Source organism: Actinobacillus seminis, assembly GCF_002263215.1.
Lineage (GTDB): Bacteria > Pseudomonadota > Gammaproteobacteria > Enterobacterales > Pasteurellaceae > Actinobacillus_B > Actinobacillus_B seminis.
The window spans coordinates 53,283-455,093 of the sequence record NZ_NLFK01000001.1 but is presented as its reverse complement, the minus strand read 5'-3'; the positions used below and the strand labels follow the sequence as shown (position 1 = coordinate 455,093).

The window sequence follows — 401,811 nt, the reverse complement described above, 5'->3', positions numbered from 1 at the left end:
GCGACAAAAGTGGATGGGGTTTATGATTCTGATCCGGCGAAAAATTCAGAGGCAAAATTGTATCATCAATTGACTTATGCGGAAGTCATTGACCGAGAATTGCAAGTAATGGATTTGGCAGCATTTACTCTCGCGCGAGATCACCATATGCCGATCCGCGTATTTAATATGGGCAAACCGGGGGCATTGCGTAATGTCATTTTAGGTAAGCAAGAAGGCACATTGATTTGTGAATAATTTTTTACTCAATCTGTAATTTTATCTAATTTAAAAGGAATATCTGTGATTAACGAAATTAAAAAAGATACGCAAGTGCGTATGGAAAAAAGTTTAGAAACCTTTAAAAGTCATATTTCAAAAGTTCGTACTGGACGTGCGCAACCAAGTTTACTTGATGGTATTCAAGTTGATTATTATGGTGCGGCAACGCCACTTCGTCAATTAGCCAATGTTGTGGCAGAAGATGCGCGTACGTTGGCAGTAACTGTTTTTGATCGCAGTTTAATTAGTGCGGTGGAAAAAGCAATCTTAACTTCTGATTTAGGATTAAATCCTTCTTCTGCCGGTACGACTATTCGTGTTCCATTACCTCCACTGACTGAAGAACGTCGTCGCGATTTGATTAAAATCGTAAAAAATGAAGCGGAACAAGGAAAAGTAGCGGTTCGCAATGTGCGTCGTGATGCCAATGATCAAATTAAAGTGTTGTTGAAAGACAAAGAAATTAGTGAAGATGCAGAACGTAAAGCTCAGGATGAAATCCAAAAAATTACTGATCTTTATGTGAAAAAAGTGGATGAAGCTTTAGCGGAAAAAGAAAAAGAATTATTGGATTTCTAATAATTTCAATCGATTACTAATACGCTTGTATGTAGGACGCTATGCTGGCGTCCTTTTTTATGTGATTACGATAAGACAACAGTGCGGTGAAAAATTATGCAAAAAAACAAAAAATAGTGATTTTAGGATCCACCGGTTCGATTGGCAAAAGTACCCTATCAGTGATTGAACACAACTCGGAATCCTACCGGGTATTTGCATTGGTGGGGGGGCGTAATGTCGAATTAATGTTTGAACAATGCGTAAAATTTCAACCGCACTTTGTCGCGTTGGAAAATGAGCAAGCGGCAAAATTGTTGGCAGCAAAGTTATCGGCAGCAGGCAGTCAAACTCAAGTGCTTAGTGGTCAACAAGCGATTTGTGAGCTAGCCGCACATGATGAAGCAGATCAGGTGATGGCTGCAATCGTGGGCGCGGCAGGAGTGTTGCCGACGCTTTCGGCAGTGAAAGCTGGCAAACGCGTGTTGTTGGCAAATAAAGAAGCATTGGTGACTTGTGGGCAAATTTTTATTGATGCGGTTCGGCAATATGGTGCACAATTATTGCCGGTGGATAGTGAACATAATGCGATTTTTCAATCTTTGCCACCGCAAGCTCAAGAAAAAATTGGTTTTTGTCCATTAGCGGAATTAGGTATTAGCAAAATTGTATTGACCGGATCCGGCGGTCCGTTTCGTTATACCGATTTAGCCGACTTTGCACAGATTACGCCGGAACAGGCGGTAGCTCATCCAAATTGGTCAATGGGGAAAAAGATTTCTGTTGATTCGGCGACCATGATGAATAAAGGCTTGGAATACATTGAAGCTCGTTGGTTGTTTAATGCGTCGGCGGATGAAATGGAAGTGATTATTCATCCACAATCAATTATTCATTCAATGGTACGTTATATTGACGGAAGCGTGATTGCACAAATGGGTAATCCGGATATGCGCACGCCGATTGCCGAAACCATGGCGTATCCAAAGCGGATTGTTGCCGGTGTGGCACCGCTTGACTTTTATCAGTTGAGCGGATTGACCTTTATGCAACCGGATTACCAACGTTATCCTTGCTTAAAATTGGCGATTGAAGCGTTTGCTGCCGGACAATATGCGACAACGTCGATGAATGCGGCAAATGAAGTGGCGGTAGAGGCATTTTTAAATAGACAAATTGGTTTTATGGATATTGCGAAAGTGAATCAGGTGACGGTGGAAAAAATGACGCCACAAGTCATTTCTGGGATTGACGATGTATTGTCAGTCGATCGCATAGCACGCGAATTTGCAAAACAAGCGATTTTACGTTTTTAACATGATTAAGCCTATGATATAGTGGCAAGAATAAAAGTGCGGTTAAAAATCCGAGTCAATTGAGCATATGAAAGAAGTAGATCCAGAGAATATTCCACAACACGTTGCGATTATTATGGACGGTAATGGACGTTGGGCGAAACGACAAGGGAAAATGCGTATTTTTGGACATAAAAATGGCGTTTTTGCTGTTCGTCAAGCGGTTGCTTATGCGCGTAAAGTTGGTATAAAGGTGCTGACATTATATGCTTTTAGCAGCGAAAATTGGAATCGTCCGCAACAAGAAGTTAGTGCATTGATGACCTTGTTTATGCAGGCACTTGAGCGTGAAGTAAAAAATTTACATAAAAATAATATTCGGTTAAAAATTATTGGTGATGTGACAGGTTTTAGTACCGGTTTGCAAGAAAAAATCAATGATGCGGAAAAATTAACTGAAAATAACACCGCACTTACCTTGAATATTGCTGCCAATTATGGCGGTTGTTGGGACATTGTGCAGGCGGCAAAAACATTGGCTGGGCAAGTTAAAGAGAATAGGCTGGCAGTTTCAGAGATTACGGAAGTACTGTTTCAGCGTTATTTGGTAACCCAAGATCAACCGCCGGTGGATTTATTGATCCGAACAAGCGGCGAGCAGCGGATAAGTAATTTTTTGTTATGGCAGATTGCCTATGCTGAATTGTATTTTTCCGATGTATTATGGCCGGATTTTAATGAACAAGAATTTCATCAGGCGATCATGGTGTATCAGCAACGCCATCGTCGTTTTGGTAGTGCGGAATAGTGAGGAGATTAAATGCTTAAAGAACGGGTTTTGTCAGCCATTGTGCTTATTGGGATTGTTTTCGCTGCCTTATTTTTATTTTCACCTTTCTATTTTGCCTTGGCATTAGGCGTCGTGGTAACACTTGGTGTGTGGGAATGGACGCAGTTTGCGAAAATTAATGTCGGTTTTTGGCGTATTTTAATTGCCGGCTTATGTGGTGCATTTTTGTTTCTGTGGATTTTTGGCGAAGGCGATTATATCAATGCCGGTCGGGTATTTGAAAATTACGCTCAACCCTTATTGTTGCTTTCCGTGATTTGGTGGTTTGTCGCCTTGGGATTTGTTGTGTACTATCCAATTTCAGCGAAACTTTGGGGAAAATCGGGATTTTTGCAACTTATTTTTGCTTTTTGTACCTTGATTCCTTTCTTAGTCGGCGTTTTAAAATTACGTTTGGACGAGTATGGCGCCAATCCATATCATGGCTTAATGTTGTTGCTGTATGTGTTTATTTTGGTGTGGAGTGCTGATTCCGGTGCTTATTTTGTAGGACGTAAATTTGGCAAACATAAATTAGCGCCAAGCGTATCGCCGGGAAAAACTTGGCAAGGGGTTTTTGGTGGATTAGTGACAGCCGGTGTGCTGGCGACGATTTTTGTTCAAGTGGCGCCGGATAATTTATTTACGGTGGTGATAGTGCCTTTTGTGGTTTTATCGGTAGCCACGGTGGCAATTTCGATCTTAGGAGATTTAACGGAAAGTATGTTTAAACGTGAAAGTGGCATAAAAGACAGTAGCCAATTAATTCCGGGACATGGCGGGATTTTAGATCGAATTGATAGTCTAACCGCCGCAGTACCGTTTTTTGCCTATTTTTATTTTTATGTGTTATAGGAAAGTGCTATGTCATTTTTATGGTCATTAGTTTCATTTTTGATTGTGATCGGTGTCCTTGTTTCTGTACACGAATACGGTCATTTTTGGGCAGCCAGAAAGTGCGGTATAAAAATTCACCGTTTTTCTATTGGGTTTGGCAAAGTATTGTGGTCAAAAATTGATAAACAAGGTACTGAGTTTGCTATTTCGTCAATTCCTTTAGGTGGTTATGTAAAGATGTTGGATGAGCGTAATGAAGCAGTTCCGGCAAACTTAAAACATCAATCCTTTAACAGTAAAACCGTTGCACAACGGGCATTTGTGATTGCTGCCGGACCGATAGCTAACTTTTTATTTGCGATTTTTGCTTATTGGGTGATTTATACGGTTGGCATTCCAAGTGTCAAGCCAGTGATTGAGGAAGTGACGCAAGGTTCAATTGCACAGCAAGCGAAAATCCAGCCTAATTCACAAATTATGGCGATTGATGGAACTGCGACGCCGGATTGGGAAACGATCAATATGCTGTTGGCAACGAAGATGGGGGATCCACAAGTGGAATTGACGCTATCGCTTTTCGGTTCCACGACTTCACAAACCAAAATTCTTGACTTATCGCATTGGACATTTGATCCGGAAAAAGAATCTGCTTTTAGTGCATTAGGCATGATACCGGTTCGAACCAAAGTCGAGATGACCTTGTCTAAAGTGCTGGAAAATTCGCCGGCGGAGCAAGCGGGATTGCAAGTCGGAGATAAAATTTATGCGGATAATGCGCAGTTAATGGCATGGCAGGATTTTGTTAAACTGGCGCAGGCGGGTATCCCTTTTAGTGTAAAAATTGAACGTCAGGGTGAGTTTTTAACGAAAATGATCATCCCGGCATTAAATGAGAAAGGGCAATGGCAAGTGGGGGTGTCGCCGACCTTTCAACCGCTTGCATATGAGTATCGCACAGAATTAAAATATGGTATTCTACAATCTTTGCAAAAAGGGATTGAAAAGACACTTCAGTTATCTTGGCTAACGATTAAAGTTATCGGTAAATTATTTACCGGCGATTTATCTGTAAGTAACTTGAGTGGACCAATTTCTATCGCGAAAGGTGCGGGGGCATCATCCGAAATTGGATTGATTTATTACCTTAGCTTTATGGCACTGATTAGCGTAAACTTAGGGATTATGAATTTACTCCCATTGCCGGTATTAGATGGCGGTCATTTAGTGTTTTTGGCTGCTGAAGCGGTAAAAGGAAAACCCGTTTCCGAGGCTGTACAGAATGTTGCGTACAGAATTGGAGCGATTTTGTTGCTGGTGCTGACTGCATTCGCATTATTTAATGATTTTTTACGTTTATAGTCATTTTTTATAACAGGATAAAAGTAACGATGAAAAAACTTCTAATTGCAAGCCTCTTATTTGGTTCAACAACAGTTGTTGCAGCACCATTTGTGGTGAAAGATATTCGTGTGGACGGTGTACAAGCCGGATCTGAAAGTACGGTGTTAAGCGGTTTGCCTATTCGTGTTGGTCAACGTGCGACGGATAACGATATTGCGAATATTGTAAGAACGTTGTTTTTACGTGGACAATATGATGATGTCAAAGCCTCTAGAGAAGGCGATACCTTAGTTGTTTCTGTGGTGCCTAAACCGATTATTGTCGAGGTAACTTTAGATGGGAATAGTTCAATACCTAATGAGGCACTGAAGGAGAATTTGAATTCTAATGGATTTGCAGTCGGGGATGTTCTTAATCGTGAAAAGCTGGAAGCCTTTCGTCAAAGTTTAGTGGAGTATTATGCGAGTGTAGGTCGCTATAATGCAACCGTAGATACGGTTATTAATACATTACCTAATAACCAAGCGGAAGTGAAGCTAAAAATCAAAGAAAATGATGTAGCAAAATTTAAATCAATTGATTTTATCGGTAATGAAACGGTGAGTAGCAGTAAATTGCAAGAGCAAATGGAGTTACAACCGGATGCATGGTGGAAGCTTTTTGGGAATAAATTCAGCCCGATAGAATTTAATAATGATTTAGACGCAATTCGGGCTTATTACCTAGATAATGGTTATGCAAAATTCCAAATTATAGATACAAATATTCGGCTTAATGAAGATAAAACGGAAGCAAATGTCATTATTAAAGTCAATGAAGGTGAACAATATACGGTAAAAAATGCGCGTATTGTCGGTGATGTAGGTGGTATGTCGGAAGCGTTAACGCCATTATTGAAACAAATTTATATTGACGATACATTCCGTCGTAGTGATGTCGTTAGCGTTGAAGAAAGTATTAAATCAACATTGGGTGAGCAAGGTTATGCGAACGCACAGGTAAATGTTAACTCGGAATTCGATGATGAAAATAAAACTATTGCTTTAACTTTTGTGGTGGATGCTGGTCGTCGTTATTCTGTACGTCAAATTCGTTTTGAGGGCAACACGGTAAGTGCCGATAGCACATTGCGTCAAGAAATGCGTCAACAAGAAGGCGCTTGGTTATCTTCTCAATTAGTGGAATTAGGTAAAGTGCGGTTAGATCGTACCGGATTTTTTGATTCGGTGGAAACTCGTACTGAAAACGTACCGGGGGTAGATGATAAACTGGACGTTATCTATAAAGTAAAAGAACGTAATACCGGCAGTATCAACTTCGGTATCGGTTACGGTACAGAAAGCGGTTTAAGTTATCAAGCCAGTGTTAAACAAGACAACTTCTTAGGAATGGGATCATCTATCAGTTTGGGCGGTTCCCGTAACGATTACGGTACCAGTATTAACTTAGGTTATACCGAACCGTATTTCACCAAAGATGGTGTAAGTTTAGGGGGTAACGTTTTCTATGAAAGTTATGATAACTCTCGCAATGATACCTCTGCGTCTTATTCACGTACCAGTTATGGTATCAATGGAACCTTAGGTTTTCCGGTAAATGAAAATAACTCATATTATTTAGGGTTAGGTTATATACATAACGAATTGAAAAATATTGCTCCGGAATACACTCGTGATCTTTATCGTCAATCTATGGGATATAATAACAATGATTGGCAGTTTAAATCGGATGATTTTGAACTGTCAATGGGATGGAACTATAATAGTTTGAACCGAGGCTTTTTCCCTACTTCCGGGGTGAAAGCCTCTATTAGCGGTAAGGTGACTGTTCCGGTTTCAGATAATAAATATTATAAACTAAGCACCAATGTACAAGGATATTATCCGTTAGATCGTGATCATACATGGGTTATTTCCGGTTCATTGGGGGCAGCCTATGCAAATGGATTTGGAGGTAAAAATTTACCGTTTTATCAATTTTATACAGCCGGCGGTATAGGTTCATTGCGTGGATTTGCTTATGGTGCGGTAGGTCCTCAAGCGATTTATCAGGAGCGCAATGGACAATGGGGTTATGTGAATAATGATATTATCGGCGGTAATGCGATGATGAGCAGTAGTGCCGAGCTTATTGTACCGACACCGTTTGTTGCCGATAAAAACCAACGTAGTGTCAGAACGTCATTATTTATTGATGCAGCGAGTGTTTGGAATACCAAGTGGAGCGCAAAAGATAAACAACTTTTTCCAAAATTACCCGATTATAGTGATCCATCACGTGTTCGTGTTTCTGCCGGTATTGGTTTTCAATGGCAATCTCCAATCGGACCTTTGGTCTTCTCATATGCCAAACCGTTGAAAAAATATGATGGGGATGAGATTGAGCAGTTCCAATTTAGTATTGGAGGAACTTTCTAGATATGGAACTTTTATTAACATATATAGTCTAATGTCTTGTTCTTGTCCTATAGATTCGTTTATAGTACAGGAGGTAAATAGTAATTAATTAAAGGAAAAGTTAAAAATGAAAAAAGCTGTAAAATTAACCGCACTTTCTTTAGGTTTAGCATTGGCATCTTCATTTGCTATGGCAGAGGAAAATATTGCTTTCTTAAATGTGGATTATGCATTTGTCAATAATCCAACCCGTCAAGCTGAATTGAAAAAAATGGACAAGGAGTTCAAAGCACCGGCAGATAAACTTAAAGCTGATGAAAAAGTGTTACAAGATAAAAAAGCAAGTTTTGAAAAAGAAATTGATGATAAAGCTAAAGCAATTGATAAAGAAATTGAATCCAAGGTTAAGTCTTTAGAGAAAGATGCACCGAAATTACGTCAAGCGGATATAAAAAAACGCCAAGATGGAATTTCGGCTTTAGCTAAAAAACGTCAAGGTGAGATACAAGAGCTGATTTCTCAACGTAATGCTGATTTTAATAAATTAGTTGAAGAACACCAGAAAAATGTTGCTAAGTTCCAAGCTGATGTGCAACAACGTGAGAGAGAAATTAATCAAAAAGCATTGGTTGAAATCCAAAAAACAGCAACTGATATCGCAAAAGCTAAAAATTTCTCTATTGTTTTAGATGAAAAAACGGTTGTTTATACAGTAGAAGGTAAAGATATTACCGAAGATGTGCTAAAAGCACTGCCACAACCGGCAACTTCTACGACAAAACAGGCTAAATAATGCGAGATTATTCTCTTCAAGAATTATCGACTCAAATCGGCGCTATCCTTCGCGGTAACGCCGATGTTGTTGTTGAAAGTATTGCATCACTAGATAACGCGAATGCACGACAATTGACGTTTATTTCTAATGTAAAATTTCGTGAAAAATTAGCACAGTCTCAAGCCGGAGCAATTATTGTTTCTGATGCGGATGTGGATTTTTGTGCGCCTGAAAGCAATTTATTAATTGTGAAAGATCCTTATGTGGCATATGCGATTTTAGCGCAATATATGGATAATACACCGAAAGCGGCAAACCATATTGCCGAAAGTGCAGTCGTTTCTTGTTCTGCTATTTTAGGTAATAATGTGGCAGTGGGCGCCAATGCTGTGATTGAAGATGGTGTGGTGTTAGGTGATGATGTGGTGGTTGGTGCCGGTTGTTTTATCGGTAAAAATGTTAAAATCGGTGCCGGAACACAATTATGGGCGAACGTTTCCGTTTATCATGAAGTGAAAATCGGTGAACACTGTTTAATTCAATCCGGAGCGGTAATTGGTAGTGATGGTTTTGGTTATGCTAATGATCGTGGTCGTTGGATTAAAATTCCGCAAACGGGAACGGTGTTAATCGGTAATCATGTCGAAATCGGCGCCTGTACTTGTATTGATCGTGGTGCATTGGATGCAACGGTAATCGAAGATAATGTGATCATTGATAACCTTTGTCAAATTGCGCATAACGTCCATATCGGTACGGGAACTGCAGTTGCCGGTGGCGTGATTATGGCGGGAAGCTTGAAAGTCGGACGTTATTGTTTGATTGGTGGTGCAAGTGTTATTAATGGACATATGGAAATTTGTGATAAAGTCACGGTGACAGGAATGGGAATGGTAATGCGACCGATTACCGAACCGGGCATTTATTCTTCAGGGATTCCATTACAAACCAATAAGGAATGGCGTAAAACCGCTGCGCTCACCTTAGACATTGATAAGATGAATAAGCGTTTAAGAACTTTAGAAAAAAAACTTTCGTAAAAAACGTGCCACAATTTGTGGTACGTTTTGTATTGAACGGTTAAATATCGTATAATTTCACCTAGTGATATTTTATTCTTTAAATTAAAGGTACTATTGTGACGACTACAACAACTGCAAGAACAATTGAAGCAAAAGAAATTATGACGCTACTTCCTCATCGCTATCCGTTTTTATTGGTGGATCGAGTTACGGATTTTGAAGAGGGTCGTTGGCTTAAAGCAGTGAAAAATGTCAGTGTGAATGAGCCTTGTTTTACAGGGCATTTCCCCGGAGAGCCGATTTTACCCGGTGTCTTAATTCTTGAAGCCTTGGCGCAAGCCATGGGGATTTTGGCGTTTAAAACCCATGAACTTCAAGGTGGCGAATTATTTTACTTTGCGGGTATTGATGAAGCTCGTTTTAAATGTCCTGTGTTGCCGGGCGATCAAATGGAATTAAGCGTTACCGTAATTAAAGAACGTCGCGGAGTGACCGCATTTACCGGCATTGCGACGGTAAATGGTAAAGTGGCTTGTGAAGCAAAATTAATGTGCGCTCGTCGCTAAGAGGTGAATATGATTCATGCTAGTGCAAAAATCCATCCGTCGTCTATCATTGAGGAAGGGGCAAAGATCGGTGAAAACGTAGTTATCGGTCCATTTTGTATTGTGGAACGAGGTGTTGAAATTGGCAAAGGCACCGTGTTAAATTCCCATGTAGTTGTTAAAGGTGAGACGAAAATTGGCGAAGATAACCGGATTTTCCAATTTGCCAGCATTGGTGAAATAAATCAAGATCTGAAATATCATGGTGAGCCGACCAAGACGGTGATTGGTGATCGTAACCGTATTCGTGAAAGCGTAACCATTCATCGTGGTACGGTGCAAGGTGGGGGAGTAACGCGTATTGGTGATGATAATTTATTTATGATCAATGCACACATTGCCCATGATTGCCAAATTAAAAATCGTTGTATTCTGGCAAATAATGCCACCTTAGCCGGTCATGTTGAGTTGGATGATTTTGTCATTGTTGGCGGAATGTCGGCAATCCACCAATTTGTGATCATCGGCGCACACGTGATGCTCGGTGGTGGATCAATGGTTAGTCAAGATGTACCGCCTTATGTAATGGCGCAAGGAAACCATGCGCAGCCTTTTGGAGTCAATATTGAAGGATTAAAACGTCGTGGCTTTGATAAACCGACCTTACACGCGATTCGTAATGTATATAAATTGATTTATCGTAGCAGCAGAACCCTAGAAGATGTGATGCCGGAAATCGAAAATTATGCGGAACGCGAAAGTGCGATTAGTTTTTTCCTGGATTTCTTCAAACGCTCAACTCGTGGTATTATTCGTTAGATAATTCATAAAAAATCCCGTTATTTTTAACCGCACTTTTGTTATATTAAGTGCGGTTATTTTTTATTTCGTTTTTATCATTTTAAATGGCACATAAGGTAAATCAAAAATGCAAAAGAATAGTCCGACTATTGCCATTGTCGCCGGCGAAGTGTCCGGCGATATTTTAGGTGCAGGCTTAATTCGTAGCCTAAAAATACGCTATCCCCATGCGCGTTTTATCGGTATTGGTGGGGAAAAAATGAGTGCTGAAGGATTTGAATCCCTCGTTGATATGGAAGAGATTGCGGTGATGGGGTTGGCGGAAGTGGTGAAGCATTTGCCGCGTTTGTTAAAAATTCGGCGCTTAGTGATTGATACCATGCTGAAGAAAAAGCCGGATATTTTTATCGGCATTGATGCACCGGATTTTAATCTGGATATTGAGTTGAAATTAAAAGAAAATAGGATAAAAACCATTCATTACGTCAGCCCGTCCGTTTGGGCATGGCGACAAAATCGGATTCATAAAATCGCTAAAGCTACCCATTTGGTGTTAGCATTTTTGCCTTTTGAAAAAGCTTTTTACGATCGTTTTAACGTGCCTTGTCGATTTATTGGGCATACGATGGCGGATGCGATCGCCTTAAAACCGTCACGTACTGAAGCTTGTCGATTATTAAATATTGAAGAAAATCAACGTTATGTCGCGATCTTGGTAGGCAGTCGCGGTTCGGAAGTGGAGTTTTTAAGCGTACCTTTTTTACAAGCTGCAAAATTGCTCAAACAACAATTTCCGGATATTCAATTTTTGGTTCCTTTGGTCAATGAGAAACGTCGCGCGCAGTTTGAGCAAATTAAAGCAGAAATTGCACCGGAGCTGGAGATGTATTTATTGGATGGACAATCGCGCCAATCTATGATCGCGGCAGAGGCAACCTTGTTGGCGTCAGGTACTGCCGCGTTGGAATGTATGTTGTGTAAATCACCAATGGTGGTGGGTTATCGCATGAAAGCGACCACTTACTTTTTAGCCAAGCGCTTAGTTAAAACAGAGTATATTTCTTTGCCGAATTTGTTGGCGAATGAAATGCTGGTACCGGAGATGATCCAAGAGGAATGCGAAGCAGAAAAATTAGCGCAGAAAATGGCAGTTTATTTAAGCCAAGAGGAAGAAGCGGTGCAACAGCGACATCATTTAATTCAGCGTTTTGTCGATTTACATCAATTAATTCAATGTGATGCAGATAAACAAGCGGCTCAATCGGTGATTGATTTATTGGAAAATATATAAGATGCGGCAATTTGATTATCCGGATTATCAATTTATCGCCGGTGTGGATGAAGTGGGACGTGGTCCCTTAGTGGGTGCCGTGGTGACCGCTGCAGTGATTTTAGATCCCAATCAGCCGATTGAAGGATTGAATGACAGTAAAAAATTATCTGAGAAAAAGCGGGTGTTACTTGCCGAGGAAATTAAGCAAAAGGCATTAGCTTGGAGCTTGGGGCGTGCAGAAGCGGCAGAAATTGATCGATTAAATATCTTGCACGCTACCATGTTGGCAATGCAAAGAGCGGTGAAAAATTTAAAAATTCAACCGCACTTTGTGTTAATTGATGGAAACCGTGCTCCTGATTTACCCATGCCGGTACAGGCGGTGGTGAAAGGGGATAGTTTGGTGGCAGAAATTAGCGCAGCGTCGATTTTGGCGAAAGTGGCAAGAGATCAGGAGATGTTAGTACTCGACCGTCGCTACCCGGATTATGCCTTTGCGCAACACAAAGGTTATCCAACCAAATTGCATTTGGAAAAATTGGCACAGCTTGGCGTGTTGCCTGAATATCGTCGTAGCTTTGCACCGGTAAAAAAATATTTAGTAAGTACAAAAAAATAAAACCCATGCGTTAGAGAGGAGTAGAAAATATTTATGTCTTTTTGGGAGCAACAAATCGGTTTATTGACTTCCCCGTTATTGTGGGTGGTGATTTTTTTGCTGGTGGCGATTTTTTTGTTCGTACGCAATAAAATTCGTATGGATGTCGTGGCGTTGTTGGTCATGTTGGTCTTTAGTTTAAGTGGTATTCTGACTACAGAAGAAGTACTGGCCGGCTTTAGTGATCCTAACATTATTTTGATAGCTTTACTTTTTATTGTAGGTGAGGGATTGGTGAGAACCGGAATCGCTTATCAAGTGAGTGAGTGGTTAATTAAGGTGTCGAAAAACAGCGAAACTAAAGTGTTGGTATTGCTAATGTTAGCGGTAGCTGGATTGGGGGCTTTTATGAGTTCTACCGGCATTGTGGCGATTTTTATTCCTGTGGTGTTGGTGATTTGTCGGCAGATGAATATTTCGCCGAAGCGTTTGATGATGCCACTGAGTATTGCCGGTTTAATTAGCGGGATGATGACATTAATTGCCACAGCGCCTAACTTGGTGGTGAACTCCGAATTGGTGCGTGCTAGTGGCGAACGTTTTAGCTTTTTCTCTTTTACTCCTATTGGTGTGGTGATTTTGCTGATTGGTATTTTATATATGTTAATCGCTCGGCGCTGGTTGGATAATGCAGATGAAACTTACGCAGAGAATAATGAGCGTTATTCGCTGAAAGAATTAATTGAAGAATACGAACTTTCCAGTCGCACCAAACGATTTGTCGTGCGTAGCGGTTCGGATTTTATCGGTCAGCCAATAGAAGAATTACATTTACGTTCAAAATATGGATTAAATGTATTGGCAATTCAACGCTGGAAACGTTTTAGACCAGTTTTTTTATCTGTTTCATTGGGAAAAGTTGATATAAAAGAGAAAGATATTTTATTGATAGATATTAGTAATCCGGAATTTGATCAGGGGAATTTCTGTCAACTTCATCAATTAGAGCCGGCGGAAATTCGCAGATACGATTTTAATCAACAGGTAAAATCCATTGGTATGGTCGAGGTGACGCCTATTCCCGATAGTGATTATTTAGGCAGAAGTATTGCGGAAATTCGTTTTCGTTCGCGTTATGGCGTAAATATCATTGGAATAAAGCGTAATAATGAAATTTTGCGTGGTAATTTGGTGGAAGAACCGCTCAAAGCCGGCGACCTGTTATTGGTTATTGGGGCATGGAAATTGATCCAAGAAATGAACTTAAAAACCAAAAGTTTTTTAGTCTTGGATTATCCGACGGAGATCGAACGCGCTGCGCCGGCACAAACTCAAGCATTACATGCTTTGTTTTCCGTATTGATCATGGTTGTATTAATGGTTACGGGGATCGTACCGAATGTAGTGGCGGCATTGATTGCTTGTCTATTGTTAGCGAAGTTTCGCTGCGTGGATGCTAAAAGCGCGTATGCCTCTATCCATTGGTCAAGTTTGATTTTGATTATCGGTATGATGCCATTTTCGATTGCGTTGCAAAAAACCGGCGGGGTTAATTTAATCGTTGATTTTATGATCGAAACTGTCGGCGGCATGGGTAAACATTGGATATTAATTTTCTTATTTATGATAAGCGCGGTAATCGGGTTGTTTATTTCAAATACCGCAACTGCAATTTTAATGGCACCTATCGCGATCACCTTAGCGCAGCATTTAAATGTGTCGCCGACGCCTTTTGCCATGACTGTGGCTATTGCGGCTTCCTCGGCATTTATGACGCCGATTTCTTCGCCGGTCAATACCATGGTTCTTGGTCCCGGGAATTATCGCTTTGGCGATTTTGTTAAAGTCGGTGTCCCATTTACCATTTTAGTGATGTTGGTGACCGTATTTTTGGTACCAATATTATTCCCTTTTTAATAACAAAATAATGAGTGAAATTATGCAAAATATGACCGCACTTTTAAAAATTGGCTTAGTTTCTGTTTCTGATCGTGCTTCGCAAGGTGTTTATCAAGATCAAGGCATTCCGGAATTGCAGGCTTGGTTGCAGCAAGCGCTCGTTGGTCCCTTTGTGATAGAGAGTCGTTTAATTCCGGACGAGCAGGTGATGATTGAGAAAACCTTGCGTGAATTAGTGGATGAACAGCATTGCCATTTAGTGTTAACCACCGGTGGGACGGGACCGGCAAAACGGGATGTGACCCCGGATGCAACCTTAGCGGTGGCAGATCGTGAAATGCCGGGCTTTGGTGAGCAAATGCGACAAGTCAGTCTGCATTTTGTGCCGACCGCGATTTTATCTCGCCAAGTGGGGGTTATTCGTAAAAAGAGTTTGATTTTAAATTTACCGGGTCAGCCGAAAGCGATTAAAGAAACCTTGGAGGGTGTGAAAGATGAAAATGGCAAGGTTATCGTGCGCGGGATTTTTGCGGCGGTACCTTATTGTTTGCAACTTATCGATGGGATTTATATTGATACCCATCCATCTGTCATTGAAAGTTTTAGACCAAAATCCGCCGGACGTTAAAAGTGCGGTCAAAAAAACAGGAGTTTTAGATGAAAAAAATTGAAGCGATTATTAAGCCGTTTAAATTGGATGATGTGCGCGAAAGCCTTTCCAATATTGGGATTACCGGTATGACCGTAAGCGAAGTTCGCGGTTTTGGGCGGCAAAAAGGGCATACTGAGTTATATCGCGGGGCGGAGTATATGGTGGATTTTTTGCCTAAAGTGAAACTGGAAATTGTGGTAGCAGACGATATTGTGGATCAGTGTGTAGAGACTATTATTGATGCTGCACAGACAGGAAAAATCGGTGATGGAAAAATTTTTGTCACAAATGTTGAACGAGTAATCCGCATTCGTACCGGCGAAGAAAACGAGGAGGCGATTTAATGATGACAAAATCTTCTTCTGTGACCGGAACGCTGGTTGCCATTGCTGCAATGGTTGTTATTCTTGCTGGGGTGAAATTGGCGGGCGAGGTTGTCGTTCCGTTTTTATTGTCGTTATTTATTGCGATTATTTGTTCGCCGACAATTAAATTTATGACCGATCGCAAGGTGCCGCATTGGTTGGCGATAACCTTATTATTGGTGTTTATTTTGATTATCTTTTTCTTTTTGCTCGGTTTAATTAACAGCACAGTACGCGAATTTACGCAATCCATTCCGCAATATCGTATATTGTTAAACGAGCGGATTTCCGATATTTTGGCGTTGGCGCAGCGGTTTCATTTGCCGATAAATATTTCGCGCGAAAGCGTGATGGAATATTTCGATCCGAGTGTATTGATGGAGTTTGTCAGTCGTGTTTTGTTAGGTTTTTCCGGCGTAGTAACGAATGTTTTTGTGCTGCTGTTGGTGGTGATTTTTATGTTATTGGAGGCGCCGACTATCAAGTACAAATTGGCATTAGCGTTGAGTCAAAATAATCAAGATGTAGTGCGTGAAGAACGCTATCTCAATCGCATTTTACAAGGTGTCATTAGCTATTTGGGAGTGAAAACCGTGACCAGTTTAATGACGGGGATCGCGATTTGGATTTTGCTTAAAATCGCCGGGGTACAATATGCGATTTTGTGGGCAACGCTTAGCTTTTTGTTGAATTATATACCCAATATTGGCTCAATCATTGCCGCGGTACCGATTATTGTGCAAGCGCTATTGTTAAACGGGTTTGGTGCAGGACTTGTGACAGCCGCCGGCGTGTTGGTGATTAATATGGTGTTCGGCAATATTTTGGAGCCGCGTATGATGGGGCGTACTTTGGGGTTATCTACGCTGATTGTATTTTTATCCTTGCTATTTTGGGGGTGGTTGTTGGGGACGGTGGGGATGTTGTTATCGGTTCCTTTGACCATGGTATTTAAAATCGCGCTTGAAGCGGATGAATCTACTATAAAATACGCCGCGTTGTTAGGTGATGTTAGCGAGGTGCATTTTGCGGACAGTACTAACGCTGATATTCCGTTAGAAAAAACGAAAACCCGTAGACAAAAATGAGCAATAAAATGTGCTTAAAATTGACCGCACTTTTTTCGGATTTAGCGATCCGGATCGCAAAAAAGTGCGGTGATTTTTTCTTTTGTTTTGCTAAACTGAAGAAAACATCTAGATTAATCGGAGTGAAACCAGTACAATCGCAGCCTATTTTTATCTGATTTATCATCCATGCCACAAGGTGTAATAACGAGGCTGAAGTATGTCGACGAAAACTAATTTAATGAATTTAACTCGCCAACAAATGCGCGAGTTTTTTAAAGAACTTGGGGAAAAACCATTTCGCGCCGATCAATTAGTCAAATGGATTTACCATTTCGGTGAAGATAATTTTGACAATATGACCAATATTAACAAAGTATTGCGTGAAAAACTGAAAGCGGTTGCGGAAATTAAAGCGCCGGAAGTGGCGGTCGAGCAACGTTCGGCGGACGGAACGATCAAATGGGCGATGCAAGTAGGGGATCAACAGGTGGAAACTGTGTATATTCCGGAAGAGGATCGTGCGACGTTATGTGTTTCTTCGCAAGTGGGATGCGCTTTGGCTTGTACTTTTTGCTCCACCGCGCAGCAAGGGTTTAACCGTAATCTTACGGTTTCGGAAATTATCGGGCAAGTATGGCGTGCGTCAAAAATTATTGGTAATTTTGGCGTGACCGGAGTGCGTCCGATTACCAATGTGGTGATGATGGGTATGGGGGAGCCCTTACTGAATGTGGCAAATGTGGTACCGGCAATGGAGATTATGTTAGATGATTTTGCATATGGATTATCCAAACGTCGTGTGACCCTTTCTACTTCCGGCGTGGTACCGGCATTGGATAAATTAAGCGAAATGATTGATGTCGCCTTGGCGATTTCTTTGCACGCGCCGAATGATGAATTGCGTAATGAAATTGTACCGATCAATAAAAAATATAATATTAAAATGTTGATTGATTCGGTTAATCGTTATTTAAGTGTTTCCAATGCGAATCATGGTAAAGTGACTATTGAATATGTGATGTTGGATCACGTAAATGAGAGCGTTGAACACGCACACCAATTAGCGGAAGTGTTGAAAAATACGCCGTGCAAAATCAATTTAATTCCGTGGAACCCGTTCCCGCAAGCACCTTATGCGAAAAGTTCCAATACGCGTATTGATCGCTTCCAGAAAACCTTGATGGAATATGGATTTACCGTGATTGTGCGTAAAACGCGCGGCGACGATATTGATGCCGCTTGTGGGCAATTGGCAGGTGAGGTGATTGATCGTACCAAACGCACTGCACAGAAAAAACAATTTGGACAGGCGATTACGGTTAACGTGCAATAATAAATCGAAAATGAAGGAGGCAAAATGCAACGACGTTATTTCAAATGGTTCAATTTTGGTTTTTTCCTTTTTTATTAGCGGCTTGTGTGTCACAAGCACCACAGCAAGATTTTGATAAACAAGAAGCAGCGAAAGCACGCGTTGAGTTGGGGCTGGGCTATTTGGCACAGCAGCAAGTTAGCCACGCCAAATTAAATTTGGATAGAGCCTTAAGCTATGCGCCGGAGTATTATTTAGTGCATTCAGCATTGGCATATTATCACCAAATGCAAGGTGAAGTTGAACAAGCCGAACAATCCTATCAAGCTGCAATTCAATTAGATAAAAAGCAAGGGGATACCTTTAATAATTACGGTACGTTTTTGTGTTCTCATGGGCGTTTTGACGAGGCGTATCAGCAATTTCAATCTGCCTTAGATACACCGAATTATTATCATCAAGCGGAAACCTACGAAAATATTGCACTTTGTGCATTATCGGCACAAGATATGCCCCGTTTTCAGCAATATCTTGCTTTATTAGAGAAAGTTTCTCCACAGCGTGTGGCAAGTTTGCGTCAAATGCAATAAAAGTGCGGTAATGATTTCGCGTATTTTGTTTTTGGGGTAGTTTTATTTTCTATATTCACAGCAATAACTGTTGCAAAACCGAGCTTACGACTTTAAACTCTACTTTCCAATAAAAGCAATCTAACCCGTAGAAATTATGACGAATTTAAAAACCAATCAGGAACAAATCGAAATAACCGGCGAACTTAATTTAGGCGAGCGTTTTCGTCAGGCACGCGAAGCATTGCAACTGTCTTTTGATGATGTAGCAAAAGAAATTAATTTACGCCCGACAATTTTAGCTCATCTTGAAAATAATGAATTTTCTCATAAATCCATTCCGGCAACCTTTATGAAAGGCTATATTCGTTGTTATGCTAAATTTTTACATTTGCCAGCTGCGGAATGGGAATCTGTGGTCGCGGGGTTAAGCGATACCGTGCATAACGATTTGGCAAAAAACAGTCTAGCGACGAAATCAGTTAATCAATACTCTTTTCATAGTCATCGTTGGGTAGGCTATATTACTATTTTGGTAATTTTAGTGGTGGCGGGGATGACCGCGCTTTGGTGGTGGGAAAACTACCAACAATCCAATCAAGAACGGGAAAATTTTGTACAAACCTATACACAATCTAATGAACCTGCTTCTGTGTCTGTTGATGTGCCGGCAGCTGCTCCGGTAGCAGAAGCGATATTAGATAAACCGACAGAACAAAATATAACTAATGTGGTAGGTGATATGACGACAAATGCCACGAACGAAAATGCAAATGCTGATATGACGAATTTACCGGCAGCAAGTGACAATATGAGCATAGCGAAAGCGACAGATACAAGCACGAATAATGCTGTGGGTGAGTTTATTATGCCGGCAACCTCTACCCGAGCGTTACAATCCGAAATGGAGAAAATGACGGGGAATAATGCGATTAAAACGGTGCAAGCAACACCGGTGATCAGTGGCGATTTAGTGATTGAAGTGACGGGCGCGAGCTGTTGGATTAGTGTACATGATACAAACCGCAAAGTATTAGCACAAAAAGAATATAAACAAGGTGAAATTTTAACCTTTAACAAAGGGGCGCCATATTCTTTAATTATTGGTGCGCCGGGTAATGTTAAAATTACTTACAAAGGTGAGGCTTATCCGTTAAAAGTGGATGGGCGTGTAGCGAGATTTAAATTGCAATAAAGATTATGTCATCATTTAAACCAACTATTCAACGTCGTCAATCGACAAAAATTTATGTGGGTAACGTCCCTGTCGGCGGAGATGCGCCGATTGCGGTACAATCCATGACCAATACGAGAACCACAGATGTGGAAGCGACCGTGGTGCAAATTAAGGCATTAGAGCGTGTAGGTGCAGATATTGTTCGTGTTTCTGTTCCAACCATGGATGCCGCGGAAGCCTTCAAATTGATTAAACAACAAGTGAAAGTGCCTTTAGTAGCGGATATTCATTTTGATTATCGTATTGCGCTAAAAGTTGCGGAATATGGTGTGGATTGTTTGCGTATTAACCCCGGCAATATTGGGCGCGAAGATCGTATTCGTGCGGTGGTGGATTGCGCGAAAGATAAAAATATTCCGATTCGAATTGGGGTGAATGCAGGTTCGTTAGAAAAAGATTTACAAGAGAAATATGGCGAGCCGACACCGGAAGCTTTGTTGGAAAGTGCATTACGTCATGTGGAAATTTTAGATCGCTTGAACTTTGATCAATTTAAAGTGAGCGTGAAAGCTTCGGATGTATTTTTGGCTGTAGAAAGTTATCGTTTGCTGGCGAAAGCCATTAAGCAACCGTTGCATTTGGGAATTACGGAAGCAGGCGGTGCGCGCGCGGGCGCGGTGAAAAGTGCGGTCGGTTTGGGGATGCTTTTAGCCGAAGGTATCGGCGATACGTTGCGCGTATCGTTGGCAGCAGATCCCGTGGAGGAAATTAAAGTTGGCTTTGATATTTTAAAATCGCTGCGTATTCGTTCGCGCGGGATTAATTTTATCGCTTGCCCAACCTGTTCTCGTCAAGAGTTTGATGTTATTGGTACGGTTAATACGCTTGAACAACGCTTAGATGATATTATTACGCCAATGGATGTATCGATTATCGGTTGTGTGGTCAACGGGCCGGGCGAGGCATTGGTCTCTGATTTGGGGGTGACCGGTGGAAATAAAAAAAGTGGTTTTTATTTAAATGGCGAACGCCAACGGGAACGCTTTGATAATGATGATTTGATTAATCAATTAGAAGCGAAAATTCGTGCTAAAGTAGCACAACAAGATCCGAAAAATCGGATTATTTAATGTATTATTAACAGCCGGTAGAAATAGGAAAAAAAGCGTGGCAAAAACAATTCAAGCAATTCGAGGAATGAATGACTGTTCTCCGACCGAAAGTCCGTTGTGGCAATGGGTGGAAGGAAAAGTGCGGTCGGTTTTACAAAATTATGGCTATTCGGAAGTACGTATGCCGATTGTGGAGAGTACGCCATTATTTGCGCGAGCCATCGGTGAAGTGACCGATGTAGTGTCAAAAGAGATGTATACTTTCTGGGATAATGATGAGCAATTGACCTTACGTCCGGAAGGGACTGCCGGTTGTGTACGCGCCGCGATTGAACACGGTTGGATTTATAATAACGAACAACGTTTTTGGTATTTAGGCCCTATGTTCCGCCATGAACGTCCACAAAAAGGGCGTTACCGCCAATTTCACCAAGTTGGTGTGGAGATTTTCGGTATTGCCAACCCTGAAATTGATGTGGAGTTAATATTGTTAACCGCACGGTTGTGGAAGGAATTGGGCATTTTTGAGCATGTGACTTTACAACTTAACTCTATTGGTTCTTTACAAGCACGTCAAAATTATCGTACAGCATTAGTGGCATTTTTAGCACAACACCTTGATTTACTTAGCGAAGAGGAAAAAGAACGATTAATAAAAAATCCGCTGCGGATTTTAGACAGTAAAAATGAAGTGTTGCAAAAGGTCTTAAATGATGCGCCAAAACTGTTGGATTATTTGGATAACGACAGTCGTGAGCATTTTTCCCGAGTGTGTGCATTATTGGATGCTATGGGTATTCAGTATGAAGTCAACCCCAAATTGGTGCGTGGTTTAGATTACTATAATGATACGGTATTTGAATGGGTAACTTCCGCACTTGGTGCGCAAGGAACAGTTTGTGGAGGCGGGCGTTATGACAGCTTAGTGGAACAACTTGGAGGGCATGCAACTAACGGGGTTGGTTTTGCAATGGGGCTGGAACGTTTGGTTTTGCTCGTGCAGGAAGTCAATCACCAAATTGAGTTGCCGAGATCGGTAGATATTTATGTAATTTATGCAGGTGAAAATACGACATTGCCGGCATTTCAGTTAGCAGAAAGAGTGCGGACAGCATTGCCACATTTACGTACTATGGTTCATTGTAGCGGGGGTAATTTTAAAAAACAGTTTAAGCGTGCAGATAAAAATGCAGCAAAAATTGCGTTAGTAATTGGCGAAAGTGAAGTAGCGCAAGGGCAAGTGATTGTCAAAGATTTATTAGCCGGCGTCGAACAGCAATTCGTAGCGCTGGATGATATTGTGGCACATCTTAGTCAAGTTTTTAATTAAAAGGGGAACAATATGGCTTATACCATTGAAGAAGAACAGGAAATTAATGACATAAAGGCGTGGTGGAATGAGAATTATAAATCCATCATTGCGATTGTGGTGCTGGTGTTTGCAGGTGTGTTTGGTTGGAAATATTGGCAGAATTATCAAGCCGGACAAATTCAGCTGCTTTCTGCACAATATGATCAATTAATTTATGGCACGGAAAAAGGTGAGGCGAAAAATGCGCAGTTGGAACAATTTGCGAAAGATAACAGTAAAACTGCTTATGCGGTGTTAGCGCTTTTTGAGCGTGCGAAAAGTGCGGTGGAAAATAACGATTTTTCTGCGGCGGAAAGTGCGTTGAAACAAGCCATGAGCGAATCTTCTGATGAGGTTTTAACTTCGCTTGCGGCGTTGCGTTTGGCGACGGTGCAATTCCAATTGCAATCTTTTGATGCGGCATTGGAAACCTTGAAATCAGTGAAAGGCAGCAGTTGGGATAGTCGCAAAAATTTATTGACCGGTGATATTTTTGCGGCAAAAGGCGATAAAACCGGAGCGAAAGCCAGTTTTGAAGCGGCACTTACTAAGGCTGATCAATTGGAACGGCAATTAATTCAAGTGCGGTTAAATAATTTATAGTTTTCGTGCTAAAGAAAAGAGCTGATTATCATCAGCTCTTTTTTATATTTTCATTTAATCGGTTAACCTCTGATCGGTTTATGTAATAGGGTAAAAGCAATAAACCCGAAGCCGAGGAAGCAGGATGCGATTAATGCATAAAAACCGCCGTCCCATCCGTATAAGTCAACTAATTTACCCATGACCCAACCGGCACTGGCAGAACCGAGAAGATAGCCGAATAAGCCGGTTAATCCCGTTGCGGTTCCGGTTGCTACGCGAGGAATTAAATCCGCAGCTTGTAAACCAATCATCATCACCGGTCCGTAGATTAAAAAACCGATTGCCACTAGACAAATATTATCCACTAACGGATTACCCGCTGGGTTTTTCCAGTAAATAATAATGGCAATTAATACACCAACCAGGAAGAATAACATTGGTGGGGCGCGGTGACCTTTAAATACTTTATCACTTAAATAACCGCTGGCGAGCATTCCGAAGATACCGGCGTATTCATATAAGAAATAAGCCCAGCTTTGTTTATCCACAGTAAAATGCTTCACTTCTTTTAAGTAAGTTGGTGCCCAGTCGATAATTCCATAGCGAATGAAGTAAACAAAGACGTTTGCAATGGCGATTGCCCATAGAAATTTGTTATGAATAATATATTTGAAGAAAATATCTTTTGAGGATAACGTGTGTGCGGATTCCACTTTCTCAATCACTTTTTCCCCTTTCCATTCATCTACCGGTGGCAAGCCTTGTGATTCCGGTGTATCTCTCATTAGCCAGAACATGATTAAGGCTAGTACAATGGCGATAAGTGCTGGTAAGTAGAATAAAGATTGCCATACGCCAAAAACGGATAAACCAAGGATAGCTAATGGTCCGATTAATCCGCCACGATATTGTGTGACACATTCCACCAACTCCACCAAACCCCACGCTCGGAGACGGAGAACCAGTTCGTCATGGTTTTCGCACCCGGTGGATAGCCCATACCTTGAAACCAACCATTTAAGGCAGCTAAAATTATCATGAACGGAATAGACGCAAGAACACCGGGAACTAAACCGAAAATTAAGCTGACAAGGGCAGATCCCAGCAAACCGATAGTAATAAAATATTTGGGGTTACTTCTGTCGGAAACGTTTCCCATGATGAATTTACTGAAACCGTAAGCAAGCGATAACGCCACACCGACCATCCCCAGATCCGCTTTAGTAAATCCATACTCGTCAATTAAATAAGGGATGGCGAGTGAGAAGTTTTTACGTATTAAGTAATAAGCTGCGTATCCAATGAATACCCCGGCAAATACTTTTCAGCGTAATTTTTTATATTCTACATCAACTAATGCATCATCCATCCTCTTTGTAGGAGGGGAGGCTTTTAAAAATGAAAACATAATGTTCTCCTAAATTATTCTTGTTTAGTCTTAATTTTATGATGAAGTCATTATCAAAAAATGCGATAAGACAAGGTGAGTATATAATCAGGAAGAACGCTGAACAATGTTATTTTCTTGATTAAAATCAATATATTAGCATTCATTTAAAATATAATACAAAATTAAAAATAGTCCTAAATAGTGATAAAGTTTATTCTTAATAGGGTGTAAGAATTATTCCTAGAAAAAAGAAAGTCACTGTATCTTTTGAGCGGATTGTAGTATGTTAAAAAAGGAAATAGGTTCTGAATAAATTGATTGAATAGTATTTGAGGTAAACAAAGTATGGTAGATTTCACATTATTACGTACACAAGCCTACATTAATGGCGCATTTATTTCGGCAAAAAATAACCGCACTTTTACAGTATTTAATCCGGCAAACCGGCAAGTTATTGCGCAAGTTGCCAGTTGTGGTGTGGAAGAAACCCAAGCAGCCATTCAAGCGGCGAAAGTGGCGCAGCAAGATTGGAAAGCCTTGACAGCAAAAGCGCGGTCAAAAATTTTGCAAAAATGGTTTGCTTTGATCATGCAACATCAAGAAGAATTGGCGTATTTATTAAGTTTGGAGCAAGGAAAACCGCTGGCAGAGGCACGCGGCGAAATTGCTTATGGTGCCAGTTTTATTGAGTGGTTCGCAGAAGAAGCCAAGCGCGCTTATGGCGAGATTATTCCGCAAGATCGTGATGGGCGCCGATTATTGGCGGTGAGACAGCCAATTGGTGTAGTGGCAGCGATTACGCCTTGGAATTTCCCGAATGCAATGATTACGCGCAAAGCTGCCCCAGCATTGGCGGTAGGTTGTAGTGTTGTCATTAAACCTGCGCCGGAAACTCCGTTATCAGCATTAGCATTAGCCGAATTGGGGCATCAAGCCGGCATTCCGCAAGGCGTGTTTAACGTGCTGCCGACAGATCAGGCGCAAGAGGTTGGTGCAGTGTTGACTTCGCATCCGGATGTGCGCGCCTTGACGTTTACCGGCTCGACGAAGGTAGGAAGATTGCTGATGGCACAATGTGCGGGCAGCGTGAAAAAAGTGAGTTTGGAATTAGGCGGTAATGCGCCATCATTGGTGTTTGATGATGCAGATTTAGAGAAAGCGGTTGATGGTGTAGTTGCTTCTAAATTCAGAAATTCCGGTCAAACATGCATTTGTACTAATCGAATTTATGTGCAACGTGGTATTTATCGCGCTTTTGCTGATCGATTGGCGCAAAAAGTGCGGTCATTTTCTGTGGGCGATTTTACTTTGCCGGAAAGCAATATCGGTCCGTTGATCACGGAAAATGCAGTATTGAAAATTGAGCAACATATTGCAGATGCGGTCAGTCGCGGTGCGGTAGTGACGCAAGGCGGAAAACGTCATGCTTTAGGCGGTACTTTTTTTGAACCAACGGTATTGGAAAATGTAACACAAGATATGTTGGTTTGCCATGAAGAAACCTTTGCACCGCTGGCGCCATTGATTCCGTTTGATCATGAAGCAGAGGCAATTGCTATGGCAAATGATAGCGAGTTTGGTCTGGCGGCGTATTTATATACGGAAAATCATCAACGTATTTGGCGGGTGAGCGAAGCGTTGGAAGCAGGAATTGTGGGCATTAATGAAGGTTTAGTTTCCTCCGAAGTGGCACCTTTTGGCGGCGTAAAACAATCCGGATTGGGACGTGAGGGCGGACGCCAGGGCTTGGATGAATTTCTCGAAATGAAATATCTGTGTATAAATGTGGCGTAAAAGATGAACTTGCAGAAATCTGATTTGTCTACGGTGAAAAAACAGCAAAAAATTCCACCGCCCTTGCTATTTTTAGCCGGGGTAGTGGCGTTGAAACAGATGCCAATATGGGGCACATTTCAACTTCATTGGCTTTGGATTATTCCGCCATTATTACTGGCGGGGATATTTGCATTGGGCAGTTTATGGCGATTTTGGCAAGTGCACACCACAGTCAGCCCGATGACGCCGGAGAAAACAAGCTCGCTGGTCACCGATAGTGTTTATGCTTGGAGTCGTAATCCGATGTATTTAAGTTTATTATTGGTACTATTTGCTTATTTTCTTTGGTTAGGAAATGGGCTGGGAATTGTTGTCTTGGCAACGTTTGTTTGGGCATTGACACATTGGCAAATTAAGGCGGAAGAACGCGCGTTGCTTGCATTATTCGGCGAGGAATATGCGCAATATTGTACTCGTGTGCGTCGGTGGTTATAGCCTTATTCTTCCGTTATGGTGGATAAGTATTCTTCTAATAAATCAATAGCCTCCTGGCAGTGATCATGTCGTTGTCGGGTGATTTGAGTTTTTTTTGACCAATATTGTTTTTCTTGATCTGAACGAGCTTGATAAAATGCCAGTTGGTTATTTTCTATTATTTCATTTAATTGCAATAAGAATTCATAATATTTGGCTAAACGCTCTCTTGGCGGTAATTGATAGAGAGCGTTTTGCATTTGTTGGCGTTCAGAAGCGTGGCGTTTTTGAGAGTTTTGCGTGGAGGAGGAGGGTTGGAGCGTGGAATCCGTATCTTGGCGTTGTAGAGCGTCGATAAGTGCATGACATTGCGCCAATAATTTTTGGCTGTAAAAATCGGTTTGGGGTTGTGTGTTGTCGGATAACTTTGCCAATTGAGCTAGAGTTTGTTCAATTTCGCCGAGGTAATCTTTCAGTTGCGCAAAATCGTCACGAAATAAAGTGCGGTCAAATTTAGCTAAGATTTGTTGATCCCGCTGGGTTTGATAGGAGGAAAAAAGACTTCGCACTGTTTGGCGCAGTTGTTGATGTAGGCTTGAGGTTGGCATAAGTTTTGGTCAAAATGTTTATCGGAAAGGGACGCTTGCGGCGTCCCTGTGTTTTTTAAAGATACATTGCAGCGATCCAACCGAACACTAATAACGGAATATTATAGTGAATAAAGGTTGGCACCACGGAATCCCAAATATGATCATGTTTACCATCCATATTTAAGCCGGATGTCGGTCCTAATGTGGAGTCGGATGCCGGGGAACCCGCATCACCTAACGCTGCCGCAACTCCAACAATAGATACTGTGGCAAGAGGCGAAAAACCAACGCTTAAACAAAGCGGCACGTAAATAGAGGTGATGATTGGTACGGTTGAAAAAGATGAACCGATTCCCATGGTAATAAATAATCCAACCAATAACATCAAGAACGCGGCAAGCCCTTTATTGTCTGCGCCTAAGCCTTGGCTAAAGGTTTCCACTAATTGCGTTACGCTGCCGGTACTATTGATCACGTTAGCAAAGCCGGATGCGGCAATCATCACGAAACCGATCATCGCCATCAAACGTAACCCTTGTTGGAAAATATCGTTACTTTCTTTTAACTTGAAAATTCCACAAGCAGCAAAGATGATTAATCCTGCGAGACCGCCGATAATAGTTGAACTGGTGAATAATTGTAGCGCGAAGGTAATAATAATCGCTGTAATACTGGCGATAGCATGGAATGGTTTGATTTTAGCAATGTGCGCTTCGATCTCGGCGGTGGTTAATTCTGTGGGGCTGGTGGCATATTCTCTTGGTTTACGATAGGTAATAAAAATTGCAGTTAATAACCCCAAAACCATGCCGATAACCGGAATTGCCATGGCTAAAGAGACTTCTCCGACACTGGTTTGTAAACCAAGACCGGCGCCGACTTGGTTGATATTTTTCACCAATACGCTTTCAATAAAGATTTTACCGAAGCCGACCGGCAACAGCATATAGGTGGCGGTCAACCCGAAGGTTAAGACACAAGCCACTGCGCGGCGGTCTAATTTTAGTTTATTGAAAATCGCAAGTAGCGGCGGAATTACGATAGGAATAAAGGCGATATGTACCGGTAATAAGTTTTGCGAGGAAATGGCAAATAATACCAAAATCGCGAGAATAAAATATTTAAATCCAGCCATAGAACGCCCGCTTGGTGCGCTTCCTAAACGTTTAATCACTTTGTATGCGAGTAAATCCGTAATGCCTGATTTAGAAATAGCAATAGCAAAGGCACCTAAAATAGCGTAGTTCATTGCTACTTCTGCGCCACCGCCCAGACCTCCGGTAAAAGTTTCGATCGTTTTGCTCATTCCAAGTCCGCCGGTTAAGCCCGCCGTCAACGCAGAAATTACCAAGGCAATAACCACATTAATGCGTAATAAACTTAATGCGAGCAAGACAATAATGGAAATCACAACAGGGTTGGTTAGTAACATTGTGTGTTGTCCTTATAGATTGTTATAAAAATGAAAACGAACACTGGCTAAATGCGCTTATAACAAATGCTTTATCCAGTATTGCCTGATTTAATTTACCCAAAATAAATTTTTTGTCTATAAAATTTTAAAAAAACGACCGCACTTTGATTAAGTGAGATTAAAGTGCGGTTGTTTTTTATACATTTTTGTTCAATTGGGCAAGTTGATATAATCTCGCTACGTTTTGTGCGCTGGAGATGAGATTTTCTCGTCCGTTTTTCAAGGTGCTTTCAAGGCTATCTAGCTGGCGAATAATTGGAAAAACCGCGTCAATTCCTTTATCGTAAACCACTTCATAATCCTCACGTAGGCAACCGACAATGGCAATCACCGGTTTATTTGCCGCTTTAGCTGCTAATGCTACCCCAACAGGCGTTTTGCCTTGAGTGGTTTGTCCGTCCATTCTTCCTTCGCCGGTAATGACCAAATCGGCATCTTGAATTTTATCGCCTAATTGCACTGTATTAAGTACAATATTGACGCCGGATTTTAACCGCACTTTTGGCAATAATAATACGCCGCCACCCATTCCGCCCGCGGCACCGGCACCGGCTTGGGCACTAATGTTTAAGCCTAATTGTGCGTTTACTTGCTGTGCAAAATGCGCTAAGGCTTGATCCAATTGATTGACCATTTCGGCATTGGCGCCTTTTTGCGGTCCAAAGATTGCGGATGCACCATTGTCACCACAAAGTGGGTTAGTGACATCACAGGCTACTTCAATTTCTACTTGTTGTAAACGTGGATCGAGTGCGGAAAGATCAATTTGTTGAATATTGGCCAGGTTTTTTCCACCAAAGCCAATTTCTTGCCCTTGATGATCAAGACAGCGAATGCCTAAGGCTTGCAACATTCCGACGCCACCGTCATTGGTCGCACTTCCGCCGATACCTAAAATGATTTTATTTACCCCTAAATCCAGCGCGGCTCGGATAAGTTCCCCAGTACCGAAACTGGTTGTTAAAAGAGGATTACGCCGGTTTAATGGAACCAAATGTAAACCGGAAGCAGCCGCCATTTCGATAATGGCAGTTTGTTTATCGCCGGATAATCCCCATGTTGCCCTCACTTTATTTCCAAGTGGTGCTGTGACTTCCGTTTGGATGAGTTTTCCTTGAGTTGCATCAACAAGAGATTGTACGGTACCTTCGCCACCATCAGCCATTGGTATTTTTACGTATTCGGCGTGTGGAAAAATCCGTTTAAATCCGGTCTCAATTGCTTCCGCTACTTCTAACGCAGTGAGGCTTTCTTTAAAAGAGTCCGGTGCAATAATGATTTTCATTCTGTCTCCTTGTTATAACAGCAGCAAAGAAAGTACATAAACCGTTAAGATTCCAACGATACCCATAATAAATGTCAAGGTTGTTTGAGTACGATAGCCTTGTTGTGGGGTCATTTTGGTAAAATTCGTGACAACCCAGTAATAACTATCATTTGCATGAGATACACACATTGAACCTGCGGCAATTGCCATAACGGTAAGCGCTGCGGCAATTTCAGATGTTAAACCGAGCGCGTTCATTAGAGAGTCCGACGCACTAAACATTCCCATAATAGAGGCGGTAGTAATGATGGCAACGGTTGAGCTTCCTTGTGCGGTTTTTAAAATTGCTGAAATTAGGAATGGGAAGAAAATACCGGCGGTACTGATCACATGTGCATTTTGTTTAATATATTCGATAAAACCAGCTTCCGTAATGACTTTACTTAATACGCCGCCGGCCGCGGTAATAAACAAAATTGGACCGACGAGTTTCAAGGTATCATTGGTTAATACATCAAATTCACTTAATTTTTTTGTATTCGCCAAAAGGAAGATAGAAAAGATTACCCCAATTGCTAAAGCAATGATCGGATTACCCAAGAAATTCATCACATTACCAAGCACACCTTCTAATCCGATGATTTTACTAATAGAACCTAATGCCATAAGGACAATGGGAACAAAAATTGGTGCAAGGCTAAGTGAGCCACTTGGTAGCGTTCCGTATTTTTTGAGCAGTTCCTCATAACTTTGATTAATGACAGTATCTGCTTCTTCATCTGATATAGTCACTTGTTTGCCAATATATTTGGCGAATAAATAGCTGGCGAATAAGACTGGAATTGAAACGACAACCCCCATGCCGATCACTAACAAAAGATTGTGGCTAAGACCAACTGCGCCGGCGGCGGCAATTGGACCTGGTGTTGGTGGGATAAATACGTGAGAGGCGTATAACCCTGCACTTAATGCTACCGCCATGCCGACTGGATTGGCAGCAATTTTTTTACGGATAGCTTCTCGAATTGGATTGAGTACCACAAATCCGCTATCGCAGAATACCGGAATACCCACGACCCACCCCATAATTAGCATCGCTAATTCAGGACGTTTTTGCCCAACGAGTTTTACCACCATATCTGCTAATTTGAGTGCAGCACCTGTTTTTTCCAATATGGTACCAATAATGGCGCCGAAAATAATGACAAGACCGATACTTTTAAAGGTTCCGCTAAATCCATCCCCAATAATCGTTGGAATTTTATTTAGCTCAATGCCGGCTAAAAAGGCAAGAGCCAAGGATATTGTCATTAAGGCAAGAAATGGATGAACTTTTAGTTTGGCAATCATCCAAATCATTATTATAATAGCGACAATAAAACTGATAATCAGTGCAATACCTGTCATAATAACCTCCGTATCGTTGAGCTATAAAGAAATCACCTTATTTCTATATAATTTACTTAATTTAAACAGAAAAAACTGTGAACTTAGTTGCATTTTTTGCTTTTCGTTATTAGAATTAGCATTCCCTGTCGTCGCTGAGTTAGAGATCGGCGAACGATGTATTATCAACCACTCATTTATGAGGATTTAATTATGTCTCTAAGTACAGAAAAAAAGCAGCTATCGTTGCTGAATTTGGTCGTGATGCGAAAGATACCGGTTCTTCAGAAGTGCAAATTGCGTTATTAACTGCGCAAATCAACCACTTACAAGCCCACTTCTCCGTTCACAAAAAAGACCACCACGGTCGTCGCGGTTTATTACGTATGGTTTCTCGTCGTCGTAAACTTTTAGATTACTTAAAACGCACTAATCTTGAGCTTTATAATACTACTATCGCTCGTTTAGGTTTACGTCGCTAATTCAAAGTAATAGCAAAAAACGCCCTCTTTATGAGGGCGTTTTTTCGCTAAATAAATATAGATGTTATCTTTTTGTTAAAAATATTTTGCTTTTGCTTCATTTTTGTGCATAATCGGATTGAACACTCATCATACAACAGGAGAACGCTATGTATAAAAAAGCAAAAAAATATTTTTTAATTAGCAGTATTGTCGCTGCGCTGGCGCTTCCGGTCTCCCTTGATTTGTTGGCAAATACGCAGCCGACGGCGACCCAATTGGCAGCGCAGCGATATGACAGCAGTAAGGATATTTTTCATCCGGTATTTGGCAAGCAGGGGATGGTTGCCTCTGAACAAGAGCTGGCAACGCAAGTCGGGATTGAGATTTTGCAGCAAGGCGGTAACGCGGTTGATGCGGCTGTGGCGGTTGGTTTTGCTTTAGCGGTGGTGTTACCGAATGCGGGAAATATTGGTGGCGGTGGCTTTATGGTGTTGCATGATGGGAGAAGCGGAGAGAGCTTTTCCGTTGATTTTCGCGAAATGGCACCGAGCAAAGCTAGCCGAGATATGTATTTAGATGAACAAGGCAATGTGGTGGATGGTAAATCCCTTTATACGCATTTTGCTGTTGGCGTACCGGGAACTGTAGCAGGGATGGAATATGCCTTGAAAAAATGGGGAACTTTGCCCTTAGAAAAAGTGATGGCGCCGGCGATTAAGTTGGCGGAAGAAGGCTTTATCGTGAGCAATACTTTGGCTGCAACCTTGCAAGCAGAAACGGAAACCTTAGGGAAATGGGAAAGCAGTAAAAAAATCTTCTTTAAAAATGACCGCCCTTTAGTGGCAGGGGAGCGTTTAGTGCAAGCCGATTTAGCGAATTCATTGCGCCAAATTGCGCAGCAAGGATCGAAAGCCTTTTATGAGGGCGAAATTGCCAAAAAAATTGTCGCCGAGATGGAAAAACATAATGGATTGATTTCGTTAGAAGATATGAAAGCTTATCAATCCGTGGAGCGCAAACCGATCGTCGGCGAATATCGCGGTTATAAAATTGTAACCATGCCGCCACCAAGCTCCGGCGGGATCCATTTAGTACAAATTTTGAATATGTTGGAAAATTATGCTCTGGCGGATTCCGGTTCTAATAGCGCCGAAACGATTCATTATTTAGCTGAAACTATGAAGTTGGCATATGCTGATCGTGCGGAATATTTGGGTGATCCGGATTTTGTGAAAATTCCGGTAACGGGGCTAATTTCGAAAGATTATGCGAAAGAATTAATTAAAACTATTGATCCGGATAAAGCTCGTCCCGCGGTAGAGATTAAACCGGGTAAACCGCAATCTTATGAAAGCGATCAAACTACTCATTATTCTGTGATGGATAAATATGGTAATGCGGTTGCGGTGACTTATACCTTAAATATGAATTTTGGTAGTGGGATTGTAGCGGAGGGAACAGGTATTTTGTTGAATAATGAAATGGATGATTTTTCGGTAAAACCAGGGGTGGCGAATGCGTTTGGTTTAATTGGCGGTGATGCGAATGCGGTGGAAGGGAAAAAACGTCCGCTTTCTTCAATGACGCCGACCTTGGTGTTGAAAAATGATAAACCTTGGTTGGTCACCGGTAGCCCGGGTGGCGCGCGGATTATTACTACGGTATTGCAAAGTATTTTAAATACAATTGATCACGGAATGAATCCGGCGGAAGCGATTGTGACACCGCGTGTTCATCACCAATGGTTACCTGATGAATTGCGTGTTGAAGAAGGCTTAAGCCTAGATACGTTGAAATTATTGGTGGAAAGAGGGCATAAAATCAGCGAAAAAGCGCCAATGGGACGTATCCAAATTATCCAAGCCTTAGGAGATGGATTTTATGGTTATTCCGATCCGCGTAATCCGGATGGTAAAACCCAAGGGTTTTAATTGATTTGTCAATAACAAGCGCGGTCAAAAAATGTAAAATTTTGACCGCACTTTCTGTTTAAAGCAAAAGAATTATCGGCTTTTATTCAAACAAGGATTTATGCAACGCTCCGACCACTTCATCAGCTTGTTGGCTGTGAACGAGCATACAGATATTATTTGTGCTGGCACCGTAGCTGATCATGCGGATATTGTATGTTTCTAACGTGTCAAAAATACGTCTGGCAACGCCGGCGCTAATGTGCAAATCATTGCCGACCAATGCTACAAGAGAAAGCCCGGTATCGACTTTTACGCTGGACACTTCGCTTAATTCCGTCAATAAATCGCTGGAAAGCAGATCCGCACCGGATGAAGCGGAACCGGTTTTGTCGAGTGTTAAGGCGACACTCACTTCTGATGTCGTGATGGTATCGACGGAGATTTTGTGTTTAGCTAAGATGGCAAACACGTTTGCTAAAAATCCTTGCGCGTGCAGCATACTTAAGCTGGAAAGAGTAAGCAAGGTTTGGTCTCGACGTAAGGCAATGGCGCGGAAAGTTGGGCGAGGTTGCGGATCGCGGGTAACCCAAGTTCCGCCATCTTGTGGTGCTTTGCTTGAGCCGACGAATACCGGAATATTGCTGCGAACTGCCGGAAGCAAGGTTGCCGGATGCAATACTTTCGCGCCGAAAGTTGCCATTTCGGCGGCTTCAGCAAAGCTCATGGTATCAATGCGTTTGGCAGCAGGCACGATGCGGGGATCGGTAGTGTAAATACCGGCAACGTCTGTCCAAATCAATACATCTTTGGCGTTTAATACTTCGGCTAAAAGTGCGGCGGAATAGTCGCTGCCGCCGCGACCTAAGGTTGTAGTTTTGCCACTTGGTTCACGTCCGATAAAGCCTTGAGTGATCACTAATTCACCACGATCGATTAACGGTTTTAATACTAAATCGCTATTTTTTTGCGTTTGTTTGTCATTGGGTGCCGCTTTACCGAAATTGCTGTTGGTTGCCACCACAGTACGTACATCTACCCATGTTGCATTGGTATTTAATTCACGCAATACTTGCACAAAAATTAAGGTGGACATCATTTCGCCCTGGCTGATTAATTCGTCAGTAAGTGCGGTTGAGTTTGCCAAGCTTGCTGCTTCAGCTAAAGATTCAATGTGTTTTAGAATTTGCTCTATTTTGTTTCGAACTTGAGAGGCATCTTTAAGTTCATTTAAAATATTTTCTTGAATTTGCCGAACCTCTTCGATTAATTTGCTCCGCTCCGTTGCCTCACAACCTTTTGCCAATTTCACTAATAAATTAGTGACACCGGCAGAGGCGGATAGGACGACTATGCGCGTATTGGGATCCGCGATAACGATATTGGCACAAGCGGTCATTGCGGCATGATTGGAGACACTGGTGCCACCGAATTTAGCAACTGAAAGATGAGACATGATAAATTTTCCTTATTGGTTAATAAAATATTGTGTTCACTATATAACATAACGTTAGTAGAATTGACGATTTTTAAATAAATTTCAGCAAAAATCAAGTATTGATCTCAGGGGCATTTTCGTACCAAAGTCAACTCGGCGTCTTATTCCGGCTAATTGATAATCCAAAATACGATTCTAATGATGTAATGATTGCAAACGGTGCAGTTTATTGGATAAAATTGGTTGAAACGTATTTAGATTAATTGTGATAATCCCCTGCCCCTAGGCTGGGGTCAAGGGAAAGGGGTGTTATGTCATCTTTATTTAGTTTCATTGATCTTCTCGGTACATTTGTTTTTGCTTTGAGCGGTGCTATCGCAGGGGTGAAAAAAGGATTTGATCTATTTGGTATTTTTGTTGTTTCGACGGTAACTGCTGTTGGTGGTGGCGTAATAAGGGACTTATGTCTGTCTGCTACGCCTCCTGTCGGATTGGAGAATATTGAATATTTAGGCGCCGTCATTTTAGCAATTATATGCGTGTCTTATTTTCAGAAAAAAATACTGTCACTTTCTGGGATTAGTAATTTTTTAGATGCCATTGGGTTAGGCTTTTTTGCCGCTTTCGGAGCAAATAAAACTTGGCACATGACGGGAAGTATTCAGTTGGCGATTATTTTGGGATGTATTACAGCTGTAGGTGGCGGTTGTATCAGAGACGTATTGACTGGGAGACCGCCGTTGATTTTTCAGGCTGAAATTTACGCCAGTGCAGCTATTGTCGGGGCATCGATAGAGCTGCTGGGTTCTATGGGGGTGATCTCCCCCTTACTTAGCCCGTGGCTCGCTATCATTGCCTGTATCGTCATCCGAATGTTAGCAATAAAATACAATCTAAAATTGCCATTTATTAATAATAAATGTTTTTAGTTTCTGATGGTATAATCACCACAACATACCCATTTATAAGTTGTCAGTGCTTCCAATCCTATAGGTCCACGCGCGTGTAATTTTTGGGTACTGACAGCGACTTCTGCACCTAATCCAAATTGTCCTCCATCAGTAAAACGTGTACTGGCGTTGACATAAACCGCTGCCGCATCTACTTGAGTGATAAATTGATGGGCTAATTTTTGTGACGACGTCAAAATAGCTTCCGAATGCTGACTACCATATGATCTAATATGTTCAATTGCTTGAGCAATGTCTTTGACTATCACCACATTTAAATCAAAGGATAGCCATTCGTTACGCAATTCTTGATCTTGCACCGGATAAACTTCAGCGGAAGCCTGTTGTAAGAGGGAAAGTGCGGTTGGATCAGCATGAAATTTAACTTTTTTCGCGGTAAGATGACGGGCAAGTTTTGGTAGAAAATCGGCAGCAATGCTTTTTTGTACTAATAAAGTCTCCAACGTATTACATGTACTTGGGCGCTGAGTTTTCGCATTTTCAATGACATTCAGCGCTTTTTCCTGATCTGCACTTTCTTCTACGAATAAATGGCATACGCCAATTCCTCCCACGATAACAGGAATGGTGGAATGTTTTTTGCAAAATTCATGTAAACCGGCGCCACCACGCGGAATAATCATATCCACATAGCGATCGAGTTTGAGCAATTCCATCACTAAAGCTCGATCTGGCGAGTTAATTGCTTGAACCGCGTATTTCGGTAAATGTGCTTGTTCAAGGGCATATTGGATCACCTCAATTAACGCTTGGTTGGAGTATTGGGTTTCTTTTCCACCGCGTAAAATCACTGCATTGCCGGTTTTTAAACATAAACCGGCAACATCAATGGTGACGTTTGGACGGGATTCATAAATTGTACCGATAACGCCGAGCGGTGTGCGTACGCGTTCAATTTTCAGTCCACTATCTAAAATGCCGCCATCAATAATTTTTCCGACCGGGTCAGCAAGCGAAATAATATGGCGCACATCATTGGCAATGTTACAAAGCCGCGCTTTGGTGAGCAGCAGGCGATCAATAATCGCCTCACTTAACCCATTTTTTTTTGCCAAGGCAATATCTTTGGCATTTTCATTGAGGATTTTTTCACTTTGCGCTTCTAATTGATTAGCAATAATCGCCAACGCATGATTTTTTTCTTGATTCGACAATTGGGACAGAGAGAATGCTGCCTGTTTGGCTTGCTTGCCTATTTCCACTAAATTGATGCTCATTTTTTATCCTTATCTGTTTTTTTCGGTAATTTATTACCTTGGCTACTTTTTTTGTATCATCTTCCTGATAATCAAATATCGGTAGTCCCCATTCGAAATGAATTGCCAGTAAACGAATAGTGAATCCGCAAGCTAATGTAGTAATAATAACAATATCTTGGTTGATTTGTAAGCGTTGTAATTCAACATAGATAGCAGTTGCAATGAGTGCAACGCTGGCATAAAGCTCTTTCTGGAATACTAACGGGATATGGTTACAGAAGGTATCACGTAAAACGCCGCCGAACGCTCCGGTGACAATTGCAGCGATGCTGGTAACGATGAAACCGTGTCCCATATCCAGTGCAATTTGTGCACCGATGATAGAAAATACAATTAATCCAAGGGCATCTAATATAAGAAAAGCCTTATGAAAATAACGAATAGGTCGTTTTATTAATGGAGTGATAAATATGGTTAATATAGCCGTTGTAGCAACGATTAAAAAATACTGTGGATTTTTTACCCAGCTTAAAGGATAATGCCCTAATAAGATATCCCGTATCGTTCCTCCGCCGATCGCCGTCATTGAGGCGATAATAACCACGCCAAAAATATCCATTTTTTCTTTTCCGGCTGCAAGAGCTCCGGTAATTGCTTCAGCAGTAATGCCAATAATATACAGTATGCTTAGTAACATAATTTATTTCCAAAAGAGATGCTTTAGGTCGATATTTTAGTGGGGAACGAAATAAAATGCCATAAACAATATTCATTTTGACCGCACTTTTAAATTTTTGCATAATGATAAACAATTTTGTTTCACTTTTGTATGATGACTATGCCACAGATACAATCCAACACAAAAAATATTTTTATCTCTTTATTTTTTATCGTTATTTTATTGAGCATCGATTTCTTTACCTTATTCCTGCAACCGCAAGCCAGAGCCATTTCTCATTTAAGCGTTGGGGTGCTATTTGCGCAACTGGTGATGTTTTTGGTGTTTAGTCGGGGGCAAATTTGCCATGGACAACGTTCACGCTTAATTAAGGTAAATTTATATTTGTTGCCATATTGGGGCATTTGGTTGTTTATTAGCCTTTTTTCTAATTACCATTATGTGATCACCGATTTGGTCAGCTTATGTGGGATTGCAGGGTGTTTAGCCGCTTGGTTTCAGCCACAAGATCCGCAAATGCGCAAGTCAATTTTAATTTTAGGCACATTGTTATCGGGGCTTGGAATCATTTGCTATTTCTTGATGTTTACAAATTTATCGTGGCATTTTTTCCCGCAATATAATCTCTTTGCTCAATTATTAATGGGCGTGATTTTGGCAAATATTTTATTGGTAATTTCGCGTAACCGGCTGCAAGGATTTATCGCCTTGTTGCCATTGGTGATGCTGATTTTCTTATTGCTAAATGCGATTGCGGTATTCGGTTTTATGGCATATGCGTATTCAAGCGCGGTCACTTTTGCCAATGAATTTGCCCTTGGGCTATACTTTTTGTTGCATTTAGTGATTGTGGCGATTATTGCGCTACATATTTTCCGCAAATGGATACTATCCTATTATACCTTGGTGATTTTACTCTTATTAACCGCTGGCCTGCCGCTGTGGGTAAGTTTTGCTTATATTGCGTAAGGCAGTAATCGTATAACTTCAGTCGTGGGAGGCAAGGGCACACAGGGGTTTTTTTTTTTTTTTTTTACTTCCGCTTTTTTGTTATTCATTGAAATAGTCTTATAGTTTACCATCAATGCAAGGTTGAATTTTAGCTAAAATTTCTTTGACGATACGAGCCGGTGCGGCAACAATATGACCCTCGGTGAGGTAGTTGTGGCCGGCGTGGTAATCGCAAACCAATCCGCCCGCTTCACGTACGATTAAATCACCGGCAGCAACGTCCCAAGCTTTCACACCAAATTCGAAGTACCCATCCACACGACCGGCAGCAACATAACATAAATCCAATGCGGCAGAGCCGGTACGACGGAAATCAGCGACTTCGGAAAGCAAATTACTCATCATGGCAAGTTGCATTGGTATTAATGATGTTTTCTTAAATGGAAAACCGGTGGCAATTACGGTGCCGGCTAATTCGCGTTTGCTGTCAACGCGCAAGCGGATTTCATTAAGTTTAGCGCCTTCGCCACGTACTGCGGTAAATAGTTCATTGCGGATCGGATCGTAAACCACACCCACCTCGGTACGACCTTTGACACGAATAGCAATAGACACAGAGAAATGTGGTAAACCTTTAACAAAGTTGGTGGTACCATCTAGCGGATCAATGACCCATTGTACATCATTGTCTTTCCCTTCCAGCGCACCGCTTTCTTCGGTAATAATTGTGTGATCCGGATATGACTTTTGGATAATTTCGATAATTGCCGCTTCAGAGGCTTTATCAATATTTGTCACATAGTCATTCGGACTTTTTGTAAATGTTTGCACTGTATCGCGACGTTCATACCCTTGAGCAATTACATTACCCGCTTTTCGCGCCGCACGAATAGCGATATTTAACATTGGATTCATATTTCCACCGGATTTTAAAGAACGGATTAAAAGTCGTGATTATAGGAAATTTTGTCTCAGATTGCAAAGAGGAAATCGTGCTTTTTCCTTTTTCTGACAGGGAGGTGGGAGAAAATGATTACGCATGCCGGATAGATAAAAAAGTAGGAAAGTGCGCGTTATTGCGCTACTTTCCCGATTTGTTATGAGTAAAAATCACACAATTTGTTGTTGCAATTGCCCAATAATTTGTGGGTTTTCTAAGGTGGAAATATCTTGTGTAATTAATTCGTTTTTCGCAATGGAACGTAATAAACGACGCATGATTTTACCCGAGCGAGTTTTTGGCAAGTTTTCTGCAAAGCGAATATCTTCCGGACGGGCGATTTTGCCGATTTGATTGGAAACCCAAATTTTTAATTCTTCAGCAAGGGCTTTGGCTTCTTCACCTTCCGGTCGATAGCCTTTCACCACCACAAACGCCATCACGGATTCACCTTTCACTTCATCCGGTTTACCAACTACTGCTGCTTCAACAACTTGTTCGTGTGAAACTAATGACGATTCAATTTCGGCAGTACCGAGGCGGTGACCGGAGACGTTTAATACGTCATCTAAACGACCTAAAATCCAGAAATAACCGTCTTTATCACGTAATGCCGAGTCTCCGGCGACATAGTATTTACCATTGTATTCTTCCGGAAAATAGGTTTTTTTATAGCGTTCCGGATCGCCCCAAATTGTTCGCAACATAGATGGGTAAGGACGTTTGATAACCAACGTGCCGGCTTCTTCTTCCTCGCATTTTTTACCTTGCTCATTCACCACATCCGCCATAATACCCGGTAATGGCAGGGTGCAGGAGCCGGGTTTGGTTGCAATAACGCCCGGAATTGGCGCCAGCATAATTGATCCGGTTTCTGTTTGCCACCAAGTATCCACAATTGGACATTTTCCTTTACCGACTACTTCATGGAACCACATCCATGCTGACGGGTTAATAGGTTCTCCAACACTCCCCAGTAAACGTAGGGAAGACAGATCGTATTTATTAGGCACTTGTTCGCCCACGCGGGTTAAGGAGCGGATTAAGGTAGGTGAGGTATAAAAAACGGTGACTTTGTGACGTTGAATCATGCGCCAAATTCGTCCGACGTCAGGATAACTTGGGACACCTTCATAGATCAATTGTGTGGCACCATTGGCAAGCGGTCCGTAGCAAATATAAGAGTGTCCGGTTACCCAGCCCACATCAGCAGTACACCAGTAAATATCGCTATTTTTATGATCAAATACCGTACGGAAAGAATTCATGGCGCCTAATAAATAACCGGCAGTACTGTGAACCACACCTTTGGGTTTGCCGGTAGAACCGGAGGTATACAAAATAAAGAGGGGATCTTCGGCATTCATCCATTCCGGTTCACAAAAGGCGGGTTGGTTTTTAGATAGTTCATTCCACCATAAATCACGACCTTTTTTCCAAGGAGTATCGATATTAACGCGATGATAGACCACCACATTTTCTACGGATTTACAGCCAATCTCCAAGGCTTCGTCAACGGTTTCTTTTAATGGAATAATTTTTCCGCCACGTAATCCAGCATTAGCGGTTATGACAATTTTAGCTTCCGCATCTTCAATACGATCGCGTAATGCACCGGCAGAAAAACCGCCGAAAACAACGGAATGGATTGCTCCAATTCGCGCGCAGGCTTGCATTGCCACAATCGCTTCGGCAATCATAGGTAAATAAATAATAACTCGATCGCCTTTTTTTACGCCAAGTTCGCGCAAGGCGTTACCAAAGCGACAAACACGGTTATGGAGCTGTGCATAGGTGAATTGTGAGACCTGACCGAAATCGGATTCAAAAATCAGTGCTAGTTTATCGCTTTTATCTGGCAAGTGACGATCTAAGCAATTGTAGGAGGCGTTTAATGTGCCATCGGTAAACCATTTATAAAATGGTGGATTGCTATCATCAAAAATTTGCATAAAGGGTTTTTTCCACGTGATCAATTCGCGGGCTAAATCACTCCAATATTGCAAATAATCTTTATCGGCAAATTCCCAAAGCGCTTGGTAATTTTCCAGTCCTGATATGTTGGCTTGGCGACGAAATTCATCATTTGGTTTAAAAATAATAGATGTTGTGTTTTGCATAGCATACTCCTATAAACAGAGAAAATAGGGAATATAAAAGAAGTGTCTCTGAGATAATTTAAATGAGATTATAAAATAGATCAATTTTGTTAATAAAATATTGTGATCTTGTTCGCATAATTTTTCTGATTTGTAACAAAATTATGTGATTTCGTATCGGAAATCTTGATGCATGCGTTGTCAGTGTCTATTTTATCGTAATAAATAATGAAAATTGTTGACTAAAAATAGCGGATATTATGATAGAATAACTCCCACTAATTTAGTGGGAGTTAAGTCGGATCATTTCGTTTGCTCGCCTCTCTCCCCAAGAATAATGTTATCTGTTTGATTATGTTAGAAAATATTCGAATTATCCTAGTGGAAACTTCGCATGGCGGTAATATTGGTTCCGCTGCTCGCGCCATGAAAACCATGGGCTTAAGCCAACTTTATTTGGTTTCGCCTAAATCCGTAGATGAACAAACATTTGCTTTGGCGGCCGGGGCGGAGGATATTGTGCGTGATATCAAAATTGTAGCTAATTTTGAGCAAGCCATTGCAGATTGCTCGTTAGTTATCGGAACCAGCGCCAGATTACGTCATTTACAAAGTAGTCTTATTGAACCGCGTGAATGCGGTGTTAAAACCTTGCAACATTCAGTGGTGGGGACAGTGGCGATAGTTTTCGGACGGGAACGTGTTGGGTTAACTAATGATGAATTATTAAAATGTCATTATCATCTGGCTATTCCGGCAAACCCTGAATATCCTTCTTTAAATTTGGCGATGGCGGTACAGCTGGTTTGTTATGAAGTGCGGATGGCATGGCTGGCAGCGCAACAGTCCTCAGCGGAATTTACTCTTACCCGGACAGACAATCCTTTTCCCAGTGCTTCGGAAATGGAGTACTTTTTTTCTCATACTGAAAAATTGTATCGACAATTAGGGTTTATCCAAAATCAAGCGGTGATGCAAAAACTAAGACGCCTTTATCAACGTGCCGCGCCGGAAAAAAATGAGCTGAATATTTTACTTGGAATGTTAAGTGCGGTGGAAAAATCCCTAAAATCTTAGCGGGATAATAGTTGACTATTTTGGTATGATCTGTAAAGATCAGCCAATCGTTATTAGAGGAAGGAACAGAAAATGAAATTAACGTCAAAAGGTCGTTATGCAGTAACTGCAATCTTAGATATTGCCTTGCATTCGGATGATGGTCCGGTAAGTTTATCGGATATTTCCGAACGCCAACATATTTCCCTTTCCTATTTAGAACAATTATTTGCAAAATTGCGCCGTCACGGATTGGTAAAAAGTGTGCGTGGACCGGGTGGCGGTTATCAATTGGGACTTGAGCAAAAAGAAATCTCAATTGGGATGATTATTGCCGCCGTCAATGAAAATATTACGGTGACCCGCTGTCAGGGACAGGCTGGTTGTCGAGGTGGAAAAGAATGTTTAACCCATTCGCTGTGGGAACAGCTTAGTTTGCGTATTGAAGGTTTTTTAAATGAAATTACGGTATCGGAGTTGGTGACACAACAGCAAAATCGACGCAAAAGCAAACAAATTCATCAATATCAAGATTTTGAAAATTTAGTCGTTGTAAATCAATAAGTCAGCATAAAGTGCGCTATAGAATAAAGCTATTTAGGAGTGAATTAAATGAAATTACCCATTTATTTGGATTACGCTGCCACATGTCCTGTGGATCATCGTGTTGCAAAAAAAATGATGGAATATTTAACAGTTGATGGTGATTTTGGTAATCCGGCCTCGCGTTCTCACAAATTCGGTTGGCAAGCGGAAGAGGCGGTAGATGTTGCACGTAATCAGATTGCAGATTTAATTGGTGCGGATTCGCGTGAAATTGTGTTTACCTCAGGTGCAACAGAAGCAGATAACTTGGCGATCAAAGGGGCAGCCCATTTCTATCAAACCAAAGGTAAGCATATTATTACTTGCAAAACAGAGCATAAAGCGGTGTTGGATACTTGTCGTCAATTAGAACGTGAAGGTTTTGATGTGACCTATTTAAGTCCGCAATCAGACGGTTTGATTAATTTGGATGAATTAAAAGCGGCAATGCGTGCGGATACGATTTTAGTTTCCATTATGCATGTTAATAATGAAATCGGTGTGATACAAGATATTAAAGCTATTGGTGAGTTGTGCCGTGAACGCAAAATTATTTTCCATGTGGATGCGACCCAAAGTGTTGGTAAATTGCCGATTAATCTGAGCGAATTAAAAATTGACTTAATGTCAATGTCAAGCCACAAGCTATATGGACCGAAAGGGATCGGCGCATTATATGTTTGTCGTAAACCGCGCGTACGTTTGGAAGCGATCATTCATGGTGGCGGACACGAACGTGGTATGCGTTCTGGAACCTTGCCGGTACACCAAATTGTTGGTATGGGCGAAGCGTATCGTATTTGTAAAGAAGAAATGGCAACAGAAATGCCGCGCTTAAAAGCCTTGCGTGATCGTTTATACAATGGGTTAAAAGAAATTGAAGAAACTTATGTGAATGGTTCAATGGAATATCGTGTAGATAATAACCTGAACATCAGTTTTAACTATGTAGAGGGGGAGAGCTTGATGATGGCGTTGCGTGATATTGCGGTTTCTTCAGGCTCCGCTTGTACTTCTGCCAGCCTTGAACCTTCTTATGTGTTACGCGCTTTAGGATTAAATGACGAATTGGCACACAGCTCAATCCGTTTCACCCTAGGTCGTTACACCACGGAAGAAGAAATTGATTACACAATTAATTTGGTTAAAAGTGCGGTCGAAAAATTAAGAGAATTATCCCCCCTTTGGGATATGTACAAAGAAGGGATTGATCTAAGTTCTATTGAATGGACACATCATTAATTAATATCAGTATTGATTGGTCGGACTGTTTTATCCGCCCAACGCGAAAGGAAACAGAAAATGGCATATAGTGAAAAAGTAATTGAACATTATGAAAACCCGCGTAACGTGGGATCATTTGATAAAAAATCTGCTGATGTAGGAACCGGTATGGTTGGTGCGCCGGCTTGTGGTGACGTAATGCAGTTGCAGATCAAAGTCAACGAGCAAGGCATTATCGAAGATGCGAAATTTAAAACCTATGGTTGCGGTTCAGCGATCGCATCCAGCTCATTGATCACTGAATGGGTAAAAGGTAAATCCTTAGATGAAGCGCAAGCAATCAAAAATAGCCAAATTGCCGAAGAATTAGAACTTCCGCCGGTCAAAGTGCACTGTTCTATTCTTGCCGAAGATGCCATCAAAGCAGCAATCGCAGATTATAAAGCGAAAAAAGGTGAATAATTTTATCGGGTTAGGTGGGTGGATAACACCCACTGTTTTTTGTATGGTTTTGGAGTCCGTATTATGGCAATTACATTAACTGAAACAGCAGCAAATCGCGTCCTGACTTTTTTGGCAAATAGAGGAAGAGGGATTGGTTTACGCCTAGGGATAAAAACCTCAGGTTGTTCTGGTTTAGCGTACGTATTGGAATTTGTCGATCATATCAATGAAGATGATCAGATTTTTGAAAGTAATGGAGTTAAAGTCATTGTCGATACGAAAAGTTTGGTTTATCTGGACGGTACACAACTTGATTTTGTCAAAGAAGGCTTAAACGAAGGATTTAAATTTACCAATCCAAACGTTAAAGATCAATGCGGTTGCGGTGAAAGTTTTAACGTATAGTTAGAGGGGGATTATAATGATAAATCCATTTCTTTTCTTTGATTTACCCGTGGATTTTACGGTGGATCTAACTTTACTCTCGCAACGTTATTTAGCGCTGCAAAAATCGTTACACCCGGATAATTTTGTGCAACATTCTCCACAAGAACAACGACTTGCCATGCAAAAATCGGCGGAAGTAAATGATGCGCTGAAAATTCTCAAAGATCCCGTATTGCGGGCGGACTGTATCGTGGCGTTACATACTGGCGAGAGCTTGAACCTTGAGCCGCAAAGCTCAAAAGATATGGCATTTTTGATGCAACAAATGCAATGGCGCGAGCAATTGGAAGTCTTAGAGGCGCAACAAGATGCGCAGCAGTTGATTGAATTTAGCCAACAAATTGAACAATATCAACAGTCTGTTTTAGCTGAAATTTCTACCGCACTTTCTGCACAAAATTGGCAACAAGCGAAAATGTTGACGGATCGATTACGTTTTATCAAAAAATTACAGCAAGAAATCGAACGAATCGAAGATGTTTTATACAATTTAATCTCGCAAGCCAACTAAATGAGTTAAACTGAGCGTTAAATTTGCGCTTATCATGATTATAGAGAATAACAATGGCATTACTTCAAATTGCAGAACCCGGTCAAAGCGCCGCACCACACCAACAAAAACGCGCGGTTGGTATTGACTTAGGGACAACAAATTCTTTAGTTGCGACCGTGCGTAACGGTTCTACAGATATTTTACTCGACGCAAAAGAGCGTCCGCTGGTACCTTCCATTGTCCATTTTGGTCAAGCGCAAGAAGTGCTTGTTGGTTACGAAGCCGGCGAATTAGCCAGTCAAGATCCGCAAAATACGATCATTTCCGTCAAACGTTTAATCGGACGTTCTTTAGCTGATGTAAAAACGCGTTACCCAAATTTACCCTATCATTTCAGCCAAAGCGAAAATGGATTGCCATTAATCAATACGTCGCAAGGAACCTTTAGTCCGGTTGAAATTTCCGCTGAAATTTTGAAAAAATTGACCGCACTTGGAGAACAACGACTTGGTGGCGAATTGGATGGCGCGGTGATTACCGTGCCGGCATATTTTGATGATGCGCAGCGCCAAAGTACTAAAGATGCAGCGAAACTTGCCGGCTTAAATGTGTTGCGTTTACTCAATGAGCCGACGGCGGCTGCGATTGCCTATGGATTGGATAGCGGGCAAGAGGGCGTCATTGCAGTTTATGATTTAGGCGGTGGTACCTTTGATATTTCTATTTTGCGTTTATCCAAAGGGGTTTTTGAGGTTTTAGCTACCGGCGGTGATACGGCGTTGGGTGGTGATGATTTTGACCATTTGCTTGCTGATTGGATTGTGGCGCAGTCGGGCATTACGCCGCATGATGATCGTCAAAATCGTCAATTGCTAGAACTTGTCAAAGGCGTGAAAACCCAATTAAGTGAAGTGCAACATTGTGCGTTAAATTATCAAACTTGGCAAGGAGAAATTAGCCGCGCGCAATTTAATCAATTAATTCAACCCTTAGTAAAACGTTCGTTATTGGCGTGTCACCGTGCGTTAAAAGATGCCAAAGTGGCTGTGGATGAAGTGTGCGAAGTGGTGATGGTTGGCGGTTCTACACGAGTACCTTATGTGCGCGAGCAAGTGGGCGAATTTTTCCGTAAAACACCGTTGACTTCAATCGATCCGGATAAAGTAGTGGCGCTGGGGGCGGCAATTCAGGCAGATATTTTAATCGGTAATAAACCGGATTCGGAAATGCTGTTATTGGATGTGATCCCTCTGTCTTTGGGGATTGAAACCATGGGAGGCTTAGTAGAGAAAATTATTCCACGTAACACCACGATTCCGGTAGCGCGCGCGCAAGAATTTACCACCTTTAAAGAGGGACAAACGGCAATGTCAGTGCATATTGTACAAGGAGAACGCGAAATGGTGGATGATTGTCGGTCGTTGGCGCGTTTTACCTTGCGTGGTATTCCGCCGATGGCAGCGGGCGTGGCGCACGTGCGCGTGACTTATCAAGTGGATGCCGACGGATTATTAAGCGTAACCGCCATGGAAAAATCAACCGGTGTGCTATCATCCATTCAAGTTAAACCTTCTTATGGCTTGACGGATGACGAAATTGCCACTATGTTAAAATCCTCCATGGAAAATGCCAAACAGGATATTCAAACTCGCTTGTTGGCAGAGCAACGCGTTGAAGCGACGCGCGTGTTGGAAAGCGTGTATGCGGCGTTGCAACAAGATAAAGATTTATTAAACGATGAGGAACTAAGTGCGGTCAAAAATGCGCTTGTTTCTCTACAGGCGTTGTGTAAGCAAGATGATAGTTTAGCGATTAAACAAGGTATTAAGATCTTGGATCAGGAGACGCAAGAATTTGCCGCGCGTCGCATGGATCAATCCATTCGTAAAGCACTTACCGGTCAATCAGTGCAAAAATTAAGTGCCAAGTAATTGTAAAATTTAGTCAATGTAGGAATAATGATGACAAAAGTAATTTTTTTACCGCATGAAATGTTATGTCCGGAAGGCATGGTAGTAGACGCTGCCGAAGGGGATAATTTGTTAGATGTTGCCTTGGAGGCGGGGATTGAAATTGAACATGCTTGCGATAAATCTTGCGCTTGTACCACTTGTCATGTGATTGTGCGCGAGGGGTTTGATAGCTTAAATGAAACCACGGATGATGAAGATGATATGTTGGATAAAGCCTGGGGTCTGGAAGTCGATAGTCGTTTAAGTTGCCAATGTCAAATTGGCACGGAAGATTTGGTGGTGGAAATTCCGAAATACAGTTTAAATCACGCCAGAGAAGAACACTAAACAAGCTAAAATTAAGCCAAAAGTTACCGCACTTTTCAAGATTGATGAAAGCGGAGCTTGGGTTAAATTTCTGCGTTGTACAAAGGAAAACAGAATGAATATACAGCAAGTGATAAAAAAACATGGTTTGGGGCTGCTTTTTCAACAAGCGTCATTTGGCTTGGAAAAAGAAAGTCAGCGCGTTTATCAGGATGGATCTGTAGTAACGACGCCACATCCGAAGTGCTTTGGTAATCGTTCTTATCATCCTTATATTCAAACTGATTTTGCTGAAAGCCAGCTGGAATTAATCACGCCGCCAAATAAAAAATTGGAAGATACGCTGCGTTGGTTATCTGCGATTCATGAAGTGGTGCTACGTTCCATGGCGGAAGATGAATATATTTTTCCAATGAGTATGCCTGCCGGATTGCCGCCGGAAGATCAAATTAAAGTGGCGCAATTGGATAATCCGGAGGATGTGGCCTACCGCGAACATTTGGTGCAATCTTACGGCAAAAGTAAGCAGATGGTTAGTGGCATTCATTATAATTTTCAACTGGATGGCGATTTAATTCATACCCTATTTCGCTTACAGAATGAGTACCGAAGTGCGGTCGAATTTCAGAACGATTTATATCTTAAAATGGCGAAAAATTTCCTTCGTTATCAATGGGTTTTATTATATTTTTTATCCGCAACGCCAACGGTTGACAGCAACTATTTTAGAGATGACTCGCCATTAAAAGCGGGACAATATGTGCGCAGTTTGCGTTCCAGCCAATATGGTTATGTGAATGCACCGGATATTATCGTTTCTTTTGACAGCGTGCAGCAATATATTGACTCCTTGGAACATTGGGTAGCATCCGGACGTTTGATTGCTGAAAAAGAATTTTATTCCAATGTGCGCTTGCGTGGCGCGAAAAAAGCACGGGACTTATTGACCAGCGGGATTCAATATTTGGAATTTAGATTGTTTGATCTTAATCCATTTGAACCTTGCGGCATCAATCTTAAGGATGCAAAATTTATTTATTATTTTATTTTGTTGATGATTTGGTTGGATGAAACTGCCGATCAAGACGAGGTGAATTCGGGTAAACAACGTTTGGCAGATGTGGCGTTTGAACATCCATTAAGCCAGACTCAATATCGTCAAGAGGGCGAAGCGTTGTTGCAACAATTAATGGTTATGTTGCAAGAGATCGGGGCGGAGCAAAGTGCGGTGGAAATAGTGCAAGAAAAATTCGCGCAATTTGCCGAACCAAGCCGGACGCTGTGTGGGCGTTTAGTGCAAGCCATTGAACGCGCCGGCGGTTATCAAAAATTGGGGGCAACCTTGGCACAACAATATAAAGCGGATGCTTTTAAACGTTTTTATGCCTTATCTGCCTTTGATAATATGGAGCTTTCCACTCAAGCCTTGATGTTCGATCTAATTCAAAAGGGCATCAAAACTGAAATTTTAGACGAAAATGATCAATTCTTACGTTTACAATTCGGCGATCATATTGAATATGTGAAAAATGGTAATATGACTTCCCATGACAGCTATATTTCTTCGCTGATTATGGAAAATAAGGTGGTCACCAAAAAAGTGCTACAAAAAGCGGGTTTTAATGTACCGCAGAGTGTGGAATTTACTTCGGCGGAACAAGCTGTGGCAAGTTATGCTTTATTTGCCAGGCGAGCGGTGGTGATCAAGCCGAAATCCACAAATTATGGGCTGGGCATTACCATTTTCCAACAAGGGGTACAAGATCGCGATGATTTTGCTAAGGCAGTCGAAATTGCTTTCCGTGAAGATAAAGAAATCATGGTGGAAGATTATTTGGTCGGAACGGAATATCGTTTCTTTGTGTTGGGTGAAGATACGTTGGCAGTGTTGTTGCGCGTACCGGCGAATGTGGTCGGAGATGGTGAACATACGGTGGCGGAATTGGTTGCTGCGAAAAATGATCATCCGCTACGTGGTGACGGTAGCCGCACGCCACTGAAAAAAATTGCTTTAGGCGATATTGAACAATTGCAACTCAAAGAACAGAGCTTAACCGTAGAAAGTATCCCGGCGCAAGGTCAGCCGGTTCAATTACGCGCAAATTCCAATATCAGCACCGGCGGCGACAGCATTGATATGACCGACGAAATGCATCCTAGTTACAAGCAATTGGCGGTGGAGATCACCAAAGCCATGGGGGTGGCGATATGTGGCGTGGATTTAATTATTCCGGATTTAAAACAACCGGCGCAACCAAGTTTATCTTCTTGGGGCGTGATTGAAGCCAATTTCAATCCAATGATGATGATGCATATTTTCCCTTACGTCGGTAAATCCCGTCGCGTGACGCAAAATGTGATTAAAATGCTATTTCCTGAACTAAAATAGTAAAGCGATTAAAGATAAAAGTGCGGTGAAAAATAACAAAATTTTCACCGCACTTTTGTTTTTTGGGGGAATTACAATTTTACCTCTAATTTATCATAAGCACGCTTCACTTTCGCCAACGCCTCTTCGATAGAATTATCGCGCGCCAGCAATACGCCCATGCGGCGGTGTCCATCTACTTCGCCTTTACCGAATAAATGAATATTAGTATTCGGTTCCGCTAAGACTTCGGCGAGGTTGCCAAATTGCACTTGATTGGATTTTCCTTCTATGACAATGGATTTGGAGGCTGACGGGCTAATCAGACCAATGTGCGGAATCGGTAAGCCTAAAATAGCTCGGGCGTGTAGTGCAAATTCGGAGAGTTCTTGTGAAATGAGGGTGACCATGCCGGTATCATGTGGGCGTGGTGAAACTTCATTGAAAATAACCTCGTCACCGCATACAAACATTTCTACGCCGAAAATACCGCGACCGCCAAGTGCGGTGGTAATTTTCTCTGCAATATGTTGCGCTTTTTGTAATGCCGCTTTCGACATGGCTTGTGGTTGCCAGGATTCTCGATAATCCCCATCTTCTTGGTGATGTCCAATTGGCGCTAAAAATGAGGTTCCATGAATATGGCGCACGGTTAGGAGAGTAATTTCGTAGTCAAATGTCACGAAGCCCTCGACGATAACGCGACCGCTGCCGGCACGTCCGCCTTGTTGGGCATAATCCCAAGCTTTTTTCAGATCTTGGCGTGATTTTAAGATGCTTTGTCCGTGTCCGGAGGAGGACATAATGGGTTTGACCACGCAAGGAATGCCGATTTTTTCGACCGCACTTTCAAATTGAGCAAAGTTATCTACGAATTGATAAGGGGAAGTCGGCAACTCCAATTCTTCCGCAGCTAAACGACGAATACCTTCGCGGTTCATTGTCAGGCGCGTGGCTTTCGCAGTTGGGATAACGTTAAAGCCGGCTTGTTCTAATTCTACTAAGGCATCTGTGGCGATCGCTTCTACTTCCGGTACAATATAATCCGGTTGTTCTTTTTCTACTAAGGCTTTTAATGTTGCGCCATCCAACATGGAAATGGTATAAGCACGGTGTGCCACTTGTTGTGCCGGTGCGTTTTCGTAGCGATCTACCGCGATTACCTCTACGCCTAAACGCTGTAATTCAATAACGACTTCTTTGCCTAATTCTCCGGCGCCGAGCAACATCACTTTGGTGGCGTTGGCGGTAAGGGCGGTTCCGATAGTTGTCATATATACTCCTTTGCTTATGGATTGAGTAATGCTTCGTCGAGGGTTAAATCTTCGTTTTTATTAATTGCAATACCACGATTTAACACGTTTTGTGCTATTTGATGGGCGTCGGATAAGGAATGTTCGGTGTAGGTGCCGCATTGATATTCATTCAACTCCGGAATATGGCGTTGATCTTGCACATTTAATACATCTTTCATTGAGGTAAGCCATGCTTGAGCGACTTGTTGTTCACTCGGCATGCCGATCAAGGACATATAAAAGCCGGTACGACATCCCATTGGCGAAATATCAATAATTTCTACGCTATCGCTATTGAGGTGGTCGCGCATAAATCCGGAGAATAAATGTTCTAATGTATGAATGCCTTTCGAGGAAAGAATTTCTTTATTCGGAATGCAAAAACGCAGATCAAACACTGTAATATCATCACCTTTCGGGGTTCTCATTGTTTTGGCAACACGCACCGCCGGCGCATTCATACGAGTGTGATCCACTTTAAAACTGTCGAGTAAAGGCATAGTTTTTCCTTAATTATAAACTTATGTAAAAATATCTGAACTTTAAAAAGAATATACTGTCTTATACAGTAGCAACTTGCAGTTGTTTTTATAAAATTGGTTCCTTAGATTACTTTTTACCACTTAAATTATTTTAAGTGGTTTTTTTGTGCTACAAAAAGAGAATTGTAAATTTTTTTGAGCGAATAAACAATCGTGTAAACTTTAACTTTTTGAATCATAAATGAATTTTAAAAGTAGCGAAAGTTTTTTGTAAAATAATGTAATTTTATGTAAATTTTTTTAAAGCTTGTGTTATAATCTTGCCGAGACTGCAGTTCGCAGTTGTCTATAAAAAATTGGTTCCTTAGGTTATTCGCCACCTTTTAGGTGGCGTTTTTTTTACTTGTTGGCATACACTGGATTGCAACTTAAAATAAAGTTGCCCAACCAAAAAACATAAGAAAAATATACCGCACTAATTTTCCAAGCGTAATAAAAAGCATTGTGAGAGCCCCATTGAGGCGTAACCAACCGGCAATGGCACAAAATAAATCACCAACAATCGGTACCCAACTAAAAAATAAGATGATAACGCCATAACGTTGCATTTTTTCTATCGCCCAGCAGGTGCGAGGATGTGCACATTGGCGCAGATTGGCTTCGGGAAACCGGCACCCCAGCCAATAGGTCGTTAAACTGCCAAGGCTATTGCCAATCACTGCGCCGGTGAGTAACGCTAACATATCGCTAGAAAAAGAAAAATGATCCTTTAATGCCGGTGGTGATATCAAGGTGAGAAATACCACTTCCGAATTGCCGGGTAGCGCGGTTGCGCTTAAAAAAGCGCTGAGGAACATCAGCCATAAACCGTGAGGTTGCCAAAAATCCCAAGTAAAATAATCAAGCATAGCACAATATTATTGCCAAGGCGCGCAACCGTTAAGCGCGGATAATTTGATTAATGCGTACGTCAAAAACTTGCATTCCGGCGGCAAGTCCGGCTTGTATACCCAAATCCGCATCTTCAAATACTAAGCAATCTTTGGCTTCTACGTCAATTAATTCGGCACAACGTAAAAACGTATCTGGTTCAGGTTTGTGTTTATGCACGTCTTCGGCGGTGACCACTGCGTTAAAATATTGATGGAAATTAAATTTATCCAGCAATAGCTCGGTCATCCCGCGATGGGAACCCGTGCCTAACGCCAGGGGTTTTTTCTGATAAAACTGTTTGACTACTTGTGCAGCGGGCAATAAGGTTGATTCTTGTAATAGTAATTTTTTCCCCCATTCCCGTTTTAAGTGAATGACTTCTTCAATGCGATCCAATGGCATATTGGCTTCTTGCATCATGGTTTGTGCAATGACACGAACCGGCGCACCGCCTAAATGGTATATGGTGGTGCCATCAAAGGTATAACCCATTTCTTTACCGACAATTTCCCAAGCTTTTGCATGGCTTGGCATGGTGTTGATGACAGTGCCATCCATGTCAAAAATTAATCCTTTGTATTGGTGAAATAAATCAAAATCTAGCATTGTATTCCCTAAAATGTGGCGGTTTTTTTGTGAGGAGTTAGCATAGCATAAAGCCGTTTTTTGATCTTAGGTTTTTATCGTGATTTTTGCTTAAAAGACGGAAAATTTTGACCGCACTTAACGCGCCGGTAAATACAGAAAAAAAACGGTCAGTTCCGCGAGAGAATCTGACCGCAAGGGGAAAATAAATTAGCCCTCGATACCATCAAATAAGGCGGTGCTTAAATAACGTTCTGATGCTGAAGGTAGAATTACCACGATAAGTTTATCGGCGAACTCCGGCAATTTTGCCAGACGATCGGCGGCGGCTAATGCTGCACCGGAAGAAATTCCGGAAAGAATCCCTTCTTCTGCCATTAAACGACGTGCAGTGGCAATTGCCAAATCGCTACTTACGCGCTCAACACGGTCGATCAACGAAAGATCTAAATTTTTCGGAATAAAGCCGGCGCCGATACCTTGAATTTTGTGTGAACCCGGTTTGACTTCTTGACCTGCAAGGGTTTGAGTGATTACCGGGGATTCTTCCGGTTCAACCGCCACAGAAATCACTTTTTTACCTTGATCTTGTTTAAGATAGCGACTGATACCGGTAATCGTACCGCCGGTACCTACGCCTGCAACGATCACATCCACTTTACCTTCTGTATCGTTCCAAATTTCAGGACCGGTAGTTTGTTGGTGAATTGCTGGGTTTGCTGGGTTTTCAAATTGTTTTAATATCACATAACGGTTTGGATCTGACGCTACAATTTCTTCCGCTTTGGCAATCGCACCTTTCATCCCTTTTGCGCCTTCAGTTAACACTAAGTTTACGCCTAAACCGCGCAATAAACGTTTACGCTCTAAACTCATGGTTTCCGGCATGGTTAAGGTAATTTTATAGCCACGCGCGGCGGCAACATAAGCTAACGCAATACCGGTATTACCACTGGTTGCATCAACAATTTCTTTCTCTTTGGTTAATGTACCGTCTTTTTCTGCTTGCCATACCATGTTCGCACCAATACGACATTTGACGCTAAAACTCGGGTTGCGCCCTTCTACTTTGACTACGATATTATTGTTGCCGAAATGTTTTAAACGAACTAATGGCGTGTTGCCGATAGAATATGAGTTATCTGCATAAATTGTCATAAAAAAATCCCCTTTGGTTTATGATTTAACATGATGTGTTCAGTTGCGTTTATTTTTAGCACAGGCTTTTAGAATAAAAAAATAGTTATTAGCTATATTTTATAACCAAATGCTATTTAATCAGACATTGCCACTCGCTTTGTTTTGTAACTCGGTGCGATAAGAATGTACTACTACATCTGTACCGGTTTTGCTTAGATTAATATTAAACGCCAGATTATCCCGATAAGTACCGACCCACATTGCAGTGGCGCCGCAAACCGCGACCGGAATAATCACCAAGTTTAACAACGGCACAAAGGTAAAGCAGGTGACTAACGTACCAAATGTTAAAGTCATAGAACGTTTTTCCGCCAACTCGGTTTTCATAATGCCGAAAGGAATTTTATGGTTATCAAAAGGGTAGTCGCAATATTGAATTGCCATCATCCAAACAGTAAATATAAAGGTTAAAATCGGTACGATACTTTGCCCTAAAACCGGAATAAAACCTAATAAAAACAAGATAATAAGTTTAGGCAGGCTATAAACTAATTTTTGCCATTCGCGCGCCAACATTCTTGGTACGTCTTTGACAAAATCCATGGCACCTCCGTCTAATAAGTTCTCACCCGTCAGCATTTTTTCCACTTTTTCCGCCAACAAACTGTTAAAGGGTGCCGCAATAAAGCCCGACAGCGTGGTGAAAATAAAATAGAATAAAATTAGGATCATCAAAATGGATAATATCAGCAAAATACCACTTAGCCAGCTTAACCAATCCGGAATATAGTCAATCAGATTATTAATCAAATAGTTAATTTGCGATAACAAAACCCAAAATAACCCGCTAAGTAATAAAATATTCAACAAGATAGGCAGGATCACAAAACGTCTTAATCCGGGTTTCATGATTAAGTGCCAGCCCATGATAAAATAGTGAAAACCTAACTTTAGTTCAGATTGTTGCATAATAATTCTCTTTAAAGTCAAATGAGCGATAAGAATACAAAGTGCGGTGAAAAAAATCAATTTTTGCATATCACCGCAAGAATAAAATGTGATAAGCTAAATAAAAATTTGTCCTGTGAAGTAACGATAACGAGGGATCTCATAATGGATTTAAACACGATTTTAATTATTTTAGGAGTGATAGCCTTAATTATTTTGGTTGCCCATGGATTATGGGCAAATCGACGTGAAAAATCACAGTATTTTCAAAATGCGAATACCTTTACTAAAGATTCGCGCGTTCAAGTACAAGACAACCAAATTTACTCGCAAGAGCAGACGCTTAATTCCTCGCAAACTGCTAATAATTCTTTTACCGCGTCGGTACCGTCTGCCCCTCCAATCGCGTCGCAAGCAACGCAACAATCACTAAACTTTGATGAAATGCGAGAAGATCCTCAAACCTATCAGCATGATATCCAAAATGTTGAACAAGCGGTCAGCCAAATTAAGATTAGCTTGCCGAACTCGCCGACTGCTTCGCAAGCCACCACCGTTCAAGAAGAATTTTATCCAACCGGTAACCGCAATGTGTCGCAGCGTTCTATTGCCGAGCGTTCCATTGCTGAGCTTGAGTCGCAAGATAATGTGGTGGATTTGTCTTCCGAACAATTGCGTCAACAACTGGCGGATGCCGCATTGCAACCGGCGGCTAAATTATCTCGTGCGGCACCTTCTGTACAATCCGCTGCTTTGGAGCCAAGCGCCAAAATTGAGATAGAGGAAATGGTGCAACCACAAGCGCAACAACATGAAGTTAATAACAATCAAGCGGAACAAGATAATGCGTTTATGTTGCTTTATATTGTGGCACCGGAAAACTGTTTCTTCGGTGGCGAATTATTGGTGCAAGCCTTGGATAATTTAGGCTTTATTTATGGTGCGCAGCAAATTTATCATCGCCATTTAGATTTGAGTATTTCCAGCCCGATTTTATTCAGCGTGGCGAATATTCAAGATCCGGGAATCTTTGATCCTTATAATATGGCGGATTTCCATACTGTAGGTGTGGTGTTATTTATGCAGTTACCGTCACAACATGGTGATGATCTTACCAATTTACGCATGATGATCCGCACGGCTAAAAACTTGGCGGAAGAGTTGGGCGGTTTTGTGTTAACGGATCAACAGCAAATTTTTACTGCGCAAGATGAACAGGATTACTTAAATCGCGTGAAAAAATCGTAAAAGATAAAAAACGGTAAAAAGAGACCGTCCTTTTAAAGGGCGGTCATTTTTTGTTTATTTTTCCAAAATCTTATTTAGTTTTTAATAATTCAGCGTGTGCTTTTTTTTGCTCTTTCATTTTTGTACTGATTTCGCGACGCTGTTTGGATAATTCCGCATTACGAATGGTGTAATCATCAACGCGTGTTTCATAATCGTCACGCATATTTTCAATAATCACGCGCACATCTTCAATGCTCATATCATCACGAATATATTGGTTAAGATTGTCTAACAACAACACCCTTTTTTGGTTATCACGGATTTTGCGGTTATTATCATTCATATCACGTAATAACTTGTTTTTTAAACGATACATACGCACATACTCCAATACTTCTTGGAAGGATTGTTTATTGACATTTTCCATAAATTCACTCTCTTGCTTAAAATTAAATTAACTGCCTCATAATGTAGTATTTTTTGCCGAATTCGTCAAAGTATTCAATACGTTTTTCTCAAATATCCGGAAAATTTTCGCATAATGGAATAAAGTCATTGCCTATCATCTCATGTGGTGATAAAACTACAAAATCGTTTTTATTTATTTTGATTTATAGGAAACACGACATGACACAAGTTTATAATTTTAGTGCAGGTCCTGCGATGATTCCAACACCCGTTTTGGAAAAAGCGAAAAGTGAATTGTTAAATTGGCAAGATCAACATACTTCCGTAATGGAAGTGAGCCACCGTGGGAAATTGTTTATGGATATGATCAACGAGTCGATTGTTGATTTTCGCAAGCTTTACCATATTCCGGAAAATTACAAAATCCTGTTTTTGCAAGGTGGCGCAAGAGGGCAATTTGCCGCAATCCCAATGAATTTAATTGGTGAAAAAGGCAAAGCGTTATATTTAACCGGAGGACATTGGTCAGCCATCGCAGCAAAGGAAGCGCGCAATTTTTGTGACATTGACGAAGTGAATATTTTAGCGCCGGGCGACGAATTAAAAGTGAGTAATTTGGATTTTTCCGATATCGCGGAACAATATGATTATGTACATTATTGCCCAAATGAAACCATCAGTGGAGTAGAGATTTTTGAGGTACCGAAAGTGGGCAACGCGGTGTTGGTCGCGGATATGTCGTCTAATATTCTTTCCCGCAAAATCGACATCAGCCAATTTGGCTTAATTTATGCCGGAGCGCAAAAAAACTTAGGTCCGGCAGGGATTACGATTGTGATTGTGCGTGAAGATCTGATCGGCAAAGCACGCAAAACGACACCGTCTATTTGGAATTACGAAACCCAAGCTAACAGCGATTCCATGATCAATACACCGCCGACGTTTGCGTGGTATCTTTGTTCCTTGGTATTTAAGCATTTGCTTAATATCGGCGGATTAGCCGAAGTTGAAAAACGCAACCAAGCCAAAGCCGAATTACTCTACAACTTCCTCGACCAAAGCTGTTTTTACCGCAATATAGTGGCGAAAAACAACCGCTCTTTAATGAATGTCACCTTCACCACAGGCAACGACGAACTGAACGCTAAATTTGTCGCCAAAGCCGCTGCCAACGGTTTACAAGCTTTAAAAGGTCACAAAGTATTAGGCGGAATGCGTGCTTCTATTTATAATGCCATGCCAATTGAAGGCGTACAAGCGTTGATTTCGTTTATGCAGAAGTTTGAACAAGAAAATCAGTAAGTTAAAGAATGTAATGTTTTACGGACGCCAGCGTGGCGTCCCTACAATGACTTCGGATTAAGGGTTTACGAATTAATAAAATATAAATGGTTTAACGATATTTTAAATATCCAAAAATATATTAACGTAGTGAATATGGGGACGCCATGCTGGTGTCCGAAAAAAATATCAACCAACATAAAATGTTTATTTGTAAAAACAATCTTGCAACCAGTTTATAACATTGTTTTGCACATAATCCTAAATATAGGAAAACGCACGTTCATTTTTAATGATATGTTCGTGAAATCTCGATTGCCATTGAAATGAAATGTTATTTTGAATGGCAAAACTGGTTAATTTGGATTTAATCCCACGCACAATGGACGATAAATTTTTGCGTTGTGCACCGAAATAATGTTGATGTCGATCCGTTTCGTAATTGATGGTGATAATAAAAAGGAAATGATTTGGCATTACGGTATAAATCGGGATTTCAATATATTGATCGTTACGTACAAGCGGTGTGTTTTCGATAATTTTTTGCAATTCCAATCCCAATGGTGTGAATTGCATTTCGTTATTAATAATTTCACCAAAATAATGCATTTTGTTTTTAGTGCAAACGGTAATGAAATAACAGCCGTTTTGGTATGTATTCCATTTTACACGGACGGATTGACGATTTGGATAATTCATAATAAACCTTAAATGAAAATTTATTGCGACAATGTCGCAATTGAACGGTAAACCGTTCACGGACACCGGCGTGTCTTAAAACGGACGCCAGCGTGGCGTCCCTACGATGACTTCGAATTAAAATTTTACGAAAAACAAAACGCAAAGGGTTTAACGGAATTTTAAATATCCCAAATACATTCACAACGTGAATGTAGGGACGCCACGCTGGCGTCCGTAAATGCAAAATTAATAAAACGAATAATTTAAAAACACAAACAATCATTTCCATTTTGGAATCAACATCACAAAAAACAAAATTAAACAAGGAAAAACCTATGCTCATCAATGAAAACACGATTGAACAAGCCTGTTTGCAGGGTTTTATTCGTTTGGGTTGGCAATATACGCACGGTTCGACCATCAATGTTGATGGGGAAAATTCTTGGCGGTTGCGCACCGACGAGGTGATTTTTCGTGAGCGGTTGCGTGAGACGGTTATGCGGTTAAATCCGCAATTGCCGTCTGCAACGGTTGATGAGGTGTGGCGTTGGTGTGCAAGACGGATATTATGGATTTGGCGGAGCGTAATCAGCAGGCGTATCGCTATTTGCGTGAGGGCGTGCGGGTGGAGTATCGTGCCAATGATGAGCAAAAGGTGGAATTTGCACGTTTGATTGATTTCCAAACGCTTGAAAATAACTGTTTTGATGTGGTGAACCAGCTGACGATTTTGGGCAAAAAGGGCAATCGCCGTCCTGATGTGATTGGTTATATCAATGGTTTGCCTGTGGTGGTGGAGCTGAAAAATCCGCTCACGGAAAATGCGGATTTGCCGCAGGCGTTTAACCAGTTGCAGACTTATAAACAGGAAATTGGCGATCTGTTTGTTTACAATCAGGTGTTGGTGATTAGCGATGGCGTGCAGGCGAAAGTCGGTTCGCTTACGGCGGATTTGGAGCGTTTTACCTCTTGGCGTGTGGTGGACGAGAAGTTAAAGCAACGAGTGTTATTTGAAAATGAGTTGCAAGGCTTGGTGAATGGCTTGTTTACGCCTGAAAATTTGCTGAATTATATCCAAAATTTTGTGCTGTTTGAGCGTGTGACAAGCGGTCGTTTAATCAAGAAAATTGCGGCTTATCATCAGTTTTATGGTGTGAATGAGGCGGTGGAATGTACGCTTCTTGCAGCAGGTGAGCAGGGGAATGGCAAGATTGGTGTGATGTGGCACACGCAAGGTTCTGGCAAGTCGATTTCGATGTTGTTTTATGCGGCGAAGTTGTTGTCGCAGCCTGAATTGCGTAATCCGAGCATTGTTGTCGTTACCGACCGCAATGATTTGGACGGTCAGCTTTTTGCTACCTTTTCGGGCGGGCAGGATTTAATTCGTCAGTTGCCTGTGCAAGCCGACGGCAGGGAGGCGTTGCGTGAGGAGTTGGCGAAACGTGAAACAGGCGGTGTGATTTTTACCACTATTCAAAAATTTGGCTTGCAAGATGGTGAAAATACACACCCGATTTTAAATGAACGCCATAACATTATTGTGATCAGCGATGAGGCACACCGTTCACAATATGGTTTTAACCAAAGTTTGAAAGTAAACCAAAGTACGCAAACAGGGGCGTATCGTGTGGGTTATGCGAAGCATTTGCGTGATGCTTTGCCCAATGCCTCTTTTATTGGTTTTACTGGCACGCCGATTAGCCTTGATGATAAAGATACACAGGCGGTATTTGGTCAATATGTGTCGATTTATGACTTTGATGATGCGGTGGATGATGGGGCAACGGTACCGTTATTTTATGAAGCACGTCAAATTAAGATTGATGCAAGTAGCGAGTTTGAAAGTGCGGTGCAAGAAGCGCAAGATTTGTTTGGCGAAGATGAAAACACTTATAACTTCCGCTTGCGTGAGAAGTTGATGGGTGCAGATGAGCGTTTGCAACGACTTGCGGAAGATTTTGTGCAACATTTTGAGCAACGTAATGCGCTGCTGGAAAGTAAGGCGATGTTGGTGGCGATGAGTCGTCAAATTTGCGTAAAATTGTACGAAAAAATCACCGCACTTCGCCCTGATTGGCACAGCGATGATGTGAATAAGGGCGCGATTAAAATTGTGATGACAGGCTCAGCAAGCGATCCTGATGAACTCCAAAAGCATATTTATTCTCCGCAAGATAAAAAGCTACTTGAACGCCGTTTTAAAGATCCTGACGATCCGCTCAAAATCGTGATCGTGCGCGATATGTGGCTGACAGGGTTTGACGCGCCTTGCTGTAATACGATTTATATTGATAAGCCAATGCGTGGGCATAATTTGATGCAGGCGATTGCGCGTGTGAACCGTGTGTTCCGCAATAAAAGCAGTGAAAATGGCGGGTTGATTGTGGATTATGTGGGCATTGCGGAAGAACTGAAAGAAGCGAAATTGGAATATTCGCGCGCAAGAGGCAAGGGCGAAATTACCGTAGATATTGCGAAAGTGAAAGCCAAGATGTTGGAGCATATCGATATTATTCGTGGGCAATTTGCCACTCCCGTGAAAGGCGAAAGTTTTAAACTGTTTGATGCGTTGCAATTAGAAGATGAAACGGTGTTGTTCCATCAAATTATGGTGGGGCAAACCATATTCTTGCATTAGATCATCAAGAAAATAAAGCTCAAAATGACCGCACTTTAACAGAAAATTCTCGCCGAAAAGCCTTTTTGAATGCGGTGCGCAGTGCGAAAAAAGGCTATTGCTTGTGCGGTAATTCGCTTGATGTGAAGCCTTATCAGAAAGAATTGGCATTTTATGATGCAGTGCGAGCGATTATTGCGAAGCGTTCGCCAAGCAGTGAAACCAATATGGCAGATCGTCAGTTGGAATTGGTGAAGCTCATCAATCGCGCGGTGCAAGCAAATGGCGCGGTGAATTTACTGGATATGTTACATCGCGATCAGCCGAATATCAGTTTGTTGTCTGAAAAATTTTTAGACAAAATTGGGAAAAGTAACACGAAAAACCTGTGGTTGCTGGCGGTAGAGCGTTACCTTCGTGCTGAAATTCAGAACAAAGGCGGCGTGAATATTGCGGTACAAAAGGATTTCGAGCAACGCTTAGCGGAAGCAATGCGTAAATATAATAATCACACCATTAGCATTTTAGAAGTGCTGAATGAGTTGATTACGATGGCAAAAGATTTCACGGAACGTTTAGAACGTGGCGAGAAGTTAGGCTTATCGCCTGCGGAAATTGCTTTTTATAATGCGCTGGCGTGCAATGAAAGTGCGGTGCGTGAACTGGGCGATGAAACCCTGAAAAATCTGGCGAAAGCAATTACTGATAAGCTGCGCAAATCCGCGACTATTGATTGGCAATACAAAGAAGCTGTTCGCGCGAAAATGCGTAACTTGGTGCGAATTACCTTGCGTTTATTCAAATATCCGCCTGACAAATGCGATGAGGCGATTCAGTTTGTGTTGGATCAGGCGGAAGTGATTACAGATGAGCTAACGAGCGGATAAACTACAAGTCCTATTCATAATAAGGACATTCGTATGCAATCTACCAACATTATCAACCAATATGCTATTTCTTTGGAGCAAACGAAACTTCTTTGCCGCGTAAGAACAGTGACCCTGTTTTGTCGCTCAATGCGGATTAACAAAGCCGGGCGGAGGCGTTAAAACTTGCTAAACAAGAGTTTGATTTGTTGGTGCCTGCTATTCCATTTATCCCTTATTTCCCCGCGGGTTATCACGGCAGTGATGTGCCAAATAGTTTTGTCATTGGATTTGAAACACCGGATTTGTTGGTGGAAGTCCTGAAAAGGTACCAAAAACCGACCATAACCAATTCTTTAGCGATTGCTACGAAACTATGTCGCAACCCTTAATATCATGTGGCATTGGGTTAGATACTGTACCCATTCATTGTAATGCCACGGTTGAATAAATTTCTGCCTTAATGCGAGATATTGGTACCATGGCATTTCGTTTGAATAAACCGCTTACTGTAAGGCTTTTCCCTGTACCAAATCGTGAAGCTGGAGAGATGACCTATTTTGAAGTGATGATTTGAGTAATAGTCGCATTCTAGCAGTATTTTAGTGGATTTTTTCCGTTGTCTTGTCATTTTGAGAGCGATTAGCAAGATTGATAAGAAGTGATTTTTAATCTTAGGCAAAATCGGTTAAGATAAATGCTTCGTGAAAATAAAAAAGACAAGGCGGAACTTCCGCATTTGTTGATGTGATGAAAATATAAAATAGCGATAAAAAAGGAAGAATTATGCAATTTATCAATATCGCCAATGAGGGTGTGAAAACGTTAGCGCCTTATCAAGCCGGTAAACCGATTGCAGAGCTTGAGCGTGAATTAGGTATTTCAAATATTATTAAACTGGCGTCCAACGAAAATCCGCTTGGTTTTCCGGAAAGCGCAAAACAGGCGATTATCCGACAACTAAATGATCTGACCCGTTATCCTGATGCTAATGGCTTTGAGCTGAAAACCACGATCGCGAAAAAATTTGGGTTACAAGCGAATCAGATTACATTAGGGAATGGTTCCAACGATTTGATCGAGTTGTTTGCTCATACTTTTGCCGGCGAGAAAGACGAAATTATTTATTCACAATATGCGTTTATCGTGTACCCGTTAGTGACCCGTGCCATCAATGCGATTGCACGCGAAGTGCCGGCAAAAGATTGGGGACATGATTTAGCGGCGTTTGCACAAGCGATTAACGAAAAAACTAAATTAATTTATATTGCTAACCCAAATAACCCGACGGGTAATTTTTTATCTCAAGAAGAAGTGGAAGTCTTTTTAGATAAAGTCCCGGCGAATGTGATTGTGGTGTTAGACGAGGCTTATACGGAATTTACGGATGAAAAAGAGCGGTTAAATTCTTTTGAGTTAGCGAAAAAATTCCCAAATTTAATTGTTTGTCGCACCTTATCTAAAGCCTATGGATTGGCAGGCTTGCGTATCGGTTATGCGGTATCGCATCCTGAAATTGCTGATTTGCTTAATCGTGTGCGCCAACCGTTTAACTGCAACAGCCTTGCATTGGTAGCGGCGATAGCGGTGATGCAAGATGATGATTTTATTGAAAAAGTTGCTGAAAATAATCGTCAAGAAATGAAACGTTATGAAGCTTTTTTTGATGCACATCAGTTGAAGTATATTCCATCTAAAGGCAATTTCATCACCGTTGATTTAAAACAACCGGCGCAGCCAATTTATCAAGCCTTATTGCATGAAGGGGTGATCGTACGTCCGATTGCCGGTTATGGAATGCCAAATCATTTGCGCGTCAGTATTGGTTTACCGCACGAAAATGATCAATTTTTTACCGCACTTTGCAAGGTATTAGGTAAATAATTCGGTAGAAATTTTCTGATATAAAAAGCGATAAACATTATATTTATCGCTTTTTTGTTGGTTGAGCTTAAATATTAGCCGACGACTTTTGGTAATAATCCGTTTTCGATTAAGAATGGAACATTCATAATCAATAAACCTAACACTAATGCCAAGAGCAGTGCCAAATTGCCGCCCATTACGCGATAAGGTAAATCCGGATATTTTCTGCGCAATACCCACACAATCCCTACCGGAAGTACTAATCCGTAGAAAGTGAACATTTGACCAGCGTAAGTGAGTACAGCCAAGAAGTCACGATAAAATAGCGCGAATAATAATACCGGTACGAAAGTCAGTAAACTTAATACGATACGATTGGTATTGACCTTGGCGCGTTTTAACAAATCGTCTATACAGTCCAGTAAGGATAAGGAGACGCCTAAAAACGAGGTGACCAACGCCAAGGCAGAGAATAAACGGACTGCGCCGCTGATAAAATTGCTGCCGGTGGCTTGATAAGTGGCTTCTACTAAACCGTTTAAGGTTGGATCTTTACGGATAATTTCCACAAATTGCATTTGACTGAATACACCATGGGTCGCCATTTGCCATAAAATATAGGTAACCAACGGAATGGCAGTACCGATGATAATGGCAATGCGTAAGCGGCGCACATCACCATCAAGATAATTATTAATACTCGGAATGACTACATGGAAACCGAAAGAGGTGAAAAATACGGGGCTGGCAGAAATAATCAGTAAATATTGCAGTGGCATTGCACCTAAATTTTCCATGGTCACTTTTGGCAACATCATAAATAGTACGAATAAAAAAGCGAATATTTTGATGGTGAACAGAATACGAGTAAATGCATCAACCGCATGGGTTCCAATGGTTACCGCAATTGCAAAAATGACAACGAACGCAATAATCGCCAGCGTTCCGGCATTTTCTCCGGCGAAGCTGAGAAATGGTTCCAGCAAATTACCGCCACCAAGGGCATACACGGTTAAAATCGCGTACATAAAAATAATGAGGGATAATGTGGCTAAAATTCGCCCGATAACACCAAAATGTTGTTCGGCAAGGGTAGCAATCCCTGCATCTTTGCGAGCTGCTTTTTGATAGGCTTCCACGAATAATAATGCACTATAAGAAAGTAAAATCCATAATGCGAATAATAAAAGTAGTGTATAACCAAAGCCCATTTCGGCTGAAGTGAGCGGCATAGCAAGCATTCCCGCACCAATTGTTGTGCCTGCAACAATTAAGGCACTTCCAAGAGTTTTGTTTTTCATATTAGACCTTAGATAAAATGAGAAGAATGCTATTCTATCAGAGAGAAAATAAAATTGTACTATAATTTTTACTATTGTAATTATTTATTTACAAATAATGACATGGATCACATTAAAATTGATTGTAATTTTATGCTGAACCGTTAAACTGGCAAAACAACGGAAAAAACAACCTATTGATTATTATCGGAACAGGACATGGAAAAATTAACTTTATTGCCTATTAAACAAATTGAAGGCGAGATTAACTTACCCGGCTCAAAAAGTTTATCCAATCGTGCATTATTGTTGGCAGCCTTAGCACAAGGTACAACACAAGTGACCAATTTATTAGACAGCGACGATATTCGTCATATGTTAAATGCGTTGAAGGCATTAGGTGTCAATTATCAACTTTCGGAAGATAAACGCATTTGTACCATTGAGGGTGTTGGTGGCGCTTTTCAGTGGCAAGACGGATTATCGTTGTTTTTAGGTAATGCGGGAACAGCAATGCGACCGTTGACAGCGGCATTATGTTTAAAAGGAAAGGCGCCGGCGGAGGCGGTATTAACCGGTGAGCCGCGGATGAAAGAACGTCCGATTAAGCACTTGGTGGATGCGTTGCAGCAAGCGGGCGCGGATGTTCAATATTTGGGAAATGAGGGGTATCCGCCGATCGCTATCCGTAATTCCGGTATTCGCGGTGGCAAAATTAAAGTTGACGGCTCTATTTCTTCTCAATTTTTGACTGCACTTTTAATGTCAGCCCCCTTGGCAGAGGGAGATATGGAAATTGAAATTATCGGTGAATTGGTTTCCAAGCCTTATATTGATATTACTCTTGCTATGATGAAAGATTTTGGTGTGAATGTAGTCAATCAAGACTATCAAACCTTTTTAGTCAAAGGAAATCAATCCTATATTGCGCCGGCAAAATATTTGGTGGAGGGAGATGCCTCTTCCGCCTCTTATTTCTTGGCTGCTGCGGCGATTAAAGGAAAAGTGAAAGTGACGGGAATTGGTAAACATTCTATTCAAGGCGACCGCTTGTTTGCTGATATGCTGGAAAAAATGGGAGCGAAAATTACATGGGGAGAGGATTTTATTCAAGCAGAACGCGACGAATTGAATGGCATTGATATGGATATGAACCACATTCCTGATGCGGCAATGACCATTGTCACTACCGCGTTATTTGCGCGTGGTGAAACGGTTATCCGCAATATTTATAACTGGCGAGTAAAAGAAACCGATCGTTTAAGTGCAATGGCGACAGAACTGCGGAAAATTGGTGCAGAAGTGGAGGAGGGTGAGGATTTTATTCGTATTCAACCGTTGGCATTAGATAAATTTCAGGCGGCAGAAATTGAAACGTACAATGATCATCGGATGGCAATGTGTTTTTCATTAGTTGCTTTATCGGATACGCCGGTGACTATTTTAGATCCGAAATGTACTACTAAAACGTTCCCATCCTATTTTAGCGAGTTTGAAAAAATTAGTCTTCGTTAAGATGTAGGATGGTTAATCCTCTTGCAGATAAGAGTTGGCATGATATGCCAACTCTTTTTTACAATGGTTTTTCTATTATATTTTTTCCCTTGTCCGTCCTGCCGTTTTTCACTATAGACTTTGTTCATACCATGTTTTTACCCATTATGGCGTTACCTATATTATGACACCAAGTCCAACATTTCTTGTGCGTTTGCCAAGGCACTTTCCGTAATTTTGCTGCCACCGAGCAATTTTGCCAGCGCTTTTACGCGTTGTTGCGCAGAAAGAGTGGTCATTTTTGTTTCAGTTTTATGATTTACCACCGATTTTTCTACGATAAAATGATGATTTCCTTGGCAAGCGACTTGCGGTAAATGGGTAACGCAAATGACTTGGCATTTTCTCCCTAATTGACGCAACAGTTTTCCGACGACACTCGCGGTAGCGCCACTAATACCAACATCTATTTCATCAAAAATTAAGGTTGGAATATTTGATTTATCGGAACTTAATACTTGCAATGCGAGAGCAATGCGCGATAATTCCCCGCCGGATGCGACTTTTGCTAACGGTTGTGGTGATTGCCCTAAATTGGCGCGCAACATAAAGGTTATCTCATCCATTCCGTTTGCAGAGACTGACGTTTTTTCTGATTGCAAATTAATAGAAAATTCGGCGTTTTCCATGGCGAGTTTTTTAATCGTTTTAGTAACTTGCGCTGCAAGTTTTTCCGCGCCTAAGCGACGACTTTGGCTTAACGTCGCAGCAGCATTGAGCATGGCTTCATAAGCTGCTTTTTCTTGTGCGATTAATTCGCTTTCACTTTCGGAAAAATCCGTTAGTTGTTGCAGTTCTTGCTTTAAAGTGCGGTGTAATTCTGCTAAGTTTTCCGCTTTTACATTGTGCTTGCGCGCTAATTGTAACGCTTGGGTCATACGCTGTTCGATCTCTTGCAGCAATGCCGGATCTTGATCAATACGAGAAGATAAATGCTGAATTTCAGAGGCCGCTTCTTGTACTTGAATTAAGGCTTCTTGTAGCATTTTTTGGATATCGGTATAACTCGGATCGAGATCGCACAATTCATCAATATATTGGTTGGCTTTATGCAACAAATTATCGATACTAAAGTCGTCATTTTCGCAGAGTAATTGCAAGGCAGCTTGTGAAGCTGAAAGCAATTCTTCGCTGGCGGATAATCGCTTATGATCTTCTTCCAATACAGTATATTCATCCGGTTTGAGGTTAAATTCATCCAATTCTTCCACTTGGTATTGTAGCAATTGCTTTTTCGCCTGATTTTCAGCGCATTGTTGCTGAAAGTTTTTTACTTGTTGGTGCAGTAGTTTCCATGTGCGATAGGATTGTTGCATCTGAGCTAATAAGGAGGTGTGTGCACATACGCTATCTAACAATTGTAGTTGGTAGTCGTTTTTGAGCAAAAATTGTGAGCTATGTTGCCCATTGACTTGAACTAAATATTGACCAAGGTCTTTTAATTGCGTTGCCGATACAGGGATGCTGTTAATAAAGGCTTTAGAACGCCCATCATGATTGATAATGCGGCGTAAAATACAATTTTCGGGAAAATCAGGATCTTGTAGTTCATGTTGTGCTAACCATTGGTACGCCGGATTGGTTGGTTCAATATGAAAAGTGGCACAAATATCGGCTCGTTCTTCTCCCTCTCTTAACATACCAATATCGGTACGTTGCCCCAAACAAAGCCCGAGTGCGTCAATTGCAATGGATTTTCCTGCGCCGGTTTCGCCGGTAATGACGGACATTCCTTGGGCAAATTCAATATCAAGATGATGAACGATAGCAAATTGGTTAATGGTGAGTTGAGCTAACATAATGAAATCCTCCACTGTATAAATATTAGTTTATACATGTTTTTATATACAGTAAAGGATTTTTTTAGAAAATTTTAGGCAACGTTTTTTAACCAACCTAATTTTGAGCTTAACACATTGTAATAATTATAATTTTTTAAATGTAGTAAATGGAGCTTATCGGCACTTTTCGCAATATGTACAACAGCATCCGGTGTGAACGGTAGGGCGATTTGGCTGTCGCAGCTGACTTCCAATTGCGCGGTATTGTAGCCGGCAAAGCGAATGGAAATTTTGCTTTCTCCATCAATAACTAACGGACGAGAGGTGAGCGTGTGAGGGAACATAGGTACCAAGGCAATGGCATTAAGTTGCGGGGTTAAAATAGGTCCGCCGGCAGATAAGGAATAGGCGGTGGAACCGGTTGGTGTTGAGACAATTAACCCGTCTGAACGTTGTGAAAAGGCAAATTTATCATCAATATATACATGAAAATCAATCATGTGGGCAATTTTTGTCGGATGGATAACGACCTCATTGACAGCATTTCCTGATTGAATAATTTCAGCATTTCGTTCAATTTTGGCTTCCAATAAAAAACGTTCTTCAACAAAAAATTCGCCACGATCCAAACAGGCTTCCAGTTGCGTATAAGCGTTTTTCGGATCAATATCCGTTAAAAAACCTAAATTACCGCGATTGATGCCGATTAAAGCGATATCGTATTTCGCTAAAATTCGCGCTCTGCCCAACATATTGCCATCACCGCCGATCACGATCGCCAGTTGTGCTTGGCTGCCGATTTCATCCAAGGTAGCGTAAGTTTCTTTGGGTAAAGCTAAATATTCGCCGATTTGCTGTTCGATTAATACCTGATAACCTTTTTCACTTAGCCAATGAAACAGGTTTTTGTGCATTTGCAAATTCACATCATTGCGCGGCTTGCCTACTAACGCAATAGTTTGGAAAGATGCATGTAATGTGTTATTTTCAACAAAATTTCGTGCCGGCATAAAGATCTCTGCTTGTCTAATCAATCACATCTTGAATTCAACGGTTTTATCCTTATATTACACAGAAAGTACATCAGTTGCTAGTAAGTCGCAGTTGAAGTATTCATTTTTATTGTTACAATAGCTGAAATTTTTAATCAATGGAGTAGAGTATGTCAGAGCAAGAACAGAAAATTGAAAATAATGAAGCGGAAGTGGTAGAAATGCAACCAAACAATGTCGAGTTGCAAGCGGAAGAAAGCCAACAAGAAACGGATGCTTTAGAAGAAGCGATTGCTCGAGTTCAGGAATTGGAAGAAAAATTGGCGGAAACAGCCAAAAAAGAACAAGATATTTTGCTACGTACTCGTGCGGAAATAGATAATATCCGTCGTCGCGCGGAACAGGATGTGGAAAAAGCGCATAAATTTGCGTTAGAAAAATTTTCCAAAGATTTATTGGAAACCATTGATAATTTAGAACGCGCTTTAACAACCCCGGCAAATGTCGAAGATGAAAGCGTCAAAGCCTTGGTTGATGGTGTTGATTTAACCTTGAAAGGGTTATTGGCAACCGTTGCACGTTTTGGCGTTGAGCCGGTAGGGGCGGTGGGTGAAACCTTTAATCCGGAGTTGCATCAGGCCATTTCCATGCAACCAACAGAAGGGTTTGAAACCAACCAAATTACGGTGGTGCTACAAAAAGGCTATCTCTTAAATGGGCGCATCATCCGTCCGGCAATGGTGATGGTTGCGGCGTAATTTTAATTTAATCCGTTTTTTATAGCGCAAAGTGCGGTGATTTTTTGTTTGTTTTTTATTAAAAAAGACGAAAAAATCACCGCGCTTTTGTTTCATTCTTCTACCTCTTTATGCGGAAAGCCGCCGAGTTGTTTGAGATGATTAACCATATAGCAAAACAGTTCGGCGGTGCGTTCAGTATCGTAGAGGGCGCAGTGAGCTTGTTTTCCGTCAAAGGGAATGTTTGCCGCTTGACAGGCTTTTACCAAGACGGTTTGACCGAACATAAAACCACTTAAGGTTGCTGTGTCAAATAAACCAAAAGGATGAAACGGATTGCGTTTGATAGCGGTACGTTCTGCCGCCGCCATCACAAAACTTTGATCAAATGCCGCATTATGTGCCACGATTATCGAACGCTGGCAATCCGCCTCTTTTTGTGCACGGCGCACCATTTTAAATAACTCACTAATAGCGATATTTTCCGACACCGCACCGCGCAGCGGATTATGAATATCAATTCCGTTAAATTGTAAGGATTCCGGATTAATATTGGCACCTTCAAATGGCTCAATATGAAAATGGCATTTTTGATCGATTTCCAATAAACCTTGTTCATTCATTTTTAACGTTATCGCCGCTAACTCTAATAAGGCATCAGTTTTTGCATTAAAACCGGCGGTTTCCACGTCGATAATCACGGGAAAATAGCCGCGGAAACGATTTTTTAGTAAGTTGTAATTAGTTTCTTCATTGGTTTGTTGCACATTATCTCCTTGAAAAATAAAGCGTGGCAGAAACCACGCTAAAAAAGCCTATAAAAACGACCACACTTTGGGTACAAGGATTAATTATGTCCTAATCCGTCTTGCGCTTGTTTATTTTCGATAAATTCGATTTTGTAACCGTCCGGATCTTGTACGAAAGCGATAACCGTAGTGCCGCCTTTTACCGGACCCGGTTCACGGATGATGTTACCGCCGGCTTGGCGAACTGCTTCGCAAGTAGCGTAAATATCGTCCACACCAATGGCAAGGTGACCAAATGCGGAGCCTAATTCGTATTCGCTGACGCCCCAGTTGTAAGTTAATTCAATCACGGAAGATTTATCTTCGTCGTCGTAACCTAAAAATGCTAAGGAATATTTGTATTCCGGGTTTTCGCTGGTACGTAATAAACGCATTCCCAATACATCTTGGTAAAATTTAACTGAACGATCTAAATTGCCAACCCGTAACATGGTGTGTAAAATTCGCATAGTATTATCCTTGTTGAATGAGTTTCGGGCATTATATCCTATTTTATCGCAATCATTGAACCAAAATTAACACATTGAAACCACAGTTCAATATGGGAAAATCCGACGGATTTTAACCGTGCTTTGTGTGTTTCTACGGTATCGGTGCGCATCACATTTTCCAATGCGGTACGTTTTTGGCTAACTTCCAATTCACTGTACCCGTTGGCGCGTTTGAATTGATGGTGCAAATCGATTAACAGATCGTTGACTTTTTCTTCATCAAAACGGAATTTTTCCGACAGCACCAATAGCCCATTGGGCGTTAAACCGGCATAAATTTTCTCTAACAGTGCAAGGCGGTCTTCCGGCGGCAGAAATTGCAACGTGAAGTTTAAAATCACCATGGAGGTATTTTTTATTTCTACTTGGCGAATATCATCACATAAAATTTCCACTGGGATATCGCTATGATAAGCATTGACGTGCCGGCGGCAGCGTTCGACCATGGGTTGTGAATTATCAATGCCGATAATTTTCACATTCGGTTGACGAATATGGCGACGCGCGGATAAGGTTGCCGCTCCGTGGGAACAACCTAAATCATAGACGTTGGTATTTTCAGTAACAAAACGTTCGGCAAGCATTCCTATGGCAGTAATAATATTGGAATAGCCCGGTACGGAACGTTGGATCATATCGGGAAATACTTCGGCGACGCTTTCGTCAAAGGTAAAATCACCCAATTTTTCGATAGGTGCGGAAAAAATGGTATCTTTATTCATAAGTGCGGTCATTTTTGCAAAATTTTTAATATTTTAGAAGAAGTTTGCGTTCTACTCAAATAAATTTAGGTATTTAACTTGAGTTTCGGTATAATTTGAACGTTATTTTGTCGAATAAAACGTAATTTAAGTGGTATTAAAAAGGAATACATTATGATGCGAACTCATTACTGCGGTGCTTTAAATCGTAGCCATATCGGGCAAAACGTGACCTTAAGCGGCTGGGTGCATAAACGTCGTGATTTAGGGGGATTGATTTTTATTGATATGCGTGATCGTGAAGGGGTTATACAGGTTTGTTTTGATCCGAAATATCAAGAGGCGCTTACCGCGGCGGCAGCGTTGCGTAATGAATTTTGTATTCAAATTCAAGGCGAAGTGATTGCACGTCCGGAAAATCAAATTAATAAAAACATGGCAACCGGTGAAGTAGAAGTGTTGGCAAAATCCTTGTCGGTTTACAATGCCGCAGAGCCGCTACCGTTGGATTTTAATCAAAATAATACGGAAGAACAGCGTTTAAAATTCCGTTATTTGGATTTACGTCGCCCGGAAATGGCACAACGTTTGAAAACCCGTGCGAAAATTACCAGCTTTGTGCGTCGTTTTATGGATGATCATGGCTTTTTGGATATTGAAACCCCAATGTTGACTAAAGCAACGCCGGAAGGGGCGCGCGATTATTTGGTTCCAAGTCGCGTGCATAAAGGTAAATTCTATGCCTTGCCACAATCGCCGCAATTGTTTAAACAATTGTTGATGATGTCTGGGTTTGATCGTTATTATCAAATCGTAAAATGTTTCCGTGACGAAGATTTGCGCGCAGATCGCCAACCGGAATTTACCCAAATTGATGTGGAAACTTCGTTTTTAACTGCGCCGGAAGTCCGCGCTATTATGGAAAAAATGGTGCATGGATTATGGTTGAACACCATTGGTGTGGATCTCGGTCAGTTTCCAACAATGACTTGGCAAGAGGCAATGCAACGTTTTGGTTCGGACAAACCGGATTTGCGTAACCCGTTGGAGATGGTGGATGTGGCAGATATTGTTAAAGATGTGGATTTCAAAGTCTTTAGCGGTCCGGCAAATGAAGCGAATGGGCGTGTGACCGTGATTCGTGTACCAAATGGTGCCGCGATTACGCGTAAACAAATTGATGAATATACCCAATTCGTCGGTATTTATGGTGCAAAAGGCTTGGCGTGGTTAAAAGTTAACGAACGCGCTAAAGGTTTGGATGGGGTGCAAAGTCCGATTGCTAAATTCTTAACGGAAGAAAAATTGACCGCACTTTTGGATCGCGTGCAAGCGCAAGATAACGATATTTTGTTCTTCGGTGCCGATAAATGGCAAGTGGCAACGGATGCAATGGGGGCGTTGCGTTTGAAATTAGGGCGTGATCTTGGATTGACCGAATTGGATCAATGGGCGCCACTTTGGGTGATTGATTTCCCAATGTTTGAGCTGGATGATGAGGGTAATTTAGCAGCAATGCACCATCCATTTACTTCACCAAGAGATTTTACGCCGGAGCAATTAGAAGCGCGGCCGACAGCGGCGGTTGCCAATGCGTATGATATGGTTATTAATGGTTATGAAGTTGGCGGCGGTTCGGTGCGGATTTTCGATCCGAAAATGCAACAAACCGTGTTCCGCATTTTGGGTATTAACGAACGAGAACAACGGGAAAAATTTGGCTTTTTGCTTGACGCCTTAAAATTTGGGACACCGCCACACGCCGGGTTAGCCTTTGGTTTAGACCGTTTAACCATGTTGTTGACCGGTACAGAAAATATTCGTGATGTGATTGCGTTCCCGAAAACGACCGCTGCGGCGTGTTTGATGACGGATGCGCCAAGTATCGCCAATGCGCAAGCGTTAACCGAGTTGGCGATTGAAACCACGGTAAGCGAATAATGTCAATTGGTGGGGATTGCCCACCATATCTATTTTTTCGAAAGAAGATTGTTGCCGAAAAGTAGCATGTTATTTGGCAGGTTGTTACCCTCAAAAAAGACGATAAAAACCGCACGTTAAATGTGCGGTCAAAATAAATGTTATTTTACCGTGATACGCGCAAATTTACGTTTACCCACCTGATAAACTGCCGTACCTGATGTGATGGCCAATTTGCTGTCTTCAACTTTTTCACCGTCGATTTTGACCCCTCCTTGTTTTACCATGCGCATGGCTTCGGAAGTGGAGTCAACTAATCCCGCGTCTTTTAACAAGTTTGCTAAGCCGGTTTCACCTTCAAATGTAAATTCCGGCATTTCATCCGGCAACGCGCCTTTTTGGAAGCGATTGATAAATTCTTGTTCCGCTGCTTGCGCTTCTGCATCGGAATGGAAACGTGCAATAATTTCTTTGGCTAACAATACTTTAACATCACGTGGGTTGCGACCGGCTTGAACTTCTTGTTTCAGTTGTGCAATTTCGCTTAATGGACGGAAGGATAATAAATCATACCAATTCCACATTAATTCATCAGAAATTGACATGATTTTACCAAACATTTCATTTGGTGTTTCGGTCACGCCAATATAGTTACCGAGGGATTTAGACATTTTTTTCTCACCGTCCAAACCAACTAATAATGGTAATGTGATCGCCACTTGTGGTTTTTGACCGGCGGATTTTTGTAATTCACGCCCCACTAATAAGTTAAATTTTTGGTCGGTTCCGCCTAACTCGATGTCCGCTTTCAACGCCACGGAATCATGACCTTGCAATAATGGATAAATAAATTCATGAATAGCAATAGGTTGATTATTGGTAAAACGTTTTTTGAAATCGTCACGTTCCAACATACGCGCCACGGTATAATTTGATGCAAGGCGGATCATACCTTCAGTACCTAATTGTCCCAGCCAGTCGGAGTTAAATACGATACGAGTTTTTTGCGGATCAAGAATTTTAAAAATTTGTTGTTTATAGGTTTCCGCATTGCGTAAAACATCTTCGTGAGAAAGTGGTGGGCGCGTTGTATTTTTGCCGGAAGGATCGCCAACCATACCCGTGAAATCCCCGATTAAGAAAATGACTTCATGCCCAAATTGTTGGAATTGACGCAATTTGTTTAACACGACGGTATGTCCAAGGTGAATATCCGGTGCAGTCGGATCCGCCCCCAGTTTTACTTTTAATGGACGATTTTCTTTTAGTTTTTCAATCAAATCTGCTTCAGAAAGCACTTCATCTACACCGCGCTTTAGTTCCGCGAGAACGGTATTAATATCAGCCATTGCGAATTCCTACTTATTATTTAAAGACTAAATTTCGTATTATAGAGATTATTCCTGAAATGAAAAGGGTCGTTACGGGATTTATCCTGAATTTCCGCGATTTGTTTGATGGTAACTTAAATGTCGGCAAGGCGGGCGAAATATCCGGTATTACATTAGTGAAAAAAAAGCGTTTCTTTCTGTGGGAAAAGAAACGCCGAAGATTGGAGTGATTATCTATTTTTATGGGATAGATAATAATCATTCTCAAATATAAAGTCAATGGTAAAATGAAAATAATTCTCAATTATTAAAAGTCCACGTAACGTGGGAAAAATGTTTCTCAAGTTTCGTGGACACGTTTCTTATTTTGAGTGGATGGCTTTAATGGTTTTGTAAAAAGTAAGGGCGATGAGATGAAGAACGCTGAATATCGCCTAAAAGTGCGGTATTAACACCGGCTTTTTTCAACAATTGCCACAATAAAAAATGTGCTAAACGGCAACAATGATAATGTTGCCGTAAAGGTTCCACTGTTGATACACCTATTGATTAGAGATGATGTGCAGTCCCATTTTGTCGAGGAGGTCGATACATTTTTGTAATCGGGTTAATTATTCAACCACTCAATGGTTATTTCTACATAGGGGGGCTATAAAGATCGGATTTTTCATTAATTGGCTTCGGTCATTTGTGCTTGTGTGTTTAAAATTAAATCAAGGGTAATCACTGTACCTTGTAAATTTTTAGTAATCATTCGGCTTACGCGGTCTTTACGGCGTGGGGCATCGTTCTAAAGCTAATCCATACAAAATCGAGCTTAATGTGGATCGTGCGGGACTGGCGGTAATCATCCGCACATTTCGATTTTTTTTAGGCGGTTGCCGCTTTGGTTTTACCACACCACTTGCCCGGTAAATTGTGACCATTATGGATAATAATTTCGCCATATCTAACGCCCTAAACACTCTGCGGGAAGTCGGTATTTCGATAGGGTGTGCTGCCTCTACTACGACTTTTTGTTTTCTGTCTTGGGTATTGAGCCAATTAGTTAAGGCGGTTTTGGAATTTCTCACTTTAAGCGGTTAAACCGGCTCTAATCAGCTAATTTTTCTCATTCTCTCATTTTATGTGGTTGGTGACAGTTATTTTTATCTAAGCAAGGAACACTGTTTTTAAGTAAAAGTGCGGTCGGAATTTTATTCGAAAATTGAAATTGTGCCGAATATGCGTACACTTCCACGCCTTCTTGAATGGCTTGGCGCAATAATTTTGCGTAATCGGGATCAATATATTCTGCTACTTTAAATTGATTGAAACCATCATGCAATCCGGCGAAAAAAATGACCGCTCTTTTGCCGAGTTTTTTCATCGCCATTAATTCTCGCAAATGTTTTTGTCCGCGCGTGGTCACAGCATCAGGAAACATCCCTAAATTATGCTTAACCAAGGTAATGGATTTTACTTCCACATAGCAATCCGGCAAGTTTTCACCTTTTAATAAAAAGTCAATTCGACTGTTTTCTTCGCCATATTTGACTTCCGGTAAAATGTTCGAATATATGGCTAATTCCTTGATTTGTTTATGCTGTAATGCTTCAAATACCAATTGATTGGAACGATGGGTATTAATGCAAACTAATTGTCCGTTTGGTAATGCGGTTAATTCCCAAGAATGGGGGTATTTACGTGTGGTACTGTCGGAGGTGGAATACCAAATCCGATCGCCGGGCGCCCCGCAACCGGTCATTGTCCCAGTATTAGCGCAATGGATAGTCAGGACGTCGCCATTTTCTAATTGCACATCAGCAAGAAAACGTTTATAGCGACGCAGTAAAATAGCAGATTGTAAGGTTGGAAATTGCATAGGATTTATCTGAAAAAGTAAAAATGGCACGCCCTATTGGATTCGAACCAATGACCTACGGCTTAGAAGGCCGTTGCTCTATCCAGCTGAGCTAAGGGCGCCTTTCAAATGGATATAAAGAAGTGGTCGGCGAGATAGGATTTGAACCTACGACCCACTGGTCCCAAACCAGTTGCGCTACCAAGCTGCGCTACTCGCCGACGAATGTGTAGCATTATAATTTTCTTTTGCCGACAGTCAATGAATTTTTTAGATTTTTTGCTCAATCGCTCAAATTTATTCCAATTAGGGTTACATAAAATGCTTTTTTCTGACAAAATAGCAAACGTTTACTTTCAGATTGTAAAAGGATCAAAGAATGGTAGCTCAAGTGATTTCCGGTACGGAACTTTCCAAAAAAATTAAACAAGAGGTGGCGCAGAAAATTCAGCAGTATGTGGCGCAAGGTTATCGCCCTGCCGGATTAGCGGTGATTTTAGTCGGTGCCGACCCGGCGTCGCAGGTTTATGTGCAAAGTAAACGCAAAAGTTGTGAGGAAATTGGCTTTTATTCCCAATCTTATGATTTGCCGGAATCCACTTCGCAACAAGAATTGTTGGAATTGATTGATAAACTTAATCAAGACAACGCTATTGACGGGATTTTGGTGCAATTGCCATTACCGGCACATATTAACTCCACGTTGGTGATTGAAGCCATTTCGCCGGAAAAAGATGTGGATGGCTTTCATCCTTATAACGTCGGTCGTTTGTGTCAACGTATTCCAACATTACGCGCTTGTACGCCTTACGGGGTGATGAAATTATTGGAAACCACCGGTGTAGATTTATATGGGCAGCACGCGGTGATTGTTGGTGCGTCAAATATTGTAGGACGCCCAATGGCGTTGGAATTATTGTTAGCCGGTTGTACCGTAACAGTGACCCATCGTTTTACCAAGGATTTGCAACATCATGTGCGCCAAGCGGATATTTTAGTGGTAGCGGTTGGAAAACCGGCATTAATTCCGGGCGAATGGGTGAAAGAAGGTGCGATAGTGATTGATGTTGGGATTAACCGCGTGGATGGCAAACTTAAAGGTGATGTGGAATATGATGTGGCAAGTCGAAAAGCGGCATTTATTACGCCGGTTCCCGGGGGAGTCGGTCCGATGACGGTGGCAATGTTGATGCATAATACCTTGACCTCCTATCAAAATCGGCTCAAATAAGGTTCATATTAAGCGAACGCCTAGGCTGAATTCTCTCATAAAAAACAGGCGAACGCTTAACTTCTTTTGGAATGTTTTTCTAAGTCTGTGATATATTTCCGTACAGAAATATGGTACGCTGAATATCCGTATCAAGATTGACATCATATTGAGATGAGTTATGTGCAGCCTGTGGATGTGGATATCCTAACTAAGTAAAAATTAAGGGGCTGTAGTAGATTAATCCTAAATCTCACAGTAGTCATTTCAAACATTTAAGGAGTGAATTTGAAATTAGATGAACTCGCCAAACTGGCCGGCGTTTCACGCACTACCGTCAGTTATGTAGTCAATGGAAAAGCGAAACAATATCGTGTTAGTCAAAAAACAATTGATAAAATCCAAGCCCTAATTGAACTATATAATTTTAAACCCAATGCCATGGCGGCAGGGTTGCGGGTTGGGCGCAGTTATACTATCGGTTTGATTGTGCCGGATTTTGAAAATATCAGTTATGCCAAAATTACCAATCAACTGGAAAATAAATTTCGTGAGCGAGGCTACCAGCTGTTAATTACTTGTAGCAACGATAATGCAGAACGCGAAATTGATTGCGCCAAACATTTATTCCAGCGTCAAATTGATGCGTTAATTGTCTCTAGCGCCTTGCCAATAGCAACAGATTTTTACACGCAATATAAAAAAACGCCGATCTTTTGTTTTGACCGTCGGTTAGCCTCGGAATGGGTCACGAATTTAATCACGAATGATGAACAAGATGCCTATCGTTTGGCGAGTCAATTGTTGCAGCAAGGTGATTATCAGCAGATATTATTTTTGGGAGCTTTGCCGGAATTACCAATTAGCCGCGAGCGGGAACAAGGCTTTCGTCGAGCAATTGCAAACCATCCGCAGATTGCTACCGATTTTCTCTATGCAAAAAAATTCCATAAAAAGGAGGCGGCAGAAGCGTTTGCCACTTGGTTATCTGATCATGGATTACCACAAGTGATTTTTACCACTTCGTTAACTTTGCTACAAGGGGTTTTTTCGTATTTATTACAACAGCGCGGCAGCATTGATCCCGCGCTTGTGATTGCTACGTTTGGTACGCACGAGATATTGGATGTGTTGCCGAACAAGGCTATTTGTAGTATACAAAATCATGAAAATATCAGTCGTAATTTGGTGGAGTTGGTGATTGGGCAGTTAAATAACTGCAAAACGGAACCAAATCAGACCGCACTTTTACGTGATATTACGAGTCATCATTTCTAATGATACGGAACCGTTGCCGGTAACGGTAGCGGTTCCGGTTTACCTAAAAAGTGCGGTTCTTTTTCGATTAATAAATCCCATATTGTTTGCAAACGGGCAAAAAATTCTCTAAAGCGAACAAAGGTGTATCCTGTTGGATATTCCGCCGCAAAACAGATAGCGTCAATATTGTGATATTTGGCAATAAATAATGCTCTTTCACAATGGAATTTTTGTGTGATAATCGTCATGGAATGTGCTTTAAATATCCGATCAGCACGAATCACTGAATCTAATGTACGAAAGCCGGCATAATCCATATACATAAATTCCGGCGGAACATCCATTTTTTTCAAATCCTTATACATTGTTACCGGTTCGTTGTAATAAATGGTTCGATTATCGCCGCTGAGCAATAAATAATCAATTTTTTTTGCTTTAAATAATTCGTGTGTGGCGAGTAAACGATTGTAATAAAAAAGATTAAGCGTATTTTTAGCAAAATATTTTGAGGTGCCCAGAACTAAGCCATAAGGGCGATAGGGGAGTTTTTGAATATCGGTGTAAATAGCTTGTCGGACATAAAATCCGATAGATTGATCGACTAGGATCAAAAGACCTAAACATAGCAACAAAAATACGACAGTATAATGTAAAGCTTTTTTTGAATATTTTTTACTGCTTTCTTTTAACATGAATGAATATATTTTTGTTAATACCGACATGGGGTTTTATAACTGAAAAAAACACTACCAACACCAACATAATGAAAAATGAATAGGAATTCAAGTGTTATTGTGCGTTTTCTTGGTGGGAGAGGTATTTTTCTTTAGTTGTCACTTTTCTTTGTTTTGCCATAAAATCTTTAGATTTTGAACGTCGGCTTTGCCGACAGCACGCAGTGCGAGCGCAGCGAGTAATGAAAAGAAACCGAAAGAAAGGCAACCCAATTTTACCTTTTTCCTGCAATTGGTTACCATTTCTTTCACGGAAAATTTGAAACTTGCTTGCGTCGGTAGTTCAGTGGGAAAAGTGCGATCGTTTTTTTAATCGTTTTATTATCATTGGTATTGTTTGCTTATAAGAAAAAACCCTTTCATTTGAAAGGGTTTTAGGTTATCTCATTTATCCATTAAAGCGCGATAACGGCAAATAATACGATAACGCTATACAGTACAGATAATCCGTAGAAAATCCAACCGCCGGCAGGAACATGAACTTTAAAATCATGTAATCCTAAGTGTACACGGTGCATACCGCACCACATTGGGAAAATAAGCAAGGCAATAATGGCTAATTTTCCAATCCAAGTATGCGAAAATGCAATGATATTATCCGAGGTCACTAAGCCGAAAGGGAGTAAAAACCCTAAGATTAGGACTAATACAGGGAAAAATACCGCACTAATCGCACCGCCGGCGCCAAATAGCAACCATACGGAAGGTTCATTTGAACGTTTTGGATTTGTTTTTTCCATGTCTTTTCTCCCTATACCAAAATTAAGGCGATAATACTGATTACAGCGGTGATTCCCCAAAATACGCGGTTCACTAATTTGGTGTCGATACGTTCGTTTTTCACGATAATATTCAGCATTTGTGGCGCCATTCTGAAGAATGTGAAGCTGTTAAGTAACACTGCACCTAAGGTAATAATATTTAAAATTACTACGAGCGGATGTTGTAAGAAATTTACAAAGTTAGTTGCAAAGGTATCATTTCCTAAGCAAATTAAACCGTAAAGCAGTTCAAGACAGAACCAAATTGTCGGTAAGGATGTACTTTCACGCAATACATAGAATTTGTAAAAATCTAACTTTTTCCACCATGTCGGTTTTACTTCGCGCACATAACGATTGCGTTTACTTGTTGTCGTTGTCATTCTACACTCCTTACTTTTGCGGTTTTAACATCGCAATGACGTAATCTTTCGCACTTTCGATTTTACCTTGGTTTACTGCGGAAGCCGGTCCTACGTGTTTTGGACAAACTTCGGAACAATAACCGACGAAAGTACAGCTCCACACCCCGTTTTTACCGTTAAGGATTTTCATCCGTTCAGCTTTACCGTGGTCGCGGTTATCAAGGTTGTAACGATGCCCCAAGGTAATAACAGCCGGACCGATAAATTCAGGGTTTAAACCGAATTGCGGACAAGCAGCGTAGCACAAACCGCAGTTGATACACATGGAGAATGTACGATATTTCTCTAATTGTGCAGGCGTTTGTTTTGTACGACTTTTCGCCAATTCAGCCGAAGGATGCGGTTTTCCGTCTAATTCCGGCGCTTGGTTGCCGATAATATACGGTTTGATGCTTTCCAAACTTTCGATAAAATGGCTTAAATCCACGACTAAATCGCGTTCAATCGGGAAGTTAGCCAAGGCTTCAATGCGCATATGGCCACTGTAGTCGCGCAAGAAAGTTTTACACGCCAATTTTGGTTTACCGTTAACCATCATACCGCAAGAACCACAAATCGCCATACGACAAGACCAACGATAAGAAAGTTCAGGCTCAAGTTTATCTTTAATATAACCTAAGGCATCAAGTAATGAAGTTTGGCTATCGTAAGGGACTTGATAAGTTCTTAAGTATGGCTCTTTATCCACTTCCGGATTGTAACGCAATACTTCAACATTCATTATTGCTTGATTAGCCATTTGTATTCTCCTTAGCTTTCACAGCGGCTTCTTGAGCTTCCGCTTCCGCACCATATACACGTTTTGCAGGTTGAGATTTCGTGATTTTCACATCACTGTATTCAATGCGAGGCGCACCTTCAGGATTATAGAAGGCAAGGGTATGTTTCAAATAATTGACATCATCACGCTCAACATAGTCTAAACGTTGATGCGCACCACGAGATTCTTTACGTTCAATTGCCGAGTTGGCGATTGATTGTGCAACGTCTAAGATATATCCCAATTCTACGGTGTAAAGTACATTGGTATTAAACACGCTGGAACGATCAGCGATACGGATACGTTTATAACGTTCTTTTAATTCGGCAATTTTATCTACGGTTTTTTGCATACTTTCCTGAGTACGGTAGATACCGCAGCCTTCTTCCATAGAATCGCCCATTTCATCGCGGATTTGTGACCAAGACTCAGTACCTTCTTGGTTATATAAATCTTCTAAACGACGAATAACATCTTGCGCTTGGGCATCAACCGCGGTTTGATTAACGGAAGTTGCTTCAACCGCACGTTGCGCCGCATATTCACCCGCAACGCGACCAAGCACCACTAACTCAGCCAATGAGTTGGAGCCTAAGCGGTTTGCACCATGCAATCCGGAAGAGGCACATTCACCCACTGCAAATAAACCTTTGATACGGGTTTCGCTATTGAAGTCCACTTCGATACCACCCATGGTATAGTGAACTACCGGACGTACCGGAATTGGCGCTTTTGCCGGATCTACGCCTTCATAGGCTTGCGCTAATTCACAGATAAACGGTAAACGTTCATGTAAATATTTTTCACCCAAATGACGTAGATCCAAATGCACTACATCAACGCCTTTAGCAGTTTTCAAGGTATTACCTTTACGCCATTCTTGCCAGAACGCTTGAGATACTTTATCGCGCGGACCCAATTCCATATATTTGTTTTCCGGTTTACCGATTGGCGTTTCCGGTCCCAAACCATAATCTTGTAAGTAACGATAACCGTCTTTATTGACTAAGATACCGCCTTCACCCCGACAACCTTCGGTCATCAAAATACCGGTATTTGGCAAGCCGGTTGGGTGATATTGTACGAATTCCATATCACGTAACGGCACACCGTGACGATATGCCATAGAAAGTCCGTCACCGGTTACGATACCACCGTTCGTATTGAAGCGGAATGCACGACAGCCGCCGCCGGTCGCGATAACAACCGCATTGGCATTGATTTGTACTAAAGTACCTTCCATCATATTCATGGCAACCATACCGCGTGCATGACCGTTATCGACTAAGATATCTAAGACAAAGTGTTCATCAAAACGTTGAATTTGCGGGTATTGAATGGAAGTTTGGAAAAGCGTATGAAGCAGGTGGAAACCGGTTTTATCGGCAGCGAACCAAGTACGTTCAATTTTCATCCCGCCAAAACGACGCACGTTGACATCACCATCCGCTTTACGACTCCAAGGACAGCCCCAACGTTCAAGTTGAGTCATCTCCACCGGAGAATGTTGAACGAAATATTCAACCACATCTTGCTCACACAACCAGTCACCGCCGGCAACCGTATCATGGAAATGTTTCTCGTAAGAGTCTTCCTCTTTGATGACCGCCGCGGCTCCGCCTTCTGCAGCAACAGTGTGGCTACGCATTGGATACACTTTTGAAACTAATGCAATTTTTAAGTTAGGGTTTGCTTCCGCTGCTGCAATTGCGGCACGCAAGCCACCGCCACCAGCACCAACAATTGCAATATCGACATTAACAGTTTGCACGATATTCCTCCAATAATAGATATGAAAGTAAAAATTAAGGTCTCGTTAGGACACCATATAGGGACGCTCTTATTTTGCCATTATTTTTGAAGAGAAATAACCCTTTTTTATTAAATTCTTGTAAGAATAATTCAGTTTCGTGATCTAGTTCAAAAAAGTTAAACCGAAATTAAAAATTCGGCTATAATTGACCGCACTTTATTTTTGAAGGAAATTTTATCATGTCAACCGATATCGAAATGCAGTGGCAACCGAGTGCGCCAATCAAAAATCTTTTAGCGCGCGCCAAAATCATCAGCGATATTCGACGCTTTTTTACCGATCGCGGATTGCTTGAAGTGGAAACGCCGGTATTAAGCGAGTTTGGCGTTACCGACGTCCATCTTTCTACTTTTAGTACGGATTTTATTGCGCCGCATAATGTGCAATCCAAACGGCTTTGGTTATCAACCAGCCCGGAATATCACATGAAACGCTTGCTCGCGGCAGGCAGTGGCGCAATTTTTCAGTTGTGCCACGTATTTCGCAATGAAGAAGCGGGACGCAAGCATAATCCGGAATTCACCATGCTGGAATGGTATCGACCGCACTTTGATATGTATCGCCTAATTAATGAAGTAGACGATTTGCTCCAACAAATTCTCGATTGCGAACCGGCGGAAAGTTTAAGTTACCAATTTGCTTTCCAAGAATATGTCGGGTTAGATCCGCTTTCGGCAAGCAAAGCGGAACTTGCCGGCAAAGCCAAAGAACACCGTCTTATGGATGCCGATCAACAGGATCGCGATACGTTATTACAATTTTTATTTAGTAGCGTTGTCGAGACTCAAATCGGCAAAGAACGTCCGGTTGCCATTTATCATTTCCCCGCAACACAAGCCGCATTAGCGCAACTTAGCTCCGAAGATCACCGCGTTGCCGAACGTTTCGAGTTCTACTATAAAGGAATCGAATTGGCGAATGGTTTCCATGAATTAACCGACAGTAATGAACAACGGATTCGTTTTGAGCAAGATAATCGATTAAGAGAAAAAATGGGCTTGCCACAGCGCGCCATTGACTATCGGTTCCTTGCCGCGCTTCACGCCGGCGTCCCAAATTGCTCCGGCGTTGCCCTCGGTGTTGATCGCCTTATTATGCTCGCGCTTAGCGAAGAGAGTATCGACCGCGTGATTTCTTTTGCGATAAATAATGCCTAAGGAATTATCTCTTTGCTAAAGATAAAGAAAGTGCGGTCGATTTTTATGCAATTTTAATGAATAACAAAGCGCGAGAGCTATTTTAAAAAGCGCTTTGATTTAATCGAGCCGAATAAAAAAACAACAAAAAGTGCATTAGTATGAAAAGAGAATGAAAATAAAACATAGAAATGTGATCATGATCACCAAATTAATTGAACTTTGTTGTTTTTTTATTGACAGGCGTATATTTCTTTGCCAATATTAGCTCGCCTCGGATTAAGCAAGTTTTGACAGTTCAATTCTTGAAGAGTTCGGCACTAATCTTATAACAAACTTAATTCTGGAAAGGAATTTATTATGAAAAAGACATTAGTAGCATTAGCAGTAGCAGCAATGGCGGCTACTTCCGCAAACGCATTCGTTATCTATGAACAAGATGGAAGTAAAGTTGAGTTAGGCGGTTCTTTCCGTACGTTTTTAGGTAAAGTGGGTGACAAACGTGGTGATTTGATCAACGATAGTTCCCGTATCGGGATCAAGGCAGCCCAAGATTTAGGTAATGGTTTGTCAGCGGTTGCCGGTTATGAAATTCGCTTTGAAGATGGTGAACAACATTTCAAACAAAAGGGGGCGAAAAGCAATTTTGGTAACCCAACGACTCGTAAATTATTCGGCGGTTTCAAATATGATGATGTCGGTACTTTGACTTTCGGTCGTCAAGCAACAAACTCAGATGATGTTGTTCAAGATGCCGCGTACTATCGCTCCGGTGAATATAATCCGCTAACCGGTAGTGCGGATAAATCTGTAAAATTCCGTTCTGCAGAATGGAATGGCTTCAGCTTCGGTGTTGATTACTTATTCGGTCACTCAGATAAAGCTTCAGCTAATGATCAATATAAAAATGGTTATGGTGTAGCAGCATTTTATAACTATGATATCGCAGATGATCAAAAAGTAGAATTTGCTGCGGCGTTTAACCAAAACCAATACGATTTACTGGTAACTTCTGAAACAACGAAAAAAGATCGTAAATGGGTTGTTCACGGTAGTTATACCTACGGTCCGGTTTACTTCGCGCTTAACTATGGACAAACCAAAACTTCAAACGAGTCCCCTATTTCTTCAGATGAGGATAAGAAAGGTCGCTATGCAATGGCAGACTTCCGTTATCAATTCTCTGAGCCTTCTGCATTCTTTGCGCAATGGGAACGTGCGGATGAGCGTACTAGAGTTAAGAATGAGGATGATGTAATCAAAAACCGTTATCAAGTTGGTTTAGACTATAAATTCCACAAAAACGTTGTGGCTTATGCAATTTATGAGCAAGAACGTAAAAAAGGTATCAGTGGTAATACTGAAAAAGACCATATCTATGGTACAGGTTTACGCGTATTCTTCTAATTTGAAGCAATCCTAACGATAAAAAACCATCCTTTTCGGATGGTTTTTTATTGGTATTATATGAAAAACAAGGATATTAAGGCGTTGATATATTAAGAATTGCTATTTTCTAATCCGCTACGGATTTTCGCGTCGAAAAAGTCATAATCTACTAAAAAAGCATCATGACCGTAATCGGAGGGAAATTCGTAATATTGTAAATCCACCTTGCTTTGCTCCAACAAGGCTTTGCTTTTATGCAGATCAATGATTTTAAACAATTGATCATTGCTGACCGCAACAAGGGTATAGCGCGCTTGAATGCGCGAAAGTGCGGTCTTAATATCGACATATTTTAGCGCCGGATCATATAAATCCAAGGCGCGTAATAAATGCAAATAACTGTTGGCGTCAAAACGATCAAGAAATTTTTGTCCTTGATAGCTAAGATAGGATTCTACTTGAAAATAATCACCCCAAAATTCGCCTTCCGCTTTTGTTGCCCGCCCAAAGGCTTTGGCTAATTGTACATCCGTGCGATAGGTTAACATCCCCAACATTCTGGCAATCGCCAATCCTTGTGTCGGCGGCGTTTTGTCATAATAATCCCCACCGTGAAAATTCGGATCATTGATAATTGCTTGGCGCATTACATGATTAAACCCGATAGCTTCCGCACTCAAGTATAGAGATGAACACAAATTGATGACGTTATCCACGTAATCCGGATAATCAATTGCCCATTGAGTCGCCTGCATGCCGCCAAAAGAGCCGCCGATCACGGCATGTAAATGGGGAATTTGTAAATAAGTCAATAATTCGTGTTGCACTTGAATTAAATCTTGCACCACAATATTTGGAAACAAGCTGCCATAAGGCTTTTGCGTTTGCGGGTTAATCGAAGATGGGCCTGTAGTACCTTTACAGCCGCCCAATACATTGGAGCAAATAAAAAAGTATTTGGACGTATCTAAGGCAAGTCCGTCACCCATAAAACTTTGCCACCATCCGCTTCTTTCTTTGGGAGCGGCATGATAAGGTTCTGCATCACCGGTCAACGCATGGCAAATCAGCACTGCATTACTTTTATCCGAGTTTAACTGCCCGTAAGTTTGGTAAGCCACCTCGATATTTTCCAGTTCACCGCCTAAAGCTAAAGAGAGCGACTTATTGGTAAAGAGTAATGCTTTTTGTACTGCCATTGATTATTCCGTCAAAATAATAAATTATTTCCTGACCTCATAAACTACAGCGACAAAGATCTAATGTCAAGAAATTTTAGACGTCTAAACTTCCGGATGTTTAGACTACTTATTATGTGGAGAGCTTTTTGTTGCTAAAGGTGCGTCATTTTATTTCCGGCGAGTACTTATCGTGTGCGTAATAAAAACTCATCTGATTTCTGCGTTTCCTTAAATGCGTAAATCGCGGAAGCGGTAAAAGTGGGATGAGCGAAGTAGGCAAAAAGTGCGGTAAATTTTTTTAATTTTATTGGTTTTCAACCTTCGTCGCGCCAGGAGTCCTCGGTCAGTAGTCGTCCGAAATGGCCTTCTACTAAGCGTTTGGTGATGTCGGTGTGGGGTTGCGTGAATAAGCGTCGAGTTGATCCGTATTCGATCACTTGTCCGTTGTCCATTACCAACACATGATCTGCAATATGTTTGATCATGCCAAGATGTTGCCCGACATAAATATAAGCAATGCCGAGTTTTTCTTGAATTTCCAACATCAGGTTTATGAGTTGGGTTTTTACCGTGGTATCTAATAAGCCGAGAGCGTCGTCTGTGATCACGATTTCCGGTTCTAAAATTAAGGCGCGCGCTAAGGCAATGCGTTGTTTTTGGCTGGCGGACATGGTGTTAATTTTGATATTGGCATGATCCGGATGTAAGCCGACCAAACGCAGGGTGGAAAAGATTTTTTCATTGCGCTGTCTTTCGTCTAAGTTTGTAGTTAAACGCAGAGGTACATCTAAAATTTGTCCAATATTCAATTTTGGATCAAATGCCGAGTTGCTATCTTGGAAAACCATGCGAATATGTTGGGCGCGATATTGATAATCGCCGAAAGTGAGCGGTTTTCCGTCGAAGATAATTTTTCCGGAGGTGGGTTCAATAATGCCGACGATCATCTTTGCTAAGGTCGATTTGCCGGAACCGTTTTTACCAATGATTGCTAAGGTTTTTTTAGGTTCCAAGACAAAGCTGACATTTTCAATGGCGGCGAAGCTATTTACGCCCCAGATTCCGACGGTATCAAAGAAATATTTGGATAAATCTTGCACTTCTAATAAGGCTCTCATTCTTTCACCTCTGTTTTATTAACCGTAAGCGGCATCATTGGCGCTTCTTTTTCTTTGCGCTGATTTTCGCGTAAATTTAACGGATAGTGGCATGAATATTCATGCTGTTTAATGCGGCGAGACGGTGGTTTTACCACACATTTTTTTTGTGCAAAGGGACAACGTGGACCTAAGCGACAACCGATTGGCATTTGTTCCAATAGCGGCACGGTACCTTTTAAGGTACTTAGCCGGCTTTTTAACGGTAGAGGTTGTGAAAAATCAGGAATCGAATGCAGTAAGGCTTTGGTATAAGGATGGTGCGGCATGTCTAAAATGCTTTCTGTAGGGCCGGATTCGGCGTTTTGCCCACAATAGAGGATCACAAAACTGTCGCACCATTCGCTAATACTTTTAATATCATTACTGGCGAGTAAGATAGAGGTGCCTTGGTTTTGATTCATGCTGGAAAGCAGGCGAAAAATTTGACTGCGCGTAATCGACTCAAGGGAGTTGGTCGGTTCATCAGCAATCAGCAGGCGCGGTTGATTGGCGACCGCCATGGCAATCATGACTTTTTGACCTTCACCTTCGGTTATTTCGTGAGGATAGCTGTTCATAATTTCTTTATGATCTTTTATCCCGACACGATGCAGCAATTCAATGGCGCGCCGTTTTTTCCAGCCGAACCATTGCCACCAACGTCCTTTAAAGGTCCAAGCCGGAATATTTTGGATAATTTGTTTGCCGATTTTTTTACTGGAGTCTAAACAACTTAGCGGCTCTTGGAAAATCATGGAAATTTCTTTGCCGATTAATTTTCGACGTTTATTCGGGCTGAGTTTCAATAATTCAATATCGTTAAAACGGAAACGATCGGCACTTACAATCCAGGATTCTTTCACTGCATTGCAAATCACTTTGGCAATTAAACTTTTCCCCGAACCGGATTCACCCACTAAACCGCAAATTTCTCCCTTGTTTAGGGTTAAACTGACGTTATCTACAATTCTGAATTTACCTGTGTTGGTTTGAATATCAATGCACAGGTTACGAATATCAAGTAAAGCCATTGTTCGTCCTATTGATAATATTTTTCCATGGCTTTACAAAGTCCATTGGTAAAAATTAAGCTGATTAGTACGCTGGTGATAATTGCCACTCCAGGTAAAATTGCTGCCCAAGGCGCCAAGTAAATCAGTTCGATAGAATCTTTAATCATCGCGCCCCATTCCGGCGTTGGGCGCTGGGCGCCGAGTGAAATAAAGCCGAGCGCGCTAATATCCAGAATGGCAATGGTAAATGCGCGGGAGATTTCCCGAATATATTGTGCGCTGATATTAGGCAAAATGGTTTCTTTTAACAGCAACCAGTTTGACGCCCCTTCCAGTCGTAACATCAGTACGTATTCCTTTTTTAATTCTATTTGAATGGCTTTGTAAATTTCATGAATAAAATAGGGGAGCAGCGCCAAGGTAATGGCGAGCATGGCGTTAAACAAGCCGGCTTGCATTAGGGTGGCAATAATAATGGCAATCAGCAAAATTGGGATGGTGAGAAAGCTGTCGAAAATATGATTGAGAATTCGAGATTTGATGCCTTGCGACATGCCGGCCCATATGCCGAGAATGCTACCTAAAATGGCAGTAAACATGACCACAATAAGTGACGCGCCAAAAGTGTAGCTGGTGCCGATAATGAGACGGCTGAATACATCACGACCAATATCGTCAGTGCCGAAGAAGTAGGCAATTTGCCCACCTTGTACCCAAGAGGGCGGCAGCAGTTCCAAGCCGATAAATTGCTGATCGCTGTGATAAGGCGCAATAAAACGACTAAAAAGTGCGGTCAAAATTAGCAATAAAAAGAGATAAAAACTTGTCAGGGCAATTTTATCTTGACTAAAAAGTTGCCAAATATCGCGCAATGCGGTGGTTTGTCTAAAGTCTTCCGGTTCTCTATCTTGCATACCAGCCTTTCTTATTTAACGGATCAACGATAAAAGTGAGGATCAATACGATCAGGTTGACGCTAATAATACATAATCCAATCACGATAATGCCGGTAGAAATGCTGTTGTAATCCTGTTGGCTTACCGCATCAATCAACCAGCGCCCGATTCCCGACCAGCCAAATGTCGCCTCTGTAAGCATACATTGTGCCATGACCAAGGTAAATAAACGGGTCATGGAGGGAAGAAGTAAGGGGAGGGTATTGCGTATAATGTGGGTACGCAATATTTTCCATTTTGACCAACCTCGGGTTGCCGCTATTTTGACATAATTTTGTTCAATTAAAAATTCTGCCCGTTGTTGGACTATGCGGGTAATTTCCATTGTTGGCAGAATGGTTAATACCAAGGTCGGCAATACTAAATGTTGTAGTGCATTTTGGATAGCTTTAAGGCGATAGGGTTGCTCGATAAACCATACGTCGATTAGATGAAAACCGGTGACCGGTTTGATTTCATATAACAGATTATACTGTCCGATAGCAGAAATTTCCCATGAGTAAATTGCTGCCATATAAAGGATAATAGGCGCAACCCAAAATACCGGTAAAGATAAGCCGAGGGATGAGAAAGCACGAATGAGTTTTCCCGGTAGGTACTTGCTATTAACTGCACCTAATATCCCTAATGGGATACCAAAGAGAATAGCGAGCAAAATTGCACTAAAACAAAGTTCCAATGTGGATGGGAGTAGGGTAAATATGACGTCTTTTAGCGATTCTCCGCTGACATAACTTATTCCCAAATCACCTTGTAATAAATTACTTATATAAAAACGATAACCGGAAAATAAACTTGGCGTAGCAAACACTTCATTGAGCGGATCGCGTAGAAAAATACTGTAACTTATCAGGGATAAAATTAACAGGGTAATTGCCAGTAATAATAGATGGCGAAAGAAAGAGGAAATCATGGTGTTTCTCCCGCTTGAATTGAGAGCGCAGAAAAATCAATTATGCCAAAAGGTGTCATTTCGATACCTTGTACTTTCGCATTAACGACCAGTACTCGTTTTACGTTCGCTAACGGAATAAGGGGCAATTCTCTTAAAATAATCGCTTGTGCTTGATTATAAAATTGCTCCCGTTCATGTAAGTCGGTTGCTGTTAATGCACTGTCCATTTGTTCTTCAAAATCGCGATAACACCAGTTTGATAGATTTGTTAGGTTATTGGCGGCGTCACATCCTAAAACAGGGCGTATAAAACTGTCCGGATCTAAATTTCCGCCAAGCCATCCGGCTAAAATCATATCGTAATTTTCATTTTGATTTTTTAATTGTTTCATGAGGTAAGTGCGCGTTACCAAACGGATATTAACCATCACGCCAACCTTTGCTAAATCAGCTTTGATTAATTCTGCGGTTTTTATTGGCGAAGGATTATAAACCTGTTCCTCGTTTAATACCCATAAATTTAAATTTATTTTACGATTTTTAAAATAGGCTTGCGCTTTGAGTGGGTCATAATCATAGTCAAAGTCAGGCGTATTAATATTTGCCGCCCATGAAATTGACGGAATAATGTTATTTGCGACAGTCGCGGTTTGGTGATAAATCGTTTGAACTATCCTTTTTCGATTAATTGCATGTGAAATGGCACGACGAAGTTCTACATTTTGCATTGAGGGGCGCGCAAGATTAAAAGCGATATAAGCGAGGTTCATTCCTTCTGTCGATTTGATGTTGTATTTTTTATTATTCTTTTGTAGTAATCCTAATTGCGTCACTTCAGGATAATAGACAATTTGACATTCATTATTAAAGAATTTTACCAAGCGACCGCTTCGCTCGGTAGATAAATCAACCACAATGTTTTCAATATTCGCCTTTTTTTTCCAATAATCATTGTTGCGAATTAAACGGACATATTGATTATGGAAATAATCTTTCACTTGGTAAGGACCTGTTCCCACCGGCAACAAATCCAGTTGCACTAAATTATCGTCAGAATTTAATTGCACTGCATATTCTTGTGAAAAAATAATCGCATACTGGCTGGCTAAATGGGATAAAATGGATGAATCGGGCGCAAACAGGGTAATTTGCACTTGATAAGGATTAATCGCTTTAACCGATTCGATTTTTTCATTTAAACGAATACTTTCAAAATAAGGAAAGCGGACTTTTTTCGCCCGTTCATGGAAAATTTTGTATTGTGGGTTACTGTAATTTTTTACATTTTGATCCAATTCGGGCAATCCCATATTTTGCCCCAACACTCGATTTAAGGAAAAAACCACATCATCCGCATTAAAATCTCGCGTTGGTGTAAACCATGGGGTTTTATGAAATTTCACCCCGCGGCGTAAATGAATTGTAATAGTTTTACCATCTGCAGAAACCGAGTAAGACGTTGCCAACACGGGGACGAGGACTTCACTATTATTTTTTATTTCAAATAATTTGTTATAGATTTGTTCGGTAATGACGTTCATGCCTGTTCCGGAATCCGCTGTTTGCGGGTTAAAAGAAAATCCGCCGGGATAGGTGCAATAAACCAAACCGTTTTGTGTCAGCGTTTCCGGCACTTTCGGCGCCGCAAGGACATTTTCGCAAAGCGTAAATAAACCGAGAAATGTGCAAAGGGCGATAATATTTCTAGTCAACATAAAATCTATATTTGTGATAAATTATAGCCAGATTGTAAGATATTTAATTTAAGTTAGAAACTAAGAATGTTTAATTATATACAAAAAGAATTGGATAGCCTAATTAATCGTAGTTTTGACCGCACTTTGCGTTTGGCGGTTACCGGATTAAGTCGTAGCGGGAAAACCGCGTTTATTACCAGTTTGATTAGCCAATTATTACATATCAATCGCGTGAGTAATCATCATATTCCGCTCTTTGAACCTGCGCGTAATTTATCGATTACCGGCGTAAAACGTATTGGACAATTGGATTTGAAAATTCCACGCTTTGATTATGAGGGTAATTTACGAGATCTCATGGCGGAGCCGCCGCAATGGTGCCGGTCGACACGCGGTGTCAGCGAAACTCGCCTGGCAATTCGTTATCAACGCCGGCAAGGTTTAATGCGTCATCTTAAAGAGCAAGGCACATTATACTTGGATATTTTTGATTATCCGGGCGAATGGTTATTAGATTTGCCGCTATTGGATTTGAGCTATCAGCAATGGTCTTTGGCGCAACAACAGTTATTTAAAGGCATGCGTGCAGACATTGGCGCTGATTGGCTGGCGCAATTAAAACGGCTGGATTTAAGCGCGCCTGCCGACGAAGATGTGCTGGCTAAAATTGCTAAAGCCTATACCGCTTATTTATGGCAATGCAAACAACAAGGCTTGCATTTTATTCAACCGGGGCGTTTTGTTTTGCCCGGCGAATTGGAAGGCGCGCCGACGTTACAATTTTTCCCCTTATCGCATTTAAGTATCAAGCAATGGCAGCCAATTAAACAAGACGCCAAGGGCAGCTACTTTTCCGTATTGCAGCAACGCTATGATTACTACCGCCGCCATATTGTCAAAGGATTTTATCAGGATTATTTTTCTACCTTTGACCGCCAAGTGATTTTAGCCGATTGTTTAACGCCGCTTAACCACAGCCGCCAAGCGTTTTTGGATATGCAAGAGGGCTTACAGCAATTATTTAAGAATTTCCATTATGGTAAACGCACCTTGCTTAATCGATTATTTTCGCCGCGTATTGATAAGCTGATGTTTATTGCGACCAAAGCCGATCACATCACCAGCGATCAACTGCCAAATTTGGTCAGCTTAATGCGTCAACTGGTGCAAGAGGGTGGGCGTTATGTAGAATATGAGGGAATTCAAACGGAATATACCGCCATTGCCGCTATTCGCGCCACGCAACAGTTGAACATCACGCAAAATGGCCAACAATTTAAGGCAATTCAAGGCATTCGTTCCAGCGATAAACAAAAAGTGACCCTCTATCCCGGATCCGTGCCAAGCCGCTTGCCTACAGCGGATTTTTGGGCGCAACAGAAATATGAATTTGATCAATTTGAACCGCAACGCTTAGAGCCGGGCGAAAACCTACCGCACTTACGCATGGATGCGGTATTGCAATTTTTATTAGCGGATAAATTAGATTGACGGACAATCGAGGAAAACCGAAAAAATTATGCAAAAACAGATTTTTGAACAAAATGATGCTCATGTTGAAACGCTTGATGACGAGTTTGTGCCCAAAAAAGAATTTGATTTGAGCAATGCTAACGTTGAAGTAGACAATACAGAGGAACCGGAAGCGGAATGGATAACGGAAAATTTGGGGCAAATTATCCGCCCTAAACCGCGTTGGTGGAAAAAATGCTTAGGATTGACCGCACTTTTATTCGGCGGTGCGACCATTGCACAATCGGTGCAATGGTTAATTGACACTTGGCAACAACATCAATGGATTTATTTCGCCTTTGCTTTGGTGGGATTTGTGGTGGTGATGTCGGGTGTTGTCGCGATTGTGAAAGAATGGCGCCAATTGGCAAAACTTAAACGACGGATGCAATTGCAACAACAAAGTGGGCGTTTGATGTTAGAAAGTGCGGTTGATTTTTCATCAGGTTTGCAAACGGCGGAACAAGGAGAAAAACTTTGTTTGGAAATCGCGCAAAATATGAAACTGGATGTGCAATCGCCCACAATGCAGCAGTGGAAAAAGCAATTAAACGACAGTTATTCCGCACAAGAAGTGGCGCATTTATTTAGCCAAACTGTGTTAAAACCGTTGGATATACAAGCGAAAAAATTAATTAGTAAAAGTGTATTGGAGTCGGCTGTGATCGTTTCCGTAAGTCCGCTGGCGGTGGTGGATATATTTTTTATGGCATGGCGAAATATTCGTTTAATCAATCGGTTAGCCGGATTATATGGTATTGATCCGGGTTATGTCAGTCGACTTCGTTTATTGCGTATGGTGTTTTTAAACATGGCGTTTGCCGGCGCGACTGAAGTCGTGCAGGATATTGGTATGGATTGGTTATCGCAAGATATGACCGCCAAATTATCTGCTCGTATCGCGCAAGGGATCGGCGTGGGATTATTAACTGCGCGTTTAGGCATTAAGACGATAGAATTTTGTCGTCCGTTGGTATTGAGCAAAGAGGAAAAATTGCGCTTAGGTACCGTTCAAAAAGACCTATTAAGTCAATTGAAAACCACGGTGTTGGGCGGCGAAAAAATCAAAGAGAAAACAAAAGTGTAAATTTTTCTTATCGTTTGTTTTAAAAAAGGTGCTATTTTATCGGAACTTGCGATAAAAACTACGTTCTTTAGGGCATATGGATATAAGGTATAAAAATTGGTACAATGATTTTTTCACAGAGATGTCTTCCATGTTTCTCCTAACGTTAAGGCATAGCGACAGGGCTTAAACGGGTATTTCTTAGCCCTCACAAGCTTTCTGCCAAGAGTAGACTCCGTTTTGTATTCTAAGTCGGTAAGCCTTTTTTCTTGATTTAGGAGAGATACTCAATTTAATCTTAATTATGGAGTTGTTATAGTGCCTCAACAAGAACACAATAATCGTACAGATATTTATAACCATGCCCGTTCTGAAAAAAATGTCCGTGCTGCGGCATTGGCTGGCGGTGTGGGGACTATGCTGGAACAATTTGATTTTGCGATCTATGGTTTAGCAGCAGCATTAGTTTTTCCTCAAGTCTTTTTCCCGCAATCCGATCCGCTTGCCGGTGCATTGATGGCATTTGCCGGGTTTGCAGTAGGATTTTTAGCCCGCCCTATTGGCGGCATTATTTTTGCCCATTTTGGTGAGGTTTACGGTAGAAAATGGGTACTGGTCATGACATTAGCATTAATGGGCGTTGCTACCTTTCTCATCGGCTGTATTCCAAGTTATGAATCCATTGGAATTGCAGCACCGATTTTATTATTTCTATTACGTTTATTACAAGGTTTGGGGGCTGGTGCGGAGCAATCCGGTAGTGCGACATTATTAGCAGAAACTGCTCGGATTGGTCAGCGTGGACGTTTAAGTTCCTCGGTAATGGTGGGTGCTGCGGCGGGAACGGTATGTGGCACCTTCATGTTTTCCGTTATCCAATGGTTAATTCCTGAGCAGGATTTCATTAATTGGGGATGGCGGATTGTATTTTTATTTTCTGTTATTGTGACCATTGCTGCTTGGTTAATTCGCCGCCATTTGGCGGAGTCGCCGGTATTTGAGCAACTAAAAAGATCGACATCAGAAAATCACAAAACAGAGGCTCCGTTAGTTCAATCGGTAAAATATGGTTGGAAACGCATTGTACAGGTTGCCATAATGAATTGGGGACCAAATACGAATTCTTACACCGTGCAAACTTTTTTTGTAACCTATGTCACAGCACATGTTTTTTTAACCGGTACAACCGATTTTTTTCCACGTTCTACGATTACCGATATCCAACTTATCGGAGCCTTTATCGGCATGATCTCCGCTTTTATGTGGGGTGCATTATCCGATCGGTTTGGACGAAAACCCATATATTTGTTGATCGCCGGATTGGCAACGATTATGCCATTTATTTATTTCAACTTATTGGATAGCGGATCCGTCTTTTTAGTCAGTGTTGCGGTTATATTGGGTTATATTTTCGCGGCTTATGGGAATGTTGGCGTACAAATGGCTTATTTCCCGGAGCTATTCGGTACAAGGTATCGCTACGCCGGAGTTACTGTAGCTCGTGAAATTTCGTCCTTAATCGGTGGTGGTATTGCTCCTATGATTTGTTCATTTCTACTGCTTGCTTACGGTACGTGGTTACCTATTGCTATTTACATTGGCTTTACTATGCTGTGTTCTTTCTTGGCGACATTATTTGTGCCGGAAACCTTGGATCGCGATATGACTATTGTTACCGATGCAGTAAAAGGCGAAGATCGAACAGGTTTTTAAAATAAATAAAAGAATACCGCACTTTTAGTCACTGCGGTATTTTTTATGCGTAAAGTGTAATTAATCCATTACGGTTTGATAATAATCTGTTACTGAACAACGTGTTATGGAACAAAGATATTGCCGGAGAATAATTTATGCAAAGCAAAACCGTCTCTTTTGATGATCTTATCGCTGAAAGTAATAATATGCATTCTGTAGTGGAAAATGCGAAGAAATTTGCTGTCTTGAATGCCCCGCTGCTTATTCAGGGCGAAACCGGAACCGGAAAAGATTTACTTGCGCGTGCTTGCCATAACGCCGGTGCAAGGTGCGATAAAAAATTTATTGCGGTAAATTGTGCGGGTTTGCCAAGTGATGATGCGGAAAGCGAAATGTTCGGACGGGTAGATAAAGGTTATGAGAGTATAGGTTTTTTCGAATATGCCAACGGTGGCACGGTGCTGCTTGACAGTGTTGCAGAATTACCTTTGTTATTACAAGCCAAGTTATTGCGTTTTCTCAATGATGGCACCTTTCGTCGTGTTGGTGAAGAAAAAGAACATTTCGCTGATGTGCGGGTGATTTGTACTTCGCAAGTGCCACTACAACGTTATGTTGAAGATGGCAAAATGCGTGGTGATTTATTTCACCGTTTGAATGTTCTCAGTTTGACTATCCCTCCTTTGCGTGAACGTCCGGAAGATATTGTGGCATTCACTACACTTTTTATCCGGCAAATTTGTGAAAGTTTAGCGATTTCTATTCCTCGTCTTGAAGATAATATATTGCCTTTTTTAAAAAGCTATGCTTGGAAGGGAAATGTGCGCGAGTTGCATAATGCCCTTGTTCGTGCCTGTACGCTTGCGCAGAATAATCGGATTAGGTTAGCGGATTTAGCGTTGACGAGAAAAGACAGTATACCACTTAAAATTGAAGAATTTGGCAATAAAACTTTAGATGAAATTATGAGCAATTTCGAAGCCATGGTATTACGTAAATTTTATGAGCAATACCCGAGCACTCGTAAACTTGCTGCTCGCTTGGGGGTATCGCATACTGCTATTGCCAATAAATTAAAAAACTATGGGATAGGGAAATCATAAATTCTGATATTTTCTTGGCGTAACAAGTAAAAAAGACCCGATTTTTTAAATTCAGCTCATAATCCGGCGAGAAAGTGCCGTTCAAACGTGAACTTAATGCTTGATTTACATGGAAAAGTGATTTATCTCGGCTCTTTTTCTAAATTAATTATGCAGGGATTGCGTATCAGTTTTATGGTACTCCCTAAATCGTTGCTTGGTGTCTATCATCAATATTGTGATTTTTTCATTCTTCCGTTTCCCGCTTTGAGCGGCAACGTTTAACCAATTTTATACAGCAAGGTGAATTTGCCAAGCATATTCAACGGATGCGCAAAATTTATCGTAAAAAGAAGGAGTTATTTTGTCAATTATTGGCAAATTGCAAATCCAAAGTGCGTTATTATAGGGAGCATTCCGGGTTTTATTTGCTGATTGAAATTCTTGAGCAAGAAAAAACGCAGGGAAAATTGACCGCACTTGCATTGCAAAAGGGAATTGTGGTTTATCCGGTGGATTATGAGCAACGCCTCTTATTTTCTTTGGGCTTTAGCGATTTGTCGGAAAACCAATTGCAACAAGAGGCAATTTATTATTGGATATTTGGCAGCTTAAATAAGTTAATCCACTATGCTTCCTTTTAGCCATTTACGCACCCAATTTCGGTTAGGCGAGAGTTGTTGCAGAATATCTTCCCGCAGCGGTAAGGGTTCGGCATAGATAAGTGAGGCGAGAATTTCGCCCAACAAAGGTGCGGAGGTTAATCCACGTGATCCCAGTGCAGCGACGAGATAAAGATTAGGAAAATAAGCGGCATTTTCAATCGGTTGTTTTCGGCGCCGCAGGTTAAATAGGTTATGATATTGTTGGCGCTGCTGCGCAAAATCGGACACATTGCCCAGCATTGGAATGCGATCGCGGGTTGCGCAACGCACGCCGATACGCGCTTGATTGCCGGAGGTATCCACGTCATTAACCCAATCTACTGATGCCAAATTGTGTTGAATTTTTTGTTGGTTTTCCTGTTGTTCCTGCACGCTAAATGTACGTTCGGCATTATCACGCACATGGCTTGCACCGATACAATGGGATTGTTTGGCTTGGTCAACGGGCGTTAAATACCCGTCGTAACACAGGACGGATTTCAATTTCAATAGATGTGGAGAAGTAAGAATTTGGCTCACTTGACCGCGCACCGGATACAGCGCCAATTTTTCCGTTTGAGCAAAATCGGTAATTTGATGCCCATTGGCTAGCACGACGACCTCATGCACCATTTTTTCACCTTGGGCATTGGTTAATACCCATTGAGATTGGCGCTCCAGTGCGGTGATTTTTTGTAAAGTTTTGATTTTTACACCGCACTTTTGCAAATAGGCAAAGGTATTTTGCACCAATTGACGCGGTGCAAGCCATGCGCCTTGTTTGATAAAGCCGCCGCCACAAGGCAAGGGTAAACCAACTTTTTCGCTTAATTGGGCGGCATTGAGCGGCTGATACAATTGCGCAGACCAAGAATAATCAGCAATTTTGGCTAATTTTTTAGCGCTTTTTTCGTCATAAGCACATAACCCAACGCCACAAAATTCATGTTCAAATTCAATTTGTTGCGCAATCAGCCAATGTAATTGTTGCAATCCGTAAGCAAAGGCGTGGATATAAAAACGGATATTGCGATGATCGTCGTCGCTAAGTTGCGGATAAAATGCCCCTTGTTTATTGCCTGATGCATTGAGCGCCAGTGCCTCATCTTCGCAATAAAGGGTCACATTGGCACCACGTTGTAACAAGGAAAGTGCGGTGAATAATGAGGCAATTCCGCCGCCGACAATGGCAATATCGGCGTTCTCCTGCGCCAATTTTGCCGGCTGTGGTAAATACCATGGCGTATTGGCGGGCGTTTCGTCGGCTTGCGGTTTCATTCCGTGTAAACATTCTCGTTTTTTCGCGAAGCCTGCCCGTTTGTGAACTTTAAATCCGGCAAATTCCAGGTTTTTTCTGACCGCACTTGCCGCGGTAAAGGTGGCAAAGGTGCCTTGTGGCTTAGTATAGCGAAAGATAAGATTGAGCAAGTTAGGCTGCCACATTTGTGGATTTTTACTCGGCGCAAACCCATCTAAAAACCAAGCGTCAATTTTATTTTGCATATAATCGCCCAGCTGTGGCAGGTTGTCGGCAATGTCGCCCAGCCATAAATCCAAGCGGGTTTCAGCAAAATGAAATGGGTAGCAACCAACGATAAAAGCTTGCCAATGGGTTTGTAATTGTTGACTTAATTCGCCAAATTGCGGGTAAGTTTGATGTGCTTGGCGCAAAATTTCCACCGGCAACGGGTACTTTTCAAAGGAAATAAAAAATAAGCGTTTTAACGGTGATTGAGGAAATTGCGCTCGAAATTGGCGAAAAAGGGTTGTAACCGATAAAAAATTTAGTCCAGTCCCAAAACCGGTTTCAGCAATGGTGAAATGCGTATGAGGAAAATGGCACCAACGTTCCCATAATTGATTTCCTTGTTGAAAAACATAGGTGCTTTCGGCTAAACCGTCTTGGTTGGAAAAATAGACGTCCTCGAATTGTGCAGAGACAGGCGTGTTGTTGTGATTAAAATATATCTCTGCTTGACTTACGTTGAACATGATGTCGTTTATCTCTTTGTTGAGTAAATGATTTTTGTTATAATAGCGAAAATTTTTGTATTGGTCTAACCTTCAAAGAAATACTTGCAATATTTTCAATTCATAGTAAGTTAGCCAGCAGTTGTATTGACATTTAACGCAAAGGAATAATTTATGAAAAGAGCTGTGATCACCGGTTTCGGTGTTATCTCCAGTATTGGTAATAACAAAGAAGAAGTATTAGCTTCATTAAAAGCGGGAAAATCAGGTATTGAAGCGGTTCCCGCGTTTGTCGAAGTCGGTATGCGTAGCCATATCGCCGGTACCATCAAATTAACGCCGAGCGAATTAATTGATCGCAAAGTATATCGTTTTATGGGGGATGCGGCGGCGTATGCGTATCTTTCAATGAAAGAAGCAATCGAAGATGCAGGTTTAACAGAGGATCAAGTTTCCAACGATCGTACTGGATTAGTGATTGGTGCCGGAACGGGGTCAGCGCATAATCAGTTGGTAGCTTGTGATGCAGTGCGCGGTCCACGCGGTGTGAAAGCGGTTGGACCTTACGCGGTAACGAAAACCATGGCATCCAGTGTTTCTGCCTGTTTGGCAACACCTTACAAAATTCGTGGTGTTAATTACAGTATGAGCTCCGCTTGTGCAACTTCTGCACACTGTATCGGACATGCCCTTGAATTAATTCAATTAGGCAAACAAGATATTGTGTTTGCCGGCGGTGCGGAAGAGCTATCTTGGGAATGTGCCGCTGAATTTGATGCTATGGGCGCGGTTTCCACTAAATATAACGATACGCCAACTAAAGCTTCTCGGGCTTATGATGCTCACCGAGATGGATTCGTGATCGCCGGTGGCGGTGCTGTTGTAGTGGTGGAGGAATTGGAACACGCCCTTGCGCGCGGTGCGAAAATTTATGCGGAAATCGTCGGTTATGGAGCCACTTCTGATGGTTACGATATGGTGGCACCAAGTGGCGAGGGGGCGGAGCGCTGCATGAAACAAGCCTTGTCAACAGTAGATACACCAATTGATTATATCAACGTACATGGAACTTCTACGCCGGTGGGCGATGTGAAAGAATTAGGGGCCATCAAAAATGTCTTTGGCGACAACGTACCGGCAATTTCTTCTACGAAATCTATGACCGGTCACTCATTAGGTGCCGCCGGCGCCCATGAGGCGATTTATACGTTATTAATGTTACAAAACGATTTTATCGCCCCAAGCATTAATATTGAAACCTTGGATGAAGCTGCGGTTGGTATGAACATTGTCACCGAAACCAAAGAAAACGCCGGTTTACAAACCGTTATGTCAAACAGCTTCGGCTTTGGCGGTACCAACGCCGCGTTGGTTTTCAGACGTTATAAATAAATCGGTAACCTCGTCTTTTAAGTATAGAAAGTGCGGTCATTTTGAGCTGCTCCTAAAAAGTTAGACTGCTTTAATTTAAATCGAGCCCTGTATTGTACAGGGCTTAGTCCTTTCAATTTAACTTGAATACGCTCATTGTTGTAATAATGAATATTTCGACATACTATTGCCTAATAGTGTTAATCGTCACTTTGAATATATTTTTACTTATGAGAAATGTTCAGAAGTGAGCATAGAAAAGACAACAAATCGAATTGAAGGTTTATTTAAAGAACTCAAAGATAAATTACGCTCGCATATTGGTTTAACTGGAGGGCATAATATTTTGTTTATAAGGATTTTTTAAATAAAAAAGCAACCAAAAGTCAAAAGTAATAAATATCAATTATTTTTCCTATATAGTGGAAAATGTATCATTTTCGATGGGATTCAACACCGATACCAATATTACTGATGGAAAACATATTTCAGTGGAAAAGGATTTAAGCATAAATTAATCTGACAGGCACTGTGGTTTTAAACGGAGTCTGTCAGATTGAGCTTGTTCTTCTACAGGTTTACGCTTCTTATATATTATTTTGGGGGCTGTCCTAGATAACGACTAAAACCCCCATTTAGGTTAAGATAACCCAATGAAAAAAAGTCGTCTAAGTCAGTACAAACAACATAAACTCATAGAACTGTTTGTGGCAGGTGTAACTGCTCGAACAGCCGCCGAGTTAGTAAATGTAAACAAAAGCACCGCAGCCTATTACTTTCACCGTTTGCGATTGCTCATCTATCAACATAGCCCTCATCTGGAAATGTTTGAGGGCGAAATTGAAGCGGACGAAAGCTATTTCGGCGGAACCCGCAAAGGTAAACGAGGTCGTGGTGCAGCCGGTAAAACTGCTGTATTCGGGCTTTTAAAGCGTGACGGCAAGGTTTATACCGTTGTCATTCCGAACACGCAATCTGCCACACTTTTGCCGATTATTCGGGAAAAGGTGAAACCGGACAGCATTGTTTACACCGATTTTTATCGAAGCTATGATGTGCTTGATGTGAGTGAATTTAATCATTTTCGCATCAACCACAGTACTTACTTCGCCGAAAATCAAAATCACATTAACGGGATAGAGAATTTTTGGAGCCAAGCAAAAACGCCATTTGCGTAAATTTAACGGCATTCCTAAAGCCCATTTTGAGCTGTATTTGAAAGAATGCGAATGGCGTTTTAATTACAGTGACTTAAAATCTCAAGTTTTCTTTTTAAAACAATTGGTTAAGGGGAGCTTAAGCTAGTTATCTAGGACAGCCCCTTATTTTTTATGTTCATCGCAGTTTTTGAGATCACTGCATTTCCCGTATAAATATAGGCTATGGGTTTTGAGTTTAATCCCATGTTCGGCGCTGATTTCGCGTTGGCGTTTTTCGATAATTTCATCATTAAATTCAAACACTTTTCCACAATCAATGCAGATAATATGATCATGGTGTTCTGCCGGAGCAAGTTCAAAGACGGATTTGTTGCCTTCAAAGTTATGTCGAATTAATATATTGGCTTCATCAAATTGATTAAGCACACGATATACCGTTGCCAAACCGATATCTTCGCCACGTTCAAGCAACATCTTATAAATATCTTCTGCAGAAAAATGCTGAACTTGATTTTCTTGCATCAACGCCAAAATAGTTAAGCGAGGTTCTGTAATTTTGAGTCCTGCTTTTTTCAGTAATTTGATATTTTCTTCAGACATAATTGCCCCTTATATTTGAATTTAAGCTAACTCTGCCAAGCACATTTCATCGTAAACTTGTTTTACCCATTTTTCTACGCGTTCGGCAGTCAACTCCGGCTGGCGGTCTTCGTCGATACATAAACCAACAAAAGTATCATCATCAATTAATGCTTGCGAAGATTCAAAATGGTAGCCTTCTGTTGACCAATGTCCTACGATAATTGCGCCATGCGGTTCGATAATGTTGCGTACCGTTCCCATTGCATCACAGAAGTATTCAGCGTAATCTTCTTGATCCCCACAACCAAAAATCGCCACTAATTTATCAGTAAAATCAATTTGTTCCAAGGTTGGGAAAAAATCGTCCCAGTCACATTGGGCTTCACCGTAATACCAAGTTGGAATGCCGATCATTAAAAAATCATAGGCTTCGATATCTTCTTTGGTGCTTTTCGCAATATCACGAATATCAGCAAGGTCGGAACCTAATTGTTTTTGAATCATTTTGGCAATGTTTTCTGTATTGCCTGTGTCACTCCCGTAAAATATACCAACAATAGCCATGTGTTATTTCCTATTTTCTTGTACCGAAAAATAATGTTGTAAGATATTTTCAATTAATTCTGCGCGGCTGGTACCTTGTTTTGACGCTTGCGCCTCTAATTTTTGCACCAATTCCAAATGCAGTTTTAATTCAATTCGTTTCAACCCGCTTGATTTATCTCGGCGCAGTTGATTTCGCTTGTTAACTCGAATTTGTTGCTCTCGGGTCAGTGGGCTGGTTTTGGGACGCCCCACCTTAGGAGTATTTGCAAACAGATCCAACGTTATGCAATCTGCATCCTGTTTTGCCATTTTCAACTCACTTGAGTTTATTTTAACGTTGAGCTAATTGAGAATGATAAGCCACAACTTCTTTTTGTGGCGAACTATAGCATAATTCCGACACAATTTAAACCCTATTAATCAAGTAAGAATTAGGACAGAAAACGCGTAATGGCTTTGATCACTAATTCAGGTTTATCAGCGTGGATCCAATGTCCGCTGCCATTGATGGTAAATGAGGTTGCTTTGGGAAATTGTGCCAAAATGGTTTGCGTATATTCCGGCAAAATATAATCAGACAAGCCACCCTTGATAAACAGCGTTGGTTTGTCAAAAAAACAAGGCGACCAATCCATCAGGTGCATATAATTGGCTTTAAGTGCGGTCAAATTAAAACGAAATCGTTGCGGCGTCTCGGCGGCAAAGGATTTGAGCATAAATTGTCGCACACTTTCTTCGCGAATATGTTGCGCTAAAATCGGTTTCGCCTCTTGGCGAGTATTCACTTGCGCTTCTTTTACCGCAAACAAGCCGTTAAACACGCTATCATGCCCGTGATTGCCGTAATTCACCGGCGCAATGTCAATCACCACCAATTTCTCTACCAAATCCGGGCGCAATGAGGCGGCACGCATCGCAGTTTTTCCGCCCATAGAATGCCCAATTAAAATGACTTTTACTAATTGCAAATGCGTAATTACTTGCAATACATCCCGAGCCATCAGATCATAATTTATTTCATCACTATGGAAACTATGACCGTGATTACGTAAATCAAGGCGCAGAATTGAATATTGCTCTGAAAATGCCCGCGCAATAATACCCAGATTGTTCATATCGCCAAATAAACCATGGATAAAAACCAATGTTGGCTTCATATTGTCTTGTTTTAATTGGTGAAATTGGAAGTTAAGTAAATTTTGTTGTAACATCATTTTTGCATAGAGAATTTGTGCATAAATCGTTATAATGTTGCAAAATTCCAAAGAGATCAAGTAAGTGGAGAGAAAAAATGAAAATTATTGAAGTGGATGAAGAACTTTATCAATATATTGCCAGCCAAACGCAATCTATTGGCGAAAGTGCCTCTGATATTTTAAGACGTTTGCTCCATTTTTCGTCCAAAAGTGCGGTCAAAATTGACGACAAATTGGTGGCAGCGAAAACGCCGGTGGAATTAACGCCAATTGAGCCTGCGATAATTCCTTATTCCGTCAGCAATGAAAAAGCTGCCACACCGGAAATTGCGTCGGTGACGATTAAACCGGTGAAAAAACAATCTGATGAATCGATTCGGAAAATTGTTGATCGTGTGCGCCAAGTGCTTCGTTCTGAAGATTTTCAGCAGGAAACAAAAGCGGTTGTGCGTTTTTTATCCATTTTGACTGCATTGTATCGCACCAATCCGGAAAGTTTTGCGCAAGCGACAGAATCGCTCCAAGGGCGGACGCGGGTTTATTTTGCACGTGATGAAGGGACATTATTAATGGCAGGTAATCACACCAAACCAAAACAAATTCCGGATACGCCATATTGGGTGATCACCAACACCAATAGTGCGCGCAAAATGTTGATGTTGGAGGGCGCGATGCAATCCATGCATTTGCCGGATGAGTTAATTGAAGAGATTCGAAGCTATTTTATTGCAAATTAGATCTAACTATGTTTCTTTGGCAACAATACGCAAGTTCTCCAACCTTGCAGCATAAAATTGCCTTGCGTGATGAGCAAGGCAACGCTGTTACTTGGCAACAACTCGCCGCTCATATCAATCAACTTGCTTTTTCACTCCAACAACAAGGTGTTTCTTCGCAATCAGGCGTTGCGTTGTACTGTAAAAATAGCTTACCTGCCTTGTTACTGTATTTAGCCGCCATTCAACTGGGCGCGCGAGTGATGGGCGTAAATCCTGCGTTTCCTGTGGAGAAAATGCAGCGGTTATGCCAACTTTATCAAATTCAATTTTATTATGCGTCGCAACTTGACAATCAACGAGATAAAACTTCACAAAGTTTGACCGCACTTTCCGTGGATTTAGGTGATAAATCCGTTTCGGCAGATCTTTTTGCCGCTTGGGATCAAACGCGACCGGCAACCATGACGCTTACCTCCGGTTCTACGGGTACGCCAAAAGCGGTGGTGCATTCGGTTCAGGCACATTTGGATAATGCGCGTGGGGTGTGTCAATTAATGCAATTTTCAGCGGAAAATTCTTGGTTACTTTCTCTCCCGTTGTATCATGTTTCCGGTCAAGGTATTGTATGGCGCTGGTTAACCGCAGGCGCACAGTTGCATTTACCGCAAAGCGATTTTTATTATTCAGTTACGCAAGCCTCGCATATTTCTTTAGTGCCGACCCAGTTGCAGCGTTTTTTACATTATTTGCAAGCACAGCAAATTAACCGGTTTAAAACTCAACATATTTTGTTAGGCGGAACTAACATTCCCCTTAAATTGACGCAAGCCTTAATTCCATTGAAGATTAAAAGTTATTCCGGTTATGGGATGACGGAAATGGCGTCCACTGTTTTTGCCAAAGCCGGTGATTTACGCCAAGGCGTCGGGCAACCGTTATTAGGACGGGAGTGGAAAATCGTTAATGATGAAATTTGGTTGCGTGGCGCGGGATTAGCGCTAGGCTATTGGCAGCAAGGTAATGTGGTTTCTTTGCTAAATGAGCAAGGCTGGTTTGCCACCAAAGATAAAGGCTGTTGGCAAGACAATGAATTGCTGGTATTGGGGCGGATGGATAATATGTTTATTTCCGGCGGCGAAAATATCCAGCCGGAAGAAGTTGAACAAGTGATTTTAGCTCATGAGAATATTGAACAGGTTTTTGTTTTGCCGATAGATGATGCAGAATTTGGGCAACGTCCGGCGGCAATGATAAAATTTAAGGAGAGTTTCTCGCAAAGTGCGGTTAAAAATTTAACAGATTGGTTATCTGGTCGATTAGAGCGGTTTAAACAGCCGGTGAAATATTTTCCATTAAATGTTGAAAATAGTCAGCAAGGAATTAAAATTTCCCGTCATTTATTAAAAAATGAATTACACAAATTATTAGGAAAGTAAGATGCGAAGAATTTCTGTGCTAACTCGATTGCTTTTGATTATCGGTTTGGTTGTTGCCTTTAGCCAGGCGGGCTGGGCGAAATTGCCGACGGAAAAAGATTTACAAACGCAATTGGATGCGGCAAAAGCGGATGAAAGCAAAAAAGCCGATATACAAAATTTAGAAGATACTTTGGTGTTGTTATCTAAAATTGCAACCCAAAAAGAAAGTAATAACGCGTTAGAAGCGGAAATCGGCAATGCGGCTAAAGGGATTGTGAAAGAACAGCAGGCGTTGGATAAGTTGAAAGATACAGGAGAACAGACGACGCTAAACTTCGGGCATTTATCCTTATCGGAACTACAATCGCAATTAGCACAGACACAGCAAAGTTTGCAACAGGTTCAGACGGAATTGACTTTTATCAATGCACAATTAGTCAATCTTCGTTCATCGCCGGAACGGGCAAAAAATGCATTAAGTACTAATTTGGCGCGCGGACAGGAAATCGATAAATTATTGTTTGATACGACCATCAGTGCAACGACTAAAACCAAATTGGAAACCGAGTTGGCGTTGCTGGAGTTGCAAAATAGTTATAATCAAACCTTATTAAAAGGAAATAACGATTTAATTTCGTTGTATTCGTTGCAAACGGAAGATAAAACCTTGCGTCAGCAACAATTACAAAAAAAATTGACTGCACTTCAAGAGACAATCAATGAAAAAAACTTGCAAGAAACGCAACAGCAAGTAGAAAAATTGAGCCAATCGCAATCGAACAGCGAAGCAGATAATCCAATTTTGAGCGAGCAATCGCACATTAATTTAATGATTAGCCAAGATTTGGTGAAGCAAACGACGCAACTTAATGCACTTTCACAAGATAATTTGCGTGTTAAAAACGTATTAGATAATTTGCAACAAACCGAGCGCAATATTAATGAGCAAATTAGTGCGCTGCAAGGTACCTTGGTATTATCCAAAATAATCAATAAACAGAAGCAATTATTACCGCAAGATCAATTTATTAGTGGACTTTCCAAGCAAATTACCGATTTGCGCGTACGTATTTTTGATCTGACGGAATTGCGTGATCAACTTTACGATACTTCCGCTTATATTAGTGATTTAGAGAAAAAAAATGCCATCAGTTTTTCGGCAAATGAAAAAATGCAGTTAGGTACGATCTTGCAAGATCGCCGCAAACTCGTATCCGATACTATTACTTCGCTAAATAATCAATTAAATTTAGCGATCAATATTGAGCTTAACCAGCAACAGGTCACCGCGATCAGTGACAGTTTGCAAAGCAAATTGCAACAACAAAGTTTTTGGGTAAAAAGTAATGTGCCGATTGATATGGATTGGGTAAAAAACTTTTTGACCAATGTGAGTTTTGAGCTTAAAGAAATTAGCGCACAAATTAATTTTACCAATTGGCGGGAGAATTTAGTACCGGCAACAGCCTTGATCACGATATTGTTGCTGGTTGCGGGATTGATTGTTTGGCGTAAACCTAATATCAAACGACGTTTAAGTGAAATTAACGGTAAAGTCGGCACGTTGACTTCAGATAGCCAATGGTACACGCCGGAGGCGGTATTTTGGACAATTATTCTTTGTTTACCAAGTACCTTGGTATTTTTATCTGCTTTGATTTTTATCACCTTTATCTGCTTTGAAACGCCGGCGAAATATTGGTGGTGGAGCTTGGAGATGGCGGGGTATTGGTTGTTTTTCGCCTTCATGTTGGCAATGCTCCGACCGAATGGATTATCTCATCGTCACTTTAATATGCCGCAACAGAACGTGGAAATTTTCCGTAGCGTGTTAAAACGCTCGGTCTGGATTTCAGCATTGTGGCTGAATGCAGGGATGTTTACTTATTTAGATTCAGGGATTACCAATGATGTGATTGGACAAGTGATGACCATTTCCGTATTGATTGTGTCCTTATTTATCGTTGGTCCTCGTTTGCGCTATGCTGTACAAGCCTACCAAGATAATCAACAAAAAGTCGGGTGGTTGTATAAATTTACTCATATATCATTAGTGCTGGCACCAATGGCGTTAATTAGCTTAATTCTGATGGGATATTATTATACTGCGCTTAATTTGATGGATCATTTGATGTCATCTTACTTTGTCTTTGTCGTGTGGTTGGTATTTAGAGATATCATTTATCGTGGATTTAGCGTATCTTCCAGACGTCTAGCCTATCGACGTTTAAAAGAAAAACGTGAGCAAATGAAAAATAATAGCAACCAAGATACGGACAATGAGATTACAATTGATTTACAACAAGATGAATTAACCATTGCCTCGGTTAAAAGCCAAGTCTTGCGCATGGTCGATCTCTTTTTATGGTGCTTGTTGATTGGACTATTTTCTTGGGTTTGGGCAGATTTGATCACGGTTGCCTTTTATTTACAAGGTGTAACTTTATGGCAACAAACCGTGACTACCGACGCCGGCGTGGTGATGGAGTCGATCACGTTATTGAACTTGTTACTGGCAATCGTGATTTTATTGGGCACCTATGCCATAGTGCGTAATATTGCTGGTTTATTGGAAGTTTTAATCTTCTCACGTGTTAACTTCTCGCAAGGTACGCCTTATACCATCACAACCTTATTGACCTATTTTATTATCGCCATTGGCGCGGCGGTTGCGTTTTCAACACTTGGAATGTCGTGGTCAAAATTACAATGGTTATTCGCCGCCTTGTCTGTCGGTTTAGGTTTCGGTTTACAAGAAATTTTTGCGAACTTCGTTTCCGGTATTATTATTTTATTTGAAAGACCGGTACGTATTGGCGATATGGTAACTATCGGCAACTATTCCGGAACCGTATCGAAAATTCGTATTCGTTCTACTACGCTGATTGACTCTGATAACAAAGAAGTGATTGTGCCGAATAAAGCATTTGTAACAGAACGTCTGGTGAATTGGGCATTAGCCGATTCAATGACAAGGGTTGTTATCTCTATCGGTGTAGCTTACGGCTCTGATGTAGATTTAGTTAAATATTTACTATTACAGGCAGCAAATGAAAGTGAGCGGGTTCTTAAGGATCCTGAACCGACGGCATATTTTTTATCATTCGGTGCCAGCACATTGGATCATGAATTGCGAGTTTATGTGGGCAAATTAGGTGATCGTACGGTAACAATTGATTTCTTAAATAGACGAATTAATCAATTATTCGCTGAACATAATATTGAAATTGCGTTTAACCAGCTTGATGTGTTTATTAAAAATCAAGCCACTAATGAAGAAATTAAAGTGAATTCTGAAAAATTAAATTAAGGAAGTGAAATAAATGGCAGGAAATAGTATTGGTCAACTTTTTCGTGTGACCACCTTTGGCGAGTCGCACGGGATTGCATTAGGTTGTATTGTTGATGGTATACCGCCGGGGTTAGCGTTAAGCGAACAGGACATTCAACCGGATCTTGATCGTCGTAAACCGGGAAGCTCGCGTTATACCACACCGCGTCGTGAAGATGATGAAGTACAGATTTTATCCGGTATTTTTGAGGGCAAAACGACGGGAACCGGTATTGGTATGATCATCAAAAATGCCGATCAGCGTTCGCAAGATTATAGTGAAATCAAAGATCGTTTTCGCCCGGGACATGCAGATTATACCTATCAGCAGAAATATGGATTGCGTGATTATCGTGGCGGCGGTCGTTCTTCCGCGCGTGAAACGGCAATGCGTGTAGCGGCGGGAGCGATTGCCAAAAAATACCTGCGTGAACATTTCGGTATTAAAGTGCGTGGCTATTTGTCACAAATCGGGCAAGTACAAATAGATCCGGCAACAGTGGCGGATGTTGCTCAAATTGATTGGCAGCAAGTGAACAGTAACCCGTTTTTTAGTCCGGATCAAAGTGCGGTGGAAAAATTTGATGAATTGATTCGCGAGTTGAAAAAAGAGGGCAATTCTATCGGCGCGAAACTCACCGTAGTGGCAGAGAATGTGCCGGTTGGGTTGGGAGAACCGGTATTTGATCGTTTGGATGCGGATTTGGCGCACGCGCTGATGAGCATTAATGCGGTGAAAGCGGTGGAGATTGGCGACGGGTTTGCTGTGGTGACACAAAAAGGGACTGAACATCGTGATGAAATGACGCCGGAAGGATTTTGTTCCAATCATGCAGGCGGTATTTTAGGCGGAATAAGTTCCGGTCAACCGATTATTGCCACCATTGCGTTAAAACCGACCTCCAGCATTACTATTCCGGGGCAATCGGTGAATTTGGATAATCAACCGGTGGAAGTGGTGACTAAAGGTCGCCACGATCCTTGCGTAGGTATTCGTGCGGTGCCGATTGCAGAAGCAATGGTAGCCATTGTATTGCTGGATCATTTGTTACGTTTTAAAGCACAGTGCAAATAGTGGAATTTATGTTTAATTATTTTAGAATTGCTTTAAGTGCGGTTATTTTTTTATTGTTTTGAGCTCAGTATCTTTTGCAAACTCGGAGTATTGGCAACGTGTTAAACGTCCTATTCCGGGTGACCCAATGCCGATCGGTTCTTATAGCAATGGTTGTATTATTGGCGCACAGGCCTTGCCGTTTGAAGGCGAGGGTTATCAAGCTATTCGTACCGGTAAAAATCGATATTACGGTCACCCGGATATGATCCATTATTTACAGCGTTTAGGCAAAAAAGTCAGTCAAGCCGGATTGCCGACCATGTTGATTGGCGATATCGCGATGCCGGGTGGTGGACGTTTTCTTACGGGACATGCGAGCCATCAAATGGGATTAGACGCGGATATTTGGCTACGTATGGGACGTTTGTCGGCAAAAGAGGCGCAAGATCCGTCAGGTATGGGATTATTGGTCGTCAATCGTAAAGCGCAGCGAGTAGATGATCGCCTTTGGTCGACCAATCATGTAGAACTTATTCGTTTGGCGGCGGAAGATCCGCAAGTAAACAGGATTTTTGTTAATCCGGCGATTAAACTTAAATTATGTCAAACCGTAAAAGGCGATCGCAGTTGGTTGCATAAAATCCGTCCTTGGTTTGGGCATGACTCCCATTTTCATGTGCGTTTAACTTGCCCACAAGGAGCGGCGTATTGTGAAAACCAAGCGCCAATTCCGGCTGGAGAAGGCTGTGGTGCAGAGTTGTATTCTTGGTTTGAACCGGCAAAACCGACGCCCTCGGTTTCTAAGCCAAAAGTTGTTCCGCCGGAGCCGGCTTTATGTCAACAAGTGATGGATGCACCCAATCGTAGCGAGTGGTTAGAATAGGAGAGAAATAATGGAACTCGGCCTGCAAATTTTGGCGATTTTATTTGTGGTAGCGTTGGTTGCCGGATTTATTGATGCGATAGCCGGTGGCGGTGGTTTAATTACTATTCCGGCATTATTAATGACAGGGTTACCGCCGGCAATGGCATTGGGAACCAACAAATTGCAGGCTTGCGGCGGATCATTTTCAGCCAGTATTTATTTTTTGCGCCAAAAAGCGGTCAACTTAAAGGAGGTTTGGCTGCTGATTTTGATGACCTTTATTGGCGCGGTACTGGGGACGATTTTAATTCAATTGGTTGATAGCTCGTTGATTAAACGCGCCATTCCATTTTTGGTTTTAGCTATCGGTTTATATTTTTTACTCACGCCATCATTAGGGGAAGAAGATCGACAAAAACGCGTTTCTTACGGTGTTTTTGCGTTTACTGCCGGCTTTGGTATTGGGTTTTATGACGGTTTTTTCGGTCCCGGAACGGGGTCAATGTTTAGTTTGGCGTTTGTGACCTTATTAGGCTTTAATTTAGCAAAAGCCACAGCTCATGCCAAAGTCCTAAATTTTACCTCTAACATTGCCTCGCTGATGTTCTTTTTAATCGGCGGCAAAGTGATTTGGTCGGTGGGCTTGGTGATGATGGTTGGACAATTTATTGGCGGAAATTTAGGGGCAAAAATGGTCTTAACCAAAGGAAAAACATTGATTAGACCGACGGTAGTGATGATGTCCTTTATGATGACCGCGAAAATGGCGTATGAACAAGGTTGGTTTAGTTAACAGTAGGTAATAATGAGTAAACAAAATGAAAATCTACGTTTAACCGCGCGCGTAGGATACGACGCGCATTGGTCTTGGTCGTATTTGTTACCGAAATATTGGGGCGTTTGGTGCGGTATTTTTTTACTGGGGATATTGGCGTTTGTGCCTTTCCGTTGGCGCGATAAATTGGCGGAAAAATTAGGCGTGATTATCGGGCGTAAAGCAAAAAGACAGCGCTATCGAGCGAATGTCAATTTGCGCTATTGTTTTCCCTATTTATCTGATGCGGAGCGGGAAAAGATTATTGATAAAATGTTCGTCACGGTCACCCAAGTGATGTTGGGCATTGGCGAAATTGCCTTGCGTTCCAAGCAACATTTACAAGCGCGCAGTCGCTTTATCGGGATTGAACATATTCAACAAGCGAAGGCGGCGGGATATAATATTATTTTAATGGTACCGCACGGTTGGGCGATTGATGCATCAGGCATTATCTTGCATTCCTACGGAATGCCGATGACCTCAATGTATAATCCGCATCGCAATCCACTCGTGGATTGGTTGTGGACAATCACTCGTCAACGTTTTGGCGGTAAAATGCACGCGCGCCAAAATGGTATCAAACCTTTTTTAAGCGCAGTACGTCAGGGCGAAATAGGCTATTATTTGCCGGATGAAGATTATGGTTCGGAATTAAGTGTTTATAGTGATTTTTTTGCCACGTACAAAGCTACTTTGCCGGGATTAAATAAAATGGCAAAGTTATCTAAATCGGTAGTGATCCCTATGTTTCCGCGCTATCATGCCGGGCGTGGTCGATACGAAATGGAAATTCATCCAATAATGGAATTAAGCGAGGATTCTGAGCAATCGGCACGTGCGATGAATGCTGAAATTGAACATTTTGTAACACCTTATCCGGAGCAATATGTATGGATTTTGCGTTTGCTGAAAACGCGTAAAGACGGTGAGGATATTTATCGTTAATTTCTGCGATTTGTGATAAGATGCATAGCGTTTGATTTTGGTCAAAATATTAAAATTTTGACCGCACTTTTTAGGTAGAAAAATGAATAATCCATTAGATCTTATTAAATCTTCTATTAAATCTATTCCAAATCACCCTAAAGAGGGGATTATTTTTCGCGATATTACCGGTTTAACGGAAGTGCCGATCGCTTTTAAAACAACTGTTGATCTGATTGTGGCGCAATTTCAAGATAAACGGATTAGTAAAGTAATCGGTACCGAAAGTCGCGGATTTATTTTTGGTGCGCCGGTTGCCTTGGCTCTAGGGGTGCCTTTTGTATTGGTGCGTAAACCGGGTAAATTACCACGCGAAACCATTGCACAATCTTACCAATTAGAATACGGACAAGATACCTTGGAAATCCATGTGGATTCTATTCAAGCCGGCGATAACGTATTGATTATTGACGATTTATTAGCAACTGGCGGAACGGTGGAAGCAACAGTTAAATTAGTTGAACGCTTGCAAGGGCACGTCAAACACGCCGCATTTGTGATTAATTTACCGGATCTTGGCGGCGAAGCGCGTTTACATCAATTAGGCGTAGAACCCTTTACGTTGGTAGATTTTGCCGGTCATTAATTAATTTTTTATTCAAAGGGAAAACATGAGTTATCAAGTATTAGCAAGAAAATGGCGGCCAAAAACCTTTGCGGAAGTTGTCGGACAAGCTCCCGTGCTGACCGCGCTTGCTAATAGCTTGCGTGAAAATCGCTTGCACCATGCTTATTTGTTTTCCGGTACTCGTGGCGTGGGCAAAACCTCTATTGCTCGCCTTTTTGCTAAAGGATTGAATTGTGAGCAAGGCGTCAGTGCTGAACCTTGTGGCGTTTGTGTACATTGTAAAGCCATTGAAGAAGGAAGATTTATTGATCTGATCGAGATTGACGCGGCGTCTCGTACCAAAGTGGAAGATACGCGGGAATTGCTGGATAATGTGCAATATAAACCGGCGCAGGGGCGATATAAAGTCTACTTGATCGACGAAGTGCATATGCTGTCGCGGCATTCTTTCAATGCCTTGTTGAAAACCTTGGAAGAACCGCCGGAATATGTCAAATTTTTGCTGGCGACTACTGATCCGCAAAAATTGCCAGTAACCATTTTATCCCGCTGTATGCAATTTCATCTAAAAGCGCTGGAACAGACGCAAATTGCTCAACATTTAGCGCATATTTTAACGCAAGAAAATATTGCTTTTGACGAGTTGGCAGTGGAGAAATTAGCCAAAGCGGCAGAGGGAAGTTTGCGCGACAGCCTTAGTTTAACCGATCAAGCCATTGCCATGGGAAATGGTCGAGTGAGCAAAGAGGTTGTCAATCAGATGTTGGGATTATTGGATGATAATCAACCGATTGAGATTTTATATGCGTTGCAGGCGGGCAATGGCGAAGCCTTGATGAAAGCGGTACGACAAGCGGGTGAGCGTGGTGCGGATTGGGATAGATTATTGGCGGCGGTTGCCGAAAATTTATATCACATTGCCATGCTGCAATTATTGCCGAGTAATATTGACGAACAGCAGCCTTTAGGTTTTCTTGCCAAACATATTGCGCCGCAAGATTTGCAATTTTATTATCAAATTATCCTCAACGGACGCCAAGAAGTAGCGTTGGCACCCAATCGTCAAATGGGCGTGGAAATGGTGTTATTGCGGGCGTTGGCGTTTCATCCCAAATTGCTTGCCGAAACCGCGCCGGCTGTAACGGATACAAGCCATGTGGCGACACAAAGTACACTCAAAAATTCGCAAATTTTTGAAGTGCCGGTTGTTTCTCAAACCATAAAAGCTACATATCAGCCGAAATTGACGCCGACACCGGCTAGTACTCCGGCGAAAAAACCGTCGGCACCGCCTCATTCAAGCGCGGCACTATCCGCGACTACTCTTGATGTGTTAGAGGCGTTAAACCGGCTGGAAAAACCGACGATATTGACCTCGGATGAGTTAGAAAAAAAAACTCTAGCGGGTTAAATACACCGCAAAATAGCCAAGAGCAAAAAACTGAAAATTTGACCGCACTTTCTGTAGTAGATATGCCGCCGACAAAAGCGGAAAAAACCTTATCCGCATCATCTTCTGTTGCCAATGCTAAGATATCGCCTGATGAGGCGGAAAATGAAGATCCTATTGATAACGCCGATAATTCGGATACTGAAGAAATGCTATCGGCGGAAACCTACCGTTGGGAATGGATAAATCCGGAAATGGCGGAAGAGGCACAAGCTATTCGCCCGTCAGAAATTAAGCAGGCGATTTTGCAAAATATGACCGCAGCGTTGCAACAACGCATTATTGATACTGCTTGTCAGCTGGATGAATGGACAAATTTGATTGAAAAAATCGGAATTTCGGGCTTGTTGAAAGAAATGGCGTTGCATAGTTTTATTTTGCGACAAACAGAAGATACACTGGTTCTTGGATTGGTTGAAAAAAAATCCCATTTGTCCAAAGAAAAAAATACGCAGCAATTACAAGAAATTATCAGCGAATTTTATCAAAAACCGCTTCGGCTGGAGATTCAGTTGGTCAGCGATAGGCAAGAGGACAAAATGACACCGGCAGCTTATCGTCATAAAGTGTATCAACAATTTTATGAACAAGCGAAGCAAGAGCTGCAAATAGATCCGCAAATTTTGCTATTACAACGTGAGTTTGACGGAGCTCTGGATTTAGAGAGTATTCGTCCGGTTTAACATGAAAAAATAGCAAAAAAGTATTTGCGTTTTTCTATTTTTTAAGGTAGTTTAAAAACACTTGAGTTTTTGGAGAAGTTTATGTTTTTTGTTCGTGTGCACCATCATCACCATATTTCCTGAATATCTTTCGGGCATTTCGGTGTGGTCGGAAGATGAAACTTCCGAGAACAAATGAAATAACATCCAATATTCACAACCCCTCGGAAGCACGTTCTGAGGGGTTTTTTATGCTTTTAATTTCAATAAACAGGAAAACATTATGTCAAACAACAGCAGATTACGTATTGCCATGCAAAAATCAGGTCGCTTGAGTAAAGAGTCCCAGGAATTATTAAAACAATGCGGGGTAAAAATTAATTGGAATGAACAGCGCCTCATTGCTTATTCCGAAAATATGCCCATTGATATTCTTCGCGTACGTGATGATGATATTCCGGGGTTGGTTTTTGATGGCGTGGTGGATCTTGGGATTATCGGCGAAAACATTTTGGAGGAAGAAGAACTTGGACGTTTGTCCGGCGGGGAAAATGTGCAATATAAAATGTTGAAACGTCTGGAGTTTGGTGGTTGTCGCCTTTCCATTGCAGTTCCTCGCGATATGCAATACAACGGGGTTCAAGATTTAGCCGACGCCCGCATTGCTACCTCTTATCCTCACCTACTTAAACGCTATATGCAAGAAGAGGGCGTTCCTTTCAAAAATTGTTTGCTCACGGGTTCCGTTGAAGTTGCGCCGACGGCGGGACTTGCCGGTGCCATTTGCGATTTAGTGTCATCCGGCGCTACATTAGAAGCTAACGGATTGAAAGAAGTGGAAGTGATTTATCAATCTAAAGCTTGTTTAATTCAACGTGCAGCTGCCCTTTCTGATGAAAAACAGGCGCTTATCGATAAATTATTGACGCGTATCCAAGGTGTGCAACAAGCTGCCGAATCAAAATATATTATGTTGCACGCACCAAAAGAAAAATTAGAAGAAATCACCGCACTTTTACCGGGCGTAGAAAATCCAACCATTTTACCGTTGGCACATGATGGCAGCAAAGTCGCAATGCATGTGGTGAGCCAAGAAAATCTGTTCTGGGAAACCATGGAAAAATTGAAAGAAGCCGGCGCCAGCTCGATTTTAGTGTTGCCAATTGAGAAAATGATGGAATAAAGGAAAGGAAAAAATATGCAAACCTTAATTTGGAATACATTAACCGAAAAGGAAAAACAGCAAGCTTTGACACGTCCGGCGATTTCCGCATCTGATGAAATTAAAAGTGCGGTGGAAAATATTGAGAATTTAGTAGTAAGCCGTGGGGATGCGGCATTATTTGAATTAGCGGAAAAATTTGACAAAACAACGCTGGAAAGTTTAGTGGTTTCCGCAACGCAAATTGAGCAAGCCGGTAAGCGCATTCCGGCAGAATTGAAACAAGCTATTCAAAATGCCAAAGCAAATATCGAAATTTTTCACCGTGCGCAGCAAGCGTCAGGCGTAGATATTGAAACACAAAAAGGCGTGCGTTGCCAAGTGGTGACACGCCCGATTTCCCGTGTCGGTTTATATATTCCGGGCGGTTCGGCGCCACTTTTTTCGACCGTATTGATGCTTGCTGTTCCGGCAAAAATTGCTGGCTGTAAAAAAATTGTACTTTGTTCACCGCCGCCGATTGCTGATGAAATTCTTTATACCGCCAATCTTTGCGGTGTCGAAACAATTTATCCCGTTGGTGGGGCGCAGGCGATTTTTGCCATGGCAAAAGGCACGGAAACCGTAGTAAAAGTGGATAAAATCTTTGGACCGGGCAATGCGTTTGTGACAGAAGCGAAGCGTCAAGTGGTGCAAAAAGGAACAGCCATTGATATGCCGGCAGGTCCGTCGGAAGTGTTGGTGATTGCGGATGAATTTGCTGATCCGGATTTTGTGGCAAGTGATTTGCTTTCCCAAGCAGAACATGGCGCTGATAGCCAAGTGATTTTGGTTACACCAAGCCAGTCCTTGGCGGAGGCGGTGAATGTGGCATTGGAACAACAATTAGCCTCTTTGCCTCGTGTGGAAACTGCTCGTAAAGCCTTATCGCACAGCCGTACGTTTATTGCGCAAGATTTGGTACAAGCGGTGGATATCAGTAATCAGTATGCACCGGAACATTTGATTGTACAAACCGAAAATCCGCGTGCTTTATTGGACAGTTTGGATAATGCCGGCTCAATTTTCTTAGGTGCATACAGTCCGGAAAGTATGGGTGATTATGCTAGCGGAACTAACCATGTTTTGCCAACTTACGGTTACACCAAAACTTATTCCAGCCTTGGTTTAGCGGATTTCAGTAAGCGCATGACCGTACAAGAACTCTCGTCGCAAGGGTTTAAAGATCTGGCGAAAACGGTGGAGTTAATGGCAGCTGCCGAACAGTTGGATGCGCATAAACAGGCGGTGAGTATTCGTTTAGCGAAACTCGCTTAAGGGAATATAATAGAACAGGAAAAGAAGATGACAATCTCACAACTCTCAAGAAAAAATGTCCAAGCCCTTACCCCATACCAATCAGCACGACGTTTGGGCGGGTCTGGAGATGTATGGCTAAATGCCAATGAATATGCGCTTTCGCCAAACTTTGATTTAATTAACCGCACTTTTAATCGTTATCCTGAACCGCAACCGCAAGCAGTGATTGAAGGCTATGCGGCTTATGCCGGCGTTGCGCCGGAAAACGTATTGGTTTCTCGTGGAGGTGATGAAAGTATCGAACTGATTATTCGCGCCTTTTGTGAGCAAAACGATAGCGTCCTTTATTGCCCACCGACCTATGGCATGTATGGCGTTTCTGCGGAAACTTGTGGTATTGCACTCAAAAGGGTTCCATTAACCGCGGATTTTCAACTGAATTTGCCTGAAATTGAAAAAAATCTTGATGGTGTCAAAGTGATCTTTGTGTGTAGCCCGAATAACCCGACGGGTACGCTGGTTAATCGTGCGGATTTACTTGAATTATTAGCCATGACTGCCGGTAAAGCGATTGTGGTGATGGATGAAGCCTATATTGATTTTTGCCCGCAAGCGACGATGGTAGCAGAATTAAAAAATTATCCACATTTAGCCATTATCCGCACACTTTCTAAAGCCTTTGCTCTTGCCGGACTTCGCTGCGGTTTTACTCTTGCCGATGCGGAGTTGATCGGTGTATTGCAGAAAGTGATCGCGCCTTATCCATTGCCGGTTCCTGTCGCGGACATTGCTGCTCAAGCGCTGCAACCACAAGGAATTGCAAATGTAACACAACGGGTGGAAGAAGTCTTGCAACTGCGTGCGTCATTGCAGCAACAATTGGAAACGCTGCCGATAGTGGAAAAAGTGTTTGCCGGTGAGGGGAATTATGTATTGGTGAAATTTCAAGACGGATCGAAAGTATTTAAAGCATTGTGGGATCAGGGGATTATCTTGCGTGATCAACACAAAGCGTTGGGATTGCAAAATTGTATTCGGATTACGGTGGGAACAAAAGCGGAATTGGAGAGAACTATCGAAGCGATTAAACAAGTGTGATTGTAAAATGGCTTTGTTAACCTTCCAAAAAAATTCAAAAATTAACCGCACTTTATGTATATTGATGGTGGGCGAGTAAGTCTATCCTACGAGGAAACAAAATGACACAACAATCTATTTTATTTATCGACCGTGATGGTACGTTAATTGATGAACCGAAAACGGATTTTCAAATTGATAGCCTTGAGAAGCTGAATTTTGAGCCGAATGTGATTCCGGCATTGCTTAAATTAAAACAGAAATACCGTTTTGTGATGGTGAGTAATCAAGACGGTTTAGGGACGGATTCTTTTCCACAGGAAGATTTTGATAAACCGCATAATGCAATGATAGCGCTGTTTCGCTCGCAAGGCATTGAATTTGATGAGGTGTTGATTTGTCCGCACAAGCCGGAAGATAATTGTGATTGCCGCAAACCGAAAACCAAATTATTGCAACGATATATTGATGGCAAATTGTTTGAGCCGGCAACCAGTTTTGTGATTGGCGATCGTGCGACAGATGTGCAATTGGCGGAAAACTTAGGTATTCGTGCGCTTCAGTATCATCCCGAAAAATTAAATTGGGATTTGATTAGTGAAAAATTGCTGGGGGAGGCGGTGACCAATATTGGTGAGCGTACGCCGCGCTATGCGGAAGTGGTCCGTAAAACTAAAGAAACCGATATCAAAGTACAAGTTTGGCTGGATGAAACCGGTATTAACCAAATCAATACCGGTGTTGGTTTTTTTGATCACATGCTTGATCAAATTGCCACTCATGGCGGTTTTAGAATGAATGTGCAATGCAAAGGTGATCTCTGGATTGATGAACATCATACCGTTGAAGATACTGCGCTAGCGTTGGGTTGCGCGTTAAAACAAGCTATCGGCGATAAACGCGGCATTGCGCGTTTTGGTTTTGTTCTCCCTATGGATGAATGCCGAGCGCAATGTGCTATGGATCTTTCCGGTCGTCCATTTATCAAATTTAAAGCCGTATTTAAACGGGATAAAGTGGGTGATTTCAGTACGGAATTAACCGAGCATTTCTTCCAATCTATTGCATTTACTATGCTTGCTACCTTGCATCTGAAAGTCAAAGGTGATAATGATCACCATAAAATTGAAAGTTTATTTAAAGTATTTGGACGTACATTAAGACAAGCGATTCGTATCGAAGGAAACGAGATGCCAAGTTCGAAAGGGGTACTATGATTTCTGTACTGGAAATAAAGAGAACAGTAGGTTTTAATGGGGTTAATATTTTTGCTTAGCAAGCGTTATGAAAAATTAAATATATTTCATTTTGCCATTTTTCTGTTTCAAGCATAGAATATGGCTATTTTTAGTTTTCATAGAAGAGAGTTATGCAAAAACGTGTCATTATTACAGTAGATGGTCCGAGCGGTGCGGGAAAAGGGACGCTTTGTTATGCGTTAGCGGAAAAATTGGGCTTTGAATTATTAGACAGTGGCGCGATTTATCGAGTAACCGCTTTGGCGGCGCTAAAAAGTGCGGTCGATTTAAATGATGAAATAGCATTAGAACAATTAGCTAAAAATTTGGCTATTCAATTTGTTCCGCAAAATGGGGAAGTGCAAATTGTGTTGAACGGGGAGAATGTCAGCCAACAAATTCGTACTCAAGATGTGGCAGAAGCGGCGTCAAAAGTGGCGGTGTTTTCACGGGTGAGAACCGCGTTATTACAAGTGCAACAAGACTTCGCTGAGAAAGGGAAGGGATTGATTGCTGACGGGCGAGATATGGGAACGGTTGTATTTCCTGAGGCGCAAGTCAAACTGTTTTTAGATGCCGGCGCGGAAGAAAGAGCGAAAAGACGTTATAAACAGTTGCAAAATAATGGGATTAGTGGTAACTTTGCACAGATTTTGTCCGAGATTAAAGCGCGTGATTTTCGCGATAGAAATCGCGAGGTGGCGCCGCTGAAACCGGCAGAAGATGCGTTACTTCTTGACAGTACCGAATTAAGTATTGATGAGATGATTGCTCAAGCTTTCGCTTATATCAGACAACGTCTTGATATTATAGCTTAAATTATATAGTTCCGTTTATTCATGGAATGAATAAACTTTTATTATCAGCCCCACTTTTTGATGGATAAGAAGTGGACGTTATTAACTTAAATTTAGAAGATTAATTATGTCAGAATCTTTTGCTCAACTATTTGAAGAATCATTAAAAGACCTTGAAACCCGTTTAGGTTCTATCGTTAACGGTACCGTTGTTGCTATTGAAAAAGGCTTCGTGTATGTAGATGCCGGCTTGAAATCTGAAGCGCGTATTCCGGCTGAAGAATTTCAAAATGCACAAGGCGAATTAGATGTTAAAGTAGGCGACGTTATCAATGTTGCCTTAGACGCAGTAGAAGACGGTTACGGTGAAACTAAACTTTCTCGTGAAAAAGCAGTTCGTCACGAATCTTGGATCGAGTTAGAAAAAGCATACGAAGAACAAGCTACAGTAGTAGGTTTAATCAACGGTAAAGTGAAAGGCGGTTTCACAGTTGAGTTAAACGGTGTTCGTGCATTCTTACCGAGTTCATTAGTCGATACTCGTCCTGTACGCGATACCTTACACCTTGAAGGTAAAGAATTAGAATTTAAAGTGATCAAACTTGATCAAAAACGTAGCAATGTGGTTGTTTCACGTCGTGCGGTAATTGAATCTGAGAGCAGCCAAGATCGTGAAGAGCTTTTAGCCAATCTTGCCGAGGGTTCTGAAGTAAAAGGTACCGTCAAAAACTTAACAGACTACGGTGCATTTGTCGATTTGGGTGGTGTTGATGGTTTATTACATATCACTGATATGGCGTGGAAACGTGTTAAACATCCGAGCGAAATCGTGAATGTAGGTGATGAAATTACTGTTAAGGTATTGAAATTCGACAAAGATCGTACTCGCGTATCTTTAGGCTTAAAACAATTAGGTCAAGACCCTTGGGTTGCAATTGCTGAAAATCATCCGGTTAACAGCAAATTAACCGGTAAAGTGACTAACTTAACTGATTATGGTTGTTTCGTTGAAATTTTAGATGGCGTTGAAGGTTTAGTACATGTTTCCGAAATGGATTGGACCAACAAAAATATTCATCCGTCTAAAGTAGTAAGTTTAGGTGATATTGTTGATGTAATAGTATTGGAAATTGACGAAGAACGTCGTCGTATTTCTTTAGGATTAAAACAATGTAAACCTAACCCATGGTTACAATTTGCTGAAACTCACAATAAAGGTGACAAAGTTTCCGGTAAAATCAAATCTATTACTGATTTTGGTATTTTCATTGGTCTTGAAGGTGGAATCGACGGGTTAGTTCATTTATCCGATATTTCTTGGAGTATGCCGGGCGAAGAAGCTGTTCGTACCTACAAAAAAGGTGATGAAGTTTCTGCAGTAGTTTTACAAGTGGATTCAGCAAAAGAACGTATTTCTTTAGGCATCAAACAACTTGAAGAAGATCCGTTTAACAACTTTGTTGCAGTAAACAAAAAAGGTGCGGTATTAAGTGCTAAAGTTGTTGAAGCTGATAGCAAAGGAGTGAAAGTTGAATTAGACCACGGTGTAGAAGGTTATATCCGTGCATCTGATTTAACAGAAGAAGTGGCTGTAGGTGATGTGGTTGAAGCGAAATATACTGGAGTAGATCGTAAAGCACGTATCGTTCACTTATCTGTAAAAGCGAAAGATCAGGCAGAAGAAGCTGCAGCAGTTGCAAGTGTGAATAAAGAAGAAGTTGCTATTCCAAATGCAATGGCTGAAGCTTTTAAAGCGGCTAAAGGTGAATAATTAATTCCCTTGTGGTGCGGAATTTTCCGCACCAACCTATATGGCGCAAAGTTAGGAGAAAGAGAATATGACTAAGTCAGAGCTGATTGAAAATTTGATTAAAAAAAATCCAACAATATCAGTAAAAGATGTGGAAGTTGCGGTAAAGAATATTTTAGAGCAAATGTCATATACTTTAGAGAAAGGAGATCGTATTGAAGTACGCGGATTTGGCAGTTTTTCCCTACATTTTCGTCAACCTCGAGTCGGGCGTAACCCGAAAACAGGCGATCAGGTTAGATTAGAAGCCAAAAGTGTACCACACTTTAAGGCGGGTAAAGAACTTAGAGAACGTGTTGACGTTCAATCATAATTTGCTTTTTACTAACAATAACGACACTTTAAGTGTCGTTTTTTATAGTAAAATTTGGCATAATGAGACCTGTTTGTATTCTAAGAAGGATAGAAGAATAGTATGATCAGATACATTTTAGGATTTATCGTATTATTGGCGGTGGTGCTGGTGGCGATCACGATTGGAGCAAATAACGATCAAGTGATCAGTTTCAATTATATCGTTGCACAAAGTGAATTTCAGCTTTCTACATTGGTTGCCATTTTATTTGGTTTAGGATTGATTTTAGGGTGGTTGATTACTGGATTATTTTACCTAAAATTAAAATTAAAAAATCTTTCTTTAACTCGTCAAATTAAGCGTCAAACTTTACAAATTAACGAATTAACGACAAGTCGAGATAAGGCAGTGCAGTAATGCTTGAATTGCTCTTTTTACTTTTGCCTATTGCTGCTGCTTACGGTTGGTATATGGGGCATCGTAGTGCAAAAAGAGACCAAGATGATGTTAGTAATAAACTTTCTCGTGACTATGTGACAGGGGTTAATCTTCTTTTGTCAAATCAACCTGATAAAGCGGTTGATTTATTTTTGAATATGTTGCAAAAACAAGAAGAAGAAAACGAAATCGAAAGCCATTCGCAATTTGAAGCGGAATTGACGTTGGGAAATTTGTACCGTTCACGCGGTGAAGTGGATAAAGCCTTGCGTATTCACCAAGCTTTAGAACGTAGTCCAAATTATTCTTTTGAGCAAAAACTATTGGCAAAACAACAGCTTGCCAAAGATTTTATGGCAGTTGGTTTTTTTGATCGTGCCGAAAACTTTTATATTGCTTTAGTGGATGAGCCGGAGTTTGCTGAAAATGCATTGCAGCAATTAGCGGTGGTTTATCAAAAAACGAAAGAGTGGAAAAAAGCGATTAATGTGGCAGAGAAATTAGCCAAAATCTCACACATCGCTAATAATGTGGAATTGGCACATTATTACTGCGAATATTCCTTAAACATTTCACATACCGATAAAGAAAAAGCAAAAGCTCTATTACAAAAAGCCTTGGAGGTGTCACCAACTTGTGTTCGCGCCTCGATTTTATTAGCCGAGTGTTTTATTGCCGAGCAAGATTATCAAAGTGCGATCAGAAACTTAGAGAATGTTTTAACGCATAATGCAAATTATGTTAGTGAGATTTTGCCTTCGTTGAAATATTGCTATGAACAATTGGCGCAATTAGATAATTTTGAATTATTTTTAATTAAAGCGAGCAGTTGTAACGATAGTGATGTGGATTTAGCTTTAGTGGATTTGATTGCGAAAAAAGACGGGATCTCTGCCGCACAAGGCAAGCTTTATCATCGGTTGACACAAAATCCGAGTACCTTTTTGTTCCATCGCTTTATTAAGTACCAAATTGATACTGCCGAACAAGGGCGGGCAAAAGAGAGTTTGATTTTATTACATAAAATGGTAGGGGAGCGTATCAAACAAGGGTTTGATTATCGTTGTACCAATTGCGGTTATCAAACCCATAAATTAGTTTGGTGTTGTCCGTCTTGTCGTCAATGGGAAAGTATCAAACCGATTCGTGGAATTGAGCATAATTAATGAGAGGAAAATAATATGAGCAGCAAAATTATCGTTGCACTGGATTATGAAAAAGAAGAGCATGCCTTGGCATTAGTGGATCAAATTGATCCGCAATTATGTCGCTTGAAAGTGGGTAAAGAAATGTTTACAACATTGGGAACCCAGTTTGTTAAACAACTTCATCAACGTAATTTTGATGTATTTTTAGATTTGAAATTTCACGATATTCCGAATACGGTCGCAAGAGCGGTCAGATCTGCCGCTGATTTGGGAGTATGGATGGTGGATTTACACGCCAGCGGTGGTTTCCACATGATGGAAGAGGCGAAAAAAATTCTTGAACCTTATGGTAAAGATGCACCGATTTTAATTAGTGTTACTGTACTTACCAGTATGGAAGATTTAGATTTATTACAAATCGGTATTAATGCATCGCCAATGGAACAAGTCATTCGTTTGGCGAGATTAAGCCAGCGTGCCGGTTTAGATGGGGTGGTTTGTTCGCCACAAGAAGTGGAAATTTTACGTGCGGAATGCGGAAAAGATTTCAAATTAGTGACGCCGGGCATTCGCCCAATTGGTAGCGATTTTGGTGATCAACGCCGCGTGATGACGCCAAATGCGGCAATTCAATCGGGGTCCGATTATTTAGTTATTGGCCGCCCGATTACGCAAGCAGATAATCCGGTGGAAGTATTACGCGCAATCAATGCTTCTATTGCTGACTAATTGAATTGAGGAAGCCATGTCAGAAAGTGTATTGGTTTATTCTACCGAAAGCGGCAAAATAAAAGCGGCACCGCAACCGGTAGCACGCCCAAAGGGCGACGGTATTGTGCGCATTCAGCGCCAGACTAGCGGTCGTAAAGGCAGCGGTGTTTGTGTGATCAACGGATTGGATTTACCGGAAGCAGAGTTGAAACAGTTGGCTGCTGAACTGAAAAAACGTTGCGGATGTGGCGGTGCGGTGAAAGAAGGTGGAATTGAAATTCAAGGCGATAAAAGGGAATTGTTGAAACAGTTGTTGGAACAGAAAGGCTTTAAAGTGAAATTGGCTGGCGGCTAAGCAAGACTACCACAAGTTATATGGCGAAGCTGAAATAAAAAATGTTTGTAGGGTAACCTACAAACATTTTTGTCTTTTAGGGAAAATTTTAGTGGAAAAATCCAACTAAACCCGCCAAGGCGAAGCTGACAAGCGCGAGTATAAAATGAGTTGATTTAGGTTGTATGCTGTTTTTGCCGAAAAATTTAGCTGCGAAAATAATATATAATATCAATAAGGCAATTTTAATGAGCCCCCACGGCGGTACATGAAAACCAAACATGGCGATAATGCCCATGCCACTTAAAATTAATAAGGTATCACTTAAGTGCGGTAGAATTTTCAGCAGTTTTATCGCCCGCCAATTTTTGTCGGACAATTGCATTACGCCACGGATAAGCAGTAACAATAAACTGATAATAGCGCAAATAAGATGCACATAAACAAGTAAGAAAATTGACATATTTAACCCAAGTCATTAAAGAGAAAAACGGTTAGCACAATGCTAACCGTAGGTAAAAAGTGATTATTCTTCCGAATTTTCAACCGCATTTTCGTCACATTCGTCTTCGTCCACTTCACAGATTCGTTCCAAACTGACTAATTGTTCGTTTTCAGCAGTACGAATTAAGCGAACCCCTTGAGTATTGCGTCCGACGATACTGACTTCGTTGACACGCGTTCTGACCAAGGTACCGGCATCGGTAATCAGCATGATTTGATCATTCTCTTCAACTTGCGTTGCGGCGACCACTTTTCCGTTACGCTCGCTGACTTTAATCGAAATCACTCCTTTGGTGTTCCGCGATTTTGTCGGGTATTCGTCTAAGGCGGTACGTTTACCATAACCATGTTGTGTGGCAGTGAGAATTTCGCCTTGATTTTTCGGTACGACTAAAGAGACGACTTTATCGATATTTAAATCTAAGGTGCCGTCATGTTCTTCCGAAACGTCTTCATTTTCGACCGCACTTTCATCATCTGAAATCTCATTGGTTAATGCCAATTTAATTCCGCGTACCCCGGTGGCGGCACGTCCCATGGCGCGCACCGCATTTTCGTTGAAACGAACCACGCGACCTTGTGATGAAAACAACATAATTTCGTTGTTACCATCTGTAATATCTACGCCGATTAATTCGTCTTCATCACGCAAATTCAGGGCAATAATGCCGCTGGAACGAGGACGACTGAACTCTGTTAAGGCGATTTTTTTCACCATACCGCCAGCGGTTGCCATAATGACAAATTTATTTTCTTCATAAGTTGTAATCGGTAAGATCGCAGTAATACGCTCATTTTCGTTCAACGGTAAAATATTGACGATTGGACGCCCGCGCGAACCGCGGCTGGCTTGCGGCAACTGATATACTTTTAACCAATATAAGCGTCCGCGGCTGGAGAAACACAAGATCGTATCGTGCGTATTGGCGACCAATAAGCGCTCAATAAAATCTTCTTCTTTCATTTTCGTTGCCGATTTTCCTTTACCGCCACGGCGTTGTGCTTCGTAGACGGTTAGCGGTTGATATTTGACATAGCCTTCGTGAGAAAGGGTAACCACAACGTCTTCTTGAGCGATTAAGTCTTCTAAATTAATATCGCTGGATGCTGTAGTGATTTCCGTGCGACGTTTATCGGCAAAATCTGCTTTTACTTTTTCCAATTCTTCGCATAACACTTCTTTTAAGCGTTCAGCGCTGTTGAGAATATATAAATATTCATTGATGATATCGATAATTTCATTGTATTCATCAAAGATTTTCTCTTTTTCCAAACTGGTTAAACGGTGTAATTGCAATTCTAAAATTGCTTTAGTTTGTACCTCTGACAAACAATAAACATTGCCTTCTTTTCCTAATTTAGTTGGCAGTCCTTGTGGATATTTGATCCGTTCAGCAAATGCTAACATTTGGGCAGAATCGCCTGCACTCCATTTTGTATCCAACAGTTTTTGTTCCGCTTCAGCACGTGTTTTGGAGTTACGGATTAAATCAATGATTTTATCAATATTTGCTTGTGCAACCGCTAACCCCTCTAAAATATGCGCCCGATCGCAGGCTTTGCGCAAATCAAACACGGTGCGGCGCGTGATAACTTCGCGACGGTGTTTAATAAAGGCGGCGATAATTTGTTTTAAATTCAATAATTTTGGTTGACCATGATCCAACGCGACCATGTTGATCCCAAAGGTAACTTGCATTTGGGTTAATGAGTAAAGGTGGTTGAGTACCACTTCGGCAACCGCATCACGTTTAATTTCAATGATTACGCGAATATCTTCTTTGGAAAGATCGCGGATTTCGCTAATGCCTTCCAGTTTGCGATCTTTGACCAAATCAGCAATTTTTTCGATTAAGGTTTTTTTATTGACTTGATAAGGTAATTCCGTAATCACAATTTGTTCGTGGTCACGATCATTTTTTTCAATTTCCGCTTTCGCCCTCACATAAACTTTTCCGCGCCCTGTTTTATAAGCCTCTTCAATCCCTTTGCGTCCGTTGATGAGCGCAGCAGTTGGAAAATCCGGACCCGGAATATATTGCATTAATTCGTCAATGGTAATTTCTTCGTTATCCACATATGCTAAACATCCGTCCAATATTTCTGCTAAATTGTGTGGCGGAATATTGGTTGCCATGCCGACGGCAATCCCGGAAGAACCATTGACTAAAAGGGTTGGAATTTTAGTTGGCAATACATCAGGGATCATTTCTTTGCCATCATAATTTGGCGAGAAATCCACGGTTTCTTTGTCTAGATCGGTCAATAATTCTTGGGTGATTTTTTGCATCCGTACTTCGGTATAACGCATTGCCGCCGGCGAGTCACCGTCCACCGAACCGAAGTTACCTTGCCCATCAACCAACATATAACGTAGAGAAAATGGTTGCGCCATCCGTACAATAGTATCATATACCGCGCTGTCGCCATGAGGATGGTATTTACCGATAACATCCCCAACCACACGCGCAGATTTAATATGAGCTTTATTATAGGTATTGCCATTTTGATCCATTGAATATAATACGCGGCGGTGAACCGGTTTTAAACCGTCACGCACATCAGGCAACGCCCGTCCGACAATCACGGACATGGCATAATCAAGATAGGAAGATTTTAATTCTTCCTCAATACTTACAGGAGTGACATTTGGGACTAAACTCGCCATTTAGAATTTCCTAATAACATACAAAAAATTAGCGAAATTATAGCATAAATTATGCTGTTCCTCTAATTTTATAGTGAATTTTTACCGCACTTAGGGAATAATAGAGGGAATGTAAACGGCGAAAAACAAAAGGATAATCATGCAAAATCTTGATCCTCAAGAACTTGAAAAATTTGAGAAAATGGCGAAAAGTTGGTGGGATCCGCAAGGCGATTTTAAACCTATTCACCAACTTAATCCGCTGCGTTTAGCTTATATTCAACAGCAAGCCAAGGAGTTACAAGGCAAAATGGTACTGGACGTGGGCTGTGGTGGCGGAATTTTGTCGGAAGCGATGGCAAAGTGCGGTGCAAATGTGAGCGGAATTGATATGAGTGTTGCGCCATTGGACGTGGCGAAATTACATGCGCAAGAACAAGGTTTACAAATTGATTACCAATTAACCACGGTCGAAGATTTTTTACAAAAACGAACCGCACTTCAAGCGGAAAAATTTGATGTAATCACCTGCCTGGAAATGCTGGAACATGTTCCGCATCCGGATTCCGTTATCAATGCTTGCAAAGCCTTGTTAAAACCTAATGGAACCCTGTTTTTATCCACTATCAATCGTACCTTCAAAGCGTGGATGCTGGTGGTGTTGGGGGCGGAATATGTGCTTAAAATGCTACCGAAAGGTACGCATGATTATGACAAATTTATCAAACCTGCGGAATTATTGCATTGGACGGATCGTGCTAATTTAGAATGTCGAAATATGGTGGGGTATCACTACAATCCGCTGACCGGAAATTTCCGGCTGAACAATGATGTTAGCGCCAATTATATGGCGAGTTTTGGGCTGAAATTGTAAAAAAGTGCGGTCAAAATTAAGTATGTGTCGCCTTACATAAAGATTTAACTCGGCTTTTTGCTACATTTTTGTTATCTATTGTAATATAAGGATAGTCGTCATATAAAATAGGGACATTTGATTTTACTGACCGAGGCATTTTTTCCATTAATTTAGCGTGCATTACACAATAGATTGAGCTATTTCTTATATAAAAATCGCCTGGAAAGATCTGCCCCCAAAAAGTTAGACTGCTTTAACTTAAGGACTGAATTCCGTATTCTACAGGACTTAGTCCTTTTAATTTCACTTGAATACGCTCATTGTTGTAGTAATGAATGTACTCATCAAAGTTTGGGCTTTCTGCCAAGTCATAGGCGATGATTTCCCCATTAAATAAATCCTTAATCGGTGATAAATAGAGCTTACCTTCCGCACATTTGAATTCCGTGATGTCTGTCGCCCATTTCTCGTTCGGGGCGGTAGCCGAAAAATCTCTTTTCAATAAATTATCTGCAATTTTGCCCACCTTACCTTGATACGAACTATATTTTCGACGTTTGCATTTCCCTTTCAAGCCCAATTTTTGCATTATCGCTTGGACTTTTTTATGGTTGATTGTCCGGATTTTTCTCAATATCAGCGTGATACGACGATAGCCATAGGTTGAATTCTTGCAACTTTTTTAGAATCGCATTCTCCGCTTCAAGCTCTAAAATACGGTAACGCAAGCGTTCTTCCTCAGTTTTTGGTGGGTGGCATTTTCGGGTATTTCGGTTTCATTGACGGACGCCCTTTTGGTTTGGGTAATAAACCTTTTATACCGTGTTTATCGAAGGCTTGTAACCATTGACTGCCAATACCTGAATTGGCAATCCCAAAATGAAAGCAAGCGTTTCTTGCAGAAAATTGCCCATTTTTAACCGCTTGTATCACAGATAATTTAAATTCGGGCGAATAGGTTTGCTTCTTACCTAAAACAGCTAACCCATTGAAACCATAGTGATGATATTGGTTAATCCAATGACGTAATGTGCTTTTCTCCAGCTGAAAATGCTGACGAGTGAGTGAGCCATTTTTCCCGTTTTGAAAATAAAATTCGAGCACTTGTTGTTTGAAAGATTGGTTGTATTTAGTCATAAAAAATCTGCACCTTAATCTGTTGGCTGTTTAGTCCAACTTTGGGGGGCAGATCAGAAAGGCGATTTATCTTAAGTGTTGGTTGCTTTATTGGCATTCTTTCCATTGACCATTTACCGCTGTTCCAATTATTTTGTAATCTGGTGTAAATGCAGTCAAATTAGCCACTTTACCTATTTCAACAGAACCAAGTTTATTTTCTACATTAATCGCTTCGGCAGGGTATAGATTACACATTTTTAACGCTTCATCTAATGGAATACCTACATGTTCTACCACATTTTTAACAGACTCAATCATTGTGATTGAGGAGCCGCTCAATGCGCCATGAGCATCATAACAGCGTCCGTTTTTCACAAAAATTTGTTTGCCAACAAACGTAAAGGATTCAATATTAGAACCTGCAGCGGCAAGCGCATCAGTAACAATACAAAGTTTGCTTCCTTTGAGCGTTTTGGCAATGCGTATATTACCGAAGGAAACGTGAACACCGTCGACAATAACGCTGGTATAAACATTAGAAGAGTCTAATACTGCACCAACTACGCCCATGTCTCGACCTGAGCTGATGGGGGACATTGCGTTATGTAAGTGTGTTGCGAATGTTGCGCCACGGCGAAACGCTTTTTTTGCAACGTCATAATTGGTGTTTGAATGACCTATAGATACAATAATGCCATTTTCCACAAACTCCGGGATAAATTCTGCTGTTGGATTTTCTGCAGCAAGTGTGATTTTAGTAATCACAGCTGCATTATCAAGCAAAAATTGTTTCATTTCCGGGGTGATGGTACGAATATATTGTGGTTGGTGCGTCCCTTTCTTTTCAACGCTAATATAAGGACCTTCCAAATGTAAACCGAGAGCTTGGTTTTTGTATTTGGCAAGATATTCTCTCATAATTTTGACCGCACTTTTCATGTCTTCATCAGGAGAAGTAATGAACGTCGGTAGGAAACTTGTTGTACCTGACTTCAAGTTGGTTTCTTGCATAATTTCCAAGGTTTGTAGCGAAGTTTGGTCATTGAACATCACTCCGCCACATCCATTAAGTTGCAAATCAATAAAACCGGCAGTGAGATTATTGCCTTTTAAATCAATTGCTTCAATATCTTTGTCCAAATCTTGTTGGGGAATAATAGCTTTAATTTTATCTTGCTCAACGACAACAGCGTAATCTCGTAGCACTTCTCTCCCGGTGTAAGTTACGCTATTAATTAATGCATAAGTCATAATTATTTTCTCTCTGTTTAACTTAATACACTATGAATTGCCCGTTGCTCTAATTCAGTGAAATATTTCACTGTTTTTACTTTCAATTCTTGTTGTGCCGGTTCATCACATACTAATAGGAAATGACGATGCAGTTGCAATGCGCTAATCGTCCAAAGGTGATTGATTGCTCCCTCTACACCGGCTTGTACTGCTAACGCCTTATTATAACCGGTGGCTAAAATCATTACTTCTTCGGCATCCAATAGCGTTGCTACACCGATAGTGAGGGCATATTTAGGCACTTGATTAATGTCATTATTAAAGAAACGAGAGTTGGCGATAAGCGTATCAGTGTTCAGAGTTTTAATGCGAGTACGAGAGCCTAAAGATGAAGCCGGTTCATTAAATGCAATATGCCCGTCTTGTCCGACGCCCCCCATAAATAGATGGATTTTACCGTAAGATTTTATTTTTCTTCATAACGGCGACATTCTTCATCATGATCATCTGTATTACCATTGAGGATATGGATATTTTTTTCTTGAATATTGATGTGGTTAAAGAAATTTTTATACATAAATGAATGATAACTTTCGGGATGTGCTTTCGGCAGTCCTACATATTCGTCCATATTGAAAGTAACTACGTGCTCAAAACTCACTTTGCCGGCTTGATAAAGTGCAATCAATTCCTTATAAGTTTTGAGGGGAGTGCCGCCTGTAGGTAAGCCAAGCACAAAGGGACGATCTTTTGTCGGTTTGAAATGATTAATTCTATTTACAATATGACGAGCAGCCCAAAGGCTCACTTGTTGTTCGGTTTGTAAGGGGATTAGACGCATAGCAATACTCCTTTAATATTTCTATAGGGCGAGCCCAAAACCAGTCCTTATAGAAAGTGCGGTTAACTTTATAAATATTTCTCTTTCAACGCTTTTGCGATAGCAAGCTGTTGTTCCGTTGCCGCTTTGGTCATTGGTTCACGACAATAGCCGGCATCAACACCTTGTAATTTCAAAATTTCTTTAATCGTTAAATATAAACCATTGGCAAGAATTCCTTCAATTAAATCGTTAGTGATGTGCTGAAGAGAACGGGCTTCTTCAAGTTTACCTGATTGAGTAAGTTCAAAAATTTGACGAGCTCGAATGCCATTAATATTGAATGTACTACCGATAGCACCATCTACACCTAATGCAGCAGCAGGTAACATCATTTCATCAAAGCCGGCCCAAATAAGATGGTTTGGATAGGCATTTTTTAGGCGTTCTAACAAATAGAAGTCGCCGGCAGTGAATTTAACGCCGAGTACTTTCGGATTTTTATAAAGTTCACCAAATTGTTCAATACCCATATTCACGCCGGTTAAGAACGGAATAGAGTATACAATCATATTATTACCTGTTTCTGCGATGATGGTATCGTAATAATGTTGGATTTCAGCAAAACTGAATTTGTAGTAGAATGGCGTCACGGCAGATAAGCTATCATAACCTAATTGCGTGGCATATTTACCTAATTCAATCGCTTCATGTAAATTTACACTACCTACTTGTGCAATTAATGCAATATCGTCTTTTGCTTCATCTTTTGCAATACGGAAAATTTCTTTTTCTCTGATATAGAAAGCATAAAGTTTTCACCGGTAGAGCCGCCAACATATAGTCCATCTACTTTCATTTTATCAATATTATGACGGATAATTTGGCGCAGCCCTTTTTCATTAATGGAACCATCTTCATTAAATGAAACTAATAAAGCACTAAAAATGCCTTTTAAGTTTTTCATAACGTTCTCCTATTTTTGACGTTGTTCTAAAATAACACTAAGGGTTTTTTGTTTTGCAATCAGTGCTTTTTCTTCTTCTGCTTGAACGAGCAATGTGTAAATTAAGTCTAATACAAAAGATTGTGCGGTTTGTGTTCCCATAGAATCGCCCTGTAACAAATATTGTCGATTTCCATTATGCAAAACATAATCAGCCTCTTTGGTGATTGGTGAGCGAGAATTATGAGTAATTGCAATAGTGGTTGCGCCGGCTTTACGAGATATAGCGAGTGCGTGTGTTGTTTCGGCAGATTGCCCGGAGTGACTTAATCCAATAACTACATCACCTTTACGCATTAAGGATGCTTGCATATACATAAAATGATTATCGCTAGCGGCATCAACTTGTATGCCAATCCGCATTAATTTATTTTTTGCCCATTCTGCAACCAAGCCTGAGGATCCTACACCATATAAAAAAATTCGTTTGGCAAGACGCACTTCCTTAACGACTTGTTCAAGTACGTTGAAATCCAATAGATTAATGGTTTCACTGATGACTTTATTTAACGCTATTTGAATTTTATTTGCGACCAGCTCGGGTTCATCATCATTTGAAATATCGGTATCTAACAAGGTTGTTATAGATTGCTCTTGCGTAGCGAGCTCAATGACAAAATCCATTTTAAAATCACTAAATCCTTTGAAACCAAGGGTGCGGCAAAAACGGATTACTGTGGCTTCACCCACTTTTATATTTTTCGCAATCTCTGCTAATGAACAGTTATTCAGCAGTTCCGGATCTTGTAATATGTGTTCGGCGATACGTTTTTCCGTTTTGGTTAAACTTGCCTGCAAAGCGGCAATACGCTCTAAAATATGATTATTTGCCATAAAAACTCCTACTTTAGTCAGCAAGTGTACTTTTATAGTAATGAAACCGGCACTTTAACGACAAGTTTTTTCAGTTTCGCTACTTTATTATCTATATTGCAGCAAGGCTTATGTGGTTCATAAGGATAGAAGACAACAAATTGTTGTGGATGAACCTTAATCCAGTTTTTATTGGCGATTTCTGCATTGGTGAGTTGATAATCCTCCTCTTCGTGATAATCTTCATATTGGCTTAAATCCGGCTGTTCAAGACCATATTCCATACCATCAACACCATCAATAATAACTTGAATATCAATATAGCGACGGTGTAATTCCGCTTTTTTATGATCAGCTGCATCAGTGGTTGGGGTCATTACATTCATGAAAATCTCACTCGTAATATTGTGGCGACCATTTTCTAAAGCCGTTAAATCTACTGTTTTTAAATAATCACAAACATCAGCTAATACTTTTGGTAAATCGCGTTTATAATCTTGACGTGTTAAAGTTCCGATATACATATTTTATCCTTCTATTTCATGTTATGTGTTGAGATACAAAGATTAGTATCCAGTATCTTGAGATTGTTTTTGTAACAGTTGCGCATTGCCCCAGGCAGCGGCGCCGATTAATCCGGCATCATTGCCAAATTTTGCCGGTCGTACTGAACAATGATAAAAGTGCGGTTGGTTTTGCATAAATTTTTTAACTAATGATAAATAGCCATCAGCTAACCCTACACTACCGCCAATGACGACTTTTTGTGTATCTAAACTAATTCGTAAATTAGCGATTAAGTTCGCAATAGCCTTAGCAGAACGTTCTACAAGTGCGGTCGCTTTTTCATCATTTTTACGGAATAATTCAAAAACTTGTTTCGGAGAACAAGGATTCTCCCATTGACTGGAAATGGCTTCAATCGCTCTCCCGGACGCAACAGCTTCTACACAACCACGGCGACCACAACCACACATCACTTCATTTGGATCGGCAAGAGTGTGTCCAATATGGCCTGCTACACCATTTGGTTCGGTCAGTAAATGACCGTTTTGTACAATACCGCCGCCAACACCGGTAGAAACAGTAATAAAAACGAAATTTTGTACCGTATTTGGGTCTTCCTGTTGATATTCTGCAAAAGCAGCCGCTTGTACGTCATTAAGTAAAAAAATAGGTTTATCAGACACTGATGCCAAACCTTTGTATAAAGGAAACTCAGCTAAGCCACCAAGGTTTTTAGGGTTTAATGCAGTCAACCTTCCTTGATTAATTATGCCGGTAGAAGCGACAGCAATATAATCAAATTGCCCTTGATATTGTTGCACCAAGCAAGCTAGCGTATTGCACATTGCTATACCTGTATTTTCTTGTGGGGAGGTAATTTGGTGGCGTTGTGATATTTGGTTATTCTCAACAAGGGCGGTAGCAATTTTAGTCCCTCCAATATCAATGGCTAAACAGCGCATAATTTCTTCCTTTTGTTTATTTTTTATAGTAGCGGCATAAGCTTATACTTGCTTAACAGCGGTAACGAACCAATTTACAATATGTTCCAAGCGTGTTAGGGCGGAACCTACGGTTATACAGTCAGCACCTATTTCAATTGCAGAGCGTGCAAGTTCCGGTGTGTTATAGCGTCCTTCAGCCATAACAAAACAACCCGCAGCCTTTAAGTCTTTGACTAATTGGTAATCCGGTTTATCAGGCACTTCGTTGCCCGTATAACCGGACATAGTGCTGCCGATAATATCAAAACCTAATTTTTGGCAATACAATCCTTCTGCCAAATTTGAACAGTCTGCCATGGCAAGACAACCTAATTCATGAATTTTTGCGACAGCTTGTTTAAGGTCTATAGGACGTGGGCGATCTGTACCATCTACCGCAATAATATCTGCACCGGCAGCAGCTAAATCTTCAATATCTTGCAAAAAAGGAGTGATACGTACAGGACTATCGGGCAAATCTCGTTTTATGATACCAATAATGGGGGCGGAAATTGTTGGGCGTGTTGCTTTTAAATTTTCAATCCCCTCAATTCGTAATCCTACAGCACCGCCAACGATTGATGCTTGCGCCATCGCTGAAACAATTTCGGGTTTATCCATCGGACCATTATCAACAGGTTGACAAGATGCAATTAATCCATAACGGATTTTGTTTAGCACTTCTTTATCTTTATGACTCAATTTTGACATATTTACTCCAAATTTGACTTGGTTATTTATCGTTTCTAAGCGATTATGAATATATTCTTTTAACTATAAATGACCAAGATACACAGAAATTAAATTTCATGTTGAGCAAGACAGCGTATGGTTGTAACACGTTCTTCTTTTAAGCATGACATGTAAGCACTATCTTGAAGCATTCAATTAAGGTAAAGGAATTATACGCCTCTTACTTCTAAAAATAAAAATAATTTTGGAGAATTATTTCAAAAGATCTCCAAGTTGTGATATTGCTCACATTTTTGAAATAAAGCTCCATTTTTATTTGAAAAAATGATTTATTTGCTTTATAACGATAGCCCAGATAAGCAAATATGAATTGTAACAAATTTTTATACCGTACTTTCTAAAAGCCACTTAATAAATTATGCTCAATGCTGACAAGGAGATTCCTTATGAAATTAACAAAATTAGCCCTTTCTACCTTAGCTCTTGCTATATCTACTTCTGTTTTTGCTGCGGATTATGATTTAAAATTCGGTATGGTGGCAGGAACCGGTACGAATGAATATAAAGCGGTAGAGTATTTTGCGAAAGAAGTGAAAGAAAAATCTGCAGGCAAAATTGAAATTTCCATTTATCCCTCTGCGCAATTAGGCGATGACCGTGTCATGTTGAAACAATTGAAAGATGGGGCATTAGATTTTACTTTTGCCGAGTCTGCACGTTTCCAACTTTTCTATCCTGAAGCTGAGGTATTTGCATTACCTTATATGATCAAAAATTTTGATATAGCGAAAAAAGCGTTATTAGATACCAAATTTGGTCAAGATTTATTATCAAAAATTGACAAGGATTTGAATATGCAAGTAATTGGTATTGCTTATAACGGTACTCGCCAAACTACATCCAATCGTCCAATTAATAGTATTGCAGACATGAAAGGGCTGAAATTACGTGTACCAAACGCCGCCACGAATCTCGCATTTGCTAAATATGTAGGTGCTGCACCAACGCCAATGGCCTTCTCAGAGGTGTATTTAGCATTACAAACTCACTCTGTTGACGGTCAAGAAAATCCATTATCTGCTATTCAAGCACAAAAATTCTATGAAGTACAAAAATACTTGGCATTAACCAATCATATTTTAAATGACCAACTTTATTTAGTCAGTAACGATACCTTAAATGATTTGCCTGAAGATTTGCAAAAAGTCGTGAAAGATGCTGCAGCGAAAGCGGCAGAATACCACACTAAATTATTTAAAGAGAGTGAAAGCGAGTTAATTACATTTTTCAAAGATCATGGCGTTACCGTCACTGAGCCTGATCTCAAACCTTTCAAAGAAGCGTTACAAGCGTACTATGATGACTATATAAAACGTACGGGAGAGACCGGTAAAAAAGCAATTGAAGAGTTCTCTAAATTGGATTAATAGACGATTAAGTTAGAACGTAGGGTGTGGTGAGTCACGCCCTAAATATCATCCCCAATATTGATTAATCAGTCCAATTTCGGAGGTATTATGAAATTTATCAACAAAGTAGAAGAATGGCTTGGTGGTGGGTTACTTCTTATCATTTTTGCCATTCTCGTAGCGCAAATTGTTGCTCGTCAGATTTTTGATTCTCCTATTATTTGGAGTGAAGAGTTGGCGCGTTTGTTGTTTATCTATGCGGGTTTGTTCGGCATAAGTATGGCGATCCGAAGTCAACAGCATGTTTATATTGATTTTATCACGAACTTAATGTCTGAAAGAATTCGCCGAGCAGCAAACTCTTTTGTGCAAACTTTGATATTTATTTCTGTTGTGCTATTTGTACATCTTGGTTTTAAAACTTGGGCAGATGCGAGTTTTGAAATGGTTTCTTTAGGTATTTCCGAAAAATGGTTGTATGCCGGTTTACCTTTCATCTCTATTTTGATGTTTTATCGTTTTTTACAGGCACAAACTGAAAACTATAATAATAAATTCACCTACTTGCCTGCGATATTTTATGTCATAAGTGCGGTCATTATTTTTGCGATTTTGTTCTTTCAACCGGAGTGGTTCAAGATGCTTCGTATTTCCAATTATATAAAATTGGGAAGTTCAGCTGTTTATGTTGTTTTAGCGGTTTGGTTGATTATTATGTTCCTTGGTACCCCTGTGGGTTGGTCGTTATTTATTGCTACCTTGCTTTATTTCGCCATGACTCGTTGGAATGTGGTTAATTCTGCATCTAATAAATTAGTCGATAGTCTTAACAGTTTCCCATTATTAAGTGTACCGTTCTTTATTCTTACAGGGATTTTGATGAATACAGGGGGGATTACCACAAAAATATTTACCTTTGCGAAAGCGTTATTAGGACATTACACAGGAGGTATGGGGCACGTGAATATCGGGGCGAGCTTGATTTTCTCAGGGATGTCAGGATCTGCGCTTGCTGATGCCGGTGGTTTGGGGCAATTAGAGATTAAAGCCATGCGAGATGCCGGTTATGATGATGACATTTGTGGCGGCATCACAGCAGCATCTTGTATCATTGGTCCATTAGTGCCGCCAAGTATTGCAATGATTATCTATGGTGTTATTGCTAATGAAAGTATTGCGAAACTTTTTGTCGCGGGGTTTGTACCCGGCGTGCTGGTGACGATAGCTTTAATGATAATGAATTATTTCGTATCCAAAAAACGAGGTTATCCAAAAACACGTAAAGCAACGAGAGAGGAACTCTGCAAGGCGTTTAAAGAAAGTGTTTGGGCAATTTTAACTCCAATTCTTATTATTGTTGGTATCTTTTCAGGTTTATTTACCCCGACTGAGGCGGCAGTTTTTGCTGCAGCGTACTCCATTATTGTGGGGAAATTTGTTTATAAAGAGTTGAACTTGCAAAGTTTATTTAAAAGCTGTGTGGAAACCATTTCTATTACAGGCGTCACTGCGTTAATGGTAATGACCGTAACATTCTTCGGTGATATGATTGCCCGTGAACAAGTTGCCATGAGAATTGGGGAAGCCTTTGTTGCGATTGCAGACAGTCCGACAATGGTATTGGTGATGATCAATCTATTACTCTTATTTTTAGGAATGTTTATTGATGCGCTTGCATTGCAATTCCTTGTGTTACCAATGCTTATTCCAATTGCTCAACAATTTGGTATAGATCTTGTGTTTTTTGGCGTGATGACTACGTTGAATATGATGATTGGTATTCTTACACCACCAATGGGAATGGCGTTGTTTGTAGTGGCACGTGTAGGTAATATGACCGTTTCCACTGTAACTAAAGGTGTATTACCTTTTTTAGTGCCGATTTTTGTCACATTAGTGTTAATTACCCTGTTTCCACAGATTATTACATTTATACCTGACTTATTAATGCCTTAAAGTGTGTTTATAACAATGAAACTTTTCTAAAACAATAAGGTGTATTTCTATGAAAATGACAAAATCTTTTTTAGCAACATTCATTTTAGGCTTAACCGCATTTTCTGCACAAGCCGTCTATCCTGATTTGCCCATAGGGATCAAAGGAGGTGCCGGAGCATTAATTGGTGATACTATTTATGTAGGCTTAGGCTCCGGTGGTGATAAATTTTACGCATTGAATTTAAAAGAAAAAGATGCACAATGGAAAGAAATTGCCGCATTCCCGGGAGGGGTGCGTAATCAAGCCGGTGCAGCGGGTGTGAACGGTAAGCTCTATGTATTTGGTGGTTTTCAAGATACTGTAAATAATAAAAGCGAAAGTATTAATGATGCTTATGTTTATGATCCGGCTAACAATACTTGGACAAAATTACAAACTCGTTCACCAAAAGGGGCAACGGCGGGAACAAGTGCGGTTGCAGATAGCAAAAAAATCTATTTTGTTGGAGGAGTAAATCAAGAAATCTGGAATGTTCTATTTCAAGATGTTGGTTCCGCAGGTGGTGATAAAGAGAAAGAAAAAGCGATATTTGATTCTTATTTCAATCTGCGCGCACAAGATTTCTTCTTTTCGCCGGAAATCGCAAGCTATGAACCTGCGACCAATGTATGGCGTAATGAGGGTATATTCCCATTCTTACCGCGTGCCGGTGCAGTGGTTGGCTTGAAAGATGGTACATTGTTAGTCGTGAATGGTGAAATAAAAGCCGGCTTACGTACTCCAACCACAGAATTAGGAACAATTGGCAAAGATAACATTACTTGGAAAAAACGGTACTTGGAAAATTGTCGGTAAATTGCCGGAAAATATCGCATCGGGTATCTCTTTTAGTTACAAAAATAAAGTATTTCTTGTAGGAGGAGAAACTGATGGCGGTAAAGCATTAACGAAAGTTCAAACCCTGTCTTATAATGGTAAAAAATTAGTTATAGAATAATTAACATTCATTGTCCGGGGGCTAATTTGTACACTCAAACCAATCTGATAGCCCCTATTAGATGGAATTCGGGCTTAAATTCTTTTCTTTCCAATAGCCAATCCATTCTTTTAGCGCTTGCATATTTGCCGGCATGGCAGCGGCTTGCGGGATAAAATGCATCAAGCCAAGTTCATAGGATTCTGGCGTAATCCCGTTGCCGACGCTGGCAGGTAGTACTTCAAACCCTTGTTTTTCAAATAATAATTTTGCACGCTGCATATGCCATTGGTTGGTCACCAAGATAATGCGATTGATGTTTTCTTTTTCCAATAATTTTTTCACCAGTGTGGCGTTTTCACTGGTGGTTAAAGAATGTTCTTCCAGCCAGCGCGTTGGGGTGTGGAAAAATTCCTGTAATTCTTTTTCCATTACTTTGGCTTCAGAATTGCCATTTGGACTGGAACCGCTTAATAAAATCGGCAAATGAGTTTTTTTATATAAGAAGGCAGCGTAGCGCAATCTTTCCAACGGAATTTGTGGTACTGCGAGCGTGCCGAATAATTCTTTGCTGTCGCGTAGCCCGCCGCCGAGGACGACGATAGCTTGTGCTGTTTGGTAATCTTCTAGCGTGAGATTATCTTCAATTACAAGGCTATCATTTAATTTTTGTGCAGTATAAGGGATGCTGAACACATAAAGGATTAAAATGCCTAAAAGTGCGGTGAATTTACTTAAGATTTTGTAATCAAACGCGCCGAGAATTAAAGATAAAATAAAAAGCAAGATCACATTAAACGGGGGAAGAATAATGGTGGTAATTAATTTGACTAACATAAACATAAGGCCACCTATTGGATATTTGAAATGGGTACGCTCAAATAGGCAAGAATAAAGAGATTGTAAGATTTTGTAAAGATTTATTGTTTTATTGAATGTCGTTGCGGTTCGCTTTACAATGACAGGTTTATGATAATAAGCCAAATAGGCGGATAAAGTTGGCGGTCGTCGAAGATGAATAGCAATCAACGAAATTTAGTCAGTTTAATTTTAGTGACCTTGTTCAGTACGGGATTGACCATGGTCAGTTCATTTTTGTTGGCGCGATTGCTGGCAGTTGAGGAACGCGGCTTATTCCAGCTTTTTGTTACCTCGGTTAGTTATGCGGCGGCGATTGGTTCCGGCGGTGTAGGATTTGCTTTTGCTTTAAGTATGCGCCATCAACAATATCAAGGATGGCGCTATTATTTTCTTGGCTTTTTAGCGTTTGCCTGCTTAGTAGCGGCAATTGCTTTGTATTTTTTTGAGGTGACGCAATTTTCTTATTTATTCATGTTAAATGTGGTTTTAACCGCAATTTTAACTATTACAGTAGAAAAAAGTAAAATTGATGCGAATTTAAAAATTTATCGGGTGATTTCCTTACAACAACCGATTTTAGCAGTGATTTTATATGCGGCTTGTTATTTTATTGGGGGAGAACAGCCAATTGCAATCGCGTTATATTTATTAACCGCATTAACGATTGTGCAGGCGTTATTTTGTTTATTTTATCTTACGCGTATTGAACGCCAATTTATCCGAGAACATGATGTGAAAAAAATGGATGGGCGTTTTTTTGCTAAAAATTGGATTAAACAAAATTTATTACAAACTTTTGGTGCAACGACAGTCAATTTAGATAAATTTTTAATTGTTTCTTTAATGGGAAATTATACTTTAGGGCTATATACGGTTTGCATTGCTTTTGATGCATTATTAACAAAATTTATTAATATGCTTGCGGATTATTATTATTCCGGCTTGCTTAACCGAATGAATCGCATTCAATCCGTTTTATTGTTAATTGGATTAATGGCAATAAGTGCAGTTATTATTGTTCCATTTTTAGCAAAGCCCGTCGTGGTTTTCTTTTTTAGTGAAAAATATGCAGAAGTTGCGCCAATTTTAGTTTGGTTTATTGTGAATTCCATTATCGCAGGATTATCTTGGGTGTTATCCCAAAATATGTTGATTTTAGGAAAACAAATTTTGTTATTTACCCGTCAATTAATTTCTATTGCGGTGTTGGTTGTGTTATTTTATTGTTTTAGAGAACAAGGTTTATATGGTGTTGCTTATGCGTTAATTGGCGCTGGTTTAACTCGTTTGTTAATTTCGATTGTGTATTATTATAAATTCCCCATGAACGAATTAAACATCAGCGCACAATTGCATTAAAGAAAATAAAGGAATGTTATGTCAGCAATATTTACGCTTTTTTATCTTTATGATCCTTGGTTATTCCATTTTTTTCGGATGGCATTTTTTGTCGGCATTATCGCTTTTTTGTGGTTAGGGTATCGGGTTTACCGACGAAAAATCACGCAAGGCATTATGCTTCCTGTGGATAGTCTTGTGGTTATTATTGCCTTAATTTTATTAAGTTTTATTCCCTTATTAGTGCATCAGACGCGAGATTTCTCCGTGGTGATTCAATATAGTAAGACATTGATTTTATTTGTTTTTGCAATTGGTCTGTATAATCTGTTTTATGCTCCCGATCATGAACAATATTCATTGGGACAACAACAATTCGTACGCGATTTAAAATGGGGAATTTCTGTGCAGGCGGCACTAGGTTTTTTTGCCTTATGCGGAATTTCTTGGGTGATTGATTTTGCCCTTTCGACCAATGCTTTGTTGCCGCGTTTTTATGGTTCCGAACAGGAATATCGCTTATATACCTTAACATCAGCTGCTTTTTTTCAGTTAAGTATTTTTTATGTTATGTTGCTGCATTTTTTATTAGCATATAATCAGCGTTATAACTCCATGAGTTCATTGTTTGTCTTTTTATTATTATTTGTCGGGTTAATTTCCGGTAGAACCTTTTTATTCATGTCAGTAGTGAGTATTCTATTTTATTTTAAATGGCGTTATCTTCCTGCATTATTTTTATTTGCGGCAATTTGTGTTTTTCTTGCAATGAATTATGCTGATAATAAATATGTCCGGCACGCATTGGAACCTTTGATTAATTTATTGGGGAATAAAGAATTAACCAGTTCTTCGACGGATACGTTGATGCAAAAACATTTATATATGCCGCAATTAAAACAAATTTTATTTGGTGACGGATGTTATATCACCGCTGATGGACATTATTATGGCGCAACAGATAGTGGGTTTATTCGTCAAGCATTATATGGCGGTATCTTAAACGTTATCATGGTTTTTTTATTTACCGCTTATTTTGTGCGTAAAATTGCACTAAATTGGTTTGCAGGCAGTTGGTATTTTACCTTATCTAGTTTATTTATTTTATCCGTCTTAAATATTAAAGCCGATACCTATGCTTTTCCGGGAATTATGTTGGTGTTATTGATGTTACTTTCCTTATTCGGTGCGTCGGGAAAACATCTTATTTTATTTAAAAAAGAGGCGTAAAGATGCTGAGTATTATTATTCCATCATTTAACCGCAAACAAGAAATACCAGTGTTATTAGACAGCTTAGTGGCGCAAACGCAATATAATTTTGAAGTGGTGATTGTGGATGATTGTTCGCAAGATCCGGTAGAAATTGATAAAACCTACCCGTTTTCGGTACAATTGCTTCGTAATCAACAAAATCAAGGTGCTGCCGGCAGTCGCAATATCGGTGCGCAACAGGCAAAATATGACTGGTTATTATTTTTAGATGATGATGATCGCTTTGCTGTGCCAAAATGTGAAGTGGTAGCGCAAACCATTGTGCAACACCCAAATTGTAATGTGATTTATCATCCTGCGGAATGTGTGATGGTAAATGAAAACTTCACCTATTTTACACATCCATACCAAGATCCGGCGCAATTAACGCTGGAGAATATTTTAGTTGCCAATAAAATGGGCGGTATGCCGATGATTGGGGTGAAAAAAAGCTTCTTTTTTGCCCTCGGTGGATTATCGACAGAATTAAAATCCTTGGAAGATTATGAATTTGTGTTGAAGTTGGTTTCTTCGCCCGCCTTTGCACCGGTGTATGTGGATCAACCGTTAACCAAATGTACATTCCATACTAAACGCTCCAGCGTATCAACCAATACTGCCAATACGGAAGCGGCAATTGCGGTGATTGCACGACAGTATGTGCATAGTGCACAACAGCGCAAAAACTTTGCTATCAACGCTCAATATATGCTGGCTTATCCGAATATTATGAATTTATCCCGCCGCGCGGCGTATTATTATTTTGCAATGTTTAAGTTGAATAAGCGGATTAAAACACTGCTGATCGCAGTGATTACCTTTATTTCTCCAACATTGGCGATTTATTTAAAAAGGTTTATGTAATGAAATTTTCTGTTTTAATGTCTCTTTATGTCAAAGAGCAACCGCAATTTTTACTTGAATGTTTAGAAAGTTTGCGCCAGCAAACGCGACCGACGGACGAAATCGTGTTGATTTTTGATGGTTCGGTAACGGAAGCGTTGGAAAGTGCGGTAGAAAAATACCAAGATTTATTGCCATTAAAAGTGGTGAAATTGGCGCAAAATCATGGTTTAGGTAAAGCGCTAAACGAAGGATTGCGACATTGTTCTCACGAATGGGTTTTTCGTATGGATACGGATGATATTTGTGATCCGCAACGCTTTGAAAAGCAAGTAGCTTTTATTGAACAGCATCCGAGTACGGTAATTTTTGGTGGTCAAATTGCAGAATTTGGTCAACATATTGACGATATTGTCAGCTACCGGCACGTCCCGCTGGATTCGCAAGCGATTGTTGATTTTACGCGCAAACGTTGCCCATTTAATCATATGACGGTGGCATACCGAAAAACAGCAGTATTAGCTGCCGGCGGTTATCAGGATTTACAGGAAGATTATTATCTTTGGATTAATTTAGTGGCGAGATTTCCTCAACAGGTGGCGAATTTGCCGGATATTTTAGTTTATGCTCGTGTTGGCAATGGTATGGTTGGGCGTCGTCGCGGCATAGCGCAAGCGAAATGCGAATGGAATCTGTTTAAATTAAAACAGCGTCTAAAATTACAAGGTACATTGTCAGGCTTGGTAATTTTCGCATTGCGCGTAATTCCACGCTTGTTACCGTTATCGTTGTTAAAAATCGTGTATGGATTTTTACGTAAATAATTAGGTTGATCAGTTATTTTTTACCCTTATTTTCAGGAAAGTAATATGCTGAAAAATGAAATCAAGTTATCTTTATTAGCATTGATCGCAATATTGACCGGTTGTGCAGGCAATCCGTCTCTTCAGTCAGTAGAAAAAGAGAGGCGGTATAATAAACTTCGTATTGTAGAAAATTTTAATGATTATGTGCAGTTTTTAAAAGCTAAAGCAGTGCGGCAGGGAGTATCAGCGTCGGTGTTGAATGAACAAAACAACATTCGTTTTATTCAAAAAGCACTGGATTTAGACAGACAGCAAGCCGGTAAAATGACAAAACGCGATCCAAATCAACCGCCGGTATCTAATCCAAAAGGAATTACTAATTACTTAAACTGTATTTTAACTGCGGATAAAGTTAATGTCGCGGAACGTCGTTATTGGGAACAATTGCCGCAATTGGAAAAAGCGAGCAAACGGTTTGGTGTACAAAAAGAATATTTGATGGCGTTGTGGGGCATGGAAAGCAGTTTCGGTTATTATCAAGGTAATTATGACGTCTTATCGGTTTTGGCGACTTTAGCCTTTGACGGACGTCGAGAAGCCTTATTTAGCAAAGAATTTATTGCGGCAATGAAAATGTTGGAGCAAAACCGAATTCAACGCAACAAAATGCTGGGATCATGGGCCGGTGCTATGGGACAAACGCAATTTATGCCGAGTTCATATTTGCGTTATGCGGCGGATGGCGACAGCGACGGTGAAAAAGATATTTGGAAAAATCACTACGACGTCTTTGCCTCTATCGCCAACTATTTGCATACCGTCGATTGGAATGATCAATTGCCTTGGGGCGTGGAAGTTAATTTGACGCAATATATAAGCTTGGATCTCGCCGGTATTGAAAAAGGTAAAGCGCGCTCATGGCGCGAATGGCAAAATAAAGGCGTAGTCTTAAAATCGCCAACTTCACAAGAATTGGAAAAATTGACCGCACTTTCTTCGGCTGATTTATGGTTAGTGCGTCCGGATCGTGAAGCGGGTCGCGCGTTTTTGGTTTCAAACAATTTCCGTACCATTTTAGATTGGAATAAATCCAACTATTTTGCGGTGAGTATCGGGATGTTTGCGGATCGGATCAAAGCCCGCGTGAACGGGAATTAATTCTAGCTAAAATACGAAAAAGTGCGGTCAATTCCGCACTTATTTTTTACCAATTATCTAAAATAGCTAAGGCGTCGGCGAGTTTTTTAACCGTAAAAACTTGCATATTTTCCACCGCACTTTTTGGTTTGTTGGCAAAGGGGACAATCGCGCGTTTAAATCCGTGTTTTGCCGCTTCGCTAATGCGTTCCTGACCGCTTGGCACCGGGCGAATTTCTCCCGCCAAGCCCACTTCGCCGAAAACCACCAAATCGCGTGGCAACGGGCGATTACGAAAACTGGAAATTAATGCCAATAATAACGCTAAATCTGCCCCGGTTTCGCCGACTTTAACGCCGCCTACCACGTTGACAAATACATCTTGATCCGCCATTTGTAAGCCGCCATGGCGATGTAATACTGCCAACAATAACGCCAAGCGGTTTTGTTCCAACCCGACTGCTACCCGTCTTGGATTGGCGAGCATGGAATGATCAACCAAGGCTTGAATTTCGACTAATAGCGGGCGCGTGCCTTCCCATAATACCATTACTGAACTGCCGGAGGTTTCTTCTTCACCGCGGCTTAAAAAAATCGCCGACGGATTTTTTACTTCGCGTAAACCTTGTTCGGTCATAGCGAAAACACCGAGTTCGTTGACCGCCCCAAAACGGTTTTTATGGCTGCGTAAGGTGCGATAACGGGAGTCTGCTTCGCCTTCCAATAATAGGGAGGCATCAATGGCATGTTCCAACACTTTCGGTCCGGCAAGGGTTCCGTCTTTGGTCACATGACCAACCATCACGATCGCCACATGGCGAGTTTTTGCATAACGGGTTAAAAATGCAGCACATTCGCGCACTTGTGCCACGCTGCCGGGGGAGGATTGAATATCTGCAAGGTGCATCACTTGGATGGAGTCAATCACGATAATTTGCGGTTTTAATTGATCAGCTAAAGCGCAAATTTGTTCAACAGAGGTTTCGGATAACACGTGTAATCGATCCGTTGGCAAATTTAAGCGATTAGCACGCATGGCAACTTGTTGCAATGATTCTTCGCCGGTGACATAAAGTGCGGTCGAATGTTGCGCTAATCCGCACATTACTTGCAACAACAAGGTACTTTTCCCGGCGCCGGGATGACCGCCGATTAAAATGGCGCTGCCGGGTACGATCCCGCCGCCGAGAACGCGATCCAATTCGTTAAATCCGCTGCTGAAACGTGGCAATTCTTGCAGGCTGATTTCTGATAAGCACTGAATTTTGGCGTGAGTTTCGCCGGCGTACCCGCTAAATCTGTCATTTTTACCTTTCGTCGCAGAAACTAACCGCACTTCGCTGATAGTGTTCCAGGCTTTGCAGGCGGAACATTGTCCTTGCCAACGCGCAAATTCTGCGCCGCAGTCGCTACATACATAAGCGGTTTTCGGAGATTTTGCCATTTTATTTTACCGTTAATAATAAAAAGTTAAGCATCCGTTTTACATATCGTCCGCTTTGGATCAAGGAAATCAGGCGGTTCATGGCACGTAAATTATCTTTGTTTTCGCTGTGTAGGCGGATAATTTCTTTGATTTCATTGAGCAAGCGGACATTGCTTTCCAATAATTCGGTTAAACGTTGTTCATCAAATCGGATTGGCGCTTGTTCTGCTTGTTCAGCGGCACTTTGTTCTAACAGTTTGGCATTTTCGCTGTAAAAATAATACAAATTAAAAAAAGCACCGATCCGTTCTACGCTACGGGTAAAATCTTGAGCAAAATAGTTCGCGCCGAGATCGACGGTTTCTTCGAGCATCTCTTGTTCCAACTTGATAAGTGCAGTTAATTTTTGCGTAGAATTGACCGCACTTTGGGCAAAATCCAAAAATTCGCGCCATTTGGTTAACCAATTTTGCGGAGCGATAGATTGATTTCGTGCCAGTTGATAGCCTCGTTTTGCTTTACTGTGCAGGCTTAAATGAGCATCACAGGCAAAGCTAAGTTCATGAACAAAATACAATAAATCGGCAATATTTCCTTGTTTTAATTCAAATTCGACTTCGCAAATCGGCGCGGTTTTGTCCTGCGCGATAATCTCCCCTTGATCTAATGCCACTTCAATTTGCGTACCATTGCCACATTCGATAAGCCAAGATTGGCGTTGAAAATCCGTGGAAAATAGGGGGGTAAGTGATAATGATTGCGCATTTTCCAGCGGATAAACTTGGGCTAATTGATTTAAATCGGGATGAGCGTCGTTAAGCGGAATATTATATTCCGGGCGAATGTGTAACCCGCTTTGTACTGTTCCATCGGTTTTTAGGGTTAAAGTAAAGGTGTCATCTTGCTGACGCACCCGCAGTCCCATTTTATTTTGGGCGAAAAATTGCTCCGGGGTGTCGTAGTAACAATTGCGTAAAAAGACGTTTTTTTGCGCTAAAATTGTAAAATTGCTAATTTCTTGGCTTAAAAATTGGGCAAATTGAGGCGAGGCGATTAATTTCAGTTCAATTTCGTTTTCCATATAAATTCCTTTTATATTAATTACTTACTCTATAAATAAGCACTTAATATGCAAATGACTTGTGGTATTATCTAATAAATATGGAGATTTTTCGATTAAAATCGTGAATTTTTACCTTATATCATGTAATATACGCCTGAAAATTTAATCAACTTGTTAAGGAGTAAATTTATGGCAGTGAATAATATTCTTGGATTATTTGCCCATTCCCCTTTTAAGCCCTTACAACGACATTCAGATAAGGTAACGGAATGCTGTAGCTTACTTGTTCCTTTTTTTGAAAGTACGTTTAACGGAGATTGGGAGGCGTCTTTAGAAATTCGTCGACAAATCTCTGAGGTGGAGCGTCAAGCTGATACTTTAAAACGTGAAATTCGTTTAAAACTTCCTCGTGGTTTATTTATGCCGATTGATCGTACAGATCTATTAGAATTGGTGACTCAACAAGATAAACTGGCTAATTGTGCTAAAGATATTGCAGGTCGAATGCTGGGACGTCAATTTGCTTTCCCAAGCGGTATGCAGGAGGAATTTATGAAGTTTCTTTACCGCAGCCTGGATGCGACTGTACAGGCACACCGTGTAATTGATGAACTGGACGAGTTACTTGAAACCGGTTTTAGAGGACGGGAATTAACCTTTGTTAATACCATGATAAATGAATTGGATTCGATTGAAGATGACACGGATCAAATGCAAATTAAATTGCGCATGATGTTGCGCAGTGTCGAAGAACGCTATAACCCGATTGATATTATGTTTTTGTATAAAATTCTTGAATGGATTGGCGGGCTGGCTGATCAAGCGCAACGCGTGGGCGCTCGTATTGAATTGATGTTGGCTCGTTCTTAACGGCAAGGTTATGATTTTAGATAGGTAGTCATTATGGAATTAATAAATGAATACGGCACGTTATTTGTTGTTCTTACGGCAATTTTTGGGTTGTTAATGGCATTTGGCATTGGTGCTAATGATGTATCCAATGCCATGGGAACTTCTGTGGGGTCAGGCACAATTACGGCTAGACAGGCTATTTTTGTCGCTATGATTTTTGAATTTGCCGGGGCTTATTTAGCCGGCGGAGAAGTAACGGAAACCATCAAAAGTGGGATTATTAATCCGATGGAGTTTGTGGATAATCCGGATTTACTTGTTTTGGGAATGATGAGCGCATTATTGTCTGCCGGAGTTTGGTTGTTGTTGGCATCCTTTATGGGGTGGCCGGTATCAACAACGCATTCTATTATTGGAGCGATTGTCGGGTTTGCTTGCGTGACTATTGGTCCGCATTCTGTGGAATGGGGAAATATTAAGGGGATTGTTGGCAGTTGGTTTGTAACACCGCTGGTATCTGGGGTCGTCGCTTATGTCATTTTTACTAGTACACAGAAATTTATTTTTGATACTGAAACGCCATTGGAAAACGCCAAAAAGTTCGGACCATACTATATGGGACTAACCACGTTTATTTTAACGCTTGTAACGATTACGAAAGGATTAAAACATGTCGGATTACACCTTTCAATGAATGAAACCCTGCTTACTTCATTAATAATCAGTATCGCGAGTATTGTATTTTGTTATTTTTATTTTCGTAGTGAGTCTTTTAAAAACAGAGTGCAGGGCGGAACCTTTGGCGGTGTTGAAAAAGTCTTCAGTATTTTGATGCTGCTCACTGCTTGTTCAATGGCATTTGCGCATGGTTCAAATGATGTTGCGAATGCGATTGGACCGTTGTCTGCAGTGGTCTCAATTGTAGAAAATGGCGGACAAATTACAGCCAACACTCACTTAGCGTGGTGGATTCTACCCTTAGGTGCCACAGGGATTGTGATTGGTTTAGCTGTGATGGGATATAAGGTTATGGGAACTATCGGCACTGGAATTACCGATTTAACCCCAAGCCGCGGTTTTTCGGCGGAATTTGCTACTGCGATTACGGTAGTGATTGCATCCGGTACCGGCTTGCCAATTTCGACGACGCAAACCTTAGTGGGAGCAGTTCTCGGCGTTGGTTTTGCGCGCGGTATTGCGGCATTAAATCTTAACGTTATTCGCAATATTTTTGCCTCTTGGATTGTTACGTTACCGGCAGGCGCCTTTTTTGCTATCATTATTTTCTATATTTTAGAGTATATCTTTTATTAGAGCTTAACTTAACTTAATTTTATTTATCTAAAAAGTGCGGTACAATTCACCGCACTTTTTTATTTTTATTTAGGATAGGTTGTATGCAAAAAACCACTAAGATTCTGCTTTCTTCCCTGATTTTTGGGCTGTCTGTTCATATGGCGCAAGCGGAGACCAAATATGTTTCGGAAAATTTAAATACTTTTTTGCGTAAAGGTGCCGGTGATCAATTTAAAATCACTGGTGCTATTCAAGCCGGTGAGCCGGTGACTGTCTTGGATCGTAAAGATAAATACACGCTTATTCGCGACAGCCGCAATCGGGAAGCATGGATTTTAACCAATGAGTTAAGCAATACACCAAGTAGTAAACAAGAAAATCCTAAACTTAAAGCACAAATTGAAGAATTAAGCCTTAAACTTAGTCGTTTGGACAATGATTGGCAACAACGCACCAATGAAATGCAGCGTCGCACTAAACAAGCAGAAGAACAAAGCAGCCAATTGTTGGAGCAAAATTCGCAGTTAAAACGCGAATTGGATATTACCAAAAATAAAAATCGTGATTTGGAAGCCATGCTGGATGCGGGAAAACGCGAAATTGCGATTCAATGGTTTATTTATGGCGGTTCCGTACTGGGTGTCGGGTTATTACTCGGCTTAATTATTCCGTTGATTTTACCGAAACGTCGCAAACGCGACGGTTGGGCATAAGTTTTATGAAAATCTACCTTGTCGGCGGTGCGGTGCGCGATCAATTATTACAGAGCACAGTACAAGATCGGGATTGGGTAGTTGTTGGGGCGACGCCTGAAATGTTGATCGCACAAGGTTATCAGCAAGTCGGCAAGGATTTTCCGGTTTTTTTGCACCCACAAAGCAAAGAAGAATATGCCTTAGCGCGTACAGAGCGCAAATCGGGTGTGGGTTATGGCGGTTTTATCTGTGATTTTTCGCCGGATATTTCTTTGCAGCAAGATTTAATTCGACGCGATTTGACAATTAACGCCCTCGCACAAGATGAAGAGGGAAAAATTTATGATTTTTTCCATGGTGTAGAAGATTTAAAGCAGGGAATTTTGCGCCATATTTCGCCGGCGTTTGCCGAAGATCCGCTGCGCGTGTTGCGTGTTGCGCGTTTTGCCGCGCGTTACCATACTTTAGGTTTTTCCGTTGCTGAAGAAACGTTGCAGCTTATGCAGCAAATCACTGATGCCGGCGAATTAGTGCATCTGACTGCCGAGCGGGTGTGGTTGGAAACCGAAAAAGCCTTATTAGAACCCAATCCGGAAATTTATTTTGAGTTGTTGCGTAAAATTGGCGCATTAGCGGTACTTTTCCCTGAACTGGATGCCTTATATAACGTTCCTAATCCGATTCAACATCATCCCGAAGAGGATAGTTTTGTGCATACCATGCTGGTTTTGCAACAAGCAACATTATTAAGCCATACTTTTTCTGCGGATCAACAAAGTGCGGTACGTTTTGCGGCGATTTGTCATGATCTTGGCAAGGCATTGAGTCCGAAAGACAATTTACCTCATCATTATGGGCATGAAAAAGCTGGTCTCAAACCAATACGCACACTTTGCCAACGTCTAAAAGTGCCACAGGTGATACAAGATTTGGCTTTACTTTGCTGCGAATTTCATACGCATGTGCATAAAGCCTTTGAATTACAAGCAAAAACCGTCGTGAACTTGTTTAATCAACTGGATGTATGGCGCAAACCGCAACGTTTTGAGCTGCTGTTGTTGGTTTGTGTGGCGGATTCGCGCGGACGGACGGGGTTTGAACAAGCGGCTTATCCGCAGCGAGCATTTTTATGGCAATTGTATCAATGTGCCTTGCAAGTTGATGTTCAACAAGTGATCGCTGATGGTTTTAGCAAGCAGGGAATTCGTGATGAACTGAACCGGCGTCGAATTTTAGCGGTGATGCAAAAACGTGAAGAAATCTTACCGCACTTTACTAATGATGTTTAACCACGTAAAATACGCACAATTTTTTTGATTAAGTGAGCTTATGAAATCCTTAAAATTCTTTTTCATTTTGATGGCGGCGCTGTTTTTAGCCGGATGTCAAACGCTGGATATTGCTGACAATCGTCCGACAAATGTGGCTCATATTGAGAAAACGGATGCACAATGGCAACAACATTTGCAACAACTAAAGCAAATTAAATTCTATAGTAGCACCGGTCAACTAGGCTATATTTCTAGCAAAGAACGCTTTTCCGCCCGCTTTGATTGGCAATATCGCAACGCGCAATCTTATACCTTGTTGCTATCTTCTACGATCACATCTTTAACCTTAACATTCGATATGAGTCCTTATGGATTAACGATTTCCGACAATAAGGGCAACCAACGTTCGGCGTCGGATGCGAAGTTATTACTGCAAGAAATTATCGGGATGGATATTCCATTGGAACATTTTTCCACTTGGCTAAAAGGTCAACCCAATGAACAAGCCGATTACAACGTTGGTAGCAACCATCTGTTAGCCGGCTTTTCCTATCCGGCGGAGGGGGAGAATTGGACTGCCGATTATTTAAATTATCAATCTGTTGGAAATCGCATGATGCCACGGGATATTTTGTTGAAAAATAGCGAGCAGACCTTAAAAATTCGCATTGATCATTGGGCACTTTAATGAAAACTTACCACTTTTCGACCGCACTTTCCCAATCCCTCGGCAGCAGGCGCTATCCTAGCCCGGCAAAATTGAATTTATTTTTATATATTAATGGAAAACGGGCGGATGGTTATCACGAATTACAAACCTTATTTCAATTTCTCGATTTTGGCGATTGGCTGGAAATTGACGTGCGAGATAGCATTGAAATTAGCTTGACACCGGAAATTCCCGGTATGCCTTTGACGCAAAATTTAATTTACCGTGCGGCGCGTTTATTGCAACAAGTAACCGGTTGTCGTCAAGGTGCGAAAATCCATTTAGATAAAATATTACCAATAGGCGCCGGATTAGGTGGCGGTTCATCCAATGCCGCAACCACGTTGGTGGTACTCAATGCCTTATGGCAAACGGGACTTTCCGTGCAGCAATTGGCTGATTTGGGCGTCCAGCTTGGGGCGGATGTACCGATTTTTGTACATGGCAAAGCGGCGTTTGCAGAGGGTGTTGGCGAAAAACTGACTTATTGCCAACCGCCGGAAAAATGGTATTTGGTATTAAAACCGGATGTTTCCATTTCTACCGCAGTGATTTTCCAAGATCCCGACTTGTCGCGTAATACACCAAAACGATCATTACAGCAACTTTTAGCGGAAAAATACGAAAACGATTGCCAAAAAGTTGTGCTGGATCATTATTCAGAGGTTGAAGAAACCTTACGCTGGTTGTTAAAATATGCACCGGCGAGATTAACAGGAACAGGCTCTTGTGTATTTGCTGAGTTTGAAGATGAGCAATCAGCACAAGCAGCATTTAGCAATAAACCGGACGCCTATTTCGGTTTTGTTGCCAAAGGGTTGAATATTTCTCCTTTGTCTTCGTATTTGGAGAAAGTTTTTCGATAAATCAATTAGCTATATGAAATTTCTTACTACTTAAACTCCTTGAGGTTACATTAACAATGCCTGACATAAAACTTTTCGCGGGGAATGCCACACCTGAACTCGCAAAACGAATTTCCGAACGCTTATATATTTCACTTGGTGACGCAACAGTTGGTCGCTTTAGTGATGGTGAGGTTCAAGTTCAAATTAATGAAAATGTACGAGGTAGTGATGTTTTTATTATTCAATCTACCTGTGCACCGACAAATGACAATTTAATGGAATTGATTGTGATGGTGGATGCCTTACGTCGTGCTTCAGCCGGTCGTATTACGGCAGTTATTCCTTATTTTGGGTATGCTCGTCAGGATCGTCGGGTTCGCTCGGCTCGTGTACCTATCACTGCAAAAGTCGTTGCCGATTTCTTATCCAGTGTAGGTGTAGATCGCGTACTCACCTGTGATTTGCATGCCGAACAAATTCAGGGTTTTTTTGATGTCCCGGTAGATAACGTGTTTGGTTCTCCGGTATTAATTCATGATATTTTGAAGAAAACTGATTTGATCAATCCAATTGTTGTCTCTCCTGATATCGGCGGGGTAGTGCGCGCGCGCGCGGTCGCTAAATTGTTAAATGATACTGACATGGCGATTATTGATAAGCGTCGCCCGAAAGCTAATGTTGCACAAGTAATGCATATTATCGGGGATGTTGCAGATCGTGACTGCATCTTGATTGATGATATGATTGATACTGGCGGTACCTTGTGTAAAGCAGCGGAAGCCTTGAAAGAACGTGGAGCAAGACGTGTATTTGCTTATGCAACCCATGCGGTATTCTCCGGATCGGCGGCAAAAAATCTGGCCAATGATGTATTGGATGAGGTTGTTGTGACTGATACTATTCCACTTTCTCCAGAAATTAAAGCATTAGGTAAAGTGCGAGTATTAACACTTTCCGGTATGTTGGCTGAAGCAATTCGTCGTATTAGTAACGAAGAATCTATTTCAGCAATGTTTAGTTAATTTTACCAATTCGGGATAGAGGCGCTTTTTTTGTCCTTTTAACGCCGAATTAGACGTAATATAGAAAAAGTGCGGTTAAAAATCTTCGGATTTTGACCGCACTTTTTATTTAACTGATTATTTGCCTAAATTATCGAAGAATTTTTTAACGCCATCAATAAAGCTGGAGGATTTTGGACGGTGTTGCGTTTTGCCTTCCAAACTTGCTTCCAATTTTCTCAACAATTCTTTTTGTTCTTCATTGAGTTTGATTGGGGTTTCAACAATAATTTTACAAATTAAATCACCTACATAGCCACTTCTGCTAGAGGATACACCTTTGCCGCGTAAGCGCAATAATTTACCGGTTTGTGTTTCTTCCGGAATTTTCACTTTCAAGCGACCATCTAAGGTTGGCACTTCAATTTCGCCACCTAATGCCGCCATGGTGAAGCTGATTGGCACTTCGCAGTAAAGATTGTTCCCGTCACGTTGGAAAATATCATGTTCTTTAACATGGATGACCACGTACAGATCGCCTGCCGGCGCGCCGTTTTCCCCTGCGGCACCTTCACCGGATAAGCGTAATTGATTGCCGGTATCAACGCTCGCTGGAATTGTAACAGAAAGGTTTTTCTTTTTATGTACACGTCCGTCGCCATGGCAGTTACGACATGGTTTTTCAATTTTTTTCCCGAACCCGTGACAGGTTGGACAAACTTGTTCGGTTACAAAGAAGCCTTGTTGACGACGAACACGACCCGCTCCGTGGCAAGTTGGACAGGTTTCTACTTTAGAACCCGCTTCCGCACCGGAACCATGGCAGCTTTCACATTCAACTAAAGTATTGATTTGAATATCTTTTTTAGTACCTTTTACTGCTTCTTCTAAGGTAATTTCAATATCATAACGTAAATCTTCGCCACGCACGACACGTTGACGACCGCGACTTCCGCCAAAAATATCGCCGAACATATCACCAAAAATATCGCCGAAATCGGCACTGCCGAAGCCACTAAATCCGCCAGCGCCACCAAATCCGCCTTGTTCAAATGCAGCATGACCATATTGATCGTAAGCGGCTTTTTTCTCTTTATCGCTTAAGATTTCATAGGCTTCATTGATTTCTTTAAATTTTTCTTCACTTTCTTTATCCCCTTTCGTACGGTCAGGGTGATATTTCATTGCAAGGCGTTTATAGGCACGTTTAATTTCTTTTTCATCCGCCCCTTTTTGAATACCTAGTACTTCGTAATAATCTCGTTTTGCCATAATTTTGTATCATTCTGTAGGGTGGGTGTAACCCACCATTTCGCTAAATTTTGATATTTTGGTGGGTTATCACCCACCCTACGTAATAGACCAAAGGGCGTATTGCTACGCCCTTTGTAGGAACACGGCTGTGTCCGTGGACACACAGAGTGCCCCTACCCGTGAATTATTTATTATCTTTCACTTCCTCAAACTCGGCATCAACTACGCCATCATCTTTTGGATTTTGTTGCGCTTGTTGTTGACCTTGTTGGGCTTGCGCTTGACCCACTTGAATAAGTTTTTCAGACACTTGAACTAAAGCTTGGAGCTTTTCTTCAATCGCCGCTTTGTCTTCACCTTTCGCTGCCGCTTCAAGTTCGTTGACGGCTTTTTCAATCGGAGCTTTGTCGTCTGCTGATAATTTATCGCCCACTTCGCTTAATTGTTTGCGAGTAGAGTGAACTAAATGATCCGCTTGGTTACGCGCTTGCACTAATTCTTCAAATTTACGATCAGCTTCTGCGTTTGCTTCCGCGTCACGTACCATTTGTTGAATTTCATCATCACTCAAACCGGAAGAAGCTTTGATGGTAATTTGTTGTTCTTTACCGGTGCCTTTATCTTTCGCGGAAACGTGGATAATACCGTCCGCGTCAATATCGAAAGTTACTTCAATTTGTGGCATACCGCGTGGTGCAGGGTTAATACCTTCCAGGTTAAATTGCCCTAAAGATTTATTCGCACTTGCTTGTTTACGTTCACCTTGAAGTACGTGAATTGTCACTGCACTTTGATTATCTTCCGCGGTTGAGAACACTTGCGATTTTTTGGTTGGAATTGTGGTGTTTTTCTCAATCAAGGTTGTCATCACACCGCCCATGGTTTCGATACCTAATGAAAGCGGAGTAACGTCTAACAACAATACGTCAGTTACATTACCAGATAACACACCACCTTGTACCGCAGCACCTACAGCAACCGCTTCATCAGGGTTCACGTCTTTACGTGGTTCTTTGCCAAAGAATTCAGCCACTTTTTGTTGAACTAATGGCATACGGGTTTGACCGCCCACCAAAATCACATCATTGATGTCGGAGACGCTCAATCCGGCATCAGCCAACGCAACTTTTACCGGCTCCATAGAGCGCGCCACTAAATCTTCCACTAAGGATTCTAGTTTGGCACGAGTTAATTTAATATTTAAGTGTTTTGGACCGGTTGCATCTGCGGTGATGTACGGAAGATTAACGTCAGTTTGTTGCGCAGAAGAAAGTTCGATTTTCGCTTTCTCACCTGCTTCTTTCAAACGTTGCATTGCAAGCGGATCGTTACGTAAATCTACGCCCTGTTCTTTTTTGAACTCGTCCACTAAGTAGTTGATTACGCGGTTATCAAAGTCTTCACCACCTAAGTGAGTATCTCCGTTAGTTGCTAATACTTCGAACGTTTTTTCGCCGCCAACTTCATCGATTTCGATAATGGATAAGTCGAAAGTACCACCCCCTAAGTCATAAACTGCGATCGTTTGGTTGCCTTTACCTTTATCCAAACCATAAGCCAATGCCGCCGCTGTCGGTTCATTGATAATACGTTTAACCTCAAGACCGGCGATACGACCTGCATCTTTGGTTGCTTGACGTTGTGCGTCGTTGAAATATGCCGGTACAGTAATTACTGCTTCGGTTACCGTTTCACCCAAGAAATCTTCCGCCGTTTTTTTCATTTTTTTCAACACTTCGGCAGAAATTTGCGGCGGTGCCATTTTTTCACCTTTTACTGAAACCCAAGCGTCACCATTGTCTGCTTTTACAATTTCAAATGGCATAATACTCACATCACGCTGAACTTCTTGATCTTCAAAACGACGACCGATTAAACGTTTGATTGCAAATAACGTATTTTTCGGATTGGTTACTGCTTGACGTTTTGCCGGTTGACCAACCAAGGTTTCGTTATCGTTGGTATAAGCGATAATTGACGGTGTCGTACGATCCCCTTCGGCATTTTCAATAACACGCGGTTTATCGCCATCCATTACCGCTACACAAGAGTTTGTTGTGCCTAAGTCAATACCAATAATTTTTCCCATAATCTGTTTTCTCCTAATAAAATTCTGTTGTCTCTTAGATAAGGATTGAATTTCGCATTTCAAGGTTAAATTCCAATATTTTTCAACATTTTTTCTTGAAAAGTGCGGTCAAATCCGTTCACGTTTTTGTAAATGTGAGCGGAAAAATAAAATTCAAGGGGAGGGTGGAAAATTTTTTGACTTTATAGCAGGTTATGTTAGTTTATTGTTGAAAATTTGATAATGACTTAAGGAACTACAATGAAAAAATCAACATTAGCGATCGGAATGCTTGTTGCCCTCGGTGCGCTGTGGAGCGGTGGTGCGTGGTACACTGGAAAAGTGGCCGAAGAAAATTATGTATTTTATCTGCAACAAATTAACCGAAGTGCTACGTCAGTTTCTATTGAACATGGCTTGAGCAAAGTTGAAAATGTGAAATTTGAGCGCGGTTTTTTTAGCTCAACTTTGTCCTACGATTTGCTCCTCACTTCGCCGAAAGATAATATCACTTATCGTTTGCCGATGGCGGGAAAAATTTATCATGGACCTATTACATTGAATAATTTTTCAGTCGCGATGTTTTCTGCCGATCTTGCCTTACAGAAAAATGAACAAACAGCACTTTGGTTTACAGATGACAAAAGTAATCCGCTAGCGCTGACGCTTGCCATGGCCTATAACCAACAAGTTAAAGGTGAGCTTAATTCTAGCGCGAAAGTGAATTTGGATGCGGAACAGTTGCAATGGACAGGGAATGTGCAATTTGATTTGGACAAAAAAGGATTTGGCAAAACCGTCGGTAATTTTCCAAGTGTAACGATCCGCAAAGAAACCGAAGATCCGGCAAGACCCAATACTATTTTGTTGAAAAATGTTAAAGTGAATGTGGAACGCCCAAGTGCTGATTTATTTAATGGTCAATATCAGGTAAGCATTGCGGATTTTGCGCTTAATGGCATAGATAAAAAAGGGCAGGATTATCGTTTACAACTTGATGACATCTCGCTTTCTCTTAACTTAAAACAAGAACAAAATTGGGTAAATTCTGATTTTGTTTATCAGATGGCGGATGTGAAAGAAAACAATCGTTCGGTGGCGGGATTGCAATGGAACATGAAATTAAACCATCTTGATGCAAATGCTTTACGCTTGTTTTTACAAGGGGCGGATAAACTTAATCGACAAAATAACTTAAGTGTCGAAGGGATAAATGCACTGGAAAAATTGTTAAATAATCAACCGCACTTGCAATTATCGCCATTAGGGCTAACCAACAGCAAGGGCAACGCCACGCTAAATTTGGATGTCGGTGTGGTGCAAAATGTGCTTAACGCGGGACAACAAGGCAAAATCTTAGATTTATTTAACACCTTAACAGGCGAACTCAACTTAGATAAAGCCTTTTTGAAAGAATTTATTGCTACCTCATTGATGGCATCAGATAACAGCCTCAGCCAAGCCGATGCGGAACAAAACGCGCAAAATATCTTGGATAAAAAACTAAAATCACTAGTAAGCCAAGGGTTATTCAAAGAAACCGATGATAAATATACGCTGACATTCAACCTCGACAACGACAAATTAAATGTTACCGGCAAAGATTATAGCGAACAAGATATTCAGGCTTGGCTCTTCATCCTCGCCATGATGATTTACGCCGGCGGGGTTTAATCCGGTTTTTTAAAATAAAAATCATCTTCAATTTATAGCGTAGCTAAAATAACTTGTTCGGGATCGATACTAAACCATAGGAGTTGGTCAAGTGCGATTTGTTCGTCGTTGAGGACGATGGCGCAGAGTTCGGTTTCCTTGCTTAAGGATAATATCACTTCTTTGAAATCATTTTTATCAATGATGGATTTAACCGCTGCTGGATAGTTGTTTGGTTGAGACGTTGCTTGATGAGAGATTTTTACCCAAGGCGCTTTGATCATCAACAATACTTCTTTTTCCAAAACTAATTGTAAACGCACCGCACTTTGCGCGGTGATGGAAACTCGCAGTGGATAGGGAAAATCGGTAATATGCACATCTATATAACAATGAATATCCTCATGAATCAGCCTTTTAATATTGCCGAAAAACTGATTTCTTGCGCTACTTTGTAGCGAGAAACGGGTGGTGGCAAATAGCAGGCTGTTTAACGGGACGCTTTCATCCTGTAAAATCGAGAATGCTTTTTGTTGAGTTTGTTCTAATAAATCATAAAGTTGCAGCAGTCGCAGGGCATAAGTCGTTAATTGGGTACCACCGCCATTTTTTCCGCCCGTATTGCGTTCAAGCAAGGGTTTTGGGCTAATTTTATTCATTATTTCTAAATGATCCCAAGCGCTTTTGTAGCTGACTTGTGCATTTTTTGCCGCTTGGTTAATGGAGCCGCACTGCTGAATTTCTTTGAGCAAACGAATACGTTTGGGATCCACAAAGAGTTGTTGCTGCAATTTGATGGTTAATAGAATTTCGCTGTTTAATTCGGTCGTTAACATAGCATTTCAATGAGTTGTTTTTTATAGTGTAATCGAAACGGATTTTTGTGTAGCATTTATTTAAATTTCATTATATAATTAAATTTATAATGAATTAATTTGCGGGAAATTGAGGGGAAAAATGGTGCGTAAACTAAATGGCGAGATAAAACAATGGGCAATGTTGTTAATGATAGTGCTAAGTTCAATGTCATTTTTGGCACAGGCAAAAACCACGGTGTTTGCTGCGGCGTCAATGACTAATGCATTGGAGCAAATTGCGGCAGAATATCATAAACAATATCCAACGCAAGAAATTGTATTTTCATTTGCCTCATCATCCACTTTAGCGAGACAAATTACCGAAAATGCACCTGCCGATATTTTTATTTCCGCTGATCAGCAATGGGTGGATTTTTTGGCAGAAAAAGGCGCAATTGAGGAAGATAGCCGTCAAAATGTTGCGGGTAATGCACTCGTTATGATTGCACCGAAAGACAGCAAAATTGAAACGGTGGATTTAACGAATGCACAATGGCAATCGGCTTTAGACGGTTCTTTTTTAGCCGTTGCTGATCCTAGCCATGTTCCTGCCGGTATTTATGCTAAAACGGCATTTACCTATTTAAATCAATGGGATGGGTTACAGAAAAGACTTGCACGAGCAGATAATGTGCGTAAAGCATTACTATTTGTAGAAAAAGGTGAAGCTCCGTTGGGTGTCGTATATCAAACTGATGCGATGATTAGCGCAGATAATGTGAAAATTGTTGCGGTTTTCCCGGAAAACTCCCATATGCCGATAGAATATCCCGCCGCAATCGTTAAAGGACATGGGCGTGCCGAGACGAGGGATTTTTTTGATTATTTACACTCCGCACCGGCAAAAGCGATTTTTCGCCAAAATGGGTTTACTATCAAATGATCTTGCTTTTTGTGCAGAGCAAATGTTGAGAAACAGGGAAAATTTAACTTTAATATCATGTGATTATAATGATTGATGAATTAATTGGGTATTTTCATTTATCGCCGGCGGAGCTAAGTGCGGTCTATTTAAGCATTAAAGTGGGCATCGCTTCTGTTTTAGCCGGTTTGCCTTTTGCGCTACTGGCGGCATGGGTTTTAGCGAAAAAAGATTTTTTCGGTAAAGCTTTCGTTAACGGAATTATCCATTTGCCTTTGGTGTTACCGCCGGTGGTGATCGGATATTTATTATTAATCGCTATGGGGCGGAACGGGATTATCGGTAAATATCTGTTGCAATGGTTTGATTTTAGTTTTGGATTTAGTTGGTACGGTGCGGCGCTGGCTTCGGCAATTGTCGCGTTTCCGTTAGTGGTACGCGCGATTCGCTTGGCGTTAGAAAGTGTGGATGTAAAGTTGGAGCAAGCGGCAGCAACCTTGGGGGCATCTCCATGGCGAATATTTTTCACCGTTGTGTTGCCGCTTTCTTTTCCCGGCATTTTAGCCGGGGTGATTTTAGGTTTTGCCCGCTCTTTAGGTGAATTCGGATCGACGATTACCTTTGTTTCCAATATTCCTGAAGTGACACAAACCATTCCTCTTGCCATGTATTCCTTTATCGAAACGCCTGGCGCGGAAAGTGCCGTAGCACGACTTTGCTTTATTGCCATTATGATCTCATTGATTTCTTTATTATTTTCAGAATGGTTGGCAAAACGAACACGACAAAAATTAGGGCGCGTTGTTAATGTTAGAAATTAAAGTTAAAAAACAACTGGGAAAAATGGCGTTGATGGCGGATTTGCACATCCCCAATCAAGGTATTACTGCAATTTTTGGGCTTTCAGGTTCGGGTAAATCGTCGCTGCTCAATTTAGTCAGCGGTTTAATTGCGCCGGATGAAGGATTTATTCGATTAAATGACCGCACTTTAGTAGATGTGGTGCAGAACATAAGCGTACCAACCTATGGGCGCCGAGTGGGGTATGTGTTTCAAGAGGCGCGCTTGTTTCCCCATTACAATGTCAAAGGCAATTTGCGTTACGGAATGCGTAATGTCAGTACGCAAGAGTTTGATTATATAGTAGATTTATTAGGCATTGGATCTTTATTAAAACGTTACCCGATCACCTTATCCGGCGGCGAAAAACAGCGTGTGGCGATTGGGCGGGCATTATTGACGGATCCGGATATTTTATTGATGGATGAACCGTTATCCGCGTTAGATTTACCGCGTAAACGCGAGTTGTTGCGGTATTTGGAAACCTTATCTCAACAAATTGAGATTCCGATTCTTTACGTGACACATAGTTTGGACGAGTTGTTGCGCTTGGCGGAGCGTGTGGTGTTGCTGGATGATGGAAAAGTCAAAGCCTATGATGTGTTGGAGAAAATTTGGCAAAATCCGTTATTTTCTCCGTGGAAAACGGAACATGAACAAAGCGCGGTGCTGTTTTTGCCGGTGCATTTGCATCATCCGGTGTACAATATGACCGCACTTTTTCTCGGTGAACAATTATTATGGGTCAATGCAGTGGCGCAGCCGATTGGTGACAAGGTACGGGTGTGCGTGCATAGTTCCGATGTTTCTTTAGCTTTGATCATGCCGGAGAAAAGTAGCATTCGCAATATTTTACGCGGAAAAATCACAGCACTTTTTGCTTTTGATGATCGTGTGGACGTGCAATTGGAGGTATCGTCTCAACAAATTTGGGCAAGTCTAAGCAAATGGTCATGCAACGAGTTGCATTTAACCGTAGGGCAAGCGGTTTATGTGCAAATTAATGCGGTATCGGTGGTGAAATAAAAAAATTGCACTTTGGCTTTACCTCCACGAGATTTTTTTGCTATCGTCGTGACAAATTTCATTTTAATACGCTTGCCGTTTTTATCGGTTTTATGTAAAACGTAACAAGGTTGTCAGCCCTACAGAATAAATAATTTTGGAATATATTTGTTTTTTTGTGGAACGCGTTTTTATTTTCAACATCTAACTTATTGATTTATTTTGATTAAAATAATTAATCCTTTAAATTCTCAATTTCTTTGGTAAATTCATTAATGTTATCAAAGCTTAAATACACGGAAGCAAAACGAATATACGCCACTTTATCCAATTGTTTTAACTCATTCATCGCTAAACGTCCCACTAATTGGCTGGAAACTTCACGCTCACCGGTTGCCCTTAATTGATAAATAATATGGCTAATTGCTCGTTCCACATCATCAAGACTTACAGGACGTTTTTCTAAGGCGTGCTGAATGCCTTGGCGCAATTTATCTTCATCAAAAGGCTCGCGACTACCATCATTTTTAATAATTTTGGGTACGACTAATTCCGCTGTTTCAAAAGTGGTAAAACGCTCGCGGCATTTTTCACATTCACGACGACGACGCACTTGATAACCGTCAGAAACCAAACGACTGTCGATAACTTTCGTTTCTTCGGCGACACAAAACGGGCAACGCATAAGCTAAATCCTAAATAAAATGATAACCCAATAAAACTCATCGAAGTTTAGCAAAATTTACATAAATTTACGATAGTTTTATCATGCACAAAAGCATTATTTAAATCTGAGTGTTTTAGTAGGGGAAAGATTGAATATTGTTGCAGCATTTCCTGCTATAGAAGTAGGAAATTAATTTGTTTTGACATCCTCACGATTTATGATTGATTTTGGTGATTGTCTAAACGATCACCATTAAGTTGAAATGGGGGGGACACAGAATTTGGGATAGGCTCATGAATTTGCTAATTCATCAACCTTTATCATTGCTCCTCCATTTCAATCCGTTTCATAACATTTTCATTCAATTAGATAGCTATTTTACAAAATAATACTGAACAAAGTCACTGTTTTATAATCTTGTATATAAGATTATCTACTCTTTCGACTGCTATTATTTCATCTTTCATCATCTGTTTAATTTTACATCCCCAAACCACTATCACTTTAATGCCCACACTTTCAAGTTGAGTATAGTTTTTCTTATCTCTTTCAACATTTCCTTCAAGCTTATTTTTCCAAAATTCATGATTATTCTTTGGAATAGATGAGTATTTGCAGTTTTCGTGCATATGCCAGAAACATCCGTTTACGAAAATAGCCGTTTTATACTTAGGCAAATAGATATCGGGGCTTCCTGGTAAATTCTTATAATTCACCCTATATCTGAACCCCTTATGCCATAAAAGTTTTCTTAAAAAAATTTCAGGCTTTGTGTTTTTGCTTTTAACTCTTGCCATGTTTTCACTTCTGGTTATAAGCTTATTTTTCTTCATTATCTGAATCTCACCTGCAAATTAAGTTTTATAAAATCTTCTCCGTTTTCACTATATACTTCCCCGAAATCATGCCTTGATGTGGATGCTGTCTTATATTTTGTATTCTTCAGCAAATATTCTTCAAAGTATTTTCTGTTATTGGAAATCCCACGGTCGGACTGTATCCGGTATTTACGTCAATTATTTTTACTGTAATATCACTTTTATCCGTTGCAGGTGCAGAAAGCTTATAACACAAAATTTTATCCATAAAATTCTGTGTGGTTTCTACTGAAAATGCGCCTTTTTAAGCTTTACTGTTAATTTCGTTCAATAGATATTCAGATTCTGTTTCAGGCAATTCTTTAACTTTTGAGCTGTTAATATATTGATATTATTTCTTCGGCGACTTATTCTTTAATTTCACCTTTGTTTTCTTCTCTAATTATCTTAATAGGGAAGTGCACAATAGCTTCGCTTTCTAAAAAAATCTTCAATTTGATAAAAACATGGATAATGCATTCTATGCCCGCTTAAATATGATCTCATTATGATATTCTAAAAACTCTAAAGAAGGTTTAAATTTTAAAGGGCATTATAATTTTTTCACCTTCATATTTTTAAATACATCATCAATAAAATTGTTTGTATAAAAATCTTTTAACCTGCTTGAAATCATTATTTTATAATCTGTATCTATTGTGATTAATCCTCTATCAAATGCTCTATCATGAATGGAATTGAGACATATTCCGTTATGTGGATTTAATCTATTTTTTTGATCCTTAGTCCACGGCTTTATATGACTTGCTACCAAAAATTCATTAACACTGATTCCCGTTATAGCACAAGCATTATTATATGCTGATAAAACTGATGAACGAAAAAAGTTTTGATTAATTCTTGTTTTAACCAGTCTCACTTTATCTTGACTTGAATAGTCTTTTTCTTCTGGCTGAAGATAGATGTTTTCAATTGACTTATTTGAAATTTTTCAATAATTCTTTCCGCTTCATAAACAAGACTTTCCTTATCTTTATTAAATTCTTTCCATATAAATTCTTCCATTTTTGCACCATGCATTAATCCTGAAATGTTCTTCTTTTTTAATTCGGGATCAAGCCTCCCAATATTCCCGATTTTCATATTAAGTGCAGAGGGACTCCTGTCAATCATATTTGCGTATTTAATGATAATTGGATTTGTTTTACTACTGCTTGCAAAAGGGATAATACAGTATACATAAAAAGCAACAATAGTTTCTTCTCTAGTCCAAATATTATTCTTGGGGTTTTTTTTTTTTTTTTGAAACTAACTGCGTTGCGAGTTATGGAGGCGTGTCCCGGAGTCGAACCGAGCTACATGGATTTGCAATCCAGTGCATAACCGCTTTGCTAACACGCCGTTAGTTTGGAGCGGGAAACGAGGCTCGAACTCGCGACCCCGACCTTGGCAAGGTCGTGCTCTACCAACTGAGCTATTCCCGCATTCGCTGTTAGTGGCGTGCATTTTACTGACTTCTGAAAATCTGTCAACGGTTGTTTGTAAAAAATATGGTTAATTGCTGAAAAAAAATGCAGATTGTTGAAAATAGAATAAAAATTTTACTATATTTTGCACGATTACTTAAATTTTCCGCACCGGTCAAAGGAGTATTGCTTGTGATTTAGAAAATTAAACCTTGTTGACATAGGTATTACATTTCTCATCTGAGGTAAAATTCGCTATAATGGCGCACATTTTTAAATATTGGAGAAAATTCGCTCCAACTCCAATTTGACGAATAGAGGTTTTTTATGACAACGCCAGTAGTTGCTCTTGTCGGTCGCCCGAATGTGGGAAAGTCGACGTTATTCAATCGATTAACTCGCACGCGTGATGCGTTGGTGGCGGATTTTCCGGGATTGACTCGGGATCGCAAGTATGGTCAAGCCAATGTTGCCGGTTATGATTTTATTGTGATTGATACCGGTGGGATTGATGGTACGGAAGAAGGTGTTGAGGAGAAAATGGCGGAACAGTCGCTGTTAGCGATTGAGGAAGCAGATATTGTATTATTTTTGGTTGATGCGCGCGCTGGCCTCACGTCGGCAGATATTGGCATTGCCAATTATTTACGTCAACGTCAACATAAAACAACGGTGGTAGTGGCAAATAAAACCGATGGCATTGATGCTGATTCCCATTGTGCGGAATTTTACCAATTAGGATTGGGTGAGATTGCTCAAATTGCTGCGGCGCAAGGGCGTGGTGTAACCGTGTTAATGGAGCAGGTATTAGCACCATTGGCGGAAAAAATGACCCAAAGTGCGGTGGAATTTGAGGATGAACCGAAAGATGAATGGGATCAGGATTTTGATTGTGATAATGAAGAAGATACACAATTGTTAGATGAAGCCTTGGCGGAAGAACAGTTGGAAGAGGATGATAAAAATATTAAAATTGCCATTGTCGGACGTCCGAATGTGGGCAAATCGACCTTAACCAATCGTATTTTAGGCGAAGAACGCGTGGTGGTATATGACTTGCCGGGAACGACGCGCGATAGTATTTATATTCCGATGGAACGTGATGGGCAGGCTTATACAATTATTGATACCGCCGGCGTGCGTAAGCGCGGAAAAGTGCATTTAACGGTAGAAAAATTCTCTGTAATCAAAACATTACAAGCTATTCAAGATTCCAACGTGGTATTACTGACTATTGATGCGCGAGAGGGTGTGTCGGATCAAGATTTGTCGCTACTTGGATTTATTCTGAATGCGGGACGTTCTTTGGTCATTGTGGTCAATAAATGGGACGGATTGGATCAAGAGGTGAAAGCTCGGGTGAAATCCGAATTGGATCGTCGTTTGGACTTTATTGATTTTGCACGCGTGCATTTTATTTCCGCCTTGCATGGTAGCGGTGTGGGAAATTTATTTGAATCCATCCAAGAGGCTTATGCATGTGCGACGCAAAAAATGACCACCTCAATGCTCACGCGTATTTTGCAAATGGCGACTGATGAGCATCAACCACCAATGGTGAGTGGACGTCGCATTAAATTAAAATATGCCCATCCGGGCGGTTATAATCCACCGATTATCGTGATTCACGGTAATCAGATGGAACGTCTGCCGGATAGTTATAAACGCTATTTGTCTAATTATTATCGTCGCAGTTTAAAAATTATCGGTTCGCCAATTCGGATTTTATTCCAAGAGGGCAATAACCCGTTTGCCGGACGTCGCAATAAATTGACGCCAAATCAATTGCGTAAGCGTAAACGTTTAATGAAATTTATTAAAAAATCAAAAAAATAGATACAAAAGTGCGGTCTCAAAAAGAGAAATTTTTGGTCGCACTTTTTACAATTGGAGAATTTCTTTAACGAAAGGGATGGTCAATTTGCGTTGTGCTTGCAAAGAGGCTTGATCCAATTTTTGCAACGCGCTAAAAAGGGTAGTCATATCGCGATCTAGGCGTTTTAGCAAAAACATTGCGCTTTCGTCAGGAAGTTCAATGCCACGCGCGTAGGCGTTTTGTTTTAATACGGTAACCATTTGCGCTTCGCTTAACGGCGCCATTTGATAAATTTCACCCCAAGATAAACGTGAGGCAAGATCTGGCAGGCGAATCGGCAGCGAATTTGGCGATTGATCCGCACTTATCAGCAACAGGGCATTTCCCGTTTCCCGCAGGCGGTTGATTAAATCAAAAATAGCCAACTCCCATTCATCATCTCCGATGACTGCCTGTAGATCATCCAAACAAATCAGATCTTGATATTCTAAATTATCCAGAACCGCCGGTGAAAAATAGCGAGATTTGCTAAGTGGCACATATAGCGCAGGGCGTTGGCGTTGCAAAAAATAATTGATGGAACCTTTTAAAATATGACTTTTGCCACAGCCTTTTTCACCCCATAAATAAAAGATAGGTTGTTGTAATTGCTCAAAATTTTTATGTAATGAATTAAGCAATAACTGATTGTTATCCGCATAAAAATTATCAAGGGTTTCATCATCAAGTTGATGAATTGGCAATGTGAGCTGTGAATTTAACAACGAAAATATCCTGCGGTGAACAAAGTTGTGATTAGCATATACGAAAAAAACGGAGATAAGCAAGCCTATCTCTGTTTTTTGTTTAAAAATTAATCTTCTATTTGATTTTTTGCAGGGGGTAAAATTAAGTTTAGGATAATGGCGACGACGGCGCATAAACTAATGCCTTTTAAGGAAACTTCGCCAAAGTTGACGAACATTCCGCCGATCCCAAAACTCATGACCACAGAAATAATGCACAGGTTACGCGCTTCGGTGACATCAACTTTGCCGCGAATCAGTGTACTCATGCCGACTACCGCAATGGAACCGAAAACCAACATCATGATACCGCCCATCACGATCGTCGGGATGGTGGATAAGAACGCGCCGACTTTTCCGCAGAAGGAAATGGCAATCGCCCAAACCGCTGCCCAAGTCATAATGTTCGGATTAAAGTTGCGGGTTAACATTACCGCGCCGGTTACTTCTGCGTAAGTGGTATTTGGTGGACCGCCAAGTAAGGAGGCGGCTGAAGTAGCAATACCGTCACCCAATAAAGTGCGATGTAAGCCCGGTTTTTTGAGGAAATCTTTTCCGGTGACGGAGCTGATTGCCATAATACCTCCCACGTGTTCTACCGCCGGTGCGATAGCGATAGGAAGTAAATATAAAATAGCTTCCGTCTTAAATTCCGGCGTCGTGATTTTCGGTAGGCTGAACCAAGGGGCATCCAAAACCGGTTGGAAATTAATCAGTCCAAGGAATAGACATAACACATAGCCCACCACAATACCGAGCATAATCGGGATAAGTTTCATCATGCCTTTAGAGAAAACCGCTACGCATAATGTGGTCAATAGAGTAACCATCGAAACCAATACCGCATCGTTGTATTCGTAATTGCTATTTTTGCCTAACGCCATATCGACCGCGACGGGTGCAAGTCCCATCCCGATAATAATAATGACCGGACCGATTACGACCGGTGGGAAGATTTTTTGCAACACGCCGGCGCCTTTGAGTTTCACTAAGGTGCTTAACGCAAGATAGACAAACCCGGTACAAACCAAGCCACCCATAGTGACTGCAACTCCCCAAGTAGCAACGCCATACTGAATTGGCGCGATAAAAGCAAAGGAGGAAGCTAGGAAAATCGGTACTTGTTTGCCGGTACAAAGTTGGAAAAGCAATGTCCCGATACCGGCGGTGAGTAATGCGGTATTAGTATCTAAACCGGTAATTAATGGTACTAAAACGAGGGCGCCGAAGGCGACGAATAACATTTGCAAACCGACAAACGCCTGTTTTACTTTGCTTTGCACCTCAATTGGTGCAGGGATTTCAATTTTTTCTGTCATTTAAGTTTCAACTCGCTGTCTGAATTAACTTGAAAGTGCGGTCTGTTTTTGAACGAAATCGCACGGAAAAAAAGCAGCAACATTGCCGCTTTATTTTTTGGATTACTTTGTTCCAAAAATCTTGTCACCCGCATCACCTAAACCCGGGATAATGTAACCTTGATCATTTAGGTGTTGATCAATGGAGGCGGTATATAATTCGACGTCAGGATGCGCTTTTTCAAGAGCGGCAATTCCTTCCGGCGCGGCAACCAAAACTAAAATTTTAAAGTGTTGGCACCCGCGTTGTTTTAATAAATCAATGGTAGCAATCATAGAACCGCCGGTCGCCAACATTGGGTCAACCACGATAGCCAAACGTTCATCTAAATCGCTGGCTAATTTTTGGAAATAAGGTACCGGCTCCAAGGTTTCTTCGTCACGATACATCCCAACCACGCTGATGCGCGCGCTTGGAATATGTTCCAAAACACCGTCCATCATGCCAAGACCCGCACGTAAAATCGGCACAACCGTGACTTTTTTTCCTTTGATGCGATCGATCTCCACCGGTCCGCACCAACCGTCAATGATCACTTTTTCTATTTCTAAATCGGCAGTCGCTTCATAGGTCAATAAACTACCTACTTCAGTGGCTAATTCACGAAAGTGTTTGGTGCTGATGTCGGCGGCGCGCATCAAGCCCAATTTATGTTTAACTAACGGATGATTAACTTCAACAATTTTCATTTTCTGCCTCTTTATTTTTTTATTGTGTGGAAAATTTAAAAATTGCGAAATTTTAAATCACTTCCTTAAAAATTAATAGCCCTTGCGTAAAAAATTTATCTCATTACCGCTAAATTTAGGATGAATGACGTTTAAGGAAAGGCAAAGTGCGGTAAAAATAACTCTTGGATTTCTAAAGGATATTGTTGCAATAATAAGGATGAACTACGCGCAAAAAGCCCGCTTTGCGGATCTTGGCTCCATGTTAAATCCTGCCTTTTTGGCTTTTGCGGGAAAAGCCACAAGCCAATGGAGTCATTGCCAAGCGTTAACACATCGGATGCTACTTGCTCCATGGTCGATTTCGGCAATCGGGTTTGGGCAAAAATCCAAGGTTTACCATCGCCTTTAATCAACACTTCGCGTAGCCAATAGGGTTCGTTAAGTGCGGTGATTTTTGAAGAAGTTTTGGGATTATTTGGTGATGAATTTATCCAACCTTGCTGGATGACTTCCACCTCCAAGTGGCGACAAATTTGCTGTAATTTTTGCGTTAAGGAACCGTTCTCCATTAACCAAGGAAGTACCGATGCGGGAATATCCTGCTTTTGATTGTGCCAATTGGCGCAAGCAAGTGTGCGACGATAAAGGGCAATATTTTGCATAAAAAATATCCGTTATACTTAAAATCAATAAGTAAATCATTAAATTATATGTTAACTAAAAAGTAATTTTACCAAATTTATTGCCCTTAAGACTTGATTTATTATGATATGGGCATTATTCTCTGATTCCTTTTAAGGAATCCACGTTATTTTATGCAGTTTTCTACTTTCCGGAAAAAATAATCGTATGATGAAAGTAGAAGTAAAGAAAAATTATTCAGAGGTAAAACGTTTGATGGTGAGTTTTATGTTGCCTATTCGCATTATTTTATTTGCGTTACTCGGTTTTTTTGTTTGTCGTTTGGGTTTCTATATTGTCCATTATGACACGTTTCAGGCGTTAACGCTTAATGACATTCTGATGAGCTTTATCAAAGGTGTACAGTTTGATAGTGCAACAGTTATGTTGGCGTGTGTTCCCATGTTAGCGGTATTGAGTTTCCCATTTAAAATTATTCATCATACGTGGATTCGTCCGGTAGCAACTTGGTTAAGCGGCATTATTTTATTTGTCCTTTTTGCCTACTATATCGCTGATATTAGTTATTTTGGCGAGGTTCAACACCATATTGGCGCTGAAATTTTAAATTTAAGCGCAGACCAAGGCGCCATGTGGGAAATTGCTTTTAGTTCAAGATTAACCACAACCGTGATCGGGATGACATTTTTAGTGCTGGGCGCTGTCATTTGGTATCACTTTGTGCTTGTGCCGACACAGCGCGGTATTCGCCTAAGTCAGTCTGTCGCGCTGAAATGGCTCTATTGGGTTGCTTTGGTATTGCTGTATGTGATTTTATTTCGTGGCATTATTTTCAGTGGGCGCCCGATCAATATGAGTGATGCTTTTAGCGGCGGAAAATTGCAACAGGCAAATTTGGCGCTTAACCCAGCCTATGTGACCTATCGGGAAAGTCGAAATCGTTTAAATCAAGATATGCTTGAATATGTTTCAGTGCAGGAGTTAAACGAGTTTGTACAACAAAATCCAAATATTTTTCGTTGGCAAAGCCAAGTTCAGCAACCGACCGGTAAAAATATCGTGTTAATTTTACTGGAAAGTTGGAGCTATAAATATATTGACGGATTAAGCGGCGGGCATTATGGCGTGACGCCATTTATGGATAGCCTTATTTCGCGTTCTCAAGTGTGGGATAATTATTATGCGGCGGGGCAGCGTAGTATCATTGGGATTCAAGCGATTTTATCTTCTGTACCAGCGTTACAAAATCAACCCACCTTGGGTTTTGGGCTGGAATTGATAGATATGAGTCGTATTGCTGATATTGCTGATCAACACCATTATCGTACGATAATGATGCAATCTTCCGAGCGGCGTTCATTTCACATGAATGGAATTGCTCATGCGTTGGGCTTTAAAGAATACTACGGAAAAGAAGATGTACCATTATTGAAAAACTATCCGCAAGAACAACCGCGCTTCGGTTGGGATTATGATGCATTACAATTTTTTGTGCGCAAATTAAGTGAAGGACAGTCGGATAAACCGTTCTTTTCCTTTATGTTTACCGGTACAACCCACGAACCTTTTCCGAAAATCGGCGAAGAATTTGAGGTTTATCCACACGACAGCCAAGGCGAAAACGGTTTTTTGAACACCTTAAAATACAGCGATTGGGCGTTGCAACAATTTATGCAAGAAGCGGAAAAACAAGATTGGTATCGCAATACGATTTTTATTTTTTCAGCGGATCATACCTTAAATGCCAAGCCGGATGATGATTTATTGAAACGTTTCCACATTCCATTAATTATTTTTACGCCGGACGGTTCTTTAGCGCCGGGGCATAACAAAGAACTGGCGTCGCAATATGATTTATTTCCGTCCATTATGGATTTGTTAGGTTTTCAGCAACCGATTTCCACTTTCGGACGCTCTTTATTTGCCGGCGAAGCCAATCCGTTTGTAATGGTCAATCATGGCGACACCGTTGGATTAATTACCCCAACCGCTTGGATTGAATTTAATGAAAGTGGGATTTTGTTAAACTCCAAGAAACGAACAACACAGGATTTAGAGGCACTTAAACAAGCCAAACTCAAAATTCAATATGCTGATAAGCTGATAAAGTCAAACCAATGGGTTTTACATAAGTAATCATTAAAATAAGTTTTTTTTGATAAAAAAAAGATAGCCTTTTAACTTAAAAAGGAGTACGCTATTGGTTCTTGGTAATTATTCTCAATATTAAGGTTATATTATGACTGATTTAAGCAAGCTTTTTAAAAAAGCAGCACTTGCCGGTGTTGTAATTTCATTTTCCGGTATGGCTGGCGCCACAATATTGACTTCCATAAAACCACTAGGTTTTATTGCTTCTTCAATTGCTGATGGCGTAACAGATACGCAAGTATTAGTACCTGCCGGAGCTTCTCCGCATGATTACAGCTTAAAGCCTTCAGATATTCAAAAAGTGAAATCGGCTGATTTGATTTTATGGATTGGAGAAGATGTAGACGCTTTTTTGGAAAAAAATATTTCTCAAGATGTTGATTCGGCAAAAGTACTCACTATTGCTAAATTTTCTGATGTGACCGAAGATATGTTATTGAAAGGAGAACATCACCACCATCATCATGGTGACCATGACCATGACCATGACCATGACCATGACCATGACCATGACCATGACCATGACCATGACCATGACCATGACCATGACCATGACCATGACCATGACCATGACCATGACCATGACCATGACCATGACCATGACCATGACCATGGTCACGCGGGTAAACATGCTCACAATCATGAACACGAGAGCCATGACCACCATGATGCACATGGTGCATTAGAAACTAATTGGCATGTTTGGTATTCACCAAAAATTAGTCAAATTGCCGCTCATCATTTAGCGGATAAATTGACTCAACTTTATCCAAATAAAAAAGATGTGATTGCAAAAAATTTAGCGGAATTTAACCGCACTTTAGCTGAGCAAAACGAAAAAATTAATCAGCAATTAGCGCCGGTACGTGATAAAGGTTTTTATGTATTCCATGATGGTTATACTTATTTTAATTCTGCTTATAAGCTCAATCAAAAAGGTGCTTTTACTATTAATCCATTAGTAGCGCCGGGAGTAAAAACCCTAACTAAAATTAAGCAAGAAATAGATGAACATCAAGTACAATGTTTGTTTGCCGAACCGCAATTTACACCTAAAGTGGTAGAACGCTTAAGTAAGGGCACCGGAGTTAAGGTGGGGATGTTGGATCCGATGGGTGGACCGGTAGATTTAGGTAAAAACTCATATGCTAAATTTTTGCAATTTACTGCGGATAGTTACTATAACTGCTTGAAATAATCGTTTAAAGGAGCGTTATTTCTTTATATTTCGGTGAGAAATTTAAGCAAACAGCAAAAATTGTATTTTACATATTTTGTGGCTAATGAAAAAATACGGTGAACATCACCGTATTTTTGTTTTCCGAGTAAAAATATTCTTGTCGTTACATACAAATTTTTCATATTTGTTATAATTCCGCTAAATTTTATTTATTAATTAACGAAATATGATGAAAGTATTTTTTGCTACCACTGCACGTGGATTTGAAGAGTTATTAAAATCGGAATTAATCGAATTGGGTGCAGCTGACTGTAAAGTGGCGCAAGGCGGTGTTCATTTTGTTGCAAATGATGAAATTATGTACCGCACGCTATTGTGGTCACGATTAAGTTCGCGCATTTTATTGCCTCTTATTCATTGCAAAATTTACAGCGATTTGGATTTGTATTCGGCTGTAGTAGGGCATAGTTGGTTAAATGAATTTGATGAAAAAGTGACATTTTTAGTGGATTTCAACGGAACAAATCGCGAAATTCGCCATACTCAATTTGGCGCCATGCGTGTAAAAGACGGGATTGTGGATTATTTTGAACGTCAAGGCAAGACACGCCCGAATGTGGATAAAGACTATCCGGATGTGCGTATTCATGCCTATCTTAATCGTGAAGATTTGGTCATTTCTTTGGATTTAAGCGGTGAAGCGCTGCATTTGCGCGGTTATCGCGAGGATACCGGCAGTGCTCCTTTACGCGAAACTTTGGCGGCGGCAATTGTGTTGCGTTCCGGTTGGGAAAAAGGCACGCCATTGGTTGATCCGATGTGTGGCTCGGGAACATTATTAATTGAGGCGGCACAAATGGAAGCCAATATTGCGCCGCAATTGAATCGTTTGCATTGGGGGTTTGATTTTTGGAACGGGCATAACCAAGCTGCGTGGGAGGCGGTGAAAAGCGAGGCGATTGCCTTAGCAGAGGTACAGTTTCAACAGGAACCACAGGCGCATTTTTATGGTTCCGATTTGGATTATCGAGTGTTACAAAAAGCGCAAAAAAATGCCAAACATGCTGGCGTGGCGCATTTGATTAAATGGAAACAAGGTGATGTGGCGGCGTTAACTAACCCTTTCTCGGAACACAAAGGCACGGTGATTTGTAACCCGCCTTATGGTGAACGTTTAGGTACAACACCGGCGCTGATTGCCTTGTATTCCGTGTTTGGTCAGCGTTTGAAATCGCAATTTGGTGGGTGGAATGCATCTATTTTTAGTAGTGAAGAGGGCTTGCTTGATTGTTTGCGGATGCGTTCGTTCCGTCAATTTAAAGCCAAAAATGGTCCGTTAGATTGTATTCAAAAAAATTATCAAATTTCTGACCGCACTTTAAGGCAAAATGACGATAAAAGTGCGGTAGAAAATGCGCCGTTTTTTTCAAAAGAAAACGTTGTTGCAGTAGATTTTGCTAATCGTTTACAAAAAAATATCAAGAAAATTGAAAAATGGGCGACGCAGCAAGGCATTGATGCTTATCGTTTATATGATGCGGATTTGCCGGAGTATAACTTGGCGGTGGATCGTTATGGGGAGCATATTGTAGTGCAGGAATATGCGGCGCCGAAAAATATTGATGTAAATAAAGCGCGTCAACGTTTGTTGGATGCAGTGACCGCGACGCTTTCTGTTACCGGTGTGGAAACCAATAAGTTGATTTTGAAGGTACGCCAAAAGCAAAAAGGTACCAATCAATACGAAAAATTGGCAAATAAAGGAGAATATTTTTATGTGCATGAATACGGGGCAAAGTTGTGGGTAAATTTGACGGATTATTTGGATACCGGGTTATTTCTTGATCACCGTTTGACCCGTAAAATGGTGGGCGACATGGCGCAGGGCAAAGATTTTCTTAATTTATTTGCCTACACCGGTTCGGCAACGGTACATGCGGCGCTTGGTGGCGCAAAATCAACTACCACCGTTGATATGTCCAATACTTATCTCAATTGGGCGGAACAAAATTTATTGCTTAATGATATTCAAGGCAAACAACATAAATTAATTCAAGCGGATTGTTTGCAATGGCTGGAGAAATGTGATCGTCAATTTGATTTGATTTTTGTGGATCCACCGACATTTTCCAACTCTAAACGTATGGAAGACAGTTGGGATGTGCAACGTGATCATATTAAATTGTTGGGGCAGCTAAAGCGTATTTTGCAACCGGCAGGCAGGGTGGTTTTTTCCAATAACAAACGTGGATTTAAAATGGATTTTGCGGCGTTGCAAACCTTGAGGTTAAGTGCGGTGGAAATTTCAGCTAAAACCTTACCCTTAGATTTTGAGCGTAATAAACAAATTCACAATTGCTGGTTGATTACCCACACGGAAAAGTAATCTTTGTTTGTAAGAAAAAATCGAACATGAGATTCGGTTTTTTCTTTAGAGGATATGGCGATATGGTGATGTCGGAAAGTTGTGGAGCGACAATTTATACCTCCCTTTTAAGCAGGGAATGATAAATCATTCCGGCATTTTGGATATTCCAGCCAATTAGCTTAATTTTTCCGTAATAATTTGTGTGAGGCGATCCAATGGTTTAGCGCCGAATAATTTACTCAAATGTAAATCGCTCATGGGTGACTTCGATACAAATCGACGATAGTAAGTTGGCGAATTTTTACTAGGGGCTGTAGGTTATTTATTCAGCCAAAAAGGCTTGATTTAATCAATCGCCTTGAAGATTGCGATAATGTGCAAAATGTCTATTACAACAGTAAAGTATCGGCGTTGCTTTAGTGGCGAATTCTGTGTAAAGAAAGGAGTGCAGGCTTACTATTTTCTTGTTGGGTTACCGCTTCTGTATTATTTGTATTGAAGTTTTCTGCTTGATCTAATTTAATTGCCGCATAAACAGAAGAAGAACCCGCCAGCAATGCTAATGAGGTTAAGAAGAGAGATAAACCGACAGAGTTAGAAGTTACCTCTCCCCTGTATATTGTCACAGGTATTGGTGTGTTTATCCGTTTGTGAAGTGACTTTGCCGTTCGATTTTGAAAGCTCGGATACGACAACTGGCTGTCTAGTGGCTTTGCTCCAAATTACCTTAAAAATATTGTTCATATTTAAGCTCCAAGTGAAATGAAAGTAAACAAGGCGGATCATATATGATTTCTACCTTTAAGAGGAAGAGGTCTGGCGTGTAATTGTTTGTAAAGATTTGTAAATATTTTGAATTTTTCCTAAATTGAATGTACTAACCAATCATTAGAACGCTATTTTTCAACCAAAGGAGATATTATGAAATTAGTAAAATTCGTTCCGGCATTCGTTGCAACTTTAGTTTTAGCTGCTTGTTCTAACAACCAAGAAGTTGCTCAAATTCAACAAACACAAGTTGCGGTTGCACAAGCAACAGAAAATGCCACCCAACCAGTAAAAGATGTGGTGAACACGGGCAACGGCACAGCAGAGCTGAAAGTGGAAAAAATGACGGATGCAGCAAAAACTGTGGTGTACCGTTGCCAAAGCGGTAAGCAAGTGACGGCTACTTACGTATTCCAAGGTGAAGAAGCCGTAGCGGTAAATCTTGTGCTACAAAACGGCAAAACGACACAAAAAATCCCAACGTTAAATCGTGATGCCGCGAACCCGGATTTCACCTCTTTTGTGTCTAAAGACTACATTTGGAACGTTTCAACCGGTTTTACTAATGCAACGGTAACCGCCGAAACAACTGGAATGTTGACTCAATTAGGAAAAGATTCTGATGAAATTTTGGCAAAATTATGTGATGTAGACCAAAAGGCAACTGCTAAAATAAACAAATAGAATCGTTGATTCTGTGAGTGAGCGAGAGGATAATACGCCTCTCGCTTTTTTATTCTTTTTTAACATCAACAAATGACATTATTTTAGGCATTGCCTTCGGTTCTCGGGTACTCGCCAAACCGGGCGGCATTTGGAGTATCTCAGAGAAGCAAACGGTGACCGGTATTGGTTCTGCATTGATTGATACGAAAAAGATGAATGTAATAACGAAGTTCCAATATTGCTTTTCTTTAAAAATAAGGAAAAAGCGCGGTCATTTTGACCGCACTTTGTGTTTAATTAATGGATATTATACTGCAGTCTGAAAAATAACATTATCTGCTTTTTGCGTATAACGTTGAATTTGGTCGAAATTCATATAACGATAAGTGTCATCTTTATCTTCCAGCAAATCAGCAGCATAGGAGAGGTATTCTTTCGGCGTTGGTAATTTACCCAACAAGGCAGAAACCGCTGCTAATTCCGCTGATGCCAAATACACATTGGCACCTTGACCTAAACGGTTCGGGAAGTTGCGGGTTGAAGTGGAAACCACGGTTGCACCGTTGGCAACGCGCGCTTGGTTACCCATACAGAGCGAACAACCCGGAATTTCAATACGTGCACCGCTTTTACCGTAAATACTGTAATACCCTTCTTCAGTTAACAGCGCTGCATCCATTTTTGTTGGCGGTGCAATCCAAAGGCGAGTTGGGATCATGTCTTTAAATTTACCCAACAGTTTACCCGCCGCACGGAAATGTCCGATATTAGTCATACAAGAACCGATAAAGACTTCATCAATTTTATCCCCTTGTACTTCGGATAATAACCGTGCATCATCCGGATCATTTGGTGCACATAAAATCGGCTCTTTGATTTCGTTCATGTCGATTTCGATCACTGCAGCGTACTCGGCGTCTTTATCAGCTTCTAACAATTGCGGGTTATCCAACCATTGTTGCATTCCTCTGATACGACGTTCAAGTGTACGCGTATCGCCATAACCTTCAGCGATCATATATTTTAACAACACGATATTGGAATTGAGGTATTCGATAATGGGTTCTTTATCCAATTTGATGGTACAAGCCGCGGCGGAACGTTCTGCAGACGCATCAGATAATTCAAAGGCTTGTTCTACTTTGAGATGTTCCAATCCTTCGATTTCTAAAATGCGACCAGAGAAAATATTTTTCTTACCTTTTTTCTCCACGGTGAGCAAGCCTTGTTGAATGGCATAATACGGGATAGCATGCACCAAATCACGTAGCGTAATTCCCGGTTGCATTTCTCCTTTAAAGCGCACTAATACCGATTCCGGCATATCCAGTGGCATAACACCGGTCGCCGCGGCAAAGGCAACCAAGCCGGAACCGGCAGGGAAAGAGATCCCGATTGGGAAACGAGTATGAGAATCACCGCCGGTTCCCACGGTATCCGGTAGCAACATCCGGTTTAACCAAGAGTGGATAACGCCATCTCCCGGACGTAATGAAATTCCGCCACGGTTCATAATAAAATCAGGCAAGGTATGATGTGTCGTGACATCCACCGGTTTTGGATAGGCGGCGGTGTGGCAGAATGATTGCATCACAAGATCAGAGGAGAAGCCTAAACATGCCAAATCTTTTAATTCATCACGCGTCATTGGACCGGTTGTATCTTGCGAGCCGACAGATGTCATGCGCGGTTCGCAATATTGACCCGGACGAATACCTTCAACGCCGCAAGCGCGTCCAACCATTTTTTGGGCTAGCGTAAAGCCTTTGTTGCTGGTGGTGGTGCTTTGCGGTTTAGCAAATATATCGCTTTCCGGCAAGCCGAGTTCAACACGTGCTTTATGCGTTAAGCCACGTCCGATAATGAGCGGAATACGACCACCGGCGCGGACTTCATCGAGCAACACATGGGTTTTTAATTGAAATTCAGCAAGTACTTCGTCGGTTCCATGTTTGCAAATTTTATTTTGATACGGATAGATATCAATAACATCACCCATATTCAAATTGCTGACGTCCACTTCAATTGGCAATGAACCCGCATCTTCTAAAGTATTAAAGAAAATCGGGGCAATTTTACCGCCTAAGACGACGCCACCGGCACGTTTATTCGGAATAAATGGAATATCTTCGCCCATAAACCACAATACGGAGTTAGTGGCGGATTTACGGGATGAACCGGTACCAACCACATCACCAACATAGGCAAGGGGGAAGCCTTTTGCTTTAAGCGCCTCAAGCTGTTTAATCGGACCGACATTGCCGACATCATCCGGCTGAATGCCGTCACGGGCATTTTTTAACATTGCCAAGGCGTGTAACGGAATATCCGGGCGCGACCAAGCATCTTGCGCCGGAGATAAATCGTCCGTATTGGTTTCTCCGGTGACTTTAAATACGGTGACGGTTAATTTTTCTGCCAATTTCGGGCGAGACAAGAACCATTGTGCATCTGCCCAAGATTGTAATACTTGTTTGGCATAAACATTGCCTGCTTTGGCGCGTTCTGCAACATCATGGAAATTATCGAACATTAATAGGGTAGAGGAGAGGGCTTCGGCGGCAATTTTGGCAAGTTTTTCATTATCAAGTGCGGTCAATAATGGTTCAATATTGTATCCACCTTGCATTGTGCCTAATAATTTGACCGCACTTTCTGCGGAAATGAGCGGAGAATGCGCATCGCCTTTTACTACCGCGGAGAGGAATGAGGCTTTGACATAAGCGGCTTCATCAACGCCGGCAGGAATACGATGGGTAAATAAGTCTAATAAATAATCTTGTTTATCTGCTGGGGGATTTTTAAGTAATTCCACCAAATCGGCGGTTTGTTGTGCATCCAAAGGTTTAGGTACAACACCTTGAGCAGCCCGTTCATCTACATGTTTTTGATAGCCTTGTAAGAAATTAGACATAATATCACCTCGTTAGGATAAATTATTGGATTATAAGTAGAGTGCGCTTTGTAAAAAAGAGCGGTGCTTTTTGTTGTAAAAATGTTAAACCATCATAATACGGAATATCGTTGGCGACAACAAAAAAATCAAGCTTTAAAAATAAGGCAACTATTTTTCAGTTGCCCATTTGTTACGATTTAGAAAACGCGTTTAAAAGGTTTGACGACCACCTCTCCATATACGCCGGCTGCCACATAAGGATCTTGGCTTGCCCATTGTTTAGCTTCATCTAAGCTGTCAAATTTGGCGATAACGGTTGAACCGGTAAATCCCGCTTCGCCTGGATTTTCATCATCAATGGCTGGATTAGGTCCGGCAACCAAAAGCCGATCTTCATCATGCAATTGTTGGAGGCGGGCTAAATGCTTTTCGCGAACGGCTAAACGTTGAGCCAAGGTATTCGGTTTATCTTGTGCAAAAATAACATAATACATATTCATCTCCTTTTATGTGTCATTAATCAAGTTGATGGGCAAGGGCGGCGGTTAACTCGGGGTTATTTTCACGCGGAACAACGCGCGGTTTGCCTTTATCATCCACAGCGACGAAAGTAAAGGTTGCTTCGGTAACGCAATAGCGTTCGTTAAGCGGTTCGCCGGAGACTTTTTTTACCCAAACTTCCACTTTGATTTTAATCGATGTCCGTCCAACCGAGAGGCAGTCGCCGTAACAACAGATCACATCACCGACGGCAACTGGGCGAATAAAATTCATGCTGTCTACTGCCACGGTCACGACACGACCATGCGCAATTTCTTTGGCTAAAATCGCACCGCCCATATCCATTTGTGACATAATCCAGCCGCCGAAAATATCTCCATTGGCATTGGTATCAGAAGGCATTGCCAGCGTTCGAAGTAATAATGCCCCTTTGGATTGGCGACCGCTATTGGCGTCAATAAAATTTGTCATAACGTTTCCTTATTCTTTCGTGCTATCCGTTTTAGGTAAGTAGCGATAAATATAAAAACCGGTGATGAGGGTGGCAACAAAGGTCATCCCAATAATACCGAAGGTTTTAAAATCAACCCAAATATCATCAGAGAAGAAATGGCTGATAATTAAATTGATGATCATGCAAAGCAGAAAAAATCCGCTCCAGCCAAGGTTAAGGCGATCCCATACTGTCTGCGGTAATTGAATTTCTTTGCCTAATAATTGTTTAATTAACGGTTTTTTAAAACCATATTGGCTGATTAACAGTACTAATGCGAAAAGAGCATAAACAATGGTGACTTTCCATTTTAAAAATTCCAATTCATTAAAATAGGCAGTTAAAGCGCCGAAAAAAACTACCGCACTTCCCATAATGATTTGCTGCTTTTCTATTTTGCCATATTTTAATTTTAAAATAATCAGTTGCACAATCGTGGCAACAATAAGGGTAATCGCCGCTTCCCGAATACCGACCAACTTATAGACGGCAAAAAATAAAATCAGCGGAATAAATTCTAAAATTTGTTTCATCATGTCTCCCTATGACATTTTTTTAGGCATAAATAACGTATAGAAGCGGTAGGTAAAAATCAATGAAAACATATTAAATATCGCAATAAGAAACATAATAATAATGCCAAAAATCATATTGCTACTAATCATTGCTAAATTTTTGATCAACAGTGGCAGTGCAAAATAAATGATTACGCAGTAAATAAACAGCGGAAATATTTGTTTAATACCGGCTTGCCAACTTTCAACCAATGCTATTTTTAGCGAAAGCGGTGTAATCATGTAATGTACACTTGCCAAACATAAACGAATAAAGATAAAAACGCCGAAAACGATTGAGATCATAGAAATAATGGATGGCGGCGTATTGGTTAAGATCGCAATGGAAGCTTTCAATAAACCAATGGCGATAAGGGCTGTGGTTAATATATTGATTAACAGCACACCGGCAAAGCGTTTTAACGCCACGGTGAATGTTTGATTTAACGCGGGATTGGCGCGTTGACTTAATCGGTGGATGGTTATAGTTCCCCATGCGGAAAGAAACATAGTGATTACCATTTGAATAAGCGTTGCCAGGTTATGTGTCGTGTCGGTTTGAGTAAGCAACGCCTGTAGTTCATTCGTTCCGGTTTGTTCGCTTACTGTCAGATTGGTAGGCAATGCACCATTGGGGATTAATAAGCTCGTCGCCAATGAAGAAATAAAAAATAACATAATGAATTGTATGGTAAGTTTGGGTTGATTACGCATAAAATTCCAGCTGTCTTGAAAAATTTGAGTAAAGTTAATCGGCATTTATGTCATCCAAATAGTACAAATAAAAATATCCTCGCTATTATACAGGATTCCGTTTGAAATTGACAAAAAAGCGTAAAATTGATTTATATCAAATTTCTGTAATAAATGATTACATAAAAAATGCATTTTCTCGTCATAAATTGAAGAGCAATTTACAAAACTTTGATCTAGTTCACGAAATTTATACCCAAAAAATGGTATATTCTTTCTCGTCAAATAGACACAATATTTTTATGGTTTAAAGATATTTACTTAAATTAAAAAAGTAATATAGAGGAATTTAAAATGAAAAAAACAGCATTAGTCTTAGGAATGGCGGCTGCCTTGACGGCAGGTACTGCAAGTGCCCATGAAGCAGGTAGCTTCCTTCTTCGTGCCGGTGGCGTTTTTGTTTCGGCACATTCTCACTCCGATACCAAAACATCAACTGAAATTGGTTTAAAAGTGAATGATAATGCCCAATTGGGTTTAACCGGAACCTATATGATTACCGATAATATCGGGGTAGAGTTATTAGGTGCAACGCCGTTCTCTCACAGTATTGATGGAAATATTCCGAGTATGAATAAGAATTTAGGTGAAGTAGTAAAATTAAAACAATTACCGCCAAGTCTTTATTTACAATACTATTTCTTAGATAAAGACTCTCCATCTCGTCCTTATATCGGCGCCGGGTTGAACTATACTCGTTTCTTTAATGCAAAAATTAAAAATGATGCCATTAGTGATTTGGAAATTGATAAACATTCATTCGGTCCGGTTGTGAATGCCGGGATTGATATTAAATTAACCGATAACTTATTCTTCAATACCGCAATGTGGTACACCCATATTAAAACGACTGCGAAATTTAAAGCATTGGGTAGTAATCATGAAGTTGATGTAAAACTTGATCCGTTCGTGTTCTTCATGGGGCTTGGTTATCGCTTCTAATGTCTCACCTTAATACATTTTATCGGCACATTTATTGATGTGCCGATTTTTTTGCGTTTAAAGTTCTTGCATCTTAACCGTTCTTGAAGCACTAATATAAAAAGTGCGGTAGAATTTTTACGATTTTTTTGCATCAATCAACGAGATTTGTGGGATTTGAAACTTTGTGCATAGTTCAAATATGCACGAAAATCGTTAAAAAATCACCGCACTTTTAGCTGAGATCCTGAATCAAGATCTTGGAGCGACGTTGGTAGTTGTAGGTTTCCCGTTTGTATTTTGGCAAACTGTCTACATCCGCCGGCTGAAAACCGCGCTCTTGAAACCAATGTACGGTACGCGTGGTGAGGACAAACAGTTTGCTGATATGTAATTCTTTGGCGCGTTTTTGGATAGCTTCAAGCAAAATATCGCCACGGGAAGAATTGCGGTAATCAGGATGCACCGCCACACATGCCATTTCAGCCATATTTTCCTCCGGATACGGATTGAGGGCAGCGCAAGCAATAACGACACCGTCATGATCGATAATGGTGTAACGCGTGATTTCCATTTCCAATTGTTCGCGTGAACGTTTGACCAAAATACCTTGTTGTTCTAACGGATAAATCAATTCCAATAACCCCGGAATATCGGCGACAGTGGCGAGGCGAACTTCCTCGGAGCTTTCTATAGAAAGCTGCGTTCCCACTCCATCACGGGTAAATAATTCTTGTAGTAACGATCCGTCTTCTTCATAGCTAAGTAAATGCGAACGTTTTACGCCGGCGCGACAAACGTCAATGGCAGCCTGTAAAAAGCGTGCTTGCGAGCTATGGTATTGATTATCGCGGATTAGTTGAGCCAAATGCAGCAGGGCATCTTGCGGTAATAAATCGGAGATGGTTCGCTGTTGTTGATCTAAAATGCCTTGCGTATCACAAAAGCCAATAAGTTTCTCGGCTTTTAGCTTAATCGCTACTTTGGTGGCAATTTCTTCAAAGGATAAATTGAAAGTCTCGCCAGTCACGGAGGGCGCAATTGGTCCCAGCAAAACAATAGAACTATTGTTTAATTGGCGTTGAATTTGTTCCGTATCAATACGGCGGATTTTTCCGGTTAACATATAGTCTATACCGTCATCTACGCCGATAGGTTGTGCAATAATAAAATTGCTGCTGACAACATTAATGACCGGCGAATGTGGCAGACGCACGCATAAGCGGGCGGCGATATCGTAGTTTAATCGTCCAACCGCTTGTTTCACCAATTCTAGGGTTCTTTGGTCGGTGACGCGAATATTTTTGTGATAGGATGAGGGAATATGCTGAAGCTCAAGTAATTCGTTAATTTGAGCTCTTGCACCAAAAACAATGACCAACTTAATACCTAGGCTGTGCAATAAACTAATATCGCCGATAATATTAATAAAATTTGGACTAGCAATAGTATCCCCGTCGAGCATGATCACGAATGTTTTACCGCGGTGCATATTGACGTAGGGGGTAGATTGTCTAAACCATTGGACTAATTCAGTATCACTCATAAGGTTTCCTTTGCATAATTATTCTTTTATTTTGAATTTATATTTATTTTTTAAAATGTGCAAGTGATTTTTGTATGAGAGGGAAAAGTGCGGTAAAACTCAAAAGAATTCTGTTTATTTCATACAGTTTCATTTTGTGGAAAACCGGTTGTTTTCTAAGCTGAAGTTTCTACTGGAAATATATTGAAAGCGGAGAGGGATATCGTTTTTCCGCTTTGCACCTTACCCCTCGTATGTTTTTAGAGATAAGGTGCAGCTTAGGTTATGCAATCACGTTAAATTGTGTTTTCATTAATGCTTCAAAATCGGTGCAACCGCCAATCGGTTTTTCATCAATAAAAATTTGCGGTACGGTTTCAACCGGTTTACCGACAGATTTGGATAAATCTGCTTTACTAATACCTTCAGCGATAATATCCACATAACGGTACTCAAAATTTTCCACGGTATTTTTTAATTTTTCCGCTAAATTTTTTGCGCGTACACAATATGGGCAACCCGGACGACCGAAAATGACTACGAACATAATTAATTTCCTCTTATTTTGGATTAAAAACGCTAATAATTTTACCTTATTCAACAAAAAAGAATAAACAGTTTTTAAGCATTGGTATGATTGGTATAATAGATGAAATACTGTCTAGCGAGGAAAATTTTATGCCAAATTCGTTAACCTCCCCAACTTTAGCATGTTTGTTGTCTCATCGTTCCATTCGTAAATTTAAAGCACAACCGCTTGCGCCGGAATTGATTGAGAATTTAATCAATGTGGCGCGTTTTGCTTCAAGTTCCAATCATTTACAATGTGTTTCGATTATTCGAGTGACTGACGAAGCGTTGCGTGGGCAATTGATGGAATGTTGTTCCAATCAGGAATATGTCAAAAGTGCGCCTGAATTTTGGGTATTTTGTGTCGATTTTAGTAAGCATCAGCAAATTTGTGCTGAGGCACAATTAGATTGGACGGAAGTGGTATTGATCGGCGCGGTTGATACCGGAATTATGGCGCAAAATGTGCTGGCGAGTGCGGAAAGTTTGGGCTTAGGCGGCGTTTATATTGGTTCATTACGCAATCAAATTGAGCGGGTGGGGGAATTGCTAAACTTACCGGAACATACTTTTCCTGTCGTTGGGCTTTGCTTGGGATATCCGGATCAAGATCCACCATTGAAACCAAGATTACCAAAAGAGATGATGTTTTTTGAAAATCAATATCAACCTCTTGCGCCTCAAGCCTTGGCAGATTTTGATCAACAGGTGGCGGACTATTATCAAAAACGCAGCCAAATTGAGATGAATTGGTCTAAAAATGTGGCGAAAGCCTTAGCGCATCCGGTAAGACCGGCTATTTTACCTTATCTAAACCAACAGGGTTTTGCGAAAAAGTAGGCAATATGAAATTGTTGATGTTGTGTCGAGAGCCTCGATTATACAGTTGTCAGCGACTACAAGAAGCGGCACAAGAAAGTGGGCATGCAATGGATATTTTGGATCCGAATCGCTGTTTAATAAAATTGTCGGAAAATGCACCGCACTTGCAACTTTATTATCAAAACAATAATGCACATTCGCCTTATTTATTAAGTGGTTATGATGCGGTTCTTCCCCGCTTCGGGGCTGCCGGCAATCGTATGGGATGTGCGGTATTGCGTCATTTTGAAGGAGAAAGTATTTATTGCTTGAATTCGGCGTCGGCTTTTTTGTTGGCACGAGATAAATGGCAGAGTTTACAGGTTTTGATGCAACAACATATTCCTGTACCGAATTCCGCGTTGGGCGGCAGCGAATTTCAATCGGCTGAGGCGGTGAAATTTGTGCGTTCGCCGACGATTTTAAAAACCTTGAGCGGTTCGCAAGGTATTGGCGTGATTTTAGCGGAAAGAGAACGAAGTGCGGTCAGTATTTTGGAAACATTGACGCAATCAAATGTACCGGTGTTATTGCAAGATTTTATTGCTGAAGCGGAAGGTGCGGATTTACGCTGTTTGGTGATTGGCGATAGGGTGGTCGCGGCAATGCGGCGCATTTGCCAAAGCGGAGAATTTCGAGCGAATTTCCATCGGGGCGGCAGTGCGGAGCCGGTGCAATTAACCGCAGAAGAAAAACATATTGCCATCAAGGCGGCACGCGCTTTGGGGTTGGATGTTGCCGGCGTGGATTTGATTCGTTCGGCACAAGGTCCGCTAGTTTTGGAAGTCAACGCCAGCCCGGGATTGGAAATGATTGAAAAAACCAGCGGCATTGATATTGCACTGCAAATGATTGCGTATACAGAGAAAAAAGTGAAATTATGGCGGGAATCTGTGCAACGTGCGCTCGAAAATACCACAGAAAATAGGGTAGAAAAATAGTTGGTTTTCTGTTTTAATGAACAAAATCCCATAAAAAATATAAGGAGCCGTAATGATTATTTATTTACACGGGTTTGATTCCAGTAGTCCGGGTAACTACGAGAAAATAATGCAGTTGAAATTTATTGATGATGATGTGCGTTTTGTCAATTATAGTACCTTGCATCCGCGGCATGATATGCAGTTTTTGCTCAATGAAGTACATAAATTAGTCGCAGAAAGCAAAGATCCGCATCCGTTAATTTGTGGTGTCGGACTCGGTGGATACTGGGCGGAACGCGTGGGATTTTTATGCGGCATTAAACAGACAATTTTTAATCCGAATTTATTTCCTTATGAAAATATGGTGGGGAAAATTGACCGACCGGAAGAGTATCAAGATATTGCGACAAAATGTGTGGAAAATTTCCGAGTGAAAAACCAAGGACGCTGTTTGGTTTTCTTATCTATGCAAGATGAATCATTGGATTCACAACGTAGTGCCGAAACACTTGCACCTTTTTATGAGGTGATTTGGGATGAAACCGAAAGCCATAAATTTAAGAAAATTTCTCAACATCTACAACGGATTAAGACATTTAAAAACGCCTAATACGAGAGACAAAGAAAAGCCGCATGAAAATGTGGCTTTTCGTTTAAGGGATCTTGCTATTAAGATTCAATTTCGCCGCAGAAACGATAACCCTCGCCATGAATGGTGGCGATAATTTCCGGCGTGTCAGGGTGATTTTCGAAATGTTTACGAATACGACGAATGGTCACATCCACAGTACGATCTTGTGGTTTTAAATCGCGTCCGGTCATTTTTTTCAGCAATTTTTCACGGGTTTGAATTTTTCCCGGATTTTCGCAGAAATGCAACATAGCGCGAAATTCACTGCGCGGTAATTTGTATTCTTCCCCTTCAGGGTTGATCAATGTTCGGCTATTGAGATCCAATGTCCAACCATTAAAACAATATTGATCTAAATGAGGTGTCGTAGTTTTGGCTTTTTCGGACATGGTACGTTGCAATAGGTTTCTTGCGCGAATAGTTAATTCTCTAGGGTTAAATGGTTTAGTGATATAGTCATCTGCACCAATTTCTAAACCAAGAATTTTATCGACCTCGTTATCACGCCCGGTTAAAAACATGAGTGCGGTATTGGTATTTTCCCGTAGTTCACGTGCCAACATCAGTCCATTTTTACCCGGTAAATTGATATCCATAATAACAAGATGAATTTCTTGCGAGGAGATAATTCGATGCATTTGATTGCCATCACTTGCCTCAAATACTTCATATCCCTCTGCCTCGAAAATACTCTTGAGCGTATTTCTTGTAATCGTTTCATCTTCAACGACTAATATACGTGGCGTTATCATAGATGCTTCCTTCTTTTATTTTTTATATTAATTTATCAAACTCTTACTAGGGGACTATTCTATAATTGCAACATAGTTGTAACAAGTAGAAATGCAAATTTTTTTCATATTTAATATAAAATTTTATGATCTGTATCATATTTTATTAACACTCGAACTGTATATTATTTTCTTTTACTGTATGTTGAAATGCGTAACTTTGATTTATGGTAAAATCTGGGATTTTTTATCATTCATTAGAGGTAGGATTTTATGCTAAACTATGTGGTGTTGACAGCATAATTGTAGGTATTTATGAAAAAATATTGGCTTATTGTTTTAGTCTTTTTTTCCGTATTCGTACACGCAGGATGGTTTAATTCTCAAGTGCCATTTTTAAAGGCGGAGGATGCATTTGTCTTTTCGGCGCAACAGCATGTCAATTCAACCACGCAAGAAAAAAGTGTTAATTTGCATTGGGATATCGCCGAGGGGTATTATTTATATCAAAAAGAACTGCGCGTTGTTGGTACGCAAACCGAGATTGCACCTTTATCTTTCCCTCCGGCAGAGGAACACCAAGATGAATTTTTCGGACGAGTACTGATTTATCGTGAGCAACTTGATTTACCACTCAGTTTGCGCAATGCGAATTCGAATACGCAATTGGAAGTCATTTATCAAGGATGTACCACCGGTTTTTGTTATCCTCCGGAGACTAAAACTTTGTCTTTAGCGAATTTACCCATCAAGACTATCAATGATGCGTCGATAAACACGCAAAGTGCGGTCAAAAATTTCTCCGTTTTCAATCTTTCTTCCACTGACCCAAATAGCCTAACTTCTGCATTATCGGAAAGTCGTTTTTCTGCCTTGTGGTTTTTTGTATTAGGGCTTGGCTTGGCGTTTACTCCTTGCGTATTGCCGATGTTACCTTTGTTATCGGCGATTGTTATCGGGCAAGGGCGGCGTCCAAATATGGCACGCGCGTTGGGGTTAAGTTTTACTTATGTACAAGGTATGGCGTTGACATATACGTTGCTCGGTTTGGTGGTGGCAATGATTGGGTTACCGTTCCAAGTGGCGCTGCAAAGTCCTTATGTACTGATTGGCTTGTCGGTGATTTTTACCTTGCTGGCGCTTTCCATGTTTGGCGTATTTAGTATTCAATTGCCCGGTACATGGCAAACCAAATTAACGCTAATTAGCCAAGGGCAAAAGGGCGGTGTATTTTCCGGCGTTTTTGTACTGGGGATGGTGGCAGGGCTTATCGCCTCGCCTTGTACTTCGGCGCCGCTTTCAGCGACGTTGCTGTATGTGGCGCAAAGCGGCGATTTGATTTTCGGCGCACTTACGCTTTATTTGTTAGCCCTTGGTATGGGGGGACCACTAATTTTTATCACCTTATTTGGCAATAAAATTTTACCGACATCTTCTGCTTGGACAGAAAAAGTGAAAACCGCCTTTGGCTTTGTTATGCTGGCGCTGCCTGTCTTTTTACTTTCCCGCGTCTTGCCGGAAGTTTGGGGGGCGCGAATGTGGGCAATGCTCGGCGTGGCGTTTTGCTTATGGGCAGCATTGCAGATTCCGGCAAAAGGTATCGCTCATGCATTACGTATTGGCTTTTTTTTCGCAGCGTTTATTTTGGTTAAACCGCTGCAAGATTGGGTGTGGCAAGATGATGCGATACAAGAAGCACAGAATGCGGTGGTTTTTCAAAAAATCCGTAGTGAAGCAGAATTAAATCAAGCCTTAATGAATAATCCCAAAGCGGTTGCTATGTTGGATCTTTATGCTGATTGGTGTGTAGCGTGTAAAGAATTTGAAAAATATACCTTTAATACGCCAAAAATGCGGTCGGATTTTGAGCATATTTTGCTGTTGCAAGTGGATATGACTAAAAATAGTGCAGAAAATGCTGCTTTAATGAAAAAATTCCAAATTGTTGGTTTGCCAAGCATTTTATTTTTTAATCAACAGGGCGAAGAAATTCAAGGTTCACGTGTGAGCGGGTTTATGGATCAGGCGCAATTTTCTGCTTGGATAAAAGAAAAAGTACTACGCTGATTTTCCAAAATATGAAAAAATTTTTATAAATTTAATTATCGGTTTATAAAAGTAAGTTAGTCCCTGTGAGGGATTAAAAAAGGAAAGCGTCGAGCTTTCCTTTTAATGATAAGTTGGCATTAATTATTATTTTGCTGCTTTTAATTTTTGGTAAAATTCTTCGTAGTATTGTACTGCATCGCCTACGTCATTTTGCCAATAACTTTTTTGTAAAATTTCTTGGCTAGGATATACCGCCGGATCTTGGGTAATTTCCGCAGGAAGTAATTTTAATGCTTCCATATTTGAGGTTGGATAGCCGATTTCTTCGGTTAACTTCGCTGCAGTCTTAGCACCTAACATATAGTTGATTAGTTTATGGGCACCATCAGGATTTTTTGATGTCGCAGGGATCGCTAAGGTATCAACCCATAATACGGGACCTTCTTTTGGAAAGATCATGTCGAGAGGGGCTTTTTCTTTTTTCGCAATACGCACTGATCCGTTCCATAGTTGACCAACATTAACTTCCCCGGAAATAAAGGAATTCGCAGGATTGTCAGAATTAAATGATAATACGTTAGGTCGCAATTTCAATAATTCTTGATAGGCTTGCTCAATAATTTTTGGATCTTGTGTATTAGGATCTTGACCAATTTTCAGTAATGCAATATTGAATACTTCGCGTGCATCATCTAACAATTGCACTTTACCGGCAAATTCAGGTTTCCACAAATCAGCCCAAGAAGTAAAATCAGATCCTTTATAATCATTTGTGTTAAATGCAATACCCGGTGCGCCAAGTAATTGCGGTAAAGAGTATTTATTTCCTTTATCATAGTCTTGATCCAACCAGTCCGGATTTAACTCTTTAATAACAGGTAATTTGCTATGGTCTAATGGCATCAACATGCCTTCACGAGCCATTTTTGAAACAAAATAGTTTGATGGAGCAATAACATCATAACCGCCAGCTTCGCCTTGAGTTTTAAGTTTTGCGTACATAGTTTCATTTGACTCTAAACTTGAAACGATCACTTTAATACCGGTTTCTTTGGTAAATTCATCTAATAACCCATCCGGTACATATTCTGTCCAAGTATAAAGATATACAGTGTCATTTGCTGGAGCCGGAGCTGTAGTAGTTGCAGTTGTTTCTTTATCGTTACAAGCAGTTAAAACGGTAAGCATCCCAACGGCGAAAAGACCTGCAAATTTTCTCATTTCTATCATTCTCCTGTTAAGAATAAAAAATAACCGTATTTGTTATACTTAAGTTATATAAACCAAAACACGGAATAAAAATACGCCTTGCAAGAGGCAAGGCGTATTTTATTTCGTATTAATAAATTTGTGAAGTATTATTTTTATTCAATTTGATTTTTCTTTGGATAAAACAAGTTGACTTAAAATAACCAAGAATAAAGAAAGAATAATCATAATTGTGGCAAGGGCGTTGACTTCCGGAGTTACACCTGTTTTCACTAACGAGAATATCTTCAATGGTAGAATCTCATAGCTTACGCCACTGACGAAGGAAGAAACTACGACGTCGTCAAGAGAAATAGTAAAACTTAATAACCAGCCGGAAATAATTGCCGGTAACGCAAGTGGAAGAACGATTTTACGTAAAATCGTCACTTCGCCGGCGCCTAAGTCTTTTGCCGCTTCCAACATGGTCGAATCAAAACCTTTAAGACGAGAAAATACAGTGACCACCACATAAGGTAGGCAGAAAGTAATATGAGCCAAAAGTAATGAGAAAAAACCAAGCGAGATACCGGCGATCATAAATAATGCCAGTAAAGATACAGCCATTACAATATCAGGCGACATCATTACAACAAACAGCATTCCGCTAACTGCTTGTTTGCCGCGGAAGCGGTAGCGATATAGTGCGATAGCAGTCAATCCTCCGACGATCGTTGCCAACGTAGCGGCGAAGAAAGCAATAGTAACAGAGTGGATCGCAGCTTGAATTAACGTATCATTATTAAATAGGCGATCATACCAATTCCAGCTAAATCCTTTCCATGTCAAGCCATAGCGATCTTCATTAAAAGAATTTGTCACTAGAATAATAATAGGAATATATAAAAAAGAATATATTATAATCGTATAACTTCGTATAATGTATGCTATACGAAGTTATGCATTTTTTTTTTTTTTTCCTATCCCCTGTGTGCCTTGCCTCCCACGACTATATATTATAAATATAAAAAGTGAGCGAAATAAACGTCCCATTATTCTAACTCCATTTTCTTATTCATTAGTTTACTGGCTTTGTAGTAAATAAAGATGAGTAATGCCATTAAAATTGTTAAACCGATACTGATCGCCGATCCAAAAGGCCAGTTACGAGAAATAAGGAATTCACTTTTGATAACATTACCTACTAACAATACTTTTGCTCCGCCTAATAAATCGGCAACATAGAACATTCCCATTGCTGGTAATAACACCAATAAGCAGCCGGCAATAATACCGGGCATAGTAAGCGGAATAATGATTTTAATAAAGCGTTGGAACGCGTTGGCACCTAAATCTTTTGCCGCTTCCAATAACCGATAATCCAGTTTCTCAATAGCGGAGTAGAGAGGTAGAATCATAAATGGAAGTAAGAGATAAACCAAACCGATAATCACCGCTACTTCGGTATTGAGGATCCGAATCGGCTCGCTAATAATACCTAAGCTGACAAGCACATTATTTAAAATTCCTTTTACCCCTAAGAAAATTTTCATTCCATAGATGCGAATAAGCGAATTTGTCCAAAATGGTAACACCACTAAAAACAATAAGAGCGGTCGAAATTTCGGCTTTATTTTGGCAATCATAAAGGCGAACGGATAACCTACAATCAAACAAATAATTGTAGCGATTCCGGACATATATAATGAATTCCATACTACTTGAGCATAAAGAGGTTCAAAAAGTCGGGAATAATTTTCCAATGTAAACGGTAACGTATAAAAATCATTACTGTCACGGGTTAAGAAACTGACGGTTAGCACTAAGAGGTTAGGTACTAATACAAAGAAAATTAACCAACCAAAAATTACCGTTACCGTACCGGTTTGAAATTTACTCGTGGTTATTTTCATCGTTTAATACAACCTCCCAGCCTTCATGCCAAGTTAATGCAACCTTTTGACCGACAGAGTGGTCAATATGAGGATCGTCCTCATTAAAGAACTCGCTTACCAAAACTTTCATTTGGTTATGATCTAACATAATATTAGATTCTAACGTCATACCTTTGTAAGTACGATCAGTTACGTGACCAATAATTGCTTTAGAACTTTCGTTTTCATCTAATTCTTCAATCACGATATCTTCAGGACGAAGTAATACTTTCAGTTTTTGACCGGCTTCAACCGGAATATCGGTATAAATTTCACAAATACGCCCTTCCACATTGGCTTTTACCGTTTTTTCTGATTGACGGGCAATCACCGTTGCATCAAAGACATTGATCTCGCCGATGAAACGTGCGACAAAGAGATTTTTGGGATCTTCATAAATTTCACGTGGGGAACCGTCTTGCTCTATACGCCCTTTATTCATTACGATAATACGATCTGACATGGTTAATGCTTCTTCTTGATCGTGCGTAACAAAAATAAACGTAATCCCCAACTGGCGTTGCAGTGCTTTCAACTCATTTTGCATTTCTTTTCGTAATTTATAATCTAATGCAGACAATGATTCATCAAGTAACAGCACTTTCGGTTTATTTACTACCGCTCTGGCGATGGCAACACGTTGTTGTTGTCCGCCTGAAAGTTGATTTGGTTTACGATCTGCCATCTCGTCTAATCTAACCATGCGCAATGCATCAATTACACGGGATTTAATTTGATCATCCGGCACTTTTTGCATGCGCAATCCAAAGGCAACATTATCAAAAATGGTCATATGCGGGAATAAAGCATAACTTTGGAATACTGTATTTACCGAACGACGTTCAGCGGGAACATCAGTAATATCCTGACCATCTAAGATGATTTTACCTGCATTTAATTCCTCAAAACCGGCAATTAGACGTAAAACAGTTGTTTTACCACAACCGGACGGACCGAGGATAGTCAGAAATTCACCATTATTGATGGTTAAATTGAAGTTACTGATAATAGTTTTATCACCGTAAGATTTAGTTAGAGAATGAAGCTCAATAATCGGCTTGCTTTGAACTGTATTTTCCACTAGCTTTGGTTTTCTCCCTAATGAATCAAAAATTTGATATTGAGTAGAAACAAAATACTTACAAAAATGTGTAAGCAACCTTGATTAAAAATGAATGCTAATGATATAGCTAATGGAGATTAATTGAAAGCAATTAATGTAAATATTCCCTAAAAATCCATTTTTTATATCTAAAAAAATTGAATGGAACTTTGTTGTATATCAAGATCTTTGCTTGAATGCCATTATAGAATGAAAAGGTTTTTTATTTTTAAAAAGAGAAGTTATGAAGAAAATCATATCGTATCAAGAATCATTACTTGAACGGTTTTTGCGTTATATCAGCTATGATACGCAATCCAAAATCGCTGCTAAAAGTTCCCCTAGTTCCGGCGGACAATTAAAACTCGCAAAGCACTTACAACAAGAATTGTTTGCTTTAGGGTTGGAAAATATCGAAATGAGCAAAAATGGCGTAGTAACCGCTTTTTTACCCTCAAATGTTTCGCCAAATACACCAACTATCGGTTTTATCGCTCATCTGGACACTTCACCGCAATGCAGCGGAAAACATATTAAAGCGGAAGTAATTGAAAGTTACCGTGGCGGTGATATTGCGCTGGGGCTGGGGGATGAGTTCATTAGCCCGGTATATTACCCGTTTTTACAAAAATTAGTGGGTAAAACCTTGATTGTGTCTGATGGCAATAATTTATTGGGAGCCGACAATAAAGCAGGAATTGCGGAAATAATGACCGCGCTTTCTATGATCCGAGAGAACCGCCTGCCTCATTGCAATATTCGCGTGGCATTTACACCGGACGAAGAAATCGGCTTAGGCATGGATTTTTTCCCAATAGACAAATTCCCTTGCGATTGGGCTTATACTGTGGATGGTGGTGAATCGGGCGAATTGGAATATGAAAATTTCAATGCCGCGAGTGCCAAAGTTACAATTTATGGCAATAATATGCATACCGGCAGTGCTAAAAATCATATGATTAATGCGTTGACATTGGCTTGTGAGTTTCAACAAGGTTTTCCAAAAGCAGAAACTCCGGAACAAACGGAAGGGCGGCAAGGATTTTTCCATCTGGAAAGTTTCAGTGGCGATATTGAGAAAGTGGAGCTGTGTTATCTGATTCGTGATTTTGACCATGTTAAATTTGAGCAACGCAAAGCCTTTTTATCTATGTTGGTGGTCGATTTTAATCGCAAGAAGAAATTGCGCCAAAAAGCAGAAGTGGAAATCACGGACAGCTATTTCAATATGTACGACACCATTCAAAAAGTCCCACAATCCGTTAACCTGGCAGATCGCGCCATTCGAGAATGTGGTATTGAGCCGCAACATAAAGTCATTCGTGGTGGTACGGATGGCGCCAAATTAGCCGAGAAAGGCTTAGCTTGCCCGAATCTTTTCACCGGTGGTTATAATTTTCACAGTAAACACGAGTTGATCACTTTGGAAGGTATGGTAGACAGTGTGAATGTTATTGTGAAAATCACCGAATTAGCATTGCAATGTTAAAAGGATATTGCCGCTTGAGTTGATGAATACAAAGCCCTTACGAGATTAAAACAAGTAAGGGCTTTATTTAGCGGAATACTGACTTAATCATATTAAGTTTCCAATTTTTCTAAATGCCAAAGATTTTATTCCTGTATCATTTGGGTAATTTGTTGGGTAGTTAAATGACCGGGAATGGATTTTTTTAACGCTAAATGGCTATCTAAGAATAAGTTAAATGGATACCCTCTGACTTTTGCTTTTTTCATTACTTCGCCTTTCTCATCTAGTAAAACAAGGATATTTTATATTCTAATCCGTTATACCATTCGATAAATTCTTTTTTTTTTTTTTTTTATAAAGTTATGTAAGTTATCTGTTAATAATAAAATTCCCATTAATATGATCAAAATGCCACCAATAATTTTGAATTTATTTAAATGGCGATTTAGTGACTTAGATTTTTTTAATAACTCCTGTGAGAAAAATGAAAATATAATAAAAGGAACTGCTAATCCTAATACATAAACCAACATCATTGCAGCGCCATATAAAACAGTTCCTTCATCTCCTGATAAAGCCAGTACAGAAGCCAATATCGGTCCAATACAAGGTGTCCAGCCAAGGCTAAACGTTAATCCCAAAACAAATGCCTCAAGAGAAGCATTTTTGCCTTCTGTTTTGATATTAATTAACTTAGTTTGTTCTAAGAAAGAAAGTTTTATAATACCTAATTGGTGGATACCTAAAATAATCACGATTATTCCGGCAATCATTCTAACGGTATCATTAAAAAATATATCACCTAAGAAACCAAAACTAAAACCAAGACTGACAAAAGTAACAGATAACCCCATAATAAATAGAAATGTATTTATTATTTTTCTACCACCTTTACTTAATATACCGAAATAAACTGGCACAATCGGAAAAATACAAGGGGATAGAAAAGAGGCTAAACCTGCAAGAAAAACACTGCCAATAAGTAATTGTTGTTCAAGCATGATTATTTCCCTTTAATAAAATGAATCAAATAACCATAGTTTTTATCTTCCATTTGATTTAATGGAATAAATTTAATTGCAGCGCTATTAATACAATAACGTAAACCTCCTTTATCTTGAGGGCCATCATTAAAAACATGTCCCAAATGAGCATTACCGCTACGACTTAATACTTCTGTTCTTAACATATTAAAACTTCGGTCTTCCGCATAACGCACAACATCTTTGTTAATTGGCTTGGTAAAACTTGGCCAACCACAACCTGAATTATATTTATCATCAGAAGAAAATAACGGTTCACCTGTTGTAATATCGACATAAATACCAGCTGCGAAATTATCCCAATACTCATTACTAAATGAATGTTCTGTATTTTCTTTTGGGTTACACTATATTGTAATGGTGTTAATTTCTTTTTCAGTTCTTCATCATTTGGTTTCGGATAATCTGCCGGATCAATAATTACTTGATCTGCTTGTGTTAAATCAATATGACATTTTTTTTTTTTTTTCGACTGCATAACTTCGTATAGCATACATTATACGAAGTTATACGATCTTTATATTGGCTTTGTAATGCTTGTATTTCTTTTAAAATAATCTCTTTATCTCGGTTATTTTGATAATAAATTCCCGTTCTATATTGTCTTCCGCGATCATTTCCTTGTTTATTAATGCTGGTTGGATCGATGACTTGAAAATAATATTTAAGTAGTTTTTCTAATGAAATTTTATTGGCATCATAAGTTACCTGTACTGTTTCTGCATGATCTGTGCTACCAATTATTTGATAATATGTCATTTTTGTTTTACCATTGGCATATCCGGAAGTTGCCTCTTTCACACCATATATTTTCTCCATATAGGCTTCAATTCCCCAAAAGCATCCTCCGGCTAAATAAATTGTTCGAATATCTTCATGCATTTGTTTTTGTGTGATATTGGTCATATTCGCCTCTTTTTCATTATGATGATTTGCTACCGTTATTGAAGAAAATGTAGCTAATATTATTAGTAAAGATAATTTTGTTATTTTCAATGTTTTCATTATATCTCCTTTGTTATATAAAATTAAATGGTGGCGATATTTTTATTCCTTTTTTACATTGCACCATTTAATCTTATGTTTTTATTACATACTGCTTGTTTTCATTGGTTCAGATTTCATCACTTCATCTTTTTGCATTGGTTCAGATTTCATCATTTTATCTTTCATTTGCATGGAATCAGATTTCATTTCTTGCATACAATCAGTATTCATTTGATTTTTACAATTGTTCATGTCTTTTGCATTAACTGTACCAATTGTTAATAAAGAAAGAAGTGATGTTGCCATCATTAATTTAGTGGTGTATTTGATTTTTTTCATAAATTTTTCCTTATTTTTAAAAAAGTTTGTTAAAATTACTTTCTATGAAAGTGTCACCTTTCATTAGATTAGTCGTTATAATGACAAAAATCTGACAAATTATTAGTAATAAAAATTGATGAAGTTGAAAAATGACAATGTATAAAATAGATCAAGCACTTTCCGCACAGCAAATTGAAGAGATTCGTCAAAAAATGTTGCAATTTGCTTGTTTGCAAATAAGGGATAATGACATGGCTGAAGATCTTGTTCAGGAGAGTTTATTATGTGCGGTCAAAAATATTGCCAATTTTAAACGACAGGCTGCTTTCAAAACATGGGTTTTCGCTATTTTAAAAAATAAAATAGTGGATTATTTTCGCTTAAAAGATCGGTTTATATTAGAAACTGATTTAAATACAAATTCAGATTCCGAGGACGAATCTCATTCCTTTTTTGATCAACAAGGTCACTGGAAACCCGAGTTTCAACCCAAGAATTGGCAAGAAAATGAAGGGGCTGTTTATAGTGAAGAGTTCTGGATGATTTTTGAGGCTTGCTTAAATTATTTGCCGGCGGCGCAGGCGCGGGTATTTATGATGCGGGAATATTTAGAATTGGCTACGGATGAAATTTGTAATAATGCGAATATTTCTACAGCAAATTTACATACGTTACTGTATCGAGCGCGGTTACAGTTACAAAATTGCTTATCGAAAAAATTATCCTGATGAGTGAGGAAACAAGATGAATTGCTTAAAAGTGACTAAATTAATTTCTGATTCGCAGGAGCGACAACTATCTTTCGCTGAAAAAGTAGGGGCGCGAATGCATTTGATTATTTGTCCATATTGTCGTAATTTTAAACGAAATAATGAACAAGTCAGTAAAATGATGAAGAAATTTGCTAAAGGCTGACGTTCGCGGTTGAGACGTTATCTATTTGGATTAAAGATGGAGTTAATGTGCTATTTATGGCACTTAACCCATACTTTAATATATTATTTCCGACATCATTGTTGAGTTAAATTGACCGCACTTTAGCGCCGAGAATAAAGACGGTGGGTAAATGTCCAAAAGATAAAGTAGCCTTAGCCCGGCAAAGGTTTAATTACATTGACACAACGCTCAACCACGTCTTCAAATGGTGCATCAATATCAATCGGATAAACATCAGTTTCATCCGCTTGCGGTACTTCCAGCGTTTCAAATTGGCTACGCAACATTTCCGTTTTCATATAATGCCCTTGACGTAGTTGCATCCGTTTAAGTACCAAATCGAAATCGCCATGCAAAAAAATAAACTTCACATCATTTCCATCACGAATTAAATCGCGATATTGTTTTTTCAACGCAGAACAGACAATAATGCCTTTTTCCGATTTTTGTTCCAAACTAAACGCTGCATCACGAATGCGTTCCAACCAAGGGGCACGATCTTGATCGTTTAACGGTTGACCGGAACCCATTTTGATAATATTTGCACGCGGATGGAGATCATCACCATCAATTAATTTCATCCCTAAACGACGGGCGACTTCTGTCCCGATAGTGGTTTTTCCGGTACCGGATACACCCATTAAGATAAAACTTTTGCCTTTATTCTTGGTCATGGCATTCCTCCAAATTAAAAACAGAAGTTATTTTAAATTGTTACTGGTAACTGTAAAAGTGTTAATTGTAATTTCATTGTTATTTTATGATGGAGATCACGTTTTTTCCTGAACGCTTTCATTTTTTGGTTTTTTATAAATGAAATATACGGTTTTTATACTTTTTTATATGCAATATTTATAAAATAAATAAAGTGATCTTTATCACAAATTTAAGTAAATTTTTAGATTTACCAATTGCAAATATTTTTGTTATCGGTAACATTTGCCTTAGCGATAATTACTTTGTCATTTTAATTATGGAGGAATGTTATGAGTGACGCGGCTTCGTTAATGTTGATCGCACTAAGTGCGGTCATTGTTTTACTTATTTTGATCATGAAATTTAAAATTCATGCCTTTGTTGCTTTAACTTTAGTGAGTTTGTTAACCGCTTTAGTCACCGGCATAGAAGTGAATAAAATTTTACCAACATTATTAAACGGTTTTGGTAACACTCTGGCTTCCGTTGCTTTATTGGTGGGCTTAGGTGCTATGATCGGGCGACTTTTGGAAATTACCGGTGGGGCAAAAGTACTGGCGGATACGTTAATCAACAAATTTGGTGAAAAACGGGCACCTTTTGCTTTAGGGGTTGCCTCTTTACTTTTCGGCTTTCCGATTTTCTTTGATGCCGGTTTGGTGGTGATGCTGCCGATCATTTTCAGTGTAGCAAAACGGTTCGGCGGTTCGGTTCTTCGTTATGCGTTGCCTTCTGCAGGGGCTTTCGCGGTTATGCACGCTTTTTTACCTCCGCATCCGGGTCCTGTAGCGTCCGGTGATTTACTTGGCGTGAATATGGGATTATTGGTGATTGTCGGTTTGGTGTGCGCAATTCCGACTTGGTATATTGCTACCTATTTATTCGGTCAATATTCAGGTAAAAAAATTAAAGTGGAATTGCCAAAAGCTTTTTTAAATGCCAATGCCATCAATGAAACCGCGACTCTAAATCCGCCAAGTTTCGGCAAAGTGATATTTATTTTATTATTACCTTTATGTTTGATTTTGCTTGATACGGGATTAAATACGCTAAGCGTAGTTAACGTGATTGACGGTTCGCAAATATGGGTGGAAAGCTTACGGTTATTAGGTAAAACGCCGGTGGCTTTATTAATTACGTTACTGGTATCAATCCTATTATTAAAAGAACAACGTAGCTATGAACAAATTGAAAAAATTTGTGATAACGCCCTTGGACCGATTTGTGCTATCGTATTAGTGACCGGTGCTGGCGGGATGTTTGGGGGAGTATTGCGCGCGAGCGGAGTTGGTGATGCATTATCCGGCGCATTGTCAGATACCGGGATGCCGATTATCGTTGCAGCGTTCTTTATTTCCACCGCGTTGCGAGTGGCGCAAGGTTCGGCGACCGTTGCCTTAACCACAACAGCAGCATTAATTGCGCCGACAGTCGCGGTAACGACCGGTTTAAGTCAATTTGACTTGTGCTTTATTGTGATTGCGATTGCATCCGGCGCCACCGTATTGTCACACGTAAACGACTCCGGTTTCTGGTTGGTGAGCCGTTTTTTAGAAATGGATACCAAAACAACATTAAAAACGTGGACAGTAATGGAAACATTAATTGGGGTAGTTGGTTTTATGATCGCATTAATCGGCAGTGTCATCTTATAACGCGTTATTCATTCGGTATGAGAAAAATGGTGGCTTTTGCCACCATTTTTTATCGCTTAATTTTTCACGTTGTTTAATTACCCAATAATTCTTGCCAAATTCGTTGAATAAATCTCCGTTCTTCTTGGAATTGGTCATGACTGACTACCGAAGATAAACCCAGCAAATTAAGATGATGAATTTTATTGCGCAATTGAACATAGCATTGTTTTAATTTTGCGGAAACGTGGCTGGAAATGACCGCACTTTCTGCCATAATCTCAAAAATGCGTACATTATCCGACCAAATGGTCAAATGTGAATTTGTTGGTGCGTAGGCAAGCACCAAATATTGTGCGATAAATTCAATATCCGTAATGCCGCCCGGGTCGGTTTTAATATTAAACTCCGTCGGATTGGTATTTGCCAAATGTTGATACATTTTTGCACGCATTTGAACCACATCTTGCTTTAATTGCACCGGATCGCGTGGTGTTGATAAAACACGTTGGCGGATTTGCTCAAATTGTTGTCTTAATTTTACCTCACCATATACTGCGCGACTGCGTACCAAGGCTTGTTTTTCCCATGTCCAAGCTTCATTAAGCTGATAATGTTCAAATGCCGCTAAAGCGCAGCCTAATAAGCCGGCATCACCGGACGGACGAAGACGAATATCAATATCATACAAAATACCGGCACTGGTATTCATACTGAAAATGCTGATCACTTTTTGTGCCAGCTTGAGGTAAAACTGATTACTGTCGATAGATTTTTTACCGCCAACCGTTTGTCCGCTGTGCGTTCCGTCAAATAAAAAGACTAAATCTAAATCGGATTTATAACCTAATTCAATGCCGCCAAGTTTGCCATAGCCAATTACTAAAAAGCCTTTTTCATTTTCCGCTAAATAATCCGGCACACCAAAGCGGGTGCTGACTTGTTGCCATGCCAAATTGACCACTGCTTCAATAATCACTTCTGCCAAATAGGTTAAGTGATCACTCACTTTCATCACCGGCAACGCGCCCAAAATATCCGCCGCTGCAACACGCAGCAACGTGGACTGTTTAAATTGGCGCAAAGCGTTAATAAATTGTTCTTCATCATCTTGTGGCAAACGCAGCAAATATTGTTGTAATTCTGCCGGATAGTGGCTAAAGGGGATAGGATTAAGCAAGGTTTTGCAATCCAATAATTCGTCTAATACAATCGGATGGCGTGCGACCTGTTCGGCAATTAATTTGGATTTTTCGCACAGCTCCAATAATAGGGTTAAGGCTTGCGGATTTTCCAGTAATAATTCCAAATAGGTGGTTCGGGTCACAATTTTATCCACAATATTGAGCATTCTCGGCAGCAAGGTTTGGTGTGCACTGCGTTGGAAAATTTGCGTCAACAACAAAGGAAGCAATCGCGTTAGCACCAAGCGACCGCGCGAACCGATAGCGCGGTGGCTAAGCGTGTGGCGAAATTGGAGTAATTTTTCGATACTGTTATAATGAAATTGTGCGCTAATACCATTTTCCAACAGGATTTGTTTTATTTCTTCTTCATTGAGATCTTCATCCCAAAAATCATCCCAATTGCTCGGTGTTTTGTCTTCTTTTTCTTCATCTTTGCCAATGAAATGACGAAAAACTGACCGCACTTTTTGTTGATGCAGTTGTAAAATTTGACAAAAATCGTGCCAATCCTTGATGGGATAATGGATGTTTTCCGGCTGCTGTTTAGCGTTCCAACACGTAAAATGCGTTGTTGCAAGGATCAATCGTTCTTTATCTTGGGCGTTTTCCGGTAATTGTTGGGTTTGTTGATCCTTGATGGCTTGTAATACGTTTTCCACCCGACGTAAAAACACATAGGCTTGTTGCAAATCTTGGCGTTCTTGGGTAGATACTAAACCGAGCGCTTCTAATTCCGGCAATAAATATAACAATTCAGGGCGTTGCAAACGCACTTCGCGTCCGCCACGAATGAGTTGAAAAACTTGTACGATAAATTCAATTTCTCGAATACCGCCGGCACCCAATTTAATATTATCCACCAAACCGCGGCGGCGTACTTCGCGCTCGATTTTTTGTTTCATATCGCGCAAGGATTGGATCACGCTGAAATCAATATAGCGTCGATAAACAAAAGGGCGGAGCAATTTTTTCAAGGTTTGCGCATAAGGATCATGGGGATTTTCGCCTAAAATGCGAGCTTTGATCATGGCATAACGTTCCCAATCGCGCCCCTGTTCTTGGTAATATTGCTCCATGGCATTAAAACTTAACGCCAAGGCTCCACTGTCGCCAAAAGGGCGTAGGCGCATATCGGTACGATAAACGAAACCGTCCGGCGTATATTGATCTAAGGCGTTGATTAAGCGTTGTCCTAAACGCGTAAAAAATTTGCTATTTTCCACCGAGCGTCTGGCACCGATGGTTTCGCCATTGGCGGCGTAGGTAAAGATCAGATCGATATCGGAGGAAAAATTCAGCTCAAAACCGCCCAATTTTCCCATACCTAACACATAGAGCTGGAGCGGCTGTCCTTGACTATCTACCGGCGTTCCCATTTCTTCACAAGCTTTTTGGTAAAGCCAATCGCGCGCGCCGATAATTAAACTTTCTGCCAGCCAAGAAAGGCGGATAAAAATTTCCTCGACGGTAGCGATATTAAGGCTTTGACAAAGGCTTAATTTTGCGGTTTCAAGGTGACGAAAACGACGTAAAGTGCGGTAGAAATCTTCTTCATTTTTACATTGATCCAATGGGCTTTTTAATCGTTGGGCATAGTTGTTGCAGTCGCTTAATTGTGGCAAGGCGTGCCAGCATTGGTGTAAAAAGTGCGGTTGTTTTTGCAGGGTTTCTGCTAAAAACTCCGACATCATCACCGCATACGCCAATTGATTCAGATGATGAGTAGGATCTTGCGTCGCTTGAGAGAGTTGTTGTTGCAGTTGTGCTTCTTGGATTGCAGGAAAATGTTGGGTTAACTGCGCGATAAAAGGCGTTAAGAGGGAGGGCATGGTGTTTGCGATATTCATAAAGGATCCTTGTTGCGGAAAAACAGTCAAATGGAGCGTATCCGAATTGTAAAAGAAAAATCAACGTTTGGCGACGGAAAGACGCGCTATACAAGCCATTTTCTCCCTATCAACCAAAAATAATATTTTGTCAGATTGTGTACATTTATGTAAATGCGATTGAAAAATGAGCGGGAGGGGAGGGTAATATACGTCCTAATTGACCATTGCCGAGAATATAAACAGGGGGATATAAAGCATTGGTTTGCATGTTTAATCCTTACGATAAAATAGCTAAAGGGAATTAGAACATCTTTTGTCAAAAAGCAGCGACTAAATTGTAGGCGAAGTGCGGTATTTTTTTACAAGTTTTTTACTTATTTGTCGGGAATAGGGAAATTTTGCGGGAGAAGGTGAGTTTGGTGATATTTTTAGCTGATTTTGAGGAATGAATGGGATATATTATGGCAGTTCGTTTTTTAAGAAAATAAAATGCCTTCGGAGAGTAGATTGAGGAGGCTTGAACTTAATGTAAAACGGATCGAGGCGGAGGGGCATATAAGGTTCAAATTCGTTGGACGGATAACCGTTATTTTAAATGGAGATGGTCAGATAGGGTTTGCTTTGCTGCACTTCTACTTAATTTTATCATTTTTTAAAGAGGATAGTTTTATGAATAAGGTTTTTAAACTCATTTGGAACCATGCAAAACAAGGTTTTGATGTTACTTCCGAATTGACGCGCAGCCAGCGTAAAAACGCAACAACAGATAACCGAGAAAAGCCAGCTAAAGCCTTGTTGGTAGCGGGTTTATCCCTTTCTTTACTCGGGGGGGGGTAAGACGTCGTCAACGTCAACATCTGTGGTGAAAAAACTTATTACCGCAACTAGTATTCTTCTTGCGACTCAATCAGCCTATGCAGGAATGTCAATAAAAATAGATAGCCAACAAAATAACAATCAAGCGGAAGGTTCAATTGTTATTGGTAAAGGTGCTAAAGCAGAGCCAGTAGTTACTAGTGATAGTAGCGACAGCAGTAAATCAGGCGCATTAAATGCTGTTGTTATTGGTAATAATGCTGAGGCCAAAGCCACATCTAATATTGCAATTGGTGATGAAACTAAAGCCGATGGTGAATATACTGTTGTTATTGGGAGAGGTGCAAAAGCAGAAGATAAAAATTCAAACAATTCTATAGTAATAGGTAAAGGTGCAAAAACTTCAAATCAAGGTACAATTGCTTTAGGTTTGGAATCTGAATCAAAAGGGGAATTAAGTATTGCTATAGGGTCAAGAGTAGGTTCGGAAAATTACACAACTATTGCAGAAGGGACGCATTCTATCGCGTTTGGAGTAGGTGCTAAAACAGGAAATAAAGCAGCTAATTCAATTGCATTTGGGGTATCTACTAATGCACAGGGAGTAAACAGCACTGCTCTCGGTACAAACGCTTACGCTAATGGTGCTCAAGCAACGTCACTAGGTTCTCATTCTATGGCTTACGGTAATAATACTATTGCAATAGGAACTAGTAGTAAATCAACAGGAAGTAGCTCTAATGTTATAGGTTTTCAATCAACTGCATCCGGTCAAAATTTATCTATTTTAGGAGCTAATAATACTATTTCTGCTTCTGTAGAATCGATAGATTTAAATATTGAGCCTGTTCCTTATTCACCTAGTTGGATAAATAACTCAAGTATTTTGGGTAATAATAATGTCATCACAACAAATAACACTTTTGTGCTTGGAAGTAATGTTAATTCTAAAATGGATCAGGGAAAGTATATAAAACTGGAAGACACTGTTGAAAACTCCGTTTACTTAGGAAATGAATCTATAGCCACAGCTGGAAAAACAGAGAATACTAAACATAAAAAGAAACAAGGTAACAATCTAGTTGAAAGTACTACAACAACAGCAGGTGATAAAGGAACGGTATCAAAAGCTACTGTTAGGAATATTACTTATGGAGAAGGCACAACTTCCTCATTCGCAGGTAACACAGCAAATGGCGTTGTAACAGTTGGGGCATCTGGGGGTAAAGAACGTCGTATTCAAAATGTAGCCGCGGGTGAAATCAGCCAAACCTCTACAGATGCAATAAACGGCTCACAACTTTATGCAGTGACTGATGTTATTGGAAATTTAGCAGCTTCAACTGCCTCTCACTTGGGTGGAGGAGCTACGGTTCGGTCTAACGGCTCAATAGCTCAACCGACTTATAGTATTTATAAAGGGAATACTAGCCCAGCTACAAGTGGCAATAGTGGTGACAAATATATTGTTCCAAACAGTACAACTGCTAGCGGTACTGGTTCAAATAGTACATCAGGTGATTATAAGAACGTAGGCGAAGCATTTACTGCATTAAATCGATACATCAACGAAGGGTTTGAAATCTTAGATAATACTGGAAATAAACAAGGCGTAGTAACACCAGGTAATAAAATTAAATTTGCGGATGGTAAAAATACTACAGCAAAAGTTACACAGGAAAATAATGGCACCACAACGATTACATTTGATGTAGATATTCCGGAACAAAAAAATATTGATACTACAACCTTAACAGTTAAAGGTGATGGCGTGGCTTCCCCTACTAAAGGCAATGGTGTTGTTGAAGTGCCACAAGATAATGGAGATAAATTCGTTACTGCAAAAACTGTAGCGGACGCCATTAATAAATCACACTTTGTTGTGGATGTTGCTGATGCTTCCTCCGAAACATTTGATGAAGACACTACAACATCTTTCTCGGCAGCAGTTAAAACGGGTGACGAGCTAAAATTAAAATCAGGCAAAAACATCAAGATGAAAGCTGATGGCGCTGGTGGTATTACAGTTGCAACGAAAGATAACGTTGAGTTTACTACAATTACCGTACCAGGAGCAAAATCTAGCGGTAGTGGTGATGTTAGTACTTCTAAATCAATCACTATCAATACAAGGGGTATTGATATGGGCGATAAACCGATTATCAATTTAAAATCAGTTATTCATACTGCATATCCAGAAGCAAATAAAAACGAAGTTAAATTACCTAAATCTGTACAGTTTGATACAGTAAAAAACAACGCCGCCACTGTAGGCGATGTATTAAATGCGGGCTGGAATTTAGAAGTAAACAATGAAGCGAAAGACTTTGTTAAACCATTTGATACGGTGAATTTTGTCGGTGAAGGTGTAACCATTACTCATGAAAATAAAGACGGTAAAAATGTTGTTAAATTCAACGTGGAAATTCCTGAGCTTCCAAAAGTTGAAACGGCTAAGTTAAAAGTTGGTGAAAATGGTAAAGTGACGGACTTACCTGAAGAAGCTAAAAAACTCGCTACAGCGGGTGATATTGCAAAAGCCATCAATGAATCAGGCTTTACCTTAAAAACATCCGCTACTACTGACGGAGAAAAAGATAAAACTTCAACCCCAGAAAATGGAGAGCTCATCAATCCGGGCGATAGTGTTGAGATGATTGCGGGTAAAAATCTGACCGTTAAGCAAGAAAACGGAAAAGTCACTTATGCGACCAAAGATAAGGTAGATTTTGATGAAATCACGTTATCAAATGAAGATAAGAATAAAGTTAAATTGGTAAATGGCGCGCCGGTAGCAACGGATGCCAATGTTAATCCAACTGAAAGTAAACCAACTGCCTCGTTAAATATTACCTCTGCGGACAAGAAACCAACCCAATTAACCGGCGTCGGTTCGGCGTTGAATTCCATGCAAATAGAGACCAACACAGGAATTCAACCTCAAGGTTCAGCACAAAAGGGAACGGATACCTTGTTAAATTTAACAGGTGCTCAAGATAAACCGTTAGACAACAGCGTGTTAAATTCTGCCGCCACGGTGCGCGATTTAATCCATTTAGGCTGGGTGGTTTCCGCAAGTGGTAATGAATATAAAAACACGGTGAAAAATGCCAATGAAGTTAATTTTGTGGGCGCCAATGGAATATCGGTGACTGGTGAAACGAAAGAGAATGTGCGCGAAATCAAAATCAGTGTAGATGCACAAAGTGCGGTGGAATCTGCGCAATTACCTGTGGTTTATACCAATAAGGCGGGCGATAAGTTGGTGAAAGTAAATGGCAAATTCTACAAAGCCGAGGATGTGACGAATGGCAAACCAAAAGATGATGCAACGCTGGTAGAGACAAAAGATGTGATTGCCTCTATGAACAACGGTGACAACAACACGAGAGCCCCGATAGCATTGTCAAATCTTAAAGGCAATCTTGCTCCGACGTATAACGCCGGCGATAAGAAAGAAAATGAGAATAAAAAATTGGGTGATGACGTAGTGAGTACGGGTGACATAACCAAATCACAAACTGCTCCGACCAATGTTGCCGATATTTATCACAACGCTGCCACGGTCGGCGATCTTCTTAATGCCGGCTGGAATTTACAAGTCAATGGCGAAGGCAAAGATTTTGTTAAGGCGTATGATGCAGTGAATTTCGCCAACGGAGTAGGCACCACGGTCAATGTGGAGGTTGCCGAAGATGGCAAAACCAGTGCGATTCGGATTAACAGCCTATTGGGAATTACTGATAAAGCAGGAAACCAATTAGTCAAAGGCAAAGATGGTAAATACTATAAACCGTCAGCGCTTAAACCGAACGGAGAGCCGAAAGACAATGCTGTAGGGGGAGGAGTTGAAGCCGGCGATGTACAGGTCAATGTTATCAATCCGGCAGCTGCGGATGCCACAAAAGGAAATGCCGTCCAAGTGGGCAATTTAAGCAGCGGATTGAGCACACAAGAGGTAGCGACCAAGCCAAATGGTACTGCGGGAACGGATAAATTATTAAATTTAACCAACAATAACAATGCTATTCCTGACAGTAATGCCGCAACGGTAGGCGATTTGCGCAATATGGGCTGGGTGGTATCGGCTTCCGGTAATGGCTATATTGATACGGTGAAAAATGCCAATAAAGTCGACTTTGTCGGCAGCGGATTAGCGACCGTGACGGGAGAAACCCAAGGTGATGTACGCACCATTACGGTGAATGTGGATGCCCAAGCGGTGACCAACAATGCGCGCTTACCGGTGGTGTATACGGATAAAAACGGAACACAAATTTACCCGATAAAAGATAAAGACGGTAACATCACTTACAACACTAAACCGGATGGTCAAGGTGAGACGGTTGAACCAGACAATGTGATTACCTCCATCAACGGATCGAAAGGCACCACAACGCCGACCGTATTAACCAATGTTATGTCTAATTTACCGGCGACGTATAATGATGATGTGTATAACCTCAACAAAAAAACAGTCACCAAAACCCAAGATTTACCGCTAGAATTAAAGGTGAACAACGCTGCCACCGTTAGCGATATTCTTAACGCCGGTTGGAACTTGAAAAACAACGGTCAACCAGGGGACTTTGTTAAAGCCTATGACAGCGTAGACTTTATTGATGGTAAAGGCATGACAGCCGTGGTAAAAACCACGAAAGATGGAACATCCACCACTGTCAAATACGACGCGAAAATCGACAATAACACCATTAAGCTCAATGACAAAGGCGAATTGTATGCCGATTATGCCGGCGACATTGCCAAAGCGACTACCAAAGTGGCTGCGGGGAATAATATTGAAGTGACCCCAAAAGTCAACCCAGATGGTAGCACGACCTACACCGTGGCAACGAAAGACGACGTGGCATTTGAGACCGTAAAAGTCGGGGACAATGTCAACATAAACCATGACGGATTAACCATCAAAGATGGACCGAGCATCACCGTTGCCGGCATTGACGGTGGAAACAAAAAAATCACTGGCGTTGCCGACGGAGATATTTCACCGACCAGCCACGACGCTATCAATGGTTCACAACTGTATGCAGTACAACAGGCGTTAACCGGCAGCATTGCCGCGTCTAAAGAAGAGGTGACCTCTACGGACAACTCAGTAACGGTGACTGCCACACCAAATGACAGTGGTGCCAATGTCTTTGATCTCTCGGTCAACACCGACAACACCACCATCACCAAAGATGCCACAACGGGCGCGCTTAAAGCCAAGACCACTGTCTTAAGTAACACCAATGGCAAAGTGGATACACCGGCACCGGAAAACGCCAACGCCTTAGTCAGTGCGCAAGACATTGCTAGTGCGATTAACCGGTCAGGTTTCACCTTAAAAGCACAAGGGGAGAACGGTTCAACGATTCATCCAGGGGCAACGGTAGATATGAAAAATACCGACAGCAATATCGTGATTAGCAAATCGGCGGGAAGCAATGATGTCACCTACAATTTAGCTAGAGACATCAAGGTAGACCAAGTGAGAGCAGGGAACACGGTATTAAACAGCAAAGGGGTCACCATTGGTAGTGGCGCTAACCAAGTAGAATTAACCGAAAATGGGTTAAATAACGGAGGTAACCGCATTACCAACGTGGCACCGGGTCAAGCCCCGACAGATGCAGTGAACGTCAGTCAATTACGCGGCCAAATGGGCAATGTTTACCACCAGATGAACAAAATGGGTAAGGATTTGCGCGGGGGCATTGCGGGTTCAAACGCGGCGGCAACATTACCACAGGTTTACATGCCGGGTAAATCCATGGTGGCGGCGTCTGCGGGGACATTTAAAGGAGAAAATGCCTTTGCGGTAGGATATTCTCGTGTTTCTGATAATGGTAAACTTATTTTGAAACTTCAAGGCAATGCTAATAGTCGGGGGAATGTCGGCGGCGGTGTCGGTATTGGTTACCAATGGTAATTAAGCCGAAAAGCGGTTAATAAAAACGAAGAAGATAAAGCGGGGAAGTCAACCCGCTTTATTTTTTATGGGGAATATATAAAAAATCGGTTGTGTGGTGGATATAAAATGGCATAAACTTAGCATATTAGTCGGGGTGCGATAGCTGAGATTATACCCGTGAACCTGAAACAGTTAATACTGGCGTAGGAAACTAATTGTTCAAATTGCTCTTCTCAAACGTCAATATTGCTGGTTTATTTTACTTGTTATAAGGAAAAACGATGCAATTCAATTTATTAGCAAAGATCAAAAATTCAAATCCGTTAGTGCATTGTATGACCAATACGGTGGTATCAAATTATACCGCCAACGGATTATTGGCATTAGGCGCTTCTCCGTTAATGTCTGTCAATATTCATGAGATGGCGAATATTCAGCAATTTTCACAAGGATTATTAATTAATATCGGCACGCTAAAACCGGATGAATTGGAGGCAATGCTTATCGCAGGAAAATATGCCAATCGCAATGGTGTCGCGGTGGTGCTGGATCCGGTGGGTGTTGGGGCGACGGAATATCGGCGTGATGCGGTAAAACGTTTGTTAAGCGATGTGAAATTTACGCTTATTCGTGGCAACATAGGTGAAATTGCGACGCTGGCAAATGTGGCGTGGCAAGCGAAAGGCGTAGATGCTGGTGAGGGGCAGGCGGATGTGGCGAAGCTGACCCAAACGGTGGCGTTAAAATATGCTTGTATTGTGGCGACCAGCGGGACGACGGATGTGATTAGTGATGGTCGGGCGTTGTGTAAAATTAGCAATGGTACATCATTATTTCCGCGTATTACCGGCTCCGGTTGTTTGCTGGGCGCGGTTTGTGCGGCGTTTTTGGGCGTGGCGGAAAAAACACAACAATTTGCCGCCGCGGTTGAAGCCTGTACGCTGTACGCCTTGGCGGGCGAGTTGGCGGCAAAACCCTTAGCGCTGACACAAACAGGGACATTTTCGACAGCACTTTTGGATCAATTGGGCGCAATTAGCTCGGAGACGGTTCAACAATATGCGAGGGTAACTTATGACTAACGTAGCACAAGCCTTGACAATTGCCGGATCCGATTCCGGTGGCGGTGCCGGTATTCAGGCGGATTTAAAAACCTTTCAAATGCGCGACGTGTTTGGTACGTCGGTGATCACGGCGGTGACTGCGCAAAATACCTTGGGCGTTTTTGATATTCATCCTATTCCGCTGGCAGCGATTGAGGCACAACTCAATGCCATTGCGCAAGATTTTACGATTTCCGCCTTTAAAATCGGGATGTTAGGCACCGCAGAAATTATTGAAACTGTGGCGCAAGGGTTAAAACAACACCATTTTGGCAAGATGGTGTTGGATCCGGTGATGATTGCAAAAGGCGGCTCACCGTTGTTGCAGCAAAGTGCGATTGTGGCGTTGAAACGGGAATTATTGCCCTTGGCGGAGGTGTTGACGCCGAATTTACCGGAAGCGCAAGCCTTAACCGGTATTGAAATTGTGGATGATAAAACCGCTAAAGCGGCAGCTTTGCAATTACAGGATTATGGCGTGAAAACTGTGGTGATCAAAGGCGGGCATAGCCAACATTCTGCGTCGGAAATGTGCCAAGATTGGGTTTTTATGCCGGATCGACAATTTGTACTGGAAAGCCCGCGCTATCATACGCCGCATACGCACGGAACCGGTTGCACCTTTTCCGCGTGTTTGGCGGCAGAGTTGGCAAAAGGGCGTTTAATTGAAGAAGCGATACGTACCGCCAAAGCCTTTATTAGCGCCGCCATTTCTCATCCGTTGAATATCGGGCATGGACACGGACCGACAAACCATTGGGCATATAAGGATTAACAATGAACTTGATTGCAAAGATGTTACAGGTTTATTTTATTGCGGGAACGCAAGATTGTCGCCTTTTAAACGGGCAGCCGGAACAAAATTTATTGTCGATTTTGCACCAAGCACTGGCGGCGGGCATCAATTGTTTCCAATTTCGCGACAAAGGTGCGTATTCTTTGGCGTCGGATCCGGCGCGGCAAAAGCAACTGGCGCTGGCTTGTCGTGATCTTTGCCGCCAATATCACGTGCCTTTTATTGTTAACGACGATATTGATTTAGCCTTGGAAATTGAGGCTGATGGTATTCATGTTGGACAAAAAGATCAAATTAAACAAGCACTTGATGCAAGATCTGTCCGTCCGTTAATTGTCGGCTTGTCGATTAATAATATTGCGCAAGGCGTAGCTGATAAAGATAATCCGAATATTGATTATTTCGGGTTGGGACCGATTTTTGCGACGCAATCCAAAGCGGATCATGCGCCGGTATTGTCGCCGGCATTTATTCGCGAAATTCGCCGGCAGGGAGTAAATAAACCTTGCGTTGCTATCGGCGGGGTTACGACACAAAATGCATCGCAGCTGCGCCGATTGGGTGTCGAGGGTGTGGCAGTGATTTCCGCTATTACGCAAGCGGAAGATATAGCCTCGGCAGTCAAACAATTACAATCTTAAGCATAAGGAAGCATTGATGTTCAAGAATATAGGTAAAAAAACGAGATTATTTTCAACCGCACTTTTGTTGACAAGTGGAGTGTTTTCCGTTGCGGCAAATGCACAATCTGTTATGCCGCTGAATGTTTATACTTATGGCAGTTTTAGTTCCGATTGGGGGGCGGGTCCTAGAGTGAAAGCGTTGTTTGAAAAGGCACAACAACAATGCCAAATTCATTATGTGCCTTTTGATAGCAGTGGTACGCTGTTTAACCGCTTGCGATTAGAGGGGAAGAAAACCAAAGCGGATGTGGTATTGGGGTTGGATCATTACGTGTTGGATGAGGCGCGAAAAACCGGTTTATTTGTGCCGAATAAGGTGGATTTAACCCGTTTATCCTTGCCGATTTATTGGCAAGATTCTACCTTTTTGCCCTATGATTTCGGACAATATGCTTTTATTTATGATAAAACTAAATTAGCTAATCCGCCGCAGACGTTGCAGGAATTGATTAATCGAGAAGATTTACGCGTGATTTATCAGGATCCTCGAACCAGCTCAGTTGGACGCGGGTTGGTGGTGTGGATGAATGCGGTTTTTAATGCTGATAATCCGTCATCCGTGTCAATCGAGGCAGCATGGCAACAACTGGCAAAACATACGGTGACCGTAGGCAAAGGTTGGTCGGAAAGCTACGGTGCGTTTTTAAAAGGCGAGGCGGATTTGGTACTAAGCTATAATACCTCCCCGCTGTACCATTTGTTGCAAGAGCAAAAAGATCATTATGCTGCGACAAATTTACAAGAAGGCGGTGTGCTGCAAATTGAAGTGGCGGCGAAAACCGTAGTCAGCCAAAACCCTTGTGCGGATTTATTTTTGGATTTCCTGTTAACGCCACAAGCACAAAGCGAAATTACTCAATATAACGTGATGCTGCCGGTGATCGATACGCCAATTGCGCCTGCGATTGATGCTTTGCGCGCGCAACAAATGCAAGCGAAAGTCTTTGATACGACGAAGATTCAACCGGCGCTGTTGAAACAATGGATTTCACAATGGCAAGTTAGCTTGACAGAATAATGATGAACTTTTCTTCGCCGCAATTTCGCCCAAGACATTATATGGGCGGCATCTTGGTTTTTGCATTGTTGCTGGGTATTTATTGGCTGGCACTGCGGGCGATTTTTTCCACCGAAAGTGCGGTCGATTTTAGTTCGTTTTTGCACGATCCCTATGTCCATCGAGTCATTTTATTCAGCTTTTGGCAAGCGTTTTTATCGGCAGTGTTATCGCTTTTAGGCGGTGTTTTGCTGGCACGCGCATTGTTTTATCAAAAATGGGCAAGTCAGTCTTGGATCTTGCGTTTATTATCGTTAACCTTTGTATTGCCGGCGTTGGTGGTGGTTTTCGGGTTAATGGGCGTGTATGGCAATTCCGGTTGGTTGGCGCAATTAAGCAAAGCGGCAGGCTGGCATTGGCAGCCACATTTTTATGGCTTGAGCGGTATTTTAACTGCACATTTGTTTTTTAATATTCCCTTGGCGGCTCGATTATTTTTACAAAGTTTTCAAGCTATTCCTACTCAACAACGTCAGCTGGCGGCGCAACTTAATTTGCGCGGTTGGCAATTTGTGCGCCTGATTGAATATCCGTATTTGCGCCAACAAGTATTGCCGGTGTTTAGCCTGATTTTTATGCTGTGTTTTACCAGTTTTACCTTAGTCCTTACCCTTGGCGGCGGACCAAAATACACTACTTTGGAAGTGGCTATTTACCAAGCCTTGTTATTTGAATTTGATCTGCCGAAAGCAGCGTTATTTGCATTGTTACAAGTGGGATTTTGCTTGATGTTGTTCGCCCTTGGCAGCGCTTTTAGTTGCGCACCGGCAACCGATTTGCCCAGCCAAAATTTATGGCTGGATAAACAAAAAAGCGCGGTTAAAATTTGGCAAATTTTGTTTGTAGGATTGTGTTTGCTCTTTGTATTAACGCCGCTGTTGCATATTGTGGTTAGCGCTTTTTTTGATCCGCAAAGTGCGCATTATTGGCGCATGGCTTGGGAAAATGCGGCGCTTTGGCGTGCCTTGGGCTATTCTTTGACCATGGCGCCGACATCTGCATTCTTGGCTTTGTGCTTGTCGATTGCGGTACTTTTGCTTTCTCGTCGCCTGCAATGGCTGTATTGGCAAAAATTAGCCAATGTTGTGACTAATTTCGGTATGATTATTTTAGCGGTGCCAACCTTGGTACTTGCCACGGGATTATTTATTGCGCTGCAAGATTGGGATTTTTCAAGTTTGCATTTATGGCTGATAGTGATTTTTTGTAATGCCTTGGCGGCAATGCCTTTTGTGATTCGTATTTTGGCGGTGCCAATGAGTAATAATTTGATTTATTATGAAAAATTGTGTCAATCTTTAGGCATTGTCGGCTGGGCGCGTTGGCGTTTTATCGAATGGCACAATTTAAAAGCGCCGATAAAATATGCGTTTGCTTTAGCTTGTGGGGTGTCGCTTGGTGATTTTACGGCGATCGCCTTATTCGGCAATCAAGATTTTACCTCGTTGCCACATTTATTGTATCAGCAGTTAGGCAGTTACCGTATGGCGGAAGCCGCTATTACCGCATTGATTTTGTTATTGTTTTGCCTTGGCATCTTTAGCGTGGTAGAACGCAATAAACCGGAATAAGGAACTATGATAAAAATAAACGCGCATTTTAATTATCCGATGATGCCCATGTATTTTAATTTACAGGTTGCCCCGCAAGAAAAAGTTGCAATTGTTGGCAGTAGCGGGGCGGGGAAAAGTACGCTGTTAAATTTAATTGCCGGCTTTGAGTTTTCTGATCGAGGCGAAATTTGGTTAAATGGCGAAAACCATACACGTAGCGAGCCTTTTGAGCGCCCGGTTTCTATTTTGTTTCAAGAAAATAATGTGTTTACTCATCTAACAGTTTGGCAAAATATTGCCTTTGGGATAAAACCTTCCCTTGCTTTGTCTGGTGCGGAACGCGTGCGCGTGGAACAGGCGGCAAGCGCGGTCGGTTTACAGCCATTTTTATCGCGTGTGCCCAGCGCTTTATCCGGCGGACAGAAACAACGGGTGGCGTTGGCGAGATGTTTATTGCGCGATAAACCGATTTTACTACTGGATGAACCTTTTTCTGCGCTGGATACCGAATTACGCGAGGAAATGTTGACATTACTTGATCTATTGTGCGTCGAGAAAAAATTGACTCTGTTGATTGTGACGCATCAACCGAATGAAGTAAAAGATAAAATTGATCGCATTATTCACATTGAAAATGGTAAAATCTGTGATTAATCGGTTTTATGCGAAGATAATGCAGCGATTTTGGATGATTTGAAAATTCCTCTTATCTTTCAAAAACGATAATATAAGGAAAATGTATGGCAACTAATACGATTCAAATCTCTTCACTGACGCCACATCCAACCTTGGAATATTGGTCAGTGTGTAAAGTGGAGGCTTTATTTGAAACGCCGTTTTTAGAGTTGGTTTATCGGGCGGCACAGGTTCACCGCGAGTATTTTAATCCACAAGCGATCCAACTTTCTACTTTGTTGTCGATTAAAACCGGCGGTTGTCCGGAAGATTGCGGTTATTGTCCACAGTCGGCGCGTTATAACACTGGCGTGGCAAAACAAGCGTTATTAGAGATTGATGAGATTGTTGCCAAAGCCAAAATTGCTAAAGCGCGCGGTGCGCGGCGTTTTTGTATGGGGGCGGCGTGGCGCGGTCCGAAGCCGAAAGACATGGAAAAAGTGACGGAGATTATTAAAGCGGTAAAAAACTTGGGCTTGGAAACCTGTGGGACATTTGGGCTGTTGCAAGATGGAATGGCGGAAGAATTAAAGGAAGCGGGTTTAGATTATTACAATCATAACTTGGATACTGCGCCGGAACATTACGAAAAAATTATCGGTACCCGTCGGTTTGACGACCGAATTAATACCTTAGGTAAAGTGCGCAAGGCGGGATTAAAAGTGTGTTGCGGCGGGATTGTCGGCATGAATGAAACCCGTAAAGAACGTGCCGGTTTAATCGCAAGCCTCGCCAATTTAGATCCGCAACCGGAATCGGTACCGATTAATCAATTGGTGAAAGTGGAAGGTACAGCGTTGGAAAATGCCGCACCATTGGATTGGACCGAATTTGTGCGCACCATTGCAGTGGCGCGAATTGTGATGCCGAAAAGCTATGTGCGTTTATCTGCCGGTCGTCAAAGGATGTCGGAAGAAATGCAAGCCATGTGTTTTATGGCAGGGGCTAATTCGATTTTTTATGGTGACAAATTATTAGTGACAGAAAATCCGGAAGAGGATGGCGATCAGATATTGATGGCGAAATTAGATTTAGAACCTGAAACGGAAGAAAATCGGCACGAACGTCGTTAAAATAGCCCCACAATCTAAAATAAATAGTGTAGAATTAAAAGCTGTTTTGCTTAATTCTACAGATGGGGATGACCAATGGAAAAAAATTTAAGTCATTAGACAGTATTGATATTAAAATTTTAAATGAATTACAACGTAATGGGAAAATCTCCAATATTGATCTTTCAAAAAAAGTCGGGCTGTCGCCAACGCCTTGTTTAGAACGGGTAAAGCGTTTGGAAAAACAAGGGGTTATCATGGGCTATCGGGCGCTGCTTAATCCTGAATTATTGGACTCGCCGCTACTGGTGATTGTGGAAATCACGTTGGTACGTGGCAAGCCTGATGTGTTTGAGGAGTTTAATGCGGCGGTACAACAATTAGATGAAATTCAAGAATGCCATTTGGTATCCGGCGATTTTGATTATTTATTAAAAACCCGTGTGGCAGATATGGCAGCATACCGCAAATTACTCGGTACCACGTTACTACGCTTACCGGGCGTTAATGATACTCGCACCTACGTGGTGATGGAAGAAGTGAAACAAACCAATTTTTTACAACTCAAATAATGTTAACGGACAATGATCAAAAAAATTAGCGAACATTTTACCCCTAAACAATATGTTATTGAATTTTTACTCGGATTGGCCACCCTTTTCGGGCTTTATTTAATTATCGCTTGGATAAGTTATAACCCGTTTGACAGTTCTTGGTCAGTGTCTTCATCACAACCGGTCACCTTAAATAAAGCGGGTAAATTAGGCGCTTGGGTGATCGATTTATTTTTTGCTTTATTTGGTCATGTGGGGAATATTATTCCTTTTGTGCTATTTATTGCACCGATTTATTTTATTCGTACCAAGCGCATTGATTGCTTAACTTGGACGCGCTTTTCCTTGCGCATTTTTGGCTTTGTGCTGTTGCTGAGCGGCTTAACTGCCTTGTCAACGCTATTGCTTTCTAACACGCCTTATTATTTATCCGGTGGCGTACTTGGTGGCAGTTTGATTGCCGGTTTTTTTTCGTTATTGGGTAAATTTGGTATTTTATTATTTGCCTTTATTTTGAGTGTGGTGGGGTTTATTTTTTGCTCCGGCGCCTCATTAATTCGGTTACTTATGCGCTTTTATGCATGGTTGACAATGAAAAATGAAGAACCGAATGCGCCACAAAATCGCGTAGCGGTAGAGGCGCCCACTGAAGCGGAAGCGATTGAGGAAATTATTATTCAAAAAGCGCCAACTATCAACGTTAGCGAAAATGTGACACAAGGTAAATTGGTGGATGTCAGGCATTTGATTAATATTCGTGGATTAACCCCGCCGCCGACACAAACGACCGGTCAAGGTAAAATAGTGTCGGTGGCGACGGATGTTGCGCAAGAGGCGAAGGCAAATGTTTTTCTTGAGGAAATGCATGTTGCTTTGCCGGAGGTTTCGATTGCGACGGAAAAATCGAGTGCCGATTTGGGTTATTCCATGGATCTTGCTACAGAATTGCTGAATGTGACCATTTCGTCGAAGATTAATTCAAATCAGGACGAGCGATCACCTGAGCTGTTACAAAGTGCGCTGGATTTTTCCCTTAAACATGACATGGTAGGTCAAAAGAGTATTGCGTTGAAACATGAGAAGAAACATGAGAAGATCTTGGATAATGAGGAAGCCATGCCGAAAGTTTCGCTTCCTGCTGATGCGCAAACTGCGCCAAAAATGACCGCACTTATACCTGCAGAGGATGAGGCGGTTGACGATCCGGAAGAGGCGGACTTACATAATGAATTAGCTCGCCAATTTGCCGCGCAAGAACAACAACGATTGGAAGCACTGGCATCACGTGCGAAAGCCTTAAATGCAGAAGAAGCGCTTAATGTGATTTTGGCACCGACTAATGTGGCGCATACGCTGGAAAATGCCTCGTCAATGCCTTATAAATCTTATAGTGACACCTTAATTCATCCGGCGTTGCAACGAAAATCAATGATAATAGAAAAACCGACGACACCGTTACCGACGTTGGATTTATTGGAATATCGTCCGGCGCAAGCGCAACAAATTACCCGTGAGGAAATTGAGCAAACTTCGCGGCGAATTGAACAACAATTGCGCAACTTTAATGTTAAAGCAACGGTAAAAGATGTGTTAATCGGTCCGGTGGTCACCCGTTATGAACTTGAATTGCAACCGGGTGTCAAAGCCTCTAAAGTCAGCAGTATTGATACGGATTTGGCACGAGCGTTAATGTTCCGATCCATTCGTGTGGCGGAAGTGATTCCGGGCAAACCTTATATCGGTATTGAAACGCCGAATGTGAACCGACAAACCGTGCCTTTGCGTGATGTGTTGGATAGTGATGAGTTTCGTCAATCTAAATCCCTCTTATCCATGGCGTTAGGCAAAGATATTAGCGGTAAACCGGTGGTGGTGGATTTAGCCAAAATGCCACATTTATTGGTAGCGGGTTCTACCGGTTCGGGAAAATCCGTTGGAGTGAATACCATGATTTTAAGTTTGCTATTTCGCGTTAAACCGGAAGAAGTCAAATTTATTATGATTGACCCGAAAGTGGTGGAATTGTCCATTTATAATGGCATTCCTCATTTGTTGACCGAAGTGGTTACCGACATGAAAAAAGCAGCGAACGCGTTGCGTTGGTGCGTGGATGAAATGGAGCGTCGTTATCAGCTTTTATCCGCTTTGCGAGTGCGCAATATTGAGGGATTTAACGACAAAATTGATGAATACAATGCAATGGGAATGCCGATTCCAAATCCGGTTTGGCGTCCGGGCGATACCATGGACAGCCTACCGCCGCCATTGGAAAAATTAAGTTATATTGTGGTTATCGTGGATGAGTTTGCTGATTTGATGATGGTTGCCGGTAAACAAATTGAGGAATTGATTGCTCGTTTGGCACAAAAAGCGCGCGCGATCGGTATTCATTTGATTTTGGCGACACAACGTCCGTCGGTAGATGTTATCACGGGATTGATTAAAGCGAATATCCCAAGTCGCATTGCCTTTACTGTGGCGAGTAAAATTGACTCGCGTACCATTTTGGATCAAACCGGAGCGGAAGCCTTGCTTGGACGTGGTGATATGTTGTATTCAGGGCAAGGATCCTCGGATTTAATTCGGGTACATGGGGCGTTTATGAGTGATGATGAGGTAGCGCGTGTAGCGGATGATTGGAGAGCAAGAGGGAAGCCGAATTATATTGAAAATATTCTCACAGGTTCTGACGATGAGGAAGAGAATACTCGTAGTGCATCAGACAGTGATGATTTAGATGATTTATTTGATGAAGTGATGGAATTTGTGATTGCTACTGGCACCACGTCGGTTTCCTCCATTCAACGTAAATTTAAAGTCGGGTTTAATCGTGCCGCACGGATTATGGATCAAATGGAGGAGCAAGGCATAGTCTCTCCGATACAAAATGGTAAGCGTGAAATTTTAGCAAGACAGTCCAACTATTAACTGAAAGGAACGTAAATGATGAAAAAAACGGTAAAATTGACCGCACTTTTATTAGCCTCTATGAGTAGCTTAGTTTGGGCGAGCGCGACGGAAGAATTACAGGCGCGCTTAAACAAAGTAGATACCTTGAGTGCGGATTATATGCAAAAAGTCAGCGATCCTAAGGGTAAAGAAGTGCAACAGGGGACGGGAAAAATCCAGATTAAACGCCCGAATTTATTTCGTATGGAGAATAAAACGCCACAAGAAACTCGGATTATTTCTGATGGAAAAACGCTATGGTTCTATGATCCTTTTGTGGAACAAGTGACCGCTAATTGGGTGAAAGAGGCGGTAAATAATACGCCATTCGTGTTGCTGACCGGTAACGATAAATCTTATTGGCAACAATATACCGTGGAACAACAGGCGGATAGTTTTACCTTAACGCCGAAAGACAAAAAAAGCGCAATTAAACAATTTAATATTCGTGTGGATGCCGACGGTGTGTTGAAAAATTTCAGCACGGTTGAGCGTGATGGACAAGTGAATTTATATCAATTGCGAAATATTACCAATCAAGCACTTGCTGACAGCTTGTTTAAATTTAGCGTGCCGAAAGGTGCCGAGTTGGATGACCAACGTAAAAAATAAACGGTAAATTATGGTATGATAGGTGCGTTTTTACGCACCTTTTTACATTTATCAAGATGTGATTTATTGATTTTTCATTGACCAACCCATGAGATCTTTGTTATGGCTAATCTGAGTTTTGATTTCGCTGAAAATGATTTTCGTCCTTTAGCCGCTAGAATGCGACCAACCACCTTGGCGCAATATTGCGGGCAATCCCATTTAATTGGCACGGGAAAACCGCTGCGCAAAGCTATTGAAGCCGGACATATTCATTCTATGATTTTTTGGGGACCGCCGGGGACGGGGAAAACCACTCTTGCTGAAATTATCGCGCAGCGCATCAATGCGGATGTGGAGCGTATTTCTGCGGTAACTGGCGGGATTAAAGAAATTCGTGAAGCCATTGATAAAGCGAAACAAAATCGTCTAGCCGATCGACGCACGGTGTTATTTGTAGATGAAGTGCATCGGTTTAATAAAAGCCAGCAGGATGCTTTTTTGCCGCATATTGAAGAGGGAACCATTATTTTTATTGGTGCGACTACGGAAAATCCCTCTTTTGAATTGAACGGCGCGTTGCTTTCCCGTGCGCGAGTATATATTTTAAAGCCGCTGAACTCGTCGGAAATTGAGCAAGTGTTGCAACGGGCGATTGAGGATGAAGAACGCGGTTTGGGCAAAGAGCGGTTAGTTGTTGAGCCGAATTTATTCGCTTTGTTAGCCGAATATGTGCATGGCGATGCTCGTTTAGCGTTAAATTGCCTTGAGTTGATGGCGGATATGGCAGAGGAAGGTGAAAACGGGAAAAAATTAGACCGCACTTTGTTAATCGAAGTACTGGGTGAACGACAGGCGCGTTTTGATAAACAAGGTGATCGTTATTATGATTTGATTTCCGCGTTGCACAAATCCGTGCGCGGTTCAGCGCCGGATGCGGCATTGTATTGGTATGCACGAATTATCACAGCCGGCGGCGATCCGCTTTATGTGGCAAGACGTTTATTGGCGATTGCTTCGGAAGATGTGGGTAATGCGGATCCACGAGCCATGCAAGTGGCGTTGGCAGCGTGGGATTGTTTTACTCGCATCGGCGCAGCAGAAGGGGAGCGTGCTATTGCGCAGGCGATTGTGTATTTGGCAGTGGCGCCGAAAAGCAATGCGGTTTATCAGGCGTTTAATGCGGCGAAAAAATTAGCGATAGAAAATCCGGATTTTGATGTACCTGAACACTTACGCAATGCACCGACGCAGTTGATGAAAAATTTGGGTTATGGCGCGGAATACCGCTATGCTCATGATGAACCGAATGCTTATGCCGCCGGTGAAAATTATTTTCCACCGCAGTTGAAAGAGATGCAGTTTTATTTCCCGACCGATCGAGGGATGGAAATTCAAATTGCGCAAAAATTAGCGCGGTTAAAAGAATGTGATCGGCAAAGTACGAATATTCGTTATAAAGTGCGGTAGTAACTGGTTTATTTTTTTAATCCGATCTAAAATAAAGGTAATTATTTCAAATTTAAGCAATAAAATAAGGTAGCAATATGATCGATCCAAATTTATTACGCAATAATCTTGCTGAAGTGGCTGAAAAATTACAGGTTAAACGTGGCTTTGTGTTAGATGTCGAATCAGTAAAAAAACTGGAAGAAGAACGTAAAACCTTACAAATAAAAACGGAAACTTTACAAGCAGAGCGTAATGCGCGCTCGAAAGCGATCGGCGCAGCGAAAGCGCGTGGCGAAGACATTGGACCTTTATTGGAAGAAGTAGACAATATGGCAATTGAGTTGAGCATGGCAAAATCTCAATTGGATGATGTGCAGGCGGAATTAAATAAAATTGCCTTGACGATCCCGAATATTCCGGCGGATGAAGTGCCGCTTGGTAAAGACGACAGCGAAAATAAAGAAATTTTACGTTGGGGTGAGCCAAGAGTTTTTGATTTTGAAATTAAAGACCATGTTTCTCTCGGTGAACATTTGGCGGGATTGGACTTTGCGGCAGGTGTGAAATTAAGCGGTGCACGTTTTGCGGTAATGAAAGGGCAAATTGCGAAAATGCACCGTGCGTTGGCGCAATTTATGTTGGATTTACATACCGAACAACATGGTTATACCGAAGCCTATGTACCTTATTTAGTGAACCATGCTACCCTTTATGGAACCGGACAATTGCCAAAATTTGGTGAAGATTTGTTCCACATAAATCCATTGGAAGGTGAACAGCCTTATGTGCTAATCCCGACGGCGGAAGTGCCGGTGACCAATTTAGTGCGTGATGAGATTTTAGATGAAGCTGATTTACCGTTAAAAATGACCGCACATACGCCTTGTTTCCGTTCCGAAGCGGGGTCTTATGGACGCGATACCCGTGGATTAATTCGTATGCATCAATTTGATAAAGTGGAATTGGTGCAAATTGTGGAACCGGAAAAATCTATGCAAGCCTTAGAAGAACTTACCGGACATGCAGAAAAAGTGTTGCAACTTTTAGGTTTGCCATATCGCAAAGTTTTACTTTGTACCGGTGATATGGGCTTCGGTTCTTGCAAAACATATGATTTAGAAGTATGGGTTCCGGCACAAAATACGTATCGTGAAATTTCTTCTTGCTCTAATATGTGGGATTTCCAAGCCCGTCGTATGCAAGCTCGTTGCCGCGCCAAAGGGGATAAAAAAACGCGTTTGGTACACACGCTAAACGGTTCCGGTTTAGCGGTTGGACGCACCTTGGTTGCGGTTTTAGAAAATTACCAAAACGCTGATGGCAGTATCACTGTACCGGAAGTTTTACGTCCATATATGAATGGATTAGAGGTTATTGGTAAATAAGGTTATGTTACTTTTCTTTGCGTTGTTGTCGCACCTTTATCATGTTTTTTATTAATCACTGGCACGAGCGTTTCGCTCGTGCCTGGTCTTTATTTTATCTTGATATGTTACTTTTCTTTGTATTGCCACAAAACCTTTAAGTTTTGAACGTCGGCTTTGCCGGCAGTAGGGGTTACATTACTACCACATCAAATTGTTCTTGGTGGTAGTAAGCCTCGGTTTTGATTTGGATTTGTTTGCCGATAAAAACTTCCAGTTCGGCGAGAAGTCCGTGGCTTTCTTCGTTAATTAAATAATCGGCGACTTCGTGTGACGCGTAAACCACAAATTGTTCGCAGGAGAATAGGTGATGAACGCGGATAATTTCACGCATGATTTCATAGCATATGGTTTCCACAGTTTTCACGCGTCCGCGCCCGTTGCAAGATGGGCAGTCGCCGCAGAGGACATGTTCCAAACTTTCGCGTGTGCGTTTGCGGGTCATTTCGACTAGACCTAATTGAGTAAATCCATTGACATTGGTTTTGACACGATCTTTGGACAAGGCTTGTTGCAAGGCTTCCAGTACGCGGTTGCGGTGCTCGTCGCTTTGCATATCAATAAAATCAATAATGATAATTCCACCGAGGTTGCGTAGTTGCAATTGTTGCGCGATAGCTTTGGTGGCTTCAATATTGGTGTTAAAAATAGTTTCGGCTAAGGTGTGATGACCGACAAAGGCACCGGTGTTGATGTCGATAGTGGTCATGGCTTCCGTTTGTTCAATAATTAAATAACCGCCGGATTTTAGGTTGACCCGTTTATTTAATGCGGTTTGAATGGCAGTTTCGACGCCATAAAGATCAAATAGCGGTTGGTTGCCGGAATATAACACCAGTTTATCGGTGAGCATTGGGATAAATTCTTCGGTAAATTGTTTGACCTCGGCAAAACATAACTTGGAGTCAATCCGGATTTTTTCTAAGCCGGCACCGATAAAATCCCTTAAAATGCGTTGTGTGAGCGCCAGCTCACCATATAACATAGATCGTGTCGGATATTTATTGCGACGTTCGAGGACTTTGCGCCATAGGCGTTTTAAAAATTCCGCATCTTGGTGTAATTCTTCTTCGGTGGCGCCTTCTGAAGCGGTACGGATGATAAACCCGCCTAACTCATCACAAAAAGGTTCGACTAATGCTTTTAGACGGGCGCGTTCTCTTCGCTTTCAATGCGTTGCGATACACCGACGTGGCTGTTTTCCGGCATAAAGACTAAATAGCGGGAGGGGAGAGTGATGTCTGTGGTGAGGCGAGCGCCTTTGGTGCCGAGAGGATCTTTAACCACTTGTGCTACAATATCCTGTCCTTCGCGAACTAATTCGGCAATATCTTTGACGATAAATTGTTTTTTCTCGTTTTCATCTACACATTCGGTGTGCGAAACGATGTCCGAGGCGTGTAAAAAGGCGGCTTTTTCCAATCCAATATCGACGAATGCGGATTGCATTCCGGGTAATACGCGCGTGACACGGCCTTTATAAATATTACCGACAATACCGCGTTTTGCCTGACGTTCAATATGTACTTCTTTTAATATGCCGGTATCGACAAGCGCGATCCTGGTTTCGTTCGGCGTAACGTTCACCAATAATTCAACAGATTCCATAATAAAAATATCCTTAATTTTGTTTTGCTCTAGTCTAACGAAAAGGAAAATAGAATAATAGAGGCAAATAAGGTAAAATGTGACCTTCCTCAAATTTTCGTACGATAAATCATAGTGTGAGGTCATGATGTTTGGATTTGATCCAACAATGGTTACGTTTACTGTCTATATTTTCGGAATGTTGTTGATTGGCGTGTTAGCTTATTATTATACCAACAATTTATCAGATTATATTTTAGGTGGACGTCGTCTTGGCAGTTTTGTTACCGCAATGTCCGCAGGTGCGTCGGATATGTCGGGGTGGTTATTAATGGGATTGCCGGGTGCCGTTTACCTTTCTGGGCTGGTGGAAGGATGGATTGCTATCGGTTTAACTATCGGCGCGTATCTTAACTGGTTGTTTGTTGCCGGACGGTTGCGGGTTTATACCGAGTTTAATCATAATGCTTTGACGTTACCGGAATATTTTCATAATCGATTTGGTGCAAGTCACCCGTTGCTTAAAATGGTTTCTGCAACCATTATTTTGGTCTTTTTTACCATTTATTGCGCATCCGGCGTGGTAGCGGGAGCAAAATTATTTCAAAATCTTTTCCATATTGATTATTCCGTCGCCCTTTGGTATGGCGCCTTAGCGACCATTGCCTATACCTTTATCGGTGGGTTTTTAGCGGTCAGTTGGACGGATACCATTCAAGCGACTTTAATGATTTTCGCTTTGATTTTAACGCCGGTTTATGTAGTTTTGAGTATCGGTGGCGTAGATGAATTTCAACAGGTATTGGCGCAAGCGGAAATGGCGGTGCAAAAAGATTTTACTGATATTTTTAAGGGAACCACCATACTGGGTTTATTTAGTCTTACTGCTTGGGGGGCAGGTTATTTCGGTCAACCGCATATTCTTGCCCGTTTTATGGCGGCGGATTCCGTGAAATCCTTAACGCAAGCGCGACGTATTAGTATCACTTGGATGATTTTATGCTTAGTCGGTGCGGTGGGCATTGGTTTTTTTGGTATTGCGTATTTTTATGCCAATCCCTCCGTTTCCGGTATTGTGAACAATGAACCTGAACAAGTGTTTATCGAATTGGCTCAATTATTGTTTAACCCATGGATTGCAGGGATTTTATTATCGGCAATTTTAGCGGCGGTGATGAGTACCTTAAGTTGCCAATTATTGATTTCTTCCAGTGCCATTACTGAAGATTTTTACAAAGGCTTTATTCGCCCGAAAGCCGGCGAAAAAGAATTGGTTTGGCTTGGGCGCGCAATGGTGTTGTTGATTGCTGCAATTGCCATTTGGATAGCGCAAGATGAAAACAGTAAAGTGTTGGTTTTGGTACAATTTGCTTGGGCTGGATTTGGTTGTGCTTTTGGTCCGGTGGTGTTATTTTCCTTATTTTGGAAACGCATGACTGCTTCTGCGGCAATGGCGGGGATGTTAACCGGCGCGATTACTGTGTTTGCTTGGAAAAGTGTGGTGGCAAATGTTCTGTTGTGGGCTGGTGCGGGAGAAACGATTAGCCAAAATGATTGGTACAATATTTATGAAATGATCCCGGGATTTATTTTAGCCGGCCTTGCTATCTTGGTGGTGTCCTTGTTATCCGCTGCACCAAGCCAAGCGATTCAAGACACTTTTGAGCAAGCGGATAAAGCGTATAAACAGGCATTATAATATGAGCATTGATTTTCGTCCTTTTTATCAACAAATTGCCCTTTCGCCCTTGTCGGCATGGCTGGAAACTTTACCTTTGCAATTAACTCAATGGGAAAAGCAAACTCATGGTGATTATGCGAAATGGTCGAAACTGCTTGATTTTCTACCGCACTTAACCGCCGATCGGGTTGATCTGAAAAGTGCGGTTAAATCTGAACGAGATTTACCGTTATCCGAGGGAGAAAAACAACGCATTATTTATCATCTCAAACAATTAATGCCTTGGCGCAAAGGACCTTATCATTTGCATGGCATTCATATTGATTGTGAATGGCGTTCAGATTTTAAATGGGAGCGCGTATTGCCACATTTGGCACCATTGCAAGATCGCGTGATTTTGGATGTGGGCTGTGGCAGCGGTTATCATATGTGGCGCATGGTTGGCGAGGGCGCAAAAATGGTGGTTGGAATTGATCCGACGGAGTTATTTTTGTGCCAATTTGAGGCGGTGCGTCAATTGCTAAATAACGATCGTCGAGCCAATTTAATTCCCTTAGGCATTGAAGAAATGCAACCTCTAGCGGCGTTTGATACGGTATTTTCCATGGGCGTATTGTATCATCGCAAATCGCCGCTGGATCATTTAACTCAATTGCGTAATCAATTGGTTAAAGGCGGAGAATTGGTGCTGGAAACCTTGGTGGTGGATGGTGATGAAAATACGGTATTGGTGCCTGTGGATCGTTATGCCAAAATGAAAAATGTGTATTTTATCCCTTCTGTTGCTGCGCTCATTCATTGGTTGCAAAAAGTCGGTTTTTATCATGTCCGCTGTGTGGATGTCGCGGTGACGACCCTTGAGGAGCAACGCAAAACCGATTGGTTGGAAAACGAAAGTTTAATTGATTTCCTCGATCCGCAAGATCAGAGCAAAACAATTGAAGGCTATCCCTCCCCTAAAAGAGCAGTGATTTTGGCGAATAAATAGCGGGGTAATAAGTGGGAGAGAGAAAGTGCGGTGGATTTTTGGTGAGTTTTATCATTTATTCGCTTATAAAAAATTAGATTTTTTTCTCACAAATAGAGGAAAGGACATAAAAACTACAAGATGAAGCTTTCGTCGGTCATCATGAACTACGCTTGATATGCAGTCAATGCCGGAAATTGTTTGAGCAATTTTGCCCATTCAATTTGGTTGAGTTTGATATGGAGGAGATATTCGCCTTGTTCGTTGATGGTTTCCTGATAGATACAATTCAGTTGATATAGAGCGTGACGGATTTTACCTTGATTAACGCTAAGTTTAATTTCTCTTTCCACTAATTCGTTAACTAAACATTGGCGGATGGCGTCAAGTAGGAGAGTAATTCCTTGCTGTCGGTGCGCGGAGAGGTAAACAGCGACAGGCTGTTGTTGATCATTATATTCAATATGCGGGACGCATTGTTCCAATTGATCTATTTTGTTGTAAACCAATAAGGTTGGAACTTGATGGGCGTTAATTGCTTCTAATACTTGGTTAACTGCTTGAATATTTTCTAAATTTCGACTGTCGGAGGCATCAATCACGTGCAGTAGTAAACTGGCTTCGGTGGTTTCTTGCAAGGTTGCTTTAAAGGCGGAAATTAAATCATGAGGCAAATCGCGAATAAATCCTACCGTGTCCGCTAAAATAGTCGTCCCCACATCTTGTACGGAGAGGCGTCTTAAGGTGGGATCTAAGGTGGCAAAAAGTTGATCAGCCACATACACCTCGGATTGAGTTAAGGTATTGAATAAAGTCGATTTTCCCGCATTGGTATAGCCGACTAATGAAATTGTAGGGATAGCGGATTTTTGTCTGGGTTGACGGTTTTGTTGGCGCTGTTTGGCGACTTTTTCTAAGCGGTTTTGTAGTTGGGCAATACGTACTTTGATCAAACGCCGGTCAGTTTCCAACTGCGTTTCGCCGGGGCCACGTAAACCAACCGCGCCTTTTTGTTGATCCAAGCCGGTTTTACGGCGCACAAGGCGGGTGGCTAAATGTTTTAATTGTGCCAGTTCGACTTGCAATTTTCCTTCATGAGAACGGGCGCGTTGCGCAAAAATATCAAGAATAAGTCCCGTACGATCAACTACACGACATTGAAAAACGCTTTCTAAATTACGGGTTTGCGCCGGTGTGAGGCTATGGTTAAATAACACGACATCCGCGTCGTATTGTTTTACTGCTTCGGCAATTTCTTCCGCTTTACCTTGTCCGACAAAATATTTTGCTTGTGGCGTTGTTTGCGAAGTAGTAATGGTCGTTAAAATTTGAACGTTGGCGGAAGTTGCCAAGGATTGAAACTCCTGCAGATCATCAAGATTTTTTTGCGAGAAAAAGGTTTGTACTACAATTGCGTTGTCGCAAGCAGAAAATGTATTAGCATTTAGAGAAGGAGAAATAGCAGAAAGAACGGTAGAAATTTTGTTAAAATCTACCGCACTTTGTAAGTGTACAGAAGCCGAATCAGTCGGTGCTTGATTTTTGGAGTGTTGCAATGTTATTCCGATTGGGCATCTGTATCTTCAGTTTGCACATCTTGGTTATGATGATGTGTTGGCTGTGGTGTACTATTGTTGTGGTGTGTTACGGAACGTGCCGGAACCACTGTGGAAATAGCGTGTTTATACACCATTTGGTTTACCGTATTTTTGAGTAAAATAACAAATTGGTCGAATGATTCGATTTGACCTTGCAGTTTAATACCGTTCACCAAATAAATTGAGACTGGAATACGTTCGCGACGTAGCGTGTTCAAATAAGGATCTTGTAGAGATTGTCCTTTTGCCATTTTTATTTCCTTCTTTAATATAGTTATGTGCTGTGTAAATATACGGAAACCGTCTAACATACAGAAACAGTCGTGCCTCCGTTTGTCAATATATCAGTAATCTATAGTAATGTCATCACTATCAATAAATTATTTTAAATGTTGCAGAATTTGTTGCTTAGCTTGTTCTATTTGTAAACTATCCAACCATTGTAATGGCGCTTTCCAGCCTCTTAACCAGGTAATTTGGCGCTTTGCTAATTGGCGTGTAGCACATATGCCACGAAAAATCATTTCTTCATGGTTATAATCACCACGCAAATATTCCCACATCTGGCGATAACCTACGCAACGAATAGACGGTAAATTCGGATGTAAATCGCCACGAGAATAGAGTTTTTCCACTTCTTGTTGGAACCCTTGTGCGATCATTTTATGAAAACGCCATTCGATACGTTGATGCAGTACACTACGATTTTGTGGTGTAATAGCAAATTGGTCGATATGATAAGGCAATTCTTCGCTTTTTTGTGCGCTAAGTGTGGTGAGCGTTTGCCCGCTTAAATAAAATACTTCTAAGGCGCGATTAATACGTTGCGAATCATTTGGATTAATGCGCCGAGCAGAAACGGGATCGATTTTGGCTAATTCTTGATGCAAGGCTGACCAGCCGAATTTCGCTGCTTTTGCTTCAATTTCCGACCGTACTTTTTCATCCGCGGAAGGCAAGGGGGAAAGTCCCTCTAGTAACGCTTTGAAATATAACATGGTTCCGCCGACTAATAAGGGAATTTTGCCTTGCGCGCTAATTTCCTGCATTTCACGTATTGCATCACGACGAAACTCGGCAGCAGAATAACTTTCGCTTGGATCTTTAATATCAATCAATCTATGAGGCGCCAATGCCAATTCTTGTACGTTTGGCTTGGCAGTACCGATATCCATGCCTTTGTAAATGAGCGCAGAATCTACACTGATAATTTCCAATGGCAAATGTTGGCGTAGCTGAATTGCCAGATCGGTTTTACCTGAAGCGGTTGGACCCATTAAAAAAATAGCATACGGTTTGATGGTGGATTTCATTATAATTGCTCTAAGTAAGGTTGCCAATTAATCGGTATTAATAAGGCGTTTAAGGGGGCTTTTTGCGTGCCTAACCGTCGTTCCGTTTCATTTAATAAACTGACCGCATCAGCGAATACCTGAATAGTTTCCGCTGGAAATTGTTGACAAAGTGCGGTCAAAAATAATGGAAAATCGTTACAGTCTTGCGCTAATAAACTCATCACAATTTTTTGTAAATTATGTTGGCGCAAACAGCTCGGCACTTTATTGAGACTAATACGATGTTGTGCCAAATTTTCGCTAAATTCAAATTGTGCTTGTTGAAAAAAATCCTTTTGTTGCTGCCAGCGTTGTTGCTGGGCGGCAGTTAAGCGAAACATCACCGGAATTAATAGCGGGCTTTGACTTTCTTGCTGTAACGTCAATTGATGTTTTAAACGTTGCAATTTCTCCAGTGGGAGCAGATAAAACCGTTGCTGTTGTTGCAATAATAAGGCTTTATTTTCCACTAATGCCAGACTATGTAACACCGCATGGGAGATTATTGTTGTGGTATCCGAAGTGGTTGGGTTATTGCTGGTCGGTGGTGAGGTGATTGTCGGCAATGTTGAGATTTTTTCCGTAGACATTAATTCAGTATAGGCTTTTTGTGCTGTACGTGGTGCACTTTCTGTAAAGCGCGGTGTAAAATCCGAAGATGTTGTTGCAACAGTATTGCCGGTGTTTGAGGCAAAGATATTTTTGCCGGCGGCGGCACGATTAGGCTTTGTGGCAACCGACCATTTTCCTTGCGGCTCGCTTACTTGAAAATGCATCGCAGGATTTTCTGAAGCAGTTTTTTGTAGTGCGCTTGTATCCGTTTGTACCGGTGCAGAATGTAGCGCGTTATAAATACCTTGCCAAATAAAGTCATGAATTAAGCGCGATTGATGGAAGCGCACTTCATGTTTGGTGGGATGCACGTTTACATCCACTTCGTTAGGATCCAAATCAATAAATAAGACGAATGCAGGATGTTGCTCGCCGTGCAGTTTTTCCGCATAAGCTTGTTTGATGGCATGATTAATCACTTTATCACGCACCATTCTGCCATTAACATAACTATAAGCCAGATCATTTTGCAAGCGGGTATAACTTGGTAGCGCAATCCAACCGGAGAGATGCAGATGATCATGTTTCCAGTCAATTTGTAGTGCCTGTTGTATAAAATCTTCACCACAAATTGCTGCCACGCGTTTCATTTTTTGTAAATTATCGATCGCACTTTTATATTGTCTGACTATTTTATTGTTGTGGGCCAAGGTAAAGGCAACGCTCGGTTTAGCAAGGGCTATGCGCCGAATGACTTCGTCAATATGGGCGAATTCGGTTTTGTCGGTGCGTAAAAATTTGCGTCTTGCCGGTGTGTTAAAAAAGAGATTGGCGACCTCAACAGTGGTACCGACAGGATGAGATGCCGGTTGAATGGTAGTTTCCATATCCCGTCCTTGCGCATAAACCTGCCAAGCTTGCGCTTGATCTTGCGGGCGAGAGGTGAGGGTGAGGCGGGAGACGGAGCTGATACTTGCTAAGGCCTCACCGCGAAAGCCAAGGCTTAAAATTGCTTCCAGATCTTCAATTGAGCTGATTTTGCTGGTGGCATGTCGTGCCAGTGCGAGAGAAAGATCGGATTTAGCAATACCGATCCCGTTATCGCGAATCCGAATTAAGCTCGCTCCCCCATGGTCAATATCAATTTGAATTTTTGTTGCACCGGCGTCAAGACTGTTTTCCACTAATTCCTTGACTACCGAGGCTGGACGTTCTACCACTTCACCCGCTGCAATTTGGTTCGCCAGTTGAGGAGGAAGAATTTTTATGTTCATTGATATTTCCTATTTACGTAGTTGGACTTTTTGTCCGACAATCACTTTTCCATCTTTCAATTTGGGATTAAGTTTAAATAGTTGATTTATCGGAATATTATATTCTCGAGATACCGCGTATAAGGTTTGATCTTTTTGGATCGTGTGGTATTTCGGAATCTGTATTTTTGTGCTGTTTTGAACACCCTTTTCTCGGTAGTCATTTTTGTTAGACGCTTCGATCTTATTGGGTATCATTTTACTCGGAATTTTGATCGTTTCGCCAATCCATAATTCACGGCGTTTTAAATGGTTTAAGGTGATGATGTCATTGATCTTTACCTTATATTTAGCGGCTAGACCGCTAAGGCTTTCACCGGCTTTTACTTTATGGCGAATGCCGCTGTCAGTGACAGCATTATTTTTATTGGTTTTATTATGTATTTTAACCGGTGTAGGTTTTACATGGCGACGGCGATATTCTACTAAGCTGTCATAAATGATGCGGGCGATTTTTTTGCGATATGATGGCGTATTTAATTTCTTTTCTTCATCAGTGTTGGATAAAAAACCGGTCTCAACCAAGATAGAGGGAATATCCGGTGAACGCAATACACCTAAACTGGCATGTTGAGGCGTATTTCTGCTTAATTTAGTAATGGTAGCAAAATGGCGTAATACAATACTGCCCAGTTCGTAACCGACGCGCTGGCTGTGCCCGAATTGAAGATCCAATACGGTTTGATCCAAGTATTTCTCATGATGAGATGCTAATACATTTCCTGCACCGCCTAATAATTCAGATCGTTTTTCATCATCCTCTAACCATTGTCCCATTTCATCATTGGCACGACGGTTGGATAATACCCAAACTGACGCACCTCGTAATAGCGGGGAGACAGAGGAGTCAGCATGGATTGACACTAAATAATTTGCCTTTTTTTTACGAGCAATTTCAGAACGTGCCGGTACAGAAATATAATAATCTCCGTTGCGAGTCATTACGGCACGGAAATTCGGATCTTTATCCAGTAATGCTTTGAGTTCTTTAGCAATCGCCAATGTGACATTTTTTTCGTAAATTTTTAAATTACGACTAATCGCTCCCGGATCTTTTCCTCCATGACCGGGATCAATAGCGATTGTCCACACATCAGCTATCGCGGGCGGTACTATGTTAAAAAAGCAAAATAAAGTAAAAATAAAAGAGTATAACTTGTGCATTGTGTTCAAATTAGTTAAAAAAGTTGGCGAATAAGTTGTTCGCCTTGTGAGCTGCAGGCGACGAGGTTAATGATACGAGTATGGTCATTGTAATCGATATTAACCAAGAGGTCAGGATTAGGCAATAAGCCGGTGCCTTTTTCTGACCATTCAATTAAACAAATACTATCCGTATTAAAATAGTCACGAATCCCCATAAATTCCAGCTCTTCCGGGTCACTTAGCCGGTATAAATCAAAATGATAGATTTGTTTTCCATTTAAATGATATTCTTCCACTAAAGTGTAAGTAGGGCTTTTTACTTTTCCGGAATATTCCAAGCTTTGGATCATACCTCGCGCTAAGGTCGTTTTTCCGGCACCTAAATCACCATTTAAATAAATCACGATGCCTTTCTCCGTCGGCACATTAAGGAGCGCTTGCATGAGCAATGCACCAAAACGACACATGGAAATCTCATCAGGGATAAACGTTGTATAAGTCAGTGTTGTCATTTTCTTTTTCGTTGTAAAATTTGCTCAAATTGTACCGCACTTTTAACGTTTATGTCACAATTCCGTGCGGTCAATTTTCTCTATTTTGACAATTTTGGCTAATTTTCCGGCTCGATCACCTCAATTTCAACATTGCTATGCAAACCGCGCGGCAAACTGCTGCCTTTGCGTCCGCGTTCAGCACGGAATTTTTGCAAATCGTTTGCTTTTAGCGTGATTTTGCGTTTACCGGCATGGAACACTAGAGAGGCGTTTTCGCTAATGAGCAATAATTTACTCAACAGTTCTTCGCGCGCTTTTGCCGCGACAGACGGAATGGTGACAATTTTGTTGCCTTTTCCTTTCGCCAGTGCCGGCAAATCTTGTACTGGAAAAATGAGCATTCTATCGGCAGAAGTAATGGCGACCAATAAAGCTGTTTTATTGGTAATGGCAAGCGGTGTTAAGGTTTTGGCATTTTCTGGCAAGCTAATTACCGCCTTGCCCGCTTTATTGCGTGCAACCAAATCGCTAAATTGGCAAATAAAACCGTATCCTGCATCAGATGCTATTAATAATGCCTGATCTTCATTTTCAATTAACACCTGTTCCACACTGGCGCCAAGCGGCAAACTCAGTTTGCTGGATAAGGGTTCCCCTTGCGAACGGGCGGAAGGTAATGATAATGGGTCAAGGGCATAACTGCGACCGGTGTTATCAATAAAGACCACTGGTTGATTGCTTTTGCCACAAGCGTGCGCCAAATAATTATCGCCGGTTTTGTAGCTTAATCCTGACGCATCAATATCATGTCCCTTGGCACAGCGTACCCAACCCATTTTAGACAAGATGACAGTAACCGGTTCTGCCGGCGCCATTTCATTTTCGGAAATGGCTTTCGCTTCAGCGCGTTCAACAATCGGCGATAGGCGCGGGCTGGAGAAGGTTTTAGCGTCTTGTTGAATTTCTTTTTTAATCAACGTATTAAGGCGTTTTTCCGAGGACAAAATTTGTGTTAAGCTGTCGCGTTCTTGCGCTAATTTATCCTGCTCCGCTCGCAATTCGTGTTCTTCCAATTTGGCTAATTGACGTAACCGCAAGTTTAAAATGGCTTCTGCTTGTTCATCCGTTAATTGGAAACGCGCCATTAATACGTTTTTCGGCTTATCTTCATTGCGGATAATTTCAATTACTTCATCAATATTTAAAAAGGCGATCAATAAACCTTGCAAAATATGTAAGCGCGCCAATACTTTATCCAATCGGTATTGCAAACGACGGGTGACGGTGGTGCGACGAAATTCCAGCCATTCGGTTAAAATTTGCACGAGATTTTTTACCGCCGGTTTTCCGTCTAACCCAATCATATTCATATTAACCCGATAACTTTTTTCTAAATCGGTAGTGGCAAATAAATGCGCCATCAGCATATCGGTATCTACCCGATTGGAACGTGGGACGATCACAATGCGTACCGGATTTTCATGATCCGCTTCATCACGCAAGTCTTCCACCATTGGCAATTTTTTCGCAGTCATTTGTTCGGCAATTTGCGCAATAATTTTGGATGGTGAGGCTTGATGGGGCAGTGCGCTGATCACAATTTCGCCATCTTCTTTTTTCCACACTGCGCGCATTTTAATTGAACCGCGACCTTGTGCATAAATTTTACGGATATCTTCTTTGGACGAGATAATTTCCGCTTCAGTCGGATAATCCGGACCTTGAAGTGCGGTCATTAAATCGTCTAATTTTGCATGAGGATTATCCAATAACATCACAGCCGCCTCCGCCACTTCGTTAAGGTTATGCGGCGGAATATCTGTTGCCATACCGACGGCAATGCCGGTGGTTCCGTTTAATAAAATATGTGGCAAACGTGCTGGAAGATATTGCGGTTCTTCGAGGGTTCCGTCGAAATTTGGCTGATAATTCACGGTGCCTTGCCCTAATTCGGACAGTAAAATTTCAGAAATTTTTGATAGACGAGATTCCGTATAACGCATTGCCGCAAACGATTTCGGATCATCCGGTGCTCCCCAGTTTCCTTGTCCGTCAACCAGTGGATAACGGTAGGAAAAAGGTTGTGCCATCAACACCATAGCTTCATAACAAGCGGTATCACCATGCGGATGGAATTTACCCAAAACGTCCCCCACAGTACGCGCTGATTTTTTATATTTAGCGCCGGCGTTTAAGCCTAGCTCTGACATGGAGTACACAATGCGGCGTTGTACTGGTTTTAATCCGTCACCGATAAAAGGTAACGCTCGATCCATAATGACGTACATTGAGTAGTTAAGATAAGCACTTTCAGTGAAAGTGCGTAGTGGCATCTGTTCTATGCCTTCGTAGTTAATATTATTTTTCATTACATTGACTTAGTTAATAAAATTGATAAAAAATGACCGCGCTTTAGACACTTAACTCCACCTGATCCCCTTTGGTTTGCAGCCAACTTTTACGATCTTCCGAGCGTTTTTTCGCCAGTAACATATCCATTAACTCAAAGGTTTCAGTTTTTTGTTCTTCCGAAGCGTCAAAGGTCAGTTGTACTAAACGACGGGTATTCGGATCCATGGTAGTTTCGCGCAATTGACTTGGGTTCATTTCCCCTAATCCTTTAAAACGCTGTACGTTTAGCTTGCCTTTTTTCGTTTTTAAGCGTTCCAAAATGCCTTCTTTTTCGCTTTCATCCAAAGCGTAAAAAACATCATTTCCCACATCAATGCGATAAAGCGGCGGCATGGCGACATAGACATGACCGTCTTGTACTAATTTCGGGAAGTGGCGCAAAAAGAGGGCGCAAAGTAGAGTGGCGATATGTAGTCCGTCAGAATCCGCATCCGCGAGAATACAAACTTTGCCATAACGCAATTGTGATAAATCCTCATTGTCCGGATCGATACCAAGCGCCACCGCAATATCATGCACTTCTTGCGAACCCAACACTTGGTCGGCGGAGACTTCCCAAGTATTTAAAATTTTCCCGCGCAGTGGCAAAATAGCTTGATATTCGCGATCGCGTGCTTGTTTTGCAGAACCGCCGGCAGAATCTCCTTCCACTAAAAATAGCTCGGTTTTTTCCAAATCCTGCTGGCTACAGTCTGCTAATTTACCCGGTAATGCCGGTCCGCTGACTAATTTTTTGCGTACCACTTTTTTTGCCGCACGTAATCGACGTTCAGCTGAACTTATCGCCATTTTTGCCAATTCTTCCGCTTCGGGAATATGTTGGCTTAACCAAATGCTAAATGAATCTTTGACCACACCACTGACAAATACCGCACTTTGTCGAGAAGACAACCGCTCTTTAGTTTGACCGGCAAATTGAGGATCGTGCATTTTGACACTCAATACATAGGCGCAGCGATCCCAAATATCATCAGCGGTTAATTTGACATTTTTCGGCAGTAAATTTCGTAATTCACAAAATTCACGCATGGCGTCCAATAAGCCTTGACGCAATCCGTTGACATGCGTTCCACCTTGAATAGTCGGGATCAAATTGACATAGCTTTCCGCGACCGATTCGCCGCCTTCCGGCAACCATAATAATGCCCAACTTGCGGCTTCAGATCTTCCTTTTACTTCACCGAGAAATGGTGTTTGCGGCAAAGTAGTCATATCTTGAACAGCCTCCTGCAAATAATCGGATAAGCCATCTTGATATAACCAAACATCTTCGCTTTGATTAATTTTATCGATAAATTTAATTTCTAAACCGGAACACAACACTGCTTTGGCGCGCAGTAAATGGCGCAGGCGAGAAACAGAAAATTTCGCACTGTCAAAATATTTCGGATTGGGTTTGAAATGTACGGTTGTGCCGGTATTGCGGCGTCCGCAGGTGCCAACGACTGTTAATTCTTCTACTTTTACGCCATTTTCAAAGGCAATTTTATACACTTGTCCGTTGCGTTTAATCGTAATATCCACACGTTCAGATAAGGCGTTGACCACCGAAATTCCCACGCCATGTAAGCCACCGGCAAATTCATAATTTTTGTTGGAGAATTTTCCGCCGGCGTGGAGTTTGGTCAAAATCACTTCAACACCGGAAATCTTTTCCGTCGGATGAATATCCACCGGCATACCGCGCCCATTATCAATGACTTCAAGGGATTGATCCGGATGTAAGATCACTTGAATATGGGTCGCATGACCTGCTAAAGCTTCATCAACGCTGTTGTCGATAACTTCTTGTCCCAAATGGTTTGGGCGCGAGGTGTCGGTGTACATTCCCGGGCGTAATTGAACGGGTTCCAAATCTTTTAAAACGGTAATTTCTTGTGCTGAATAATTATTTGCCATAATAGTTGTGTATTGTTTTGATAAATAAGACGTCAAATTGGGGGAGATTCTAACAAAAAAATCCTGTAAAAGGAATGAATTAGGATTTGTTCAAAGAGAACAAACCCTAAAGTGTAGTCAGTTTTGGCTCTATTTTTTATTGGCAAATGATTGATTATTCTGCCATGGCGCCGGAGTTCCAGTGCGATGCTTTTGGCGGTTGTTTTATTTGCAGCAAGAAGCGCTGGTTCGCTTTGGCTTGTGGCTGAACTACCGTGCCGGATGGTGTGGAGAAAGAAATTCCGCCTTTCAGTAATTGTTGCATTGAACCGGTATTAATGGAAACGCCGCTGAAACCAATGTCCATGCCATAGCCTGAGGCAATCCAGAATTCCGAGTTTTGGCGTACCAGATGCTGATATTTATTGGCAATGGTAATATGCACCAATACGCGGTCTCCCAAGGAATTTAACTTAATTTCGCGTACCGTTCCCACTTCGACACCACGGTATAAAATCGGCGATCCGATGCTAATATTATTGGCATCCGAAGTTTCTAAAATGATCGGGAGTCCGTCACCATATTTTATCGGCGTTGAAGCCGATTGTTGTAAACTAAATTGGGTTTTATATTTTCCTTTGCCAGCTTCAACATCAATATAAGGTTGTAATAAACTGTCTAAATTTTTGATACCGCCGGCGGAAATTTGCGGTGAAATCACCTTAAACTGACTACCTTCTTTCGCCACCAAGGACATATAATTGGGGTGAATAAGTGCGGTCGCAATAATTCCGTTTTTGTTATTATTTAAGCGCACTTGATCCACTTCGCCGACAGTTAAACCCATATAGCGCAAGGTCATACCTTTGCTTAAATTGGAGGCATCATTGGCAGTCAAGTTGATCACTTGACCGGCAGATTTTGCACGTAATTCATTGGCATATAAGGTTTTTTGTTTGCCTGAACCGGTATTATCAAAACTGATCGCTCCTTTCAGTGAGCGTCCGATAGGGCTTGCCTGAATGCTGATACCTTTTGGGGTAATATCAACTTGTGCGGCACTTTCTACCCAGAAAATACTTTTGTCGGTCAACAATTTTTTGTATTTTGGATATAACAATATGTCCACTTCAAAATGATCGGTTTCCGGTCGCACATCAAGAATTTTGCCGACTTCATATTGGCGATAAAGCACGATGGATTCTTTGTTAATATTCGGCAGGTGCGTTGAGGTGAGCGTAATATCCGCGTTAATTTCCTCATTAGTGATGCCATTTTCTGCGTTGCTTAAGCTACTGTAGAGAGGATAACTTTCTAATGCTTTACCTTGATTTTTTCCGTTATTAATAATGCGAATACCGCCTTGTAACCAAGTTTCCGGATGAGCAGCTTCGATTTTTAATCCGTCAAGCCCTAGATTGACTTCAAAATTGGACGCGGCGATAAACAGGGTGTTTTTATGGATTAAATGACGATATTGTTCAGCAATGCCTACTTGAAATTTAACCCCTTCTACATTGACGTTTTGGCGGATGATTTGCCCGATTTGAATATGGTTATAGTAAATCGGCTCGCCCTCGCCAACACCGAAAGTTTCCGGTGCATTGAGTGTCAGTAATAAGGTATTCGGTTGTTTTATTAACCATTCGCTTTCTTTGATAACGGTAAAGTCAGTTTTTCTTTCTCCACCGCCGGGTAATACTTGGAAATAATCGCCGCGTAATACTTTTTTTACGTTGGTGATATCACCAAGGCTAAGTTTTTTGTTGCGCAGTACGATTTGACTCCGGTCTTTAAATAGATAACCCAAGTTCGGATCGATTAACAATTTTCCTTGTAACAAATCTTCGTTATTTTCCACCGCACTTAATTCGGAAAGGACGCCAATGGCGGTATCATCCGAATACACTTCCGTTTTCCCGGTTTGCAAACCGGCAACATTGGGAATTCTCACGTTAATTTGCACACCACGTTTTGCCGCATGCAAATTAGAATATAGGGTGAATTTTTGATTGTTTTTGGCCGGTTGACTATCGATTGGCGAATCGAATGCTACCGCGCCTTGCACGATAGCATTAAGACTGCTCATATCAATGCGGATACCGGATAAATTGATATCCGCATTCACGCCGCTAATATTCCAAAAGTGGCTGTCTTGTTTGACGTAACCGGCATAAGTTTTGTCAATCACAATATCAATTTCAACCTTGTTATTTTCAACCAAGCGGTAATCATAAATTTTCCCTACCGGAATTTTTTTGAAATAGACTGATGCGCCGATAGAAATTGAACCTAAATCATCAGATAACAGATGAACTAATAAATCTCCGTCATTCAATTGGGCAATAGGACCTTCGGTTTCGGCAATAAATTCGTCTTCAAAATCCCCGTCGCTCGGTTGCAGCGTGATATAGTTGCCGGATACTAAAGCATCAATCCCGGAAATCCCGGCAAGTGAAGCACTCGGACGAACTACCCAGAATTTGGTATGTTGACGCAAGACGGTTTTCGCCTCCGGATCGATACTTGCCAGTACTTCAACCTGTTTAAGATCTTCGGTAAAGTTGACTTTTTTAACCACGCCAATTTGCAACCCTTGATAGCGGATAGGGGTTTTATTGGCAATAATTCCGTCTCCGTTGATAAAGGTGATTTTTATATTGATTCCTTGTTCTTGGATTATTTGGAAAAACAAGATGGCGCCGATACAAAATGCAACAAAAGGCAACAACCAAAATGGTGAAATCCGTTTATTTTGTTTCACTTTGGCGTGAATTTGTTCGTATGTATTTTTAATTGATGGGGAATTATTGTTTTCTGTCATAGATCTTCCAAAGTAAACGACTGTCAAATTGTGATGTTGAAATCATGGTTAAAAAGACGGCAGCACCGAAGTAAAAGGCGGCGGGACCGACGGAAAAATCGATAATTTGTCCGCGACTGACTAAAGACATCATGAGCGCTAAGACAAATAAGTCCAACATAGACCAGCGACCGACAAAATGCACGATATGCAATAAGCGCATTTGCCATTTAATTGAATGGTGCCAGTGAAAATGGATGCTCATTAGGAGATAGAGCATGATAATAATTTTACTAAACGGAACAAAAATACTGGCGGTAAACACCACGAACGCAATAAAGTAGCTGCCCATATCCATAAATGACATGACACCTGACATGAGAGTATCTGCACTTGGCGAACCGTTGACATAAATAATTGACATGGGCAATAAATTTGCCGGAATAATCATGATAATGCCGGCGATAAGTGTTGCCCAAGTACGTTGTAATTTAATTCGGTCCGTGGTATTTAAGGTACATAAACAACGCGGACAAATCGGGCGTCCTTTGCTATCTTGTCCGACATATTTAAAGGTGTAATTACACGCGGTACAACTTTGCCCTTGTTGCGGTTGCGTGGCAGTTAACAGCGGTTTATTTGGATAAAAATCATACCATAAGGCATTCAAATTTAATTTGATAAATAATAATGTGGTTAAAAGTGCGGTGAAAACAAATGCAATTAAGTAAATATCAAGGGTTAATTCGGCATATTCGCGCACCTTGAAAATTGTTACGCCCAGCGCTATCAAATAAACATCAAACATCACCCAAGGTTTGATATAGGAAAGGGAGAGCAACAGGTTACGAGGTCTGACCTTAAATAATTGCGCCAAGCGCAATAAGATCACCAGCAAAGCAAAGGATATGGGCATAAAAACCGCACAAAAAAAGATCATAAAGGCAGTATAAGGATACCCCTGCACTGCCATTTTCCAAATGCCTTGCCAGACGGAGGCATCAATTTTAGCACCTAATAAATTAATGCTTAATAACGGGTAATGCAACGCAAAGGGCATTAAAATTAAGATTGAAAGTGCGATCATCGCACAGCGGTGTAATTCCCAGCGACTGCCGGAATGTAAAGTATTGTGACAGCGCGGACATTCAGCGTATTGGTTTTTTTCAAGCGAGCAAACGGTGACAAGCGTGTCGCAATCGGAACATCTTGTTAAATGGAATTTGCTGGTTTGTAAATTAAGTTGCTCTGCTTTCATACCACTATGTTATGCCTTTGAAACAAACGGGCGCTGTAAATTTGCTACATTCTATACCGAGTTATCCGGTTTTTAAATAAATTATTGGTTATTTGTGTGTGTCGCCAATGAAAGAATTGTCATTTTTGTTGAAATTAAGATAAACTATTGCAAGTTTTTCTACTTTAAAATTGTTGTATACAGGACTCTCCCATGACCGATATTCAAAAATTAATAAATAATAAAGAAATTATTGCTTATTTAGCGGAAAAATTTCCTCGCTGTTTTTCTTTGGAAGGTGAAGCAAAACCGTTAAAAATCGGTTTATTTCAAGATTTAGCCGAAGCTTTAGCTGATGACGAACGCGTAAGCAAAACGCAACTTCGTCAAGCGTTGCGTCAATATACTTCCAATTGGCGATATTTGCACGGTTGCAAACCGGGGGCGGTACGCGTGGATTTAAATGGCGAGCCTTGCGGTGAATTAGCTCAAGAACACGCCGAACATGCTGCCAAACAATTGGCGGAAGCCAAAGCAAAAATAGCGGAAAAGCGTGCATTAGAAAAAGCCAACAAGCCGAAAGTAGCAAAAAAACGTTCGGTTGGAGGTGATGGTGCGACGAAAAAAGACGTGAAAAAATCTGCTCCGAAAGTGGCTTATAAGCCTAAAGTAGATTTGGTGAGTGCAGAGCCGAGTCATTTAGTGAAAGGAGATAAGGTGAAGGTAAAAGCTGGCGATCATGCGAAAAAAGCTACTATTTTAGAGATAACGAAAGAGAATGCTAGAGTTGAACTTGATAGCGGATTAATCATTACTGTTACGACGGATCGTTTGTTTTTATAATAAAATATTGGGTTATTTTAAGTTATAAAGTCAAGGTATAGCTATAATAGCTTTTGGCATTATCACCGGATATTTTGAATTAGGAAAGTTCCATGAAATTTAAATTAAAAGGCTATTTAACTGCGTTATTGTTAGGCGTGTCATTTGTCAGTTCCAATACCGCCTTATCCAGTGAACCTAAGATTAAACCTGCCGACATTGTGTTACCGCAGCCAACAGAGGAAAATATGTTGGCAACCAAAAGGTTAACAACACGTTTAACGCAATCTCATTATCGTAAGTTTCAATTGGATGAGGAGTTTTCAGAAAAAATCTTTGATCGTTATCTGAAAAATTTAGATTTTAGTCACAATACTTTTTATCAATCCGATGTTGATCAGATGCGTTCCAAATATGCGAAGAAGCTTGGTGAGCAGTTAAATCAAGGGATCTTGACTGCGGCGTTTGAAATGTACGATTTGATGATGAAGCGCCGTTATGAGCGTTATAAATATGCATTATCGTTATTGGATACCGAGCCCAATTTAAAGGAAAATGATAGTATTGAAATCGATCGTGAAAAGGCAGCTTGGCCAAAAAATGAGGTGGAAGCCAATGAGCTTTGGGCACAGCGCGTTAAAAATGATGTTATTAATTTAAAGCTGAAAGATAAAAAATGGTCAGAAATTAAAACGAAATTAACTAAACGTTATAATTTGGCGATTCGGCGTTTAACGCAAACTAAAGCGGATGACATTGTACAAGTTTATCTTAATGCGTTTACGCGCGAAATTGATCCTCATACCAGTTATTTAGCGCCAAGAACTGCAAAAAGTTTTAACGAAAGCATGAATTTATCCTTAGAGGGGATTGGGGCAACCTTACAATCGGAAGATGATGAAACGATTATTAAATCTTTAGTTCCCGGTGCCCCGGCAGATCGCAGTAAAAAAATTAAAGCGGGTGATAAAATTATTGGGGTCGGACAAGCGACCGGTGAAATTGAAGATGTAGTCGGTTGGCGCTTGGATGATATTGTTGACAAAATCAAAGGGAAAAAAGGGACAAAAGTGCGGTTGGAAATTGAGCCGGAAAAAGGTGGCAAATCGTATATTATTACCCTTGTTCGCGATAAAGTTCGTCTTGAAGATCAGGCAGCAAAATTAACCGTTGAAAAAGTAAACGGTGAAAATGTGGCGGTTATTAAAATCCCAAGTTTCTATCTTGGTTTAACAGAAGATGTGAAAAAATTATTGGAGGAAATTAAATCGAAAAAAGCCTCATCCGTGATTATTGATTTACGTGAAAACGGCGGTGGCGCTTTAACTGAAGCGGTTGGATTAAGCGGATTATTTATCAGTGATGGTCCGGTGGTACAAGTGCGTGATGCTTATCAGCGTATCCGTATTCACGAAGATCCTGACAGTGCGCAAGTTTATGCCGGTCCGTTGTTAGTGATGATCGATCGTTTTAGCGCTTCGGCATCAGAAATTTTTGCAGCGGCAATGCAAGATTATAATCGTGCGATTATTGTTGGGCAGAATACTTTCGGTAAAGGAACCGTGCAACAAAATAGATCGTTAAACTTTACTTTTGATTTGAATCAAACTCCGCTGGGCAATATTCAATATACCATTCAAAAGTTTTATCGTATCAATGGTGGAAGTACGCAATTGAAAGGGGTTGCACCGGATATTAAATTGCCCGAAGTCATTGATGCCAATGAGAACGGTGAAGATAAGGAAGATAATGCGTTACCTTGGGATAAAATTCCACCAGCTTCTTATTCTGAGGTAGGTAATGCGCGTGAAGCTGTGGCTTTCTTAATTGAAAAACATAATGAACGTGTGGCTAAAGATCCAGAGTTTATTGCGTTAAATGAAGATCTTCGTATTCGTGAAGACCGTCGTGCGCGTAAATATTTATCACTTAATTTTGCGACACGCAAAGCGGAAAATGATCAAGATGAAGCGAGATATTTAAAAGATATTAATGCGCGCTTTAAACGTGAAGGTAAAAAGCCATTGAAAAATATTGATGATTTACCGAAAGACTATGAAGCACCTGATTTTTTCTTAAAAGAGGTTGAAAAAATAGTAGTAGATTATGTTCTTTTTTTAACTAAAAAAGAGAATAATGTACCATCAAAATAGCAGATAGCAGTTTTTAGGTTGTAGATAAAGTGCGGTCGTTTTTGATTAATTTGGGGGAATGTGTCATGTTAAAGAATGTTTCTTTCAAATTAGTACATTTTGTATTGCTGGCGTCACTTGTTTACAGTACCAATGGAATATCAAAATCGGCACTACAACCAATATCCGAAAATCGAGCGCTCAATATACCTTTAACTAATGCGCAACTGGTCTTAGAGCAAAAAGCGATTGCAGCGCAGTTGAACGCTGTACGTAAGGCGGAGGAAAAGCAGCTTCAGCAGCGGTCAGAGCAGCGTTTAATGGATTTAATTGGAACGCAGGAATTGCAGTTTAAATCTGTGTTAGTCAATGTTTATGGGCAATCTGATTATGTTTTATTATGGGCAGATAAAGCAGCAGAAAAGGCTTTTCTAAGGGAATATGCCGCTATGGTTTCTAGTGGTATTTCTAAGCGTTCGGCAAAATCTTTAGAGGATCTTGGCAAGGCAGCACCAACCGGTGGGCTGGTATATGATATTTTATTGACAGATGCTTTTTTGGATTATCTGTATTACGCCAATAATGTGATGAATTCGGCACAAAAATGGTTATATTCAGTTAATGCTTATCAAGCATTGCCTCCAACTGGGGAGCAGATACAAAGTTGGCTAAGTGCGGTAAAAAAAGGTGAAAATTTAAAATTTGTGACCGCGCTTGTGCCTCAAAATATGCTTTATCAACAAACAACAGCGAAATTGTCTTCATTGCTTGCCAATGGTTCGACAGATAAAAAGACGATTTATAAATTAGCGGTTAATGCACAGCGCTTACGTATTATTCCAAGTTTTGATAACGGTATTTTCGTGAATATTCCCAGTTATCAATTAGAATATAGACGAGACGGTAAATTGGTTTTAACCTCTCGTGTTATTGTCGGAAGGAAGGATCGTAAAACTCCGGTAATGTATAGTCAGTTAAGCAATGTTGTGGTTAATCCTCCGTGGAACCCTACACCGCGTTTGATTAATGAGGATTTGGTGCCTAAGATTAAGCCGGATCCGAGTTATGTAACACGTAACGGATATACAATTTTAGACAGTAAAGGGCGAGAAATTGATCCTTATTCTATTGATTGGGCAACAATAGGTAGCCGTTTTCCTTATCATATACGCCAAGCTCCGGGTGATAGCGTATTGGGTAATTATAAATTTAATATGCCAAGTTCCGATGCGATTTATTTACACGACACGCCAAATCATGCATTGTTTGGGCGTAAAAACAGAGCATTGAGTTCCGGTTGTATTCGTGTCAATAGAGCAGATGTGCTGGCTTCTATTTTATTGAAGGAAGCGGGCTGGACGGAAAGTAAAAAACAACAGGTATTGAAAAGTAAAAAAACCGTTTGGGCAGATGTTCGTTCCGATAATCCAGTTTATTTGTATTATGTTACCGCTTGGGTAGATAACGGTAAAGTACAAACTCTGCCGGATATTTATGGTTATGATACTTTGTCGGAGATCACTTATATTAATTGGGATACAGTGAATTATTATTTAAATTAATCAGGTAATAACTTATGGTATTTATCGTGGCTTGTTTGAGCAACAGCAATATATTGTAATTTTTAAGGGTAAATAGGTAATGAATAAAGTAAGTCACGGTCGTCGTCGATGGTTATCTTTAGGTGGTGCAGTATTGGGGATGTCCTTATTACCTAATCATTTGTTAGCGTTGGTATCTACGTCCAGACCACGTATGTTGAGTTTTAGAAATATCAACACGGGAGATAAGCTCACGGCGGAATTCCGTGTCGGACGAGGATTTTCTTCAACTGTATTGGAAAAGATGAATCATTTGATGCGGGATAGACGGAATAATCAGGTGTATAAAATGGATCCTAAGTTATTTACTAAGTTTTATGCTATTCAAAATGCCTTAGGATTACATACGGTAGAAATTCAAGTAATTAGCGGTTATCGCTCTCCAGTGAGCAATGCTGCTATGCGTCGTCAAAGCCATGGAGTTGCTCGTAATAGTTATCATATGCGTGGACAAGCGGTAGATTTTCGTATTAATGGTGTGGCGTTAAGTAAAGTGAAGCAAGTTGCAGAACATCTGAATAATGGTGGCGTGGGCTATTATCCGCACAGTAATTTCGTGCATATTGATACTGGTCCTGTGCGAACTTGGCGCGGTAGTTGATGATAAAACTTTAAATAAAATGACCGCACTTGCTGCGGTTTCTTTATTTATAAAAAGAGGACAGTAAAATGAATATAGAAATTATTCCAGTGACGGCATTTCAACAAAATTGCTCGTTGATTTGGGATAAAGAAAAAAATGCCGCTGTTATTGATCCCGGCGGAGACAGTGATAAATTAATTAAACGTATTGAAGCATTGGGGCTTAATTTAAAATTAATTTTATTAACTCATGGTCATTTGGATCATGTGGGGGCAGCGGTTAAACTTAAATCACATTTTAATGTAGAAGTCTGGGGACCTCATCAAGCTGATGAATATTGGTTGAAGGGATTAGCTGAGCAATCACAAAAATTCGGTATTTTATTTGAGATTGAGGCGTTTTCACCGGATCGTTGGTTGAACGAGGATGGCGAGAACATTAAAATTGGTGATTTATCTTTTGAGGTGCTACACTTACCGGGACATACTCCTGGGCATATTGGGTTAATTGAGCACGAGAAAAATATTGCTTTTACTGGAGATGTCTTATTTCAGAACAGTATCGGCAGAACTGATTTTCCCGGTGGAGATTATCAAACCTTAATTCACTCAATCTGCGATAAGTTATTGGTACTTAACCAGGATATGGTGATCATACCGGGGCATGGAGCCTGTACTACGATTGGGCAAGAAAAAGAAAACAATCCGTTTTTAGTGCGCAGTTTATAAATTTTATTTGATGAATAAATTGGCAGTTTGCGACGATTGCTTTTATGAGCACCTTTGAGTTGTAATATGGAAAGACTATGGCATTGTTAGAATCAAATGGCTATATTTTTAAACCACATGAAATGCCATTTATGGCGGGTTCGCCGGCATCACCGGTGCATAACCGCTCACGTCGTATTCGGTATATGTTGATCGGGCTGCTGCTATCCTTGAATGCCGGATTACAAAACGGGTTATTGCTTGCTTATTTACCTCAATTACGTGGCGAATTGGGATTGACTATGGAGCAAGGTGGATGGATCCAAGTCAGTTATTATATGACATATGCTTGTATGAGCATTATGTATTTTAAAATTCGTCAATCTTTCGGTATTTCGCGTTTTGTAAAACTTTCTCTATCTTTGTTGTTGATTAGTAATTTATTGCAAATAGGAATTAATCATTATTCTATTGAATTGATTTCCAGAGCTATATCCGGAATGGGATCCAGTGGTATGATGGTGACATCTATTTTGTATTTTACACAAGGATTAACGGGTAAATCAAAGATAATTGGAATAGTATTGGGCGGGGGATTAATGCAGTTGGGTATTCCTCTTGCTAGAGTGTTGATGCCTTCCTGTTTGCTGATGGCGAGATAACGCATATCTTGATTTTCCAAAGTGTAATAACATTACTTTGTATCGGCAGTGTAATGGCATTACCTCTTCCTCCGGGATTGATTTCGCGTAATTTGAATAAAAATGATTTAGTGAGTTTTTCCTTATTTGCGGGTGGAATTGCTTTATTATGCAGTTTTTTAGTGCAAGGGCGTATTATTTGGTGGACATCGGAAAATTGGTTAGGTTGGATATTAGCAATAAGCATGGTAATGGTTAGTTTGGCACTTTGGTTAGAATCAAAACGTTCTAACCCTATGCTTGATTGGTATTGGATTGCTCGACCACAAATTTTGATGTTTGGCTTTTTGGGGGCGTTTACTCGGGTTTTAACTTCAGAGCAGACCGTTGGTGCGGCAGGTTTGATGGAAACACTGGGCATGCAAAACGAACAAATGACAACACTTTACTTAATTGTCATTTTGGCATCCTCGTTAGGGATTATTGCCAGTATTCTTACGCTAAAGATGACTGATTTACGACGTTCGATATCTATTGCGTTATTTGGCATTGCGGTTGGTGCTTTTATGGATACACATATTGGCGTGCAAACGCGACCGGAGCAAATTTATTTTAGTCAAGCAATTATTGCTTTTTCTACACTTTATTTTTTAGGTCCAATGATGATTGAGGGAATGATTCGGGCATTGTCGACAAGCCCATTGCATATTATGAGTTATTCAGCGGTCTTCGGCGTATCACAAATCGTTGGCGGATTAGGGGGTGCGGCTATTTTTAGTGCCTTTATTACGTATCGAACCAACATTTATTTAGCCGATATAACACAATATTTCAGCTTTACTTATCCTATTTTCAATGCGTCATTCAGTCAGATAACCAATCAATTTTTATACAGCGGTATGAATACACAAAGTGTAACGAATTTTGCATTACAAGATCTTATTGCTCAATCCGCTAAAGAAGCAACAGTACATGCGTATAATGATTTATTTATGTTAATAGGGATTGGCGCAACCGTTGGGTTTGTTTATACCTCCGTGAATCGATTATATTTTCATTTGACGGAAAAGATTTTTTTAGGTAAAGAATTAGCTGCATTAGCGAATGTAAGAAATAAAAAATAAGAGAAAATTATGGAAAAACAAACGATATCTTCTTCACAACCTGCGCAAAATAACACGGATCAAAAATCGCAACAACCTACTTCACAACCGGAAAGATGGTCGCCTAAAAAACATCATCTTAGCATGGTAATTTTTATTGTTACTGTGCTTTTGGGATTATCTACCGTCTTTTATATTTGGCGTTTACCTCCTTTTTCGTTAAATTCTGTTTATACCAATAACGCTTATGTTAGAGGGCAAATTACTTTAATCAGCCCTAAAGTTTCAGGATATATAAAAGCAGTTCCCGTACAGGATTTTGAGCCGGTAAAAAAAGAGCAGACATTAGTTATTATTGATCCTGAAACCTACTTGGCTAAGGTCGCGCAGGCAGAAGCAAATTTGAAGGCGCAGCAGGCGGCATTGGAGCGAATTCCGCAAACACGTGTTACAGCCGAAGCGACATTGAGTTTGCGTCGAGCAGCAATTGATAGTGCAAAAGCACAATTTAATTTAGCAGCGATTGAGCAAAAACGAGTCAGTACGTTATACAACACTAAATCCATTTCAAAACGGGAATTGGATCAAGCGAATAATAATTATAAACAGGCTAATTTGGCGTTATTACAAGCAAAAGAACAGTTTCATATTGCCCAACAAGATCTGTTAAATGTTGATATTACAGAAAAAAAACTGATTGCAGCGGTCGATAATGCAAAAGCTGCATTAGTTTTAGCACAGCAAGATCTTAAGCATACGGTAATTTCTGCACCGGAAAATGGGCGTTTAAGCCAAGTGAGTGTAAGAGTTGGGCAATATGTATCAGTAGGCGCACAGTTGCTATACTTAGTTTCTAATCGTAATTGGATTATTGCAAATTTTCGAGAGGCGGATACCGAACGAATTTGTTTAGGGCAAAAAGTGTCTATTTTTGTTGATGCGTTAGGTGGTAAAAAATTTATTGGGCGGGTAACGGATATTTCGCCGGCAACCGCTTCCGAATTTAGTTTGATTAAAGCAGATAGCGGCACGGGAAACTTTGTGAAAATTGCACAACGCATTCCGATAAAAATCGAATTTGATCCAAATCAGGAAGAATTGGAACGTATTATTCCGGGGATGTCAGTTGAAGTGGAAATTGATGTGAATTAACAACTAAACTGATAAAGTGCAGTGAAAAAAGCAAAATTTTCACCGCACTTTTTGCTTTATTTTAAAATTAAAATTGGTTTAGTACTATTACGTGCCACTTTAACCGTATTGCTGCTCAACCCTTTGGCATTCGGTTTACTGCTCGCCAACATAATGATCAAATCTACCGCTTTTTCATCTGCGATACGATTAATTTCTTCATAAATTGTACCATGAGCAACGATATGTTGTACTTTTGCCTCTGCCGGAAAATGGGTTCGCGTAAAATGATGCAGCGCTTTATTGGCTTCTTCAATCACCGATTTATCGAAGTTTTTCGGTAAAAAGGCAGAAATAAAGCTATCATCCACCGGTTCGATAATCGATACAACACGATAAATCGCATCTGGATTGCGATTGGTTAGATTAAGCGCGGTGTCTACAACAAATTTAGCGCTATCGAGATGATTGAGATCAATGGCGATTAAGAGTTTTTTATACATAAATAATCCTTTTTTTCGGTATAAACGAGGCTATCTGTTGGATAGCCTCTTACGATATTAGCGTTGTTCTACTTTTTTGCCCTGCGACGTTGGTTCCAACCGGTAGCAAAAATGATGCATAATCCCGGGATAAACATCCATTCTTTCGGCAAAGATTCCAATGGTAAAGCAACTTCTAATAAGGTTTGATCCCAGTTTAAGCCGGCTTTCGCTGCCGGAGAATCAATTTCTACCATATCAATAATCACTTTATGTGTTTCGTTACCGTCAACTTCAATTTTATCTCCCGTATCTAACAAGGTTAATCCTAAGTTTTTCAAGCGATCTTCGCCGCTATTACCGTTCGGAACGGTTAATTGGGAATAAAATTCCACTTCTTTACCATATTGGTTGACGCCGGAAACTTTAAGCATAATATTTTTGCCGACAGGCGTTTCACTTAACGCTTCGGTTATATGCGTTGGCTCAATATGGCGTGATGTTGGTGAAACATATTCCATAAAAAAGCCTGGACGGAAAATGATAAAAGCACCAAGTACCAAAAGTGCGGTCTCCCACCATTTATTTTTGATAAACAGATGGTTCATGGTGGCGGCGGTAAAGGCTAATATACCGATAGTTGAAACGACAGCGACCAGCGTTCCTTTTGCCCAACCGACATCAATCAGCAATAAATCCGTATTAAAGATAAATAAGAATGGCAAAATTGCCGTTCTTAAACTATAGAAGAAAGCAACTATACCGGTCTTGATCGGGTTACCGCCAGATACCGCTGCAGCGGCAAAGGAAGCCAAACCGACAGGTGGGGTAACGTCTGCCATAATACCGAAATAGAAGACGAATAAATGTACCGCAATCAGCGGAGCGATTAATCCGTTTTGTTTGCCGACTTCGACGATAACCAATGCCATTAAGGAGGAAACCACAATATAGTTAGCAGTTGTCGGCAAGCCCATGCCTAAAATCAAGCTGAAAATGGCTACCAAGATTAACATTAATAAAATGTTACCCATAGAGAGCATTTCGATAATACCGGAAAGTTGTACACCAAAGCCGGTAAGCGAAACCACACCGACGATAATCCCTGCGGTGGCTGTTGCAATCCCGATACCGATCATATTTCTAGCACCGGCTTCTAATCCGTCCACTAGGTTTTTCACTCCGTCAGTGAAATCTTGTTTGCTAATAGGTTGTTTGCGGAACAGATTTAAAAGCGGACGTTGTGTAATTAAAATGACCGCGAGGGCAACGGTTCCCCAGAATGCGGAAAGTCCTGGAGAAAGCATTTCTACCATCAAACACCAAATTAAAATGACAACCGGAATTAAGAAATGTAAACCGGCGTTGACGGTTGGTTTTGCTGATGGCAATTTGACTACCGGAGCATTTGGATCATCAATTTCAAGATCCGGGAATTTGGCAACGCGATAGATTAATAGCAAATAAATAAGTGCTAATAATGCACAAACAATGACAAATGCATAATCCGGTGCGACGACTTTTATCCAGCCTAAAGAGAAATTTACCGCGATCACTAAACCAATGACCACTAAAATAGTGGTAACAATTCTTAATAAGGTCACTAACAGCGGATTTGGCGAATCAGTTCTCGGTAAACCGTGTAAGTTTAATTTTAAAGCTTCTAAATGTACAATATACACTAAAGCGATATACGAAATTAGTGCCGGTAAAGCCGCATGCACGATTAATTGGCTGTATGGCATATTGACATATTCAATCATTAAGAATGCCGCCGCTCCCATGACCGGAGGCATAATTTGCCCGTTTACCGAAGAGGCTACCTCAACCGCTCCCGCTTTTTCTGCGGAAAAACCTACGCGTTTCATCATGGGGATGGTAAAGGTGCCGGTGGTAACCACATTGGCGATCGAGGATCCGGAAATTAACCCCGTTAATCCGGACGAAACAACAGCGGCTTTTGCCGGACCGCCACGTAAATGCCCTAAGTAAGCAAAGGCGGTTTTAATAAAGTAGTTACCAGCACCGGCTTTATCTAATAATGCGCCGAAAAGTACGAATAAGAAGACATATTTGGTGGACACGCCAAGGGCGACGCCAAAGACTCCTTCGGTGGTGACCCATTGTTGATTGATAATTTGCGATAAGGAGCCGGAACGGTGGCTGATGATCCAGTTTGTCGGTAAGTATTGTCCAAAGTAGTTATATAATAAAAATACAGTGGCAATAATGACCAAAGGTAAACCAAGGCTACGTCGGCAGGCTTCGAGTAATAGGATAATTCCTAAACAGCCGGCGATAATATCTTGCATATTTGGTGCACCGAAACGGGTAACTAAGCCTTCATAGAAGAAAATATAATAGGCTCCTAAAAATGCACCCAAGGTGGCAAATAGCCAATCTTGATAAGGTACGCGGTGTTTCGGTGAACTGGTAAATGCGGGGAAAGATAAATAGGCAAGAAATAAAGCAAATGCCAAGTGAATAGAACGCGCTTTGGTATCGTCAATGACGACATTTAAATCCCATCCCCAGCTACGAATGACTTCTTGTAACCAAAATGAGAAAGGGGAGGTGTAATACAATTGAAATAAAGACCACAAAATAGCAGTGATGATGATCAAGTTTTTGGTAAATCCTGCCGGATTACGACCGCCCGAATCGTTAGAGGCGACCATATCCTGAAGATCATCATATCCTATAGCTTCCGATTTTACAGACATAAAATCTCCTAAATAACAGTAAACGTGATTATGATATTATTTTTATTAAACGGAAAAAGGCAGAACACTTAAGTCTGCCTCTTTTTTATCCGTAAGGATTACAGCCAACCACGTTCTTTATAGTAACGAATGGCACCTTCGTGTAATGGTGCGGAAAGTGCATTTTTAATCATTTCATCTTCTTTTAAGTTTTCAAATGCCGGGTGTAAGCGTTTGAAACGATCAAAATTATCAAAAACTGCTTTGACTACTGCGTAAACACGATCGGCATCAACATCAGCAGATGTCACTAAAGTGGCATAAACTCCGAAAGTCTCAACAGGGTTATCGGTACCTTTATATAAACCGCTTGGAATCGTTGCTTTCGCATAGTATGGGTTATCTGCGACTAATTTATCAATTTCAGGGCCTGTAATCGGTACTAAGTGGGTATTACAAGAGGCAGCCGCTTCTTTTAACGCGCCATTTGGGTGACCAACGTTATAAGTAATCGCATCTAAGTTGTTATCACACATAACAGATGCCATTTCTGCCGGTTTTAATTCGGAAGCAACCTTAAATTCTTTATCTGTCCAGCCTTTCGCTGCAAGGATAACGTTCATTGTGGCACGAGTACCGGAACCCGGGTCGCCCACATTCACACGTTTGCCTTTTAAATCGTCAAAACTTTGAATATTCGCATCATCACGTACCATTAATGTGAATGGTTCCGGATGGATTGAGAAAACCGCACGTAATTTGTCGTTTTTCTTACCTTCAAAAGAGCTTGAACCGTTGTAAGCATGGTATTGCCAGTCAGATTGTGCAATTCCCATTTCCATTTGATGTGCGGCAATGGAATTTAAATTCGCAACAGACGCACCGGTTGAAGGTGCATTACATTTAATATTGGTTTTTGCGGTATCACGGTTTACTAATTGACAAATAGATTGACCTACCACGTAATAAACGCCGGTTTGACCGCCGGTACCGATCGTGACGAATTGATCTTCGGCCTGTACTGCAAAGGAAGTTGCTGCAATACCGGCGATAAGAGAAAGTTTAAACAGTTTTTTCATTATATAGCTCCTATAGATAGGTATTTATTGATGTTGTGTCTTTTACAATAAATAGACAATATGAAGATATACAGTAGAATTTATTTTTATGCAATCGTTTTCTTTTAAATTTGTGAGCTATTTAACAAAATTTTTACATGATACCCGTGAATAGTTATTTAAGAAATTATTTTGAATGTAAAAATAATTTTGCAAATTGGCGTTTAGAAGAAATAAATGGAAATATAATTGAGCACTAGAGAAAGGAAATAGGACATAAGAAAGCAAAAGTGCGGTCATTTTTGACCGCGCTTTTTAGGTATGCTGATAAAAATTAATCTTTATCCATGGCATCAAACGGGCGTTGTTTTTCACCACGATAAAGTTGGCGTGGACGCACAATTTTCATATTGCCCGGTTTGAACATTTCTTTCCAATGAGAGATCCAACCAACGGTTCTCGCTAAAGCAAAGATCACGGTAAACATAGATGTTGGAATACCGATTGCTTTAAGAATAATACCGGAATAGAAGTCCACATTTGGATAGAGTTTATGATCGATAAAGTATTGATCTTCAAGGGCAATACGTTCAAGCTCCATGGCTACTTCAAAGAGTGGATTTTGAATATTAAGCTCTTTAAGTACGCTATGGCAGGTTTTACGCATCACTTTAGCACGCGGATCATAGTTTTTGTATACGCGGTGACCAAAGCCCATCAAGCGGAACGGATCGTTTTTATCTTTAGCGCGAGCGATAAATTCAGGGATGCGATCGACGCTGCCTATTTCTTCTAACATATTGATACAGGCTTCGTTTGCACCGCCATGTGAAGGTCCCCATAATGAGGCGATACCGGCCGCAATACAAGCAAATGGGTTAGCACCGGAGGAGGCAGCTGTACGAACAGTGGAAGTTGAAGCATTTTGTTCATGGTCGGCATGAAGTGTGAAGATAATATCCATTGCGCGTTCTAATACCGGATTGACGACATAGGGTTCACACGGAGTGGCAAACATCATGTGTAAGAAGTTACCCGCATAAGAAAGATGATTTTGTGGGTACATAAACGGTTGGCCCATTGAATATTTATAACACATTGCCGCCAAGGTTGGCATTTTAGCTAACAGGCGAATGGCAGTAATTTCACGGTGAGTGATATTGTTAATATCTAAAGAATCGTGATAGAACGCTGCTAATGCACCACTTACCCCGCACATAATTGCCATTGGATGAGAGTCTCGACGAAAACCGTGGAAGAATCGTGCAATTTGTTCATGGACAAGAGAGTGCCGAGTGACTAGTTGACGGAATTTTTGGTATTCTTCTTTGCTGGGACGCTCGCCGAATAAGAGCAGGTAAGAAACCTCAAGATAGTCGGCATTTTCAGCTAAATCCGCGATTGGATAACCCCGATGTAACAAAACACCGTTATCACCGTCAATGTATGTGATTTCTGATACACAAGATGCGGTTGACATAAATCCGGGGTCAAAAGTGAAAAGTTTATTTTTCACTAAGGATTGTACATCTACAGCATCATAACCTAGGGTACCCTTGTGTACAGGGAGTTCCAGTTCGCGTCCATCAGATAATGTTAATTTTGCAGTTAATTCAGGCATAGATATTCCTCTCTTGTTTTAGTGTTGTGTTTATAAGTTATACTCCAATATAACCTGTTAGTCGTGGGTAGGCAAGGCACACAGGGGGATAGGTTTTTTTTTTTTTTTTTAAATTTTTATTTGTAAAAAATGTTAATTTTTAAAAATGTGATCAAGATCAGAAAAATGACAAAATGTTAATATGGTGTTAAACAATAAACTTGATTAAATAGGTAATTTGTTTTCTAATTAGAGAAAATAGTTTGAGTAAAAATTAATGCATTTTGGGATTATCCGAATGCTTAGACTGTGTGACAACAGCAAGTTAATTTTTTATCAAACTTCGCTTCAAAGGAGAGAATAATGCGTATTGATGCTGTTGTTTATTTTAAATACAGTCTTGATCTTAATTCCCATGTTATCCGCGCAGATGGTAATAAAATTTATAGCCATTTATGTAGCTATATTTTCCAATGCTTCTTTTCTGCTGTTTATATTCTTATTAACCAACGTAGTAATTTGATGAATAATAATTCGAAAAAGTGTAAATGCTTTTTGGAAAGAGCGTTGATTAAGCAATGGACAGTGAATGCGAGATATAACGAGATATAATCCGGGGAGATTAAATTTTATTACAGCAGATTTCTTCTTGGTAACATATTTGATTTTATATTGTTACGGAGCTGGAGCAAATGAGACAGTAAAGTAATCCGATTAACGTTGTCCTTGAATTCAGTTCAAAACGGTAAATAAAGCGGTTCGTATGTAGCAATATACGGATTTTAGTAATTAGACCTTAACTATCTATCAAACCCAATTAGGTGGTCGCAATGCAAAAAAATACTCCTATCAGTGAATGGTTAGCCTCTAGTGCGCTAGGTGGAGCGAATCAAACTTACATAGAAGAACTTTACGAAGACTATCTTCGTGATCCTGATTCTGTCGACGAGAGTTGGCAACAAATTTTCAATTCTCTCCCGAAATCAACCGCACTTGAGCACCCACACTCCCAAGTGCGCGATTATTTTAAACGTTTAGCCCGCGATAACTCAAAAGTCGGTGCCGGCGTTATCGATCCGAATGTCAGCGCAAGATTGATTAATTTACTGCAATGGGTAAATGCACATAGAAATCGCGGCCATTTACATGCTGATTTGGATCCGTTGAAATTATGGCAACGGATGGAAGCACCGACGCTGGATTATAAATTTTATGGTTTTACTGATGATGATTTAGATGAAGTGTTTGATGTTGGCGGCTATGTTTACAACAAAGAGAAAATTAGTTTAAGAGAATTAGCCAAAGCCTTGAAAGAAACTTATTGCAGTACGATCGGGCTTGAATTTATGCACGTCAATGATTTAGAGGCACGTACCTGGTTGCAAAATAAAGTAGAAAATCTGCTAAATAAACCCTTGTTTAATAAAGAAGAGCAACTTTCTTTCTTACAGGAATTGACCGCTGCCGACGGTTTGGAGCGTTATTTAGGGGCTAAATTTCCGGGCGCAAAACGTTTTTCATTAGAGGGCAGTGATGCGTTCGTATTGTTGATGAAAGAAATTATTCGCCATGGCGGACGTCATGGAGTGAAAGAGATCGTAATGGGGATGGCACACCGCGGTCGTTTAAATATGTTGGTCAATGTGTTAGGTAAAAAACCGGCGGATTTATTTGATGAGTTTGCCGGAAAACATCATGGCAATGGTACGGGTGACGTAAAATACCACCAAGGTTTTTCCTCTGATTTTATGACGGAAAATGGTATTGTGCATTTAGCATTAGCATTTAATCCGTCGCATTTGGAAATTGTCAACCCAGTTGTTTTAGGGTCGGTGAGAGCAAGACAAACCCGCTTAAATGATACTGAACGTTCTCAAGTATTACCGATTACGGTACATGGGGACTCTGCGGTTGCAGGACAAGGGATTGTGCAAGAATCATTAAATATGTCGTCAACACGCGGTTACAGCGTGGGCGGAACCATTCGTATTGTGATTAATAACCAAATCGGATTTACCACATCTAATCCAAACGATACGCGCTCTACGGAATATTGTACCGACATTGCTAAAATGATTGAGGCTCCGGTTATTCATGTTAACGGGGATGATGCCGAAGCAGTGGCTTATGTGGCGAGAATGGCAGTGGAATTTCGTGAGAAATTTAAACGTGATATTTTTATTGATTTAGTTTCTTATCGTCGTCACGGGCATAATGAAGCTGATGAGCCTTCAGTCACTCAACCGTTAATGTATGAACGAATCAAACGCCATCCAACACCGCGTAAAGTTTATGCGGATCATTTAGTGAATACGCAAGTAATTAAAGATGAATATGCTACCGAGTTAGTGAATAAATATCGTGATGCGTTGGATAACGGAGACTGTGTGGTACCTCAATGGCGCGAAATGGATCGTGAAGCTACTGATTGGGCGAAATTCTTAACCCAAGAATGGTCGGATTACGATAGTACCTTTGAGGCGGAACGTTTTGACGGTTTGGCGAAAAAAGTTTGCGAGTATCCGGAAAATCACCACTTGCATTCAAGAGTGAAAAAAATCTATGATGATCGCTTAGCGATGGCGAATAGAGAAAAATTATTTGACTGGGGAATGGCGGAAACCATGGCGTATGCTACTTTGTTGGATGAGGGGCATCATATTCGTCTTTCAGGAGAGGATGCCGGCCGTGGAACTTTCTTCCACCGTCATTCCGTATTGCACAATCAGAAAGATGCAACGATTTATATTCCATTAACTCAATTGCACAGACAACAAGGTCGCTTTGAAGTCTGGGACTCTGTTTTATCGGAAGAGGGGGTGTTGGCATACGAATACGGTTATGCAACTACTACACCAAAAACACTGACGATTTGGGAGGCGCAATTTGGTGATTTTGCTAATGTGGCTCAAGTGGTGATTGACCAATTTATCAGTTCCGGAGAACAAAAATGGGGCAGAATGTGCGGATTGGTTATGTTATTACCGCATGGGTATGAGGGGCAAGGTCCAGAGCATTCTTCTGCACGTTTAGAACGTTATTTGCAACTTTGTGCGCAACAAAATATGCAAGTTTGCGTGCCTTCAACGCCGGCACAAATTTATCATTTATTGCGTCGTCAAATGTTGCGTCAAATCCGTCGTCCATTGATCGTGATCACGCCGAAATCATTGCTGCGTCACCCGTTAGCGGTTTCTTCCGCGGAGGAATTAATTAACGGAAAATATCAAAATGTGATTGGCGAAGTGGATACATTGGAGCCGAAAAAAGTAAGACGTGTCGTTTTATGTGCGGGTAAAGTTTATTATGACTTGCTTGAACAACGTCGTAAAAATGAACAAACGGATGTTGCTATTATTCGTATTGAGCAGTTGTACCCATATCCGCATGAGGAAATGAAAGATATTCTTGCGCCTTACAGCCATGTTACCGATTATGTGTGGTGCCAAGAAGAACCGCTAAACCAAGGTGCTTGGTATTGTAGCCAGCATAACTTTAGAAGTTCCTTACCGGAAAATGCGAAATTAAGTTATGTGGGGCGTCCGGCTTCGGCTTCTCCGGCAGTCGGTTATGCTGCTTTGCATAATGAGCAACAACGAGAATTAATTACACAAGCATTAGCTTAATGATTAAGGGGAAAAGTGCGGTGAGAATTACCGCACTTTTGATGAAAACATCAACGAGAAAAGGAAAAATGATATGAGCGATTTTGAGATTATAACCCCGGACTTACCCGAATCCGTTGCAGATGCAACAGTGGTCACTTGGCATAAACAAGTTGGTGATGCGGTTAAACGTGATGATATTCTAGTGGAAATTGAAACGGATAAAGTCGTTTTAGAAGTACCGGCAATTGCTGATGGTGTATTGGAGAGCATTGTTGAGTCGGAAGGCGCGACAGTGGTGAGTAAACAATTATTAGGTAAAGTAAGTGCACAAGCCGTTGCTGGTGCAGTGACCAAAGAAAGTGTACAAACAAGCGAAAGTACTCCGGCGGCTCGTCATTCAGCAGCATTGACTTCGGATGAGTCTAATAGCGATAGCGTAAGCCCCGGTGTGCGTCGTTTATTGGCAGAACATGATTTAAATGCCGAGGACATCAAAGGTACTGGCGTGGGTGGCAGAATTACGCGTGAAGATGTGGAACGTGTATTAGCGCAAAAATCGGCAAAAGCGACGGCACCGGCACAACCTAAAGTGGATATGAATTTAGGTCATCGTGAAGAAAAACGTGTACCAATGACGCGTTTACGTAAACGTATTGCTGAACGTTTATTAGAAGCGAAAAATAATACAGCTATGTTGACTACTTTCAATGAAGTGGATATGCAACCAATTATGAGCTTGCGTAAACAATACAGTGAAAAATTTGAAAAACAACATGGTGTAAGATTGGGGTTCATGTCATTTTATATTAAAGCGGTCGTGGAAGCCTTAAAACGTTATCCGGAAGTGAATGCTTCTATTGACGGAGACGACATTTTGTATCACAACTATTTTGATGTGAGTATTGCGGTTTCTACACCACGTGGTTTAGTCACACCGGTATTGCGTAATTGCGATACATTAAGTATGGCAGATATTGAGAAAGAAATTAAAGCGCTTGCCGAAAAAGGTCGTGACGGAAAATTAACGGTAGAAGATCTTACCGGCGGTAATTTCACTATTACTAATGGTGGGGTATTCGGTTCATTAATGTCAACGCCGATTATTAACCCTCCACAAAGTGCGATTTTAGGGATGCACGCGATTAAAGAACGTCCGGTTGCCGTAAACGGGCAAGTCGTTATTCGTCCTATGATGTATTTGGCACTTTCTTATGATCATCGTTTAATTGACGGACGTGAAAGTGTTGGTTTCTTAGTAACAATCAAAGAGTTATTAGAAGATCCGACACGTTTGTTATTAGAAATTTAATTCCTTAACCATGCAAAAATAGGACGAGATAGATGAATTTACATGAATATCAAGGCAAACAGATTTTTGCCGAATATAAACTCCCTGTCAGTCAAGGTATTGCCTGTAAAACCGTGGATGAAGCGGTTGCTGCAATTAAACAACTTAAGGGGGATGCTTGGGCAATTAAATGTCAAGTACACGCCGGTGGACGTGGTAAAGCCGGCGGAGTAAAACTGGTTCGTAATGAAGCTGAAGTACGTGAGTTTGCTGATAAATGGCTTGGCAAACGTTTAGTTACTTTCCAAACGGATGCCAATGGTCAATCGGTAAATACGCTTTATGTAGAAGAAACCGCCGGTATTGCTCGTGAACTGTATTTAGGGGCAGTCGTCGATCGTTCTTCACAGAAGGTGGTTTTTATGGCATCAAGTGCTGGCGGGATGAACATTGAAGAAGTCGCAGAAAAAACACCGGAATTGTTACATAAATTACCGATTGATCCGTTAACCAGCGGGATGCCTTATCAAGGTCGCGAATTGGCGTTTAAACTTGGTTTGGATGGTGATCAAATTAAACAATTCGCATTCATCTTTACTCAACTGGCAAAACTTTTTGTTGAAAAAGATCTTTCTCTGCTTGAAATTAACCCGTTGGTAGTGACAACTGAAGGCAACTTGCTTTGCTTAGATGCAAAAATGGTGGTGGATGGTAATGCCTTATATCGTCAATCGGAATTAGCGGCGATGCAAGATCCAAGCCAAGAAGATCCGCGCGAAGCGCTTGCCGAATCTCACCAATTAAATTACGTTGCATTAGACGGTAATATTGGTTGTATGGTAAACGGTGCGGGGCTTGCAATGGGAACCATGGATATCGTGAAGTTACATGGCGGTTCTCCGGCAAACTTCCTTGATGTAGGAGGTGGTGCAACGAAAGAACGTGTTGCAGAAGCATTTAAAATTATCTTATCAGATAAAGCAGTGAAAGCGGTATTGGTGAATATCTTCGGTGGTATTGTGCGTTGCGATTTAATTGCGAACGGTATTATTGCCGCAGTAAACGAGATGGGCGTAAGTGTTCCGGTTGTCGTTCGTTTAGAAGGGAATAATGCTGAACTTGGTCGTGACATTTTGGCAAAAAGTGGATTAAACATTATTGCAGCAACCGGTTTAACTGATGCTGCGGTACAAGTCGTTAAAGCGGCGGAGGGTAAATAATGTCTATTTTAATTAATAAAGATACAAAGGTAATCTGTCAGGGGTTTACTGGCGGACAAGGTACATTTCACTCTCAACAAGCTTTAGATTATGGTACGCAACTTGTTGGTGGTGTTTCTCCGAATAAAGGCGGTACCACACATTTAGGTTTACCGGTATTTAATACGGTACGTGAGGCAGTAGAACAAACCGGCGCAACAGCAAGCGTTATTTATGTACCGGCACCGGGTTGTAAAGATGCGATTTTAGAAGCGATTGATGCAGGTATTCAATTGATTATCTGCATTACAGAGGGCATTCCAACCCTAGATATGCTTCAAGTCAAACAACGCCTTAACCAAACTGGCGTTCGTATGATTGGTCCGAATTGCCCCGGTGTAATTACGCCGGATGAGTGTAAAATCGGTATTATGCCGGGTAACATTCATAAAAAAGGAAAAATCGGAATTGTTTCCCGCTCAGGTACTTTAACTTATGAAGCAGTAAAACAAACAACGGATTACGGTTTTGGTCAATCCACTTGTGTGGGGATAGGTGGCGATCCAATTCCGGGGTCAAATTTCATTGATATTCTTAAATTGTTCCAAGAAGATCCTGAAACTGAAGCCATTGTGATGATCGGTGAAATTGGCGGTTCTGCTGAAGAAGAAGCTGCCGCCTTTATCAAAGCGAATGTGACCAAACCGGTGGTGAGTTATATCGCTGGTGTGACTGCGCCGAAAGGTAAACGTATGGGGCACGCCGGTGCTATTATTAGCGGCGGAAAAGGTACGGCAGATGAAAAATTTGCTGCCCTTGAAGCCGCTGGCGTGAAAACTGTGCGTAGCTTAGCGGAAATTGGAAATGCCTTAAAAAGCGTACTTTAATTTTTAGTTAAAAGTTATTTTCTGCTATGGGGATTGCTTAATAGAAATAGATAAGCTACTATTTACGTGCTTTAGATATTTTATTCATAAATCCCAAATCTTACATTTTAGCCCATATCTGTTATGGGCTTTTTTTCGCCTGATTTAAGTGATTTATTTCTACATAAAAGCAAACGTTTGCGTTATAATATTTTCCGTTTTTTCTTTCACACCTTAAAAAGGTATTTCAATGCAAAAAAATCGTCCAATTCGTCAAGCATTATTAAGTGTTTCCAATAAAACCGGTATCGTAGAATTTGCGCAAGGTTTAGTACAACGTGGCGTTAAGTTACTTTCTACCGGAGGTACTGCAAAATTGTTGGCTAAAAAAGGATTGCCGGTGATGGAAGTTTCCGATTATACCGGTTTTCCTGAAATGATGGATGGTCGGGTAAAAACCTTACATCCGAAAGTGCATGGCGGTATTTTAGGTCGTCGTGGAACGGATGATGATGTGATGTGTCAACATGGTATTGAAGGTATCGATATGGTTGTTGTCAACCTTTATCCTTTTGCGGAAACTGTGGCAAAACCGAATTGCACATTAGAAGATGCAGTAGAGAATATTGATATTGGCGGTCCGACAATGGTGCGTTCTGCGGCAAAAAATCATAAAGATGTGGCGATCGTTGTTAATAATGCAGATTTTGATACGATTTTAGCTGAAATGGATCAAAATCAAAACAGCCTAACTCTAGAAACGCGTTTCGATCTTGCGATTAAAGCTTTTGAGCATACCGCGCAATATGATTCAATGATCGCGAATTATTTTGGTCAATTAGTCAAACCGTATTTTGTGGCGGATGAAGAAGATCCGAATGTGAAGTGCGGTCAATTTCCGCGGACTTTGAATTTGAATTTTATTCGGAAACAAACCATGCGTTATGGTGAAAACGGACATCAAAAAGCGGCATTTTATATTGAGCAAGAAGTGAAAGAAGCCTCTGTTTCTACGGCTAAACAATTACAAGGTAAGGCATTATCCTACAATAATATCGCTGATACTGACTCAGCGTTAGAATGCGTGAAAAGTTTTGCTGAACCGGCTTGTGTTATCGTAAAACACGCCAACCCTTGTGGCGTTGCCTTAGGTGAAGATATTTTAGATGCTTACAATCGTGCCTATCAAACGGATCCGACCTCTGCATTTGGTGGCATCATTGCGTTTAATCGTGAATTGGATGAGGCCACCGCGAAAGCGATTATTGACCGTCAATTTGTCGAAGTGATTATTGCGCCGAGTGTCAGCCAAGGGGCGCAAGAAGTCGTTAAAGCGAAGAAAAATGTACGTTTATTAGCCTGTGGTGAATGGGATGGGACGCACACTCGTTTGGATTTCAAACGAGTAAACGGTGGGTTATTGGTACAAGAAGCGGATTTAGGCATGGTGGGCATTGAGGACTTAGACGTGGTCAGCAAACGCCAACCAACGGAACAGGAGTTAAAAGATTTATTATTTTGCTGGAAAGTGGCGAAGTTTGTAAAATCTAATGCTATTGTTTATGCAAAAAATAATCAAACTATCGGTATTGGCGCAGGTCAAATGAGTCGCGTTTATTCGGCAAAAATTGCGGGGATTAAAGCGCAAGACGAAGGATTGGAAATCAAGGGGTGCGTCATGGCATCTGATGCTTTCTTCCCATTCCGTGACGGAATTGATGCTGCTGCAAAAGTGGGTATTGAATGTGTTATCCACCCAGGCGGTTCAATGCGTGATCAAGAAGTGATTGATGCGGCAAATGAGCATAATATGGTGATGGTATTGACGAAAATGCGCCATTTCCGTCATTAATGGTGTTGTTACTTTCTTGCTTGTGCAAGAAAGTAACCAACTAAAGTTGGGAACCCAATAAGTTATCTAGTACGGTAGAATTTCCCCCGTCTGAGTCGCCTGAGCGTTTTGAAATTTTTAGCAAAATTCAGTATGTTTGAGCGAAGCGAGTTCTGGAATTTTGCGTTAAAAAATTTCAAATAAGTGAAGAAAAGCAGCGAAGTCGGGGCGTGTTTCTTTTGCCTACTTTGCTTTGCACGAGCAAAGAAAAGTAGGTCGCCATCGGCGAAACCCGATTTATGTAAAAGCTCGAAACATATTTCGAAGAAAGAACAGAAAGAATAACAAGGAATACAACATGAATATCTTAATCATCGGTAATGGCGGTCGTGAACACGCGTTAGCTTGGAAAGTAGCGCAATCTCCTTTAGCCGACCGCGTGTTTGTTGCGCCGGGTAATGCGGGAACCGCGCGTGAAAGTGCGGTGGAAAATGTGGCGATTTCGGCAACTGATGTACCGGCGCTGGTGAAATTTGCGCAAGAAAAGCAAATCGGTTTGACGATCGTTGGACCGGAAGCACCGCTGGTCGTCGGCGTGGTAGATGCTTTTGAGCAAGCGGGGTTGACTATTTTTGGTCCACGTCAATCGGCGGCGCAGTTGGAAGGTTCAAAAGCCTTTACTAAAGATTTTTTAGCCCGTCACCATATTCCGACGGCGGAATACCGTAATTTTACTGAGATTGCACCGGCGTTGGCTTACGTGCGTGAAAAGGGCGCGCCGATTGTGATCAAAGCGGACGGTTTGGCAGCGGGGAAAGGCGTAATTGTGGCAATGACATTGCAGGAAGCCGAAGCGGCGATTAACGATATGCTATCGGGCAATGCATTTGGTGAGGCGGGTAGCCGAGTAGTCATTGAGGAATTTTTAGATGGTGAAGAAGCCAGTTTTATCGTGATGGTGGATGGTGAACACGTTGAACCAATGGCAACCAGCCAAGATCATAAACGTGTCGGCGAGCAAGATAAGGGCTTGAATACCGGAGGCATGGGCGCTTATTCTCCGGCGCCGGTGGTGACGCCTGAAATTCATCAGCGAGTGATGGAACAGATTATTTATCCGACTGTTCGCGGTATGGCAGCGGAAAACAATGTGTATAAAGGCTTTTTGTACGCCGGGTTGATGATTGATAAACAAGGGCAGCCGAAAGTGATTGAGTTTAACTGCCGTTTTGGTGATCCGGAAACGCAGCCGATCATGATGCGTATGAAATCGGATTTGGTTGAACTTTGTTTGCAAGCCTGTGCCGGAAAATTGAATGAAGTGAAATCAGAATGGCACGAACAAGTCGCGTTGGGTATTGTGCTTGCTGCCGAGGGGTATCCGAATGATTATCGCAAAGGCGATGAAATTGATGGCTTGCCGAGCCAAGCGCGTCAGGATGAAAAAGTGTTCCTAGCCGGTGTTGCCGAGCAAGCGGGCAAACTAGTGACTGGCGGCGGGCGTGTACTTTGTGCTACAGCATTGGGGAATTCGGTTTTTGAAGCGCAGCAAAAAGCGTTAAAATTGGCGGAAAAAATTCAATGGCAAGGGCGTTTTTATCGTCGTGACATTGGTTATCGTGCAGTGGCGAGAGAGCAGAAAAAGTAAAGTGCGGTTATTTTTTATGAAATTTATTCATCTAAAAATGAAAATTTAGCAATCAAATTTTAATTAAAATTATTGTAGAACAGGGTAAACTGTATCTCATCATTTCTATCACTTATGAGGACAAAACAATGTTAAAAAGAAGTATGAATATTGCAGATTACGATCCGGTATTGTGGCAAGCCATCCAAGATGAAAATCGTCGTCAAGAGGAACATATTGAGTTGATTGCATCTGAGAATTACACTAGCCCGCGTGTTATGGAAGCGCAAGGTTCTCAGTTTACCAATAAATACGCAGAGGGTTATCCGCGCAAACGGTATTACAGTGGGTGTGAGTATGCGGATATCGTTGAACAATTGGCGATTGATCGTGCAAAAGAATTATTTAACTGTGATTACGCTAACGTGCAACCGCACTCCGGTTCACAAGCCAACGCAGCTGTTTATGGTGCGTTGATCAATGCAGGTGATACGATTTTAGGTATGGATTTGGCACACGGCGGGCATTTAACGCATGGTGCGAAAGTAAGTTTCTCGGGTAAAATTTATAACTCAGTACTTTACGGTATCACTGCAGATGGCTTAATTGACTACAACGATGTATTAGCAAAAGCGAAAGAATGCCAACCCAAAATTATCGTAGCGGGTTTTTCCGCGTATTCTCAAGTGGTGGATTGGGCGAAAATGCGTGAAATCGCTGATACAGTAGGAGCATATTTATTCGTAGATATGGCTCATGTAGCAGGCTTGATCGCAGCAGGTATTTATCCTAGCCCATTACCATACGCTCACGTTGTCACAACCACGACACACAAGACCTTAGGCGGTCCACGCGGCGGTTTAATTTTGTCTGCCTGTGGCGATGAAGACATCTACAAAAAATTGCAATCATCCGTGTTTCCGGCGAACCAAGGTGGTCCATTAGTTCACGTTATCGCAGCGAAAGCAGTATGTTTCAAAGAAGCCTTAGAGCCGGCTTTCAAAGAATACCAAATTAACGTATTGAAAAATGCCAAAGCGATGGTGGAAGTGTTTAAACAACGTGGGTATAACGTGGTATCAAACGGTACCGAAAACCATCTATTCTTAGTAGATTTGATTAGTCACGGATTAACCGGTAAAGCGGCAGATGCTGCATTAGGTCGTGCAAACATTACGGTAAATAAAAATTCAGTGCCGAATGATCCGCAAAAACCATTTGTGACTTCCGGTATTCGTGTAGGTACGCCGGCAGTAACACGTCGAGGGTTTAACGAAGAGGATGTGAAAATGTTAGCTGGTTGGATGTGTGATGTATTAGACAGCATTGGTAAAGAAAACCATGAGCAAGTGATTGCCGAGACAAAAGCAAAAGTGTTAGACATTTGTAAACGTCTTCCGGTATATGCTTAATTTTGCGTTTATTTTATTGCACTACGAATTTAATGTGGCATTGTAATCTCTATCTAATATAGAACACAATGACCACGTTATGCGAATAATGTATCGTAAAATACAACCATCTTATAATAAAGACTTCTGTTCCGAGAATTCTATAATGTCGACCAATCTGGATTATGAATGTTTCCAACGCATTATAGATAAATCATCAAATATGATGAACTTGTATTAAAGAAACGAACTCTTTCAGGTATTCAAAATATTAGGTAAAAAAGATGAAATTAACCATAAATAAAAAAACATTATTTGTTTTGTTGGGTTACCCGCTTTTCTTCTTGTTAAGCGAAATTGCTTACCGTTTTCTGTTTGATTTACCTAACCTAGGTAAATACTTAGAGACCTATGCCTTCTTTTTTGCCTTTGTTTTACTTTTTTACTATGCCAAATGGAAAATAACCCGATTTGTTATTTTCGGATTCTTTGCTGTTAGTCAAATTTTTAACGCTGTTCATTGGCAGGTTTATCAGAACTTTATCAATAGTACAAATTACATTTTGTTTTTTAAAGAAATTACCGAGGTTTTACATGCAGGAACAAGCATGTTAAATATCGTTATACCTGTTTTTTTATACGCCTTATTTGAAACAGGCATATTTTGGACTATTGGCTTATTTCGTAAAAAAACAAGCGTTAACAAGCCATATGGTGACTTGTTTTTTATCTGATTTTTATTTATATGTTTATTCGCTCTTTTTATTCTCATCAGGAATTTGGTTTAACATCCAATCCGGCGTATTCAAGAATAAAACATAACTTTTTTACAATATCTCATTTATTTGGAAAGGCTCTCCCTTACCAACTATTCGATTTAAGCGATGTTGAGAAATACCATTTAAGAGCACCTCAAGTGGTAGATAAGCCCTCTGTTAAAAATATTGTCCTCATTATGGGAGAAAGCTTAACGGCAACACATGTTAATGCGTTTGGGTATGAGCGTGAGACAATGCCATTTATCACTTCACTATCGCAAGAAAAGCCTCACACTCTACTCAAAGAAAGTTACAGCGCCGGATTAATGACTGCTAATTCACTACCTGCATTTTTTAATGCCGTTCCTCGCCCTAATGGCTTGGAACAAATAATGAAAGGTAACACTAATTTATTTCGATTAGCTGAAATGCAAGGATTTGATACCTATTTTTACTCATCTCAACCTGAACGAGAAATGGCGATTATGAGTATTATGGGAAAAACATGGATATCTCATCAAATAATGCCTACTCAGCTTGGCTATGATCCTTATCAAGGAATGCATGACCATCAATTAATTCCTTTATTTGAAAAAATTGATTTAACGAAAGGCAATCATTTTATTGTGCTTCATCAACGCGGTTCTCACAGCGTTTATGGAGAATATTTATCTGACGATGAAAAAAATTTAAAGGCAATACCATTCTGGATAATTATGATAGTACAATTTACAATACCGATCAATTTATTGAAAAAGTTTATCATCATTTAGAAAAGCACAGTCAGGGTGACTATATATTAATTTACACTTCCGATCATGGACAATATGTCACCAATACCGTATATAACCAAGGGACAATGGAAGAGTCTCAATATTTAGTACCCGCATTTATTTATTCTTCAAATAAGCAAGTTCTCGATAAAATAGATTCTTTGAAAATGTGTAAAAGGCTTTTTCATCAACAACTGGCGACATTTATTATCAATGTGATGGGATTTGATATGCCGATTTCAACTTGTCAAAAAGGCGTGATTAATTCGTCTGTATTAACAGGTGATTCCGGTTATTTAGAAGTGGAAATGATGCAAAAACCGTCATTGATTTTACCTCAAAGAGCCACCGACAATTAGTTTCTTTTATGTTAATGGCTTAATCTATGTAAATTTGTCACATCATAGCGGAGATGAATATCGTCGCTTATTTTTTTGATGTATTTCAACAAACAAAAAGCAATAAAACAACAATGCGCATTCCGGAAAAAATTGTTTTATTGTTGTTGTGCGGCGGATTTATCAGCGTACATTTGGTAATGAAATATTTTTGCCATAAAACGTAACATTTAAGTTTTAAATTTGTAGCGAGTTTGAGCGATATTTTGTGAATAGTGATATTGCCTTGGTGGTATATATCATATTAAAAAAACAAATAAAAAATGACCACACTTTCAGCTATATCAAGCAGTCTAGGGAAGAAAAGTGCGGTCTTTTTTTGTTTTTTCAGGTAATCACTTAAGATTTCCTTGTAGCAAGCCAACCTTTGATGCGCTCAACGCCTTCGCGTAAATGTTCAATATCGCGAGTATAAGCGAAACGGAGATAATGCTGCGTTCTGTTACGCCCAAAATCAATACCCGGTGTGGCTGCGACTTGAATTTCGCGTAGCATTTCTTGTGCAAATTCATAGCAATTGTCGGTATACTTTGATACGTCCGCCCATAAATAAAAGGCACCTTGCGGTTTAAATTCAATGGTAAAAATATCGCTTAACCGGCGATATAAAAAATCGCGGCGTTGGCGGAATTTTTCTTTTACCTCGTCTAAATAGGCTTGGTCAAAAGCTTCCAGCGCGGCATATTGGCTCAAAGTTGGGGCAGAAATGAAGATATTTTGTGCAATAATTTCTGCTTCTCGAACCTTATTCTCCGGCACGATAATCCAACCTAAGCGCATCTCGGGCATACAAAAATATTTGGAAAATCCGTTGATAACATAGGCATTCGGGTTAAATTGCAAAGCGCAGGCAGCTTGTTCGTCATACACCAAGCCATGATAAAGTTCGTCAGAAATAAAGGCAATTTGATGCGCCATGCAATAGTCATTTAAGGCTTTCAAACGTTCGGCACGGTAAATATTGCCGGTTGGATTTGCCGGCGAGGAAATTTGTAGCGCTTGAATTTCGCGTCCCTGTAATTGTTGCGGTGATAATTGATAATAATCTTGTTTATCCACCGGCATAAATTCGGGTTCAATATCCATCATATAAGCGAAGTTCTTGTAGCAAGGATACGCGGGATCCGTTAAGCCGAGTTTATCGCCTTTATTTAAGGTGAGCGCATATGCCACCAAAAACGCGCCACTGGTTCCTGGAGTTAATAACACACGGTTTGGCGTAATTTTTACACCATAAGTGCGGTCATAATATTGGCAGATTTTATCGCGCAACGTCGCCAGTCCTAAACTTTCGGTATAGCTGAATTGTTGTGCTTCAATGGCTTGCAGCAGGGCTTGCGTCACTTTGGGCGAGGGTACAAGATCGGGCTGGCCGATTTCAAAGTGGATAGCATTCGGGTATTTTGCCGCTTCACGCACGATATCCATGACGATAAAAGCCGACATATTGTCACAGCGCATAATTTTTCCTTTTTTTGTTTCTTAAGATTTTCTTAATCTTTATTTGTTTAAATATCCTCATCAAAGCGAATAAGGCTCACTTTGGATAAACCTCAACTTTAGTAAGGAGATTTATGATGAAGAAAATTAGTTTAGCAACAATTTTAGTATTATCAACAGTTAGTATTACTGCAACTGCTGCCGGAGGGTTTCAAAATGGGAATTCTGATAGATCCCGTCATGAAATGATGCGCTCCGGAAGGTTTATCAACGCCAATCAACCGGTGACGACTATTGCACAGGGAAAATACTTGGAAAGATGATCAATATATTGGTTTTACAAGGTAAAATTGTCGAAAAAGCGGGAAAAGATGATTATCGCATCAAAGATGCCGGCGGTGAAATGGCGGTTGAGATCGAATGTGGTGCTTGGGGCGGACAAGATGTTTCGCCAAATGATGAATGAAATTATATGGTGAAGTGAATAAATCTTGGAATAAGACTGAAGTGGAAATTCATCGTGTAGAAAAGATGCGCTAATTTTTTCATTGCAACTTCCTGATTTTCAGTTAAACTTAATCAATAGAATTAGTCGGGGTGCTTGTTTGAAGCAGGCTGAGATGATGCCCGTAAACCTGATGCAGTTAGCACTGACGGAGGAAACCGGTTTTGATTAAGGGCTTACTCTGTTAGTGCTAAATGTTGAATATTTAATTAGAAACAGGAGTAAATATGAGCGTAATTAACCGTTTGATTCAACAAGCTAACTTGCAATGGGAAACATATATTGAGCATCCTTTCGTGATACAATTGGCACAAGGTACATTGGCTAAATCCTGTTTTCAGCATTATCTGAAACAGGATTATTTGTATTTGTTCCAATACAGTCGGGCGTTGTCATTAGGTATTTTTAAAGCCGATAATTTTAACCAAATTCGCGCGGCGCACCGTGCCAATACGGCATTGTTAAGCGAAATTGAATTACATATTGATTTTTGTCGCCAATGGGGGATTTCCGTTGAAGAATTAACCGGTTTGCCTGAATCACCGGCTTGTGTTGCTTATACTCGTTATGTGTTGGATTGCGGTATAAAAGGCGGTTTATCGGAACTTTATGCGGCATTGGCACCTTGCATGTTAGGTTATGCGGAAATCGGGCGACGTTTGTCGAGTCGAGAAGCGGTCGAAAGTAATCCTTATCAAGCTTGGATTGATATCTATGCCGGTGATAAGTTTCAACAAGCGGCGCAAGAGTTTGCGACGATGTTTGAGACGCTTTGTGTTGACCTAACTGAACAACAACTGGCAAATCTGGAGCGAATTTTTACCACGGCCACGCGAATGGAAATTGCTTTTTGGGAAATGGGATTAACATTAAATTAACGGTGTTTTATTGGCAATCTTGTGAAAATAAAGTAAAAGTGCGGTGAAAAAAAGCAAATTTTATTAATTGAAGATAATTCCATGATTGACGATGATCTAAACTTGCCAAAAAGGACGGATTGGATTTTTGCAAACATGGCGTAAAATGATGAAGATATGCCGGTGTTGATTTTAACCGCACGCGATATAAAAATTGGCACTGATAAAGGTGCCAATCTGTTATTACGCTTTTTGTTTCATTGCAGGGAATAAAATCACATCACGAATAGATGCCGCATTCGCAAATAACATTGCCAAACGGTCAATACCCAATCCTTCACCGGCAGTTGGTGGTAAACCGTGTTCAAGAGCGGTGACAAAATCGTCATCTTTGAACATAGCTTCATCATCACCGGCTTCTTTTGCCGCAACTTGTGCATCAAAACGATCTGCTTGATCTTCGGCGTCATTTAATTCAGAGAAACCGTTACCGATTTCCCGTCCACCGATAAACAATTCAAAACGATCGGTAACGTCAGGATTCTCATCATTACGACGGGCAAGAGGTGAAATTTCCGCGGGATGTGCCATCAAGAAGGTCGGTTGAATTAAGTGATGCTCTGCCACTTCTTCAAAAATCGCATTAACAAGGGCGCCTAATCCCCATGATTTTTGAACTTCAATACCCAGTTTTTCCGCTAAGGCTTTAGCACGATCAATATCATATAAATCCGCTTTTACAATGCCTTTATCCGCACCATATTTCAACATCGCATCATGCATAGTAATGCGTTCAAACGGTTTACCGAAATCAAATTCATATTCGCCATAAGGGACAATGGTTGTGCCTAAAATATCTAACGCTAATTTGCGCAATAATTCTTCGGTGTTATCCATTAAATCGTGGTAATCCGCATAGGCTTGATAATATTCCAGCATAGTGAATTCCGGATTATGGCGCACGGAAACCCCTTCGTTACGGAAGTTGCGGTTAAGCTCAAATACACGCTCAAATCCGCCAACTACTAAGCGTTTTAAGAATAATTCCGGTGCAATACGCAGATACATATCAATATCCAACGCATTGTGATGTGTGACAAACGGACGCGCTGCGGCACCACCCGGAATTACTTGCAACATTGGCGTTTCCACTTCCATAAAGCCTTTAGAAATAAAATATTCGCGAATACCGGTAATGACTTTAGAGCGGATTATAAAAGTACGACGAGATTCTTCATTAGCAATTAAATCTAAATAACGTTGACGATAACGGGTTTCTTGGTCACTTAGTCCGTGGAATTTATCCGGTAACGGACGCAAGGCTTTGGTCAACAAGTGAACGTCATACGCTTTCACGGTCAATTCGTTGGTTTTGGTTTTAAATAAGGTGCCTTTTACGCCAACAATATCGCCAAGATCCCAGTTGCCGACATCTTCAGCATACACACCCTCCGGCAAATTATCGCGCGCTACATAAAGTTGAATACGACCGCTCATATCTTGTAAGGTGATAAACGTCGCTTTCCCCATCGCACGACGGGTCATAATACGACCGGCCACTTTGACTTCAATATTCTTCGCTTTAAGGTCTTCACCGTCCAAGGCATCATATTGCTGATGTAAATCTTGCGCAAGTGAATCGCGACGGAAGTTATTCGGAAAAGGATTTCCTTTTTCACGCAATATCGCTAATTTTTCGCGACGTACCGCCATTTCACCGTGAAAATCAAGTTCTGGAGTTTGTTGTTCTGACATTTTCGTTACCTTAATTTACTGTAAATTTATATTAAATCGGGTTGATTATAATCCGGCTTTTAAACTCGCTTCGATAAAACGATCCAAGTCGCCGTCTAATACCGCCTGCGTATTACGATTTTCAACGCCGGTGCGTAAGTCTTTAATTCTGGAATCATCCAGCACATAAGAGCGAATTTGACTGCCCCAACCGATATCGGATTTGGATTCTTCCAACGCTTGTTTTTCCGCGTTTTTCTTCATCATCTCCATTTCATACAATTTCGCTTTTAATTGTTTCATGGCTTGATCTTTATTTTGGTGTTGCGAACGCCCATTTTGGCATTGCACGACAATACCGCTTGGAATATGCGTAATTCTGACCGCACTTTCGGTTTTATTAACGTGCTGACCGCCGGCGCCGGAGGCGCGATAAACATCAATGCGTAAATCTGCCGGATTGATTTCAATATCAATATCCTCATCAATTTCCGGATAAACGAAGGCGGCGCTAAATGAGGTATGACGTCGATTATTGGAATCAAACGGGCTTTTGCGCACTAAACGATGAATACCGGTTTCGGTACGTAGCCAACCAAAAGCATATTCACCACAAACACGAATCGTGGCGGATTTTATACCGGCGACATCTCCGTCAGAAACTTCCACCAATTCGGTTTTAAAGCCTTTGCTTTCAGCCCAGCGCAAATACATCCGCAACAGCATTTCCGTCCAGTCTTGCGCTTCGGTTCCGCCGGATCCGGCCTGTAGATCTACATAACAATCCGCGACATCATGCGGACCGCTAAACATACGACGAAATTCTAGATTAGCGAGTTTTTGTTCAAGATCATCAAGTTCGGCAACGGCTTCGTGAAAGGTTTCTTCATCATCAGCGTCCAGCGCAAGTTCCAACAAACCTTCCACATCTTCCAAGCCTTGTTCCAATTGGCGAATGGTATTGACAATCACTTCCAGTAAGGAACGTTCTTTGCCGAGTGCCTGCGCTTTTTCCGGTTCATTCCAAATATCCGGCTGTTCCAATTCGGCATTGACTTCTTCTAACCGTTCAACTTTGACATCAATGTCAAAGATACCCCCGAAGTACCTTGGTACGAGCATCAATATCAGCGATTTTATTTTTTATTGGATTAATTTCAAACATCATACATCTAAAAATTAAGTGGTTTTTTTAAACTTCGAATTATACGTGAGTTTTATTGGATTTGGTAGTGAAAAGCCGAGATTAGCGGATTTTCTTTGCGTAAATTGAGGGGGAATATTAGCTTGTTTTGTCCGCTTGTGATAGAATTCCGCCATTATTTTGTCAGCAAAAAACAGGAACAAAACATGAAGAAAATAATGACCGCACTTTCACTTGCGGTGATGTCAATTTCCGCTCTCGCGAATGAGGCGGCGATCAGTGCGCAATTTAAAAAATTAGGGGCGAGTTCAGTAGAAGTTAAACCGTCGCCGATTGCGAATTTAAAAACGGTCGTCACGGATAATGGGATTTTTTATGCCTCGCAAGACGGAAAATATATTTTACAAGGCAAATTATTTGAGCTAACCGACAAAGGACCGGTGGATATTTCAAATGTGTTGCTGATGGATAAATTAAATAGTCATAAAAATGAGATGATTGTTTATCCGGCAAAAAATGAGAAACACATTGTGACCATTTTTACCGACATTACTTGTCCGTATTGCCAAAAATTACACCGACAAATGAAAGAATATAACGATTTGGGTATTACCATTCGTTACTTAGCCTTTCCTCGCACAGGGTTAAATAGCAATACCGCCAAACAAATGGAAGCGATTTGGGGTGCGAAAGATTCGGCATTTGCGTTTAATGAATATGACAAAGGCAATGCGCAATTACAGTTAAAAACGCCAAATATCGTCAAAAAACATTATGAATTGGGATTGCAATTTGACGTGCGCGGCACGCCGAGTATTGTGACCGAAAAAGGGGCGGTATTTGGCGGGTATTTAGAACCGAAAGCCTTGTTAGCCGCCTTAGAAGAATAGCAAAAGAATAATAGAAGAATAATATTCACAAATAATGTAGGCTAATCTTATTACCATGAGCAAATCCATTCAGCGCAGAGTTGTATTAGGCAGCGAGCCGGTCGCGGAACATCCGTTGCTGGATCGTTTGTATCGCGCAAGAAAAATTCAAAACACACAACAATTAGACCGCACTTTATCGGCAATGCTGGCGCCAAATTTATTGCGCGGCATGGAAAGTGCGGTGAATTTATTGGTTAAATTTAGGCAAAATGGTGGAAAAATCGTGGTGGTCGGCGATTTTGATGCAGATGGTGCGACCAGTACTGCCTTGATGGTGCAAGCCTTGCAGCAATTGGGCTTTCCTTATGTGGATTTTTTGGTGCCAAACCGTTTTGAGCAAGGCTATGGGCTAAGCGTTGAGGTGGCAAAATTGGCGCTGGAAAAAGGTGTTGAGTTGTTGATTACGGTAGACAATGGCATTTCCTCATTTGAGGGCGTAGATTTTTTTAAAACAGCATCAGATCAAAGTACTGATTACCGATCACCATTTACCCGCGGAAACGTTGCCGGCAGCGGATGCTATCGTTAACCCGAATTTATCACAGTGCGATTTTCCGTCAAAATCATTATCCGGCGTGGGCGTGGCGTTTTACGTAATGCTGGCGTTACGCGCCAAATTACGGGAATTGGGTTTTTTTACTCAACAAACCCAACCTAATTTTGCCGATTTGTTGGATTTGGTCGCTTTAGGTACTATCGCCGATGTGGTTCCATTGGATCAAAATAATCGTATTTTAGCTTATCAAGGATTGACAAGAATTCGTGCCGAGCGTTGTCGCTGTGGTATTCGCGCTTTAGCGGAAGTGGCAAATCGCGAATTGTCGCGTTTTACCGCCGCGGACTTAGGCTTTGCTATCGGTCCGCGTTTAAATGCCGCAGGGCGCTTGGATAATATGTCTGTCGGTGTTGAATTATTGTTGGCGGAAGATATGCCAAGTGCGCGTGCTTTAGCGCTGGAGCTGGATGGATTAAATCAGACCCGCAAAGAAATTGAGCAAGGCATGAAACTGGAGGCCTTAGAAATTTGTCGAAAATTGACCGCACTTCAACAAAGCGTGCCGATAGCGATTACGTTATACCAAGCGGATTGGCATCAGGGCGTTTTGGGAATTTTGGCATCCAGAATTAAAGAACAATTTCATCGCCCGGTCATTGCTTTTGCTCAAGATCAACAAGGTATTCTCAAAGGTTCGGCGCGTTCTATTGAAGGATTGCATATTCGTGATGTATTAGAGCGTATTCACTCCCGTTACCCGCAATTGATTCTGAAATTTGGCGGTCATGCCATGGCGGCGGGGTTAAGCATTGCGGAAAGTCAATTTGAGCAATTTCAGCAAGTGTTCAGCCAAACGGTGCGCGAGATGTTGGATCAAGATAAATTACAAGGTGTGCTGTGGACAGATGGGGAATTGGATGTACAATCTCTGAATTTAGAAACTGCGGAATTGCTACGCAATGCGGGACCTTGGGGACAAGCCTTTCCTGAACCGTTGTTTGACGGGGAATTTCGCGTGTTGCAGCAAAATTTGTTGGCGGAAAAACATTTAAAAATGATAGTGGAATCCGTTCATGGCGGACCTCTGCTGGATGCGATTGCGTTTAATGTAGATCGGCGTTATTATCCGGATTTTTCCATTAAACGAGCGAGATTGGCGTATAAATTAGACGTCAACGAGTTTCGTGGTAATCGCAAAGTACAATTATTAATTGACTATATTGAACCATTGAATGAATAAAATATGTGGAAACGTTGCTTTTTACTAGGCATGTTGGTTTTTTCGTCGTTGGCGTTGGCGGAAACTTCCGGCAGCACTGCAAATTCCGCGCAATTACCGGCAAAAATTGGCGGTTTTGAGGATGGAAAAGACTATTTTTCCTATTCGGAGCAGCAACATATTCCTTATCGTTCAGATAAGAAAATTCTTATTCAATTTTTCTTTGATTATGATTGTCGCGTGTGTTCAACCGCACTGGATATCTTAACACTATACAGCCAAATTAATGCAGATAAAGTGGTATTAAACGAAATCCCGGTGGCAACAAAAAAACATCGTTGAGCGCAACAATATTTTTTACCTTTAATGCTATGCAAGCCGAGAATGCCTCTGAAGCTTTGTTATTTGAAACTTCGGAAAAACAGCGTTATATAAAATTAATGGATTTTAATCAATTGACGCAATGGGTGAGCGAACAGCATTTAAATGTGGAGCAATTTATTCAATTATTTCATTCGGATAGCGTGAAAAATCAAGTTAACTATGCAATTGAATTAACCGAAGAATATGGCGTTTTTACCTTTCCTTATGTGATTATTGACGGGCGCTATGTGCTGACCGCGAGTACATTATACAGCGATGATTACAGCTTTGCGGTGCTGGATTTTTTATTAAATAAACTACAACAAGAGAAAAAATAATGAAAATTGGTATTGTCGGTGCGATGGCACAAGAAGTGGAAATGTTGTCGCAATTGATGACAGACAAAACAGAAGTAAAATTAGCTAATTTTACTCTTTATGAAGGCAAAATTGCGGGAAAATCCGTGGCGTTAGTGCAATCCGGTATTGGAAAAGTGGCGGCGGCAATTGGAACGACCGCCTTGTTGCAGATGACGAAGCCGGATGTGGTGATCAATACGGGATCAGCCGGTGGCGTGGCAGAGGGGTTGTCCGTGGGAGATGTGGTGATTTCTACTGAAACACGTTACCATGACGCAGATGTCACCGCATTTGGTTATGAAAAAGGACAGTTACCGGCTTGTCCGCCAGCATTTATTTCTGATGAAAAATTGACCGCGCTTGTCGCTAAAGCGGCAGCGGAGCAAGGGCAATCGATAAAATTCGGTTTGATTTGTTCCGGCGATAGTTTTATCAATAGTGCAGATAAATTGGTACAGATTAAACAAGATTTTCCGCAAGTGATCGCGGTTGAAATGGAAGCGACGGCAATTGCGCAAGTGTGCCACAGCTTTGCCGTGCCTTTTGTGGTAGTGCGCGCTATTTCTGATGCGGGTGATGGGGCGGCAACCATGTCGTTTGAAGAATTTTTACCGTTAGCGGCGAAAAAATCCTCGGAAATGATTTTGGCGTTATTAGCGCTATTAGATTGATCTTTGGGGAATAAAATCCAATAAAAATGACCGCACTTTGAGCAAATTGGCAATCAAAGTGCGATTAATTTTTTGCAAGTTTTATTTCTCACGTGTTACTTGTAACGGAGAGAAATTTTGCGCGACCGGCATGATTTCAATACGGTTGATATTGACGTGCGCCGGTTGTTGATAAATCCATAAAATGGTATTGGCAATATCTTCCGGCTGAATGTATTCCACGCCTTGATACACTGTTGCCGCTTTTTGGTCATCACCTTTGAAACGCACGTTGGAAAATTCCGTACCTCCACATAATCCGGGTTCGATATTGGTGACGCGCACTTTCGTGCCGGCTAAATCGGCGCGTAAATTTAGGCTGAATTGCTCCACGTAGGCTTTAGTAGCGCCATAAACATTACCGCCCGGATAAGGATAGGTTCCAGCGATAGAACCGAGATTGATAATATGCCCTTGATTACGCTCCACCATTGCCGGCAGCAGTTTGTGCGTCAAATACGTCAGCCCAATAATATTGGCGTCGATCATGGTTTTCCAATCGGCAAATTTCGCTTTGTGTGCCGGTTCTAAGCCAAGTGCCAATCCGGCATTATTTACCAATAAATCAATTTGTTGCCAATTTTCCGGTAATTGAGAAAGCGCTTGATCAATTTGGTTTGGCACGGAAATATCCATGACTAAGGGATAAAAGTTTTCGCCTAATTGTTGTTGCAATTGCGTCAATTTATCTGCACGACGAGCGACGCCGATTACGCGATATCCCACCTTAACCAAGGCAATGCAAGTTGCTTTGCCAAAACCGGAAGATGCACCGGTCACTAAAATATTCATATTATCCTCCTCATAATTGTTGCAAATAATTTTTGCCTAATGAATTCATTTGGCGCAAAATCCAACGCTGTTTTTTCTTAACATAAGCACTAGGTTTATTCGCTTTAAAAATCAGCGGGTTAGGTAAAACTGCCGCTAATAGCGCCGCTTCTTCTCGCGAGAGGTTTTTTGCCGATTTTTTGAAAAATTGCCGGCTGGCAGCTTCTACGCCGAAAATTCCATTGCCAAATTCAGCGATATTTAAATATACCTCTAAAATGCGTTTTTTCGACCATAACAATTCCAAATTTAAGGTCATTGGTACCTCCAATCCTTTGCGTAGCCAACTTTGTCCATGCCATAAATACAGATTTTTAGCGGTTTGCTGGGAAATAGTCGAACCGCCGCGTATCTTTTTGCTTTTTTGATTGTATTTTAAGGCGCTTTTAATGGCATCCCAATCAAACCCGTAATGGCTTGGAAAATGTTGATCTTCGGCGGCAATGACGGCAAGTTGTATTGTCCAAGCGATATTGTCCAAGCTAACCCATTGATAATTAATATCATAGGTAAAATTGCCTTGTAGCAGATGTCCAATTTTTTGTTGCATCATGTAAGTAGAAAAGGGTAGCGGAACAAAGCGAAAAAAAAGAGTAGAGGCGATAAAAAATAAAATAATCCGTTCCAGCCAAACCCAACCGCGTTTTTTGATCAACGAAACGATTTTACTGATTTTTGCTTTGCTCATTGAGTTGCTCTTTAATCCAGCTCATAAATTCCGGCGGCATAGTTTTGATCATATTGGAGCCTCTGGTGATGGTTGCTGCACTGGTATTTAAATTTTGTTGAATTTCCCGTTGCGGGAGGTTTTTATCCAATAGTTGCGCCACAATTTGCAAGCGCAACCCAACTGCATCACGTTCATCCGCCGTTAATAATAATGTAAGCAATTCTTGCTCTTTTCCCTGCTCAAATGCAGTGCGTAACATTGAAATAAATGCATTCCATTGATCCATATTGCGACTAATATACATATTTACCTCATTATTAAACTAAAATACTACTAAACTAGTATAATCTATTATTTTCCTCTTGGGTAAATTTTTGCAAGGGTTTGTGTTGCAAAATTTGATAATAATAGGCATAAGCCAACACATTTTGCACGTAACCGCGTGTTTCATAAAAAGGAATTGAGGCGATAAATTCCGCCATAGATAAGCGACCTTGGGATTTTCCCAACCAGCTATCCACGCGGCGCGCACCCGCATTGTAGGCGGCGGCGATTAAAATACGGTTGTTACCGTATTTGTCATATAATTCCTGTAAGTGCGTGGTACCTAGCATAATATTATCAATCGGATCAAACAGTTGCTTTTCATTATTATAAGGCAGACGAAATTTTTGTGCAGTCAGCTTAGCAGTCGCCGGCAGCAATTGCATCAATCCGCGCGCATCGGCGGAGGAGGATACCTCTGCACGCCAAGCGCTTTCTTGACGAGCAATCGCCATGGCAAAAGTGCGGTCAATATTTCGCTTGTTTAGCCATAAATCAAACCAAGTTTGATAGGCGTTTGGTAAGCGTAATGCCAGATAATCCCAAGCTTTAGCTTGAATAGTTGCTTCTACTTGTAAATCATACCATTGCTGTTCGGCGGCATATTGTGCGAAAACCAATTTTTGTTCATTGTTGACGGAGTTTAATAAATTGCGCCATTCTCGATTGGTATTCAGTTGATCATGGTGATAACGCAATTCGGCAATTTTTGCCAAGGTTGGCGCTGATTTTTGCAATAAGGTTTGTTGCTCCGCTGTCGCGTTAAAATTTAACATTTTTGGTTGATACACAATGCCGAGTTCTTGCGCTGCAAGCATTGGATAAAATCCGCGAGGAGCATTTTGCATGGCTTGCCATTGCTGTTTTGCTTTGGCGGTTTTCCCTTGTTGTTGCCATACTTTCGCTTGCCAATAACGCCATTCCTCTTTATTTTTTGCCTCGGTAGAAAGTAAATTTAGCCATGGTGCAAGATTTTGTTTTTTTCGAATAGCGGTGCGAATTCGGCGTTCTGATAAGCTGTCGCTTTTCAATTCAAGCAGGCTTTGATCACGCCATTGTTGTAATTGCGGATTTTTGCTGTCAAAAAATTGGCTGACCATCGCTTGTTTCCATTGCGCAACTTGGCTTGGGGTAAGGGAAAAGCGCAATGCCCAATCGGCAAATTCCGCAAAAGGCGCGTCCGTTTTGATGTCGCTTTCTTTCAGGGTTTTCACAAATGCCGGAAAAATATGTTGTAAAATTTGTTGATGCTGCGGATTTTCCGAGTTTAATTGCATAATGCTGAATTGATTTTGTGCATTTTGCAAGTTTTTCGGTGCTTGCAATAATTGATTTAGATCGCTCAACCATTTTTTATTTTCTGCATTCGTTTCTTGTTTTTCCAAATAAGTTAGCAGCCCTCGGTTATTTTTGGCAAACGCTAACAACGCGCGTTGTTGCATTAACCGTGGCGTTAATCCGCCGTTCAAACGCCATTCCTCAAGGAGTGGATCACATTGTCTCGGCAAGCTGTCGCCGGTGAGCCAAAGTTTTGTTATGTCCGCGCTGAACATGACTTCTTTTTGCGCTGATTTAGGAGTGGAAAGTGCGGTCAAATTTAGTGTTGTTTTGGAGTTTTCTTGTTGTGCTAACCAAAGGCTACAACGGGAGGCGATATCCATTGGTAATTGCGCCGCATGCTCCACAATTGCTTGCCAATGTTGTTGTTCTATTTGTTGTTGTAACCAGATTTTTTTTAATTCATTGCTGTTAGGAAAATCAGGGTAGCGTCTTTGAAAGGCCTGAATAGAGGCGAAATCCAGTTGCGTTTTATTAGCACTTAGCCATTGATATTCGGCATAAGGTAATAAGGGATAACCTTGTAAGGATTTGAGCAGTTCTGCGCTAACCGATAAAATCACTTCACTGGATGAGCGTTGCAACAGTTGCTGGATTTTGCTGTAGATTTTGCGCTGTTGCATTAAGGTTTGTGTCTGTTTTAATTGTTCCTGCAAACGGATAATTTCTGCTTGTTGCGTTTTGATCAGTATTTCTGCTTCATTATGCATGGTTTGCGTCATAGGAGAAGCGGGAGATGTTGCCTTGGTTACATCCGCTGCATAAAGCGCATAAGGGAGGGAGAGTGTCATCCCGAGAAGCAGTAGCTTAATATTCATCATGTTCCTTTTAAGGTAATCGCAATAAAATAAAAACCGAATAGCTCGGTTTTTTTATTTAATTTGTTAATTTAGACCATCTTTGGGCGAAAAGGGAGGTCAATTTTTAAGGCATTTCTTCAATCTCATCTTTGTTAACTTTTTGGATGATCATGTGTTCACGTTTTAAGCCAAGATCAAATGCCAAGGCGATAGCAATGAAAATGGAGGAGTATGTCCCAAATCCAATTCCGATCAATAGGGCAAGTGAAAAACTGTGAATACTTGGACCGCCGAAGAAGTATAACGCAATAACCACGAATAAAGTGGTGACTGAGGTCATTAATGTTCTCGATAAAGTTTTCGTCAACGAAATATCAATGACATCCATAGTACCAATACGACGGATCTTGCGGAAATTTTCACGCACACGGTCAAATACTACGATACTGTCGTTTAAAGAATAACCGACCACGGATAAAATCGCTGCTACAAAGGTTAAATCCATTTCGATTTGCATATAGGAGAAAACCCCTAAGGTAACGATCACATCGTGGGCAAGCGCTAAAATACCGCCGGTACCCAAACGCCATTCAAAACGAAATCCAACATACACCAATAGCATCAATAACGTGGCTAAAGTGGCATAAATTGCGCCTTGCGTTAATTCTTCACCAACATTTGGCCCCACGAATTCCACGCTACGAATTTGAATATCATTATCCAATTTGCTAAGCATGGTTTGAATATAGTTACCAATTTGCGCATCACTGGCAGTCGCCGGCACACGAATCATCACATCACGTACGCCGCCAGTGGTTTGTACTAAGGCACTTTCAATCCCGTTTTCTTTTAGGGTTGAACGGACTTTATCCAAATCTGCCGGTTGGGAGAAATGGGTATCAATAATGGTACCGCCGGTAAAATCCAACCCCCAGTTAAAGCCTTTGGTAAAGATAAAAAAGAAGCACGCCGCAATCACAATGACGGAAAACAAATAACCCCATTTGCGGAACTTCATAAATTCAATGAGTTTAAACGGTAATTTAACGCCTTGGAACTCGTGAACTTTTTTGTTTGTATTTAATGCACTCACAATATTGACCTCAGGCTAAATGGATAATTTTTCAACACGCTTACCACCGTAAATCCAGTTGACCAGCATACGTGTACCGGTGATTGCTGTGAACATGGAAATGGCAACCCCTAACGATAGCGTGATCGCGAAGCCTTTGACCGGACCGGTACCAACCGCATATAACACCACGGCGGTCAAAATCGTTGTCAAGTTGGCATCAAAAATACTAGTAAACGCTCCGTTATAACCTTCATTAATCGCCTGCTGTACAGAACGACCGTTACGAATTTCTTCTTTTATCCGCTCAAAGATCAATACGTTAGCATCAACCGACATCCCTACGGAAAGAATAATCCCTGCAATTCCCGGCATGGTTAATGTTGCACCCGGTAATAGTGACATTAATCCGACCAATAAGATCATATTTGCCATTAATGCAATATTGGCGAATAGCCCGAATAATTTGTAATAGATCAACATAAATACGATTACAATACCCAAGCCCCAAAGTCCGGATTGCAAGCCTTGCTCTACGTTTTGGGCGCCCAGTGACGGACCGATAGTGCGTTCTTCAACGATTTGAATTGGCGCAGTTAAGGCACCCGAACGTAATAACATGGAAAGATTTTGTGCTTCCGCCGGGCTATCAATACCGGTAATTTGGAATTGACTACCGAAACGACCTTGGATAGTGGCAACGTTAATGATTTCTTCATGTTTTTCCAAAATCATTTTACCGTTTTCATCTTTTTTGCCACCATCTTTATATTCTACATACAAGGTCGCCATTGGTTTACCCAAATTCATTTTTGTGGTTTGTGACATAATTTCACCACCTTCAGAATCTAAGGTTACGCTAACTTGCGGCATAGCGGTATTTTGATCGACACCGGAAGTCGAATTGGTAATATGATCACCGCCAAGAATAGTGCGTTTATATAGCACCACTGGATTTCCGTTACGATCGTATTTTACTTCGGAATCCGACGGAACCATTCCGCGCGCTGCCGCATCTAAATTGGCATTTTGGTTAACCAAACGGAATTCTAAGGTTGCAGTGGCGCCTAAAATTTCTTTTGCTCGTGCGGTATCCTGAACTCCCGGCAACTCCACTACAATACGCTCTGCACCTTGTCGTTGGATGACCGGTTCAGAAACACCTAATTCAGCAACCCGTTTACGTAAAATAGTCAAGTTTTGTTCAATGGCACGATCACGAGATTCGTTTAATGCCGCTTCGGAAACGCCTAAAGAAAGGGTGTTGTCAGAGACTTTTTTAATATCCAGTGTAGGATGTTGTTGACGTAAATAACGTTCTGCCGCGGAAAGTTGTTCGGCTTTCGCGAGTGTAATCAGTGAGGCGTAATTCTCGCCCACTTTGATCGATGTATATTGGTATTTTTCTTTACGCAGCTCAGTCTTTAAGCCATCAATAAGTTGTTCTTGACGTTTTTGTAATGTGGCATTCATGTCCACTTCCATCAAGAAACGTACCCCGCCGCGTAAGTCCAAGCCCCATTTCATCGGGCTACCGCCAATATCGCTTAACCATTTTGGCGTGGCGGGCGCTAAGTTTAATGCCACCGAATAACCATTACCTAAGGCTTCACTAATTTTATCTTTGGCTAACAGTTGAGTATCGGTATTATTGAAGCGAATAAGAATGGAGCCGTTTTCTAATAGCACGGATTTTGTTGCTAATTGATTTTCATCAAGTAATTTTTGGACATTGCCCAATACACCGGTATTGACCTCCTGTCCGCGAGTTCCCGAAATTTGTACAGCAGGATCCTCACCGTAAATATTTGGAAGAGAGTATAAAAGACCAATGGCGACCACAAAGATCACCATTAGATTCTTCCATAAAGGGTAACGATTTAACATAGATTTCCTGTTCCCTTGAGGAATAAAGTCAAAATTATAGTGATTTTAATGAGCCTTTTGGTAAGACTGCCACAATAAAATCACGTTTGATAGTAATTTCAGTCGTATCATTTAAAGCAAGTACAACATAGTCGCTTTCGCTACCAATTTTGCTGATTTTACCGATAATACCGCCGGAAGTTAACACTTCGGTACCTTTTGCTAATTCAGACATTAATTGTTTATGCGCTTTATTACGTTTCGCTTGAGGGCGATAAATCATAAAGTAGAAAATTAAGCCAAAAATGACGAAAATAATCAACATTGACATAGGACTATTTTGTTGAGGAGCATCCATATAGCGTTATCCTTTTAAGTAAGTTAAAAATAAGTATAAAAAATAAGGTGCTTAAAATACCACAAAATTATGGTAAAGTGAAAACTTCTTTAAGTTTAACCGCACTTTATTTTTAAATCATCACAGTTTGTTTTGTCTAATTCAAAAAGCGGTTTTTCAATTGCAATATCTATATTGGCGCGCTAGCGCTATAATTCTTGCAACTGCACGCATAGCGATTATTCCTGAGGTTCAGTTTCGGTTGTTTCGGATTGTAGCGGCGGAACCGGTTTGCCGATTTTGGCATAAAAGTCCATGACAAATTGCTCAAAACGATCTTCTTCAATGGCTTGGCGAATTTGCGCCATTAAACGTTGATAATAACGTAAATTATGGATCGTATTTAATCTCGCGCCCAAAATTTCACCGCACTTATCCAAATGATAAAGATAAGATTTGGTGTAATGTTTACAGGTATAGCAATCACATTCCGGATCTAATGGCGAAGTATCGTCGCGGTATTTCGCATTACGAATTTTGACAATTCCGTCGCTGACGAATAAATGACCGTTACGTGCGTTACGGGTTGGCATAACGCAGTCAAACATATCAATCCCGCGACGTACGCCTTCCACTAAATCCTCCGGTTTACCGACGCCCATCAAATAGCGCGGTTTATCCGTTGGTAATTGCGGGCAAACATATTCCAAAATGCGGTGCATATCTTCTTTCGGTTCGCCAACCGCCAAACCGCCGACTGCATAACCGTCAAACCCGATTTTGACTAACCCTTCCAGTGAAACTTGGCGCAATTCTTCAAAAACGCCGCCTTGCACAATACCAAATAGGGCATTTTTATTGCCTAATTCATCAAAACGCTGACGACTGCGTTGTGCCCAACGTAAGGACATTTCCATGGATTTTCGGGTGTAATCAAAGGTAGATGGATAAGGTGCGCATTCATCAAAAATCATCACAATATCCGAACCTAAATCATATTGAATTTCCATGGATTTTTCCGGTGAAAGGAAAATACGTTCACCATTAATTGGATTTTGGAATTTGACGCCTTCTTCGGTGATTTTACGTAATTTCCCTAAACTGAACACCTGAAAACCGCCGCTGTCGGTCAAAATCGGACGGTGCCATTGCATAAAATCATGTAAATCGCCATGTTTACGCATTACTTCTTGACCGGGGCGCAACCAAAGATGAAAGGTATTACCAAGTAAAATTTCTGCACCGGTCGCACGAACTTCTTCCGGCGTCATGCCTTTCACCGTGCCATAGGTTCCGACCGGCATAAACGCCGGCGTTTCCACCGTAAATTCGCCCTGTGGACGAGAAAAGGTCATGGTACCGCGCCGCGCCGCGCCATTGGTTTTATGTAATTTAAATTTCATTTTTTTCCTTTTCGAATAAACAGTTCGAAGATATTTTGCCTTATTGAAATACTCAAATCAGGCGACTAAAAGAAAGGCAATCCGACTTTGCTCCCTTTTTGAGGGCAACGCAGGAATGCCGATAGAAAAATTATAGCAAATTATTCCAATTCTTTCACATTCGGATTTTTGCTGATAAACATCGCATCGCCATAACTAAAAAAACGATAGCGATTTTCGACCGCACTTTTATAAGCATTCATGGTATGTTGATAGCCGGCAAAGGCAGAAACTAACATAATCAGCGTACTTTCCGGCAAATGGAAATTGGTAATTAGCGCGTCGGTAACGCGAAATTTTTTACCCGGATAAATAAAAATAGAGGTATCGGAAAAAAACGGGGCAATTAATGTATTTAATTGATTCTCTTCCGCAAAAAGCGCCGCACTTTCAATGGAACGCACCGACGTGGTTCCCACCGCAATCACTCGTTTACCATTGGCTTTCGTCGCTAAAATTGCTTCAACCGCTTCTTGCGGTACTTCCACATATTCAGCGTGCATTTTATGATCTTCAATCCGTTCTACACGCACCGGCTGAAAGGTTCCCGCGCCTACGTGCAAGGTGACAAAGGCAAAACTAACCCCTTTGGCTTTTAATTTTTCCAACAACGGCTGATCAAAATGTAAGCCCGCTGTCGGCGCGGCAACCGCACCCGGAACTTTGTTATAAACCGTTTGATAACGCTCTTTATCCGCTTCTTCGTCAGGACGATCAATATAAGGCGGCAATGGCATATGACCAATTTGTGGCAAAATTTCTAAAAGTGCGGTGTTTTTTTCCGCGATTTCCACTTCAAATAATGCCTCGTGACGAGAAACCATGCGCGCTTTAATGCCTTTTCCTTCACCCAATTTATCTTCGCCCAAGATTAACTCGGCGCCTTCTTTGGGCGATTTTGAGGCTCGAATGTGCGCTAAAAAGCGGTTTTCCGTCAAAATGCGTTCAATCAAGACTTCAATTTTCCCACCGCTAGCCTTGCTCCCAAAAATCCGCGCCGGAATAACGCGGGTATTGTTAAAAATAAGCAAATCGCCTTCGTTGATAAGATCCGCAATATCACTAAAAGTGCGGTGAAATAATTCTCCATTTTGCCCGTTTAATTGCAACAAACGACTGGACGTGCGCTCAACTTTGGGGTAACGGGCAATTAACTCATCAGGTAAATCAAAATAGAAATTAGATAAATGCATAACTTCGTAAAATCGTAATAAAAAATATAAGGGCGTAGTCTAGTCGTAAATGCAGGATTGTACAAGGGGAAATTGTGTAACAAGTATTACCAAGTGAGTAAAATGCAAAACACATTATACTCACTTATTTTTTAACGGAATATATTAGGTATCATCAAGGAGATCGAAGGGAATAATATCATTAATAATATGACGATAAATATGATGCCTAAATAAGGTACAAGGTATTTTAGTGTTTCCTGTAGTTTGACATTAGCAATTCCCATAGTAATGAATAGTACTCCGCCAACAGGAGGCGTTACTTCCGCGTAAACTAATACGACGATCATAATTATAGCAAATTGTATCGGATCTATTCCATATTGATAGGCTACCGGCATTAAAATTGGAGCGACAATAATAGTTGCAGCAATAGTTTCAATAAACATGCCGATAAATAATAGAAATGCAACCAAGAGTAGAAGGATAATGTAAGGATTATCTGTAATACTTGTTAAGAATCCTATAATTAGATCAGGTAGACGAGTAAATGCGATAATCCATGATAAAATAGTTGCTACCGATATAATTAGGGTACACATTGCTGTCATTGCTGCTGCATTTAGTATTGAACGTTTGAATTTTTCAAATGTTAATTCTTGGGGCTGTCCTAGATAACTAGCTTAAGATCCCCTTAACCAATTGTTTTAAAAAGAAAACTTGAGATTTTAAGTCACTGTAATTAAAACGCCATTCGCATTCTTTCAAATACAGCTCAAAATGGGCTTTAGGAATGCCGTTAAATTTACGCAAATGGCGTTTTTGCTTGGCTCCAAAAATTCTCTATCCCGTTAATGTGATTTTGATTTTCGGCGAAGTAAGTACTGTGGTTGATGCGAAAATGATTAAATTCACTCACATCAAGCACATCATAGCTTCGATAAAAATCGGTGTAAACAATGCTGTCCGGTTTCACCTTTTCCCGAATAATCGGCAAAAGTGTGGCAGATTGCGTGTTCGGAATGACAACGGTATAAACCTTGCCGTCACGCTTTAAAAGCCCGAATACAGCAGTTTTACCGGCTGCACCACGACCTCGTTTACCTTTGCGGGTTCCGCCGAAATAGCTTTCGTCCGCTTCAATTTCGCCCTCAAACATTTCCAGATGAGGGCTATGTTGATAGATGAGCAATCGCAAACGGTGAAAGTAATAGGCTGCGGTGCTTTTGTTTACATTTACTAACTCGGCGGCTGTTCGAGCAGTTACACCTGCCACAAACAGTTCTATGAGTTTATGTTGTTTGTACTGACTTAGACGACTTTTTTTCATTGGGTTATCTTAACCTAAATGGGGGGAGTCGTTATCTAGGACAGCCCCATTTTTATTATAAGCTTGGTTTAAAATACTCAAACAATGGATCTAAGGCGATGTCGTTAGCGACTTGGATGCCTTTAGTCGCAAGGTAATTGACTGCGGCGCCGCGGGTTTGTGCGCCAAATTTTCCGTCCACTTTCAGTCTGTAGCCTTGTTCGGTTAAGGTTTGTTGAATAATACGCGTTTTTTCTTCAACGCTGTAAACTACTGCCGGTGGTGTCACGAGCGTTGTTTCGGTGTTGATTTTTGGAATAGTTTGACACCAATTTGCCGAGTTATTGGTTGAACAATACCATGTCGCAAGTTGTTGGATTTGCGGTTGTGGAAATCCATTCCATTTTGGCAAAAAACCATAAGCGGCAACCGCACCATAAATGCCGGCGCCGAGAAAAACGGGCAGGACGATTTTCAGTAAACGTCGAAACGGTTCGCGGTTACGCATTTTTTGCCGATATTCAGCGGGAATTTTGCGTCGCTGCCAGAAGATGATTACGGAACTGATGAACCACGCCAGCGCGGACAAAAGCAATGTGACCAGCAACGTGGTGCCTAATCCAACAAAAATAGAGGAAATTGGATGGGTTTTAAAGGAGGTTTCTAGTGTATGTTCCGTCGTCAACACGGTTGCTAACAAAATGAAAAAGGTAAAAATCTGCCAGGTAATTTGAGAATACACTGGAGAAACTTTATCCATGATTTGGTTGAGATAATGGGTTAATTTGGTCGCCATTATCGGCGAAATAAAGCCTAAACAGATATTTTCTAAGCGTTGCCCTAGGTTTTCATTTTCATGACTTCGATATTGCGCAATCTCACGTATGGTTCTTTCTAAAACCGGCTGATTGGCATAGCGTGTAAAAACGTAAAGGCTTTCTTTTTATCGGTTTTGTTTGTATCCGGCAGGGTTTGTTCTAAAAAAGTGACTTCATCAGCAAAAAGATCATCAAAAATTGCCGGTTTAATAAAAGGGTAGGGCGGGTTAGAAAAAGCGTAGCAAGTATAATTTCTACCTTGTAATTGGAAATGTTGTTCCAATAATGCGACTTCGCCATAATAAATAAAATAGTTAATGTCGTTAATGGTTTCGCTTTTTACTTGATCAAATGCGATTTTTCTTGGCAAAAAATCACGCCGGATTGATTTAATAGATGCTCTAACGGGCTTTTGGCAAAGGTGGTGTTGGTGCTGACTTGATAAGTTGGGTAGGCAAAGGCTTGTACATTGCCGGTAATCGTAAATTTTCCATGACCTTGGCAATCTTTACAGCGTACTTCGCCACGCGTCCGGAGCAGGATGAACAGGTGGTCGCTCTGCTACCGCCGCAAGCGCTACAACTGCGATATTCGGTACGTGTGCCGACAGCTTGCCTTTGGCTGTTGTATTGGTTAACAAAATGCGCTTGTTGACCGGAACCACCACAAGCCCCGCAGCTGTGATTGCCTCTGCCATGACAGCTTGAACAAGTGATTTTGCCGCGCCCTTTACAGCTAAGACAATCTTCCCAAACCGAAAAGGTATCGAAGCGATGAATGCAATAGGGTTTATCTGATTTTTCTAATCCACGTTCTTGGTATTGAGCTAAATTCGCTAAAAATTCTGCACGTAATGTCTGTTCGTGCATGGCAAGTTGCAATAAATGTTGCTGGTGGGAAAATTGTGGAGATCGTGGGAAAAATGGTTTTTTACTTGTTTATCGCTGACTTCGCGAATTTCTTTATATTCGCATTGGAATTGCCAACTTACTGTCGCTGCCACTTGCACATTTTCCGCACGAAATTCGCCACTGCGCAATTCTTTTGCACCGACTTGATTACCATCAATTAAATTGCTTATTTGTAACAACAAATTTTGGGAAAGGTCTTCTGCGCGGATCATAGGCTATTCCTTTAATTTAATGACAAACTTTTAGAAATCCTACCGCACTTTTGTGAAATTAGTAAAGTAAAAGTGATTATTTTTTAAAGGTTTTTTTAATAAATTGAGTGGGGTGAGAAAAAAGAATAAAAAAAGCCCTTTCATCAAGAAAGGGCGAAATATATTTGGAGTCATACTTTTTTAGGGTATGGAGCATATTATACACAAAAAATTTACAGTAGCAACATTTTTTTAACAAAAAATGTTATAAAGTTAATTAAGCCTTTTTTTCATGGGGATTACGTGTATTCGTATTGACCAAATTTCGCATTAATAAAGCATAATCCAAGTTGATATCCTGCGCAACGTTAAGGAAAACAAAATGACCATCACCGAGAGCGGCGTCCACTTCCTCGCCTTTGCGATTGATCATTTGCCGGATTCTAAACAAAATATTACCTTTGGGTGTCATCATCTCCACTTCGTCACCTAATAAAAATTTATTTTTTACCGCGACTTCCGCCATGCCTTGAGCATTGCGTTTACCGGTAAACTCACCGACAAATTGTTGGCGTTCGGAAATGGAATAGCCATAGTCATAATTTTGATATTCATCATGGGTATGACGACGTAAAAAACCTTCGGTGTAGCCGCGGTGTGCCAAACTTTCCAATGTATTCATTAAGCTTTCATCAAATGGCTTACCGGCAGCGGCATCATCAATGGCTTTGCGATATACTTGAGCGGTTCTTGCGCAATAATAGAAAGATTTTGTACGCCCCTCAATTTTTAACGAATGCACACCTAGTTGCGTTAATTTTTCCACGTGTTGCACCGCACGCAGATCTTTGGAATTCATAAAATAGGTGCCATGCTCGTCTTCAAAGGCAGTCATTTGTTCATCCGGTCTTTGCGGTTCGGTATAAAGGAAGACTTTTTCTGTGGTGTTACCTTCCCCTAAAGTCGGCGCCACATTTGTTACTTCAATTTGTTGGTTTGGATCAAATTTCGGCACGATATTCCCTACCTCATCAGTGGTTCCTTCCTGCAACTGATACTCCCAACGACAGGCGTTGGTGCAAGTACCTTGGTTCGGATCGCGTTTGTTGATATAGCCGGATAATAAACAGCGCCCTGAATATGCCATACAAAGTGCGCCATGGACAAAAATTTCAACTTCAATATCCGGCACTTGCCGGCGAATTTCTGCAATTTCTTCTAATGAAAGTTCGCGCGATAAAATCACGCGGGTTAATCCCATTTGTTTCCAAAATTTTACCGTCGCCCAGTTCACCGCGTTGGCTTGTACGGAAAGGTGGATAGCGATATGCGGAAAATGTTCACGTACTAACATAATCAACCCCGGATCGGACATGATTAAAGCATCAGGGTTCATATCCACAACGGGTTGTAAATCTTTGATAAAGGTTTTTAATTTAGAATTATGTGGCGCGATATTTACTACCACATAGAATTTTTTACCTAAAGCATGGGCTTCATCAATACCGATTTTTAAATTGGCATGATTAAATTCGTTGTTGCGCACACGTAAACTATAACGCGGTTGTCCGGCGTAAACTGCATCAGCGCCATAAGCGAACGCATAACGCATATTTTTCAATGAACCTGCCGGCGAGAGAAGTTCGGGTTTAAAAGAAGCGGTCATAAATTGTCTCTTTCTGATTACAAGTCAGGAACCTAACAAGTAGGTTATTTAAAAGGGGGTATTTTAGGCAGATTTTGGAATTTGTAAAGCGGGGAATAAAAGTTCGGTGGATTTTTCGGACTTTTTCTTTGAGATGAGTAAAAAAGAACATAGCCGGTACGAGCCTTTCGCTCGTACCGGTCGTGATAAATAAAAGTGCGGTCGTTTTTTAACTTTTATTGTTTCAACTCCGGTACTGCAGGCATATTTTCGGGAGTAGCTAACATTTTTTGTGGTATTTCATTCGGTGATGCAGCAGGGATTTGGTTTAACGGTTTTCCATTAATTGAAATCTGTTGCTCCGGTTGTTGCTCATATTTAAACGAATAATTACCACCCTCAAGGAGGAAAAATGGGTTATCTACACCATTAATTTCATTTGGTTTGATGTTTAACACGAATTCTTGCCAAAATGGGCTGGATTTTTTATCATTAAGCTCTACTAAGGTTGCAGGGAACGTTACATTAAGCATCGCAGTCATGGCATTAATTTTTCGTTTAAGGCGTCGCTTTCATTATGGATAGATTGACTACGTGCGCTATCTAACGCCGGTAAAGTTAAATTCCCATTGATACTGACATCTTCACCACGGGTGTTTGGGTAAGTATCGATATTGAAATGAAACGTTATATTTTCTGTTTTTAGCGCAACATTTTTAAAAATATCTAAAAGTAATTTATTATAATCTTCGTTGGATAAATTAGTTGAACAATTTAAAGAATAACTTTCGCAAATATAAATGGGAATTAAATAATTGGCTTGCGTCAATTTAAAAGGAAGTTCAGCTTTAATATTATTTAATTGATAAGCTTGATATTCATCAATTAACTTATCCAAGTTTCCGCTGATATTTACCAAATATTCCTGTTCATTTGTTGGTTCCTCTATATAGTTAAGATCGAACCCTTCTATATTAAAGACATGTGGATAAACAAAGGAGTTTATTTTTAACTGCCATTGTGTTTTTTCTTGAAAATTTTGACTGATATTTTTGAGTAACTCTGCTAATTGAGCATGACTTTTTTTCTCTTGGAAAACATTCAGCATAGAATTGAGCTTATATTTTAGCAGTTCTGAATGTTTGCTAATATCAATTTGCATTAGTTTACTACTAAATTCCAGTCCTGAAATAGAAATCGTATCTTCTTTTTTAGCATATTGTTGAGTGATGGAATCCGCAGTGACATTATTTTCTATTTCTGCATTTTGTGGATTTTCAAAGTTTGCTTTCGTGGCAAGGGATACATTGTTTAAATTTAATTTTGCTTGGCCATTAGGCAAGGTGGCGGTTTGTGTTGCAATATCAAATTGTAATTTTTTGCTGTTATAAAATAGATCCAATAATAATTGAAGGGTTTTTTGATAATCAATTTTATCTTTATTCACTGTGTCTAAAATATTACCGAATAATAAATGATTCGGTACGCCAATTTGTGCTAAAGTAAGTCGCAATCCATTAAGCTGTATTTTATCTTGTGGATTATTTTTATTAGAAATCAATAATTTTTCCGTATCTAATTTCGTATTTAAATCATAAGTATCTGTGTAGAACGATTTATTAATTGATAATTTGTTTTCGTAATAACTTCGTATAGCATACATTATAGTCGTGGGAGGCTTTTTTTTTTTTTTTATTTAATTGATAATTTGTTTTATCCAGTTCGATGTGTGTATTGTCACCATTTAATAAATAAATATCCGCATTTGATAATTTGACCTCTAAATCTGATAAATCATATTGATTTTGTCCAATAGGAATTAAGGTTAAATTCGCATTGAGATCTTTGATATTAGAGTTGGTATCGTAATAAAAACCGCTCAAACGACTTTTTATTTCCATAAATTTCGTTTTAGAGGCAAAATTTAAATTAACTTCCAATTCTTGCGGTTTATTGGTGAGATCTCGAAATTGCGTAACAATATCCGATTGTAAATAATCGCCGATAACGGAAAATTTACTGTTAATCACGCTTTTATCAATAGTGACTTGCCATTTTTTATTCAAATCTTTGATTAATTCCGCTGGCAATTCTGATTCAGCAGTAATGGCGAAAGGAAGTGCGGTAAGATTTGTGTGAATAATATTCGTTTTATGTGAAGCGGTATCGCTGATACTGAACATTAATTCACGACTAAAAAAGTTGCTTTTAATTTGAGTGACATTGAGCGTGAGTTGATCGCGCAGGGTGTAAGGAAATTTTTGTAATTCCCGATCAATTTTATAGTTGGTATAAAATTGAGCTCCTACAGCTAAGGCAAGAGCAATGGCGGATAATGTAAATGTTATTTTGTTTTTTGCTCATGATGATCCTCAAAAAACGAAAGTAATTCAGCATAGTATTGCGCGAAAGTATAGCGAATTCAGCAAACCGGCACAAACGTACTTTTTATTTTTCATGAATTATATTCATTTAAATAATTAATTTTTGAAATTGACACATACTCGCTTTAAATTTACTATGGTGGTTAAAATAATGTCAATGGATTTAGGAGTTGAAAGAAATGAGTTATGCAAAGGAAATGGATACCTTAAATCAACATCTTGTTGATTTAAAAGGCGATATTAATGTGTCATTCGAGTTTTTCCCACCAAAAAATGAAAAAATGGAAACGATATTGTGGGAGTCTATCCATCGTTTAAAATCTCTTGAACCTAAATTTGTATCGGTTACTTATGGGGCAAATTCCGGAGAGCGTGGACGTACGCATTGTATTGTCAAACGTATTCAACAAGAAACCGGTATTATTGCCGCGCCGCACTTAACCGGTATTGATGCAACACCGGAGGAATTGCGTGTTATCGCGAAAGATTATTGGGAAAGTGGAATTCGTCGCATTGTGGCACTGCGTGGGGATGAACCGCCGGGCTATGATAAAAAATCGTTTTATGCCTCGGATTTAGTGGAACTGTTGCGTTCTGTGGCGGATTTCGATATTTCTGTCGCTGCTTATCCGGAAGTCCATCCGGAGGCAAAATCGGCGCAGGCGGATTTAATTAATTTGAAACGCAAAATTGACGCAGGCGCAAATCATGTGATCACGCAATTTTTCTTTGATATCAACAGTTATTTGCGTTTTCGTGATCGTTGTGCTTCTATCGGAATTGATGCGGAAATCGTACCGGGGATTTTGCCGGTGACGAATTTTAAACAATTGCTCAAAATGGCGGCATTGACTAATGTTAAGATTCCAAGCTGGCTTGCGAAAATGTATGATGGGTTGGATCAGGATCAAACTACGCGGAATTTAGTGGCGGCTAGCGTGGCGATTGATATGGTGCGCGTGTTATCACGTGAAGGCGTGAATGATTTCCATTTTTATACCTTAAACCGCAGCGAATTGACTTATGCTATTTGCCATATTTTAGGCGTGCGTCCGAATTTGTAAATTAAAAATTCGCTAAAAAACCACCGCACTTTTTTTTTTTTTTTTTAAATTATATAAAATTTAATAGAAAAAGATATTTACCTATATTTTATTTGATGTTATTTTGTTCCCGCAGTGTAGGAAAAAGGCAAAATGCCGATTTTTCTTGATACGGATTAATAACCATAAATTGAATGGGAGGAGCTTATGAAATTAGTGACTGCAATTATCAAACCGTTTCGTTTGGATGATGTGCGTGATGCACTGTCTGACATTGGTATCCAAGGGATTACGGTGACAGAAGTGAAAGGTTTTGGACGCCAAAAAGGGCATACTGAGTTGTATCGTGGTGCCGAGTATATGGTAGATTTTTTACCTAAAGTTCAAGTAGACATTGCGGTGACAGATGATTGTGTGGATGAGGTAGTTGAGGCGATTTGCGACGTGGCAAGAACGGGGAATATTGGTGATGGCAAAATTTTTGTTAAACCAATAGAGCGGATTATCCGTATTCGTACCGGCGAAACGGGCGACGATGCGGTATAAATAGGATATGATTTTACTTGGGAGGCAATGTATGAAAAAGGTGGTATTACTTGGGCTGTCGGGCATTTCGCCTATGGCAATGGCGGATTTATCCGATTGGGTACAACCTATGTCGACGTTAAAAGCGGGCGATACGACATGGGTGATGGTGTCGACGATTTTGGTGTTATTTATGACTATTCCCGGTTTGGCGTTGTTTTATGCGGGAATGGTGCGTAAGAAAAATGTGTTGGCCACAATGATGCAAAGTTTTGCGGTCTGTTGTTTGATTGCGATTTTATGGATGTGTTTTGGTTATAGTTTAGCCTTTACGCCAAACGGTGCCTTTGTCGGCGGTACTGAACGCTTTTTTTTATCCGGTATGAACGTTTTTACGGAAAAAGAAATGTTGACGGTTTATCCGGGCGCAGAGACGATTCCGGAGTCGGTCTTTATGGTATTCCAAATGGCATTTGCCATCATTGCCGGCGCGATTATTACCGGCGCCTTTGCGGAAAGAATGAAATTTTCGGCATTATTATGGTTCGTTGGATTATGGTTTTTATTGATTTACGTGCCTACTGCTCATTGGGTATGGGGCATGGATGGTTGGTTAGCAAGTGATGGCGTATTGGACTATGCCGGCGGTACGGTTATTCATATCAACGCGGGGGTAGCGGGCTTAGTTGCGGCGGTTATGATCGGAAAACGGGTTGGATATGGTCGTGAAGTGATGGCGCCACACAACTTGGTATTAACCTTAATTGGAACCGCAATGTTGTGGATTGGCTGGTTCGGTTTCAATGCGGGTTCCGCTTTGGCAGCTGACGGTCGTGCGGGAATGGCGCTGGCGACCACGCAAATTGCAGCAACCGCAGGCGCTTTGGGGTGGTGTTCGGTGGAAGTATTGTGCAAACATAAACCTTCGGCTTTAGGATTGGCATCAGGCGCTATTGCCGGCTTAGTGGGGATTACCCCGGCAGCAGGATTTGTATCTGTACAAAGCGCGTTAATTATCGGTGTTGCTACCAGTGCGATCTGTTTTGTAACAGCAACTAAAATGAAATATTGGTTGAAATATGATGATACCTTGGATGTTTTCGGTATCCATGGTGTCGGTGGTATTGTCGGTGCGGTATTGACGGGGGTGTTTGTATCTTCTGATATTTCCGGTACGGATACCACCTTGTGGATTCAAATTGAAAGTGTCTTGATTACCATCACATTTAGTGCTGTCGGTAGTTTTGCTTTATTGAAAATTATCGATAAAACCATTGGGTTACGTGTTGCCTACGAGGAAGAACGCCAAGGTTTAGACTTGGTGTTGCATGGTGAGCGAATTGAATAATTAATGAATAATAATAAAAAAGCGGCTCGATTTTGACCGCACTTTGAAGTGCGGTCTTTTTTTCGTTTGTTTGGTAATACTTGAAGCCGATTATTGCGATTTGCGGGTAAGGGATATGATAAACAACAACGCTGAAGCAATCACCACGGACGGACCGGCGGCGGTATCGTAAAAGGCGGATAATAATAGGCCTAACGAAATAGCAGTCATGCTTAATAACACTGCAATGATCACCATGCTTTCCGGCGTTCCGGCAAAGCGTCTGGCAGTGGCGGCGGGGATAATTAATAGCGAGGTGATAATTAAGGCGCCGACAAATTTCATGCTCAAGGCGATTGTTAATGCGGTTAAGATCATTAAGATAAAACGCATTTTGCGGATATTGACGCCTTCTACTTGTGCCAATTCCGAACTGACAGTGGTGGAGAGGAGGGGTTTCCAAAAATATAATAAGGTACTTAAAACGACCACGACACCGGTGCCGATAAAATACAGATCTTGGTACCCAATGGCGAGCAAATCGCCGAATAAATAGCTCATCAAATCAACACGTACATTTTGCAATAAGCCAACGGTGATCACACCAAGGGAGAGGCAGCTATGGGCAATAATGCCAAGCAGCGTATCGGCAGAAAAGGTGGTGTTTTCTTCTAGCCATACCATCATAATTGCCAATAATAAGGTTAGGATTAAAATGGCTACGTAGGGATTGATTTGTAAAAAAATGCCTAGCGCAACGCCGAGTAAGGCGGAATGGGACAGGGTATCGCCGAAATATGCCATTTTGCGCCATACAACGAAAGCACCGAGCGGAGCAGTAATCAAAGAAAGCAAAATACCGGTTAGCCAAGCAGGAAATAAAATATCAAACATAAGTAACTCGCGATTATGGGATTTTATTATTGATGCGAACATTGCCCGGAATGAAATGCCCGATCGCAACAAACATCACCGTGAATATCGTGTTTATGGTTGTGATGATGCGTATAAAAGGCAATATTTTTTGCAAATTGATCGCCAAAAAATTGGATAAATTTCGGATCATTAGAGACTTTTTCCGGCGTACCGGCACAACAAATATGCTGGTTAATGCAAAGCACCTCGTTGGTACTCGCCATGACAATATGCAAATCGTGCGACACCATCAAAATCGCACAATTTAATTTTTTTGGGTTTTATGAATTAATTGGTAAAGTTCAATTTGCCCGTTAATGTCTACCCCTTGCGTTGCCTCATCCAACACCAATAAATTCGGTTTATTTAAAATCGCACGTGCTAAAAGCACGCGTTGCATTTCACCGCCGGAGAGTTTGTGCATTTGGTTTTTGGCTAAATGTGTGATGGAAAACAGTGCGAGTGCCTGTGCAATTTCTTGAGCGGAAATCTCGCGTTTAAGTGCGAGGAATTTTTCCACGGTTAGCGGTAAACTTCGATCCAAATGAATTTTTTGCGGTACATAACCAATGCGAAGGTTTTTGTTATGAATGACTTTGCCGGAGGTTGGTGTCACCAATTTAAGCAACACTTTAAGTAGCGTGGATTTACCGCCGCCGTTAGGACCGACAATGGTCATTACTGAATTGGGGTAAATCGATAAATTAATCTCTTGTAATGCACTTTGTTGTCCAAATTGTACGTTGATATCTTGTAATTCAACGAGAGGTATATTAATTGGGTGGATTTGCATGGTGTTTATAATTTAACCTGAAAGCGATCGACAAAAAGTGGTGTAAAAATAACTTATTTTTTAGCATTTAACAAGTTACATCTTCTATTGTGGCGAGAATTTACACATTTGATATTTTTTTCTGTTTGGGTGGGAATTTTTTGTGATCTTGAGGGTCTCATTAAGATGGAGTTGAAAGAAAATTTTATTCTATTTGGAAACAGATAATTTCCTTTTAGTAAAAGGTTATTTAATAGGTTGCTTTTGCCGGAAAGCGATTAGGATAAAATTTTAAGCAGGAATTATCGTAATGTCGTGGTAATACGCATTCGGTTAAACTTAAGAAGGAAAACAGGTGCAACACGTAAAGTTAGCTCGAGATAGGCGCAAAAGAAAATCGCGTATTAAAGTGATGGTTTTCTTTTTGGCAATATTGTCTATTTTAGTTGGGGGCGTGTTGAGCTTAAAAGATACTGCTGAAACGAATATTGCTACGGTTTCCGAGGACGGAACTCAATATAAATCCTTAAATCAACATGAAAGTGCGGTGCGAAATTTATTTGAATCTACAACCGCTAACACAGCAGCATCCACCAATCAGGAGAGTTCTGCGGCAATGTCGGCGATAACACTAACTGACGATACTGTTGCAAAAAAAGAAAGGGGACAAGGCGATATTACCAATTCTAATCCGAAGATGTCTCCGTCAGGGGAAGAAAAAAATACCTCTTACTATGATGATTTAACTGCAAAGGATGATGAAGTCGATCAGGTTAAGCTTGATGAAGATGGTATGTTACAATTGCCGCAAGATGCACAAGATGCGCTAAATAATTTATTGGATATTGCTGATCAAGCTATTCGTATTAAAGAGCAATTTAGCCACACTGTGGTACGTGGTGATACTTTAAAAGATGTTTTGGAGCAATCTGGGTTAGAAGATAATACCTATGAAAAATTAATCGCAGATTATCCGAAATTAAAAAATCTTAAAGCTGGGCAACAATTTTATTGGATTTTAGATAATGATGGTAATTTAGAATATTTGAACTGGTTAGTGTCGGAGAAAGAGGAGCAGATTTTCGAGCGAGCAAATGGAGGTAAATTTAAGCGTCAGATTTTAGTTAAAGAAAGCGTTTGGAAAAAAGATGTGTTGAAAGGAGAAATCAATCGAACTTTCTCCGATAGCTTAATTAAGCTGGGACTAAACAGTAAGCAAATTTCTCAGCTCACAACAGCGCTTCAGTGGCAAGTGACGCTTAAAAAATTAAAAAAAGGTGATAAATTTGCGATCTGGATTTCGCGAGAATATTTGGGAGGTAAACTAACCGGGCAAGGGAATGTGGAGGCAATTCACATTCGTACGGGAGGGAAAAGTTATTATGCTATTCAAGCAAAAAACGGTCGTTATTATAATCGGCAAGGCGAGACCTTAGGTAAAGGGTTTTCACGTTATCCGATGTTGCGTCAAGCAAGAGTATCATCTCATTTTAATCTTGCTCGACGTCACCCTATCACAGGGCGAATTATGCCACATAAAGGTGTGGACTTTGCGTTGCCAATTGGTTCACCTATTATTGCTCCGGCAGATGGTATTGTTGAAAAAGTCGCTTATCAAGGGAGCGGAGCCGGACGTTATTTAATGCTTCGTCATGGTAGAGAATATCAAACCGTATATATGCATTTAAGCAAAGTATTGGTAAAAGCCGGTCAATCGGTTAAACGAGGCGAACGCATAGCATTATCCGGTAATACCGGTCGTTCTACCGGTCCGCATTTGCACTATGAATTTCATATTAACGGTCGTCCGGTTAATCCGCTTAAGGTGAAATTACCGGGAACTAGTAGCGGAATGTCGAGCGCAGAACGTAAACAATTCTTGGTACGAGCAAAAGAGGCGGAAAAGCAGCTGAAATTCTAAGTCAGTACAAATGGGTGTAAGAGGCATTTTTGTTGGTTATATTTTTACGTCCATTTGGCTTGCATAAAAAGGGCATCATTTGATGCCCAATAAGTTAAGTAACGAATACAACATTCAGACTGTAACAATTAGCCGGTGATAAATTTTTCACCCAATTCAATATCGGCACGTAAAGTTGGTAGCATATCTTCTAAGGCTTTTTGCTCAAATGCGCTTAATTGGTTGATTGGCAGGATTTCTTCCACACCTTCTGTACCTAAACGCACCGGTTGAGAGAAGAAACGCGCATATTGACCGTCACCTTCTACATAAGTACATTCGACAACGGTTTCACCGCTCAATCCTTTCACTAATGAACGAGCAAAACGTGCGGCGGCTTGCGCCATAGAGAGGGTTGCCGATCCGCCGCCCGCTTTCGCTTCAACTACTTCAGTACCCGCGTTTTGGATACGTTTAGTTAATGGCGCAATTTCTTCATCTTTCCATTTTGCATATTGTACTTGAGATAACAATGGCAAAATTGTCACGCCGGAGTGTCCACCGATAACTGGTACGGTCACGCGGGAAACATCCAATCCTTTTAATTCGGATACAAAGGTTTCAGAGCGCAAAATATCTAATGTGGTTACGCCAAAAAGTTTACGTTTGTCATAAACACCGGCTTTTTTCAATACTTCCGCGGCGATTGCAACTGTCGTATTTACAGGGTTAGTGATAATACCGACGCAGGCTTTTGGACAAGTTACCGCGACTTTTTCCACCAAATTACGCACGATCCCCGCATTGATATTAAATAAATCGGAACGATCCATACCCGGTTTACGAGCCACACCGGCAGAAATTAACACCACATTTGCGCCTTGTAATGCAGGTGTTGGATCATCTCCGGCAAATCCTTGTACGTTAACTGCTGTTGGAATATGGCTAACATCAGCGGCAACCCCCGGTGTTACCGGTGCAATATCATAAAGTGATAAGTCCGAACCTGCAGGTAATTGCAATTTTAATAATAACGCTAATGCTTGACCGATACCGCCAGCGGCGCCTAAAACAGCTACTTTCATTTAAATACTCCTTTTATATGTTTATGATTAACATCATTGATTGATCTTGGTTAAATGATATGTTGTTACGTAGGGAATTTCAAATAGATAAATTCAATTGTGAGATCTAATTCAAACTTTTTACTGAAATTTATCAATATTAGGCAAAAAAAAGTGCCTCGGCTGAGGCACTACTCGGAAAGCAAAATATGTTGGCTATTTACCATAGCACTTGTTTTTTGTTGGAGCTAGAATATAAAAAATTCGCCTATAAGGCAAACGGGCATTTATAAAAATGTGATCTAACTCACGGTTTTATTTAATAAATTGTGCATTTATGTGGCATAAGCAACAGTTTTATTGTTCCGTTTCACGAATCCTTTTGATAACATTGCTGGTAGAAAAACCCTCTTCAAAGTTCAAGACTTTTACTTTGCCGCCATTTGCCCATACTTCTTGACTGCCGGCAATATCCTCTGCTTTATAATCTCCGCCTTTTACTAATAAATCCGGTAAAATTTCGCCAATTAAACGTTGCGGCGTATCTTCAGAGAATGCGACCAGCCAATCTACAGAGGATAATCCGGCGAGCACAGCCATTCTGGCATGCAAAGCATTAATCGGACGATTTTCTCCTTTAAGACGTTTGACCGACTCATCACTGTTTACCGCCACAATCAAACGATCGCCCAATTTGCGTGCATGCTCCAAATAAGATACATGACCGGGATGTAAAATATCAAAGCAACCATTAGTCATCACCACTTTTTCACCGCGATCTTTGGCTAATTTGACCGCACTTTTCAGCGCCTCTTCCGTCATAATGCCAAAACCATTCTCGCTGCGCCCATTAATAGCATTTTCCAGCTCAACGGTAGAAACCGTTGAGGTTCCCAATTTACCTACCACAATACCGGCAGCCACATTTGCCAGATAACAGGCTTCTTCAAAGGAACGTCCATCCGCCAAGGCGGTTGCCAGCACACTAATTACCGTATCGCCGGCACCGGTCACATCAAAGACTTCGCGCGCTTCCGTTGGCAAATGAAATGGCGCTTGCCCGGGACGCAATAGCGTCAAGCCTTTTTCCGAACGCGTCACTAAAAGTGCGGTCAATTCTAGTGTAGAAACCAGATTTAGCCCTTTTTCTACAATATCTTCTTCACTATTACAATGCCCGACAACCGCTTCAAACTCCGACATATTTGGGGTTAATAAGGTGGCGCCGCGGTAACGTTCAAAATCGGTACCTTTAGGATCGATAAGAACCGGCACATTCGCTGCGCGTGCGACTTGAATCATTACTTGTACTTGATTTAGCGTACCTTTGCCATAATCGGATAATACTAAAACACCGTAATTTTTGACCGCACTTTTTAATTTTTCCAGCAATTGCTCGGAGGTCACCTGATGAAAATCTTCTTCAAAATCTAAGCGCAATAATTGTTGGTGTCGGGATAAAATGCGCAATTTTGTAATGGTGGGATGGGTTTCCAATTGCACAAAATTGCATTGAATTTTATGTTGTTGCAACAAGTGGCTTAAGGCGCTGCCGGCTTCATCTTTACCGGTTAATCCCAATAATTCCACCGGCACATTCAGGGAGGCAATATTCATTGCTACGTTTGCCGCACCGCCCGCACGTTCTTCATTGCCTTGCACCCGCACTACCGGCACCGGCGCTTCGGGTGAAATTCGGTTAGTAGCGCCAAACCAATAGCGATCAAGCATTACATCACCTAACACTAAGACTTTGGCTTGTTGAAATTGTGCTGAATATTGAGCCATGTTGTTTTATCCTATTTTGACTAAAAATTTTGCTGATTTTATCATAGGAGAAATGCTATTTGATCAAAATTCCGTTAAACTAACCCATCTTTGTAATAAATTGTAGTTTGATTATGGCAAAAGTACCACTTCCAACTTTTAAGTTTACATTTTTAAAGCCTAAATATTGGGGATTTTGGCTCGGAGTCGCCATTTGGCGATTAATATTATTATTACCTTATCCAATGTTATTGAAAATTGGTCATGGCTTCGGTTGGTTGTTTGCAAAACTCTCTGTTGGTAAACGTCGTATCGAAATTGTGCGTCGAAATTTGCAACTGTGTTTTCCTCAATACAGTGAATCACAAATTGACGAAATTTTACACCGTAATTTGCAATCGACCGGTCTGGCGATTATCGAAACGGGAATGGCGTGGTTTTGGTCGGATAAACGGATTAAAAAATGGTGCAAAATTGAAGGGTTGGAACATTTATCTCATCATGGCAAAGATGGGATTATTTTTGTCGGCGTGCATTTTTTAACTCTAGAATTGGGCGCCAGAATTGTCGGCATTGATCAGCCGGGGATTGGAGTTTATCGCCCAAATGATAACCCGTTGATGGACTGGCTACAAACCTATGGACGCCTGCGTTCAAATAAAGATATGCTGGATCGCAAGGATTTACGCGGAATGATCAAAGCGTTGCGCCAAGGCGAGATTATTTGGTATGCGCCGGATCATGATTATGGGCGAAAAAATGCGGTGTTTGTGCCATTTTTTGCGGTAAAAGACGCGGCGACGACCACCGGAAGCTATTATTTACTCAAATCAGCTCCAAACAGTCGTGTTGTACCATTTGCGCCCTTACGCCATGCGGATGGAAGCGGTTATACGGTGAAAATTTCCCCGCCGGTAGATTTTAGCGATTTAGACAGTGATGTGGAAATTGCCAAAAGAATGAATCACATTGTAGAACGAGAAATCTTGCGTGGCGTTGACCAATATATGTGGTTGCATCGGCGGTTTAAAACCCGCCCAAATCGGGAAGAGCCGAGTCTGTACAATTAGCTGCGTCTTGAATGTGCGGTTAAAAAATGGGCGATTTGCCCATTTTTTATTTTTAATGTTCGCGTGTTTTGAAGAAGGTCACGTCCGGATAACGTTCTTGCGCGAGATTTAAATTGACCATTGTTGGTGCGATATAGGCTAAATTATCGCCTCCATCTAATGCCAAATGTTGCTCGTTTTTACGCTTAAATTCTTCAAATTTTTTGCCATCGGCGCATTCCACCCAGCGCGCTGTGGCGACATTGACATTTTCGTAAATCGCTTCAACGTTATATTCCGATTTTAAGCGTGAAACGACCACATCAAACTGTAACACACCAACCGCGCCGACAATCAGATCGTTATTGCTAATCGGGCGGAACACCTGTACCGCACCTTCTTCCGATAATTGTACTAAGCCTTTGAGCAATTGTTTTTGTTTCAACGGATCTTTAAGGCGAATACGACGGAATAATTCCGGCGCGAAATTTGGAATACCGGTAAATTTCAATTCTTCCCCTTGGGTAAAGGTATCGCCAATTTGGATAGTACCATGGTTATGCAAACCGATAATATCGCCGGCGTAGGCTTCTTCCGCATGAGTGCGATCGCCTGCCATAAAGGTCAAAGCATCAGAAATGACCACATCTTTGCCGATACGCACATGACGTAATTTCATACCTTTTTCATATTTACCCGAAACGACGCGCATAAAGGCAACGCGGTCACGGTGTTTCGGATCCATGTTCGCTTGAATTTTAAACACAAATCCGGTTAATTTTTCTTCCGCACTTTCCACTAAACGGGTATTCGCTTGGCGCGCTTGTGGCGCGGGCGCCCATTGGGTTAAGCCATCAAGGAAATGATCCACGCCAAAGTTACCGAGGGCAGTACCGAAAAAGACCGGTGTTAAATCCCCGTTTAAAAAAGCATCAAGCTCAAATTCGTTGGAAGCGCCCTGTACTAATTCTAATTCGTCGCGCAATTGTTGCGCAAAATCTTCACCCACCGCAGCGTCTAATTCCGGATTTGTTAAGCCTTTGACAATACGCACTTCTTGGATGGTATGCCCTTGACCGGACTGATATAAATAGGTTTCATCTTTATACAAATGGTAAACGCCTTTAAATAATTTTCCGCACCCAATCGGCCAAGTGATCGGCGCGCAATGAATATTTAGCACATTTTCCACTTCATCCAATAATTCCATCGGATCGCGAATATCACGGTCGAGTTTGTTCATAAAGGTAATAATTGGTGTGTCGCGCAAACGGGTAACTTCCATCAGTTTGATCGTCCGTTCTTCTACCCCTTTGGCGCTATCGATCACCATCAAGCAGCTATCCACCGCGGTTAATGTACGGTAAGTATCTTCCGAGAAGTCTTCGTGTCCCGGGGTATCTAATAAATTCACCAAACAATCATTATAAGGAAATTGCATGACGGAGGTGGTGATGGAAATTCCCCGTTGTTTTTCCATTTCCATCCAGTCGGATTTGGCGTGCGCTTGCGATCCTTTACCTTTGACCGAGCCGGCAGTTTGAATGGCATTGCCATAAAGTAACATTTTTTCTGTGATCGTTGTTTTACCGGCATCAGGGTGGGAGATAATCGCAAAGGTGCGTCTTTTATTTACTTGTTGTGGATAATCGTTTAAGGACATTTTTTTATTCAATAATTCTGCAAAAAATGGGGTATATTTTCGCTGAAATTGAGGGAATTCTCAATATTTTTCTCTTTTTCACCGGATGGATTAAATATTTATAAAAAATAGCAAACGGTTGCGTCAAAAGTGCGGTACAATATAGCGCGATTTTTGATTGAGAAACAGGAAATAAGTATGACACAACTTAGTCTTAAAAAAATCTATTCGGGAAAAGTCCGCGATCTTTATGAAATTGACGACAAACGGATATTGATGGTAGCGACGGATCGTTTGTCGGCGTTTGATGTTATTTTAGAGGATCCGATTCCGCGTAAAGGCGAAATTCTCACCCAAATTTCTAACTTTTGGTTTAACAAATTGGCGCCGATCATGCCAAATCATTTTACCGGTGACACGGTGTATGATGTTTTACCTAAAGCTGAAGCGGATTTAGTCAAAGATCGCGCGGTGGTATGTAAGCGTTTGAAACCGATTAAAATTGAGTCGATTGTGCGCGGTTATTTGACCGGTAGCGGTTTGAAAGATTATAAACAAACCGGCACTATTTGCGGATTGCAATTGCCGCAAGGGTTGGTGGAAGCGAGCAAATTGCCAGAGCCGATTTTTACTCCGTCAAGCAAAGAAGACGTGGGCAATCATGATATTAATATTAGTTATGCTGAATGTGAAAAATTAATCGGTGCAGAATTGGCACGTCAAGTGAAAGAAAAAGCCATTGCGCTTTATACCGCTGCCGCAGAATATGCCTTGACGAAGGACATTATTATTTGCGACACCAAATTTGAATTCGGTTTAGATGAAAGTGGCGTATTGACCTTGATGGATGAAGTATTAACGCCGGATTCCAGCCGTTTTTGGTCAGTGGAAACCTACCGAGAGGGAATCAATCCACTTTCTTTTGATAAACAATTTATTCGCGATTGGTTGGAGCAAAGCGGTTGGAATAAAGAACCTCCAGCGCCGAAAGTGCCGACAGAGGTAATTCAAAAAACCGTTGATAAATATCAAGAAGCATTAGATTTATTAACGAAATAATTGGAAGTGCGGTGAAATTTTGTTAAATTTTACCGCACTTTATTCTATTTATTGAGGTGATATGAGATCGGTTGCGATTGTGGGATTGGGATGGCTAGGTTTGCCTCTTGCCCGTCATTTAAAAAATTTAGGTTGGGAAGTGAAAGGCAGCAAGCGTAGGCACGAAGGGGTGGAGCAGATGCGCTTGATTCGTTTGGAGGCTTATCATCTTGAATTAACACCTGAATTGAATGTGGATCCGGATGATTTAACCGAGTTGTTATCGGTTAATAGCCTCATTATTAATATTCCGCCAAGCCAGTATTTTTTTGATTTGCAACAATACGTGCAAGGAATCAAAAATTTAGTCAGCGAAGCATTGCTACACAATATTCAGCATATTATTTTTATCAGCTCAACTTCAGTTTTTCCGGATATTTCTGGTCAATTTGACGAAGACACTCCGGCACAGCCGAATTCGGATATGGGCAGGGCGTTGTTGGAAATCGAAAATTGGCTATTTCAATTACAAGATATTGATTGCGATATTATTCGTTTTACAGGACTGGTGGGCAACGATCGCCATCCGGTGTTTCATCTGGTTGAACGTGAACAGGTAGATAAGGGCAATACGCCGGTAAATTTAGTCCACGTGGACGATTGCGCCCGCGCAATTCAATTGCTGTTGGAAACCCCGAGTTATCAGCGCTTGTACCACCTCGTCGCTCCCCATCACCCGACTCGCGCGGATTATTATGGTAAAATGGCGGAAAAATTGTCGCTAAATCCACCGCACTTTATTGCTTCGCCGCAAGATCCGCAACGTATTATTGTGGGCGATAAAATTTGCCGAGAACTGGATTTTGTTTATCAATATCCGGATCTTTATGCGATTTTGCCGCAACAAGACGAAGCGTGTTGCTAAAAGTGCGGTCAAAATAAATTGAATTTTTATTTACAAATTTTGAATTTTTAATCATAATAAAGCAGTTTAATGTTACAGTGAACAAAAGGTCTTAACTATGTCAAACACGATTTTACAAACGATTCCTCAAGGTCAAAAAGTGGGAATTGCTTTTTCCGGCGGGTTAGATACCAGCGCAGCACTACTTTGGATGCGTCAAAAAGGCGCGGTGCCTTATGCTTATACCGCGAATTTGGGGCAGCCTGATGAGGATGATTATAATGCGATTCCGCGCAAAGCGATGGAATACGGTGCAGAAAAAGCGCGTTTAATTGACTGTCGTAGTCAATTAGCACACGAAGGGATTGCAGCGATTCAATGTGGCGCTTTCCATATTTCTACCGGCGGTGTGACGTATTTTAATACCACGCCATTGGGTCGGGCAGTGACCGGAACCATGTTAGTTTCAGCCATGAAAGAAGATGATGTGAATATTTGGGGCGACGGTAGTACCTTTAAAGGCAACGATATTGAGCGTTTTTATCGTTATGGTTTGCTGACGAACCCAAATTTAAAAATTTATAAACCTTGGTTGGATAATCAATTTATCGAAGAATTGGGCGGTCGCCATGAGATGTCGCAATTTTTAATTGCCAACGGATTTGAATACAAAATGTCGGTTGAAAAAGCCTATTCTACCGATTCTAATATGTTAGGTGCGACGCACGAAGCGAAAGATTTGGAATTTTTAAACAGCGGTATTCGTATTGTTAATCCAATTATGGGCGTGGCATTTTGGAAAGACGACGTGCAAGTTAAGGCTGAAGAAGTAACAGTGCGTTTTGAGGAAGGCATTCCGGTAGCGTTAAATGGTAAAACCTTTGATAACGCTGTGGATTTATTTATGGAAGCCAACCGTATTGGCGGACGTCACGGATTGGGAATGTCGGATCAAATCGAAAACCGTATTATTGAAGCGAAAAGTCGCGGAATTTATGAGGCACCGGGAATGGCGTTGTTACATATTGCGTATGAGCGTTTGGTGACCGGTATTCATAACGAAGATACTATTGAACAATATCGTATTAATGGATTGCGTTTAGGTCGCTTGTTGTATCAAGGTCGTTGGTTCGATCCTCAAGCATTAATGTTGCGCGAGACTGCACAACGTTGGGTGGCGAAAGCAGTGACCGGTGAGGTAACCTTAGAATTGCGTCGTGGTAACGATTATTCTATCTTAAATACCGAATCGCCGAATTTAACGTATGCGCCGGAACGTTTAAGTATGGAAAAAGTGGAAAATGCACCGTTTGATCCGGTAGATCGTATCGGTCAGTTAACCATGCGTAACTTAGATATTACCGATACACGCAGTAAATTAGGTGTTTACACCAATACGGGATTATTAACCGTTGGTGCGGAATCAATGTTGCCACAATTGGATAAAAAATGATCCAATCGTAAGGGCATAAAAAAATCGGACAGGGTTGAGCGCTGTCCGATTTTTTGTTTTTAATGAAAAAGTACGGTTAAAATTCGTGATTTTTTCACCGCGCTTTTGTGTATTTATTTAAATCCGATGATTATGATTCTGTTTTGGTTTTTTGTTGATGCTCAAATGTGGGGGGGATTTGCGGATTAGCATCTTCTTCATCTAACTGCTGCACCTCGGGATGAGGTAAAAAATCTCCGTCAGGATAGGTGCTTTTTTCTTTACCAATTAATTGATTTTGTAACTGCTTGAAATTACTTTGTGGCGACAGCCAAATTGCTAACAGTGCTTGATTAAAAGAGGCATCAAATTCGTGGTTTAAAATTGTATCATTGAATACAAAATATCCTTTGTTTTCCAAGGCAATATAGCTTAAGACATTGTTTGGCGAAAAGTTGGGAAAAATTTCTTGCATTTTTTTTAGCCACGCCGCCGAGCTGTCTTTATTGAAATTTAATGCATTGATTTCTTTAACTAAATTAATTGCGAAACTTTTCCCTTCAATCGGTTTGGCATATTTGAAGGTTAACATTAACGGACGCATATTTTCTTGATATGTACCGTTTTCGCTGTAAAGGCTAAGCGTATAAACCTGAAAAGGTCCCCAATTATAATCACCATTCCCCACACTTTTCCATTGCGCAAAAAGTGCGGTCGAAAATAAGCAAGAAATACACAACAAAATAGCTTTAAATTTCATATTTTACCTAGAATAAAAATCCTCTGTTGATTATATCAATAAACTAAAAAAAGGCGAGAATTGACCTCGCCTTTTGAACAAATTTTGTATGGGGCTTATTTTAAACTGCCGACCATATCTTCAGGGCGTACCCATTCATCAAATTGTTCAGCGGTCACTAAACCTAGGTTAATCGCTTCCTCTTTCAAGGTTGTACCGTTTTTGTGCGCAGTTTTTGCAATTTTTGCCGCATTTTCATAACCGATATGGGTATTTAATGCAGTTACCAACATAAGTGATTGTTCTAGTTGCTGTTTGATACGTGAATAGTTCGGTTCGATACCGCAAGCACAATGTTCATCAAATGATAGACAAGCATCACCCAATAATTGTGCAGATTGCAAGAAGTTGAATGCCATCACAGGCTTATACACGTTTAATTGGAAATGACCTTGGCTACCGGCGAAAGAAATGGTTACATCATTACCCAATACTTGTGCGCAAACCATGGTCATAGCTTCACATTGGGTTGGATTGACTTTGCCCGGCATGATAGATGAGCCCGGTTCGTTTTCCGGGATTAAGATTTCGCCGATACCGGAACGCGGACCGGATGCCAATAAACGTATGTCGTTAGCGATTTTGTAAAGGGAAACCGCTAATTGTTTTAACGCACCATGGGTCTCGACAATAGCATCGTGAGTAGCGAGCGCTTCAAATTTATTTTGCGCAGTAACGAAAGGTAAACCGGTAAATTTTGCAATATAGTCAGCGACTTTTACGTCATAACCTTTCGGCGTATTTAAGCCAGTACCGACCGCAGTACCGCCTAATGCTAATTCCGCTAAATGTGGTAATGTATTTTCTAATGCTTTGATACCAAAGGCTAATTGTGCTGCATAGGCAGAAAATTCTTGACCCAATGTCAATGGCGTTGCATCCATTAAGTGTGTACGACCGATTTTTACTACATCTTGAAACGCCACCGCTTTGTCCGCTAAGGTTTTTTGCAAACGTTTTAGGCGCGGAAGTGTATGTTCAACCACTTTTTTGTAAGCGGCGATATGCATTGCAGTTGGGTAAGTATCGTTGGAAGATTGAGATTTGTTTACGTCGTCATTTGGATGGATAATAGATTTTTCGCCGAGTTTACCGCCATTTAATACATGAGCGCGGTTAGAAACTACTTCGTTCACGTTCATATTGGATTGCGTACCGGAACCGGTTTGCCAAATAACGAGAGGGAATTGATCATCTAATTTATTCGACAAAATTTCATCACAGGCTTGAGCGATTAAATCACGTTTTTCAACCGGTAGGACGCCAAGATCGTGGTTGGCATAAGCGGCAGCTTTTTTCAAATAACCGAAAGCTTCGATAATTTCTTTAGGCATTGAGGCTTCCGGACCAATTTTGAAGTTGTTGCGTGAACGTTCAGTTTGTGCTGCCCAGTATTTATCTGCCGGAACTTGCACTTCGCCCATGGTATCTTTCTCAATACGGAATGTCATAGTGATTACCTCTTAAAAAATATTAATTGAAAACCGATAAGGTAGTTTGGAGTGTAACACTTTGCAGGTATGAATGGAATGAGATGAAATGTATGAAAATGATGTTTTGTGACTTAGATCATAAAAGTGCGGTGAATTTTTTTATATTTTTTCTTTCGTTTTTCATGATGCCATAAAATTTACGCACTTAAAAAATTAATGTTTTATATTTGAGGCATTTTCCGATAAAATCTGTGAGTTTTAACCTGAAGTAATTTAATCTACTGGTGATATATGTTATGAACAAAAACGCCCAATTTTATATTATTGAGAATATTCAGCCGACGGAGTTATTGTCGGCAAGCGAAAATTTGGCGTGCAATTTAGCCGCTTCTGCGTGGCGTGTGGGTAAAAAAGTATTGATTGCTTGTGAAACCGAACAGCAGGCGCTAAATCTTGATGAAGCCTTGTGGCAACGGGATCCTGATGAGTTTGTCCCGCATAATTTATCCGGTGAAATCACACAGTTTGCTACGCCGATTGAAATTTCGTGGCAGGGAAAACGTAATGCACAACGTCGCGATTTATTGATCAATTTGCAAACCAACGTGCCGGATTTTGTTGCCGGCTTTAATCAAGTAATTGATTTTGTTCCTCGAGATGAAACCGAAAAAGCACAGGCACGCGAACGCTATAAACAATACCGTCAGTTGGGCTGGCAGTTGAATACGGAGAAAGCGTAATGGATAAATTCTCTCGTATAGATAAGTTAAAACACAAGATTGCGCAATATCGTCCGCTTTTCCTGGCGGAAGTGCAACGCTTGCGAGAAGAGTTTATTATTGAGAGTAGTTATAATTCTAATGCGATTGAAGGCAATACCATTACTTTGCGTGAAACCGTGCTGATCTTAAAAGAGGGAATGACGATTGCAGAAAAGCCGCTGCGAGAACATTTGGATATTATCGGTTTTAAAGATGCCTTTAATTATATTTATGAATTAGTCGCCAATAATGAAACATTAAGCGAGCGTACGATTAAAGATATTCATTCGTTGGTGTTAATGAATAATGCTGAAAGTCGAGGGGTTTATCGTAAAATTCCGGTGCGTATTTTAGGGGCGGAAAACGAACCGACAGCCCCTTATTTAATTGCCGAAGAAATACAGTCGTTAATTGAAAAATATCAACAAAAACTGACCGCTCTTCATCCCATAGAAGCAATTAGTTGGTTACATTTAGCTTTTAAAAGTATTCACCCTTTTATTGACGGCAACGGACGCACCGGGCGATTACTGATTAATTTTGAATTATTAAAACACGGCTATTTACCTGTTGATATTAAATTTACTCATCGAGCAAACTATTACCAATGTTTTGATGATTTCCATAAAAACCAGCAGGATATTAGCAGTTTGGTTGAGTTGATTAGTCAGTATGAATTGGCTGAATTAGAAAGATATTTGGCGATTTTGGAACATAGGACATAAAATGACAAGTCGTGAAGAATTACTCAAAAAACAACGTGAGCTGGATATTCTTTTTACCGCTTGGTTTGAAGAAAAGAAAAAGCACGAAGTGCTGACGTATCGCCGAGAAAATGGAGATTTAATCCAGCATTATCCGGACGGTACAGAGAAAGTGATTAAATATGCTCAATAGCCTAGCGATTTTTTACTGTGGCACAAACGGAGCCGGTAAATCTACCTTGCGATCTTTCAATCAAGATAAAGTCGAGATTGTGATTGATTCGGATAACATCGCAATGCAGATTAGCCCACACAATCCAAGATTGGCAGATTTAGAAGCAGGAAGAAAAGCAATTGAGCTATTTCAGTTTGCAGTAAAAAATCAGATTTCGTTTTCAATGGAATCTACCCTTTCGGGAAGATCCATTCTGAAAAGAATGGAATTTGCAAAAGAAAATAATTTCAAAACTCGATTAAATTATATTGGTGTTGATGACCCTGATATTAACGTTGAACGGGTAAAAGCAAGAGTGAAAGCTGGTGGGCATTTTATTGATGAGGAAACGATTAGAAAACGTTATGACATCAGCAGTAAAAATTTAATTGATGCCATCTTTATCAATGATGAAACGCTGATTTATGATAATTCAGAAACCAAGCCGAATTTGATTTTGCAAATTGCAGATAAGAAAGTGATAAAAATTTCAGAAAAAATACCGAATTGGTGCAATCAGCTTTGTGATGAATTAGTGGAATTAGGATTTAAGACTACCTAGCACGAGCCGTGCTAGGCTCGATAATCCCAGCTCATCTGGAGCTGTAATTTAGAAAAGAATCAGAGCCACAGCGTGGCTCGGCTATGCTTAACCCCACACGGCTCGTGTGGGGTAAAAGAGCGGTTAGATTTAAAAATTTTTTTGCAAAAAACTTATCAAAACAGACCGCTTGTAAAATACCAAACGATAGCGCCCGTTTCCGACGGGTGCCATCGGGGTTGAATGGGGAAGATATGAAAATGAAAAAATTATTATTTTTACTTTGGGGATTGATTACTACACAAGCAGTTCATTCAGCAGAAATATCCTATATAAACTATGATGGAATGAACGTTATTGTTATTGCTGGTCCGATTATAAGTGGTGATGCAAGAAAATTTAAAGAAATAGCTAGAAAAATTATTGATGGAAAAGCAGTTGTTTTTTTTTTTTTTTTTTTTTTAATAGTGGAAGTAATATAATAAAATAAAACTAGTTTTGTTACTAGTTGTAGCCCCCTATGATGAGTGTTATTCAGCTTGTGCAATTATTTGGTCATCTAGCCATAATAAAGTAGCTAACTTACCTTATTCCATTATTGGTTATCACGCTATATATAATGGTTATACTGGAGAGCAAACTGGTTATGCTAATGCAAAATTAGGTGCGGTTTTGAGTCGTTGGGGATATTCAGATCGAGCAATTGAATTTATGACTTTTGCGAGACCAAAAGAATTTAATTATTTAACTAAAAATAATGCTGCTAGATATGGGATAAATTATAATGAATTAGATTTCTCAAAAGGCAATTCTAATCATACACACTACGAACAAACAGCTTATGACACAGTAGCAGGTTTTTATAATGCCTTATCTGTTGCCGATGGTGATTTAGCGGCAGCTTATGTTATTCCTGAGAAACGTGGCGTTGGTCCATTTAATCAAAAAAATATATTTAAATTTTATTCATCATTACAGATTCCATTAGAAGTACAAAGCATTACACAAATAAGTAATAATCAATTTACAGTTAATTATACATTTACAGCAACAAAAACACAGTGCAAAGGTATAGCAACTGTTAATGTAGTAAATAGAAATGGCTATTATCTAATTCAATCTATTAAAGCAAATTGCTAAATTTTAAAAACAACGAGAAAACCAATGACAAAACAATTCACAATGGAAGACCGTTTTAACCCTTCCGCTGTAGAGCAAGCACTCTACCAACACTGGGAATCGCAAGGCTATTTTAAGCCAAGCGAAGATGTTAATGCACCAAGCTACTGTATTGCGATTCCGCCGCCGAATGTGACCGGTTCGCTACATATGGGGCACGCTTTCCAGCAAACCTTGATGGATACTTTAATCCGCTTCAACCGTATGGAGGGCAACAACACCCTTTGGCAGGCGGGCACCGACCACGCCGGGATTGCGACCCAAATGGTGGTGGAGCGTAAAATCGCAGCGGAAGAGGGCAAAACTCGCCACGATTATGGTCGTGAGGCATTTATCAACAAAATTTGGGATTGGAAAGCCTATTCTGGCGGTACGATCAGTCAGCAAATGCGTCGCTTGGGCAACTCGATTGACTGGGAGCGTGAGCGTTTTACGATGGACGAAGGCTTGTCTAATGCGGTGAAAGAGGTCTTTGTGCGTTTGCACGAAGAAGGCTTGATTTACCGTGGCAAACGCTTGGTGAATTGGGATCCAAAACTGCACACAGCCATTTCTGATTTGGAAGTGGAAAACAAAGAGAGCAAAGGCTCGCTCTGGCATTTCCGCTATCCGCTCGCCAACGGTGCGAAAACCGCTGACGGCTTGGATTACTTGGTGGTGGCAACGACCCGTCCTGAAACTATGTTGGGCGATACAGCGGTTGCGGTTCACCCCGAAGATGAACGTTATCAATCTCTGATTGGCAAAACGGTCGTGCTACCACTTGCCAACCGTGAAATTCCGATTATTGCTGATGAATATGTGGAGCGTGAATTTGGTACCGGCGTGGTAAAAATTACCCCTGCCCATGATTTCAACGACTACGAAGTGGGCAAACGCCACGGCTTGCCGATGGTAAATGTGATGACGCTCAATGCCGATATTCGTGCGGAAGCAGAAATTATCGGCACGGACGGCAAACCGCTTGCCGGCTACGCTGCACCAATTCCAGCCGACTATCAAGGCTTAGAGCGTTTTGTCGCTCGTAAGAAAATCGTGGCTGATTTTGAGGCTCTCGGCTTATTAGACCAAATCAAACCGCACGACTTAAAAGTCCCTTACGGTGACCGTGGTGGCGTGCCGATTGAGCCAATGCTGACCGATCAATGGTACGTTTCGGTTAAGCCTTTAGCGGAAGTCGCCACCAAAGCGGTGGAAAACGGCGAAATCCAATTCGTACCTAAACAGTATGAAAATCTTTACTTCTCTTGGATGCGTGATATTCAAGATTGGTGTATTTCTCGTCAGCTTTGGTGGGGACATCGTATTCCGGCTTGGTATGATGAACAAGGCAATGTCTATGTTGCTCGAGATGAAGCGGAAGTGCGGTCAAAATATCAGTTAAACTCTGATGTTGTGTTAAAACAAGATGAAGATGTGTTGGATACGTGGTTCTCATCAGGCTTGTGGACGTTCTCAACCTTAGGTTGGCCGGAACAAACAAAAGAGCTGAAAATGTTTCACTCGACTGATGTGTTAATCACGGGTTTTGACATCATTTTCTTCTGGGTCGCTCGTATGATTATGTTCACGATGCACTTCATCAAAGATGAAAACGGCAAACCGCAAGTGCCGTTCAAAACCGTGTATGTGACAGGTTTAATCCGTGATGAACAAGGACAAAAAATGTCGAAATCAAAAGGGAACGTGTTAGACCCGATTGATATGATTGATGGTATCAGTCTTGAGGATTTGCTTGAAAAACGCACCGGCAATATGATGCAACCACAATTGGCGGAAAAAATTGCTAAAGCAACTCGTAAAGAATTTGAACATGGCATTTCTGCACATGGAACGGATGCGTTACGCTTTACCCTTGCGGCGTTAGCGAGCAATGGACGTGATATCAATTGGGATATGAAACGTTTGGAGGGCTACCGCAATTTCTGTAATAAATTATGGAATGCAAGTCGTTTCGTTTTAACTAACGAGAAATTAGATTTATCCGCAGGCGAGGTAGAATATAGCCTTGCCGATCGCTGGATCCAATCGAGCTTCAACCGTACCGTTGGTGAGTTCCGTGACGCATTAAGTCAATACCGTTTTGACTTGGCGGCAAATACGATTTATGAGTTCACTTGGAATCAATTCTGTGACTGGTACTTAGAACTTACAAAACCTGTGTTTGCCAACGGTACCGACGCTCAAAAACGTGGTGCAAGCCAAACCCTTGTGCGTGTGTTGGAAAAACTATTACGTTTAGCTCACCCGATTATTCCGTTTATCACGGAAGAAATTTGGCAGAAAGTGAAAGGCTTCGTAAATATTTCAGGCGATACGATTATGCTACAACCGTTCCCAACCGTTGAAACAAGCCAAATTGACGAAGCGGCAGAAATACAGATCAACTGGTTAAAAGAGCTGATCGTAGCGGTGCGTAACATTCGTGCAGAAAGTAACATTGCTCCAAGCAAAGACTTGGATTTCTTAGTGCGTAACGTTTCAGATGAACAGCGTTACATTCTTGCGGAAAATAACCGTTTGCTAAAAGCCATGGCAAAACTTGACAGCGTGCAAGTATTAGCTCAAGGCGAAGAAGCTCCGTTTTCAGTAGCGAAATTGGTCGGCAACGTGGAAGTGTTAGTGCCAATGGCAGGTTTTATCAATAAAGAAACTGAACTTGCTCGTTTGAATAAAGAGATTGAAAAAATGATCAATGAAATCAAACGTATTGAAGGCAAACTCAGCAACGAAGCCTTTGTGGCAAAAGCACCGGAAGCAGTGATTGCTAAAGAGCGTGAGAAAATGCAAGCGTATCAAGATGGACTTGAGAAATTAAAAGTGCAATATCGGGTGATTGAAGCGTTGTAATATAATAATCTATAGAACAAAGAGTTGGTTTAGATAAAACCAACTCTTTTTTATGTCATAGACCATGCCAAGATTTACTGTTGGATACGAAACACTCCCATGGCACATTGAAGTTGATCGCCATAAAAAATTAAAGGCGTGCGCTGGCGTAACCAATAAGGGATGTTATGTTGTTGCCATAGCTTTTTAATATCTTGATGAATACCATGGTGGCGAACAGTTCCCGAATAATGAAAAGCAAGATGGATAGGTTTTTGTGTTGGCGGAAGGAGCATCATGTGATCTTGCCATTGTGCAATCCATTCATTAGGTTGCGCTTTAATAATAAATTTACCTAAATTATCCGGTAAATCAATAGGTTGGTTTAATATTACCGGCAACATAAGCGGGCTGACATCTTGATAAATTGGCGTGATGTGTAAGTGTTGGCGATAGCGACGAATCAGCTTGTCGGTCAGTTTAAATTCCGGATAACGATCTGCTTGGGCGAAAATCACATCTTGAATAATTTGCGCCAATTGTTTGCTGGAGGGCATGGGCAAATGGCAATTGGCTAGCCACAAACGCAGTAATGCTTTTTGTTTTGGTACAGAAAAATGCGCAAATTGGCTAATGTCAAAAGTGCGGTTATTTTTTTGATACTTTTGTAATTCTTGTGCCAGTAATTCATTTAACAATTGCTGTTGTTCTAAGCAATGTTGTGCGCTGCGTTGGACAGCTTGGTCAAAATGTGCCCAGCGTTGTCGCAAGAGGGGCAAAATTTTATGGCGCAAGAAGTTGCGGTCATAGCGGTTATCTTGATTGCTTTCATCTTCAATCCAAGGCAAATTTTCGCTATGAACATATTCTTCCAGCTCGGCACGCGTGAAGTGGAGCAGCGGGCGAAAAATCGGCACAGAAAAGACCGCACTTTGTAATGGCATAGCGGACAAGCCTTGTACGCCGCTACCACGTTTTAGCGCAAGGAAAAAGGTTTCTGTTTGATCTTGTTGATGGTGGGCGGTCGTCAAAATATGATCCGCGCTTATATAGCGCCGAATAGCTTGGTAACGCGCTTCGCGGGCGCCTGCTTCAATGCCTAAACGTCGATCGACTTGGACTTTTTCTACGATCAGCGGAACGGATAATTGGCGACAAAGGTGTTGGCAATGTGTCGCCCAATGATCAGCATTTGGCCTTAAACCGTGATGAATATGGATGGCACTAAGGGAAAAGTGCGGTCGTTTTTGACAGAATTTTGTCAATAACGAGAGTAGTGCGGTGGAATCAAGTCCACCGCTAAAACCGACGAGAAAATGTGTTTGTGTCGGTTGATGTTGGTTAACGATATGCTCAAATTTTGCAAAAATATCCATACTAAATTAAGCAATTTTTACTGCTTGATAATGGCTGCGAGGATTAATGATAAATTCTCTCGCCGCGATAATTTGTAGTTCATAAAACCCAGAATCATGCGTCATTTGCATGACTTCATTCACCGCATTGGCAGTATGTTCAAAGGCTTCAATATCGGATTTTCCGTTTAACAAATTCGCCATAAACAATCCGGCGGTTAAATCGCCTACGCCAACGGGATCTTTGGCAAAGGTATGCAATGGGCGGCTGATGTGCCAAATACCTTCTTGGTTAGCAAGTAACATTTCAAATCGGTTGGGATCTTGTCCGACTTTGCTTAGATGTTTGACTAACACTTTTTTTGGACCTTGCGCTAAAATAGCTTTGACCGCATTAATAGCGTGCGCAAAATTTTCCACACATAAACCGCTTAATTCGCGTAATTCCACGAGGTTCGGCGTGATAATATCCGCTGCTTTCATGGCGATATTGACTAAACCTTCTTTTACGCCATCTGCTACGATACAACCTTTATCGGGATGCCCCATGACGGGATCGCAAAGATAAACTGCGTGAGGATTACGTTGTTTAACATAGTTAACAGCGTTGACAATTTCTTCGACTTGTTCAGCGGAACCGATATAGCCGGAAATGATTGCGTCACAGCGGTGCAGTTCGCCAATTTCATCAATACCACGTACGATTTCACCGATTTGTTCTTTTGGTAGTACCATACCGGTCCATTTAGCGTATTGCGTATGGTTGGAGAATTGAACGGTATTCAAAGCCCATACATCCACCCCGAGCAGTTGCATTGGAAAGGTCGCGGATTTATTGCCCGCGTAACCATATACGACGTGAGATTGAATAGAAATCAGGTTTTTCATATGAACTCCTTATAACGATAAATATCTTCTTTTTTATAACATCAAAAGAGCGGTTAAAATAACCGCTTTTTTTCGTAAATAATTTGATTAACAATAACCGTAGCTCATCAAACGTTGGTAGCGACGATCTAATAAGGTTTCTTGATCAAGCACTTCAAGATCGGCTAAATCGTCCAATAAGCGCTGTTTTAAATGGGCTGCCATTTCGGCATAATTACGGTGCGCGCCACCCAAGGGTTCCGGCACGATATTGTCAATTAATTTCAATTCGTGTAAACGGTTAGCGGTTAAGCCCATGACTTCAGCGGCAGTAGAGGCTTTGTCCGCGCTTTTCCATAAAATGGAGGCACAACCTTCCGGCGAAATAACGGAATAAGTGCTGTATTGCAACATATTAACCTTATCGCCCACACCAATGGCTAACGCGCCACCGGAGCCACCTTCGCCGATAACCGTACAAATCACAGGAACTTTTAAGGTGGACATTTCGCGTAGATTACGCGCAATGGCTTCCGATTGGCCGCGTTCTTCAGCCCCCACGCCCGGATAAGCCCCCGGGGTGTCGATAAAGGTAATAATCGGTAATTTAAAACGTTCAGCCATTTGCATTAAACGCAATGCTTTACGATAACCTTCCGGTGCCGGCATCCCAAAATTGCGTTTTACCTTTTCTTTCACCGAACGTCCTTTTTGATGTCCGATAATCATCACCGGTTTTCCGTCTAAACGTGCCAATCCCCCCACAATCGCTTTATCATCAGCAAAGGCTCGATCGCCGGCAAGTTCGTCGAAATCGGTGAAAATATGTTCAATGTAATCTAGAGTATAAGGGCGGTTTGGATGGCGCGCCATGCGAGAGACTTGCCAAGCGTCTAAATTAGCAAAGGTTTTTTGCGTTAATTCCACACTTTTCTTTTGCAAGCGCGCAATTTCATCATCAAGATTAATTTTGTCGTCTTGTTCGGTAACGGAACGCAGTGATTCAATTTTGGCTTCCAGTTCTGCAATAGGTAATTCAAAATCTAAGTATTCTTGGCTCATTTTTTCTTCCTAATTTAAATTCGCACCAAATTGTACCGCACTTTAGCAAGATTTTCGGCAAGGCGCAAATTGAAATGCATTGTATGCGTTTTTGCATAAAAAATCTTGGTATTTTTGGCTGGTAGGAGGTTTTAACATGGTGAATAAAGTGCGATCGTTTTTTGCGCGATTTTAAGGTGCGTTCGGCGCACCTTAAAGATCGACTTATTTGCGCGGTAATTGGATTTTTTGTTCTTCACTTGGACGGTATAACACCAAAATATGTCCAATGGTTTGCACCGCTTCCGCGTGAGTTTCGCGTACAATGGCATCAATAATTAATTGTTTGGTTTCACGATCGGCGCCGGTGATTTTCACTTTAATTAGCTCGTGATGATTGAGCGCCATTTCAATTTCCGCCAACACACCTTCGGTTAATCCGTTTCCACCTAGCATCACAACAGGGTTGAGATGATGCGCCAAGCTTTTGAGAAATTGTTTTTGTTTGGTTGATAATGTCATTCGTTTTAATCCTATAAAAGTGCGGTCAATAATTTGAACATTTATTGACTTGAATTGGCGAATTTTACTCTGAAATGCGTGAGATAGAAAGAGGTATTGTGTATTTGTGTGAGAAATGGTGGTTTATTTTGTAATAAATTGTAAAATGACGAGCCATATTTATCGATACGACGCTTGAAAAAAAATATTCTATCCACATATTGGTAATATTGTTGGGAAAATAAAGAAATTATGGGAAAAAAGAAACGTTCAGCAAGTTCGACGCGTTGGTTGAATGAGCATTTTAAAGATCCTTTTGTGCAAAAAGCGCATAAACAAAAATTGCGTTCGCGTGCGTATTTTAAATTAGATGAAATTCAACAATCGGATCGTTTGTTTAAACAAGGAATGACGGTGGTCGATTTGGGCGCTGCGCCGGGCGGTTGGTCGCAATATGCGGTGAGCCAAATTGGTGGCAACGGGCGCGTGATTGCTTGTGATCTTTTGGAGATGGATCCAATTGTTGGCGTGGATTTTTTGCAAGGCGATTTTCGTGATGAAAAGGTTTTAAATACCTTGTTGGAGCGTGTCGGCGAGGGCAAGGTTGATGTGGTGATGTCGGATATGGCGCCGAATTTTAGTGGAATGCCGTCCGTTGATATTCCGCGCGCAATGTATTTGGTTGAGCTGGCATTGGATATGTGTAAGCAGGTGTTGGCGAATAAAGGCAGTTTTGTGGTCAAAGTGTTTCAGGGAGAAGGTTTTGATGATTATTTGCGTGAAATTCGTTCTCTGTTTAATGTGGTGAAAGTACGTAAACCGGAAGCCTCAAGAGATCGTTCCCGTGAGGTGTATATTGTTGCAACGGGTTACAGATATTAGCTATTGATTTGATAACTTCAAATTTAATGTGGACTGTAGTAAACTTGTACAAAATCATTAATTTAACAAAAGGTGGGGTCAGACCTTGAACGATATGGTAAAAAATTTAGTCCTTTGGATTGTGGTAGCGGTAGTGATGATGACTGCGTACCAAGGATTTAGTGGCAGTTCCTCCGGTAATGCGGTGGACTATACCACGTTTATCAGTGATGTGGGCAACAATCAGGTTGCTGCAACCAAATTTAATGAAGTGGGCGAAATTACGGTCACCAAAAAAGACGGTTCTAAATATACAACGGTATTACCTACACCGTTAGAAGATCGTAAATTATTAGATGATTTGCTTAATGCAAAAGTCAAAATTGACGGTGCCTTGCCGGAACAACGCAGTTTCTTATCACAAATTTTTATTTCGTGGTTCCCGATGTTGCTGTTAATCGGCGTATGGTTTTTCTTTATGCGCCAGATGCAAGGCGGTGGCGGCAAGGCAATGAGCTTTGGTAAAAGCCGCGCTAAAATGCTAACGAAAGAACAAATTAAAACGACTTTTGCTGATGTTGCTGGTTGTGATGAGGCGAAAGAAGAAGTAGGGGAGATTGTTGATTTCTTACGCGATCCGAGTAAATTCCAAAAGTTAGGCGGTAAAATTCCAAAAGGAATTTTGATGGTCGGACCTCCGGGAACAGGTAAAACTTTATTGGCGAAAGCTATTGCCGGTGAAGCGAAAGTGCCTTTCTTTACGATTTCCGGTTCGGATTTCGTGGAAATGTTCGTTGGTGTTGGAGCATCTCGTGTGCGCGATATGTTTGAACAAGCGAAGAAAAATGCACCTTGTTTGATTTTTATTGATGAAATTGATGCGGTCGGTCGTCAACGTGGTGCCGGTCTTGGTGGCGGTCATGATGAACGTGAACAAACCTTAAACCAGATGTTGGTGGAAATGGACGGTTTTGAGGGTAACGAAGGGGTGATTGTGATTGCGGCGACAAATCGTCCGGATGTATTGGATCCTGCATTAACTCGTCCGGGGCGTTTTGATCGTCAAGTAGTGGTCGGATTGCCGGATGTACGCGGACGCGAGCAAATTTTGAAAGTACATATGCGTAAAGTGCCTGTGGCGCCAGATGTGGATGCCATGACGCTTGCGCGCGGTACACCGGGGTATTCCGGTGCGGATTTGGCGAATTTGGTAAACGAAGCCGCCTTATTTGCAGCGCGAACCAATAAACGTTTAGTGACTATGTTGGAGTTTGAAAAAGCGAAAGATAAGATCAATATGGGACCGGAACGTCGCACGATGATCATGACCGATAAGCAAAAAGAATCCACTGCGTATCATGAAGCGGGTCATGCGATCGTGGGCTACTTAGTGCCGGAACATGATCCGGTGCATAAAGTGACAATTATTCCGCGCGGACGTGCGTTGGGTGTAACGTTCTTTTTACCGGAAGGAGATCAAATCAGTATTAGTCAAAAGCAATTGGAAAGCAAGCTTTCCACGCTATATGCAGGACGTTTGGCGGAAGATTTGATTTATGGCGAAGAAAATATTTCTACCGGTGCGTCGAATGATATTAAAGTGGCGACCAATATTGCGCGTAATATGGTGACCCAATGGGGTTTCTCCGATAAATTAGGGCCGATTTTATATTCCGAAGATGAGGGCGAAGTTTTCTTAGGGCGTTCTATGGCGAAAGCTAAACATATGTCGGATGAAACCGCTCATACTATTGATGAAGAAGTGCGTGCTATTGTCAACCGTAACTATGCGCGGGCAAGACAATTGTTAGTGGATAATATGGATATTTTGCATGCAATGAAAGATGCCTTGGTTAAATATGAAACTATTGAAGAACTTCAAATTAAGCAATTGATGAATCGTGAGCCGGTCACGCCTCCGTCCGGTTGGGATGAGCACGGGCAATCAGATGATACACCAAAATCTGATGCGCCGACAGAACCAAGCGTGACACCGGATGCATCACCAAGCACGTAAAGTGCGGTAGAAAATTCGCCGGAATTGAATAGTTCTTTCGGTAAAAGATCATTAAATAAGAAAGGCACTTAGAGAAACAAAAGGTTGTAATCGGAGTTCGCCTATTAGATTGATTAAAGGACTGGGTTTTAACAGACCCAGTCCTTTTAGTTTGATTCAAATATATTTGTAGTAAATTTCTGTAATTGTTGTTTTAAGATAATGTAGATCTGAAATTGAATATGTAATGTTATTAAAAGTTTAGTGGGGCGATACATTTTTTAGTTAATTGAAAAAGTATCACCTTCGTCCATTAGATTTTAGCCCGATTTTTAGGTATAGCTAGTAAAATTGGTCATGTTTCCTATTATTAAAATTTCATTGAAATACTCATCTTAACATTACGTCCAACACCTGAAACTTTTTCACTTAGATAAGGGTTGTACTTGCGATTAAAGATATTGTCTATGCTTAGAGAAAGCTTCATTCCGTGTATTTTCTTAGGTTCCCATATGGCAAATAGATGATGTAATGAGTAGCCGCTGGATTTAGGAAGTGACCAATACCCTGCTTCAGGATCGTTATCGATAGGTGATCTATCTTGGCGACGAAAAAACTCACCTTGCCAACCGATTGACATACTCCATTGGGGTAAGTTTGTACCTAATGTAATTATTGCCTTACGAGGAGGGCTCTCTGCTATCCAAGTTTTGCTGGCAAAATTGGGATCTCTAGGAGATGCCTCTCGTTTACCTTTAATGTACGAATAAGCCATGCTACCAAAAAAATATTTAGACTCATAGTAAGCTTCTAAATCTAAACCATAAATGTCATAACCGGGTAAATTACGATAATTACTGATAGGTTTGGTATCATGAACCACACCTCTTGTCTTGAATATTTCGTTTTGACCATGATTATTAAATGCTGTGGTTCTAAACTGTAAATAGTCATTGTCAATTAGTAGATTTGTAAAATTCAGGATGGCTCCAAACCTTAAGGCATTTAATTTTTCTTTATCTAAATTACGGCTTGTACCAGTAATTTTTGCTTTGGCATATTGTACTTCATATTGTTCATCAATTACAGGAGTACGCCATGAGCGGCTAAAATCACCGAAGAAATGCAAATGATCTGAAATTTTCCATTGCAAACCTATATACGGCGACCATCCGGTATAGGTTTTTGCTGTATAATCGTGCCCTGCCAGTAAATTATTATATATTGGAGCAATATTTTCTTTACCCACATTACGAACATGGTCATAACGCAGTCCTAATTTGATGATGAAATTATTTAATTCCATGTTATCTTCAATAAATATACTGCGTCTATATTGTACTCCAGATGGCATATAATAAGGCTGATACCAACCAAAATTATACTCTGCACGTGTCGATTTTGAGGGATCCCACATCATGATATCTCGTTTACCCCGATGATATTGTATTCCTGTCTGTAAGGTATGTAGCATAATACCGGTGGCAAACTGTGACGTATTATTTAATTCAAATTGAGTATCTTGATATACTGTGTTGCTTGCATTTCCCATACTGGCAACAAAGAACTTGGCAGCTTCTTTATGACGTTTATCCGCTTGTTTTGTTCTTGCCCATCCAATTTTTGCTTCTAGATTAATTAAAGGATGATCTGATATGTAAGTCCAGTCTAGAGCAATACTTTCATCAGTTAGTTTGCGGTATACCAGTTTCCTTTTCCAAGCAATATCTTCTCCCCATTTTTGTATGTCGGATATACTTGGTGAGGGTAAATTATCACGCATAGCGGCAAATGGTGTCCAACCAGAGTTATTGGAGCGTACAGCTGAAAGCATCAATTGTTGCTTATCTGAAGGATAAAAATTGACTTTTAATAGATAGCTCTTATTGTCATTTTCAGAGTATAAGAAACGAGAACCATCGGGGCGTTTTATGTTCTGGCTATTACGAACGGTTGTGTAAAATAAGCCCTCTAGATTTTTTTCTTGATTGCGTAGAAAAATTGCACCGCTCCAAATATTCTGTTTATCATTCGTATGGTAACTATATTTAGCAAATCCACCAACATTTTGATTTTCATTGAGAAAGTCGCTCGGATTTTTAGTCATAAATTTTAAGGTTCCGCCAAATCCGCCATTCCCATATTTTGCAGAAAAGCTGCCTTTATCTACTTCCACCCGACGCAGTAATTCCGGTTCTATAAATACAGATCCTTGACGATATCTTTCAAAGTTTTTTTGTATCCCGTCTAATTCAATACGGACATCTTCACTATCACCAAACCCCCAAATATTGATATTTTGACCTCCCGGTCTAGGTGAACCGGACATATTGACACCAGGCAAAACATTAACTAAGGCTGCGGCATTGTCAGCTTGCTGTCGGTCAATATTTTTTGTTAATAGTGTTGAACGTCCGATATCATGCTGTTCATCTTGAACTAAGATGACAGGAAGATTGTCGTATTGTTGAGCGACTAATTTGCTTGTATAAAATGCAGATGAAAGCAATATAGTGATGATGTATGAAGGGGGGAATTTAACAAATTTATTACACATGATTATCGTAATTAATGTAAATAATTGGGAATATAACTAATTATCATTTTAATGTAAAGATTTTTATCCGAGAGAATAAAAAAGAATATGAATTGCATAAACATTCAATATAGAGTTCAAAGGTAAGCTACTTTTTTGGGCGTTTTTCAGTGTTTTATTCATTATTTTTGTATTTATTCTCAAAAATTTTTTTATTTTTGTTCATTCCAATATTCCGCTATAATTGACCGCACTTTTAACTTGATTGCGTAGCAGAGCAAATGAAATTACAAGCAAACAATAAAACTTTGGATCTTACTTTACCTAAAATCATGGGAATTTTAAATTTTACCCCTGATTCATTTTCTGATAGCGGACAATTTTTTCAGCTGGATAAAGCACTTATCCAAGCTGAAAAAATGCTGAAAGCTGGTGCTTCAATTATTGATATTGGTGGTGAATCCACTCGTCCTAATGCGGCAGAAGTAAGTTTGGAGCAAGAATTGGATCGTGTTGTGCCTTTAGTTGAAGCTGTAAGAAAACGTTTTGATTGTTGGATTTCAGTAGATACCTCTAAAGCTGAAGTAATGTTGGAAAGTGCTAAAGTCGGTATGGATATAATCAATGATATTCGTGCTTTGCAAGAACCCGGGGCGTTGGAAACGGCAATTCAGTTGGATTTGCCTACGTGTATTATGCATATGCAAGGTCAGCCACGTACAATGCAAGAAAATCCACAATATGAAGATGTGGTCAGTGAAGTGTTGGATTTTTTACAAAAACGCACCGCACTTTGTTTGCAAGCCGGGATGAAAAAAGAACATTTAATTTGGGATATGGGATTTGGTTTTGGGAAAACCGAGCAACATAATTACAAATTATTACAACAGCTTAATCAATTTTGTCAGGACGGTTATCCTGTATTGGCAGGATTGTCGCGCAAAAGAATGATCGGTATGGCGTTGGATAAACCGGTAGATCAGCGTGCGGTGGGCAGTGCGGCGGCGGCATTAATCGCAGTGATCAACGGGGCAGCTATCGTGCGCGTACATGATGTAGCACAAACGCAGGATGTGCTAAAAATTTGGCAAGCCACGATTAATGCATAATACAAAATAAACATAAAAGGGCAATCATTATGGCGGAACGTAAATATTTTGGAACTGATGGTGTACGCGGTAAAGTTGGAACATCTCCAATTACGCCGGATTTTGTATTAAAACTGGGATGGGCTGCAGGTAAAGTATTGGCGACTCAAGGATCGCGTACTGTATTAATCGGCAAAGATACGCGAATTTCAGGCTATATGTTGGAGTCAGCCTTGGAAGCCGGTCTTGCAGCAGCGGGGTTATCCGCGGCATTTACCGGACCAATGCCGACACCGGCGATCGCTTATTTGACAAGAACCTTTCGTGCCGAAGCGGGTATTGTAATTTCAGCGTCACATAACCCGTATTATGATAACGGGATTAAATTTTTCTCTACGCAAGGGACTAAATTGCCGGATGATGTGGAAGAAGCTATAGAAGCCATGATGGATCAATCAATGGATTGCGTTGAGTCAGCTCAATTAGGACGCGCTAGCCGAATTAATGATGCGGCAGGGCGTTATATCGAGTTTTGTAAAAGTACATTTCCATCAAACTTGAGTTTGGAAAATTATAAAATTGTGGTGGATTGTGCCAATGGAGCGACTTATCATATTGCGCCGAATGTGATGCGCGAATTAGGGGCGGAGGTGATCGAAATTGGTTGTGATCCGAACGGTATCAATATTAATGAAAAATGCGGCGCAACGGATATTAAAGCGTTGCAAGATAAGGTATTAGAAACCAAGGCGGACGTTGGTTTAGCTTATGATGGTGATGGTGACCGTTTGATTATGGTGGATCACTTAGGTAATAAAGTGGATGGTGACCAAATTCTGTTTATTATTGCACGCGAGGCTTTACGCGCCGGTAATTTGAAAGGCGGTGTTGTGGGAACCTTGATGAGCAATATGAGCCTTGAAATTGCCTTGAAGCAATTGGCAATTCCGTTTATTCGTGCCAATGTAGGCGATCGTTATGTATTGGAAAAAATGCAAGAAAACGGTTGGACATTAGGGGGCGAAAACTCCGGGCATATTATTATTGCCGATAAAAATACCACCGGAGACGGTATTATTGCTTCCCTTGCGGTATTGGCAGCAATAGTACAACATGGTCTTTCTTTAAATGAGTTAGCCAGTGCGGTTAAATTATTCCCTCAAGTGTTAATTAATGTGCGTTTTGCTAACGGTACAAATCCGTTGGAAAGCGAAGCGGTAAAAGCAGCGGCGGCGGCAACTGAACAGCGCTTGAGCGGGAAAGGGCGCATTTTATTGCGCAAATCCGGTACTGAACCCTTAATTCGCGTGATGGTGGAATGTGAGGATGGTGATCTGGCACAACAATGTGCCGAGCAAATTGCCGACGCAGTCAAAGCAAACTAAGTTGGCAAGCGGATATTGGAGTAAGCATGAAAATATGGATAATGCGACACGGTGAAGCGGAGGTGATGGCGAAATCGGATAAAGATCGCCATCTGAATGCACGTGGTAGAGCGCAAGCCGGCGCACAAGGAATTTGGCTAAAAAAGACCGCACTTGGCACATTTGATAAAATATTGGTGAGCCCTTATGTACGTACTCAAGAAACTGCGGGATTAATCGATCAGGTTTATAAGGGGGAATTTGCGCAGAAATATGAATTTTGGGACGAAATTACACCTTATGGCAATGCGACAAATGTAGCCTCTTATTTATCCCTATTGGCAGATCAAGGTGTGCAGCAAGTTTTGCTGGTTTCACATCTTCCGTTAGTAGGCGAAATCGTCAGCGAAATTTGTGGTGTAAATCCGGTCAGTTTTTATCCTGCAACGCTAGTTGCGCTCAATTGGGAGAAGGGAAGCTCGCGTGGAAATGTGGTGGAAATTAAGTATCCGGATTAATATCAACATAAAAAAGAGCGCCTTTGGTGCTCTTTTTTGGAGTAACCATTGCTTAGTTTAAGTAATTAAAGACTTTAACCACTTTTTTAACTCCGGCAACATTGCGTGCAATTTCTGCGGCTGCATTGCCTTGATTTTGGGTTAAATTTCCCATCAGAAAAACTTCCCCGTCTTCAGTAATTACTTTTACATCGGTAGCTTTTACTGCGGAATCCACCAACATTTTTGATTTTATTTGTGTAGTAATCCAGCTATCTTTACTAATTTGAGCGATAGTAAGTGGTTGGGTAATGCGAATTTCATTATATACGACATTAACGCCTTCAACGCCTTTGGCTAAGCTGGTCGCAATTTCTTTTAAATTTCCATTGGGTACTTGACCTATTAGTAATACTCGCCCACTGTATGATACGACATTGATACGGGCTTCTGATTTTATTTGTTCATCGCTGCGAATTGCGGATAACACTTTTTCTTCCAATGTTTCATCATCAACCTGTGTACCTATGGTGCGAGGATCTGTGGCTACCTTGGCTGCGACTGCACCAATGCTGGTAATTCCCGCTACGGTTGCAGTGACACAACCTTGTAATAAAATAGCTCCGCCGATAATCATGCTAAGTTTTTTTAACTGCGTTAGATTCATTTTTACCTCCTTTAGGCTTCTTAAGTGTGGCTTAAAATTACTTTTTCTGTCAAGTTATGAATGCGAAAAAAGTGAAAAATCAATTAATTCACAAATCGCATTGATGATGAAGAGATGGTTCTCCATAATGCGACTTTCTTTATTATGCGGAATAGCAATTTCTAAATCGTTTTCCGTTAAAAAACCGCGCAGATGGTCACAATTGGCGCCAGTTAAGGCAATAATATTAATCTCTTTGGTTAAGGCACAATGAATAAGATCTAAGATGGTTTCTTCATTTCCGCTTGGGGAAAAGACCACCAGTAGATCACCTTGTTGTGCCACTGCATTAAATTGGCGTTGATAGAGATTGGATGGATTATTGTCAGAAATAATTGCACAACCGACCGCACTATCCATACTTAATAAGATAGAGGGAAAACTGGGTCTTTCTAATTCATAACGATGCAAAAGGTTGGCAACTAAAAATTGTGCATTGGCATAAGAACGTCCATGACCACAAACGATAATTTTATTTCCGCGTAATAAGCAATTCACTATATTTTGTGCTGCTTGTACAATCACCGGCGGCAGCAAACTGGAGGAGGAAATTTGGGTTTGAATATTTTCCGTATAGAGATCTTTTATTTTATCTAACATAGGATTTAATCGAGAAAATTGGGGATCCATTGTATGTCTTCTTCGCTTTTACCAAAAGCAATTAAATCAAAACGGCAATCGGTATCTTCTAGACTACAATTTTGTTTTGCTAACCATAAACTTGCTGCATCCAGCCATTTTTGCTGTTTGCGCCAATCAACACTGTCTATGGCAGAGCCGAAACGGTTATTGGAACGTTGGCGTACTTCCACAAAGACGATAGTATCTTGATCACGCATAATAAGATCCAGTTCACCGCATTTAAACGATTGATTGGCGGCAATAAATACCAACCCTTTGTGTTCTAAGAAAAGGCGAGCTTCCTGCTCAAAGCTCGCCCCTTGTTGACGTTTTGAAAAAAACATGGATTTAATGCTTAATTAATTGCAACGACGTCGGCATTTTGATACACAAACCACGTCATATCACGTTCAATGTTACAATTTGTTCCGGCACTCAATTTTCCGGTTAAACCGTTAATACTAAATCCGGGAACTTGGCGTAATTCATTAAATTGGTTGATTAACAACCATGCATCCGCTCCCATTGCGTATAAACGTATCAACGAATAATCGCCATTGGTTATTTGTTCAATTTGGCGATATTGCGCTGAACTTGTCTCTTTAAAGAATGGGATATCGCTGAATTGTAATCCGTTCATTAATAAACGATATTCCGGACCGTTATTCGGTGAATTACTGCGGGAACTTGCATATAATTTTAAGTTACGATTGGTATTATCCACTGAAGTTTTAATTTCAGCTAATTGCTCGCTGGTTGCGACAATATATAAGGCTTCCGCATTTTGGCTTAAACCTCCTTGTAAGGCAAAGTTAATATCGTCAGGATTGTTGTAAAAACGAATATTGGCATCTGTCGCAGCTAATTGTTGCCAACGTACGTTAAACGCTGACGCTGTGCGTTGACCGACATCTGCTTGTGGAACAAGCACTAGCGGATTGCGAATACCATCATTCCACATTTTATTCGCTGCGGATTCCGCTTCATCTTCCGGCGATAAACCATAATAACAAAGTTGCCCGATAGCACGTGCATTTGGTGTTGAATTTAGTGCAAGCACACTCAATCCTTGAATGTGGGTTGGGTTATTTAAAAGTGTATCGACATTTTGTTTTAACAACGGACCGACAAGGGTAGTAATGCCTTGCTGTTTGGCTTGTTCAATAATGCTTTCGATCGATTGTGTCATGGTATCAAATACGGCGACTTGAATTGCTGAATCGCCTCTAGCATCATCAAACCCTTTTTTAATTGTATTACCAATTAATTGCGCATTGTCGCTAAGCGGTAATAACAAGGCAATTTGACTTAAATTTGTACCTTGGAAATTAAATAAACCGCGCAATTCGGTCGGGAATAAATAAGTAGCGCTATGACTTGGATAAGATAATCGCCAATTTTGTAGCGATTGACTTAATTGCGCCGGAGTATTGATGTTGTCATTATACGCTTTTGCCAACGCAATCCATCCCGCCAATGCGGGGCTGCCTTCCACGATCGTATTATTAATTACACCGCGATTAGTATTACGCAATAATGCCCAAGTGCGGTCATTATTTTCTTGTTTTCTTTGCGTATCAGTCAGGAAATTATCAATTTGAATACGTGCTTTTACCGCTTCAATCGTGTCGTTTTGATTTTCTGCGATACGCGCCGCTACTTCATAATAACGTGCTTTTTGAGAGGGGCTTAATAATGCTAAATTAATTACTGCCAATTGACTTTTGGCTAATTGATTATTTTTTTTCGCCGCAGAAACATGGGCGTCAACAATGGATTTGTCTAATAATTGCGGTTCGGTCAGATCTTTTAACTCAGAAAGAAAGGCTTCTGCGCCGGCAACTTTATTTTCAGTGACAAGTACACGTGCAGCAAGTAATTTATAAGTTTGTTGATCTTCAACGCTTTTGGTTTGTGCAATTCGATTAATATAAAAATCGGAATTGGCATTAGCGTCATTTTTTAATGTATCGGTGAAACTGTTGCTAAAAATATTCGCACAACCGGCTAATACTAAAGCAAAGAAAAACGGTATTAATCGTTTTTTTAAATGAATACATTGTAATAGAATAGACATAATCACTCCTTGTTATTAAAACAACAGCGTGATCTTACTTATCTCAATGCGTAAAATCAAATAAAAGAAGTCAAAAAATGAATAATTTAAGTGGAATTTTATATATTGTTGCCACGCCGATCGGAAACTTACAGGATATGACCGCACGCGCGCTGGATATTTTTAACCAAGTGGATCTTATTGCGGCGGAAGATACCCGTCACAGCGGATTGTTGTTAAATCATTATGGCATTAAAAAACCATTTTTTGCGCTACATGATCACAACGAGCAACAAAAAGCGGATTTGTTGGTGGAAAAATTGCGTCAAGGCAACCATATTGCCTTGATTTCTGATGCAGGAACGCCGCTTATCAGTGATCCGGGATTTCATGTGGTCAGAAAATGTCGTCAAGCGGGCATTCGTGTTGTGCCGCTGCCCGGAGCTTGTGCGGCGATTACCGCGTTATGCGCCTCCGGTATTGCTTCGGATCGTTTTTGTTTTGAAGGCTTTTTGCCGGCAAAAAGTAAAGCGAGACGAGATAAATTAACGGAACTTGCTGATGAAGCGCGTACCTTAATTTTTTATGAATCTACCCACCGTATTTTAGACAGTTTGGCAGATATTGAAACGGTATTAGGCACCGAGCGCTATGTGGTGTTGGCAAGGGAAATCACTAAAACTTGGGAAACCATCATTGGTGATGAAGTGGGGCGGTTGCGTATATGGCTTGCAGAGGATCCTAATCGTACCAAAGGCGAGATGGTTTTGATAATCGAAGGTAAAAGTGCGGAGCCAAATGCTGAATTTAGCCCACAAGCCATTAAAGCGCTTCAACTAATTACCCAAGAATTGCCGCTAAAAAAAGCCTCAGCGATCGTGGCGGAATTGTACGGATATAAGAAAAATGCGTTATATCAATTTGGATTGGATAATTTTGTATAGGAATTGAGAGTGGTTTGTTACTTTCTCACTGCTACGAGATGAGAAAGTAACAAACCGAATAGTGCTTAAATCGCTGTTTTAATTAAATAAGCGGTATAAGCCACATAACCGGCAAGTAATAACAAGCCTTTAAAACGATTGATGGTTCCTTGTTTTTTGACACCATAACCAAAAATAAACAGCGAGAAGGTTAAAATCGTCATCATTAACATATCACGTGAGAAAATTTCATTGCCGACTTGAATTGGCGTAATGGAGCCTGCAATCCCGACAACTGCTAAGGTATTAAATAAGTTAGAGCCAATAATATTTCCTACTGCTAAATCCGATTCGCCTTTTCTTGCTGCCATGATTGAAGCGGCAAGTTCCGGCAAGGAGGTGCCCACCGCAACGATCGTTAAGCCGATAATCAAATCGCTTACGCCCAAAAATGATGCCGCTTTCACCGCTCCCCAAACTAATAATTGAGAACTGGTAATTAATAACACTAAGCATACGATCATCCACATAATTGCCTTAGGCATAGACATCAAGGGATGTTCTGCTAATTCTTCTTCCACATTTCGGCTCATTGGATCTTGTTTATTTTTCCGTCCTTGCCAAATGATCCAGCTCATATAAATAGCAAAAATCACCAATAAAATCAGTGCATCAAGATGGGAAATTTGTGCATCATAAATCAAATAGGCGGAAATCAGCGTCACCAAAGACAAAATCGGTAATTCTTGTTTTAAGATAGAAGAGTTTACCGTTACCGGTTTTATCAGTGCAGTTGCCCCTAAAATCAAGGCAATATTGGTAATATTTGAACCATAAGCGTTACCCAGCGCAATCCCCGGACTGTTATTTAAGGCGGAAAGTGCCGATACAATCATCTCTGGTGCGGAAGTGCCAAATCCAATAATGATAATACCGATAAGCAGTGGTGACATTCCTAAATGGCGCGCAAATGAGGCTGCGCCATCGATAAAACGATCCGCACTCCAAACTAAAATAATTAAACCGATTAAAATTGCCAATAAAGGATATAACATAGTGTGAACGTCCTAACATTATGTCGTAAAAAAGAGAAGTATAATAGATGTAGAATTTATTTGAAATAAAAAAATAAAGCCCATACAGTGATGGGCTAAAAGTCTTTTGTGAAAATTAGTTTCTATAAAAGGAGACAAATAAAAACTAACCAAAAGAAAAATTGGCTCCTCCTGCTGGACTTGAACCAGCGACATATGGATTAACAGTCCACCGTTCTACCGACTGAACTAAGGAGGAATAATTCTGTATCACAAGGAACGGACGCACATAATAATGATCTTGTTATACCTTGTCAACTGTTAAAATAAAAAAATTTAAGGTTGTTTTAGATAACTAACTTAGCCTGTAGTTTTGCTATTTGTGTAAGTGCTGGTAATTGGCTGTATTTATCCACGCGATTTTGCTCTATTAATCTTTCCATTACGTTTTGTAACAAATTTAGTACAAGCAATCATCTTTTCCAATTTCCAGCCGGAGTGATACTAATCTTCTTTGCCTAGAATTTGATTAACTTCAGTTTTATAGAGTATAGCTTTTGCTCCAAATACCGCTTGGATACCGCCGCCAACTTCAAGCACGTCAATCGCGCCCAGCGCTTTTAGTTTACCTCTATTGACAGCTTTGACATCTTTTACTGCAACACGTAAGCGAGTAATACAAGCATCAACATTTTCAATATTCTCCGCTTTACCTAATGCCTTAATAATAGCATGTGCATTTTCATTCAATGATGTTGTGCTTTGCTCAATAATCTCTCCTTGATCATCCGCTCTTCCTAGGGTCATCACATTAAATTTACGAATAAGGAATAAGAAAGAAAAATAGTAAAGTGCAGCCCAAGGCAGACCAACCGTCACAACGCGAACCCAATTAGTATTTTCGTTGCCTTGTAAAATACCGAAAAGCAAGAAATCAATGAAACCGCCAGAGAAAGTGTTACCAATTGAAATGTTTAAGAAATCCGCAAGATAGAATGAAACTCCATCTAAGAAGGCATGGAATACATAAAGCCACGGTGCAACAAATAAGAACATAAACTCAATTGGCTCCGTGATTCCTGTAATAAATGATGTTAATGCCGCACCTAAAAATAAACCACCGATTGCTTTTCTACGCGCTTTAGGCACAGTGTGATACATTGCTAAACAAGCGGCAGGCAAGCCAAACATCATGGTATCAAAACGACCGGCAAAGAAACGTGTTCCTTCAGTAAATAGACCATGATGATTGGGATCGGCTAATTGGGCAAAGAATATTTTTTGAGCACCGATAACAGTTTCGCCATTCACTACTTCGGTTCCACCTAACTCTGTATACCAAAAAAGCGGATAAATCATATGATGTAAACCAACAGCACCACTTAAACGCATTAAGAAACCATAGAAGAAAGTACCCGCTTCCTCCATTGATGCAATCTCTTTTCCTGCAGAAATCAACCAATGTTGAAATGTCGGCCAAATTAAGAAGAAAATAGCTCCAATGAAAATAGCTGCAAAAGAGGTTACAATCGGCACAAAACGAGAACCGCCAAAGAATCCTAGAATCTGTGGCAACCGGATATTATTGTATTTGTTATGTAGTTTGACGGTGATTAACCCCATAACCAATGAACCAATAACCCCTGTGTCAATCCCTTTGGTTTCCGGAGAAAAAATGGGAAGGAGTGCGGAAATTGTTCCTGTCATCACAAGATAACCGACAACAGCTGATAATGCTGCTACGCCTTTATCTCGTTTTGCCAAACCAATTCCTAAACCAATACAAAGCAAAAGGGCAAGATTGGCAAAAACCACGCTCCCTGCTGCCGCCATAATCTGGAAAATACCTTGAAGAAAAGTATTATCTAAAATAGGGTAGGCTTGAATTGTAGCCTTATTAGATAACGCACCGCCAATCCCCAAAAGTAAACCTGCAGCAGGTAATATGGCGATTGGGAGCATAAATGCTTTACCGATCTGTTGAAGTTGTTTGAACATAGAATGGTTCCTTATATTAAAGGTAATATAATAAGTATAATGCCATTTTAGCTTTAAAAATATGACCTTACGCAAAATTTCGTGTATAAATAGCGGTTTTCTATTTTGTAAGGGTAAATTGGGGGCTGGAAAAGATAAAAGTTCCAATGAAAGGACGATTTTCTATTGGCATACCGCCACTTAGATTTATCAAGCAAAGCACCATGTAGGCAAGTTTAATAACATCTCCAAAACTCGGTTTGAACGCAATTTAAAGGATTGTGAATGATGTTTTAATTATTGTGGTAAAACCAAAATTTCTATTTTAAAACAATTGGTTAATCGGTGTGATCCGGTTATCTCGGATATTCCCCGATTTTTATATTTTTTACTCACTAATTTTATATCCACAGTGGTTGTGGATAACTCTGTGAGTTATTATTTGAAAAGTAGCGCAAACCCTCATGAAATATAGCACTTTTAACACTGAATGTAAGATTGGTTGTAAAATGACATTTCTTTTATTTCAATAGGTTTTTTTTTTTTTTTTGATTTGGTTTGTAAAAAATGACATTTTCTTTTTTATTTCAATAGGTTAGTAAATTTCCACAAAATTTTAAAAAAAAACTTTACGTTTTTTTGAAGTTTCTAACTTGACAAATATAAGTCTGTGTAAAACTTAGAAATTTAATTTAAAAAATTGATCGAAAATTGTGATAAAATCGACCGCACTTTAAGGATAAATAAACCCTGCATTATTGTCGTATTTTTGATAAAGCCAATCTTCTATGAACGCGAAAATAAATACTAAACCCTTTATTCTGCATTCCGATTTTTCCCCTTCCGGCGATCAACCGCAAGCCATTGCGCGTTTAACCGAAAATCTCAACGACGGTTTAGCCCATCAAACCTTACTTGGTGTAACCGGTTCGGGAAAAACCTTTACTATTGCTAACGTAATCGCGCAATTAAATCGACCGGCAATGTTGCTGGCGCCGAATAAAACCTTGGCAGCCCAGCTTTATGCGGAAATGAAGGCTTTTTTTCCGGAAAATGCCGTGGAATATTTCGTTTCTTACTATGATTATTATCAACCGGAAGCCTATGTGCCGAGCAGTGATACCTTTATTGAAAAAGATGCCTCGATTAATGATCAAATTGAACAAATGCGTTTATCTGCAACCAAATCCTTTTTAGAGCGTCGCGATACCATTGTGGTTGCTTCCGTTTCTGCCATTTACGGATTGGGCGATCCGGACAGCTATTTGAAAATGATGTTACATTTGCAAACCGGTGCCATCATTAATCAACGCCAAATTTTAGCGCAATTAGCCGAGTTGCAATATACTCGCAATGATCAGGCGTTTCAGCGCGGTACTTTTCGTGTTAGGGGCGAGGTTATTGATATTTTTCCGGCGGAATCTGATGATAAAGCCATTCGGATCGAGTTATTTGATGATGAAATTGAACGTTTAACCTTGTTTGATCCGCTGACCTCCAAAAGTTTCGGTACGGTACCGCGTTATACGGTGTATCCAAAAACGCACTATGTAACGCCGCGTGAAAAAATTCTAGCTGCTATCGAACGGATTAAACAAGAGTTGGCACAGCGTCGCCAGATGCTATTGGAGAATAATAAATTATTGGAAGAACAGCGCTTAACACAACGTACCTTGTTTGATATCGAGATGATGAATGAGCTGGGATATTGTTCCGGCATTGAAAATTATTCGCGCTATTTATCCGGCAGAAACGAAGGGGAACCGCCACCGACCTTATTTGATTATATGCCTTCTGATGCGTTATTGATCATAGACGAGTCTCACGTGACCGTTCCGCAAATCGGCGGAATGTATCGTGGCGACCGTTCACGCAAGGAAACCTTGGTAGAGTATGGTTTTCGCTTGCCTTCCGCCTTGGATAACCGCCCGTTGCGTTTTGAAGAATTTGAACGTTTAGCGCCTCAAACTATCTATGTTTCGGCAACACCGGGACCTTATGAACTGGAAAAATCAGGGCAAGAGATTATCGACCAAGTGGTGCGTCCGACGGGATTATTGGATCCGGAGATTGAAATTCGACCGGTGACGATCCAAGTGGATGATTTGCTGTCCGAGGCGCGCAAAAGAGCGGTTGAAAATGAGCGTGTTTTAGTGACCACCTTAACCAAACGCATGGCGGAAGATTTAACCGATTATTTGGAAGAACATGGCGTACGCGTGCGTTATCTACACTCGGATATCGACACTGTCGAACGGGTGGAAATTATTCGCGATCTGCGTTTAGGCGAGTTTGACGTATTGGTGGGCATCAACTTGCTGCGCGAAGGATTGGATATTCCGGAAGTATCGCTGGTAGCGATTTTAGATGCGGATAAAGAAGGATTTTTACGTTCCGAACGATCGTTAATTCAAACGATTGGGCGAGCTGCACGTAACCTGAAAGGTAAAGCGATTTTATACGCGGACAGTATCACCAAATCCATGGAAAAAGCGATAACTGAAACCAATCGACGCCGTGAAAAGCAAATGAAGTATAACCAAGATCGCGGTATTGTTCCGCAGGCCTTAAACAAAAAGGTCGGAGAGTTATTGGATATTGGTCAAGGGGTGGCATATAAAAATAAAACGAAATCGCGCGCCCAAACTGTGGCAGAAACCACCGCACTTTATCATCTACCGAAAACCATAAAAGAATATCAGCAACAGGTGAAAAAACTGGAACAACAAATGTACCAACACGCCCAAGCATTGGAGTTTGAAAAAGCGGCGACTATCCGCGATCAATTACATCAATTGCATGAACAGTTTCGAGTAAACGGATGAAATATGCCCTCGATATGCCCTCGAAATGAGGGCATTTGATCAATGCGTAACGCTTTTTAAATGTGCTTTTAGTGTTTGTTCAATTTCGTAAATCCAATCTAATTCGAATTGAGTAAAGCCCGCTTGAATTCTGGCGTCGGTGTTGATGGCGCCTTTGAAAATAACGATGCGGTATTTGCGTAATAATTCGGAGAAACATGACATGGCATCTAAGCCGCGTTTTTCCGAAAGGGCGTGATACCAATGATTGCCGATCGCAACATGACCGATTTCGTCGCGCAAAATAATATCCAGAATATTGACCGCGGCGAAATCTTTGCGTTGAGCGATTTTTTCTTGCAATACCGGTGTGGCATCGAGCCCACGTGCTTCCAAAACGCGCGGAACCAGTGCCATGCGCTCCCAAATATCATGGGCGGTAGCCTGCGCCATTTCCCATAATCCGGCATGACCTTCAAAATCGCCATATTGATATCCTAATGTTTTAAGATGTTGATTTATCAGAGTAAAATGTGTGCTTTCTTCGCGAGCGACGCGTAACCAATCTTGCACAAAAGCCATGCCTTGATGCAATTCTTGCTGTGCGTGGCGACCAAAACGCCAAGCAGCGTCCAGCCCTAAATTAATAGCATTAAATTCAATATGGGCAATGGCGTGCAAAGTGGCGGCGTAACCTTCGTCGGTGGCAAAAGATCGTTTCGGCACATCTTTTGGCGCCACTAAACGTGGTTTGGACGGAATGCCGACTATTTCTTGTTCGACATTGATGGTTGGAAAATCCGCCAATTCGGTGAAATGAACTTGTGACAAACTCTGATCATAAAGCGCATTGACCAAGGCGCATTTTTTCTCTGGTTGTGGCTCTTGTAAGGCCTCTGTCACTAATTGCCAAAATTGTGCAGCGGAAAGTGCTGTCATTTTTTTCCTTATTTTTGTTCTGCTGAATAACGAATTAGACCTTCTTGTTGTGTGGTCGCGATTAAGCGACCTTGGCGATCAAAAATTTGTCCGCTACCTAAACCACGCCCGCCATAAGCATTATTGCTTTTTACTGCATAAAGTAGCCAATCGTTGAGATCAAAAGGACGATGGAACCAAATGGCATGGTCGATAGTGGCGACTTTCATACCACTTTGCAAAAAGCCTTTTTTATGTGGATGAAGTGCGGTCAATAAAGTGTGAAAATCGGAAAAATAAGCAAGTAAACATTGCTGAATTTGGCGATCATGCGGCACGCTGCCATTGGCTTTTACCCACGCAAATTGCTCTGGCGGTAATTCGGTACCGTTAAACGGATTGTTGATATATTTGCTGCGAATGTCAAACGGGCGTTCCGCGGTAAATTTATCGCGCACCGCTTCCGGCAAATAGGCTGCCATTTTTTGCATTATCTCGCTTTCGGAATAAAAACTTTCCGGTTTGCCGACTGGCGGCATAACACTTTGGTGTTCAAAGCCTTTTTCTTTGATTTGGAAAGAGGCGGTGATGTGGCAAATGGGTTCGTTATGTTGAATTGCTTTAACGCGTAAGGCACTAAAATTACGTCCGGTACGCAGCGTCTCGACATCATAAATAATCGGTAATTGGCAGTCACCGGGAGCGAGAAAATAAGCATGGCAGGAGTGTAATATTCGATCTTTAGGTGCTGCTTGCATGGCGGCATAAAGTGCTTGAGCGATTACTTGACCGCCAAATACTTGGCGCAATCCGAGATCTTCACTGTCGCCGCGAAAAAGAAGATCGTCAAGTTGTTCTAATTCTAATAATTGAATTAATTGATTGAGTATATTAGACATTGATTCTCCTTGTCTGAATAGGGCGATATTTAAGCGGTTAAGTATAATAACTCGATAAATATTTGCAATCGGAAATTGCTTATTGCATAATACGAGACCTTAACGTTTAACGTTAATTCAATGGAAACCTCCTCGGTTCCTCGCAATGGTGTCTGGTTTACCCGGTCAGGTTCGGAAGAAAGCAGCCAGAGTCAGAATTTCCGTGTGCCGAGATCAAGCTGGGGAGGTTTCCACCCTTTAAGCCTTCCCCCTCTGTTTTATAATCTTTCTGTTAATTGTTTAAAAAAACCTTGTGATTTTTGCATGAGTTCCGTATAACTGCCTTGTTCGATAAGGCGTGCATCATCAATGATACAAATCCGGTCAAATTGCTCAATAGCGGTTAAACGGTGTGTAACCATCAGCAAGGTTTTATGCCGACAATGTGCCAAAATTAAGGCTAAAATTTGGCGTTCGGTTTCGCGATCCAAACTTTCGGTTGGTTCATCTAATAGCACAATAGGGGCATTATTCAGTAACACCCGTGCCAACCCTAAACGACGTTGTTCGCCGCCGGAAAGTTGGCGTCCGCCATTGCCTAACCAAATATCTAATTCTTGTTCTTGTTGCAATAATGTATTTAAACCGACCGCACTTAATACTTCGCGCATTTTTTCATCACTAATAGGCTGTTGGGTGGCAATTTGTAAGTTATTACGTAGGCTGTCGCTAAATACGTGAATACGTTGAGTTAAAAAACAAATGTGTTCACGTAAAGCGCTTTCCGCATAATCTTCAATGGGATTGCCGGATAAGGATAATTGCCCTTGTTGGGCGGCATAATGGCGTACGAGTAATTGCAATAAGGTGGATTTTCCGCTGCCGGTTTTGCCCAAAATCGCTACTTTTTGCCCTTGATACAGACGAAGATTGAGATCGCTTAACGCCGCTTGTGGACGATCCGGATAATGAAAATACAGATTTTTTGCTTCGATTAATGGCATGTTCGGCGCTAAATTTGTTGCAATTGTGGCATTGCCATCAAAATGTACCAAGGGTTCTTGTTCGGTGATTTCCGTGATTCGTTCGGCGGAAGCGATAATCTGCCCAATGTGCAAAAAAGCCGCGCCCAAAGGCATCAAAATTTCAAAGGCGGCAAGGACGGCTAACGCAAATAATCCGATTAAAGCATGGCGATATTGATCGCTACCAAAATCAGCATGAGCTGTAAACCACAGGGTCGCTACCAATAACATTCCATTGGCAAACAAGAAAAGTGCGGTGGATAATCCGGCTAAATTGGCTTCTTTTTGTTGATAAGATTGCCATTCTTGTTCTGTTTCCGCGAGCTTGTGTTTAATCAGCTGCTCGGCGTTAAACAGCAATAATTCAGCTTGCGATTGAATAAATTCTACAAATCGGGTGCGATAAGTGGCGCGAGAAACCGTTAATTTTTTGCCGAAAGTTTTGCCAAGATGATAAAACAGGGGTGGTACAATGAACAATAAAATCAGCAGGCTGGTGCCAATAAAAAGCGCAACCGGCAGATTAAATAAACTTAACCCAACGGTTAAAAAAACAATCACCGTAATGGCGCTGATAAAAGGTGCCAGTAGGCGCAAATAGAGGCTGTCTAAGGTATCAACATCTGCAACCAAACGATTAAGCAAATCGCTATTGCGATAGCGGTTTAGTACCGCAGGGCTGAGCGGAATAATTTTGCTGAAAACCTGTACACGTAATTTAGCAAGAGTGCGAAACGTGGCGTCGTGGGTGACGATTTTTTCGAAATAACGCGCGGCAGTACGCCCTACCGCCAAGCCACGCACGCTGGCGGAGGGATAAAAGAAATTAAATAGCGTACCAACACCTGCAATCGCGGTGGCGGCTAAAAACCAGCCGGAAACGGTTAATAACCCGACGCTGGATGCCAGCCCGACAATCATTAAAATCACACCGATAATCAAGGTGAATTTAGCGTGACGAAATAAACGTAAAAACGGAAAAAGAGCGCGCATTAGTGAATATCCTGTTTTCGTTGAGCCAAAAGTTCAGCAAAATAGCCATGATCTTGTAATTGGGCGAAAGTGCCTTGTTGGATGATTTGCCCTTGTTGCATCACCAAAATTTGGTCGCATTGTTTAAGATCTTCAATGCGGTGAGTGATCATTAAGGTAGTTTGCTGGTCGCTGATTTGTTGTAAGGCTTGCAAGACTAAATTTTCCGATTGTGCATCTAAACTGGCGGTCGGTTCGTCTAACACCAATAATTTGCCTTGACGCAGCAAGGCGCGAGCCACTGCTAAACGCTGTGCTTGACCGACGGAAAGTCCGATACCACCTTCTTTAATTTCATGATCTAAACTTAACTTATCGGTAAATTCTTTGGCTTGTGCCTGCGTGAGTGCTTGTTCGATTTGTTGCTTTGAGGCTTGAATATCGCCCAGTAGCAGATTTTCGCGGATGCTGCCTTGTAACAGTAGCGGATTTTGTCCTACCCAAGCTACTTGTTTGCGCCATTGGGTTAAATCCAACTCCCGAAACTCGATCCCATTGATTTTTAAGCTGCCTTGATAAGCTAAAAAGCCTAATAGCACATTGATCAAGGAGGTTTTTCCCGCGCCACTTTGTCCCACTAAGGCAGTGTGGCTGTTCGGCGCTAGATGAAAGTTTAAGGCTTGTGTTAACGGTTGACCTTGTGGCGACAGTACAATGAAATTTTCTGCACAAATTTCTACCGCACTTTGTGCATCAAGTTGTAGGCGGGCGGATTTAGATTGGGTCGTAATATAATCTTGTTCTAAAAAATCCACAATCACATCCGCAGCACCGATACCGGCGGAACGATCGTGATAATAGGTACCGAGATCTCGCAGCGGTTGATAAAACTCCGGCGCAAGGATTAAGCAGAAAAAGCCGACAAAGAGGCTTAGCGAGGTGCCATAGGTGCCGAAATCCAGTTCACCTAAATAACTAAAACCAAAATAAACCGCCATTAAAGCAATCGAAATCGAAGTGAAAAACTCCAATACCGCCGAGGATAAAAACGCCAGTTTTAATACATCCATGGTGGTTTCACGGAAGGCTTCCGTACTTTCTTCAATATGTCGGGTTTGCTCCGAAGTGCGGTTAAAAATCCTTAAGGTTTCAAGCCCTTGCAAGCGATCTAAAAATTGTGCGCTTAAACGGGAGAGGGTTTCCATATTGCGTTGGCTACTGTCCGCGGCGGCAATACCTACTAAAATCATAAAAACAGGAATAAGCGGTGCAGTGAATAATAAAATGAGTCCGGCCGCCCAGTTTAGTGGAAATACAGCAATTAAAATGATCGCCGGTACAATCACGGATAAGACTTGTTGTGGCAAATAGCGTGCATAAAAATTATGCAGATTTTCTACTTGCTCCAACATAATACTTGCCCAACTGCCCGCGGGTTTATGATTAATCGTTGCCGGTCCCACTTGGTGGATTTTATTTAAAATTTGTTGGCGAATATGGCGACGTAATTGTTGCCCGCTTTGAAAGCCGATTTTTTCTCTGCTCCATAACATCAACGCACGCAAAGCGAAACACAAAATTAAGGCGACAAAGTGCGGTAATAATTGACTGCGATCGGTATTTTCCATAATCAATCGTTGCAACACTATTGCCAACAACCAAGTTTGTGCTACCAAAATTAAAGAAGAAAACGTGGCAAGGATAATGGTCAACGCTAATGGTTTTTTAATGATGTTTTGTTGGTTTCTTAGCCATTTAAACAGATATTTTTGGCGGGCTTTATTCATATTTACAGGTGCTTTCGAATGATTTTCGCAATTAAAAAGGAAGGACGCGATTAACGCGTCCGTTATCGTTTAAATAAAGTTATTCTTGAGCCTCAAGATAACGTTCAGCATCTAACGCTGCCATACAACCGGTCCCGGCAGAGGTAATCGCTTGACGATAGTTATGATCCATCACATCTCCCGCAGCAAATACGCCTTCTACGGACGTGGCAGTTGCATTACCGTTTAAACCGGATTTTACCACAATATAACCGTTATTTAATTCCAGTTGACCGGCAAAAATATCCGTATTTGGGGCATGACCAATAGCGATAAATGCACCTTCTACCTTGATTTCTTCGCAAGTCTCGGACTGGGTATCTTTTAAACGCAATCCGGTTACGCCCATATCATCCCCCAAGACTTCATCCAAAGTGCGGTGCGTATGGAGTACGATTTTGCTTTCTTCCACTTTTTTGTTTAAACGGTCAAGCAGGATTTTTTCGGCGCGGAAACTGTCTCGACGGTGAATTAAATGCACCTCGGAGGCGATATTGGCTAAATAAAGCGCTTCTTCCACCGCGGTATTGCCGCCGCCGACGACAGCGACCGGTTTATTGCGATAGAAAAAACCGTCACAAGTCGCACAAGCGGAAACGCCTCGTCCTTTGTAGGCTTCTTCGGAAGGTAACCCCAAATAACGGGCTGAGGCGCCGGTAGCGATAATTAATGCATCGCAACTAAATGTTTGCATATCGCCATAAAGCTTGAACGGGCGAGAGGACAAATCCACGCGATTGATATGGTCAAAAATAATTTCAGTATCAAATTTTTCCGCGTGTTGTAACATTCTTTGCATTAATTCCGGGCCTGTAGTATCGCCAAAATCGCCCGGCCAGTTTTCAATTTCTGTGGTCGTAGTTAATTGACCGCCTTGTTGTAATCCGGTGACTAACACGGGCTTAAGGTTGGCGCGTGCGGCATAAATCGCCGCAGTATAACCGGCAGGGCCTGAGCCTAAAATAAGCAATTTGCTGTGTTTAATTTCTGACATAAAAATTCCTTGCATTTTATCAAACTTAAGTTGTTAAGTTGCTTAAGTCTATTACAGTGTTTTCAATAAGTAAATCCATCAATAGAGTAATGCATACAATAATCGGCGATATTTATTGGTAATCGGGTCATGGTTGCCGATGGCGGCTAAAATTTCCAAAAATTGTTTTTTTACTTCACCATGTTCTACTGCTAAGTCTTGTTTTAATAGGCTGAATAACAGTTCCAGCGCTTCTTCGTTGCGATTAGCTTGGTGCAATTGTAATGCTAATTTTAGCGCAATTTCCGCACTTGGATTTTTAGCAAAATCGGCTTGTAATTGTTGGATTTCCGGCGTATCTGCCGCTTTAATTAACAAATCAATTTGCGCTTGCAACCCGTGCCAGCGGCTATCGCGATCTTGCAGCGGAATTTGTTTTAAAATATCTTGCGCCGGTTCCGTACGTTTCATGGCGATATAGGTTTCTGCATACAACAACGCAATATCGCTGTTTTTCTTATCGGATAACTCCCACGCTTCTTTTAACAACGGTAAGGCGTCGTCGTAATGTTCGCCGGACAATAATTCTAAGGCTTGATTGAATTTGATTTCGTCTTCTTTTGGTAAAATCGCGCTTAAACGTTGTTGCAAGGTTTCTTCCTCTAACGCTCCTTGGAACGCATCTAGCGCCTGACCGTTTTTAAATAAATAAGTGGTCGGCAAGGCTTGGAGACGAAATTGCGCGGCAACCATTTGTTCCGTTTCGCAATCGACTTTGCCTAAAATAAATTGTCCTTGATATTTTTCCGCATAACGGGATAAAAGTGCGGTAAATTCTACAGAAGTTTGATGGCTGGGCGCATAAAAAACAATCGCCATTGGCGTATGCTGCGCGTTTTGCAATGTTTCCGTTAAGTTTTGCTCATTAATTTCAATAACATGAGTTTTCATGGTGTTTCCTTTTTCCTTGCTTGAAGTGGCAAAATTGTAGCAAAGTGCACTGCATTTTGAAACGTTTTTAACCTCTACAAATGCCTTTAACTCTGTTAAAATCGGCGACAATTTTTATCTTTTTTAGCAGATAAGAGGTTATTGTGGCATTAATCAGCTTAACCAATGGATACCTTTCTTTTAGTGATCATCCGTTATTGGATTATACCGAATTACATATTGAAGCCGGTGAGCGGGTGTGTTTAGTTGGGCGCAATGGTGCGGGCAAATCGACATTAATGAAAATTTTGGCAGGAGAGGTCGTGATGGACGACGGACGCTTGCAATTTGAACGCGATTTGGTTGTTTCCCGTTTGGAACAAGATCCGCCACGCCATGCAGAGGGCAATGTGTTTGATTATGTTGCCGAAGGCGTTGGGCATTTAGCCGATTTACTCAAAGAATATCACCGCATTTCGTGGTTATTGGAAAATGCCTATGAAGACAGTTTGCTTAATCAATTAGCGCAGGTACAAGCCCAATTGGAACATGCAGGCGGTTGGCAGTTTGAAACGCGGATCAAAGAAGTGTTGGCAAAATTGGCGTTGGATCCGAATATGTGCCTTGCGGATTTATCCGGCGGCTGGTTGCGTAAAGCGGCATTGGCAAGAGCGCTTGTTTGTGCGCCGGATGTGTTGCTGTTGGATGAACCGACTAACCACTTGGATGTAGAAGCTATTGAATGGTTGGAAGAATTTTTACTTGGATTTAGCGGAAGCATTGTGTTTATTTCCCATGACCGTTCTTTTATTCGCAAAATGGCGACGCGTATTGTGGATTTGGATCGCGGTAAATTGGTTTCTTATCCGGGGGATTACGATTTATATTTAACCGCCAAGGAAGAAAATTTGCGTGTGGAAGCGTTGCAAAATGAGTTATTTGATAAAAAATTGGCACAAGAAGAAATTTGGATCCGCCAAGGGATCAAAGCCAGACGAACTCGTAACGAAGGGCGAGTTCGCGCCCTAAAAGCGTTGCGAGAAGAACGTCGTCGTCGGCGCGAAACGTTAGGAAGCGCTAAATTGCAATTAGACACCTCCAGTCGTTCGGGAAAAATCGTGTTTGAATTAGAGGATGTAAGTTATGCTATTGGCGATAAAACCCTGTTGAACCATTTTAGTACAACTATTTTACGCGGCGATAAAATTGCTTTGGTTGGGCCAAATGGTTGTGGTAAAACGACATTTATTAAATTGCTTTTAGGCGAATTACAACCGACGTCGGGCAATATTCGTTGTGGCACCAAGCTGGATATTGCTTATTTTGATCAATATCGAGCGGATTTAGATCCGGAGAAAACCGTGATGGATAACGTTGCGGACGGAAAACAAGATATCGAAGTTAATGGCGTAAAACGTCATGTACTGGGATATTTACAAGACTTTTTATTTCCGCCGAAACGCGCCATGACGCCAGTGAAAGCCTTATCCGGAGGCGAGCGCAATCGTTTGTTGTTGGCAAAATTGTTGCTAAAACCGAATAATTTATTAATTCTGGATGAGCCAACTAATGATTTGGATGTGGAAACCTTAGAATTATTGGAGGATATTTTGACCGAGTATCAAGGAACCTTATTAATTGTGAGCCACGATCGTCAATTTATCGATAACACCGCCATGGAATGTTATATTTTTGAGGGAGACGGAGTCTTGAACAAATATGTAGGCGGGTTCTGCGATGCCAAACAGCAACAAGCCAATTATTTTGCCGCCAAAGCAGCTGAACAGGCTGCTCGTCAAGGTAAAAAACGTCGTTTTGCAGGAAGAAAGTGCGGTGCAAAAATCAGAGATTTTATCAAAAACGTCTAAACCGCGTCCGGTGAAATTATCCTACAAAGAGCAGCGTGAATTAGAGCAATTGCCGAATTTATTGGAAGAATTGGAAGAAAAAATCACCGCCCTTCAAAGGGAAATCGGCGATGTAAACTTTTTCCAACAGTCCCATGACTATACGTCGGCAAAATTGCAATTATTAGCGGATACCGAGCAAACTTTGGAAGAAGCTTTTTTGCGTTGGGAAAGTTTAGAAAACAAGAAAAATGGCGGAAATGACTGAAAAATGTACTCTTATTTATGCAATTTTTATAAATGAGAATAATTTTTATTGACTAAAGAGGGATTTTCACGTATTAATAATCACCTGTTCTGTTATTTTACGAATTAATGAGGTTTTAATGATGAAAAAACGCCTTTCCACTTTAGCATTAAGTCTTTTTGCAGCTGTTTCTACGAGTGCGATTGCTTCGGAAGAAGTGAATATTTATTCTTACCGTCAGCCCTATTTAATTGAGCCGATGTTAAAAGCTTTTGAGAAAGATACCGGAATAAAAGTGAATGTGATTTTTGCGGATAAAGGGTTGGTTGAACGTGTTAAACGAGAAGGAGAACTAAGCCCGGCAGACGTGTTATTAACCGTGGATATTAGCCGTGTGATGGAAGTGGTGAATGCCGGTTTGGCACAACCTATCGAAAGCGATGTATTAAAATCCAATATTCCGGCACAATATCGTGACAGTAAAAATGAATGGTTTGCCTTGACTACGCGTGCACGTGCGATCTATACGTCAAAAGATCGTGTTGGCAAATTACCGGAAGATTTCACTTATTACGATTTGGCTAAGCCGGAATATAAAGGCAAAGTTTGCGTACGTTCGGGGAAAAATTCCTACAATGTTTCGCTTTTTGCTTCTATGATTGCACATGATGGCGAAGCTAAAGTGAAACAATTTTTACAAGATTTGAAAGGAAATTTAGCTCGAAAACCGCAAGGCGGCGATCGTGATCAGGTGAAAGCGATCAAAGAAGAGGTTTGTGATTACGCCTTGGGCAATAGCTATTATTTCGGCAAAATGCTTGACGATGAAAAACAACGCGAATGGGCACAAGCGGTATATATCAACTTTCCAAATCAAAAAGCCCAAGGCACGCACGTAAATATTAGCGGCGTTGTTCTTGCCAAATATGCACCGAATAAAGAAAATGCGGTGAAATTGATCGAATATTTGAGCGGTGATCGTGCACAGCAGATGTATGCGGAATTAAACCACGAATATCCGGTAAAACCGGGGGTGGCGAGTTCTAAGCTAGTACAATCTTGGGGTAGCTTTACTGCGGATAAATTGCCATTGGAAAAAGTGGCAGAAAATTATGATAAAGCCCTGAAATTAGTGGATGAAGTCAAATTCGATCTGTAATAGATCATTGCATAAACTTACTGAGGGCGGCTTAGGTCGCCCTTTGGCAATCTTAGAAAATGCGTAAAATAACATCAAAATTGCATAAAATCAGCTGGTTTTTGACCACGCTTTTAATGACTTTATTTTTTATTTTGCCCATCTTGGCGATTTTATACGAGTCTGCCTCGGCAGATTGGCAAAATTTGTCGCACCTTTGGCAAACCGTATTGGCGGATTATGTGATCAATTCGCTGTTATTGGTGTTGGGAACGGTGACGCTTAGTTTGATTTTTGCCCTGCCTTGCACTTGGATCGTTTCGCATTATCAATTTTTCGGGCAGCGAATATTGCAATGGCTGCTTTGTTTGCCTTTAGCGATGCCAGCGTATTTAGTGGGGTATTTATATACTGATTTATTGGATTATGCCGGTCCATTACAAACCTTTTTGCGTGATCTTTTCGGTTGGGAAAGTGCACAAGATTATTGGTTTCCGTCAATTCGTACCCTCGGCGGTGCTTGTTTTGTGTTGGCATTAGTATTGTATCCTTATATTTTTTTACTGGTTCGCGTGGCATTAATGGAGCAATCGGAAAATTTAATGCAAAGTGCCAAAATGTTGGGAGCCGGCAAAAAACAACTGTTATGCCAAGTGGTTTTTCCCTTAATCCGACCGGCAATTGCGGTTGGTGCAGCGTTAGTTGCGATGGAAACGTTGGGCGATTTTGGTGCGGTATCTTATTTTGCAGTTCCGACGTTAACGACTGCGATTTACGACACTTGGCTTGGCTATGGCGATTTAGGTGCGGCGAGCCAAATTGCGATTTTTATGTTGCTGATGATCTTCGTTTTATTGATGCTGGAACGTTATAGCCGTCGTAAGCAAAAAACTTACCAACGTGGTTATGAAAAAAATGTGGCGAGCAAAAAATTAAGCGGAATAAGTTTGATCTTAGCACAAGTTTACTGCTGGGGCTTGTTGGCATTGGCATTTTTTCTTCCTCTTGGCAAATTAGCTTATTGGGCATGGCATTATTTTGCACAAGCACAACTGGAGCGCTTTTGGCAGTATGCGTACAACAGCTTGAGCGTTTCAGTGATTGCGGCACTCATTTGTGTTGTAATCGGTTTGGTCTTGCATTATTTACAACGCATGGCACCGCAATATTCGCCGCGATTTAACACTCCGGCACGTTACAGTCTACAAATTTCCAGCCTCGGTTACGCTATTCCCGGTACCGTATTGGCGATCGGTATATTAATTCCTTATACCGCCTTTGATCATATATTTAATAACATCTTGAAATGGCTTGGATTGCCAAGTGTTGGCTTACTCTTTTCAGGTACCATTGTTGCTTTAATTTCCGCTTACGTGTTTCGTCTTTCCGCGATGGCAATTGGTGGAATTGAAACGTCGATGAATAAAATCTCGCCGTCATTGGACATGGCAAGCAGAACACTTGGATTTAATGGTATTAAAATGTTTAGAAAAGTACATATTCCGCTGCTTTCCAAGGGAATTTTGACCGCACTTTTATTGGTATTTATTGAATGTATGAAAGAATTAAATGCCTCTTTATTATTAAGACCCTTTAATTTTGACACTTTAGCGACCTACGTATTCACCTTTACTTCCGATGAACAATTGGAACAAGCGGCGTTGCCGGCAATTTTCTTAATTTTAGTTGGGCTAATTCCTGTGATTTGGCTTACCCGATCTCTTACTTCCACCGCAAAACAAACATCATTATGAGCGTATTAACTGTAGAAAATCTCACCACAAAATATCGTCATGAAGCCATTTTAAACGGGCTGAATTTAACCATCAACGACAACGAAATTCTTTGTTTGCTCGGTGCCAGCGGCTGTGGCAAAACTACGCTATTAAAAGCGATTGCCGGTTTGCAACCGATTTCGCAAGGTAGAGTTTTATTGCATCAACAAGATCTCACTGATTGCCCGGTGGAATCCCGTCAAATTGGGTTGATTTTCCAAGATTATGCATTATTTCCGCATTTGACGGTGAAAGAAAATATTTGTTTCGGTTTGCGGCAAAAAAGTGCGGTGGAAAAAAAGGAAATTTTGCAAAAAATGACCGTACTTGTCCATTTGGAGGGATTGCAAAAACGTTATCCACACGAACTTTCCGGCGGGCAGCAACAGCGTGTTGCGATTGCACGTGCACTGGCTTGTAACCCGCGTTTATTGTTGCTGGACGAACCTTTTTCCAATATCGACAGCCAAGTGCGTTACCAAATGATCGAAGAAATTAAGCTGATTTTAAAACAGGCCAAAATTTCCGCAATTTTCGTGACCCATAGTAAAGAAGAGGCCTTTGCTTTTGCGGATAAATTGGCGGTAATGGATCAGGGAAAAATCGTGCAAATTGGCGAAGCCTCAAGTTTATATCAACGTCCAAATAGCCGTTTTGTCGCGGAGTTTTTGGGCAATTGCAATTATGTAGAATGCCGAATTGATCAACAACAGATCTTTTCCGTTTTTGGTCAGCAGGCGGTAAATGCCTCTTTAAAGCTTGCCGATGGACAATTGGCGCCAAGGCAACAAGTGCTACATTGGCTTATTCGCCCGCAGCATATCCAAATGCAACCGGATGCACAAGGCAACGGGGTGATTAAAAGTGGCTTATTTTTAGGACAATTTTACCAATATCAAGTGGAAATCGACCGCACTTTACTTAAAGCTCAACATATCCAACCTTTTAATGTTGGTACACGCGTAAGAGTGCATTATAGGGATGAAAATCCGGTGTTGTTTTTACGGTAATGTCATATTCTAACCTTTATATAAGGTTTTCCGTTATGGCGTATTAACTTTTTTTAGGGGGATTACCTAAAGCAGAGCAAACGTATATTCGCGGTTGGGAAAAATATCATGGCGTTGTAAATAGGTAGCCATCACTTGATTGGATAGTAAAAAGAAAGTAATGCGAGTAAATAATATAAAGATTAAAATTAAAAATAAACCGCTGACCAATCCTAAAATATCAGTAGCGTTGACCAGATAGGGAGATGGAACGGTACTCCATTAACTAAAATACCATAAGTTTTTTGCTCTGTTTTTTCTGAAAATTCCTCATTGAAAGAAAAATCTGTTTTATAGTTGATAATGAACCTTCGCTGATTGGCGGTGTGAGAATATGTGGTTTAAATCATCAGATTTTGTCCAAGAGCGAGGCAAGAGAGTTTTTACATTTTTTTCTGTTTTGTGTTAAAATCCGACACCGATTGATTTTTTCAAACCAAAAGTAGGACACAGAATGAAAGTATTAGAAGGTGCAGTTGCTGCACCTGAGGCGAAAATTGCGGTAGTTATCGCGCGTTTTAACAGTTTTATTAACGAGAGTTTATTAGAAGGTGCAGTGGATGCGCTAAAACGTATCGGTCAAGTGAAAGAAGAAAATATTACGCTAGTGCGCGCGCCGGGTGCCTATGAATTGCCCTTGGTGGCACGTCGTTTGGCTGAAAGCAAAAAATATGATGCAATCGTTGCCTTAGGTACGGTTATTCGCGGTGGTACAGCGCATTTTGAATATGTCGCAGGCGAAGCGAGCAGCGGTTTAGGACAAGTCGCAATGCAAGCGGAAATTCCGGTCGCCTTTGGCGTATTGACCACGGAAAATATCGAGCAAGCGATTGAGCGTGCGGGGACTAAAGCGGGAAATAAAGGAGCGGAAGCTGCCTTGGTCGCTTTAGAAATGGTCAATTTATTAGCGCAAATTAAAGTGGCATAAAACAATGGGTGAACGAATAAAAAAAATTTCTCCTCGCCGTCGGGCGAGAGAATGTGCGATTCAAGCGTTATATTCTTGGTATGTGTCGCAAAATTCGGCTGAAGAAGTGGAATTGGCGTTTTTTTTGGATCAGGAAGAAGAACTGAAAGGGGCAGATAAGCTTTATTTCCGTAAATTATTTCGTGAAACCGTCGCCAATATCGAAGCAATAGACAGCACGTTGACGCCATTTTTGGATCGTGATTTAACGGAGTTAGATCCGATAGAAAAAGCAGTGTTGCGCTTAGCGGTGTATGAATTGCAATTTGAGCCTGATGTGCCCTATAAAGTTGTCATTAACGAAGCCATTGAGGTGGCAAAAGTATTTGGTGCGGAAGACAGCCATAAATATATTAATGGTGTATTGGATAAAGTGGCTCCGTCGTTGTCTCGTAAATAAGTGCTTTAGAAGGATGCGTGCTAATGAGTAATGGCGAATTTGACATTATTCAACGTTATTTTACTGCGTCAAAACGCCCACCCCGCAAGGATGTCATCCTTTCCGTCGGGGATGATTGCGCCATTACGGAACACCGCCAAAATCAGCGCATTGCGATTACGACAGATACCATGGTAGAAAATGTGCATTTTTTACCCTCCGTCAATGCCGCAGATATTGCTTATAAAGCTGCGGCAACTAACTTAAGTGATCTCGCCGCCATGGGCGCGGAGCCCGCGTGGTTTTCCTTAGCTTTAACCTTACCGCATGTGGATCATCAATGGTTGAGCGAATTTAGTGACAGCTTTTTTGCAGTATTGGATCATTACAATGTCGATTTAATCGGTGGCGATACTACCAAAGGCGCCCTACACGTCGTAACCATCACCGCGCAAGGCATTGTCCCCAAAGGCAAAGCTTTATGTCGGCATAGCGCAAAAGTGGGTGATTGGATTTATGTTTCCGGAACCCTCGGCGACAGCGCCGCAGGACTTGCGCTATTACAGCAAGGCAAAGCCAAAAGTGCGGTCAATTCTGATCAAGAATTTTTAATTCAGCGCCATTTGCGCCCGACGCCTCGCGTATTGCTGGGCTTTGAATTATCGGTTGGAATGTTGGCGAATGCGGCGATTGATATTTCTGATGGCTTTGTCGCCGATTTAGGGCATATTTTGCAGTGCAGCCAATGCAGTGCGGTGATTGATTTAGACAAATTGCCCTTGTCTGCCGCGTTATTAAAAATGGTCGGTAAACAAAAAGCGGAACAGTTAGCGCTGACCGGCGGCGAAGATTACGAACTTTGTTTTACCGTATCCGATCAAAACAAAGCAAAATTAGACCGCACTTTAGCCCATATCGGCGTGCCTTATACCTGTGTCGGACGTATTAGCGCAGCGCGGGCGGAACATAAAAAACCGGTGGTGTTTCAACGCCACGGGCAAGTGGTCGAATTTGAAGCTATTGGCGGATTTGATCATTTTAAATAGAGGGAAGCATGACAGCGTTGCAACAAAATCCATTATCTCGTCTTACCTTAACCAACCCTGTTCATTTTCTCGCCCTTGGGTTTGGCGCAGGATTATGCGCTAAAGCACCGGGGACATGGGGTTCTTTGGTTGGCGTATTATTAGGATGGGGGCTATTAGCATGGCTTGGCAGTGGCATTTTTGCGCTGTTAATTATCGCCGGTTTTTGGCTTGGTTGTTATCTTTGCCAAAAAAACCGCCCATGATATGGGCGTGCATGATCATGGCGCCATTGTCTGGGACGAAATTATCGGCATATTTATTGTATTACTTGCTGTGCCGGCACTGACGTGGGCGTGGTGTCTGATCGCCTTTATCCTATTTCGCTTTTTTGACATTCTCAAGCCGTATCCCATTCGTTATTTTGACCAAAAATTAACAACCGGCTTTGGAATAATGCTGGATGATGTGTTGGCGGCAGCTTATGCGCTGTTATGTATTGTTTTATTAAATTACTTTATATAGAAAATAGGTCAATATGTTAAATTTAATGCTTGTTCATTTTTTCGGTTTATTAACGCCGGGGCCGGATTTTTTTTATGTCAGTCGAATGGCGGCAAGTAACACACGGCGCAACGTCCTTTGTGGAATTTTCGGCATTACCCTTGGTGTATTATTTTGGGCGACCTCCGCTATTTTAGGCTTAGCAGTATTATTCACAACCTATCCCGCCCTACAAGGCGTCATCATGGTCTTAGGTGGCGGATATTTAGCCTATTTGGGCGTATTGATGTTGCGTGTACGCGAAAATGTCGTATTTGATGAAAATACAGATAGACAGCTCAATCAAGCTACCACCATCGGCAAAGAAATTCGCAAAGGATTGTTAGTGAATTTATCAAATGCCAAAGCGATTATCTATTTCAGCAGCGTCATGTCCTTTGTTTTGGTGAATTTAACTGAAACTTGGCAAATATTAACCGCACTTTTGATCATTCTTTTTGAAACCTTTTTCTATTTTTATTTCATCTCCGTTATTTTTTCACATAAGGTAGCAAAAGGCTTTTACGGACGTTACAGTCGTTACATTGATAACCTATCCGGCGTAATTTTTGTATTATTCGGCGTATATCTAATGTACAGCGGCACTTTGCTGAAAATGGGCAATCACGCGCTTTGAGCGGATTGACTGAATAAATAACCATAAAAGAGGGAAGAACATGACATTAAAAATTGCAGTAGCCGGCGCCGGCGGTCGCATGGGGCGTCAATTAATTCAAGCGATACAGGCAGCGGAGGGCGTAATACTTGGCGCCGCTTTTGAACGTCGGGGTTCATCTTTGATCGGTGCGGATGCCGGCGAATTAGCGGGCGTCGGGCGATTAGATGTAGCGGTTTCGGATAATTTAGAAGCACAAAAAGATCAATTTGATGTGTTGATCGATTTTACCCGCCCGGAAGGTACTTTAGCGCATCTTAATTTTTGTGTTGCCCACGGTAAAAAAATGATCATAGGTACTACCGGTTTTGATGATGCCGGCAAAGCGGCGATTCAACGTGCGGCAGAAAAAATCGCCATTGTCTTTGCCTCGAATTTCAGCGTCGGCGTCAATTTAGTATTTAAATTGTTGGAAAAAGCAGCGAAAGTAATGGGCGATTATTGCGATATCGAAATTGTCGAAGCGCACCACCGCCATAAAGTAGATGCTCCTTCAGGGACGGCGTTATCCATGGGAGAACATATTGCCAAAACCCTCGGACGAGATTTGAAAACTCATGGGGTCTTTTGTCGCGATGGAATAACCGGCGAGCGCAAACGGGATGAAATCGGTTTTGCCACGATCCGTGCCGGCGACGTAGTGGGCGAGCATACGGTATGGTTTGCCGATATAGGTGAACGGGTCGAAATTTCACACAAAGCCTCAAGTCGCATGACTTTTGCGAACGGTGCGGTGCGCGCGGCAAAATGGTTGGTGCAAAAACCGCAAGGATTATTTGATATGACCGACGTATTAAGTTTGAATACCCTTTGACATCCTCCCCTGCCTAAAGGCAGGGGATTCCTACTAGCTCCCACAGCAAGCTGTGGGCTACTCTCGGTGGGTTTCTACTGCTGATCTCTATTGAGATTCACTTCATAGACGCTTCGGGTATGTCCTACCCTGATATTTATTATGCTTGGACTATTGCTTGCCCACGTGTAAGAACATTCATTGCTCCCACTACATCGGCATTTTCCGTATAGCCACATTCTACGCATTCAAAATTTTCCTGTGTTTGGCGATTTTCTTTTGCTGTATGGTTGCAACAAGGGCAAGTACGACTGGTATTTTGTGGAGGAACTGCTAGCAAAAATCCGCCTAACCATTGCGTTTTGTAGTCCAGTTGTCGTCTAAATTCAAACCAAGACTGGTCTAATATCACTCGGTTTAAGCCTGATTTCTGTTTCACATTTTTGCCGTGTACTTCCGCTGTGCCTTTGGCTGATTTGGACATATTCGCCACTTGCAAATCTTCAACATAGATCATCGCGTGGTTTTTGCTGATTTGCGTTGAGATTTTATGCAGGAAATCTTTTCGGCAGTTGGCGATTTTGTGATGTAACTTGCCGATTTTATCTTTCAGTTTTTGCCAGTTTTTACTGAACTTCACTTTATTTTTTAGCTGTTTTTGCAGTTTTGCCAATTTTCCTTTGTGGGTTTTAAACGCATTTAACGGCTCAAAAAATTCGCCATTGGAAAGGGTTGCAAAACGAGCAATGCCCATATCAATGCCGATTTCTCCGCCTTTATGCGTGGGAATTTCCTGTTCAAATTCCGTTTGAATGCTCACAAAAAAGCATCTGCATTTCATTGAAACGGTGACATTTTTTACTTCCCCAACAATTTCACGACTGTTGCGATAACGTACCCAACCGATTTTCGGCAGATACAAGCGGTCGTTTTTCTGCTCGATTTTGCAACCTTGCGGAAAACGGAAACTCTCTTTTATACCTTTTTTCTTGAATTTGGGCAAATCCGCACGCTTTTGAAAGAAGTTTTTAAACGCACTTTCAAGGTCTTTTAACGACTGTTGAAGCACTTGTGAATGGCAATCTTTAAGCCATACCAATTCTTTTTTCCATTGCGGAAGCAAGTTGGCGAGCTTGGTATAACTGAATTTGTGATGGTTATCTTGTTCGTACTGCTCATTTTGCCACGCCAATGCCTTGTTAAACACAAAGCGAGAACAGCCGCAAAACTGCTTCATTTTGCGAACTTGTTCCCCATTTGGTCTGATTTCAAATTTAAAGGCTTTACGTAGTAACATTGCACGAATTAGAATACAAAAATTGTGCTTATTCTACACTTGGCCTATGAAAAAAGAAACAGAGATTAGACGTGGTCGCCACGTTGTTTTTAACTTACACGTTCATTTAGTTTTCGTGACTAAATATCGCAGGGAAGTTTTTACTCAAGCAATTTTGAACGACTTACGCTCAATTTTTGCAACGATTTGTGCTGATTTTGAAGCCACATTAGTGGAATTTGATGGTGAAGATGATCACGTTCATCTACTTGTGGAATATCCGCCTAAAGTCGCTATTTCTCATCTTGTAAACAGTTTAAAAGGCGTTTCGAGCCGAATGATTAGAAAGAAAAACTATCCGAGCATCCGCAAAAAATTATGGAGAAATCAACTTTGGTCACCGTCTTACTTTGCTGGTAGTTGTGGTGGTGCACCAATATCGATTATTCGCCAATATATCGAGCAACAACAAACACCTGATTAGTTAGAAATTTGAAACGGCTTTGCCGTTTATACCTTATATCCACGCCCTAAAGGACGTGGTTTTACGGCACGATTAGATAAATCGCATTAACCATTTAATAAAACTCAATAATAACACGTTACCATGCTTAAAGATGTCTTGATTGTCTTGCAAGACTGATAAAAGCGACCTGTGTATAACTTTGTGATTTATTTAACCCGTAGTATTCCCTAACCCGACAACTAATTTCGCATAATGTATATTATGTTAAATAACAAAAAATAAGTTGTCACAAGGTAAATGGCAAAAATAGTCAATATTACTCTATTACTCGATTTGATATGAAAAAACAAAAAATACTTTAGGCTGATTTACAAAGTGACGAGAATTAAGATTGTGTTAGGTAATAAGCACGAAAAATAAATAATAAAAAGTGCGGTGAATTTTTATGAAGTTCCTTATTTAAGTAACGCACCGTGAAAAATCCGGCAAAAATTCAACTGATGTATGATTAGGGTTTCTGATGCAAAACAAGCCATTTGTAAAGTAAGTTCATTATACAATTAAATAATTGATAAATAGGCTAAATTTAAAATACTTTTGCTATTTTGATATAATTAAGCAATTTAAGCGCGTTAATTTGGTTTCCTCTCGGGTAGGTAGTAACTGTCAAAAGGTATAACGTATTGATTTCAATAAACATGAATGCCCGAAATTAAAACAATTTTCAGTCATTTTTATTCGAAAAATTTATGATTTCATCTTTCCTTAACAAGAATAATTATTATTAAAATTGCTTTTAAATTAATAAGTTAAGATAAATTTTACTTGCATAGAATAAAAAAGTCGTTAAACTACCCTTTGGGATTTATGATATTAGAACTATTTAAACGGAAAGGAGTAAGTTATGCTAAATGAAGCGATTATGAAAAAGCTAAACGAACAGATTAATTTGGAATTTTATTCTTCCAATGTGTATTTACAAATGAGCGCTTGGTGTGCCAATAAAGGATTTGAAGGTGCAGCTGCTTTTCTCTTACGTCATGCAGATGAAGAGATGGCACATATGCAAAAATTATTCGCTTATATTAACGAAACTGGCGGTATGCCATTACTCGGTAAAATTGAAGCACCTAAACATAACTATGCTTCATTAAAAGAAGTGTTTGAAATCACATTAGAACATGAAAAATATGTTACCTCAAAAATCAATGAGTTGGTTGAGGTTACATTTGCTCACAAAGATCACTCTACTTGTAACTTCTTACAATGGTATGTTGCCGAACAACATGAAGAAGAAAAATTGTTTAATAGTATTTTGGATAAATTCAATTTATTGGGTGCAGAAGGCAGTGGGCTTTATTTTATCGATCGCGATTTAGCGACATTATAGTGGATGAGGAGAATTAAAATGTTATCACAAAATGTTATTAAACTTTTAAACGATCAAATGAATCTAGAATTTTACTCTTCCAACCTTTACCTACAAATGAGCGCTTGGTGTGAGCAAAATGGTTTTAAAGGAGCTGCAAGATTCTTGGCGGAACATGCTGCAGAAGAAATGCAACATATGCGTAAATTGTTCACCTATTTAAATGAAACCGGTGCTTTGGCGGTAATCAGTGAGATTGAGGCGCCTCCTCATGAGTTTTCATCTTTAAAACAAGTGATTGAATTAACTTATGAACATGAAAAATTGATCACAAGCAAAATCAATGAATTAGTTGGCAAAACCTTTGAAGAAAAAGACTATTCTGCCTTTAACTTCTTGCAATGGTATGTCGCTGAACAGCATGAAGAAGAAAAATTATTTAGCGGTATTATTGATAAACTTAACTTACTTGGTGATGATGGTAAAGGCTTATTCTTAGTAGATAAAGATTTAGGCGAGCTTGCCAATGTAAATACAGATACCGCACAATAGTCTCAATAACAAAACTGCATAAGAGTGATTTTATGCAGTTTTATTTATGTGACAACGTCACTAAAATCTGCTATTTTTCAGAAACTTCCGTATTTTCGACCGCGCTTTGGCTATCTGTGGATACATTATGTTGATAAGTTTTATAGAAAAATGCACTTATGAGAATGATGAGCATCAGCAGAATTTGAAGTACGCGTTTTGGGGTTAATTTTTCTGTTGCCATGTTGTTCCTTTTGCAAATTAAATCTTCTTAAATTTTAGATTTAATGATATGATTTATTGAGATAGATCAATTTTACCTGATTGTTTTCCGATTTTACCATGTTATTTGAGGATAGGATGAATATTTTAACGTGTGAAACTCGTGTTGGTCGCCGAGTACAGTCCGGAGGTTGCGCAATTCACTGCCAAGATTGTAGTATTAGTCAGCTTTGTATTCCATTTACATTGAACGAACATGAATTAGATCAACTCGATAATATTATTGAACGTAAAAAACCTATTCAAAAATCCCAAGTCTTATTTAAAGCCGGTGATACCTTAAATTCAATTTATGCTATTCGTTCCGGTACGATAAAATCCTATACCATTAGTGAAACCGGTGAAGAACAAATTACCTCTTTTCATTTACCCGGTGATTTGGTAGGGTTTGATGCTATTATGAATATGCAACATCCAAGTTTTGCCCAAGCTTTAGAAACTGCTATGGTATGTGAAATTCCTTTCGATATTTTAGATGATCTGTCCGGCAAAATGCCTAAATTACGCCAGCAAATTATGCGTTTAATGAGTAATGAAATTAAAACGGATCAGGAAATGATTTTGTTGTTATCCAAAATGAATGCCGAAGAGCGTTTAGCGGCATTTATCCAAAATCTGTCCCGTCGCTACTCTGCTCGCGGATTTTCCGCCAGAGAATTCCGTCTCACGATGACCCGTAGTGATATCGGTAATTATTTAGGCTTAACCGTTGAAACCATCAGTCGTTTATTAGGTCGTTTCCAAAAAATCGGACTTTTATCCGTACAAGGAAAATATATTACTATCAACGATATGCAAGGTTTATCTGATATTGCCGGCACCGCTAAAAATAGGGATTAAACCAGTTGGATAATCCTTTTTTAGGTGGCTTTTTCACTGAAAAATTATGGATTTTACCCTCCCCTTCTTTGTGTGATGTTATCTTCTTTTCCTAATCTGTAGGAAAATTCTTGTTATTTTTGTCAATCTTCACTATGCTATTAACGCAATAACAACCGTTAAATTAAGGAGATTGTTATGAAGTTTACCAACATACTCGTGGTGCTCAATCCTGAGAATGAAAAACAATATGCACTGGCTCGTGCAGTCCGTTTGGTTAAAGAGCAAAAAAGCGATATTAATGTGAAAATTACTACTTTTATGTCAGTGTATGATTTGTCTTATGAAATGTCGGCAATTTTGTCCTCTGAAGAAAGGGGAAATATGCATCAAGGGGTAATTGAACAACGTCAAAAGGCAATTCAACCTTATTTGACAAAATATTACGATCCGAGTATTGAATTTGATTCAATTGTCGTTTGGAACAGCAATGAAGCGGAAGCTATTGCCGCTGAAGTCGAAAAAACACATTATGATTTGGTGGTCAAATATACCCAAGCGGAAGAAAGTCTTGCTGCATTATTGTTTACACCGATGGATTGGCAATTATTACGCAAATGTCCGGTACCGATTATGATCGTAAAAGATTCCGATTGGAAACATCAACGCCGTATTCTGGTAGCAGTAAATGTGTCAGATGAGGAAGAGCATCATGACAGTTTTAATCAAGAATTAGTGTCGCTCGGTATTGATTTAGCAGATAGTTTGGAACGTGGCAATGTACATTTAGTCACCGCCTACCCGCCAACACCAATTAATATGGCAATTGATTTGCCGGAATTTAATACGACTGAATACAACAATAGCATACGCGGACAACATTTATTGAACATGAAAGCATTACGCCAAAAATTCAGTATTGATGAAGATCATACACATGTGAGAGAAGGTTTTCCGGAAGATGTCATCCCTCAAGTTGCCGATGAATTGGGGGCGGAGTTGGTGGTTTTAGGTACGATTGGACGTACCGGCTTATCTGCCGCGTTCCTTGGTAATACCGCGGAACATGTCATCAGCAAATTAAATTGCAATTTATTGGCAATTAAACCCGGCAATAAATAAAAATCACAGATAAAAACCGGAAATCAATTCCGTTTTTTTCATGTTTTGTTACTTAATCAACGTAAATGTTCTCGTTGGGAATGAGACATCATTGACGGTCACATCCAATTTATATTCCCCTAAAGGATCCTTTTTATCAAATTTCCAACAACGACGAATAAATTCATTATTAATTGCCGGTGTTGCCACGTGTTTAATCGTATAGACTTTGCCACTTTTATCGGTATTTATCACAGAATTATTATCACCGTTCACCGTAAAACGCTCCGGACCGGTTATCACTTCAACCACATTATTTTGAGCTAAAAGTGGTACACCCACCACTTCCCAACATAAAGCTAATTTTGCATTACTTACAGAATAGGTCGTCGTATTGAGCGATTTTAATACACGCCCTCCTGTGTCAACCGTACTTAAATAAAGTGTTGGCATAGATGGCGCCACTGGCATGACGGTTTCAGCCATAGCATTCGTGGCTAACAATGTCATAATCAAAGAAAGATATTTTTTCATATAAACTTGTTCCTAATTGTTATCGCCTCAATAGAGAGGCAAATTATAATGAATTCACTGCATAAATGCAAAAAACTTCTGTATAAAACGCAACGAAGTGCGGTCAATATCTACATAATTTTTAACCGCACTTTTTATTTTCTAACCGCCATATAACGATCAACTGTATCTACAATCGCTTGGGTTTGCGGATCAATTTCAATATTCACCCAATCCCCTATTTCACGTTTTCCTATCAAAGTCCGATGTAGTGTTTCCGGGATTAAGTTTACGCAAAATGCTTGTGTATCCACCTCACCAATCGTCAAACTAATACCGTCAATAGCAATGAACCCTTTTGTTAAAATATATTTCATTACGTCGGTGTTTGGTAATTCAAACCAAAGCTGTAAATTATTTGCCGAGGGAATACGTCTTGTTACTTTTGCAGTACAATACACATGACCAGATAAAATATGCCCACCGATTTCATCCCCCATTCTCATCGCACGTTCAATATTAACAAAATCCCCTACTTTCAATTGCCCTAAATTGGTAATTTTTAATGTTTCTTGCATCAAATCAAAACTTACTAAATCCTGATTAATATTCGTAACGGTTAAACAAACACCGTTATTGGCGACAGATGCACCAATTTTCAAATCAATTAACAATTCTTGTGGCATTTTGACAATCTGTGTTCTAAAATTGTCCTTTCCATCAATAGAATGAATTTGAGCTGTTCCTTGAACAATTCCTGTAAACATAATGTATTCTCTTTATATATTGAGTGGCGGTAAAGTTTCAATATTACCGCACAACTAATGAAAAGAAAAACGAAATCAGTATAACAAATTCGGATCTTTTATGAAATTAACACTTATCAAAGAATATCATGCGGAAATAAAAAAATTAATTACTATTGCAATTCCTATTTTATTGGCGCAAATTGCTCAAACCTCAATGGGATTGGTTGATACAATCATGTCAGGGCGAGTCAGCGCAACAGATATGGCAGCAATTTCTGTCGGCGCGTCTATTTGGTTACCCTTGGTATTATTCGGTCAAGGGCTTTTATTAGCACTTCCACCGTCGATTTCTTATTTAAATGGTTCTGCCCAACGACATAAAATTGCTCATCAAATTCGTCAAGGAATATGGATTGTTGTGATGATCTGCATTCCGTTAGGATTACTTATTTATCATAGTGATAAAATACTTTCGTTAATGCAAATGGAAGACAAATTGGCAAATATTACCATCGGTTATTTGCATGCAATGTTATGGGGTTTACCCGGTTATTTGTTAATGATTAATTATCGTTGCTTAAATGATGGAATTGCAAAAACCAAGCCGGCAATGATTATCGCGTTCTTAGGCTTATTGTTAAATATTCCGCTCAATTACAGTTTTATTTACGGAAAATTCGGTCTACCGGCATTTGGCGCTGTGGGCTGCGGGATTGCCACTGCTATTGTCAACTGGGTAATGTGCTTTATGATGATCTTTTATTGTACTAAAGCTAAGAACCAACGGGATTTACATATTTTCACCCCTGTCATAGAAAAGCCGAACATGATCACATTAACTAAATTATTACGTTTAGGGTTACCTATTGCTATTGCACTATTTTGTGAAGTTGCTTTATTTGCATTGACAGCTATGTTACTTTCTCCATTGGGAACGGATGTCGTTGCCAGCCATCAGATTGCATTAAATACCAGTTCATTTATTTTTATGCTGCCAATGTCCTTAGGTATGGCAACTACCATTCTGGTAGGGCAAAGATTAGGAGAGGGATCTCCGTTTAATGCTAAACAGGTTTCTCGCGCCGCACTTGCTGTTGGTTTATCTATTGCAGCAATCACCACTTTCATCACAGTGACTTTTCGTCATCAGATCGCTTCTATTTTTGTTAATGATCAAACTGTGATTGCCATGGCGGGCAGCCTACTGTTAATCGCCGCACTTTATCAATTTTCTGATACGGTTCAAGTGGTTTCAGGTGGGGCGTTACGTGGCTATAAAGACACAAAAGCCATTCTCTATATTACGCTATTCTGTTATTGGGTTATCGGAATGCCGATTGGATATACACTATCCAGAACGGATCTTATTGTACCTCATTTAGGGGCTTCAGGATTTTGGATTGGCTTTGTAATCAGCCTTACTATTGCGGCAGTTTTATTGTTGCAACGCATGCGTAAAATTCAATCCCTGTCTGATCAACAATTATTGCTTAAACTGGAAAAATTAAAATGATTCATGAAAAAAGAGTAAATATTGGAATTGCCGGCTTTGGTATGTCGGCAAAAACCTTTCATCTACCATTTTTAACCCTCGATCCACGCTTTCAAGTTAAAAAAATCTTTGAACGCCAAAAAAGCAATCATGCCGAGCAGCAATTTCCCGAAACAACCTCCGTACATGAATTTGAGGCATTATTAACCGACGAAATTGATTTAGTCGTGATTACCACGCTAAATCAAACCCATTATGATTTTTGCAAGCGAGCTATTTTAGCCGGAAAAATGTGATTGTTGAAAAACCGTTAACGATTTATGCCCAAGAAGCATCTGAGCTTGCCTTATTAGCCAAAGAAAAAAATGTGATGTTATCCGTTTTTCAAAATCGACGTTGGGATAATGGCGCCTTAACAGTGAAATAATTGGTAAAAAATCAACCCCTCGGGATATTGTAGATTATGAAATTCGTTATGAACGTTTTAACCAAAGCTTAAATCGTAAACAATGGAAAGAGACCGGCGAATTCGGTACCGGATTGGTTTACGATTTGGGAGTGCATTTAATCTATCATGTTGTGGATTTATTCGGAATTCCGACCGCACTTTATGCGGATTTACGTTGCCAACATGAAGGTGGGAAAGCGGATGATAATTTTAGAATTACCTTCTATTATACCGATAAGAATGTTGTGATGTCTGCCACAAAATATGCGCGGGAATCTGCGCCGCACATTATTTTACAAGGCAAATTAGGTTCTTATATTAAACTCACTTTAGACAATCAAGAAAGTTTATTGCTTGCCGGCATCCGCCCTTGTGATAATTGGAATCAGGAACCGGAAAATCAATGGGGAACCTTACATACGGAAATCAACGGTGAAATCGTGCGCCACAAACTGGAAAGTGTACGCGGCAATTATCAAGCCTATTATGACAATATTTATCAGGTATTATGTGAAAACCAAGATTTAATCATCACACCGCAACAAGCCATTACTGTTCTCCAATTAATTGAGTTGGTTTATCAAAGTGCAAAGTGCGGTCAAAAAATGGCGATTACATGATAACAACACTTATGAACAATAAGCCATAAAAAAGCGAAAATGATTGCACTTCCGCTTTTATCTTTTTCCCGGATGAGATTAGTCAACCACTAAGGTACGGCAAGTATTCGTACCGCCTTGGATTAACTCGTCGCCTTGAGTTAATAACACTAAATCGCCGGAAACCAAAAAACCTTTGTCTTTTAACAGCTGAATAGCTAATTTAGCACCCTCAACCGTACGACTAGCTTCATCACAAAAGACCGGCGTTACACCACGATATAACGAACATAAATTTAAGGTTTCTTGTATACGCGATAACGCAAAAATCGGCAAGCCGGAACTGATACGAGACATTAACAACGGCGTACGTCCGCTATGTGTCATAGAAATAATTGCAGCAACTCCTTTCATATGGTTTGCGGCAAACATCGCAGACATTGCTACCGCTTCTTCAATATCATCAAATTCCACGTCCATACGGTGGCGAGAAACGTTAATGCTTGGCATTTTTTCTGCACCTAAACAAACTTTCGCCATTGCCGCAACGGTCTCAGCCGGATATTGTCCCGCTGCAGTTTCTGCAGAAAGCATTACCGCATCGGTACCGTCAAGCACCGCATTTGCCACATCCATGACTTCCGCACGAGTTGGCATTGGGTTGCTGATCATGGATTCCATCATTTGGGTTGCAGTAATGACTACGCGATTTAATTTACGTGAACGACGGATTAATTTTTTCTGTACACCGACTAACTCAGGATCACCAATTTCTACTCCTAAGTCACCGCGTGCTACCATAATCACATCAGAGGCTAAAATAATATCGTCCATTGCCGCATCATCAATTACGGTTTCCGCACGTTCTACTTTTGCAACAATTTTCGCGTTTAAACCCGCTTCTGTAGCTAATTTACGTGCATAATGTAAATCGGCACTCGATCGCGGGAAAGACACTGCCAAATAATCTACACCAATACGTGCTGCCGTGATAATATCCGCTTTATCTTTTTCAGTTAATGCATCTGCAGATAAACCGCCACCTAATTTGTTGATCCCTTTATTATTTGACAACGGACCGCCAACAGTGACTTCAGTGAAGACTTTCGTGCCTTCAGTAGACAACACTTTTAATTGTACGCGACCGTCATCTAATAATAAAATATCTCCCGGCACTACATCCTGCGGTAATGTTTTATAGTCTAAACCAACAGATTCTTGATTACCTTCACCTTTTGGCAATTCTGCATCTAAAACAAATTTATCACCAATATTTAAGAAAATTTTACCGTCTTTAAACGTAGATACACGAATTTTAGGGCCTTGCAAGTCTCCTAAAATAGCAACAGTTTTGCCTAATTTTTTCGCAATTTCTCGAACACGTTGCGCACGACCGATATGGTCTTCCGGTGTACCGTGAGAAAAATTCATACGTACAACGTTCGCACCGGCAGCAATAATTTTTTCTAAATTATTACCACGATCTGTAGATGGTCCCATTGTACATACAATTTTTGTTCTTCTTAGTCTTCTAGACATTCTTTACTCCGTCATTAATTACGATTTACTAAATTTTTATTTATAGATTACAGATACAAATGCTTTCATTTATCTATAGTCAAAAAACTGCGACGTATTATACGCTGAAAACAAAATCAGATCGAGATCACAAACTACAAAAATTTTAAAAAGGCTTGATAATCTGTTTTTTGTTTTACAGACAATAAAATTGGTTAATTTTTTCTCATTCAATCAGCAAAAACAAAAAATCTCTTGTATTGGCATAAAAATCCTTATATATTAACCGCCAATTGCGCGACTATAGCTCAGTTGGTTAGAGCACCACCTTGACATGGTGGGGGTCACTGGTTCGAGTCCAGCTAGTCGCACCATCTTATTTCGTATTGATCCCTTGTCTTATTAGGCAAGGGATTTTTACTTTAAACGCTAATTCAACCCTATTGATAATGCATTATGAGTGAACAAGCCCTAAATTCCGTTGAAAAAGAAAAAAACAGATCTACAACCTAAATAAGCTCCAAAAACGCTTACGTCGAAACGTCGGTAATGCCATTGCTGATTTTAATATGATTGAGGACGGGGATAAAGTGATGGTTTGTTTATCTGGCGGCAAAGACAGTTATACTTTATTGGATATTTTGCTGAATTTACGTCTTAATGCACCGGTGCATTTTGATATTGTGGCAGTTAATTTAGATCAAAAACAACCGGGCTTTCCGGAAGAAGTGTTACCTGAATATTTAGAAAAAATCGGGGTGGAATATAAAATCGTAGAAGAAAATACCTATGGTGTCGTAAAAGAAAAAATTCCGGAAGGGAAAACCACTTGTTCACTCTGCTCTCGTTTACGTCGCGGAATTTTATATCGTACAGCAAGTGAATTAGGTGCTACCAAAATCGCATTAGGTCATCATCGCGACGATATGTTAGAGACGTTATTTTTAAATATGTTTTATGGCGGAAAATTAAAAGCCATGCCGCCGAAATTAATGAGTGATGACGGTAAACATATCGTCATACGCCCACTGGCCCATTGCCGGGAAAAAGATATTGAAAAATATGCTGCTGCGAAACAATTTCCGATTATTCCGTGTAATCTTTGCGGTTCACAACCAAATTTACAGCGCCAAGTAGTCAAAGAAATGCTACAAAAATGGGATAGACAATATCCGGGGCGAATTGAAACCATGTTTAGTGCGATACAAAATATTGTTCCGTCGCATTTATGTGATAGTCATTTATTTGATTTTAAAGGCATTCAACATGGAAAAAGCCTGGAGGGTATTGAGGGTGATACTGCATTTGATAAGCCGGATTTACCTACGGTGGTATTTAGCGAAGATGATGAGATCTCGCCTTTTGCTGAAAACGAAATAATCCGATTTAAAGAAATTAATTAATCTCATATCAAAAAAGTGTGGTGAAAAATAACCGCACTTTTTTGTATATTGTTTTTATACTCGTCTTGTTTGCCAATAGGCTTTTTTCCAATAAGGATTATCCAGCGAAGAATAAATCACACCGCCTTTCGTCGAAGCGTGTAAAAATTGTCCGTCTTTGACATAAATCCCCACATGATAACCATTGGGTCCGAGCTCGGTTTTAAAAAAAACTAAATCTCCGGTTTGGATACTGTCTTTGCCGATTTTTTGCCCATAAATAGCTTGCTCAGTTGTCGTTCTGGGCAATTTAATCCCAAAACGATCTTTAAAGGTCAATTGCACAAACCCTGAGCAATCTACTCCATTCATACTCATCCCGCCAATACGATAAGGCGTTCCCGCCCATTCCCGCTGCTGTTCGCTCAATAAGGTAATCGCTATAATCGGATCATTTAACTGACCTTGATAATTGATACGGGAATATTGCGACGAAGAGCATGCCACCAAAGTCGCTATACTGCTTGCAATTAAAATGCTTCTAATCAATTTCATTGTTTTTTCCTTGAAATAAACAAAGCCATTTTGGTCAAAAATGGCTCTAGATTAAAAGAATATTAACTTTTAGGTCTGGATTTTTCTACACGGGTACGCAATTTTTGTCCCGGCTTAAATACGACAACCCGTCTTGCCGAAACTGGAACACTTTCTCCCGTTTTGGGATTTCGCCCGGGGCGCGAAGATTTATCGCGCAATTCAAAGTTACCAAACCCGGATAATTTCACATCTTGTCCATTTTCTAAGGCCAATCGAATTTCTTCAAAAAAACTTTCCACTAACTTCTTGGCATCATGTTTACTCAAATGATATTTTTCGATTAAGCTATCTGCGAGTTCAATTTTGGTCAATGTCATAATTTAATCTCTTAAGTAAGCATTAAAACGTTGTTCTAATTCGGATAATACAACGGAAATTACTGCATTAATATCTTTTTCTTCAAGCGTTTTTTCAGTATCTTGAATAGTTAAACTGAGCGCTAAACTTTTTTTACCTTCCGGCAAATTCGCACCTTGGTAAACATCAAATAAGGTGACATTGACCAATTGTTTGCCACCAACCTGACGACAAGCATTTAATACATCCCCGGCAGGAATGGTAACATCCAATACAATAGCAATGTCACGTTTATTTGACGGGAAGCGAGAAATTTCCTTAGCACTCGGTACATTACGTTCTTCAATTGCCGCCCATTCAATTTCAAATGCTACAGGTTTTCCGGACAATCCTAATTGTTGAACGACTTTGGGGTGAACCGTACCGATAAATCCAATTTCCTTATCATCCAAAATAATCGCAGCGGATTGTCCCGGATGCAACGCCGGATAGGATTTTGCAACAAAACGTAAACGATTTTCAACTTTTGTTAACGATAAAATACGCTCTAAATCACCTTTTAGATCAAAAAAGTCTACATTTTCGCCTTTATTTTCCCAATGTACCGGACGCTTATCGCCAACGATAACTGCACCGATCACATATTCTTGACGCACACCAAACTCAGCATTGGCATCCGGAATAAAACGCAAGCCGCTTTCAAATAAGCGCACACGATTTTGTTGACGATTTTGGTTATATGCTACGGTGGTTAATAATCCGGATAATAAAGAAACGCGCATCACCGACATTTCACGAGAAATTGGGTTTGGTAAAATCAAGGCGTCTTGTTGTGGATGCAATAGTTGTTGTACATCAGGATCAACAAAGCTGTAAGACACAATTTCTTGATAATCACTGTCCACAAATGCAGTTCTGACACGCAGCATGTCTAGAATATTTTCCGGCAAGGATTTCATTTTCAAATGCGCGAGTGGTGCATTATTTGGAATCGTGTTATAGCCATAGATACGCGCTACTTCTTCAATCAAATCTTCTTCAATTTCAATATCAAAACGCCAGCTGGTCGAAATCACATTCCAAACATCATTGCTGTAATGCACTTCAAATCCTAAGCGTCGTAGAATATCGGTTATCGTTTCAGTTTCAACATAATGCCCCAATAACGCATCTAATTTGTGACGACGTAACTTAACTTGTTTCACTTTCGGTAAGTTGTTAATACTCACTGCCTCACAAATCTCACCCGCTTCGCCGCCACAAATTTCTAATACCAATGCGGTAGCTCTTTCCATAGCTTTATATTGCAAATCAAAATCAACACCACGTTCAAAACGGTGCGAACTGTCGGTATGTAAACCATATTGTCTAGCACGACCCGTAATCGCCAATGGCGCAAAGAATGCCGCTTCCAAAATAATATCTTTGGTTTGCTCACTCACACCACTTGCCGCACCACCAAAAATCCCCGCTATGGCTAACGGACCATTTTTATCTGCAATCACTAAGGTATTCGCTTGTAATTTTGCTTCCGTACCGTCTAATAAAACTAAGGTTTCACCCTCATTTGCCATTCTCACTTGTACCGGCTGCGCCACTTTCGCCGCGTCAAAAGCGTGCATTGGCTGCCCTAATTCAAGCAAAATGTAGTTAGTAATATCCACAATCGGATCAATAGAACGAATATCGCAACGACGTAATTTCTCTTGCATCCACACCGGCGTTTTCGCCTTAACATTTACATTTTTCACTGAACGCAATAAATAACGCGGACAGGCTTCCGGGGCGCTCACATCAATCTCAATTTTTTCAGAGAATGACGGAATCACCGGAGCAAAGTGCGGTGAGTTTAACGTTATTTTATTGATCACGCTCAATTCACGTGCAATACCCGAGATACTCAAACAATCGGCACGATTTGGCGTTAAGCTAATTTCAATGCTTTTATCGGCTAATTTAAGATACTCACGTAAATCCGTACCGATTGGCGCATCCGGTGGCAATTCGATAATCCCGCCGTGGTCTTCGGAAATGCCTAATTCGCGGTAAGAACATAACATTCCCTCGGAAGGTTGACCACGTAATTTGGTTTTCTTGATTTTAAAATCACCCGGTAAAATTGCGCCCTCAGTCGCACAAGCCACTTTCAGCCCTTGACGACAATTCGGCGCGCCACAGACGATATCCAATAAACGCTCACCACCGACATCCACTTTGGTTACGCGCAATTTATCGGCATCAGGATGCTGAGCGCATTCCACGACTTCGCCCACAACAACGCCATTAAATTCACCGGCGACCGGCTCGACCGCATCCACTTCCAACCCCAACATCGTGATTTGATCACATAATTGTTCCGTACTAATAGCCGGATTGACCCATTCACGTACCCATAATTCACTAAATTTCATATATTTCTCTACTCTTAATTCGTTTGCTTAACAGGTTGACAACTGATTTTTGATGACTTTTTTATCGCTATTGCGATTATTTAAATTGTTTTAAAAAACGTAAGTCATTTTCAAAGAAAGAACGCAAATCAGTGACGTTGTAACGAAGCATGGTCAAGCGTTCGACCCCCATACCAACCGCAAAACCGGAATATTCTTCAGGATCAATTCCTACGTTACGCAATACATTTGGATGTACCATACCGCAGCCCAATACTTCCAACCATTTTCCATTTTTACGCATCACATCTACTTCTGCGGAAGGTTCCGTGAACGGGAAATAAGACGGACGAAAACGAACTTGTAAATCTTCCTCAAAGAAAGCACGCAAGAAGTCATGTAACAATCCTTTTAATTCGGTGAAGTTCGCGTGTTTATCCACATACAGTAATTCAATTTGATGGAACATTGGCGTATGAGTTTGGTCATAGTCATTACGATAAACACGACCCGGAGCAATAATCCGAATTGGCGGACGCATTTTTTCCATGGTACGAATTTGTACGCCGGAGGTTTGCGTTCTTAACAAACGCCGAGCATCAAACCAGAAAGTATCATGATCGGCACGCGCCGGATGGTGTGCCGGAATATTAAGTGCATCAAAGTTATAATAATCGCTTTCAATTTCCGGCCCCACTTCCACGGAAAACCCTAAATTTGAGAAAAATTGCACCACACGCCCAATAGTCACTGAAACCGGATGCAATCCACCTAACTCGGTTTTACGTCCCGGCAAACTAACGTCAATACTCTCTTTCGCCAATTGCGCATTTAACGCTTCTTGTTCCCACTGCGCTTTTTTCTCATTTAATACATCCAATACCGCTTGTTTAGCTTCATTGATTTTTGCACCGATCGCCGGACGTTCTTCCGCCGCCACATTACGTAACCCTTGCATTAATTGAGTAAAATGTCCTTTTTTACCGAAATATTCCACACGAATTGCATCCAACGCTTCAAGACTTTTATCATGCAGATCGTCAATTGCCTTTTTCGCCTGTTCCGTAATCTCTTTCAGGTTTTGCATACCTATCCCCTGTTCTTAAATAATTTCATTACTGCGTAAAAATATTTTAATCATAATACTAACTGTTTAAAAAATCACGTTTTTATTATAAGAATTTACGCAATATCGCATTAATCGAACAATTTTAACGACAAAATGACGGATTTGGTTGCTTTATTGTTTCCAATACGGAATTTCGTTGAAAAAATACACCGCACTTTGGCAAACATTTCACCTCGATTTCCGCCGGATGCACCGACCGCATCCGCGGCTTGTAATTGCTGCACCACGAGGCTGGTCAGTCCAATTGCCTATTCATCTTTATGTACACTAATATCGCAAGGTTTATCGATAATGATAAAATCGGCGTGTTTATATATAATGTCAACCAACATAATAAAAAGTGCGGTTAAATTTTTTATGATCTATCATCTTGAGCAAATTGTACCATATATCCTCCCCGTCTTAATGTGGATTTTAACCATCTCCATTACCTTGCGGATTGCGGTACGCCGACTATCTGTTTCGACCACCTTATCTTGGTTGATGATCATTTATTTAGTTCCGGTTGTCGGAATTCTTGCCTATTTGATTTTTGGCGAAGTCAAATTAGGTAGTCGCCGTGCCGCCTCCTTTCGCCGACTTCAGCCTAAATTTTCCCAATGGTTTAATGACTTTTCACGCTGCACCAACCTAATTCAATCGCAAAATGAACTGAAATATCGTGCATTATTTGAACTGACTCAAAAACAATTAAACATTCCCTGCGTTTTAGGTAATGAATTGCATATTCTTGATAATGCAGATGATAATATAATCAAAAATATCATCCAAGATATTCAAAATGCGCGCTACTCCATCAATATGGTATTTTATATTTGGTCTTCCGGCGGCTTAGTCGAACAGGTTCATGCCGCGTTGCTGGAGGCGAAACAACGCGGCGTCAACATCAAAATATTATTAGACAGTGTCGGCAGCCGACGTTTTTTAAAAAGCAAAGATTGTAAAAAACTAACTCAAGCCGGAATTGAAATTACCGAAACCCTACACGTCAATTTAGTTCGCCTATTTCTTAGCCGCATTGACTTGCGCCAGCATCGCAAAATTATTGTGATCGATAATCAAATTGCCTACACCGGCAGCATGAATATGGTCGATCCGAATATATTCAAACAAAGCAGTCAAGTCGGAAAATGGGTGGATATTATGGTACGTATTAACGGACCGGTTTCCCCGATTTTAAACAGTTTACACGCTTGGGATTGGGAAATTGAAACTAATCATAGTTTAGCGCTGGAATTGCCTACTTGCCCGCTATTACCGATTGAAAATAATAACTCCCATGCAGTACAAGTCATTGCCACCGGTCCCGGATTTCCGGATGATTTAATGGTGCAATCCTTACTGCTTGCCATTTTTTCCGCACAAGAAAATATCACCATCACCTCCCCCTATTTTGTCCCGAGCCACACTATCGCCGAAGCCTTACGCATTGCGGCATTACGCGGTGTTGAAGTCAATATTATTTTGCCGAAAAAAAATGATTCCTTAATGGTCGGCTGGGCAAGTCGCACCTTTTTTGAAGATTTATTAATGGCAGGGGTGAAAATTCACCAATTTTATGGCGGATTACTTCACACTAAAAGTATTTTAATTGACAACCACCTCTCCTTAGTCGGCACAGTCAATATGGATTTACGCAGTTTTTTACTCAATTTTGAAGTCACTATCGTCGTGGAAGATCGCGCCTTTGCCAACGAAGTCTCCTTGCTACAAGAAAATTACATCAATAATTCCGTCCCGTTGCACTGCCCCGACTGGAAAAACCGCCCCGTTTACCAACGGATTATCGAACGCTTATTTTTCCTGTTTAGCCCGTTGTTGTAATAATATCCAGCCATAAACAAAAGTGCGGTCAAAATTTTAAGATTTTAACCGCACTTTTATATTATCAATGAACTCGGCAAAACAGCGCAATTATGCTTCTTCGCCTAAGATTTTCAATTCGCGTCCGCGTACTTGTTTTTTCAGAATTTCAACAAATTCTTCTACGCTGAAAGCACCAAGATCGGCACCTTTACGAGTACGCACCGCGACTTTGCCTTCGGCGATTTCTTTGTCACCGCAAACCAGCATATAAGGCACGCGACGTAAGGTGTGTTCGCGGATTTTGAAACCGATTTTTTCGTTGCGCAAATCGGATTTCACTCGTAATCCGGCATTGGACAAGGCTTTCACTACGCTTTGAACATATTCCGCTTGGCTGTCAGTAATATTCATCACCACGGCTTGCACCGGTGCTAACCATGCTGGGAAGAAACCGGCGTATTCTTCGGTGATAATCCCGATAAAACGCTCGATTGACCCTAAAATTGCACGATGGATCATCACCGGTATGCGACGACCGTTATCTTCAGCGACATAGGAGGCATCCAAACGTTTCGGCAACGCAAAGTCTAATTGTACGGTACCGCATTGCCATTCGCGATCAAGACAGTCTCGTAAGGCAAATTCAATTTTCGGGCCGTAGAATGCGCCCTCGCCTTCTTGAATTTCATATTCCAACCCGTTGTTGCGTAACGCATTGGCAAGACCTTCTTCAGCGCGATCCCACATCGCGTCGTCGCCGATACGGTTTTCCGGACGAGTGGACAGTTTGACCGCAATATTTTCAAAACCGAAAGTGCTGTAGATATCGTAAACCATTTTAATACAGCTGGTGACTTCGCTTTCAATTTGTTCTTCGGTACAGAAAATATGGGCGTCATCCTGGGTAAAGCCGCGCACGCGCATTAAACCGTGTAATGAACCGGAAGGTTCGTTACGATGACAGGAGCCAAATTCCGCCATACGAATTGGTAAATCGCGGTATGATTTTAAGCCTTGATTGAAAATCTGAACGTGTCCCGGACAGTTCATCGGTTTAATAGCATATTCGCGGTTTTCCGATTGCGTGGTGAACATCAAATCGCCATAATTCTGCCAGTGACCGGTACGTTCCCAAAGCACGCGATCCATCATAAACGGACCTTTCACTTCTTGATAATCATATTCTTTTAATTTGGTACGCACAAAAGTTTCAAGCTCGCGGAAAATAGTCCAACCGTCGTTATGCCAGAACACCATACCCGGTGCTTCTTCTTGCATATGATATAAATCCAACGCTTTGCCGATTTTGCGGTGGTCACGTTTTGCCGCTTCTTCTAAACGGTGCAAATAATCGGCAAGTTGTTTTTTATCCGCCCATGCTGTTCCATAAATTCGTTGTAGCATTTTATTTTTGCTGTCGCCACGCCAGTACGCACCTGCCACTTTTTGTAGTTTAAAATGATGACAAAAACGCATATTCGGCACGTGCGGACCGCGACACATATCAATATATTCTTGGTGATGATACAATGCCGGACGGGCGTCTTTGCTGATATTTTCGTCTAAAATCACCATTTTATACGGTTCGCCACGTTTTTCAAACGTATCGCGTGCTTCTTGCCAGCTGACCGGTTTTTTGACTACGTCATAATTGGTTTTCGCCAATTCCAACATGCGTTTTTCTAATTTATCCAAGTCTTCTTGCGTCAAAGAGCGGTCTAAATCCACGTCATAATAAAAACCGTTGTCGATAGTCGGTCCGATTGCCATTTTCACATCCGGGAAAAGTTGTTTAATGGCGTGACCCAATAAATGGGCGCAAGAATGGCGGATAATTTCCAAACCGTCTTCATCTTTTGCGGTAATAATTTCCAGACTAGCATCTTCTTCGATCAAATCACAGGCGTCGCGACGTTCACCGTCCACCCGTCCCGCAATAGTTGCTTTTGCAAGACCTGCACCAATATTTTGTGCAACTTCCAATACGGAAACCGGATGATCAAATTGACGTTGTGAACCGTCGGGTAAAGTAATAATAGGCATGTTAGATCCTTACTACAGTGGTAACCCATACGAAAGGTTACTTGTTTCATGAGTTAAAAATAAAAAGGGATTTTCAATCCTTTGTGTAAAACCTCTACAGAAAAAACCGCTACAAGTAATGCTACAGGACTTTCACTATAAATACCCAGCCGATACACGTGACTGATTAGCCCTGTAGCATATCAATATTTTTCCGATCTTACACAAAATCTAGAGTTTGTAAAGGCTGGATAGTAATATTTTATAATAAATCTGAGTTCACTTTTTCTCTAAGCATTTCAACATCACTTTCGATATAAGTTAATGTAACTCTTACATCTTTATGTCCAAGTAATTGTTTTGCAACATAAAGATTATCTGGATTTTTCATCAGATTGGTTGCTACAGTATGTCTGAAACGATGAGGAGAAACTTGAAAGCCTAACTTATTTGAAATTACTCTAAAAAGGTGACTTATTTGATATTCTGTTGTAATTTGACCTTTATATCGAGTTTTGCGAAATATATTAATATTAAATAACTGAGAATCAGAAGACTGTTTATATTTTCTTAGTTCAATAACTAATCTTTCAATATAAGGGAATAATCTATCTGAAATAGGAATACAATGATATTCATGATTTTTATTAATCTCTGGAGAAATATGAATAACTTTCTGATATAAATCAACATCACCTATTTTCAACCGAAGTAATTGGGCTCGGCGAATTCCAGTAAAACGAAATGTATTAACTAACGCTTGGATAAACCACTGGGGCTTCAATACTTTTGGTAAATTTTCTTCACCACTAAGAAAAAAGTCTAATTTTATTAACTGTCGTTCAATAAGAATTTTTCTTTTTGGTTTCCCTACTCTTAAAAATAAATTATTACAAGGATTTTCCTTATAAAGGAGCAAATCATTCTCAATCCCAAATTTATAAAGACACTTCAAATGTCGTAAATAACTATTCCAAGTAATCGGCTTAATTCCTTCACCTACAACGTTATTGCGCCAATTAAGCAAATGAGTACGCGTAATTTCATTCGGATAAATCACATCACAATGTTTACATAATTGCCGTATTGCTTTTTCATAGCTTTTCTTCGTATCTAGGCGTAAATACTTGTGAAAAAAAATTGTTGTAATAATAACTCAAATGTTGTGCAGGTATTTTGCATAGCTTTACTCCTCTAGTAATAGATGTCTATTATTGATTAAAATCTTATCACCAAAAAATAATCTGGTATTTGGAACAAGATAGCCCACTAAGAAGGATTCTTTTTTTGGACCTATCACCTTACAACGCCAAAAGTTTATGGTGTCATTTTTGATAATTCGCTTTCTATGCAAGCCGAGTGCTTGAAATTCATATTGTAAATTATTTATACACTCTTCATCATAAGATTCCCCTTTTTCTTGTAAATATAGTTCAAAGGAACTTGGACTAACAATAAACAAGCAATCATTAACAATATGAACTTTTGCTGTGCGATCATTAAATGTGAGTTGTTTTTTAAACAGTTTATCTTTTAACCAATCTACAAATTTCTGCCCTTCGGATTTTAAATGTGTGTCGTCATTTGTTGGAAGCTTTGGAATAGCATTTGCTTCGACTTCGATATGCGTATTCAAATTCTCCGGCTCAGATTTTAATATCATTGTTGTTCCAGCTTCAGCGTCAGCAGAGGGGATATTCATCACTTGTTGCTCGTTGTTATCGCTGAACATATTTAGTAAAAAATCAACACTGTTATTATCACAATTTTCTACAACTGCTTCAGGATTTTGAGATGGATTCAACGATTGAAGTGCGGTATTTTTTTCTTGTAAATTTGAAGTAAGTTCTATATTCTCTTTTCTATTTATTGGCACAGTATCCTGTACTTCATTTACTGTATTTGATATTTTTTCCTCCGCTTCATTTTCTTTTTCTACAACACAAATTGTTCCGGCAAATAATTCAGGACGATCATCAATGTTATCCCAAATTACCTCGGGTTTAATGCGTAATAAACTGAACTTGTCTTTAGGCTTCCAACCTGCGTCTGCACGTAGTTGACAATACCAAATCGCAGTCCCCTCTGATGTACTTTCAATGACTTGATGAGCCTGCATTTCATCAAACAACTTGCGATTATCACCTGGCACACTAATCCCCTGCCCCATCAAATAAGCTCGAATTTGATCAGCGGTGGTTTTACTCATTAGCCACAATCCCTCTTCCGTAAGCCAACCATCTCCCGGACCTTTAGAGCTAATTTTGAATTTTTGTGAAACTAAATAGCGTAAAGCCAAAATAAGTTGTTTCGCAAAGGAAATGACGGGTTTCTGAACCAATTTAGTAATATCGCCACCTAAAGCCAATGCTACACTATTTTGATCAGCTTTTTGTACAATTTCAGCCAATACGTTGGCTTTATCATAATGTCCTGCCATGGCGTACATTAATGCTGAAAATACCTCCGGGTAGGTTGCCACCCAATCGAAGATTTCTTTAGAGATTAGCTGATTAGCAACAAATCCCCCTAATACAGGGTGGAGTTCATAATCTCTCTGCTTAATGTATCTAAATTTGTAAGGCAATGTTGGTATGCCATTCCAAGTAAACCAACGTTTTCCATCTTGTAGCTGTATTTCAATATCCACGATGGATTTCCCTATATCGTGAACCAAGGCTGAATAAATCACTGCCGCAGTCCAAGCATCTTTTTGTTTTGCTTGCTCTTCCGGTGCGGCATTTAATGGTAAAACATAGTTTTCACGTAACTTAGCCGCAAACGAAATCACTTCTAAACCGTGATCTAACATACCACCTAAATGGGCGTGATGATGTGACTCTGAGGCAGGTAATAGTTGAACCATTTCGGCATAACGTTCAATGGGTTTTTGATACAAATGCTCAAACATTTCTCTTGTCATTGAGACTTGTTGCCAGAGCAACCCAAGATAGTGCTGTCGTAATTCCGTATTAAGTAATTCTTGGGCAGAATAAGGCGTAATCCAACCCTCTATATCTTGTCTTTCTTGCCTCTGTACTGCATTTTCTTTCTTAATGTTAGACGTATTTGACTTTGATTTAAAAAATTGTATCAGCGATTTGAACATTCAAATATCTCATAAAAAATAAATAACGCAAGAAAAGGCCATTTAGCCCTTTGGCCTTTTCGGGTAAGACCTTTCCCCTTGGAAAGGTTACCCTTAAATCCCTTAGGGGATTTCCCTTAAGCCTTTTCCCTTTTGGGGAAAATACTTACTCTAAATTTATGTAAGTAACAATCCTCAATTATCTTTGTATTGTAAACAAAAAAGCCTAATAATCCCTTATGAAATATGAGGATCCAGCCTTTACAAACTTTTTAAATGGCGTAGTATAAGCATATCACTAACAGATTTAAGATAGGATAAATAATGCTTTCCTTAAAGAATATCAACTTCAAAGGTGTTAAGGGTATAAACGAACTTGAATTAACATTATCAGACAATCCAATTAACGTATTGATAGGTACAAACGGTATCGGGAAGACAAAAGCACTTGAAGCACTCTATACATTATTAATCTTTACAAACACAGCCTTTCAAAAATATGCAATGTATGGTAAGGATGTTGTTTTTAATGAATGCTTGATTGCTAATGAGCAGGTGATTCGTATAGATAATACTGAAAGTTATACTTGTATTAATCAATTTTTCACTAACAATAAACTCTCCCACTCCTATCCTGTTATATTTATTGCTGCACAAAATCGAGGAAAAATAAAGAGTGAAAACAGTAATAGTATTTCACCTTTAGGAAATGCTGATACACGTGCATATAACTATTTCAGACATATTATTCGTTCTATGGAAAATGATTTTTCATCTCTCAATATGGATATGCCTATTGAAGAATGGATTATTCAACGTGCAAATTCGTCAACAAGTTATCAAGATGAAGAAGATAATAGAGAGTTAGAATTAATATCGTTATTGAAGATTTTAAATAAAATTGATGAGCGAATTAGTTGTGATAAATCAACGTTAAAAATATCAGGAGATAATCAAGTCTCCATTCTAGTTGATGGAAAAAAAACAAAACTAAGTGCTCTCAGTAGTGGCTTTGCATCACTGATAAAAATAATCCAATCTATTATTGCAGGTTATTCATTTTTCACAAATAGCCGACAGATAGAAAATGTCGAAGGATATGTATTAATTGATGAAATAGAGAGTCACCTACATTTAGAATGGCAAACGAAAATTTTGCCTATTCTATCTGAAGTATTTCCTTACACTCGTTTTATCATAACAACACATTCTTCTTTAATTCTCTCTCAGCTATATACCGGTTCTGCGTCTCGCCTAGTGCATGAAGGTAGTAAGATTATTAATGAAGATATTCCTAATGCAAGTAATTTTGCTCTAATTGATCTCCTACAAGAGGCTTTTGATATCGATCTGAATCAAATCAAAATTAGTTCAACAACAGCTAAACATCAAGAACGTGCTAAAAAAGCAATCTTAGATTTATTAGGAGCATAAAATGAGTGGCGTTTTACTCGATGCAAATATTCTTATTGATGCCTTAAATGATAAAGGCAGTGAGTAAGCTAGAAAATTAAGAATGCTAATGGAAGATGAAAATGCCGTCGTTTTCATTACTCCCTTAATTAGCTATGAAGTATTACGTGGTCTTTCTTGGGAAGATAAAGAAACTTATCAAAAGGTAAAAACAATCATTGCTTCATTTTCATCACTTAATATTGATCATAAAATTACGAATTTAGCAAGTGAACTGTTTCGATTTGAAAAATATGAACGTAATCAACATGGTCAAGAGACTAAGAAAATTGATAAACACAATTTTGATATAATCCATTTTTTCAACGGCTAAAATTCATAATCTAAAATTTATTTCAAGTGATAAAGATATGCAAAGCTGGGATAGACTATATCAGAAGATCCAACACTGATTAGTATATAGGAAGACTTAGGGACTGAGAAGATAGCAATCGTTGATTAGCTGGCCCCTTTGCGAAAGCGATAACCCCAATTTAAGCGATTGGGGTTTATTTTTATTCTTCTGCTTCAATGTTATCTTTTTCTATAATCATCTCTTCCCATTCATCTTCTGCTAAAACTTGCCAATAATTACAGATCCGGCCGTCTTCAAATTTTTCTCATACGCCTGTAACAGCTTTTCAAAAATATGTAATGTATGGTAAGAATGTTGTTTTTAATGAATGCTTGAAATATTACTTATTATAAGTTGACCTTAGTTTGCTTCTTCGAATCCTATCCTTATTTTACGACCGAAAGGCATTTACCTTGTCAAAAGACAAAAATTTATTGAATTAATTTTTATATGAGTTTATTTTCATTTCAATCTCTTTCATTCTATCAATGACGTATTCAAAAGTGAATGTATTACTATCATAGATCATTCCCGCATTATGCATTTCATTATAATCTTTTTGTAACTCTAATAGATTATTTTCATTTGGGATTAATATAAACTTATTATTTAAGCAATCATCGTAATTCGCATAACTAGAATTGAAAAAAATAGACTTGTGGTCTACAACATCTTTTAGTAAATCATAATTATCAATAGCTAACTTACCTATATCTTGTTCATATAATTTGACTAAATCGTACCAATGTCTTGATAAACGTTCCGCATTTTGTCTTATTCCTCGGCGACATTCTACATGAATTAGTGTGGCCTTTTCCCAAAAAGTTCTCTGTGGAGATAAAACGACAACATTGGGTTTTGGAAAATGAACAAGTTGATTTTCTGTCGCAATATAAGGTCTAACGACATGGGTCTCATTGGGATTGATGACATTACGTCCGCCTAACTCAATCAAAACATCTTCCTTCACATATTGGTTAGACTGGCTTGTTGACAATACAGAAGGATAACCTATCCAAATTTTCTCACCTGAATCATCAGTATTTAAATAACAAGCCTGTGGTAATTCTTTTAGAGCAGATTTTAACGCCGGAACAACCACGCCATTTCGATATTCTTTAACAGCCTCTTTAAGTTTTTCACTAAATAATTTAGCCTTAGTTTTGCTCATGTTAGGAGAGAATGAACCGGGAATATCAAAAAAACGATAATCTAGAGTAATATCAACATCTTCTGAAAATCGATTAATTGCTCCAAATACTTTAGATAATGAAGTGTCTCCTTTGAAAGCCATAGGGTGTCTATTTGGAATATTGAAAATAATATCTAAAACCCAACATAACCAAATATCCTTTTCAAGGACAATATCACGCATAGATAATTTATCACTATAGTATTGGAGAATTTCTCTCTGTTCATTAGTTGATATATCAAAATATGATTCTTTTCCCATAATTATCTATACTTGTAATTCTGTTTCACTAATAACATTGTACATCCAATTTGTTAAATTCGCATTTCTTAACGTAGTAAACTCTTCAGTACTAAGATACGATTTTAACGTAGAAATCACTGAAGGAGTAACTAGATTACGTCCAAGATACCATAATGCGGATATTGCCAATCCTATTTTGGTTCCGGCATATTGAAGTTTTCTTTGATTGGAGGTATGTATCATCTGCACTTCTTTATTACCAACCTTAATTTTTCGGGTTGCACCATTAGTATAAAAAATAGTTTTTGTTGGCATTTGTGTACTAAGGTTAAACTGTCTTGCAGCTTCTGCACCATGAACTTGTATCGTTTCACTATTTTGTTGAGAAATAACTTCTATTACTGCTTCAATATTAATTGGAACATTACCGACAAATCTGTTTTTTATAGGGCGGAAAAAAAGTCCTCTAGCAGCTCGTTCAATTTCACCTTTTTGAACCATTCGAGAAAGTGTTTTATCTATTACGCTTCTATTTCCAAACTCTAGAAAGTCTCTAGATGAAAAAATTTCTCCTTGCTTAAAATGATTAATTTTTTTCTTAATTTGTTGAGTGGTAGTCATATTATTTAGTCCTTTAGTCATAAAAACAAATATAATTTCTGACATTTTAGCATGTAAAAAAAACGAAATCAAAGACATTTGACCTTTTAGCTTATTCGCAAGCTCTACTGCAACTTGGGAAGACTTAGGGACTGAGAAGATAGCAATCGTTGATTAGCTGGCACGTTATTTTTTATCGTATACCCCTTAATGATAACATTTGACTCTATTTTATCTAATGCTAACAAAAATAAAACAAACCTAGCCGCATTATCCAATCCGCTAGAACCATACTCTCCTTTTAAATAAAAACTGGAAGATAAATAAACATAACACAAGTTCTCTTTATCAAACTCTTGAATTATATAGACATAGCCGGTGTCTTCATTAAAAACGATATGTAATTTAGATAGACGAACCCCATCTAATATTTGTCTTGCATTATGCAGTATAAGTCAGATAAGTTATGCTGTAGATGAATTAACTGGTGATACTAAAACCGCCTGTGAAGTTCTACTCTGCTTATCCTCACCAAAGGATGCGGCGAAAACACCAGAATGTCATCCTCCACTTAAAAAGTTTTATTCTATCAAAGCTAAAAAATGGAAAGACACATTAAAGAAACGGAAAAATTTCTTAAAACTTTGTCCTGATTCAAATGATAGCTCAATCAATAATGCCCTATCGGTAAAATGCGAGACTAAAAAACATCTTTTTAGACGTAGTACTTGTGATTTAAATAATTTGAAATAAATTTAACATAAAAGCATAAATATTTATTTATGCTTTTATTGAAAAAAATAAAAGCATATTTATTGTTTTATGTTTTTATTGTGTTACTATAAGCATAAAAATGTAAATATGTTTTTATGAGGTGACAAATGAAAGTTATATCTGTACTAAGTCAGAAAGGGGGAAGCGGTAAAAGCACTTTATCAATCAATATTGCTCGTTGTCTGCAACTTAAAGGCTTTGATGTTGCATTGATTGATACCGATCCGCAAGCATCCGCGCGTGAATAGAATGCGCTTACCGGTGATGATTTTTTCCCGGTGTTTGCTTGTGATAAAGGGCTCTCCGAAAAAGAAATCCGTGCGCTTGGTCGCCAAGCGGATTTTTTAATCATTGATGGTGCGCCACGTATTGAAAAAGCCATGACCGATTCGATTAAACTTGCCGATTACATTCTGATCCCACTGAAACCATCACAATTTGATATTTGGGCATGCAAAGATTCGATAGAGCTAGTGCAAGCACGTATGCAAATTGATGATAAGCTCAAAGCCGGGTTAGTCATCAGTCAAACGAATAAGCAAGCAGACAAATTTAGCTAAAGAAGTTATTGAATTTATCAACGAAAACTTTGAAATACCGTTATTAAAGGGTAGTACGGCGGTACGCGTCAGCTATGCAGAAGTCTTAAGTTCCGGTAATACGGTTTTTGAAAGTCAGTCTAAAGAAGCGAAAGCAGAGATTAATCAAATCACAAATGAAATTTTAACTGCACTAGGAGTTCAATATGAGTAAATTAACAAAAGGCACACTAAGTAAATCCGGGCTTTCTATGGGTAGCATTGAAAAAACGGCTATGCCACAGTTAAAGGAAGAAGTAAGCATAGTAGAACAAAGAACAACTATCATGATTCCCGTGAATGTTTACAAAGCTGCTAAAAAGTATGCTTTACTCAATGATATTAAACTTAAAGAGTATTTTAATAATTTACTTACTCAAGATTTACAAGATAAAGGTATGCTATAAAAATATTTAAGTACAGAAAATATTTTTAACATATACACAATAAAATTTTACATAAAAGCATTTATGAATAAATATGTTTTTATGCAAGGAGTATAAATGACTACAGTAGATGAGTTGAAAAAAATATTGGATTCAAAGCGCCCACTTGATCCTGTTACAGCAAAATCCTTACAAGATGATTTTATGTTGCGTTATAACCAAGCGTCTAATGCGATTGAAGGCAACCAGCTCACTTTAATTGAAACCCGGGTATTACTGGAAAATGGGATTACGGCCAAGGGGAAACCGTTTAAAGATCACCTGGATGTAATCAACCACAGAGAAGCCATTAATTACCTATTGGATATAGTGAAAGAGAAAGAATCACTATCCGAACGCCATATTAAAGAATTTAATGCGTTGTTACTGAAAGGCACAGAGAAAGAAATTTATGCCGGCAAATACCGCAGTGTACCGGTAACGATTCAAGGTGCGGAGCATATTCCCCCACAGCCTTATTTGTTACAAAACGCCATGGAACGATTGATTGAACAAAATCGCCTGGATAAAGAAAACCAAACGCCGGCACTTGAACGAATTGCGAAACTCCATGCGGATTTTGTTGGGATTCATCCTTTCGTTGATGGCAACGGGCGCACCGGGCGTTTAATTATGAATCTTGAACTGATGAATGCCGGATACAGTATCGCCATTATTGAGCCGACGGATAGGGAAAACTATTACAACGCGCTAGCAAACGCAGATAAGGGCGATTATCAATCCATTACCCGGTTACTCAAAGATTCCGTACAACGTTCGATAGAACGTGAATTACAGGTAATCTATCCGCAGTGGCAAAAGGACTATCCTAAACTTGCCTATGAAGTTGCGAAAAAAAGGAAATAGCCGAAAAAAAGCCTGAAATTTCCTTAAATAAGGAACAGGAGAGAACACTATGAGTTATTATCTTTGCAATTATAGGGATGATTTTTTAAAGGAGTATTTATGAAAGGCTATGAAATTACACTAGAAGATAAATGGCAAGATTTTACGAAACTGAAAGTAGATGAAAAAGGTATTGTAATAAGTGCCGAACCATATCAAACAGAGGTATGGAAAGGAGCATTAATTCCGATTTCTCAACAAAAAATAGGTGATTTATGTATGATTCATCATTTACCACATATTGAATATGGTTACCTATTTTTATAAAATCCCCATTGAAAAGTACACACAAACACCGTACAATCAATTCCTTAAAAAGAGGATAATGTTATGCCAGCAACAGCGAGATTTGAAGCAAGAATTAATACTGAGATACAATCCTTATTA

The 401,811-nt window shown here is 40.7% G+C and carries 345 protein-coding genes, 6 tRNA genes, 1 other RNA gene, 27 pseudogenes, 2 riboswitches and 1 other annotated feature (1 of these 382 cut by a window edge); of the genes and pseudogenes, 208 read left to right on the top strand and 171 right to left on the bottom strand.

What is annotated here, in order from left to right; all coding sequences use genetic code 11:
- The 23 genes from CFY87_RS02220 to CFY87_RS02110 all read left to right on the top strand — a co-directional run.
- Positions 1-237 (top strand): amino acid kinase family protein (locus CFY87_RS02220; protein WP_473786503.1); only part of this gene is annotated, 237 nt, incomplete at its 5' end.
- A 45-nt stretch (positions 238-282) separates the two neighbouring features.
- Complete coding sequence (frr, locus tag CFY87_RS02215; protein ID WP_094945661.1) at positions 283-840, top strand: ribosome recycling factor; 558 nt, start codon at positions 283-285, stop codon at positions 838-840.
- Between the two features lie 86 nt (positions 841-926).
- A complete protein-coding gene (ispC, locus tag CFY87_RS02210) occupies positions 927-2,135 on the top strand; it encodes a 1-deoxy-D-xylulose-5-phosphate reductoisomerase (protein ID WP_143226155.1) in 1,209 nt (402 codons plus the stop codon).
- A gap of 67 nt (positions 2,136-2,202) precedes the next feature.
- Positions 2,203-2,922, top strand: a complete 720-nt coding sequence (uppS, locus tag CFY87_RS02205) for a polyprenyl diphosphate synthase (RefSeq protein ID WP_094945660.1) — start codon at positions 2,203-2,205, stop codon at positions 2,920-2,922.
- A 12-nt stretch (positions 2,923-2,934) separates the two neighbouring features.
- Positions 2,935-3,798, top strand: a complete 864-nt coding sequence (locus tag CFY87_RS02200; protein ID WP_094945659.1) for a phosphatidate cytidylyltransferase — start codon at positions 2,935-2,937, stop codon at positions 3,796-3,798.
- A 9-nt stretch (positions 3,799-3,807) separates the two neighbouring features.
- Positions 3,808-5,139, top strand: coding sequence for a sigma E protease regulator RseP (gene rseP, locus CFY87_RS02195; protein WP_094945658.1), 1,332 nt, complete (start codon positions 3,808-3,810; stop codon positions 5,137-5,139).
- Positions 5,140-5,168: 29 nt separating this feature from the next.
- Entirely contained in the window at positions 5,169-7,538 is a 2,370-nt protein-coding gene (gene bamA / locus CFY87_RS02190; protein ID WP_094945657.1) for an outer membrane protein assembly factor BamA, read from the top strand.
- A 106-nt stretch (positions 7,539-7,644) separates the two neighbouring features.
- On the top strand, positions 7,645-8,310 hold the full coding sequence (locus tag CFY87_RS02185; protein ID WP_094945656.1) for an OmpH/Skp family outer membrane protein: 666 nt from the start codon (positions 7,645-7,647) through the stop codon (positions 8,308-8,310).
- Positions 8,310-9,332, top strand: a complete 1,023-nt coding sequence (gene lpxD, locus CFY87_RS02180; protein WP_094945655.1) for a UDP-3-O-(3-hydroxymyristoyl)glucosamine N-acyltransferase — start codon at positions 8,310-8,312, stop codon at positions 9,330-9,332. The genes CFY87_RS02185 and lpxD overlap by 1 nt, the downstream gene beginning before the upstream one ends.
- Before the next feature lie 95 nt (positions 9,333-9,427).
- Positions 9,428-9,880 carry a 3-hydroxyacyl-ACP dehydratase FabZ gene (fabZ, locus tag CFY87_RS02175; protein ID WP_272896433.1) on the top strand — a complete coding sequence of 151 codons (453 nt, stop codon included), beginning with the start codon at positions 9,428-9,430 and terminating at the stop codon, positions 9,878-9,880.
- A gap of 9 nt (positions 9,881-9,889) precedes the next feature.
- Complete coding sequence (lpxA, locus tag CFY87_RS02170) at positions 9,890-10,678, top strand: acyl-ACP--UDP-N-acetylglucosamine O-acyltransferase (RefSeq protein ID WP_094945653.1); 789 nt, start codon at positions 9,890-9,892, stop codon at positions 10,676-10,678.
- 109 nt (positions 10,679-10,787) lie between these two features.
- Positions 10,788-11,951, top strand: a complete 1,164-nt coding sequence (gene lpxB / locus CFY87_RS02165) for a lipid-A-disaccharide synthase (protein ID WP_094945652.1) — start codon at positions 10,788-10,790, stop codon at positions 11,949-11,951.
- A 1-nt stretch (position 11,952) separates the two neighbouring features.
- Positions 11,953-12,552: a ribonuclease HII gene (gene rnhB, locus CFY87_RS02160; RefSeq protein WP_094945651.1), complete on the top strand. Its 600-nt coding sequence runs from the start codon at positions 11,953-11,955 to the stop codon at positions 12,550-12,552.
- Between the two features lie 33 nt (positions 12,553-12,585).
- Positions 12,586-14,448: an SLC13 family permease gene (locus CFY87_RS02155; RefSeq protein WP_094945650.1), complete on the top strand. Its 1,863-nt coding sequence runs from the start codon at positions 12,586-12,588 to the stop codon at positions 14,446-14,448.
- Between the two features lie 31 nt (positions 14,449-14,479).
- Positions 14,480-15,058, top strand: coding sequence for a molybdopterin adenylyltransferase (gene mog, locus CFY87_RS02150; protein ID WP_094945677.1), 579 nt, complete (start codon positions 14,480-14,482; stop codon positions 15,056-15,058).
- A gap of 29 nt (positions 15,059-15,087) precedes the next feature.
- Positions 15,088-15,426, top strand: coding sequence for a nitrogen regulatory protein P-II (glnB, locus tag CFY87_RS02145; protein ID WP_094945649.1), 339 nt, complete (start codon positions 15,088-15,090; stop codon positions 15,424-15,426).
- Between the two features lie 2 nt (positions 15,427-15,428).
- Entirely contained in the window at positions 15,429-16,535 is a 1,107-nt protein-coding gene (locus CFY87_RS02140; protein WP_094945676.1) for an AI-2E family transporter, read from the top strand.
- A gap of 199 nt (positions 16,536-16,734) precedes the next feature.
- Complete coding sequence (rlmN, locus tag CFY87_RS02135; protein WP_094945648.1) at positions 16,735-17,850, top strand: dual-specificity RNA methyltransferase RlmN; 1,116 nt, start codon at positions 16,735-16,737, stop codon at positions 17,848-17,850.
- Between the two features lie 44 nt (positions 17,851-17,894).
- Positions 17,895-18,419, top strand: a complete 525-nt coding sequence (pilW, locus tag CFY87_RS02130) for a type IV pilus biogenesis/stability protein PilW (protein WP_094945647.1) — start codon at positions 17,895-17,897, stop codon at positions 18,417-18,419.
- Between the two features lie 136 nt (positions 18,420-18,555).
- On the top strand, positions 18,556-19,593 hold the full coding sequence (locus tag CFY87_RS02125) for a RodZ domain-containing protein (RefSeq protein ID WP_094945646.1): 1,038 nt from the start codon (positions 18,556-18,558) through the stop codon (positions 19,591-19,593).
- A gap of 5 nt (positions 19,594-19,598) precedes the next feature.
- Positions 19,599-20,705: a flavodoxin-dependent (E)-4-hydroxy-3-methylbut-2-enyl-diphosphate synthase gene (gene ispG / locus CFY87_RS02120; RefSeq protein WP_094945645.1), complete on the top strand. Its 1,107-nt coding sequence runs from the start codon at positions 19,599-19,601 to the stop codon at positions 20,703-20,705.
- A gap of 37 nt (positions 20,706-20,742) precedes the next feature.
- The gene (gene hisS / locus CFY87_RS02115; protein ID WP_094945644.1) at positions 20,743-22,017 is read left to right on the top strand and encodes a histidine--tRNA ligase; all 1,275 of its coding nucleotides are present in this window, start codon (positions 20,743-20,745) and stop codon (positions 22,015-22,017) included.
- A 12-nt stretch (positions 22,018-22,029) separates the two neighbouring features.
- On the top strand, positions 22,030-22,641 hold the full coding sequence (locus tag CFY87_RS02110; protein ID WP_094945643.1) for a YfgM family protein: 612 nt from the start codon (positions 22,030-22,032) through the stop codon (positions 22,639-22,641).
- 62 nt (positions 22,642-22,703) lie between these two features.
- On the opposite strand, the pseudogene pgtP reads toward CFY87_RS02110, so the two are convergent.
- Positions 22,704-24,031 (bottom strand): annotated as a pseudogene (pgtP, locus tag CFY87_RS02105) (phosphoglycerate transporter protein PgtP).
- Positions 24,032-24,358: 327 nt separating this feature from the next.
- Between pgtP and CFY87_RS02100 the strand changes: the two are divergent.
- Entirely contained in the window at positions 24,359-25,807 is a 1,449-nt protein-coding gene (locus CFY87_RS02100; RefSeq protein ID WP_094945642.1) for an NAD-dependent succinate-semialdehyde dehydrogenase, read from the top strand.
- 3 nt (positions 25,808-25,810) lie between these two features.
- The gene (locus tag CFY87_RS02095; RefSeq protein ID WP_094945641.1) at positions 25,811-26,284 is read left to right on the top strand and encodes a methyltransferase family protein; all 474 of its coding nucleotides are present in this window, start codon (positions 25,811-25,813) and stop codon (positions 26,282-26,284) included.
- Positions 26,285-26,286: 2 nt separating this feature from the next.
- On the opposite strand, the gene priC is transcribed toward CFY87_RS02095, so the two are convergent.
- From priC to CFY87_RS02075, 4 genes are all read right to left on the bottom strand, one after another.
- On the bottom strand, positions 26,287-26,871 hold the full coding sequence (gene priC, locus CFY87_RS02090; RefSeq protein ID WP_094945640.1) for a primosomal replication protein PriC: 585 nt from the start codon (positions 26,869-26,871) through the stop codon (positions 26,287-26,289).
- A 55-nt stretch (positions 26,872-26,926) separates the two neighbouring features.
- Complete coding sequence (locus CFY87_RS02085; protein WP_094945639.1) at positions 26,927-28,285, bottom strand: Na+/H+ antiporter family protein; 1,359 nt, start codon at positions 28,283-28,285, stop codon at positions 26,927-26,929.
- 178 nt (positions 28,286-28,463) lie between these two features.
- Complete coding sequence (locus CFY87_RS02080) at positions 28,464-29,612, bottom strand: glycerate kinase (RefSeq protein WP_094945638.1); 1,149 nt, start codon at positions 29,610-29,612, stop codon at positions 28,464-28,466.
- 12 nt (positions 29,613-29,624) lie between these two features.
- On the bottom strand, positions 29,625-31,001 hold the full coding sequence (locus CFY87_RS02075; protein ID WP_094945637.1) for a GntP family permease: 1,377 nt from the start codon (positions 30,999-31,001) through the stop codon (positions 29,625-29,627).
- A gap of 192 nt (positions 31,002-31,193) precedes the next feature.
- Between CFY87_RS02075 and rpsO the strand changes: the two are divergent.
- Positions 31,194-31,462: pseudogene (gene rpsO / locus CFY87_RS02070) on the top strand (30S ribosomal protein S15).
- Between the two features lie 149 nt (positions 31,463-31,611).
- Positions 31,612-33,375, top strand: coding sequence for a gamma-glutamyltransferase (ggt, locus tag CFY87_RS02065; protein WP_094945635.1), 1,764 nt, complete (start codon positions 31,612-31,614; stop codon positions 33,373-33,375).
- An 82-nt stretch (positions 33,376-33,457) separates the two neighbouring features.
- On the opposite strand, the gene lysC is transcribed toward ggt, so the two are convergent.
- Positions 33,458-34,810: a lysine-sensitive aspartokinase 3 gene (gene lysC / locus CFY87_RS02060; protein WP_094945634.1), complete on the bottom strand. Its 1,353-nt coding sequence runs from the start codon at positions 34,808-34,810 to the stop codon at positions 33,458-33,460.
- 293 nt (positions 34,811-35,103) lie between these two features.
- Here lysC and CFY87_RS02055 point away from each other — a divergent pair, with 293 nt between their 5' ends.
- Positions 35,104-35,721 carry a trimeric intracellular cation channel family protein gene (locus tag CFY87_RS02055; protein WP_094945633.1) on the top strand — a complete coding sequence of 206 codons (618 nt, stop codon included), beginning with the start codon at positions 35,104-35,106 and terminating at the stop codon, positions 35,719-35,721.
- Here the strand turns inward: CFY87_RS02055 and proA are convergent.
- Together proA and CFY87_RS02045 are read right to left on the bottom strand one after the other, a co-directional pair.
- Entirely contained in the window at positions 35,718-36,980 is a 1,263-nt protein-coding gene (gene proA / locus CFY87_RS02050; protein WP_094945632.1) for a glutamate-5-semialdehyde dehydrogenase, read from the bottom strand. The genes CFY87_RS02055 and proA overlap by 4 nt on opposite strands.
- Positions 36,977-37,659 (bottom strand): annotated as a pseudogene (locus CFY87_RS02045) (trimeric intracellular cation channel family protein). The gene proA and the pseudogene CFY87_RS02045 overlap by 4 nt, the downstream one beginning before the upstream one ends.
- A gap of 141 nt (positions 37,660-37,800) precedes the next feature.
- On the opposite strand from CFY87_RS02045, the gene CFY87_RS02040 reads away from it, so the two are divergent.
- Positions 37,801-38,610 carry a hypothetical protein gene (locus CFY87_RS02040; RefSeq protein ID WP_094945630.1) on the top strand — a complete coding sequence of 270 codons (810 nt, stop codon included), beginning with the start codon at positions 37,801-37,803 and terminating at the stop codon, positions 38,608-38,610.
- A gap of 99 nt (positions 38,611-38,709) precedes the next feature.
- Here CFY87_RS02040 and suhB read toward each other — a convergent pair whose 3' ends face one another.
- Together suhB and acs are read right to left on the bottom strand one after the other, a co-directional pair.
- Positions 38,710-39,507, bottom strand: a complete 798-nt coding sequence (gene suhB, locus CFY87_RS02035) for an inositol-1-monophosphatase (RefSeq protein WP_094945629.1) — start codon at positions 39,505-39,507, stop codon at positions 38,710-38,712.
- Positions 39,508-39,702: 195 nt separating this feature from the next.
- A complete protein-coding gene (acs, locus tag CFY87_RS02030) occupies positions 39,703-41,652 on the bottom strand; it encodes an acetate--CoA ligase (RefSeq protein WP_094945628.1) in 1,950 nt (649 codons plus the stop codon).
- Between the two features lie 333 nt (positions 41,653-41,985).
- Here acs and trmJ point away from each other — a divergent pair, with 333 nt between their 5' ends.
- From trmJ to gshAB, 9 genes are all read left to right on the top strand, one after another.
- Positions 41,986-42,708, top strand: a complete 723-nt coding sequence (gene trmJ, locus CFY87_RS02025) for a tRNA (cytosine(32)/uridine(32)-2'-O)-methyltransferase TrmJ (RefSeq protein WP_094945627.1) — start codon at positions 41,986-41,988, stop codon at positions 42,706-42,708.
- A gap of 72 nt (positions 42,709-42,780) precedes the next feature.
- Positions 42,781-43,251: a Fe-S cluster assembly transcriptional regulator IscR gene (iscR, locus tag CFY87_RS02020; protein WP_094945626.1), complete on the top strand. Its 471-nt coding sequence runs from the start codon at positions 42,781-42,783 to the stop codon at positions 43,249-43,251.
- A 48-nt stretch (positions 43,252-43,299) separates the two neighbouring features.
- On the top strand, positions 43,300-44,514 hold the full coding sequence (locus tag CFY87_RS02015) for an IscS subfamily cysteine desulfurase (RefSeq protein ID WP_094945625.1): 1,215 nt from the start codon (positions 43,300-43,302) through the stop codon (positions 44,512-44,514).
- A 60-nt stretch (positions 44,515-44,574) separates the two neighbouring features.
- Entirely contained in the window at positions 44,575-44,958 is a 384-nt protein-coding gene (gene iscU, locus CFY87_RS02010) for a Fe-S cluster assembly scaffold IscU (RefSeq protein WP_094945624.1), read from the top strand.
- A 63-nt stretch (positions 44,959-45,021) separates the two neighbouring features.
- Positions 45,022-45,345: an iron-sulfur cluster assembly protein IscA gene (gene iscA, locus CFY87_RS02005; protein WP_094945623.1), complete on the top strand. Its 324-nt coding sequence runs from the start codon at positions 45,022-45,024 to the stop codon at positions 45,343-45,345.
- 16 nt (positions 45,346-45,361) lie between these two features.
- Entirely contained in the window at positions 45,362-45,898 is a 537-nt protein-coding gene (gene hscB / locus CFY87_RS02000; RefSeq protein ID WP_094945622.1) for a Fe-S protein assembly co-chaperone HscB, read from the top strand.
- A gap of 53 nt (positions 45,899-45,951) precedes the next feature.
- Complete coding sequence (gene hscA, locus CFY87_RS01995; protein WP_094945621.1) at positions 45,952-47,811, top strand: Fe-S protein assembly chaperone HscA; 1,860 nt, start codon at positions 45,952-45,954, stop codon at positions 47,809-47,811.
- 30 nt (positions 47,812-47,841) lie between these two features.
- Entirely contained in the window at positions 47,842-48,180 is a 339-nt protein-coding gene (gene fdx / locus CFY87_RS01990) for an ISC system 2Fe-2S type ferredoxin (protein ID WP_094945620.1), read from the top strand.
- Between the two features lie 94 nt (positions 48,181-48,274).
- Complete coding sequence (gshAB, locus tag CFY87_RS01985; protein WP_094945619.1) at positions 48,275-50,548, top strand: bifunctional glutamate--cysteine ligase GshA/glutathione synthetase GshB; 2,274 nt, start codon at positions 48,275-48,277, stop codon at positions 50,546-50,548.
- 71 nt (positions 50,549-50,619) lie between these two features.
- On the opposite strand, the gene purT is transcribed toward gshAB, so the two are convergent.
- The 6 genes from purT to cysZ form a co-directional block, all read right to left on the bottom strand.
- Positions 50,620-51,801 (bottom strand): formate-dependent phosphoribosylglycinamide formyltransferase, encoded by a 1,182-nt coding sequence (gene purT / locus CFY87_RS01980; RefSeq protein ID WP_094945618.1) that lies wholly within the window; start codon positions 51,799-51,801, stop codon positions 50,620-50,622.
- A 14-nt stretch (positions 51,802-51,815) separates the two neighbouring features.
- Positions 51,816-52,322, bottom strand: coding sequence for an S-ribosylhomocysteine lyase (luxS, locus tag CFY87_RS01975; RefSeq protein ID WP_094945617.1), 507 nt, complete (start codon positions 52,320-52,322; stop codon positions 51,816-51,818).
- A 410-nt stretch (positions 52,323-52,732) separates the two neighbouring features.
- Positions 52,733-53,212, bottom strand: coding sequence for a YqaA family protein (locus CFY87_RS01970; protein WP_094945616.1), 480 nt, complete (start codon positions 53,210-53,212; stop codon positions 52,733-52,735).
- Positions 53,213-53,243: 31 nt separating this feature from the next.
- The gene (locus tag CFY87_RS01965) at positions 53,244-53,843 is read right to left on the bottom strand and encodes a beta-phosphoglucomutase family hydrolase (protein WP_094945615.1); all 600 of its coding nucleotides are present in this window, start codon (positions 53,841-53,843) and stop codon (positions 53,244-53,246) included.
- A gap of 189 nt (positions 53,844-54,032) precedes the next feature.
- Complete coding sequence (cysK, locus tag CFY87_RS01960) at positions 54,033-54,980, bottom strand: cysteine synthase A (protein WP_094945614.1); 948 nt, start codon at positions 54,978-54,980, stop codon at positions 54,033-54,035.
- Positions 54,981-55,100: 120 nt separating this feature from the next.
- Entirely contained in the window at positions 55,101-55,931 is an 831-nt protein-coding gene (gene cysZ, locus CFY87_RS01955) for a sulfate transporter CysZ (RefSeq protein ID WP_419670237.1), read from the bottom strand.
- Between the two features lie 144 nt (positions 55,932-56,075).
- Between cysZ and zipA the strand changes: the two genes are divergently transcribed.
- Positions 56,076-57,158, top strand: coding sequence for a cell division protein ZipA (gene zipA / locus CFY87_RS01950; protein WP_094945613.1), 1,083 nt, complete (start codon positions 56,076-56,078; stop codon positions 57,156-57,158).
- Positions 57,159-57,228: 70 nt separating this feature from the next.
- Here the strand turns inward: zipA and CFY87_RS01945 are convergent, their stop codons facing one another.
- On the bottom strand, positions 57,229-57,567 hold the full coding sequence (locus CFY87_RS01945) for a DUF496 family protein (protein ID WP_094945612.1): 339 nt from the start codon (positions 57,565-57,567) through the stop codon (positions 57,229-57,231).
- Positions 57,568-57,767: 200 nt separating this feature from the next.
- On the opposite strand from CFY87_RS01945, the gene serC reads away from it, so the two are divergent.
- The gene (serC, locus tag CFY87_RS01940) at positions 57,768-58,850 is read left to right on the top strand and encodes a 3-phosphoserine/phosphohydroxythreonine transaminase (RefSeq protein WP_094945611.1); all 1,083 of its coding nucleotides are present in this window, start codon (positions 57,768-57,770) and stop codon (positions 58,848-58,850) included.
- A 240-nt stretch (positions 58,851-59,090) separates the two neighbouring features.
- Here the strand turns inward: serC and CFY87_RS01935 are convergent, their stop codons facing one another.
- Positions 59,091-59,528 (bottom strand): transposase, encoded by a 438-nt coding sequence (locus CFY87_RS01935; RefSeq protein ID WP_094945610.1) that lies wholly within the window; start codon positions 59,526-59,528, stop codon positions 59,091-59,093.
- A 317-nt stretch (positions 59,529-59,845) separates the two neighbouring features.
- Between CFY87_RS01935 and CFY87_RS01930 the strand changes: the two are divergent.
- The 4 genes and pseudogenes from CFY87_RS01930 (at position 59,846) to hisC (CFY87_RS01920) (ending at position 64,877) form a co-directional block, all read left to right on the top strand.
- Positions 59,846-63,014: pseudogene (locus CFY87_RS01930) on the top strand (type I restriction endonuclease subunit R).
- A 33-nt stretch (positions 63,015-63,047) separates the two neighbouring features.
- Positions 63,048-63,176 (top strand): hypothetical protein, encoded by a 129-nt coding sequence (locus tag CFY87_RS12400; protein WP_272896431.1) that lies wholly within the window; start codon positions 63,048-63,050, stop codon positions 63,174-63,176.
- Between the two features lie 41 nt (positions 63,177-63,217).
- Positions 63,218-63,599: pseudogene (locus CFY87_RS12540) on the top strand (DUF711 family protein); the annotation flags it as partial.
- A 180-nt stretch (positions 63,600-63,779) separates the two neighbouring features.
- Positions 63,780-64,877: a histidinol-phosphate transaminase gene (gene hisC, locus CFY87_RS01920; RefSeq protein WP_094945609.1), complete on the top strand. Its 1,098-nt coding sequence runs from the start codon at positions 63,780-63,782 to the stop codon at positions 64,875-64,877.
- A gap of 74 nt (positions 64,878-64,951) precedes the next feature.
- Here the strand turns inward: hisC (CFY87_RS01920) and CFY87_RS01915 are convergent, their stop codons facing one another.
- On the bottom strand, positions 64,952-66,160 hold the full coding sequence (locus tag CFY87_RS01915; protein ID WP_094945608.1) for an aromatic amino acid transport family protein: 1,209 nt from the start codon (positions 66,158-66,160) through the stop codon (positions 64,952-64,954).
- A 198-nt stretch (positions 66,161-66,358) separates the two neighbouring features.
- Between CFY87_RS01915 and aroA the strand changes: the two genes are divergently transcribed.
- On the top strand, positions 66,359-67,654 hold the full coding sequence (gene aroA / locus CFY87_RS01910; protein ID WP_094945607.1) for a 3-phosphoshikimate 1-carboxyvinyltransferase: 1,296 nt from the start codon (positions 66,359-66,361) through the stop codon (positions 67,652-67,654).
- Positions 67,655-67,815: 161 nt separating this feature from the next.
- Here the strand turns inward: aroA and recN are convergent, their stop codons facing one another.
- Entirely contained in the window at positions 67,816-69,492 is a 1,677-nt protein-coding gene (gene recN, locus CFY87_RS01905; protein ID WP_094945606.1) for a DNA repair protein RecN, read from the bottom strand.
- Positions 69,493-69,566: 74 nt separating this feature from the next.
- A complete protein-coding gene (locus tag CFY87_RS01900; RefSeq protein WP_094945605.1) occupies positions 69,567-70,484 on the bottom strand; it encodes an NAD(+) kinase in 918 nt (305 codons plus the stop codon).
- Between the two features lie 152 nt (positions 70,485-70,636).
- Here CFY87_RS01900 and grpE point away from each other — a divergent pair, with 152 nt between their 5' ends.
- Complete coding sequence (gene grpE, locus CFY87_RS01895) at positions 70,637-71,224, top strand: nucleotide exchange factor GrpE (protein ID WP_094945604.1); 588 nt, start codon at positions 70,637-70,639, stop codon at positions 71,222-71,224.
- 92 nt (positions 71,225-71,316) lie between these two features.
- Here the strand turns inward: grpE and rnt are convergent, their stop codons facing one another.
- The 3 genes from rnt to cmoA all read right to left on the bottom strand — a co-directional run bounded on the left by rnt (position 71,317) and on the right by cmoA (position 73,225).
- Positions 71,317-71,970 (bottom strand): ribonuclease T, encoded by a 654-nt coding sequence (gene rnt, locus CFY87_RS01890; RefSeq protein WP_094945603.1) that lies wholly within the window; start codon positions 71,968-71,970, stop codon positions 71,317-71,319.
- An 80-nt stretch (positions 71,971-72,050) separates the two neighbouring features.
- Entirely contained in the window at positions 72,051-72,461 is a 411-nt protein-coding gene (gloA, locus tag CFY87_RS01885; RefSeq protein WP_094945602.1) for a lactoylglutathione lyase, read from the bottom strand.
- Positions 72,462-72,499: 38 nt separating this feature from the next.
- Entirely contained in the window at positions 72,500-73,225 is a 726-nt protein-coding gene (gene cmoA, locus CFY87_RS01880) for a carboxy-S-adenosyl-L-methionine synthase CmoA (RefSeq protein WP_094945601.1), read from the bottom strand.
- Between the two features lie 153 nt (positions 73,226-73,378).
- Here cmoA and aspS point away from each other — a divergent pair, with 153 nt between their 5' ends.
- Positions 73,379-75,145: an aspartate--tRNA ligase gene (gene aspS / locus CFY87_RS01875; RefSeq protein ID WP_094945600.1), complete on the top strand. Its 1,767-nt coding sequence runs from the start codon at positions 73,379-73,381 to the stop codon at positions 75,143-75,145.
- 140 nt (positions 75,146-75,285) lie between these two features.
- Here aspS and tyrS read toward each other — a convergent pair whose 3' ends face one another.
- From tyrS to CFY87_RS01845, 5 genes and pseudogenes are all read right to left on the bottom strand, one after another.
- Complete coding sequence (gene tyrS / locus CFY87_RS01870; RefSeq protein WP_094945599.1) at positions 75,286-76,473, bottom strand: tyrosine--tRNA ligase; 1,188 nt, start codon at positions 76,471-76,473, stop codon at positions 75,286-75,288.
- 378 nt (positions 76,474-76,851) lie between these two features.
- Positions 76,852-76,962 (bottom strand): annotated as a pseudogene (locus CFY87_RS01860) (4'-phosphopantetheinyl transferase); the annotation flags it as partial.
- Positions 76,963-77,566: 604 nt separating this feature from the next.
- Positions 77,567-78,319 carry a DNA/RNA nuclease SfsA gene (gene sfsA, locus CFY87_RS01855; protein ID WP_094945597.1) on the bottom strand — a complete coding sequence of 251 codons (753 nt, stop codon included), beginning with the start codon at positions 78,317-78,319 and terminating at the stop codon, positions 77,567-77,569.
- A gap of 24 nt (positions 78,320-78,343) precedes the next feature.
- A tRNA-Arg gene (locus CFY87_RS01850) sits at positions 78,344-78,420 on the bottom strand.
- 22 nt (positions 78,421-78,442) lie between these two features.
- Positions 78,443-78,519, bottom strand: a tRNA-Pro gene (locus CFY87_RS01845).
- A gap of 158 nt (positions 78,520-78,677) precedes the next feature.
- Here CFY87_RS01845 and folD point away from each other — a divergent pair.
- Positions 78,678-79,529 (top strand): bifunctional methylenetetrahydrofolate dehydrogenase/methenyltetrahydrofolate cyclohydrolase FolD, encoded by an 852-nt coding sequence (gene folD, locus CFY87_RS01840; RefSeq protein WP_094945596.1) that lies wholly within the window; start codon positions 78,678-78,680, stop codon positions 79,527-79,529.
- Positions 79,530-79,796: 267 nt separating this feature from the next.
- Positions 79,797-80,786, top strand: a complete 990-nt coding sequence (gene cra, locus CFY87_RS01835) for a catabolite repressor/activator (RefSeq protein ID WP_094945595.1) — start codon at positions 79,797-79,799, stop codon at positions 80,784-80,786.
- Here cra and CFY87_RS01830 read toward each other — a convergent pair.
- The 5 genes from CFY87_RS01830 to frdA all read right to left on the bottom strand — a co-directional run bounded on the left by CFY87_RS01830 (position 80,783) and on the right by frdA (position 85,219).
- Entirely contained in the window at positions 80,783-81,490 is a 708-nt protein-coding gene (locus tag CFY87_RS01830) for a SanA/YdcF family protein (protein ID WP_094945594.1), read from the bottom strand. The genes cra and CFY87_RS01830 overlap by 4 nt on opposite strands.
- 407 nt (positions 81,491-81,897) lie before the next feature.
- Positions 81,898-82,242 (bottom strand): fumarate reductase subunit FrdD, encoded by a 345-nt coding sequence (gene frdD / locus CFY87_RS01825; RefSeq protein ID WP_094945593.1) that lies wholly within the window; start codon positions 82,240-82,242, stop codon positions 81,898-81,900.
- A gap of 11 nt (positions 82,243-82,253) precedes the next feature.
- The gene (gene frdC, locus CFY87_RS01820) at positions 82,254-82,646 is read right to left on the bottom strand and encodes a fumarate reductase subunit FrdC (RefSeq protein WP_094945592.1); all 393 of its coding nucleotides are present in this window, start codon (positions 82,644-82,646) and stop codon (positions 82,254-82,256) included.
- A gap of 10 nt (positions 82,647-82,656) precedes the next feature.
- On the bottom strand, positions 82,657-83,427 hold the full coding sequence (locus CFY87_RS01815; RefSeq protein WP_094945591.1) for a succinate dehydrogenase/fumarate reductase iron-sulfur subunit: 771 nt from the start codon (positions 83,425-83,427) through the stop codon (positions 82,657-82,659).
- Positions 83,420-85,219, bottom strand: a complete 1,800-nt coding sequence (frdA, locus tag CFY87_RS01810) for a fumarate reductase (quinol) flavoprotein subunit (protein WP_094945590.1) — start codon at positions 85,217-85,219, stop codon at positions 83,420-83,422. The genes CFY87_RS01815 and frdA overlap by 8 nt, the downstream gene beginning before the upstream one ends.
- 239 nt (positions 85,220-85,458) lie before the next feature.
- Here frdA and epmA point away from each other — a divergent pair, with 239 nt between their 5' ends.
- Both epmA and CFY87_RS01800 read left to right on the top strand, forming a co-directional pair.
- Positions 85,459-86,418 (top strand): elongation factor P--(R)-beta-lysine ligase, encoded by a 960-nt coding sequence (gene epmA / locus CFY87_RS01805; protein WP_094945674.1) that lies wholly within the window; start codon positions 85,459-85,461, stop codon positions 86,416-86,418.
- Between the two features lie 339 nt (positions 86,419-86,757).
- Complete coding sequence (locus CFY87_RS01800; RefSeq protein WP_094945589.1) at positions 86,758-87,804, top strand: porin; 1,047 nt, start codon at positions 86,758-86,760, stop codon at positions 87,802-87,804.
- A gap of 92 nt (positions 87,805-87,896) precedes the next feature.
- Here CFY87_RS01800 and metX read toward each other — a convergent pair whose 3' ends face one another.
- The 6 genes from metX to CFY87_RS01770 form a co-directional block, all read right to left on the bottom strand.
- Entirely contained in the window at positions 87,897-88,985 is a 1,089-nt protein-coding gene (gene metX / locus CFY87_RS01795) for a homoserine O-acetyltransferase MetX (protein ID WP_094945588.1), read from the bottom strand.
- A gap of 296 nt (positions 88,986-89,281) precedes the next feature.
- Positions 89,282-90,085: a peptide ABC transporter ATP-binding protein gene (locus CFY87_RS01790; RefSeq protein ID WP_094945587.1), complete on the bottom strand. Its 804-nt coding sequence runs from the start codon at positions 90,083-90,085 to the stop codon at positions 89,282-89,284.
- Positions 90,082-91,137: a peptide ABC transporter ATP-binding protein gene (locus tag CFY87_RS01785; RefSeq protein WP_094945586.1), complete on the bottom strand. Its 1,056-nt coding sequence runs from the start codon at positions 91,135-91,137 to the stop codon at positions 90,082-90,084. The genes CFY87_RS01790 and CFY87_RS01785 overlap by 4 nt, the downstream gene beginning before the upstream one ends.
- A gap of 8 nt (positions 91,138-91,145) precedes the next feature.
- Complete coding sequence (locus CFY87_RS01780) at positions 91,146-92,033, bottom strand: ABC transporter permease subunit (RefSeq protein ID WP_094945585.1); 888 nt, start codon at positions 92,031-92,033, stop codon at positions 91,146-91,148.
- Positions 92,023-92,988, bottom strand: coding sequence for an ABC transporter permease (locus CFY87_RS01775; protein WP_094945584.1), 966 nt, complete (start codon positions 92,986-92,988; stop codon positions 92,023-92,025). Before CFY87_RS01775 ends, CFY87_RS01780 begins: the two co-directional genes overlap by 11 nt.
- Complete coding sequence (locus tag CFY87_RS01770) at positions 92,985-94,685, bottom strand: ABC transporter substrate-binding protein (RefSeq protein WP_094945583.1); 1,701 nt, start codon at positions 94,683-94,685, stop codon at positions 92,985-92,987. The genes CFY87_RS01775 and CFY87_RS01770 overlap by 4 nt, the downstream gene beginning before the upstream one ends.
- A 66-nt stretch (positions 94,686-94,751) precedes the next feature.
- Here CFY87_RS01770 and CFY87_RS01765 point away from each other — a divergent pair, with 66 nt between their 5' ends.
- The 6 genes from CFY87_RS01765 to CFY87_RS12620 all read left to right on the top strand — a co-directional run bounded on the left by CFY87_RS01765 (position 94,752) and on the right by CFY87_RS12620 (position 100,666).
- Entirely contained in the window at positions 94,752-96,158 is a 1,407-nt protein-coding gene (locus CFY87_RS01765; RefSeq protein WP_094945582.1) for a YcjX family GTP-binding protein, read from the top strand.
- A gap of 28 nt (positions 96,159-96,186) precedes the next feature.
- The gene (locus CFY87_RS01760; RefSeq protein ID WP_094945581.1) at positions 96,187-97,266 is read left to right on the top strand and encodes a TIGR01620 family protein; all 1,080 of its coding nucleotides are present in this window, start codon (positions 96,187-96,189) and stop codon (positions 97,264-97,266) included.
- Positions 97,267-97,563: 297 nt separating this feature from the next.
- Positions 97,564-98,958, top strand: coding sequence for an MFS transporter (locus CFY87_RS01755; RefSeq protein WP_201793230.1), 1,395 nt, complete (start codon positions 97,564-97,566; stop codon positions 98,956-98,958).
- Positions 98,959-99,095: 137 nt separating this feature from the next.
- A complete protein-coding gene (locus tag CFY87_RS01750; protein ID WP_094945580.1) occupies positions 99,096-100,043 on the top strand; it encodes a sigma 54-interacting transcriptional regulator in 948 nt (315 codons plus the stop codon).
- Positions 100,044-100,139: 96 nt separating this feature from the next.
- Positions 100,140-100,307, top strand: a complete 168-nt coding sequence (locus CFY87_RS12625) for a hypothetical protein (RefSeq protein WP_158216597.1) — start codon at positions 100,140-100,142, stop codon at positions 100,305-100,307.
- Positions 100,308-100,351: 44 nt separating this feature from the next.
- The gene (locus CFY87_RS12620; RefSeq protein WP_094945579.1) at positions 100,352-100,666 is read left to right on the top strand and encodes a hypothetical protein; all 315 of its coding nucleotides are present in this window, start codon (positions 100,352-100,354) and stop codon (positions 100,664-100,666) included.
- Here the strand turns inward: CFY87_RS12620 and mnmC are convergent.
- Positions 100,643-102,658, bottom strand: coding sequence for a bifunctional tRNA (5-methylaminomethyl-2-thiouridine)(34)-methyltransferase MnmC2/FAD-dependent 5-carboxymethylaminomethyl-2-thiouridine(34) oxidoreductase MnmC1 (gene mnmC, locus CFY87_RS01740; RefSeq protein ID WP_094945578.1), 2,016 nt, complete (start codon positions 102,656-102,658; stop codon positions 100,643-100,645). The two genes, CFY87_RS12620 and mnmC, sit on opposite strands and share 24 nt — an antisense overlap.
- 153 nt (positions 102,659-102,811) lie before the next feature.
- On the opposite strand from mnmC, the gene fabB reads away from it, so the two are divergent.
- The gene (gene fabB / locus CFY87_RS01735) at positions 102,812-104,029 is read left to right on the top strand and encodes a beta-ketoacyl-ACP synthase I (protein WP_094945577.1); all 1,218 of its coding nucleotides are present in this window, start codon (positions 102,812-102,814) and stop codon (positions 104,027-104,029) included.
- A gap of 17 nt (positions 104,030-104,046) precedes the next feature.
- Here fabB and CFY87_RS12615 read toward each other — a convergent pair.
- Positions 104,047-104,184 (bottom strand): annotated as a pseudogene (locus CFY87_RS12615) (IS3 family transposase); the annotation flags it as partial.
- Between the two features lie 477 nt (positions 104,185-104,661).
- Here CFY87_RS12615 and CFY87_RS01720 point away from each other — a divergent pair.
- Positions 104,662-105,313, top strand: a pseudogene (locus CFY87_RS01720) (IS1595 family transposase).
- Positions 105,314-105,330: 17 nt separating this feature from the next.
- Here the strand turns inward: CFY87_RS01720 and fur are convergent.
- The 4 genes from fur to CFY87_RS01700 form a co-directional block, all read right to left on the bottom strand.
- On the bottom strand, positions 105,331-105,768 hold the full coding sequence (gene fur / locus CFY87_RS01715) for a ferric iron uptake transcriptional regulator (RefSeq protein ID WP_094945575.1): 438 nt from the start codon (positions 105,766-105,768) through the stop codon (positions 105,331-105,333).
- Positions 105,769-105,789: 21 nt separating this feature from the next.
- On the bottom strand, positions 105,790-106,314 hold the full coding sequence (gene fldA / locus CFY87_RS01710) for a flavodoxin FldA (protein ID WP_094945574.1): 525 nt from the start codon (positions 106,312-106,314) through the stop codon (positions 105,790-105,792).
- Between the two features lie 3 nt (positions 106,315-106,317).
- On the bottom strand, positions 106,318-106,605 hold the full coding sequence (ybfE, locus tag CFY87_RS01705; protein ID WP_094945573.1) for a LexA regulated protein: 288 nt from the start codon (positions 106,603-106,605) through the stop codon (positions 106,318-106,320).
- 122 nt (positions 106,606-106,727) lie between these two features.
- Entirely contained in the window at positions 106,728-107,507 is a 780-nt protein-coding gene (locus tag CFY87_RS01700) for an alpha/beta fold hydrolase (protein WP_094945572.1), read from the bottom strand.
- 80 nt (positions 107,508-107,587) lie between these two features.
- On the opposite strand from CFY87_RS01700, the gene seqA reads away from it, so the two are divergent.
- From seqA to yciH, 20 genes and pseudogenes are all read left to right on the top strand, one after another.
- On the top strand, positions 107,588-108,229 hold the full coding sequence (seqA, locus tag CFY87_RS01695) for a replication initiation negative regulator SeqA (RefSeq protein WP_094945571.1): 642 nt from the start codon (positions 107,588-107,590) through the stop codon (positions 108,227-108,229).
- An 8-nt stretch (positions 108,230-108,237) separates the two neighbouring features.
- Positions 108,238-109,647 (top strand): o-succinylbenzoate--CoA ligase, encoded by a 1,410-nt coding sequence (menE, locus tag CFY87_RS01690; protein ID WP_094945570.1) that lies wholly within the window; start codon positions 108,238-108,240, stop codon positions 109,645-109,647.
- 1 nt (position 109,648) lies between these two features.
- On the top strand, positions 109,649-112,939 hold the full coding sequence (mscK, locus tag CFY87_RS01685; protein WP_094945569.1) for a mechanosensitive channel MscK: 3,291 nt from the start codon (positions 109,649-109,651) through the stop codon (positions 112,937-112,939).
- Positions 112,940-112,952: 13 nt separating this feature from the next.
- Positions 112,953-114,035 (top strand): chorismate synthase, encoded by a 1,083-nt coding sequence (gene aroC, locus CFY87_RS01680; protein ID WP_094945568.1) that lies wholly within the window; start codon positions 112,953-112,955, stop codon positions 114,033-114,035.
- A 52-nt stretch (positions 114,036-114,087) separates the two neighbouring features.
- On the top strand, positions 114,088-114,900 hold the full coding sequence (gene mepA, locus CFY87_RS01675; RefSeq protein ID WP_094945567.1) for a penicillin-insensitive murein endopeptidase: 813 nt from the start codon (positions 114,088-114,090) through the stop codon (positions 114,898-114,900).
- A gap of 10 nt (positions 114,901-114,910) precedes the next feature.
- The gene (locus tag CFY87_RS01670) at positions 114,911-115,675 is read left to right on the top strand and encodes a TSUP family transporter (protein WP_094945566.1); all 765 of its coding nucleotides are present in this window, start codon (positions 114,911-114,913) and stop codon (positions 115,673-115,675) included.
- A gap of 12 nt (positions 115,676-115,687) precedes the next feature.
- Entirely contained in the window at positions 115,688-116,644 is a 957-nt protein-coding gene (lpxM, locus tag CFY87_RS01665; protein WP_094945565.1) for a lauroyl-Kdo(2)-lipid IV(A) myristoyltransferase, read from the top strand.
- An 82-nt stretch (positions 116,645-116,726) separates the two neighbouring features.
- Complete coding sequence (gene apt / locus CFY87_RS01660; protein WP_094945564.1) at positions 116,727-117,269, top strand: adenine phosphoribosyltransferase; 543 nt, start codon at positions 116,727-116,729, stop codon at positions 117,267-117,269.
- Positions 117,270-117,294: 25 nt separating this feature from the next.
- Positions 117,295-119,384 (top strand): annotated as a pseudogene (gene dnaX / locus CFY87_RS01655) (DNA polymerase III subunit gamma/tau).
- A gap of 101 nt (positions 119,385-119,485) precedes the next feature.
- Positions 119,486-119,616, top strand: a sequence feature (His leader region).
- Positions 119,617-119,646: 30 nt separating this feature from the next.
- Positions 119,647-120,546, top strand: coding sequence for an ATP phosphoribosyltransferase (gene hisG / locus CFY87_RS01650; protein WP_094945563.1), 900 nt, complete (start codon positions 119,647-119,649; stop codon positions 120,544-120,546).
- A gap of 15 nt (positions 120,547-120,561) precedes the next feature.
- A complete protein-coding gene (gene hisD, locus CFY87_RS01645) occupies positions 120,562-121,842 on the top strand; it encodes a histidinol dehydrogenase (protein WP_094945562.1) in 1,281 nt (426 codons plus the stop codon).
- A 27-nt stretch (positions 121,843-121,869) separates the two neighbouring features.
- Positions 121,870-122,922, top strand: coding sequence for a histidinol-phosphate transaminase (hisC, locus tag CFY87_RS01640; protein WP_094945561.1), 1,053 nt, complete (start codon positions 121,870-121,872; stop codon positions 122,920-122,922).
- Positions 122,923-123,023: 101 nt separating this feature from the next.
- Entirely contained in the window at positions 123,024-124,118 is a 1,095-nt protein-coding gene (hisB, locus tag CFY87_RS01635) for a bifunctional histidinol-phosphatase/imidazoleglycerol-phosphate dehydratase HisB (RefSeq protein ID WP_094945560.1), read from the top strand.
- Between the two features lie 152 nt (positions 124,119-124,270).
- Complete coding sequence (gene cmk, locus CFY87_RS01630) at positions 124,271-124,957, top strand: (d)CMP kinase (RefSeq protein ID WP_094945559.1); 687 nt, start codon at positions 124,271-124,273, stop codon at positions 124,955-124,957.
- Positions 124,958-125,063: 106 nt separating this feature from the next.
- Positions 125,064-126,707 carry a 30S ribosomal protein S1 gene (rpsA, locus tag CFY87_RS01625; RefSeq protein WP_094945558.1) on the top strand — a complete coding sequence of 548 codons (1,644 nt, stop codon included), beginning with the start codon at positions 125,064-125,066 and terminating at the stop codon, positions 126,705-126,707.
- A gap of 67 nt (positions 126,708-126,774) precedes the next feature.
- The gene (locus tag CFY87_RS01620) at positions 126,775-127,059 is read left to right on the top strand and encodes an integration host factor subunit beta (protein WP_094945557.1); all 285 of its coding nucleotides are present in this window, start codon (positions 126,775-126,777) and stop codon (positions 127,057-127,059) included.
- A gap of 102 nt (positions 127,060-127,161) precedes the next feature.
- Positions 127,162-127,458 carry a LapA family protein gene (locus tag CFY87_RS01615; RefSeq protein ID WP_094945556.1) on the top strand — a complete coding sequence of 99 codons (297 nt, stop codon included), beginning with the start codon at positions 127,162-127,164 and terminating at the stop codon, positions 127,456-127,458.
- Positions 127,458-128,645 carry a lipopolysaccharide assembly protein LapB gene (gene lapB, locus CFY87_RS01610; RefSeq protein WP_094945555.1) on the top strand — a complete coding sequence of 396 codons (1,188 nt, stop codon included), beginning with the start codon at positions 127,458-127,460 and terminating at the stop codon, positions 128,643-128,645. Before CFY87_RS01615 ends, lapB begins: the two co-directional genes overlap by 1 nt.
- 15 nt (positions 128,646-128,660) lie before the next feature.
- A complete protein-coding gene (gene pyrF / locus CFY87_RS01605; protein WP_094945554.1) occupies positions 128,661-129,356 on the top strand; it encodes an orotidine-5'-phosphate decarboxylase in 696 nt (231 codons plus the stop codon).
- A gap of 16 nt (positions 129,357-129,372) precedes the next feature.
- On the top strand, positions 129,373-129,693 hold the full coding sequence (yciH, locus tag CFY87_RS01600) for a stress response translation initiation inhibitor YciH (RefSeq protein WP_094945553.1): 321 nt from the start codon (positions 129,373-129,375) through the stop codon (positions 129,691-129,693).
- An 88-nt stretch (positions 129,694-129,781) separates the two neighbouring features.
- Here yciH and CFY87_RS01595 read toward each other — a convergent pair whose 3' ends face one another.
- The gene (locus CFY87_RS01595) at positions 129,782-130,135 is read right to left on the bottom strand and encodes a SirB2 family protein (RefSeq protein WP_094945552.1); all 354 of its coding nucleotides are present in this window, start codon (positions 130,133-130,135) and stop codon (positions 129,782-129,784) included.
- Positions 130,136-130,198: 63 nt separating this feature from the next.
- Positions 130,199-132,844, bottom strand: a complete 2,646-nt coding sequence (gene gyrA / locus CFY87_RS01590) for a DNA topoisomerase (ATP-hydrolyzing) subunit A (protein ID WP_094945551.1) — start codon at positions 132,842-132,844, stop codon at positions 130,199-130,201.
- 139 nt (positions 132,845-132,983) lie between these two features.
- Here gyrA and ubiG point away from each other — a divergent pair, with 139 nt between their 5' ends.
- On the top strand, positions 132,984-133,697 hold the full coding sequence (gene ubiG / locus CFY87_RS01585) for a bifunctional 2-polyprenyl-6-hydroxyphenol methylase/3-demethylubiquinol 3-O-methyltransferase UbiG (protein WP_094945550.1): 714 nt from the start codon (positions 132,984-132,986) through the stop codon (positions 133,695-133,697).
- A 235-nt stretch (positions 133,698-133,932) separates the two neighbouring features.
- Here the strand turns inward: ubiG and CFY87_RS01580 are convergent.
- The 8 genes and pseudogenes from CFY87_RS01580 to CFY87_RS01545 form a co-directional block, all read right to left on the bottom strand.
- Positions 133,933-134,816, bottom strand: a pseudogene (locus CFY87_RS01580) (transposase).
- Between the two features lie 87 nt (positions 134,817-134,903).
- Positions 134,904-136,049 carry an N-acetylglucosamine-6-phosphate deacetylase gene (nagA, locus tag CFY87_RS01575; protein ID WP_094945549.1) on the bottom strand — a complete coding sequence of 382 codons (1,146 nt, stop codon included), beginning with the start codon at positions 136,047-136,049 and terminating at the stop codon, positions 134,904-134,906.
- A gap of 17 nt (positions 136,050-136,066) precedes the next feature.
- Positions 136,067-136,872 (bottom strand): annotated as a pseudogene (gene nagB, locus CFY87_RS01570) (glucosamine-6-phosphate deaminase).
- Between the two features lie 68 nt (positions 136,873-136,940).
- Positions 136,941-137,818, bottom strand: a pseudogene (nanA, locus tag CFY87_RS01565) (N-acetylneuraminate lyase).
- 9 nt (positions 137,819-137,827) lie between these two features.
- Complete coding sequence (locus CFY87_RS01560; RefSeq protein ID WP_094945548.1) at positions 137,828-138,691, bottom strand: MurR/RpiR family transcriptional regulator; 864 nt, start codon at positions 138,689-138,691, stop codon at positions 137,828-137,830.
- 32 nt (positions 138,692-138,723) lie between these two features.
- A complete protein-coding gene (gene nanQ, locus CFY87_RS01555; RefSeq protein WP_094945547.1) occupies positions 138,724-139,194 on the bottom strand; it encodes an N-acetylneuraminate anomerase in 471 nt (156 codons plus the stop codon).
- A gap of 42 nt (positions 139,195-139,236) precedes the next feature.
- Complete coding sequence (locus CFY87_RS01550) at positions 139,237-140,139, bottom strand: N-acetylmannosamine kinase (protein WP_094945546.1); 903 nt, start codon at positions 140,137-140,139, stop codon at positions 139,237-139,239.
- Positions 140,140-140,181: 42 nt separating this feature from the next.
- The gene (locus CFY87_RS01545) at positions 140,182-140,871 is read right to left on the bottom strand and encodes an N-acetylmannosamine-6-phosphate 2-epimerase (protein WP_094945545.1); all 690 of its coding nucleotides are present in this window, start codon (positions 140,869-140,871) and stop codon (positions 140,182-140,184) included.
- Positions 140,872-141,299: 428 nt separating this feature from the next.
- On the opposite strand from CFY87_RS01545, the gene CFY87_RS01540 reads away from it, so the two are divergent.
- The 3 genes and pseudogenes from CFY87_RS01540 (at position 141,300) to CFY87_RS01530 (ending at position 145,198) form a co-directional block, all read left to right on the top strand.
- Entirely contained in the window at positions 141,300-142,280 is a 981-nt protein-coding gene (locus CFY87_RS01540; RefSeq protein ID WP_094945544.1) for a sialic acid TRAP transporter substrate-binding protein SiaP, read from the top strand.
- A 90-nt stretch (positions 142,281-142,370) separates the two neighbouring features.
- A complete protein-coding gene (locus CFY87_RS01535; protein ID WP_094945543.1) occupies positions 142,371-144,218 on the top strand; it encodes a TRAP transporter large permease in 1,848 nt (615 codons plus the stop codon).
- 49 nt (positions 144,219-144,267) lie between these two features.
- Positions 144,268-145,198 (top strand): annotated as a pseudogene (locus tag CFY87_RS01530) (Kelch repeat-containing protein).
- 57 nt (positions 145,199-145,255) lie between these two features.
- On the opposite strand, the gene CFY87_RS01525 reads toward CFY87_RS01530, so the two are convergent.
- A complete protein-coding gene (locus CFY87_RS01525) occupies positions 145,256-146,020 on the bottom strand; it encodes a YdcF family protein (protein WP_094945542.1) in 765 nt (254 codons plus the stop codon).
- Positions 146,021-146,191: 171 nt separating this feature from the next.
- On the opposite strand from CFY87_RS01525, the gene CFY87_RS01520 reads away from it, so the two are divergent.
- Genes CFY87_RS01520 through CFY87_RS01500 form a run of 5 tightly spaced genes read left to right on the top strand, consistent with a single transcriptional unit; the run spans position 146,192 to position 151,436 of the window.
- Positions 146,192-147,397, top strand: a complete 1,206-nt coding sequence (locus CFY87_RS01520) for a lipopolysaccharide biosynthesis protein (RefSeq protein WP_094945541.1) — start codon at positions 146,192-146,194, stop codon at positions 147,395-147,397.
- 18 nt (positions 147,398-147,415) lie between these two features.
- Positions 147,416-148,606, top strand: a complete 1,191-nt coding sequence (locus tag CFY87_RS01515) for a hypothetical protein (RefSeq protein ID WP_094945540.1) — start codon at positions 147,416-147,418, stop codon at positions 148,604-148,606.
- 2 nt (positions 148,607-148,608) lie between these two features.
- Positions 148,609-149,493, top strand: coding sequence for a glycosyltransferase family 2 protein (locus CFY87_RS01510; protein ID WP_094945539.1), 885 nt, complete (start codon positions 148,609-148,611; stop codon positions 149,491-149,493).
- Positions 149,493-150,296 carry a glycosyltransferase family 2 protein gene (locus CFY87_RS01505; RefSeq protein ID WP_094945538.1) on the top strand — a complete coding sequence of 268 codons (804 nt, stop codon included), beginning with the start codon at positions 149,493-149,495 and terminating at the stop codon, positions 150,294-150,296. Before CFY87_RS01510 ends, CFY87_RS01505 begins: the two co-directional genes overlap by 1 nt.
- 45 nt (positions 150,297-150,341) lie before the next feature.
- A complete protein-coding gene (locus tag CFY87_RS01500; RefSeq protein WP_094945537.1) occupies positions 150,342-151,436 on the top strand; it encodes a lytic murein transglycosylase in 1,095 nt (364 codons plus the stop codon).
- Positions 151,437-151,482: 46 nt separating this feature from the next.
- On the opposite strand, the gene radA is transcribed toward CFY87_RS01500, so the two are convergent.
- The gene (radA, locus tag CFY87_RS01495) at positions 151,483-152,859 is read right to left on the bottom strand and encodes a DNA repair protein RadA (protein ID WP_094945536.1); all 1,377 of its coding nucleotides are present in this window, start codon (positions 152,857-152,859) and stop codon (positions 151,483-151,485) included.
- A gap of 1 nt (position 152,860) precedes the next feature.
- Positions 152,861-153,922 (bottom strand): CYTH domain-containing protein, encoded by a 1,062-nt coding sequence (locus CFY87_RS01490; RefSeq protein ID WP_094945535.1) that lies wholly within the window; start codon positions 153,920-153,922, stop codon positions 152,861-152,863.
- A 171-nt stretch (positions 153,923-154,093) separates the two neighbouring features.
- Here CFY87_RS01490 and CFY87_RS01485 point away from each other — a divergent pair, with 171 nt between their 5' ends.
- The 7 genes from CFY87_RS01485 to CFY87_RS01455 all read left to right on the top strand — a co-directional run bounded on the left by CFY87_RS01485 (position 154,094) and on the right by CFY87_RS01455 (position 160,597).
- Complete coding sequence (locus CFY87_RS01485; protein ID WP_094945534.1) at positions 154,094-154,774, top strand: TIGR00153 family protein; 681 nt, start codon at positions 154,094-154,096, stop codon at positions 154,772-154,774.
- A gap of 33 nt (positions 154,775-154,807) precedes the next feature.
- The gene (locus tag CFY87_RS01480; protein ID WP_094945533.1) at positions 154,808-156,070 is read left to right on the top strand and encodes an inorganic phosphate transporter; all 1,263 of its coding nucleotides are present in this window, start codon (positions 154,808-154,810) and stop codon (positions 156,068-156,070) included.
- 83 nt (positions 156,071-156,153) lie between these two features.
- Positions 156,154-156,765, top strand: coding sequence for a TIGR04211 family SH3 domain-containing protein (locus tag CFY87_RS01475; RefSeq protein WP_094945532.1), 612 nt, complete (start codon positions 156,154-156,156; stop codon positions 156,763-156,765).
- A 5-nt stretch (positions 156,766-156,770) separates the two neighbouring features.
- The gene (locus tag CFY87_RS01470; protein WP_094945531.1) at positions 156,771-158,036 is read left to right on the top strand and encodes a multifunctional CCA addition/repair protein; all 1,266 of its coding nucleotides are present in this window, start codon (positions 156,771-156,773) and stop codon (positions 158,034-158,036) included.
- 40 nt (positions 158,037-158,076) lie between these two features.
- Positions 158,077-158,706 (top strand): lipoprotein insertase outer membrane protein LolB, encoded by a 630-nt coding sequence (lolB, locus tag CFY87_RS01465; protein ID WP_094945530.1) that lies wholly within the window; start codon positions 158,077-158,079, stop codon positions 158,704-158,706.
- On the top strand, positions 158,706-159,593 hold the full coding sequence (gene ispE, locus CFY87_RS01460) for a 4-(cytidine 5'-diphospho)-2-C-methyl-D-erythritol kinase (protein ID WP_094945529.1): 888 nt from the start codon (positions 158,706-158,708) through the stop codon (positions 159,591-159,593). Before lolB ends, ispE begins: the two co-directional genes overlap by 1 nt.
- Before the next feature lie 56 nt (positions 159,594-159,649).
- Positions 159,650-160,597: a ribose-phosphate pyrophosphokinase gene (locus tag CFY87_RS01455; protein WP_094945528.1), complete on the top strand. Its 948-nt coding sequence runs from the start codon at positions 159,650-159,652 to the stop codon at positions 160,595-160,597.
- Positions 160,598-160,714: 117 nt separating this feature from the next.
- Here the strand turns inward: CFY87_RS01455 and dnaJ are convergent, their stop codons facing one another.
- Together dnaJ and dnaK are read right to left on the bottom strand one after the other, a co-directional pair.
- Entirely contained in the window at positions 160,715-161,848 is a 1,134-nt protein-coding gene (dnaJ, locus tag CFY87_RS01450) for a molecular chaperone DnaJ (RefSeq protein WP_094945527.1), read from the bottom strand.
- Between the two features lie 166 nt (positions 161,849-162,014).
- Positions 162,015-163,919, bottom strand: coding sequence for a molecular chaperone DnaK (gene dnaK / locus CFY87_RS01445; protein ID WP_094945526.1), 1,905 nt, complete (start codon positions 163,917-163,919; stop codon positions 162,015-162,017).
- Positions 163,920-164,159: 240 nt separating this feature from the next.
- Here dnaK and CFY87_RS01440 point away from each other — a divergent pair, with 240 nt between their 5' ends.
- Entirely contained in the window at positions 164,160-165,572 is a 1,413-nt protein-coding gene (locus CFY87_RS01440) for a YdgA family protein (RefSeq protein WP_094945525.1), read from the top strand.
- A gap of 32 nt (positions 165,573-165,604) precedes the next feature.
- On the opposite strand, the gene CFY87_RS01435 is transcribed toward CFY87_RS01440, so the two are convergent.
- Positions 165,605-166,387, bottom strand: a complete 783-nt coding sequence (locus CFY87_RS01435; protein WP_094945524.1) for a TOBE domain-containing protein — start codon at positions 166,385-166,387, stop codon at positions 165,605-165,607.
- Between the two features lie 160 nt (positions 166,388-166,547).
- Between CFY87_RS01435 and modA the strand changes: the two genes are divergently transcribed.
- The 3 genes from modA (at position 166,548) to modC (ending at position 169,136) form a co-directional block, all read left to right on the top strand.
- Positions 166,548-167,291 (top strand): molybdate ABC transporter substrate-binding protein, encoded by a 744-nt coding sequence (gene modA / locus CFY87_RS01430; RefSeq protein WP_236757322.1) that lies wholly within the window; start codon positions 166,548-166,550, stop codon positions 167,289-167,291.
- 68 nt (positions 167,292-167,359) lie between these two features.
- The gene (gene modB, locus CFY87_RS01425; protein ID WP_094945523.1) at positions 167,360-168,091 is read left to right on the top strand and encodes a molybdate ABC transporter permease subunit; all 732 of its coding nucleotides are present in this window, start codon (positions 167,360-167,362) and stop codon (positions 168,089-168,091) included.
- Positions 168,078-169,136, top strand: coding sequence for a molybdenum ABC transporter ATP-binding protein ModC (modC, locus tag CFY87_RS01420; protein ID WP_094945522.1), 1,059 nt, complete (start codon positions 168,078-168,080; stop codon positions 169,134-169,136). Before modB ends, modC begins: the two co-directional genes overlap by 14 nt.
- A 214-nt stretch (positions 169,137-169,350) precedes the next feature.
- On the opposite strand, the gene nrdR is transcribed toward modC, so the two are convergent.
- From nrdR to CFY87_RS01390, 8 genes and pseudogenes are all read right to left on the bottom strand, one after another.
- On the bottom strand, positions 169,351-169,800 hold the full coding sequence (gene nrdR, locus CFY87_RS01415) for a transcriptional regulator NrdR (protein ID WP_094945521.1): 450 nt from the start codon (positions 169,798-169,800) through the stop codon (positions 169,351-169,353).
- Between the two features lie 383 nt (positions 169,801-170,183).
- Positions 170,184-170,615, bottom strand: a complete 432-nt coding sequence (locus CFY87_RS01410) for a very short patch repair endonuclease (protein WP_094945520.1) — start codon at positions 170,613-170,615, stop codon at positions 170,184-170,186.
- Complete coding sequence (locus tag CFY87_RS11865; protein WP_272896432.1) at positions 170,615-170,764, bottom strand: HpaII family restriction endonuclease; 150 nt, start codon at positions 170,762-170,764, stop codon at positions 170,615-170,617. Before CFY87_RS11865 ends, CFY87_RS01410 begins: the two co-directional genes overlap by 1 nt.
- Positions 170,725-170,892, bottom strand: a pseudogene (locus CFY87_RS12610) (HpaII family restriction endonuclease); the annotation flags it as partial. The pseudogene CFY87_RS12610 and the gene CFY87_RS11865, both read right to left, overlap by 40 nt.
- 300 nt (positions 170,893-171,192) lie before the next feature.
- The gene (locus CFY87_RS12605) at positions 171,193-171,519 is read right to left on the bottom strand and encodes an HNH endonuclease (protein ID WP_201793226.1); all 327 of its coding nucleotides are present in this window, start codon (positions 171,517-171,519) and stop codon (positions 171,193-171,195) included.
- On the bottom strand, positions 171,516-171,743 hold the full coding sequence (locus tag CFY87_RS11850; RefSeq protein WP_201793225.1) for a hypothetical protein: 228 nt from the start codon (positions 171,741-171,743) through the stop codon (positions 171,516-171,518). Before CFY87_RS11850 ends, CFY87_RS12605 begins: the two co-directional genes overlap by 4 nt.
- A gap of 184 nt (positions 171,744-171,927) precedes the next feature.
- Positions 171,928-172,001 (bottom strand) — tRNA-Cys (locus tag CFY87_RS01395).
- Between the two features lie 7 nt (positions 172,002-172,008).
- Positions 172,009-172,084 (bottom strand) — tRNA-Gly (locus CFY87_RS01390).
- A 309-nt stretch (positions 172,085-172,393) separates the two neighbouring features.
- On the opposite strand from CFY87_RS01390, the gene der reads away from it, so the two are divergent.
- Positions 172,394-173,902, top strand: coding sequence for a ribosome biogenesis GTPase Der (gene der, locus CFY87_RS01385; RefSeq protein WP_094945519.1), 1,509 nt, complete (start codon positions 172,394-172,396; stop codon positions 173,900-173,902).
- 45 nt (positions 173,903-173,947) lie between these two features.
- Here der and hda read toward each other — a convergent pair whose 3' ends face one another.
- From hda to CFY87_RS01365, 4 genes are all read right to left on the bottom strand, one after another.
- Positions 173,948-174,646, bottom strand: coding sequence for a DnaA inactivator Hda (gene hda / locus CFY87_RS01380; RefSeq protein WP_236757314.1), 699 nt, complete (start codon positions 174,644-174,646; stop codon positions 173,948-173,950).
- Between the two features lie 89 nt (positions 174,647-174,735).
- Complete coding sequence (locus CFY87_RS01375) at positions 174,736-175,986, bottom strand: nucleobase:cation symporter-2 family protein (RefSeq protein WP_094945517.1); 1,251 nt, start codon at positions 175,984-175,986, stop codon at positions 174,736-174,738.
- 102 nt (positions 175,987-176,088) lie between these two features.
- A complete protein-coding gene (gene upp, locus CFY87_RS01370) occupies positions 176,089-176,715 on the bottom strand; it encodes a uracil phosphoribosyltransferase (RefSeq protein ID WP_094945516.1) in 627 nt (208 codons plus the stop codon).
- A gap of 131 nt (positions 176,716-176,846) precedes the next feature.
- Positions 176,847-177,359 carry a chorismate--pyruvate lyase family protein gene (locus CFY87_RS01365; RefSeq protein WP_094945515.1) on the bottom strand — a complete coding sequence of 171 codons (513 nt, stop codon included), beginning with the start codon at positions 177,357-177,359 and terminating at the stop codon, positions 176,847-176,849.
- Positions 177,360-177,546: 187 nt separating this feature from the next.
- On the opposite strand from CFY87_RS01365, the gene CFY87_RS01360 reads away from it, so the two are divergent.
- The 3 genes from CFY87_RS01360 (at position 177,547) to rlmKL (ending at position 183,056) form a co-directional block, all read left to right on the top strand.
- Positions 177,547-179,475 (top strand): LTA synthase family protein, encoded by a 1,929-nt coding sequence (locus CFY87_RS01360; RefSeq protein WP_094945514.1) that lies wholly within the window; start codon positions 177,547-177,549, stop codon positions 179,473-179,475.
- 103 nt (positions 179,476-179,578) lie between these two features.
- Entirely contained in the window at positions 179,579-180,688 is a 1,110-nt protein-coding gene (gene znuA, locus CFY87_RS01355; protein WP_094945513.1) for a zinc ABC transporter substrate-binding protein ZnuA, read from the top strand.
- A gap of 211 nt (positions 180,689-180,899) precedes the next feature.
- Entirely contained in the window at positions 180,900-183,056 is a 2,157-nt protein-coding gene (gene rlmKL, locus CFY87_RS01350) for a bifunctional 23S rRNA (guanine(2069)-N(7))-methyltransferase RlmK/23S rRNA (guanine(2445)-N(2))-methyltransferase RlmL (RefSeq protein ID WP_094945512.1), read from the top strand.
- A 398-nt stretch (positions 183,057-183,454) separates the two neighbouring features.
- On the opposite strand, the gene CFY87_RS11430 is transcribed toward rlmKL, so the two are convergent.
- Positions 183,455-183,664, bottom strand: coding sequence for a hypothetical protein (locus tag CFY87_RS11430; RefSeq protein WP_143226154.1), 210 nt, complete (start codon positions 183,662-183,664; stop codon positions 183,455-183,457).
- On the bottom strand, positions 183,633-183,782 hold the full coding sequence (locus CFY87_RS12600) for an ESPR domain-containing protein (RefSeq protein ID WP_158216596.1): 150 nt from the start codon (positions 183,780-183,782) through the stop codon (positions 183,633-183,635). The genes CFY87_RS11430 and CFY87_RS12600 overlap by 32 nt, the downstream gene beginning before the upstream one ends.
- Before the next feature lie 177 nt (positions 183,783-183,959).
- Between CFY87_RS12600 and CFY87_RS01340 the strand changes: the two genes are divergently transcribed.
- On the top strand, positions 183,960-184,490 hold the full coding sequence (locus tag CFY87_RS01340; protein WP_094945510.1) for a hypothetical protein: 531 nt from the start codon (positions 183,960-183,962) through the stop codon (positions 184,488-184,490).
- Between the two features lie 289 nt (positions 184,491-184,779).
- Here CFY87_RS01340 and acnB read toward each other — a convergent pair whose 3' ends face one another.
- From acnB to CFY87_RS01315, 5 genes are all read right to left on the bottom strand, one after another.
- Complete coding sequence (gene acnB, locus CFY87_RS01335; protein ID WP_094945509.1) at positions 184,780-187,386, bottom strand: bifunctional aconitate hydratase 2/2-methylisocitrate dehydratase; 2,607 nt, start codon at positions 187,384-187,386, stop codon at positions 184,780-184,782.
- Between the two features lie 179 nt (positions 187,387-187,565).
- Positions 187,566-187,862, bottom strand: a complete 297-nt coding sequence (locus CFY87_RS01330) for a YciI family protein (RefSeq protein ID WP_094945508.1) — start codon at positions 187,860-187,862, stop codon at positions 187,566-187,568.
- A 22-nt stretch (positions 187,863-187,884) separates the two neighbouring features.
- Complete coding sequence (gene yciA, locus CFY87_RS01325; RefSeq protein WP_094945507.1) at positions 187,885-188,340, bottom strand: acyl-CoA thioester hydrolase YciA; 456 nt, start codon at positions 188,338-188,340, stop codon at positions 187,885-187,887.
- Between the two features lie 9 nt (positions 188,341-188,349).
- Positions 188,350-188,895 carry a septation protein A gene (locus CFY87_RS01320; RefSeq protein WP_094945506.1) on the bottom strand — a complete coding sequence of 182 codons (546 nt, stop codon included), beginning with the start codon at positions 188,893-188,895 and terminating at the stop codon, positions 188,350-188,352.
- A 9-nt stretch (positions 188,896-188,904) separates the two neighbouring features.
- Positions 188,905-189,594 carry a hypothetical protein gene (locus tag CFY87_RS01315; RefSeq protein WP_172539970.1) on the bottom strand — a complete coding sequence of 230 codons (690 nt, stop codon included), beginning with the start codon at positions 189,592-189,594 and terminating at the stop codon, positions 188,905-188,907.
- A gap of 369 nt (positions 189,595-189,963) precedes the next feature.
- Here CFY87_RS01315 and CFY87_RS01310 point away from each other — a divergent pair, with 369 nt between their 5' ends.
- Entirely contained in the window at positions 189,964-190,611 is a 648-nt protein-coding gene (locus tag CFY87_RS01310) for an OmpW/AlkL family protein (RefSeq protein WP_094945504.1), read from the top strand.
- A gap of 214 nt (positions 190,612-190,825) precedes the next feature.
- Here the strand turns inward: CFY87_RS01310 and argA are convergent, their stop codons facing one another.
- Both argA and CFY87_RS01300 read right to left on the bottom strand, forming a co-directional pair.
- The gene (argA, locus tag CFY87_RS01305) at positions 190,826-192,136 is read right to left on the bottom strand and encodes an amino-acid N-acetyltransferase (RefSeq protein ID WP_094945503.1); all 1,311 of its coding nucleotides are present in this window, start codon (positions 192,134-192,136) and stop codon (positions 190,826-190,828) included.
- A gap of 262 nt (positions 192,137-192,398) precedes the next feature.
- Positions 192,399-192,662 carry a GrxA family glutaredoxin gene (locus CFY87_RS01300; RefSeq protein ID WP_094945502.1) on the bottom strand — a complete coding sequence of 88 codons (264 nt, stop codon included), beginning with the start codon at positions 192,660-192,662 and terminating at the stop codon, positions 192,399-192,401.
- 131 nt (positions 192,663-192,793) lie between these two features.
- On the opposite strand from CFY87_RS01300, the gene nfsA reads away from it, so the two are divergent.
- The 3 genes from nfsA to ycfP are packed head-to-tail and all read left to right on the top strand — an operon-like array spanning position 192,794 to position 195,079.
- Positions 192,794-193,525 (top strand): oxygen-insensitive NADPH nitroreductase, encoded by a 732-nt coding sequence (gene nfsA / locus CFY87_RS01295; RefSeq protein WP_094945501.1) that lies wholly within the window; start codon positions 192,794-192,796, stop codon positions 193,523-193,525.
- A gap of 5 nt (positions 193,526-193,530) precedes the next feature.
- A complete protein-coding gene (locus CFY87_RS01290; RefSeq protein ID WP_094945500.1) occupies positions 193,531-194,487 on the top strand; it encodes an ATP-grasp domain-containing protein in 957 nt (318 codons plus the stop codon).
- A 52-nt stretch (positions 194,488-194,539) separates the two neighbouring features.
- Positions 194,540-195,079 (top strand): alpha/beta hydrolase YcfP, encoded by a 540-nt coding sequence (gene ycfP, locus CFY87_RS01285; protein WP_094945499.1) that lies wholly within the window; start codon positions 194,540-194,542, stop codon positions 195,077-195,079.
- A 59-nt stretch (positions 195,080-195,138) separates the two neighbouring features.
- Here ycfP and arcA read toward each other — a convergent pair whose 3' ends face one another.
- Positions 195,139-195,852, bottom strand: a complete 714-nt coding sequence (gene arcA / locus CFY87_RS01280) for a two-component system response regulator ArcA (RefSeq protein ID WP_094945498.1) — start codon at positions 195,850-195,852, stop codon at positions 195,139-195,141.
- A 294-nt stretch (positions 195,853-196,146) separates the two neighbouring features.
- Here arcA and CFY87_RS01275 point away from each other — a divergent pair, with 294 nt between their 5' ends.
- Positions 196,147-197,898: a protein-disulfide reductase DsbD gene (locus CFY87_RS01275; RefSeq protein WP_094945497.1), complete on the top strand. Its 1,752-nt coding sequence runs from the start codon at positions 196,147-196,149 to the stop codon at positions 197,896-197,898.
- Between the two features lie 126 nt (positions 197,899-198,024).
- Here CFY87_RS01275 and CFY87_RS01270 read toward each other — a convergent pair whose 3' ends face one another.
- From CFY87_RS01270 to potA, 4 genes are all read right to left on the bottom strand, one after another.
- Positions 198,025-199,101 carry an extracellular solute-binding protein gene (locus tag CFY87_RS01270; protein WP_094945496.1) on the bottom strand — a complete coding sequence of 359 codons (1,077 nt, stop codon included), beginning with the start codon at positions 199,099-199,101 and terminating at the stop codon, positions 198,025-198,027.
- Positions 199,102-199,248: 147 nt separating this feature from the next.
- Positions 199,249-200,019: a spermidine/putrescine ABC transporter permease PotC gene (gene potC, locus CFY87_RS01265; RefSeq protein WP_094945495.1), complete on the bottom strand. Its 771-nt coding sequence runs from the start codon at positions 200,017-200,019 to the stop codon at positions 199,249-199,251.
- Positions 200,020-200,120: 101 nt separating this feature from the next.
- On the bottom strand, positions 200,121-200,981 hold the full coding sequence (gene potB, locus CFY87_RS01260; RefSeq protein WP_094945494.1) for a spermidine/putrescine ABC transporter permease PotB: 861 nt from the start codon (positions 200,979-200,981) through the stop codon (positions 200,121-200,123).
- Positions 200,962-202,083, bottom strand: coding sequence for a spermidine/putrescine ABC transporter ATP-binding protein PotA (gene potA / locus CFY87_RS01255; protein ID WP_094945493.1), 1,122 nt, complete (start codon positions 202,081-202,083; stop codon positions 200,962-200,964). Before potA ends, potB begins: the two co-directional genes overlap by 20 nt.
- A gap of 265 nt (positions 202,084-202,348) precedes the next feature.
- On the opposite strand from potA, the gene pepT reads away from it, so the two are divergent.
- On the top strand, positions 202,349-203,593 hold the full coding sequence (gene pepT, locus CFY87_RS01250) for a peptidase T (RefSeq protein ID WP_094945492.1): 1,245 nt from the start codon (positions 202,349-202,351) through the stop codon (positions 203,591-203,593).
- A gap of 125 nt (positions 203,594-203,718) precedes the next feature.
- Here the strand turns inward: pepT and CFY87_RS01245 are convergent.
- From CFY87_RS01245 to CFY87_RS01230, 4 genes and pseudogenes are all read right to left on the bottom strand, one after another.
- Positions 203,719-203,915: pseudogene (locus tag CFY87_RS01245) on the bottom strand (thioredoxin domain-containing protein); the annotation flags it as partial.
- Positions 203,893-204,576: a cytochrome c biogenesis CcdA family protein gene (locus CFY87_RS01240; RefSeq protein ID WP_094945491.1), complete on the bottom strand. Its 684-nt coding sequence runs from the start codon at positions 204,574-204,576 to the stop codon at positions 203,893-203,895. The gene CFY87_RS01240 and the pseudogene CFY87_RS01245, both read right to left, overlap by 23 nt.
- A gap of 2 nt (positions 204,577-204,578) precedes the next feature.
- A pseudogene (gene msrB / locus CFY87_RS01235) lies at positions 204,579-205,524 on the bottom strand (peptide-methionine (R)-S-oxide reductase MsrB).
- A gap of 183 nt (positions 205,525-205,707) precedes the next feature.
- Positions 205,708-205,944 carry a hypothetical protein gene (locus CFY87_RS01230; protein WP_094945490.1) on the bottom strand — a complete coding sequence of 79 codons (237 nt, stop codon included), beginning with the start codon at positions 205,942-205,944 and terminating at the stop codon, positions 205,708-205,710.
- Positions 205,945-206,075: 131 nt separating this feature from the next.
- Between CFY87_RS01230 and CFY87_RS01225 the strand changes: the two genes are divergently transcribed.
- Together CFY87_RS01225 and CFY87_RS01220 are read left to right on the top strand one after the other, a co-directional pair.
- Positions 206,076-206,654, top strand: a complete 579-nt coding sequence (locus CFY87_RS01225; RefSeq protein ID WP_094945489.1) for a sigma-70 family RNA polymerase sigma factor — start codon at positions 206,076-206,078, stop codon at positions 206,652-206,654.
- A gap of 16 nt (positions 206,655-206,670) precedes the next feature.
- Positions 206,671-206,841: a zf-HC2 domain-containing protein gene (locus CFY87_RS01220; protein WP_094945488.1), complete on the top strand. Its 171-nt coding sequence runs from the start codon at positions 206,671-206,673 to the stop codon at positions 206,839-206,841.
- A 173-nt stretch (positions 206,842-207,014) separates the two neighbouring features.
- On the opposite strand, the gene CFY87_RS01215 is transcribed toward CFY87_RS01220, so the two are convergent.
- Positions 207,015-207,536 (bottom strand): gluconokinase, encoded by a 522-nt coding sequence (locus CFY87_RS01215; protein ID WP_094945487.1) that lies wholly within the window; start codon positions 207,534-207,536, stop codon positions 207,015-207,017.
- Positions 207,537-207,869: 333 nt separating this feature from the next.
- Between CFY87_RS01215 and CFY87_RS01210 the strand changes: the two genes are divergently transcribed.
- Positions 207,870-209,213 (top strand): GntP family permease, encoded by a 1,344-nt coding sequence (locus CFY87_RS01210; protein ID WP_419670236.1) that lies wholly within the window; start codon positions 207,870-207,872, stop codon positions 209,211-209,213.
- 73 nt (positions 209,214-209,286) lie between these two features.
- On the opposite strand, the gene glnE is transcribed toward CFY87_RS01210, so the two are convergent.
- A complete protein-coding gene (glnE, locus tag CFY87_RS01205) occupies positions 209,287-212,226 on the bottom strand; it encodes a bifunctional [glutamate--ammonia ligase]-adenylyl-L-tyrosine phosphorylase/[glutamate--ammonia-ligase] adenylyltransferase (protein WP_094945485.1) in 2,940 nt (979 codons plus the stop codon).
- Positions 212,227-212,877: 651 nt separating this feature from the next.
- On the opposite strand from glnE, the gene CFY87_RS11620 reads away from it, so the two are divergent.
- From CFY87_RS11620 to serS, 14 genes are all read left to right on the top strand, one after another.
- Positions 212,878-213,045: an ESPR domain-containing protein gene (locus CFY87_RS11620; RefSeq protein WP_158216595.1), complete on the top strand. Its 168-nt coding sequence runs from the start codon at positions 212,878-212,880 to the stop codon at positions 213,043-213,045.
- Between the two features lie 85 nt (positions 213,046-213,130).
- Positions 213,131-218,956 carry a YadA-like family protein gene (locus CFY87_RS01195; RefSeq protein ID WP_143226153.1) on the top strand — a complete coding sequence of 1,942 codons (5,826 nt, stop codon included), beginning with the start codon at positions 213,131-213,133 and terminating at the stop codon, positions 218,954-218,956.
- A 122-nt stretch (positions 218,957-219,078) separates the two neighbouring features.
- A riboswitch (TPP riboswitch) is annotated at positions 219,079-219,165 on the top strand.
- A gap of 54 nt (positions 219,166-219,219) precedes the next feature.
- A complete protein-coding gene (gene thiM / locus CFY87_RS01190; protein ID WP_094945482.1) occupies positions 219,220-220,020 on the top strand; it encodes a hydroxyethylthiazole kinase in 801 nt (266 codons plus the stop codon).
- Complete coding sequence (thiD, locus tag CFY87_RS01185) at positions 220,013-220,816, top strand: bifunctional hydroxymethylpyrimidine kinase/phosphomethylpyrimidine kinase (protein WP_094945481.1); 804 nt, start codon at positions 220,013-220,015, stop codon at positions 220,814-220,816. The genes thiM and thiD overlap by 8 nt, the downstream gene beginning before the upstream one ends.
- A gap of 2 nt (positions 220,817-220,818) precedes the next feature.
- Positions 220,819-221,478, top strand: coding sequence for a thiamine phosphate synthase (gene thiE, locus CFY87_RS01180; protein WP_094945480.1), 660 nt, complete (start codon positions 220,819-220,821; stop codon positions 221,476-221,478).
- A gap of 16 nt (positions 221,479-221,494) precedes the next feature.
- Complete coding sequence (thiB, locus tag CFY87_RS01175; RefSeq protein WP_094945479.1) at positions 221,495-222,538, top strand: thiamine ABC transporter substrate binding subunit; 1,044 nt, start codon at positions 221,495-221,497, stop codon at positions 222,536-222,538.
- The gene (gene thiP, locus CFY87_RS01170) at positions 222,535-224,148 is read left to right on the top strand and encodes a thiamine/thiamine pyrophosphate ABC transporter permease ThiP (protein ID WP_419670235.1); all 1,614 of its coding nucleotides are present in this window, start codon (positions 222,535-222,537) and stop codon (positions 224,146-224,148) included. Before thiB ends, thiP begins: the two co-directional genes overlap by 4 nt.
- Before the next feature lie 6 nt (positions 224,149-224,154).
- Positions 224,155-224,784, top strand: a complete 630-nt coding sequence (gene thiQ, locus CFY87_RS01165) for a thiamine ABC transporter ATP-binding protein (protein WP_094945477.1) — start codon at positions 224,155-224,157, stop codon at positions 224,782-224,784.
- An 86-nt stretch (positions 224,785-224,870) separates the two neighbouring features.
- Positions 224,871-225,878 carry a biotin synthase BioB gene (gene bioB / locus CFY87_RS01160; RefSeq protein WP_094945476.1) on the top strand — a complete coding sequence of 336 codons (1,008 nt, stop codon included), beginning with the start codon at positions 224,871-224,873 and terminating at the stop codon, positions 225,876-225,878.
- Between the two features lie 68 nt (positions 225,879-225,946).
- The gene (gene lrp, locus CFY87_RS01155) at positions 225,947-226,429 is read left to right on the top strand and encodes a leucine-responsive transcriptional regulator Lrp (RefSeq protein ID WP_094945475.1); all 483 of its coding nucleotides are present in this window, start codon (positions 225,947-225,949) and stop codon (positions 226,427-226,429) included.
- 12 nt (positions 226,430-226,441) lie between these two features.
- Positions 226,442-229,339: a DNA translocase FtsK gene (locus CFY87_RS01150; protein ID WP_094945474.1), complete on the top strand. Its 2,898-nt coding sequence runs from the start codon at positions 226,442-226,444 to the stop codon at positions 229,337-229,339.
- Positions 229,340-229,357: 18 nt separating this feature from the next.
- Positions 229,358-229,972 carry an outer membrane lipoprotein periplasmic chaperone LolA gene (gene lolA, locus CFY87_RS01145; protein ID WP_094945671.1) on the top strand — a complete coding sequence of 205 codons (615 nt, stop codon included), beginning with the start codon at positions 229,358-229,360 and terminating at the stop codon, positions 229,970-229,972.
- A 102-nt stretch (positions 229,973-230,074) separates the two neighbouring features.
- Positions 230,075-231,421 carry a replication-associated recombination protein A gene (locus CFY87_RS01140; RefSeq protein ID WP_094945473.1) on the top strand — a complete coding sequence of 449 codons (1,347 nt, stop codon included), beginning with the start codon at positions 230,075-230,077 and terminating at the stop codon, positions 231,419-231,421.
- 77 nt (positions 231,422-231,498) lie between these two features.
- Complete coding sequence (gene serS, locus CFY87_RS01135) at positions 231,499-232,788, top strand: serine--tRNA ligase (RefSeq protein WP_094945472.1); 1,290 nt, start codon at positions 231,499-231,501, stop codon at positions 232,786-232,788.
- Between the two features lie 172 nt (positions 232,789-232,960).
- Here the strand turns inward: serS and rng are convergent.
- Positions 232,961-234,435, bottom strand: a pseudogene (rng, locus tag CFY87_RS01130) (ribonuclease G).
- Between the two features lie 127 nt (positions 234,436-234,562).
- Between rng and putP the strand changes: the two are divergent.
- Positions 234,563-236,113 (top strand): sodium/proline symporter PutP, encoded by a 1,551-nt coding sequence (gene putP / locus CFY87_RS01125; protein WP_094945471.1) that lies wholly within the window; start codon positions 234,563-234,565, stop codon positions 236,111-236,113.
- A gap of 1 nt (position 236,114) precedes the next feature.
- The gene (gene cmoB, locus CFY87_RS01120; RefSeq protein ID WP_094945470.1) at positions 236,115-237,083 is read left to right on the top strand and encodes a tRNA 5-methoxyuridine(34)/uridine 5-oxyacetic acid(34) synthase CmoB; all 969 of its coding nucleotides are present in this window, start codon (positions 236,115-236,117) and stop codon (positions 237,081-237,083) included.
- A gap of 146 nt (positions 237,084-237,229) precedes the next feature.
- On the opposite strand, the gene hflX is transcribed toward cmoB, so the two are convergent.
- From hflX to CFY87_RS01070, 10 genes are all read right to left on the bottom strand, one after another.
- Complete coding sequence (hflX, locus tag CFY87_RS01115) at positions 237,230-238,618, bottom strand: ribosome rescue GTPase HflX (protein ID WP_094945469.1); 1,389 nt, start codon at positions 238,616-238,618, stop codon at positions 237,230-237,232.
- A 2-nt stretch (positions 238,619-238,620) separates the two neighbouring features.
- Positions 238,621-238,911 carry an RNA chaperone Hfq gene (hfq, locus tag CFY87_RS01110; RefSeq protein ID WP_094945468.1) on the bottom strand — a complete coding sequence of 97 codons (291 nt, stop codon included), beginning with the start codon at positions 238,909-238,911 and terminating at the stop codon, positions 238,621-238,623.
- Between the two features lie 129 nt (positions 238,912-239,040).
- Positions 239,041-239,973, bottom strand: a complete 933-nt coding sequence (gene miaA, locus CFY87_RS01105) for a tRNA (adenosine(37)-N6)-dimethylallyltransferase MiaA (protein ID WP_094945467.1) — start codon at positions 239,971-239,973, stop codon at positions 239,041-239,043.
- Complete coding sequence (gene mutL, locus CFY87_RS01100) at positions 239,973-241,820, bottom strand: DNA mismatch repair endonuclease MutL (protein WP_094945466.1); 1,848 nt, start codon at positions 241,818-241,820, stop codon at positions 239,973-239,975. The genes miaA and mutL overlap by 1 nt, the downstream gene beginning before the upstream one ends.
- Before the next feature lie 9 nt (positions 241,821-241,829).
- Positions 241,830-243,023 (bottom strand): N-acetylmuramoyl-L-alanine amidase, encoded by a 1,194-nt coding sequence (locus CFY87_RS01095; protein ID WP_094945465.1) that lies wholly within the window; start codon positions 243,021-243,023, stop codon positions 241,830-241,832.
- 14 nt (positions 243,024-243,037) lie between these two features.
- Positions 243,038-243,517 (bottom strand): tRNA (adenosine(37)-N6)-threonylcarbamoyltransferase complex ATPase subunit type 1 TsaE, encoded by a 480-nt coding sequence (gene tsaE, locus CFY87_RS01090; protein WP_094945464.1) that lies wholly within the window; start codon positions 243,515-243,517, stop codon positions 243,038-243,040.
- A gap of 98 nt (positions 243,518-243,615) precedes the next feature.
- On the bottom strand, positions 243,616-245,868 hold the full coding sequence (gene parC, locus CFY87_RS01085; protein WP_094945463.1) for a DNA topoisomerase IV subunit A: 2,253 nt from the start codon (positions 245,866-245,868) through the stop codon (positions 243,616-243,618).
- Between the two features lie 43 nt (positions 245,869-245,911).
- Positions 245,912-247,810, bottom strand: a complete 1,899-nt coding sequence (gene parE, locus CFY87_RS01080; protein ID WP_094945670.1) for a DNA topoisomerase IV subunit B — start codon at positions 247,808-247,810, stop codon at positions 245,912-245,914.
- Between the two features lie 154 nt (positions 247,811-247,964).
- Complete coding sequence (locus tag CFY87_RS01075) at positions 247,965-250,613, bottom strand: PqiB family protein (protein ID WP_094945462.1); 2,649 nt, start codon at positions 250,611-250,613, stop codon at positions 247,965-247,967.
- Positions 250,597-251,850 (bottom strand): paraquat-inducible protein A, encoded by a 1,254-nt coding sequence (locus CFY87_RS01070; protein WP_094945461.1) that lies wholly within the window; start codon positions 251,848-251,850, stop codon positions 250,597-250,599. The genes CFY87_RS01075 and CFY87_RS01070 overlap by 17 nt, the downstream gene beginning before the upstream one ends.
- Positions 251,851-252,042: 192 nt before the next feature.
- Here CFY87_RS01070 and proQ point away from each other — a divergent pair, with 192 nt between their 5' ends.
- The 8 genes from proQ (at position 252,043) to CFY87_RS01030 (ending at position 260,570) form a co-directional block, all read left to right on the top strand.
- The gene (proQ, locus tag CFY87_RS01065) at positions 252,043-252,672 is read left to right on the top strand and encodes an RNA chaperone ProQ (RefSeq protein WP_094945460.1); all 630 of its coding nucleotides are present in this window, start codon (positions 252,043-252,045) and stop codon (positions 252,670-252,672) included.
- A 92-nt stretch (positions 252,673-252,764) separates the two neighbouring features.
- Positions 252,765-254,804: a carboxy terminal-processing peptidase gene (prc, locus tag CFY87_RS01060; protein ID WP_094945459.1), complete on the top strand. Its 2,040-nt coding sequence runs from the start codon at positions 252,765-252,767 to the stop codon at positions 254,802-254,804.
- Between the two features lie 65 nt (positions 254,805-254,869).
- Entirely contained in the window at positions 254,870-256,345 is a 1,476-nt protein-coding gene (locus CFY87_RS01055; RefSeq protein ID WP_094945458.1) for a L,D-transpeptidase family protein, read from the top strand.
- A gap of 79 nt (positions 256,346-256,424) precedes the next feature.
- On the top strand, positions 256,425-256,985 hold the full coding sequence (mepK, locus tag CFY87_RS01050; protein ID WP_094945457.1) for a peptidoglycan L,D-endopeptidase MepK: 561 nt from the start codon (positions 256,425-256,427) through the stop codon (positions 256,983-256,985).
- Positions 256,986-257,053: 68 nt separating this feature from the next.
- Complete coding sequence (locus CFY87_RS01045; protein WP_094945456.1) at positions 257,054-257,695, top strand: MBL fold metallo-hydrolase; 642 nt, start codon at positions 257,054-257,056, stop codon at positions 257,693-257,695.
- A gap of 77 nt (positions 257,696-257,772) precedes the next feature.
- Complete coding sequence (locus CFY87_RS01040) at positions 257,773-258,336, top strand: hypothetical protein (protein WP_094945455.1); 564 nt, start codon at positions 257,773-257,775, stop codon at positions 258,334-258,336.
- Between the two features lie 53 nt (positions 258,337-258,389).
- Entirely contained in the window at positions 258,390-259,439 is a 1,050-nt protein-coding gene (locus CFY87_RS01035; RefSeq protein WP_094945454.1) for a hypothetical protein, read from the top strand.
- A 9-nt stretch (positions 259,440-259,448) separates the two neighbouring features.
- Positions 259,449-260,570: an HlyD family secretion protein gene (locus CFY87_RS01030; RefSeq protein WP_094945453.1), complete on the top strand. Its 1,122-nt coding sequence runs from the start codon at positions 259,449-259,451 to the stop codon at positions 260,568-260,570.
- Between the two features lie 56 nt (positions 260,571-260,626).
- Here the strand turns inward: CFY87_RS01030 and CFY87_RS01025 are convergent, their stop codons facing one another.
- The 4 genes from CFY87_RS01025 to CFY87_RS01010 all read right to left on the bottom strand — a co-directional run bounded on the left by CFY87_RS01025 (position 260,627) and on the right by CFY87_RS01010 (position 266,412).
- On the bottom strand, positions 260,627-261,052 hold the full coding sequence (locus tag CFY87_RS01025; protein ID WP_094945452.1) for a universal stress protein: 426 nt from the start codon (positions 261,050-261,052) through the stop codon (positions 260,627-260,629).
- A 68-nt stretch (positions 261,053-261,120) separates the two neighbouring features.
- Complete coding sequence (locus tag CFY87_RS01020) at positions 261,121-263,754, bottom strand: TRAP transporter permease (protein ID WP_094945451.1); 2,634 nt, start codon at positions 263,752-263,754, stop codon at positions 261,121-261,123.
- A 98-nt stretch (positions 263,755-263,852) separates the two neighbouring features.
- A complete protein-coding gene (locus tag CFY87_RS01015) occupies positions 263,853-264,812 on the bottom strand; it encodes a TAXI family TRAP transporter solute-binding subunit (protein ID WP_094945450.1) in 960 nt (319 codons plus the stop codon).
- A 313-nt stretch (positions 264,813-265,125) separates the two neighbouring features.
- Positions 265,126-266,412 (bottom strand): citrate synthase, encoded by a 1,287-nt coding sequence (locus tag CFY87_RS01010; protein WP_094945449.1) that lies wholly within the window; start codon positions 266,410-266,412, stop codon positions 265,126-265,128.
- 809 nt (positions 266,413-267,221) lie between these two features.
- Between CFY87_RS01010 and sucA the strand changes: the two genes are divergently transcribed.
- The 12 genes and pseudogenes from sucA (at position 267,222) to CFY87_RS11425 (ending at position 280,297) form a co-directional block, all read left to right on the top strand.
- Positions 267,222-270,017: a 2-oxoglutarate dehydrogenase E1 component gene (gene sucA, locus CFY87_RS01000; protein WP_094945447.1), complete on the top strand. Its 2,796-nt coding sequence runs from the start codon at positions 267,222-267,224 to the stop codon at positions 270,015-270,017.
- Positions 270,018-270,090: 73 nt separating this feature from the next.
- Entirely contained in the window at positions 270,091-271,308 is a 1,218-nt protein-coding gene (gene odhB / locus CFY87_RS00995) for a 2-oxoglutarate dehydrogenase complex dihydrolipoyllysine-residue succinyltransferase (protein WP_094945446.1), read from the top strand.
- A gap of 32 nt (positions 271,309-271,340) precedes the next feature.
- Positions 271,341-272,507 (top strand): ADP-forming succinate--CoA ligase subunit beta, encoded by a 1,167-nt coding sequence (gene sucC, locus CFY87_RS00990; RefSeq protein WP_094945445.1) that lies wholly within the window; start codon positions 271,341-271,343, stop codon positions 272,505-272,507.
- Positions 272,507-273,373 carry a succinate--CoA ligase subunit alpha gene (gene sucD, locus CFY87_RS00985; RefSeq protein WP_094945444.1) on the top strand — a complete coding sequence of 289 codons (867 nt, stop codon included), beginning with the start codon at positions 272,507-272,509 and terminating at the stop codon, positions 273,371-273,373. The genes sucC and sucD overlap by 1 nt, the downstream gene beginning before the upstream one ends.
- 229 nt (positions 273,374-273,602) lie before the next feature.
- The gene (gene purH / locus CFY87_RS00980) at positions 273,603-275,204 is read left to right on the top strand and encodes a bifunctional phosphoribosylaminoimidazolecarboxamide formyltransferase/IMP cyclohydrolase (protein ID WP_094945443.1); all 1,602 of its coding nucleotides are present in this window, start codon (positions 273,603-273,605) and stop codon (positions 275,202-275,204) included.
- A 337-nt stretch (positions 275,205-275,541) separates the two neighbouring features.
- Entirely contained in the window at positions 275,542-276,831 is a 1,290-nt protein-coding gene (purD, locus tag CFY87_RS00975; protein WP_094945442.1) for a phosphoribosylamine--glycine ligase, read from the top strand.
- A 128-nt stretch (positions 276,832-276,959) separates the two neighbouring features.
- Positions 276,960-278,222 (top strand): serine hydroxymethyltransferase, encoded by a 1,263-nt coding sequence (gene glyA, locus CFY87_RS00970; RefSeq protein ID WP_094945441.1) that lies wholly within the window; start codon positions 276,960-276,962, stop codon positions 278,220-278,222.
- A gap of 263 nt (positions 278,223-278,485) precedes the next feature.
- Positions 278,486-278,935 carry a hypothetical protein gene (locus tag CFY87_RS12045; protein WP_236757313.1) on the top strand — a complete coding sequence of 150 codons (450 nt, stop codon included), beginning with the start codon at positions 278,486-278,488 and terminating at the stop codon, positions 278,933-278,935.
- An 11-nt stretch (positions 278,936-278,946) separates the two neighbouring features.
- Positions 278,947-279,732 carry a sulfatase-like hydrolase/transferase gene (locus CFY87_RS12040; RefSeq protein ID WP_272896430.1) on the top strand — a complete coding sequence of 262 codons (786 nt, stop codon included), beginning with the start codon at positions 278,947-278,949 and terminating at the stop codon, positions 279,730-279,732.
- Positions 279,663-279,815: pseudogene (locus CFY87_RS12395) on the top strand (sulfatase-like hydrolase/transferase); the annotation flags it as partial. The gene CFY87_RS12040 and the pseudogene CFY87_RS12395, both read left to right, overlap by 70 nt.
- An 84-nt stretch (positions 279,816-279,899) precedes the next feature.
- Positions 279,900-280,091 carry a hypothetical protein gene (locus CFY87_RS12035; RefSeq protein ID WP_236757325.1) on the top strand — a complete coding sequence of 64 codons (192 nt, stop codon included), beginning with the start codon at positions 279,900-279,902 and terminating at the stop codon, positions 280,089-280,091.
- Positions 280,092-280,144: 53 nt separating this feature from the next.
- Positions 280,145-280,297, top strand: coding sequence for a DUF1294 domain-containing protein (locus tag CFY87_RS11425; RefSeq protein WP_115609974.1), 153 nt, complete (start codon positions 280,145-280,147; stop codon positions 280,295-280,297).
- A gap of 172 nt (positions 280,298-280,469) precedes the next feature.
- Here the strand turns inward: CFY87_RS11425 and CFY87_RS00960 are convergent, their stop codons facing one another.
- Positions 280,470-281,591: a pyridoxal phosphate-dependent aminotransferase gene (locus tag CFY87_RS00960; protein WP_094945440.1), complete on the bottom strand. Its 1,122-nt coding sequence runs from the start codon at positions 281,589-281,591 to the stop codon at positions 280,470-280,472.
- Positions 281,592-281,704: 113 nt separating this feature from the next.
- Between CFY87_RS00960 and CFY87_RS12030 the strand changes: the two genes are divergently transcribed.
- From CFY87_RS12030 to tenA, 3 genes are all read left to right on the top strand, one after another.
- Positions 281,705-281,893 carry a hypothetical protein gene (locus tag CFY87_RS12030; RefSeq protein ID WP_236757312.1) on the top strand — a complete coding sequence of 63 codons (189 nt, stop codon included), beginning with the start codon at positions 281,705-281,707 and terminating at the stop codon, positions 281,891-281,893.
- Complete coding sequence (locus CFY87_RS12025; RefSeq protein ID WP_236757311.1) at positions 281,890-282,036, top strand: NirD/YgiW/YdeI family stress tolerance protein; 147 nt, start codon at positions 281,890-281,892, stop codon at positions 282,034-282,036. The genes CFY87_RS12030 and CFY87_RS12025 overlap by 4 nt, the downstream gene beginning before the upstream one ends.
- A gap of 117 nt (positions 282,037-282,153) precedes the next feature.
- A riboswitch (TPP riboswitch) is annotated at positions 282,154-282,249 on the top strand.
- A 53-nt stretch (positions 282,250-282,302) separates the two neighbouring features.
- Positions 282,303-282,953 carry a thiaminase II gene (gene tenA, locus CFY87_RS00950; RefSeq protein WP_094945439.1) on the top strand — a complete coding sequence of 217 codons (651 nt, stop codon included), beginning with the start codon at positions 282,303-282,305 and terminating at the stop codon, positions 282,951-282,953.
- Between the two features lie 222 nt (positions 282,954-283,175).
- Here tenA and lysS read toward each other — a convergent pair whose 3' ends face one another.
- Together lysS and prfB are read right to left on the bottom strand one after the other, a co-directional pair.
- The gene (lysS, locus tag CFY87_RS00945) at positions 283,176-284,687 is read right to left on the bottom strand and encodes a lysine--tRNA ligase (protein ID WP_094945438.1); all 1,512 of its coding nucleotides are present in this window, start codon (positions 284,685-284,687) and stop codon (positions 283,176-283,178) included.
- 45 nt (positions 284,688-284,732) lie between these two features.
- Positions 284,733-285,831 (bottom strand): peptide chain release factor 2 gene (gene prfB / locus CFY87_RS00940; RefSeq protein WP_115609975.1). Its coding sequence is split into 2 segments (ribosomal slippage): positions 284,733-285,755 and positions 285,757-285,831, totalling 1,098 coding nucleotides; the frame shifts between segments, so codons are not numbered across the junction.
- Positions 285,832-286,016: 185 nt separating this feature from the next.
- Between prfB and dsbC the strand changes: the two genes are divergently transcribed.
- The 4 genes and pseudogenes from dsbC to CFY87_RS00920 all read left to right on the top strand — a co-directional run bounded on the left by dsbC (position 286,017) and on the right by CFY87_RS00920 (position 289,850).
- Entirely contained in the window at positions 286,017-286,700 is a 684-nt protein-coding gene (gene dsbC, locus CFY87_RS00935) for a bifunctional protein-disulfide isomerase/oxidoreductase DsbC (protein ID WP_094945437.1), read from the top strand.
- Between the two features lie 55 nt (positions 286,701-286,755).
- Positions 286,756-288,478, top strand: a pseudogene (recJ, locus tag CFY87_RS00930) (single-stranded-DNA-specific exonuclease RecJ).
- A 3-nt stretch (positions 288,479-288,481) separates the two neighbouring features.
- Positions 288,482-289,158: pseudogene (locus CFY87_RS00925) on the top strand (thiol:disulfide interchange protein DsbA/DsbL).
- Positions 289,158-289,850 (top strand): 5'-methylthioadenosine/adenosylhomocysteine nucleosidase, encoded by a 693-nt coding sequence (locus tag CFY87_RS00920; RefSeq protein WP_094945436.1) that lies wholly within the window; start codon positions 289,158-289,160, stop codon positions 289,848-289,850. The pseudogene CFY87_RS00925 and the gene CFY87_RS00920 overlap by 1 nt, the downstream one beginning before the upstream one ends.
- 81 nt (positions 289,851-289,931) lie before the next feature.
- Here the strand turns inward: CFY87_RS00920 and CFY87_RS00915 are convergent, their stop codons facing one another.
- The 19 genes and pseudogenes from CFY87_RS00915 to CFY87_RS00825 form a co-directional block, all read right to left on the bottom strand.
- A complete protein-coding gene (locus CFY87_RS00915; protein WP_094945435.1) occupies positions 289,932-290,681 on the bottom strand; it encodes an SDR family oxidoreductase in 750 nt (249 codons plus the stop codon).
- A 10-nt stretch (positions 290,682-290,691) separates the two neighbouring features.
- Positions 290,692-291,408, bottom strand: a complete 717-nt coding sequence (gene mtgA, locus CFY87_RS00910) for a monofunctional biosynthetic peptidoglycan transglycosylase (RefSeq protein ID WP_094945434.1) — start codon at positions 291,406-291,408, stop codon at positions 290,692-290,694.
- Positions 291,386-291,694, bottom strand: a complete 309-nt coding sequence (gene trpR, locus CFY87_RS00905; protein ID WP_094945433.1) for a trp operon repressor — start codon at positions 291,692-291,694, stop codon at positions 291,386-291,388. Before trpR ends, mtgA begins: the two co-directional genes overlap by 23 nt.
- A 34-nt stretch (positions 291,695-291,728) precedes the next feature.
- Entirely contained in the window at positions 291,729-293,873 is a 2,145-nt protein-coding gene (locus CFY87_RS00900; RefSeq protein ID WP_094945432.1) for a transglycosylase SLT domain-containing protein, read from the bottom strand.
- Between the two features lie 103 nt (positions 293,874-293,976).
- Entirely contained in the window at positions 293,977-294,870 is an 894-nt protein-coding gene (gene secF / locus CFY87_RS00895) for a protein translocase subunit SecF (protein ID WP_419670234.1), read from the bottom strand.
- A 90-nt stretch (positions 294,871-294,960) separates the two neighbouring features.
- Positions 294,961-296,811, bottom strand: a complete 1,851-nt coding sequence (secD, locus tag CFY87_RS00890) for a protein translocase subunit SecD (protein ID WP_094945430.1) — start codon at positions 296,809-296,811, stop codon at positions 294,961-294,963.
- A 34-nt stretch (positions 296,812-296,845) separates the two neighbouring features.
- On the bottom strand, positions 296,846-297,148 hold the full coding sequence (yajC, locus tag CFY87_RS00885; protein ID WP_094945429.1) for a preprotein translocase subunit YajC: 303 nt from the start codon (positions 297,146-297,148) through the stop codon (positions 296,846-296,848).
- Between the two features lie 218 nt (positions 297,149-297,366).
- Positions 297,367-298,530 carry a tRNA guanosine(34) transglycosylase Tgt gene (gene tgt / locus CFY87_RS00880; RefSeq protein WP_094945428.1) on the bottom strand — a complete coding sequence of 388 codons (1,164 nt, stop codon included), beginning with the start codon at positions 298,528-298,530 and terminating at the stop codon, positions 297,367-297,369.
- A 140-nt stretch (positions 298,531-298,670) separates the two neighbouring features.
- Positions 298,671-299,762, bottom strand: a complete 1,092-nt coding sequence (gene queA / locus CFY87_RS00875; protein WP_094945427.1) for a tRNA preQ1(34) S-adenosylmethionine ribosyltransferase-isomerase QueA — start codon at positions 299,760-299,762, stop codon at positions 298,671-298,673.
- A 131-nt stretch (positions 299,763-299,893) separates the two neighbouring features.
- A pseudogene (locus CFY87_RS00870) lies at positions 299,894-300,391 on the bottom strand (TRAP transporter large permease subunit); the annotation flags it as partial.
- Positions 300,392-300,419: 28 nt separating this feature from the next.
- A pseudogene (locus CFY87_RS00865) lies at positions 300,420-301,071 on the bottom strand (IS1595 family transposase).
- A 55-nt stretch (positions 301,072-301,126) separates the two neighbouring features.
- Positions 301,127-301,846 (bottom strand): peptidoglycan-binding domain-containing protein, encoded by a 720-nt coding sequence (locus tag CFY87_RS00860; RefSeq protein ID WP_094945426.1) that lies wholly within the window; start codon positions 301,844-301,846, stop codon positions 301,127-301,129.
- Between the two features lie 98 nt (positions 301,847-301,944).
- A complete protein-coding gene (locus CFY87_RS00855) occupies positions 301,945-302,238 on the bottom strand; it encodes a hypothetical protein (RefSeq protein ID WP_094945425.1) in 294 nt (97 codons plus the stop codon).
- A 31-nt stretch (positions 302,239-302,269) separates the two neighbouring features.
- Entirely contained in the window at positions 302,270-302,737 is a 468-nt protein-coding gene (locus CFY87_RS00850) for a hypothetical protein (protein ID WP_094945424.1), read from the bottom strand.
- The gene (locus CFY87_RS00845) at positions 302,704-302,991 is read right to left on the bottom strand and encodes a hypothetical protein (protein ID WP_094945423.1); all 288 of its coding nucleotides are present in this window, start codon (positions 302,989-302,991) and stop codon (positions 302,704-302,706) included. Before CFY87_RS00845 ends, CFY87_RS00850 begins: the two co-directional genes overlap by 34 nt.
- A gap of 256 nt (positions 302,992-303,247) precedes the next feature.
- The gene (gene trhP, locus CFY87_RS00840; protein WP_094945422.1) at positions 303,248-304,636 is read right to left on the bottom strand and encodes a prephenate-dependent tRNA uridine(34) hydroxylase TrhP; all 1,389 of its coding nucleotides are present in this window, start codon (positions 304,634-304,636) and stop codon (positions 303,248-303,250) included.
- Between the two features lie 215 nt (positions 304,637-304,851).
- On the bottom strand, positions 304,852-305,157 hold the full coding sequence (locus tag CFY87_RS00835; RefSeq protein WP_094945421.1) for a hypothetical protein: 306 nt from the start codon (positions 305,155-305,157) through the stop codon (positions 304,852-304,854).
- The gene (locus tag CFY87_RS00830; protein ID WP_143226152.1) at positions 305,154-306,176 is read right to left on the bottom strand and encodes a hypothetical protein; all 1,023 of its coding nucleotides are present in this window, start codon (positions 306,174-306,176) and stop codon (positions 305,154-305,156) included. Before CFY87_RS00830 ends, CFY87_RS00835 begins: the two co-directional genes overlap by 4 nt.
- Before the next feature lie 58 nt (positions 306,177-306,234).
- Positions 306,235-306,798 (bottom strand): hypothetical protein, encoded by a 564-nt coding sequence (locus CFY87_RS00825; RefSeq protein WP_094945419.1) that lies wholly within the window; start codon positions 306,796-306,798, stop codon positions 306,235-306,237.
- A gap of 380 nt (positions 306,799-307,178) precedes the next feature.
- Between CFY87_RS00825 and metF the strand changes: the two genes are divergently transcribed.
- The 3 genes from metF (at position 307,179) to CFY87_RS00810 (ending at position 309,915) form a co-directional block, all read left to right on the top strand.
- Entirely contained in the window at positions 307,179-308,063 is an 885-nt protein-coding gene (gene metF / locus CFY87_RS00820) for a methylenetetrahydrofolate reductase (protein ID WP_094945418.1), read from the top strand.
- Positions 308,064-308,249: 186 nt separating this feature from the next.
- Positions 308,250-308,588 (top strand): P-II family nitrogen regulator, encoded by a 339-nt coding sequence (gene glnK, locus CFY87_RS00815; RefSeq protein WP_094945417.1) that lies wholly within the window; start codon positions 308,250-308,252, stop codon positions 308,586-308,588.
- Positions 308,589-308,619: 31 nt separating this feature from the next.
- Positions 308,620-309,915, top strand: coding sequence for an ammonium transporter (locus CFY87_RS00810; protein WP_094945416.1), 1,296 nt, complete (start codon positions 308,620-308,622; stop codon positions 309,913-309,915).
- 90 nt (positions 309,916-310,005) lie between these two features.
- Here CFY87_RS00810 and znuB read toward each other — a convergent pair whose 3' ends face one another.
- Together znuB and znuC are read right to left on the bottom strand one after the other, a co-directional pair.
- Positions 310,006-310,788 (bottom strand): zinc ABC transporter permease subunit ZnuB, encoded by a 783-nt coding sequence (znuB, locus tag CFY87_RS00805; protein WP_094945669.1) that lies wholly within the window; start codon positions 310,786-310,788, stop codon positions 310,006-310,008.
- Between the two features lie 26 nt (positions 310,789-310,814).
- Positions 310,815-311,602 (bottom strand): annotated as a pseudogene (gene znuC, locus CFY87_RS00800) (zinc ABC transporter ATP-binding protein ZnuC).
- A gap of 334 nt (positions 311,603-311,936) precedes the next feature.
- On the opposite strand from znuC, the gene mepM reads away from it, so the two are divergent.
- The gene (gene mepM, locus CFY87_RS00795) at positions 311,937-313,502 is read left to right on the top strand and encodes a murein DD-endopeptidase MepM (RefSeq protein WP_094945415.1); all 1,566 of its coding nucleotides are present in this window, start codon (positions 311,937-311,939) and stop codon (positions 313,500-313,502) included.
- 128 nt (positions 313,503-313,630) lie between these two features.
- On the opposite strand, the gene mdh is transcribed toward mepM, so the two are convergent.
- Both mdh and hldE read right to left on the bottom strand, forming a co-directional pair.
- Positions 313,631-314,566, bottom strand: coding sequence for a malate dehydrogenase (gene mdh, locus CFY87_RS00790; protein ID WP_094945414.1), 936 nt, complete (start codon positions 314,564-314,566; stop codon positions 313,631-313,633).
- A gap of 336 nt (positions 314,567-314,902) precedes the next feature.
- The gene (gene hldE / locus CFY87_RS00785) at positions 314,903-316,333 is read right to left on the bottom strand and encodes a bifunctional D-glycero-beta-D-manno-heptose-7-phosphate kinase/D-glycero-beta-D-manno-heptose 1-phosphate adenylyltransferase HldE (RefSeq protein WP_094945413.1); all 1,431 of its coding nucleotides are present in this window, start codon (positions 316,331-316,333) and stop codon (positions 314,903-314,905) included.
- 113 nt (positions 316,334-316,446) lie between these two features.
- On the opposite strand from hldE, the gene CFY87_RS00780 reads away from it, so the two are divergent.
- The gene (locus tag CFY87_RS00780) at positions 316,447-317,382 is read left to right on the top strand and encodes a Kdo(2)-lipid IV(A) acyltransferase (RefSeq protein ID WP_094945412.1); all 936 of its coding nucleotides are present in this window, start codon (positions 316,447-316,449) and stop codon (positions 317,380-317,382) included.
- Positions 317,383-317,434: 52 nt separating this feature from the next.
- On the opposite strand, the gene prfC is transcribed toward CFY87_RS00780, so the two are convergent.
- A complete protein-coding gene (prfC, locus tag CFY87_RS00775) occupies positions 317,435-319,024 on the bottom strand; it encodes a peptide chain release factor 3 (protein ID WP_094945411.1) in 1,590 nt (529 codons plus the stop codon).
- Positions 319,025-319,201: 177 nt separating this feature from the next.
- Between prfC and CFY87_RS00770 the strand changes: the two genes are divergently transcribed.
- From CFY87_RS00770 to argG, 3 genes are all read left to right on the top strand, one after another.
- Positions 319,202-320,062, top strand: coding sequence for a phosphoribosylaminoimidazolesuccinocarboxamide synthase (locus CFY87_RS00770; RefSeq protein ID WP_094945410.1), 861 nt, complete (start codon positions 319,202-319,204; stop codon positions 320,060-320,062).
- Between the two features lie 61 nt (positions 320,063-320,123).
- Positions 320,124-320,966: an SDR family oxidoreductase gene (locus CFY87_RS00765; protein WP_094945409.1), complete on the top strand. Its 843-nt coding sequence runs from the start codon at positions 320,124-320,126 to the stop codon at positions 320,964-320,966.
- Between the two features lie 97 nt (positions 320,967-321,063).
- Positions 321,064-322,398 carry an argininosuccinate synthase gene (gene argG, locus CFY87_RS00760; protein ID WP_094945408.1) on the top strand — a complete coding sequence of 445 codons (1,335 nt, stop codon included), beginning with the start codon at positions 321,064-321,066 and terminating at the stop codon, positions 322,396-322,398.
- A 130-nt stretch (positions 322,399-322,528) separates the two neighbouring features.
- Here argG and CFY87_RS00755 read toward each other — a convergent pair whose 3' ends face one another.
- Positions 322,529-323,137, bottom strand: coding sequence for a chalcone isomerase family protein (locus tag CFY87_RS00755; RefSeq protein WP_094945407.1), 609 nt, complete (start codon positions 323,135-323,137; stop codon positions 322,529-322,531).
- Positions 323,138-323,232: 95 nt separating this feature from the next.
- Positions 323,233-324,627: a class II fumarate hydratase gene (gene fumC, locus CFY87_RS00750; RefSeq protein ID WP_094945406.1), complete on the bottom strand. Its 1,395-nt coding sequence runs from the start codon at positions 324,625-324,627 to the stop codon at positions 323,233-323,235.
- Between the two features lie 278 nt (positions 324,628-324,905).
- Here fumC and CFY87_RS00745 point away from each other — a divergent pair, with 278 nt between their 5' ends.
- The 7 genes from CFY87_RS00745 to CFY87_RS00720 all read left to right on the top strand — a co-directional run bounded on the left by CFY87_RS00745 (position 324,906) and on the right by CFY87_RS00720 (position 330,858).
- Positions 324,906-325,349 (top strand): DNA polymerase III subunit chi, encoded by a 444-nt coding sequence (locus tag CFY87_RS00745; protein ID WP_094945405.1) that lies wholly within the window; start codon positions 324,906-324,908, stop codon positions 325,347-325,349.
- Entirely contained in the window at positions 325,349-326,095 is a 747-nt protein-coding gene (locus CFY87_RS00740) for a Fic family protein (protein ID WP_094945404.1), read from the top strand. The genes CFY87_RS00745 and CFY87_RS00740 overlap by 1 nt, the downstream gene beginning before the upstream one ends.
- Position 326,096: 1 nt before the next feature.
- The gene (locus tag CFY87_RS11760) at positions 326,097-326,267 is read left to right on the top strand and encodes a hypothetical protein (protein ID WP_167325175.1); all 171 of its coding nucleotides are present in this window, start codon (positions 326,097-326,099) and stop codon (positions 326,265-326,267) included.
- A complete protein-coding gene (locus CFY87_RS00735; protein ID WP_094945403.1) occupies positions 326,257-326,850 on the top strand; it encodes an ATPase in 594 nt (197 codons plus the stop codon). Before CFY87_RS11760 ends, CFY87_RS00735 begins: the two co-directional genes overlap by 11 nt.
- Before the next feature lie 239 nt (positions 326,851-327,089).
- Positions 327,090-327,311 carry a hypothetical protein gene (locus CFY87_RS11420; protein ID WP_143226151.1) on the top strand — a complete coding sequence of 74 codons (222 nt, stop codon included), beginning with the start codon at positions 327,090-327,092 and terminating at the stop codon, positions 327,309-327,311.
- 16 nt (positions 327,312-327,327) lie between these two features.
- The gene (locus CFY87_RS00725) at positions 327,328-327,969 is read left to right on the top strand and encodes a hypothetical protein (protein ID WP_094945401.1); all 642 of its coding nucleotides are present in this window, start codon (positions 327,328-327,330) and stop codon (positions 327,967-327,969) included.
- A gap of 24 nt (positions 327,970-327,993) precedes the next feature.
- Positions 327,994-330,858: a valine--tRNA ligase gene (locus tag CFY87_RS00720; RefSeq protein WP_094945400.1), complete on the top strand. Its 2,865-nt coding sequence runs from the start codon at positions 327,994-327,996 to the stop codon at positions 330,856-330,858.
- Positions 330,859-330,932: 74 nt separating this feature from the next.
- Here the strand turns inward: CFY87_RS00720 and tilS are convergent, their stop codons facing one another.
- From tilS to yhbY, 4 genes are all read right to left on the bottom strand, one after another.
- On the bottom strand, positions 330,933-332,213 hold the full coding sequence (gene tilS, locus CFY87_RS00715; RefSeq protein ID WP_094945399.1) for a tRNA lysidine(34) synthetase TilS: 1,281 nt from the start codon (positions 332,211-332,213) through the stop codon (positions 330,933-330,935).
- 6 nt (positions 332,214-332,219) lie between these two features.
- A complete protein-coding gene (gene pdxY / locus CFY87_RS00710) occupies positions 332,220-333,080 on the bottom strand; it encodes a pyridoxal kinase PdxY (RefSeq protein WP_094945398.1) in 861 nt (286 codons plus the stop codon).
- Between the two features lie 87 nt (positions 333,081-333,167).
- A complete protein-coding gene (gene accA, locus CFY87_RS00705; RefSeq protein ID WP_094945397.1) occupies positions 333,168-334,121 on the bottom strand; it encodes an acetyl-CoA carboxylase carboxyl transferase subunit alpha in 954 nt (317 codons plus the stop codon).
- A gap of 204 nt (positions 334,122-334,325) precedes the next feature.
- Positions 334,326-334,622, bottom strand: coding sequence for a ribosome assembly RNA-binding protein YhbY (gene yhbY / locus CFY87_RS00700; protein ID WP_094945396.1), 297 nt, complete (start codon positions 334,620-334,622; stop codon positions 334,326-334,328).
- Between the two features lie 231 nt (positions 334,623-334,853).
- Between yhbY and rlmE the strand changes: the two genes are divergently transcribed.
- Positions 334,854-335,483: a 23S rRNA (uridine(2552)-2'-O)-methyltransferase RlmE gene (rlmE, locus tag CFY87_RS00695; protein ID WP_094945395.1), complete on the top strand. Its 630-nt coding sequence runs from the start codon at positions 334,854-334,856 to the stop codon at positions 335,481-335,483.
- Between the two features lie 94 nt (positions 335,484-335,577).
- Positions 335,578-337,479, top strand: a complete 1,902-nt coding sequence (ftsH, locus tag CFY87_RS00690) for an ATP-dependent zinc metalloprotease FtsH (protein ID WP_094945394.1) — start codon at positions 335,578-335,580, stop codon at positions 337,477-337,479.
- Between the two features lie 349 nt (positions 337,480-337,828).
- Here the strand turns inward: ftsH and CFY87_RS00685 are convergent, their stop codons facing one another.
- Complete coding sequence (locus CFY87_RS00685) at positions 337,829-340,015, bottom strand: TonB-dependent hemoglobin/transferrin/lactoferrin family receptor (protein WP_094945393.1); 2,187 nt, start codon at positions 340,013-340,015, stop codon at positions 337,829-337,831.
- Positions 340,016-340,275: 260 nt separating this feature from the next.
- Between CFY87_RS00685 and folP the strand changes: the two genes are divergently transcribed.
- The 3 genes from folP to sixA are packed head-to-tail and all read left to right on the top strand — an operon-like array spanning position 340,276 to position 342,964.
- A complete protein-coding gene (gene folP, locus CFY87_RS00680) occupies positions 340,276-341,103 on the top strand; it encodes a dihydropteroate synthase (RefSeq protein WP_094945392.1) in 828 nt (275 codons plus the stop codon).
- Between the two features lie 29 nt (positions 341,104-341,132).
- Positions 341,133-342,467, top strand: a complete 1,335-nt coding sequence (gene glmM / locus CFY87_RS00675; protein WP_094945391.1) for a phosphoglucosamine mutase — start codon at positions 341,133-341,135, stop codon at positions 342,465-342,467.
- Positions 342,468-342,493: 26 nt separating this feature from the next.
- Positions 342,494-342,964, top strand: a complete 471-nt coding sequence (sixA, locus tag CFY87_RS00670) for a phosphohistidine phosphatase SixA (protein ID WP_094945390.1) — start codon at positions 342,494-342,496, stop codon at positions 342,962-342,964.
- Between the two features lie 52 nt (positions 342,965-343,016).
- On the opposite strand, the gene dolP is transcribed toward sixA, so the two are convergent.
- The 4 genes from dolP to CFY87_RS00650 are packed head-to-tail and all read right to left on the bottom strand — an operon-like array spanning position 343,017 to position 346,347.
- Positions 343,017-343,610: a division/outer membrane stress-associated lipid-binding lipoprotein gene (dolP, locus tag CFY87_RS00665; protein WP_094945389.1), complete on the bottom strand. Its 594-nt coding sequence runs from the start codon at positions 343,608-343,610 to the stop codon at positions 343,017-343,019.
- 54 nt (positions 343,611-343,664) lie between these two features.
- Positions 343,665-344,249, bottom strand: coding sequence for a D-sedoheptulose-7-phosphate isomerase (locus CFY87_RS00660; protein ID WP_094945668.1), 585 nt, complete (start codon positions 344,247-344,249; stop codon positions 343,665-343,667).
- Between the two features lie 5 nt (positions 344,250-344,254).
- On the bottom strand, positions 344,255-344,614 hold the full coding sequence (locus CFY87_RS00655; RefSeq protein ID WP_094945388.1) for a YraN family protein: 360 nt from the start codon (positions 344,612-344,614) through the stop codon (positions 344,255-344,257).
- 11 nt (positions 344,615-344,625) lie between these two features.
- Positions 344,626-346,347 carry a penicillin-binding protein activator gene (locus CFY87_RS00650; RefSeq protein ID WP_094945387.1) on the bottom strand — a complete coding sequence of 574 codons (1,722 nt, stop codon included), beginning with the start codon at positions 346,345-346,347 and terminating at the stop codon, positions 344,626-344,628.
- A gap of 77 nt (positions 346,348-346,424) precedes the next feature.
- Between CFY87_RS00650 and rsmI the strand changes: the two genes are divergently transcribed.
- Positions 346,425-347,270 (top strand): 16S rRNA (cytidine(1402)-2'-O)-methyltransferase, encoded by an 846-nt coding sequence (gene rsmI / locus CFY87_RS00645; protein WP_094945386.1) that lies wholly within the window; start codon positions 346,425-346,427, stop codon positions 347,268-347,270.
- A gap of 65 nt (positions 347,271-347,335) precedes the next feature.
- Here the strand turns inward: rsmI and CFY87_RS00640 are convergent, their stop codons facing one another.
- The 3 genes from CFY87_RS00640 to CFY87_RS00630 form a co-directional block, all read right to left on the bottom strand.
- Positions 347,336-348,304, bottom strand: coding sequence for a calcium/sodium antiporter (locus CFY87_RS00640; protein WP_094945385.1), 969 nt, complete (start codon positions 348,302-348,304; stop codon positions 347,336-347,338).
- Between the two features lie 162 nt (positions 348,305-348,466).
- Positions 348,467-348,542: transfer RNA gene (locus tag CFY87_RS00635), tRNA-Asn, on the bottom strand.
- A 245-nt stretch (positions 348,543-348,787) separates the two neighbouring features.
- Positions 348,788-350,281, bottom strand: a complete 1,494-nt coding sequence (locus tag CFY87_RS00630) for a PTS transporter subunit EIIC (protein WP_094945384.1) — start codon at positions 350,279-350,281, stop codon at positions 348,788-348,790.
- A gap of 767 nt (positions 350,282-351,048) precedes the next feature.
- On the opposite strand from CFY87_RS00630, the gene uvrB reads away from it, so the two are divergent.
- Complete coding sequence (gene uvrB, locus CFY87_RS00625) at positions 351,049-353,085, top strand: excinuclease ABC subunit UvrB (RefSeq protein WP_094945383.1); 2,037 nt, start codon at positions 351,049-351,051, stop codon at positions 353,083-353,085.
- A gap of 39 nt (positions 353,086-353,124) precedes the next feature.
- On the opposite strand, the gene CFY87_RS00620 is transcribed toward uvrB, so the two are convergent.
- Both CFY87_RS00620 and tesB read right to left on the bottom strand, forming a co-directional pair.
- Complete coding sequence (locus CFY87_RS00620) at positions 353,125-354,003, bottom strand: ferritin-like domain-containing protein (protein ID WP_094945382.1); 879 nt, start codon at positions 354,001-354,003, stop codon at positions 353,125-353,127.
- Between the two features lie 8 nt (positions 354,004-354,011).
- Positions 354,012-354,881, bottom strand: coding sequence for an acyl-CoA thioesterase II (tesB, locus tag CFY87_RS00615; RefSeq protein ID WP_094945381.1), 870 nt, complete (start codon positions 354,879-354,881; stop codon positions 354,012-354,014).
- A 129-nt stretch (positions 354,882-355,010) separates the two neighbouring features.
- Between tesB and ffs the strand changes: the two genes are divergently transcribed.
- Positions 355,011-355,109: signal recognition particle sRNA small type (gene ffs / locus CFY87_RS00610), an RNA gene on the top strand.
- A 29-nt stretch (positions 355,110-355,138) separates the two neighbouring features.
- Here ffs and cydC read toward each other — a convergent pair.
- From cydC to CFY87_RS00590, 4 genes are all read right to left on the bottom strand, one after another.
- Entirely contained in the window at positions 355,139-356,878 is a 1,740-nt protein-coding gene (gene cydC / locus CFY87_RS00605; RefSeq protein ID WP_094945380.1) for a heme ABC transporter ATP-binding protein/permease CydC, read from the bottom strand.
- Positions 356,878-358,644 carry a heme ABC transporter permease/ATP-binding protein CydD gene (gene cydD, locus CFY87_RS00600; RefSeq protein WP_094945379.1) on the bottom strand — a complete coding sequence of 589 codons (1,767 nt, stop codon included), beginning with the start codon at positions 358,642-358,644 and terminating at the stop codon, positions 356,878-356,880. Before cydD ends, cydC begins: the two co-directional genes overlap by 1 nt.
- Positions 358,645-358,723: 79 nt before the next feature.
- Positions 358,724-359,677: a thioredoxin-disulfide reductase gene (trxB, locus tag CFY87_RS00595; protein ID WP_094945378.1), complete on the bottom strand. Its 954-nt coding sequence runs from the start codon at positions 359,675-359,677 to the stop codon at positions 358,724-358,726.
- Between the two features lie 78 nt (positions 359,678-359,755).
- Positions 359,756-360,607, bottom strand: coding sequence for a co-chaperone YbbN (locus CFY87_RS00590; RefSeq protein ID WP_094945377.1), 852 nt, complete (start codon positions 360,605-360,607; stop codon positions 359,756-359,758).
- Between the two features lie 143 nt (positions 360,608-360,750).
- On the opposite strand from CFY87_RS00590, the pseudogene CFY87_RS00585 reads away from it, so the two are divergent.
- The 10 genes and pseudogenes from CFY87_RS00585 (at position 360,751) to dapB (ending at position 371,046) form a co-directional block, all read left to right on the top strand.
- Positions 360,751-362,701 (top strand): annotated as a pseudogene (locus CFY87_RS00585) (ABC transporter ATP-binding protein).
- A 121-nt stretch (positions 362,702-362,822) separates the two neighbouring features.
- On the top strand, positions 362,823-363,839 hold the full coding sequence (locus CFY87_RS00580; protein ID WP_094945667.1) for a Fe(3+) ABC transporter substrate-binding protein: 1,017 nt from the start codon (positions 362,823-362,825) through the stop codon (positions 363,837-363,839).
- Positions 363,840-363,898: 59 nt separating this feature from the next.
- Positions 363,899-365,572, top strand: a complete 1,674-nt coding sequence (locus tag CFY87_RS00575; RefSeq protein WP_094945376.1) for an ABC transporter permease — start codon at positions 363,899-363,901, stop codon at positions 365,570-365,572.
- Positions 365,569-366,603 (top strand): ABC transporter ATP-binding protein, encoded by a 1,035-nt coding sequence (locus CFY87_RS00570; RefSeq protein ID WP_094945375.1) that lies wholly within the window; start codon positions 365,569-365,571, stop codon positions 366,601-366,603. Before CFY87_RS00575 ends, CFY87_RS00570 begins: the two co-directional genes overlap by 4 nt.
- 493 nt (positions 366,604-367,096) lie before the next feature.
- Positions 367,097-367,570 (top strand): 6,7-dimethyl-8-ribityllumazine synthase, encoded by a 474-nt coding sequence (ribH, locus tag CFY87_RS00565; RefSeq protein WP_094945374.1) that lies wholly within the window; start codon positions 367,097-367,099, stop codon positions 367,568-367,570.
- Positions 367,571-367,574: 4 nt separating this feature from the next.
- Positions 367,575-368,009 carry a transcription antitermination factor NusB gene (gene nusB, locus CFY87_RS00560; protein WP_094945373.1) on the top strand — a complete coding sequence of 145 codons (435 nt, stop codon included), beginning with the start codon at positions 367,575-367,577 and terminating at the stop codon, positions 368,007-368,009.
- 23 nt (positions 368,010-368,032) lie between these two features.
- Positions 368,033-369,034 carry a thiamine-phosphate kinase gene (thiL, locus tag CFY87_RS00555; protein ID WP_094945372.1) on the top strand — a complete coding sequence of 334 codons (1,002 nt, stop codon included), beginning with the start codon at positions 368,033-368,035 and terminating at the stop codon, positions 369,032-369,034.
- An 8-nt stretch (positions 369,035-369,042) separates the two neighbouring features.
- Positions 369,043-369,538 (top strand): annotated as a pseudogene (locus CFY87_RS00550) (phosphatidylglycerophosphatase A family protein).
- Between the two features lie 13 nt (positions 369,539-369,551).
- Positions 369,552-370,193, top strand: coding sequence for a homoserine/threonine efflux transporter (locus CFY87_RS00545; RefSeq protein WP_094945371.1), 642 nt, complete (start codon positions 369,552-369,554; stop codon positions 370,191-370,193).
- A gap of 40 nt (positions 370,194-370,233) precedes the next feature.
- Positions 370,234-371,046: a 4-hydroxy-tetrahydrodipicolinate reductase gene (gene dapB, locus CFY87_RS00540; RefSeq protein WP_094945370.1), complete on the top strand. Its 813-nt coding sequence runs from the start codon at positions 370,234-370,236 to the stop codon at positions 371,044-371,046.
- A 139-nt stretch (positions 371,047-371,185) separates the two neighbouring features.
- Here the strand turns inward: dapB and CFY87_RS00535 are convergent, their stop codons facing one another.
- Positions 371,186-372,322, bottom strand: coding sequence for an RNA-guided endonuclease InsQ/TnpB family protein (locus CFY87_RS00535; RefSeq protein ID WP_094945369.1), 1,137 nt, complete (start codon positions 372,320-372,322; stop codon positions 371,186-371,188).
- A gap of 46 nt (positions 372,323-372,368) precedes the next feature.
- Here CFY87_RS00535 and tnpA point away from each other — a divergent pair, with 46 nt between their 5' ends.
- The 3 genes from tnpA (at position 372,369) to ftnA (CFY87_RS00520) (ending at position 374,688) form a co-directional block, all read left to right on the top strand.
- Entirely contained in the window at positions 372,369-372,785 is a 417-nt protein-coding gene (tnpA, locus tag CFY87_RS00530; protein ID WP_094945368.1) for an IS200/IS605 family transposase, read from the top strand.
- A gap of 886 nt (positions 372,786-373,671) precedes the next feature.
- Complete coding sequence (ftnA, locus tag CFY87_RS00525; protein ID WP_094945367.1) at positions 373,672-374,157, top strand: non-heme ferritin; 486 nt, start codon at positions 373,672-373,674, stop codon at positions 374,155-374,157.
- A gap of 18 nt (positions 374,158-374,175) precedes the next feature.
- Positions 374,176-374,688 (top strand): non-heme ferritin, encoded by a 513-nt coding sequence (ftnA, locus tag CFY87_RS00520; protein WP_094945366.1) that lies wholly within the window; start codon positions 374,176-374,178, stop codon positions 374,686-374,688.
- A gap of 70 nt (positions 374,689-374,758) precedes the next feature.
- Here ftnA (CFY87_RS00520) and CFY87_RS11755 read toward each other — a convergent pair whose 3' ends face one another.
- Positions 374,759-374,911 carry a hypothetical protein gene (locus CFY87_RS11755; RefSeq protein ID WP_169711601.1) on the bottom strand — a complete coding sequence of 51 codons (153 nt, stop codon included), beginning with the start codon at positions 374,909-374,911 and terminating at the stop codon, positions 374,759-374,761.
- A 116-nt stretch (positions 374,912-375,027) separates the two neighbouring features.
- Here CFY87_RS11755 and CFY87_RS00515 point away from each other — a divergent pair, with 116 nt between their 5' ends.
- Both CFY87_RS00515 and uspE read left to right on the top strand, forming a co-directional pair.
- Positions 375,028-375,789, top strand: coding sequence for an FNR family transcription factor (locus tag CFY87_RS00515; RefSeq protein WP_094945365.1), 762 nt, complete (start codon positions 375,028-375,030; stop codon positions 375,787-375,789).
- Positions 375,790-375,966: 177 nt separating this feature from the next.
- Positions 375,967-376,890 carry a universal stress protein UspE gene (uspE, locus tag CFY87_RS00510; protein WP_094945364.1) on the top strand — a complete coding sequence of 308 codons (924 nt, stop codon included), beginning with the start codon at positions 375,967-375,969 and terminating at the stop codon, positions 376,888-376,890.
- Positions 376,891-376,938: 48 nt separating this feature from the next.
- Here the strand turns inward: uspE and CFY87_RS00505 are convergent, their stop codons facing one another.
- Positions 376,939-377,403: a hypothetical protein gene (locus tag CFY87_RS00505; RefSeq protein WP_094945363.1), complete on the bottom strand. Its 465-nt coding sequence runs from the start codon at positions 377,401-377,403 to the stop codon at positions 376,939-376,941.
- Between the two features lie 134 nt (positions 377,404-377,537).
- Positions 377,538-378,149, bottom strand: a complete 612-nt coding sequence (locus CFY87_RS00500) for a riboflavin synthase subunit alpha (RefSeq protein WP_094945362.1) — start codon at positions 378,147-378,149, stop codon at positions 377,538-377,540.
- A gap of 100 nt (positions 378,150-378,249) precedes the next feature.
- Between CFY87_RS00500 and CFY87_RS00495 the strand changes: the two genes are divergently transcribed.
- Complete coding sequence (locus CFY87_RS00495) at positions 378,250-379,644, top strand: MATE family efflux transporter (protein WP_094945361.1); 1,395 nt, start codon at positions 378,250-378,252, stop codon at positions 379,642-379,644.
- Positions 379,641-380,691 (top strand): annotated as a pseudogene (locus CFY87_RS00490) (Gfo/Idh/MocA family oxidoreductase). The gene CFY87_RS00495 and the pseudogene CFY87_RS00490 overlap by 4 nt, the downstream one beginning before the upstream one ends.
- Positions 380,692-380,769: 78 nt before the next feature.
- Here CFY87_RS00490 and pyk read toward each other — a convergent pair.
- Positions 380,770-382,209, bottom strand: a complete 1,440-nt coding sequence (gene pyk, locus CFY87_RS00485; RefSeq protein ID WP_094945360.1) for a pyruvate kinase — start codon at positions 382,207-382,209, stop codon at positions 380,770-380,772.
- A 276-nt stretch (positions 382,210-382,485) separates the two neighbouring features.
- Between pyk and CFY87_RS00480 the strand changes: the two genes are divergently transcribed.
- Together CFY87_RS00480 and ttcA are read left to right on the top strand one after the other, a co-directional pair.
- Positions 382,486-382,562 (top strand) — tRNA-Val (locus CFY87_RS00480).
- Between the two features lie 126 nt (positions 382,563-382,688).
- The gene (gene ttcA, locus CFY87_RS00475; protein ID WP_094945359.1) at positions 382,689-383,591 is read left to right on the top strand and encodes a tRNA 2-thiocytidine(32) synthetase TtcA; all 903 of its coding nucleotides are present in this window, start codon (positions 382,689-382,691) and stop codon (positions 383,589-383,591) included.
- A 54-nt stretch (positions 383,592-383,645) separates the two neighbouring features.
- Here the strand turns inward: ttcA and CFY87_RS00470 are convergent, their stop codons facing one another.
- From CFY87_RS00470 to CFY87_RS11615, 5 genes are all read right to left on the bottom strand, one after another.
- Positions 383,646-384,125: a C40 family peptidase gene (locus tag CFY87_RS00470; protein ID WP_094945358.1), complete on the bottom strand. Its 480-nt coding sequence runs from the start codon at positions 384,123-384,125 to the stop codon at positions 383,646-383,648.
- A 62-nt stretch (positions 384,126-384,187) separates the two neighbouring features.
- Complete coding sequence (locus tag CFY87_RS00465; protein WP_094945357.1) at positions 384,188-384,484, bottom strand: integration host factor subunit alpha; 297 nt, start codon at positions 384,482-384,484, stop codon at positions 384,188-384,190.
- Between the two features lie 3 nt (positions 384,485-384,487).
- Positions 384,488-386,875 carry a phenylalanine--tRNA ligase subunit beta gene (gene pheT, locus CFY87_RS00460; protein ID WP_094945356.1) on the bottom strand — a complete coding sequence of 796 codons (2,388 nt, stop codon included), beginning with the start codon at positions 386,873-386,875 and terminating at the stop codon, positions 384,488-384,490.
- A gap of 76 nt (positions 386,876-386,951) precedes the next feature.
- Positions 386,952-387,941, bottom strand: coding sequence for a phenylalanine--tRNA ligase subunit alpha (gene pheS / locus CFY87_RS00455; protein WP_094945355.1), 990 nt, complete (start codon positions 387,939-387,941; stop codon positions 386,952-386,954).
- Positions 387,942-388,051: 110 nt separating this feature from the next.
- Positions 388,052-388,207: a hypothetical protein gene (locus CFY87_RS11615; RefSeq protein WP_158216593.1), complete on the bottom strand. Its 156-nt coding sequence runs from the start codon at positions 388,205-388,207 to the stop codon at positions 388,052-388,054.
- A 94-nt stretch (positions 388,208-388,301) separates the two neighbouring features.
- Between CFY87_RS11615 and cls the strand changes: the two genes are divergently transcribed.
- Positions 388,302-389,807 carry a cardiolipin synthase gene (gene cls, locus CFY87_RS00445; protein WP_419670232.1) on the top strand — a complete coding sequence of 502 codons (1,506 nt, stop codon included), beginning with the start codon at positions 388,302-388,304 and terminating at the stop codon, positions 389,805-389,807.
- Positions 389,808-389,897: 90 nt separating this feature from the next.
- On the opposite strand, the gene thrS is transcribed toward cls, so the two are convergent.
- The 3 genes from thrS to mobH form a co-directional block, all read right to left on the bottom strand.
- On the bottom strand, positions 389,898-391,832 hold the full coding sequence (gene thrS, locus CFY87_RS00440; protein ID WP_094945353.1) for a threonine--tRNA ligase: 1,935 nt from the start codon (positions 391,830-391,832) through the stop codon (positions 389,898-389,900).
- Between the two features lie 241 nt (positions 391,833-392,073).
- Entirely contained in the window at positions 392,074-392,871 is a 798-nt protein-coding gene (locus CFY87_RS00435) for a tyrosine-type recombinase/integrase (protein WP_094945352.1), read from the bottom strand.
- A gap of 126 nt (positions 392,872-392,997) precedes the next feature.
- Entirely contained in the window at positions 392,998-394,920 is a 1,923-nt protein-coding gene (mobH, locus tag CFY87_RS00430) for a MobH family relaxase (protein WP_094945351.1), read from the bottom strand.
- 303 nt (positions 394,921-395,223) lie between these two features.
- Here mobH and CFY87_RS00425 point away from each other — a divergent pair, with 303 nt between their 5' ends.
- Together CFY87_RS00425 and CFY87_RS12015 are read left to right on the top strand one after the other, a co-directional pair.
- Positions 395,224-396,333, top strand: coding sequence for an AAA family ATPase (locus CFY87_RS00425; RefSeq protein ID WP_094945350.1), 1,110 nt, complete (start codon positions 395,224-395,226; stop codon positions 396,331-396,333).
- 88 nt (positions 396,334-396,421) lie between these two features.
- Positions 396,422-396,685: a PIN domain-containing protein gene (locus CFY87_RS12015; RefSeq protein ID WP_236757309.1), complete on the top strand. Its 264-nt coding sequence runs from the start codon at positions 396,422-396,424 to the stop codon at positions 396,683-396,685.
- Positions 396,686-397,145: 460 nt separating this feature from the next.
- Here the strand turns inward: CFY87_RS12015 and CFY87_RS00415 are convergent, their stop codons facing one another.
- Together CFY87_RS00415 and CFY87_RS00410 are read right to left on the bottom strand one after the other, a co-directional pair.
- Positions 397,146-398,159, bottom strand: coding sequence for a nucleotidyl transferase AbiEii/AbiGii toxin family protein (locus CFY87_RS00415; protein WP_094945349.1), 1,014 nt, complete (start codon positions 398,157-398,159; stop codon positions 397,146-397,148).
- Positions 398,160-398,165: 6 nt separating this feature from the next.
- Positions 398,166-398,762 (bottom strand): DUF6088 family protein, encoded by a 597-nt coding sequence (locus tag CFY87_RS00410; protein WP_094945666.1) that lies wholly within the window; start codon positions 398,760-398,762, stop codon positions 398,166-398,168.
- A 357-nt stretch (positions 398,763-399,119) separates the two neighbouring features.
- On the opposite strand from CFY87_RS00410, the gene CFY87_RS00400 reads away from it, so the two are divergent.
- The 7 genes and pseudogenes from CFY87_RS00400 to CFY87_RS00375 form a co-directional block, all read left to right on the top strand.
- A complete protein-coding gene (locus CFY87_RS00400; RefSeq protein WP_236757308.1) occupies positions 399,120-399,494 on the top strand; it encodes a TrbM/KikA/MpfK family conjugal transfer protein in 375 nt (124 codons plus the stop codon).
- A gap of 128 nt (positions 399,495-399,622) precedes the next feature.
- Positions 399,623-399,763 carry a ParA family protein gene (locus CFY87_RS12010; RefSeq protein ID WP_236757307.1) on the top strand — a complete coding sequence of 47 codons (141 nt, stop codon included), beginning with the start codon at positions 399,623-399,625 and terminating at the stop codon, positions 399,761-399,763.
- 30 nt (positions 399,764-399,793) lie between these two features.
- Positions 399,794-400,075: a hypothetical protein gene (locus tag CFY87_RS12005; protein WP_172539980.1), complete on the top strand. Its 282-nt coding sequence runs from the start codon at positions 399,794-399,796 to the stop codon at positions 400,073-400,075.
- A 185-nt stretch (positions 400,076-400,260) separates the two neighbouring features.
- Positions 400,261-400,500, top strand: a complete 240-nt coding sequence (locus CFY87_RS00390; RefSeq protein WP_094945348.1) for a hypothetical protein — start codon at positions 400,261-400,263, stop codon at positions 400,498-400,500.
- Positions 400,501-400,596: 96 nt separating this feature from the next.
- Positions 400,597-401,438, top strand: a pseudogene (locus tag CFY87_RS00385) (Fic family protein).
- A 46-nt stretch (positions 401,439-401,484) separates the two neighbouring features.
- Complete coding sequence (locus CFY87_RS00380) at positions 401,485-401,691, top strand: hypothetical protein (protein WP_094945346.1); 207 nt, start codon at positions 401,485-401,487, stop codon at positions 401,689-401,691.
- A gap of 63 nt (positions 401,692-401,754) precedes the next feature.
- Positions 401,755-401,811, top strand: partial view of a type II toxin-antitoxin system TacA family antitoxin gene (locus CFY87_RS00375; RefSeq protein ID WP_094945345.1) — the start only. It continues 213 nt past the right edge of the window; only the first 57 of its 270 coding nucleotides appear in the window; its start codon is at positions 401,755-401,757; its stop codon lies off the right edge, out of view.

Bases quoted from the DNA above. Each gene is read 5' to 3' on its own strand.
- uppS (WP_094945660.1), top strand. From the start codon at position 2,203: ATGAAAGAAGTAGATCCAGAGAATATTCCACAACACGTTGCGATTATT.
- CFY87_RS02200 (WP_094945659.1), top strand. From the start codon at position 2,935: ATGCTTAAAGAACGGGTTTTGTCAGCCATTGTGCTTATTGGGATTGTT.
- rseP (WP_094945658.1), top strand. From the start codon at position 3,808: ATGTCATTTTTATGGTCATTAGTTTCATTTTTGATTGTGATCGGTGTC.
- bamA (WP_094945657.1), top strand. From the start codon at position 5,169: ATGAAAAAACTTCTAATTGCAAGCCTCTTATTTGGTTCAACAACAGTT.
- CFY87_RS02185 (WP_094945656.1), top strand. From the start codon at position 7,645: ATGAAAAAAGCTGTAAAATTAACCGCACTTTCTTTAGGTTTAGCATTG.
- lpxD (WP_094945655.1), top strand. From the start codon at position 8,310: ATGCGAGATTATTCTCTTCAAGAATTATCGACTCAAATCGGCGCTATC.
- lpxA (WP_094945653.1), top strand. From the start codon at position 9,890: ATGATTCATGCTAGTGCAAAAATCCATCCGTCGTCTATCATTGAGGAA.
- lpxB (WP_094945652.1), top strand. From the start codon at position 10,788: ATGCAAAAGAATAGTCCGACTATTGCCATTGTCGCCGGCGAAGTGTCC.
- rnhB (WP_094945651.1), top strand. From the start codon at position 11,953: ATGCGGCAATTTGATTATCCGGATTATCAATTTATCGCCGGTGTGGAT.
- CFY87_RS02155 (WP_094945650.1), top strand. From the start codon at position 12,586: ATGTCTTTTTGGGAGCAACAAATCGGTTTATTGACTTCCCCGTTATTG.
- mog (WP_094945677.1), top strand. From the start codon at position 14,480: ATGACCGCACTTTTAAAAATTGGCTTAGTTTCTGTTTCTGATCGTGCT.
- glnB (WP_094945649.1), top strand. From the start codon at position 15,088: ATGAAAAAAATTGAAGCGATTATTAAGCCGTTTAAATTGGATGATGTG.
- CFY87_RS02140 (WP_094945676.1), top strand. From the start codon at position 15,429: ATGACAAAATCTTCTTCTGTGACCGGAACGCTGGTTGCCATTGCTGCA.
- rlmN (WP_094945648.1), top strand. From the start codon at position 16,735: ATGTCGACGAAAACTAATTTAATGAATTTAACTCGCCAACAAATGCGC.
- pilW (WP_094945647.1), top strand. From the start codon at position 17,895: ATGGTTCAATTTTGGTTTTTTCCTTTTTTATTAGCGGCTTGTGTGTCA.
- CFY87_RS02125 (WP_094945646.1), top strand. From the start codon at position 18,556: ATGACGAATTTAAAAACCAATCAGGAACAAATCGAAATAACCGGCGAA.
- ispG (WP_094945645.1), top strand. From the start codon at position 19,599: ATGTCATCATTTAAACCAACTATTCAACGTCGTCAATCGACAAAAATT.
- CFY87_RS02110 (WP_094945643.1), top strand. From the start codon at position 22,030: ATGGCTTATACCATTGAAGAAGAACAGGAAATTAATGACATAAAGGCG.
- CFY87_RS02100 (WP_094945642.1), top strand. From the start codon at position 24,359: ATGGTAGATTTCACATTATTACGTACACAAGCCTACATTAATGGCGCA.
- CFY87_RS02095 (WP_094945641.1), top strand. From the start codon at position 25,811: ATGAACTTGCAGAAATCTGATTTGTCTACGGTGAAAAAACAGCAAAAA.
- priC (WP_094945640.1), bottom strand. From the start codon at position 26,871: ATGCCAACCTCAAGCCTACATCAACAACTGCGCCAAACAGTGCGAAGT.
- CFY87_RS02085 (WP_094945639.1), bottom strand. From the start codon at position 28,285: ATGTTACTAACCAACCCTGTTGTGATTTCCATTATTGTCTTGCTCGCA.
- CFY87_RS02080 (WP_094945638.1), bottom strand. From the start codon at position 29,612: ATGAAAATCATTATTGCACCGGACTCTTTTAAAGAAAGCCTCACTGCG.
- CFY87_RS02075 (WP_094945637.1), bottom strand. From the start codon at position 31,001: ATGACAGGTATTGCACTGATTATCAGTTTTATTGTCGCTATTATAATA.
- ggt (WP_094945635.1), top strand. From the start codon at position 31,612: ATGTATAAAAAAGCAAAAAAATATTTTTTAATTAGCAGTATTGTCGCT.
- lysC (WP_094945634.1), bottom strand. From the start codon at position 34,810: ATGTCTCATCTTTCAGTTGCTAAATTCGGTGGCACCAGTGTCTCCAAT.
- CFY87_RS02055 (WP_094945633.1), top strand. From the start codon at position 35,104: ATGTCATCTTTATTTAGTTTCATTGATCTTCTCGGTACATTTGTTTTT.
- proA (WP_094945632.1), bottom strand. From the start codon at position 36,980: ATGAGCATCAATTTAGTGGAAATAGGCAAGCAAGCCAAACAGGCAGCA.
- CFY87_RS02040 (WP_094945630.1), top strand. From the start codon at position 37,801: ATGCCACAGATACAATCCAACACAAAAAATATTTTTATCTCTTTATTT.
- suhB (WP_094945629.1), bottom strand. From the start codon at position 39,507: ATGAATCCAATGTTAAATATCGCTATTCGTGCGGCGCGAAAAGCGGGT.
- acs (WP_094945628.1), bottom strand. From the start codon at position 41,652: ATGCAAAACACAACATCTATTATTTTTAAACCAAATGATGAATTTCGT.
- trmJ (WP_094945627.1), top strand. From the start codon at position 41,986: ATGTTAGAAAATATTCGAATTATCCTAGTGGAAACTTCGCATGGCGGT.
- iscR (WP_094945626.1), top strand. From the start codon at position 42,781: ATGAAATTAACGTCAAAAGGTCGTTATGCAGTAACTGCAATCTTAGAT.
- CFY87_RS02015 (WP_094945625.1), top strand. From the start codon at position 43,300: ATGAAATTACCCATTTATTTGGATTACGCTGCCACATGTCCTGTGGAT.
- iscU (WP_094945624.1), top strand. From the start codon at position 44,575: ATGGCATATAGTGAAAAAGTAATTGAACATTATGAAAACCCGCGTAAC.
- iscA (WP_094945623.1), top strand. From the start codon at position 45,022: ATGGCAATTACATTAACTGAAACAGCAGCAAATCGCGTCCTGACTTTT.
- hscB (WP_094945622.1), top strand. From the start codon at position 45,362: ATGATAAATCCATTTCTTTTCTTTGATTTACCCGTGGATTTTACGGTG.
- hscA (WP_094945621.1), top strand. From the start codon at position 45,952: ATGGCATTACTTCAAATTGCAGAACCCGGTCAAAGCGCCGCACCACAC.
- fdx (WP_094945620.1), top strand. From the start codon at position 47,842: ATGACAAAAGTAATTTTTTTACCGCATGAAATGTTATGTCCGGAAGGC.
- gshAB (WP_094945619.1), top strand. From the start codon at position 48,275: ATGAATATACAGCAAGTGATAAAAAAACATGGTTTGGGGCTGCTTTTT.
- purT (WP_094945618.1), bottom strand. From the start codon at position 51,801: ATGACAACTATCGGAACCGCCCTTACCGCCAACGCCACCAAAGTGATG.
- luxS (WP_094945617.1), bottom strand. From the start codon at position 52,322: ATGCCTTTACTCGACAGTTTTAAAGTGGATCACACTCGTATGAATGCG.
- CFY87_RS01970 (WP_094945616.1), bottom strand. From the start codon at position 53,212: ATGCTTGATTATTTTACTTGGGATTTTTGGCAACCTCACGGTTTATGG.
- CFY87_RS01965 (WP_094945615.1), bottom strand. From the start codon at position 53,843: ATGCTAGATTTTGATTTATTTCACCAATACAAAGGATTAATTTTTGAC.
- cysK (WP_094945614.1), bottom strand. From the start codon at position 54,980: ATGACAATTTATGCAGATAACTCATATTCTATCGGCAACACGCCATTA.
- cysZ (WP_419670237.1), bottom strand. From the start codon at position 55,931: ATGCAACAATCTGAACTAAAGTTAGGTTTTCACTATTTTATCATGGGC.
- zipA (WP_094945613.1), top strand. From the start codon at position 56,076: ATGGATTTAAACACGATTTTAATTATTTTAGGAGTGATAGCCTTAATT.
- CFY87_RS01945 (WP_094945612.1), bottom strand. From the start codon at position 57,567: ATGGAAAATGTCAATAAACAATCCTTCCAAGAAGTATTGGAGTATGTG.
- serC (WP_094945611.1), top strand. From the start codon at position 57,768: ATGACACAAGTTTATAATTTTAGTGCAGGTCCTGCGATGATTCCAACA.
- CFY87_RS01935 (WP_094945610.1), bottom strand. From the start codon at position 59,528: ATGAATTATCCAAATCGTCAATCCGTCCGTGTAAAATGGAATACATAC.
- CFY87_RS12400 (WP_272896431.1), top strand. From the start codon at position 63,048: ATGCAATCTACCAACATTATCAACCAATATGCTATTTCTTTGGAGCAA.
- hisC (WP_094945609.1), top strand. From the start codon at position 63,780: ATGCAATTTATCAATATCGCCAATGAGGGTGTGAAAACGTTAGCGCCT.
- CFY87_RS01915 (WP_094945608.1), bottom strand. From the start codon at position 66,160: ATGAAAAACAAAACTCTTGGAAGTGCCTTAATTGTTGCAGGCACAACA.
- aroA (WP_094945607.1), top strand. From the start codon at position 66,359: ATGGAAAAATTAACTTTATTGCCTATTAAACAAATTGAAGGCGAGATT.
- recN (WP_094945606.1), bottom strand. From the start codon at position 69,492: ATGTTAGCTCAACTCACCATTAACCAATTTGCTATCGTTCATCATCTT.
- CFY87_RS01900 (WP_094945605.1), bottom strand. From the start codon at position 70,484: ATGCCGGCACGAAATTTTGTTGAAAATAACACATTACATGCATCTTTC.
- grpE (WP_094945604.1), top strand. From the start codon at position 70,637: ATGTCAGAGCAAGAACAGAAAATTGAAAATAATGAAGCGGAAGTGGTA.
- gloA (WP_094945602.1), bottom strand. From the start codon at position 72,461: ATGCGAATTTTACACACCATGTTACGGGTTGGCAATTTAGATCGTTCA.
- cmoA (WP_094945601.1), bottom strand. From the start codon at position 73,225: ATGAATAAAGATACCATTTTTTCCGCACCTATCGAAAAATTGGGTGAT.
- aspS (WP_094945600.1), top strand. From the start codon at position 73,379: ATGATGCGAACTCATTACTGCGGTGCTTTAAATCGTAGCCATATCGGG.
- tyrS (WP_094945599.1), bottom strand. From the start codon at position 76,473: ATGGCTGATATTAATACCGTTCTCGCGGAACTAAAGCGCGGTGTAGAT.
- sfsA (WP_094945597.1), bottom strand. From the start codon at position 78,319: ATGCAATTTCCAACCTTACAATCTGCTATTTTACTGCGTCGCTATAAA.
- folD (WP_094945596.1), top strand. From the start codon at position 78,678: ATGGTAGCTCAAGTGATTTCCGGTACGGAACTTTCCAAAAAAATTAAA.
- CFY87_RS01830 (WP_094945594.1), bottom strand. From the start codon at position 81,490: ATGTCGGTATTAACAAAAATATATTCATTCATGTTAAAAGAAAGCAGT.
- frdD (WP_094945593.1), bottom strand. From the start codon at position 82,242: ATGGAAAAAACAAATCCAAAACGTTCAAATGAACCTTCCGTATGGTTG.
- frdC (WP_094945592.1), bottom strand. From the start codon at position 82,646: ATGACAACGACAACAAGTAAACGCAATCGTTATGTGCGCGAAGTAAAA.
- CFY87_RS01815 (WP_094945591.1), bottom strand. From the start codon at position 83,427: ATGGCTAATCAAGCAATAATGAATGTTGAAGTATTGCGTTACAATCCG.
- epmA (WP_094945674.1), top strand. From the start codon at position 85,459: ATGCAGTGGCAACCGAGTGCGCCAATCAAAAATCTTTTAGCGCGCGCC.
- CFY87_RS01800 (WP_094945589.1), top strand. From the start codon at position 86,758: ATGAAAAAGACATTAGTAGCATTAGCAGTAGCAGCAATGGCGGCTACT.
- metX (WP_094945588.1), bottom strand. From the start codon at position 88,985: ATGGCAGTACAAAAAGCATTACTCTTTACCAATAAGTCGCTCTCTTTA.
- CFY87_RS01790 (WP_094945587.1), bottom strand. From the start codon at position 90,085: ATGAGAGCCTTATTAGAAGTGCAAGATTTATCCAAATATTTCTTTGAT.
- CFY87_RS01785 (WP_094945586.1), bottom strand. From the start codon at position 91,137: ATGGCTTTACTTGATATTCGTAACCTGTGCATTGATATTCAAACCAAC.
- CFY87_RS01780 (WP_094945585.1), bottom strand. From the start codon at position 92,033: ATGCAAGATAGAGAACCGGAAGACTTTAGACAAACCACCGCATTGCGC.
- CFY87_RS01775 (WP_094945584.1), bottom strand. From the start codon at position 92,988: ATGATTTCCTCTTTCTTTCGCCATCTATTATTACTGGCAATTACCCTG.
- CFY87_RS01770 (WP_094945583.1), bottom strand. From the start codon at position 94,685: ATGTTGACTAGAAATATTATCGCCCTTTGCACATTTCTCGGTTTATTT.
- CFY87_RS01765 (WP_094945582.1), top strand. From the start codon at position 94,752: ATGTTTAATTATATACAAAAAGAATTGGATAGCCTAATTAATCGTAGT.
- CFY87_RS01760 (WP_094945581.1), top strand. From the start codon at position 96,187: ATGCAAAAACAGATTTTTGAACAAAATGATGCTCATGTTGAAACGCTT.
- CFY87_RS01750 (WP_094945580.1), top strand. From the start codon at position 99,096: ATGCAAAGCAAAACCGTCTCTTTTGATGATCTTATCGCTGAAAGTAAT.
- CFY87_RS12625 (WP_158216597.1), top strand. From the start codon at position 100,140: ATGCTTGATTTACATGGAAAAGTGATTTATCTCGGCTCTTTTTCTAAA.
- CFY87_RS12620 (WP_094945579.1), top strand. From the start codon at position 100,352: ATGCGCAAAATTTATCGTAAAAAGAAGGAGTTATTTTGTCAATTATTG.
- mnmC (WP_094945578.1), bottom strand. From the start codon at position 102,658: ATGTTCAACGTAAGTCAAGCAGAGATATATTTTAATCACAACAACACG.
- fabB (WP_094945577.1), top strand. From the start codon at position 102,812: ATGAAAAGAGCTGTGATCACCGGTTTCGGTGTTATCTCCAGTATTGGT.
- fur (WP_094945575.1), bottom strand. From the start codon at position 105,768: ATGTCTGAAGAAAATATCAAATTACTGAAAAAAGCAGGACTCAAAATT.
- fldA (WP_094945574.1), bottom strand. From the start codon at position 106,314: ATGGCTATTGTTGGTATATTTTACGGGAGTGACACAGGCAATACAGAA.
- ybfE (WP_094945573.1), bottom strand. From the start codon at position 106,605: ATGGCAAAACAGGATGCAGATTGCATAACGTTGGATCTGTTTGCAAAT.
- CFY87_RS01700 (WP_094945572.1), bottom strand. From the start codon at position 107,507: ATGTTACAACAAAATTTACTTAACTTCCAATTTCACCAATTAAAACAA.
- seqA (WP_094945571.1), top strand. From the start codon at position 107,588: ATGAAAATTATTGAAGTGGATGAAGAACTTTATCAATATATTGCCAGC.
- menE (WP_094945570.1), top strand. From the start codon at position 108,238: ATGTTTCTTTGGCAACAATACGCAAGTTCTCCAACCTTGCAGCATAAA.
- mscK (WP_094945569.1), top strand. From the start codon at position 109,649: ATGCGAAGAATTTCTGTGCTAACTCGATTGCTTTTGATTATCGGTTTG.
- aroC (WP_094945568.1), top strand. From the start codon at position 112,953: ATGGCAGGAAATAGTATTGGTCAACTTTTTCGTGTGACCACCTTTGGC.
- CFY87_RS01670 (WP_094945566.1), top strand. From the start codon at position 114,911: ATGGAACTCGGCCTGCAAATTTTGGCGATTTTATTTGTGGTAGCGTTG.
- lpxM (WP_094945565.1), top strand. From the start codon at position 115,688: ATGAGTAAACAAAATGAAAATCTACGTTTAACCGCGCGCGTAGGATAC.
- apt (WP_094945564.1), top strand. From the start codon at position 116,727: ATGAATAATCCATTAGATCTTATTAAATCTTCTATTAAATCTATTCCA.
- hisG (WP_094945563.1), top strand. From the start codon at position 119,647: ATGTCAAACAACAGCAGATTACGTATTGCCATGCAAAAATCAGGTCGC.
- hisD (WP_094945562.1), top strand. From the start codon at position 120,562: ATGCAAACCTTAATTTGGAATACATTAACCGAAAAGGAAAAACAGCAA.
- hisC (WP_094945561.1), top strand. From the start codon at position 121,870: ATGACAATCTCACAACTCTCAAGAAAAAATGTCCAAGCCCTTACCCCA.
- hisB (WP_094945560.1), top strand. From the start codon at position 123,024: ATGACACAACAATCTATTTTATTTATCGACCGTGATGGTACGTTAATT.
- cmk (WP_094945559.1), top strand. From the start codon at position 124,271: ATGCAAAAACGTGTCATTATTACAGTAGATGGTCCGAGCGGTGCGGGA.
- rpsA (WP_094945558.1), top strand. From the start codon at position 125,064: ATGTCAGAATCTTTTGCTCAACTATTTGAAGAATCATTAAAAGACCTT.
- CFY87_RS01620 (WP_094945557.1), top strand. From the start codon at position 126,775: ATGACTAAGTCAGAGCTGATTGAAAATTTGATTAAAAAAAATCCAACA.
- CFY87_RS01615 (WP_094945556.1), top strand. From the start codon at position 127,162: ATGATCAGATACATTTTAGGATTTATCGTATTATTGGCGGTGGTGCTG.
- lapB (WP_094945555.1), top strand. From the start codon at position 127,458: ATGCTTGAATTGCTCTTTTTACTTTTGCCTATTGCTGCTGCTTACGGT.
- pyrF (WP_094945554.1), top strand. From the start codon at position 128,661: ATGAGCAGCAAAATTATCGTTGCACTGGATTATGAAAAAGAAGAGCAT.
- yciH (WP_094945553.1), top strand. From the start codon at position 129,373: ATGTCAGAAAGTGTATTGGTTTATTCTACCGAAAGCGGCAAAATAAAA.
- CFY87_RS01595 (WP_094945552.1), bottom strand. From the start codon at position 130,135: ATGTCAATTTTCTTACTTGTTTATGTGCATCTTATTTGCGCTATTATC.
- gyrA (WP_094945551.1), bottom strand. From the start codon at position 132,844: ATGGCGAGTTTAGTCCCAAATGTCACTCCTGTAAGTATTGAGGAAGAA.
- ubiG (WP_094945550.1), top strand. From the start codon at position 132,984: ATGCAAAATCTTGATCCTCAAGAACTTGAAAAATTTGAGAAAATGGCG.
- nagA (WP_094945549.1), bottom strand. From the start codon at position 136,049: ATGACTTATGCATTAATTAATAGCGTAACTTACACCGGGAGAGAAGTG.
- CFY87_RS01560 (WP_094945548.1), bottom strand. From the start codon at position 138,691: ATGGCAAATAATCATATTTTAGAGCGTATTGCCGCTTTGCAGGCAAGT.
- nanQ (WP_094945547.1), bottom strand. From the start codon at position 139,194: ATGTATATCGGAACTTTAACACGTCAAGATTATAAACGCGATTTACCA.
- CFY87_RS01550 (WP_094945546.1), bottom strand. From the start codon at position 140,139: ATGCGCTGTTTAGCCATTGATATTGGAGGGACTAAAATTGCTACCGCC.
- CFY87_RS01545 (WP_094945545.1), bottom strand. From the start codon at position 140,871: ATGTCAAAATTGAGTCATAAAGATAAAGAAGTGCTAAACAAAATCCGT.
- CFY87_RS01540 (WP_094945544.1), top strand. From the start codon at position 141,300: ATGAAATTAACAAAATTAGCCCTTTCTACCTTAGCTCTTGCTATATCT.
- CFY87_RS01535 (WP_094945543.1), top strand. From the start codon at position 142,371: ATGAAATTTATCAACAAAGTAGAAGAATGGCTTGGTGGTGGGTTACTT.
- CFY87_RS01525 (WP_094945542.1), bottom strand. From the start codon at position 146,020: ATGTTTATGTTAGTCAAATTAATTACCACCATTATTCTTCCCCCGTTT.
- CFY87_RS01520 (WP_094945541.1), top strand. From the start codon at position 146,192: ATGAATAGCAATCAACGAAATTTAGTCAGTTTAATTTTAGTGACCTTG.
- CFY87_RS01515 (WP_094945540.1), top strand. From the start codon at position 147,416: ATGTCAGCAATATTTACGCTTTTTTATCTTTATGATCCTTGGTTATTC.
- CFY87_RS01510 (WP_094945539.1), top strand. From the start codon at position 148,609: ATGCTGAGTATTATTATTCCATCATTTAACCGCAAACAAGAAATACCA.
- CFY87_RS01505 (WP_094945538.1), top strand. From the start codon at position 149,493: ATGAAATTTTCTGTTTTAATGTCTCTTTATGTCAAAGAGCAACCGCAA.
- CFY87_RS01500 (WP_094945537.1), top strand. From the start codon at position 150,342: ATGCTGAAAAATGAAATCAAGTTATCTTTATTAGCATTGATCGCAATA.
- radA (WP_094945536.1), bottom strand. From the start codon at position 152,859: ATGGCAAAATCTCCGAAAACCGCTTATGTATGTAGCGACTGCGGCGCA.
- CFY87_RS01490 (WP_094945535.1), bottom strand. From the start codon at position 153,922: ATGGAAAACGAAATTGAACTGAAATTAATCGCCTCGCCTCAATTTGCC.
- CFY87_RS01485 (WP_094945534.1), top strand. From the start codon at position 154,094: ATGGCAGTGAATAATATTCTTGGATTATTTGCCCATTCCCCTTTTAAG.
- CFY87_RS01480 (WP_094945533.1), top strand. From the start codon at position 154,808: ATGGAATTAATAAATGAATACGGCACGTTATTTGTTGTTCTTACGGCA.
- CFY87_RS01475 (WP_094945532.1), top strand. From the start codon at position 156,154: ATGCAAAAAACCACTAAGATTCTGCTTTCTTCCCTGATTTTTGGGCTG.
- CFY87_RS01470 (WP_094945531.1), top strand. From the start codon at position 156,771: ATGAAAATCTACCTTGTCGGCGGTGCGGTGCGCGATCAATTATTACAG.
- lolB (WP_094945530.1), top strand. From the start codon at position 158,077: ATGAAATCCTTAAAATTCTTTTTCATTTTGATGGCGGCGCTGTTTTTA.
- ispE (WP_094945529.1), top strand. From the start codon at position 158,706: ATGAAAACTTACCACTTTTCGACCGCACTTTCCCAATCCCTCGGCAGC.
- CFY87_RS01455 (WP_094945528.1), top strand. From the start codon at position 159,650: ATGCCTGACATAAAACTTTTCGCGGGGAATGCCACACCTGAACTCGCA.
- dnaJ (WP_094945527.1), bottom strand. From the start codon at position 161,848: ATGGCAAAACGAGATTATTACGAAGTACTAGGTATTCAAAAAGGGGCG.
- dnaK (WP_094945526.1), bottom strand. From the start codon at position 163,919: ATGGGAAAAATTATTGGTATTGACTTAGGCACAACAAACTCTTGTGTA.
- CFY87_RS01440 (WP_094945525.1), top strand. From the start codon at position 164,160: ATGAAAAAATCAACATTAGCGATCGGAATGCTTGTTGCCCTCGGTGCG.
- CFY87_RS01435 (WP_094945524.1), bottom strand. From the start codon at position 166,387: ATGTTAACGACCGAATTAAACAGCGAAATTCTATTAACCATCAAATTG.
- modA (WP_236757322.1), top strand. From the start codon at position 166,548: ATGTTGTTAATGATAGTGCTAAGTTCAATGTCATTTTTGGCACAGGCA.
- modB (WP_094945523.1), top strand. From the start codon at position 167,360: ATGATTGATGAATTAATTGGGTATTTTCATTTATCGCCGGCGGAGCTA.
- modC (WP_094945522.1), top strand. From the start codon at position 168,078: ATGTTAGAAATTAAAGTTAAAAAACAACTGGGAAAAATGGCGTTGATG.
- nrdR (WP_094945521.1), bottom strand. From the start codon at position 169,800: ATGCGTTGCCCGTTTTGTGTCGCCGAAGAAACGAAAGTTATCGACAGT.
- CFY87_RS01410 (WP_094945520.1), bottom strand. From the start codon at position 170,615: ATGAAGAAAAATAAGCTTATAACCAGAAGTGAAAACATGGCAAGAGTT.
- CFY87_RS11850 (WP_201793225.1), bottom strand. From the start codon at position 171,743: ATGAAAATCGGGAATATTGGGAGGCTTGATCCCGAATTAAAAAAGAAG.
- der (WP_094945519.1), top strand. From the start codon at position 172,394: ATGACAACGCCAGTAGTTGCTCTTGTCGGTCGCCCGAATGTGGGAAAG.
- CFY87_RS01375 (WP_094945517.1), bottom strand. From the start codon at position 175,986: ATGACAGAAAAAATTGAAATCCCTGCACCAATTGAGGTGCAAAGCAAA.
- upp (WP_094945516.1), bottom strand. From the start codon at position 176,715: ATGAAAATTGTTGAAGTTAATCATCCGTTAGTTAAACATAAATTGGGC.
- CFY87_RS01365 (WP_094945515.1), bottom strand. From the start codon at position 177,359: ATGCAAAATATTGCCCTTTATCGTCGCACACTTGCTTGCGCCAATTGG.
- CFY87_RS01360 (WP_094945514.1), top strand. From the start codon at position 177,547: ATGATGAAAGTAGAAGTAAAGAAAAATTATTCAGAGGTAAAACGTTTG.
- znuA (WP_094945513.1), top strand. From the start codon at position 179,579: ATGACTGATTTAAGCAAGCTTTTTAAAAAAGCAGCACTTGCCGGTGTT.
- rlmKL (WP_094945512.1), top strand. From the start codon at position 180,900: ATGAAAGTATTTTTTGCTACCACTGCACGTGGATTTGAAGAGTTATTA.
- CFY87_RS12600 (WP_158216596.1), bottom strand. From the start codon at position 183,782: ATGAACAATATTTTTAAGGTAATTTGGAGCAAAGCCACTAGACAGCCA.
- CFY87_RS01340 (WP_094945510.1), top strand. From the start codon at position 183,960: ATGAAATTAGTAAAATTCGTTCCGGCATTCGTTGCAACTTTAGTTTTA.
- acnB (WP_094945509.1), bottom strand. From the start codon at position 187,386: ATGTCTAATTTCTTACAAGGCTATCAAAAACATGTAGATGAACGGGCT.
- CFY87_RS01330 (WP_094945508.1), bottom strand. From the start codon at position 187,862: ATGTATTATGTTATTTTTGCACAAGATAAACCGAATACCTTGGCTCAA.
- yciA (WP_094945507.1), bottom strand. From the start codon at position 188,340: ATGACAAATTTTATTGACGCCAATAGCGGTCGCCAATCCAAAGGGGCA.
- CFY87_RS01320 (WP_094945506.1), bottom strand. From the start codon at position 188,895: ATGAAACAAATTTTAGAATTTATTCCGCTGATTTTATTTTTTGCCGTC.
- CFY87_RS01315 (WP_172539970.1), bottom strand. From the start codon at position 189,594: ATGTTATTTTTTATTTCTTCATTGGCGACGAGCTTATTAATCCCCAAT.
- CFY87_RS01310 (WP_094945504.1), top strand. From the start codon at position 189,964: ATGAAAAAAACAGCATTAGTCTTAGGAATGGCGGCTGCCTTGACGGCA.
- argA (WP_094945503.1), bottom strand. From the start codon at position 192,136: ATGAGTGATACTGAATTAGTCCAATGGTTTAGACAATCTACCCCCTAC.
- CFY87_RS01300 (WP_094945502.1), bottom strand. From the start codon at position 192,662: ATGTTCGTAGTCATTTTCGGTCGTCCGGGTTGCCCATATTGTGTACGC.
- nfsA (WP_094945501.1), top strand. From the start codon at position 192,794: ATGCCAAATTCGTTAACCTCCCCAACTTTAGCATGTTTGTTGTCTCAT.
- CFY87_RS01290 (WP_094945500.1), top strand. From the start codon at position 193,531: ATGAAATTGTTGATGTTGTGTCGAGAGCCTCGATTATACAGTTGTCAG.
- ycfP (WP_094945499.1), top strand. From the start codon at position 194,540: ATGATTATTTATTTACACGGGTTTGATTCCAGTAGTCCGGGTAACTAC.
- arcA (WP_094945498.1), bottom strand. From the start codon at position 195,852: ATGATAACGCCACGTATATTAGTCGTTGAAGATGAAACGATTACAAGA.
- CFY87_RS01275 (WP_094945497.1), top strand. From the start codon at position 196,147: ATGAAAAAATATTGGCTTATTGTTTTAGTCTTTTTTTCCGTATTCGTA.
- CFY87_RS01270 (WP_094945496.1), bottom strand. From the start codon at position 199,101: ATGAGAAAATTTGCAGGTCTTTTCGCCGTTGGGATGCTTACCGTTTTA.
- potB (WP_094945494.1), bottom strand. From the start codon at position 200,981: ATGAAAATAACCACGAGTAAATTTCAAACCGGTACGGTAACGGTAATT.
- pepT (WP_094945492.1), top strand. From the start codon at position 202,349: ATGAAGAAAATCATATCGTATCAAGAATCATTACTTGAACGGTTTTTG.
- CFY87_RS01240 (WP_094945491.1), bottom strand. From the start codon at position 204,576: ATGCTTGAACAACAATTACTTATTGGCAGTGTTTTTCTTGCAGGTTTA.
- CFY87_RS01230 (WP_094945490.1), bottom strand. From the start codon at position 205,944: ATGAAAAAAATCAAATACACCACTAAATTAATGATGGCAACATCACTT.
- CFY87_RS01225 (WP_094945489.1), top strand. From the start codon at position 206,076: ATGACAATGTATAAAATAGATCAAGCACTTTCCGCACAGCAAATTGAA.
- CFY87_RS01220 (WP_094945488.1), top strand. From the start codon at position 206,671: ATGAATTGCTTAAAAGTGACTAAATTAATTTCTGATTCGCAGGAGCGA.
- CFY87_RS01215 (WP_094945487.1), bottom strand. From the start codon at position 207,536: ATGACCAAGAATAAAGGCAAAAGTTTTATCTTAATGGGTGTATCCGGT.
- CFY87_RS01210 (WP_419670236.1), top strand. From the start codon at position 207,870: ATGTTGATCGCACTAAGTGCGGTCATTGTTTTACTTATTTTGATCATG.
- glnE (WP_094945485.1), bottom strand. From the start codon at position 212,226: ATGAATATCGCAAACACCATGCCCTCCCTCTTAACGCCTTTTATCGCG.
- CFY87_RS11620 (WP_158216595.1), top strand. From the start codon at position 212,878: ATGAATAAGGTTTTTAAACTCATTTGGAACCATGCAAAACAAGGTTTT.
- CFY87_RS01195 (WP_143226153.1), top strand. From the start codon at position 213,131: ATGTCAATAAAAATAGATAGCCAACAAAATAACAATCAAGCGGAAGGT.
- thiM (WP_094945482.1), top strand. From the start codon at position 219,220: ATGCAATTCAATTTATTAGCAAAGATCAAAAATTCAAATCCGTTAGTG.
- thiD (WP_094945481.1), top strand. From the start codon at position 220,013: ATGACTAACGTAGCACAAGCCTTGACAATTGCCGGATCCGATTCCGGT.
- thiE (WP_094945480.1), top strand. From the start codon at position 220,819: ATGAACTTGATTGCAAAGATGTTACAGGTTTATTTTATTGCGGGAACG.
- thiB (WP_094945479.1), top strand. From the start codon at position 221,495: ATGTTCAAGAATATAGGTAAAAAAACGAGATTATTTTCAACCGCACTT.
- thiQ (WP_094945477.1), top strand. From the start codon at position 224,155: ATGATAAAAATAAACGCGCATTTTAATTATCCGATGATGCCCATGTAT.
- bioB (WP_094945476.1), top strand. From the start codon at position 224,871: ATGGCAACTAATACGATTCAAATCTCTTCACTGACGCCACATCCAACC.
- lrp (WP_094945475.1), top strand. From the start codon at position 225,947: ATGACCAATGGAAAAAAATTTAAGTCATTAGACAGTATTGATATTAAA.
- CFY87_RS01150 (WP_094945474.1), top strand. From the start codon at position 226,442: ATGATCAAAAAAATTAGCGAACATTTTACCCCTAAACAATATGTTATT.
- lolA (WP_094945671.1), top strand. From the start codon at position 229,358: ATGAAAAAAACGGTAAAATTGACCGCACTTTTATTAGCCTCTATGAGT.
- CFY87_RS01140 (WP_094945473.1), top strand. From the start codon at position 230,075: ATGGCTAATCTGAGTTTTGATTTCGCTGAAAATGATTTTCGTCCTTTA.
- serS (WP_094945472.1), top strand. From the start codon at position 231,499: ATGATCGATCCAAATTTATTACGCAATAATCTTGCTGAAGTGGCTGAA.
- putP (WP_094945471.1), top strand. From the start codon at position 234,563: ATGTTTGGATTTGATCCAACAATGGTTACGTTTACTGTCTATATTTTC.
- cmoB (WP_094945470.1), top strand. From the start codon at position 236,115: ATGAGCATTGATTTTCGTCCTTTTTATCAACAAATTGCCCTTTCGCCC.
- hfq (WP_094945468.1), bottom strand. From the start codon at position 238,911: ATGGCAAAAGGACAATCTCTACAAGATCCTTATTTGAACACGCTACGT.
- miaA (WP_094945467.1), bottom strand. From the start codon at position 239,973: ATGAAATCCACCATCAAACCGTATGCTATTTTTTTAATGGGTCCAACC.
- mutL (WP_094945466.1), bottom strand. From the start codon at position 241,820: ATGAACATAAAAATTCTTCCTCCTCAACTGGCGAACCAAATTGCAGCG.
- CFY87_RS01095 (WP_094945465.1), bottom strand. From the start codon at position 243,023: ATGCACAAGTTATACTCTTTTATTTTTACTTTATTTTGCTTTTTTAAC.
- tsaE (WP_094945464.1), bottom strand. From the start codon at position 243,517: ATGACAACACTGACTTATACAACGTTTATCCCTGATGAGATTTCCATG.
- parC (WP_094945463.1), bottom strand. From the start codon at position 245,868: ATGAAAAATAATATTAACTACGAAGGCATAGAACAGATGCCACTACGC.
- parE (WP_094945670.1), bottom strand. From the start codon at position 247,810: ATGGCAAATAATTATTCAGCACAAGAAATTACCGTTTTAAAAGATTTG.
- CFY87_RS01075 (WP_094945462.1), bottom strand. From the start codon at position 250,613: ATGACAGAAAACAATAATTCCCCATCAATTAAAAATACATACGAACAA.
- CFY87_RS01070 (WP_094945461.1), bottom strand. From the start codon at position 251,850: ATGAAAGCAGAGCAACTTAATTTACAAACCAGCAAATTCCATTTAACA.
- proQ (WP_094945460.1), top strand. From the start codon at position 252,043: ATGACCGATATTCAAAAATTAATAAATAATAAAGAAATTATTGCTTAT.
- prc (WP_094945459.1), top strand. From the start codon at position 252,765: ATGAAATTTAAATTAAAAGGCTATTTAACTGCGTTATTGTTAGGCGTG.
- CFY87_RS01055 (WP_094945458.1), top strand. From the start codon at position 254,870: ATGTTAAAGAATGTTTCTTTCAAATTAGTACATTTTGTATTGCTGGCG.
- mepK (WP_094945457.1), top strand. From the start codon at position 256,425: ATGAATAAAGTAAGTCACGGTCGTCGTCGATGGTTATCTTTAGGTGGT.
- CFY87_RS01045 (WP_094945456.1), top strand. From the start codon at position 257,054: ATGAATATAGAAATTATTCCAGTGACGGCATTTCAACAAAATTGCTCG.
- CFY87_RS01040 (WP_094945455.1), top strand. From the start codon at position 257,773: ATGGCATTGTTAGAATCAAATGGCTATATTTTTAAACCACATGAAATG.
- CFY87_RS01035 (WP_094945454.1), top strand. From the start codon at position 258,390: ATGGCATTACCTCTTCCTCCGGGATTGATTTCGCGTAATTTGAATAAA.
- CFY87_RS01030 (WP_094945453.1), top strand. From the start codon at position 259,449: ATGGAAAAACAAACGATATCTTCTTCACAACCTGCGCAAAATAACACG.
- CFY87_RS01025 (WP_094945452.1), bottom strand. From the start codon at position 261,052: ATGTATAAAAAACTCTTAATCGCCATTGATCTCAATCATCTCGATAGC.
- CFY87_RS01020 (WP_094945451.1), bottom strand. From the start codon at position 263,754: ATGTCTGTAAAATCGGAAGCTATAGGATATGATGATCTTCAGGATATG.
- CFY87_RS01015 (WP_094945450.1), bottom strand. From the start codon at position 264,812: ATGAAAAAACTGTTTAAACTTTCTCTTATCGCCGGTATTGCAGCAACT.
- CFY87_RS01010 (WP_094945449.1), bottom strand. From the start codon at position 266,412: ATGCCTGAATTAACTGCAAAATTAACATTATCTGATGGACGCGAACTG.
- sucA (WP_094945447.1), top strand. From the start codon at position 267,222: ATGCAAAAAAATACTCCTATCAGTGAATGGTTAGCCTCTAGTGCGCTA.
- odhB (WP_094945446.1), top strand. From the start codon at position 270,091: ATGAGCGATTTTGAGATTATAACCCCGGACTTACCCGAATCCGTTGCA.
- sucC (WP_094945445.1), top strand. From the start codon at position 271,341: ATGAATTTACATGAATATCAAGGCAAACAGATTTTTGCCGAATATAAA.
- sucD (WP_094945444.1), top strand. From the start codon at position 272,507: ATGTCTATTTTAATTAATAAAGATACAAAGGTAATCTGTCAGGGGTTT.
- purH (WP_094945443.1), top strand. From the start codon at position 273,603: ATGCAAAAAAATCGTCCAATTCGTCAAGCATTATTAAGTGTTTCCAAT.
- purD (WP_094945442.1), top strand. From the start codon at position 275,542: ATGAATATCTTAATCATCGGTAATGGCGGTCGTGAACACGCGTTAGCT.
- glyA (WP_094945441.1), top strand. From the start codon at position 276,960: ATGTTAAAAAGAAGTATGAATATTGCAGATTACGATCCGGTATTGTGG.
- CFY87_RS12045 (WP_236757313.1), top strand. From the start codon at position 278,486: ATGAAATTAACCATAAATAAAAAAACATTATTTGTTTTGTTGGGTTAC.
- CFY87_RS12040 (WP_272896430.1), top strand. From the start codon at position 278,947: ATGTTTATTCGCTCTTTTTATTCTCATCAGGAATTTGGTTTAACATCC.
- CFY87_RS12035 (WP_236757325.1), top strand. From the start codon at position 279,900: ATGTGTAAAAGGCTTTTTCATCAACAACTGGCGACATTTATTATCAAT.
- CFY87_RS11425 (WP_115609974.1), top strand. From the start codon at position 280,145: ATGAATATCGTCGCTTATTTTTTTGATGTATTTCAACAAACAAAAAGC.
- CFY87_RS00960 (WP_094945440.1), bottom strand. From the start codon at position 281,591: ATGCGCTGTGACAATATGTCGGCTTTTATCGTCATGGATATCGTGCGT.
- CFY87_RS12030 (WP_236757312.1), top strand. From the start codon at position 281,705: ATGATGAAGAAAATTAGTTTAGCAACAATTTTAGTATTATCAACAGTT.
- CFY87_RS12025 (WP_236757311.1), top strand. From the start codon at position 281,890: ATGATCAATATATTGGTTTTACAAGGTAAAATTGTCGAAAAAGCGGGA.
- tenA (WP_094945439.1), top strand. From the start codon at position 282,303: ATGAGCGTAATTAACCGTTTGATTCAACAAGCTAACTTGCAATGGGAA.
- lysS (WP_094945438.1), bottom strand. From the start codon at position 284,687: ATGTCAGAACAACAAACTCCAGAACTTGATTTTCACGGTGAAATGGCG.
- dsbC (WP_094945437.1), top strand. From the start codon at position 286,017: ATGAAGAAAATAATGACCGCACTTTCACTTGCGGTGATGTCAATTTCC.
- CFY87_RS00920 (WP_094945436.1), top strand. From the start codon at position 289,158: ATGAAAATTGGTATTGTCGGTGCGATGGCACAAGAAGTGGAAATGTTG.
- CFY87_RS00915 (WP_094945435.1), bottom strand. From the start codon at position 290,681: ATGAATATTTTAGTGACCGGTGCATCTTCCGGTTTTGGCAAAGCAACT.
- mtgA (WP_094945434.1), bottom strand. From the start codon at position 291,408: ATGAGCAAAGCAAAAATCAGTAAAATCGTTTCGTTGATCAAAAAACGC.
- trpR (WP_094945433.1), bottom strand. From the start codon at position 291,694: ATGTATATTAGTCGCAATATGGATCAATGGAATGCATTTATTTCAATG.
- CFY87_RS00900 (WP_094945432.1), bottom strand. From the start codon at position 293,873: ATGATGAATATTAAGCTACTGCTTCTCGGGATGACACTCTCCCTCCCT.
- secF (WP_419670234.1), bottom strand. From the start codon at position 294,870: ATGAAGTTCCGCAAATGGGGTTATTTGTTTTCCGTCATTGTGATTGCG.
- secD (WP_094945430.1), bottom strand. From the start codon at position 296,811: ATGTTAAATCGTTACCCTTTATGGAAGAATCTAATGGTGATCTTTGTG.
- yajC (WP_094945429.1), bottom strand. From the start codon at position 297,148: ATGGATGCTCCTCAACAAAATAGTCCTATGTCAATGTTGATTATTTTC.
- tgt (WP_094945428.1), bottom strand. From the start codon at position 298,530: ATGAAATTTAAATTACATAAAACCAATGGCGCGGCGCGGCGCGGTACC.
- queA (WP_094945427.1), bottom strand. From the start codon at position 299,762: ATGCATTTATCTAATTTCTATTTTGATTTACCTGATGAGTTAATTGCC.
- CFY87_RS00860 (WP_094945426.1), bottom strand. From the start codon at position 301,846: ATGGCGACCAAATTAACCCATTATCTCAACCAAATCATGGATAAAGTT.
- CFY87_RS00850 (WP_094945424.1), bottom strand. From the start codon at position 302,737: ATGCACGAACAGACATTACGTGCAGAATTTTTAGCGAATTTAGCTCAA.
- CFY87_RS00845 (WP_094945423.1), bottom strand. From the start codon at position 302,991: ATGATCCGCGCAGAAGACCTTTCCCAAAATTTGTTGTTACAAATAAGC.
- trhP (WP_094945422.1), bottom strand. From the start codon at position 304,636: ATGACCGCTTCTTTTAAACCCGAACTTCTCTCGCCGGCAGGTTCATTG.
- CFY87_RS00835 (WP_094945421.1), bottom strand. From the start codon at position 305,157: ATGACTGCGATGCTTAATGTAACGTTCCCTGCAACCTTAGTAGAGCTT.
- CFY87_RS00825 (WP_094945419.1), bottom strand. From the start codon at position 306,798: ATGTTCAGTATCAGCGATACCGCTTCACATAAAACGAATATTATTCAC.
- metF (WP_094945418.1), top strand. From the start codon at position 307,179: ATGAGTTATGCAAAGGAAATGGATACCTTAAATCAACATCTTGTTGAT.
- glnK (WP_094945417.1), top strand. From the start codon at position 308,250: ATGAAATTAGTGACTGCAATTATCAAACCGTTTCGTTTGGATGATGTG.
- CFY87_RS00810 (WP_094945416.1), top strand. From the start codon at position 308,620: ATGAAAAAGGTGGTATTACTTGGGCTGTCGGGCATTTCGCCTATGGCA.
- znuB (WP_094945669.1), bottom strand. From the start codon at position 310,788: ATGTTTGATATTTTATTTCCTGCTTGGCTAACCGGTATTTTGCTTTCT.
- mdh (WP_094945414.1), bottom strand. From the start codon at position 314,566: ATGAAAGTAGCTGTTTTAGGCGCCGCTGGCGGTATCGGTCAAGCATTA.
- hldE (WP_094945413.1), bottom strand. From the start codon at position 316,333: ATGGCTCAATATTCAGCACAATTTCAACAAGCCAAAGTCTTAGTGTTA.
- CFY87_RS00780 (WP_094945412.1), top strand. From the start codon at position 316,447: ATGGCAAAAGTACCACTTCCAACTTTTAAGTTTACATTTTTAAAGCCT.
- prfC (WP_094945411.1), bottom strand. From the start codon at position 319,024: ATGTCCTTAAACGATTATCCACAACAAGTAAATAAAAGACGCACCTTT.
- CFY87_RS00770 (WP_094945410.1), top strand. From the start codon at position 319,202: ATGACACAACTTAGTCTTAAAAAAATCTATTCGGGAAAAGTCCGCGAT.
- CFY87_RS00765 (WP_094945409.1), top strand. From the start codon at position 320,124: ATGAGATCGGTTGCGATTGTGGGATTGGGATGGCTAGGTTTGCCTCTT.
- argG (WP_094945408.1), top strand. From the start codon at position 321,064: ATGTCAAACACGATTTTACAAACGATTCCTCAAGGTCAAAAAGTGGGA.
- CFY87_RS00755 (WP_094945407.1), bottom strand. From the start codon at position 323,137: ATGAAATTTAAAGCTATTTTGTTGTGTATTTCTTGCTTATTTTCGACC.
- fumC (WP_094945406.1), bottom strand. From the start codon at position 324,627: ATGACATTCCGTATTGAGAAAGATACCATGGGCGAAGTGCAAGTTCCG.
- CFY87_RS00745 (WP_094945405.1), top strand. From the start codon at position 324,906: ATGAACAAAAACGCCCAATTTTATATTATTGAGAATATTCAGCCGACG.
- CFY87_RS00740 (WP_094945404.1), top strand. From the start codon at position 325,349: ATGGATAAATTCTCTCGTATAGATAAGTTAAAACACAAGATTGCGCAA.
- CFY87_RS11760 (WP_167325175.1), top strand. From the start codon at position 326,097: ATGACAAGTCGTGAAGAATTACTCAAAAAACAACGTGAGCTGGATATT.
- CFY87_RS00735 (WP_094945403.1), top strand. From the start codon at position 326,257: ATGCTCAATAGCCTAGCGATTTTTTACTGTGGCACAAACGGAGCCGGT.
- CFY87_RS11420 (WP_143226151.1), top strand. From the start codon at position 327,090: ATGAAAAAATTATTATTTTTACTTTGGGGATTGATTACTACACAAGCA.
- CFY87_RS00720 (WP_094945400.1), top strand. From the start codon at position 327,994: ATGACAAAACAATTCACAATGGAAGACCGTTTTAACCCTTCCGCTGTA.
- tilS (WP_094945399.1), bottom strand. From the start codon at position 332,213: ATGGATATTTTTGCAAAATTTGAGCATATCGTTAACCAACATCAACCG.
- pdxY (WP_094945398.1), bottom strand. From the start codon at position 333,080: ATGAAAAACCTGATTTCTATTCAATCTCACGTCGTATATGGTTACGCG.
- accA (WP_094945397.1), bottom strand. From the start codon at position 334,121: ATGAGCCAAGAATACTTAGATTTTGAATTACCTATTGCAGAACTGGAA.
- yhbY (WP_094945396.1), bottom strand. From the start codon at position 334,622: ATGACATTATCAACCAAACAAAAACAATTTCTCAAAAGCTTGGCGCAT.
- rlmE (WP_094945395.1), top strand. From the start codon at position 334,854: ATGGGAAAAAAGAAACGTTCAGCAAGTTCGACGCGTTGGTTGAATGAG.
- ftsH (WP_094945394.1), top strand. From the start codon at position 335,578: ATGGTAAAAAATTTAGTCCTTTGGATTGTGGTAGCGGTAGTGATGATG.
- CFY87_RS00685 (WP_094945393.1), bottom strand. From the start codon at position 340,015: ATGTGTAATAAATTTGTTAAATTCCCCCCTTCATACATCATCACTATA.
- folP (WP_094945392.1), top strand. From the start codon at position 340,276: ATGAAATTACAAGCAAACAATAAAACTTTGGATCTTACTTTACCTAAA.
- glmM (WP_094945391.1), top strand. From the start codon at position 341,133: ATGGCGGAACGTAAATATTTTGGAACTGATGGTGTACGCGGTAAAGTT.
- sixA (WP_094945390.1), top strand. From the start codon at position 342,494: ATGAAAATATGGATAATGCGACACGGTGAAGCGGAGGTGATGGCGAAA.
- dolP (WP_094945389.1), bottom strand. From the start codon at position 343,610: ATGAATCTAACGCAGTTAAAAAAACTTAGCATGATTATCGGCGGAGCT.
- CFY87_RS00660 (WP_094945668.1), bottom strand. From the start codon at position 344,249: ATGTTAGATAAAATAAAAGATCTCTATACGGAAAATATTCAAACCCAA.
- CFY87_RS00655 (WP_094945388.1), bottom strand. From the start codon at position 344,614: ATGTTTTTTTCAAAACGTCAACAAGGGGCGAGCTTTGAGCAGGAAGCT.
- CFY87_RS00650 (WP_094945387.1), bottom strand. From the start codon at position 346,347: ATGTCTATTCTATTACAATGTATTCATTTAAAAAAACGATTAATACCG.
- rsmI (WP_094945386.1), top strand. From the start codon at position 346,425: ATGAATAATTTAAGTGGAATTTTATATATTGTTGCCACGCCGATCGGA.
- CFY87_RS00640 (WP_094945385.1), bottom strand. From the start codon at position 348,304: ATGTTATATCCTTTATTGGCAATTTTAATCGGTTTAATTATTTTAGTT.
- CFY87_RS00630 (WP_094945384.1), bottom strand. From the start codon at position 350,281: ATGTTCAAACAACTTCAACAGATCGGTAAAGCATTTATGCTCCCAATC.
- uvrB (WP_094945383.1), top strand. From the start codon at position 351,049: ATGAACGCGAAAATAAATACTAAACCCTTTATTCTGCATTCCGATTTT.
- CFY87_RS00620 (WP_094945382.1), bottom strand. From the start codon at position 354,003: ATGACAGCACTTTCCGCTGCACAATTTTGGCAATTAGTGACAGAGGCC.
- tesB (WP_094945381.1), bottom strand. From the start codon at position 354,881: ATGTCTAATATACTCAATCAATTAATTCAATTATTAGAATTAGAACAA.
- cydC (WP_094945380.1), bottom strand. From the start codon at position 356,878: ATGCGCGCTCTTTTTCCGTTTTTACGTTTATTTCGTCACGCTAAATTC.
- cydD (WP_094945379.1), bottom strand. From the start codon at position 358,644: ATGAATAAAGCCCGCCAAAAATATCTGTTTAAATGGCTAAGAAACCAA.
- trxB (WP_094945378.1), bottom strand. From the start codon at position 359,677: ATGTCAGAAATTAAACACAGCAAATTGCTTATTTTAGGCTCAGGCCCT.
- CFY87_RS00590 (WP_094945377.1), bottom strand. From the start codon at position 360,607: ATGAAAACTCATGTTATTGAAATTAATGAGCAAAACTTAACGGAAACA.
- CFY87_RS00580 (WP_094945667.1), top strand. From the start codon at position 362,823: ATGAAAAAACGCCTTTCCACTTTAGCATTAAGTCTTTTTGCAGCTGTT.
- CFY87_RS00575 (WP_094945376.1), top strand. From the start codon at position 363,899: ATGCGTAAAATAACATCAAAATTGCATAAAATCAGCTGGTTTTTGACC.
- CFY87_RS00570 (WP_094945375.1), top strand. From the start codon at position 365,569: ATGAGCGTATTAACTGTAGAAAATCTCACCACAAAATATCGTCATGAA.
- ribH (WP_094945374.1), top strand. From the start codon at position 367,097: ATGAAAGTATTAGAAGGTGCAGTTGCTGCACCTGAGGCGAAAATTGCG.
- nusB (WP_094945373.1), top strand. From the start codon at position 367,575: ATGGGTGAACGAATAAAAAAAATTTCTCCTCGCCGTCGGGCGAGAGAA.
- thiL (WP_094945372.1), top strand. From the start codon at position 368,033: ATGAGTAATGGCGAATTTGACATTATTCAACGTTATTTTACTGCGTCA.
- CFY87_RS00545 (WP_094945371.1), top strand. From the start codon at position 369,552: ATGTTAAATTTAATGCTTGTTCATTTTTTCGGTTTATTAACGCCGGGG.
- dapB (WP_094945370.1), top strand. From the start codon at position 370,234: ATGACATTAAAAATTGCAGTAGCCGGCGCCGGCGGTCGCATGGGGCGT.
- CFY87_RS00535 (WP_094945369.1), bottom strand. From the start codon at position 372,322: ATGTTACTACGTAAAGCCTTTAAATTTGAAATCAGACCAAATGGGGAA.
- tnpA (WP_094945368.1), top strand. From the start codon at position 372,369: ATGAAAAAAGAAACAGAGATTAGACGTGGTCGCCACGTTGTTTTTAAC.
- ftnA (WP_094945367.1), top strand. From the start codon at position 373,672: ATGCTAAATGAAGCGATTATGAAAAAGCTAAACGAACAGATTAATTTG.
- ftnA (WP_094945366.1), top strand. From the start codon at position 374,176: ATGTTATCACAAAATGTTATTAAACTTTTAAACGATCAAATGAATCTA.
- CFY87_RS11755 (WP_169711601.1), bottom strand. From the start codon at position 374,911: ATGGCAACAGAAAAATTAACCCCAAAACGCGTACTTCAAATTCTGCTG.
- CFY87_RS00515 (WP_094945365.1), top strand. From the start codon at position 375,028: ATGAATATTTTAACGTGTGAAACTCGTGTTGGTCGCCGAGTACAGTCC.
- uspE (WP_094945364.1), top strand. From the start codon at position 375,967: ATGAAGTTTACCAACATACTCGTGGTGCTCAATCCTGAGAATGAAAAA.
- CFY87_RS00505 (WP_094945363.1), bottom strand. From the start codon at position 377,403: ATGAAAAAATATCTTTCTTTGATTATGACATTGTTAGCCACGAATGCT.
- CFY87_RS00500 (WP_094945362.1), bottom strand. From the start codon at position 378,149: ATGTTTACAGGAATTGTTCAAGGAACAGCTCAAATTCATTCTATTGAT.
- CFY87_RS00495 (WP_094945361.1), top strand. From the start codon at position 378,250: ATGAAATTAACACTTATCAAAGAATATCATGCGGAAATAAAAAAATTA.
- pyk (WP_094945360.1), bottom strand. From the start codon at position 382,209: ATGTCTAGAAGACTAAGAAGAACAAAAATTGTATGTACAATGGGACCA.
- CFY87_RS00470 (WP_094945358.1), bottom strand. From the start codon at position 384,125: ATGAAATTGATTAGAAGCATTTTAATTGCAAGCAGTATAGCGACTTTG.
- CFY87_RS00465 (WP_094945357.1), bottom strand. From the start codon at position 384,484: ATGACATTGACCAAAATTGAACTCGCAGATAGCTTAATCGAAAAATAT.
- pheT (WP_094945356.1), bottom strand. From the start codon at position 386,875: ATGAAATTTAGTGAATTATGGGTACGTGAATGGGTCAATCCGGCTATT.
- pheS (WP_094945355.1), bottom strand. From the start codon at position 387,941: ATGCAAAACCTGAAAGAGATTACGGAACAGGCGAAAAAGGCAATTGAC.
- cls (WP_419670232.1), top strand. From the start codon at position 388,302: ATGTCAACCAACATAATAAAAAGTGCGGTTAAATTTTTTATGATCTAT.
- thrS (WP_094945353.1), bottom strand. From the start codon at position 391,832: ATGCCTATTATTACTTTACCCGACGGTTCACAACGTCAATTTGATCAT.
- mobH (WP_094945351.1), bottom strand. From the start codon at position 394,920: ATGTTCAAATCGCTGATACAATTTTTTAAATCAAAGTCAAATACGTCT.
- CFY87_RS00425 (WP_094945350.1), top strand. From the start codon at position 395,224: ATGCTTTCCTTAAAGAATATCAACTTCAAAGGTGTTAAGGGTATAAAC.
- CFY87_RS12015 (WP_236757309.1), top strand. From the start codon at position 396,422: ATGGAAGATGAAAATGCCGTCGTTTTCATTACTCCCTTAATTAGCTAT.
- CFY87_RS00415 (WP_094945349.1), bottom strand. From the start codon at position 398,159: ATGGGAAAAGAATCATATTTTGATATATCAACTAATGAACAGAGAGAA.
- CFY87_RS00410 (WP_094945666.1), bottom strand. From the start codon at position 398,762: ATGACTACCACTCAACAAATTAAGAAAAAAATTAATCATTTTAAGCAA.
- CFY87_RS12010 (WP_236757307.1), top strand. From the start codon at position 399,623: ATGAAAGTTATATCTGTACTAAGTCAGAAAGGGGGAAGCGGTAAAAGC.
- CFY87_RS00390 (WP_094945348.1), top strand. From the start codon at position 400,261: ATGAGTAAATTAACAAAAGGCACACTAAGTAAATCCGGGCTTTCTATG.
- CFY87_RS00380 (WP_094945346.1), top strand. From the start codon at position 401,485: ATGAAAGGCTATGAAATTACACTAGAAGATAAATGGCAAGATTTTACG.